This window comes from Pannonibacter anstelovis (assembly GCF_036881715.1).
GTDB lineage: Bacteria > Pseudomonadota > Alphaproteobacteria > Rhizobiales > Stappiaceae > Pannonibacter > Pannonibacter anstelovis.
Genome location: NZ_JBAKBF010000002.1, coordinates 1 through 455,683, shown reverse-complemented (window position 1 = coordinate 455,683; position 455,683 = coordinate 1). Strand labels below are relative to the sequence as shown.

404 protein-coding genes, 6 tRNA genes, 2 pseudogenes and 4 riboswitches (1 of these 416 cut by a window edge) are annotated in these 455,683 nt (G+C 62.5%); of the genes and pseudogenes, 190 read left to right on the top strand and 222 right to left on the bottom strand.

Annotation, left to right across the window (positions count from 1 at the left end):
* A protein-coding gene (locus V6L75_RS04895) for a hypothetical protein (protein ID WP_334250389.1) crosses the window boundary here: on the bottom strand, positions 1-54 show its 5' end (the start). Its footprint begins 123 nt before the window's first position; only the first 54 of its 177 coding nucleotides appear in the window; its start codon is at positions 52-54; the stop codon falls past the left edge of the window.
* Positions 55-348: 294 nt separating this feature from the next.
* Between V6L75_RS04895 and V6L75_RS04890 the strand changes: the two genes are divergently transcribed.
* Together V6L75_RS04890 and V6L75_RS04885 are read left to right on the top strand one after the other, a co-directional pair.
* Positions 349-750, top strand: coding sequence for a hypothetical protein (locus tag V6L75_RS04890; protein WP_334250388.1), 402 nt, complete (start codon positions 349-351; stop codon positions 748-750).
* A 187-nt stretch (positions 751-937) separates the two neighbouring features.
* The gene (locus V6L75_RS04885; RefSeq protein WP_334250387.1) at positions 938-2,770 is read left to right on the top strand and encodes an adenylate/guanylate cyclase domain-containing protein; all 1,833 of its coding nucleotides are present in this window, start codon (positions 938-940) and stop codon (positions 2,768-2,770) included.
* 64 nt (positions 2,771-2,834) lie between these two features.
* Here V6L75_RS04885 and V6L75_RS04880 read toward each other — a convergent pair whose 3' ends face one another.
* From V6L75_RS04880 to V6L75_RS04870, 3 genes are all read right to left on the bottom strand, one after another.
* Positions 2,835-3,392 (bottom strand): GNAT family N-acetyltransferase, encoded by a 558-nt coding sequence (locus tag V6L75_RS04880; RefSeq protein WP_334250386.1) that lies wholly within the window; start codon positions 3,390-3,392, stop codon positions 2,835-2,837.
* Between the two features lie 13 nt (positions 3,393-3,405).
* Positions 3,406-4,536, bottom strand: coding sequence for a type III PLP-dependent enzyme (locus V6L75_RS04875; protein ID WP_334250385.1), 1,131 nt, complete (start codon positions 4,534-4,536; stop codon positions 3,406-3,408).
* 698 nt (positions 4,537-5,234) lie between these two features.
* Entirely contained in the window at positions 5,235-6,221 is a 987-nt protein-coding gene (locus V6L75_RS04870; RefSeq protein ID WP_334250384.1) for an EF-hand domain-containing protein, read from the bottom strand.
* 300 nt (positions 6,222-6,521) lie between these two features.
* On the opposite strand from V6L75_RS04870, the gene V6L75_RS04865 reads away from it, so the two are divergent.
* Together V6L75_RS04865 and V6L75_RS04860 are read left to right on the top strand one after the other, a co-directional pair.
* Entirely contained in the window at positions 6,522-7,250 is a 729-nt protein-coding gene (locus tag V6L75_RS04865; protein WP_334250383.1) for a response regulator, read from the top strand.
* A complete protein-coding gene (locus V6L75_RS04860; RefSeq protein ID WP_334250382.1) occupies positions 7,247-8,728 on the top strand; it encodes an ATP-binding protein in 1,482 nt (493 codons plus the stop codon). Before V6L75_RS04865 ends, V6L75_RS04860 begins: the two co-directional genes overlap by 4 nt.
* A 4-nt stretch (positions 8,729-8,732) precedes the next feature.
* Here the strand turns inward: V6L75_RS04860 and V6L75_RS04855 are convergent, their stop codons facing one another.
* The 4 genes from V6L75_RS04855 to V6L75_RS04840 all read right to left on the bottom strand — a co-directional run bounded on the left by V6L75_RS04855 (position 8,733) and on the right by V6L75_RS04840 (position 14,046).
* A complete protein-coding gene (locus V6L75_RS04855) occupies positions 8,733-9,437 on the bottom strand; it encodes a pseudouridine synthase (RefSeq protein WP_334250381.1) in 705 nt (234 codons plus the stop codon).
* On the bottom strand, positions 9,434-10,477 hold the full coding sequence (locus V6L75_RS04850; RefSeq protein ID WP_334250380.1) for a class I SAM-dependent methyltransferase: 1,044 nt from the start codon (positions 10,475-10,477) through the stop codon (positions 9,434-9,436). The genes V6L75_RS04855 and V6L75_RS04850 overlap by 4 nt, the downstream gene beginning before the upstream one ends.
* Before the next feature lie 118 nt (positions 10,478-10,595).
* Positions 10,596-12,278, bottom strand: coding sequence for a methyl-accepting chemotaxis protein (locus tag V6L75_RS04845; protein WP_334250379.1), 1,683 nt, complete (start codon positions 12,276-12,278; stop codon positions 10,596-10,598).
* Between the two features lie 178 nt (positions 12,279-12,456).
* Positions 12,457-14,046 (bottom strand): peptide chain release factor 3, encoded by a 1,590-nt coding sequence (locus V6L75_RS04840; RefSeq protein ID WP_334250378.1) that lies wholly within the window; start codon positions 14,044-14,046, stop codon positions 12,457-12,459.
* Positions 14,047-14,303: 257 nt separating this feature from the next.
* Between V6L75_RS04840 and V6L75_RS04835 the strand changes: the two genes are divergently transcribed.
* Positions 14,304-14,861, top strand: coding sequence for a DUF2585 domain-containing protein (locus V6L75_RS04835; RefSeq protein ID WP_334250377.1), 558 nt, complete (start codon positions 14,304-14,306; stop codon positions 14,859-14,861).
* A gap of 8 nt (positions 14,862-14,869) precedes the next feature.
* Here V6L75_RS04835 and V6L75_RS04830 read toward each other — a convergent pair whose 3' ends face one another.
* Positions 14,870-15,772 carry a LysR family transcriptional regulator gene (locus V6L75_RS04830; protein WP_334250376.1) on the bottom strand — a complete coding sequence of 301 codons (903 nt, stop codon included), beginning with the start codon at positions 15,770-15,772 and terminating at the stop codon, positions 14,870-14,872.
* 93 nt (positions 15,773-15,865) lie between these two features.
* Here V6L75_RS04830 and V6L75_RS04825 point away from each other — a divergent pair, with 93 nt between their 5' ends.
* Positions 15,866-16,498 (top strand): class I SAM-dependent methyltransferase, encoded by a 633-nt coding sequence (locus V6L75_RS04825; RefSeq protein ID WP_334250375.1) that lies wholly within the window; start codon positions 15,866-15,868, stop codon positions 16,496-16,498.
* Between the two features lie 91 nt (positions 16,499-16,589).
* Here the strand turns inward: V6L75_RS04825 and V6L75_RS04820 are convergent, their stop codons facing one another.
* Positions 16,590-17,294 carry a ParA family protein gene (locus V6L75_RS04820; protein ID WP_334250374.1) on the bottom strand — a complete coding sequence of 235 codons (705 nt, stop codon included), beginning with the start codon at positions 17,292-17,294 and terminating at the stop codon, positions 16,590-16,592.
* Between the two features lie 410 nt (positions 17,295-17,704).
* Here V6L75_RS04820 and V6L75_RS04815 point away from each other — a divergent pair, with 410 nt between their 5' ends.
* Positions 17,705-18,610, top strand: coding sequence for an alpha/beta hydrolase family protein (locus V6L75_RS04815; protein ID WP_334250373.1), 906 nt, complete (start codon positions 17,705-17,707; stop codon positions 18,608-18,610).
* Positions 18,611-18,639: 29 nt separating this feature from the next.
* On the opposite strand, the gene V6L75_RS04810 is transcribed toward V6L75_RS04815, so the two are convergent.
* Positions 18,640-19,605, bottom strand: a complete 966-nt coding sequence (locus tag V6L75_RS04810; protein ID WP_334250372.1) for a GlxA family transcriptional regulator — start codon at positions 19,603-19,605, stop codon at positions 18,640-18,642.
* A 200-nt stretch (positions 19,606-19,805) separates the two neighbouring features.
* On the opposite strand from V6L75_RS04810, the gene V6L75_RS04805 reads away from it, so the two are divergent.
* Positions 19,806-20,636 (top strand): alpha/beta fold hydrolase, encoded by an 831-nt coding sequence (locus tag V6L75_RS04805; RefSeq protein WP_334250371.1) that lies wholly within the window; start codon positions 19,806-19,808, stop codon positions 20,634-20,636.
* Between the two features lie 58 nt (positions 20,637-20,694).
* On the opposite strand, the gene V6L75_RS04800 is transcribed toward V6L75_RS04805, so the two are convergent.
* The 8 genes from V6L75_RS04800 to V6L75_RS04765 all read right to left on the bottom strand — a co-directional run bounded on the left by V6L75_RS04800 (position 20,695) and on the right by V6L75_RS04765 (position 28,730).
* Complete coding sequence (locus V6L75_RS04800) at positions 20,695-21,756, bottom strand: ABC transporter ATP-binding protein (protein ID WP_334250370.1); 1,062 nt, start codon at positions 21,754-21,756, stop codon at positions 20,695-20,697.
* Positions 21,756-22,538, bottom strand: coding sequence for an ABC transporter permease (locus V6L75_RS04795; protein WP_334250369.1), 783 nt, complete (start codon positions 22,536-22,538; stop codon positions 21,756-21,758). The genes V6L75_RS04800 and V6L75_RS04795 overlap by 1 nt, the downstream gene beginning before the upstream one ends.
* The gene (locus tag V6L75_RS04790) at positions 22,535-23,407 is read right to left on the bottom strand and encodes an ABC transporter permease (RefSeq protein WP_334250368.1); all 873 of its coding nucleotides are present in this window, start codon (positions 23,405-23,407) and stop codon (positions 22,535-22,537) included. Before V6L75_RS04790 ends, V6L75_RS04795 begins: the two co-directional genes overlap by 4 nt.
* A 126-nt stretch (positions 23,408-23,533) precedes the next feature.
* A complete protein-coding gene (locus tag V6L75_RS04785) occupies positions 23,534-24,589 on the bottom strand; it encodes an ABC transporter substrate-binding protein (protein WP_334250484.1) in 1,056 nt (351 codons plus the stop codon).
* A gap of 498 nt (positions 24,590-25,087) precedes the next feature.
* On the bottom strand, positions 25,088-25,855 hold the full coding sequence (locus V6L75_RS04780) for an ABC transporter permease (RefSeq protein ID WP_334250367.1): 768 nt from the start codon (positions 25,853-25,855) through the stop codon (positions 25,088-25,090).
* Positions 25,852-26,625 (bottom strand): ABC transporter ATP-binding protein, encoded by a 774-nt coding sequence (locus V6L75_RS04775; protein ID WP_425498684.1) that lies wholly within the window; start codon positions 26,623-26,625, stop codon positions 25,852-25,854. Before V6L75_RS04775 ends, V6L75_RS04780 begins: the two co-directional genes overlap by 4 nt.
* A gap of 101 nt (positions 26,626-26,726) precedes the next feature.
* Complete coding sequence (locus tag V6L75_RS04770) at positions 26,727-27,737, bottom strand: ABC transporter substrate-binding protein (RefSeq protein WP_334250366.1); 1,011 nt, start codon at positions 27,735-27,737, stop codon at positions 26,727-26,729.
* A gap of 513 nt (positions 27,738-28,250) precedes the next feature.
* Complete coding sequence (locus V6L75_RS04765; RefSeq protein ID WP_334250365.1) at positions 28,251-28,730, bottom strand: MarR family winged helix-turn-helix transcriptional regulator; 480 nt, start codon at positions 28,728-28,730, stop codon at positions 28,251-28,253.
* Between the two features lie 157 nt (positions 28,731-28,887).
* Between V6L75_RS04765 and hmgA the strand changes: the two genes are divergently transcribed.
* The 5 genes from hmgA to V6L75_RS04740 all read left to right on the top strand — a co-directional run bounded on the left by hmgA (position 28,888) and on the right by V6L75_RS04740 (position 34,337).
* Entirely contained in the window at positions 28,888-30,249 is a 1,362-nt protein-coding gene (gene hmgA, locus V6L75_RS04760; RefSeq protein WP_425498674.1) for a homogentisate 1,2-dioxygenase, read from the top strand.
* 93 nt (positions 30,250-30,342) lie between these two features.
* Positions 30,343-31,353, top strand: coding sequence for a fumarylacetoacetate hydrolase family protein (locus V6L75_RS04755; protein ID WP_334250364.1), 1,011 nt, complete (start codon positions 30,343-30,345; stop codon positions 31,351-31,353).
* 30 nt (positions 31,354-31,383) lie between these two features.
* Positions 31,384-32,334, top strand: a complete 951-nt coding sequence (locus V6L75_RS04750) for an MBL fold metallo-hydrolase (RefSeq protein ID WP_334250363.1) — start codon at positions 31,384-31,386, stop codon at positions 32,332-32,334.
* Positions 32,335-32,386: 52 nt separating this feature from the next.
* Entirely contained in the window at positions 32,387-34,051 is a 1,665-nt protein-coding gene (locus tag V6L75_RS04745; RefSeq protein ID WP_334250361.1) for an FAD-dependent oxidoreductase, read from the top strand.
* A gap of 88 nt (positions 34,052-34,139) precedes the next feature.
* Positions 34,140-34,337 carry a DUF2783 domain-containing protein gene (locus tag V6L75_RS04740; RefSeq protein WP_334250360.1) on the top strand — a complete coding sequence of 66 codons (198 nt, stop codon included), beginning with the start codon at positions 34,140-34,142 and terminating at the stop codon, positions 34,335-34,337.
* 398 nt (positions 34,338-34,735) lie between these two features.
* Here V6L75_RS04740 and V6L75_RS04735 read toward each other — a convergent pair.
* The 13 genes from V6L75_RS04735 to V6L75_RS04675 form a co-directional block, all read right to left on the bottom strand.
* Positions 34,736-34,811 (bottom strand) — tRNA-Phe (locus tag V6L75_RS04735).
* A gap of 239 nt (positions 34,812-35,050) precedes the next feature.
* A complete protein-coding gene (locus V6L75_RS04730) occupies positions 35,051-38,020 on the bottom strand; it encodes a FecR family protein (protein ID WP_334250359.1) in 2,970 nt (989 codons plus the stop codon).
* Between the two features lie 11 nt (positions 38,021-38,031).
* Positions 38,032-39,441 carry a tetratricopeptide repeat protein gene (locus tag V6L75_RS04725; RefSeq protein WP_334250358.1) on the bottom strand — a complete coding sequence of 470 codons (1,410 nt, stop codon included), beginning with the start codon at positions 39,439-39,441 and terminating at the stop codon, positions 38,032-38,034.
* A 314-nt stretch (positions 39,442-39,755) separates the two neighbouring features.
* Positions 39,756-41,369, bottom strand: a complete 1,614-nt coding sequence (locus tag V6L75_RS04720) for a bifunctional metallophosphatase/5'-nucleotidase (RefSeq protein ID WP_334250357.1) — start codon at positions 41,367-41,369, stop codon at positions 39,756-39,758.
* A 246-nt stretch (positions 41,370-41,615) separates the two neighbouring features.
* Positions 41,616-41,822 carry a DNA gyrase inhibitor YacG gene (gene yacG / locus V6L75_RS04715; protein ID WP_334250356.1) on the bottom strand — a complete coding sequence of 69 codons (207 nt, stop codon included), beginning with the start codon at positions 41,820-41,822 and terminating at the stop codon, positions 41,616-41,618.
* A 10-nt stretch (positions 41,823-41,832) separates the two neighbouring features.
* Positions 41,833-42,474 carry a Maf family nucleotide pyrophosphatase gene (locus V6L75_RS04710; RefSeq protein ID WP_334250355.1) on the bottom strand — a complete coding sequence of 214 codons (642 nt, stop codon included), beginning with the start codon at positions 42,472-42,474 and terminating at the stop codon, positions 41,833-41,835.
* Positions 42,475-42,503: 29 nt separating this feature from the next.
* Positions 42,504-42,722 (bottom strand): translation initiation factor IF-1, encoded by a 219-nt coding sequence (infA, locus tag V6L75_RS04705; protein WP_019962913.1) that lies wholly within the window; start codon positions 42,720-42,722, stop codon positions 42,504-42,506.
* 188 nt (positions 42,723-42,910) lie between these two features.
* The gene (locus V6L75_RS04700) at positions 42,911-43,363 is read right to left on the bottom strand and encodes an arsenate-mycothiol transferase ArsC (RefSeq protein WP_334250354.1); all 453 of its coding nucleotides are present in this window, start codon (positions 43,361-43,363) and stop codon (positions 42,911-42,913) included.
* A 5-nt stretch (positions 43,364-43,368) separates the two neighbouring features.
* A complete protein-coding gene (locus V6L75_RS04695; protein WP_334250481.1) occupies positions 43,369-43,884 on the bottom strand; it encodes a UPF0262 family protein in 516 nt (171 codons plus the stop codon).
* A gap of 68 nt (positions 43,885-43,952) precedes the next feature.
* Positions 43,953-45,257 carry a histidinol dehydrogenase gene (hisD, locus tag V6L75_RS04690; protein WP_334250353.1) on the bottom strand — a complete coding sequence of 435 codons (1,305 nt, stop codon included), beginning with the start codon at positions 45,255-45,257 and terminating at the stop codon, positions 43,953-43,955.
* A gap of 98 nt (positions 45,258-45,355) precedes the next feature.
* Positions 45,356-45,796, bottom strand: a complete 441-nt coding sequence (locus V6L75_RS04685) for a DUF2948 family protein (protein WP_334250352.1) — start codon at positions 45,794-45,796, stop codon at positions 45,356-45,358.
* 131 nt (positions 45,797-45,927) lie between these two features.
* Entirely contained in the window at positions 45,928-47,217 is a 1,290-nt protein-coding gene (gene murA, locus V6L75_RS04680) for a UDP-N-acetylglucosamine 1-carboxyvinyltransferase (RefSeq protein WP_334250351.1), read from the bottom strand.
* A gap of 195 nt (positions 47,218-47,412) precedes the next feature.
* Positions 47,413-47,616, bottom strand: coding sequence for a hypothetical protein (locus tag V6L75_RS04675; protein ID WP_334250350.1), 204 nt, complete (start codon positions 47,614-47,616; stop codon positions 47,413-47,415).
* A 238-nt stretch (positions 47,617-47,854) separates the two neighbouring features.
* Between V6L75_RS04675 and V6L75_RS04670 the strand changes: the two genes are divergently transcribed.
* Together V6L75_RS04670 and V6L75_RS04665 are read left to right on the top strand one after the other, a co-directional pair.
* A tRNA-Thr gene (locus V6L75_RS04670) sits at positions 47,855-47,929 on the top strand.
* Between the two features lie 79 nt (positions 47,930-48,008).
* Positions 48,009-48,263, top strand: a complete 255-nt coding sequence (locus V6L75_RS04665) for a type II toxin-antitoxin system ParD family antitoxin (protein WP_334250349.1) — start codon at positions 48,009-48,011, stop codon at positions 48,261-48,263.
* A 3-nt stretch (positions 48,264-48,266) separates the two neighbouring features.
* On the opposite strand, the gene V6L75_RS04660 is transcribed toward V6L75_RS04665, so the two are convergent.
* The 6 genes from V6L75_RS04660 to V6L75_RS04635 form a co-directional block, all read right to left on the bottom strand.
* Entirely contained in the window at positions 48,267-50,180 is a 1,914-nt protein-coding gene (locus V6L75_RS04660) for a bifunctional sugar phosphate isomerase/epimerase/4-hydroxyphenylpyruvate dioxygenase family protein (RefSeq protein WP_334250348.1), read from the bottom strand.
* Positions 50,181-50,184: 4 nt separating this feature from the next.
* Entirely contained in the window at positions 50,185-51,051 is an 867-nt protein-coding gene (locus V6L75_RS04655) for a shikimate dehydrogenase family protein (protein ID WP_334250347.1), read from the bottom strand.
* Between the two features lie 6 nt (positions 51,052-51,057).
* Positions 51,058-52,551: a tripartite tricarboxylate transporter permease gene (locus tag V6L75_RS04650; RefSeq protein ID WP_334250346.1), complete on the bottom strand. Its 1,494-nt coding sequence runs from the start codon at positions 52,549-52,551 to the stop codon at positions 51,058-51,060.
* Positions 52,552-52,564: 13 nt separating this feature from the next.
* The gene (locus tag V6L75_RS04645; RefSeq protein ID WP_334250345.1) at positions 52,565-53,068 is read right to left on the bottom strand and encodes a tripartite tricarboxylate transporter TctB family protein; all 504 of its coding nucleotides are present in this window, start codon (positions 53,066-53,068) and stop codon (positions 52,565-52,567) included.
* A gap of 214 nt (positions 53,069-53,282) precedes the next feature.
* On the bottom strand, positions 53,283-54,275 hold the full coding sequence (locus V6L75_RS04640; protein ID WP_334250344.1) for a tripartite tricarboxylate transporter substrate binding protein: 993 nt from the start codon (positions 54,273-54,275) through the stop codon (positions 53,283-53,285).
* 131 nt (positions 54,276-54,406) lie between these two features.
* Positions 54,407-55,348 carry a LysR family transcriptional regulator gene (locus tag V6L75_RS04635; protein WP_334250343.1) on the bottom strand — a complete coding sequence of 314 codons (942 nt, stop codon included), beginning with the start codon at positions 55,346-55,348 and terminating at the stop codon, positions 54,407-54,409.
* 170 nt (positions 55,349-55,518) lie between these two features.
* Between V6L75_RS04635 and V6L75_RS04630 the strand changes: the two genes are divergently transcribed.
* Positions 55,519-56,277 (top strand): hypothetical protein, encoded by a 759-nt coding sequence (locus V6L75_RS04630; RefSeq protein ID WP_334250342.1) that lies wholly within the window; start codon positions 55,519-55,521, stop codon positions 56,275-56,277.
* A 17-nt stretch (positions 56,278-56,294) separates the two neighbouring features.
* Here the strand turns inward: V6L75_RS04630 and V6L75_RS04625 are convergent, their stop codons facing one another.
* The gene (locus tag V6L75_RS04625; RefSeq protein ID WP_334250341.1) at positions 56,295-57,152 is read right to left on the bottom strand and encodes a ChbG/HpnK family deacetylase; all 858 of its coding nucleotides are present in this window, start codon (positions 57,150-57,152) and stop codon (positions 56,295-56,297) included.
* A 139-nt stretch (positions 57,153-57,291) separates the two neighbouring features.
* Here V6L75_RS04625 and V6L75_RS04620 point away from each other — a divergent pair, with 139 nt between their 5' ends.
* Complete coding sequence (locus V6L75_RS04620; RefSeq protein ID WP_334250340.1) at positions 57,292-58,305, top strand: glycosyltransferase family 2 protein; 1,014 nt, start codon at positions 57,292-57,294, stop codon at positions 58,303-58,305.
* Here V6L75_RS04620 and V6L75_RS04615 read toward each other — a convergent pair.
* Both V6L75_RS04615 and uxuA read right to left on the bottom strand, forming a co-directional pair.
* Complete coding sequence (locus tag V6L75_RS04615) at positions 58,266-58,703, bottom strand: YqaA family protein (RefSeq protein WP_334250339.1); 438 nt, start codon at positions 58,701-58,703, stop codon at positions 58,266-58,268. The two genes, V6L75_RS04620 and V6L75_RS04615, sit on opposite strands and share 40 nt — an antisense overlap.
* A 110-nt stretch (positions 58,704-58,813) precedes the next feature.
* On the bottom strand, positions 58,814-60,037 hold the full coding sequence (gene uxuA, locus V6L75_RS04610) for a mannonate dehydratase (protein ID WP_334250338.1): 1,224 nt from the start codon (positions 60,035-60,037) through the stop codon (positions 58,814-58,816).
* Positions 60,038-60,241: 204 nt separating this feature from the next.
* On the opposite strand from uxuA, the gene V6L75_RS04605 reads away from it, so the two are divergent.
* The 6 genes from V6L75_RS04605 to V6L75_RS04580 all read left to right on the top strand — a co-directional run bounded on the left by V6L75_RS04605 (position 60,242) and on the right by V6L75_RS04580 (position 65,624).
* The gene (locus V6L75_RS04605) at positions 60,242-60,961 is read left to right on the top strand and encodes a GntR family transcriptional regulator (protein ID WP_334250337.1); all 720 of its coding nucleotides are present in this window, start codon (positions 60,242-60,244) and stop codon (positions 60,959-60,961) included.
* A 22-nt stretch (positions 60,962-60,983) separates the two neighbouring features.
* Positions 60,984-61,961, top strand: coding sequence for a TRAP transporter substrate-binding protein (locus V6L75_RS04600; RefSeq protein ID WP_334250336.1), 978 nt, complete (start codon positions 60,984-60,986; stop codon positions 61,959-61,961).
* Between the two features lie 65 nt (positions 61,962-62,026).
* Positions 62,027-62,536, top strand: coding sequence for a TRAP transporter small permease (locus V6L75_RS04595; protein ID WP_334250335.1), 510 nt, complete (start codon positions 62,027-62,029; stop codon positions 62,534-62,536).
* Complete coding sequence (locus V6L75_RS04590; protein ID WP_334250334.1) at positions 62,533-63,810, top strand: TRAP transporter large permease; 1,278 nt, start codon at positions 62,533-62,535, stop codon at positions 63,808-63,810. The genes V6L75_RS04595 and V6L75_RS04590 overlap by 4 nt, the downstream gene beginning before the upstream one ends.
* A gap of 6 nt (positions 63,811-63,816) precedes the next feature.
* Positions 63,817-64,863, top strand: a complete 1,047-nt coding sequence (locus tag V6L75_RS04585; RefSeq protein WP_334250333.1) for an L-idonate 5-dehydrogenase — start codon at positions 63,817-63,819, stop codon at positions 64,861-64,863.
* Positions 64,864-64,976: 113 nt separating this feature from the next.
* Complete coding sequence (locus V6L75_RS04580) at positions 64,977-65,624, top strand: DsbA family protein (protein WP_334250332.1); 648 nt, start codon at positions 64,977-64,979, stop codon at positions 65,622-65,624.
* Between the two features lie 11 nt (positions 65,625-65,635).
* Here V6L75_RS04580 and V6L75_RS04575 read toward each other — a convergent pair whose 3' ends face one another.
* From V6L75_RS04575 to V6L75_RS04555, 5 genes are all read right to left on the bottom strand, one after another.
* The gene (locus V6L75_RS04575; RefSeq protein ID WP_334250331.1) at positions 65,636-66,721 is read right to left on the bottom strand and encodes an ABC transporter ATP-binding protein; all 1,086 of its coding nucleotides are present in this window, start codon (positions 66,719-66,721) and stop codon (positions 65,636-65,638) included.
* A 21-nt stretch (positions 66,722-66,742) separates the two neighbouring features.
* Positions 66,743-68,365, bottom strand: a complete 1,623-nt coding sequence (locus tag V6L75_RS04570; protein WP_334250330.1) for an alpha-glucosidase — start codon at positions 68,363-68,365, stop codon at positions 66,743-66,745.
* A 47-nt stretch (positions 68,366-68,412) separates the two neighbouring features.
* A complete protein-coding gene (locus tag V6L75_RS04565) occupies positions 68,413-69,540 on the bottom strand; it encodes a carbohydrate ABC transporter permease (protein WP_334250329.1) in 1,128 nt (375 codons plus the stop codon).
* Entirely contained in the window at positions 69,540-70,535 is a 996-nt protein-coding gene (locus V6L75_RS04560) for a carbohydrate ABC transporter permease (protein WP_334250328.1), read from the bottom strand. The genes V6L75_RS04565 and V6L75_RS04560 overlap by 1 nt, the downstream gene beginning before the upstream one ends.
* A gap of 124 nt (positions 70,536-70,659) precedes the next feature.
* A complete protein-coding gene (locus V6L75_RS04555; protein WP_334250327.1) occupies positions 70,660-72,018 on the bottom strand; it encodes an ABC transporter substrate-binding protein in 1,359 nt (452 codons plus the stop codon).
* 273 nt (positions 72,019-72,291) lie between these two features.
* Here V6L75_RS04555 and V6L75_RS04550 point away from each other — a divergent pair, with 273 nt between their 5' ends.
* The 3 genes from V6L75_RS04550 to V6L75_RS04540 all read left to right on the top strand — a co-directional run bounded on the left by V6L75_RS04550 (position 72,292) and on the right by V6L75_RS04540 (position 75,337).
* A complete protein-coding gene (locus V6L75_RS04550) occupies positions 72,292-73,323 on the top strand; it encodes a LacI family DNA-binding transcriptional regulator (RefSeq protein WP_334250326.1) in 1,032 nt (343 codons plus the stop codon).
* A 5-nt stretch (positions 73,324-73,328) separates the two neighbouring features.
* A complete protein-coding gene (locus V6L75_RS04545; protein ID WP_334250325.1) occupies positions 73,329-74,654 on the top strand; it encodes a GH1 family beta-glucosidase in 1,326 nt (441 codons plus the stop codon).
* A gap of 74 nt (positions 74,655-74,728) precedes the next feature.
* On the top strand, positions 74,729-75,337 hold the full coding sequence (locus tag V6L75_RS04540) for an NUDIX hydrolase (RefSeq protein WP_425498672.1): 609 nt from the start codon (positions 74,729-74,731) through the stop codon (positions 75,335-75,337).
* Positions 75,338-75,618: 281 nt separating this feature from the next.
* Here the strand turns inward: V6L75_RS04540 and V6L75_RS04535 are convergent, their stop codons facing one another.
* Positions 75,619-77,529: a PhoX family protein gene (locus tag V6L75_RS04535; protein WP_334250324.1), complete on the bottom strand. Its 1,911-nt coding sequence runs from the start codon at positions 77,527-77,529 to the stop codon at positions 75,619-75,621.
* A 235-nt stretch (positions 77,530-77,764) separates the two neighbouring features.
* On the opposite strand from V6L75_RS04535, the gene V6L75_RS04530 reads away from it, so the two are divergent.
* The 4 genes from V6L75_RS04530 to V6L75_RS04515 all read left to right on the top strand — a co-directional run bounded on the left by V6L75_RS04530 (position 77,765) and on the right by V6L75_RS04515 (position 79,754).
* On the top strand, positions 77,765-78,505 hold the full coding sequence (locus tag V6L75_RS04530) for an SDR family oxidoreductase (protein ID WP_334250323.1): 741 nt from the start codon (positions 77,765-77,767) through the stop codon (positions 78,503-78,505).
* Positions 78,499-78,936 (top strand): thiol-disulfide oxidoreductase DCC family protein, encoded by a 438-nt coding sequence (locus V6L75_RS04525; protein ID WP_334250321.1) that lies wholly within the window; start codon positions 78,499-78,501, stop codon positions 78,934-78,936. Before V6L75_RS04530 ends, V6L75_RS04525 begins: the two co-directional genes overlap by 7 nt.
* On the top strand, positions 78,933-79,421 hold the full coding sequence (locus V6L75_RS04520; protein WP_334250319.1) for a DUF3429 domain-containing protein: 489 nt from the start codon (positions 78,933-78,935) through the stop codon (positions 79,419-79,421). The genes V6L75_RS04525 and V6L75_RS04520 overlap by 4 nt, the downstream gene beginning before the upstream one ends.
* A 120-nt stretch (positions 79,422-79,541) precedes the next feature.
* Entirely contained in the window at positions 79,542-79,754 is a 213-nt protein-coding gene (locus V6L75_RS04515) for a hypothetical protein (protein ID WP_334250318.1), read from the top strand.
* A 132-nt stretch (positions 79,755-79,886) separates the two neighbouring features.
* On the opposite strand, the gene V6L75_RS04510 is transcribed toward V6L75_RS04515, so the two are convergent.
* The gene (locus tag V6L75_RS04510) at positions 79,887-80,426 is read right to left on the bottom strand and encodes a response regulator (protein ID WP_425498683.1); all 540 of its coding nucleotides are present in this window, start codon (positions 80,424-80,426) and stop codon (positions 79,887-79,889) included.
* A 477-nt stretch (positions 80,427-80,903) separates the two neighbouring features.
* On the opposite strand from V6L75_RS04510, the gene V6L75_RS04505 reads away from it, so the two are divergent.
* Positions 80,904-81,077 carry a hypothetical protein gene (locus V6L75_RS04505; RefSeq protein WP_334250316.1) on the top strand — a complete coding sequence of 58 codons (174 nt, stop codon included), beginning with the start codon at positions 80,904-80,906 and terminating at the stop codon, positions 81,075-81,077.
* A gap of 33 nt (positions 81,078-81,110) precedes the next feature.
* Here V6L75_RS04505 and ccoS read toward each other — a convergent pair whose 3' ends face one another.
* From ccoS to V6L75_RS04460, 9 genes are all read right to left on the bottom strand, one after another.
* The gene (gene ccoS, locus V6L75_RS04500; RefSeq protein WP_334250315.1) at positions 81,111-81,278 is read right to left on the bottom strand and encodes a cbb3-type cytochrome oxidase assembly protein CcoS; all 168 of its coding nucleotides are present in this window, start codon (positions 81,276-81,278) and stop codon (positions 81,111-81,113) included.
* Positions 81,275-83,560 (bottom strand): heavy metal translocating P-type ATPase, encoded by a 2,286-nt coding sequence (locus V6L75_RS04495; RefSeq protein WP_334250314.1) that lies wholly within the window; start codon positions 83,558-83,560, stop codon positions 81,275-81,277. The genes ccoS and V6L75_RS04495 overlap by 4 nt, the downstream gene beginning before the upstream one ends.
* A 71-nt stretch (positions 83,561-83,631) precedes the next feature.
* Positions 83,632-84,171 (bottom strand): FixH family protein, encoded by a 540-nt coding sequence (locus tag V6L75_RS04490; protein WP_334250313.1) that lies wholly within the window; start codon positions 84,169-84,171, stop codon positions 83,632-83,634.
* 9 nt (positions 84,172-84,180) lie between these two features.
* Positions 84,181-85,638, bottom strand: a complete 1,458-nt coding sequence (ccoG, locus tag V6L75_RS04485) for a cytochrome c oxidase accessory protein CcoG (protein ID WP_334250312.1) — start codon at positions 85,636-85,638, stop codon at positions 84,181-84,183.
* A 254-nt stretch (positions 85,639-85,892) separates the two neighbouring features.
* Positions 85,893-86,771, bottom strand: a complete 879-nt coding sequence (gene ccoP / locus V6L75_RS04480; RefSeq protein WP_334250311.1) for a cytochrome-c oxidase, cbb3-type subunit III — start codon at positions 86,769-86,771, stop codon at positions 85,893-85,895.
* A 3-nt stretch (positions 86,772-86,774) separates the two neighbouring features.
* Positions 86,775-86,930 carry a cbb3-type cytochrome c oxidase subunit 3 gene (locus V6L75_RS04475; RefSeq protein ID WP_019962961.1) on the bottom strand — a complete coding sequence of 52 codons (156 nt, stop codon included), beginning with the start codon at positions 86,928-86,930 and terminating at the stop codon, positions 86,775-86,777.
* A gap of 10 nt (positions 86,931-86,940) precedes the next feature.
* Positions 86,941-87,675 carry a cytochrome-c oxidase, cbb3-type subunit II gene (ccoO, locus tag V6L75_RS04470; RefSeq protein WP_334250310.1) on the bottom strand — a complete coding sequence of 245 codons (735 nt, stop codon included), beginning with the start codon at positions 87,673-87,675 and terminating at the stop codon, positions 86,941-86,943.
* Between the two features lie 15 nt (positions 87,676-87,690).
* Positions 87,691-89,346, bottom strand: coding sequence for a cytochrome-c oxidase, cbb3-type subunit I (ccoN, locus tag V6L75_RS04465; RefSeq protein ID WP_334250309.1), 1,656 nt, complete (start codon positions 89,344-89,346; stop codon positions 87,691-87,693).
* A 245-nt stretch (positions 89,347-89,591) separates the two neighbouring features.
* Complete coding sequence (locus tag V6L75_RS04460) at positions 89,592-90,671, bottom strand: AbrB family transcriptional regulator (protein ID WP_334250308.1); 1,080 nt, start codon at positions 90,669-90,671, stop codon at positions 89,592-89,594.
* Between the two features lie 205 nt (positions 90,672-90,876).
* On the opposite strand from V6L75_RS04460, the gene hemN reads away from it, so the two are divergent.
* The gene (gene hemN, locus V6L75_RS04455) at positions 90,877-92,241 is read left to right on the top strand and encodes an oxygen-independent coproporphyrinogen III oxidase (protein WP_334250307.1); all 1,365 of its coding nucleotides are present in this window, start codon (positions 90,877-90,879) and stop codon (positions 92,239-92,241) included.
* Positions 92,242-92,466: 225 nt separating this feature from the next.
* On the opposite strand, the gene V6L75_RS04450 is transcribed toward hemN, so the two are convergent.
* The 6 genes from V6L75_RS04450 to mscL form a co-directional block, all read right to left on the bottom strand.
* Positions 92,467-93,183 carry a helix-turn-helix domain-containing protein gene (locus V6L75_RS04450; RefSeq protein WP_334250306.1) on the bottom strand — a complete coding sequence of 239 codons (717 nt, stop codon included), beginning with the start codon at positions 93,181-93,183 and terminating at the stop codon, positions 92,467-92,469.
* 357 nt (positions 93,184-93,540) lie between these two features.
* A complete protein-coding gene (locus V6L75_RS04445) occupies positions 93,541-93,879 on the bottom strand; it encodes a response regulator (RefSeq protein WP_334250305.1) in 339 nt (112 codons plus the stop codon).
* Positions 93,880-94,038: 159 nt separating this feature from the next.
* Positions 94,039-94,635, bottom strand: a complete 597-nt coding sequence (locus V6L75_RS04440; protein WP_334250304.1) for a response regulator transcription factor — start codon at positions 94,633-94,635, stop codon at positions 94,039-94,041.
* A gap of 48 nt (positions 94,636-94,683) precedes the next feature.
* Entirely contained in the window at positions 94,684-95,847 is a 1,164-nt protein-coding gene (locus V6L75_RS04435) for a two-component system sensor histidine kinase NtrB (protein WP_334250303.1), read from the bottom strand.
* A 93-nt stretch (positions 95,848-95,940) separates the two neighbouring features.
* A complete protein-coding gene (locus tag V6L75_RS04430) occupies positions 95,941-97,164 on the bottom strand; it encodes a pyridoxal phosphate-dependent aminotransferase (protein ID WP_334250301.1) in 1,224 nt (407 codons plus the stop codon).
* A gap of 117 nt (positions 97,165-97,281) precedes the next feature.
* Entirely contained in the window at positions 97,282-97,707 is a 426-nt protein-coding gene (mscL, locus tag V6L75_RS04425) for a large conductance mechanosensitive channel protein MscL (RefSeq protein ID WP_334250300.1), read from the bottom strand.
* A 246-nt stretch (positions 97,708-97,953) separates the two neighbouring features.
* Here mscL and V6L75_RS04420 point away from each other — a divergent pair, with 246 nt between their 5' ends.
* Positions 97,954-101,481 carry a NahK/ErcS family hybrid sensor histidine kinase/response regulator gene (locus tag V6L75_RS04420; RefSeq protein WP_334250299.1) on the top strand — a complete coding sequence of 1,176 codons (3,528 nt, stop codon included), beginning with the start codon at positions 97,954-97,956 and terminating at the stop codon, positions 101,479-101,481.
* Here the strand turns inward: V6L75_RS04420 and V6L75_RS04415 are convergent.
* Positions 101,471-103,945, bottom strand: a complete 2,475-nt coding sequence (locus V6L75_RS04415) for a putative bifunctional diguanylate cyclase/phosphodiesterase (RefSeq protein ID WP_334250298.1) — start codon at positions 103,943-103,945, stop codon at positions 101,471-101,473. The two genes, V6L75_RS04420 and V6L75_RS04415, sit on opposite strands and share 11 nt — an antisense overlap.
* 304 nt (positions 103,946-104,249) lie before the next feature.
* Complete coding sequence (locus tag V6L75_RS04410) at positions 104,250-104,915, bottom strand: response regulator transcription factor (protein WP_334250297.1); 666 nt, start codon at positions 104,913-104,915, stop codon at positions 104,250-104,252.
* A gap of 378 nt (positions 104,916-105,293) precedes the next feature.
* Here V6L75_RS04410 and V6L75_RS04405 point away from each other — a divergent pair, with 378 nt between their 5' ends.
* Positions 105,294-106,283, top strand: coding sequence for an alpha/beta hydrolase (locus V6L75_RS04405; protein WP_334250296.1), 990 nt, complete (start codon positions 105,294-105,296; stop codon positions 106,281-106,283).
* 51 nt (positions 106,284-106,334) lie between these two features.
* Positions 106,335-107,204 carry a thioesterase gene (locus V6L75_RS04400; RefSeq protein WP_334250295.1) on the top strand — a complete coding sequence of 290 codons (870 nt, stop codon included), beginning with the start codon at positions 106,335-106,337 and terminating at the stop codon, positions 107,202-107,204.
* Between the two features lie 65 nt (positions 107,205-107,269).
* Here the strand turns inward: V6L75_RS04400 and V6L75_RS04395 are convergent, their stop codons facing one another.
* From V6L75_RS04395 to V6L75_RS04375, 5 genes are all read right to left on the bottom strand, one after another.
* Positions 107,270-107,710: a hypothetical protein gene (locus tag V6L75_RS04395; protein ID WP_334250294.1), complete on the bottom strand. Its 441-nt coding sequence runs from the start codon at positions 107,708-107,710 to the stop codon at positions 107,270-107,272.
* A gap of 539 nt (positions 107,711-108,249) precedes the next feature.
* The gene (locus V6L75_RS04390) at positions 108,250-108,861 is read right to left on the bottom strand and encodes a 2-hydroxychromene-2-carboxylate isomerase (RefSeq protein ID WP_334250292.1); all 612 of its coding nucleotides are present in this window, start codon (positions 108,859-108,861) and stop codon (positions 108,250-108,252) included.
* A gap of 66 nt (positions 108,862-108,927) precedes the next feature.
* On the bottom strand, positions 108,928-110,574 hold the full coding sequence (locus V6L75_RS04385) for a cisplatin damage response ATP-dependent DNA ligase (protein ID WP_334250291.1): 1,647 nt from the start codon (positions 110,572-110,574) through the stop codon (positions 108,928-108,930).
* 128 nt (positions 110,575-110,702) lie between these two features.
* Positions 110,703-112,292, bottom strand: coding sequence for a methyl-accepting chemotaxis protein (locus V6L75_RS04380; RefSeq protein WP_334250290.1), 1,590 nt, complete (start codon positions 112,290-112,292; stop codon positions 110,703-110,705).
* 385 nt (positions 112,293-112,677) lie between these two features.
* Positions 112,678-114,768 carry a methyl-accepting chemotaxis protein gene (locus tag V6L75_RS04375; RefSeq protein WP_334250289.1) on the bottom strand — a complete coding sequence of 697 codons (2,091 nt, stop codon included), beginning with the start codon at positions 114,766-114,768 and terminating at the stop codon, positions 112,678-112,680.
* A gap of 286 nt (positions 114,769-115,054) precedes the next feature.
* On the opposite strand from V6L75_RS04375, the gene V6L75_RS04370 reads away from it, so the two are divergent.
* Positions 115,055-117,091, top strand: a complete 2,037-nt coding sequence (locus V6L75_RS04370; RefSeq protein WP_334250288.1) for a DEAD/DEAH box helicase — start codon at positions 115,055-115,057, stop codon at positions 117,089-117,091.
* Positions 117,092-117,179: 88 nt separating this feature from the next.
* Here V6L75_RS04370 and V6L75_RS04365 read toward each other — a convergent pair whose 3' ends face one another.
* The gene (locus V6L75_RS04365; RefSeq protein WP_050470907.1) at positions 117,180-117,602 is read right to left on the bottom strand and encodes a DUF4440 domain-containing protein; all 423 of its coding nucleotides are present in this window, start codon (positions 117,600-117,602) and stop codon (positions 117,180-117,182) included.
* Positions 117,603-117,649: 47 nt separating this feature from the next.
* Positions 117,650-118,690 carry a ligase-associated DNA damage response exonuclease gene (locus V6L75_RS04360; protein WP_334250287.1) on the bottom strand — a complete coding sequence of 347 codons (1,041 nt, stop codon included), beginning with the start codon at positions 118,688-118,690 and terminating at the stop codon, positions 117,650-117,652.
* A gap of 158 nt (positions 118,691-118,848) precedes the next feature.
* Here V6L75_RS04360 and V6L75_RS04355 point away from each other — a divergent pair, with 158 nt between their 5' ends.
* Both V6L75_RS04355 and pdeM read left to right on the top strand, forming a co-directional pair.
* Positions 118,849-121,380 carry a ligase-associated DNA damage response DEXH box helicase gene (locus V6L75_RS04355; protein ID WP_425498668.1) on the top strand — a complete coding sequence of 844 codons (2,532 nt, stop codon included), beginning with the start codon at positions 118,849-118,851 and terminating at the stop codon, positions 121,378-121,380.
* Positions 121,377-122,108: a ligase-associated DNA damage response endonuclease PdeM gene (pdeM, locus tag V6L75_RS04350; RefSeq protein WP_334250285.1), complete on the top strand. Its 732-nt coding sequence runs from the start codon at positions 121,377-121,379 to the stop codon at positions 122,106-122,108. The genes V6L75_RS04355 and pdeM overlap by 4 nt, the downstream gene beginning before the upstream one ends.
* A 17-nt stretch (positions 122,109-122,125) precedes the next feature.
* Here pdeM and V6L75_RS04345 read toward each other — a convergent pair whose 3' ends face one another.
* From V6L75_RS04345 to V6L75_RS04335, 3 genes are all read right to left on the bottom strand, one after another.
* Positions 122,126-122,911, bottom strand: coding sequence for a TIGR02186 family protein (locus V6L75_RS04345; RefSeq protein WP_334250284.1), 786 nt, complete (start codon positions 122,909-122,911; stop codon positions 122,126-122,128).
* On the bottom strand, positions 122,911-123,840 hold the full coding sequence (locus V6L75_RS04340; protein WP_334250283.1) for a sulfite exporter TauE/SafE family protein: 930 nt from the start codon (positions 123,838-123,840) through the stop codon (positions 122,911-122,913). Before V6L75_RS04340 ends, V6L75_RS04345 begins: the two co-directional genes overlap by 1 nt.
* 119 nt (positions 123,841-123,959) lie before the next feature.
* On the bottom strand, positions 123,960-128,297 hold the full coding sequence (locus V6L75_RS04335) for a peptidoglycan-binding protein (RefSeq protein WP_334250282.1): 4,338 nt from the start codon (positions 128,295-128,297) through the stop codon (positions 123,960-123,962).
* Positions 128,298-128,667: 370 nt separating this feature from the next.
* On the opposite strand from V6L75_RS04335, the gene V6L75_RS04330 reads away from it, so the two are divergent.
* From V6L75_RS04330 to V6L75_RS04310, 5 genes are all read left to right on the top strand, one after another.
* On the top strand, positions 128,668-129,132 hold the full coding sequence (locus V6L75_RS04330; protein WP_050470901.1) for a MerR family transcriptional regulator: 465 nt from the start codon (positions 128,668-128,670) through the stop codon (positions 129,130-129,132).
* A 240-nt stretch (positions 129,133-129,372) separates the two neighbouring features.
* Positions 129,373-131,163: an acyl-CoA dehydrogenase C-terminal domain-containing protein gene (locus V6L75_RS04325; RefSeq protein WP_334250281.1), complete on the top strand. Its 1,791-nt coding sequence runs from the start codon at positions 129,373-129,375 to the stop codon at positions 131,161-131,163.
* A gap of 83 nt (positions 131,164-131,246) precedes the next feature.
* Entirely contained in the window at positions 131,247-131,885 is a 639-nt protein-coding gene (locus V6L75_RS04320; protein ID WP_334250280.1) for a glutathione S-transferase family protein, read from the top strand.
* Between the two features lie 24 nt (positions 131,886-131,909).
* Entirely contained in the window at positions 131,910-133,118 is a 1,209-nt protein-coding gene (locus V6L75_RS04315; protein WP_334250279.1) for an acetyl-CoA C-acetyltransferase, read from the top strand.
* A 23-nt stretch (positions 133,119-133,141) separates the two neighbouring features.
* A complete protein-coding gene (locus tag V6L75_RS04310; RefSeq protein ID WP_334250278.1) occupies positions 133,142-135,361 on the top strand; it encodes a 3-hydroxyacyl-CoA dehydrogenase NAD-binding domain-containing protein in 2,220 nt (739 codons plus the stop codon).
* 261 nt (positions 135,362-135,622) lie between these two features.
* On the opposite strand, the gene V6L75_RS04305 is transcribed toward V6L75_RS04310, so the two are convergent.
* The gene (locus tag V6L75_RS04305) at positions 135,623-137,281 is read right to left on the bottom strand and encodes a lysine--tRNA ligase (protein WP_334250277.1); all 1,659 of its coding nucleotides are present in this window, start codon (positions 137,279-137,281) and stop codon (positions 135,623-135,625) included.
* Between the two features lie 225 nt (positions 137,282-137,506).
* Here V6L75_RS04305 and V6L75_RS04300 point away from each other — a divergent pair, with 225 nt between their 5' ends.
* Positions 137,507-137,920 (top strand): tellurite resistance TerB family protein, encoded by a 414-nt coding sequence (locus tag V6L75_RS04300; protein WP_334250276.1) that lies wholly within the window; start codon positions 137,507-137,509, stop codon positions 137,918-137,920.
* Between the two features lie 37 nt (positions 137,921-137,957).
* Here the strand turns inward: V6L75_RS04300 and apaG are convergent.
* Positions 137,958-138,351 (bottom strand): annotated as a pseudogene (apaG, locus tag V6L75_RS04295) (Co2+/Mg2+ efflux protein ApaG).
* Positions 138,352-138,521: 170 nt separating this feature from the next.
* Positions 138,522-139,724, bottom strand: coding sequence for an O-succinylhomoserine sulfhydrylase (locus V6L75_RS04290; RefSeq protein ID WP_334250275.1), 1,203 nt, complete (start codon positions 139,722-139,724; stop codon positions 138,522-138,524).
* 40 nt (positions 139,725-139,764) lie between these two features.
* A riboswitch (SAM riboswitch) is annotated at positions 139,765-139,844 on the bottom strand.
* Between the two features lie 154 nt (positions 139,845-139,998).
* Here V6L75_RS04290 and V6L75_RS04285 point away from each other — a divergent pair.
* Positions 139,999-141,093 (top strand): 2'-deoxycytidine 5'-triphosphate deaminase, encoded by a 1,095-nt coding sequence (locus V6L75_RS04285; RefSeq protein WP_334250274.1) that lies wholly within the window; start codon positions 139,999-140,001, stop codon positions 141,091-141,093.
* Positions 141,094-141,166: 73 nt separating this feature from the next.
* Here V6L75_RS04285 and V6L75_RS04280 read toward each other — a convergent pair whose 3' ends face one another.
* Both V6L75_RS04280 and V6L75_RS04275 read right to left on the bottom strand, forming a co-directional pair.
* On the bottom strand, positions 141,167-141,814 hold the full coding sequence (locus V6L75_RS04280) for an alpha/beta family hydrolase (RefSeq protein ID WP_334250273.1): 648 nt from the start codon (positions 141,812-141,814) through the stop codon (positions 141,167-141,169).
* Positions 141,815-141,918: 104 nt separating this feature from the next.
* Complete coding sequence (locus V6L75_RS04275; protein WP_334250479.1) at positions 141,919-142,638, bottom strand: transporter substrate-binding domain-containing protein; 720 nt, start codon at positions 142,636-142,638, stop codon at positions 141,919-141,921.
* A gap of 506 nt (positions 142,639-143,144) precedes the next feature.
* Here V6L75_RS04275 and V6L75_RS04270 point away from each other — a divergent pair.
* A complete protein-coding gene (locus V6L75_RS04270; protein ID WP_334250272.1) occupies positions 143,145-144,917 on the top strand; it encodes a glycosyltransferase family 2 protein in 1,773 nt (590 codons plus the stop codon).
* Between the two features lie 203 nt (positions 144,918-145,120).
* On the opposite strand, the pseudogene V6L75_RS04265 reads toward V6L75_RS04270, so the two are convergent.
* Positions 145,121-145,288 (bottom strand): annotated as a pseudogene (locus V6L75_RS04265) (type II toxin-antitoxin system VapB family antitoxin); the annotation flags it as partial.
* Between the two features lie 170 nt (positions 145,289-145,458).
* Positions 145,459-145,532, bottom strand: a tRNA-Gly gene (locus tag V6L75_RS04260).
* A gap of 292 nt (positions 145,533-145,824) precedes the next feature.
* Between V6L75_RS04260 and V6L75_RS04255 the strand changes: the two genes are divergently transcribed.
* Entirely contained in the window at positions 145,825-146,619 is a 795-nt protein-coding gene (locus V6L75_RS04255; RefSeq protein WP_334250271.1) for an ion transporter, read from the top strand.
* Positions 146,620-146,686: 67 nt separating this feature from the next.
* Here V6L75_RS04255 and V6L75_RS04250 read toward each other — a convergent pair whose 3' ends face one another.
* The gene (locus V6L75_RS04250) at positions 146,687-147,784 is read right to left on the bottom strand and encodes a quinone-dependent dihydroorotate dehydrogenase (RefSeq protein WP_334250270.1); all 1,098 of its coding nucleotides are present in this window, start codon (positions 147,782-147,784) and stop codon (positions 146,687-146,689) included.
* A gap of 10 nt (positions 147,785-147,794) precedes the next feature.
* Entirely contained in the window at positions 147,795-148,139 is a 345-nt protein-coding gene (locus tag V6L75_RS04245; protein ID WP_334250269.1) for a DUF952 domain-containing protein, read from the bottom strand.
* 206 nt (positions 148,140-148,345) lie between these two features.
* Between V6L75_RS04245 and V6L75_RS04240 the strand changes: the two genes are divergently transcribed.
* From V6L75_RS04240 to V6L75_RS04230, 3 genes are all read left to right on the top strand, one after another.
* Positions 148,346-148,996 carry a S24 family peptidase gene (locus V6L75_RS04240; RefSeq protein ID WP_334250268.1) on the top strand — a complete coding sequence of 217 codons (651 nt, stop codon included), beginning with the start codon at positions 148,346-148,348 and terminating at the stop codon, positions 148,994-148,996.
* Between the two features lie 1,078 nt (positions 148,997-150,074).
* The gene (locus V6L75_RS04235) at positions 150,075-151,136 is read left to right on the top strand and encodes an AraC family transcriptional regulator (RefSeq protein ID WP_334250267.1); all 1,062 of its coding nucleotides are present in this window, start codon (positions 150,075-150,077) and stop codon (positions 151,134-151,136) included.
* A 74-nt stretch (positions 151,137-151,210) separates the two neighbouring features.
* Positions 151,211-151,480 carry a DUF6460 domain-containing protein gene (locus V6L75_RS04230; RefSeq protein WP_334250266.1) on the top strand — a complete coding sequence of 90 codons (270 nt, stop codon included), beginning with the start codon at positions 151,211-151,213 and terminating at the stop codon, positions 151,478-151,480.
* Here V6L75_RS04230 and V6L75_RS04225 read toward each other — a convergent pair.
* Positions 151,472-152,434 carry a histone deacetylase family protein gene (locus V6L75_RS04225; RefSeq protein WP_334250265.1) on the bottom strand — a complete coding sequence of 321 codons (963 nt, stop codon included), beginning with the start codon at positions 152,432-152,434 and terminating at the stop codon, positions 151,472-151,474. The two genes, V6L75_RS04230 and V6L75_RS04225, sit on opposite strands and share 9 nt — an antisense overlap.
* Positions 152,435-152,478: 44 nt before the next feature.
* Positions 152,479-153,393: a GntR family transcriptional regulator gene (locus V6L75_RS04220; protein ID WP_334250264.1), complete on the bottom strand. Its 915-nt coding sequence runs from the start codon at positions 153,391-153,393 to the stop codon at positions 152,479-152,481.
* 127 nt (positions 153,394-153,520) lie between these two features.
* On the opposite strand from V6L75_RS04220, the gene V6L75_RS04215 reads away from it, so the two are divergent.
* The gene (locus V6L75_RS04215; RefSeq protein WP_334250263.1) at positions 153,521-154,633 is read left to right on the top strand and encodes an isocitrate/isopropylmalate dehydrogenase family protein; all 1,113 of its coding nucleotides are present in this window, start codon (positions 153,521-153,523) and stop codon (positions 154,631-154,633) included.
* Positions 154,630-155,364 carry a transporter substrate-binding domain-containing protein gene (locus V6L75_RS04210; protein WP_334250262.1) on the top strand — a complete coding sequence of 245 codons (735 nt, stop codon included), beginning with the start codon at positions 154,630-154,632 and terminating at the stop codon, positions 155,362-155,364. The genes V6L75_RS04215 and V6L75_RS04210 overlap by 4 nt, the downstream gene beginning before the upstream one ends.
* A gap of 42 nt (positions 155,365-155,406) precedes the next feature.
* On the opposite strand, the gene V6L75_RS04205 is transcribed toward V6L75_RS04210, so the two are convergent.
* Genes V6L75_RS04205 through V6L75_RS04195 form a run of 3 tightly spaced genes read right to left on the bottom strand, consistent with a single transcriptional unit; the run spans position 155,407 to position 158,530 of the window.
* A complete protein-coding gene (locus tag V6L75_RS04205; RefSeq protein WP_334250261.1) occupies positions 155,407-156,390 on the bottom strand; it encodes an Hsp33 family molecular chaperone in 984 nt (327 codons plus the stop codon).
* An 11-nt stretch (positions 156,391-156,401) separates the two neighbouring features.
* Complete coding sequence (gene argF, locus V6L75_RS04200) at positions 156,402-157,325, bottom strand: ornithine carbamoyltransferase (RefSeq protein ID WP_334250260.1); 924 nt, start codon at positions 157,323-157,325, stop codon at positions 156,402-156,404.
* Between the two features lie 2 nt (positions 157,326-157,327).
* Positions 157,328-158,530 carry an aspartate aminotransferase family protein gene (locus V6L75_RS04195; RefSeq protein WP_334250259.1) on the bottom strand — a complete coding sequence of 401 codons (1,203 nt, stop codon included), beginning with the start codon at positions 158,528-158,530 and terminating at the stop codon, positions 157,328-157,330.
* Between the two features lie 424 nt (positions 158,531-158,954).
* On the opposite strand from V6L75_RS04195, the gene V6L75_RS04190 reads away from it, so the two are divergent.
* Entirely contained in the window at positions 158,955-159,527 is a 573-nt protein-coding gene (locus V6L75_RS04190) for a GcrA family cell cycle regulator (protein WP_334250258.1), read from the top strand.
* 201 nt (positions 159,528-159,728) lie between these two features.
* On the opposite strand, the gene phoB is transcribed toward V6L75_RS04190, so the two are convergent.
* The 9 genes from phoB to V6L75_RS04145 form a co-directional block, all read right to left on the bottom strand.
* Positions 159,729-160,427 carry a phosphate regulon transcriptional regulator PhoB gene (gene phoB / locus V6L75_RS04185; RefSeq protein ID WP_019963020.1) on the bottom strand — a complete coding sequence of 233 codons (699 nt, stop codon included), beginning with the start codon at positions 160,425-160,427 and terminating at the stop codon, positions 159,729-159,731.
* Between the two features lie 37 nt (positions 160,428-160,464).
* The gene (phoU, locus tag V6L75_RS04180; RefSeq protein ID WP_334250257.1) at positions 160,465-161,175 is read right to left on the bottom strand and encodes a phosphate signaling complex protein PhoU; all 711 of its coding nucleotides are present in this window, start codon (positions 161,173-161,175) and stop codon (positions 160,465-160,467) included.
* A gap of 39 nt (positions 161,176-161,214) precedes the next feature.
* Positions 161,215-162,012: a phosphate ABC transporter ATP-binding protein PstB gene (gene pstB, locus V6L75_RS04175; protein ID WP_334250256.1), complete on the bottom strand. Its 798-nt coding sequence runs from the start codon at positions 162,010-162,012 to the stop codon at positions 161,215-161,217.
* 14 nt (positions 162,013-162,026) lie between these two features.
* Positions 162,027-163,361: a phosphate ABC transporter permease PstA gene (gene pstA, locus V6L75_RS04170; RefSeq protein WP_334250255.1), complete on the bottom strand. Its 1,335-nt coding sequence runs from the start codon at positions 163,359-163,361 to the stop codon at positions 162,027-162,029.
* Positions 163,358-164,818, bottom strand: coding sequence for a phosphate ABC transporter permease subunit PstC (pstC, locus tag V6L75_RS04165; RefSeq protein ID WP_334250254.1), 1,461 nt, complete (start codon positions 164,816-164,818; stop codon positions 163,358-163,360). The genes pstA and pstC overlap by 4 nt, the downstream gene beginning before the upstream one ends.
* Positions 164,819-164,888: 70 nt before the next feature.
* A complete protein-coding gene (locus V6L75_RS04160) occupies positions 164,889-165,911 on the bottom strand; it encodes a substrate-binding domain-containing protein (RefSeq protein WP_334250478.1) in 1,023 nt (340 codons plus the stop codon).
* A 367-nt stretch (positions 165,912-166,278) separates the two neighbouring features.
* Positions 166,279-167,292, bottom strand: coding sequence for a substrate-binding domain-containing protein (locus V6L75_RS04155; RefSeq protein ID WP_334250253.1), 1,014 nt, complete (start codon positions 167,290-167,292; stop codon positions 166,279-166,281).
* A 134-nt stretch (positions 167,293-167,426) separates the two neighbouring features.
* Positions 167,427-168,767, bottom strand: a complete 1,341-nt coding sequence (locus V6L75_RS04150; RefSeq protein ID WP_334250252.1) for an ATP-binding protein — start codon at positions 168,765-168,767, stop codon at positions 167,427-167,429.
* Between the two features lie 245 nt (positions 168,768-169,012).
* The gene (locus V6L75_RS04145; protein WP_334250251.1) at positions 169,013-169,534 is read right to left on the bottom strand and encodes an SRPBCC domain-containing protein; all 522 of its coding nucleotides are present in this window, start codon (positions 169,532-169,534) and stop codon (positions 169,013-169,015) included.
* A gap of 211 nt (positions 169,535-169,745) precedes the next feature.
* Here V6L75_RS04145 and V6L75_RS04140 point away from each other — a divergent pair, with 211 nt between their 5' ends.
* A complete protein-coding gene (locus tag V6L75_RS04140; protein WP_334250250.1) occupies positions 169,746-170,660 on the top strand; it encodes an MBL fold metallo-hydrolase in 915 nt (304 codons plus the stop codon).
* 9 nt (positions 170,661-170,669) lie between these two features.
* Here the strand turns inward: V6L75_RS04140 and V6L75_RS04135 are convergent, their stop codons facing one another.
* Positions 170,670-171,635, bottom strand: a complete 966-nt coding sequence (locus V6L75_RS04135) for a DUF1499 domain-containing protein (RefSeq protein WP_334250249.1) — start codon at positions 171,633-171,635, stop codon at positions 170,670-170,672.
* Positions 171,636-171,766: 131 nt separating this feature from the next.
* A complete protein-coding gene (locus tag V6L75_RS04130; RefSeq protein ID WP_334250248.1) occupies positions 171,767-172,498 on the bottom strand; it encodes an HAD family hydrolase in 732 nt (243 codons plus the stop codon).
* A gap of 458 nt (positions 172,499-172,956) precedes the next feature.
* Between V6L75_RS04130 and V6L75_RS04125 the strand changes: the two genes are divergently transcribed.
* Together V6L75_RS04125 and V6L75_RS04120 are read left to right on the top strand one after the other, a co-directional pair.
* Positions 172,957-173,106 (top strand): hypothetical protein, encoded by a 150-nt coding sequence (locus V6L75_RS04125; protein ID WP_334250247.1) that lies wholly within the window; start codon positions 172,957-172,959, stop codon positions 173,104-173,106.
* Between the two features lie 170 nt (positions 173,107-173,276).
* Complete coding sequence (locus V6L75_RS04120) at positions 173,277-174,251, top strand: magnesium transporter CorA family protein (RefSeq protein WP_334250246.1); 975 nt, start codon at positions 173,277-173,279, stop codon at positions 174,249-174,251.
* Between the two features lie 90 nt (positions 174,252-174,341).
* Here the strand turns inward: V6L75_RS04120 and pdxH are convergent, their stop codons facing one another.
* Entirely contained in the window at positions 174,342-174,980 is a 639-nt protein-coding gene (pdxH, locus tag V6L75_RS04115) for a pyridoxamine 5'-phosphate oxidase (protein ID WP_334250245.1), read from the bottom strand.
* Positions 174,981-175,058: 78 nt separating this feature from the next.
* Here pdxH and V6L75_RS04110 point away from each other — a divergent pair, with 78 nt between their 5' ends.
* Together V6L75_RS04110 and V6L75_RS04105 are read left to right on the top strand one after the other, a co-directional pair.
* Complete coding sequence (locus V6L75_RS04110) at positions 175,059-175,517, top strand: RT0821/Lpp0805 family surface protein (RefSeq protein ID WP_334250244.1); 459 nt, start codon at positions 175,059-175,061, stop codon at positions 175,515-175,517.
* A gap of 144 nt (positions 175,518-175,661) precedes the next feature.
* Positions 175,662-176,645: a J domain-containing protein gene (locus V6L75_RS04105; RefSeq protein WP_334250243.1), complete on the top strand. Its 984-nt coding sequence runs from the start codon at positions 175,662-175,664 to the stop codon at positions 176,643-176,645.
* A 243-nt stretch (positions 176,646-176,888) separates the two neighbouring features.
* Here V6L75_RS04105 and V6L75_RS04100 read toward each other — a convergent pair whose 3' ends face one another.
* Both V6L75_RS04100 and V6L75_RS04095 read right to left on the bottom strand, forming a co-directional pair.
* On the bottom strand, positions 176,889-177,635 hold the full coding sequence (locus V6L75_RS04100) for a crotonase/enoyl-CoA hydratase family protein (RefSeq protein WP_334250242.1): 747 nt from the start codon (positions 177,633-177,635) through the stop codon (positions 176,889-176,891).
* 40 nt (positions 177,636-177,675) lie between these two features.
* Entirely contained in the window at positions 177,676-179,466 is a 1,791-nt protein-coding gene (locus V6L75_RS04095) for an acyl-CoA dehydrogenase family protein (protein ID WP_334250241.1), read from the bottom strand.
* Between the two features lie 188 nt (positions 179,467-179,654).
* Between V6L75_RS04095 and V6L75_RS04090 the strand changes: the two genes are divergently transcribed.
* From V6L75_RS04090 to yghX, 13 genes are all read left to right on the top strand, one after another.
* On the top strand, positions 179,655-180,641 hold the full coding sequence (locus tag V6L75_RS04090; protein ID WP_334250240.1) for an L-threonylcarbamoyladenylate synthase: 987 nt from the start codon (positions 179,655-179,657) through the stop codon (positions 180,639-180,641).
* Between the two features lie 408 nt (positions 180,642-181,049).
* Complete coding sequence (locus V6L75_RS04085; RefSeq protein WP_334250239.1) at positions 181,050-181,979, top strand: histone deacetylase family protein; 930 nt, start codon at positions 181,050-181,052, stop codon at positions 181,977-181,979.
* A gap of 90 nt (positions 181,980-182,069) precedes the next feature.
* Entirely contained in the window at positions 182,070-182,339 is a 270-nt protein-coding gene (locus tag V6L75_RS04080; protein WP_019963041.1) for an exodeoxyribonuclease VII small subunit, read from the top strand.
* A 29-nt stretch (positions 182,340-182,368) separates the two neighbouring features.
* On the top strand, positions 182,369-183,559 hold the full coding sequence (locus V6L75_RS04075; protein ID WP_334250238.1) for a helix-turn-helix transcriptional regulator: 1,191 nt from the start codon (positions 182,369-182,371) through the stop codon (positions 183,557-183,559).
* Positions 183,560-183,930: 371 nt separating this feature from the next.
* Positions 183,931-185,850, top strand: coding sequence for a 1-deoxy-D-xylulose-5-phosphate synthase (dxs, locus tag V6L75_RS04070; protein ID WP_334250237.1), 1,920 nt, complete (start codon positions 183,931-183,933; stop codon positions 185,848-185,850).
* A 77-nt stretch (positions 185,851-185,927) separates the two neighbouring features.
* Complete coding sequence (locus tag V6L75_RS04065; RefSeq protein ID WP_334250236.1) at positions 185,928-187,289, top strand: MFS transporter; 1,362 nt, start codon at positions 185,928-185,930, stop codon at positions 187,287-187,289.
* A gap of 60 nt (positions 187,290-187,349) precedes the next feature.
* Positions 187,350-187,757 (top strand): hypothetical protein, encoded by a 408-nt coding sequence (locus V6L75_RS04060; RefSeq protein WP_334250235.1) that lies wholly within the window; start codon positions 187,350-187,352, stop codon positions 187,755-187,757.
* A gap of 71 nt (positions 187,758-187,828) precedes the next feature.
* Positions 187,829-188,329, top strand: a complete 501-nt coding sequence (locus tag V6L75_RS04055; RefSeq protein ID WP_334250234.1) for a copper chaperone PCu(A)C — start codon at positions 187,829-187,831, stop codon at positions 188,327-188,329.
* Positions 188,330-188,337: 8 nt separating this feature from the next.
* Positions 188,338-188,955, top strand: a complete 618-nt coding sequence (locus tag V6L75_RS04050; RefSeq protein ID WP_334250233.1) for an SCO family protein — start codon at positions 188,338-188,340, stop codon at positions 188,953-188,955.
* 42 nt (positions 188,956-188,997) lie between these two features.
* On the top strand, positions 188,998-189,135 hold the full coding sequence (locus V6L75_RS04045; protein WP_334250231.1) for a hypothetical protein: 138 nt from the start codon (positions 188,998-189,000) through the stop codon (positions 189,133-189,135).
* A 33-nt stretch (positions 189,136-189,168) separates the two neighbouring features.
* Positions 189,169-189,912 (top strand): TlyA family RNA methyltransferase, encoded by a 744-nt coding sequence (locus V6L75_RS04040; protein WP_334250229.1) that lies wholly within the window; start codon positions 189,169-189,171, stop codon positions 189,910-189,912.
* 60 nt (positions 189,913-189,972) lie between these two features.
* On the top strand, positions 189,973-191,271 hold the full coding sequence (locus V6L75_RS04035; protein WP_334250228.1) for a class I SAM-dependent RNA methyltransferase: 1,299 nt from the start codon (positions 189,973-189,975) through the stop codon (positions 191,269-191,271).
* Positions 191,272-191,458: 187 nt separating this feature from the next.
* Entirely contained in the window at positions 191,459-192,346 is an 888-nt protein-coding gene (gene yghX, locus V6L75_RS04030) for a YghX family hydrolase (protein WP_334250477.1), read from the top strand.
* 56 nt (positions 192,347-192,402) lie between these two features.
* Here yghX and V6L75_RS04025 read toward each other — a convergent pair whose 3' ends face one another.
* The 3 genes from V6L75_RS04025 to V6L75_RS04015 all read right to left on the bottom strand — a co-directional run bounded on the left by V6L75_RS04025 (position 192,403) and on the right by V6L75_RS04015 (position 195,329).
* Positions 192,403-193,248, bottom strand: coding sequence for a class I SAM-dependent methyltransferase (locus tag V6L75_RS04025; RefSeq protein ID WP_334250227.1), 846 nt, complete (start codon positions 193,246-193,248; stop codon positions 192,403-192,405).
* Positions 193,249-193,340: 92 nt separating this feature from the next.
* Positions 193,341-194,474: a GNAT family N-acetyltransferase gene (locus tag V6L75_RS04020; RefSeq protein ID WP_334250226.1), complete on the bottom strand. Its 1,134-nt coding sequence runs from the start codon at positions 194,472-194,474 to the stop codon at positions 193,341-193,343.
* A gap of 87 nt (positions 194,475-194,561) precedes the next feature.
* On the bottom strand, positions 194,562-195,329 hold the full coding sequence (locus V6L75_RS04015; RefSeq protein ID WP_334250225.1) for an SOS response-associated peptidase: 768 nt from the start codon (positions 195,327-195,329) through the stop codon (positions 194,562-194,564).
* Positions 195,330-195,415: 86 nt separating this feature from the next.
* On the opposite strand from V6L75_RS04015, the gene V6L75_RS04010 reads away from it, so the two are divergent.
* From V6L75_RS04010 to V6L75_RS03995, 4 genes are all read left to right on the top strand, one after another.
* Complete coding sequence (locus V6L75_RS04010) at positions 195,416-195,931, top strand: hypothetical protein (protein ID WP_334250224.1); 516 nt, start codon at positions 195,416-195,418, stop codon at positions 195,929-195,931.
* A gap of 3 nt (positions 195,932-195,934) precedes the next feature.
* Complete coding sequence (locus tag V6L75_RS04005) at positions 195,935-196,360, top strand: NUDIX hydrolase (protein ID WP_334250223.1); 426 nt, start codon at positions 195,935-195,937, stop codon at positions 196,358-196,360.
* Positions 196,361-196,429: 69 nt separating this feature from the next.
* Positions 196,430-196,852 carry a TIGR02301 family protein gene (locus V6L75_RS04000; protein ID WP_334250222.1) on the top strand — a complete coding sequence of 141 codons (423 nt, stop codon included), beginning with the start codon at positions 196,430-196,432 and terminating at the stop codon, positions 196,850-196,852.
* A gap of 169 nt (positions 196,853-197,021) precedes the next feature.
* Positions 197,022-197,294 carry a hypothetical protein gene (locus V6L75_RS03995; protein ID WP_050471916.1) on the top strand — a complete coding sequence of 91 codons (273 nt, stop codon included), beginning with the start codon at positions 197,022-197,024 and terminating at the stop codon, positions 197,292-197,294.
* 56 nt (positions 197,295-197,350) lie between these two features.
* Here the strand turns inward: V6L75_RS03995 and V6L75_RS03990 are convergent, their stop codons facing one another.
* Positions 197,351-197,977, bottom strand: a complete 627-nt coding sequence (locus tag V6L75_RS03990) for a LysE family translocator (protein WP_334250221.1) — start codon at positions 197,975-197,977, stop codon at positions 197,351-197,353.
* Between the two features lie 338 nt (positions 197,978-198,315).
* Here V6L75_RS03990 and V6L75_RS03985 point away from each other — a divergent pair, with 338 nt between their 5' ends.
* Positions 198,316-198,864: a hypothetical protein gene (locus V6L75_RS03985; RefSeq protein ID WP_334250220.1), complete on the top strand. Its 549-nt coding sequence runs from the start codon at positions 198,316-198,318 to the stop codon at positions 198,862-198,864.
* A gap of 56 nt (positions 198,865-198,920) precedes the next feature.
* Here V6L75_RS03985 and V6L75_RS03980 read toward each other — a convergent pair whose 3' ends face one another.
* The 4 genes from V6L75_RS03980 to V6L75_RS03965 form a co-directional block, all read right to left on the bottom strand.
* Positions 198,921-199,586 carry a class I SAM-dependent methyltransferase gene (locus V6L75_RS03980; RefSeq protein WP_334250476.1) on the bottom strand — a complete coding sequence of 222 codons (666 nt, stop codon included), beginning with the start codon at positions 199,584-199,586 and terminating at the stop codon, positions 198,921-198,923.
* Entirely contained in the window at positions 199,579-200,844 is a 1,266-nt protein-coding gene (locus V6L75_RS03975; protein ID WP_334250219.1) for a BtaA family protein, read from the bottom strand. The genes V6L75_RS03980 and V6L75_RS03975 overlap by 8 nt, the downstream gene beginning before the upstream one ends.
* Positions 200,845-200,970: 126 nt before the next feature.
* Positions 200,971-202,323, bottom strand: a complete 1,353-nt coding sequence (locus tag V6L75_RS03970; RefSeq protein WP_334250218.1) for a L,D-transpeptidase — start codon at positions 202,321-202,323, stop codon at positions 200,971-200,973.
* Between the two features lie 195 nt (positions 202,324-202,518).
* Entirely contained in the window at positions 202,519-203,859 is a 1,341-nt protein-coding gene (locus V6L75_RS03965; RefSeq protein ID WP_334250217.1) for a dihydroorotase, read from the bottom strand.
* 192 nt (positions 203,860-204,051) lie between these two features.
* On the opposite strand from V6L75_RS03965, the gene ygfZ reads away from it, so the two are divergent.
* From ygfZ to V6L75_RS03945, 4 genes are read left to right on the top strand one after another with little or no spacing between them, the layout of a single operon-like run.
* Positions 204,052-204,960, top strand: a complete 909-nt coding sequence (ygfZ, locus tag V6L75_RS03960; RefSeq protein WP_334250216.1) for a CAF17-like 4Fe-4S cluster assembly/insertion protein YgfZ — start codon at positions 204,052-204,054, stop codon at positions 204,958-204,960.
* A gap of 51 nt (positions 204,961-205,011) precedes the next feature.
* The gene (locus V6L75_RS03955; RefSeq protein WP_334250215.1) at positions 205,012-205,668 is read left to right on the top strand and encodes an HD family hydrolase; all 657 of its coding nucleotides are present in this window, start codon (positions 205,012-205,014) and stop codon (positions 205,666-205,668) included.
* Positions 205,669-205,723: 55 nt separating this feature from the next.
* Complete coding sequence (locus V6L75_RS03950) at positions 205,724-206,230, top strand: tyrosine phosphatase family protein (protein WP_334250214.1); 507 nt, start codon at positions 205,724-205,726, stop codon at positions 206,228-206,230.
* A 14-nt stretch (positions 206,231-206,244) separates the two neighbouring features.
* Positions 206,245-207,225 carry an NUDIX hydrolase gene (locus V6L75_RS03945; protein ID WP_334250213.1) on the top strand — a complete coding sequence of 327 codons (981 nt, stop codon included), beginning with the start codon at positions 206,245-206,247 and terminating at the stop codon, positions 207,223-207,225.
* Between the two features lie 107 nt (positions 207,226-207,332).
* On the opposite strand, the gene V6L75_RS03940 is transcribed toward V6L75_RS03945, so the two are convergent.
* On the bottom strand, positions 207,333-208,553 hold the full coding sequence (locus V6L75_RS03940) for an MFS transporter (RefSeq protein ID WP_334250212.1): 1,221 nt from the start codon (positions 208,551-208,553) through the stop codon (positions 207,333-207,335).
* 418 nt (positions 208,554-208,971) lie between these two features.
* On the opposite strand from V6L75_RS03940, the gene nadA reads away from it, so the two are divergent.
* The 3 genes from nadA to nadC all read left to right on the top strand — a co-directional run bounded on the left by nadA (position 208,972) and on the right by nadC (position 212,710).
* Positions 208,972-210,057 carry a quinolinate synthase NadA gene (nadA, locus tag V6L75_RS03935; protein WP_334250211.1) on the top strand — a complete coding sequence of 362 codons (1,086 nt, stop codon included), beginning with the start codon at positions 208,972-208,974 and terminating at the stop codon, positions 210,055-210,057.
* 143 nt (positions 210,058-210,200) lie between these two features.
* Complete coding sequence (locus tag V6L75_RS03930; protein WP_334250210.1) at positions 210,201-211,853, top strand: L-aspartate oxidase; 1,653 nt, start codon at positions 210,201-210,203, stop codon at positions 211,851-211,853.
* Complete coding sequence (gene nadC / locus V6L75_RS03925) at positions 211,850-212,710, top strand: carboxylating nicotinate-nucleotide diphosphorylase (RefSeq protein ID WP_334250209.1); 861 nt, start codon at positions 211,850-211,852, stop codon at positions 212,708-212,710. The genes V6L75_RS03930 and nadC overlap by 4 nt, the downstream gene beginning before the upstream one ends.
* Before the next feature lie 44 nt (positions 212,711-212,754).
* On the opposite strand, the gene V6L75_RS03920 is transcribed toward nadC, so the two are convergent.
* A complete protein-coding gene (locus tag V6L75_RS03920; RefSeq protein ID WP_019963075.1) occupies positions 212,755-213,987 on the bottom strand; it encodes a cell wall hydrolase in 1,233 nt (410 codons plus the stop codon).
* 515 nt (positions 213,988-214,502) lie between these two features.
* Positions 214,503-216,179, bottom strand: coding sequence for an electron transfer flavoprotein-ubiquinone oxidoreductase (locus V6L75_RS03915; protein WP_334250208.1), 1,677 nt, complete (start codon positions 216,177-216,179; stop codon positions 214,503-214,505).
* 269 nt (positions 216,180-216,448) lie between these two features.
* Between V6L75_RS03915 and V6L75_RS03910 the strand changes: the two genes are divergently transcribed.
* The 5 genes from V6L75_RS03910 to V6L75_RS03890 all read left to right on the top strand — a co-directional run bounded on the left by V6L75_RS03910 (position 216,449) and on the right by V6L75_RS03890 (position 220,640).
* On the top strand, positions 216,449-217,435 hold the full coding sequence (locus V6L75_RS03910; RefSeq protein WP_334250207.1) for a uracil-DNA glycosylase family protein: 987 nt from the start codon (positions 216,449-216,451) through the stop codon (positions 217,433-217,435).
* Between the two features lie 372 nt (positions 217,436-217,807).
* Positions 217,808-218,284 carry a PilZ domain-containing protein gene (locus V6L75_RS03905; RefSeq protein WP_334250206.1) on the top strand — a complete coding sequence of 159 codons (477 nt, stop codon included), beginning with the start codon at positions 217,808-217,810 and terminating at the stop codon, positions 218,282-218,284.
* A gap of 50 nt (positions 218,285-218,334) precedes the next feature.
* Complete coding sequence (locus V6L75_RS03900; protein ID WP_334250205.1) at positions 218,335-219,198, top strand: S49 family peptidase; 864 nt, start codon at positions 218,335-218,337, stop codon at positions 219,196-219,198.
* A gap of 96 nt (positions 219,199-219,294) precedes the next feature.
* On the top strand, positions 219,295-219,477 hold the full coding sequence (locus V6L75_RS03895; RefSeq protein WP_334250204.1) for a hypothetical protein: 183 nt from the start codon (positions 219,295-219,297) through the stop codon (positions 219,475-219,477).
* A gap of 206 nt (positions 219,478-219,683) precedes the next feature.
* Complete coding sequence (locus V6L75_RS03890; protein ID WP_334250203.1) at positions 219,684-220,640, top strand: glycine--tRNA ligase subunit alpha; 957 nt, start codon at positions 219,684-219,686, stop codon at positions 220,638-220,640.
* Between the two features lie 65 nt (positions 220,641-220,705).
* Here V6L75_RS03890 and V6L75_RS03885 read toward each other — a convergent pair whose 3' ends face one another.
* A complete protein-coding gene (locus V6L75_RS03885) occupies positions 220,706-222,121 on the bottom strand; it encodes a putative bifunctional diguanylate cyclase/phosphodiesterase (RefSeq protein ID WP_334250202.1) in 1,416 nt (471 codons plus the stop codon).
* Between the two features lie 437 nt (positions 222,122-222,558).
* Between V6L75_RS03885 and glyS the strand changes: the two genes are divergently transcribed.
* On the top strand, positions 222,559-224,637 hold the full coding sequence (gene glyS, locus V6L75_RS03880; RefSeq protein ID WP_334250201.1) for a glycine--tRNA ligase subunit beta: 2,079 nt from the start codon (positions 222,559-222,561) through the stop codon (positions 224,635-224,637).
* Between the two features lie 141 nt (positions 224,638-224,778).
* On the opposite strand, the gene V6L75_RS03875 is transcribed toward glyS, so the two are convergent.
* From V6L75_RS03875 to V6L75_RS03855, 5 genes are all read right to left on the bottom strand, one after another.
* A complete protein-coding gene (locus V6L75_RS03875) occupies positions 224,779-226,209 on the bottom strand; it encodes a DEAD/DEAH box helicase (protein WP_334250200.1) in 1,431 nt (476 codons plus the stop codon).
* A gap of 370 nt (positions 226,210-226,579) precedes the next feature.
* Positions 226,580-226,906: a chorismate mutase gene (locus tag V6L75_RS03870; protein WP_334250199.1), complete on the bottom strand. Its 327-nt coding sequence runs from the start codon at positions 226,904-226,906 to the stop codon at positions 226,580-226,582.
* A gap of 94 nt (positions 226,907-227,000) precedes the next feature.
* Positions 227,001-229,295, bottom strand: coding sequence for an NADP-dependent malic enzyme (locus V6L75_RS03865; protein ID WP_334250198.1), 2,295 nt, complete (start codon positions 229,293-229,295; stop codon positions 227,001-227,003).
* 78 nt (positions 229,296-229,373) lie between these two features.
* The gene (locus tag V6L75_RS03860) at positions 229,374-230,030 is read right to left on the bottom strand and encodes a hypothetical protein (protein ID WP_334250197.1); all 657 of its coding nucleotides are present in this window, start codon (positions 230,028-230,030) and stop codon (positions 229,374-229,376) included.
* Positions 230,031-230,154: 124 nt separating this feature from the next.
* The gene (locus V6L75_RS03855; protein WP_425498667.1) at positions 230,155-231,669 is read right to left on the bottom strand and encodes an AMP nucleosidase; all 1,515 of its coding nucleotides are present in this window, start codon (positions 231,667-231,669) and stop codon (positions 230,155-230,157) included.
* A 429-nt stretch (positions 231,670-232,098) separates the two neighbouring features.
* Between V6L75_RS03855 and V6L75_RS03850 the strand changes: the two genes are divergently transcribed.
* From V6L75_RS03850 to arsC, 5 genes are all read left to right on the top strand, one after another.
* Complete coding sequence (locus V6L75_RS03850; RefSeq protein ID WP_334250196.1) at positions 232,099-233,238, top strand: site-specific DNA-methyltransferase; 1,140 nt, start codon at positions 232,099-232,101, stop codon at positions 233,236-233,238.
* Positions 233,239-233,380: 142 nt separating this feature from the next.
* On the top strand, positions 233,381-233,764 hold the full coding sequence (locus V6L75_RS03845) for an ArsR/SmtB family transcription factor (protein ID WP_334250195.1): 384 nt from the start codon (positions 233,381-233,383) through the stop codon (positions 233,762-233,764).
* 10 nt (positions 233,765-233,774) lie between these two features.
* On the top strand, positions 233,775-234,302 hold the full coding sequence (locus V6L75_RS03840; RefSeq protein ID WP_334250194.1) for an arsenate reductase ArsC: 528 nt from the start codon (positions 233,775-233,777) through the stop codon (positions 234,300-234,302).
* Between the two features lie 3 nt (positions 234,303-234,305).
* Positions 234,306-235,364, top strand: coding sequence for an ACR3 family arsenite efflux transporter (arsB, locus tag V6L75_RS03835; RefSeq protein ID WP_334250193.1), 1,059 nt, complete (start codon positions 234,306-234,308; stop codon positions 235,362-235,364).
* A gap of 3 nt (positions 235,365-235,367) precedes the next feature.
* Positions 235,368-235,790 (top strand): arsenate reductase (glutaredoxin), encoded by a 423-nt coding sequence (gene arsC, locus V6L75_RS03830; RefSeq protein ID WP_334250192.1) that lies wholly within the window; start codon positions 235,368-235,370, stop codon positions 235,788-235,790.
* Between the two features lie 42 nt (positions 235,791-235,832).
* Here the strand turns inward: arsC and tyrS are convergent, their stop codons facing one another.
* The 3 genes from tyrS to V6L75_RS03815 form a co-directional block, all read right to left on the bottom strand.
* Positions 235,833-237,098, bottom strand: coding sequence for a tyrosine--tRNA ligase (tyrS, locus tag V6L75_RS03825; RefSeq protein WP_425498681.1), 1,266 nt, complete (start codon positions 237,096-237,098; stop codon positions 235,833-235,835).
* Positions 237,099-237,312: 214 nt separating this feature from the next.
* Positions 237,313-237,984, bottom strand: coding sequence for a cysteine hydrolase family protein (locus V6L75_RS03820; protein ID WP_334250190.1), 672 nt, complete (start codon positions 237,982-237,984; stop codon positions 237,313-237,315).
* Positions 237,985-238,026: 42 nt separating this feature from the next.
* Entirely contained in the window at positions 238,027-238,518 is a 492-nt protein-coding gene (locus V6L75_RS03815) for a MarR family winged helix-turn-helix transcriptional regulator (protein ID WP_334250189.1), read from the bottom strand.
* Between the two features lie 171 nt (positions 238,519-238,689).
* Between V6L75_RS03815 and V6L75_RS03810 the strand changes: the two genes are divergently transcribed.
* On the top strand, positions 238,690-239,199 hold the full coding sequence (locus tag V6L75_RS03810) for an anthrone oxygenase family protein (protein ID WP_334250188.1): 510 nt from the start codon (positions 238,690-238,692) through the stop codon (positions 239,197-239,199).
* A gap of 103 nt (positions 239,200-239,302) precedes the next feature.
* On the opposite strand, the gene gcvPB is transcribed toward V6L75_RS03810, so the two are convergent.
* The 6 genes from gcvPB to V6L75_RS03780 form a co-directional block, all read right to left on the bottom strand.
* Positions 239,303-240,895, bottom strand: a complete 1,593-nt coding sequence (gene gcvPB / locus V6L75_RS03805) for an aminomethyl-transferring glycine dehydrogenase subunit GcvPB (protein WP_334250187.1) — start codon at positions 240,893-240,895, stop codon at positions 239,303-239,305.
* Positions 240,892-242,238: an aminomethyl-transferring glycine dehydrogenase subunit GcvPA gene (gene gcvPA, locus V6L75_RS03800; protein ID WP_334250186.1), complete on the bottom strand. Its 1,347-nt coding sequence runs from the start codon at positions 242,236-242,238 to the stop codon at positions 240,892-240,894. Before gcvPA ends, gcvPB begins: the two co-directional genes overlap by 4 nt.
* Positions 242,239-242,243: 5 nt before the next feature.
* Positions 242,244-242,747 carry an OsmC family protein gene (locus tag V6L75_RS03795; protein WP_334250185.1) on the bottom strand — a complete coding sequence of 168 codons (504 nt, stop codon included), beginning with the start codon at positions 242,745-242,747 and terminating at the stop codon, positions 242,244-242,246.
* A gap of 3 nt (positions 242,748-242,750) precedes the next feature.
* Positions 242,751-243,122 (bottom strand): glycine cleavage system protein GcvH, encoded by a 372-nt coding sequence (gene gcvH, locus V6L75_RS03790; protein WP_334250184.1) that lies wholly within the window; start codon positions 243,120-243,122, stop codon positions 242,751-242,753.
* Positions 243,123-243,164: 42 nt separating this feature from the next.
* The gene (gcvT, locus tag V6L75_RS03785; protein ID WP_334250183.1) at positions 243,165-244,331 is read right to left on the bottom strand and encodes a glycine cleavage system aminomethyltransferase GcvT; all 1,167 of its coding nucleotides are present in this window, start codon (positions 244,329-244,331) and stop codon (positions 243,165-243,167) included.
* Positions 244,332-244,389: 58 nt separating this feature from the next.
* A riboswitch (glycine riboswitch) is annotated at positions 244,390-244,497 on the bottom strand.
* 3 nt (positions 244,498-244,500) lie between these two features.
* Positions 244,501-244,613: riboswitch (glycine riboswitch) on the bottom strand.
* 179 nt (positions 244,614-244,792) lie between these two features.
* Complete coding sequence (locus tag V6L75_RS03780; RefSeq protein ID WP_334250182.1) at positions 244,793-245,431, bottom strand: hypothetical protein; 639 nt, start codon at positions 245,429-245,431, stop codon at positions 244,793-244,795.
* Positions 245,432-245,627: 196 nt separating this feature from the next.
* Between V6L75_RS03780 and ispH the strand changes: the two genes are divergently transcribed.
* Genes ispH through V6L75_RS03760 form a run of 4 tightly spaced genes read left to right on the top strand, consistent with a single transcriptional unit; the run spans position 245,628 to position 249,090 of the window.
* Positions 245,628-246,623, top strand: coding sequence for a 4-hydroxy-3-methylbut-2-enyl diphosphate reductase (ispH, locus tag V6L75_RS03775; protein ID WP_334250181.1), 996 nt, complete (start codon positions 245,628-245,630; stop codon positions 246,621-246,623).
* Positions 246,624-246,629: 6 nt separating this feature from the next.
* Entirely contained in the window at positions 246,630-247,595 is a 966-nt protein-coding gene (locus V6L75_RS03770) for a homoserine kinase (RefSeq protein ID WP_334250180.1), read from the top strand.
* On the top strand, positions 247,592-248,068 hold the full coding sequence (rnhA, locus tag V6L75_RS03765; RefSeq protein ID WP_186393076.1) for a ribonuclease HI: 477 nt from the start codon (positions 247,592-247,594) through the stop codon (positions 248,066-248,068). Before V6L75_RS03770 ends, rnhA begins: the two co-directional genes overlap by 4 nt.
* Positions 248,065-249,090: a diacylglycerol/lipid kinase family protein gene (locus tag V6L75_RS03760; protein ID WP_334250179.1), complete on the top strand. Its 1,026-nt coding sequence runs from the start codon at positions 248,065-248,067 to the stop codon at positions 249,088-249,090. The genes rnhA and V6L75_RS03760 overlap by 4 nt, the downstream gene beginning before the upstream one ends.
* A gap of 72 nt (positions 249,091-249,162) precedes the next feature.
* Here V6L75_RS03760 and V6L75_RS03755 read toward each other — a convergent pair whose 3' ends face one another.
* The 5 genes from V6L75_RS03755 to V6L75_RS03735 all read right to left on the bottom strand — a co-directional run bounded on the left by V6L75_RS03755 (position 249,163) and on the right by V6L75_RS03735 (position 256,478).
* Positions 249,163-252,036 (bottom strand): EAL domain-containing protein, encoded by a 2,874-nt coding sequence (locus V6L75_RS03755; RefSeq protein ID WP_425498680.1) that lies wholly within the window; start codon positions 252,034-252,036, stop codon positions 249,163-249,165.
* Positions 252,037-252,094: 58 nt separating this feature from the next.
* Positions 252,095-252,733: a GNAT family N-acetyltransferase gene (locus V6L75_RS03750; RefSeq protein ID WP_334250178.1), complete on the bottom strand. Its 639-nt coding sequence runs from the start codon at positions 252,731-252,733 to the stop codon at positions 252,095-252,097.
* 27 nt (positions 252,734-252,760) lie between these two features.
* Positions 252,761-254,047, bottom strand: coding sequence for a M16 family metallopeptidase (locus tag V6L75_RS03745; protein WP_334250177.1), 1,287 nt, complete (start codon positions 254,045-254,047; stop codon positions 252,761-252,763).
* Positions 254,048-254,274: 227 nt separating this feature from the next.
* A complete protein-coding gene (gene thrC, locus V6L75_RS03740; protein WP_334250176.1) occupies positions 254,275-255,681 on the bottom strand; it encodes a threonine synthase in 1,407 nt (468 codons plus the stop codon).
* Positions 255,682-255,881: 200 nt separating this feature from the next.
* Positions 255,882-256,478 carry a YqgE/AlgH family protein gene (locus V6L75_RS03735; protein ID WP_334250175.1) on the bottom strand — a complete coding sequence of 199 codons (597 nt, stop codon included), beginning with the start codon at positions 256,476-256,478 and terminating at the stop codon, positions 255,882-255,884.
* 205 nt (positions 256,479-256,683) lie between these two features.
* Between V6L75_RS03735 and V6L75_RS03730 the strand changes: the two genes are divergently transcribed.
* Together V6L75_RS03730 and V6L75_RS03725 are read left to right on the top strand one after the other, a co-directional pair.
* On the top strand, positions 256,684-257,562 hold the full coding sequence (locus tag V6L75_RS03730) for a protein-disulfide reductase DsbD domain-containing protein (protein WP_334250174.1): 879 nt from the start codon (positions 256,684-256,686) through the stop codon (positions 257,560-257,562).
* 111 nt (positions 257,563-257,673) lie between these two features.
* Positions 257,674-258,159, top strand: a complete 486-nt coding sequence (locus V6L75_RS03725) for a peroxiredoxin (protein ID WP_055455123.1) — start codon at positions 257,674-257,676, stop codon at positions 258,157-258,159.
* Positions 258,160-258,442: 283 nt separating this feature from the next.
* On the opposite strand, the gene V6L75_RS03720 is transcribed toward V6L75_RS03725, so the two are convergent.
* A tRNA-Pro gene (locus tag V6L75_RS03720) sits at positions 258,443-258,519 on the bottom strand.
* 313 nt (positions 258,520-258,832) lie between these two features.
* Here V6L75_RS03720 and V6L75_RS03715 point away from each other — a divergent pair.
* The 3 genes from V6L75_RS03715 to V6L75_RS03705 all read left to right on the top strand — a co-directional run bounded on the left by V6L75_RS03715 (position 258,833) and on the right by V6L75_RS03705 (position 260,543).
* Positions 258,833-258,907 (top strand) — tRNA-Gln (locus tag V6L75_RS03715).
* Between the two features lie 287 nt (positions 258,908-259,194).
* On the top strand, positions 259,195-259,458 hold the full coding sequence (locus tag V6L75_RS03710; protein ID WP_334250173.1) for a spike base protein, RCAP_Rcc01079 family: 264 nt from the start codon (positions 259,195-259,197) through the stop codon (positions 259,456-259,458).
* A complete protein-coding gene (locus tag V6L75_RS03705; protein WP_334250172.1) occupies positions 259,455-260,543 on the top strand; it encodes a hypothetical protein in 1,089 nt (362 codons plus the stop codon). The genes V6L75_RS03710 and V6L75_RS03705 overlap by 4 nt, the downstream gene beginning before the upstream one ends.
* A gap of 145 nt (positions 260,544-260,688) precedes the next feature.
* Here V6L75_RS03705 and galE read toward each other — a convergent pair whose 3' ends face one another.
* On the bottom strand, positions 260,689-261,693 hold the full coding sequence (gene galE, locus V6L75_RS03700; protein WP_334250171.1) for a UDP-glucose 4-epimerase GalE: 1,005 nt from the start codon (positions 261,691-261,693) through the stop codon (positions 260,689-260,691).
* A 479-nt stretch (positions 261,694-262,172) separates the two neighbouring features.
* Here galE and V6L75_RS03695 point away from each other — a divergent pair, with 479 nt between their 5' ends.
* Positions 262,173-264,248, top strand: a complete 2,076-nt coding sequence (locus tag V6L75_RS03695; protein WP_334250170.1) for a tetratricopeptide repeat protein — start codon at positions 262,173-262,175, stop codon at positions 264,246-264,248.
* A 349-nt stretch (positions 264,249-264,597) separates the two neighbouring features.
* On the opposite strand, the gene V6L75_RS03690 is transcribed toward V6L75_RS03695, so the two are convergent.
* On the bottom strand, positions 264,598-267,111 hold the full coding sequence (locus tag V6L75_RS03690) for a lipopolysaccharide biosynthesis protein (protein WP_334250473.1): 2,514 nt from the start codon (positions 267,109-267,111) through the stop codon (positions 264,598-264,600).
* A 155-nt stretch (positions 267,112-267,266) separates the two neighbouring features.
* Here V6L75_RS03690 and V6L75_RS03685 point away from each other — a divergent pair, with 155 nt between their 5' ends.
* The gene (locus V6L75_RS03685) at positions 267,267-268,637 is read left to right on the top strand and encodes an O-antigen ligase family protein (RefSeq protein ID WP_334250169.1); all 1,371 of its coding nucleotides are present in this window, start codon (positions 267,267-267,269) and stop codon (positions 268,635-268,637) included.
* A gap of 89 nt (positions 268,638-268,726) precedes the next feature.
* Here V6L75_RS03685 and V6L75_RS03680 read toward each other — a convergent pair whose 3' ends face one another.
* Positions 268,727-269,494, bottom strand: a complete 768-nt coding sequence (locus V6L75_RS03680; RefSeq protein ID WP_334250168.1) for a WecB/TagA/CpsF family glycosyltransferase — start codon at positions 269,492-269,494, stop codon at positions 268,727-268,729.
* An 811-nt stretch (positions 269,495-270,305) separates the two neighbouring features.
* Here V6L75_RS03680 and V6L75_RS03675 point away from each other — a divergent pair.
* Positions 270,306-271,736, top strand: a complete 1,431-nt coding sequence (locus V6L75_RS03675; RefSeq protein WP_055455307.1) for a mannose-1-phosphate guanylyltransferase/mannose-6-phosphate isomerase — start codon at positions 270,306-270,308, stop codon at positions 271,734-271,736.
* 69 nt (positions 271,737-271,805) lie between these two features.
* On the opposite strand, the gene V6L75_RS03670 is transcribed toward V6L75_RS03675, so the two are convergent.
* Complete coding sequence (locus tag V6L75_RS03670) at positions 271,806-272,684, bottom strand: LysR substrate-binding domain-containing protein (RefSeq protein ID WP_334250167.1); 879 nt, start codon at positions 272,682-272,684, stop codon at positions 271,806-271,808.
* 96 nt (positions 272,685-272,780) lie between these two features.
* Between V6L75_RS03670 and V6L75_RS03665 the strand changes: the two genes are divergently transcribed.
* Positions 272,781-273,023, top strand: coding sequence for a DUF1127 domain-containing protein (locus V6L75_RS03665; RefSeq protein WP_334250166.1), 243 nt, complete (start codon positions 272,781-272,783; stop codon positions 273,021-273,023).
* Between the two features lie 228 nt (positions 273,024-273,251).
* Positions 273,252-273,506 carry a hypothetical protein gene (locus V6L75_RS03660; protein ID WP_334250165.1) on the top strand — a complete coding sequence of 85 codons (255 nt, stop codon included), beginning with the start codon at positions 273,252-273,254 and terminating at the stop codon, positions 273,504-273,506.
* Positions 273,507-274,333: 827 nt separating this feature from the next.
* On the opposite strand, the gene V6L75_RS03655 is transcribed toward V6L75_RS03660, so the two are convergent.
* From V6L75_RS03655 to coxB, 8 genes are all read right to left on the bottom strand, one after another.
* Positions 274,334-275,116 carry an SURF1 family protein gene (locus V6L75_RS03655; protein ID WP_334250164.1) on the bottom strand — a complete coding sequence of 261 codons (783 nt, stop codon included), beginning with the start codon at positions 275,114-275,116 and terminating at the stop codon, positions 274,334-274,336.
* Positions 275,117-275,266: 150 nt separating this feature from the next.
* Entirely contained in the window at positions 275,267-275,677 is a 411-nt protein-coding gene (locus V6L75_RS03650; protein WP_334250163.1) for a DUF983 domain-containing protein, read from the bottom strand.
* A gap of 99 nt (positions 275,678-275,776) precedes the next feature.
* A complete protein-coding gene (locus V6L75_RS03645; protein WP_334250162.1) occupies positions 275,777-276,649 on the bottom strand; it encodes a cytochrome c oxidase subunit 3 in 873 nt (290 codons plus the stop codon).
* Between the two features lie 63 nt (positions 276,650-276,712).
* On the bottom strand, positions 276,713-277,327 hold the full coding sequence (locus V6L75_RS03640) for a cytochrome c oxidase assembly protein (RefSeq protein WP_334250161.1): 615 nt from the start codon (positions 277,325-277,327) through the stop codon (positions 276,713-276,715).
* A gap of 20 nt (positions 277,328-277,347) precedes the next feature.
* Positions 277,348-277,524, bottom strand: coding sequence for a hypothetical protein (locus V6L75_RS03635; RefSeq protein WP_334250160.1), 177 nt, complete (start codon positions 277,522-277,524; stop codon positions 277,348-277,350).
* 8 nt (positions 277,525-277,532) lie between these two features.
* Positions 277,533-278,471 (bottom strand): heme o synthase, encoded by a 939-nt coding sequence (cyoE, locus tag V6L75_RS03630; protein WP_425498666.1) that lies wholly within the window; start codon positions 278,469-278,471, stop codon positions 277,533-277,535.
* A 240-nt stretch (positions 278,472-278,711) separates the two neighbouring features.
* Positions 278,712-280,307, bottom strand: coding sequence for a cytochrome c oxidase subunit I (ctaD, locus tag V6L75_RS03625; protein WP_334250159.1), 1,596 nt, complete (start codon positions 280,305-280,307; stop codon positions 278,712-278,714).
* Positions 280,308-280,460: 153 nt separating this feature from the next.
* Entirely contained in the window at positions 280,461-281,363 is a 903-nt protein-coding gene (gene coxB, locus V6L75_RS03620) for a cytochrome c oxidase subunit II (RefSeq protein ID WP_425498665.1), read from the bottom strand.
* Between the two features lie 720 nt (positions 281,364-282,083).
* Between coxB and V6L75_RS03615 the strand changes: the two genes are divergently transcribed.
* On the top strand, positions 282,084-282,635 hold the full coding sequence (locus V6L75_RS03615; protein WP_334250158.1) for an invasion associated locus B family protein: 552 nt from the start codon (positions 282,084-282,086) through the stop codon (positions 282,633-282,635).
* A 68-nt stretch (positions 282,636-282,703) separates the two neighbouring features.
* Here the strand turns inward: V6L75_RS03615 and V6L75_RS03610 are convergent, their stop codons facing one another.
* The 3 genes from V6L75_RS03610 to tldD all read right to left on the bottom strand — a co-directional run bounded on the left by V6L75_RS03610 (position 282,704) and on the right by tldD (position 286,647).
* The gene (locus V6L75_RS03610; protein ID WP_334250157.1) at positions 282,704-284,479 is read right to left on the bottom strand and encodes a monovalent cation:proton antiporter-2 (CPA2) family protein; all 1,776 of its coding nucleotides are present in this window, start codon (positions 284,477-284,479) and stop codon (positions 282,704-282,706) included.
* A gap of 80 nt (positions 284,480-284,559) precedes the next feature.
* Complete coding sequence (locus V6L75_RS03605; RefSeq protein ID WP_334250156.1) at positions 284,560-285,174, bottom strand: HAD family hydrolase; 615 nt, start codon at positions 285,172-285,174, stop codon at positions 284,560-284,562.
* Positions 285,175-285,207: 33 nt separating this feature from the next.
* Positions 285,208-286,647 (bottom strand): metalloprotease TldD, encoded by a 1,440-nt coding sequence (gene tldD, locus V6L75_RS03600; protein ID WP_334250155.1) that lies wholly within the window; start codon positions 286,645-286,647, stop codon positions 285,208-285,210.
* A gap of 233 nt (positions 286,648-286,880) precedes the next feature.
* On the opposite strand from tldD, the gene V6L75_RS03595 reads away from it, so the two are divergent.
* Positions 286,881-287,105: a DUF2093 domain-containing protein gene (locus tag V6L75_RS03595; RefSeq protein WP_040678048.1), complete on the top strand. Its 225-nt coding sequence runs from the start codon at positions 286,881-286,883 to the stop codon at positions 287,103-287,105.
* 508 nt (positions 287,106-287,613) lie between these two features.
* On the opposite strand, the gene lpxK is transcribed toward V6L75_RS03595, so the two are convergent.
* Genes lpxK through V6L75_RS03565 form a run of 6 tightly spaced genes read right to left on the bottom strand, consistent with a single transcriptional unit; the run spans position 287,614 to position 293,120 of the window.
* Positions 287,614-288,639 carry a tetraacyldisaccharide 4'-kinase gene (gene lpxK / locus V6L75_RS03590; RefSeq protein WP_334250154.1) on the bottom strand — a complete coding sequence of 342 codons (1,026 nt, stop codon included), beginning with the start codon at positions 288,637-288,639 and terminating at the stop codon, positions 287,614-287,616.
* A complete protein-coding gene (locus V6L75_RS03585) occupies positions 288,636-289,958 on the bottom strand; it encodes a 3-deoxy-D-manno-octulosonic acid transferase (protein ID WP_334250153.1) in 1,323 nt (440 codons plus the stop codon). The genes lpxK and V6L75_RS03585 overlap by 4 nt, the downstream gene beginning before the upstream one ends.
* Entirely contained in the window at positions 289,951-290,649 is a 699-nt protein-coding gene (locus V6L75_RS03580) for a lysophospholipid acyltransferase family protein (RefSeq protein ID WP_334250152.1), read from the bottom strand. The genes V6L75_RS03585 and V6L75_RS03580 overlap by 8 nt, the downstream gene beginning before the upstream one ends.
* Before the next feature lie 38 nt (positions 290,650-290,687).
* Complete coding sequence (locus V6L75_RS03575) at positions 290,688-290,933, bottom strand: DUF4170 domain-containing protein (protein ID WP_334250151.1); 246 nt, start codon at positions 290,931-290,933, stop codon at positions 290,688-290,690.
* Positions 290,934-290,992: 59 nt separating this feature from the next.
* Positions 290,993-291,790, bottom strand: a complete 798-nt coding sequence (locus tag V6L75_RS03570) for a 3'(2'),5'-bisphosphate nucleotidase CysQ (RefSeq protein ID WP_334250148.1) — start codon at positions 291,788-291,790, stop codon at positions 290,993-290,995.
* The gene (locus tag V6L75_RS03565) at positions 291,777-293,120 is read right to left on the bottom strand and encodes a TldD/PmbA family protein (RefSeq protein ID WP_334250147.1); all 1,344 of its coding nucleotides are present in this window, start codon (positions 293,118-293,120) and stop codon (positions 291,777-291,779) included. Before V6L75_RS03565 ends, V6L75_RS03570 begins: the two co-directional genes overlap by 14 nt.
* Before the next feature lie 247 nt (positions 293,121-293,367).
* On the opposite strand from V6L75_RS03565, the gene V6L75_RS03560 reads away from it, so the two are divergent.
* On the top strand, positions 293,368-293,967 hold the full coding sequence (locus V6L75_RS03560; protein WP_334250146.1) for a DUF6101 family protein: 600 nt from the start codon (positions 293,368-293,370) through the stop codon (positions 293,965-293,967).
* Positions 293,968-294,163: 196 nt separating this feature from the next.
* Positions 294,164-295,420 (top strand): GGDEF domain-containing protein, encoded by a 1,257-nt coding sequence (locus V6L75_RS03555; RefSeq protein ID WP_334250145.1) that lies wholly within the window; start codon positions 294,164-294,166, stop codon positions 295,418-295,420.
* Positions 295,421-295,424: 4 nt separating this feature from the next.
* Here the strand turns inward: V6L75_RS03555 and ubiA are convergent, their stop codons facing one another.
* The 3 genes from ubiA to V6L75_RS03540 form a co-directional block, all read right to left on the bottom strand.
* Entirely contained in the window at positions 295,425-296,378 is a 954-nt protein-coding gene (gene ubiA / locus V6L75_RS03550; protein WP_334250144.1) for a 4-hydroxybenzoate octaprenyltransferase, read from the bottom strand.
* Positions 296,379-296,514: 136 nt separating this feature from the next.
* Positions 296,515-297,081: an STM3941 family protein gene (locus V6L75_RS03545; RefSeq protein ID WP_334250143.1), complete on the bottom strand. Its 567-nt coding sequence runs from the start codon at positions 297,079-297,081 to the stop codon at positions 296,515-296,517.
* 117 nt (positions 297,082-297,198) lie between these two features.
* The gene (locus V6L75_RS03540) at positions 297,199-297,675 is read right to left on the bottom strand and encodes a GNAT family N-acetyltransferase (protein ID WP_334250142.1); all 477 of its coding nucleotides are present in this window, start codon (positions 297,673-297,675) and stop codon (positions 297,199-297,201) included.
* A 111-nt stretch (positions 297,676-297,786) separates the two neighbouring features.
* Between V6L75_RS03540 and purD the strand changes: the two genes are divergently transcribed.
* From purD to V6L75_RS03515, 5 genes are all read left to right on the top strand, one after another.
* Entirely contained in the window at positions 297,787-299,049 is a 1,263-nt protein-coding gene (gene purD, locus V6L75_RS03535; RefSeq protein WP_334250141.1) for a phosphoribosylamine--glycine ligase, read from the top strand.
* Between the two features lie 142 nt (positions 299,050-299,191).
* Positions 299,192-300,094 (top strand): alpha/beta fold hydrolase, encoded by a 903-nt coding sequence (locus tag V6L75_RS03530; protein WP_334250140.1) that lies wholly within the window; start codon positions 299,192-299,194, stop codon positions 300,092-300,094.
* A 105-nt stretch (positions 300,095-300,199) separates the two neighbouring features.
* Positions 300,200-301,033: a patatin-like phospholipase family protein gene (locus V6L75_RS03525; RefSeq protein WP_334250139.1), complete on the top strand. Its 834-nt coding sequence runs from the start codon at positions 300,200-300,202 to the stop codon at positions 301,031-301,033.
* A gap of 141 nt (positions 301,034-301,174) precedes the next feature.
* Positions 301,175-301,528, top strand: a complete 354-nt coding sequence (locus V6L75_RS03520; protein ID WP_334250138.1) for a hypothetical protein — start codon at positions 301,175-301,177, stop codon at positions 301,526-301,528.
* A 335-nt stretch (positions 301,529-301,863) separates the two neighbouring features.
* The gene (locus tag V6L75_RS03515) at positions 301,864-302,646 is read left to right on the top strand and encodes an MBL fold metallo-hydrolase (protein WP_334250137.1); all 783 of its coding nucleotides are present in this window, start codon (positions 301,864-301,866) and stop codon (positions 302,644-302,646) included.
* A gap of 6 nt (positions 302,647-302,652) precedes the next feature.
* Here V6L75_RS03515 and V6L75_RS03510 read toward each other — a convergent pair whose 3' ends face one another.
* Positions 302,653-303,087 carry a nucleoside deaminase gene (locus V6L75_RS03510; protein WP_334250470.1) on the bottom strand — a complete coding sequence of 145 codons (435 nt, stop codon included), beginning with the start codon at positions 303,085-303,087 and terminating at the stop codon, positions 302,653-302,655.
* A gap of 651 nt (positions 303,088-303,738) precedes the next feature.
* Here V6L75_RS03510 and V6L75_RS03505 point away from each other — a divergent pair.
* Both V6L75_RS03505 and rsmD read left to right on the top strand, forming a co-directional pair.
* On the top strand, positions 303,739-305,265 hold the full coding sequence (locus V6L75_RS03505) for a pseudouridine synthase (protein WP_425498679.1): 1,527 nt from the start codon (positions 303,739-303,741) through the stop codon (positions 305,263-305,265).
* A gap of 11 nt (positions 305,266-305,276) precedes the next feature.
* Entirely contained in the window at positions 305,277-305,837 is a 561-nt protein-coding gene (gene rsmD, locus V6L75_RS03500) for a 16S rRNA (guanine(966)-N(2))-methyltransferase RsmD (protein ID WP_334250135.1), read from the top strand.
* 431 nt (positions 305,838-306,268) lie between these two features.
* Here rsmD and mutL read toward each other — a convergent pair whose 3' ends face one another.
* On the bottom strand, positions 306,269-308,173 hold the full coding sequence (mutL, locus tag V6L75_RS03495) for a DNA mismatch repair endonuclease MutL (RefSeq protein WP_334250134.1): 1,905 nt from the start codon (positions 308,171-308,173) through the stop codon (positions 306,269-306,271).
* A gap of 169 nt (positions 308,174-308,342) precedes the next feature.
* On the opposite strand from mutL, the gene V6L75_RS03490 reads away from it, so the two are divergent.
* A complete protein-coding gene (locus V6L75_RS03490) occupies positions 308,343-309,215 on the top strand; it encodes a TIGR01459 family HAD-type hydrolase (RefSeq protein WP_334250133.1) in 873 nt (290 codons plus the stop codon).
* A gap of 68 nt (positions 309,216-309,283) precedes the next feature.
* Here V6L75_RS03490 and V6L75_RS03485 read toward each other — a convergent pair whose 3' ends face one another.
* Complete coding sequence (locus V6L75_RS03485; RefSeq protein ID WP_334250132.1) at positions 309,284-309,964, bottom strand: protein phosphatase CheZ; 681 nt, start codon at positions 309,962-309,964, stop codon at positions 309,284-309,286.
* Between the two features lie 191 nt (positions 309,965-310,155).
* Positions 310,156-310,539: a response regulator gene (locus V6L75_RS03480; protein ID WP_019963146.1), complete on the bottom strand. Its 384-nt coding sequence runs from the start codon at positions 310,537-310,539 to the stop codon at positions 310,156-310,158.
* Positions 310,540-310,790: 251 nt separating this feature from the next.
* Between V6L75_RS03480 and V6L75_RS03475 the strand changes: the two genes are divergently transcribed.
* From V6L75_RS03475 to V6L75_RS03440, 8 genes are all read left to right on the top strand, one after another.
* Positions 310,791-311,249, top strand: a complete 459-nt coding sequence (locus V6L75_RS03475) for a MaoC family dehydratase (protein WP_334250131.1) — start codon at positions 310,791-310,793, stop codon at positions 311,247-311,249.
* Positions 311,250-311,412: 163 nt separating this feature from the next.
* Entirely contained in the window at positions 311,413-312,411 is a 999-nt protein-coding gene (locus V6L75_RS03470; protein WP_334250130.1) for a bifunctional riboflavin kinase/FAD synthetase, read from the top strand.
* A complete protein-coding gene (locus V6L75_RS03465) occupies positions 312,408-313,343 on the top strand; it encodes a DMT family transporter (protein WP_334250129.1) in 936 nt (311 codons plus the stop codon). Before V6L75_RS03470 ends, V6L75_RS03465 begins: the two co-directional genes overlap by 4 nt.
* Before the next feature lie 265 nt (positions 313,344-313,608).
* A complete protein-coding gene (gene ileS / locus V6L75_RS03460) occupies positions 313,609-316,587 on the top strand; it encodes an isoleucine--tRNA ligase (protein WP_334250128.1) in 2,979 nt (992 codons plus the stop codon).
* Positions 316,588-316,685: 98 nt separating this feature from the next.
* Positions 316,686-317,180, top strand: a complete 495-nt coding sequence (gene lspA, locus V6L75_RS03455) for a signal peptidase II (protein WP_425498678.1) — start codon at positions 316,686-316,688, stop codon at positions 317,178-317,180.
* A 77-nt stretch (positions 317,181-317,257) separates the two neighbouring features.
* A complete protein-coding gene (locus V6L75_RS03450) occupies positions 317,258-317,992 on the top strand; it encodes a hypothetical protein (protein WP_334250126.1) in 735 nt (244 codons plus the stop codon).
* 179 nt (positions 317,993-318,171) lie between these two features.
* On the top strand, positions 318,172-319,584 hold the full coding sequence (locus V6L75_RS03445) for a M16 family metallopeptidase (RefSeq protein ID WP_334250125.1): 1,413 nt from the start codon (positions 318,172-318,174) through the stop codon (positions 319,582-319,584).
* A gap of 29 nt (positions 319,585-319,613) precedes the next feature.
* Complete coding sequence (locus V6L75_RS03440) at positions 319,614-320,951, top strand: M16 family metallopeptidase (RefSeq protein WP_334250124.1); 1,338 nt, start codon at positions 319,614-319,616, stop codon at positions 320,949-320,951.
* 77 nt (positions 320,952-321,028) lie between these two features.
* On the opposite strand, the gene V6L75_RS03435 is transcribed toward V6L75_RS03440, so the two are convergent.
* The gene (locus V6L75_RS03435; RefSeq protein WP_334250123.1) at positions 321,029-322,240 is read right to left on the bottom strand and encodes an aminotransferase-like domain-containing protein; all 1,212 of its coding nucleotides are present in this window, start codon (positions 322,238-322,240) and stop codon (positions 321,029-321,031) included.
* A 229-nt stretch (positions 322,241-322,469) separates the two neighbouring features.
* On the opposite strand from V6L75_RS03435, the gene moaB reads away from it, so the two are divergent.
* Positions 322,470-323,027, top strand: a complete 558-nt coding sequence (gene moaB / locus V6L75_RS03430; RefSeq protein ID WP_334250122.1) for a molybdenum cofactor biosynthesis protein B — start codon at positions 322,470-322,472, stop codon at positions 323,025-323,027.
* Positions 323,028-323,034: 7 nt separating this feature from the next.
* On the opposite strand, the gene V6L75_RS03425 is transcribed toward moaB, so the two are convergent.
* Both V6L75_RS03425 and V6L75_RS03420 read right to left on the bottom strand, forming a co-directional pair.
* Positions 323,035-324,510: a flavin-containing monooxygenase gene (locus V6L75_RS03425; protein ID WP_334250121.1), complete on the bottom strand. Its 1,476-nt coding sequence runs from the start codon at positions 324,508-324,510 to the stop codon at positions 323,035-323,037.
* Positions 324,511-324,594: 84 nt separating this feature from the next.
* A complete protein-coding gene (locus tag V6L75_RS03420; RefSeq protein WP_334250120.1) occupies positions 324,595-325,095 on the bottom strand; it encodes a cupin domain-containing protein in 501 nt (166 codons plus the stop codon).
* 283 nt (positions 325,096-325,378) lie between these two features.
* Between V6L75_RS03420 and V6L75_RS03415 the strand changes: the two genes are divergently transcribed.
* On the top strand, positions 325,379-326,401 hold the full coding sequence (locus V6L75_RS03415; protein WP_334250119.1) for an AraC family transcriptional regulator: 1,023 nt from the start codon (positions 325,379-325,381) through the stop codon (positions 326,399-326,401).
* Between the two features lie 21 nt (positions 326,402-326,422).
* On the opposite strand, the gene V6L75_RS03410 is transcribed toward V6L75_RS03415, so the two are convergent.
* The gene (locus tag V6L75_RS03410) at positions 326,423-327,109 is read right to left on the bottom strand and encodes a glycosyltransferase (RefSeq protein ID WP_334250118.1); all 687 of its coding nucleotides are present in this window, start codon (positions 327,107-327,109) and stop codon (positions 326,423-326,425) included.
* Positions 327,110-327,215: 106 nt separating this feature from the next.
* Here V6L75_RS03410 and V6L75_RS03405 point away from each other — a divergent pair, with 106 nt between their 5' ends.
* Positions 327,216-328,340 (top strand): PA0069 family radical SAM protein, encoded by a 1,125-nt coding sequence (locus V6L75_RS03405; protein WP_334250117.1) that lies wholly within the window; start codon positions 327,216-327,218, stop codon positions 328,338-328,340.
* A gap of 60 nt (positions 328,341-328,400) precedes the next feature.
* The gene (locus V6L75_RS03400) at positions 328,401-329,051 is read left to right on the top strand and encodes a ribonuclease HII (RefSeq protein ID WP_334250116.1); all 651 of its coding nucleotides are present in this window, start codon (positions 328,401-328,403) and stop codon (positions 329,049-329,051) included.
* A 70-nt stretch (positions 329,052-329,121) separates the two neighbouring features.
* On the opposite strand, the gene V6L75_RS03395 is transcribed toward V6L75_RS03400, so the two are convergent.
* The 8 genes from V6L75_RS03395 to V6L75_RS03360 all read right to left on the bottom strand — a co-directional run bounded on the left by V6L75_RS03395 (position 329,122) and on the right by V6L75_RS03360 (position 337,255).
* On the bottom strand, positions 329,122-329,601 hold the full coding sequence (locus V6L75_RS03395; RefSeq protein WP_019963169.1) for a F0F1 ATP synthase subunit B family protein: 480 nt from the start codon (positions 329,599-329,601) through the stop codon (positions 329,122-329,124).
* A gap of 11 nt (positions 329,602-329,612) precedes the next feature.
* Positions 329,613-330,170 (bottom strand): F0F1 ATP synthase subunit B, encoded by a 558-nt coding sequence (locus V6L75_RS03390; protein ID WP_058897857.1) that lies wholly within the window; start codon positions 330,168-330,170, stop codon positions 329,613-329,615.
* Positions 330,171-330,249: 79 nt separating this feature from the next.
* Positions 330,250-330,477, bottom strand: coding sequence for a F0F1 ATP synthase subunit C (locus V6L75_RS03385; RefSeq protein WP_019963171.1), 228 nt, complete (start codon positions 330,475-330,477; stop codon positions 330,250-330,252).
* A 69-nt stretch (positions 330,478-330,546) separates the two neighbouring features.
* Positions 330,547-331,296 (bottom strand): F0F1 ATP synthase subunit A, encoded by a 750-nt coding sequence (locus V6L75_RS03380; protein WP_050472015.1) that lies wholly within the window; start codon positions 331,294-331,296, stop codon positions 330,547-330,549.
* Between the two features lie 76 nt (positions 331,297-331,372).
* Positions 331,373-331,801 (bottom strand): AtpZ/AtpI family protein, encoded by a 429-nt coding sequence (locus tag V6L75_RS03375; protein WP_058897858.1) that lies wholly within the window; start codon positions 331,799-331,801, stop codon positions 331,373-331,375.
* Between the two features lie 206 nt (positions 331,802-332,007).
* A complete protein-coding gene (gene smc / locus V6L75_RS03370) occupies positions 332,008-335,472 on the bottom strand; it encodes a chromosome segregation protein SMC (protein ID WP_334250115.1) in 3,465 nt (1,154 codons plus the stop codon).
* Positions 335,473-335,912: 440 nt separating this feature from the next.
* Positions 335,913-336,554 (bottom strand): DsbA family protein, encoded by a 642-nt coding sequence (locus V6L75_RS03365; RefSeq protein WP_334250114.1) that lies wholly within the window; start codon positions 336,552-336,554, stop codon positions 335,913-335,915.
* Positions 336,555-336,730: 176 nt separating this feature from the next.
* Entirely contained in the window at positions 336,731-337,255 is a 525-nt protein-coding gene (locus V6L75_RS03360) for a DUF721 domain-containing protein (RefSeq protein ID WP_334250113.1), read from the bottom strand.
* A 192-nt stretch (positions 337,256-337,447) separates the two neighbouring features.
* Between V6L75_RS03360 and mutY the strand changes: the two genes are divergently transcribed.
* From mutY to bfr, 3 genes are all read left to right on the top strand, one after another.
* Positions 337,448-338,545, top strand: a complete 1,098-nt coding sequence (gene mutY / locus V6L75_RS03355) for an A/G-specific adenine glycosylase (RefSeq protein ID WP_334250112.1) — start codon at positions 337,448-337,450, stop codon at positions 338,543-338,545.
* Between the two features lie 119 nt (positions 338,546-338,664).
* Positions 338,665-339,210: a 2OG-Fe(II) oxygenase gene (locus V6L75_RS03350; RefSeq protein WP_334250111.1), complete on the top strand. Its 546-nt coding sequence runs from the start codon at positions 338,665-338,667 to the stop codon at positions 339,208-339,210.
* 122 nt (positions 339,211-339,332) lie between these two features.
* Positions 339,333-339,821, top strand: coding sequence for a bacterioferritin (bfr, locus tag V6L75_RS03345; RefSeq protein WP_019963179.1), 489 nt, complete (start codon positions 339,333-339,335; stop codon positions 339,819-339,821).
* 374 nt (positions 339,822-340,195) lie between these two features.
* Here the strand turns inward: bfr and V6L75_RS03340 are convergent, their stop codons facing one another.
* Positions 340,196-341,770, bottom strand: a complete 1,575-nt coding sequence (locus V6L75_RS03340) for an EAL domain-containing protein (protein ID WP_334250110.1) — start codon at positions 341,768-341,770, stop codon at positions 340,196-340,198.
* A gap of 370 nt (positions 341,771-342,140) precedes the next feature.
* Between V6L75_RS03340 and V6L75_RS03335 the strand changes: the two genes are divergently transcribed.
* The 6 genes from V6L75_RS03335 (at position 342,141) to V6L75_RS03310 (ending at position 348,010) form a co-directional block, all read left to right on the top strand.
* On the top strand, positions 342,141-342,710 hold the full coding sequence (locus V6L75_RS03335; protein WP_334250109.1) for a hypothetical protein: 570 nt from the start codon (positions 342,141-342,143) through the stop codon (positions 342,708-342,710).
* A 208-nt stretch (positions 342,711-342,918) separates the two neighbouring features.
* A complete protein-coding gene (locus V6L75_RS03330; protein WP_334250108.1) occupies positions 342,919-344,328 on the top strand; it encodes a sigma-54-dependent transcriptional regulator in 1,410 nt (469 codons plus the stop codon).
* 248 nt (positions 344,329-344,576) lie between these two features.
* Positions 344,577-344,864, top strand: coding sequence for a co-chaperone GroES (groES, locus tag V6L75_RS03325; protein ID WP_019963183.1), 288 nt, complete (start codon positions 344,577-344,579; stop codon positions 344,862-344,864).
* Between the two features lie 56 nt (positions 344,865-344,920).
* A complete protein-coding gene (groL, locus tag V6L75_RS03320; protein ID WP_334250107.1) occupies positions 344,921-346,561 on the top strand; it encodes a chaperonin GroEL in 1,641 nt (546 codons plus the stop codon).
* Positions 346,562-346,827: 266 nt separating this feature from the next.
* Positions 346,828-347,391 carry a hypothetical protein gene (locus V6L75_RS03315; RefSeq protein WP_334250106.1) on the top strand — a complete coding sequence of 188 codons (564 nt, stop codon included), beginning with the start codon at positions 346,828-346,830 and terminating at the stop codon, positions 347,389-347,391.
* 70 nt (positions 347,392-347,461) lie between these two features.
* Complete coding sequence (locus V6L75_RS03310) at positions 347,462-348,010, top strand: hypothetical protein (RefSeq protein WP_334250105.1); 549 nt, start codon at positions 347,462-347,464, stop codon at positions 348,008-348,010.
* Positions 348,011-348,073: 63 nt separating this feature from the next.
* On the opposite strand, the gene V6L75_RS03305 is transcribed toward V6L75_RS03310, so the two are convergent.
* Positions 348,074-348,778, bottom strand: a complete 705-nt coding sequence (locus tag V6L75_RS03305; RefSeq protein ID WP_334250104.1) for a glutathione binding-like protein — start codon at positions 348,776-348,778, stop codon at positions 348,074-348,076.
* A gap of 169 nt (positions 348,779-348,947) precedes the next feature.
* Between V6L75_RS03305 and V6L75_RS03300 the strand changes: the two genes are divergently transcribed.
* A complete protein-coding gene (locus V6L75_RS03300) occupies positions 348,948-349,154 on the top strand; it encodes a SlyX family protein (protein ID WP_050472026.1) in 207 nt (68 codons plus the stop codon).
* A 10-nt stretch (positions 349,155-349,164) separates the two neighbouring features.
* Here V6L75_RS03300 and V6L75_RS03295 read toward each other — a convergent pair whose 3' ends face one another.
* Positions 349,165-350,166 (bottom strand): hypothetical protein, encoded by a 1,002-nt coding sequence (locus tag V6L75_RS03295; RefSeq protein ID WP_334250103.1) that lies wholly within the window; start codon positions 350,164-350,166, stop codon positions 349,165-349,167.
* An 89-nt stretch (positions 350,167-350,255) separates the two neighbouring features.
* Complete coding sequence (locus V6L75_RS03290; protein WP_334250102.1) at positions 350,256-350,987, bottom strand: YoaK family protein; 732 nt, start codon at positions 350,985-350,987, stop codon at positions 350,256-350,258.
* Positions 350,988-351,182: 195 nt separating this feature from the next.
* A riboswitch (SAM-I-IV-variant riboswitch) is annotated at positions 351,183-351,294 on the top strand.
* A gap of 71 nt (positions 351,295-351,365) precedes the next feature.
* On the opposite strand from V6L75_RS03290, the gene V6L75_RS03285 reads away from it, so the two are divergent.
* Positions 351,366-351,653: a hypothetical protein gene (locus V6L75_RS03285; protein WP_334250101.1), complete on the top strand. Its 288-nt coding sequence runs from the start codon at positions 351,366-351,368 to the stop codon at positions 351,651-351,653.
* Between the two features lie 223 nt (positions 351,654-351,876).
* Here the strand turns inward: V6L75_RS03285 and V6L75_RS03280 are convergent, their stop codons facing one another.
* The 5 genes from V6L75_RS03280 to V6L75_RS03260 all read right to left on the bottom strand — a co-directional run bounded on the left by V6L75_RS03280 (position 351,877) and on the right by V6L75_RS03260 (position 356,818).
* A complete protein-coding gene (locus V6L75_RS03280) occupies positions 351,877-352,293 on the bottom strand; it encodes an acyl-CoA thioesterase (RefSeq protein WP_334250100.1) in 417 nt (138 codons plus the stop codon).
* A gap of 21 nt (positions 352,294-352,314) precedes the next feature.
* Entirely contained in the window at positions 352,315-353,004 is a 690-nt protein-coding gene (locus V6L75_RS03275) for a Crp/Fnr family transcriptional regulator (protein WP_019963193.1), read from the bottom strand.
* 232 nt (positions 353,005-353,236) lie between these two features.
* Positions 353,237-354,034: a ChbG/HpnK family deacetylase gene (locus V6L75_RS03270; protein WP_334250099.1), complete on the bottom strand. Its 798-nt coding sequence runs from the start codon at positions 354,032-354,034 to the stop codon at positions 353,237-353,239.
* A gap of 110 nt (positions 354,035-354,144) precedes the next feature.
* On the bottom strand, positions 354,145-355,677 hold the full coding sequence (locus tag V6L75_RS03265) for a glycosyltransferase family 39 protein (RefSeq protein ID WP_334250098.1): 1,533 nt from the start codon (positions 355,675-355,677) through the stop codon (positions 354,145-354,147).
* 13 nt (positions 355,678-355,690) lie between these two features.
* Positions 355,691-356,818 carry a glycosyltransferase family 2 protein gene (locus V6L75_RS03260; protein WP_334250097.1) on the bottom strand — a complete coding sequence of 376 codons (1,128 nt, stop codon included), beginning with the start codon at positions 356,816-356,818 and terminating at the stop codon, positions 355,691-355,693.
* Positions 356,819-357,019: 201 nt separating this feature from the next.
* On the opposite strand from V6L75_RS03260, the gene V6L75_RS03255 reads away from it, so the two are divergent.
* From V6L75_RS03255 to hisG, 4 genes are all read left to right on the top strand, one after another.
* A complete protein-coding gene (locus V6L75_RS03255) occupies positions 357,020-357,469 on the top strand; it encodes a group III truncated hemoglobin (RefSeq protein ID WP_334250096.1) in 450 nt (149 codons plus the stop codon).
* 528 nt (positions 357,470-357,997) lie between these two features.
* Positions 357,998-359,533 (top strand): histidine--tRNA ligase, encoded by a 1,536-nt coding sequence (gene hisS / locus V6L75_RS03250; RefSeq protein ID WP_334250095.1) that lies wholly within the window; start codon positions 357,998-358,000, stop codon positions 359,531-359,533.
* Between the two features lie 10 nt (positions 359,534-359,543).
* Positions 359,544-360,713 carry an ATP phosphoribosyltransferase regulatory subunit gene (locus tag V6L75_RS03245; protein WP_334250094.1) on the top strand — a complete coding sequence of 390 codons (1,170 nt, stop codon included), beginning with the start codon at positions 359,544-359,546 and terminating at the stop codon, positions 360,711-360,713.
* The gene (gene hisG, locus V6L75_RS03240) at positions 360,710-361,678 is read left to right on the top strand and encodes an ATP phosphoribosyltransferase (RefSeq protein ID WP_334250093.1); all 969 of its coding nucleotides are present in this window, start codon (positions 360,710-360,712) and stop codon (positions 361,676-361,678) included. Before V6L75_RS03245 ends, hisG begins: the two co-directional genes overlap by 4 nt.
* A 148-nt stretch (positions 361,679-361,826) precedes the next feature.
* Here the strand turns inward: hisG and V6L75_RS03235 are convergent, their stop codons facing one another.
* Entirely contained in the window at positions 361,827-362,465 is a 639-nt protein-coding gene (locus V6L75_RS03235; protein ID WP_334250092.1) for a DNA-3-methyladenine glycosylase I, read from the bottom strand.
* 117 nt (positions 362,466-362,582) lie between these two features.
* Entirely contained in the window at positions 362,583-363,317 is a 735-nt protein-coding gene (locus tag V6L75_RS03230) for a protein phosphatase CheZ (RefSeq protein ID WP_334250091.1), read from the bottom strand.
* Between the two features lie 234 nt (positions 363,318-363,551).
* Here V6L75_RS03230 and V6L75_RS03225 point away from each other — a divergent pair, with 234 nt between their 5' ends.
* The 3 genes from V6L75_RS03225 to clcA all read left to right on the top strand — a co-directional run bounded on the left by V6L75_RS03225 (position 363,552) and on the right by clcA (position 366,630).
* The gene (locus V6L75_RS03225) at positions 363,552-364,274 is read left to right on the top strand and encodes a DUF2927 domain-containing protein (RefSeq protein ID WP_334250090.1); all 723 of its coding nucleotides are present in this window, start codon (positions 363,552-363,554) and stop codon (positions 364,272-364,274) included.
* 189 nt (positions 364,275-364,463) lie between these two features.
* Entirely contained in the window at positions 364,464-365,204 is a 741-nt protein-coding gene (locus V6L75_RS03220; protein WP_334250089.1) for a L,D-transpeptidase, read from the top strand.
* A 37-nt stretch (positions 365,205-365,241) separates the two neighbouring features.
* Complete coding sequence (clcA, locus tag V6L75_RS03215; RefSeq protein WP_334250088.1) at positions 365,242-366,630, top strand: H(+)/Cl(-) exchange transporter ClcA; 1,389 nt, start codon at positions 365,242-365,244, stop codon at positions 366,628-366,630.
* 7 nt (positions 366,631-366,637) lie between these two features.
* On the opposite strand, the gene glcF is transcribed toward clcA, so the two are convergent.
* From glcF to V6L75_RS03200, 3 genes are read right to left on the bottom strand one after another with little or no spacing between them, the layout of a single operon-like run.
* On the bottom strand, positions 366,638-367,969 hold the full coding sequence (glcF, locus tag V6L75_RS03210) for a glycolate oxidase subunit GlcF (RefSeq protein ID WP_334250087.1): 1,332 nt from the start codon (positions 367,967-367,969) through the stop codon (positions 366,638-366,640).
* A 21-nt stretch (positions 367,970-367,990) separates the two neighbouring features.
* Positions 367,991-369,259, bottom strand: coding sequence for a glycolate oxidase subunit GlcE (gene glcE, locus V6L75_RS03205; RefSeq protein WP_334250086.1), 1,269 nt, complete (start codon positions 369,257-369,259; stop codon positions 367,991-367,993).
* A 13-nt stretch (positions 369,260-369,272) separates the two neighbouring features.
* Entirely contained in the window at positions 369,273-370,769 is a 1,497-nt protein-coding gene (locus V6L75_RS03200) for an FAD-linked oxidase C-terminal domain-containing protein (protein WP_334250085.1), read from the bottom strand.
* A gap of 182 nt (positions 370,770-370,951) precedes the next feature.
* Here V6L75_RS03200 and V6L75_RS03195 point away from each other — a divergent pair, with 182 nt between their 5' ends.
* On the top strand, positions 370,952-371,893 hold the full coding sequence (locus V6L75_RS03195) for a LysR family transcriptional regulator (protein ID WP_334250084.1): 942 nt from the start codon (positions 370,952-370,954) through the stop codon (positions 371,891-371,893).
* A gap of 109 nt (positions 371,894-372,002) precedes the next feature.
* Complete coding sequence (locus V6L75_RS03190) at positions 372,003-372,398, top strand: c-type cytochrome (RefSeq protein WP_334250083.1); 396 nt, start codon at positions 372,003-372,005, stop codon at positions 372,396-372,398.
* A gap of 258 nt (positions 372,399-372,656) precedes the next feature.
* Here the strand turns inward: V6L75_RS03190 and V6L75_RS03185 are convergent, their stop codons facing one another.
* The gene (locus V6L75_RS03185) at positions 372,657-373,979 is read right to left on the bottom strand and encodes a DUF3422 family protein (RefSeq protein ID WP_334250082.1); all 1,323 of its coding nucleotides are present in this window, start codon (positions 373,977-373,979) and stop codon (positions 372,657-372,659) included.
* Between the two features lie 166 nt (positions 373,980-374,145).
* Between V6L75_RS03185 and V6L75_RS03180 the strand changes: the two genes are divergently transcribed.
* Together V6L75_RS03180 and V6L75_RS03175 are read left to right on the top strand one after the other, a co-directional pair.
* Entirely contained in the window at positions 374,146-374,982 is an 837-nt protein-coding gene (locus V6L75_RS03180) for an FCD domain-containing protein (RefSeq protein ID WP_334250081.1), read from the top strand.
* A 43-nt stretch (positions 374,983-375,025) separates the two neighbouring features.
* The gene (locus V6L75_RS03175) at positions 375,026-376,189 is read left to right on the top strand and encodes an alpha-hydroxy acid oxidase (protein WP_334250080.1); all 1,164 of its coding nucleotides are present in this window, start codon (positions 375,026-375,028) and stop codon (positions 376,187-376,189) included.
* Positions 376,190-376,207: 18 nt separating this feature from the next.
* Here V6L75_RS03175 and V6L75_RS03170 read toward each other — a convergent pair whose 3' ends face one another.
* A complete protein-coding gene (locus V6L75_RS03170; protein ID WP_334250079.1) occupies positions 376,208-376,909 on the bottom strand; it encodes a type 1 glutamine amidotransferase in 702 nt (233 codons plus the stop codon).
* Between the two features lie 103 nt (positions 376,910-377,012).
* On the opposite strand from V6L75_RS03170, the gene V6L75_RS03165 reads away from it, so the two are divergent.
* Together V6L75_RS03165 and V6L75_RS03160 are read left to right on the top strand one after the other, a co-directional pair.
* Positions 377,013-377,618 (top strand): hypothetical protein, encoded by a 606-nt coding sequence (locus tag V6L75_RS03165; RefSeq protein WP_334250078.1) that lies wholly within the window; start codon positions 377,013-377,015, stop codon positions 377,616-377,618.
* Positions 377,619-377,735: 117 nt separating this feature from the next.
* A complete protein-coding gene (locus V6L75_RS03160) occupies positions 377,736-378,653 on the top strand; it encodes a DMT family transporter (RefSeq protein WP_334250077.1) in 918 nt (305 codons plus the stop codon).
* Positions 378,654-378,662: 9 nt separating this feature from the next.
* On the opposite strand, the gene V6L75_RS03155 is transcribed toward V6L75_RS03160, so the two are convergent.
* Positions 378,663-379,538: a LysR substrate-binding domain-containing protein gene (locus V6L75_RS03155; RefSeq protein WP_334250076.1), complete on the bottom strand. Its 876-nt coding sequence runs from the start codon at positions 379,536-379,538 to the stop codon at positions 378,663-378,665.
* 233 nt (positions 379,539-379,771) lie between these two features.
* On the opposite strand from V6L75_RS03155, the gene V6L75_RS03150 reads away from it, so the two are divergent.
* Positions 379,772-380,104, top strand: coding sequence for a DUF1127 domain-containing protein (locus V6L75_RS03150; RefSeq protein WP_334250075.1), 333 nt, complete (start codon positions 379,772-379,774; stop codon positions 380,102-380,104).
* A 134-nt stretch (positions 380,105-380,238) separates the two neighbouring features.
* On the opposite strand, the gene V6L75_RS03145 is transcribed toward V6L75_RS03150, so the two are convergent.
* From V6L75_RS03145 to V6L75_RS03125, 5 genes are all read right to left on the bottom strand, one after another.
* The gene (locus V6L75_RS03145; protein ID WP_334250074.1) at positions 380,239-381,069 is read right to left on the bottom strand and encodes a DUF937 domain-containing protein; all 831 of its coding nucleotides are present in this window, start codon (positions 381,067-381,069) and stop codon (positions 380,239-380,241) included.
* Positions 381,070-381,216: 147 nt separating this feature from the next.
* Entirely contained in the window at positions 381,217-382,590 is a 1,374-nt protein-coding gene (locus V6L75_RS03140) for a glutamate--cysteine ligase (RefSeq protein WP_334250073.1), read from the bottom strand.
* 83 nt (positions 382,591-382,673) lie between these two features.
* Positions 382,674-383,435: a 16S rRNA (uracil(1498)-N(3))-methyltransferase gene (locus V6L75_RS03135; protein ID WP_334250072.1), complete on the bottom strand. Its 762-nt coding sequence runs from the start codon at positions 383,433-383,435 to the stop codon at positions 382,674-382,676.
* Between the two features lie 104 nt (positions 383,436-383,539).
* The gene (locus tag V6L75_RS03130; protein WP_334250071.1) at positions 383,540-386,662 is read right to left on the bottom strand and encodes an efflux RND transporter permease subunit; all 3,123 of its coding nucleotides are present in this window, start codon (positions 386,660-386,662) and stop codon (positions 383,540-383,542) included.
* Positions 386,663-386,664: 2 nt separating this feature from the next.
* Positions 386,665-387,801: an efflux RND transporter periplasmic adaptor subunit gene (locus V6L75_RS03125; protein WP_334250070.1), complete on the bottom strand. Its 1,137-nt coding sequence runs from the start codon at positions 387,799-387,801 to the stop codon at positions 386,665-386,667.
* A 230-nt stretch (positions 387,802-388,031) separates the two neighbouring features.
* On the opposite strand from V6L75_RS03125, the gene V6L75_RS03120 reads away from it, so the two are divergent.
* The 3 genes from V6L75_RS03120 (at position 388,032) to V6L75_RS03110 (ending at position 391,590) form a co-directional block, all read left to right on the top strand.
* Entirely contained in the window at positions 388,032-388,643 is a 612-nt protein-coding gene (locus V6L75_RS03120) for a TetR/AcrR family transcriptional regulator (RefSeq protein WP_334250069.1), read from the top strand.
* 50 nt (positions 388,644-388,693) lie between these two features.
* Complete coding sequence (gene xseA / locus V6L75_RS03115; protein ID WP_334250068.1) at positions 388,694-390,307, top strand: exodeoxyribonuclease VII large subunit; 1,614 nt, start codon at positions 388,694-388,696, stop codon at positions 390,305-390,307.
* A 128-nt stretch (positions 390,308-390,435) separates the two neighbouring features.
* Positions 390,436-391,590 (top strand): acyl-CoA dehydrogenase family protein, encoded by a 1,155-nt coding sequence (locus tag V6L75_RS03110; protein WP_334250067.1) that lies wholly within the window; start codon positions 390,436-390,438, stop codon positions 391,588-391,590.
* Positions 391,591-391,753: 163 nt separating this feature from the next.
* Here V6L75_RS03110 and V6L75_RS03105 read toward each other — a convergent pair whose 3' ends face one another.
* The gene (locus tag V6L75_RS03105; protein WP_334250066.1) at positions 391,754-393,166 is read right to left on the bottom strand and encodes an FAD-binding oxidoreductase; all 1,413 of its coding nucleotides are present in this window, start codon (positions 393,164-393,166) and stop codon (positions 391,754-391,756) included.
* 192 nt (positions 393,167-393,358) lie between these two features.
* On the opposite strand from V6L75_RS03105, the gene fabI reads away from it, so the two are divergent.
* Both fabI and V6L75_RS03095 read left to right on the top strand, forming a co-directional pair.
* Entirely contained in the window at positions 393,359-394,177 is an 819-nt protein-coding gene (fabI, locus tag V6L75_RS03100; RefSeq protein ID WP_050472059.1) for an enoyl-ACP reductase FabI, read from the top strand.
* 201 nt (positions 394,178-394,378) lie between these two features.
* Complete coding sequence (locus V6L75_RS03095; RefSeq protein ID WP_334250065.1) at positions 394,379-395,017, top strand: histidine phosphatase family protein; 639 nt, start codon at positions 394,379-394,381, stop codon at positions 395,015-395,017.
* Positions 395,018-395,027: 10 nt separating this feature from the next.
* Here the strand turns inward: V6L75_RS03095 and V6L75_RS03090 are convergent, their stop codons facing one another.
* On the bottom strand, positions 395,028-395,285 hold the full coding sequence (locus V6L75_RS03090; protein WP_334250064.1) for a DUF1344 domain-containing protein: 258 nt from the start codon (positions 395,283-395,285) through the stop codon (positions 395,028-395,030).
* A gap of 198 nt (positions 395,286-395,483) precedes the next feature.
* Here V6L75_RS03090 and V6L75_RS03085 point away from each other — a divergent pair, with 198 nt between their 5' ends.
* The 3 genes from V6L75_RS03085 (at position 395,484) to ribB (ending at position 399,243) form a co-directional block, all read left to right on the top strand.
* Entirely contained in the window at positions 395,484-396,695 is a 1,212-nt protein-coding gene (locus V6L75_RS03085; RefSeq protein ID WP_334250063.1) for a DUF3095 domain-containing protein, read from the top strand.
* A gap of 74 nt (positions 396,696-396,769) precedes the next feature.
* Positions 396,770-397,852, top strand: a complete 1,083-nt coding sequence (aroC, locus tag V6L75_RS03080; protein WP_334250062.1) for a chorismate synthase — start codon at positions 396,770-396,772, stop codon at positions 397,850-397,852.
* Positions 397,853-397,923: 71 nt separating this feature from the next.
* A complete protein-coding gene (gene ribB / locus V6L75_RS03075) occupies positions 397,924-399,243 on the top strand; it encodes a 3,4-dihydroxy-2-butanone-4-phosphate synthase (RefSeq protein ID WP_334250061.1) in 1,320 nt (439 codons plus the stop codon).
* Positions 399,244-399,663: 420 nt separating this feature from the next.
* On the opposite strand, the gene V6L75_RS03070 is transcribed toward ribB, so the two are convergent.
* Both V6L75_RS03070 and V6L75_RS03065 read right to left on the bottom strand, forming a co-directional pair.
* Positions 399,664-399,740, bottom strand: a tRNA-His gene (locus V6L75_RS03070).
* A 223-nt stretch (positions 399,741-399,963) separates the two neighbouring features.
* The gene (locus V6L75_RS03065; RefSeq protein ID WP_334250060.1) at positions 399,964-404,049 is read right to left on the bottom strand and encodes a PAS domain-containing sensor histidine kinase; all 4,086 of its coding nucleotides are present in this window, start codon (positions 404,047-404,049) and stop codon (positions 399,964-399,966) included.
* A gap of 496 nt (positions 404,050-404,545) precedes the next feature.
* On the opposite strand from V6L75_RS03065, the gene V6L75_RS03060 reads away from it, so the two are divergent.
* From V6L75_RS03060 to V6L75_RS03045, 4 genes are all read left to right on the top strand, one after another.
* Positions 404,546-404,929: a phasin gene (locus V6L75_RS03060; protein ID WP_334250059.1), complete on the top strand. Its 384-nt coding sequence runs from the start codon at positions 404,546-404,548 to the stop codon at positions 404,927-404,929.
* A gap of 311 nt (positions 404,930-405,240) precedes the next feature.
* The gene (locus V6L75_RS03055) at positions 405,241-405,765 is read left to right on the top strand and encodes a phasin (RefSeq protein WP_050472066.1); all 525 of its coding nucleotides are present in this window, start codon (positions 405,241-405,243) and stop codon (positions 405,763-405,765) included.
* A 463-nt stretch (positions 405,766-406,228) separates the two neighbouring features.
* Positions 406,229-407,281 (top strand): Fe(3+) ABC transporter substrate-binding protein, encoded by a 1,053-nt coding sequence (locus V6L75_RS03050; protein WP_425498662.1) that lies wholly within the window; start codon positions 406,229-406,231, stop codon positions 407,279-407,281.
* Between the two features lie 136 nt (positions 407,282-407,417).
* Positions 407,418-409,094, top strand: coding sequence for an ABC transporter permease (locus tag V6L75_RS03045; RefSeq protein ID WP_334250058.1), 1,677 nt, complete (start codon positions 407,418-407,420; stop codon positions 409,092-409,094).
* A 28-nt stretch (positions 409,095-409,122) separates the two neighbouring features.
* Here the strand turns inward: V6L75_RS03045 and V6L75_RS03040 are convergent, their stop codons facing one another.
* Positions 409,123-411,303 (bottom strand): putative bifunctional diguanylate cyclase/phosphodiesterase, encoded by a 2,181-nt coding sequence (locus tag V6L75_RS03040; protein WP_334250057.1) that lies wholly within the window; start codon positions 411,301-411,303, stop codon positions 409,123-409,125.
* A gap of 361 nt (positions 411,304-411,664) precedes the next feature.
* Here V6L75_RS03040 and ggt point away from each other — a divergent pair, with 361 nt between their 5' ends.
* Positions 411,665-413,422: a gamma-glutamyltransferase gene (gene ggt / locus V6L75_RS03035; RefSeq protein ID WP_334250056.1), complete on the top strand. Its 1,758-nt coding sequence runs from the start codon at positions 411,665-411,667 to the stop codon at positions 413,420-413,422.
* 76 nt (positions 413,423-413,498) lie between these two features.
* Here ggt and V6L75_RS03030 read toward each other — a convergent pair whose 3' ends face one another.
* From V6L75_RS03030 to V6L75_RS02995, 8 genes are all read right to left on the bottom strand, one after another.
* Complete coding sequence (locus V6L75_RS03030; protein WP_334250055.1) at positions 413,499-414,131, bottom strand: CoA transferase subunit B; 633 nt, start codon at positions 414,129-414,131, stop codon at positions 413,499-413,501.
* Positions 414,132-414,145: 14 nt separating this feature from the next.
* Positions 414,146-414,841: a CoA transferase subunit A gene (locus V6L75_RS03025; protein WP_334250054.1), complete on the bottom strand. Its 696-nt coding sequence runs from the start codon at positions 414,839-414,841 to the stop codon at positions 414,146-414,148.
* 258 nt (positions 414,842-415,099) lie between these two features.
* Positions 415,100-416,248 (bottom strand): GNAT family N-acetyltransferase, encoded by a 1,149-nt coding sequence (locus V6L75_RS03020; protein WP_334250053.1) that lies wholly within the window; start codon positions 416,246-416,248, stop codon positions 415,100-415,102.
* Between the two features lie 196 nt (positions 416,249-416,444).
* Complete coding sequence (locus tag V6L75_RS03015; protein ID WP_334250052.1) at positions 416,445-417,269, bottom strand: ABC transporter permease; 825 nt, start codon at positions 417,267-417,269, stop codon at positions 416,445-416,447.
* Positions 417,266-418,192 carry an ABC transporter permease subunit gene (locus tag V6L75_RS03010; protein WP_334250051.1) on the bottom strand — a complete coding sequence of 309 codons (927 nt, stop codon included), beginning with the start codon at positions 418,190-418,192 and terminating at the stop codon, positions 417,266-417,268. Before V6L75_RS03010 ends, V6L75_RS03015 begins: the two co-directional genes overlap by 4 nt.
* 88 nt (positions 418,193-418,280) lie before the next feature.
* Positions 418,281-419,438, bottom strand: coding sequence for an ABC transporter ATP-binding protein (locus V6L75_RS03005; RefSeq protein WP_334250050.1), 1,158 nt, complete (start codon positions 419,436-419,438; stop codon positions 418,281-418,283).
* 101 nt (positions 419,439-419,539) lie between these two features.
* Positions 419,540-420,628: a polyamine ABC transporter substrate-binding protein gene (locus V6L75_RS03000; protein ID WP_334250049.1), complete on the bottom strand. Its 1,089-nt coding sequence runs from the start codon at positions 420,626-420,628 to the stop codon at positions 419,540-419,542.
* A gap of 205 nt (positions 420,629-420,833) precedes the next feature.
* Positions 420,834-422,219 carry a glutamine synthetase family protein gene (locus V6L75_RS02995; protein ID WP_334250048.1) on the bottom strand — a complete coding sequence of 462 codons (1,386 nt, stop codon included), beginning with the start codon at positions 422,217-422,219 and terminating at the stop codon, positions 420,834-420,836.
* Positions 422,220-422,378: 159 nt separating this feature from the next.
* On the opposite strand from V6L75_RS02995, the gene V6L75_RS02990 reads away from it, so the two are divergent.
* From V6L75_RS02990 to V6L75_RS02975, 4 genes are all read left to right on the top strand, one after another.
* Positions 422,379-423,092 carry a GntR family transcriptional regulator gene (locus V6L75_RS02990; protein ID WP_334250047.1) on the top strand — a complete coding sequence of 238 codons (714 nt, stop codon included), beginning with the start codon at positions 422,379-422,381 and terminating at the stop codon, positions 423,090-423,092.
* A gap of 211 nt (positions 423,093-423,303) precedes the next feature.
* Positions 423,304-424,713: a glutamine synthetase family protein gene (locus tag V6L75_RS02985; protein ID WP_425498661.1), complete on the top strand. Its 1,410-nt coding sequence runs from the start codon at positions 423,304-423,306 to the stop codon at positions 424,711-424,713.
* 64 nt (positions 424,714-424,777) lie between these two features.
* The gene (locus V6L75_RS02980; protein ID WP_334250046.1) at positions 424,778-426,175 is read left to right on the top strand and encodes an aspartate aminotransferase family protein; all 1,398 of its coding nucleotides are present in this window, start codon (positions 424,778-424,780) and stop codon (positions 426,173-426,175) included.
* A 246-nt stretch (positions 426,176-426,421) separates the two neighbouring features.
* On the top strand, positions 426,422-426,790 hold the full coding sequence (locus tag V6L75_RS02975; RefSeq protein ID WP_334250467.1) for a BA14K family protein: 369 nt from the start codon (positions 426,422-426,424) through the stop codon (positions 426,788-426,790).
* An 86-nt stretch (positions 426,791-426,876) separates the two neighbouring features.
* On the opposite strand, the gene V6L75_RS02970 is transcribed toward V6L75_RS02975, so the two are convergent.
* Positions 426,877-427,338 (bottom strand): YaiI/YqxD family protein, encoded by a 462-nt coding sequence (locus V6L75_RS02970; RefSeq protein WP_334250045.1) that lies wholly within the window; start codon positions 427,336-427,338, stop codon positions 426,877-426,879.
* Positions 427,335-428,555 (bottom strand): BaiN/RdsA family NAD(P)/FAD-dependent oxidoreductase, encoded by a 1,221-nt coding sequence (locus V6L75_RS02965; protein ID WP_334250044.1) that lies wholly within the window; start codon positions 428,553-428,555, stop codon positions 427,335-427,337. The genes V6L75_RS02970 and V6L75_RS02965 overlap by 4 nt, the downstream gene beginning before the upstream one ends.
* Before the next feature lie 222 nt (positions 428,556-428,777).
* On the opposite strand from V6L75_RS02965, the gene V6L75_RS02960 reads away from it, so the two are divergent.
* Positions 428,778-430,109 (top strand): HD domain-containing phosphohydrolase, encoded by a 1,332-nt coding sequence (locus V6L75_RS02960; RefSeq protein WP_334250043.1) that lies wholly within the window; start codon positions 428,778-428,780, stop codon positions 430,107-430,109.
* Between the two features lie 19 nt (positions 430,110-430,128).
* Here the strand turns inward: V6L75_RS02960 and V6L75_RS02955 are convergent, their stop codons facing one another.
* The 3 genes from V6L75_RS02955 to V6L75_RS02945 form a co-directional block, all read right to left on the bottom strand.
* Entirely contained in the window at positions 430,129-430,905 is a 777-nt protein-coding gene (locus V6L75_RS02955; RefSeq protein WP_334250042.1) for a glycosyltransferase family 2 protein, read from the bottom strand.
* Between the two features lie 233 nt (positions 430,906-431,138).
* Positions 431,139-431,873 carry a glycosyltransferase family 25 protein gene (locus V6L75_RS02950; protein ID WP_334250041.1) on the bottom strand — a complete coding sequence of 245 codons (735 nt, stop codon included), beginning with the start codon at positions 431,871-431,873 and terminating at the stop codon, positions 431,139-431,141.
* Between the two features lie 145 nt (positions 431,874-432,018).
* Positions 432,019-432,765 (bottom strand): glycosyltransferase family 2 protein, encoded by a 747-nt coding sequence (locus V6L75_RS02945; protein WP_334250040.1) that lies wholly within the window; start codon positions 432,763-432,765, stop codon positions 432,019-432,021.
* A gap of 375 nt (positions 432,766-433,140) precedes the next feature.
* Here V6L75_RS02945 and V6L75_RS02940 point away from each other — a divergent pair, with 375 nt between their 5' ends.
* Together V6L75_RS02940 and V6L75_RS02935 are read left to right on the top strand one after the other, a co-directional pair.
* Positions 433,141-434,823: a methyl-accepting chemotaxis protein gene (locus V6L75_RS02940; protein WP_334250039.1), complete on the top strand. Its 1,683-nt coding sequence runs from the start codon at positions 433,141-433,143 to the stop codon at positions 434,821-434,823.
* A gap of 336 nt (positions 434,824-435,159) precedes the next feature.
* Entirely contained in the window at positions 435,160-436,326 is a 1,167-nt protein-coding gene (locus tag V6L75_RS02935; RefSeq protein WP_334250038.1) for an acetyl-CoA acetyltransferase, read from the top strand.
* Between the two features lie 53 nt (positions 436,327-436,379).
* Here V6L75_RS02935 and V6L75_RS02930 read toward each other — a convergent pair whose 3' ends face one another.
* A complete protein-coding gene (locus tag V6L75_RS02930) occupies positions 436,380-436,694 on the bottom strand; it encodes a DMT family transporter (RefSeq protein ID WP_334250037.1) in 315 nt (104 codons plus the stop codon).
* Positions 436,695-437,000: 306 nt separating this feature from the next.
* Between V6L75_RS02930 and V6L75_RS02925 the strand changes: the two genes are divergently transcribed.
* The 4 genes from V6L75_RS02925 to V6L75_RS02910 all read left to right on the top strand — a co-directional run bounded on the left by V6L75_RS02925 (position 437,001) and on the right by V6L75_RS02910 (position 440,585).
* Positions 437,001-437,576 carry a YceI family protein gene (locus V6L75_RS02925; RefSeq protein ID WP_334250036.1) on the top strand — a complete coding sequence of 192 codons (576 nt, stop codon included), beginning with the start codon at positions 437,001-437,003 and terminating at the stop codon, positions 437,574-437,576.
* Between the two features lie 59 nt (positions 437,577-437,635).
* Positions 437,636-438,208, top strand: coding sequence for a cytochrome b (locus tag V6L75_RS02920; RefSeq protein WP_334250035.1), 573 nt, complete (start codon positions 437,636-437,638; stop codon positions 438,206-438,208).
* Positions 438,209-438,243: 35 nt separating this feature from the next.
* Positions 438,244-438,798, top strand: coding sequence for a YceI family protein (locus V6L75_RS02915; RefSeq protein ID WP_334250034.1), 555 nt, complete (start codon positions 438,244-438,246; stop codon positions 438,796-438,798).
* 149 nt (positions 438,799-438,947) lie between these two features.
* The gene (locus V6L75_RS02910; RefSeq protein ID WP_334250033.1) at positions 438,948-440,585 is read left to right on the top strand and encodes a fumarate hydratase; all 1,638 of its coding nucleotides are present in this window, start codon (positions 438,948-438,950) and stop codon (positions 440,583-440,585) included.
* An 82-nt stretch (positions 440,586-440,667) separates the two neighbouring features.
* Here the strand turns inward: V6L75_RS02910 and V6L75_RS02905 are convergent, their stop codons facing one another.
* The gene (locus tag V6L75_RS02905) at positions 440,668-441,477 is read right to left on the bottom strand and encodes an IclR family transcriptional regulator (protein WP_334250032.1); all 810 of its coding nucleotides are present in this window, start codon (positions 441,475-441,477) and stop codon (positions 440,668-440,670) included.
* Positions 441,478-441,684: 207 nt separating this feature from the next.
* On the opposite strand from V6L75_RS02905, the gene V6L75_RS02900 reads away from it, so the two are divergent.
* The 3 genes from V6L75_RS02900 (at position 441,685) to V6L75_RS02890 (ending at position 444,520) form a co-directional block, all read left to right on the top strand.
* Positions 441,685-442,839 carry an iron-containing alcohol dehydrogenase gene (locus tag V6L75_RS02900; RefSeq protein WP_425498677.1) on the top strand — a complete coding sequence of 385 codons (1,155 nt, stop codon included), beginning with the start codon at positions 441,685-441,687 and terminating at the stop codon, positions 442,837-442,839.
* A gap of 51 nt (positions 442,840-442,890) precedes the next feature.
* Positions 442,891-443,682 carry an AttM family quorum-quenching N-acyl homoserine lactonase gene (gene attM, locus V6L75_RS02895; protein WP_334250030.1) on the top strand — a complete coding sequence of 264 codons (792 nt, stop codon included), beginning with the start codon at positions 442,891-442,893 and terminating at the stop codon, positions 443,680-443,682.
* Between the two features lie 241 nt (positions 443,683-443,923).
* Complete coding sequence (locus V6L75_RS02890; protein ID WP_334250029.1) at positions 443,924-444,520, top strand: L,D-transpeptidase; 597 nt, start codon at positions 443,924-443,926, stop codon at positions 444,518-444,520.
* Positions 444,521-444,533: 13 nt separating this feature from the next.
* Here V6L75_RS02890 and V6L75_RS02885 read toward each other — a convergent pair whose 3' ends face one another.
* Positions 444,534-444,893, bottom strand: a complete 360-nt coding sequence (locus V6L75_RS02885; protein ID WP_334250028.1) for a gamma-butyrobetaine hydroxylase family protein — start codon at positions 444,891-444,893, stop codon at positions 444,534-444,536.
* A 276-nt stretch (positions 444,894-445,169) separates the two neighbouring features.
* A complete protein-coding gene (locus V6L75_RS02880; protein ID WP_334250027.1) occupies positions 445,170-446,633 on the bottom strand; it encodes a cryptochrome/photolyase family protein in 1,464 nt (487 codons plus the stop codon).
* Between the two features lie 164 nt (positions 446,634-446,797).
* Here V6L75_RS02880 and moaA point away from each other — a divergent pair, with 164 nt between their 5' ends.
* Entirely contained in the window at positions 446,798-447,814 is a 1,017-nt protein-coding gene (gene moaA / locus V6L75_RS02875) for a GTP 3',8-cyclase MoaA (RefSeq protein ID WP_334250026.1), read from the top strand.
* A 23-nt stretch (positions 447,815-447,837) separates the two neighbouring features.
* On the opposite strand, the gene V6L75_RS02870 is transcribed toward moaA, so the two are convergent.
* The 3 genes from V6L75_RS02870 to V6L75_RS02860 all read right to left on the bottom strand — a co-directional run bounded on the left by V6L75_RS02870 (position 447,838) and on the right by V6L75_RS02860 (position 451,281).
* A complete protein-coding gene (locus tag V6L75_RS02870; protein WP_334250025.1) occupies positions 447,838-449,079 on the bottom strand; it encodes a multidrug effflux MFS transporter in 1,242 nt (413 codons plus the stop codon).
* Positions 449,080-449,082: 3 nt separating this feature from the next.
* A complete protein-coding gene (locus V6L75_RS02865; RefSeq protein ID WP_334250024.1) occupies positions 449,083-449,961 on the bottom strand; it encodes a DMT family transporter in 879 nt (292 codons plus the stop codon).
* A gap of 147 nt (positions 449,962-450,108) precedes the next feature.
* A complete protein-coding gene (locus V6L75_RS02860) occupies positions 450,109-451,281 on the bottom strand; it encodes an Mrp/NBP35 family ATP-binding protein (RefSeq protein WP_334250023.1) in 1,173 nt (390 codons plus the stop codon).
* 214 nt (positions 451,282-451,495) lie between these two features.
* Here V6L75_RS02860 and V6L75_RS02855 point away from each other — a divergent pair, with 214 nt between their 5' ends.
* The 4 genes from V6L75_RS02855 (at position 451,496) to V6L75_RS02840 (ending at position 455,512) form a co-directional block, all read left to right on the top strand.
* On the top strand, positions 451,496-453,475 hold the full coding sequence (locus tag V6L75_RS02855) for a bifunctional 2',3'-cyclic-nucleotide 2'-phosphodiesterase/3'-nucleotidase (RefSeq protein WP_334250022.1): 1,980 nt from the start codon (positions 451,496-451,498) through the stop codon (positions 453,473-453,475).
* Positions 453,476-453,611: 136 nt separating this feature from the next.
* Positions 453,612-454,298, top strand: a complete 687-nt coding sequence (locus V6L75_RS02850; protein ID WP_334250021.1) for an SDR family oxidoreductase — start codon at positions 453,612-453,614, stop codon at positions 454,296-454,298.
* 103 nt (positions 454,299-454,401) lie between these two features.
* Positions 454,402-454,854: a BLUF domain-containing protein gene (locus V6L75_RS02845; RefSeq protein WP_334250020.1), complete on the top strand. Its 453-nt coding sequence runs from the start codon at positions 454,402-454,404 to the stop codon at positions 454,852-454,854.
* Positions 454,855-455,053: 199 nt separating this feature from the next.
* Entirely contained in the window at positions 455,054-455,512 is a 459-nt protein-coding gene (locus tag V6L75_RS02840) for a BLUF domain-containing protein (RefSeq protein WP_334250019.1), read from the top strand.
* Positions 455,513-455,683: the final 171 nt, after the last annotated feature.

Genomic DNA, 455,683 nt, shown 5'->3' with positions numbered 1-455,683 from the left:
CCGGCCGATCTGCATCAGGGCTTTCTTGTTCTCATCGAACTTCTTCAACAGCATCTTCGATCTCCTGATGCCTGCAATATAGTGCTTTCCGGACCAAGCAGCAAATGCTGAGGGCGCTGCTGTACGGCGCCCTAAATGTCCCGGAAGCCGGAAACAGCGATGGCGTGCGCTAAACCCTGCCACTGCCAGTCAGGCGGCCGTCTGCGGGGAGGAATTCCTGCCCCCCTGTGATTGCCATCACTTCGCCGCGATCCGGGCTCAGATAGCTTGAGCTTGGTCCGGTGCCGTTGTCTCGCCCTCTTGAGGATGGGTATGAGGCGGTGGACCGGTTCCTTCGGAGACGAAGTCATGATGACTGTATCGAACATGAATTTTGCCGCTCTTGCCCGCAGGGCTTGTGCTACGGCGCTGGCGCTGTCGATGGCTGGTGCACTGACGCTGGGCGCCGCCACGGGCTCTGCCGAAGCCCGCGACGGGCGCAACGGCGCGCTGGCCGCCGGTGCTGTCGCCGGCCTTGCCGCTGGCGCCCTTTTGGGAACGGCCATGGCCAATAGCGGCCCGGACTATATCGACACGCCTCCGGCCTATTACGCCCCGCCGCCCCCGCCGCCGCCGGTGGTCTATGGCGGTCCGGTCTATTACGCGCCGCCGCCTCCCCCGCCGGTTCGCTGCTATCTGAGCCCGGTGCAGCGCTGGGATACCTATATTGGTCAGTATGTGGTTGTCGGCCATCAGGAAGTCTGCAACTGATCTGATGCTGCCCTGTCTCGACAGTTTAAGGCCCTGCCGGTTCGCCCGGCGGGGCCTTTTTATTGCACGCCTTGCCACTTTCCGGGGCAAACGGACAACCGGCACCAATGCGGTTTAGGATGAGCCTTCAGCGAATCCGTGCGGGACTCCACCGCAGCGGAAGAACCGACAAGGCCAGCGATTGCCCATGCCCTTTACCCTGCGCCTCACGCCCACACTCGCCACCGTGATCGGCACCTTCGTCTTTCTCACCACTGCCTCCGTTCTCTATGTGGAGGGCACGGCTTCCCGGCGGATTGTCGCCGGTCTCGGCAGCAGGCTCGTCGATCTCGGCATGGATGCCTACGAGCAGAGATTTTCCAGCAAGATCAATATTCTGCGCAATCAGGCTGGTTTCATAGCCGCTGCTTTCGCGCGGGGGGCCTCACCCATCACGCTGGACGAGGATGTGGCGCGACTTGCCTTCGGCGGGCTTGCTGCAGCGCCTGAGGGCACCCGCATCACGGTCGCACGTGCCGCCCAGGGCGATGCACTGGAGATCAGCCAAATGACCGGCGGCGGCATGATGCTGCGCCGGTTCCCGCAAGACGCATCAACAGAGTTGGCAGCCCGCCTGACGCAGGCCGAGGCCGCAGCCGGTCCCTTCTGGCTGCCGCCGGATTATGATGTCCTGCGGCGGGAAACGCTGCTCTCCTATGTGGCTCCGGTCAGACGGGAGGGGGTTTACCTTGGCTACGCTGCTGTCTCCATACCCTCCTCGGGCCTGTCGCAGATCGCCAGAGATCTGTCAGACAGCCAGCTGGAAGTGTTTCTGCTGTATGGCGAGAAGGAGCTGCTTGCACATCCGGATCTCAACCCCAAGGATGCAACCCTGTCCGAAAAGAACGATCTTGTGGACATAGGCAAAGCGCCCGATCCGCTGCTGGCAAGGCTCGCCAGCCTCACACCGGTTGATCCGAGGCGCTTTGACCTGGGTGAGGCCCATGCCATGTTTGAAGGCGAAACGGAGGAGCATGGCCGTTATTACGTGGTCCTCGAACGCACGGCGGCGAAGTTCGGCGAGCTGCCGGTCATCACCGGGGCGATCATGCCCGCATCCGTTCTGGAGCAGCCGCTGGAAGAGCTTTACATTTCCATCCTCATCGCGCTGTCCATTCTGGTGGCGGCACTCGCAGGCAGCGCCGCGATGGCCTACCGCATCGCCCAGCCCATCCGCCGGGCCGCAGCAGGCGCAAGGGCTATCGCCCGGCTGGATATTGCCGGGCTCAAGCCCCTGCCCTCCAGCCGCATAGAGGAGCTGAAGGATCTGGCCAGCGGTTTCAACGCCATGACGACGGCGCTGGCCGCCTTTGTGCGTTACGTGCCGCGCAGCCTTGTTCTCAAGCTGCTGCGTGAAGGCAGCGGCAGTGCCGCCCCGCAGGAACGGCAGGTTGCCGTGCTCTTTACCGATGTGGTGGGGTTCACAAGCATTTGCGAAGGCATGGATGCACGGGCGACAGCTGATTTTGTCAATCACCACCTCACACTCATCGGCAGCGTCGTCGAGCGCCACGGCGGCACCATCGACAAATATATCGGCGACAGCGTCATGGCCTTCTGGGGCGCGCCCGATCATATGGACAATCCCGCTTCCTCTGCGGCAGCTGCAGCACTCGATATCGAACGGGCGCTCAAGGCCGACAATGCCCTGAGGCGGGAAAAGGGCCTGGAACCCGTGCGCATCCGTGCAGGCCTTCACGTGGGGCCGCTCATCGTCGGGGATATCGGCGCACCGGGCCGTGTGAACTACACGGTGATAGGCGATACGGTGAACATTGCAGCAAGACTGGAAAGCCTCGGCCACGCGGTTGACCCCGGCGCCGAAGCGGTGATCCTCGCCTCTGCCGACGTGGCAAGCGCCCTTGCAGCGCAGACAGGCGCCTCACGCCCCGTCATCACCCCTCTCGGAGAGCAGACGGTCAAGGGCAAGAGCCAGCCGGTCACAGTGGTGAGACTGTCCCTGCCGGATGATCAGGGGTGACAGCGCGTCCGCATCTCGCGCATGCGCCCTGCGTCATCGCTGGCGCAGGGGGCATGCATCTGGTTCAGGCTGCGCGGGAGGTGACGCTGCGCAGTCCGGTGAAAGGCATCATCTGCTCGTAGACCGGATCTTCCGCACCGCTTGCCTCGACGAGGCCATAGGCTCCGGCGAGTGCGCCTTCCTTCAGCTCGAGGCCGAGGAAGCGGTGGCGCTCCACCGGTCCCGGCAGGTCAAGGCCAAGGGTCAGGTCCGGCGAGAACCCGAACCTTGCATAATAGGCGTGATCGCCCACCAAGATGACACCGCCAAAGCCAGCGATGGCTGCCTGATTGAGCGCGGCACGCATCAGACGCGCGCCAAGCCCTTCGCTGCGGCAGGTGGCTTCCACCGCCAGCGGTCCGAGCAGCAGCAAGCCCTGGCCGCCTTCGGCCGTGACATGCCACAGGCGCAGGGTGCCCACGAGCGCACCAAGGTCATCCAGCGCGGTCAGGGCGATGGCAGGCACGCGGCCTTCGCGCAGCCGTTCGGAGGTCTTCTGATGCCGGTCCGGACCAAACGCCCGGTCGAGCAGCAGCTCGCGGGCGCCGGTGTGCTCCGGCGCCTCGTCCAGGATTTCGATCATCTCACCTGATCCTTCAGATCACGTAGGATGCGAGAGCGGCGAAGCCGTTGAAGCCGACCGTGGAATAGGTCGTCGTATAGGCACCGCAGGACTCGATCAGCACCTTGTCGCCGATGGACAGGGAGACCGGCAGCTCGTAGGGCGTTTTTTCGTACAGAACGTCCACGCTGTCGCAGGTCGGGCCAGCCAGCACGCAGGGCGCAGTGGCATCGCCATCCTTCGGCGTGCGGATGGGGTAGCGGATCGCCTCGTCCATGGTCTCGGCGAGGCCATGGAACTTGCCGATGTCCAGATAGACCCAGCGCACGGTGTCATCAGCCGACTTGCGGGAGATCAGCACGACTTCCGCTTCAATCAGACCGGCATCGCCCACCATGCCGCGGCCCGGCTCGATGATCGTCCGCGGCAGGTTGTTGCCGAAATGATCTGTCAGAGCCTGGAAGATGGCGTTGCCATAGGCCGGAACGCCCGGGACGTCCTTGAGGTAACGGGCCGGGAAGCCACCGCCCATGTTGACCATCTTCAGCGAGATTCCACGGGTGGCGCATTCACGGAACACACCGGCAGCCGTTGCCAGTGCGCCGTCCCAAGCACCGAGGTTCGCCTGCTGCGAACCGACGTGGAAGGACACGCCATAGGCCTCGAGACCGGCGCGGTGTGCAGCTTCCAGGACATCCGGAGCCATTTCCGGAGCGCAGCCAAACTTGCGCGACAGCGGCCATTCGGCGCCTGCGCCGTCACACAGGATGCGGCAGAACACGCGCACGCCAGGAGCTGCACGGACGATCTTCTCGACTTCGGCTTCGCAGTCGACGGCATAGAGGCGCACACCCAGCTCGAAGGCACGGGCGATGTCGCGCTCCTTCTTGATGGTGTTGCCATAGGAGATGCGGTCAGCGCTTGCACCGGCAGCCAGAGCCATCTCGATTTCGCCGACGGAGGCGCAATCGAAGGAGGAGCCGAGTTCAGCCAGCAGGCTGAGGATCTCGGGAGCCGGGTTTGCCTTAACAGCATAGAAGACGGAGGTGTCGGGCAGCGAACGGGCAAAAGCCTCATAGTTCGACCGCACGACGTCAAGGTCGACAACAACGCAAGGACCGTCTTCGGTGCGCTGGCGGAGGAATTCACGGATGCGATCGGTCATCGGGGTTCTCCCGTTCATCAAGTCTTGGCGCGAGGTCGTCCGTCCACTCGCCGCAGAGCCCTCCGGTATGGACAGGGAGGCTCGGCAAGAGGTGACGATCGGTCGAGCGCACAGCGGGGGCTGCACACTGTCCCTTTATGGGATGCCTTGGCTTGGAACGGTGATCGCTCCGCACGGCCGGCAATGAAGTAACAAGTGCCTCTTCAGTAACCCCGGGATGTGGAAACCCGGCAGAGACCAAAAAAGCCCTCTTACGTCGTTGCTTTAAGCCGTCCGGTTTTGTCAGACCCCAAGAGTCGTAGTGGGGCTTGTCTGACTGCCACTGGAATTCATGGACGACCACGGGCACGTGCGAATTTGGGCAAGGGTTATTTGCGCTCATTCGTTGTCATGTTCAAGGGATTTTTTGAATGAGGCGCAGATTTTTTTCGTGAAGCCGGACACCTGGAAAAGACAGGGTAAACGCCGGATTTTCGCCACTTTTTTAGACGTGCAAACATCGCGCGCGGAAGCCCGCCGCGCAGCAGCCGCAGAGTGGACAACGCCTGCCGCCCGGCCCTGGCTCTGGCGCCTTGTTCAAAAGCACGAAGGGCCGCACTGGGGCGGCCCTTCGGCTGAGATCTGCCCGCCGTTCGGGGGGCGAAGCTTGGCGGCTTTTGACGGACAGATCTGATTCTGTTCAGGTTTGCGCCTGCAGATCAGCCTTCGCGGCCCTGCGGCCCCTTGCCCTTGTGGTCACCATGGCGCTCACCGTGGTGCTCGCCATGCGGTCCCTTGCGGCCTTCCTTGCCGCCCTTGCGGAAGTCGGCCTTGGTCAGCACGTTATCTCCATTCCGGTCCATTCGGGCCACGAGATCAGAGGTTTGTGCTGCGTTTTCTTCGGCGGTGATGGCAAGATCACCATCCGTATCAAGCCGCTGGAACATGCGCACCAGATGGGGATCGGCCATGCTGGCGAACAAGGCATCAAAGCCCTGAAGGTCGAAGCTGCCGGTATTGCCCGTGCCGGCGAGGGCGAAGAGCTGGCCGCGCACTTCATCGAACTCGGCGCGTGTCACCGTGCCATCGCCGTTCGTATCGAAGCGCTCGAACATCTCCATCATCATCATGCCGTGACGGCCATGCGGACCCTTGGGGCCGCCGCCCATCTTCCAGTCCTCTCGGCCTTTCCCTTCAGGGCCTTTCCCTTCAGGGCCCTTGCCTTCTGGACCACGAGCCTCGGGGCCACGGCCCTCAGGACCGCGCGGCGGCACCGGCATTGCCTTCAGCTCCCCGTCGCCGTCCCGGTCCAGCCGGGCGAACATCCGGTCAGAGATGCGGTCGAATTCGGCGCGAGTGACCTTGCCGTCTCCATCACGGTCCAGCCGCTGGAAGGCACGCACCTTCATCGGCTGCATTTCGGTGAGGCGGTATGCCTTGAATTCGTCGAGAGTGACGCGGCCGTCCTTGTCCGCGTCAGCAGCTGCGAAGCGCTCCACAACAACGGCGCTCGCCTCATCCTGGGTGACAGCGCCGTCCTTGTTCTGATCGAACATTTCGATCATCCGTCCGCCGTGGCGGCCGCCTTCGCGGTCCATGCCACCCCAGCCCTTGGGGCCGAAGCTTTCAGCCAGCGCGATCCCGGCCACGGAAGTGGCAAGCGCGGCAGCAATCGTGCCAATGGCGATGGTCTTGAGTGCGGTCATCAGTCTTCTCCTTTTCCGGCCTATCCGGATGTCTGCGGCGGCAGGCGTATCTTGTGCTCTGTACCTGGCAGTCTTTTGCGAAACCGCCGTGCCGTCCTGCGATGACTGGAACATAGGCGAAGGACCCGCGCCGGATTAGGGCAGGCTGGAGGCCCAAGTGTCGTGACCTGTGACAGGTCTGGCCTCCTGCGACAGACTGTTACACTTTCCCCTGCCCCGCCGCGGAAAATGGCGCTACCTAGAAGGTGAAAGGCGGCTGCATCCGCCCGCAGCAGAGAACAGTGAGCCGGAATCAGCCTGATGAGTGAGCCAAGCCCCCATATTCTTGTGGTCGATGACCATCGCGATATCCGGGAGACGCTCGCCCGCTATCTGGTGAAGAACGGCTACCGGGCCACTGCCGCTGAAAGCGCTGCTGCGGCCCGCAAGGCACTAAAGGCTGCCGTCATCGATCTCGTGGTGCTCGACGTCATGATGCCCGGCGAGGACGGCCTCAGCCTCTGCCGCAGCCTGGTCGATTCAGATGGCCCGCCCATCATCCTGCTCACGGCCATGGCGGAGGAGACAGACCGGATCATCGGCCTTGAAATCGGCGCGGATGACTATGTCACCAAGCCCTTCAATCCGCGCGAACTGCTCGCCCGCATCAAGGCCGTCCTGCGCCGTACTGCCAGTGTGCCCAAGCCGCGCGATCCGATCACGCAGGAGCGCCTTGTCTTTGAAGGCTTTACCGTGGATACAGCGCGGCGCGAACTCTTTGACCCGCAGGGCGAGCCCATCGCCCTGTCCAGCGGCGAATTCCAGCTGCTGCTTGCCTTCCTCAAGCGCCCGCGCATGGTGCTGACCCGTGACCAGCTGATGGATCTGACGAGCGGGCGCACGCCCGGCGTCTTTGACCGCTCCATCGACAACCAGGTCAGCCGCCTGCGCCGCAAGATCGAGGAGGACCCGAAGGAGCCACGCATCATCAAGACCGTCTGGGGCGGCGGCTACATGTTCACCGCAGCTGTAGAGGGGCTTGAAGCATGACCGGGCCCGCTTCCTTCCAAAAGGCCCGGAGCATACTGTCGCGTTTGCGGCCGCGCAGTCTTGGCGGCCAGCTGATCGCGCTGCTTCTGATAGCCCTCGTCGGCAGCCAGGCTGTTTCCATCTGGCTCTTTGCGGGGGAACGCCGACTCGCCATCTATGAGGCCATCGGCGACGGGGTGATTGTCCGCACTGCCTCGCTGGTGCCACTGCTGGAGACCTCCAGTGAAACAACCCGTACCCGGCTGCTGCAGGCCACCAGCTCTGCCATCACCCGCTTCTGGCTGGACCAGAGGCCGTCTGTCACCAGAGCGCCTCAATCCGGTGCGGAGCGGCGCCTTGCCGGAGCTCTGGCTGAGGAGCTGGGGCAGGACCCGGGCATTCGTGCCTCGCTCAGCGCCGCTGGAAAAGGCCGTGAGAGGGGGGCCAGCGCCCCGCCGCACGAAGAGCGTAAGAAGCGCGAAGAAGCGGGGGAAACCAATCTTGAAAAGCTGGAAGAGCGCGAACGGCGCCGCGAGGAGCGGCTGCGCCACCGGCTGATTGCGATTGAATTCTCCGTGCCCCTCTCCGATGGGCAATGGCTCAACGTGCTCACCAGCCACCGCCCGCCGCCGCCCGGCGCCTTCTACACGCTGGTCCTGCAAATGGGCCTTATGGCTCTTGCCATCATCGCCATCGTCGCCTTCACAATAAGGCAGATCTCCCGCCCCCTGCGCCAGCTGGCTGACGCTGCAGACCGGCTGGGACGGGGCGAAGACGTGCCGCCGGTGCCGGAAGCGGGCCCGCGTGAGCTGCGCAGCACCATTTCCGCCTTCAACGCCATGCAGGACCGGCTGAGCCGTTTTGTGGCAGACCGCACGCGCATGCTGGCCGCCATCAGCCACGACCTGCGCACGCCAATCACCTCACTGCGCCTCAGGGCCGAGTTCATCGACGACGATGAAAACCGGGAGAAGATGATCTCTACGCTGGATGAGATGGCCGCGATGACGGAAGCGACCCTCGCTTTCGCCCGGGACGAAGCCGTCAGCGAGCCGCGTGAAGCAGTGGACCTCACCGCCGTTCTGGAAAGCCTTGCAGGCGACCAATCCGACATGGGCCACGACGTACGCCTCGTGGAAACCGGGACAGATGCAGCACCGGTAACGCTGCCCTGCCGCCCGATGGCGCTCAAGCGTGCCCTGCGCAACCTGATCGAAAACGCCGTCCGCTATGGCGGCGCGGCCCGCATTTCCGTGGAGACAGGCCAGCGTGAAGTCATCATCCGGGTGGACGATGACGGCCCCGGCATTCCGGAGGAACGTATGGGCGACGTGTTCGAGCCCTTCGTCCGGCTGGAAACTTCGCGCAGCGGCGAAACGGGCGGCATCGGCCTTGGCCTTGCCATTGCCCGTTCTCTCATTCACGCCCACGGCGGTACCATTACACTCGCCAACCGCCCCGAAGGCGGGCTTACCGCCACGGTGACGCTGCCGCTCTGACGGATCAAACCGTTCCGAACACCTTGTCTACGTCCGTGGCATCCAGCAGGCGCCACTGGCCTTCTTCGACGCCGTCCAGTCCCAGATTGCCGATGCGGATGCGGGAAAGGGCATTCACGTGATTGCCGGTGGCGGCGAACATGCGGCGGACCTGATGGTAGCGGCCCTCGTGCAGCGTCAGCCGCACCTTCTGCTGGGTCAGCACCTCAAGCTCGGCAGGCTTCAGCGGCTTGTCCTCGTTCTCCAGCATCATGGTGCCGGAGGCAAACAATTCTGCCTCGGAGCCCTGCAAGGGCCTGTCCAGCTCGGCCTCATAGACCTTGGGCACCTCGGCCTTGGGCGAGATGATCCGGTGCAGCAGCGTGCCGTCATCGGTAAAGAGCAGCGCGCCGGTTGTTTCCCGGTCAAGGCGCCCGACAGTGGACAGCACCGGCTTGCGGTAGCGGAACCGGTCCGGCAGCAGGTCATAGACGAGGCGTCCCTGATCCTTGGTCGAGCAGGTGTAGCCAACCGGCTTGTTCAGCAAGAGGATCATGCCTTGCGGCGGATCCAGAGGCTCATCATCAAACAGGATGTCCTCATGAGCGGTTTTGGAATCGGCCTTGAGCCGCTGCCCGGCACGGTCGGTCACCCAGCCGTTGCGGATGGCGATCTGCACTTCCTTGCGGGTGCCATAGCCGAGGTTGGCAAGAAGCTTGACCAGTCTCATCGGCCGCGCGCCTTACGTGCGTGGATCACTTTGTAGCCGCCCTCGTCCGCCACCATGATGGCCTCGGCAAAGACCTCGTTGATGACGCCCTCGTAGGGAAGATGCCGGTTGGCGACGAGCCACAGATGCCCACCCGGCTTCAGGGACCGCGCAGCTGCCCGCACGAAGCCCTGGCCGATATCCGTGCGCCCGGCCTTGCCGGTCTGGTGGAACGGCGGGTTCATGACGACAAAATCATAGGTCTTGTTCAGCCCCTTGGTCACGTCTACCCAGTGGAAGCCGAGACGGCGGCCGGTGGCCAGCGGCGCCACATTCTCCCGCGCCAGATCCAGCGCCCGCTGTTCGGCCTCGTAAAGGTCGAGCCCTGTCACCTTGGCACAGCGCTTGAGAACCTCGGTGGACAGATAGCCGAAGCCCGCTCCCAGATCCGCACCTTCACCGGACAGGCTCGACGGCAGATTGGACGCAAGCAGCGCGGAAGCAGCATCAATATGGTCCCAGGCGAAAACGCCCGGACGGCTGACGAACTGCCCGTCAAGGATCGGGCGCACCGCATCCAGCTCCACCCATTCGGCCACCAGCGCGCCGTTGACGCGGGCCTCGTCCTTGATGGCCCAGGCAACGCGGCACTTGGCCTTGGACAGCTTGCCGTCGAGACCGGCAAGGCTTTCGAGATCGCCCTCCAGCGCCTTACCGCCCTCCGCATTGGTGGCACAGACCACGATCAGCCCGCCCGGCGCTGTGCGGCGCACGGCATCGGCCAGCAGGGCACGGGCTTCCTGCTTCTGGCGCGGCGGCAGCACCAGCACCAGCGGATAGCCCTCGCCCTCGGCCTGATGCAGCACCGTGTAACCATGGGCAGCCAGCGCGTCCCGGTCAGGTGCAAAGCTCTGCACCGGCACCAGCGCGCCCTCGGGCAACTCCTTCAGGTCCGCGCCGGCGCGGGCGCGCAGAAACAGGATGCTGCCCCGCGCCTTGGGCAAGTCCAGCGTGCCGTTCAGAAAGGGAAGGAGGAGCGTTTCAAGGACAGGATCGGACATGGCGGCGCTTTCAATGCAGGCGGGCGGCAGTTCTGCACTGCCGCCCGGCCGGTTCATCCGCTCTCATACAAGCCGCAGCGGGCAAGGTCAAAGCCGCCTTGCGCCGCCTGCGGGCAGATCATGCCGCAGCAAGCCTGCGCACGAAGTCATCTACGGCACGGCGCAGGGCATCCGTCTGGCTTCCTACCGCGTGCGAGGAGGTCATGAGCCGGGCTGCCGTTTCATTCGTCTGCGCCACCGCGCTGCGCATCTGCTCCATGTTGCCGGTGACTTCAGAGGTCCGGGCAGAGGTGATCTGAGCATTGGAGGCAATTTCCGCCGTCGCCTGCCCCTGCTGCTCGACGGAGCGGCTGACGGATTCGGCATGCTCATCAATGGTGCGCATGATTTCGGTGATCTTCTCGATCGCCAGAACCGCATCATCCGTCGAGGCCTGAATGGCAGAAATCTGGCTGGAGATCTCGTCGGTCGCCTTGGCTGTCTGGGAGGCGAGCTGCTTCACCTCGGACGCCACGACCGCAAAGCCCTTGCCCATTTCCCCGGCCCGCGCTGCCTCGATGGTGGCATTGAGCGCCAGGAGGTTGGTCTGGGCGGCGATTTCCTGGATGAGCGTCACCACCTGACCGATCTTGTCGGCCGCGACCGCAAGACTGGTCACCTTCTGGTTCGTGGCTTCCGCCTGGCGGGAGGCATCATCCACCACCTTGGCTGTCGTCGTCACCTGCCGGGTGATTTCGCCGATGGAAGCCGACAGTTCTTCGGAGGCTGCGGCAACCGTTTCCACATTGGAGGAAGCCTGCAGCGCCGCGTCAGCAGCTGCGCTAACCATGCCACTGCTCTGGCGAGCGGTTGCGTCCATTGCAGAGACATCGCGGCCCAGCTCTGCCGCCGCATTCTGCAGCGCATCAAAATAGCTGCCGGTCGTGGCGCGGAAGTCTTCTGCAAGACGGCGCATGAGTTCGGCTTTCTCGGCCTGTGACGCATCCTCACGCCTGCGGACAGTCTCGGCGAGCTCAGCCTGCTCGATCAGCGACTGGCGGAACCCGGCAAGAGCATCACGCAGATCGCCCAACTCATCTGCGCTGGACCATTCCGGGAGCCCGTGGGACAGTTCTCCGCGCGACAGTGCACCAGCCGTTGCGGCCAGTTCATCAGCGCGCACCGCAATGCGCGAGCGCAGGAACAGCCAGCCGCCGATAGCCGCAAAAAGGGTCACTGCTATGGAGATTACCTGAACCAGCACCACGATGCGGGCAGAGGCCTGAAGTGCGGCAATCCCCTCAGCCATCTCCGCCTTGATCAGCTCTTCTGCCTTGTCTGCCTCTTCGATCAGCGTGTCGAACGCCGCGTCAAACGTTTCGTCAGCCGTGCTTCCGGCAATATCCTTGCCGACATTCATGTAACGTTCGCGGGCGACACTCTCAAAGGTATCAATCTCTTTCTGGACACCCTCCATCACGCGGCGGACTTCGGCCGATTCCGTGGGAAAGAACCGGCCTTCATCATTGGTTCCGCCATTCATGATGGCACCAGCGAAGAAGCGCGCTTCCTTCATGAGGTCCCAGACTTCATTGACGTCCTCGCCATCATCGCCGGTCATGATCTCCTCAAAGATCAGATGGGCGCGTGTGGCCGTCAGCTTGATCTCCATCGCAGCGTCGGCAAGAGGCGCTAGCCTTTCTCCGACGTGCAGCCCCTCATCGGCCAGCCTGCTGCTTTGTATGAAGGTCAGAATGCCCGTCACAACAACGACTGCAGCCATTGCGGAGAAAATACTCAGCAGCTTTCCGGAAACACGCATCCTGTAATTCCTCTTTGGCGTATGTAATGAACATACCAAACCAGACAGGATGATGCGGCAAAGATGTTACGACAACCTTAGTCTCCCGACCAAGTTTGATCAGCAATTATAACGATGGAATGTAATTTGAGGAGCCACCAGCAAAGAGACACAGTCTTGCCGGTGGCTTAATCAGCAATCAGGAACTGTATACAATCTCGCGGGTCTCACGGAAACGAATATCCGGATTCTTTTCCCCTACGTAATTGACTTCCCAGCCACTTTTGAAAAGGAAGACCGGCTTGTCGTCACGGTCGAGCGCAACGCTCATGCGGTTGGCCTCGATGAATTTCTGCAGCTTGGCCGGGTCATCGCATTCGATCCAGCGGGCCGTCGTGTAGGGCACGGTCTCAAAGCCGATCTCGGTGCCGTATTCGTTCTTCACGCGGTCCATCACCACATCCAGCTGCAGCATGCCAACCACGCCGACGATCCAGTTGGAGCCAAGGTCCGGCTTGAAGATCTGCACCAGCCCCTCCTCCGCCAGATCCAGCAAGCCCTGACGCATCTGCTTGACGCGCATGGTGTCGGACAGGCGCACGCGGCGCAGCACTTCCGGCGCGAAGGCCGGCAGGCCGGTGACGTGGATTTCCTCGCCCTCCGTCAGCGTATCGCCCACACGCAGCTGGCCATGGTTCGGCACGCCAATCACGTCGCCAGGGAAGGCCTCGTCGGCAATCTCGCGCTCTTCGGCGAAGAAGAAGATCGGGGCAGAAACAGCAATGCTCTTGCCCGCGCGCACATGCTTCAGCCGCATGCCGCGCTTGAAGGTGCCCGAGCACAGACGCACGAAGGCGATGCGGTCGCGGTGCTTGGGGTCCATGTTGGCCTGCACCTTGAAAACGAAACCAGTCACGTCCGGCTCATCCGGACTGATCGTCCGCCCGCCCGTTGCGGCCTGAGAATGAGGCGCAGGCGCATATTCGGCAATGAAGTCGAGCAGGTCATTGATGCCGTAGTCACGCAGGGCCGAGCCGAAGAACACTGGCGTCAGATGCCCTTCCAGGAAGCTTTCCCGGTCGAACGGGGTATAGCCTTCCGCGCCCAGTTCCACATTCTCCGTCAGCTCGCCCATGATGCGGTCGAACACCCAGTCCGTCAGCACCGGGTCTTCCAGACCGGAGACCTCCAGCGTGCGGGCATAGGGGCCTCCGCGCTCGCCAGAGGATGTCTGGAACGTCTTGCGCTGCCAATCATAGATGCCAAAGAAATCCGAGCCCATACCAACCGGCCAGGTCATTGGCGCCACATCCAGCGCCAGCGCTTCCTGCACCTCGTCGAGGATTTCCAGCGCATGGCGGCCTTCACGGTCGATCTTGTTGACGAAGGTGATGATCGGAATATCGCGCAGGCGGCAGACCTCGAACAGCTTGCGCGTCTGCGTTTCGATGCCCTTGGCCGCGTCGATCACCATGATCGCCGCATCCACAGCCGTCAGCGTGCGGTAGGTGTCTTCGGAAAAGTCCTCGTGACCGGGCGTGTCGAGCAGGTTGTAGATGATGCCGCCGCGCTCGAAGGTCATCACGGACGAGGACACCGAGATACCGCGCTCCTGCTCGATCTTCATCCAGTCGGAGCGGGCGCGGCGCCGCTCTCCGCGGGCACGCACCTGACCGGCCGCCCGGATGGCGCCGCCCGAGAGCAGCAGCTTTTCCGTCAGCGTCGTCTTGCCGGCGTCCGGATGCGAGATGATCGCAAAGGTACGGCGGGTCAGATAGGGCGCGGTCATGCTTGGCTCCTTGGCACGGGCGGGGCACTGGCGAAGCGCTGGCGGGCAAGGCAGCGCGGGCGCGCCAGGCCGCAGGCCTCAGCCGGCAGGGTCTGTCATTGGCGCAAGGTCATAGAGCCAGCAGCGCCAGAATGCCAGAACAGAATAAAGCTTTCCCGCCACTTCCCGGCTCTTCCCCGCGCCGTTTCGAAGCGCCTCTGGCCAGCGGCTGCGCCTGCGGCTAAGGATGAGATGGGCAGTTTCAACAGGAGACCCATTTGTCCGCACGTGCTTCTTTCATTACTGGCCTCATTCTTTTGGCCGCCACTGCCGCAATCCTGCTCGCCATGGGCCGCATACCCATCTGCGAATGCGGCTACGTCAAGTTCTGGACCCCTGCGAGCGACGTCTCCGGTTCTTCCCAGCATATTGCCGACTGGTACACCCCTTCACACATCATACATGGCTTCCTGTTCTTTGCTCTGGCCTGGCTTGTGATGCGCAGCCGCCCGCTGGGCGAAAAGGCGCTGCTCGCCATCGTCATCGAAGCGGCCTGGGAAATCGTCGAGAACAGCCCCTGGGTCATCGACCGTTACCGCGAGGCGACCATCGCGGTGGGCTATACCGGCGACAGCGTGCTGAATTCGGTGGCGGATATCCTCTGGATGCTCGCCGGCTTCTGGTTTGCCGCCCGCATGCCGGTTTGGGTCACGGTTGCCACCGCCATCGCCTTCGAGCTGATCGCCTTGTGGGTCATTCGCGACAACCTGACCCTCAACGTGATCATGCTGCTTTATCCACTGGAGGCCATCAGGGTCTGGCAGGGAGGGGCTTGAGAGTGCAGTCAGCGCAGCTCTGGCTGGGCTGACAAGGCCTTTGCCAGGACGTCGAACACGAGCCGGATACGTGGGCTGGTGTGGAGCTCCCGGTGCGTGACCAGCCAGACTGGAAAGCTGATGCTGATTTCACCGGGCAGCACCACCTCGACTTCCGGGGCAAAGGGGATGAAGTCAACGGCCATGAAGCCGTAGCCGAAACCATGACGCACCGCTTCCCAGGCGGCCGTGCCGCTGGCCGAACTGAAACGGAGGTCCCGTTCAGCCGCCTGGATGCCAAACATCTTCAGATATCTGATCATTTCAGCCTTGTTGCCGAACGCGACGAAGGGCTGACCGGTCAGGTCAGCAGCCGTTTCAGGGCGCCCGGCCTGATCAAGAAAGCTGCGCGCAGCATAAAGATGGGCGTTCGTGTGCCGCAAAAGGCGCCCGATCAGGTCTCCCCCCTCCGGCCGGACATGACGGACGGCGATGTCTGCCTCGCGCCGCTTCAGATCGCTGATTTCGTTGGAGCAGATCAGTTCGATCTCCAGGCCCGGCGCAATGGCATGCAGATGGCGCAGGACCGGCGGCAGCAGATAGTGGGCAAACATGTCAGAAGCCGAGATGCTGACCGGTCCGGCCACGGCCTGCGCCTGACCCGAGGCGACGAGGCTGAGCCGCAGGCCCGCCTCCGCCATTGACCGGGCAGCTTCTACGAGCTGCCTGCCCGTCTCCGTCAGGACGAGTGTGCGTCCCGTCCGCTCCACCAGAACAAGGCCAAGCTCCTGCTCCAATGCGGCAATCTGGCGGCCGACAGTCGGTTGGGTAAGCCCAAGCGCCTTGCCCGCAGCCGAAAGAGAGCCGAGATCCGCCACCGCGGCCAGCGCACGTGCATGGTTCCAGTCAAACGCAAGTTTCGGCCAATTCATGCATTTTTGCATATCATCATTACATGAATCCGCAATTTCAAATTTTTCCGTATGGATCTACCAAGGAGCCAGCCACGCACGCAGGGACAGCAGATGAACAGTGACGCAAGGTTCTGGGACAGGGCGGCGGAGAAATATGCGCGCTCCCCCATCAAGGACGTGGGATCCTACGAATACACTCTCGAAAGAACGCGCAGTTTCCTGCCGCCTCATGCCAATGTCCTGGAAGCTGGCTGCGGCACCGGCACGACCGCCTTGCGCCTAGCGGGATCGGTGGCTGACATTCTGGGCACGGATATTTCCGGCGCAATGATTGCCATCGCAAGACGAAAGCTTCTGGAGCCAGATGCGCCGGCCAATGTCACATTCGAGATTGCCTCACTCGATGATGAAAGCCTGCCGGAAGGGCCCTTCGACGCGGTCCTGGCCTTCAATATCCTGCATCTGCCGCGCAATCTTGATGCAGCTTTGTCAGCGCTTGGCAGACGGGTCCGTCCTGGAGGGCTGTTCATCTCCAAAACCGTCTGTCTGTCCGATTCACCCTATCGTTTGCTCCGGCCCGTGCTGGGCTTGATGAAGCTCGCGGGCAAGGCCCCGCATGTGCTTTTTCTGTCCCGGCAGTTCCTTGAGGACCGGGTCCGTGGGCATGGATTTGAAATCGTGGAGACTGGCGATTTTCCGGCCAGTCCGCCCTGCCACTTCATCGTGGCGCGGCGCATGGCGTGAGGCTCGGCCACCCCGGCCAAGAGCACCCGATCTGCAGAGCGGCCCAGACTGTTCCAACCGGGCCGCATTTCATCTTGCCATCGGCAAGTGGTCAGGACGCCTTGCGGAACCAGTCGTACCAGCGGCGCTGCTGGCGGGCCTGAACACGCTCCAGCACTTCAGCCGCAAACAGAGCCGCGTTGTCACGTGCCTTGTCGAGGTTGGTCACAAGCTTGGGATCGAGCGTTGCCAGGCTGCCGCCGAACTCGAACATATCCCGGTAGGCGGCGCGCTCGACAATCGCGGTCATCAGCACATCGATACCGCTGACGGCAAGGTGGTCCTGCACCGCCTTGAGCGCGCGCGTTGTCACGGCGGCATTGGTGCGGGTCAGCACCACACAATGACGGATTTCGTGGCGGACGATTTCTTCCAGCTTGGCGATGAGACGCAGGATCTTCGCCCCGCCCCTTGCGTCCATGGAAGATCCCTGGATCGGCACCACCACCAGATCGGACACGGAAAGGGCATTGGCGACGAGCAGATTCTCCGTCCCCTCCAGATCAACGATCACGTAGTCGCTGACGGCAGACGCCTCAATGATCTGCTCCGTGATGGTGGCCGGTGTCAGCTGGCTTTGGACCGAAATATTCGCGGGCCGGCCCGGCAGATCCGACCAGGTGGAGATCCAGCGCTGCGGGTCCGCGTCAAAAATGGTGACGGTCATCCCCCTTTCGGCAATTTCCGTTGCCAGCAGCAGCGCTGCTGTCGTCTTGCCGGCCCCGCCTTTGGCATTTGCGAAAGAAATAACGGGCATCTGGTCTCTCCTGGATCTGTGGCAGGTGGCGCATTGCTGCCTGCCTCTCCCAGAAGGGATTACAATACTCCATGGTTAACAAATTCATAACTGGCCCGCAAAATGCAATTTACTGTCATTAATACCTACTCAGCACGGCAGTATTTCAAGACATAAATTGCCAGAGCCATCGTCAATTCAAGCAAGAACAACAAGACCGCACGAGAATCAATCAGACACTCAGGAAGAAGCCAGGCAAAATTGCATGCTTTCCTAGCGATAGAATCCGAGTGTTCGAAAGCGCCATTAATTGTTTGTCAGACCCCTCCCCTGCCGTTATCTCTTGGCACGAAGAGCTGTAACTCCTGCCCCGTATGCCAGTTGAGCTGACAGGTGCAGGGAGGCCATGATGCTTTCAACCGGATGTCCTAATGACCGCAAGACCTTCCCGCTTCCTGGCCGGACTGAGTGCCCTTCTTGTGGCCGCGAGCCTTACGGTCTCCCCGGCCGCAGCCCGGTCTCTGGCGCCCTACAAGGACGACCTTTTCGCTTATCCCGGTCTGCTCAACAGCTATCATGATGGTGATTTTGAAGTGGTCGCCTATGACAAGGCCCGCGACATTCACCAGCGGGACAAGGAGCCTGAGCGCGAAGTCTGGGGTAACTATGTCTCCTATCATCCGCGCAGCAGCCAGGAAGACATGGAACTGAAGGCCAATGGCCGGACTGTGAAATACATGGCTGCTGGCAAGACCGATGGTGGCGCAGCCTACGTGGTGATCTATGTTCACGGCCAGGGCGGCAACCGCTTTCAGGGCATGAATGACGTCACCTTCGGCGGCAACTTCAACCGCATCAAGAACCTGATGTCGCGCAACGGCGGTGTCTATATCACCCCCGACTTCACTGATTTCGGTGCTGAAGGCACCAAGGACGTGGAGGCCATCATCAATGCCTATGCCGCCAACTCGCCGGGTGCAAAGATCTTCGTGGCCTGCGGCTCCATGGGCGGCATCCTGTGCTGGAACTTCGCCAAATCCCCGGCCACCGCACGCAAGCTCTCGGGTCTGCTGTTCTTCGGCTCTCCCAAGGACGAGGGCATTTTCGCCAGCCGCACCCTGAAGGACCCGGCTCTGCGCGTGCCCATCTACATGGGCCACGGCAGCTGGGACAAGGTCTACAACTGGGAAGAACAGGTGCAGTTCTTCGAGCAGTTCCGCGCCAGGGCCCCCGGCTACCCGGTCCGTTTCACCCTGTTCGAGACCGGCACCCACGGCACCCCGATCCGCATGACCGACTGGCGCCTCATCCTCAACTGGATGATTTCAAAGGGCTGAAACCTCGCTCTGACTCCTGTCCTGGGGCCCTATGAGGCAATGCCGAACTGCTGGCGATAGGCGGCAGGCGGCAGGCCTGTCAGCTTCTGGAACAGCTTGCGAAAGGCTGCCGGGTCAGAATAGCCGACGTCCCACGCAATCCGGTCGACCGGGGTCAATGTGCGCTCCAGCGCCTCCCGCGCCTTGGCGATGCGGACCTGCTGCAGATATTCGACGGGCGTGAGCCCTGTGGCGGCGCTGAAGCGGCGCAGAAAGGTCCTTGCGGTCATGCCGGCGGTGGCGGCAAGACCGGTAACGCCCTGCAGGCTGGCTGCCTCCGCATGGATCCGGTGCTGGCATTGCCGTATCGCATCGTCGCCATGATCCAGCCGCGGAATGAACTGCGCAAACGGGCGCTGGCTCTGACGCGGCGGCTCGATCAGCAGAAACCTGGCTGTGGCCAGCATCGTCGCCGGCCCCAGCAGCCGGCCCACAAGCGTCAGCCCCAGATCGGCCCATGCAAGGATGCCCCCAGCCGTCATGATATCCCCTTCGTCGACCACAATGCTCTCGTCGGCCAGATGCACCTTGGGAAACCGCTGCGCCAGTTGCTGAGCGAAGGCCCAATGCGTTGTGGCACGGCGCCCGTCAATCAGCCCGGTCTCAGCCAGCACGAATGCACCGGCACAGACTGAGCAGAGCGTGGTCCCTGACCGGTGCTGCTCCTTCATCCAGCGCGCGGCCGTTGGCATTTGCGCCATGCGGTCCGGCATGATCAGGCTTGGCGGGGCGATGACATGGCTCAGCCGGTGCGGTTCGCCGGGATGACTGTCCCACACTGGCTCTACCCCCTCACCACCTGCCTGCCAGTGCGAGACACGGATGCCGCGCGGTGGTTCACCGGTCCACTCGCCCGCAATACGGAACAGGTCCGTAAGGCCATAGACCGCCGCAAGCTGGCAGTCCGGATAGATCAGAAGGCCGATCTCGGCCACGGGTTCTGCCGCCTGCGTCATTGTCTTTTTTACCCCGTTTATTGTCTTTTCCGCCACGTCCTTTCCTACGGGCTACGGCGTAGCTTGTCCATGCCAAACAGAAAGGGATCGCAATGACCTTCGACCTCACACGGCGAACTCTTCTTTCCACCGGGGCAGCAGCCGCTGCCCTTCTGATACTGAACCGGGCGGCTGGCGCCCAGGCACAAGGAGCATTGACCATGGCTACGATCAAGACGCAGGACGGAACCAATATCTTCTACAAGGACTGGGGCTCGAAGGACGCCCAGCCGGTTGTCTTCCATCACGGCTGGCCGCTGTCCGGCGACGACTGGGACAATCAGATGCTGTATTTCCTGGAGCAGGGCTACCGCGTCATTGCCCACGACCGGCGTGGCCATGGCCGCTCAGACCAGACGGACACCGGCAACGACATGGACACCTACGCCAATGACGTTGTCGAACTCGCCCGTGCGCTGGACCTGAAGAATGCCATCCACATTGGCCACTCGACCGGTGGCGGTGAAGTGGCGCGCTACGCCGCCCGGGCCGAAAAGGGCCGCATCGCCAAGGCCGTTCTGATCGGGGCAGTTCCCCCGGTGATGGTGAAGTCTGAGGCCAATCCAGACGGCATTCCGCTCGAAGTCTTCGACGGCTTCCGCGCAGCCCTCATCGCCAACCGCGCACAGTTCTTCCTCGACATCCCGAGTGGACCGTTCTTCGGCTTCAACCGGGAGGGTGCCAAGGTCAGCCAGGGCCAGATCCAGAACTGGTGGAGACAGGGTATGATGGGCGGCGCCAAGGCCCACTACGATTGCATCAAGGCCTTTTCGGAGACCGATTTCACTGAGGATCTGAAGGCCCTCACCATCCCGGTCCTGTTGATGCATGGCGAGGATGACCAGATCGTCCCGATCTCGAACTCCGCGCACAAGGCCATCAAGCTTCTGAAGAACGGCACGCTGAAGACCTATCCGGGCCTCTCGCATGCCCCCTTCGCGACCCATCCCGAGGTGATCAACCCGGATCTGCTGGCCTTTGCCCGCGCATGATCACCAGTACGTCAAGAGCACCTGGGGCAGCCATCAGGCGGCCCCAGGACAATTTCCGTCAACCCTGCAGCACGATCAGGTCACGCGGGGCGAAGCCGATTTCTACGGTGGAGCCTGCAGACGGGGGCGGGGCATCGCTGCGGTTGAAGGTGTCGAGCGACACTTTCGTGCCCGCCACATTCAGCTTCAGGCGGATGATGGCTCCCATGAAATGCACATCCTCGACCTCTGCAGGCAAAAGAATGTCATCGTCGCTGCCACGGCCCAGATGCAGCGCCTCGGGCCGCAGTGCAACGGAAAGCGCCTCATCCTTGCGCGCAGCAAGGCCGCCTTCCGTCAGAGCGATCTGACGCCCGGCAAGGCTGATGACGCCCTTCTCACCGTCCACCGCCTTCGCTTCAAACGTATTGAGCGTGCCGACGAAATTGGCGACGAACTGCGTTCTGGGGCGGCTGTAGATCTCGAAGGGATTGCCCACCTGCTCGGCCACACCGCCGTACATGACGACGATTCGGTCCGACATGGACAGCGCCTCTTCCTGATCATGGGTCACGAAGATCGTCGTGATGCCCAGTTCCTTCTGGATCTCGCGGATCTCGTTGCGCAGGCTGACGCGGATCTTGGCATCGAGCGCCGAGAGCGGCTCGTCCAGCAGCAGCACGTTGGGCCGTGGGGCAAGTGCACGGGCCAAAGCCACACGCTGCTGCTGCCCGCCCGAGAGCTGGAACGGATAGCGCCCGCCCAGATCCGGCAGGCCGATCAGCTTCAGCATCTCGGCTACACGGGCGTCGGCCTCGGACCGCGGCACCCCCTTGATCTTCAGGCCGAAGGCAACGTTCTGTGCCACCGTCATGTTGGGAAACAGGGCATAGGCCTGGAACACCATGCCGATGTTGCGGGCGTTCGGCTTGGCGTAGGTGACGTTCTGTCCGCCGATTTCTATGACACCCGTGGTGGGCGTTTCGAAACCGGCGACCATGCGCAGCACCGTCGTCTTGCCACAGCCTGACGGCCCCAGCAGCGAGATGAATTCACCGGCGCCGACGGACAGGGAGAAGTCCTTCACGACGGTGTTGAGCCCGAAGGACTTCTGGAGGTTCTTGAGTTCGAGAAAAGCCATCAGCGTCGAGCCTGTAGATGTTTGGAGAAGCGGGCGGCCAGCTGGATCAGCGCCATGCAGCCCCATGTGATGGCAAAGGCGATCACCGCCAGCGCTGCCGGCTCATAGGCACGGTTGACGCCGAGGCTTGCCATGAAGGGTCCGAAGGCCGGACGGTTCAGAAGCGCTGCCATGGTGAACTCGCCGATGACGATGGCGAAGGTCAGGAAGGCTCCCGACAGCACCGAAATCAGCACGTTGGGCAGGATCACCCGGAACAGGATCGTCGTCCATCCGGCGCCAAGGCTCATGGCCGCTTCCGTCAGCGTCGCCACGTCGATGGTTCTGAGCCCCGTATCCACCGCACGGTACATGTAGGGCAGCGCCAGCATCACATAGCCGCACATGAGCAGGATGTTGGTGCCCCAGATGCTGCCTGTCAGCGGCAGCATGGACGAGGTGTTGTAGAGCCGGATATAGCCGAAGACCACGATGATGGCCGGGATAACCAGCGGCAGCAGGGTGATGAATTCCACCCACGGACGGGCGGCCGGCAGCTTCAGGCGAACCCAGAAGGCTGTCGGCACCACCAGCAGAACACCGGCAATGATCGTCGCCAGCGCCATGGAGACCGAATAGATGAAGGTCTCCTGAAAGCGCGGATCGGCAAGGACAGCCACATAGGCATCGAAGGAATAGGCATCGCGCCGCATCCGCAGGCTGAATTCCGTCATGCCGATCAGCGGCAGGGCGAAGAAGATGCAGCCGAGAAGGAGCGTGCCCCAGGCGAGAAGACGGTTCACTTGAGCCACCTTTCACTGCGCACCCGCAGCCAGATGTAGAGCCCGTTGGCAACGCCGGTTATGACGATCATGCCGAAGGCCAGCGCATAGCCCAGATGCGGATTGCCCAGAACGTCGCCGCGGATCTGCGCAAACAGCTTGATCGGCACGATGTTGAACTGCGGCCCGGCCAGCGCGAAAGCCGTTGCAATGGCGCCGAAGGAATTGGCGAAAAGCAGCGCGAACGTGCCGAGGAAGGACGGAAACAGGATCGGAATGGCCACCATGCGCCAGTACTGCGCCGTGGTCGCACCCAGGATCGAGGCCGCTTCCTTCCACTCCCGCTTCAGCCCATCCAGCGCCGGGGCGATCATCAGGATCATCAGCGGGATCTGGAAGAACAGATAGACGACCACCAGCCCCCAGAAGGACAGGAGATTGAAGCCGAGCCCGCGCAGGTTGATGCCGAATTCGGTCCTGAGCCACATGGTGACCAGACCAACAGGCCCCAGGGTCGCCAGAAAGGCAAAGGCCAGAGGCACGCCGGCAAAGTTGGACGCAACGCCGGAGAAGGTCATCAGCGCCGAACGCACCCGCGAAGGCAGCCCGCCGAGGATCACGGCCGAAGCCATTGCAAAGCCGATCAGGCACCCCAGAAGCGAGGTTACGAGGCTGAGCTGGATAGACACCCAGTAGGAGGACTTGATGGAGTCCGTATTCAGGCCACGGATGTTTTCAAGGGTGAAGCTGCCATCCGGCGTCTGGAACGCACCCAGCACAATCTGCAGGGCAGGCAGGATCAGGAACAGGAACGCAAAGAGCGTGAAGGGAGCAAGGCCGAGCCAATTGAGGTTCAATCGGAACGCACTTGTCCTTGTCGGTTTCGTCATAAGGCTGAGCCCCCGAGGTCGCCTTGTGAAACGCATGCCAGCCACTCGCAGGCAGCTGACCCGGAAAGCAGTGGTCCGGTCCCGGCAACTGAGCCGGGACCGGACGGTCTCATGCGTCAGACGTTCTTACTGAACGTTGGCGCCAACGACCTTGTCCCAGCCGCCAACAACAGCTTCCTTGTTGGCGTTCTGCTCTTCGATGGTCGGGAAATAGGCCTTTTCATAGGGGCCAGCCGGCGGCAGGGCGTCCAGCAGATCCTGCGGGATCTTCTTCTCGGCAACCATCTGGTTGAAGCGGGCGGTGTGGCAATAGCCCTTCACGTAGCCGTTCTGGCCTTCGTCGGAGAAGATGTGCTCCATCCACAGCTTGGCTGCGTTCGGATGGGGCGCGTAGGCACTGATGGCCTGAACGTAGACGCCAGCCAGCGTGCCCTTGGTCGGCACGACAACTTCCACCGGCGGGTTGCCCTTCAGGGTGTCACGGGCGGTCAGGGCGTTATAGTCCCACATCACCATGATCGGCGTGGTGCCCTGGGCCAGAGTGCCTGCCTTGCCAATGACCGGAACGAAGTTGCCGGCGTCATTCAGCTTCTTGAAGAACTCAAGGCCAGCCTCACCGGAAGCCGTGCCGGCAGCAGCGCCCTGCGCCATGCCTGCGGAGAGAACGCCGAGGATCGCCTGGTTGGACGCGCGCGGGTCACCGGCGAGAGCCACCTGACCGGCGTATTCCGGCTTCAGCAGGTCTTCCCATTCGGCCGGGGTGTTGGCGACGAGGTCCTTGTTCACGATGAAGGACATCACGCCATAATAAGCGCCGTAGTAGTAGCCTTCGGCGTCCTTCACATCAGCCGGGATCTGATCCCAGACGGAAACCTTGTAAGGCTGGATCAGGCCTTCAGCCTTGGCCTGCGGGCCGAAGGAGAGGCCAACGTCCAGAACGTCCGGAGCCTGCGGGCCAGTGTTGCCCTTGTTCGCACGCACGGCTTCCAGCTCGTCGGCAGAACCGGCATCCGGGTTCAGCTCGTTGACGGTCAGGAAGGGGTACTTGGCCTTGAAGGAAGCGATGATATCGCCATAGCCGCACCAGTCATGCGGGAGAGCGATCGTGGTCAGCATGCCTTCCTTCTTGGCGCCTTCGATGATCTCTTCCATCGACTGCGCATTTACGGCAGTGGCCTGCATGAGAGCCGCAAGGCTCACCGCTGCAGCAAGTGTCTTTTTCATGCTCATTCGCTTCTCCTCACTGTTCCGGCTGAGACATTGCCCCGCCGGTGTCAACCAGTCGCCCTCTTGGCCTTTGGCCAGGGAACCCGTTTGCCGCGTCAGCAGACCTCAGGCACAGCGCCCGGATCCCTCAAAGGCCATGGGGAGGCAGCCCTGCTGCGCACTCCGGCCCTGCCGCCGCCCTTCGCTCATTGCGGCGAAGGCTTCAGACATGCGCCTTAGAGCATCAGCATGTCAGTTCGGATTCTCTTTTGTGACAGTTTCATGAAACTCCGGCCACGCCTAATATGACAGCACCGAAACGTCACAGTAAAGCCTTGAGGCGTCAAGCGATAATGCGCAGCCAGGTCACGTTTGGCCGCACCCGCGCGCAACGCTAAACGGCCGGAATTAACCGGCCGAAAGCATGCCGCAACGTCATGTACGAAACGGCTTTTTAAGTTTGCAAGAGAGGTGTCAGGCTCGCGCCGAACCGGACCGGTGCGCCCATCCGGTCATGCGCATTTCCAGCCATGCCATGATCGCATACATGACGATGCCGAGCACGGCGAGCGCGACCAATCCTGCCCAGACCAGTGGCACGTTGAACTGCGACTGCGCCGCCAGCATCATGTGGCCAAGGCCAGAGTTGGCAGCCACCGTCTCGGAGATGACCGAGCCGACAAAGGCCAGCGTGATGGCCACCTTCAGGGAGCCGAAGAAGTAGGGCATCGAGCGCGGAATGCCGACCTTGAGCATGATGTCCATCTTGCGCGCGCCCAGCGCCCTGAGCACGTCTTCCATCTCCGGCTCGATGGTGGCAAGGCCGGTGGCCACATTCACCACAATGGGGAAGAAGGCGATGAGGAAGGCAGTCAGCACCGCCGGAACCGTGCCGATGCCGAACCAGATCACCAGAATGGGCACCACCGCCACTTTCGGCACTGAGTTGAAGCCGATCATCAGCGGGTAAAGCCCCGCATAGATTGCCCTGCTCCAGCCAATGGCAAGACCGAGCAGCAGGCCGCCCCCCACCGCCAGCGCGAAGCCGAGCACGGTGGTGAAAAGCGTCTGCAGCGAGTTCTTCCAGATGGCGGGCCAGAACTTCACCGTGGCGGCGTAAATATCCATTGGTGACGGCAGGATATAGACCGGCAGCTTCAGGATGCTGCAGGCCGCCTGCCAGATGAGAAAGAGCCCGATGGTCCACAGCCACGGGGCCGCCTTGATCCAGCGCTCACTCATGCTGCCGCCCTCGCCTCTGCAATATAGCCGCGCAACTCATGCACGATGTCGTTGAATCCGGCCTCATAGGTCAGATCGATGGGCCGCGGGCGCGGGAAGGTCACCTCGCGCTCCACAATCACCCGGCCCGGCCTTGCGCTCATGACGAAGATCCGGTCGGCCAGATAGACGGCTTCGCGCAGGTCATGGGTGACGAGAATGGTGGTGAAGCCCTTTTCCGCATGCAGGTCGCGCATCACCTGCCACAGCTCTTCACGGGTGAAGGCATCGAGCGCACCGAAGGGCTCATCCAGCATCAGCAGCGCAGGGTCATGCACCAGCGCGCGGCACAGGTTGGCCCGCTGCTGCATGCCGCCCGAAAGCTGCCAGGGAAACTTTGCGCCAAACCCCTTGAGACCAACGAGCGACAGCAGCGCCTCGGCCTTGGCCACATAGGCGGCCTTTTCCTTGCGCAGGCGGGCGCGGTGCGGCTGCACGATCTCCAGCGGCAGCATCACATTGTCGAGGGTAGTGCGCCAGGGCAGCATGGACGGATTCTGGAAGGCCATACCGGCGACATTCACCGGGCCGCTGACTTCCCTGCCCGCCACTTCCACGGTGCCCGCATTTGGGCGCATCAGGCCAGTGGCAAGCTTCATCAGCGTGGACTTGCCGCAGCCGGAAGGCCCGACAACCGCAGCAAACTCGCCCTTCTTCACGGACATGGTCAGCCCGTCCAGCGCCAGCGTGCCCGTATCTCCACCGCCATAGGTGAGGCGGATATCCCGCAATTCTACAAAACCGGCCACCCGCGCCCCCAAAAGATCATTCCGCACGATGCAAACACCCTCCCGGCGGGCGGCAGGCCAGCCGGGAGGGTGCAAAGTCTGGGTTACTTGACCATCCGCTCTTCGACAGGCGGCAGATAGGACGGATCGAACACCTTTTCAGCCGCAGGCGGATTGGCGCTGACACCCATGGATGTCTTGAGATAGTCCATGCTCTTGGTCAGCTTGGCCATATCCACACCGCCAAAGCCATTCGCCTTGACTGCCGGGGTGGCAATAGCTTGCTCGACAGCCATCTTGAGACGCTCGGTCTCCACGGCTGCATCCAGCACCTCATTGCGCTTCATCACGTAGGGGATGGCGGCTTCCGGATCTGCAATGGCGTCGAGATAGCCCTTGGTCAGCGCCTTGACGAAGCCCTTCACCGCGTCCGGGTTGGCAGCGGCGAAGTCCGTGTTCACCATCACCACGTTGCCGTAAAGGTCGAGGCCGTTCTCGGCCATCAGGATGGTGACGATCTCGTTGTCAGCAATGCCTTGCGCCTTCAGGTTCAGCACGGAAGAGAAGGAGAAGCCGAAGATGGCATCCACCTGCCCCTGCGCCAGCATGGGCTCGCGCACCGGAAAGCCGACATTCTCGATGGTGATCTTGGAGGTGTCGAGGCCAGCCACTTCCGCAAAAGCTGGCCACTGCCCGAAGGCGGCATCCGGCGGGGGCGCCCCCAGCTTCTTGCCTTCCAGCGACTTCGGGTCTTCGGTGATGCCAAGGCTCTTGCGGCCAATGATGGCAAAGGGCGGACGCTCATAGGCCATCAGCACGGCCTTGGCCTTCAGGTCTGGCTGCTCGTCCAGCAGCTTGATCAGGGCGTTGATATCGCCGAAGCCGAATTCATAGGCGCCCGTTGCCACACGCGGGATCGACTCGCGCGAGCCTGCGCCCGTGTCGATGGTGACATTGAGCCCTTCTTCAGCGAAGTAGCCCTTGTCCAGCGCAATGAAGAACGGAGCCGCCGGGCCCTCGAACTTCCAGTCGAGCGTAAATTTCACATCCGTTGCTGCGAGAGCCGAAGACGCCGACAGCGCCAGACCCATCGCAAAACCCATCAGACGACGCATGCTGTTCCCCTCTGGTTTTCCCAGTTTGTGACAGCAGAGTGACCCGGGGATGCACAGCAGGCAAGCAGGTTTTTACGCTGCTTGCCGTTTCAGCACGGAAGCGCAACAGAAGCAGGCAAGGTGGATTTTTCTTTTTCTATTCAGATACTTAATCTGATCACACCGGATCATGCGGACAAGCACATTACAGTCTGCTCCGCGCCCTTCACTTCCCCTCTCCATCGTCATCCCGGACGCACCGAAGCGAAGATCCGGGACCGGAGAGCCACGGCCTGTCGACCATAACCTTTTGAATTATCTAAGGCTCCAGCTCACCGGTCCCGGCTCGCGCTGCGCTTGGCCGGGATGACGATGGAGGGATTTTGCCAGGCATCAAGGCATCAATGCACTGCGCCCATCTGATCCCTGACGCTCCGCATGCCGCCCAAAATTTCACCATCCGTGGTCTGACCAGATGAAATCCGGGCGGTTAGCAGAGTCTTTTGCCCTGTCAAATCTGCGGATTAGCCGCTCTCAAGCACCCGAATCCGCATCCTCATCCGGCGGCATATCCCGCCCCTCCCGGATCAGCTGGCGGAGAAACTCTTCCAGTGCAGCAGAGACATCCGGCCCCAGCCCCGCCCTGAGCTCCCGGTCATAGGCCATCGCCCGCTCACCAAGCCGCAGGAAGACATCCCGGCCTTTGGGTGTAAGCGACAGAATCTCCGCCCGCCGGTCCTGCGGTGCCTTCTGCCGCCGCAGGTAGCCATCCGCTTCCAGCCCCGCGACGGCGCGGCTGACCTTGGTTTTCTCGATGTGGGAAATGGCGCAGATGTCCCGCGCCGTCATGGAGCCGAACTTGCCGAGATTGGCCATCACCCGCCACTGGGTGCGTGTCAGGCCGAAGTCGTCCCGGTAGACCGCCTGAAAGGACCGGCTGGTCGCCTCTGCTGCCTGATTGAGCAGATAAGGCAGAAACGCCTCAAGATCGAAACCATCCGCCGGACCTGTCATCTTCACCCCGTCTCCCGCCCCGTAATGCCGCTTGATGGGCCGCTTTGGGCGCGCAAACTGCCACGGGCGCCCTTCCCTGTCATCCTCTCTTGACTTGGTTGCACTTGCAACTATTATCACAGGCAACGGCCGGGGGAGCCGGCAAGAGGAGGACATCATGACAACGCACGCCCTGCCCACAGGCATGGTTCGCGCCGCCACGGTCAACGGCACGGTCGAGGGCTACATGCCCGGCTTCGGCAATGACTTCGAAACGGAGGCCCTGCCCGGCGCGCTGCCACAGGGACAGAATTCGCCGCAGAAGTGCAATTACGGCCTTTATGCCGAGCAGCTTTCCGGCACCGCCTTCACCGCGCCCCGTGGCCAGAACGAGCGCACCTGGTGCTACCGCATCCGCCCGTCGGTGAAGCACACCACCCGCTTCACGAAGATCGATGTGCCCTTCTGGAAGAGTGCGCCCAACATCGTTGATGACGTGATCAGCCTGGGCCAATACCGCTGGGACCCGGTGCCCCATGCGGATGAGCCGCTGACCTGGGTCACCGGCATGCGCACGGCGACGACAGCTGGCGACGTCAACACCCAGACCGGCATGGCCAGTCACATCTATCTGGTCACCCGTTCCATGGTGGACGAGTACTTCTTCTCCGCCGACAGCGAGCTTCTGGTGGTGCCCCAGGAAGGCCGCCTGCGCTTCTGCACGGAGCTGGGCATCATTGATCTGGAACCGAAGGAAATCGCCATCCTGCCACGCGGGCTTGTCTACCGGGTGGAAGTGCTGGAGGGCCCTTGCCGGGGCTTTGTCTGCGAGAATTACGGCCAGAAGTTCGACCTGCCGAACCGTGGCCCCATCGGCGCGAACTGCCTCGCCAACCCGCGCGACTTCAAGACGCCGGTCGCCGCCTTCGAGGACAGGGAGGTGCCGTCCACAGTCATCATCAAGTGGTGCGGCCAGTTCCACGAGACGAAAATCGGCCATTCGCCGCTGGATGTCGTCGCCTGGCACGGCAATTACGCTCCCTGCAAATATGACCTTCGCACCTACTCGCCGGTCGGAGCCATTCTCTTCGACCATCCGGACCCGTCGATCTTCACCGTGCTGACCGCCCCTTCGGGCGTCGAAGGCACCGCCAATATCGACTTCGTGCTGTTCCGCGAGCGCTGGATGGTGGCCGAGCACTCGTTCCGCCCGCCCTGGTACCACAAGAACATCATGTCCGAACTGATGGGCAACATTTACGGCATCTATGATGCCAAGCCGAAGGGCTTCGTGCCCGGCGGCATGAGCCTGCACAATTGCATGCTGCCGCATGGGCCGGACCGCAACGCCTTCGAGGGCGCGTCCAACGCGGAACTGAAACCGGAAAAACTGGACGAAACCATGAGCTTCATGTTCGAAACCCGCTTTCCCCAGCACCTGACCGAATGGGCAGCGACCTCTGCGCCCTTGCAGGATGATTACATCGACTGCTGGGACAGCCTCGAAAAGAAGTTCGACGGCACGCCCGGCGTGAAGTGAGCGGCAGCAGCCACTCAGTGCCAAACATCACACGGGGCAGCGGCGGGCCGGGGGAGCCTGCCGCCCTCTCACACCAGTTTTCGGGAAAACACCATGAAACTTGCCACGCTGAAGGACGGCAGTCGTGACGGACGGCTTGTGCTGGTCAACAAGAGCCTGACCCGCTGCACCGAAGCCACCCACATAGCCCCCACCCTGCAGGCAGCGCTGGACAACTGGGCAGCACTTGCGCCCAAGCTGGCCGTGCTGGCCGAAAGCCTGGAGCACGATGCCGTGCCCTCGATGCGCTTTCACGAGCATGACGCCCATTCGCCGCTGCCGCGCGCCTATCAGTGGGCCGATGGCTCGGCCTACGTCAATCACGTTGAACTGGTGCGCAAGGCGCGCGGCGCGGAGATGCCGGAAACCTTCTGGACCGATCCGCTGATGTATCAGGGCGGTTCCGACAGCTTCCTGCCGCCGCGCGATCCCATCCGCATGGCTGATGAAGCCTATGGCATCGACATGGAGGGCGAAGTGGCCGTCATCGTTGATGACGTGCCGATGGGGGCAAGCGTTGACGAAGCACGGGCGGCCATCTGCCTCATCATGCTGGTCAATGACGTGTCGCTGCGCGGGCTCATTCCGGCGGAACTGGCCAAGGGCTTCGGCTTCTTCCAGTCCAAGCCCTCCTCTGCCTTCTCGCCCGTTGCCGTGACGCCGGACGAACTGGGCGATGCCTGGGATGGCGGACGGCTGCATCTGCCGCTGAAGGTGGACCTCAACGGCAAGCCCTTCGGCCGCGCCAATGCCGGCATCGACATGACCTTCGATTTCCCGCAGCTGATTGCCCACGCCGCGAAGACCCGGCCGCTGGCCGCCGGTTCCATCATCGGCTCCGGCACAGTCTCCAACAAACTGGACGGCGGCCCCGGCAAGCCGGTGAGCGAGGGTGGCGCAGGCTATTCCTGCATTGCCGAGATCCGCATGATCGAAACCATCAACAGCGGCGCCGCCAAGACTCCCTTCCTGCGCTTTGGCGACACGGTGCGCATCGAGATGCTGGATGCCACGGGCCATTCCATCTTCGGCGCCATCGAGCAGACCGTTGAACCGAGCGCCTGAAACAGATTTACGGACGGACGGACAATATCCATGAGCAAGAAATTTGCCTCGCAGGGCGACCTCACCGAAAAGACCATCAGCTTTACCGAAGTCGGCGAAGGCCTTTACGCCTTCACGGCCGAGGGCGATCCCAACTCCGGCGTCATCATCGGCGATGACAGCGTGATGATCGTCGAGGCGCAGGCCACCCCGCGCCTTGCCCAGAAGGTGATCGACTGCGTGCGCAGTGTCACCGACAAGCCGATCACCCATGTGGTGCTCACCCACTATCACGCCGTGCGCGTGCTGGGCGCCTCCGCCTTCAAGGCGCAGCAGGTGATCATGGGCGAAACCGCCCGCGCCATGGTGGCCGAGCGCGGCCAGGAGGACTGGGACAGCGAATTCCAGCGCTTCCCCCGCCTGTTCCAGGGCCATGAAAGCATCCCCGGCCTCACATGGCCCACCACCACCTTCAGCGACCGGATGACCGTCTTCCTCGGCAAGCGCCGGGTAGACCTGATGCACCTTGGCCGCGCCCACACCGCAGGCGACATCGTGATCCACGTGCCGGACCAGAACGTGATGTTCACCGGCGATATCGTTGAGGCCCATGCCGCCTGCTATTGCGGCGACGGCCATTTCCGTGAATGGGGCCCGACGCTGGAGGCCATCCGCGCCTTTGACCTTGATGCCATTGCGCCGGGACGCGGCGATGCCGTTCTGGGCCGTGATGCCGTCAACGCAGCCCTGGACCGCACCCGCGACTTCGTGGATAGCACCTTCCGCCCGGTGGCACGTGTTGCCGCCCGCAACGGCACCCTGAAGGAAGCCTGGGACGCGGTGCGCGCCGAATGTGATCCGAAGTTCAAGGACTACGCCATCTACGAGCACTGCCTGCCCTTCAACGTTGCCCGCGCCTATGACGAGGCCCGCGGCATCAGCCACCCGCGTATCTGGACCGCCGCACGAGACCTCGAGATGTGGGCCGCATTGCAGGGCTGAACCAGCCCTGCGACGCCTCGCACCGAAAACGGGACAAGAGGGAGGAGACCTCGTGGACAGACCCGCCGCAATTGCACCTGCGCCCGCCAGCAAGGCTGGCGAACGCGCCCTTGCCTTCGCGCTTTACCCCTATGCACGCTCGGCCGATCAGGACCAGCCGGCCCCCGTCCGCCATACGGTGGTTGTCGTCGGTGGCGGGCCGGTGGGGCTCGCCACCGCGCTCGACCTTGGGCTCAAGGGCGTGCCGGTTCTGGTGCTGGATGATCAGGAAGGCGTTGGCGAAGGCAGCCGCGCCATCTGCTTTGCCAAGCGCACGCTGGAAATCTGCGCCCGGCTTGGCGCGGCGAGGCCCATGCTGGACAAGGGCGTGCAGTGGAACAAGGGTAAAGTCTTCCGCGATGACCGGCTGCTCTACGAGTTCAACCTGCTGCCGGAAGGCGGACACGAGTTTCCCGCCTTCATCAACCTGCAGCAGCCCTACTTCGAGAAATTCCTGCATGACCGCATCCTGGCGGCCATCGCGGAAGGTGCCCCCATCGAAATTCGCGGCCGCAACAAGGTGGAGGCGCTGGAGCAGAACGGCAGAGGTGCCCGCCTCGACATCGCCACTCCGGACGGCCCCTATCAACTTGAAGCAGATTGGGTGATCGCCTGCGACGGCGCCCGCTCGCCGCTGCGTTCCATGCTGGGGCTGGGCTTCGAGGGCCGTGTGTTCGAGGACAACTTCCTCATCGCCGATGTGCGCATGACGGCGGATTTCCCGACCGAGCGCTGGTTCTGGTTCGAGCCGCATTTCAAGTCCGGCGACAGCGCCCTGCTGCACAAGCAGCCGGACGGCGTGTGGCGCATCGACTTCCAGCTTGGCTGGAACATTGACCGCAAGCGCGAACTGGAGCCAGAACGCGTGCGCGCCCGTGTGGATGCCATGCTGGGCGAAGGCGCGGATTACGAACTGGTCTGGACTTCGATCTACACCTTCCAGTGCCGCCGCATGGAGACCTTCCGCAAGGGCCGCGTGCTCTTTGCCGGCGATTCCGCCCATCAGGTGTCCCCCTTCGGCGCACGCGGGGCCAATTCCGGCATTCAGGATGCGGATAATCTGGCCTGGAAGCTGGCGCTGGTGGTGAAGGGCATTGCGCCTGAAGCCCTGATCGACAGCTACTGCGCAGAGCGCATCCACGGGGCGGATGAGAACATTCTCAACTCAACGCGCTCGACCGACTTCATCACCCCGAAAAGCGGCGTGTCGCGCATGTTCCGCAACGCGGTGCTGGATCTGGCCGCCAAGGCCCCCTTTGCCCGCAGCATCGTCAATTCGGGGCGCCTTTCAGTGCCTTGCGTCTATGACGGGCTGACGCTCAACGGGCCAGATCATCCGCTGATGCCGCCCCGCACCCGCCCCGGTGCACCGCTGCTGGATGCGCCTCTTGGCGGGGAAGCGGGCGCGGAAGACTGGCTTCTGGCGCGGCTTGGCGGCGGCTTCCATCTGCTGGCCATCGGCACGGATGCGCCCGAAAGCTTCACTGCCCACGGCCTCATCCTGCCCTGCCTGCAGCTCTCGCCGGAAGGCAATGAGCCGCTGCGCGAGCGCTATCTCGGGCAGGCTGCCTCCGCCGTTTACCTGGTGAGGCCAGACCAGCACACCGCTGCCCGCTGGGAGCGCTTTGACGCAAGCGAAGTGTCCACAGCCCTCGCCCGCGCGCTCTGCCTTGCGTGATGTGCCTTGCACGAGAGGCCTTGCGTGACGTGAACAATCAACCCCTGACAGGCTGCACGCCCTTGGCAGCAGCCGGGATAGATGAACCATGCTGATCACCGCCCCGAACCTGCCCAACCCGGACGACGCCTACGCCAGCCTTCTCGCCGCCCACGAAGCCCTGACGGAAGACGAAAGCCACGCCTTCAACGCCCGCCTGATCCTGATCCTGATGAACCACATCGGCGACCCGGCAATACTGGCTGAAGCGCTGGCCTTGGCGAAGGAGACGGAGCAGAAGGGGTAGAGAGGCAGGCTCGTCCACACATGAGCGGCCAGATGCAGAGCGCCTTGGAATGCTGAGCCGCTGAAGAAAGTGAGAGTGTCATCAGGGCGCACTTTGGACGCAGACGCCACGCCTCTCTCCGCGCCGTCCCGGCCTTTGTGCCGGGACCTGTAAGGGATGCAAGGCCGCTGAAACAAGGCCATAGCACGCCCCAAGCCCTGCCGTCCAACGGCCTCCCAACTTCACCCGCATCACGTCCATAACGGGTCCCGGCACAAAGGCCGGGACGGCGCGTGTGGGGTGTCCGAGACAGATGCCTGCACCCGGAGCCTGCCGGAACGCGGCAAAGCTTATCGCTCGCAGCTCGAGACAATGCACGATGCAGCAGCTATTTCTGATTTTCGTAAGGGAGAGAGAAGTGGTGCCCAGAGCCGGAATCGAACCAGCGACACGCGGATTTTCAATCCGCTGCTCTACCAACTGAGCTATCTGGGCCTGACTTCATTTGGCGTGACCGCCGGAAGTGGGGGTCTTATAGGAGATCACTCAGGCCTTGTCCAGCGCCCCGGCAAAACTTTTCGCAGGCTTGCAGGATTATTTTTCAGGCATTTCCGAAAGTCAGCTTTCCTTTATGGTTTCAAACACTTCAGAACGAAACTCTGCCTGTGGACAAGCGCTGTGGGACGTATCAGCGGCTGTTCCGGCGCCTTGCGGGAACAGCCGCCCCAAATGCCTCAGGGCAGCCGCTCACCCACGGCAACACCGGTTGCACTCCATGAGCCATCAATGGCCGAGAAGCTGCCGATGGCGCCGTCAAAATTGCTGTTCGGACCCTGCACCAAAGAGGCATTGAAGTTACCGCTCATCGTGCCGCCATCGGAAACATTGCCGCTGAAGAGGTTCTGATCCGCAAAAGGGTTAGGCTCGGAGATGTTGGCTCCGAAGGTACGTCCATCAAAGTTGCTTATGGTCGCGGTGCCGGTGCGGGTGCCAAAGTCCACGTTCATGCTGAAGTTGCCGGCGGCCAGGTATTGGCTCCCACCGTTCACCACACTGCCGACTGCATGGCCAACATAGCTGGCGCTGCCACCGCTCGGCAGGTCATTCGGGCCAAGAATGCGCCCGGCGGCCCATGTGCCCAGATGGACCTGCATCTGTTCGTCCGGAGTGGGTGACGGATTGTCGATTGAAAGATGCGTGCCCCAGTATCCCCATTCCAGGAAGGCACAGGTGCACTTGGTCGTCACGCCGGCGAAGATGGCGCTGTCGGCCCCATCCACCAGCGTATTGGAAATGAAGTAGCTCTTGGCGTCGGCGTCCTTGCTGATGCCGCTGTCACCGCGCACACTGTTGCCCAGACTGTCATTGGTCTCAACCGCCGCATAGCGGTCATTGTCGATGAAGACCGAAGCACGTTCGCTTTCGGGGGCTGAAGCGCTGTTACCAAAGGACACGTTCATGCGGGGCACGCTACCGCCGCCCGTGTAGTTTGCATGCTTGAGCTCAAAGGATGCCGATACGGACCGGCTGTCCACGTCAAACTTGACCGAATTGCCGAAGCTGCCTGTCGAGGCATAAGGCGTCACCACAAGGGTTCCGGCATTGTTCGTCTGCACCATGCCCGCGGCGAAGCCCGACAGGTTGCGCGTGCTTCCCAACAGGGTGGAGCCCGGCACTGTAGACGATAGTTCGGCTATATGAGTCGTCGCGCTGTAATGGTCACTCAGCTGGCTGGACGGTGGCTGCACCACGTAGCTGTCGCCGTTCTGTGCAGGACTGACGTTGCTGCTAAGGACAAAGTTCTCCGCATTGCTGCCGAAGGCATAGGTCCCATCAGCCCCTGCCAGAGATCCGATCTTGCCGGAGAAACTGCCGGTTGCGTCATGACTGACGGATTTGTATCCACCACGCCGCACGCCCGACAGGGCAAGCTCACCCGAACCGTCATCCTTGATGGAACCAAGGAAAAGGGAAATGGCTGACTGCTGGGTCGAGGACTGTCCCTGGATGGAAAAGGAAGCGGCCAGCGCAAGCGGCGGCTCATCGTCCAGATCTGCTCCCCCCTCCAAAACCAGAAGGCCGGAGTTGGCAACGCCATCGAGGAATGTGGTACCCAGATCTGCCGCCACGCGCGGGTTCAGGAAAAGGGCCCCGCTATTGGCAGGAATGACGCTTCCATCCGCACTCTCCGTTCCCAACGACAAGAGCTGCTGCAGGTCCGCCGTCAGTGTGTACGTGCGCAGGCGGGACTGGTTCATCACGTCAAAGGAACCAGGCGTTCCGCCAAATGCAAGGATGGCATCGGAGAGGTCGCTCTCAAAGACCGGCGCATCCCCCGCGATCTGGGCATTCTGGTAAAGCAGCGCAATAAAACCGCCGCTGCCCCGGTAGAAAATACCGCGCCCGTTCGCTTCGATGTCGCCATCTTCCGCGGAATCGACCATCAGCCAGGAGGGGACACCGGTCTGGCTGAACTGCCCCATGTGAACGCCTTCATCCGTCAGCACAGACTGGAAATAGGACAGGCCGGAAGCTGACGGGACGCCAACGGTGATCGTTTGTCCGTCGATCTCACTGGTCAGAAAAGCATCGCCATCCGCGGAGGAATAGGCGCCCGAAGATCTGCCCGCCGCTGGAAGCGTAACCGTAAACTCTTCGTCGATGGAATCCGTGGTCCGGCCAAGAATACCCTGGCGGCCAGGATTGGAAAGAATGCCAGCCAGCCCCGGCAACTCAAGATCACTGCCCCCGCTCAGGGCACGCAGGGTTACTGTCTGAGGCTGAGGCTCAGGTTGAGGCTCAGGCTCGGGCTCAGGCTCGGGCTCCGGCTGGGGCTCCGGCTGAGGCTGAGGCTGAGGCTCGGGCTCTGGTTCCGGCTGGGGGTCCGGAGTTTTCTCGATCTCGCTCTCAACGTCAGCCAACGCCGTCGCCACGACCACCTCCGGCTTCGGTGGCGGCAAGGTGTTGACGACCGCAAGGTTCGAATTGACGGAGGTCAGACCGCTTTGGGTCACGGCCTCGTTGGTGGGGGGGCGCGGCGCGCCGCCATTCTGGCCAGGACGGCTGGTCAGGGACTGTTGCAGGGAACCAAGATCCGCCTGGCTGGTCGGGCGTATCTCAGGCTGGCTGCTTCCGCCTCCTCCCACGACCATGGTGTAGCCGGGTTCATAGATCCGCTGTGCCGTGCCATTAGGTCCGGTGAAAGTCAGTTCCTTGCCAAAGACGAGGGAGAAAGTACCGCCATCCTCACGCACCTCCAGATTGGCAATACCACCCCGGATGCCGATGGTGCCAACTGGCGTACGAACATTGACGCCTCCCTTGTTCTTGGAAAGCTTGCCGCCGACAAACCTGGCCACACCCTTGCCCATGCTGGCCACCAGCTTGCCCGTGCCAGCTTCCGGGTCAAAGACGAATTCGTCGATCACCAGATCCGAATTTGCACCGACCGTGAACGTGGACCCATCGACAAACAGCACCTGCACCAGCCCGGAACCACCGGTCTTGATGCGTTCCTTGTGATAGATGTTGTTGCCGAGCATGATGGTGCGCAAACCTGCACCTGGCGCTGTTCCCTGCGCTTGCGGATTGACGGCCGTGGCAACGCCTACCTCTGTCGCGGCCATCGCGGTGGTGGCGAGCAGAGCAGGCAGAAAACTGGCAGCAACAGCAAGAGAGCGTGCAGCGCGGAGGTGGCTCATCATGGCTTCAAACCTCAAAACCGGCGCATGACTGACAACATGCCCGATGCATTGGTGTAATCATTCAGGTCATAATTGGATTGCTGGCGGCGCAGCTCGCCCGTAAGCCCGAGAGCCATCTTGCCTTCACCCAACGGCATCAAAAGCGACGTGCGCAGCCAGCCCTCGTTGTCCCGCTGGGCCTTGTTGCGATTGATCAGGCTGTCCGGCTCATTGTAACCACGGTGCAGATAGCCTCCCTCCACATCCACGGACCAGGGCAAGGCTGACAGCTTGAAAGGCGAGGCAAAGCGGTACGTGCCGCCAACGGCAAAGCCTCCAGTTTTATTGGATTTGTAGGCCTTGTTCGCCGTCACCACATCGCCAAGCAGCGTTATCCTGGCCGTGAAGGTTTCCGTCAGCCGGTACTGATAGCTGGACGCCAACCGCACTGCATAGCCTGCCCTGTCGGAGAGGTTGGGTTGCTTCGCCGTATCGTTGAACCAGTTGTGGCGCACCTCAATGCGGGACTGAACGCCTGCACGCTCACTCAGGTTCACGGCAACCCGCGCGCCAGCCCCGAAACCGCCGCTGTAATTCGCCCCATCCAGGCGGATGCCATTGGCGATGCCGTAGATCCCGAGCCTTGCGTCATCCAGGCCGAAGCGCGCGAGGTTGAACGACGGTCCGAAGGTGATCTCTGCCATCTCCGTATCAAGACGGCTGATGTCACCGTAGCGTGCCCCATAGAAAATCAGGTCGGCCTCAAGCCGGTCACCCTGACTGGCAAGATCGTAGGAAAAGCGCACGTTTGCGGACAGGAACGCATTCACGTCCGCCTTGCCCGTTCCCGCATCATCAAGTGTGAAGGCGGTCCCGTTGAGGTTGACGATGCGGTTCTCAGGCGCTGCGTTTGCATTGCTCTGTCCGCGCACTCCGGCGGTGATCAGGCCACTGACCTTGGCCGGAGCTTCCTGCTCCTCAATCGCTGCAAGGAAGTAATTCACGCGCTGCGTCACTTCCGGCGGCACATTGGGGCCGGAGATCGCGCTTTCAAAGTAGTTGCGCGCCATGTCCTTGGCGCCGAGGCGCATGTAGAGCACGCCCAGCTCCAGCTGCACACGCGGAAGGCCCGGCGCATAGACGAGCATGCGCTCCAGCGTGCCGATAGCAGCCTCGTGGTCGCCGGTCTGTGCCGAGACCATCGCGTATTCAAAGGCAATATCCAGATTCTGCGGCTCTGCCAGCGTAGCCTGAAGAAGCTGCTGCTGGCGCGCTTTCAGGTTTGCCGCTGGAAACTGCTGCGCCTGAGCTGCGCCGTCGAAAAACGCCGCGCCAAACACCAGTCCAAGCGCAACAGTGGCGCAAAACCTGTGTACCCTGCTGCTGCGGGTAACCGCGCGGCCTGCCCGCACCCGCGGCGAATTTGCCCCGATACTTGTCACGTTTCCCGGCATCCTACGCTTTACCAGATTTTAAGATCACCCTGCGCCTGCAGAGATACATGAGAGTCCGGCCGGAGCAAACCTGCAATCCAGCCCGGTCCCCTTATCTCGCCGTGTGTTGATCGACGGCTACACCTGACGAACCTGTTCCCAAGCGACTGGCACAAAAAGAGAAATGGCGCGAGAAGCAAAATCTCGCGCCATTCTTGAGCCTGTGGCTTTTTCAGGGTGAATCACCGGAACCGGCCCCAGCCATCACGCGGGGCAGTGCCCCAACGTCAAGAACTGCGGGATATGCCCGGAGATTCCGGCCTTCACTGCACTTCCGTGATGCGGCCGTCCGTGAACGGGGTATAGGCACCACCGTTCTTCGCAATGTATTCCGCCAGCACTTCTTCAAGGCCCGGACCGAAGTCATAGGCATTCATGCCAGCCTTGGCGAAGACCGCATAGCCATCACCGCCGCCGCGCATGTAGTTGTTGGTGGCAACGCCATACACCTTCCCGGGCTCGATCGGAGCCCAGCTGTCGCCGCTCTTCACCTCAACCTTGAGGATACGCTCGCCAGCCGGCTTGGACTTGGACCACTCGTAACGGAGCCCTGCGACCTGCGGGAAACGGCCAGCGCCTTCTTCCACCTTGGACACTCCATTCTCAAGCGCAGCCACCACGTCGGAGCCCTTGAGCTGGAAGGTCGCCAGGGAGTTCTGGAACGGCAGAACCGTCAGAACCTCGCCCATGGTGATCTCGCCCGGATCGATGGAGGCACGCAGGCCGCCGCCGTTCTGGATGACGATCTCGACGCCCTGCTCCTTCACGCGGTCAAGCATGGCTTCGGCGACGAGATTACCCATCTGGCATTCGGACACACGGCAGGTGTCGCGCGAGCCATCAATCGCTGCGGTGCTGGAACCGATGACCTTTGCCTTCAGCTCTTCGAGCGGCTTCGCCAGTTCAGCAACGCGGGCAGCGACGGTCTCGTCCGGGGTGACAGACGCATCCAGCAGGATCGGGTCGCCCTTTGCAGAGATCAGATCACCATTATCGTTGAAGGTCAGCTCGATCTCACCCAGATACTTGCTGTAGGCATAGGCCGTGACAACCGGCACGTCCTTGCCATCCGGGTTGGCCACAACGGTCGGGTAAGGACCGGACGCCTTGTCGTTATTGTTGGCCAGCAGCGTATGAGAATGACCGCCGACAATGGCGTCAATGCCTGACACGGCGCCGGCGATCGCCTTGTCGCGCTCATAGCCTACGTGGGTCAGAGCGATGATCTTGTTGACGCCCTGTGCCTCCAGTTCACTGACAGCACCCTTGAGGTAATCCTCGGCCTTCACGAACGTGACACCAGGACCAGGGGAAGCCGTTTCCTTGGTGTCCTCGGCCAGCACGGAAACGATGCCGATCTTCTGTCCGCCCACTTCCAGGACCACGGATCCAGGAACCTTGTCCTTCAGCAGCGGCTCGTTGGAAACATCGGTGTTACCGGAAATGACCGGGAACTTGACTTCGGTAAGGAAGTCGGCGAGGCCCTGAGGGCCGTCATCGAACTCATGGTTGCCGACGGCCATCACATCATAGCCGATCATGTTCATGAACTCGGCGGCCGCCTTGCCCTTGTATGTGGTGTAGAAGAGGGAGCCTTGGAACTGGTCACCGGCATCCAGCACGATCACGTTCTTGCCGGCGCCGGTCAGCGCCTCGCGGCGCTCGCCGACCTTGGTCTTGATGCGAGCCACACCGCCAAAGCACGCGCCCTTGGCATCTTCGTCGGCGCTGCAGGTCGAATCAAACTTGTTGATTTGCTCGATACGGCTATGCAGGTCGTTGGTGTGAAGGATGGTCACCGAATAATCGGCCAGCGCCACGCCGCCCATTGCCGCAATGGCAAAAAGCGCGGTTGCGCCAAGAAGCATCTTTTTCATGTTCGCCTCGCCTGATGGAGGCCGGTTCAGGCCTCCGCTTTTCTACACAGCCGCACTAGCACAGCTCTGCGACAGTTTTTTCGCAGCAGCGTGCAACATGACAGGCCAGCCTCCCGCCCTACGCTGAAGTGTGACAGCGTTTGTGACAGGCAGGCCTGATTATGACAGCGGAAAATTTTTCAGGACAAGCTGATTTTTTCAGCAAGCTGAGCCAGGGTTTCACGAAGCAGACCGCGACGGCAGAAATCAGCGGGTCTCACCGTCTTCAGTCTCATCGTCATCGGTCTCAACGGCCGGGATGCTGTAGCCTTCCACCATCCAGCGATGCAGATCTATCTTGGCGCAGCGGTCGCTGCAGAAGGGATAGTCGGCCTGGGTGGAGAGTTTGGAGCAGATGGGGCATGGCCGCATGCGGCGGCCTTGTTCCCCTGCATCGCCGGATGCTGCGGTCATTGGAGCATCCTCATGCAGGCAGCTTCAGCGGGTCGCGCCACAGGGCGCGGACGTCAAGCCCTGCCGAGGCCAGCATGTTGACTGTTTCATAGAGCGGCAGCCCCACCACATTGGGATAGGAGCCGGTCAGCTTGACCACAAAGGTGCCCGCAAGGCCCTGAATGGCGTAGCCACCCGCCTTGCCGCGCCATTCGCCCGAGGCCAGGTAATCATCACCCTCCCGGCGCGACAGCTTCTTGAAGCGCACGCGGGTCTCCACGATCTTCGTCCGCACGGAACCAGATGGCGAAATCACCGCAAGGCCGGTCAGCACCCGGTGGCCACGGCCGGAGAGAAGACCTAGGCAGGCCTCTGCCTGTTCCACCGTCTCTGCCTTTGGCAGTATACGCCGCCCGGCGCAAACCACTGTGTCAGCCGCAAGTATGACGGCTTTAGACAGAACGGCATCTTCCACCAGCTGCTCGCGCACGTGGCGGGCCTTGGCCTTCGCCAGGCGCACGGCGAGCGCACGCGGTGTTTCGCCGCGCAGAGGCGTTTCGTCCAGATCTGCCGGAATGAGATGCTGCGGTTCGATTCCAGCCTGCTGCAGCAGAGCCAGACGGCGCGGCGAGGCGGAGGCCAGAACGAAGGGAACGTTTGCAGTATCGCTCATGGGTGTCACGCTCCCGGCCGGACTGCGGCTTACTTGAAGCGGTAGGTGATGCGGCCCTTGGTCAGGTCATACGGGGTCATCTCGACGAGAACCCGGTCGCCTGCCAGAACACGGATGCGGTTCTTGCGCATGCGCCCTGCAGTGTGAGCGATGATTTCATGGTCATTTTCAAGACGCACGCGGAACGTCGCGTTGGGCAGCAGTTCCGTGACGACGCCCGGAAACTCCAGAACTTCTTCCTTAGCCATATGGTATCCCGGTTAAACCGATCCTGAGGTGCGCGGAACCTATAGGATCAAAGCAAAAAAGTGAACAGGGCAATCTCCGCGCCGGTGATTTTCCATCGGGCGGGCCGTCATGCGGACTTGCCGGTTCAGGCGTGAGGGCGGAAAAGGGCCGCTTCGCAGCAGTTTCCCAACTCATTCGCTTCTCTGTATCACCCGCTGGGTGGCGGCGTCCAGCCCAGCCGTTTCTTGATTTTCATCATCAACTGATCACGCACCGCCCGGTAAGCATCCAGAATCTGGTCTCGGCTGCCGGAAACGATGGTTGGATCCATGGTCGGCCAGTATTCCACGTCCACCGCATCGGCACGGGTGAGATCAAGAACCTTGTGGTGGGCCTCAGGGGACAGGGTGATCACAAGATCGAAGCCGGACTCATCCAGATCCTCCAGCGTCTTGGGCTGATGGGTGCTGGCATCCATGCCGATTTCGGCCATCACCGCATCCACAAAAGGATCGCGCTCACCCTTGCGCGCGCCTGCCGAACGCACATAGACCTGCCCCGGAAACAGGCTGCGGGCAATCGTTGCAGCCATGGGAGAACGCACAGCGTTCATGCTGCAGGCAAACAGGACCGCAGTCGGACGGGAGCCCGGCCCGGTCATGATACTCAGCCTTTCCAGTGCAAGGCATAGACAAGGGTGAAGAGGCGGCGGGCGGTGGGCTGATCAATATCCACCTTACCCTCCAGACGCTCTTTCAGAACCATTGCCCCCTCATTGTGCACACCGCGCCGGCCCATGTCGATCGCCTCGATCTGGCTGGGTGTCGCATGGCGGATTGCCTGATAATAGCTCTCGCAAATGAGATCGTAGTCCTTCACCACCCGGCGCAGCGGCGTCAGCGACAGGACGTGAGTGGTGAGCTCCTCCCCTGCCTCGCTGCTGATCTGGAACACCAGCTTCTTTTCCACGACAGACAGGCGCAGCACAAAACGGCCGCCACTCACTCCACAAGGGCAGAAGCTGTTTTCCTCGATCAGATCATAGATGGCGACGGCCCGGTCGTGTTCGACATCCGGGCCTGCACGGGCAATGGACGCCTCATCGAGAATGACATCGATAAGGCGGCCGGAGACGTCTTCGCCCGAACCCTCTCCAGCGCCGGAGGACGCACTGCTTTCCATCAAGGTCATACGGCTCGCACCTTCCCCGTCAGAGCCCTCAATATGCTGCCCTCCTCCCAGCCGCCTGCCTATGCGGCTCCGAGGTTGAGCCGGATGGAAACGGACCTTGCATGCGCGCTGAGGCCTTCTGCCTCGCCCAGGGCGATTGCCGCAGGCCCGAGAGCCCGAAGGCTCTGCGCATCACACTTAAGGATCGACGTCCGCTTGACAAAGTCAAGCACAGACAGGCCGGACGAGAAACGCGCCGAACGGGCGGTCGGCAGAACATGGTTGGAACCGCCCACATAATCGCCAATGGCTTCCGGCGTGTGGCGGCCCAGGAATACGGCGCCCGCATTGCGCACGCGGCCCAGCAGCGCCTCAGGATCTTCCACCGCCAGCTCCAGATGCTCCGGCGCCAGCCGGTTGATCAGCGGAATGGCTTCGTCCAGATCCTTCACCATGACGACGGCACCGAAATCGCGCCAGCTGGCCGAGGCGACTTCCGCACGCGGCAGCGTCTTCAACTGGCGCTCCACTGCCGCTTCCACGGCAGCGGCCAGTGCTGCGTCATCAGTGATCAGGATCGACTGGGCCACCGGATCATGCTCGGCCTGCGCCAGCAGGTCTGCTGCCAGCCAGTCGGGATTGTTGTCCGCATCGGCCACCACCAGCACTTCGGAAGGGCCTGCGATCATGTCGATGCCCACCGTGCCGAAAACCCGGCGCTTGGCTGCGGCCACAAAGGCATTGCCGGGGCCGACGATCTTGCTCACCGGCGCGATGCTTTCCGTACCATAGGCAAGAGCGGCCACAGCCTGCGCACCGCCAATGCGGTAGATTTCCGTGATCCCGGCCACCTTGGCTGCCGCCAGCACCAGAGGATTCAGCACACCGTCCGGCGCGGGCACCACCATGGCGATGCGCTCCACCCCGGCGACAAGCGCGGGCACCGCATTCATGAGAACGGAGCTGGGATAGCTGGCAAGGCCGCCGGGCACATAGAGGCCGACTGCCTCCACCGCCGTCCAGCGCGAGCCAAGCTCGACGCCGAGCGCATCCGTATAGCGGTCATCCTTCGGCATCTGGCGGGCGTGGTGCGAGTGAATACGGTCACGTGCCAGCTTCAGCGCGTCAAGCGTTGCCGGCTCGACCGCCGCAGTTGCGGCCTCGATCTCTTCAGCCGTCACCCTGAGCTCTGCGATGGAAGAGACGCTCACCCGGTCGAAGCGGTTCGTATACTCCACCACGGCTGCATCGCCGCGTGTGCGCACATCGTCCAGAATGGTGCGGACGACCTGATCCACATCCTCGGACACCTCGCGCTTGCCGGACAGCAGGTCCTTGAAGCGGGTCTCGAAATCTGCATCTGCGGTGGAAAGCCGGATTGCCACGTCTGTCTCCTTGCAAGGCCTTTTCGCGGCGCCGGCTCACCTTGCAAGGTTCCGCGCCGCTTGTCGCTGGCAAATCTGTGACTGCCAGCCGGAAAGTCTCAGTCGAGTTGATGGTGCGGTTTATTGGGCGTGGCCCAGGCGGCGCCAAGATCGGTCAGCTGCGCCTCGATGCATTCCACATCCAGTGCCAGCGTGCCGCCGCCGGCAAATTCCAGCCGCACCGTGCCGGAAGGGGCTTCCGCCCCCTGTTCGAAGCGGATGGCCAGCAGCGACAGGATTGCGCCCTTCGCCTCCTGCCGGATATGGGCAGCGCGCATTGCCGTCACCCGGGCAAAAGCCAGCGCCGAACGGCGCCTTTCATGCGCGCGCGCGCGCCGGTCTTCCGCCTTGTCCCAGACGAAGCGGTTCATGGCGACAATCACCTTGCGCTCCTTCGGCAGGTAGCGGATGTCACCAACGCTCAGCACCGCGTCCTGCACATGAGCGGAAACCACGGCCAGATCTTCCTCATCGAGGGCGGCAAGTTTCAGCAGGTCCATGGGCGGCTCTGTCTCCGGAAGGCTTGTTGCAAAGGGCGGGAGAGTTCCCGCCATTCCAATTCGTTGCCTAGCGTGTCCGGGGCCGTTTGACAATGCGGCAGGCCGTGCACCACGCCTGCCGCACGCAGCAATTACGCCGAGATACGCTCGATCATGGCGCCGCAGCGGCCAAGCTTTTCTTCCAGCCGCTCGAAGCCACGGTCAAGGTGATAGACGCGGCTCACATTTGTCTCGCCTTCGGCCACGAGACCGGCAATCACCAGCGACACGGAAGCGCGCAGGTCCGTTGCCATCACCGGGGCGCCGCGCAGGCTGTCCACGCCGTCCACGATGGCCGTCTTGCCGTCAATGCGGATGCGGGCACCCAGGCGGGCCAGCTCCTGCACATGCATGAAGCGGTTTTCGAAGATGGTTTCAGTTATGCGGCTCTGGCCGCCCGCCCGGGTCATCAGCGCCATGAACTGGGCCTGAAGGTCCGTCGGGAAGCCAGGGAACGGCTCGGTGGTGACATCAACCGGTGCAATGCCGTTGCCATTGCGGTAGATGCGCAGGCCGTCTTCCATCTGCGTGATGTCAGCCCCGGTCTGGCGCAGCACGTTCAGCGCCTCGTCCAGAAGCTCAGCCCTCGCGCCCTGCAGCACCACATCGCCGCCGGTCATGGCAACGGCCATGGCATAGGTGCCGGTCTCGATGCGGTCAGCGATCACCGCATGGCGGTGACCCTTGAGGCGCGGCACGCCCTCGATGCGGATGGTGGACGTGCCCGCGCCTTCGATCTTGGCGCCCATGCCCTTCAGGCAGTTGGCAAGGTCTTCCACTTCCGGCTCGCGCGCGGCGTTCTCCAGAATGGTCTCGCCCTTGGCCAGCGTCGCCGCCATCATCAGCGTGTGGGTGGCACCCACAGAGACGCGCGGGAAGGTGATATGCGCGCCGGTCAGCCCCTTGCGCGCATTGACCACCACATAGCCCGCTTCAATCTCTATCTCGGCGCCCAGCTGCTTCAGGCCATCGATGAAGAAATCCACCGGCCGGGTGCCGATGGCGCAGCCGCCCGGCAGCGACACACGGGCAACGCCCATGCGCGCCACCAGCGGGCCAACGACCCAGAAGCTTGCGCGCATCTTCGACACAAGCTCGTAAGGCGCAGTCGTGTCCACAATGGCGCGGGCCGTCAGATGCAGCGTCTGGCCGCGCAGCTCGTCTACGCCGGTGCGCTTGCCATCGACCGAATAGTCCACGCCGTGGTTCGACAGGATATGCGTCAGCTGCGCCACATCGCGCAGGCGTGGCACATTTTCGAGCGTCAGCGTCTCGTCTGTCAGGAGCGAGGCAATCATCAGCGGCAGGGCCGCGTTCTTGGCGCCGGAAATCGGGATGACGCCATTGAGCTGCGCGCCGCCGATGATCTTGATGCTGTCCATTGAACCACCTGATTGGGCAGGTCTCAGGCCTGCCGGCAAATAGAAAACTGGCCCGGCTCTACACCGGGATAAAGGCTGAGGCAAGGCAGCGTCGCACACCGCCCTGCCTGCATTGTACCTGCATTGCAGCCGCTTTGCGGCAGCATGCGGGGCCTGCAGCTTCCCGCCACTCCCGCACACACTCAGCTCATGCCGTCACACCTGCGGCACCGCGTCCACATCCCCGCCCTGCCCGGCAGGCGCATCCGCACCATCCTCAGCCTCAAGCGGCACAGTTGCCGTCTCACGGCGCTGGCGGTCTGCCGCCTTGCGCCGCTTCAGATTCTGCCGCAGCGCCTCGGCAAGGCGCGCCTCGCGGGAGCCGGGCTTAGGCCCTTCCGGCTTGTTCTGCCTGGTCATCGCCATCCCTGCTGTTTCGAATTTTCCAAGGAATAGCTTATGCTTTCCGTCACCGGAAGGCATCCCCCTTCCCTTCCCGGCAAACTGTCCACAGGCATGCGGAAAAATCAGCACGATAAGCGCTTGCCATGTTCTGCCTTCTATGGCACAAGCCGACCCGTTCGCGGCGCCACAGTGCGCCGGTCACGAACGGCCTTCCGGATCACCGGACAAAAGGCCATCGGGTCCGCCCGGAGATGCTGCAGTAGCTCAGTGGTAGAGCACTCCCTTGGTAAGGGAGAGGTCGAGAGTTCAATCCTCTCTTGCAGCACCATTTTTCACCTTTAAATCGCAGAGCTTTGGCAAAACTTGCTGGTCGCGCTATAGTAGCCGCGAAACCGGAGAAAAGCCGCATGGCAACGATGAACGTGAGCTTGCCAGCTGATATGCTGCGCTTCGTGGAAGACGAAGTCGCACAAGGCGAATATGCCACCTCCAGCGAAGTCATCCGCGATGCCCTGCGCTTGCTCCAGCATGAAAAGGCCGCCGAACAGGAGCGCCTCGCCCTTCTCAGCCGGGAAATTTCCGTTGGCCTCGACGACATGCGTGCAGCCCGCATAACGTCGAAGACAGCGGCGGAGATTGCGCAGGAGATCCAGCACCCATAACTCTCACTCCGCCTGCGGCATCCCTGCGGGCCTCAAGGCGCGTTTCTGGGCGGAGATGCGGAAGGGGGCGTTGGGGGCGCCGTAGCCGGCGTAGTTGCCGCCGCGCTGGACGAATTCGAAGAACAGCCCTTCCGGACGGGTCTGCGAATAAAGCTGGAAGAAGCTGCCGCCTGCATCCTCGTCATAGAGCACGTTAGCCGCCTTCATGCGGGCGACCAGTGCCGGATCGAGACCGAAGCGGGCTTCGACGTCGGCGTAATAGTTGGCGCCGATCTGCAGGATGGGGAAGCCGCGGGCACTGAGCGATGCGGCAGTGGCGAAGATGTCATCTGTCGCAAAGGCGATATGCTGGACGGAGGAGCCGAAGCTTTCCTTCACAAAGCGCCCTGCCAGCGTGTGGCGGGCTTCCGAGCCGTTGAGCGTGATGCGCAGCGCGCCGGTTTCCACCGCCTGCGACTTCACCAGTCCGTCCGGATCGGCCACATCCACCATGGGGGAGCGGCGGGCGTCGAACAGGGCGTGGTAGAACAGCGACCAGCTGAGCATTTCGTCATGCGCCATGGTCTGGGCGATGTGGTCGATGCGCGTCAGCCCGGCGCCTGCGGCGGCATCCGCCTTGCCAGCACCAGCCTTGCCGGCGTCAGGCAGCGGGCGGAAGTCCACATCCCACAGGCGGCCCAGCATCTCCCCGCCATCGACAAAGCGCAGCAGGCTGCCGCCATGGCCGCGCACGGCGGGGATGGCCAGCTCCCCTTCAGAGATATGGCTCTGATGGGCCGGGATCAGCAGCGCCTGCGCCCGTTCTGCGGCAGCGGCGGCATCGGGCACCTTCAGCGCGACTTCGGACACTGTGGTGCCGTGAGTGACATAGGCCGTATGGGCAAAGCCGGTGACGGCCGTGTTGACGAGGATGTTCACCGCCCCCTGGCTCCAGCGCGTCACCGGCTTGGAGACGTGCCGCGCAACGGGAGCAAAACCTGCGGCGGCCAGGAAGGCGGCGATGGCCGGTTGTTCGGCTTCCGACGTTGCGATTTCGAGGAACTCCACACCCTGCACCGGCGCTGGGGCGGGGAAGTGCGGCAGGTCCACGGTCAGCGCCGGTTCGGCCCGGCGCACACGGTCCTGCAGGTCGATGAGGCTGCGGTGGCCATCCAGCGCGACAAGGCGCGGCAGGCCGGCGCGGAACTGGTCGTTGAAGATCTCAAGCGACAGCGGCCCTGAATAGCCGGTGGAGAGCACCGCCCGCATGAAGCCGGTCACATCCAGATCCCCCTCGCCCGGCATGTTGCGGAAGTGGCGCGACCAGTAGAGCAGGTCCATGGGAATGGCCGGGGCATCGGCCAGCTGCACGAAGAAGATGCGGTCGCCGGGAATGGCGCGGATGGAATCGGGCGAAATGCCACGCCCGAGCGTGTGGAAACTGTCGAGGATCAGGCCGATGCGCGGATGGTCCGCACGGCGCACCACTTCCCAGGCGTCGCGGTGGTCATTGATATGACGCCCCCAGGCCAGTGCCTCGAAACCCGCACGCACACCGAAACGGGCGGCAAGCTCGCCCAGCTCATAGAAATCCTGCGCCATCCGGTCGATGCCGCCCATGGCCGCCGGATGAACGGAGGAGCAGACCAGCATCAGGTCCGTGCCCAGCTGGTTCATAAGGTCGAACTTGCGCGCCGCACGGGCAAAGGCGCGGGCGCGGTATGGTTCCGGCAGGCCCTCGAAATCCCGGAAAGGCTGGAACAGGGTGATGGTCAGCCCGTGATCGCGCACCATGCGGCCCACATCGGCGGGGCTAAGGTCCGAGGCGATGAAATCCTGCTCAAAGATCTCGATCCCCTGAAAGCCTGCCTTGGCGATGGCCTCCAGCTTGACCGGCAGATTGCCCGAGATGGAAACGGTGGCGATCGAATTCAGCATCGGTTCACTCCGGCTTGAGGAGATCCTGGCGCAGGCGGCCATGATCGAGCGGCAGTCCTGTGAAGATGGCCCAGGCATCAACGCCCTGCCCGAAGAAAAGCTCGTAGCCCGAGATGATGGTCAGGCCTTCGGCTTCCGCATCCTTGAGGAAAGGCGTATCGACGGGCGTATAGACAGCATCAAACACCCAGGCAGCGCCTGCCATGTGCATCCGCTCCAGCGGCGTGCCGCCGTAGCCGACCATACCGACGGGCGTGCAGTTGATGAGGCCGCTGGCGCCAGCGGCAAGTTCTGCTGCCTCCGGTCCGGTACGGGTGACGAGTTCCGGCCGCACCGCCTTCAGCGCTTCGGCAAGCGCATCGGCCTTGGCCACATCCCGGTCAGCAATGCGGATTTCGGCAAGACCCAGGGCGATGAGGCCGAAGGCCACCGCCTTGCCGACGCCCCCTGCCCCGATCATCAGAACGGGACCCGGCGCAACATCGCCGCGCACCGCACGGTAGGCAGCGATGAAGCCGGAATAGTCGGTATTGAAGCCCCGTGCCTTGCCGTCCTCGAAGATCACCGTATTGACAGCCCCGATGGCCCGCACCAGCGGATCATCGACCTGAACCTTGGCCGCCGCCCGCTCCTTGTAGGGATAGGTGACGTTGACGCCCCGGTAGCCATCTTCCGCCACATGGGCAAACAGGGCGTCAAACTCCATGCCCATCTCCCGGGGCACCAGCCGGTCATAGGTCACCGTGCGCCCGTTCTGCAGCCCCGCCAGCACATGCAGGCGGGGAGAGGATGAGGCGGCTATGTTGTCGCCGATGAGGCCGAGGCGGATGGTGCCGGTCTGCGGCACGGCAGCGGGAGAGAATGCGGACATGGCGTGTCAGGCTCGCTTGCGGAAAATGCGGCGCCAGAGCGGCGTCTTGGACAGAAGGATCAACACCACACCGGCCAGAAGCGTGGCCGAAAGCGGGCTGGTGAGAATGCCCTTGAACAGCATGGGCAGGCTTTCCTGCTCCGAGATGATGGCCCGGCGCCAATTGTCATCCAGCAGGCGCGACAGGATGACGCCGAGAATGACGGGGCCGAGGGAATAGCCGTAAAGGCGCATGAAATAGCCCAGCACACCGAAGCCCAGCATCCAGTAGACATCCCCCAGCCGGTTGTTCACCGCATAGGCACCGACGATGGACAGGAGCAGGATCAGCGGGATCAGCAGCCCGCGCGGCAGTTCCACCACCTTGACGAAGAGGCGGATGCCGGTGAGGCCGAAGAGCAGCATGAAGCAGTTGGCAATCATCAACGCGCTGACGATGAACCAGAACATGTCCGGCTGCTGCACCATCAGCAGCGGACCCGGATTGAGGCCGTGGATGAACAGCGCACCGATCATGATCGCGGTCACCGCGTCACCGGGGATGCCAAGCGTCATCATCGGAATGAAGGCACCTCCGACAGCCGCGTTATTCGCGGTCTCGGGCGCGACAAGCCCCTCGATGGCGCCCTTGCCGAAGGGCACTTCCGGGTTCTTGGTCACGCGCTTGGCATGATCATAGGCCATCAGCGCGGCAATATCCCCGCCCGTGCCGGGCAGCGCACCGACGACAACACCTATGGCCGAGGTCTGCAGCGACAGCGGCAGATGCTTGCGAATGGTGCTGAAGCGCGGAACGATGCGGCTGATCTTCTGCTTCACCGCTTCGGAATTGAGCGTGTGCAGCTGCATCAGGGCTTCGGACACGCCGAACATGCCGATCATCACGGCAATGAAGGAGATGCCGCCCATCAGCGACGGGGAGCCGAAGGTGAAGCGCTGGTCCATGGTCAGCGGATCAAGCCCGACAGAGCCGATCATCAGGCCGAAGGCACCGGCAAACACACCCTTGACCAGGCTTTCACCCGACAGAGAGCCAACCAGCAGCAGACCGAGAATGGCCAGCAGCATGAAGTCACGCGGCTGGAAGCGGATGGCGAAATCGGACACGGCAGGTGCAGCAAGGGCCAGAACCAGAATGCCCATCAGGCCGCCGAAGAAGGACATGACGGTGGTGATGCCAATGGCCTCACCCGCTTCGCCCCGCTTGGCCATGGGGTAGCCGTCCAGCGCCGTAGCGATGGCCGACGGCGCACCGGGGATGTTCAGGAGAATGGCCGTGCGCGAGCCGCCATAAACCCCGCCCATGAAGATGCCGATCATCAGCGACAGGGCGGGCAGCACATCCCAGGAGAATGTGAAAGAGATGAGAATGGAGACGGCCATCGTCACCGACAGTCCGGGAATGGCGCCGATATAGATGCCAGCCATGGTGCCCACTGCGATCAGCGACAGCAGCTTGATGTCCAGCAGCGGCACGAGAAGAGCGTTGAGAATATCCATCAGGGTCTCTGCCTCACGCCAGAAGCTTGCGGAAGAAGGCGAGGATTTCCGCCTCCGGCACGATGCCGGCAGGCATCAGAACCGAGAAGATCAGCCGGAAGATCACCCAGATCAGAAGAATGCTGAAGGCCGAGACCATCACCGTCCAGCCCCAGTTGCGCCTGGTCAGGATGCGAATGCCGATAACAAGAAACAGGAAGGACGTGGGGATGAAACCCAGCGGCTTCAGCAGGAAGGCATAGGCCGTGATCAGCACGGTCATCAGCACCACCGGCAGCGGCAGGATCTCCCGCAGGGCCCACTGGTTGCCTTCCGCCGGCTTGCGCAGGGTCTGGACCAGCACCATGCCGGAGGTCACGGTCATCAGCCCGGTCGTCATCATCGGCACGCCGCCTGGTGCGGACAGGGCTTCAAAGCCGGAAATCCCGTATGCGGTGTAGAACAGGAACAGACTGGCACCGAACATGAAGAAGCTGAACACCAGTTCAAAGGAGCGGCGGGGTTGCGGGTTTTCCATGTGACCTCCAGCAGCCGTATCGGACAGGCAGGGTTTTACCATCTGCCCATGCAAAACGCCGCCCCTCTTCGGCAGCCTGCGTCACATGAAATAATGCATGACGCAGGCTGCTTCAGAGGCGTTTCCCGGGGCGCAGGGTGGGGTGATTACCCCTTCGCCATATGGCGGCCAGGCTCCGGAAGATCAGGCGGCGGTTTCTGGTTTATGGCGAGGATCAGGGCTTGGGAATGCCGAATTCCTCAGGCGAAGCCTTGGCAAGGCCAGCTTCCCAGACGAGCCAGCTGGTCGTGGCCTGCCACTTCTTGAGGAAGTCTTCCGCCTCGGCGCCGGACAGCGACATCATCTTGAAGCCGCGGCCATCCATCAGCTTGAGGAAGTCCTCATTCTTGGCGCCTTCCTGATAGGCGGCCACCAACTTGGCCACCACGTCATCCGGCGTTCCCTTCTTCACGAAGATGCCGAAGAACGGGCCCCAGGGCAGCATTTCGGCAAATTCCGGATTGGTGGACACGATGGTCGGCACGTCCGGCAGAGCCGGGGTCGGCTCGACGTCGAACAGGGCAATCGGCTTCATCGTGCCGGCCTTGATGTTCTCGACCGCAGCGCCCAGCACCGCCGGCATCACGTCGATGGCGCCGCCCTGCAGGGCGGTCAGGGCCGGGCCGTCACCGTCATAGGGAACGAAGGTCACGTCGATCGGAGTCTTCTGGTTGATCATCGCGGTCACGACAGACGGCAGACCGCCCGGACCGGTGGAGCCAAACTTCACCGCCTTCGGATTGGCGTTGATGTAGGCGATCATCTCCGGATAGGTGTTGAACGGCGCGTCCGGACGGGCCACCAGGATCGGAATGCCACGTGCCAGAACGTTGATCGGGGTGAAGTCGGAATAATCCTTCTCGCCCAGCTTCATCACCTTGTAGAGCAGCGGGTTTTCCGCGCCAAACAGAATGGTGTAGCCGTCGGCATCACCGGACTCGACCATGTTCAGCGCGAGCGCGCCAACGCCGCCGGTGACATTCTGCATGACGATCTTGCCGCCAAGTGCCTTTTCGGCATGCGGGGTGACAGCGCGCATCACCGTGTCAGTAGAACCGCCCGCGCCCCACTGGATGATGCCCTGAATTTCCTTGTCCGGATATTCGGCAAGAGCCGGAACAACAGCAAGCCCAAGCGCAAGAGCTGCGCCGATAAGCGTCTTCTTCATGAAGATCCTCCCATTTGAACGGTTCCGGCCCATTCTCCTTCTGAGCCGCCCGGAACATTGATTGCCAGAAGTCAGAGATAACAGCAAATACCGATTTTGCCGTCACAATAACATGATGTTAATTCGAGGCCTCATCCAGCCTCCGGTGTTTCGGGCGCCGGATCCCATGCCTCCCGGGCGCGTGCTCTTTGCAGTTCTTGCCGGAAACGCTCAACGGTGAATTCGGCAAAACTGGAGAGCTGTCTGCCCTGCTTTGTCAGCACCCAGGCATTGATGGACGCGGGCTCCTTCAGGGGCCGCCGCACGAGGCCGGGCATGTAGACTTCCGCTACCGAGAACTCATCGATCACCGAAACGCCCAGCCCATGCCGGACGAGGCTGACGATGGTCTGGGCAAAGCGCCCGCGCATGGAAAAACGCGGCTCCAGCCCGGCATCCCGGTAGGGGTGGGACAGGATGCGTCCGTACGGATCGCTCTCGTCGATGCCGATGATCGGCTCTTCCATCAGGTCATGCACGGAAATGACCGGCTTCTCCGCCAGCCGGTGCCCCTCCGGCACCACGGCGACCAGACGGCCTTCCACCAGCTTCTGACAATCCACCGCCGGGTTGTCCATGGCAGAGCTCATGATCACGAACTCGCCGCGCTCCAGCAGCAGGTAATCGAGGGTCTCCTCGATCTTGAGAATGTTGAGGTCGATGAAGAGATCGGGAAAACGCTGACGCACATTGCGGATGGCGCGCGCTGCAATGAACTGGGCAATCGAGGGGGCGCAGGCAATCGACAGGGTGAATTCCTCACCCTTGTGCAGCGAGGACACCGCCTGGTTCAGGTTCTCCATCTGGCGGTAGACCTGATGCACCATGTCGAAGACTTTCTGCGCCTCCGGCACCGGTACAAACAGCCCCGCCTTGCGTTCGAACAGGCGCACGCCGAGCGAATCCTCAGTGTACTTGATCAGGCGGCTGACGCCAGGCGCCGACACGTTCAGCAGTTTGGCAGCGCCCGCAATCGTCCCGGCCATCATGACGGCGCGGATGACCTCGACCTGCCGGAGTGTCAGTTCTTTCATCTTGAAGAATCTCCCGGGGGGGATGCTGTCACAGCTTCGGAGGGCGCGAAAGGCCTGCCTTCCGGAACTATGGCCAAGGTATCGGGCGATGCACCATGTCAGAATTGACCTTCTCAAGCCCGCATGAACCTGATTAACCTCACGGCCCCGAACTGGAGACACCTGGAACAATGACACTTGATGCCGCCCTTGAAGCCCGCCTGACCCAGGCCAGTGCCATGCTTGCCGAATGCCGCCGTCAGGGCGGCGCGCTGGAGCGCCTGCCGGAAGAAGCCCGCCCGCAATCCATGCTGGAAGGCTACGAGATCCAGCGCCGCGTCCATGCGCTGCTGGGCGACGCACCGGTCCGCCACTGGAAAACCTCCGAAACCGGCCCGAAGGGCGCAATGACGGCTCCGATCCACGGCAGCCGCATCTTCACGAGCCCCGCCAGCGTTGGCCGCGTCAACGCTCTCGAGACAGAGATCGCCCTGCAGCTTGGCCAGGATCTGCCCTTCCGCGACGGCGAACCCTATACACGTGAGGAAGTCCTTGCGGCTGTATCCCACTACGCCCTGGCCTTCGAACTGTGCGCCTCGCGGTGGCTGGCGAAGGATGTGGAAGTGGAAGAGAAGATCGCCGACTGCCTGTCCAATGACGGACTTGTCCTCGGCACGCCCGTTCCCTTCACCGGCGATATCATCTCCCCGGTAAAGCGCCTTGTACTGATGCGGGACGGCACCCCGGAGCCCTTCGCACCCAATGACATCGATCCGGCAGGCTCGCTGATGGCCTATGTCAATGCAGGCGGTGACCGCTTCGGTGGCATGAAGGCAGGTGACTGGATCATCACCGGTTCCATGAGCGGTGTGCAGAACGCCCCTGCTCCCGGTCTTTGGACAGCCCGCTGGGATGACCGGCTGGACATCAGCCTGACCATCACCGGCTGATCATCATACCCTCCGGTTCAGCGGAGGGAAAAGCCGCTGAACCGGACGAGCTGGATGTTCTTTTCTTCCAAAAGCGCGGCGAAGGCATCGCTGGCGAGATACTCCAGCTCCACCTCCCGCAGATCCGTCAGCGGATCGAGCCCGATGAGATGCCCGTCAACGAGCCCGGGATGGCACATGATCAGCGGCCGTTCCCCCTCGCCGCTCAGAAACCGGCCGAACAGATCGCCCGTCTTCTCCCGCACCGTGAAATCCCGCACGCCGCGGAAACTGTCATTGGCCTTGAACCCCGCCGCCTTCACCTTGCGGGCAAAGCCCTGACCCAGCGCGCTGATGACGGCTGCCCTTGGCACCGCCCTGCCCCGTTTCACGATGGCCGGCAGCGGCTCCTGACACAGGCGCAGATAGCCACCCTGAGGCGCAATGCGTGCCGCAAACGCCTCAAGCACAAGGTCGCGTATGACCGGCAGCTGGTGGCAGTGGTGGTGCCCGTCGATGAAATCCGGCACCCGGCCCATGACAGCCGCGAAAGCATCAATCTGGGCGGCGATTTCTCCGGCCAGTTCCCGCCGGACGGCCTCTTCCTTCAGCTGGCCGCGCAGGGACATGATGATCAGCCGCCCGTTCGACGGCAGATGCCCGCTCTCTGCCAGCTTCGGCATCTGCGTCAGAGGGATGTGATCGGTGAGCGTCAGATGCAGACCGGTATCTGCATCGATCTGCTCTGCCCCGGCCAGAAGCTGGCGCCCCTCTTCCGCCCAGAAGGGGCTCACCGTCATGGCTGCTGTCGCCGTCAAACGCCGCTGGCGCAACAGCTGGCGGATGCCCTCGCTAATGCCCGGCGTCAGCCCATAGTCATCAGCGCTCAGAATCACCTGTTTTTTATCAGACGCCACCCTTTGAAAAACCTTTCCTCTTGCTTTAGGTAACCAGCCAACAGAAACACTGTGAAAAGAATACGGCGCTATTCAGCTGCTGCGAGGGCTGCCGTCCCTGGACGGGGATGCGAGAGAGATGAACGGCAAGGCTCCAGAACTTTCAGTCGTGATACCATGCTTCAATGAAGCTGCAAATCTGACGCCCTTGATGGCCCGTCTTGTTCCGGTGCTGGAAGGGCTTGGCCGCAGCTTTGAGATCCTCCTGGTGGATGACGGCAGCCGCGACCGGACGCTGGAGGTGGCTGCAGGTCTTGCCGCTGCCGACCCGCGCATCGGCATCCTTGCCCTATCGCGCAATTTCGGCAAGGAAATCGCCATCACCGCCGGCATCGACCATGCGCGCGGAAATGCGGCGATCCTGATGGATGCCGATCTGCAGCATCCTCCGGAAAAGATCATCGAGCTTGCCGCGGCCTGGGACGAGGGCTTTCAGATCATCCACGCCACGCAGGCCGCCCGCCCATTCGAAGGTGTGATCAAGCGCCTTTGCGTCAAATCCTTCTACAAGCTGCTGGCCCAGCTTTCCGACATCAAGCTGCCGCGCGGCGCAGGCGATTTCTGCCTGCTGGACCGGGCGGCGCTGGATGCGCTGAAATCCATGCCCGAGCGGGCACGCTTCATGAAGGGTCTGTATTTCTGGGTCGGCTTCCGCCAGAAGCAGATTCCTTACGAACCGGCTGAACGTCTGGCTGGAGCGAGTGGCTGGAGCCTCAGCCGCCTTATCGGCCTTGCCCTCAATGGCTTGACGGCCTTCAGCACTGTACCCCTGCGGCTTGCGTCCATCGCAGGTGTCCTGGTCTCTTTCATTGCGATCATTTACGGCATGTTCCTTGTGACAGACGTGCTGCTGCATGGCATCGACGTGCCGGGCTATGCTTCGCTCATGGTCGGAATGTTGTTCCTCAGCGGTGTGCAGCTGATCTCGCTCGGCATTCTTGGCGAATATGTGGGCCGCATCTTCAACGAAACGAAACAACGCCCGCTGTATTTCGTCGGCAGCTACCGGCCGGGGCAGGCCCATGCGGATGCAGGTACTCTGCCCTCTGCCCCTCAGTTGAGCCCCAACGCTGCCAGCGCCACGAGGACATAACGCCCGGCCTTGCCGATGGTGACCAGCAGCAGGAACAGCCAGAGCGGCTCGCGCAATGTGCCGGCGATCACCGTCAGCGGATCCCCAATGACGGGCAGCCAGGCGAAGAGCAGGCTCCAGCGGCCATAGCGGTGATACCAGCCCTCCGCCCGCGCCAGCGCCTTGTCAGAGACCGGGAACCAGCGCTTGTGCCGGAAGCTGGCAATCCCGCGCCCCAGCAGCCAGTTGACCACCGAGCCCAGCACATTGCCCGCCGTGGCGGCGCCCACCAGCAGCCACAGCGGCCACCCTCCGGCGATCACCAGCGCCGCCAGCACGCCTTCGGACTGGGCAGGCAGCAGTGTTGCCGCCAGAAAGGCAGCCAGAAACAGTCCGGCAAGACTGCCAAGTCCACTCATCCGCTGCCGTCCCTTTTGCCCCCTGCCCTGCAGAGCTTCCCAAAACACGATGCGCTGCCGCAGGTAGCCCCGCGGCAGCGCATGTTCAAGGATAATGCGTCCCACCTGCTTCAGGCGCGGGCAAGAAGTCCGTGCTCTGCGTGTTCCAGTGCGGTGACGATACCGCGCAGCTCCGCCAGTCCCTTGAGACGCCCGATGGCCGGATAGCCGGGCTGTGCCTTGCGGTTCAGGTCATCGAGAATGTCCTGCCCGTGATCCGGGCGGAAGGGGATCGACACATCACTGCGCCTTTCCGCTTTGCGGCGTGCTTCTTCCTTCACCACCTCGGCCAGCAGCGCCACCATGTCAGTGTCCCCCTTCAGATGCTCAGCCTCATGGAAGGAGCCGAAGAGCGCATCCGTCTCGCGTTTCACGTTGCGCAGATGCAGGAAATGCACCTTGCTGCCATGCCGGCGCATCATGCCCGGCAGATCATTGTCGGAGCGCGCGCCCAGCGAGCCGGAGCACAGGGTGATGCCGTTGGAGGGATTGTCCACTGCGGAGAGAATCGCCTCGTAATCAGCTTCCGTCGACATGATGCGCGGCAGGCCGAGCAGCGGATAGGGCGGATCATCCGGATGGCAGCACATGCGGATGCCTTCCTGCTCCGCCACCGGGATCACCTCCTCCAGGAAGGCAATGAAATGGCGGCGCAGCTGATCGGCATTGACCGCGCCATATTCGGCCAGATGCGCGCGCACATCGTCCAGCGACATGTGCTCCGCAGCACCCGGCAGGCCAAAGGCCACATTGATGGCCAGCGCCTTCTTCTGCTCCTCGCTCATGCCCGCATGACGGCGGGCCGCTTCTTCGGCGATCTCAGCCGGGAAGTCCTCTGCCGCACCCTTGCGCTGCAGGATGTGGATGTCGAAGGCGGCGAAATCTGCATGGTCGAAGCGCATGCAGGTGCCGCCATGGTCCACCCTCCAGGCCAGATCCGTGCGTGTCCAGTCCAGCACCGGCATGAAATTGTAGCAAAGCACCTCGATGCCTGCTGCGCCGAGATTGCGCAGGCTGGCCTTGTAATTCTCGATGTGCTCGCGCCAGTTGCCCTTCTGCTTCTTGATGTCCTCGGAGACTGGCAGGCTTTCCACCACCTCCCAGGCGATCCCCGACGGGCTGCCATCGGCGCGCGTCGCGATTTCCCGCTGACGCCGGGCAATTTCCTCAGGCGACCACACCGCGCCGCTCGGCACGTGATGAAGCGCGGAGACCACGCCCTCCACCCCTGCCTGCAACATGTCATCAATGCTCACAAGGTCCTTGGGACCAAACCAGCGCCAGGTTTGCCGCACGCGTTCCACTCCTTTTTCCGGCCTGCCGTTTCCCGCCCGGCCGGTCATTCGGGCCTTCCGGCTACCCCGGTTTGCCGCCTCTTTCAGGGGGAAGGCATAGCACGCCCACGCCCCTGCCGACTAGTATGGTAGTTTGACATTGACTTGTATGGTAGTATGGAAAATGATGCGGGCAAGAGGAGAGTGTGGAAAATGGACGGAAACATGACGGGTCAGATTCTGCCGCTCAGGCCACTTGCCGCATCCGAACCGGGCGTTCCCGTCGGCCAGCAGGTGCATCGTGACCTGCGCCAGCGCATCATTCGCGGTGAACTGGCACCGGGCACTCTTCTGTCCGAGGCAGAGATGGCCCGCAGCTTTGGCTCCAGCCGCCAGCCGGTACGCGAAGCCTTCATCAAGCTGGCGGAAGAAGGGCTTGTTGAGGTCCGCCCGCAGCGTGGCACATTGGTGCGCAAGATCTCCATCAAGCGCGTGATGGACATCCGCTTCGTGCGGGAGGCCATCGAGGCGAATGTGGTTCATCTGCTCGCCAGCCAGCCAGAACCAGCCTTCATCGCGGATCTGCGCGCCCAGATCGCCCGGCAGCGCGAGGTCGCTCCCGATGCGCAGGATGTGTTCATGGCGCTGGATGAAACCTTTCACCACACCATGGCCCGCGCCATCGGCAAGACCTACGCCTGGGACGTGGTGGAAAGCGTAAAGGCCCAGATGGACCGGGTCCGCTACCTGAGCTTTGCCGACTTTCCGATCTCTCGCCTCATCGCCCAGCACGAGGCCATCGTCGATGCGATCGAAACCCGCAATCCGAAAGGCGCGGAAGAGGCTATGCGCGCCCATCTGCGGGAGATCCTGAAGGACCTGCCGAACATCGCGGCTGCCCGGCCGGAACTGTTCGACATGGAAGAGGTGCAAGTCACCCCATAATCACATGAAGTGGAGGAAAAACATGCGTCGTTTTACAAGGCAGGCTCTTGCTGCTGCCATCGGGCTTGCCAGCCTGACTGCCCTTGGCAACCCTTCCCTTGCCGCAGAGCGCGTACTCAAGCTTGGCCATCTCGCCAACGAGCAGAACACCTGGCACAAGGCCTCCGTGAAATTCGGTGAGGAACTGAAGGCGCTCACCAACGGCCGCATCGAGGTTGAGGTCTATCCGAACGAATCCCTCGGCAAGGAAGTCGATCTGATCAACGGCATGCAGCTTGGCACAGCCGACATGACGATCACCGGCGAAAGCCTGCAGAACTGGGCGCCCATGGCCGCCCTTCTGGCCGTGCCATATGCCTACAAGTCGCTGGAGCACATGGACGAGGTTGCGTCTGGCAAGATTGGCGAAGACATCAAGGCAGAGATCGTGGCACGCGCCCAGATCCGCCCGATTGCCTATTTCGCCCGCGGTCCCCGCAACCTGACTTCAAACCGCGAGATCAAGTCTCCCGATGACCTGAACGGCCTGCGCCTGCGTGTGCCCAACGTGCCGCTCTTCGTGGACACCTGGAAAACCCTTGGCGCGCAGCCGACCCCTATGGCCTTCTCCGAGGTTTTCACTTCGCTGCAATCCGGCGTGATTGACGCTCAGGAGAACCCGCTGGCACTGATCAAGTCAGCGAACTTTGCCGAAGTGCAGAAGTTTGTGAACAAGACCGAGCATGTTCGCTCCTGGATCTATCTCACGATCTCCGAAATGACCTGGTCGCAGCTCAGCGCCGAAGATCAGGCCGCAGTGATGGAAGCCGCCAAGCGTGCTCAGGCCTATGAGCGCGAGCTGTTCCTGGCCGACGAAGAGAACCTCGTGAAGGAACTGCAGGCTGCAGGCATGACCTTCGTGGAGGTGGACACCAAAGCCTTTGCCGAAAAGGCACGTCCGGCGGTTCTGGCCAATGTGAAGCCGGAAATCCGCCCGATCGTTGAAGACCTCATGAAGTGACAAGGCGGCAGCGGCCCCGGGCACCTTGGCCGAGGGCCGCTGCAGGCCTCCTTCGGGAGACAATCATGATTTTCAGACAGGCACTTGCACTAGTCGCGGCGGCCAGCCGCTTCGCAACGGGAGCGGCTTTTTTCATCCTGATGGGCGCCGTGCTCGTTCAGGTGCTGGGGCGCACGCTCTTTCACTCATCCCCCGTCTGGACGGAGGAGCTCACACGCTTCGCCCTGCTCTATGTTGCCGCCATTGGCCTCGGGCTTGCTTACCGTAGTGGCGATCTCGTCAACGTGGATCTGGTCTGCGAGAGCCTGCCCGCCCCTTGGCCGAAGCTGCTGCGGGCGCTGTCGGCCCTGCTAACGGCGATGCTGTGCCTGATCCTGATCGGCCCGGCCTGGCGCTTCACCTCCATCGGCGCCCTGCAGACATCTCCCGCCCTGACCTGGCGGATGGACTTCATTCACGCCAGTATGCTGGTTGCCCTCGTCTCGCTCTGCATTTTTTCCCTCGCGCGCTCCCTGTCCATCGCCACCGGCGAAAGTGACGGCCTGCCGCAGGCAGCCGGAGAAGAAACCCCGTGAGCCTTGCCATTCTCTTTGGCGTCTTCGCCCTCGGCCTGATCATCGGCGCCCCCGTTGCGGTAACGCTGGGCCTTGCCTCCATGACCTACCTCTGGTTCAAGGGCATTCCTCTTGTCGTCATGCCGCAAAAGATGTTTGCCGGCATCGACGTCTTCGTTCTCCTGTGCATTCCCGGGTTCATCCTGGCCGGCAACCTGATGAACCGGGGCGGCATCACCGGACGCATCGTGCGCTTTGCCAATGCGCTGGTGGGCTGGATGCGTGGCGGGTTGGGACAGGCCAATGTCGCCGGGTCCATGCTCTTCGGCGGCATTTCCGGAACCGCCGTGGCAGACGCTGCCTCCATCGGCGGCATGATGATCCCCGGCATGAAAAAGGCGGGTTACCCAGCCGATTTTTCCGCAGCCGTCACAGCCGCATCCTCCACCGTCGGGCCGATCATTCCGCCCAGCGTGCCGATGATCATCGTCGGCGCCCTCTCCGGCATTTCCGTTGGCAAGATGTTCATGGCCGGCGCCATTCCCGGGATCATGATGGGGCTGGCGATGATGGTCACCACCTACATCATCGCCGTGCGCAAGAACTTTCCGCGCCAGCCCTGGCAGGGCGTGCGGGAACTCTTCCTTGCCTTCCTGGGCGCCTTCTGGGCTCTGGCCATGACAGGCCTCATCGTCGGCGGTCTGCTGACGGGCCTAGCGACGCCCACCGAAACTGCCGTTGTCGCCAGTATCTACGCCTTCGTCGTCGGCGCGTTCTTCTACCGGGAGCTGCCCATCCGCGAAGTTCCAAAGATCGTCATCGACAGCGCCATTTCCTCGGCCGCCATCCTCGCGCTCGTCGGCTTTGCCAATGTCTTCGGCTGGATTCTCGTTTCCGAGCGCATTCCGCAGATGATTGCCGAGAGCGTGCTCTCTTTTACAGACAACAAGTTCGTCGTGATCCTGCTGATCAACATCGTGCTGCTGATTGTCGGCATGTTCATGGAAACGATCGCGGCGCTGATCATCCTCTTCGTGCCGCTCCTTGCCCTTGCTCAGGGTGTCGGCATTGACCCGCTGCATTTCGCCACCTTTGCGGTGCTGAACCTGATGATCGGTCTCACCACGCCTCCCGTGGGCGTATGCCTGTTCATCTGCGCCAACATCGCCAAGCTGCCGCTCTCGCCGGTCATCCGGGCCATCACGCCCTTCCTCATCACCAACATCATCGTGCTGCTGCTCGTGTCCTATATCCCCGGACTTTCGACCTGGCTGCCCACCTATCTTCTGGATTGAACCGTCATGGAAACCCGCGTGTGCCGCCTTTACGGCCAGCATGACCTGCGCATTGAAACGGCGGAAGTTCCGCAGCCCGGCCCCGGCGAAGTGCTCGTCGCCATCGGTGCGGGCGGGATCTGCGGTTCGGACCTGCACTACTTTCAGGATGGCGGCTTCGGCCCCATCCGCGTGCGCGAGCCGATCATCCTCGGCCACGAGATCGCCGGAACCATCTCTGCCCTTGGCGAGGGCGTCACTTCGCTCAACGTAGGCCAGAAGGTCGCCGTCAATCCCAGCCGCCCGTGCCGCACCTGCAAATATTGCTCGGAAGGGCTTTTCGCTCACTGCCTGGCCATGCGCTTCATGGGTTCGGCCTTGCGCTTTCCCCATGAACAGGGCGGCTTCCGTGATCTCGTGGTCACCGATGCCATCCAGTGCGAGCCGGTGGGCGCGCATGTGGACCATGCGGAGGCGGCCTGCGCCGAGCCGCTGGCTGTTTGCCTGCACGCAGCCAATCAGGCCGGGCCGCTCGAAGGCCGCCATGTGCTCATAACCGGCGCTGGCCCCATCGGGCTGCTCTGTCTGGCGGCAGCCAGACGGGCGGGAGCCGCCAGCATCACGGTCACTGATCTGCAGGATGCAACGCTGGCAGTGGCAACACAGATGGGAGCAACGCAGACCATCAATGTCATAACCCAGCCCGAAGCGCTGGAGCCCTTCAAGGCGGACAAGGGCCACTTCAACGTGGTGTTCGAGTGTTCCGCCGCGGCCCCGGCCCTGCGCACGGCCATCGAATGCATCCGCCCGCGCGGCCGTATCGTGCAGGTCGGTGTTACCGGCGATCTGCCCATCCCGGTCAATCTGATCGTCGGCAAGGAGATCGAGTTCGTGGGCACGCACCGCTTCCATGAGGAGTATGCGCTGGCCGCCCGCCTGATCGACAGCGGCGAGATCGACGTGAAGCCCATCATCAGCCACCGCTTTGCGCTGGAAGATGCGGAAGAAGCCTTCCGCATTGCCGGTGACCGCTCGCAGGCCATCAAGGTCAGCCTGACATTCGCAGCCGCCTGAGGCGTTCCCTGCACCGATTGTCTCGCCTGCGTGGACACGTCATCCACGCAGGCGTTCTTTTTCCGGGCAGAAGGGCATGCCATAAGGTGCAACTCATCAGCAGAGGCCATGCCATGAACCCCGAGATCATCTATCTTTTCGATCCGCTTTGCGGCTGGTGCTATGGCGCGGGGCCGGGGCTTGCACGGCTCGCGGCGGAGCCCGGTATCACGGTGACGCTGCAGCCGGTGGGCCTGTTTGCCGGTACCGGTGCACGGCCGATGGACCCGGGTTTCGCCTCCTACATCGTCAAGGCCGACGAGCGGATCACGGCCATGACCGGCCAGCCTTTCAGCGATGCCTACCGGCAGAACGTGCTGTTCGGCGGCACGCAGAGGATCGACAGCGGCCCTGCAAATCTCGCGCTCACCGCCGTCCACCTGACTGAACCGGATGAGTTGCACAAGGCCCTGAAGGCGCTGCAGGCAGCGCGATATGTCGATGGCAAGAACATCACCAGTCCGGCCGTCCTTGCAGAGATCCTGAGTGACGCGGGATTGCAGGCCGCGTCTGACCGGCTGGCAGCCGCAGACGAGGCGCTGGAAGCTGCCATGCAGGAGTGGATCAGCGAAGGCATGGGCCTGATGCAGGCGATGCGGGCGCAGGGCGTGCCCGCCCTGCAGCTGCGCACCCCGTCAGGCGGACGCTACACCATCGACACACAAGCCCTGTTCGGCCCGCAGGTCGAGGCCCTGATCGAGGCCATCGGCAAGGCTGCTTGAACCAGGCAGACTCAGCGGTACAGCAGCGACACGCCGTCGTGGAACAGATGCAGCGCCTCCGGTGCTGCGGTCAGCAGCACAGCGGAATGCCTGAGGCCCGAGCGGATACCCGGCAGCTTGGCAACCATCTGGCGCCCCGCCTCATCCTTCTCAAAATAGAGCAGCGTCACCTCGCCCAGTGCCTCGGTGATGTCCACCGTGCCGGTGAACAGCGGATCACCCTCCGTTTCGCGCAGATCCTCGGGCCGGACGCCGAGATTGACCTTGAGGCCCATATCGCCGTCACGGGTCGGGATGGCAGCCACAGCCTCCAGACCGCTGTCCAGCCGCACGCGGGTCATCCCGCCGGTGCCAATGATCTCGCCCGGCAGCAGGTTCATGGCCGGGCTGCCGATGAACTGGGCCACGAATTCGTTCTGCGGCTTTTGATAGAGTTCCATCGGTGTGCCGACCTGACTGATACCGCCGCCTGCCAGCACAACGATACGGCTGGCAAGTGTCATGGCTTCCACCTGATCATGGGTCACATAGATCATGGTGCTGTCAGGCATTTGCTCCTTGAGCTGAGCAATTTCGATGCGGGTGGCCACCCGCAGCGCCGCATCGAGGTTGGAAAGCGGCTCATCGAACAGATAGACCTTGGGATCGCGCACGATCGCCCGGCCGATGGCGACACGCTGGCGCTGGCCGCCGGACAGCGCCTTGGGCAGGCGGTCGAGATAGGGCGTCAGCTGAAGGATATCAGCTGCACGGGCGACAGCCGTGTCAATCTCTGCCTTGCTCTTTCCCGCGATCTTCAGGGCAAAGGCCATGTTGTCGCGCACGGTCATATGCGGGTAGAGCGCGTAGCTCTGGAATACCATGGCAATGCCGCGCTGGGCAGGCGGCACGTCGTTCATCAGCTCGCCGCCGATCTCCAGCGTGCCGCCGGAGATCTTCTCAAGCCCGGCGATCATGCGCAGCAGGGTTGACTTGCCGCAGCCGGAGGGGCCGACGAAGACGATCAGTTCACCCTTCCTGATGTCCAGATTGATATTGCTGAGAACCTTGACGCCGCCATAGGCCTTGGCCACGTCCGTAAGCTTCAGATCTGCCATCTGCCGGCCCTCCCCTTGCCTTCAGCGCCTGCGCATGAGGCTGACGCCCCACGGCCCAAGCGCGATGATGCCGTCATGCTCCGAAACACTGCCGATCTCATGCCCGATCGTTTCCCACTCATGCGAGGGGATGCGGATATCGGCTGGCGTATCCGAGAGATTGAAGGCGCAGAATATGGTCTCGCCATTCAGCTGCCGGGAGAAACTGAGTACATCCCCCGTCACCGTCATCGGCGACTGGCTGCCCTTCATCACCGCCGGATTGGCATGACGGAAGGCAATGGCGCGGCGGTAGTGGTGCAGGAGAGCTGCCGGATCGTTTTCCTGCGCGTCTACGGCCAGAGCATAGTGCTCGCTGGGCACAGGCAGCCAGGGCCGGGCCTCGGAGAAGCCACCGCTCTGCTGCTGGATGTTCCAGACCATCGGTGTGCGGCAGCCATCGCGTCCCTTGAACTTCGGCCAGAACTCGACGCCATAGGGGTCCTGCAAGTCTTCGAAGGCAAGTTCTGCTTCCGGCAGGCCCAGCTCCTCGCCCTGGTAGATGCAGACAGACCCGCGCAGGCACATGAGCAGCGTTGCATAGGTGCGGGCAGCGGCAGGCGTCAGATGCCAGCGCGTGATGTGGCGCACCACATCATGATTGGAGAAGGCCCAGCAAGCCCAGCCTTCCGACGCCACCCGGTCAAACTCCTCAAAGACACTTGCCACATAGGGCGCGGTCATCGGGCGGTTTGCCAGAAATTCGAAGGCATAGGACATCTGCATCAGATCATCGCCCCGGGTATATTCCCCCAGAAGCTCCAGCCCGCGCTGGCTGTCACCGATCTCTCCGACAGTGGCCGCGTTATACTCGTCCAGCACCACGCGGAAGCGGCGCAGGAACTCCAGATTTTCCGGCTGGTTCTTGTCGTAGACGTGGCGCTGGTGATTGTAGGGGTTCACCTTCGGCGCCGTCAGATCGTTGCGCTCTTCCACCGGCAGCGCCGGGTTGTCGCGCAGTTCCTTGTCGCAGAAGTAGAAGTTGATGGTGTCGAGACGGAAGCCATCAACTCCGCGCTTCAGCCAGAAACGCGCGACATCCAGCAGCGCATCCTGCACGTCGGGATTATGGAAGTTCAGATCCGGCTGAGAAACCAGGAAATTATGCAGGTAATACTGCTCGCGCCTCGCATCCCAGTGCCACGCCGGGCCGCCGAAGATGGACAGCCAGTTGTTGGGCGGCGTGCCATCCGGCCTGGGGTCAGCCCAGACATACCAGTCCGAACGCGGGTTATTGCGGCTCTGGCGGCTTTCCTCGAACCAGATGTGCTTGTCCGAGGTGTGGGACAGCACAAGATCAATCAGCACCTTGATGCCATGGGCATGGGCGGTTTCAATCACCCGGTCAAAATCGGCCAGCGAGCCGAACATCGGGTCCACATCGCAGTAGTCGGACACATCATAGCCGAAGTCCTTCATCGGCGAGGTGAAGAACGGGCTGACCCAGATGGCATCCGCGCCAAGGCTGGCGATATGCGGAATGCGGCTGACGATACCCGCCAGATCACCGATGCCGTCGCCATTGGAGTCCTGATAGCTGCGCGGGTAGATCTGATAGATCACCGCGCCGCGCCACCAGTCCTTGTCCTTGATGAGGGTGGTCATTCACGAAATCCTGTCGTTGATACGTCTGAGACTTGGAGGGAGGAAGGTTATTTGACGGAGCCGGCCAGCAGTCCGCGCACGAGGAACCTCTGCAGCGCGAAGAACACCAGCAGCGGAACGAAGATGGACACGAAGGCGGAGGCGGCGAGGATTTCCCACTCCCCGCCCTTCGAGCCCAGAAGCTCACGCAGCACGCCGGTCATGACGAGCTGCTGCTGGTTGTTGCCAAGGAAGACGGTGGCCACAAGCAGATCGTTCCAGGTCCACAGGAACTGGAAGATGGCGAAGGAGGCCAGTGCCGGGAAGCTGAGCGGCAGGATCAGCTTGAGGAAGATCTGGAAATCGCTCGCCCCGTCCACGCGCGCGCTCTCGATGATTTCACGCGGCAGGCCCACCATGTAATTGCGCAAAAGATAGATCGCCATGGGCAGGCCAAAGCCCGTATGCGCCAGCCAGATGCCCAGATACTCCTTGCCGATACCCAGCGAATTATGCAGCCGCAGCAAGGGGATCAGCGCCAGCTGCAGCGGCACCACCAGGAGGCCGACAATGGCGGCAATCAGCAGCGCACGGCCCGGAAACTCCATCCACGCCAGCGCATAGGCGGCAAAGGCGGCAATCAGGATCGGGATTACCGTGGCCGGAACGGTCACTGTCAGGGTGTTGAGGAACGCGCGGCCCAGACCTTCGGCAAAGAGCACAGTCTCGTAATTGGCCATGGTGAAGCTGGGCGGCGTTTCCGCCGTCACGAAGATGCGCGGGCTGCGGCCCTCGAACTTCGCCGGGCTTTCCAGCCGGTAGGCGCCATCGGCTTCCACCGTCAGCGTCTGGCCATCATCAAGATCTGCCGTCGTTCCCGGTTCATAGGCCATAGGGTCCCGCGAGGAGGTACCGAAGGCGGTTACGGTGCCGCTGCCCGTGTCAAAGACATTGCCGCTGATGATGAAGCGGCCGGCCTCCTCCCGCTGCGTTTCTGCATCCCCAGCCCGGACAATTGAATTCTGAACGGAGGGGAACAGCGCCTTCCACCAGCCGGTGGCAGCGATCTGATCCGCCTGCCGGAAGGAGGAGACGAGAAGCCCGATGGTGGGCACCGTCCACAGCAGCACCAGCGCGATGACGGAGAGATTGACGGCCCAGACGAGACCGGAGCGCTTGCCCGCAATATGATCCATCACTGCATCTCCTTGCGGGCATTGCGGATGTTCCAGATCATGATCGGTGTTACCAGCAGCATGATCACCAGCGCCACAGTGGAGGCGCGGCCTGCATCATTGCCACGGAACATCCAGTCGAACATGAGGTTTGCAAGCACCTGCGTGCCTGACTGGCCGTTGGTCATGGCCAGCACGATATCGAAGACCTTCAGCACCACGATGGTGATCGTCGTCCACACCACGGCGATGGTGCCCCAGATCTGCGGCACCTTGATGCGGAAGAACACCTGCAGCGGCGAGGCTCCGTCGAGGATGGCTGCCTCGATCGTCTCCTCCGGAATGCCGCGCAGGGCAGCGGAAAGAATGACCATGGCAAAGCCGGTCTGGATCCAGACCAGCACGATCATCAGGAAAAGGTTGTTCCAGAGGTCAATGGTCAGCCAGGTCTGCGGCTCTCCGCCGAAGAACACCACCACCGCATTGAGGAGGCCGATCTGCTCCTGCCCTTCGGGCCGGTAATCGTAGATGAACTTCCAGATCACCGAGGCGCCGATGAAGGAGATCGCCATCGGCATGAAAATCAGCGACTTGGCAAGATTGCCCCAGCGGATCCGGTCCGTCAGAGCCGCCGCCAGCAGGCCGAATGCGGTGGAGGCGGCAGGCACGAACAGCAGCCAGAGCATGTTGTTGCGGATGGACTCGCGGAATTTCGCGTCCTCGATCAGCCAGATGTAGTTGCCAAGGCCAACAAAACGCGTGCCTGAACTGTCGTGCAGAGACAGCCAGACCGAAACGAACACCGGGTAGAGCAGATAAACACCCAGCAGCAGCACGGCGGGCGCCAGAAACAGCCAGGGCCTGATCATGGCCGCCCGGTTGATGTTGCGCCCCGCATTGGCCCCGCGTGGCGGCAAGACCGCATCCAGGATCAGGTTGGAGCCATAGAAATAGGCGACGCAGCCGAACACGCCGGCAACAATCGTCGCACCCGCCATCATGATCTGCTGGAGCATTGCCCCTCCCGCCCGCCTCGGCCCGCCGGCAGCACATGCCCCGCAGGGTCCCGGCATCCGGTTCAACCGGCTTTTTGTCGTTGAGAAGAGCCGCCAGCCTTATCGCGGCTGGCGGCAAAAGCCATCACTTCTTGATCGCGTCCCAGGCTTTCTGGATGTCCGCACCGACTGCGGCTGCATCCTTGCCGCCGGCCACATAGTCCACCATGCCCGTCCAGAAGGCACCGGCACCAATGGCGCCCGGCATCAGATCGGAGCCATCAAAGCGGAAGGTGGTGGCGTTGAGCAGGATGGCCCCCATCTTCTTGAGCGTCGGATCGCCATAGACCTCGGCATTGACGCCCTTGTGCGGGGTCAGGAAGCCCTTCTGCGCCATCCACACTTCGTGGGCGATCGGCGTCTGCAGGAAGCCGATCAGCGCCTCGGCGGCCGGGCTGTCCTTGGTGATGGAGAACAGTGTGCCCGCGCCAAGCACCGGCTGGCCTAGATTCTTGTCCGCGTAGGCCGGGAAGTAGAAGAAGTCCACATCCTCACCGATCACCGTGCCTTCCGGGAAGAAGGAGGGGATGAAGGAAGCCTGGCGGTGCATGTAGCACTGCGGCGGAGAGGCGAAGAGGCCCTTCGGGCTGTCACGGAAGTCGATGGTGGCCACACCGGCGGCACCGCCCGCCACATACTTGTCATTGCGGGCAAAATAGCCGAACTCCTCGATGGCCCCAGCCACCTTCGGATCGTCGAACTTCAGATCATTGCGCGTCCAGGCATCGTAATCTTCCGGCGTCTGGGTGCGCAGCATCATGTCTTCCACCCAGTCGGTGGCCGGCCAGCCAGTGGCAGCGCCAGAGCCGAGGCCGATGCACCAGGGCGTCCCGCCATCCGCGACGATCTTGTCCGTCAGCGCCTTCAGCTCTTCCATTGTCGTGGGCACTTCATAGCCCGCGTCCTCGAAGTTCTCGGGCACGTACCAGACCAGCGACTTCACATCGACCTTATAAAAGAGGCCATAGAGCGCGTCCTTGCCGTCCTTGCCCTTGAAGGTGGCCAGATCCACCCAGGACTGACCGGCTGCGTAATTGTCACGCACCCATGCGGCCGTTTCGTCCCCAAGCGGTGTCAGGTATCCCTTGGAGGCCAAATCACGGGCAAGGCCCGGCTGCGGAAAGATTGCAATGTTCGGCGGTGATCCCGCTTCAGTGTCGATGACGATCTGCTGCTCGAAACTGTCGGACCCGGAATAATTGACCTTCACGCCCGTGGCAGCCTCGAAATAATCGAAGATGCTCTCCACCAGCTCCTTGTCCGGCCCAAGCCAGGGCCCAAGCACCGTGATCTCCTGCCCCTTCAGGGCATCGGTCTTCACAGCCTCGTAGCTTTCCCAGTTGAAACGGCTGTCCTTGCCCGGCTCGAACTTCAGCCCCTGCGCCTGAGCACCGGCGCACATCAGGGCAAGCCCGGCTGCGCCAGCAAGCAAAACTGTCTTCATCGCTACCTCCCAGTACCGCGCCAGATTCCTGCATTCCAGACACAGGACCAAGCGTCATTCAAACCGCTTTGAATGCGCCACAGTCGCTGATCGGCGCATGTGAGTCAACGGGGATGTTTTCACAACACCGCATACAACCTGAGTTTTCCTGCCGCGCCGCAGCAATTCAGCGAAGCAAAGATCTTTGACGCACGCACAGCACGCAGCTAAAGTCACGACAAAATCAAAGCGGTTTGGCTATTCAAACTCAAGACTTTCCTGCGATGTGCCCCTATGAATCTGAAGCAATTCGCCCAAAAGCTGGGGCTTTCGCCCACAACGGTCAGCCGCGCCCTCAACGGGTATCCGGAGGTCAATGAGGCCACGCGCGAGCGGGTTCTGGCAGCCGCAAAGCAGCATAACTATCAGCCCAATGCCCGTGCCCAGCGTCTTGCCACGGGCCGCGCCATGGCCATCGGCCACGTCATCCCCATCGCCACACGGCATGAGATGGTGAACCCCGTCTTTGCGGACTTCATTGCAGGCGCTGGCGAAAGCTATTCGCGCGCCGGCTACGAGATGGTTCTGTCCATCGTGCCGGATGACCAGGAAGCCAGCGTCTACCGGGAGCTGAAGGCGCGCGGCACCGTGGATGGCATCATCGTCCATGGCCCCAAGATGGCCGATCCGCGCATTCCCTTGCTGCAGGACATCGGCCTGCCCTTCGTGGTGCACGGCCGCTCCAGCGGCACGGCGGTTCCCTATGCCTGGCTCGATATCAACAACCGCCGCGCCTTCCGCCGCGCCACGGACTTCCTGCTGGATCTCGGCCACCGCCGCATCGGATTGATCAACGGCCTGGAGTTCATGGACTTCGCCGCCCGCCGCCGCTCGGGCTATCTGGAGGCGCTGGAAGCACGCGGGCTTAAGCCTGCGCCGGAACTGATGTTCAGCGCCGAGATGACCGAAGGCCAGGGCTATGCCGCCGCTTCCGCGATGCTCGCCTTGCCCGAGCCGCCGACCGCCTTCCTTGCGTCTTCCATGATCTCCGGCATCGGCGTGCGCCGTGCCGTGGAAGAACAAGGATTGCGGCTTGGCAAGGATGTGTCCGTCATCATCCATGATGACGAGCTTGGATACCTGAAGAACGGCGCCGAAGTTCCGCTCTTCACCGCCACCCGCTCCTCCGTGCGCGAAGCCGGGCGTCTGGCGGCGGACATGCTGCTGGCGCAGATTACCGAGCCTGCCAGCGAGCCGCAGACGCGCCTTCTTGAATGCGATCTCATCATCGGCCAGTCCACGGGACCGGCCCCAGTCAGGACCTGATTTCCATGAACTTCACCCGTGCCGATTTCCCCGGAGACTTCCTCTTCGGCGCCTCCACCTCGAGCTACCAGATCGAGGGCAGCGCCCTCGGTGGAGCGGGCCGCAGCCAGTGGGACGACTTTGCCGCAACGCCGGGCAATGTCATCCGCGCCGAGAACGGCGCCCGCGCCTGTGAGCACATCCTGCGCATGGACGAGGACCTGGACCTGCTGAAACAGGGTAATTTCGACGTCTACCGCTTCTCCACCTCCTGGGCCCGCGTGATGCCGGAAGGGCGTGGGGCGGTGAATGCGGAAGGGCTCGATTTCTATGACAGGCTGGTGGATGGCCTGCTGGAGCGCGGTATCAAGCCTGCCCTCACCCTCTATCACTGGGAACTGCCCTCGGCGCTTCTCGATCTGGGCGGCTGGCGCAACCGGGACATTGCGGACTGGTTCGCCGATTACACCAACATCATGATGAAGCGCCTGGGTGATCGCGTCTGGTCGGTGGCACCCGTCAACGAACCCTGGTGCGTCACCTGGCTGTCCCACTTCCTTGGCATCCATGCTCCGGGCTTGCGCGACATCCGCGCCACCGCCCGCGCCATGCATCATGTGCTGCTGGCCCATGGCCGCTCCATTCAGGCCATGCGCGCACTGGGCGTCAAGAACCTCGGCGCTGTGTGCAATTTCGAATATGCCCAGCCGGCCGATGACAGCGAGGAAGCCCGCAAGGCCGCAGAGCTTTACGACGGCTACTACAATCGCTGGTTCCTCGGCGGCATCTTCAAGAAGGAATATCCGGCCAATGTGCTGGAGGGCCTTGGCCCCCATATGCCGAAGGGCTGGGAGAATGACTTTGACGTCATCGGCACGCCGGTCGACTGGTGCGGGCTGAACTACTACACCCGCAAGCTCATCGCCCCGGACCCGGACAGCGCCTGGCCCTCGCACAAGGAGGTGGAAGGCCCGCTGCCGAAAACCCAGATGGGCTGGGAGATCTATCCCGAGGGCCTCGAATTCTTCCTCAAGCGCACCCATGCGGAATACACGAAAGGCCTGCCGCTTTACGTCACAGAAAACGGCCTTGCCAATGATGATCACCTGATCAACGGCGAGGTGCAGGATGACGGGCGCATCGATTTCCTTGACCAGCATCTGGCCGCCACCCGGCGTGCGGCAGAAGCAGGCGTGCCGGTGAAAGGCTATTTCCTCTGGTCTCTGATGGACAATTACGAATGGGCCGTGGGCTACGAAAAACGCTTCGGCATCGTGCACACCGACTTTGAAACACTGAAACGCACCCCCAAGGCGTCCTTCAAGGCGCTTGCTCAGGCCATCGCCCGCTGATTGGCTCTGCCTGATCTTGACAGCGGCACCGCACAAAGGCCTTCTTGCTGCATTGCAACAAGAAGGCCTTTGTCATGTCAGAGACCGATACGCCCATTCGCACACTGCAGGACAGGGTCCGAATCCGCGAAACAACCCTGCTTTCCGAGAACTGGGGCAAGCTGACCCGCTACCGTTTTGAACTGCGCCGGTCAGACGGCCGCTGGCAGGAACAGACGCGCGAGGTCTATGACCGGGGGCACGGTGCGGTGCTTCTGGCCTATGACCCGGCCCGCCGCCACGTGCTGCTGACACGCCAGTTCCGTCTGCCCGCCTATGTCTGTGGCCATCAGGAGGAGATGATCGAGGCGCCCGCCGGGCTGCTGGACAAGCTCGACCCCGAAACCCGCATCCGCGCCGAGGTGGAAGAAGAAACCGGCTACCGGCTGGGCAAGGTGGAGCGCCTGTTTGCCCCCTTCATGAGCCCCGGCTCCGTCACCGAGCACCTCACCTTCTTCATCGCTCCCTATTCACCCGATGACAGGGTGAGCGACGGCGGCGGCCTTGAAGAGGAAGGCGAGGACATTGAGGTGCTGGACCTCGCCTTTGACGAAGCCATGGCCATGGTCCGCGACGGACGCATCTGCGACGGCAAGACCATCCTGCTGCTCTACCATCTGGCGCTGACTGTATTCAGGGACTGAACAACAGTCATATTTTGCAATCACTTAACCCACATTCCATCATGCCGTGACTTGATCATGGCCTCCATGCCCCTGCCTGTCCCCGCGCCAAAGCGGAGAGCGCGCGCGAGCCTTCAGAGAGGCTGACCGTTCAGCACGGGCAAGGAGTGGAGCCATGGTCAAGCCATGGCAAGACGAAGACGGGGAGGCTTGGCGCGGGGAACGATGCCGGAAGCTTCCAAAAAAAACCAAAGGGCGCGCCGGGTGGGCGCGCCCTTCGTGTTTCAGAAGATCACGGCAGATCAGCCGATGATCTTGTTGTCTTCGCGCTTGATGGCAACGATGGTCGAACGCGGCAGCTTGCCTTCGCCATCCGGGAAGGGAGCGGCCGGGTGCTGGATGCCGACGAAGTGGGTGCGCTTGTCGGCAGACCAGGTCTGGCCAGTCACCTCTGCGCCCAGCGGGGCGGTGAGGAAGCGCTCGATGCGGCCCGTGACCGGATCGCCCGCAAGCATCTGGTTGTTGCCCTGACCGGCGAAGTCGCCTTCGTTGCTGTCCTCACCGTCGGTCTGGATCCAGAGCAGGCCGGTCGAGTCGAACATCATGCCGTCCGGCGAGTTGAACATGTTGCCTTCGTTGATGTTCGAGGAGCCGGCATAGGCATCCTTGTGGACTGCCGGGTTGCCGGCCATGCAGAACAGGTCCCACTTGAAAGCGGCGTCTGCATGGTCCTCGTTCGCCGGGTACCAGCGCACGATCTGGCCATACTCGTTCGCCTCACGCGGGTTCACAGCGTTCAGCTCCAGCGGATCACCGCCAGCGTTGGTACGCAGCTTGCCATCCTTCATCACGCCACGGCGGCTGTTGTTGGTCAGCGCGCAATAGGCTTCGATGGCGACCGGGTTGGTGGCAACCCACTCCGGACGGTCCATGGTGGTGGCACCAACCTTGGAAGCGGCCATGCGGGTGAAGACGCAGATCTCGTCCATCTTCATGCCGGTGGTTTCCGGCGTCAGGGCAAGCCACTCGCCGGTGCCGTCTTCTGCGAACTTGGCAACGTAGAGCGTGCCTTCGTCCAGCAGCTTCGAGGTGTCGCCACCCGGAACGTAGATGCCGTTGGAGACATACTTGTAGAGGAACTCGCCACGCTCATCGTCGCCCATGTAGACGACCACGCGGCCATCACGCGCGACCACGCAGGCAGCGTTTTCGTGCTTGATGCGGCCGAGGGCAGTACGCTTGACCGGGGTGGAGGAAGCGTCCGACGGATCGATCTCAACCACATAACCGGCGCGGCGCGGCTCGTTCGGGTTCTTCGAGACGTCAAAGCGCTCGTCGAACTTCTCGTAGGCATAGCGGGTTTCAGCCGAGATGCCATAACGCTTGTAGTCGTCCGGCATCTTGAATTCGGCGTCGGTCGAACCGAAGTAGCCGTTGAAGTTTTCCTCGCAGGTCAGATAGGTGCCCCACGGCGTGCGGCCTGCACCGCAGTTGTTGAAGGTGCCGAGGCTTTCCGTGCCCGACGGATCGGCGGCGGTCTTCACCAGGTCGGAACCGGCAGCCGGACCTGAGAGCTTCATCGGGGTGTTGTGATGAATGCGGCGGTTGAGGGGGCTGTCCAGCACGATCTGCCAGCCGTTTTCGCCTTCTGCCACTTCCATGACGGTGACACCCTGCATGTTCTGCAGAATCTTCACGTCGTCGGCGCTCTGCGGCTTTCCTTCCGGAGCGTGCGGCAGGTTGATCTTCGGGTTCACGTACTCGTGGTTCACGGCAATGACCTGACGGCCGCCGATGACGAACAGTTCCATGCCGTCGGTGTTTTCACCGAAAACCTTGTCCGAATGTTCGACGCTGACGCCCTTGCTATGATCCAGATCCGGCACGCCGGAGAACAGCGGCTCACCCCACTTGGCCAGCGGCTTCCAGGAATAGCCTTCCGGCACATGTACGGTGCTGTCAGTGGCGATCGGAACCGGCTTGAACTGGAAGCGCGAGGAAGCGTCCTGCGCCAGCGCGGCGGTGGAGGACATCAGGTTGCCAACGGTGCCCATGGCAGCGGCAGCAGAGCCGAAAGCCAGAACACCACCGAGGAAGCCGCGGCGGGACAGGGCGCTTTCGACCACGCGGTCGAAATCCGTCACGGCCGGGGGCGGGTTCTGCAGTTCATCCCATTCGTCCCAGGACAGATCGCTCTTGTTGATGTCGGACATGGCTAGCTCTCTCTCGAAACTGTTCATGAGGTCTAACGCCTCTGCTGACCGGTTAATGGCTCAGTGTCACAAGTTGATGACAAGATTGAAGACATCCAGACCTGCAGCTTATCCGGCTTGGTAAAAATGCTCGTCATATCCGTGAAGAAACAAAGCGCTGGCATTGCGGCACATATCTGAACCAGCAGCGCATTTGCGGCGTAACAGAGAGACCTAATTAACTGGAGCATCCAAGTTGACTGGACCAGCTGCGCAAGACCTGAGCTCATTCCCGCCTGGTGGCCTCGCCGTTGTCGCAGGCAGCACAGGAGCGGTAGGTGCCGAGATCGCGCGCCAGATCGAGGCGAGCGGCCGCTTCGCCAGAGTGATCGGGCTATCCCGGTCCGGCACCAGCGGCCTTCCCTTTGACCTCACAGATGAGTCAAGCATCGCCGCCGCGGCCTTGGCCATTGGCGAAGCGTCAAAAACCGCGCCCTTGCGGCTCGTTTTCGATGCGACCGGCATGCTCCATGAGGGCGCTCTGCAGCCCGAAAAAAGCTGGCGGCAGATTGATCCGGCCGCCATGGCTCGGGTGTTTGCCATCAACACCATCGGCCCGGCTCTGCTGATGAAACACTTCCTGCCCCTGCTGGCTGGTGAGGGAAAGGCAGTGTTTGCCACTCTTTCGGCCCGGGTCGGCAGCATCGGCGACAACAATCTGGGCGGCTGGTACAGCTACCGTGCTGCAAAGGCTGCGCTCAACCAGCTCGTCCGCTCCGCCAGCATCGAGCTGGCCCGCAAGCGACCTGAAAGCCTCTGCATCGCCCTGCATCCGGGCACCGTGGAGAGCCGTCTGTCAGAGCCCTTCGCCAGATCCGGCCTCACTGTCAGACCTCCGCAGGAGGCCGCCCGCCTGCTGCTGCAGACCATCGATGATCTCGGCGCTGCGCAGACCGGCAGTTTCCATGATGCGGAAGGCAAGGAGATCGTATGGTGAGCACGACCGCCACGCCCCCGGCAGCGCCACAGCCGGAAATGCCGCCCGTTACCGTTTATTATGACGGCGCCTGTCCGCTCTGCTCGCGCGAGATCGCCGTCTACAGACGGCAGGATGGCGCGAACGGGATTTGCTGGGTGGATGTGTCAACAGAGGCTCCTGAAGCCCTGCCGGACGGTCTAACGCGCAGCGCTGCGCTTGCCCGGTTCCACGTGCGCGGCGCCGATGGAAAGCTGCGCTCGGGAGCGGCAGCCTTTCTCAGCCTTTGGCACAGCCTGCCGCGCTTTGCCGGTGCGGCCCGCCTGCTCGACCGGCCGGTTCCACGCGCCGTCCTGGAGTTCGGCTACCGTCTGACGCTCATCATCCGCCCTTCCCTTCAATCCCTGGCAAGGCGCGTGTTCCGCCCTCATCCGCAGGAGCAAGACAGATGACACGGCACCTCACCTTCAATCCCCTCACTGTGCCACGCCCGACGCTTGCTCTCGGAGTTGCCGGGCTTATCCCATTTGCGGCCGCCAGCCTGATAACCTTTGCCGGGCCGCCTGAGCTGCGCCCGCAAGCCGCCTTCGCACTGGCAGCTTACGGCGCTGTCATCCTCTCCTTCCTGGGGGGCATTCACTGGGGTGTGGCCATGGCCGCATCCACCGGACAGGACGGTCCTTTTGAAGACAGGGAGCTTCTCACCCGCCTTGCCATCGCAGTAGCCCCTTCTCTGGCTGGCTGGGCAGGCTTGCTTCTGCCGCAGACTTCGGGGCTTCTGCTGCTGGCAGCCTGCTTTGCAGCCATGTTCGCGCTTGATCTGACCGCATCGAGGGAGGGCAAGTTTCCGCTCTGGTATCCCGCACTGCGCCTGCCGCTCAGTGCAGGAGCAGCGGCCTCGATGCTGCTGGGAGCAGCCGCACCTTCCGTCATGTAAGCGCGGCGGCGCACCCCAAAGCCTTGCAAAGATCTCTTTTCAGATGATCCAGACTCAGTCATTCATTGTGCATTAACCATAAATGCCGAAGCTGTGATCGTGGAAATCGGGGAGACCGGCATGGTTCGCTTGCGCAAACGCCTTGAGACATTGGACGACTTCTTTGCAGCGGTCGAAGGCTATACACATTTGCCCACCGAACTGCTCGTCCGCTTCCTGCTCGACAACTACCTCGTTGACCTGGATCAGCTTTCCGAATTTGCCAGCTCAATGAAACTGCGGCAGATCAATGATGCTGCCGCGAGTGCCGGCGCGGGTTCGATTGCAGCCTGATCCTACCAGGGACGCCAGGCGCGCCATTGGACTTGGGCATAGCGTGGCAGCTGAAGCACTTTCGATGAAGACTGAGCCGCCGGAAGTGCTCGTTTTCTCTGCCGTCACGCATTTTTAGACGCAGAACCGGCCTCAGCCGATGGCCTGAGATTCCTCAGATTGCTGCGCAGGAGCACTGGCATTCCCCGGCTGCGGCAGCCCGCCCTGCCAGATTTTCTGGCGGTTGCGGATTTCGCGCGGCGCAGGGCCGAAATAGCTTGGGGTCTTCACAAAATCACGCGGCTGCATGATGACGCTGGACACCCGCTGATAAAGCGCCTTAGCAGAGATCGGCTTGGACAGCAGCTCATGCACGCCAAGACGGCGCGCTTCGATGATGCGGCTGCGCTCCGTGTGCCCAGTCACCATGATGATGGGAATGTAGGCAAAGGGGTTGTTCTGGGTGCGGATCATACGCACCATATCGGCGCCGTCGAGGATCGGCATCACCCAGTCAAGGATGAGAATGTCAGGATTGGCGCGGTCCATGGCCTCAAGGCCAGACGCACCATCTTCGGCCTCGACAATCCGCCGTGCACCAAAGCCCTGCAGCATGGTGCGCAGGATCGTTCGCATGTAGGCGCTGTCTTCCACCAGAAGAAATGTCAGCGAGGCAAGGTCAAGGCTCACCAGCCACCTCCGTTCGTCCAGCTCAGATTACGGGCAAAGGATGAAAAGAGAGTTAGTCAACTCTGCCAGTGCCCGGCTGTCCTCTGTCAGACCGCAGCCGCGCCAGAGGCATCTGCGCGGAAGCAGGTCAGCGCGACTGTTAACAGACACAAAGGATTTGACTGATCACGCGGGCAGTTCCGTGGCCTTATGTGGCTGTTTTCAGCCTGTCCACCTATTTTTTCAATGAATTCAGCCCGTTGCAAGACCGTTCTGGCAACGGCGGATTTTCTTTTGGCCAAGGGCATTTAACCGGAGATGCCGCGGATTTGACATAAGATTCAAATCACCGGGTTTAAACCTTGGTAAAGTTGCGAAGCATTAACTCGATCCGGAGCGATGGCTTAACGCGCCTTTCAGGGAGCCGTGCTATAAAATCGTCACAGTCGGGCAAGGCGGGTTTTAGCCATAGCCTTTCATCCTGACACTCCGGAGCCAGCCATGCAGATCGAACGCATCGAGAAGAAAAGGGAAGTACGCCGGGAAGATCCCCGTGCACAGGCCCCGTCTTCCAGCGCCAGTTCTGGCCCTGCTCACGAGAACATTCTTCTCTTTTCCGGTCTGGCACTGCTGATCGTTTCAGCCAGCATGGTGATCTCCGCGCTCGTCGGCTGACGGAAGCATGCCTGATCGCATTCGCGCAGCCGGTCAGGCCTTCTTTCCATCATCATCTTCAAGATCATCGTCGTCCAGAATACGCCAGCTGGCGCCTTCCAGATCATCATACTGGCCGCTTTTCAGCGACCACAGGAAGCCAACGAGCCCCAATCCACCGAGGAACAGGGCAACCGGGATAAGAAACAGCAGGACGGTCATTCTGCCCCCCGAGGCTTGAGAGAAATGGCCGGCTTGCGGCCAGCGGCTGTGCTGGCTCCAGCCGGGCCGGGCACCGCGTCTTGTGCCATGCCCGCATTGACGAGGCGCAGGCGCAGAGCATTGGCTGTGACGATGAGCGACGAGCCCGACATGGCGGCTGCCGCAAGCAGCGGCGTGACAAAGCCTGCAACCGCAATTGGAACCGCGATCAGATTGTAGATGACCGAGATCCACAGATTCTCGATCATGGCTGCCTTGGCCTTGCGGGAGATGGCAAGTGCTTCGGCCACGGGGCGCAGCGGATCGCCCAGGAACACGGCATCGGCAGCAGCCTGGCTGATGTGTACTGCGGTTACCGGCGACAGCGACACATGCGCCGCAGCCAGAGCAGGCGCGTCATTCAGCCCGTCACCGACCATCAGAACGGTACGGCCTGCCTGTTTCAATTCCTCCAGCCGGGCAATCTTGCCCGCAGGCGTCATCCCTGCGCGCCATTCGCCGATGCCAAGGGCATGGGCGGCCTGCTCCACGGCGCCTGCCCGGTCACCGGACAGGATCTCCAGCTGGTAGCCCATGGCCCTGAGGCTGGCCGCTACGAGCGGTGCATCAGGCCGGAGTTTCTGCCGCAGGGCGAACAGCCGCACCTGCCCCTCGCCCGCACGATAGGCGAGCAGCGAAGCATCGGGATGGCGCTGCATAAGTGCCGCTACGTCTGCGTCAGACGCACCGCAGAAGACCGGGCTGCCAAGCCGGATTTCACGCCCCCCCAGATCGCAGGAAACACCTGCTCCGCTCGTTTCTGCTACACCGGCCAGTGGCTCGCTGGCGGCCGTCGCCTGGGCAAGGCCACGCGCCAGAGGATGGCGGCTGGACAGGGCCAGACGCCCGGCGAGCAGCAGATCCCTGTCCGACAGATCGGGCTCCTCCACGAGTTCCGGTTCGGACAGGGTCAGCGTGCCGGTCTTGTCGAAGACGATGGTGTCGGCTGCAGCCAGCCGCTCGATGGCATCGCCAGAGCGGATGAGCACGCCCGCCTTGAACAGCTGCCCGGAAGCCACGACCTGCACCGCCGGAATGGCAAGGCCGAGTGCACAGGGGCAGGTAATGATCAGCACCGAAATAGCGATGATCAGCGCCGGCTGCCAGCCAATACCGTACAGCGCCCAGCCGGTGAAGGTCAGGGCAGCAGCAGCATGCACCACCGGCGAATACATGGAAGCGGCTCGGTCGGCCAGCACGACATAGGAGGACTTGGCCTGTCCGGCAGCTTCCAGCAGCCGGTTCACCTCGTCCAGCACAGTCGAACCGGAAGCAGCCGAAACACGCACATGCAGAACGCCATCGGCATTGCTGGTGCCTGCATAGACCCGGTCACCGGGCCGCACAGGCTCCAGCGCCGTTTCACCGGTCACAAGGCTCTGATCCACCTCGGAAACGCCGTCCTCAATGACCCCGTCGACGGGGATGCGCTCACCGGCGGTGACCAGCACGAGATCACCCGGCTGAACCCGCGACAGAGGCACCTCGCGCACGCTGCCATCCGGATGGATCCGCGCTGCGACCTCGCCCTTCAAGGCCGCAATATTCTCCGCCAGCGACTGGGTGCGTCCGCGCATGTTGTGATCGAGATAGCGGCCGACCAGCAGGAAGAACAAAAGCATGGTGGCGGATTCGAAATAGGCGTGATGCTGGCTTTGCGCGGTCTGGACCAGCGACAGCCCGACCGCAAGGCACACGCCGATGGAGATCGGCACATCCATGTTGAGGCGGCGGCCACGGATGGCATTGAAGGCACTTCTGAAGAACGGGCGGCCCGCATAGGCAACCGCCGGAAGGGCGATCAGTGCCGAAATCCAGTGAAACAGGTCGCGGGTTTCGTCGGTAATATCCGTGACGTTGCCCGACCAGACCGAAACGGAGAGCAGCATGATGTTCATCGCGGCAAAGCCGGAGACGGCAATGGCCCGCATCAGCTCCCGCCCCGTCTGGTCCTGACGGTTGCGCGCCGATGCCGGATCGAACGGGTGGGCCTTGTAGCCCATGCGTGCCAGCGTGGCGACAATCTTGTCTGCCCCCGTGGCCGCTGCATCCCAGTCCACGGCCAGCCGGTGGGAGGTGAGGTTGACGCGCGCTCTGGCGACACCTGGCAGGCGCATCAGCCCCCGCTCAATGTCGCCCATGCAGGCAGCGCAAGTGATGCCCTCGACGGCCAGGTCCATATGGGCCCTGCCCTCTTCTCCAGATGTGACGAATGCGTCCCAGTCACGCATATGCACAGTCATGATCCGTCCTACTCGCCAGAGAGATGCAGTGCCCGGTCCGCCCCTTGAACCGGGCACTGCTCATGTCAGAGTCAGTCCTTGAGAAACAGCTTGTTCTCCGACCGGAACACACGGCCTTCGGCCCCGTGTGCCTCAATGATCAGGTGCCAGTTGCCTGCGGCCACCGGCTCCGGCGTCAAGGCAGCGTAGTGCCCGCTTTCACCTTCAATCAGGTCAACGGTCTGATCCAGGCCCGTTGCCACGGGGTGCATCAGCTTCGCCTCGAAGGACACACCGGAAACCGGTGAGCCGTCGGCCTTTTCGGCGGTGATGGCGATCTGGGCACGGCCTTCGATGCTGCGCTCGAGATGAACCCCGACCTGCCAGCCACGGGATGCCTGTTCACGGGCAGCTGCCACCTCGCCGTTGAACGCCTGTCCGGCCTTGTAGGAGCTGTCGACGACCGTCCCGGGAAAGCTGCCGATGGCCACCCACAGAAAGACCCCGTTGGCTGCGAAAACCGCACCAAAGAAGCAGCAAAGCCAGATCAGAACCGTCCATCCGGTCATGGGGCGGCGTGCCGCCCCTGCCGTTCCATCACCCTTGCCCGTCCTCGCAAGTGTCTGTGTCATCTGGTCCTCCTATGGGGCCTTGAAATAATCGCTGGTGTAGACAACCTCGCCCATCACCGTGTCCGTCAGGCGGAAGACGACGGGTGTCGAGGACGCAAGCTTTGCGCCGGCCGGGGAATAGACCAGCACACGGATCTCGCGGCTCTGGTCCGGCCCGACAACGATGAAGGGACGGCCATCCACATAGTGGTCGATGCCGATCGCCTCGATCCTTGTGCCGCCGGGCATGCCCTCGACGTTGAGCATGAAGGTGCGTTCGTGGGTCTGCTTGTTCAGCAGTCGTACGGTGAAGCCGTTACGCACCGAGCCGTCATTCTGCTGGACGAAGATCGGATTGCGGTCATGCAGCACGCTGATCCCCGCAAAGTCGCGGGCGAGCAGCGCGTAGAGCATGATGGCGCCGGTGATGGCGATGACCGCGGCATAGATGATGGTGCGCGGACGCACGATATCGTAAATCGGGTCCTTGCCCTCGAGCCGCCGCTGGATGTTCTCGTCCGTGTCATAGCCGATAAGGCCCGTGGGCTTGCCGACGCGGGTCATCACCGCATCGCAGGCATCAATGCACAGCCCGCACTGAATGCAATCCAGTTGCAAACCGTTGCGGATGTCGACGCCCGTCGGGCACACGTGGAAGCACTGGGCGCAGTCAACGCAGTCGCCCGCAGGCAGACCTTGCGCGGCCAGTTCCTTGTTCCGTTTCAGCGGTCCGCGCGGCTCACCCCGGTCCCAGCGGTAGGTGACGTTCAGCGCCTTCTCATCCGTCAGCGCCGCCTGAATACGTGGCCAGGGGCACATGTAGATGCAGACCTGCTCACGCATGAAACCAGCCAGCAGATAGGTGGTCGTGGTCAGGATGCCGATCCAGACATAGGCGCTCAAAGGTGCCTGGAAGGTGGCCAGCTCATAAACCAGCGTCGGCGCATCGGAGAAATAGAGCACCCAGGCACCGCCGGTCCACCAGGCGATCATCAGCCAGGAGACGTGTTTGGCGGCCCGCTTGCCGAACTTCGACAGGTTCATCGGCGCCTTGTCGAGGGCAATGCGCTCGCGCCGGTCCCCCTCGATCTTGCGCTCGACCCAGAGGAACAGATCGGTCCACACCGTCTGCGGACAGAGATAGCCGCACCAGACGCGCCCTGCGACAGCATTCATCAGAAATAGCGCCAGCGCCGCGATAATCAGCAGGCCGGTGATGTAGTAGACCTCTTGCGGCCAGATTTCGATGAAGAAGAAATAACCACGCCGCCCCTCCAAATCGATGAGGACGGCCTGATTGGGTGCATTTGGCCCCCGGTCCCAGCGGATGAAGGGAAGGAAATAGTAGATGCCCAGCGTGATAAACAGCAGCGTCCACTTGATCTTGCGGAAGGTTCCCTTGACCGCCATCGGGTAGATTTTCCTGGCGGACGCAAACCACTCTTCTGGCTCTCCGCCAGCACCGCCGGCATTTGGCTCGACACGCATCTTTCCGTCCTTTCACCCCGGTTTCCGGCCCCGACGGCACCCGGGAGAGTCCGGGCACAGCGCGAGGGCGCAGACCCGGGTTCATGCTGACCTTCAAGGCACACTAGACGGCGCAGACGCTTCGGGCCTTGAGCCTGATCAAATGCGGCAATATGTCAAAGGCCGGACGCTTGCGCGCCCGGCCTTTGGTTTTCCTGCAGTTTTCATTCCTCTCCGCACTGGCCCATCAGACCAGTTCCGGCCGGGTGGTGAGATTACTCACCACCGCCGAAGGAGTGCACGTAGACGGCCAGCGACTTGATGGTCGCCGGGTCGAGGCGGCCTTCCCAGGCAGGCATCACGCCATGACGCGGGGCATTGACCTGCGCCTTGATTGCCTTGACCGACTTTCCGAACACATAGTTCGCGGCCATCAGGCTTGGAGCGCCCATTTCCCGCATGCCGGCAAGATCCTCGCCATGGCAGGAAGCACAGTTCTCCTGGTAGACGGTCTCGCCAGCGGCCAGATCCACACCGGCTTCGGGCTCCAGTCCGGCGCGCGATGCGACGAAGTTGGCAACCTGATCAATCTGGGTCTTGTCGAGCAGCTCGTCCCGGCCAAAGGCAGGCATTTCTGCGAATCTGGCCTCGTCATGGCCAGACCTGATCCCATACTTCAGCGTCGTGTGGATGTCTTCCAGCGTGCCGCCCCAGATCCAGCCGTCGTCCTGAAGGTTCGGGTAACCGATGGCCCCCGTACCGCCAGAGCCGTGGCAGGCTGCGCAATTGTCGCCGAAAGCCGCCCGGCCATTCGCCATGGCGAAGTCGAGCAGTTCCGGCTTGCTGGCGATCTCTTCCAGGCTCGCGTCATTGAGGCCCGCGCCCAGCTGCGCACGGGCAGCCTGGCCAGCTTCGACAGCCGCCAGCGCATCTGCACGCTGGCTGTTGCCGAGGACACCAGCCGTATAACCGCTGATCAGCGGCCAGGAGGGATAGACCACCCAGTAGCCAATCGCCCAGACGATGGAGGCGTAGAAGACATAGAGCCACCATTTCGGCAGTGGATTGTTGAGCTCCTTGAGCCCGTCCCACTCGTGGCCTGTCGTTTCAACGCCGGAGACAGCATCGATCTCCTTCTTGTGAATGTCGCTCATCTGTCAGTCCTCCCGGAACGGGATCTTGGAGGCCTCGTCAAAGCGTTCTGCATTGCGGGGCCAGAGGGCATAGGCGAGCACACCTGCAAACATCAGCACGAAGTAGATCGTGCCACCCGTCTGGGCGAAGCTGGCCAGGGTCATGTAGGTCTCGTTCATATGAGCCTCCTCAGCGCAGGTTCGCCTTGTCGTCGTAGATCGAGAAATCCACGAGCGTGCCAAGCATCTGCAGATAAGCGACGAGAGCATCCATTTCCGTCAGATCCTTCGGGTTGCCGTCGAAGTCGCGGACGACAGCCTTGGGATACCGGCTCATGAATTCATCCACACCGTCCGCATCCGGATTGGCCTGGATGGCAAGATCAGCGGCCGCCTTTTCGATCATCTCGTCCGTGTAAGGCACGCCGACGATCGAGTTCGCCTTGAGGTGATCGGCAATGCCGCGTGCATCGAGCTTGGCCGTCATGAGGAACGGATAGCCCGGCATGATCGATTCCGGCACGACAGAGCGCGGATTGATCAGATGATCGCGGTGCCAGTCGTCGGAGTATTTTCCGCCAACGCGCGCCAGATCCGGGCCAGTGCGCTTGGAGCCCCACTGGAACGGGTGATCATACATGGACTCCGCCGCCAGCGAGTACTTGCCGTAACGCTCCAGCTCATCACGCATCGGGCGGACCATCTGCGAGTGGCAGAGATAGCACCCTTCACGGATGTAGATGTTGCGGCCGGCCAGTTCGAGCGGGGAGTAGGGACGCATCCCCTCCACCTTTTCGATCGTGCTCTTCAGATAGAAGAGCGGAACGATCTCGACGAGACCGCCGATGGAGACCATTAGGAGGATACCTACAAGAAGAAGAATGGAGTTCTTCTCGAAGATTTGGTGTTTTGCCCAGGCAGACATTGATTGCTCTCCCCCTTATTCGGCCGGAGCCAGGTTGCCAGCCGTGCCGGTTTCGGCCACTTCGGCCTCACCGTGACGGACGGTCATCCAGAGGTTGAAGGCCATGATCAGGGCGCCGAGCACGAAGAGTGCGCCGCCAAGAGCACGGATGACGTAGTAGGGGAACATGGCGTCGACGGTTTCGATGAATGAGTATTCAAGGAAGCCCATCTTGTCGTAGGCGCGCCACATCAGGCCCTGCATGATGCCCGACACCCACATGGCGCAGATGTACAGGACGATGCCCATGGTGGAGAGCCAGAAGTGCCAGTCCACCAGCTTCAGCGAATAGAGGCCCTTCTTCTTCCACAGCCAGGGAACCAGGCAGTAGAGCGCACCGAAGGAGATGTAGCCCACCCAGCCGAGCGCACCGGAATGCACGTGGCCAATGGTCCAGTCGGTGTAATGCGACAGCGAGTTCACGGCACGGATGCTCATGAGCGGGCCTTCGAAGGTCGACATGCCGTAGAAGGCAACCGACACGACCATCATGCGCAGCACCGGATCGGTCCGCAGCTTGTCCCAGGCACCCGACAGGGTCATCAGGCCGTTGATCATGCCGCCCCAGGAGGGCATCCACAGGATCACGGAGAAGGTGGCACCCAGCGTCGAAGCCCACTGCGGCAGAGCCGTGTAGTGCAGGTGGTGGGGGCCAGCCCAGATGTAGATGAAAATCAGCGCCCAGAAGTGCACGATCGACAGGCGGTAGGAATAGACCGGCCGCTCGGCGCGCTTGGGCACGAAGTAGTACATGATGGCGAGGAAGCCGGCGGTCAGGAAGAAGCCCACCGCGTTATGGCCGTACCACCACTGCACCATGGCATCCTGCACGCCAGACCAGACGATGTAGGACTTGGTCCCGAACACCGACACCGGAATGGTGGCGTTGTTGACGAGATGCAGCATCGCGATGGTGACGATGAAGGCGAGGTAGAACCAGTTCGCCACATAGATATGCGGCTCCTTGCGCTTCCACAAAGTGCCCAGGAACAGGAAAAGGTAAGCCACCCAGACGATGGTCAGCCACAAGTCGGCATACCATTCCGGCTCGGCATATTCCTTGCCCTGCGTCGCGCCCAGCAGGTAGCCCGTGCCGGCAATGACGATGAAGGCGTTATAGCCCAGAATAACGAACCAGGGCAGGATCTTGCCGGGCATGCGGGCACGGGACGTGCGCTGGACCACATACATGGACGTTGCCAGCAGCACGTTGCCGCCAAAGGCAAAGATCACCGCCGAAGTGTGCAGCGGACGCAGGCGCCCGAAGTTGGTCCAGGGCAGATCGAAGTTCAGCGCCGGAAAGGCGAGCTGAAGTGCGATGATCAGGCCGACGGTGAAACCGGCAATGCCCCAGAACATGGCAGCCACGGTGCCGAACTTGACCGGCCCCATGTTGTAGTTCGGCTTGCCGCCGATTTCCTGCGGGATCTCGATTCCGCCGTCATCGAAATAGTTCTTGAAGATGATGAAGGCGCCCACGGCGGCGAACAAAGCGCCGATTGCCGTATGGAACGCCATCACCTGGTCGTAAGTCTTCCCTGCCACGATCAGGCAGGCGAAGGCGAGCAGCACGAGGAACAGGGCAAAGCCCCCTTCTTCGAGCGATATGAGTTTGGCCTTTGATTGTGCCATTCTTCCGCCCCAGTCTTGAATGCCGCTGGCGAGGGAAGGGCCAGCAGTCCAAGGCTGACCTTGCGCATGGGATGGGTCCAGACGCGTTGATTCAGATCAACGTGGCAGAAAGGCTTCGGTTTGTTGGCAAAAAGGCATCAGGCACGAAGGCCGTGAGAGCGCCGCAGAGCATCCACTCCGGGCTCAGGCGGCCATCCTGCCCGGCCGGACGCTGCAAATACTGGTTTGACGGGATAAGCCCTGCGTCAGCCGCCCCGCGGGTTGCGGCCAAGGACAGCCAGCGTCACAGGCGGGAGAATCAGGATCAGCGCGATGTAGCGGGCAAGCTGATGGGCTGCGACAAAGGCAGGGTCCATGTCCAGCAGATAGGCCAGCAGCATCATCACCTCCAGCCCGCCCGGCGCGTAGGCCAGCAGCACCTGGCCGGCCGGGATGCCCAGCGTCCATGCAACGGCGAGCGCCCCCACCACAGACACCGTGAGGCCGGCTGCAAAGGCTCCGACGGAAGCCGCCAGAAGGCGCAGCAGCATCGCCGGGGAGATTTCACAGAAACGGATGCCAATGGAGGCGCCCAGAATGACAAAGCAGGGAATCAGCGCCCAGTCCGGCACGTGTGTATCGAGAAAGCCCGTGCCACTCGCAAGCGCGCTGGCAAAGAACGCCCCAGTCAGCCAGCCGCCCGGAATGCGCAGCCGCACTGCAGCAAAACTGGCAGCAATACAGATGACAAGACCTAACGCCGTATCCTGAAACGGCACGGGAAGGGCCGCAGGGCCGCTCCCCATATCTGCCCCGCCAGCCTGCCCGATGAAAAGCGGCAAGGCCGCAACGAGGAAGAACAGCCGGATGATCTGGGCCGTCGAAAAGCGGGTCACATCGGTCCTGCGCTCGGAGGCGACCGCCATTACGAAAGTCAGGGCACCCGGGATGGCAGCAAAATAGGCTTCTTCCTTTGTCCAGCCGCATAGCTGGCGGAGGAAGGCATAGGTCACAAACATCACCAGCGCCACGACCACGGCAAGGCCTGCGAGCGAGACCGGCCAGTCGCCGATGCGGTGCACCACGTCCGGCGTCACGCCGCTGCCCATGGTCATGCCCAGCAGCGTATAGAGCGGAGGCTGAATGCCGGTTGGGAACTTTGCCCTCAGCCCGGCAAAGGTAGCGGCGGCGACAACGATCATTGCTCCCGACAGCCAGGCCGCAGGCAGGCCAAGCCAGTTGAACCCGGCTGCACCAGCCCCGCCGATGGCAATCGTCAGGCTGAATTGCCCGAAGGCTTTCCAGCGGGAAACGGTCGGTTCGGCATCAATCTGGCTGGATGTCATCTGGCAGGCCGCGGGTCCGGAAATCAGGAAGGAGGCAAGAATGCCGCATCACTATAACGGCCCCCGGCAGGCCAACCAGTGCATTTGCAGCCGGTCTGAGCCTTTGCACCTGCGCGCATGACGCATGGCTTGAAGCCGCAACACACCTCCGGGAACGTTGAGGAAGATCAAGGTTCCCACTCCAGACATCTGCCAGATTGTGCCCATGAGCGACCATCTTGCCCGATATGCGGCCCGTAACGTGCCGCGCTACACAAGCTACCCGACCGCACCGCACTTCAGTGCGGAGGTGACGTCCAGCCTTTACGGCAGCTGGCTGGCAGCCCTGCCCGAAGAGACGGATCTGTCCCTCTATCTGCATGTGCCCTATTGCCGGGAGCTGTGCCACTACTGCGGCTGCCACACCAAGGCGACCCGCAAGGATGCGCCTCTGGAGCAATATGCCAGATCGCTGGAAGCCGAGATCGAGCTGGTCGCCGGGCATCTGGGTGCACAACGGCGCGTGCGCCATATCCATTGGGGCGGCGGCACGCCGAGCCTTTTGCCAGAAGCAAGCCTGCTGGAACTCTCCGGCCTGATCCGGGTGCTGTTTGAGCTGACACCTGATCTCGAACATGCGATCGAACTGGACCCGCGCTATGTCACCCGCCGCCTTGCGCTGACGCTGGCCGTCATGGGCATCAACCGCGCGAGCCTCGGTGTGCAGGACCTCAATCCGGATGTGCAGAAGGCGATTGGCCGGGTGCAGTCCTATGAGGTTCTGCAAGCCGCAGTCGATCATTTGCGGGATGCCGGACTGGATGCGCTGAACTTCGACCTGATGTATGGCCTGCCGCTGCAGACGCGTGACACGATTCTCGACACCGTGGCCCGCTCTGTTGCGCTGCAGCCTTCACGCATCGCCCTCTTCGGCTACGCCCATGTACCCTGGATGAAAAAGCATCAGCGGCTCATTGACGAGAGCACCCTGCCCGCGCCGGCGGAGCGCCTTGCCATGGCCGATGCGGCGCGTGAGGCGCTGATGGATGCGGGCTACGTGGCCATCGGCCTTGATCATTTCGCCCGTCCGGACGACAGCATGGCGATTGCACTCGCGGAAGGCCGTCTGAAGCGCAATTTCCAAGGCTATACCACCGATCAGGGCGAAGCGCTCATCGGCCTCGGCGTCTCTTCGATTGGCCGCCTGCCCGCCGGTTTTGTGCAGAATGTCAGCGATACGGGCACCTGGCAGAGGATGATCGAGAACGGCCAGCTGCCGGTCAACAAGGGCTTCACCCTGTCCGATGATGACCGTGCGCGGGCTGACATCATCGAACAGCTGATGACGTCCTACACCGTGGACGTCGCCCGGATCGCAGAACGGCATGGCCTGCCTCTCAGCCACTTCAGCGACAGCCTCGCAAAGCTGGAGGAACTCGTTGCGGATGGCCTGCTGACCTGCAAGGATGCCTGGGTGAAAATCACACCGGAAGGCCGCCCGTATGTGCGCATCGCGGCAGCTGCCTTCGACGCCTATTTCGGCAAGGCCGCCCCCAGCACCATAGTACCGCGCCACTCGATGGCTGTGTGATGGCGGGAGAGGACAAGACTTGAAATGGAAGCCCGGCCCGGTTTGGGACTGGGTCTGCAAGAGTTGATCAAACCTTTGCCGCACTTGGCAATTTCAAGGCGTGAAACGTCAGCATTCCGGGACCTTGGTATAAGTTGCCTTGGGCCTGTTGGAAACGCCAACAGCCAGTCCTCGCGGACTGGCTGCAGGGCATACAGTGATCGATGGGGTCTTGTGCTTGTCTGATCAGTGCTTGCCGGTGAGCTGGCAGACAGCGCAAACCCGGTTGAGGCGGATCTCGTCATTGCGCTCCAGCGTGATGAGGCCGCGGCGCTTCATGTCCGAGATCACACGGCTGACCGTCTCGATGGTCAAGCCGAGGTAATCGGCGATTTCCTGACGGGTCATGTGCAGCTTGACCTGGCGGCTATCCGGCAGGCCATCTTCCACAGGTCCCATGCAGTTGTTGCCGCCGCGATCCGGAACCAGATGCATCAGGAAGCTGGCAACACGTTCGGTTGCCGACTTGCGGCCGAGCAGAACAGCGTGCTCATGCAGATGCTGCATCTGCGCGATCAGGCATTTGGTCAGCTGGCGCTGAATGTCGGAAGAAACTTCGATCTGGTGCAGGTCCAGCGTGTGGACGCAGGCATCGGTCAGGGTTTCAGCAGTGCAATCCTGCTCTTCACCTGAGGGCATCCCGAAGATATCTCCGGCACGCAGCACCTCGACAACCTGACGGCGGCCATCGGGCAGCAGCTTGAACAGCATCACCGTGCCGCGGCCAACCTCGAAAATGCGGTCGGCAGGATCACCCTGATAATAGATCACATCATGCGGCTTGTAGCTCACGCTCTTTGCGCCGAAGCTGGCGAAGTGAGAGGTGACTTCAGGCGCAGGAACGCGGGATGCGAGAGTGCCGGCCATAGGTGATCTTGTGAGATTGCGTTCCAGATAAGCCATGTTTCCCTCCTGTGGCTTTCAACCCGCAAAGAAACACGGCACGGGTTTCCCCATGCGGCACGTTTCCGGCAACCTGCCCCGTCCGGCGGGCTGCCTGTATTGCTGCTGATGGTGACAAGCTATCGTGAAGATTTGCAGGACGTAATCCGGGCGAGTGCGTAAGGCCTTATACTCAGGACGGAATGCCGCATGCGTAAAATTGACCAGCGCCATACTGCGAGACTGTGGCCAGGCGGAAAACTACGTACAGAGCAAGTAGGATGACAACCTCTCAGACGAGAGACATGCCTATTTTGACTTTTTAACTGAGGTAAAATTCAACCCCTCTCGAGGCTTCAGGGTAAAGATGCGAGAGCCCTAGAGATAAGGTGCAAGTTCTTCTTCCGAAAGCGGCTTGCGCAGGAAGGCAAAAGGATTAAGGCCGCTCAGCATCTCCCGCAGGCGGTTCCCCGGCTGCCCGGAAATCACGATGACCTTGGGAGGATCGCGGAATTCACTGAGCCAGCGCACCACTTGCGCGCCACTGACCCCGGGCAGGCCAAGGTCGACGATCACCAGGTCGCCGGATACTGGCGGTTTTCCTTCAAAGAAGGATTCGGCGTCGGGGTATACGACCGCATCGTGGCCCATTCCTTCAACAAGAATGGACAGCGCGTCCGATACCCCGAAATCATCTTCGACAATGTGAACTGTCACGTAAATGGTCCGCGATAGAGCGTGTGCATCAGGCACTCCTCTCTTTATACGGCCCTTTTGCCCAAGATGATCTACGCACTAGTACGGGGGATCTGAATCAAATTTTTGCCATCGGCTGCATCAGCCCGAAAACCATGAGCGGGCTGATGCACTTTGAAGTCAATGTGCAAGCACGATGCGGACGAGATCTGCCGCGTTTTTCGCGCCCAGTTTTTCCATGATGCGGGCGCGGTGCACCTCGACCGTGCGGGGACTGATGCCCAGCTCCCGGCCGGCTTCCTTGTTGGAAGCCCCGGCGGTAATCCGCCCCAGCACCTCGCGCTCGCGCCGGGTCAACAGCTCTGCGCCGGGGAAGCTGCCGGTCTCGCCATTGGCTGCGGCTCCCTTGTTCCGCTGTGCCTCAATGCCTTCGCGCACGCGGGCAACAACCGTGTCGGCATCAAACGGCTTTTCAATGAAATCAAAGGCGCCGTTGCGGATGGCCTCAACAGCCATCGGGATATCGCCCTGGCCGGAAATGATGAAAATCGGCGCTTCATAGCTGTCTGCGCTCAAGGCCTTCAGCACGTCAATGCCGGAGCGTCCCGGCATGTGCACGTCAAGAATGACACAGGCCGGAACACGCTCTTTGGCAGCAGTGACGAAACTGTCCCCGTCCTCGAAGGTTTCGACTGAAAAGCCCTCCATCTCGAATACGACAGACAATGCATCGCGCACGGCGGGATCATCATCAACGATGTAGATGGCTTCGGTCATCCCTAAAGTCCTCTTTCTTGCGTAGAGCCCACGGGCTTATCACGACTTTCAGTCAGCGCGACGATTTGGATCAATATTACAATTAATCGGGAGGCGGAGAACGAAAGTTGCCCCCTCTCCATCGGCAGCTTTTTCAAGGCTCAGATCACCGGCGTGATTCTGGGCTATGGTTCGGGAAATGGCGAGGCCAAGCCCCAGCCCTTTCCGTTTGTGGCCCGAGAAGGCGCGGAAGAGTTCCGGCACGACCTCGGACGGAACCCCAGGCCCGCTGTCGCGGACACGGAACTCGATATATTCGCCGCTCCGCTCGACTTCCAGGCGCACGGTCTTTTCCGGCGAGCCCTGGACGGCCTCGCGGGCATTGCGCAGCAGGTTCACCAGCACCTGCCGGATCTGTACTGGATCGATAGGAAGTTCCGGCAGACGCGGCTGGATTCGCATCTCGAACTTCACGCCGCTGTCGCCGGATCCAAGCTCCACCAGCTCCACGCAGGACCGGCTGAAACTGACCAGATCCGTGGGCACCCGCTCCGGATCACGCTTCTCGACCAGCTGGCGCATGCGCTGGATGATTTCGCCCGCACGCTCGGCCTCGCGCATGGCCTTCTCGATCACGCCGAGGGACTGGGCATCGACCGTATCGGCATTACGCGCCTTGCGGACAACGGCCTGAAGATACAAGAGGATTGCTGTCAGCGGCTGGTTCAGCTCGTGAGCGATCGCCGCGCCCATTTCATCGATGGCACTGATACGCGTCATGTGAACCAGCTGCGCCTGCGCCCTCGCAAGGCTCTGCTCCACCGACTTGCGGTGCCGCAGGTCGCGCAGGATGCCAATGAACTGGCGGCCATCTGGCGTCTTTGCCTCGCCGACCGACAGCTCTACCGGAAACTCCGTGCCATCCTTGTGGCGCGCAGCGACTTCACGGCCAATGCCAATGATCTTCCGTTCGCCGGTTTCCAGATAGCGCTCGACATATTGATCATGCTCGCGGGCATAGGAGCCCGGCATGATCAACGTAACGTTCTGCCCCAGTGCTTCAGCCGCCGTGTACCCGAAAAGACGTTCGCAGGCCTTGTTGAAGGCAAGGATACGCATGCGGTCATTGATGACGATGATGCCGTCGACAGCCGTATCCAGAACACTGGCCAGACGTGCGTCGGATACGGTCCAAGCCGCACCCTGACCACAATGTCCCTGTCCCTCGTCCATGCCCTGCCGCCCAAACGTCCCAAGCGCAGCAATGCACAACGCTGGGTCACAAGTCCTTACGTGGAAATCCGTAACGCATTCTGAGAAGCTGCGTCAACGCTTTAGCCAAGCGGCAAGGCGCCTCATCCCCTCTTCCACATGGTCTGCCCGGCGGGCAAAGCACAGCCGCAGGAAGCCCTGCCCGGTGACACCAAAGGCCGAAGCAGGCGCCAGCCCCACCCGCGCCTGGAGCGCCAGATCCATGGCCAGCTGCCGCGCATCCGTGTGTCCCTCGATGCCGAAGAACATGTAGAACGAGCCGTCCGGCACAGTGAAGTGCACGCCATCCATGGCCGCCAGCGCCTCGCAAACGATCTTGCGGCCCGCAAGCGCCCGCGCTTTCTGCTCTTCAAGGAAAGCATCCCCTTTTGGAGACAGCGCCGCAATCGCCCCGCGCTGCATGAAGGCAGCCACGCCGGAAGTCGAATATTGCACCATATTCTCGATGACCTGGCCCAGTGCCTTGGGGGCCGATATCCAGCCGATGCGCCAGCCAGTCATGGCCCAGTTCTTGGAGAAGGTGTTCACCTGGATCACCCGGTCCTCCTCCTCCGCAATTTCGTGGAAAGAAGGCGCATGATTGCCGGCCCCGTAGTAGAAACGGCCATAAACTTCGTCGGCAATAATCCAGATACCGTAACGGCGCGAAATATCGAGAATCTGTTTCAGATCCTCACGGCTCGCCACCCAGCCGGTCGGGTTTGCCGGTGTGTTGATGAAGATGGCCCGGGTGCGCGGCGTAATGGCAGCTTCCAGACGCGCCACATCCAGCGACCAGCCACCTTGCGTGAAATCGAGGGGCACGGAGACCGGCACCCCGCCCATCAGCCCGACCGAGGCGGCGATGTTCGGCCATGCAGGCACCGGAACCAGCACCTCGTCTCCCTGCCCGGCGATCATCTGCACAGCGATCTGGATCGCCTGCATACCTGAGCCGGTCACGAAGAAGCGCTGCGGATCAAAGGGGCGCCCGAAGACGCGGCCATGATAATCCGCCAGCGCCTTGCGCAGCTCCGGCAGGCCGCGCTGATAGGTATAGAAGGTCTCGCCCGCCTTCATCGCCGCATCCGCCGCCTCGCAGATGAAGGCAGGTGTCGGCAGATCGCCCTCTCCCACCCAGAGCGGGATCACATCCGGCAGCTCGCGCGCCGCATTGACGACTTCGACGATGCCGCTTTCCGGCGCATTGCGGGCAGGCACCCGGAGGGCATCAAGAATGGGATCGTTGGATGTGTGCAAGGTCACGTCAGGCTCCGCCGGAAGGATGTGTCTGGTCATCGACCTTACAAATCCTCTCCGGCAAAAGCTCATGAATCTGCGTGAAGCTGACTTCACCCAAAGCGATGATTGCCGCCAGGTGTCAGAACCGGCGGGACAGGCGCATCAAGGCGGATCTCACTTCTTGAGAAGATCGCGGATCTCTTCCAGCAGCAGTTCCTGACGCGGCGGCTTGGCCGGTTCGGCAGGCTTGGCCTTTTCCTCGCGCCGCAGCCGGTTGATGCCCTTCACCACGATGAAGAGTGCAAAGGCCACAATGACGAACTTCACAACAGCATTGATGAAGAGACCGAGATTCCACGTCACGGCTCCAGCTGCCTTGGCCGCGTCCACCGTCGCATAGGGGCCCTCGGGCGCCCCCTGCTTCAGCACGAGAAACAGCTCGGAAAAGTCGACATTGCCGAGGATAAGGCCGATCGGCGGCATGATGATATCGTCCACCATGGAGGAGACGATGGCGCTGAAGGCTGCACCGATGACAATACCGACGGCCATGTCCAGCATGTTGCCCTTGACGGCAAATTCCTTGAATTCCTTGAGCATTTCCGCCCCCTTGATCTGGTGCCCATGGTGCGGGCCGTCCGCCCGGCCTGCCCGACAGTGTTAACACATTCCATCCGCAAGGGAAGATTCCGGACAACGCTCCCCCGCCGCAAGACGAATGGACAAGGCGGCGCACCTATGGTCCGATCCACTCGGGAGGACGGAGACGCACAGGAAAAAACCGGCGCATCCGGCCACATGCAACAAGCGCTCCGGTGCAACCGGGCAAGGGCGGACAGGATTGCGATGCTGGACGGCTGGATCGTCACCTTAAGTGCACTGGGCTATATCCTGCTGCTCTTTGCCATCGCCAGTTTCGGTGACCGGCGCTCGCGTCTGCCACTGGCGGCGAAGAGCAGGCCCTTCATCTATGCACTGTCCCTCTCGGTTTACTGCACGTCGTGGACCTTCTATGGCTCGGTTGGCGGAGCGACCCGTGACGGGCTGGAGTTCCTGGCCATTTACACAGGCCCGATCCTGCTCTTTGCCTTCGGCTTTCCGCTGCTGCGGCGGATCATAAGGGTCTCCAAGACGGAGCGGATCACCTCGATCGCCGACTTCATGGCCGCCCGCTACGGAAAGAGCCAGACGGTTGGAGCAACGGCAACGGTTATCGCCGTCATCGGCATCATTCCCTATATCGCCCTGCAACTGAAGGCGCTGTCCCTGTCGGTCACCACCATGATCGGCCCCTTTGGCCCGCCGGACGGGGTATCGCTGCTCACGTCCTTCGGCGACATCACCCTGCTGATTGCCATCGGCATGGCCGTCTTCGCATGGCTGTTCGGCACCCGGCACATTGATGCGACCGAGCATCAGGAAGGGCTGATGCTGGCGATTGCGCTGGAAGCAGTGGTCAAGCTCTTCGCGTTCCTGGCGGTTGGCTTCTGGGTAACCTATGCCTTGTATGACGGACCGCTGGATCTTGTTGCGGCAATTGCCACAAATCCCAAGGTGGCCACTGTCTTTTCCCAGCCGTTCCAGCCGGCGGAATGGATCGCCATCACATTCCTGTCGCTGATCGCTTCCCTGCTGCTGCCGCGGCAATTTCATGTCGTCGTCACCGAGAACAACTCCGAGGCGGAGCTGCGCCTCGCCACCTGGATGTTCCCGCTCTATCTCATCGCCATCAACATCTTCGTGGTGCCAATCGCCGCAGCTGGAATGCTGACGCTTGACCCAGGCATCAATCCGGATTCCTACGTCCTCGCGCTTCCCATCGCCTCTGGTCAGGGAGTGCTGGCCCTCTTCGCCTTCATAGGCGGACTTTCGGCGGCGACGGCCATGATCATTGTCGCTACGGTGGCGCTGGCGATCATGATTTCCAATGACATCGTGGTACCGCTGATCCTGCGCCAGCGCGGCAGCGACGACATTGCCTCGGCACGAGGCAAGGACCTCAGCCGCATGCTGCTGCGTGTGCGCCGCGCTTCAATCTTCGTCATCCTGCTGCTGGCCTATGCCTATTACAAGGCAGCCGGTGACACGGCCGCCCTCTCCTCGATCGGCCTTCTGTCCTTCGCCGCGATTGCCCAGTTCGCGCCAGCCTTCCTTGGCGGGCTTTTCTGGCGCAAGGCGACGGCACGCGGTGCCATTGCCGGAATGGCCGCCGGCTTTGGCCTCTGGCTCTACACACTTCTGCTGCCGACCTTTGTCCAGTCGGGGCTATTTTCCGAAGCGATCCTCTTCGACGGGCCGTTCGGCATCGAATGGCTGCGGCCTCAATCCCTGTTCTACAGCCCCGCCGACCCATTCCTGCACGGGGTTGCCTTCAGCCTACTGGCCAATCTCACCTGTTTCATTCTCTTCTCACTGACCCGGGCGCCAGAACCGTCCGAGCGGCTTCAGGCCAATCTTTTCGTGCCTCAGGAGCTGGCCTCGACGCCCTCCTTCCGTCTCTGGCGGACCCACGTAACGGTTGGCGATCTGAAGGCGACGGTCGCCCGCTATCTGGGGGTGGAACGCTCCGAGCGCTCCTTCGCGCGCTACGGGCGCGAGCGGGGGCTGACACTGGATCTCAACGCGCCGGCCGACGCGCAGGTTCTGCGCTATTCGGAACAGCTCCTGGCCTCTGCCATTGGCGCAGCCTCTGCAAGGCTGGTCCTTTCGCTGTTGCTCAAACGGCGCGATGCGACCATCAAGGGCGCCATGAAGCTGCTGGATGATGCTTCCGAAGCCATCCAGTACAACCGCGACCTGCTGCAGACAGCACTCGACCAGGTGCGTCAGGGCATCGCCGTGTTCGACCGGGATCTGCGGCTGATCTGCTGGAACCGGCAGTTCCGCGACCTGCTTGGCCTTCCCCCTGAATATGGTCAGGTGGGCACACCGCTCGACACCATCGTCCGCTTCAATGCGGAGCGGGGCGAGCTGAGAGGCAGTTCGGCCGATGCCATCGTCGCCGACAGGATCGACAAGCTTGTCATTCGTCAGGAGACCTTTCAGGAGCGCCTGTCGATCACTGGCACCATCCTGGAGGTCCGCATCAGCCCCATGCCGGATGGCGGCATCGTGACCACCTTCACCGACATCACCGAGCGCGTACTGGCAGAGGAAGCCTTGTCCAGATCCCACGAAACGCTGGAGCGCCGGGTGCGCGAGCGCACCGAGGAACTGACCCGTGTCAACCAGCAGCTGGTGCAGGCGACCCGCGCCGCCGAAGAAGCCAACATCGGCAAGACCCGGTTTCTGGCCGCCGCCGGTCATGACATCCTGCAGCCGCTGAACGCCGCCCGCCTCTACGCCTCCGTGCTGGTCGACAGGTTCCGCGAGGGGGAAGCCGGGGATCTGGTGCGCAACGTCGAAGCCTCGCTCGAATCCGTCGAAGACATCATTGGCGCCATTCTGGATATTTCCCGTCTCGACACAGGGGCACTCAAGCCAGAGTACAGCACCTTCCGGCTTGACGAGATCTTCCGCGCATTGCTGCTGGAGTTCGAGCCGGTTGCGCGTGAACGGAACCTCAGGCTGAACTTCGTACCTACATCCCTCACCGTGCGCTCAGACCGCCGCCTGCTGCGCCGTCTGCTGCAGAACCTCGTGTCAAATGCCCTCAAATATACCCTGACAGGCCGCGTCCTTGTCGGCTGCCGCCGCCATGGCTCGCGTGTGGTCATTGAGGTTCACGATACAGGTATCGGCATTCCGGCGTCCAAGCAGAAGGCCATCTTCATGGAGTTCCACAGGCTCGACGACGGCATCCGCACCGCCAAGGGGCTTGGGCTTGGGCTCTGCATCGTGGAACGGATCAGCCGGGTGCTGGATCACCCGGTCACCTTGCGCTCGAAAATGGGCAAAGGTTCATGCTTTGCCGTGGAGGTTCCCTCAGCAGCCCCAGTTCCCGTGCTGCCCAGCGCTGGCGAGCCGGTTGCCGTGACCACCAGCCAGCTGGACGGCATGCTGGTGCTGACCATCGACAACGAGCCGAACATTCTGGACGGCATGCGGCGCCTCCTGGAAAGCTGGGGCTGCGAGGTGCTGACCGCCAGCAACGACATGGAGGCAGCCCAGCATGTGACGCAGCTTGGCCGTACACCCGACATCATGCTGGTCGACTATCATCTGGATCAGGGCAACGGCATCGAATGTGCCGTGCGGCTGCGCTGGAAGTTTGGCCGCAGCATTCCCGCACTTCTAATCACGGCGGACCGCAGCCGCGCCGTGCGGGCGGAAGCGGCGGAGCGGGACATCGGGATGCTGAACAAACCCGTCCGCCCGGCGGCGCTCCGGGCACAGCTGGCACGGGTCCGGGCAGAAATGCTGGTTACTGAGTGACAACTCGTCTTGAACCGGAGCGGTTCGTGCCATAGTCAGTGCGCGGCACCAAGGCTTCCGGGTAATGGTCCATCGGCCGGCCGAAATAATAGCCCTGCAGGCTGCTGCAGCCCATGAGGCGCAGCTGATTGGCCTGGTCTTCCGTTTCGACGCCTTCTGCCGTGACTTCCATCTTCAGACTGCGGGCCAGAATTATGACCGCCGAAATGATGGCCATGCTTTCCCCGCCATCGCCCAGTTCGCTGACGAAAGACTTGTCGATCTTGATCTTGTCGAAATGATAATGACGCAGATAGCTCAGCGACGAGTATCCTGTTCCGAAGTCGTCCAGGGCGATGCGAACACCCAGCGCCTTCAGCTGACTGAGGATCTCAGCCGTTGAGCCGGCGTCCTGGATCAGCACGGATTCGGTGATTTCGAGGATCAGCCGCTGTGCAGGAAGCCCCGATTCCTCCAGTGCCCATTTCACAGCGTCAACAAGGCCCGCTGCCGCGAACTGCAGCGGGGAAAGATTGACTGCAACGGATATCTCATGCTGGCTCGCGGCGGCCCGTTTGCAGGCCTCCCGCAGCACCCATTCCCCGATCGGAACAATAAGCCCTGCCTCTTCGGCGATGGGGACGAAAACTGCGGGTGAAACAGGACCGATGAACGGATCATTCCAGCGCAGCAGCGCCTCGCAGGACTGGATGTGTCCGGTCTGCGCCGAGACGATCGGCTGGAACGCCAGCGTGAGGCCGCCCTTTTCGACAGCCCTGCGGAGCGCCGCCTCCATCTCGCGCCGCTCACGCTGTTCCCGGTCCATCTCTGCCTCGAAGTACAGAGCCTGCCCCCGCCCGCTGCGCTTGGCCTTGTAGAGCGCGATATCCGCGCAACGCATCAGGTCGTCGATGGTGTCTGCCTGACGCGGCGCACAGGCAATGCCAATCGTTGCACCCACGGTGTAGCTGCCGCTATCGGTCAGCAGCGGTGCCTTCAAGCTGTTGATCAGTTCGTTCGCCAGCGCCTCTGTATTCTGCCGGCTTTGCCCCGCATGCAGAATGGCGAACTCGTCGCCGCCTATGCGGGCAAGATCCGCTCTTCCGGCACAGATTTCGCTGAAACGCTGCGCGACCATGTTGAGGATCTCGTCGCCCACGGGATGGCCGCGCATGTCATTGATGGCCTTGAAGTTATCGAGATCCACCATCAGCAGGCTGACATTGCTGCCGTCGGCCAGCGCGTTCTCCAGGCTCTCGCCAGCCCGGCCCAGCAGCCAGTTGCGGTTGCCAACCCCGGTAAGCGCATCATGCTCGGCGAGATACTTGACCAGATCATGAGCGCGGCGGGCATCCGTGATGTCAGACCCTACGCCACGATAGCCGGTGAACTTGCAGGCACGGTCGAAATAGGGCCTGCCGGTGAGAGACCACCAGCGGCGCTCCCCATTGACAATGGTCAGCACGGGCATGTCTCGGAAGGACTGACGGGCGTTCATCACCTCACGCACTGCGTCCCAGCCATCACCCGGCTCGGCGCTTGACTGCAGGGCGTCGATCAGGCCGTATCCCTGCAGCTCTTCCGGCGCGCGTCCGCAGACCTCACAGAACCGGGCAGAGCTGCGTTTCAGGTTGCCCGCGCTGTCAGTTTCCCAAAGCCAGTCGCTGGCGCTTTCCTCGAACTCATTGAGCAGCAGGCCGATCACCTGTCCCCGGTGTTCAAGTTCCTGCTCCGTTATCACACGTGCCACGAACACGCGGGACACCGCCAGAATACAGATCACGACCATCAAGGAATAGGCCGAGAGCAAGCTGGAGAGCTCGACCATCGGCCCCTTGCCGATCTGCATGATCTGGAATATCGCTCCGCACCAGATTGTCACGACCCAGGCAAGTCCTGCCAAAGGCACGGTCGCCAGCACAAAGCCGCCAGCACAGATCAGTCCTGCGATAAGACAGGCGGCGAGGATGAGCGTGTCCTGAGAGCCGTAGTAGAAGGTCATGAACAACGCCAGGCACCACAGGATGCCAAGTATGCCCGCCTGAATGGTTGCGGAAATAATGCCCCTGGCGGACGCTGTCGTAAATGTCTGCTTCCGGCTCTTCTGCCAGACGGCGATGCCGCGGCCGATGACAAACATCATGGCAGCCGACCAGGCGAACAGCAGATAGAGAGGCGCCACACCGAAGTTCAGATTGACGATGATGAGAGCACTGAAGACGTTCCACGCCGTGATATACGGCATGAAGCGGACAATCGACGTGATCTGCTGCGCGCGTATCCGGCCGCTCAATTCGTCCTTGTCCAGCAGTCCCCGGAAGATGAACCGCACGGCGTCGATCAGGTGATGAAGTGGACTTCTCAGGAACTCAGCAATGCTGAGTTCCCCGTTCACGCACACTTCTTCCCCGGCAGCAGCCCGTCCGGCGTCACCAGACTCTGCTGCTTCGAATGCGACCTGCTTCTCGGCCTTCGCCTGGCTCATCCACTATCCGGTCAATATTTGCGCAAAATGCACATCTGTCGCTGGGAGCATAATGTCTCACGGCTCCGTAAAGAGGGGGTAAAAATCACGATCTGAATTAAAGGGAGCACGCATTTCCAATCAAGTTCGGCAGGAAACGGTTCGATCAATTTAATCAGCCTGATAAAATACATCGCTGCTTTCTTCATCTGCCTTGCATTTCTCAAAAAGCATGGCGAGCTGAAGAACGCGTCCGACGTGGATCTGCGGCAAGCTGTTCTCAGAAGTGACTTAGCTGAAACGCCGTGCGGCCGGCCCTCAGGCTCTAGCCTGCCTCAGGTATCTGCCAGCTTCCTGCCTCGATCTTGGAAGCAGCAATCACTGCTTGCGTCCGGCTTTCAACGCCCAGTTTCTGCAAGATGGCAGACACATGCGCCTTGACCGTTGCCTCGGATACGGACAGCTCATAGGCAATCTGCTTGTTCAGGAGACCTTCCGACAGCATCATCAGGACGCGCACCTGCTGCGGCGTCAAACTGGCCAGCCGCCGTGCCGCATCAGAATCCTTGTCGGCTATGGTGAGATCGATTTCCGGCGGGGTCCAGAGCGAACCGGCCATCACCTGCTCGATCGCATTGCGGATGACTTCGATACCATGGGACTTGGGAATGAACCCCGATGCCCCAAAGCCAATCGCCCGGCGAATAGCCTGAGGCTCTTCATTTGCAGAGACAATCACCACCGGCACCGAAGGGTGCTGGGCGCGCAGGAACATAAGGCCCGAGAAGCCACGCATGCCGGGCATGGACAGATCCAGAAGCACCAGATCCACGCCACCGGAATCCTCCAGGCGGGCTGCAACATCCTCAAGCGTTCCCGCTTCGTCAATCACCGATCCAGGATAGAGCAGATCCAGCGCCTGGCGCAGTGCGCCACGAAACAAAGGATGATCATCCGCAATGATGAAATGGTAGCCGTTGCTGTCCGCCAATGCTTTCCCCCGATGTTCCAACCGGCTTTGCCTGACCGCAGCAGAGCCGCTCCAAGCCTCTCCGGCCACGTTTCGTTACCGGCCGTGCGCGCTCCAGTGCTTGCACATGTGGTCCGCAAAACGCTCAAGCGTCAGCCAGACCATCTCAGACCGCAGCTGCATGACGCTCCAGACCGGTAGCCTCCCCCTTCACAGTGCACATCACCTTGCACCAGATCAAGCCTTGCCCGAAATCTCCTGCAAGTAATGCGGGAGAGACAGCAATGCGCAGCAGCTTCTGCGGGCAGCTTCTCCCGGGCAATCCCCGCCTGAAGCAGATTGGCAGGCACGATCTGACGCTTTAGCTTTCTTCCGGTTACAGGAACCGGAGCGCCCTTTATGCTTAGCCTTCACCATTCCCTTTTTTTGCCCGAAGCGGTGAGCGAAGAAACCCGTGCCTTCAATGAGGATCTGGCCAACCGGCTGGCAGCCGAACCAGATCAGTGGAGCTTCCCCCCGCATGTGGTCCGCGCGCGGCGGGAGCAAGGCATAGGCCCCTTTCCGGCGCCCGTACGCATCGAGCGCGCGCGCGATATCTGGATCGGAGGGGCAGCTCGCGGCGGGACTGAGGGCAACCTTCGTCTCCGGCTTTTCCTGCCCCAGACCGGCCAGCCAGAGGGTGCCTTCCTGCATATTCATGGTGGCGGCTGGACGTTCGGCGGCGCGGACATGCAGGATCTGCGTCTGGCCGAAATGGCGGACCGGACGGGCCTTCTGGTTGCCTCAGTTGACTACCGGCTCGCCCCCGAGCACCCCTATCCTGCAGCGCCGGATGACTGCGAAGCCGCAGCGCTCTGGCTCATCGGGCAGGCAGCGCAGGAATTCGGGCTGAGACGGTTCTCCATTGGCGGAGACAGCGCAGGCGCCAATCTGGCTGCCGTCACCCTGCTGCGCTTGCGGGACTGGCACGGCCTGACACCCTTCAGCGCCGCCGTCTTCATTGCCGGCTGTTTCGATCTGAGCTTGACGCCCAGCGCCAGGTCCTGGGGCGCGGAAAAGCTGGTTCTGAACACGCGCGATATCGAAATGTTTGTCCGTATGTATCTGCAAAACGGAGAAGACCCCCGGTCCCCGGATATTTCACCGCTCACGGCGGACCTGACTGGCATGCCGCCTGCATATTTCGTTGCCGGAACGCGGGATCCACTTCTGGATGATACGTTGTTTCAGGCAACCCGATGGATATCGTCCGGGAACTCCGCCACGCTGGACGTCTTCCCCGGCGGATGCCATGTTTTCCAGAGCTTTCCCCTCGAAATATCGGACCAGAGCAAATCTCTTATTGATAATTTCCTTAGCGTAATTATGAATAGATCTACTATTACCTGAAAGTAAGTTACATATTTTCCCGGCGGCAGAGATCATCAGGTCAACCAAACGATGCTGACAAAAGAAACCCTGTTCTCCTATGTGAATCACAGCGACTGCACGGAACGGGGTGTTTTGAGCGAACATGGTTGCGTCCAGCGGCTTGATGAGGCGGACAGGCAGTTCCGTCTCATCTGCGCGCTCAGTGAATCTCTGGTCGGCGCACGCCGCGTGCGGCATGTCCGGTTCCATGCGCCGGCCCCCTGCGGCACTCTGCTTGTGGTGTCTTCTCTCGTCTGTTTTGACGGCCCGCATATTCTGACCATTGTCCACCAGATGAAGAACGCCGTGACAGGAGATGTTCTGGCCACGGCTATCGACGGGTACACCCCGCCAGCCGGTACCGCCCGTACTTTCCGCAGCAAATTCAAGGATGTGGTTCAGGCCATGCCGGAAGAGGCAGCGCCCCGCGCCTTGCCCGCCTCTCCTCTGGCCAACAAGGCAACGCTCGAAAGCATTGTTGAAGGTGCGGGATCGGTGGTTTACCGGGGAACCGTGCTCCCAAGGCATCTTGGGGCAGACAACAAAGCGGACGATGGCTTTATTGCGCAATGCATCGGGGAAGCGCTGCCTCATGTCTGGCAACAGACTCCGCTGAACCTCGACTGGCAACAGGAGACAGGCCGCGGGCGTCAGCTTTTTGAGATGAAGCTGACCTGGATCAGCCCGCTCAAGGCCGGCGAAAGCTTTGTGATCGCCGTCAGTCTGACTGGCACACAGGCAAACATGCTGGGCGCGCGTTTTTTCGTGTTTGAAAGCCGCGCCAGCCGCCTTTGCGCCATCACCGATACCGCTTTTGGCCCCGTTTGCCAGGAAAGCGGCCAGCCAGCTGGCCTGCCATCGGGAACCCAGGAAGCCCTGTCACGCTTGCGGGCAGACTGACCAGCGGAGAGGATCTTCACCGCCAGATCCGTTTGTGCCGCTGCGGCATGCACATCAAAAGCCGCCTACTGCCCGGTTTCTCTTTGCAGATCCCGCATCAAACCGAAGAACCGGCGCATGGCCTGCTCGGTAAACGAGAGCATTTCGTCGAGCTGCTCTTCGTCCTTTTGTGACAGCTCCGGTCCAGGGCGGGTATTGCTGCGGGGGGCTTCTGCCGATGGGTGGCCCGGTCGAACGCTGTCTGAATCGCCGTTGTCTGCACCGGCCCTGAGAGCCGAGACCTCTTCCCGCAAAGCTGCATTTTCCTGCCGCAGCCGGTCTATTTCATTCAGATAGGCCTCTTCCGCATCCGGAGAGGGCATGCAGCGCCACACCCCGTTGGCCGGTTTGCAGAAGGCGATCGTACCAGCCACCCTGTCCAGCCGCAGATAACTGCCGTCCACCTTCACGAGCGCATAACGCTTCGGATCAGCGGCCGGAGTCTCGGAGGGAGCGGTATCCTGCACCGGTTTTGCCTGCTGATCCGCCACCTGGACAGGCGTCGTTGCGGGCCGGCTGACCGGCACTTTCGCAGGTGAATCCGCATAGGACCTGCCTGCGGCCTTGTTCGCTTTCTTGCCCGCAGGAACAGGTGTGCCTTTGCTAGCGGCGCCAGTGCTGGCATGCGTCTTGACTTTGGACCGGGGCTGGCCCTGCTTCTGAGACTGGCCTTGGGCTTTCACCTTCGCAGCAGGTCTGCCCGATGGCGCAATTTTGGACGGAGCCCCCTGACCTGCCACCTGCCCCGCTGCGAGGCTGCCCTGCGGGGTTGCGCTTTTGATCTCTGCCCTGGCGTCTTGCCCATGCAGGAAGCCAGACAGGACCAGGAGACCCGCAGCAAGCGTTACTGCGCGCAGCCCTGCAGATGATGCCAGTTCCCGATCAGCCATCGCTCATGCCTCCATTCGCTGCGCGCAAGGGACTCGCCCACATCACTGCATGTTAGCGGGCGAGTGTGTCAAAAGCACGCCGCAGCAACAGTTCTGCCCAGGAAGCTTGTCCTGCCTCAAACCGGCTGGAAGGCCTCACGCCCGCTGGCAAGCGCATCTTCGAGAAGCTCCAGCCTGTCCTGCCCCCAGAACGGCTCACCTTTCAGCACGTAGCAGGGCGACCCGATGACGCCCAGATCGATGGCAAGACGCTGGTTCTCCTGATAGGCTTCCTGAATGGCCGCGCTGCCTGCTGCCTCCAGCACAGCATCCGCATCAAGGTCCATTTCCCGCATCAGCCCGGCCAGAACCGCCTCGTCGGCAATGTTCAGGTCGTCCACCCAGATCGCCCGGAAGAACCGCGCCGAACAGGCGGCTGCCGGACCGCCCGCTTCCGCAACCGCTATGGCGCAGCAATCGGCCAGAACGGGATTGGCGGGAAAGAAGGCTGGCTTCAGCGTCAGCGGCACGCCGCGTTTTTCCCGCCAGCGCTGCAACTCCACGAAGCGGTAAGCCTGGCGCACAGGATGGCGCTTTGCCAGCGGCAGGCCGCCCGACATTTCGAACACTCCTGCCAGATTGACCGGCCGGAACCTGACCTCCTGCCCATGCGCAGCCGCAAGGTCCACAAAGGCCTGATGGCCGAGATAGGCCCAGGGCGAAACGTGGGTGTAAAAATAATCGATCACTGGCAGGTCTCCCGTCGAACCGGCTTTTCCGGTCAGGTCGAACCTTGCCGGTTTCGGGCCGGAGACTCAAGTCACGCTGACAGGCGCTGGCAACAGGGCCTCCAGAGTCTCGATCCGGTCGGCCTCATGCGGCAGCTTGTCCCAGCGCAGGCGGGCGATGCGGGGAAAGCGCATGGCAAGGCCGGATTTGTGCCGTCCGGAGCGGTTCAGCCCCTCGAACGCCACTTCCAGCACCAGCCCAAGGTCCCGCGTATGAGCCACCTCGCGCACCGGACCGAAGCGGTTCATCGTGTTGTTGCGGACGAAGCGGTCGATTTCCAGCAGCTCCTCGTCGGTAAAGCCGGAATAGGCCTTGCCCACCGGCACAAGCTCCTCACCCCGCCAGACGCCGAAGGTGTAATCCGAGTAGTAGGACGAGCGCTTGCCGTGGCCGCGCTGTGCATACATCAGCACCGCATCCACCGTGAAGGGATCGCGTTTCCACTTGAACCATTCCCCGCGCGGGCGCCCAGCCAGATAGGGTGACTGCCGCCGCTTCAGCATCAGCCCTTCCACGGCGCCAGCCTCCGCTTCCGGCAGATGCGCGGAAGGCTCTTCCCGCCAGCGGGCCAGCTCCTCCCAACCCGCAAAGGGCACCAGCGGCGACAGGTCAATGCGCGGCGGTGCCTCCCGGGCGAGAAATGCCTCCAGCCGGGCACGGCGCTCTGCGAAGGGCAAGGTCCTCAGATCTTCACCGTTTTCCGTCAGAAGATCATAGGCCCTTATGGCAGCGGGCAGCTGCTGCATCAGCTTTGGAGCCGCCGTCTTGCGGTTCAGCCGCTTCTGCAATTCGGAAAAGGGCTGCACAGCGCCATCACGCAGGATCAGCAATTCGCCATCGATACAGCCCTCGAAGGTCAGGTTTTCCAGAACATCGGGAAAGGCAGCGGAAATGTCGTCGCCCGAACGGGAGTACAGCCGTGCAACATGCTTGCCCGCCGCATCGCGCCCGGCTGCGGCCTGAACGCGGATGCCGTCCCATTTCCATTCGGCCAGAAACTCCGCCGGGTCCAGCGCCTCCATGTCCCGCGCCTCGTCCAGCGGGTGTGCCAGCATTGGCGGCCGGAAAGGTGCCGGGTCCGAGGCTTCCGGCTTGCCGCCCTGCCCCTCCACCCAGGCCAGCAGCGCCGTATAAGGCGGCTTCTGCGCGTTCCAGACCTCCTCGATCTCGTCCACGCTGACTGTTCCAAGCCGCGCCAGTGCAGTCTTGGCGAGCCGGGCGGACACACCCACCCGCAAGCCGCCGGTGACAAGCTTCAAAAGCGCCCAGCGGCTCGTTTCATCCAGAAGGTCCAGCCATCCGGCAATCAGCTGCGGCACCTCGCCTCGGCCAGCGCCCGAGAGCCGCTGCACCACGGCGGAAAGTCCCGGTCCGTCACCATCAGCCTCCCCGGCCTGGGCGGGAGCGGGCCACATCAGCGCCACCGCTTCGGATAGATCGCCGACGAAATCATAGGACAGCGCGAAAAGCACCGGGTCCGTCCGCTCCCCCGCCAGCGCCCGCAGCACCGCAGGCTTGGCATGGCGGAACTCCAGCGTCCCCGTCAGCGCCGCTAGGGCATAGCCGCGATCGGGATCCGGCGTGCGGCGGAAATAATCCACCAGCAGCGCCTCCTTGGCATTGCGGGAGCTTTCAAAGGCAAGACGGTCCAGAAGGCGGGAAAAGGCGCGCATGCCGGGATGATAACGCGCCAGGGCCCCAAGTCCATGGATGGGCAGTCAAAACACAAAAACCGCCCCCTCCCCTGGCCAATGGCTGGGAGGGAACGGTCTTGAGGTTTTCAAGCCCGGCCGGCTGACGCTCAGGCGGCAGCAGAGTTCCGGTTGATCCCTGCGAGGAAGCCCGAGACTTCATCACGCAGGCTCTGCGCTTCCTGTTCCAGCTGGCTGGCAGCATCACTCACCGACCCGGCCATGTGGCTGGTCTGGGTGGCAGCAACAGAGACCTCGGAGATGGTCGACGAAACCTGCTGGGTGCCGCTGGCAGCCTGCTGGATGTTGGAGGCGATGTCGTTGGTCGCCGCCCCCTGCTGCTCCACCGAAGCGGCGATGCTCGAACTGATCTCGTTGATGCGGCCAACAGTGGTGGTAATGGCTGCAATGGCGCCAACGGCCTGCGTTGTCTCGCCCTGGATGCTGGCGATCTGAGCCGAGATCTCCTCGGTCGCGCGCGAGGTCTGGGTGGCAAGGTCCTTGACCTCCGCCGCAACCACGGCAAAGCCCCGGCCAGCCTCTCCGGCACGGGCTGCCTCGATGGTTGCATTGAGCGCCAGGAGGTTTGTCTGCTCGGCGATGGCCTGGATCAGCGAGACCACTTCGCCGATCTTGCCTGCTGCCGCAGAGAGGCCCTGAATGCGCTCATTGGTCTGCTCCGCCTGATCGGCAGCATGCGCGGCAATCTCATTGGCAGAGGCCACCTGACGGGCAATTTCTGCAACGGAGGCAGCCAGCTCCTCGGAAGCCGCAGCAACAGTCTCCGTGTTTGCCGATGCCTGACGCGAGGCAACAGCGACGGTTTCACTTTGTTCAGAGGTCTTGAGCGCAGAGCCACTGAGTGCTCCAGATGTCTGCTTCAGGCTTTCGACGGAGCGGCCAATTACGTCAAGCAGAGCGCCGATCTTGCTGCTGAAGCCGTTGCACAGCTGCTGAATATTGCCCGCCCGCTCGGCATCCTGCTTCTGGCGTCTCACAACATCAAGCTCAAGTTCGCGGCGCTCACGCTCGTTGCGGACGAAAGTTTCCATGGCGGCCGCCATGTCTCCCAGCTCGTCTCCACGGCCAGCGCCCTCGATGGTCACCTGTGTGTTGCCCGCTGCAAGCTGCTTCATGCCCTCTGTCAGAGCGCGCAAGGGCCGCACGACGTTGCGGATGGAGATCACGGCGATGCCTGTCACGGCCAGACCGCCAGCAATCAGAACGCCGATCAGCTCGAACGTGCTGGACCAGAACTCGGCCTGCACGTCATCCAGATAGACAGCAGACGCAATCACCCAGCCCCAGGGCGCGAAGGCTTCAGACCATCCGGCCTTCGGCACGAACTTCGTGGTGACGCCGTTCAATGTGCGGTCGCCGGAATAATACTGGACACCGCCACCTTTCTGCGCGTTGGCAATAAACGTGCGGGTAATCTCGGAGGTCGAAGGCTCTCCGCCCTCCTTGTCCTTCGAATTGCTCACAACACGAACGCCAGTGTTGTCGAACGCGAAGACGCGTGCGCCACCTTCGAAGATCATCGAGCGGATCGCATCACGCGTCAATGTCTGTGCCTCGTCCCTCGTCAGCTCACCAGCCTTTTCACGGGCATGGTTCTCCTCTGCGATAGACCGGCCAACCTCAACCAATGCCCGCACTTTCGCAATGCGCTCTCGCTCGAGCGTATCTGCAAGCTTCATCTGGTTGTAGATACCCAGGAACACAACAAAGATAGCGAAACAACCAATAGGCAGCCAGATTTTCAGACCAATTTTCAAGCGATTCAGCATGAAATCCTCAACGATGCAAATTTTCCTCCTGCTATCCTTCCCATTGTTAAATACAGGTAAAATAAATAAGCCAAATGAAACAACATGAGAAAAATTGCGATATTTGCCTTCTGCAAGCCCCCGCGCTTCAAGGAACTCGTGTCATAAATAACAGCTCCATGAAGCACCGCCAATGATCATGCCGCGCCTTCTGTTTCAAGCCTGGCCGGGAACGCCAGAGCCTGAGGCACATAAAGGAAAGACGCCGGCGGGGCAGCCACCGGCGTCCTTCATCAGCATGTCTGTTCTGCACGTATCAGCTAGCCATCTGGCGGCGCAGGGCTGCACGGCGGGCTTCCACATCCTGAACCATATCCGCAAGGAAGGCATCGACCGCCTTGGACAGGTTCTGGGAGACGGACTTCACGTCGCGGGACAAGCTATCGACCATCTCCGCCTCGGTGCGGGTGTCCTGTGCGGTCCGCGTCACGTTGGCGACGCTGGCCGCCACCTGATCGGAGCCATCGGCAGCGATGGTGATGCTCTGGGTGATCTCCCGCGTTGCCGCGCTCTGTTCGCCGACCGCATTCTTGATGGCTGTCGTCATTTCCATCACGGATTCGATTGAGCCGGTGATGCGCTGGATCGAGGTCACAGCCTTGCTGGTCATGCCCTGAACCGAGGTGATCTGGGCGGCGATTTCCTCCGTCGCCCGGGCCGTCTGGTTGGACAGCTCCTTTACCTCGGCGGCCACAACAGCAAAGCCCCTGCCAGCTTCTCCGGCGCGCGCTGCTTCAATGGTGGCATTGAGGGCCAGAAGATTGGTCTGCTCGGCGATGGCGCGGATCATTTCGACAACAACGCCGATCTTGTCCGTCGCCTCAGCCAGGCTCGACACATGTACATCCGTTTCGTGCGCCACTTCGGTTGCGGCAGTGATGGCAGCAGAGGACCGGTCGGACTGGTTGAGGATCTCGGCAATTGCGCTGGACAGCTCTTCGGCGGCAGCGGCCACCGTCTGGACGCTGCGCGAGGACGTGGCAGAGGCCGTTCTTGCCTGATCGGCGGCAGCAAAGGCCTCACCGGACACTTCAGTCACCCGCTGAGCGCTTCCAGCCATGGCTTCCGTCTTCTCGGCAACGGCCCGCATGCTGGCATCGATCATGTTGCGGAAACGGTCGATGATGGCCTCGACCTGCGACTGGCGTCCGCCTTCGAGCAAACGTTCCTGCTCCATTTCCTTTTCCAGCGCCTGACGGCGGCGCGCATTGTCCTGGAACACGGTGCCAGCTCGGGCCAGATCTCCGATCTCGTCGCCCCGCTCAAGCAGCGGCATGACGAAATCCGTCTCGTCTTTGGCCACCCGGCCAAGCGCTGCACGGATCTGGCGCAGGTTGGCGACAATCACACGCAGATTGAGAAGGCTGATGATCACCGTTACGGCAATGGCTGCAGCGGACATGAGCCCGGCGACCAATGCACGGGAGTAGGCTTCGCCTTCCATGGCAGCCACGGTTTCACCGGCTGCCTGGAGCAGGTCGAGCGTCTTGGCACGAATAATGTCAAGCCGGGCCGTCGCCGCATCAAACCACTGCTGTCCCGTCACACCCTGGCCATTGTCTGTCTGCGGTAGTGTAAGAAGCACCTTCCGCCAGTCCTTGACCTGCTGGATGGCACTTCCGGCCATCATCCTGTCAAATGCAGCAGCCTGCTCAGGTGTTGCCAGCATGTGGAAGCTCTGCAGATAGGCTTCGCCTGCAGCAAGCCGGTCCCCAAAGGACAGGAACACCGCATAGTCGGTCACCTCGCCCTTGCCGGCAGCCGCGAACAGGCGCGCACCGATGGCACGTTCAAGCCCGCCAGCCTCTTTGGCCTGAATAAGTGACGTAAACGGCAGCAGTTCCGCCGCCAGACGCGGTTCGCCAGTATCAAGGGCAATCGCGGTGACCGTACCCATCAGGCCGGAGATCAGCCCCGTGTAAGCCTTGAGATTGTCCGCGCCATTGACCGAGCGGGCATCGACTGCGGAACGGTGGCTGGCAACGCTGCGCGGCAGATCTGCCAAGGAGCCGAGCCCGGCAGAAGCATCCCCCCTCGAACCGGCAAAGTTCGTCAGGAAGACCTGCAGCGCCTGCAGATCCGCATCCGTCGCGCTTCTCTGCTTGCCGACAGCCGCCGCTGCTGCCTGGTCATAACCGGATGCGATCAGCACCGCCGTCTGCCCGCGTTCCTTCTGCAGCTCGTCCACCACGGCTTCGATGAGACCGGACACCTCGACGAGAGGCTTCATCTGCTGCATCTTTCGCAGATAAATAAATTCACCCCAGAGATAGTTCCCTGCATAGAGAACAACGGCCAGCAACGGAACGACCGCCATCATGGCGATCTGCATGCGTATATTTCGCATCGAAATTCCCCGTCCATAATTTCGAACCAGAAAACATGAAAAAGAGGGGTAGGCAGTGCAAGTTAACGGGCTACTAATCGTATGCTTCTTGGTGTTCTTTTAGGAATAACTAGGTATTTGGGCTTATTTTACACGCAGGACTGCAGACCCAGCCGCACAACCCTTGTGCCAGAGGTTTGCCGCAGCCAGTGGACGGCAGGCCACTTTTGCCGTATAGGGGGTTCCAACATGACGGGCATGCTGGACATATGAAGGCTGCTCCGCCCCCTTTTCACGAAAGACACACATGATCGAGACGCACGCCGTTGCACCGGCGCTGGCCGCCGCTTTGGCAAAACGGGGCTATTCCAGCCTTACTCCGGTTCAGGAAACCATCCTGGCCGACGCCCCCGCAGACGCCGACCTTCTGGTTTCCGCCCAGACCGGCTCCGGCAAGACTGTTGCCTTCGGCCTCGCCCTTGCTCCGACGCTGCTTGGAGATGATGAACACCTCGGCCAAGCCGGTGCGCCGGTAGCGCTTGCCATCGCACCGACCCGCGAGCTGGCACTGCAGGTCAAGGCTGAGCTGACCTGGCTTTATGAGCAGGCCGGCGCCCAGACCGCGTCCTGCGTTGGCGGCATGGACCCGCGCGCCGAGCGCCGGGCTCTCGAACGCGGCGCCCATATCGTCGTCGGCACGCCGGGCCGCCTGCGCGACCACATCGAGCGCGGCGCCCTCGACCTTTCCGGCATCCGTGCCGTCGTGCTCGACGAAGCGGACGAGATGCTCGACCTCGGCTTCCGCGAGGATCTGGAGTTCATTCTGGACGCCGCGCCGGAAGACCGCCGCACGCTGATGTTCTCGGCCACCGTGCCGAAACCGATTGCCGATCTTGCCCAGCGCTTCCAGCGCAATGCCGTGCGCCTGACCACGATCAGTGGCCGCGAGCAGCATGTCGACATCGACTACATCGCCATGCCGGTCGTGCCGAACGAGCGCGAGAACGCCATCATCAACATCCTGCGCTTCCATGAGGCCCAGAAGGCGATCGTGTTCTGCGCCACCCGCGAGGCGGTGAACCGTCTGACCTCGCGCCTTGCCAACCGGGGCTTCTCGGTCGTGGCCCTGTCGGGCGAACTGAGTCAGGCCGAGCGCAGCCATGCGCTGCAGGCCATGCGCGATGGCCGTGCCCGCGTCTGCGTGGCTACGGATGTGGCCGCACGCGGTATCGACCTGCCGAACCTTGATCTCGTCATTCACGCAGACCTGCCGACCGGCAAGGCCGCCCTTCTGCACCGCTCTGGCCGTACCGGCCGCGCCGGCCGCAAGGGGTCGAGCGTGCTCGTGGTGCCCTTCCCGCGCCGCCGTGCCGCAGAACGCCTGCTGCAACTGGCCGGTGTGAAGGCCGAATGGCGTGAAGCGCCCTCCGCCAATGCCATCCGCGCCCAGGACAAGGCCCGTCTTCTTGCCGATCCGGTTCTGAACGAACCGGCTGAAGAGGAAGATCTGGAGACGGCCCGCGAGCTTCTGGCCGTGCATGATGCCGAGCGCATCGCAGCGGCCTTCGTGCGCCTGTACCAGCTGCGCCTGCCGCCCCCGGAAGAGCTGACGGAAGACAGCTTTGAAGCCCGCGGCCCGCGTGAGCGTGGAGACAGGGGCGACCGTGGCCCGCGTGATGACTTCGGCGGCGGCAAGAGCTTCGAAGTCCGCAACAAGTTTGAAGATGGCGTCTGGTTCCGCCTGTCCCTCGGCCACAAGCACCGCGCCGACCCGCGCTGGCTGCTGCCGATGATCTGCCGCGCCGGCCATGTGACGAAGAAGGAAGTGGGTGCCATCAAGATCGGCAACACCGAAACCCTCTTCGAGATCATGGGTGGCCATGCGGAGAAATATGCCGATGTGATCCGCCGCGATGGCTCCGGCGAGCGCGGTGTGGTGATCGAGCCTGCCGACGTGCGCGGCGGCTTTGCCCCGTCCTTCCGTGGCAATGACGAGGACGGCCCGAGCCGTTATGAGCGTGCCCGAGAGCGCAACACCGGCCGCGGCTTCGGTGGCGGTGCCCCCGCTGGCCGTGGCGGCCCGGCTCCGCGCCGCAGGCGTTTCGAGGACGACGAGCCGCGCCCGACACATCCGGCCTTTGCCCCGATGGACGAAGCCCCGCTCGACCGTGGCCCGAAGCGCGGCAAGCGCGGCCCTGACGGCGGCGGTTTCGGTGGCGCGCCGGCTGGCGAAGGCTTCGCCCCGCGCAAGGGCAAGCCGGCCTTCAAGGACGGCGGTCCGAAGAAGGCCGCCCACCGCAAGGGCGACGGCGTGAAGAAGAAGTCGAAGAAGCACGACGGCTGAATTCAGCCTTCCGGAACCTAAAAGGCCCGCGTCTGTTCAGGATGCGGGCCTTTTGTGTCCGGTCCAGGCGTAAAAAACCGGCTGCCGGTTACTGCTCGTTGACGATCATGGCAATGCGCCAGACCTCGCCATCGGAGACGAGGTGATAGTGGCAGGTGAATTCGAACACACTTTCGCCATCGGCGCTTTCCTGACGCCAGTCGAGGGTCACGAGTGCCGTTGGGCCAGAGATGTGGGCAGAAACCACGTCGAACTCGGAATAGGAGATATTCTCCTTGTCGAGCGCATCCAGCAGGGCGTCGATGTTCTCCGCAAGCTCTTCCTCGTCGTCAAAGACATAGCCCTTTTCCATCTGCCAGATGGTTGCGGGCAGAGAGAAGCAGTCGATGAGCGCCTCTGCATCGGCATCGTTGAAGCCCGCGAGATAATCCTCGAAAAGCTCCGCAATGGCTGCTTCCAGTTCCTGCTCGGCAGGTTCTGCGGTGTCTTCGATCTCGTTCTTGTCCGCCATGGCCGTCTTCCTGGAAGGGCGCGGCAGGTCTGCAGCGCGCCTCAAGCTTAAGTGTCAGTGTCAGCCGGGGCAGAATCGGTTTCGGTTTCATCTTCCCCGTAGCCGATCATATGGAGAGGCCGGGCCTTGCGTCCAACGGTTTCACACCAGTGCACCAGCGCCTCCTCGGCGCCATGCGTGACCCAGGTTTCCGCGGCCCCGGTTTCCAGCACCGTGCGGGTGAGATCGGGCCAGTCCACGTGGTCGGAAATGACCAGCGGCAGTTCGGCCCCGCGCTGGCGGGCTCTGGCGCGCACGCGCATCCAGCCGGAGGCAACCGCCGTCACAGGATCGCCGAAGCGCCGCGCCCAGCGCCCGGCAAGTTCTCCCGGCGGGCACAGCACAATCTCTCCGGCCAGTTCCTTGCCGCGCCTGCCCACCGGCTCGACAAGCCCAAGCGCTATGCCCCGGCTTTGATAGTAGGCCGTGATCTTTTCCAGCGCACCGTGCAGGTAGATGGTCCGGTCATATCCGGCGCGGCGCAGTTCCGCGATGACGCGCTGCGCCTTGCCCAGTGCATAGGCTCCAACGAGATGCGCCCGCTCAGGAAACAAAGCCTGCGAAGCCAGCAGCTTGGCCATTTCCGCGCCCGCATCCGGATGGCGGAAGACTGGCAGACCGAAGGTTGCCTCGGTCACGAAGACATCACAGGGGACAAGCTCAAAAGGCGCACATGTGGGATCTGCCTGCCGCTTGTAATCGCCGGATATGACTGCCCTTGCTCCCCCCGCCTCCAGCACCACCTGCGCCGATCCAAGAACGTGCCCGGCGGGCCGGAGCATCAGCGTTACACCGCCAAGGTCCAACCGCTGTCCATAGGAAAGCATCTGACGCTGACCGCAGAAGCCCTCGCCATAACGCAGGGCCATGATGTCGAGCGTTTCCTGTGTCGCCAGCACTGCCCCGTGCCCAGCCCTTGCATGGTCCGCATGGGCATGGGTGATGATGGCCCGCGCCACCGGGCGCACCGGATCGACATGGGCGTTCGCCTCAGGGCAGAAGAGCCCTTCCGGCGTCAGATGCAGAATACTGGATGCGGCAATGGACATGGGGCAGAAGCATAGGGCCTTCGCGGCCATTTGCCAGAGGCGGTGAGCATGCGGATTATTCCTGTCCCGAAAGAGCTTGGAGCGGCAACCGGCTGACCTATAATCAGAAGCCATGGCCTCAGGCCTTTTCTCTCACAGCCTCAGGCCACGGCCAGCCCTTGCACATGACCGCCTCCCCTCAGGATCAGCTTCTGCCCGAACGGTTCCGCGCCTGGTTTGCTGCGCGCGGCTGGAGCCCGCGCGAGCATCAGCTGGCCCTGCTGGACGTGCTGGGGCGCGGGCAGTCCGCGCTGCTCATTGCCCCGACCGGTGCAGGCAAGACGCTGGCCGGGTTCCTGCCGAGCCTTGTCGAGCTGACGGAACGGGGACGGCCGAAGCCGGGCACAGTTCAGGCGATGCGGCAGGGCGTGCATACGCTCTACATTTCCCCGCTGAAGGCACTCGCCGTCGATATCGCCCGCAATCTGGAAACGCCGGTGGCGGAAATGGACCTGCCCGTGCGGATAGAGACGCGCACCGGCGACACCCCCACCCACAAGCGCCAGCGGCAGAAGCAGGCGCCGCCCGATATCCTGCTGACAACGCCGGAACAGATCGCCCTGCTGCTTTCCGATCCTGCAGCTTCCGGCATGTTCAAGGGTCTGAAGACCATCATTCTTGACGAATTGCATGCGCTGGTCACCTCCAAGCGCGGCGATCTTCTGGCGCTTGGGCTTGCCCGCCTGCGCCGCATTGCCCCGGATGTGCGCCTCGTTGGCCTGTCGGCCACGGTGGCGGAGCCCGATGACCTGCGTGCCTATCTGGTGGCGCAAACGGATCCGGAGCGCCGCTGCCTGAGCGAGCTGGTCACCGTCACTGGCGGCGCAGCGCCGGATATCACCATTCTCGATACTGCGGAGCGTGTGCCCTGGGCCGGGCACTCGGCGCGCTACGCGCTGGATGACATCTACCGGCTTCTCAAGGCGCACCGGGTGACGCTGCTGTTCGTCAACACCCGCTCGCAGGCTGAAAGCCTGTTTCAGGACCTTTGGAAGATCAACGAAGACACCCTGCCCATCGCCTTGCACCATGGGTCATTGGATGTAGGCCAGCGGCGCAAGGTGGAAGCGGCGATGGCCTCGGGTCAGCTCCGCGCCGTGGTTGCCACATCCTCCCTCGACATGGGCATCGACTGGGGCGACATCGATCTCGTCATCAATGTGGGTGCGCCGAAGGGGGCAAGCCGCCTTGCCCAGCGCATTGGCCGTGCCAATCACCGCATGGACGAGCCCTCGCGTGCGGTGCTTGTGCCCGCCAACCGCTTCGAGGTGCTGGAATGCCGGGCTGCGCTGGAAGCTTCCACCAGCGGGGGGCAGGACACCCCTCCCCTGCGGCGCGGCGCATTGGATGTGCTGGCCCAGCATATTCTCGGCATGGGCTGCGCCGGGCCCTTTGATGCCGATGCGCTTTACGCCGAAATCCGCGAGACACAGACCTACCGCCATCTCGACCGGGAAACCTTCGCCCGCGTTCTCGATTTCGTGGCCACCGGCGGCTATGCGCTGAAAAGCTATGACCGCTATGCCAAGCTGAAACAGGGGCCGGACGGACTGTGGCGCATTACCCATCCGCGCATTGCCCAGCAATACCGGCTGAATGTCGGCACCATCGTTGAAGCCCCCATGCTGAAGGTGCGGCTGGTGCGCGGCAAGGAGCAGGGCCGCCGCACACCGCTTGGCCGGGGCGGGCGCGTGCTGGGCGAAATCGAGGAATGGTTCGTGGAGCAGCTCGCTCCCGGCGACACCTTCCTGTTCGCTGGTGAAATCCTGCGCTTTGAGAGCATCATCGAAAGCGAGGCCTATGTCTCGCGCGCCAAGGCCGAAAAGCCGATGGTGCCCTCCTATCAGGGCGGCAAGTTTCCGCTCTCCACCTACCTGGCCGATGGCGTGCGGCGGCTTTTGTCCGAGCCGGACCACTGGCCGGCCTTGCCGGATCAGGTGCGCGAATGGCTGGAGCTGCAGCGGGCCAAGTCCCTGCTGCCCAGCCGCAGCGGCCTGCTGGTGGAGACTTTCCCGCGCGCGGGCAAACATTACCTCGTCTGCTATCCCTTCGAGGGCCGCCTCGCCCATCAGACGCTCGGCATGCTGCTGACACGCCGGCTGGAGCGGCTGGGAGCCAAGCCACTGGGCTTTGTCGCCAATGACTATGCGCTGGCGATCTGGAGCCTGGGGGATCTGGAGCTTCTCATCCGCACGGGCCGCCTGTCCCTTGATGCCCTGTTCGAAGAGGATCTTCTGGGCGATGATCTGGATGCCTGGCTGGCGGACTCCAGCCTTCTGAAGCGCACCTTCCGCTACTGCGCCGTCATTTCCGGTCTGATCGAGCGGCGCCATCCGGGACTGGAGAAATCCGGCCGTCAGGTGACGGTTTCGTCGGATCTCATTTACGACGTGCTGCGCCAGCACGAGCCGGATCACATCCTTCTGCGTGCAACATGGAATGATGCAGCAGAAGGACTTTTGGATATCTCCCGGCTTGGTGAACTTCTTTTAAGGATCAAAGGTCGAATCACGCATACTCAACTCGCAAGAGTTTCGCCCCTCGCCGTTCCAGTTCTGCTGGAAATCGGCAGGGAACCCATCTATGGCGAGGCTCAGGAAAGCATCCTTGCAGAAGCTGCGGATGATTTGATCGGGGAGGCCATGGCATGACGGCGCTCAGACAGCCGGGACAGATGCGGCGCGTAACGCCCGTGTGTCATGATATTGCCGTTGCCGGAACCCAGCTTGGCCTGCACGATAGCGGAATTGCCTGGTGGGCTGAGGAAGCGACACTCATTGTCGCAGATCTGCATCTGGAAAAGGCCTCGTCCCTTGCCCGCCGCGGCGTTCTTTTGCCCCCCTATGATACCGCAGCCACACTGGAACGTCTGGCGCTGGTGATCGAGGCCTTTGATCCGGCGCGGATCATTGCGCTGGGAGACAGTTTCCATGATGCGGAGGGGTCTGACCGGCTCCCGCCATCGTACCGTGCCTTTCTCGCGACGCTGCAGCTCAACCGTGAATGGATCTGGGTCACCGGCAATCATGATCCTGTGGCGCCCGTCCGGCTCTGCGGGGAGTGTGTCGATGAGCTGACGCTGGGCGGCCTCACCTTCCGCCACGAGCCCTCGGAAGATGCAGGCACTGCAAAAGGTGAAGTTTGCGGCCATCTGCATCCGGCGGCCAAAGTGCGCCGATATGGCCGCTCAATCCGCCGCCCCTGCTTTGCCACAGACGGCACACGGCTGGTGCTTCCGGCCTTTGGTGCGCTGACGGGCGGACTGAACGTGATGGACCCGGCCTTTGCGGCCGTTTTCCCGCCTCGCCGTTTTTCGGCTTTCCTGCTTGGCGCAGACCGGCTCTACCCCTTCACCGCCGCCAAGCTGATCGCAGACTGATTTCAGCTGCCGCCCGCTCAATCCCTGCGGAAGACGACACCGGCCAGCCAGCCGGTGAAGACTGCCAGCGCAATCGCCACCAGCCCGTAGAGCGCAGGCTGCTGATGCGCCATGTCGAATGTCATCTGTTCAAAACCAGTCTTCGCCACGGTCAGGCCCTTCTGGTCCTGCGCCAGCAGTTCCCCGTCCTTCAGCAGAAACGTGTCCACCGTATAAACGCCGACGGGTGTCGTTGCAGGAAGCCAGATTGTCGTGCGGAACATGGTGGGCGTCAGGAACTCCACCTTGCCCGGTTGATCCACATATGTCCCATGCTCCTTGCGCAGCCGCAGGAATGCCTGGCGGAAATGCGCCCTCTCCGCCAGCGGCATCTCGGAATCCGCCCGCAAGGGCAGATTGACGTAGCTGGCCCCTATGCTGTTTTCCTCCAGCATCGGCCGCGGCCCCAGATCGCTTGCTGGCTCAGTCGAGGACATCACGTAGAATGATGGCACACCATAAAACGTCTCTGAGTCACGGTTCACCCACAGCACACCAAGGAACCGGCCCTTGCGGCGGGTCGTGACGTTTTCAGGCGGGCCCTTCAGCACAACCGCAAGGTCATAGCCTGCATCAGGCGCGGAGACGCCGGATGGCAATTCCACCTGGCCAAAGACAACGATCTTTGCGCCGGTGAAATTCGAGGCAATGCTGATCGTATCCGCCGACAGAGCCGTCACCAGCCCCTCGGCGCGCGCGCCAGAAGGCAGCAAGGCAGCCGCAAGCAGAAATACAGCCGCAAGATGACGGGGAAGCGAGTGCATCACAGGCCCTCCCCCTTGCGCACGGCGACCGAGTAGTACTCGGCAGGTGTAATGACAAGATCCACAGCAAAACGGACGCCAACCGCCAGCACCAGCAGCGCCAGCAGAAGGCGCAACTGGTCACCCCGCAGTTTCTGCCCCATGCGTGCACCAAACTGCGCCCCGATGACGCCACCGATCATCAGCGTCAACGCCAGCACGATGTCGATCGTCTGGGTGCTCATGGCATGGAACAGGGTGGCCGATGCCATCGTGAAAAGGATCTGCATCAGCGAGGTGCCGATGACGATGCTGGTCGGCATGCGCAGCAGATAGATCATTGCCGGCACCATCATGAAGCCGCCGCCGATGCCGAGCACAGTGCCGAGGAAACCGATGCCCGCTCCCAGCGCGATCACCGGAATGACGCTGAGATAGAGCTTGGACTTGCGGAAACGCACCTTGAGCGGCAATCCGTGGATCCAGTTGTGCTGCCCCGGCCTGCGGGCCGTGCGCACAGTGCCCGCCCTGCGCTGCCGGATGGCACGAAGGGATTCGACCAGCATCAGCCCGCCAACAGTGCCCAGAAAGGTGACGTATGAGAGGGCGATCACCACATCCAGCTGCCCGAGCGACTGAAGGATATCGAAAAGCCAGGCGCCCAGCGCTGAGCCCACAATGCCGGCGCTCAGCAGGATCATCGCCATCTTTATGTCGATTGCCCCGCGCCGCCAGTAGGTCAGCACACCGGATGCCGAGGACGCTACCGTCTGCGTGGTGACCGTTGCCACCGCGACGGCGGGGGGGATGCCGGAGAAAATGAGAAGCGGCGTCAGCAGAAAGCCGCCGCCAATGCCGAAGAGCCCGGACAAAAAGCCCACGGCTCCACCCATGCCGAAGATCATGAACATGTTCACCGAAATCTCGGCGATGGGCAGATACAGTTGCACGGGCTCAATACCGGCTTGCGGCAGCCGCACGAAGCGCGGCGCCTGAACGGAAAGACACGTGTTAAAAGGGCTGCTTTTGCAGCCCTGTCAACCTTGGAATTTCAGCAGCCTGCTCAAGTTCAGACCGAACGTCCGAGCAAGGCCCTGATCAGACCAGCATCCACTGTTCCGGTTACCGGAAGGTTGGCGCTGCGCTGAAAAGCTTCGATCGCCAGACGCGTCTTGGGGCCCATCGAACCATCAGCCGCGCCGGGATCAAAACCGAGCTTCTGCAGCAGGGCCTGCACCTGAAGAATCTCGTTCACTTCCCCGCCCGCGGATGCGTTGACGGGCATGGCTACGGCTGCCTCATCCCATGCCGGGTCCAGAAGAACGGTGTTTGCTGCCGGATTGAGGTCCTTCAGCTTGAATGTCTCAACCGCCAGACGGGCAGCAGCAAGGCCGCTGGCGTCGAGCATGTTGGCCACATCGTCACGCTTGCGGGCAGCTTCCGCATCTCCGCCGCGTGCGGCAATGGCGAACCACTTGTAGCTCTCCACCAGATCCTTCTGCACGCCAATACCCCGGGCATAGAGGATGCCCAGATTGTAGAGGCTGTCTGCAACACCGTGCTCGGCAGCGGACTTGAACCACTTGGCAGCTGCGCTCATGTCCGGCTGGCCTTCCGCGCCCTCAGCATAAATGACAGCGAGGTTGTGCATGGCCTTGGCGTTTCCAGCCTCGGCCGCCTTGAGATAGAGCTCACGGGCCTTGCCAAGATCGCGCGGCACGCCACGGCCTTTTTCATAAAGGCTGGCCAGTCGGTACTGCGCCGGAGCGAGCCCCTTGGCCGCCGCTCTTTCATACCAGCGGGCAGCTTCCGCCAGATCCGGCGTTACACCCTTGCCTTCGGTGTAATGGACACCGATCTGGAATTCCGCTGCTGCATTGCCCGCGGCAGCAGCGCTGCGCAGGGCCATCGGACCAGCCGTATCCGGAGGCAGGGCACCGGCATCAGCACCGGACTGCGGATCAGCCGCAGCAAGGCTGGCGGGTGGCTGCTGCTGCGGCCCGGTGACAAAAGGTGTATCGCCGAACTTGCCGCTGATTGCAGGCGGCGCAAAGGCAAGATCAGGCGCCATTTCCGGTGTCTGACCAGAAGGCTGTGCGGAGACCGCTGGCGGAACCTGGGCGGCAGGCTTCTGGTCCAGAGGCATGGCCTCACCGGCTGGCGGTGTCACATTGCGCGCGGGCGCTTCTGCCACCTGCGTCTGCCCGGCCGTTGAACCGGGCTCTGCCGTGGCCGCATCGAGAGCATCGGCAATGTCCTCCTCGGTCAGCTCCAGAACGGGCTGCGTGCCGGTTCCGCCCGAAGCTTCAGCCAGCTGCTTGCCTTCGTCCTGAGCATCGGGCGCCGATGCCGTATCGCCGTCCCCGGTCGACAGACGGAAGACCTGCAACGTGCCGATTGCCAGAACGACCGCTGCCGCTGCCAGCAGGATCGCACGCTTGCGGCCGGTGCCAAACAGGCTGCTGCTGCCGCTGCCTGCGGTTTTTTCGTCGCGGATACCGGCGGCAAGGCCAGCCAGATCGAGGTCACCGGCAACCTTGCCCTCACGCGCCGAAGCCGTCTGCGGCTTGCCCACGATAGGCTCGATCTTGGCGCGGCCGGAGCTCTCCACAGACGCTTTTTCCGGCTTGCGGACTTCATCCTGCGCGGCATTCTTGGCTGCCGCCTTGACCGTATCCCTGCGCAGGGCACGGCGGAACCAGCTGGCGCGGCTATCGCTGGCAGCGTCGCCATCTTCATCCTGCTCAAGCTTGGCCTGCTGCTGAACTTCGGCGGATGCTGCATGGGCCGCACGGCGGGCAGCGGCAATGAAATCGGCCTTGCGGTCACGGGTGCGGTCGCGCGGACGCTCGCTTTCACCGGCAGCGGAGGCACTCAACGGCAGCCCGGGCAGCGGAGAACTGCGGGTACTGCTGCCTTCCCCACCCTGGCGGGAGGCCGGGCCACGGCCCAGCGTGTTCCGCTCCAGCGAGTCAAGCCGGTCGGTGATGCCGGTCAAAATGGACTGAACGCCATCAAAGGTGTTGCGTGTCCGCGTCTCTGACCCCTGCGCGGCGTCCATAAGACGGCGCAGATCATCACGCAGCGCCCCGATGGCGCCATCATATTCGTCGGTGGCCGGAGCCTTTTCCATCACGGCGCGGCGGGCGGCCTTTTCAGCCACCTCGATCACTTCCTCGCGGGTGGCCCGCAGGTTGTTCTCGATGCGCGACAGCACCTTCTCGATACCAGCAACGCTGGACAGGCGCCCTTCCGTTGCCTGCAGCTGATCCGCCAGCGCACTGATCTTGCCAGTGATCTGGTCAAGGCGGCGGTCATCGAAGCTGTCACCGCCGCGGGAGACTGCGTCCGCCAGTTCGCTGATGCGCGCTTCAAGCGCCGCCACGGAGGGCGCAGGCTGCTCGACCGAACGGCGGATACCGGCGATCTCGCTGCGCAGCGCGGCCATGTCCTCAGCCGTCACGCTGTCACGCGGTGCGGACAGTCGGCCAGACAAATCCGAAATCTGCCGCTCAAGCTGGGCCAGCATCTGCGCTTCAAAGGCACTGCCCTCGCCGAAGGACGGCAGGTTCACGGGCTGGCTGGCACGTTCCTCAATGCGGGCAATCTGGCTGTGAATGCCGTCGAGCCGGTTCTCCAGCTCGGCAAAGGCGCGGTCATAGGCAGGCTGCGCCGTGCCGCCTTGTTCGATGCCGGAAAGCCTGTCCATGATTTCGTCGAGACGGTTGTCCACCTGGCCGAAGCGGGCATCATCGCGCCCCGCGCGGCCGTCCTCGCGCGACAGCATGCCGAAGATCTCCTCCAGCCGCCCGTTGAGGCGGTCAAGAGCTTCGGCATCCGGCATGCGGTCTTCCATCGCAGACAGGCGGTCATCAAGGCCGCGCTGCTCGCGCGCCAGAATTTCCAGCTCGTCCAGGCGGCTGGCGACAAAGCGGATGCGGTCATCCACCGAACCGATGAGCCCGGTGAAATCGACCTGCTCGACCAGACGGCGCATGTCGCGTAGTTCCTGCCGCAGCGGCTCGATATCCGGGCGGGCATGGGAGCGCAGCAGGCTTTCCACCCGGTCGGAGATATCGCCCACCCGGCCTTCCAGTACCATCAGATGCTCGGCGCGCGGCAGCGAGGCAAGGCCGTCCTCGATTTCCACCAGACGGGCGCTGAGATTGCGCACGACACGCGGATCAACGGCAGAACGGGTGAGCTCGTCCAGCCGCTGCACCACATGGGCGTAACCCATTTCCAGCGACTTCAGCGTGCCATCCACATTGGTCTGACCGATCAGCGTCTTCAGGCTGGAAATCTCGCCGCGCAGTTCCTTCGCCAGACGGTCGTTGCCACCTCCGGCGCGCAGGCCCTCGACCATTTCCGCCAGACGGCGCATCTCAAGCCGGTCGCTGTCATCGCGGCGGGCGGCAGGCATGTTGCCAATGGCTTCGCGCAGGGAACCGATTTCCTGCCGCACCACATCCAGCGCCTCTTCCTGCGGGTGGCGCAGGGCGTCAATGCGGCGGGCCAGATCCTGATAGAGGTGACGGGACTGCTCCTCTCCCTCACGGGCGGCCTGCCCGGCCGCAGTACGGCGCGGGGCGGGGCGGGAACGGGTGTCCTGTGCCTCGAAGTCTTCCTCGATCAGCCGCTCCAGCGGGCTGCCACGGCGGCGCGGCTGTGCCGGGGCACGGCGCGGGGCGCGGGCTGCAAGATCGTCTTCGTCATCCAGTTCCGCACCGGCTGCCAGTTCATCGAAGTCATAACCGGGCACGCCACGGCCCTTCTTCGGCATCGCGGCACGCTGGGGCTGGGGACTGCGGGGCTGAGGCCGTACAGAAGCACGGGCGCGCGCCTCATCTTCGTAGTCCTCATCCTCGAATTGAGATCCGTAAACGCTGCTGCCGAAGTCTGCCTCATCGTCCGCCGCTTCATGGGGCCGGACGGGCGCGGACAGGGTTTCCACACGGCGGTCCAGACGCTCCAGCGCCTCGAGAACGGCGTCGATCCGGCCGGACGCAGCCGGGCGGGCGGGGGCAGCCTCACGGCGCGCGCGCGCGGACCGTTCGCCCTGCTCTGCGGCGTCATGGGCCGGGCGGCGGCGGCTTTCTTCGGGCTTGCGGCGGGCTCGCTGACGGCTGTTCATCAGACGGTCCAGCTCGCTTGCCACCTCTTCCAGTTCCTGCGCAGTGTCGGAGGCATGGCTTGTCCGGCCAATGCTGCCGGCAGCAGTGGAGGTGCGCGTCAGCCGCTCGACACGCTCCTGCGGACGCTCTGCCCGCAGGCCATAGCCCGCATCAAAGCCGTCATCCTCTTCGTCATATCCCGGACCATCCCAGCCGTCATGGCTACGCCGGGCATATCCCGCGTCATGACGTACGCTGCCGCTTTCAGGCTTGCGGGTTTTCCAAGAGGACATTGACTGGACCTGGCCTTGCGGTCGTGCTGACCATTGAACACAAGAGATGCTGCAGAAGCCCGGAACGCGATACTGACTTGGCAACGAAGCAATTGATGAATCTTTGTCGTGTTAGGGTAAACACCGCGTTAACTGGCACTGCATGTTGCAACAGCAGGCCACTGGAAACGCGCTCCGGCGGGGCTGTGTCTCAAAAAATTGCGTAAGGTCACTGGACCGTTCCGTAAACGTAAGGTAAGGCAGTGACAAGCAAGCGGCCTCACGCCCATCCCCCTCAAGGGCTGTGATGCCAAGGGCAGCCGCCCGCATGCACGTCAGAATTTCCTCAGTACAGCAGGTTCGGCCACGAGCGGACGGACAGGACAAGGCAATGAGCGAAGCACTTTCCATTCAGGACGGCAACGAGATTGCCGATGTCGTAGCCGCAGCCGACGACAGCACCAAGAAGACCCAGTTCACAATCGGCGACCTTGCCAAGGAATTCGGCGTAACACTGCGCACCTTGCGTTTCTATGAGGACCGGGGCCTGCTGAACCCCAAGCGTGATGGCCTCAACCGCGTTTACACCCGCCGTGACCGCGCCCGCCTGAAGCTCGTCGTCATGGGCAAGCGGGTTGGCTTCTCCCTGTCCGAGATCCGCGACATGCTGGATCTCTATGACCTGCGCGACGGCCAGGTGACCCAGCTGCGCGTCGCACTCTCCCGCTTCAACGAGCAGATCGCCGTGCTGGAAACCCAGCGCAAGGACATTGATCAGGCGATTGAAGAACTGTCGCGCACCGTCGCAATCGTCTCCGGAATGTTGAAGCACAAGGAAAACGAAGGCGGGGAGTGATCCCGGTCCGGCCGCCATTTTCTCCTGGCGGCAGCAAAACAGCGTGCAAGACCATCAAAACCGGGGCCCTCGCTCCGGTTTTTCGCTTTTCGTGACACGGTTTTCATTCATTTCACGCAAAAACAGGCGTACCTTCCCCAAGGACATGGCTTGCCCGCCCGAAAATTGAGACGTATATATCGGGAGAGGTGACGTTTACGGAAACGTCAACTGCCAACGGTTACGTTCTGGGAGGAATTGATGCCGGCTTACCGTGCTCCCGTCGAGGACACCCTCTTCCTGCTCAACGATGTGTTCGGCTACGAACGCTACAGCAATCTGCCAGGCTTCGCTGATGCGACGCCGGATCTGGTGGAAGCCATCCTGCGCGAAGGCGCCAAGTTCTGCGAGGAAATCGTCCAGCCCCTGAACCAGACCGGTGACCGGGAAGGCTGCACCCGCCATGAAGATGGCCGGGTGAGCGCACCCAAGGGCTTCAAGGCTGCTTATGACGCCTATTGTGAAGGCGGCTGGGGCGGGCTGTCGGTCAGCCCGGACTTCGGCGGTCAGGGCCTGCCGCACACGCTGGCCATGATCATGGCCGAATACATGTCTTCCGCCAACATGGCCTTTGCCATGTATCCGGGCCTGACGGCTGGCGCCATCGCCGCCCTCACCCTGCATGGCACGGATGCGCAGAAGGAAATCTATCTGCCGAAGATGGTGGCGGGCACCTGGACCGGCACGATGAACCTGACCGAGCCCCATTGCGGCACGGATCTGGGCCTCATCCGCACCAAGGCAGTGCCGCAGGGCGACGGCAGCTATGCCATCTCCGGCACCAAGATCTTCATTTCCGCCGGTGAGCACGACATGGCGGAGAACATCATCCACCTGGTCCTAGCCCGCATCGAGGGCGCGCCGGAGGGCGTGAAGGGCATCTCGCTCTTCGTCGTGCCGAAATTCGTTCCCGCCGCCGACGGCACGCCGGGCGAGCGCAACGGCGTGTCCTGTGGCTCCATCGAGCACAAGATGGGCATCCACGGCAATGCCACCTGCGTCATGAACTATGACGGCGCCCGCGGCTGGCTGGTCGGCGAGGAGCACAAGGGCCTGCGCGCCATGTTCACCATGATGAACGAGGCCCGCCTCGGCGTCGCGGTACAGGGTCTGGCCCAGTCCGAAGTCGCCTATCAGAACGCCGTCATCTATGCCAAGGACCGCATTCAGGGCCGCGCCCTGACCGGGCCGAAGGCTGCAGACAAGGCGGCTGATCCGATCATCGTGCATCCGGACGTGCGCCGCGTGCTCATGTCGATCCGCTCCTTCAACGAGGCGGCCCGTGCTCTGGTGCTGTGGACTGCCCTGAAGGGCGACGTGTCGCACCGCTCCGAAGACGAGGCCGAGCGCATCAAGGCCGACGACATGATGGGGCTCATGACTCCGGTTCTGAAGGGCGTGCTCACAGATACCGGCTTTGCCAATGCGGTCAACGCCCAGCAGATGTTTGGCGGCCACGGCTATATCGCCGAATGGGGCATGGAGCAGTTCGTCCGCGATGCCCGTATCGCCATGATCTACGAGGGCGCCAACGGCATTCAGGCGCTGGACCTCGTCGGCCGCAAGCTTCCGGCCAATGGCGGGCGTGCCGTCATGGCCTTCTTCGAGGAGGTTGGCGCCTTCCTGAAGGCCCACAAGGAAGACGAGGCGCTGGCGCCCTACACCAAGCCGCTGAAGCAGGGGCTCGATCATCTGCAGGCCGCGACGATGTGGTTCATGCAGAACGCCATGAGCAACCCGGACAACGCGGGCGCAGGCTCCACTGACTACATGCACCTCTTCGGGCTGGTCGCCCTTGGCTACATGTGGGCGCAGATGGCCAAGGCAGCGCAGGCAAAGATCGCCAGCGGCGAGGAGACCGAGCGTTTCGAGGCCAAGCTGACCTTCGGGCGCTACTTCATGGAACGGACCATGCCGGAAACGGGTGCGCATCTCGCCCGCATCACCAGCGGCTCCGGCACCATGATGGCCCTTGCGGCGGACGCATTCTAAGTCTCTGATACGCCATAGCCCCGGACATCATGCCCGGGGCAGCCCCGCAAGAGAAAAGCCCGCCGCTGCGGGCTGGAGGTTTCATGGCCGAGTATGTCCTGCATTGTTTCGCCCAGTCCGGCAACGCCTACAAGGTTGCCCTCATGCTCCAGCTTGCCGGAGCGGAGTGGGAGGCCCGTTTCTGCGACTTCTTCAACGGCGCCACCCGCACGCCGGAGTTCCGCGCTGAAGTGAACGAAATGGGCGAGATTCCAGTGCTGGAACACAAGGGCCTGAAGCTCAGCCAGTCTGGCGTCATTCTTGATTATCTCGCCGAAGAACTGGGCGAGTTCGGCGCCCACACGGAAGACGAGGCCCGTGAAATCCTGCGCTGGGTGCTGTTCGACAACCACAAGCTCACCAGCTACACCGCAACGCTCCGTTTCCTGCGCCAGTTCGCCAAGACCGGCGAGACGCCGGTGACGGCCTTCTTCGAGGCGCGGGCCAAGTCCGCCTATGCCATTCTCGACAAGCATCTGGAAGGGCGCCGTTTCGTGGCGGCGGACCGTCCGACGACGGCGGATCTGTCCCTGTGCGGCTACCTCTTCTGGCCCGAAGAGATCGGCATCGACTTTGCCCCCTACCCCAACATCGCCCGCTGGCTGGATGCAATCCGCGCCCTGCCCGGCTGGGTGCACCCTTATGAACTCATGCCGGGGCACCCGCTGCCCGCCAAGGCCTGACAAGAAACACATCAGGAGGAAACCATGCCCGAGGCCTATGTATTCGACCATGTGCGCACCCCGCGCGGGCGCGGCAAGAAGGACGGCAGTCTGCACGAGGTAACCGCTGTCCGCCTTGCCGCCACCGCGCTGGAGGCACTGCGCGACCGCAACAAGCTGGACACCCGTCAGGTGGACGATCTGGTGCTGGGCTGCGTCGATCCCATTGGCGAGGCTGGCGGCGACATCGCCCGTGCGGCGGTGTTTGCGGCTGGTTATAACAACTCGGTCCCGGGCATGCAGATCAACCGCTTCTGCGCTTCTGGCCTTGATGCGGTGAACATGGCCGCCGCGCAGGTCATGTCCGGCCAGCACCAGCTGGTCGTGGCAGGCGGCGTGGAAAGCATGAGCCGCATCGGCATCGGCGCCTCAGGCGGTGCCTGGCCAGTCGATCCGCAGGTGGCCCTGCCCTCCTATTTCATGCCGCAGGGCGTCTCGGCGGATCTCATCGCCACCAAATACGGCTTCACCCGCGACGACTGCGACGCCTATGCGGTGGAAAGCCAGAAGCGGGCGGCAAACGCCTGGGACAAGGGCTATTTCAACAAGTCGGTTGTGCCGGTGAAGGATGTCAACGGCATCACCATCCTTGGCCGTGACGAGCACATGCGCCCCGGCACGGACATGCAGTCGCTGGCCTCGCTCAACGCCTCCTTCGAGATGATGGGCGCAATGGGCGGCTTTGATGCGGTGGCCATTGCCGCCCATCCGGAGCTGGAAAAGGTGCGCCATGTGCACCATGCGGGCAATTCCTCCGGCATCGTTGACGGCGCCGCCGCCGTGCTGATCGGCTCGCGCAAGGCTGGCAAGTCGGCTGGCCTCAAGCCCCGCGCCCGCATCCGCGCCTTCGCCAACATCGGCTCGGAGCCCGCGCTGATGCTGACCGGCCCGGTGGATGTGACGGAAAAGCTGCTCGCCAATTCCGGCATGAAGCTGAAGGACATCGACCTGTTCGAGATCAACGAGGCCTTCGCCTCCGTGGTGCTGCGCTACCGGCAGGCCTTCGACCTTGATCCTTCGGTCGTCAACGTCAATGGCGGAGCCATCGCGCTCGGCCACCCGCTGGGCGCCACCGGCGCCATGATCCTCGGCACGGTTCTCGATGAACTGGAACGCCGCGACCTGAACACTGCCCTTGTCACCCTCTGCATCGGCGCCGGCATGGGCACGGCGACGATCATCGAGCGCGTGTGACAAGAGACCGGAGGAGACAAGCCATGACCTACAAGAACTTCACTCTTGAAACCGGCGCTGACGGCATCGCCCTGATCACCTGGGACATGAAAGACAAGTCGATGAACGTCATCGACATGTCCGTGATGGACGATCTGGAGGCCATCGTTGCCCATGTAGCGGCCACGGAAACCATCAAGGGGGCCATCATCACATCCGGCAAGGCCGCCTTCTCGGGTGGTGCGGACCTGACCATGCTGGAAGGCCTGCTCAAGGGCTTCCATTCGGAGCGCGCGAAGGACCAGGAAGCTGCCGCAAAGGCGCTGTTCGAGGGCTCGCGCCGCCTGTCGCTGATCTACCGGAAGCTGGAGACCTGCGGCAAACCCTTCGTTGCTGCCATCAACGGCACCTGCATGGGCGGCGGCACCGAGCTGGCCCTTGCCTGCCACGCCCGCGTGGCCGCCGAAGACGACAGCTTCAAGATGGGCCTGCCGGAAGTGAAGGTCGGCCTCTTCCCCGGCGCTGGCGGCACCCAGCGCGTCATGCGCATGACCGACGCGCAGGCCGGTCTTCAGTTCCTGCTGCAGGGCCAGACCCTGCGCGCCGCCAAGGCCAAGCAGATGAAGCTGGTGGACGAGACGGCAGCGCCGAAGAAGCTTGTGGAGACCGCCCGCAAGATGCTGCAGGCAGGCGTCAAGCCGGTGAAGCCGTGGGACGAGAAAGGCTTCAAGCTGCCGAACGGCCCGGTCTATTCCCCCGCCGGTTTCCAGTTCTGGCCCGCCGCCAACGCCATCTACCGGCGTGAGACCCACGACAACTATCCCGGCGCCCGCGCCCTGCTGAAGTCTGTCTTCGAGGGGCTGCAGCTGCCGATGGATCTCGCCCTGCAGGTGGAAAGCCGCTATTTCGCCAATGTGCTGCAGAGCCCGGAAGCAGCGAACATGATCCGCTCGCTCTTCGTCTCCATGCAGGAGCTGAACAAGGGCGCCCGCCGTCCGCAGGACGTGAAGCCCAACAAGATCAAGAAGATCGGCGTGCTTGGCGCAGGCTTCATGGGCGCGGGCATCGCCTATGTCACGGCCAAGGCCGGGATCGACGTGGTGCTGATCGACCGGGATCAGGCCGCCGCAGACAAGGGCAAGGCCCATTCGGACGAGCTGATGAGCAAGGCCGTCTCACGCGGCCATGCCACGGCCGACGAAAAGGAGAAGCTGCTCGCCCGCATCACCCCGACGGACAACTATGACCTTCTCGCCGACTGCGATCTGGTGATCGAGGCCGTGTTCGAGGATCGGGAAGTCAAGCGCGTGGTGACGGAAAAGGCAGAAGCGGCGATGAAGACCCGCGCCATCTATGCCTCCAACACCTCCACGCTGCCGATCACCTCGCTGGCGGAAGCCTCGTCCCGCCCGAAGAACTTCATCGGAATCCATTTCTTCTCGCCCGTCGACAAGATGATGCTGGTGGAAGTGATCCTCGGCAAGAAGACCTCGGACAAGGCACTGGCCATGGCGCTGGACTACATCAAGGCCATCAAGAAGACGCCGATCGTCGTCAACGACAGCCGCGGCTTCTACACATCGCGTGTGGTTATGACCTACATCCGCGAAGGCCTGATGATGCTGGCCGATGGCGTTCCGGCGGCCATGATCGAGAATGCGGGCAAGATGGCAGGCATGCCGGTCGGCCCGCTGTCGCTGGGCGATGAAGTGGCACTGGATCTGGCCTGGAAGATCGTCTCGGCCACCCGCAAGGACCTTGGCGTCAACTATGTGGAAGGCCCGCTCGACAACATCCTTGAAGAGATGGTGGTCAAGCGCGAGCGTTTCGGCCGCAAGAACGGCAAGGGCTTCTACGACTACGCAGGCAAGGAAAAGAGCCTGTGGCCGGGCATTCCGGAAGTCGTGGGCAAGCCCAAGGCAGCCGATCACTTCAACATCGAGGAGCTGAAGCAGCGGCTTCTGGTGATGCAGGCGCTGGAAACCGCCCGCATCTTCGAGGAAAAGTGCCTGACGGACGTGCGCGAGGCCGACGTCGGCTCGATCCTCGGCTTCGGCTTTGCCCCTTACACCGGCGGCACGCTGAGCTACATCGACATGATGGGTACGCACGCCTTCGTGGAGCTTTGCAAGAAGTTCACCAAGAAGTGGGGCCCGCGCTTCAAGCCTAACCGCCTGCTGCGCGAAATGGCCAAGACCAACGAAACCTTCTACAGCAAGTTCCCGCCCAAGGCCGAAGCTGCCATCACGGCGGATGCAGCCTGACAGGTTCTGTTAGTTAACCTCGACGCCCGGCCACGTGCCGGGCGTTTTGCTTTTTTAGCCGCTCATCGATGCGAAGCGGTGATGGAACGGGCATGTCGCGAGGCTGCCCCTCTGGAGAGATCACGGCATGGATGCCATGGTCGAGCCATGGCATCCATGCCGTTACCCGTCATCACGAGAAGCGGTGCGCCCTGCCCCAAAAACAAAACCGCCGCAGCCCTTGCAGGCTGCGGCGGCTCAAAACGTCAAAACTTCAAAGGCTCAGGCAGCCAGTTCACCGCTGAGGGCCTTGGCGATAAGCGCGCGGGTTTCGGCGATGCCGTAGAGCGCCACGAAGGAGCCGAAGCGCGGGCCCTGCTCGAGGCCCAGCAGCACCTTGTAGAGCACCTGGAACCAGGCCACCGACACACCGGGGCCACCGTCCGGGCTCTTCTTCGTGTGATCCTGATACCGCTCGATCTTGCGCGCCACATCCAGCACAGCGTCCTGAATGGTGTTGCCATCGGCACCGGCCGGCAGGGCAGCCAGCGCGGCATCGAGGGCTTCGAGAGCTGTCCGCTCCACATCGTCCGGAGCGCGGAACTGCTTGGACGGCTTAACGAAGTCATCGAAGTAGCGGATTGCATAGGTGACGAGTTCGTCCAGCTTCGGATGGGTGTCCTTTGTCACGCCCGGCGCATAGCGGGTGATGAAGGCCCACAGCACGTCCTTGTTCTCGGCGTTGGAAGCCGAGACGAGGTTCAGCAGCATGGCGAAAGGCACCGGCGAGCTGATTTCCGGCACGTTGCCGGAATGGATGTGCCAGGCCGGGTTCATCAGCTTCTGTTCCGGCGTCATCTCCGCGAACTTGCCCGCAAAGGCGAGATACTCATCCACGGCACGCGGGATCACGTCGAAATAAAGCTTCTTCGCGGTCTTCGGCTTCTGGAACATGTAGAGCGCAAGGCTCTCCGGCGAGGCGTAGGTCAGCCATTCGTCGATGGTCAGACCGTTGCCCTTGGACTTGGAGATCTTCGAACCGTCATCAGCCAGGAACAGCTCGTAGACGAAATGCTCCGGCGGAGTGCCGCCCAGCACCTGACAGATGCGGTCATAGACCGGCATGTTGGGGCCGTGGTCCTTGCCGAACATCTCGAAGTCAACGTTGAGCGCAGCCCAGCGGGCGCCGAAGTCCGGCTTCCACTGCAGCTTCACCTTGCCGCCGGTGACCGGCAGTGTCACGTCGGTGCCGTCCTCATCCTCGAACGTGATGGTGCCTTCGCGGGCATTCACGTCTTTCATCGGCACGTAGAGCACGCGGCCGGAAATGGGCGAGATCGGCAGGAACGGGCTGTAGGTGGCACGGCGCTCTTCGCCGAGCGTCGGCAGCATCACATCCATCAGTTCCTGATACTTCTCAACGGCCTTCAAGAGAATGCCATCCAGCTTGCCGGACTTGTAATACTCGGTCGCGCTGGCGAATTCGTATTCAAAGCCAAAGGTGTCGAGGAAGCGGCGCAGCATGGCGTTGTTGTGGTCGCCAAAGCTCTTGTAGTCCCCGCCGAAGGGGTTCGGCACCACCGTCAGCGGCATCTGCAGATAGGGCTTCAGCGCTTCCTGATCCGGCACGTTTTCCGGGATCTTGCGCATGCCGTCCATATCGTCGGAGAAGCACAGCAGACGGGTCGGGATCTTGTCTTCGGTGAGGATGCGGAAGGCCGTGCGCACCATGGTCGTGCGCGCCACCTCGCCGAAGGTGCCGATGTGGGGCAGGCCCGAGGGGCCGTAACCCGTTTCGAACAGGACCGGGATCGAGGGATCACGTTTCTCGATGCGCTTCACCAGTTTGCGGGCTTCCTCGAACGGCCAGGCCTTGGAGGTCCGGGCCGCCTCGACAAAAGCGGGCGACAGGTCAAGCGCAGGGAGGGAACGTTCACTCATAATCTCAGATGGTCCGTGATGTTTTCGGGAATCCGGTTCCGTTGCCCGCGTGATCCTGCGGGCGGCCGGAGCGCGGACACTAGAAAAGGCGCGGGCTTGCGTCAATCAAACTCTGCCTGCGGGACGGCCACGGAGGCACAATTATTTACGGCCCTTCTTGAAGGCGGCCTGCCGAAGCATTACCCATTGAGCCTTGAAACTGTTCAACAGGACCGTGCAGCCACAATGAGCAAGCCGTTCAGCATCCAGGAAGCCCTGATCTATGTCATGGTCATCACATCGGCCTCCGATGGGCTGATGACCGATAATGAGCTTGCCACCATCGGCGATGTGACCCGCATGCTGCCGGTCTTTGATGGCTTCGACCCGGCCAACGTGCTGCCTGCGGCCCAGCGCTGCACCCAGCTGCTGCAGGCCGAGGACGGCATGAATGACGTGCTGACCATCATCGCCGAAACCCTCCCGCACCTGCTCTATGACACAGCCTATGCGCTGGCGGTGGAGGTCGCGGCTTCCGACATTGCGGTCTCGAAGGAGGAAATGCGCATCCTGCAGATCCTGCGTGACCGGTTCCGCCTCGACAAACTGACCTGCGCCGCCATCGAGCGCGGCGCGATCGCCCGCTACCGCCTCGCCTGAGAGGCCTCCGGCGGAGCGGGCTTGTGCGGAGTGGGTTTCAGTTCAGAAACCCGCGCCGGTTTGGAGTGTCCAGCGAGAAGGGCGGGATGGAGACATTCATCATGCGCCCGTCCGGCAGCTCCATCAGATAGGCGCCTTCCATGATGCCGGAGGGCGTCGTCAGCGGGCAGCCGGAGGAATATTCAAAGGCTTCGCCGGGCTTGATCACCGGCTCTTCCCCGACCACGCCAGGCCCTTCCACTTCCTGCATCTGACCGTTGCCGTCCGTAATCAGCCAGTGGCGGCGGCGCAGCTGTACCGGCACATCCCCGAGATTGACGATCTCGACGGTATAGCCCCAGACATAGCTCCCCTCCTTCCGGCGAGGACTGGTCCGCCAGATAGAACGGTCCGACTGTGACCTGTATCCCGTTGGTAACGGCCCGGTACATGGCCTTCCGGCTCCTCAACAATTCGTGAAGCGGAACAGGCTGTTGCCGGCTCCGCGTATCATTTTCAAGATATAGAGCGCCGCAACGCACCCGAAAAGTGCAGCCGTGAAAATGACTGACGGGGTGGAGCGCTTTCAAGCACTCCACCCCGTGCTGATATCGTTCCGTGCTCAGCGGGCTGCCGCCAGCGCCCGCTCGATGTCCTCGAGAAGGTCCAGCGGATCTTCGAGGCCCACGGACAGGCGCAGCATGCCTTCGGTGATGCCCAGTTCCAGCCGCGCCTCTTCGGCAACACTCTTGTGCGTTGTCGTGGAGGGATGAGTGATCAGACTCTTGGCGTCGCCCAGATTGTTGGACAGCTTGATCACTTCCAGCGCGTTGGTGAAGGCGAAGGCTGCTGCCTTGCCGCCCTTCAGCTCGAAGGCCAGCATGGTGGAGCCGCCGCGCATCTGCTTGCGGGCAACAGCGGCCTGCGGATGGTCGTCACGGCCCGGATAGATCAGGCGGGCAATGGCAGGGTCGCCCGCCAGACGGTCCGCAATGCGGGCCGCGCTGGAAGACTGCTGGGCGACGCGCAGCGGCAGCGTCTCCAGCCCCTTCAACAGCACCCAGGCATTGAACGGGCTCATGGCTGGGCCGGTGTGCTTGACCAGCGGCAGTACTTCTTCCTCGATCCACTTGGCATCGGAGAGGACGACACCGCCAAGGCAGCGGCCCTGACCGTCGATGTGCTTGGTGGCCGAATAGACCACAACATCGGCACCCAGCTTCAGCGGCGACTGGAAGATTGGCGTGGCAAAGACGTTGTCGATGATGACGCGGGCGCCAACGGCATGAGCGATTTCCGCCACGGCGGCGATATCGATCACATCCAGCGTCGGGTTGGTCGGGCTTTCCAGGAACACGGCCTTGGTGCCCGGCTTCACGGCAGCGCGCCACTGGTCAAGGTCGGTGCCATCTACAAGCGTGCTGGTGACGCCAAAGCGCGGCAGCAGGGTCTCGACAATGTAACGGCAGGAACCGAAAAGCGCCTTGGCAGCCACAACATGGTCACCCGCCTTGACCGAGGCCATCAGCGCCAGATTGACGGCGGCCATGCCGCTGGCGGTGCCGATGGCCGCTTCGGCTTCTTCCAGCTCGCACATGCGCTGCTCGAACATGGCAACGGTGGGGTTGGAATAGCGCGAATAGACATAGCCCGGATCCTCGCCGTTGAAGCGCGCTTCCGCTGCTTCCGCATTGGCGTAGACAAAGCCTTGCGTCAGGAAGATGGCTTCGGACGTTTCGCCGTGCTGAGAGCGGATGGTTCCGCCATGGACCAGACGGGTGGCCGGACGCAAGGGGCGGGAGGACGGGGTATCGGATGCGCTCATCGGTCTTCGCTCCAGAAACAAAAAACCGGCCATAAAGGCCGGGTGTTTCTCCCCGGCCTCTTTAGCAACTTGTTTAACGTGGCTGCAAGCCGGCCGGCTCAAATCACCACGGATCCTGTTCCGCCAAATACGCCATTCAGGGCCTGCGGTCAATCTTTGCCAGCGGTGAACCAGCCATGAAAGGGTTGGCCAAGGCCCTGCCATCGGCTAATGACAGCGCAGAGGAAGATAACGTCCCTCCCCGGCTCCCCCCGGGCTCCACGAAAGGCTTGTCATGCGCCCAGACGGCATTCTGCCCGCCCACATGATCGAGGACATGTTCCGCGCCGGAACGATCCGCAGCGAGCTGGCGCCAGTTGACGGCCAGATCCAGCCGGCAAGCCTTGACCTGCGTCTTGGCGGGCTCGCCTACCGGGTGCGCGCCAGCTTCCTGCCGGGCAATAACGTCAGCGTTGCGGACAAGCTGGATGCCTTTGCGCTGCACAGCATCGACCTGACACGTGGCGCTGTGCTGGAAACGGGCTGCGTCTACATCGTGCCGCTGCAGGAAAGCCTCGCCCTGCCCGATGCTATCTCAGCCACGGCCAACCCGAAAAGCTCCACCGGCCGGCTTGATGTCTTCACCCGCGTCATAGCCGATGGCGGGCGCGCCTTTGACACGGTGCCTGCCGGTTACAACGGGCCGCTCTATGCGGAAATATCGCCGCTCACCTTCCCCATTCTGGTGCGCAGCGGTTCGCGCCTGTCGCAGATCCGCTTCCGCGCCGGTGAACCGCTGATCCCGGACAGCGAGCTGGAAGACGTGCATGCGCGCCTGCGCCTTGTCTCCGGCGGCATGGAACGCATCGGCGGCGGCGTGCAGCTGTCCATCGATCTGGAAGGCTCCGGCGATGGCAGCCTTGTCGGCTACCGCGCCAAGCATCACACAGGCGTCATCGACGTGGACCTGAAGGACGCGCATCACCCGCTGGATTTCTGGGACCCGATCTACCGGCGCGGCGCGGCCGAACTGGTGCTTGACCCGAACGAGTTCTACATCCTCGTCAGCCAGGAAGCGGTGCATGTGCCGCCGGATTTTGCTGCCGAGATGGTGCCCTTCGATCCGCTGGTAGGTGAATTCCGCGTGCATTACGCCGGCTTCTTCGACCCCGGCTTTGGCCACAGCACCGCTGGCGGCACAGGCTCACGCGCCGTGCTGGAGGTGCGCTCGCACGACGTTCCCTTCATTCTGGAGCATGGCCAGACGGTTGGGCGGCTTGTCTATGAGCACATGGCCGAACGTCCGCACCGGCTCTACGGCGAAGGCATCGGCTCCAACTATCAGGGCCAGGAGCTGAAGCTCTCCAAGCACTTCCGCGCGCTCAGCTGATATGAACTCCCGATGAGCCTGGCTCATCGGGAATTGCTCAAGCCCGCGCGGCAGCCGCACCGGGCCTGCAATCTCAGGCGGCCAGAACCTTGCGGGCGAACTCCGCAACGGCCTTGGCGGTGGCCATGATGTTGCTGTCCCAAGTCGCGGGCGATTGGCCGCGGGGCCCCAGGTCGTGGTTGCCGTCTTCGAGGAACAGGATCTCGCAGGTGCCCGGCAGGGTCACGTCTTCCAGCTCGGCCTGACTGCCGAAGGGGTCACGCTCGCCCTGCGCAATGAAGATGGGGCGGCGGGCCTGTTCCAGCGGCTCAAGGCGCCAGACATCGGACTTGCCCTGCGGGTGGAACGGATAGCCGATACAGACAACGCCCTTCACGCGGCCCGGCAGCGAAGCGCCAGCCGTGAGCATGGCAGCGACACGCCCGCCCATGGACTTGCCGCCAATGAGGAACGGGCCTTCCACTTCGCTCATCAACGCCTGCATGGCCTTCTGATACGCGCCCACCAGCAGCTCTGCCTTCGGCGGCGGAGCCTTCTTGGCCGTCGTACGGCGGGCGGCCATGTAGGGAAACTCGAACCGCACCACGGCAATGCCTTCAGCCGCAAGGGCTGCGGCCAGCCGGTTCATGATGGCGGAGTCCATCGGCGCACCGGCGCCATGGGCCAGAAGCAAGGTCGCTTCCGGCGTGCCTTCCGGGCGGGTCCAGAGAAATTCGGTCATCAGACTGTCCTGTTGTGGCGGCGGATGGGCTCCGCGCGCAAAGAGTGACCCGGCTTATCCAGAACCGGGCGGTCTGGCAATGGCTTTGCTGGCGGACCGGGGGCTCAGTAGAACCCTACGGGGAAGTAGCGCAGGTAAAGCTCACCATAGATGCCCTTATCCTGCACCTGCCGCAGGGCATAATTCAGCGCATCCAGCAGCGCCTGGTCGTCACGGCGCAAGGCAATGGAAAGCCCGTCGCCAAAATAACGCGGTTCCAGCCAGGGGCCGGGCGCAAACCGGCAGCAGCCGTCCGCCTCCTTACCAGCAAGCCAGAAGGACAGCGCCATGCCGTCGCCGAAATGCACATCGGCCTTGCCCACCTTCAGCGCGGCCCTTGCCTCACCGGCTGTGGGGAACGGCTCGATGGCAAGGTCCGGGAAGGCTGCCTTCAGGAACGCTTCGTGGCGGCTGCCAGCTTCCACACTGATGCGCTTTGCGGATGGCATGCTGGGATCAAAGCTGTCCGTGCCCTGCCCCAACACAAACCGGGCGGGCAAGCGCATGTAGGTGTCGGAAAAGGCCATCTCCCGCCGCAGGGACTCCGTCTTGGCAAGGCCGGAGAGAATTGCGTCACCCTCTCCCGCCATCAGCGCATCCGGCAGCGCCTCGAAGGCCTTCACCCTCAGGCTGCAGGACGCCCCAAGCTCCTCGCAGACCGCACGCGCCAGATCCACGTTGAAGCCGGTCAGGCGGCCTTGAGGATCACGGAAGGAAAAGGGAGGAAAATCATCCGAGGCCAGGAATTCAATCTTCTCCGGCGGCTGAGCGGGGCGTTCGGCCAGCGCACGCGGATCGCGGAAGTTGGGAATGACGATGGTCTCGCCTGCTCCGCTGATTGCCTGGAGAGCTTCGGTTTCCTGCGCGAGTGCCGAGGCCGGTATAAAACCAACCGCAATTGAGAATAAAAAGTATAAAACTGTTGATTGTGGGAATATCTTCTGACGTACTCCTTGCAGCGGCCGGATGAGTGTGTGTCCGGCGGCCTCGGAAGGGGCGGGCGATGTCTGTGGTGGCAGAGGAGACTGCGTCAGACACTGTGAAGCTGCCAGGGTTGGCAGCGGAGCCCGGCGACGCTTTCCTGCAGTGTGAAACTCCGCTTTCCGGGTGGCAGACCGCGGCTTGTCCGGCCCCTTCAGAAGACGGGCCAGTCCCGAAAACGGAACGAAGCGCGCCGCAGCAATTGCTGCAAGAGGAGATGCATGTCCTTGTGTCACGGGGTCTTTCTGCCTCTGCGCTGCGGTCTGCCTGTCAGCTGGCATCCTATCACGGTGTTCATCCCGCGCACTACATGATGCGCAATTCCATCCTCACGGAAGAGGCCTATTACAGCGCTGTGGCAGAAGTCTGCGGCGTCCCCTATCTGCCAGTTGGCAGCTTCCGCCCGCAGCTGGTCAATGGCCATGTCCTGCAATGCGGGCCAGGTGAGGCGGGGCCGATGATGATCGGTCTAGGCCGGGACGGGCCAGTCTATGTGGTTGCGCCGGAGCCTGAGCACGTTTCCGAACTGCGCGCCTTCTTTCTGCGCCATCCGGACTGGAGTGCGGCCGTGCGCATCGCCACGCCTTCGGCCCTGCGCCACGCCCTGACGGTGCTGAATGCACCGGCCGGCGAACTGGAAGCCCGTTTTCCCCACATGTCGGCCCGCACCCGCGTGACGCCGCGCCAGCAAATCGGCGCGGGCGCCATGGCCGCCAGCTTTTTCGCCGGTATGCTTCTGCCCTTTGATGTGCAGATGCTGCTGCTGAGCCTTGTTGTAGGCCTTACCTGTATTCTCACCGCAATCGCCCGGCTTTCGAGCGCAAGGCAGGCACAGGATCGGGCCCGCATTGCCGCCGAAGAAGCCTTTTTTCAGTCCCAGCAGACGGCACCAGAGCGCCATGCCCGGCCACCTTCGGAAGAGTGGCCGCTCTATACGGTGCTCGTTCCGCTCTACAAGGAGGCTGCCGTCGTGCCGTCGCTGGTGGAAGGCCTTGCCAGGCTCGATTATCCGGCAGACCGGCTCGACATCCGTTTTCTGGTGGAGCAGGATGACCGGGAAACCCGCCTGGCGTTCAAGGGGCTGCTGCGCGCGGGCATGGAAGTGGTGGTGGTGCCGCCGGGCCATCCGCGCACCAAGCCAAGGGCTCTGGCCTATGGGCTGGAATCTTCCATGGGCGAATTCGTCACCATTTATGATGCGGAAGACCGGCCTGAGCCCGGCCAGCTGAAAAAGGCGGCACGCAAGTTCCGGGAAAGTCCGGAGAGCCTCGCCTGCCTGCAGGCGAGCCTTGTCATCGACAATGCGGAGGAGAGCTTTTTCACCCGCCAGTTTGCGATGGAATACGCGAGCCTGTTCGATCAGGTCATTCCGTGGTTTTCCGGCGAGGAGTGGCCCTTTCCGCTGGGCGGCACCTCAAACCATTTCCGCCGCGCGGCCCTCGTCACCGCCGGCGGCTGGGATCCGTACAATGTCACGGAGGACGCCGACCTTGGCCTGCGTCTTGCCCGCTTCGGCTTTTCCAGTGGCGCCCTCGACAGTGCCACCTATGAAGAGGCGCCGGTGACGTGGAAGGTGTGGTACGCGCAGCGGGCGCGCTGGTACAAGGGCTGGCTGCAGACAGTGCTCGTCCACATGCGCGATCCATCCATGCTGTGGCGTGACATGAGCCCGCGCCGGGCGGTGCCGATCGCCTTCCTCATCGGTGGCAGCCTGCTGACGCTCGCCCTTCATCCCATATTCTGCATGATCCTGATGGGCTACCTGATCGGCCTGTGGAACATGCCCGTGCCCGATGGGCTCATGTCCGACATCACCGTCTGCCTCAGCGCGCTGGCCGCCATTTCCGGCTATGGCGCCGCCGTCATTGCAGGGCGCAGCGCCGCGCGCGCCCGCGGCTTCGACCCGCGTTTCAGCGATCTCGCCCTCATTCCCGCCTACTGGCTCTGCGCCAGCTTCGCCTTCTACCGCGCCGTCTGGGACTTCTTCATCCGCCCCCACCACTGGCACAAGACCACCCACGGCACCGCCCGCAAGCGCAAGACACCGGACTTCGGCAAGAAGGGGGAGGACAGGAGCGGGTAGAGGGCTGCCGAACCTCAAACGCTGAAGCTGGGCCGCAATTTCTCATGATAGACTTCCGACGCGGCCTGCCATTGAACTCACTTCTTAAGAGCAAGAACCGCTTCGATCTGAAGGTCGGCATCGCTCCCTGAAACGGAGGGACGGCGATCGGCCAATGCCATTTCAATCCGTTCCTCGGTCCGGCGCTCATAGGTATCGGAAACAGCCTCAGCATCCGGCATTGTGCCACCCAGCGCTATCAGGCGCCTACCCGTCTCGACCCGCACCAGCGTCTCCAGCGCCTGATGCACGATGGCAGTGGTCTCCATTGTGCCAGTCAGGTCTCGGGCCGCCTCAAGAAGCTCGTCATCAACATTGATTGTCAGTTTCATGATCTGGCCTCCGTTCTCAGGCGCAAGAATAGCACCAGTGACGCCGGACTGCTGAGAAACCAGTCACTCCTCCATCGTCATCCTCGGCCCTGTGCCGAGGATCTATACAAATCAATGATTTGCAGATGGTCGGGACAAGCCCGACCATGACGAAAGATAAAGAAAGGATCTGGAGCGGGTAGCGGGAATCGAACCCGCGCGTTCAGCTTGGGAAGCTGACAGGCTACCATTACATCATACCCGCTGGAGCATGACGGCATCGAAAAGGGGCAAGGCGTGCCCGGATGCCGTGGCCTTGGCGCATTAGATCGCCTGCGGCGGCAGTTCTGTCAAGCGGGGCCGAAAGGCTTTTCAACCGCGCCGGATGCGCAGCAGTCCCGGATGACTTCGCCACTCCCGGAATTTCACGGGCAGCAGCAGGCAAAAGCCGGAAGATTTTCGTTTGCGGCCTCATGCGGCCTATTGCGTATCAAGGGCGGAGCCGCCAGTTTGCGCGGGCGGCATCAAGCCGTGTTTCCAAATGGATATTTCTCAGCATGCGCCAGACTTTGAAGGCACTCATCACCTCAAGCCGCTGGGAAGCGGCCATCATTGCGATCATCGTCGTCAACGCCATCACGCTCGGCCTTGAGACCAGCCCCACGGTCATGGCGTCGATTGGCCCGCTGCTCCACACACTCGACAAGATCATCCTGGGCTTGTTCGTTGTGGAACTGCTTCTGCGCCTTTATGTGCACCGGCTGTACTTCTTCCGCGATCCCTGGAGCATCTTCGACTTCGCGATCGTGGCCATCGCCCTTGTGCCCGCAAGCGGCCCCTTCTCGGTGCTGCGTGCGCTGCGCATCCTGCGCGTGCTGCGCCTCATCTCAGTGGTTCCCTCGCTGCGGCGTGTCATCGGCGGGCTGGTCACCGCGCTGCCCGGTATGGGTTCCATCATGGTGCTGATGAGCCTCGTCTTCTATGTCTTCGCCGTCATGGCCACGAAGCTTTATGGCGAGACTTTCCCGGAATGGTTCGGAGATCTTGGCCGCTCGCTCTACACCCTGTTCCAGGTCATGACGCTGGAAAGCTGGTCCATGGGCATCGTGCGGCCGGTGATGGAAGTGCACCCCTATGCCTGGGCCTTCTTCCTGCCCTTCCTTGTCTGCACGGCCTTCACCGTGCTCAACCTGTTCATCGGTATCATCGTTTCGGCCATGCAGTCCGAAACGGAGACCATTGCCGAAGCCGACCGGCAGGCAATCCACGATGAAACAGGCGTCATCCTCGAAGAAATCCGCGCCCTGCGGCGGGAGGTCGAGACACTTCGCCAGCAGACAGCTGGCCGCTGACGGTTTTCCTTCCAGAAGCACGAACCGAGAGGCCGGAGTTTCGCAGCTCCGGCCTTTCCTATGTCAATCAGTCGAGATTCTCGCTCGCCCAGGCATCCGCATTGACTGAGCGCAGCTTCTCGAGGCTTGCCAGCCCATGCCGCTTCAACTCCGCATCCAGATGCTTGAGGATGGCGGGAACCAGCCCCGGCCCCTTGTAGACCAGCGACGAATAGACCTGCAACAGCGTTGCCCCGGCGGTGATCTTGACCAGAGCCGTCTCCGGACTGTCGATGCCGCCAACGCCGATGATCGGCAGATCTGGCCCCACCAGCTTGCGTGTGCGGGCCAGAATGATCGTTGCCCGCCGGAACAGGGGACGGCCGGAAAGCCCGCCCGCTTCCTGCGCTGTCTGCATGTCCTGAAGTCCTGCGCGCGACAGCGTGGTGTTGGAGACGATCAGCCCGTCGACCTTGTGGGTCAGCACCGCTTCGGCAATGTCCTCCAGCCCTTCGGCTGAGACATCCGGCGCAATCTTCAAAAACACCGGCACCTTGCGTCCCACCTGCAGGCTCTGCGCATCACGCTCGGCCATGACGGCAGACAGCAGCTCATCCAGCGCCGCCTTGGCCTGCAGATCGCGCAGGCCCGGCGTGTTGGGTGAGGAAATGTTGACGGTGAAGTAGGCGGCAAGATGCGCGAAGGTGCGGATACCGGTCACATAGTCGGCCACCCGGTCCGCCGCATCCTTGTTGGCGCCCACGTTGACACCGACGATGCCGCCTCTGCCCTTGCGCGCTTCCAGCCGGGCCAGCAGCGCAGCATGCCCCTCGTTGTTGAAGCCGAAGCGGTTGATCACCCCCTGATCGGCCGGCAGGCGGAACAGGCGCGGGCGCAGATTGCCCCCCTGCGGGCGCGGTGTCACGGTTCCGGCCTCGGCAAAGCCGAACCCCATCCCGAGGATCGCATCCGGAACTTCTCCGTTCTTGTCAAAGCCAGCAGCCATGCCGAGCGGGTTCGGGAAGCTCAAACCCAGCACCTCCTGCCGCAGGGAGGGCAGGCTCGCGTTGGAAAAGCGCGGATAAACCCCGCTGGCGAGCGCGCGGATTGTCACGCCGTGGGCCGTTTCGGCGTCGACACAATGGAGAGCCCGGAGAGTCAGGCGATTGGCAAGGGACTGGAACATGGGCGTGGGTTCACTTCGTCAGGTCAGGAAATACATGCTGCCCGTCCGGGCCAAGTGGAAGTGCCTTGACCCACAGGGCACAGGCCGGATCGAAGCTGGCGTAAAGATGCGGGAACAGCGCGCCGCCGCGCGAGGGCTCCCACTTGACCGGCTGCCCGAAAGCCTCGCTGTCAAAGGCTGCCAGCAAGAGGCCGTCCTGCCCGGCGAAGTGTTTGGCAGCCGTCTCACGCACCTGCTCCGCCGTCGAAAAGTGGATATAGCCATCGGCAAGGTCGACCGGCGCGCCATCGAACCTGCCACGGCTCACGGCGTCATCCCAAAGGTTGCGTGTCAGTATCTTGAAAATCACCGTCATGCCGGCCCGCCCATGTGCTTTGAAGGAGGCCCGGAACTGGCCCCTGTGCGTTGGTTGAGGCGGACCCTAGTCCGGGATTTTGCATTGGACAACCAGCACGCACCACAGGATCAACCGCCTATTCATTTGCATCAGGAATATTTGCCAATATCAATGGCATTCAAAGGGATTTATTCCTGATGAGGCAGCACGTGGAGGAAAGAACCATGCTCTCGCACGAGCGCGTCTGGGCAGCGATAGACGCCCTGGCCACACGCAAGCGTCTTTCGCCCTCAGCCCTCGCGCGCCGTGCCGGGCTGGATCCAACCACCTTCAACCCGTCGAAGCGGATCGCCGGTGACGGCCGCCCACGCTGGCCCTCAACCGAGTCTCTCGCCAAGATACTTGAGGCAACGGGTGCAGAGCTTTCCGACTTTGCACAACTTGTGGAAGGCAATACAATCCTCTCACCCGCAAAAACCGCAAATGGCATAACGATGCCATTTGCCCGCCTTTGCGAAGCAGGAAATGACGCTGGCCTCTTTGATGCAGCAGGTCATCCGGCAGGCGCAGGCTGGGACGAGATTTCCTTTCCAGATGATCTGGGCAGCCAGGTTTATGCGCTGGGTGTGGGAGGTGATGATTTCCTGCCGCTGTACAGGGACGGGGACATCATTGTCATCGCGCCGGGCATCCCCATACGCCGGGGTGACCGGGTCGTGCTCCGGCTACTGAGCGGCGAAATGATGGTCGGCAGCTTCGTGATCCGCACGGCGCGGCGTCTGGAGTTGCATACGCTGGGCGGCTCGGGCACGATCACGGCAATGGACCTCGACAGTATCGCCTGGATGGCGCGGATCGTCTGGGCCAGCCAGTAAATCAGCATGGCGAGAGAGCGAACTGCATGACCGGAAGCGAAATCAGACAACCGCTCCCGTGGCTCCGAGTGCAGTGTATTACCTTGTTTTGCATGCTGACACTGCCGGCATTGCCCGTCTTCGCCCAGACAGCCGTGCGTAACGTTTCTCCTCCTGGTGTCGCCATCCCTGAGGTGACAGCCCCGCTGCAACGGATCGAGCGTGCCCGGCCGCAAGCCAGCGGTCAGACCGAGGCTTCGGCTCTGCCTGCACGCAATTTTCACCTCGTCCGGCCTCTCGTGCTGGAGAAGGCAATGCTCACATCCGGCAAGCTAACGGTCGAACTCGCCTATGTCACCGGGCTGTCTGCCGCAGAGACGTGCCAGACTGCCAGCGGCCAGACATGGCCCTGCGGCGCACGGGCCTTGACGGCCTTGCGTGCGCTTTTGCGCAGCCACCGGGTTGACTGTCAGTCGGTGGCACCACTTGGTCCCCGGCGGATTTCCGCAGCCTGCAGCAGGGGGGCAGTGGACCTCGGGCTCTGGATGCTGCAACAGGGCTGGGCTCAGACCAGTGCGGATGCTCCCGAAAGCCATACCGCAGCTGAAGCAGCCGCCCGCAGTGCCGGGCTTGGCCAATGGCGCCGGGCGGATTTCGAGCCCCTGCCCCAGACTGTGCAGATCCCTGCCTCTGCAATGACTGACCTTCTGGATGACGTGGCAATGCCGCGGCAGCCGGCTCGCACCGAGGCAACCGGAACAGAAGAGCCAGCCGGAGCAGCTCAGTTCGCCGACTGGGAGAATCCTTTTGATTTGCAGGAGGAGAGCTCAGAGATAGGGCAGCAGATACCGCCTAACCCCACTGCCGTCCCCTTGAGCCCCGGGGGGTAGAAACCACTAGGCAATCCTCCCTTCTATCCAAGCGCAGCAGCTGAGGCATGATGGGTGATCAGGGTGGGACCGGCGGATGAACGCCGAAGCGCGGGTGACGTGGAATATTCCGGGATTATTGATTGAAACTGACGGAAAATTGACATGTTGCGCCAGCACGGGAGTTGTATCATCCTATGCAATCATAGGCTGAAGCCGGGGGAGCTCCAATGGAAAGATCGATGCCTCGCCGCATGATCGAGGACTGGTGCCGTGCAGACACGCTGCAGTCACTGGAGCTCATATGCGAGGAAAAAGGCCTCGACTGGCCCCGTATCGCCCGGCGTTTTGGGATTGCTCCGGAGACAATCCATCAGACAGGAGCGACGGTTCCCTATCGTATCGCTCTGTCTGTCTGCGAGTTTGTAGCAGCTGAGACCCGTGACGACGCAATCATTCTGGATGTAGCCTCCAGCATGCCCACGGGCGTGTTCTCAACCTTCGACTATGTGGGCCTGTGTGCTCCGAACTTGCGCGCAGGCATACGCAACTGGGTCCGTTTCCTGCCGCTGCGTTCCAACAGCTACGGCCTGAGTTTCCGCGAGGACGAGGATTGGGGCATCCTCGAGTGGATTGTGCCCGACCGGAACATGCCCCGTACGCAGCACACCTTTGAACGGATAGCCTGGGCGGCCAGCCGGATCGAATATGCGACACAGGACCCGCAGGTGCAGCTACGCATCGACATCAGCCAGCCAGCGCCCAGATGCAGCTCGGCCTTTCAGAAGCGCTACGGCGGCAGGCTGCGCTTCGGCCAGCCTGCTGACAAGATCTTCATCCCCGCAAAATATCTCGACCGCCCAACGCCGAACAGCGAACAGAACCTCTACAGCATTGTGGAACAGGCCGCGATCCGGGAGATGGAAGAGTTCAAGGTGCAGAGTGATCCGCTCGTGCGCGTTGCGGACACCATCAACGAAAGCCTCAAGGCCGGTGCCGTCAGCCTCGAGCATGTGGCCAGCGAACTGGGCATGTCACAGCGTTCGTTGCAGCGGCTGCTGGAAGCGGAGGGGACTTCGTTCCGCAAACTGACGGAGACGATCCGGCGCAACATGGCCGCCCGCTATCTGCGCGACACGTCGCTGCCGCTGAAGGAAATCGCCTTTCTTCTGGGCTTTTCGGAGCTCTCGGCCTTTTCCCGCGCGGTGAAGACCTGGTACGGCGTGCCGCCCAAGGCTGTGCGGCTGCATGGGGAAACTCCGGCTTCGCTCGGCTGGCGAGCTGCGGACTGATTTCACATGGGGGATGCGGAATGGCTGGCGAATCCCTATGTTGAGGCGCAGACGCTGCTTCAAGGGAGTTCGGCATGTCCGGTGGCCTCAACAAGTTTCTGGGTGACAGTCCGGCGCGGGTGCTGCTGCGCCTGGTGTTCCTGTCGCTTGTGGTCGGCGTCATCCTGTCGGCGCTGAACCTTGACCCGCTGGGTCTCTTCGACCTGCTGATCTCCTTCGTCCAGCACCTCTGGAACATGGGCTTTTCCGCCGTCGAACAGGTCTGGCGCTATCTGGTGCTTGGCGCCGTCGTGGTCGTGCCCGTGTGGCTGGTCATGCGGTTGATGGCGAGCCGCTCAAGCTGACAGAACCGGCGCTTCGCGGGCAACCGTGGCTGCCGCCCGCAACAGGGTGAGATGCCGGCCCGCCAGTTCATCAATGTCCGTGGAATAGCCGCCCCCAAGCACCCCGGCGAGCGGCAGACCGAGACCGCGCACGGTGCGGATGACATGCTCGTCCCTCAGCCGCAGCCCTTCATGGCTCAGCGCCAGCCGTCCCAGCTTGTCGCCTGCGAAGGGATCAACCCCGGCATTGTAGAACACGATGTCGGGCTTGGCCCGGTCTATCACCTGCGGCAGATGCTCCACCAATAGGTCCAGATAAGGGGCGTCCGTCAGCCCGTCCTCCAGCCCCAGATCCAAATCCGACGGCACCTTGCGCACCGGATAGTTCTTCTGCGCATGCATGGAGAAGGTGAAGACAGACGGATCGCCTGCAAAGATATCCGCCGTGCCATCGCCCTGATGCACATCCAGATCCACCACCAGCGCGCGGCGGATGACGCCATCGGCCTGCATCACGCGGATGGCAACAGCCACATCGTTGAAGACGCAGAAGCCCGCGCCATGCGCCTTGCGGGCATGATGACTGCCGCCTGCCGTGTTGCAGGCAAGGCCATGCTCCAGCGCCAGATAACCGGTCAGCACCGAGCCGCCGGTGGCGCAGCGCCCGCGCAGGGCAATGCTCTGCGTCATCGGGAAGCCGATCTCCCGGGCAATGGCAGGCGGCACCGCCGTGCTGAACACCTGCTCCACGTAGGCCGGATCATGGGCCAAAGCCACCCACTCGGCGGGAGCAGCCCGTGGCTTCATGAATTTGCCGCCCGGCACCAGCCCTTCGGCCAGCGCCATCTCCGCCACGCGGCGGAACTTGTTCATGGGAAAGCGGTGCTCTTCCGGCAGCTCGGCGCAATAGGCCGGATGATGGACAACAGGGGGAAGCGGCGGGGCAGCAGGCAAAATCAGATTCATGCCAGCCATTATAGATCCGCTTCAGTCTGTTTCCAGAGCAGGCCCACCGTCTTTCAGGAACGCTCCGGGCCGTCCGGCGGCAGAATGAAGCCAAGCGCCGACAGGCTGTCACGCACCTGGCGGAGGTGGTTCTCCATCTCCCGTGCCGCGCCTTCGCAATCACCCGTCTCGAGCAGGTCCAGAATGCGCAAGTGCTGCCGCGCCTGCCGGTAATAGCGCTCCCGGTCCTCCATCGCCTGATAGGTCAGCAGCCGGCGCAGCCGGTTCACGCGCACGAGGGTCTGCAGCATGAAGGGGTTTCCCGCGCCCGTCATCAGTGTCTCGTGGAACTGCGCCCCGCGCAGGTAGAGCGTATCGGGCGGAGCACGGTCGATGCCACCATCCAGCAGATCATGCTCCACGCGGCGCAACCGGGCAATGTCCTCCGGGGGCAGACGGTAGCCCGGCAGCCGCAGGGCACCCGGCTCAAGGATCAGCCGCAACTGTGTCGTATGGGCCAGAGCATCCGGCGCAGTCAGTTCGGTATTGATATCCCAGCCATAGCCTGCCCGCTTTTCGGCAATGCCTTCGCGGATCATGCGGCCCATCAGATCCGCCGCCTGACGTTTCGTCAGCGCAAACCGGTCGCGCAGTTCCTGCTCCGTCACACGCGGCCCTATGGCCCGGCTGGCCAGCAGGGAGGCCAGTTTCAGATAGGCTGCATGGATCGGGTCCTGCGCCACAGGCTGCGCGGCTGAGCTTGCATCATGAACGAAGAAGCCGCGATTGGGCTCGTGCCTCACGCGCCCTGCCTCAGCCAGCTGCTTCAGCGCCTGCTCGACTGGCCAGCGGGACACCGCGAAACGGCGCGCCAGCTCGCCTGTGCGCAGATGCGCTCCCGCAGGCAGCGCCTCGGCCTCAATGAAGGCCGCGATATCGGCCGCCAGATGGGAACTTATGCTGCTGCGCGAAGTGGACGAAGCGGTCAATGGCAGTGCTTTGGCTATGCATGTGAAGACAGGCTTGCACCCTATCACGGCGGCACTCTGTTTTGATATTGCATTTTTAAATGTAAAAATGGATATATGCGACATCGACGCAACACTGGAGCTGCACATGACCGCCCAGCCATCCGCACCTGTTTCCCTGCTCGTCCTCGATGGCGATGGCATCAGCCCCGAGATCACGGAGGCTACGCTGAATGTGCTGGATGCGGTGCAGCGGCGGCTTGGCCTGCGGTTTCAGGTGAGCCGTGCCGAGGTGGGGCTGCGCCCGCTCGCGGCACAAGGCACCACCTTTCCCGCTGGCCTGCTGGAGCAAGCCCGGGCAGCCGATGGTGTGATCCTCGGGCCGGTGTCCCACAACGACTATCCGCCGGCATCGGAAGGCGGCATCAATCCGTCAGGGCATCTGCGCAAGCATCTGGACTTGTTCGCCAACATCCGCCCCGCGAAGTCACATCCCGATTTCCCTGCCCGCTGCGGCGTTCCAGTGGACCTGGTCATCGTTCGGGAAAACACCGAAGGCTTTTATGCCGACCGCACCATGTTTGCCGGGACCGGAGAGTTCATGCCCACCGAGGATGTAGCCATCGCCATGCGCAAGGTTACGCGTCAAGGCTCGCTGCGCATTGCCGAGGCCGGCTTCCGGACGGCCCGCCAGCGTGGCGGCAAACTGACCGTGGTGCACAAGGCAAATGTCCTGCGCATCAGCGACGGGCTGTTCCTGTCCTGCACACGCGAGACCGCCAAGGCCTATCCCGATGTTCAGGTGGAGGAAGTGCTCGTCGACGCGATGGCGGCATTGCTGGTGCGGGACGCCTCCGCCTTTGACACGATCGTGACGACGAACATGTTCGGCGACATTCTTTCGGATCAGGCCACCGAAATCGCAGGAAGCATCGGTCTGGCAGCCTCGCTGAACGCAGGGACGGATCATGCAATGGCACAGGCCCAGCACGGTTCCGCCCCCTCGATTGCCGGACAGGACCGGGCCAATCCCGCGTCCCTGATCAATTCTGCGGCCATGCTTCTGCGATGGCTGGCGGAACGGTGGCAGGACGCGCGGCTGGATGAGGCGGCTGGGATGATCGAAGCTGCAGTCACCCGCGTCATCGCCGTGCCGGAATGGAGAACCGGCGACATGGGAGGCCCGCTCGGAACTGCAGCCTTCACAGCGCGTATTGTTGAGGCTATCGAGAGCAGCTGCATCCTGGGGGACGCCCAATGACACATGACGGACTGAACGCTCTTTTCGCTCCAACAGGGGTGCTGCGGGTGGCGATCAACAACGGGAACGCCATCCTGACACGGCCGGGCGACGGACAGGACCCCGCCGGCGTTTCAGTGGATCTTGCGCGGGCATTTGCCGCCGAACGCGGGCTGGAGCTGGAACTTCTGCCGGTCACGAATGCTGCAGCCTCCGTGGCTCTGATCGCAGAAGAGCGTGCTGACATCGGTTTCTTCGCCGTCGATCCAATGCGGGCAGAGGTGGTTGCCTTCACCAATCCGTGGCTCCTGATCGAGGGCTGGTATCTGGTGCGGGAGAACTCACCCATCACGGCGCTGGAGCAGGTGGACCGTCCGGGCATCCGGATCGCCGTGGGCCGAGGCAGCGCCTATGACCTTTATCTCAGCCGCGCCATCACCTCAGCCACCCTGGAAAAAGTCACGACATCACAAGAGGTGGTGGACTTTTTCATGCGTGAGAACCTGGAAGTGGCAGCCGGCGTCCGCCAGCAGCTGGAAGCAGACCAGCGGCGCGTGCCCGGATTGCGTCTGCTACCCGAGCGTTTCATGGTGATCAAGCAGGCCCTCGGTGTGCCCGCAGGCCGGGATCCCTGCCTGACCGGGGCGCTCAATGCATTTCTGGAAAGGGCACGCAGTTCCGGCCTGATCGCGAAGCTCCTGGAGAGCAACAGGACGGACGGCGCCGTGATTGCCGGGCCGGAGGCAGCATGATCAATCGCCCGCCCTCAACAGGGCGGGCAGCTTTCATCTCTTTCAGACGGCTTCGGCCTTGAACTCGTAGACGGCACTGCAGAACTCGCAGGTCACCACCACCTTGCCGTCGACAACCATCTCCGCCTTCTCCTCTTCGGAGAAGCTCTGGAAGATGCCTTCGATCTTCTCGCGCGAGCAGCGGCAGCGGTCAGCGATAGGCTGGGCGTCATAGAGGCGCACGCCGCGCTCATGGAACAGGCGGAACAGCAGCTCCTCGACCGGGATGTCCGGATCGGTCAGCTCGTCATCGCGCACGGTGCCGGTGAGGCTGCGGGCCTCGGTCCAGGCATCGTCCTCATCAATGCTGTGCTCTTCAGCCCCTTCCGGCATGTCTCCGGGATGGAGATCGGCCTGACGCATGCGCTCCGGCGCTTCGGGCAGAAACTGCACCAGAATGCCACCGGCAGTCCATTGCTGGCTGGGAGCCTCACCCTCGCGGCGGGTGAAGAGACGGCCAACGGCAAGGCGCACTTCGGTCGGGATCTGTTCGGAACGGGCGAAGTAGCGGCGGGCCACCTCTTCCAGCGAAATGCCGTCCAGCTCCACCAGTCCCTGATAGCGCTGCATATGCTTGCCCTGGTCGATGGTCATCGCCAAATGGCCACGGCCCAGAAGCGCGGCCGCATCGCCATGTTCCCCTGCCCCGCCCGGCGCGAAGGCTTGCGGCTCGAAACGGGCATAGGCGCGGATGGCATCGGGTGAGGAGAAATCCACCACCAGCATGTTCACCGGACCGTCGGTCTGGGTCTGCAGCGTGAAGCGGCCTTCGAACTTCAGCGAAGTGCCGAGCAGCGCCGTCAGCGCGATGGCTTCGCCCAGCAGGCGGGCCACCGGGGCTGGATAAGCGTGCCGGTCAAGGATTTGGTTCAGGATTGGGCCAAGCGCGACGGCGCGCCCGCGCACATCAAGCCCTTCAACGGAGAAGGGCCGGACGGCATCGGTGCCCGCAGGCGTCACGCCATAGGATGCAAGATCAAGTGCCACGTTTTACGTCCTCAAAGGCCGTTGAAGCACCAGGCCAGAATGCCCTTCTGGGCATGCAGCCGGTTTTCGGCCTCGTCAAAGACCACAGAATTGGGTCCGTCCATCACGTCCGACGTCACTTCCTCGCCGCGATGGGCCGGCAGGCAGTGCATGAACAGGGCATCCGCATGGGCTTCCGCCATCAGCCGCTTGTTGACCTGATAAGGGCTCAGCAGGTTGTGACGGGTCGCCTCGTCATCATCCCCCATGGAAACCCAGCAGTCGGTGATGACGCAATCGGTGCCCTTCACGGCGGCGAAGGGATCATCGGTGACGATGATCGAGGCGCCTTCCGCGCGTGCAGCTTCAATGAGCGCGGGCGGCGGGGCCAGTTCCGGCGGCGTCGCGATGCGCAGCTCGAAGTCCATGCGCGGAGCAGCATGCACCCAGGAGGCCAGCACATTGTTGCTGTCGCCGGTCCAGGCCACCGACTTGCCCTTGATGGAGCCGCGATGCTCTTCAAAGGTCATCAGATCGGCCATGATCTGGCACGGATGCGAACGTTTGGTCAGGCCATTGATGACCGGAACGGTGGCATTTTCCGCCAGCTCGGTCAGGTCATCGTGATTGAGGATGCGGATCATGATGGCATCAACGAAGCGGGACAGCACCCGGGCGGTGTCGGCGATGGTCTCGCCCCGGCCCAGCTGCATTTCCGCACCGGTCAGCATCAGCGTTTCACCGCCAAGTTCACGCATGCCCACATCAAAGGAAATACGGGTGCGGGTGGAGGGCTGCTCGAAGATCATCGCCAGCACCTTGCCGGCCAGCGGGCCTTCACCACGGCGGACACCGTTGCGCTCTGCCTTCAGCTTGCGCCCGAGGGCCAGAATTCCGCGCAGTTCCTCACCGTCAAACTGCGTCAGATCGAGGAAATGACGCCCATTCGCAGACATGTTCACACCCCATCCCCTTCCTTGGCCAGACCGGCCTCCACGGCCGCTGCGGCCGCCTCGATGCGGGCCACAGCCTCGCCGATTTCCTCATCCGTGATCGTCAGCGGCGGCAGGATGCGCAGCACGTTGTCGCCGGCAGGAACCGCCAGCAGCCCATTGGCACGCACCTTCGCCAGCACATCCGTATTCGGACAGGCACATTTGATACCAAGCATCAGGCCGCGCCCGCGGACATCCTCAAACACCTTGGGATGAGCGTCGATGACGGCGGCCAGCCGCTGTTTCAGCAGCAAGCCCTTGCGCTGCACTTCTTCCAGGAAGCCGGGCTCCAGAACGACATCCAGCACTGCATTGCCCACAGCCATGGCCAGCGGGTTGCCGCCGAAAGTGGTGCCATGTGTGCCGGGAACCATGCCGGCGGCAGCGGCTTCCGTAGCAAGGCAGGCACCCATGGGGAAACCACCGCCGATACCCTTGGCAACAGCCATCAGGTCCGGCGTGACCCCCGCCCATTCATGGGCAAAGAGCTTGCCCGTACGGCCAACGCCGGTCTGGATCTCGTCGAAGATCAGCAGCAGGCCTTCGGCATCGCAGATCTCGCGCAGCTTGCGCAAGAACTCTGCATCCACCTCGCGCACGCCGCCCTCACCCTGAATAGGCTCGATGCAAAGCGCTGCGGTGGTGGGGCCGATGGCCGCCTTCAGCGCGTCCAGATCGCCGGTCTTGACCTGGTCAAAACCCGGCGCCTTGGGGCCGAAGCCTTCCATATATTTAGCCTGACCGCCCGCCGCGATGGTGGCAATCGTCCGGCCATGGAAAGCGCCTTCAAAGGTGATGATGCCTATCCGCTCCGGGCGGCCATTGACGTAATGATAGCGCCGCGCCGTCTTGATGCAGGCTTCCATTGCCTCAGCGCCGGAGTTGGAAAAGAACACCCGGTCCGCAAAGGTCGCATCCACCAGCCGCTGGCCAAGCTCTTCCTGCCCTGCAACCTTGTAGAGGTTGGAAATGTGCCACAGCTTCTCGGCCTGCGCCTTCAGCGCATTGACGAGATGGGGATGGGAATGACCAAGTGCATTCACCGCGATTCCCGACCCGCAGTCGAGAAAGCGTCGCCCGTCAGCGGTCTCCAGCCAGACGCCTTCTCCGCGGACGAAATCCAGGTCCGCCCGTGCGTATGTGCCGAAAAGTGCCGACGCAGTCATTTCCCTTGCTCCTTCAGGTAGTTAAGCGCGCCTTCCGCATAGGGTTCATGCCAGGGCGTCTACCATCAACGGGTTCTCAAAACGAACTGTGCCGCCCTCACAGGCGGCACACCGAACAAGGACCGTTTATACAACGGTCTTGCCTATGGGTGTCAATGCAAATGGCGCATTTCCGCCATTACCGCAGATGGTAAAAGTCAACCCCGGTTATCTGGGGAAAAGTCGTTTCGTCCCCGGTTCATGTTTGCCCCCAACTTGCCTCGCCTTCGCCGCCCATTGTAGTGTCCAACCAGTCGGATACGACATGTCGTGCTGTAGTTCACCAAATCATACTGGATATGGCCACTAAGGCGCGGATCACGCGTGCCTTAATTCATGGTTAATGCGTAAAATTCTACAGCCGCAAACGTACGGGGTGCGACAGATGAGCTGGACTGACGAACGCGTAGATCTCTTGAAGAAGCTTTGGACGGACGGTCTGAGCGCGAGCCAGATTGCTGCCGAGCTTGGCGGTATCACGCGCAACGCTGTCATCGGCAAGGTGCACCGCCTGGGCCTGTCAGGCCGGGCGAAGACTACTGCACCAGTCGCCAAGCAGCGCCGCCCGCGCAGCGCAACCGCGCCGGTGACGGCCACTGCCGTGCCGCAGCAGACCACGGTGCAGGCAACTTCTACCATCCGCACGCCTTCGGCTGCCACGCCGCAGCTGCGCGGCGCCACTGCGCTGAAAATGGCCCCGCAGGAAGATGTGGCCATCGAAGTTGAAGCCGCACCGCTGGCCGAGCTGGTACCTTTCACGGAGCGCGCGACGATCCTCACCCTCACCGAGCGCACCTGCAAGTGGCCGATCGGTGATCCGTCCTCGCCGGACTTCTATTTCTGCGGACGCCATTCCGAGCCGGGCGTGCCCTACTGCACGCACCATTGCCGTGTTGCCTACCAGCCGGTCAACGACCGCCGCCGCGCCGCGCCGGACAAGAAGGCCCTTCGCGGCTGATTTTCGAGGGGGCCAACCAGCACCCCACCGGCTCCCTCACCCAATCAAGCCTGCCCGTTGCGGCAGGCTTTTTTGCTGCCTGGAAGTCCGGGGTATTTGTTGAGCGGCTTAGAACGCCGGCGCAAAAGTGGCGTGCTTTTCCAAAAGCCAAAAGGCCCGCATGGATGGCGGGCCTTTCCAGACTAATTGCAGCAGAGCGGATCAGCTCGCCACGGCGAACTGGTCGTTGAAGGCATAGCCGGCACCGCGAACGGTGCGGATCGGATCCTTCACCTTGCCCTTGTTGATGGCCTTGCGCAGGCGGCCGACATGAACGTCGACGGTGCGCTCATCCACATAGACATCATGCCCCCACACGCCATCCAGCAGCTGCTCGCGGGAGAAGACCCGGCCGGGAGAGGTCATGAGGAACTCCAGCAGGCGGAACTCGGTCGGCCCCAGGTGGATTTCCTTGCCATTGCGGCGGACGCGGTGGGTTTCCTTGTCGAGCTCCAGGTCACCGGACCTCAGCATGGTGGACACCACTTCCGGCCGGGCCCGGCGCAGGATGGCGCGCACGCGGGCCATCAGCTCAGGGATCGAGAAGGGTTTCACCACGTAGTCATCGGCGCCGGTGGCAAGGCCGCGGATACGCTCCGCCTCCTCACCGCGTGCCGTCAGCATGATGATCGGCAGGCGTTCGGTTTCTGACCGGGCGCGGACACGGCGGCACAGCTCGATGCCGGAAAGTCCCGGCAGCATCCAGTCCAGCAGCAGAAGGTCCGGCTGCGTTTCCCGCAGCCGGATCTCGGCGTCATCTCCCCGGTCACAGGAGTCCACGTCGTAGCCTTCCGCTTCCAGATTGTAGCGCAGCAGAAGGCTAAGTGGCTCTTCGTCTTCAACGATAAGAACCTTGGGCATGGCAATATGCTCCGGACGTCACTTGCAGGCAGGCAGATCAGGCGCCTTCGTTTTCGGCAATACCCATCTCGTCAATCTTCCGGCGGGCTTCCAGCAGCTGGTCCCCTGTCACCATGAAGTAGACATTTTCGGCGATGTTGGTGGCATGGTCACCAATGCGCTCGATGTTCTTGGCACAGAACAGCAGGTGCGCGCACTGGGTGATCTTGCGCGGATCTTCCATCATGTAGGTCAGCAGTTCGCGGAACAGCGAGGTGTAGATCGCATCCACTTCATCGTCGCGCTCGCGCACGGCTTTGGCAGCTTCTGCATCACGGCCCGTGTAGGCGTCCAGCACCGACTTCAGCTGGCCCAGCGCCAGTTCGGACATGTGTTCAACACCGAAGGCCGCCTTCTTGGAATTGAAGACACCGTCGATGGCAATGACACGCTTGGCGATGTTCTTGGCAAGGTCTCCAACGCGCTCCAGATCGTTGGCGATACGGCCAGCGGCCATGATCTCGCGCAGATCCTGCCCCATCGGCTGGCGCAGAGCGACGATGCGGATGAATTTCGCTTCGATCTCCTGCTGCATCTCGTCCAGCTTGGCATCGGCCTGAACCGTGGCCTGTGCCTTGGCCAGATCATGGGTGAGCAGCGCGGTGACTGCATCATTCACCAGCTTCTCCGCCAGACCGCCCATTTCGGCGACCCGGCCGGCCAGGGCGCGCAGTTCCTCGTCATACGAGCTAACGGTATGCTCGGACATGTCGTGTTCCTCTCAAATTCTCGAGCGCAAGATCCAGTATCAGCCAAAACGGCCGGTGATGTAATCCTGCGTGCGCTTGTCCTGCGGGTTGGTGAAGATGTCCTGCGTCGCGCCTTCCTCGACCAGATTGCCGAGATGGAAGAAAGCCGTGCGCTGGGATACACGGGCAGCCTGCTGCATGGAGTGCGTCACGATCACGATGGTGAAGTTGGCACGCAGCTCGTCGATCAGCTCTTCGACCTTGGCAGTTGCGATCGGATCAAGGGCCGAGCAGGGCTCGTCCATGAGGATCACTTCCGGGCTGACGGCGATGGCGCGGGCAATGCAGAGGCGCTGCTGCTGGCCACCGGAAAGACCCGTACCCGGACCATCAAGACGGTCCTTCACTTCGTTCCACAGACCTGCCTTCTGCAGCGAGGCAGAAACCACTTCATCGAGCTCCGCCTTGTTGCGCGTCAGCCCGTGAATGCGCGGGCCGTAGGCCACATTCTCGTAGATCGACTTGGGGAACGGGTTCGGCTTCTGGAACACCATGCCGACCTTGGCGCGCAGCTGCACCGGGTCGACCTTGGGGTCGTAGATGTTCTCACCGTCGATCAGAATGTCACCCTCGACGCGGCAGATGTCGATGGTGTCGTTCATGCGGTTAAGTGTGCGCAGGAAGGTGGACTTTCCGCAGCCCGACGGACCGATGAAGGCGGTCACGGAACGGGGCTGAATCTTGATGTCCACGTCTTTGATGGCGTGCTTGTCGCCATAATAGACCTGAACCTTCTGGGCGACGATCTTGGGTTCTGCGTGGGTCACGCCGTTCTCCACATTTGCGCTGACATTCATCGGTAATCCCTTTCTTACCAGCGGCGCTCGAAGCGGCGGCGCAGGACAATGGCAACCAGGTTCATTACGATCAGGAACACCAGCAGTACGATGATGGCTCCAGAGGCCCGCTCGACGAAAGCCGGATCACCGCGCTGGGTCCAGTTGTAAACCTGCACGGGCAGAGCGGCTGCCGGGTCGAAGAAACCTTCCGGCGGAGCTGCCGGGAAGCTCCGGACGAATGACACCATGCCGATCAGCAGCAGCGGCGCGGTTTCGCCAAGAGCCTGAGCCAGACCGATAATGGTGCCCGTGAGAATGCCCGGAGCTGCAAGAGGCAGGACGTGGTGGAAGATGGACTGCATCTTGGAGGCACCAACGCCCAGCGCGGCATCGCGAATGCTCGGAGGAACAGCACGCAGCGCCGCACGGGTAGCGATGATGATCGTGGGGATCGTCATCAGCGTCAGAACCAGACCGCCAACCAGTGAGGCAGACTGCGGCAACCCGACGAAATTGATGAACACAGCCAGGCCAAGGATACCAAACACGATGGACGGTACCGCAGCGAGGTTGGAGATGTTCACCTCGATCAGATCGGTAAACCAGTTTTTCGGTGCAAACTCCTCGAGATAGATCGAGGCGGCAACACCAATCGGCACGGCCAGCACGAGCACGATCAGCATCATGTAGGTTGAGCCGATGAGTGCAATTCCAAGGCCAGCGGCTTCCGGCCGCAGATCTGATGCATCGGGGCCAAAGAAGAAGTCCCAGTTAAATCCTACGCTCATCAAACCAGAAGCACGCATTTTGTCTGCAAGCTGCAACTGCTCAGGAGAAATGTTGCTGTCCAGCTTTGCGCTTTCCATCGTCACACGGCCCTTGAAATAGCCGTCGACGCGGCCATTGGCAAAAGCCTTGAACGAAATGGTCTGTCCGACGAGCTGCGGGTCTGCAAGCACCATGTTACGCAGCGTGGCGGGCGCCTCCTTCGAGACGAGGTCAAAGATGTCCTTGGCGGACATGCCACCCGTATCGATGCCATCACGCTTGAGTGTCTCCAGCAGAGACTTCTGGATCAGATTGCCGTAGCCAACCGTGCTGACCTTCTTCAGGTCTTCAAGATCCCTGTTGCCGGCCTTGTCGAGAACAGAAGCATCCAGCGTCACGTCAATCGTCACGAATGTCTGCCTGAACGCAGCAAGACCGCTGGCCAGAACTGAAGAAAGCAGGATGACGAGGGACAACAGGCCAATTATGACGGCCGCCATCCCATACATCCGGAACCGGCGCTCAGCGGCGTTTCTGCGTCTCGTTCGCGCGTCCGGATTGTAAATCGACTTGAATGAAGCAGTATCGACGCTGGTCATTCGTATTGCTCCCGGTATTTGCGCACGATGTAAAGAGCGACGACATTCAGTCCAAGTGTGAAAACAAAGAGTGTCATGCCCAGAGCAAAAGCGACAAGAGTTTCCGGTGACGCGAATTCTGTATCGCCAGTCAACTGGCTAACAATTTTCACTGTCACCGTTGTCATCGCTTCGAAGGGATTGAGGCCAAGTCTGGCAGCTGCGCCTGCTCCCATGACCACAATCATCGTCTCGCCAATTGCGCGGCTCGCGGCCAGCAGGATGGCGCCAACAATGCCGGGCAATGCCGCAGGCATCACAACCTGGCGGATCGTCTCGGATCTTGTAGCCCCGAGGCCATAAGCACCGTCACGCAGTGACTGCGGTACGGCATTGATGATGTCGTCTGACAAGGAAGACACGAACGGGATCAGCATGATGCCCATAACGAGACCGGCTGTCAGCACGGAGGAAGACGAATTGCCGAGGCCCATGGGCTGGGCGAAATAGTCACGCAGGAAAGGCCCGACAGTGATCAGGGCAAAGAGGCCGTAAACAATGGTCGGAATTCCCGCAAGCAATTCGAGCAGTGGCTTTGCAACACCGCGTACAGGCCTGGATGCATATTCCGACATGTAAATTGCAGCGTAAAGGCCAACTGGCACCGCGAAAAGAAGTGCTACCAACGAGACATAGAACGTACCCCAGAGCAGCGGAATAATGCCAAGCTCTGACCCGCCACGGAACTGCGGGTTCCAGACTGTACCGAAGAAGAAATCAAGCGCCGGGTACATCTGGAAGAAATTATAGGTCTCGAACACGAGAGAAGAAACAATACCGAAGGTCGTGAGAACAGCGACCAGAGATGCTGCAAGCAGCATGGAGCGAGTGAACTGTTCGGAGACGTTCCGGGCGCGGAACTCAGGCTTGATCCTGAGGACCGAGAAGACGAGCCCTGCGACAGCCATTGCGATCACTGCAATGGTCATCAACATGCGCGACGTGTTGGTCATGGACCGGTAGGTTTTGGCAATCTCGAAGACATCAGCGCGCACATCAGAGCCAAGAGCGACGCCAGCGTCGGCCATGCGGCTACGGATACTGCTGAGATCCCCGCGCATCTGGGCAATGTCTGCCTCTGAAAGCGTCCCGCGCTCGCTCAGAACCTGCAGGCCTCCGGCAATCTTGCGCACGTCAGTCATGACGAGGGTCAAGTCTGACGAGTTCTCAGAGGAAGCTTCCGGAAGGCTGCCTGATGCGGCGTTCTCGATCAATACGGGGGAGATGAACAGCCAGGCCGCCATCAGCACCAATGCGGGCACCGCCGTAAAGAGAAACACGACTGTACCATAATGGCCGGGCAGCGAATGCAGCTTCCGCTTGTCACCACCGGTAAGAGCAATCGCGCGGCTTCTGCCCGCGAATGCACCAGCGAGAGCAAGCGCGACGATTATGAGAAGGAGGACACCGAGGCTCATGAGCTATCCAATCCACAGAGCAAAGGGTGGCGCTGGTGCGCCACCCTGATCTTCCATCGGCTCGAAGCGCTTACTTGAGCGGACCCATCACGACTTCGTCAGCAACGGCCTTCTGAGTCGCAGCCAGTTCCGGGTCGGAAACGAGGCCGTACTGAGCGAGCGGGCCATTCGGGCCTGCGATATCGTCGGAGACGAAGAACTCAACGTACTCCTTGAGGCCCGGGATCACGCCGATGTGCGCCTTCTTGACGTAGAAGTACAGCGGACGGGAAACCGGGTACTCACCCTTGGCAATCGTCTCGACGGACGGCAGCACGCCACCCATGGTCGCAACCTGGAGCTTGTCGGTGTTGTTCTGGTAGAACGACAGGCCGAACACGCCAATGCCCTGCGGGTTTGCGGCAACGCGTGCGAGCGTCTCGGTGTAGTCACCATCGATATCGACGGAAACGCCATCAGTACGCAGAGCCATGCAAGACTTGGCAGCAGCCTTCTTGTCGCCGCCGTTGGCAGCAAGCAGGGCTTCCTCGATGCCGTTGGCCTTGCAGCCAGCATGCAGAACCTTTTCGTCGAACACTTCACGGGTGCCGTGCTTGGTGCCCGGAATGAAAGCGAGAATTTCCTGATCCGGCAGGTCGGCGCGGATATCGCTCCACTTCTTGTTCGTGTTGGCGACAAGCTTGCCGTCCTTCACGATTTCAGCAGCCAGAGCAGAATGCCAGTCAGCCGGGGTGAATTCGAACTTGTTGCCCTTGATGTCAGAGGCGAACACGATGCCATCATAGCCGATGCGGACTTCCATGATGTCCTTCACGCCGTTGGCGGCGCAGGTATCAATGTCAGACTGGCTGATGCGGCTGGAAGAGTTGGCGATGTCGATGGTGTTTTCACCAACGCCTTCGCAGAGCTTCTTACGGCCAGCGCCCGAACCACCGGACTCGACAACCGGGGTCGGGAAGTCGGTGTTTTCGCCGAAAGCTTCAGCAACGATGGAAGCATAGGGCAGAACCGTCGACGAACCGGCGATCTGGATCTGGTCACGAGCCTGAGCGGCGCCGGCGACGGTGGTGGCGGCAGCCGCGAGGGCAACCATGCTTACGAGGGTTTTGAACTTCACTTGACCACTCCCTTTGAATGTCAAGGTTTTTGGGCGCGCCACCCAGCCTCCCCTGAGGCCCTGGCGACGAGCGGAACCTAACGGCCCCAGATGAGACTTCTATGTCAGTTGGATATCACTTTTGTGACAATTTAAGATATTGGAAAATCTGAATAATTTACGTGCAATTGCCGGAAGAACGCGGTTTTGTGACATATCCGGGCACAATGACGCTCCCGGGCGGGAAGCGCCCGTCAGTTCAGGGGTATCTTATTAGCCGGCTGCGCCGCAGGAGAGCCGGTTGGGGCCGCACGCGGCGGCGGCATGCGGCATTACGCGCCGGAGCAATGCCGTAAAGGCAGCATCATTGAGCGGCCGCAAGTTCCCCGGCGAGCTTCTCGTTTTCAAGACGCTGGTGCTTCGGAAGCGGAATGAGACCTATCGCCGCCAGATATCCGTCGGGCCCCAGAGCTTTTTCAGATGCAAACTCAAGGAGATATTCCTCAAGCCCCGGAACCTTTCCCAGATGCTCCTTCTTGACGTAGAAATAGAGCGGCCGGGACAGAGGATAGGTTCCAGCCGCAATATTTCCTGCAGACGGCTCTACTCCTGAGATGCTGACAGGTTTCAGGTCGCCACGGTTCCGTTCGAGGAACGAGTAGCCGAAGATGCCGAGCGCCTTGGGGTTCTGCTCGAGCATTGTCACGACGAGGTCATCGTTCTCGCCCGTCTCCAGAAACGATCCGTCCTGCCGCAACTCATGACAGGCGGCCCCCTTCAGGCCAAGGCTGCCTGCGTCCGCAAGTGCGGCGCAGCCTTGCTCCATGGCGATTTCGACAAATGTATCACGGGTGCCGGAAGTCGGCGGCGGGCCGAGGATCTCAATACGCTTGTCCGGCAGCGTGCTGCCGATCTGACGCCAGGATTGAAAGGGGTTATCCTGCAGTTTGCCTTCAACCGGAACCTTGCGGGCCAGACCCAGAAAGACCTGATCCAGGGAAAGATTCATGTCAGCGCCGCTGGCTGCACCCGCTAGCACGATGCCATCGAAGCCGAAGCGGATTTCAACCGGTGTCACGCCATTTGCGCGGCATTCCTCCAGTTCGGCCGGCTTCATCGGTCTGGACGCATTTGTCACATCAGGTGTGGCATCCCCGGATCCGGCACAGAACAGCTTGATACCGCCTCCGGTGCCAGTGGACTCAATGACCGGGAACTTTCCGCCGTTTTTCAGGGAAACCTGTTCAGCAACCGCGGCAGCGAAGGGATAGACAGTAGAAGACCCGACAATCTGTACCTTGTCACGCGCCAAGGCCAGCTCGCCTGCGCCCAGGAAGACCGTCAGAAGCAGTGCAACTCCAAGACCAACTCTTGTCATGCTGAAGATCTCCGGCGTGCGGCTCTGTCTGGCGTGACCTTGTTCGTGTGATGGCCACTCGGCAGGACTGCCTATAGCACATGTCCTAATGAGACGATGTGAGAGTTATGTGACGTCCTGCAGATATAGAGGCGTCAACGTGCAGTTGCCACTCCCGTTTGCCCGTCAGCGGGGAAGGTGATCGAGAATGCGGCCCCCTGCCCCGGCTGGCTTTCGATATCCAGCCGGGCCCTGTGCCGGGTCAGGATGTGCTTGACAATGGCGAGCCCGAGCCCCGTGCCCTTCATGGCGCGGCTGGAGGCAACATCGACGCGGTAGAAGCGTTCCGTCAGCCGCGGCAGGTGTTCAGACGAAATGCCCTCGCCATAGTCCCGCACGGTCAGCACCCAGCCCTGCCCGCTTGCCTGCGGGCGGACCGAGACATCCACACGCTTGCCAGTGCTCCCGTATTTCAACGCATTTTCCACGAGGTTCTCGGTCACCTGGATCAGCTCATCGCGGTCACCGCGGACGACCGCCTCCTGCTCGGGCACTTCCACGTGCACTTCCATGCCAAGTTCACGGGCCAGCGGAGACAGGGCGTCATTCGTATGGCGCACAGCTTCGCGCAGATCCACCAGCTTGTCCGGCCTCACATGGGCCTTCAGCTCAATCCGGGACAGGGACAGGATGTCATCGATCAGGCGGCGCATCCGGTTCGCCTGTTCCAGCATGATGCCGAGGAACCGCTCCCGTGCCCGCGCATCGTCCTTGGCCGGCCCCTGCAGTGTTTCGATGAAGCCCGTGAGCGATGCCAGAGGCGTGCGCAGCTCATGGCTTGCGTTGGCGACGAAGTCGGTGCGCATGCGCTCCAGCCGGCGCTGCTCGGTCAGATCCCGCAGGGCCACCAGCAGAAAATCGGGCATGGCGGGCTCAGGCTGCCCCGGCTTCAGCGAGGGCAGGTAGATCGGCGCGATACTGGCTTCGAACCAGGATTCGGTCGGCACTTTTTCCGTCCATTCGATCCGCTCTACCGTGCCTTGCGAGCGGGCGCGGTCAAAGGCTTCCAGCAGGGATGGCGTGCGCAGGCCGAAGGAGATCGGGTCTCCCGGACGGACCGCCGGGTATTGGTCCCGTGCCAGGGTATTCACGTAGCGGGTGATGCCGCGCCCGTCCGCAATGAAACAGGGCATGGGCAGCGCGTCGGCCGTCACCTTGATGCCGGTGCCGGGCCACATCCGGCGCAGATCGCGCTTGTTCTCAAGCTGCAGAGCGCGAACGGCATCGCTGCGGCGAGGGCCAAGCGCTGCGGCCAGGAACACGGCGAAGAAACCGCAAAGCACGGCAAGAAGCGGGACCCGGAAGACGGCCCAGAGCAAAATCAGCACAACACCGGCCGTAAACAGCACCCAGCGCGCATCCTTCAGGCGCTGCGAGGGCCTTGCCTGCAGCTCACGCGGAGGCAGCTTCTCGTCTTCAATCTGTGTCTCGGTCATCGCGAACCTGTGCCTGCTCCCGCCCCCGCTGCCCACACGGGATATGATGAGCCGGTGAAATAACCCGGCTCTATGTCACTCACACGACAAAAACCAGATTAGCGTATCAAACCAACGCCCAGATGAATGTCACGTGTCATTTTGACGGCATTTCACATGTTCTGCCGCCGTGCAAAACGGAAGCCGTCCCATGAGCTCTCAAGGCTGATGCAACGGTCAGACTGGTGCAGCCGGCCGGGCAGAAATCACCCGGAGGTGGCGTAGCGTGAAGACGCGGCCTTCGTCAGGGCTGCCAGCAAACGCGGCCATCCAGCCTCGGATGCCATGAAGGCGCGGTAATCGCCTCCGGCAGCCCCATGGCGGATGAAGTCCCCATGGCTGATTTCGAGGCGCGTCGTCTCTCCTGCATCGCGGAAAGACCAGACAACCCGGCTTGCGGTGGAAGGATCCGCGACCGGTTTTCCGTCTGGACCGATCTGCCAGGCAAGCCGCAGATAGAGAGGCGCTTCAATGGACAGCACAGTGCCCCAGATGACCCGCCGGCCATCTTCGCCCACCCGGGAACAGGCTCCACCCAGATGCGGGTCAATGATGACATCCTGCGCGGACTGACCGAAGAAGGGATCATGCCTTGGCCACCAGGAGGCAATCCTGTCGACAGTCAGGGCAAAGGCCGCATCGCGCCTGAGGGGAAGAACGGCTTCCAGGGAAAGAGCATGTTCGGGCATGAGGCCTTGTCTGTCCTTGTCTGGCAGGTCGCTGGACATGTGCTGCATCAGTTTCCGTCTGCGGGAAACCGGGCCACATGTGCCGTTTTAACGGCTTCACATTACCGATTCATGCCAGTGGAGCCAATGCACTGCGTCAATCCAAACGGGCAACGGTTGCGGGGCGGTGCCGGCAAGCACTTGACTTGACCCGTTCTGCGCTGAACAGATGCGCGGGAACAGGCAGCCTCTCCCTCGAAAGAAACCGGTCATGACGAAACTGCAGCACGATCTTTCCTTCGATCCGCGCCACGGTGAAGCGGTGGAGGTGGCTCCCGGTGTCCGGCGGCTGACAGTGAACAATCCCGGCCCTTTCACCTTCCATGGCACCAACACCTATCTGATCGGCGAGACCGAGGTGGCTGTACTGGATCCAGGGCCGGAGGATGAAGCGCATCTGCAGGCCATCCTGCGGGCAACACATGGACAGACGGTTACAGCCATTCTCGTCAGCCACACCCACAAGGATCACTCCCCTGCGGCCGCGCGGCTGGCCGCGCTCACAGGTGCCCAGGTTCTTGGCTGCGCTCCCCACCGGCCGGCCCGGGCTCTGCGTGGCAATGAGGTCAATCCGCTGGATGCCAGCGCCGACATGGACTACCGGCCGGACCGGCAGCTGGCTGACGGAGAGCGCTTCACGGCTGGCGGGCGGCTGTTCGAGGCCGTGGAAACACCTGGCCATACAGCCAATCATCTCACCTTCGCCCTGCCGGATGACGGGCTGATGTTCTCCGCCGATCACGTGATGGCCTGGTCTACCTCTATCGTCGCTCCTCCGGATGGATCAATGCAGGCCTATCTCACCTCACTCGACAGGATGATGGAGCGCAGCGAAAGCCTCTATCTGCCCGGCCACGGCGGCCTGCTTCACTCCGCGCAGGACTATATGGCCGCGTTGAAGGCGCACAGGATGCAGCGGGAGGCGGCTATTCTCGGTGTGCTGCAGCGTCATGGCCAGTCGACGGTCCCTGAGATCGTCGATGCGGTTTACGCAGGTCTTGACCCGAGCCTGAAGGGCGCAGCTGCTCTCTCTGTCTTTGCGCAACTGGAACGGCTGGTGGAGACAGGCGCCGTGCAATGCGGCGCAGAGCCACGGCTCGAAGGGGTCTACAAGGCAGCGTCCTGAGAGCTTCCCCTAACCCTGCGTCTCCTCGCCCTGGTAAATCTCATCGAACTCCGGCTCTGCAACGGCAGGCTCCGGCGCCTGATAGGGCTTGAAGCCCGGCAAAGGCACGGGCCGCCCCGCATCATCTGCCGGCCGGTCCGTCAGGAGCGGCAGTTCCTCGGCCTGAGCACGGGCCTCCTCGGCCTCTTCTTCAGTGACGTTGAGACGGCCTATGTTACCGTAGGCCTCTGTCAATGCTGCATCGAGATCCCGGTAGAAACTGCGGATCTGCTGGGCATTGAAACCCAGATCATGCGCGGCGAAACGCGAGCTGGCCCGCACATCCAGGATTGATCCGGTCACGTCAGGCTCCACGCGCACGGACATACCGGCCGGAAGGCCGATAAGCGGAACCCGGGCGATCGCCTGCACCAGACTGGGAGAATCGCGCATGTCTGGCGGCATCTCAGTCACGATTTCCCAGCCGTTCTTTTCCATTACCTTGCGCACGGCGGCATGCAGATCGACCGGCTCCAGCCTGAAGCGGCGCGAAACGATCTCCGGATAGGCCTGCGTCTGCAAGGCGGCATCGAACCGCGGCGGCGCGAGCGCATCACGCACGGCCAGGGCTTCAACAGCAGGAGGCGGATCGGAAGGGTCCGTGCTGATGTCATTGAGCGGGGGAAACATGTTCCAGCCCGCAGCCAGCAGGGTCAGCGGCACGAGCAGGACAAGGCCGTAGAACAGGGCGCGCACGGCATCGCCCACTCCAGTTCCGCCACGCTGCCACCAGAGAATGATGGCCGCGATGGCGAGGCCAAGGCCGGAAAGTCCAAGAGCGGCCCCAAGCAGCAGGCTGAGCTCAAGCTGGTTGGCTGCAATGATCCCGCTTCTATAGGCGATGGCAGCGGCAAACAGCGTCGGCACACCCAGCGCCGCCATGAAGCGCGCCGCACGTCCAAGTTCGGAACGCGGAACGGGATACCGCTTTCTCACCACCTGCTCCCCTGCCCGGCCCGGCTGGGCCCGTTGCCGGAATGGCCGCAGTACGCGGCATCCCTATCTGGGTGCCGTCTGCCGCCGTCAAAAGCAAGAGCAGAAACGCGATTCCCGGAAAGAGAGGGCGTTCAGTGCACCGGCATCATCGCATCAAGCCAGTCCAGGAGATCATCCAGACCGGTGAGAACGTGATCTGCATGCGGAGCCAGAATGTCAGCGCCTATGGTTCCTGTCGCGACAGCAACGGCAACGGCACCGGCCTGACGGCCTGCATGCATGTCGTGCAGACTGTCCCCCACCATGGCAACCTCCTGCGGGTGCAGGCCGTTCTGCTCCTGGAAGGCCATGACCATGCCTGGTGCCGGCTTGGCGCCAAAGCCGCTGTCATAGCCGTAGATCTGGGCAAAGCACTGCTCGATACCCAGTGCGCGCATCTGGGCGCGGGCAGAGCTTTCCGTATCATTCGTGGCAATGCCCAGGATATAGCCGGCCTCATGCAGGGTCCGGATCGTCGCTTCCAGCGCCGGGAACGGAGCAAGGCTCTCGAGGCCAAAGGCCTTCAGATGGGCCTCGATCTCGCGCAGAAGCGCCGTGGTATCGGTAATACCCATCACCTGAGCCCACTCGCCGATGACGGCATCATTCGCCCCCGCCACGAAGGGTGAATGCGGCTCGAACAGGCCGGTTTCCAGATTGAAGGCTGTGATCCGCGCCAGCTCGCTCTTCACCACGCCATTTCCCGCTGCCATCGTGTCAAGCAGCCGGGCAAAGGCGGGCGACCATGTCTGCTGGAAGTCGATCAGCGTGCCGTCCTTGTCGAACAGGATTGCCTTGACCGGGGTTTGCGGCCGTATGCTCATGCCTTGCGTCTCCGATGCCCGGAGCCGGACACAAAAGGCCGGAGACGGGACCAATCTTCTGTTGCGGGCTGATTCTGCCCTTTTGCGCAGACAGACATGACTTGCCTGCCCATGCAAGACCCGACTGAACGAAGCAGGCAGTTTCCTTGGATTTTGTCCAGGCGCAACCGTCCAGTTGCCTTTGCCGCCTTCAGAACGGCAAGCCGGGCTTGAACAATTTCAAAGCGTGAGCAGATTGTAACAAGACGACATTTTATTTGACCCGCACGCGCCTTCAACCCGCCCCATCCAATGATTAGGTTTTTACGAGACGTAAACGGTCGAAGTTTACGTTTCATTCAGTGTCTTTCCTCTGTGTTTTTCCGGGAAAGACAAGAAAAAGCCCGCGCGAAAGCCACATAGATGCCGCAATCGGGCATCACTGAGCGCGCCATTCAATGCCCAACGGATCAGAAACAATGTCGACCCTCGCAAAGCAGACCCCGAAAGCAGCCAAAGCCCCGAACCTTGCGGATCTCTACAAGCCGCTGGGCATTCAGGCCGTGACCGCTGCAGCCATGTGCTTCAAGCAGAGCAAGGCCGCCAAGGCCGGCTCCAACGCCAAGTAAGGCGCATGAGCGCTGATTTCTGAGCCGGGCATCTGAGGAGGGTGCCCGGCTCTTGCATTTTCAGCGTCCCTTCCCGCATCACATGATCCAGCGCCTGTCGTCTTTCTGTCATGGTGGAATCGTATGCGGCGTGGCATCGTCATCGCGGCGCATAGGGCGGGAGTTCCTTTATGATCATTGCATACACGCCAACAGCCGCCGCAATGGCCCGCCTCGAAGTGACGGCAGGGACGCAGATCCCTCCTTCTGCCGTGTGGATTGACCTGTTCAATCCTACCTTCGAGGAACAGCGGCTGGCGGAAAAGCTGATGGGGGCCGAGATCCCGACCCGGGAAGAAATCTCTTCAATCGAAACGTCGGAACGGCTTTACGAGGAGCCGGGTGCTATCGTCATGACGGCAATCCTGCCCCTTGCGGCCCGTATGCCGGACCCGCGCACCGCATCCGTGACGTTCGTGCTCAGCGCCCGCCGCCTTGTAACCGTACGCTATGGCGAGCCGCAGTCGATCCAGACATGTGCCCGGCGCGTGCAGCAGGATGGGACCATTCCGCGCAACGGGCCGGGCGTGCTGTTCGTGCTGCTGGACATCATCTGCGACCGCTGCGCCGATGTGATGGAGGAGGCCTCCGATGCCTTCGACCGCATGTCGATGCATGTGTTCGAGGAGGGATTGAGCTCGCGTAAAGCAGAGACCTACCGCTCGGCCATCCGCACGCAGGGACGCATCGGCCTGCAGGTCGCGCGCATGCATGATGTCTGCGCCAGCCTAACCCGGCTGTTCCTGTTCCTCTCTGCCCGGTCCTCACGGGTAAACCTGACGGATGAACAGGTGGCCGCCTGCAAGATGCTGGGCCGGGACATCAATTCGATCAAGGAGCATGCCGACGCACTTGATGCCAAGCTGAGCTTCCTGCTGGACGCCACCGTCGGCCTCGTGAACCTGGAGCAGAACCAGATCATCAAGATCTTCTCGGTTCTTGCTGTCGTGTTCCTGCCGCCGACGCTCATCGCTTCGATCTACGGCATGAACTTCACCAGAATGCCCGAGCTGGAATGGGAATGGGGCTATCCCTATTCGATCGGACTGATGGTGCTCTCCATCATGCTGACCTTCCTCTATTTCCGCTGGAAGAAGCTGCTCTGACGACAAGGCCTGCGATGCTGACGCATCGCAGGCCTTGAAATTGCTCATGCGCCGCATGGGCTCATGCCGGTCAGGGCCGCTTTCATCGCTTTACGGATAGAGACGGGCCTTCGTCCATGCTTCGGCTTCCGATGTCCGGGTGAATTTCACCCGGTCGTGCAGGCGGAACGGGCGGTCGTGCCAGAACTCGATTTCCACCGGCACGATGCGCAGGCCAGACCAATGGTCCGGGCGGGGAATGTCGCCGATGCCGAACTTGGCCGTGTAGCGGGCGACTTCCTTTTCCAGCGCAAAACGGCTTTCCAGCGGGCGGGACTGTTTCGAAGCCCAGGCGCCGATGCGGCTGCCGCGCGGGCGGGACTTGTAATACTCGTCCGCCTCTTCCGCGCTGACCTGCGTGACGAGCCCGCGCACCCGCACCTGACGGCGCAGTGACTTCCAGTGGAAGCACATGGCCGCCTTGCCAGCGGAGAGAAGCTCGCGCCCCTTGGCGCTTTCCAGATTCGTGTAGAACACGAAGCCGCGCTCATCGAAATCCTTGAGCAGCACCATGCGCACATTCGGCAAGCCATCCTCATCGACCGTGGCGACCGCTACGGCGTTGGGATCATTGATCTCTTTCTCTGTGGCATCCGCAAGCCATTCAGCAAAAAGCTGAAATGGCTCCGCTACTTCCGTGAAGTCACCTTTTGTTAACGCTTCCGGGGGAGTGTTTACTGTATGGGTCATAGGCTTTCACGACTGCTTCTGATGGGCGCTTTGCCTCCGGACGGGAAGGTCCGACCCGGGGAAAGAAGGGCTTTTGTGATGCGTAACCTTTCATATCCCCGGCCGCTTTCCAAGCGGCTGGTTCGGCTTGGCGTAATTTTGTCGCTGGGCTGGATGACGGCTGGCTGCTCGCAGATGTCATCCACGCTTGCCACCAACGACGCGATCGCGCCGCTGGATCTGACCAACTCCATTGATGGCATGCCGACGGATGCAAGTGCGGGCGTCGACCCGACGGACCGCCAAGTCATCGCTCTGGCACTTGCCGAAACGGCGCCTTCGGATGGAGGCGAGGTGGAGATTCCCTGGCTCAATCCAGAAAGCGGCAATTCCGGCACCATCACCAAGGTGTCCGGCGAAAGTGCGCAGGTGCCCGGCTGCATGAGCTTCCGTACAACAGCCAACACCTTTCAGGGGGTGAAGGCCTATGAGGGAAGCGCCTGCCGGGATGCGCGCCAGAACCTAGCCGTCATCAGTCTTGCTGCACTCGGAGTTTGAAAGAAGATATTCCCGTTCCGGCGCTGCATGAGCTACGTGCAAGCTTGTACTGGCATCATTTCCTGTCGCTTCCCATATGAGACGTGACTAGACTTAGCAGGCGTCCGGATGCTCCGGGCGCTTTCACCACATAGCGGACTGACAATGAAAGACCCCTACTCCGTTCTTGGCGTAACCAAAACGGCAAGCGAAGCGGACATCAAACGGGCCTTCCGCAAGCTTGCAAAGCAGTACCATCCGGATCAGAACGCCAATGATCCGAATGCACAGGCACGCTTCTCCGAGATCAACCAGGCCTATGAGATCGTGGGCGACAAGGAGAAGCGCCAGAAGTTCGACCGTGGCGAGATTGGCGCCGACGGCAAGCCGCGCTTTCAGGCCCATGGCTTCGAAGGCTTCGACGGCTTCCGCGAAGGTGCATCGCGCGGCGGTGCCGGCAGCAGCTTCACGGGCGGTGCCTTTGATGACATTCTGAACGACATTCTCGGCGGCTTCGGCGCACGCCGTGGCGGCGCAGGCGCGGGCCCCGGTGCAGGGGCTGGCACCCGTGGCTTTGCCGGGGATCCGGGCGCAGCACGCGGCGGCGCCCCCCGCTCCGGCCAGACGGTCGAAATGATTGCGCTCGTAACAGTCGAGGAGCTCGGCCGGGACGGAAAGACCCGAGTCACCCTGCCCAATGGCAAGACCATCGACATGAAGATCCCGGCAGGCACCATGGAAGGCGACAAGATCCGTCTGCGCGGTCAGGGCCAGCCCGGCATCAATGGCGGGCCAGCAGGCGATGCGGTGATCGAGATCCGGCTGAAGCCGCACAAACTGTTCGCGGTCAAGGGCAACGACCTGCATCTCGATCTGCCGCTGGCTCTTTATGAGGCGGTTCTGGGTGCCAAGGTGCGCACGCCGCTGCTCGACGGCGCGGCCTATCTCACCATCCCGCCCGGTTCCAGCAGCGGCAAGACCATGCGGCTCAAGGGCAAGGGCTTGCCGACGAAAAACGGCGGCCATGGCGACCTTCTGGTCCGCCTCGAGATCGTGCTGCCGCCGCATGCCGACGAAGAGCTGGAAACGCTGATGAAGGCCTGGCGGGAAGTCACGCCCTACCCGGCCCGCGGCCCCGAATTCGACTGACCATTGCCCATTTGAACAACAGAAATGAAGCAGCCCGCCGGAGCAGTCCGGCGGGCTGGTTTGTTTGAACCTGCCAGCTGCGGGTGATCAGATGCCCGCAGCCTCTCAACACTCACCGCCGTCCCGGCCTCCGTGCCGGGACCTGTAAGGGAGTTGCAGGCTCAAAGGGCCGGGGCGACACCTGAGCAAGCAGCAAGGCAGCATGTCTCTGACTGGTCGGAGCAATCACCCAGCCGTCCCGGTTCAGCCCTTCGCCTTGCCCATGAAGGCCGCAAATGCGGTGGCGGCTTCCGGGGAGGAGAGGCGCTGGCCGAAGATGAGGGCTTCCTCGTCCATCCGCGCCAGAACCTCCGTCCGGTCCCCGCGCAGCAGGCGGCGGGAGAGGGCCATGGCCTCCCGTGGCCGCGCGGCAATACGGCTGGCGCAGTCAAAGGCAGCCGTTTCAAGATCGGCCTCGTTGACCACATGATTGACGATGCCCGCCTCACGGGCGGCTTCCGCCGTGAAGGCATCGCCTAGGCACAGAAGCGCAAAGGCGCGCTGGTGGCCCATGATGCGCGGCGCCAGCAAGCTGGAGCCCGCTTCCGGCACCAGCCCCAGATCGACAAACGGTGTGCGCAGCACCGTGCGGGGCGTGGCATAGACCATGTCGCAGTGGAACAGCAACGTGGTGCCGACGCCGATGGCAAGACCATCCACCGCTGCCACCAGAGGCTTTTCCAGCCGTGCCAGAACCGACAGGAACTTCAGCACCGGTGTGTCCGACAGATCACCTTGAGACGCAAAACGCATGAAGTCGGCAATATCGTTGCCAGCGGTGAAGGCACCGGGCGAACCACAGATGAGGTGGCAGCCAATGGCCGAATCCGCCTCGCCAGCCATCAACCCATCCACGAGCGCCAGATACATCTCGCCGGTGATGGCGTTCTTCTTGTCCGGCCTGTCGAACCTGACAAGGTTCACGCCATCCCTGCTTTCATGACGGATCATGCCGCCCTCCCCGCTTCACGTCTCGTCAGAACCTCAACCATCAGCCGATGCGGGCCGAAAGGGCCGCCGGATCGAAGGCAAGGATTGCGCCTGCCGCGCCTGTCACATCGCGGGCAAGCCCCGCTGTCTCGCCCAGCAGCGTTTCGGCAAAGTGGCGCGCCAGCAGGCGGCGGTGGGCCTCTGCTGCCGGGTCCTGCCCCTCGCCAGCCATCGCGCCCTTGAGAAGAAGCGCGCCGCCAAGCACCAGCCCAGCCAGCCGCAGATAGGGCGTAGCACCCGCCAGCGCTTCCGCCACCCGGCCATCAGCCTGAGCCTGCTTCAGCCAGGCTGTCGCGGAGGACAGTCCGTCGAGAGCGGGCAGAAGATGGGCGGCAGTTGCCTTGATATCCTCATCCGAATGAGCTGCGGCGGCCTCTGCAATCGCCTTCAGTTCGGCAATAAACCCGTCCACATGCGCCCCGCCCTCCAGCGGCAGCTTGCGCTGCACGAGGTCGATCGCCTGAATGCCGTTGGTGCCCTCATAGATCGGCGCAATGCGGGCATCGCGCAGGTGCTGGGCAGCCCCGGTTTCCTCGATGAAGCCCATGCCGCCGTGCACCTGAATGCCAAGCGAAGCCGATTCCACGCCAAAGTCGGTGGAGAGCGCCTTGGCAATGGGCGTCAGCAGCCCGGCGCGGCTTGCCCAATGCGCCCGCTCTTCCGGCGTTGCGGCCAGATGCGCCATGTCGATGGCATGGGCGCAGGAATAGCAGATGGCACGGGCCACCTGCGTGCGGGCCTGCATGGCCAGCAGGGTGCGCTTGATGTCGGGATGCAGGGCAATCGGGCTCATGCCCTCGCCCTTGTCGCCCGGGGCGCGGCCCTGACGGCGGTCCAGCGCATAGGCGAGCGCATGCTGGAAGGCCCGCTCGGAAACGCCCAGCCCTTGCACGCCCACCGCAAGGCGGGCGTTGTTCATCATGGTGAACATGCAGGCAAGGCCCCGGTTCTCCTCGCCGATCAGCCAGCCTGTGGCGCCGCCCTCGTCACCATAAATCATAGTGCAAGTGGGCGAGCCATGGATGCCGAGCTTGTGCTCGATGCCGGCGCAGCGCACATCATTGCGCGCGCCCAGCGAACCATCGTCATTGACGAAGAACTTCGGCACCAGAAACAGCGAAATACCGCGCGTGCCTGCAGGCGCATCCGGCAGGCGGGCCAGCACCAGATGGATGATGTTGTCCGTCAGATCATGCTCGCCATAGGTGATGTAGATTTTCTGCCCGAAGATACGGTAGCTGCCATCGGCGTTGCGCTCGGCCCTTGCCTTCAGCGCATTGAGATCGGAGCCCGCCTGCGGCTCCGTCAGGTTCATGGTGCCCATCCACTCGCCGGAAACGAGCTTGGCGAGGTACTTCTCCTGAAGCTCCGGCGCCGCATGCTTCTCCAGCGCCTCGACGGCGCCCATAGTCAGTGTCGGCCCAAGGGCGAAAGCCATGGAGGCGGAATTCCACATTTCCAGCGCGGCGATGTTCAGCATCACAGGCAGGCCCTGCCCGCCAAAGTCCGTACCGGCAGCAAGCGCGTTCCAGCCGCCCTCGATCCAGTGATGATAGCAATCGCGCCAGCCTTCCGGCGTCGTCACCGTGCCATTGGCGAAGGGCGTGCCCTGCCTGTCGGCGATCTTGTTGAGCGGGGCGATTTCCTCGGCGGCGAAACGCCCGGCCTCTGTCAGAATAGCCTCGACCAGATCCTCGCCAAGCTCTTCCGCGCCATAGGCGTCCCGGACTTGCGGCAGTCCGGCCACATGCTTGAGCGTGAAGGCAATTTCGGCGAGCGGCGCGCGATACATCCTGTTTCTCCCTGATCCGGACGCGCTTGGTGCTTGACGTGGACCGCTGAAGTCCGCAAAAGCCGCGCATCTCATGTGTCTCCTGCGAACGTACCGCAGTTTACGTAAACGTCAATACGTTACCCAGAGGCAGGCCGCGCCGTTTTCTGTTTGCACAGCGCAGCCGCCCCGGCTTCCGGAGCCCCAGAATGCAGCGCTGGCCCATCGATTTGAAGTCCACCGACTGGATGATGTCCGGCCTGCTTCAGCCGGTGGTGGAGGCGCTGGCCGGGGGCAAGCTGGTGGCCGTACCGACCGAGACGGTCTATGGCCTGGCTGCCGACGCCACGAACGGCGAAGCCTGTGCCCGAATCTACGAGGCAAAGGGGCGGCCGAGTTTCAATCCGCTGATCTCGCATGTGGAGAGCCTGGAAGCGGCAGAGCGTCACGGCCTGTTCGATGAGCGGGCGAAAGCGCTGGCTGCAGCCTTCTGGCCAGGGCCACTGACCATGGTGGTGCCGCGCAATCCAGCATCCCCCATCGCCAGCCTGACGACCGCTGGCCTCGACAGCGTCGCACTGCGCGTGCCTGCGGCGCCCGTCATGCGCTGGCTGGCCAGCCAGCTTGGCCGCCCGCTGGCCGCGCCCAGCGCCAATCTCTCGGGACGCATTTCAACAACAGATGCGGATGCGGTGATTGCGGATCTGGGGGACAAGGTTGCCCACGTGCTCGACGCAGGCCCCTGCCCCATCGGCATCGAATCCACAATCGTCAGCCTGACCGGCGAAACGCCCGCCCTGCTGCGGCCCGGCGGCATTCCGGCAACGGCCATCGAAGCGGTGCTGGGCTGCAGCCTGATCCGCGCCGCCGCCGATGACCATGCACCGCAAGCGCCTGGCATGCTGACGTCCCATTATGCCCCCGCGGCAGCGGTACGGCTTGAGGCACAGGGCATTGAGGAAGGTGAGGCTGCACTGCTGTTTGGCCCGGACGGCCTGCCCGGCGCGGGTCAGGCAAGGGCCAGCCTCAACCTCTCACCAACCGGCGATTTGGTGGAAGCGGCGGCCAATCTCTTCTCCGCCCTGCGCCAGCTGGATGCAAGCGGAGCCACCGTCATTGCCGTGCAGGCGGTTCCCGGCGAAGGACTGGGTGAAGCGATCAACGACAGGCTGCGCCGCGCAGCTGCCCCAAGGTGAGCGCATTTCTGGCCGGTTGGACCATCATCCTTCTGGAACTTCCCGGGCTGATCCGCGTAAGCATTTTTCCTGCCTGAATATTTCACCAATATCGGACCGGCCGAGCATCGTTGATGAGCTAGCTTATGCACAGCCTGTCTGGCATTTTTTACTGTAATCACCTGCGTAAGGCGGCACAGAATCAGCTACCAATAGTCTTGAGGACAGGAGATGCAGCGGACCTCCCCCGAGCACAGCGATGCTCGCACCTTCAGAAGGACTTGACCTTGTGGCCAAGTCCTTTCTTTTGTCTGCCCCCTCAAGCTCCCTTCTCCTCAGCAATCAGCGCAAGCGTGACCTCACGGATTGACAGGCCGGGATGAAATGCCGCTCACTGGCACCCCTGTTCTTGCGGAGGAGCGCAGATCCTTGTCCACCCTGCTGATTTCCCATCCCTGCTTTCTTGATCACCTGACACCCATTGGCCATCCCGAGCGTCCGGACCGCCTGCGGGCCATTGACCGGGTGCTGGAGCATGAGCGGTTCCAGGCGCTGGAGCGGGAGACGGCTGCCATGGGCACTGTGGAGGCCATCGCCCGCGCCCATCCCATGGCCTATGTGGACCAGCTCTACAAGTCCGCGCCTGAAGAAGGGCTGGTACGGCTTGATGCCGATACGACGCTTTCCCCCGGCAGCTGGGAAGCGGCCCTGCGCGGTGCAGGCGCGGCCTGTCAGGCCGTCGATGAAGTGGTTACCCGCAAGGTCAGCAATGCCTTCGTGGCATCGCGCCCGCCCGGCCACCACGCGGAACATGAGCGGGCCATGGGCTTCTGCCTGTTCAACAATGCAGCCATCGCAGCCCGCCATGCACAGGCATTCCATGGCATTGGCCGTGTCGCCATCGTCGATTTCGACGTGCACCACGGCAATGGCACGCAGGACATCTTCTGGGCGGATCCGTCCGTCATGTATTGCTCCACCCACCAGATGCCGCTTTACCCCGGCTCGGGTGCCGCCAGCGAACGCGGTGAAGCAGACACGATCGTCAACGTGCCTTTGTCCGCAGGCGATGACGGCGCCATCTTCAGGGAAGCTGTGGAAACCGGCATCCTGCCTCGGCTTGAGGCCTTCAAGCCGGAACTGATCATCATTTCCGCCGGCTTCGATGCCCACGCACGTGATCCGCTCGGCGGGCTCAACCTGGTGGAGGCCGATTTCGGCTGGATCACACGCGTTCTCATGGATGTGGCCGACCAGCATGCCGGTGGACGTGTGGTTTCCCTGCTGGAAGGCGGGTATGATCTTGAAGGCTTGGCCCGCTCCACGGCCGCCCATGTCATGACGCTGATGACTGGATAGGAAACTTCGGCAAAACAGTCATGTCAGACTTGACGCCCGGCAACGTTCCGGCAAGGGTCGCCAACTTGACCAACTGGCGAGGATGACACCATGGCGAACGGAACGCTTTCACACGACGAAGCTGCGGCTCTTGCCGCCCTGTCCTTTGAAGAGGCACTGAGCCAGCTGGAAAGCATCGTCAGGGCGCTGGAGCAGGGCAATGTGCCACTGGAAAAGAGCATCGAGATGTATGAGCGCGGCGACCGCCTGCGTGCCCGGTGCGATCAGTTGCTGAAGGCTGCCGAGGAAAAGGTCGAGAAGATCCAGCTTGGAGCTGACGGCCGCGCCGCAAAGACAGTACCGCTTGATCCTGAGGCCTGAAAGGCCTGCCATATGAGGTTCGGGTGATCATGGATGCAAACGGAGGCAAGAGGATTTTCGGCGGCGCCTGCCCTGAAGATGCGGCGGCTGCCTTCAATCATACACTCGATACCGTGTTTGATGCGGTGCTGGAACCTGCCAGGTGGGCTGAGGTATGTGCCGCCCTGGAGCAGCATCTCGAAGCGCAACTGCTGCTCATGACATTCGGTCCGGATGGCCGTCATGATGCCCGCTTCTGTGACCGTTCCACCGCAGAGCCGATGCTCATCCATCTGGCGCGCAGCCAGGTAGAGAGCGGAAAGTCCATCATCGCCTATATGCTGCATGATGCCGGTCTTCTGACCTATCACTGCAAGCGCAAGATCATCTGCCCGGCGTTGAAGCCGGAGCTGGAGCCCTCGCCTGCCAGGGACGACTTGCGATACACCAAGGCCCTGATGACCCGTGTCTATGAAAAGGACGGGCATAAGGCATTGCTTGTTGCCTGCCGCTCAGCCTCGCAGCCCTCCTTCGACGTGCAAGAATTCCACTTTGTAGACCTGCTGTCAAAGCGGCTCAACATTGCCCTCGAATGTGCCTCTCGCATCAGGGAAGCCCGTCTTGAGGCGGAGCAGGCGGCATTGCTGTCAAACTCGGGCAGCCACTTGTCGATGCTGATGGACCCCATGCGCCGCATAATCGCATCCCGGGGACCTGCTCTGGAAGAACTCGGTCTCAACCAGATTCTTGAGGTGCGCAACGGGCGGCTCAACATTCTGTCCCGGGAACTGGAAGACCTTTTCGAGCCAATGGTCGAAAAGATGGCTCCGGGCCTTCTCCTTGGCTCTATCCGGCCTGACAGGCGGCAAACAGAGATGAACGGTTCGCAAGAACTCGTTATCATCACCGAAAGCGGAACGCCTTGCCGCATTGAGCTGGAACTCAGCCGTCAGGATGGACAGGAAGGGCCGGCCCAGCTTGTGATCCGCATACATCTGCCGCGCGGCATTCCTGCCGGGATCAATACGGCTCTGCAGTCGGTTTACGGGCTGTCCCGGAGCGAGGCCCGTCTGGTTCAGTTGCTGGTCGCCAGCGGATCGCTGACCGAGACACTGGACACGCTTTCGGTCACCCGCAATACGGCCAAGACCCATTTGCGCCGCATCTACGAAAAAACGGGGACCCGCTCCCAGCTGGAACTGGCGCAGACAGTGTACCGGCTGGCAAGCATATACTGCTGACCCCTCAGTAGAACTGCCGAAGCTGCTGAACCGGTTTACACTGGCTTATCGTTCCAAAGCTGACGCAAGGTCAACCATATACACAAAAAAAGGACCGTGTCGAAACACGGTCCAAGTCATCACTGTGCACGTGGCCCCATCGACCACGCGTCATCCTTAGGGCATTTCAAACCTTGCTGCATCACCCTTTCGGGTGACAACGGGCGACTTCTGATATGTTTTCTTCCCGCGCAGGTCGCTGATTGCTTCACTATTCCCGCTCCTTGGACCCCGGACACCTTGCCGAACGGTTTGCGCCGCCCAGATGGTTGGTGTAAGGCTCGAACCTTGTTTGCGCCGCATCATTGCCGTGTCATGGAGTGACCCAAAGCGTGTCTTCTAAGCCGCATACCCCTTTGCTTGACGGGATCACCGGCATGGACGCCCTGCGCGCCCTGCCCGAGAGCGACCTGCGCCAGCTGGCCGAAGAACTGCGCACGGAAACAATTGATGCAGTGTCACAGACTGGCGGGCACCTTGGCGCAGGCCTTGGCGTCGTCGAGCTGACCGTAGCGCTGCACTATGTCTTCAACACGCCGGATGACAGGCTGATCTGGGACGTGGGACATCAGTGCTACCCGCACAAGATCCTGACAGGGCGGCGCGAGCGCATCCGTACCCTGCGCCAGCCGGGCGGCCTTTCGGGCTTCACCAAGCGCAGCGAAAGCGTGTTTGATCCGTTTGGCGCAGCCCATTCCTCGACATCCATCTCCGCCGGCCTCGGCATGTCCGTGGCGCGGGATCTGGATAGGCGCAACAACAATGTGATTGCTGTCATCGGCGACGGGTCGATCTCTGCCGGCATGGCCTATGAGGCCATGAACAACGCTGGGGCACTCAACTCGCGGCTCATCGTCATCCTCAATGACAACGACATGTCCATCGCCCCGCCTGTAGGCGCCATGTCAGCCTATCTGGCGCGCCTCGTTTCAGGCCCGACCTACAAGTCGCTGCGCGATGCCGCCAAAAAGATCGCCCACACCCTGCCGCGCCCGCTTCAGGAAAAGGCGGCACGGGCCGAGGAATATGCCCGCGGCTTCTGGACCGGCGGCACCCTGTTCGAGGAACTGGGCTTCTACTATGTCGGCCCGGTCGACGGCCACAACATGGACCATCTGCTGCCCGTCCTGAAGAATGTGCGCGACACCCACCAGGGGCCGGTGCTCATTCACGTGGTCACCCAGAAGGGCAAGGGCTATGCCCCGGCAGAAGGCGCCAAGGACAAGTATCACGGCGTTGCGCGCTTCGATGTCATCACAGGCAAACAGGACAAGCCTAAGGCCAACGCGCCGAGCTATACCAGCGTCTTTGCCCGTGCGCTTGTGGAAGAGGCCGAGCGTGACGAAAAGATCGTCGGCGTTACAGCAGCCATGCCTGACGGCACCGGCCTTGACCTGATGCAGCAGGTGTTCCCCACCCGCGTCTTCGACGTCGGCATTGCCGAACAGCATGCCGTCACGTTTGGTGCGGGCCTTGCCAGCGAAGGCTACAAGCCTTTCGTTGCCATCTACTCCACCTTCCTGCAGCGCGGTTATGATCAGGTGGTGCATGACGTGGCAATCCAGGGCCTGCCTGTTCGCTTCCCCATCGACCGTGCGGGTCTGGTGGGCGCCGATGGCCCCACGCATGCAGGTGCCTTCGACACCGCCTTCCTCGCCTGTCTGCCCGGCTTCGTGGTGATGGCAGCCGCCGATGAGGCCGAACTGAAGCATATGGTGGCAACGGCTGCCGCCTATGATGAAGGCCCCATCTCCTTCCGCTATCCGCGCGGTGAGGGCCTTGGCATCGAACTGCCGGAACGCGGGCAGGTGCTGCCGGTCGGCAAGGGTGTCATCCGCAAGGAAGGCACGAAGGTGGCTCTTCTGTCCTTCGGCACCCGTCTGGCGGAGTGCATGACGGCGGCGCATGAGCTGGATGCCGCCGGGCTTTCGACCACGGTGGCCGATGCCCGCTTCGCCAAGCCGCTTGATCTGGATCTGCTGAAGCGGCTGGCCCGCGAGCACGAGGTTCTGATCACCGTTGAGGAAGGCTCCGTTGGCGGCTTCGGCAGCCATGTCCTGAGTGCGCTGGCCGAACTTGGCGCGCTGGACAAGGGCCTCAAGGTGCGCACCATGACCTTGCCGGACCGCTATCAGGACCACGACAAGCCGGACGTGATGTACCGGGATGCCGGTCTCAACGCCGAAGGCATCATGCGCAAGGTGTTCGAGGTGCTGGGCAAGGACGCCGCAGGTCTCGCCCTGCGCGCCTGACGGCTGCCGCATCACCACACGAAAATTTTCACAACCACCGGGTAGACTTCTGCCTTGCGTGCGTTGAGGATGACATCATGATCAAGGCTCTGGCCTCCATTTCCGCCCTGCTTGCATCGGTGGGCCTGCTGCTTGTTGGCCACGGCCTGCAGGGCACGCTTCTGCCTCTTGCCGCGCAGCAGGCATCCTTCTCCGATCTCGAAATCGGCTTCGTGTCATCGTTCTATTTCGTCGGCATGGTGCTTGGTTGTTTTGGCTCGCCTTACATGATCATGCGTGCAGGCCATATCCGGGCCTTCGCAGCGCTGGTTTCGCTGATGTCCGCAGCTGTGATCCTGCATCCCGTGTTGATGGACCCCGTGTCCTGGAGCGTCATCCGCGCCATTTCCGGCTTCTGCCTCGCAGGCTTCTACATGGTGGTAGAAAGCTGGCTGAACGAGGCAGCTGACAACCGCAACCGCGGCACGATCATGTCGGTCTACATCGTGGTTCTGTACGCCTCGATGATCGTCGGTCAGGTGTCCGTTTCAGCCACCGGCATCGACAGTTTCCTACCCTTTGCGGTGGCGTCTGTCATGGTCAGTCTTGCGGTCATTCCTGTATCCCTGACAAACGCCAACCAGCCCGCACCCATCACACTGGTGCGGTTCCGGCCCGTAAAGCTGTATCTCACGTCCCCTGCAGCGCTCGTCGGCTGTTTCCTTGTGGGTGTTGCAGGCAGCGCCATGTGGACGCTGACGCCGCTCTATGGCTCTCAGATCGGCCTCAGCAACGATCAGGCCGCATTCTATGCCGCGGCCTACATCGGCGGCGGCGTGCTTGCACAGTGGCCTTTTGGCCGCCTCTCGGACAGAATGGACCGCCGTATCGTACTGGTCGGGCTTGCCATCGCGACCCTGGTGATGGCCTGCATCATCGTTGTCTTCAAGCCATCGAACCCGCTCATCGCCACCTTGATGACCATGAGCGTTGGCGCCTTCCTGCAACCCGCCTATTCGGTCTCCGTCGCCCACGCCTATGACCATGCAGACCCGGCGGAATATGTGGAGACGTCCTCCGGCCTTTTGCTTGCCTATGGCATCGGCTCCATCCTTGGCCCCATGTCCGCATCGCTGCTGATGAATGTCATGGGCTCGGAAGGGCTTTATGCGCAGGTGGCACTGGTGCAAGTGGCCACAATCTTGTTCGTTACTGGCCGCTTGATGACGCGCAAGACGCCCTCGCGCGACGAAAAGACGGACTTCGAATACGCCGCCACCGCGCAGGTGGGCTCGGTCATCGCACCTGATCCGCTGGACACCGATGATCCGCTCATCATTCCGCCCGAAGAGTTCCCGGCTTATGACACGCAGGCTTTCGATCCGGCTGAGCCCGGCGTCACGGAGGAAAATGTGCCCGGCGCCGGACAGGACACGGACAGCCCGGACGCACACCGCTGACTTGCAAGGTGCGGCAAATTTGCGCTCGCGCGGTGTACAGGAAATGGTCATAGTACGCCCATGAAGACGCCCTCGAGCCTGTTTGCAATCCTGCGCACGGAACGCACGCCATTCGCGCTGATGGCGGTGATTGCCATTGTCTTCAGGCTCGTCCTGCTCGCCTCTCCCGCCCATGCCGCAGCGCTGGCCGGAGATGTGGATTTCGGCAGCATTTGTCTAGGCGCAAGTCAGGGCGTGGAAGCCTCAAAGCCCGGAGAGGCACCTCGGGCACCGCATGATCCGGCAGCCTGTCTCTGCGCCACGGGTTGCCACATTGCCATTACCGGACCGCTGTTTGCCGCGCCCTTGAACGATTCAAGCCTGCGCATTCCGGAAGTGGCGCTCCTGCCGCTGTTACGCAATCAATCCCTTCCCGTCACCGAGGCCTTGCTGACCGGCAAGGCCATCAGGGCACCGCCTGCGATCTGACATCCCGCAAGCATTTACCCCTGATGATCTGCGGCATGCCTGATGCTGCCGCCCACATGACTGGAAGACACATGACCATTCTGAAGACCCTTGCCGGCGCTGCCGCTGCGCTCGCCCTGCTCGCTTCCTCCGCCATGGCGCACGAGTTCAAGCTCGGTGATCTCGTCATCAACCACCCCTGGACCCGCGCCACTCCGCCGAACGCTCCGGCAGCTGGCGGCTTCCTGAAGGTGCATAACGGCGGTGCAGCCGACGACAAGCTGATTTCCGCAAGCTCCCCGGCTGCCGGGCGCGTCGAGCTGCATGAAATGGCGGTTGTCGACAGCATCATGAAGATGCGGGAAGTCGAAGGCGGCATCGCCCTGCCCGCCGGACAGGATACCGTGCTGAAGCCGGGCGGCCTGCACATCATGATGATGGAGCTGAAGCAGCCTTTCACCGAAGGCGAGAGCATTCCCATGACCCTGACCTTCGAAAAGGCAGGCAAGGTAGATGTGACGCTCAAGGTCGAAAAGATGGGCGCCAAGGGCAATGACCACGGCAGCCACAACGGGGCAGCCCACAGCCACTGAGAGGGAACATGTCTTCTCTGAAATTCATCCGCTACGGCGCTTGGGCGGCAGTTGCCGCCCTCGCCATCGGCGCAGGATATGTCACCGTCTCGCAGATGCAGAACGGCGGCGGCACGTCGCAGACCGCTTCCGTTGCCAGCATTGGCGGCCCCTTCACGCTCGTGCGCGCAGATGGCACCACGGTGACCGACAAGGACTTTGCCGGCAAGCCACTGGCGATCTTCTTCGGCTTCACCTTCTGTCCGGATGTCTGTCCCACCACTCTGTCGGATCTTCAGGGCTGGATCGAGCAGCTCGGGCCGGATGCGGACAGGATGAACTATGCCTTCGTGTCGGTCGACCCGGAGCGTGATACGCCAGAGGTGATCGGCGACTATGTGGCGGCCTTCGACCCTCGCATCACCCCCCTGACCGGCTCACGCGAGCAGATCGACGCGGTGATCAAGGCCTACCGCGTCTATGCCAAGAAAGTTCCGCTGGACGGCGGCGGCTATACGATGGATCATTCGGCGATGATCTACCTCATGGATGGCAGCAACCGTTTCGTTGGCACCATCGCCTATGAGGAAGATCCGGCGACTGCGCTGCAGAAGCTGAAGAACCTGATCGCACGCAACGGGGCCTGAAAGCGGGCCCCTGCGGACGCAGGACAAGCGGGAGATTTCGGCGTGGTACCGGTACGCTGGATTGCAGCAGGCGGGCTAACGGGCGGGGCGCTGATTGCGCTGGCTGCTTTCGGCTGGCTGCGCTATGGCGAACAGCTCTATTTCGATGTTCTGGTAGCCGGGCTTGCCGGCTGCCTGTGAACACGGCCACCACCACTGTGGAACCCCGCCCGTATGTCCAGCCGCCTGCGCCTTGACCAGTGCCTCGCCGACCTCGGCCTTGCCCCCAGCCGTGCCCGTGCCCGGGATGCCATTCTACGCGGCACGGTCAGTGTCGATGGTGTGGTCATCACCAAGCCGGGGCAGCTTGTCGCTTCGACCCAGAAGATCACGCTGGCCGATCCGGCACAAAATTACGTTTCCCGTGCCGCGCTGAAACTTCTCGCGGCGCTGGAGGCTTTCCCGGTTGATCCGGCGGGCAAGATCTGTCTGGATGTCGGCGCTTCCACCGGCGGCTTCACACAGGTGCTGCTTGAGCGCAATGCTGCCCGTGTCCATGCAATTGATGTGGGCCACGGCCAGCTGCACGAGCGGATTGGTTCCAATCCGAAGGTCAACCGCCGCGATGGGCTCAATGCCCGCGACCTGACGCTGGCAGACCTTGAGGGCGTGGCGCCGCAGCTGATCGTTTCGGACGTCAGCTTCATTTCCCTGAAACTCGCACTGCCTCCAGCCCTTGAGCTTGCTGTGCCCGGTGCTGAAGCCATTCTTCTGGTCAAGCCACAGTTCGAGGTGGGCCGTCAGGGCATCGGCAAGGGTGGTCTGGTGCAGCCGGATCTGGTGGAGCCTTGCGCCGAAGACCTGCGCCTCTGGCTGGATTCCCTGCCTGGCTGGAAGTCTCTCGGCCTCATCCCTTCCCCCGTCACCGGTGGCGACGGCAACCGCGAGTTCCTGCTCTATGGCCGCAAGGACGGCTGAGCAAATTCCAGGCGTGATGCGTCAGCATCTGAAAGCCTTGGCATAAGGAAGGCGAGTGTCTTGCATAAACCCCGCAATTCCGCGCTTGCGGTTGGCGGCGGGGCGGGGTATCGCACGGCGATGACGGACGCGACAATCGACATCACCATCACCGCCCTCGGCCACCTGGGCGACGGGCTGGCTTCTGGCCCGAAAGGCCCTCTTTTCGTACCCGGCGGACTGCCGGGCGACGTGCTGCGCGTGAAAGCGCAAGGGGACCGGGCCACCATCCTCGAAATCCTCACCCGCAGCCCTGCCCGTGTGGAGCCCACATGCCGCCATTTCGAGGCCTGCGGCGGGTGCTCCCTGCAGCACATGGCCGAGCCTGACTATCTCGCTTTCAAGCGGGATCAGGTGGTACGCGCGCTGGAAGACCGGGGCATCGAAGTACCGGTGGATGAGGTCATCCCAAGTGCACCCGGCTCCCGCCGCCGCGCCGTGCTGACGGCCGTGCGCGCCGGTCACAAGCTGCTGCTCGGCTATCACGAGCGGGCCAGCAACCGGCTGGTGGACATTACCGAATGCCCCGTGCTGGACCCGAAGATCGTTGCCGCCGTGCCGGGCCTCAAGCGCCTTGCCGAAGTGCTGATGCCGCGCAAAGGGGAGCTGCGCCTGACCGTGCTGGCAACGCCGGCCGGCCTTGATGTGGCGCTGGCCAATGCGGCGCCCGGCATGGAAAAGAAGCTGGTGCAGCTCTCGGGCCTGACGGCGGATCTCGGTCTTGCCCGCCTCTCCGTTGATGGTGAGATCATCCTGGAAGCACGCGCCCCGGCGCTGCCAATGGGCAAGGTGGCAGCCGTTCCCGCACCGGGCGGGTTCACGCAGGCCACAGCCGAGGCCGAAGCCCATCTGGCAACTCTGGTTCTGGCTGCCCTTGGCAAATCGAAGAAGGCGGCTGACCTTTTCGCGGGCATCGGCACCTTCACCTTCCGCATGGCCGAAACCATGTCCGTGCACGCGGTGGAAGGCGAGGCCGCAGCCGTGGCTGCTCTCGACCGGGCGTCGCGCCAGCCGGCAGGCCTCAGGCAGATCACCTTCGAGCGGCGTGACCTGTTCCGCCGCCCGCTGATGGCAGCGGAGCTTGCAGGCTTTGATGCCGTCACCTTTGACCCGCCGCGCACGGGCGCGCAGGCGCAGGCGGAGCAGCTGGCCCTTTCCAAGGTGAAGCGAATTGCTGCCGTCTCCTGCAATCCGGCCACCCTCGCCCGCGATTTGCGTATACTGATCGACGGCGGCTTCAAGGTCACCCGCGTAACACCGGTGGACCAGTTCCTCTACTCCCCGCATGTGGAAGTGGTGGCGGCGCTGGAACGGGCATAGGCTCAGGACTGCGCCGCAGAGGATGATGCTCTGCGGCGTTTGATCACCGGCGTTCACTTTTACGTGCAAGGTTGATTGGACGCTCGTACTTGCATCAGCGCGCATTAGTGTAGCGGCTTGCGAATGACGATGCCCGGAGGCGGGTGCATCATGCGGCAAGGAGCACACGATGGATGACATGACGCCCATGCAGCGCAAGACGGCGCGGGATTTCCCCCAGGAACTCCTCGACCTTTACGACTTCTACGCCCACGGCAAGATCACCAAGCGTGACTTCCTCGAAAAGGCCGCCAAGTTTACGGTCGCGGGCATTACCGCGGCCATGCTGCTGGATCAGCTGGCTCCCAACTATGCTCTGGCCCAGCAGGTGGCGCCCGATGATGCCGGGATCGTGGCTGAACGCATCACCTATGCCTCCCCCAATGGCAACGGCGAGGTGAACGGCTATCTGGTGAAGCCAGCAGGAGCTGCCGCAAAGCTGCCTGCCGTCCTCGTGATCCACGAGAACCGGGGCCTCAATCCCTATATCGAGGATGTGGCACGGCGCATGGCAAAGGCCGGGTTCATGGCGCTGGCGCCGGACGGGCTCACATCCGTTGGCGGCTATCCGGGCAATGACGACAAGGGCCGTGAATTGCAGCAGACGGTTGATCGGGAAAAGCTGATGAATGATTTCTTCGCCGGTTTCGAGCATCTGCTGGCCCGTGAGGACAGTACCGGCAAGGTAGGGGCAGTCGGTTTCTGCTACGGCGGCGGCGTGGTCAATGCCATTGCCGTTGCCTATCCGGAGCTTGCTGCAGGCGTGCCCTTTTATGGCCGCCAGGCGCCTCTGGACGGCGTTCCGGCCATCAAGGCACCGCTTCTGCTGCAATATGCCGAGCTGGACGAGCGCATCAACGCGGGCTGGCCAGCTTACGAGGAAGCGTTGAAGGCCAACGGCAAGACCTACACGGCCTACATCTATCCCGGCGTGAACCACGGCTTCCACAACGACACCACGCCTCGCTACGACGAGGCCGCCGCAAAGCTTGCAGAAGAGCGCACCATCGCCTTCTTCAAGCAGCATCTTGGCTGAGAGGTGAAGATTTGCGGATTGTTGCGCCAGCCTTGAAGGCTGGCGCAAGCCCGGTTTTATCCCCGGCGGGCGAGCACCAGATGGCCCGGCACCGGCTCGCCCTCCTCAAGGCGCACGGTGATCGGGTCCATGGCCAGAATGGAGAAGCCGGAGGCTTCCAGCACGCGCCGCAGATAGCTTTCCGAATGGGCATAGCGCCGCTTCGGGCCGACGAGATAATCCTTCCCGCCCAGAGCTTCGTCCGGCAGGGTCTCGGTCGAAAAGCCGAAAACACCGCCCGGAGTCAGCCGGTCTGCTGCGGCTGCCACGATCCGCTCCACCTTACCGAGATAGGGGAAGACGTCTGTCGCTGCGATCAGGTCATAGACCGGACGCTGGCCATCATCGTCCTCGAACTCTTCCAGAAAGGCGACCGCCTCGCCGACGTAAAGGTCGGTGTAGACCTCCCGGTCGAAGGCGATCTCGACAATCTTTTCGGACAGATCGACGCCCGTCATCCCCTCGCAGATATCGCCCAGCGCTTCACCGGTCAGGCCGGTGCCGCAGCCAAGATCCAGCGCAGCCTTATAGGGTCCCGGCGCATGGCTGCGCAGCTGCTCACGCAGCAGAAGCGGCACACAGTAGCCCAGCTGATCGACGAGAATGGCCTCGAAGACATCGGCATGCTGGTCGAAGAGCGTCGACACATAGGCTTCCGGCATGGCATCGGGTGCAGCATCGCGGCCCATGGCCGCAAGGCGCACGCTGGCGCCGCAGTGGTCTTCCGGATCGATGGTCAGGGCTTCCCGGTAGGCCGCTTCCGCGCCATCCAGATCTCCGGCCTTCTCCAGATCAAGACCCCTGTTATAGACCTCGGCCAGTGCTTCCTCGTCGAAGGATGCAGTCTCTTCTTCTTCGGCCATGGTCAGCCCTTTCCTGCGTGCGGTAGTCCTGTTCGCCTCTTACCGCTCTCCGCCCGAAAAGGACAGGCGCAATCACTGTGCTGGAGAACGGATCAAAGATCCGTCAACAGGCGGCTCCAGCTTTCCGAGGCGAAGCCGCCCGCATAAAGATCCCCGCGGCGTGCAGCGTCGTTCACACTCGAAAAACGGCTGCCAATACAGAACAGGCCGCGCGGAGAGAAGCTGATCCAGCGCTGGGAAAGAAGCGCACGCATCAGGCTGGGTTTTGCCATGCCCTCGGCCATTATCAGACCCTCAGCCTCGAAGGCGGCCAGCATGGCGGCGGCGGCGTCAAGCTCCCGGCCCTCTTCTGTCAGCAGATGCAGAACCGTTGCCTTGCGCCCATCGCTGTACCAGGCAAGAGCCGCAAAGCTGCCCTTGCCATCTTTAGCCAGAGCAAAACGCAAGGTGCCGAGCGCATGGTTACGCGCAGCAAGGCCGGTCAGCCAGGCGAATTCTTCATCCGGCCAAAGGGGATGAACCGGGAAACGGGCCAGCAGCGGTCTGGCGGCCCGCAGGAAGCCGGCAGCATCCGTTTCTTCCAGTCCGAGTTCAGTCCGCACTTCCGGAACAAGCGCAGGCTTGAGCCGCCGGGAAAGAGCGTCAACCGCGCCGCAAGGCAGCAAAGCCAGCAAAGGGCGCAGGCGGGGAAGGCTCTGGCCCGCGACCAGCCGTGCTGCCGAGGCAGGCCGCATCACCCGGCGCCACGCCAGGCTTTGCGTCGTCAGCACCTGACCCCCGCCGGAAAGCCAATGGCTGGCGCTGAGCGGCGAGGCACTGTCCGACAGAAGGAGATCCTGTGTGCAGGCCCGCAAGGACCGGGCAATCCGGGCAGCTCCTGAGCGCCCCTCCCGTCCTTCGGACATAAAGGAACACAACAGCCGGGCAATGACAGGCCGCCCTTCCACACTGAAGGTCATGGGAACTGCAAGTACCGCCGCCTTGATGCCGGAACAGGGATGGTCATGAACGAGACTGCCGTGCGCTTCGCTGTAGGAAGGGCTGCCAAAGAGCAATTCGGCAAGATAGGCTTCCAGCGCGGCCGCGTCCCTGACCCCGGAGGGCCGGAACACGCGGCTGAAGAGACCAGCGACCACCGGAAGATCATCCCGGCGCATCGGGCGCACCAGGCGGGCAGCCTTCGGCTCCGGCACTTCAGCCAGACGATCATTCAACGCGGCCCGCATACTGCCCCTTCCGTTTTCGTCATCCAACGACCTAACGCAAAGGCATTTACATTTTCGTATAGCACGCCAAAGAATGCAGCAATTTTCCTAGAAAAGATCAAGCTGACCGGAGCTGCCACCGCCGCCTTGCGCCTTTCTGCGGGCGGGACGGGACTTCGGTTCTTTTTCCGGGTCTGCCCCGGGTGCCGCCTCGGCAGCACGCTCGGTCAGCCCCGGATCATCCTGAGAGGCACTATTGACACGGGACGAAACCGGGATGAACTCCAGATAGTCATCTGCCACCGGCCGCAGCAGGCGGCGGGCTTCTTCCGCCCTTACCTGTCCGGTATCCAGCCAGGCATCGAAATCCTGCTCGAAAAGGATAGCCGGCATACGGTCGTGCACGGCCTGCATGGCCCGGTTGGCTGGTACGGTCAGCAAGGCACCGGTATCGATCTCGCCGCCCGACGGATCGGACCATGTGTCCCACAGCCCGGCCACCGCCATCAAGCCGCCGCCGGCAGGCCGGATGAAGAAGGGCTGCTTCTGCCCGCCAGTCCGCAGCCATTCGTAAAAGCCATCCACCGGCACGAGGCAGCGGTGATGACGCATGGCCGCACGGAACGAAGGCTTTTCCGCTGCCGTCTCTGCCCTTGCATTGACCAGGAGGGTGAAGCTGGCCGGATCTTTTACCCAGCCCGGAATCAATCCCCAGCGCACCAGTGCGAACCGCCGCTGGCCATGCTCATGCCGGACAGTAGCAACAGGCTGGGTGGGGGCTATGTTGTAGCGCGGCGGAAAGTCTGGCCGGTCCCGGTAACCGAAGAGTTGCGCGACCGCTTCCGGGGGTGATGTCAGGGTGAAGCGTCCGCACATGAAAATCCTTGCAGTGATCTGATTAGTTCTTTGGCAACAAAGGCAGGTTAGGTTCGGGAGAAGTAGAGTTCAACCGGGGGGATGGCATGACGCAGGAGGATCCAGTGCTGGGCACCGGCGATCTGTCCGCCGAGCGGCTTGTCAAAGCCAATATCAACCCGGCGACTGGCCTTGCAACCGACTATCTGAACCATTTCAATGAAGTGGTGATGCTGCTCGAAATGCTCCCGGCCATGCCGGAATGCGCCGAGGACGTGCTGAGCTGGAGCCCGGCAGATTACGAAACGCATTTCGAGAACTCGAGCTTCTCCGAACGCCAGCTCGCGATTCTGGCCTATCATGCCGCACCGGTTCGCCTGCGCTCGCATCTGGAGTCACTGGTGGCGGGAATCAATGCCGCCGTCCTCAGCTCGCAGGACATGATTCGCAATGCTGTCTCTCCGTCGGAAGTGGCTTTTGAGCTCGCGGAAAAGGCAACCAACGAGATCAAGCCGCTGATCGCTATGGCCAGCGGTGTCATCCATGGTCACATCAGCACCCGGGATGTTCCTGCGCACGAAGGCTCCGAAGCACAGGCGGAAATCGACGCCCTGTTTGCCTGAGCCATGTCCAGGCCCCCTGCTCTTCCTCCTCTTGTTCCAGGTGTCAGCATTCTCTGCCACAGGAATGGAGACGTTCTGCTCATCCGCAGGGGCAAGGCGCCCTATGCCGGTTTCTGGAGCCTTCCCGGCGGCAAAGCCGAGGCAGGCGAAAGCCTTCTGCAGGCCGCACAGCGGGAACTTCTGGAGGAAACCGGGGTCACCGCGCTGCTTGGTGAGCCTGTCGACGCCCTCATCATCGAGAGCCGGAAAGAGGACGGCGCGATTCGTGCCCGGTTTCATCTGACGGTCTTCATGGGAGCCTATGTTTCAGGCGAACCCATCGCAGGCGATGACGCGGCAGAGGCCTGCTTCATGCCTCTTTCCGGGCTCGACAACCTTGAAATGACTCCTGGCACTGCTGAACGTATCCGGAAGCTGATGGCCTGTTGACGGGGAAACCCGCGGCCTTGCACCGCCGGTCCTTGCAGCCCATTATCCGGCCGGACAGGCAGGGAACCGATGGACTCCAGCACACATACCAGCGCCCGGCGCCAAATGACCACGGCAGTGCTTGCAGGCCTTGCATCGGCTGTCCTGATGCTCTCGCCTTTGCCGGTTCTTTCACAGGACCCGCTGTCCGAAGCACCCTATGAACGTCAGTTGCTCCGCCTGTCGGAAATCCTCGGGGCTCTGCATTTCCTGCGGCCCCTGTGCGGGCGCGAGGATGCGCCGAGCTGGCGTGAGCGGATGGAAAACCTGCTGGACGCTGAAATGCAGGACGAAGTGCGCAAGCGCCGCCACATCGAGCGCTTCAACCTCGGCTATCGCGGATTTTCTTCGGTGTATCAAAGCTGTACACCGGCCGCACGGGCTGCCATGAACGCCTATATCCAGGAAGGCGAGAAGCTGAGCCGGGACGTTACGGCACGTTACGCCCGCTAACCGTGCTCCGTTACCAAAGGCTTAACCCTCCACGTATAATTTGTGGGTGGACGTTAAGAAGGCCTTCACACTCGCTTCCCGCGTAGTCTTCCCATGGTAAGGTCTTCGCAGATTCGGGGAACGGCACCGACTCATCCGAAGCGAAAGCGGCAAAGACCTAAGGGACAGCATGACCAACGACGAATTCAGCGAGATGTCTGCGGACGTCCAATACCTTGAAGACGACGATATTCGCCGTGCTGCGCTTGGTTTCATTCAGGATGCATGGTCCGAGGCGATTGCCTGCGGTGTCGATACGGATGCTGTTGCTCACGCAGCCATGTTTACTGCACTTGCTGATCTTGTTTCCACGTATGGCGAAGATGCCGTTGCCAAGCTGGCAGAGGGCCTGCCGGAACGCATTCTGCGCGGTGACTATTCGGTCAATCGCGTGCTTCAGTAAATTCCTCAAGACGGAGCGCGCGGCTCGTTTCCTGCGCTCCGGCTGCACCTTGATTGTTAGAACAGACTTGCGGCGATCGCGCTTGCAAAGACAATGAGCGCAATACCGGCAATCCGGTTGACCATCTCAAGCCAACGGTCCGTGAACCTGTCACGCAGGGCTGTCACTCCCCCCGCAACCAGGCACCACCACAGGAAGGCTCCGCCGGACACACCAGCCAGCATGGCTGCAGCGCCGAGATGATCGCCAGGCTCAGGTGCCCAGTCACCCAGGCTGCCAAAGATCGCCAGAAACCCCAGAACCGCTCCAGGGTTGGTGATCGTCATGGCAAAGGCAGCCGCAGAATCACGCAGCAGGGTGTGATCAAATCCCTCCCGGTCCCGGTTCACGTGCGGATGGCTGCGCAGGACGGCAATGGCAAAGACCAGCAGAAGTGCCGCGCCGGTGATCTTGATCCAGAATTCGTGAAGCTCGACGAACTCCGCAACGGCGGAAATCCCGAACAACGCAGCTGCCGCGAACAGCGTATCAGCCACGACCGCCCCCAGCCCGACCAGCACCCCCGCACTGAACCCGAAATGGATGGCACGGCGCAGGGCCATGATGTTGACCGGCCCCACAGGGGCGCTGGTCATGAGGCCGATGCCCAATCCAAGCAAGGCATAGGAGAAGGCAGGCGTCATACGGCAAAACTCTGGCAAAAATGGCACATCTGCCTGCGGTTTAACGAAAGGCAGGGCCGATGCCAAGCACGCTGGCTCTTTTGAATGGCCTTTCCGCCGTGGCTGCGTATAGTCGTTGAAAATTCTCCCGGCTGAGTCTGACCATGCTGCGCAACTGTATTGCCACCCTTTGTTTTGCACTCCTGCTGCTTCCTGCTGCAGACGCAGCGACTGTTAGAACCGAGACGATCCTGGTGACGCCGCCGGAGCAGAGTACCTCCGGAAGCCCGGCTATTCCGCCGGAGGACCTCCTGCCTGCGGCCCCTGATGAGGGCGCCGCAGATGACGCATCCGGAACCATGGATGAGGCTGATCCAGCCGAAGGCGCCGATGCCCCGGAGCAAGGCCAGTCTTCCGAAGCGTCTCCCCAGAACCAGCTCCCGGTCCCCGAAGTGCATTACGGTTCCGAGGGGCTGCCTGCTCCCGTGGCCCGAATGCGCGACCAGTTGCTGGACGCGGCCCGAAGCGGCGACGTCGAGCGGATGCGCATGGTGCTGGAAGGCAACGAAATGATGCCGACCCTGTCTCTGGCGGAAATCGGCGATCCCATCGAGTTCCTGAAGAACAGCTCCGGGGACGGCCAAGGCCAGGAGATCCTTGCGATCCTTCTGGATGTGATGGAAGCGGGCTGGGTGCATGTTGATGCCGGAACTCCGCAGGAAATGTACATCTGGCCCTACTTTGCCCGTTACCCCTTCGACAAGCTGACACCAGCCCAGAAGGTGGAGATGTACCGCGTCGTCACAGCCGCCGATTTCGCCGAAATGGACGCCTATGGCGCCTGGCTGTTCTACCGCGTTGGCATTGGTCCGGACGGCACGCTGCATTATTTCGTCGCGGGTGAGTGAAACCCCTTCCCGATGCGCTTGCCGCATCGGGATCTGATCCATCTCACCGGTGCTCTTCAGACGCGGGTGACCTCTGCCCAGACTGAATAACCGCGATAAAGCGGACCGGCCTCGCAACGCGCCTTGTGCTGCGCAGCAAGCGCATGAGCAGCAGCGAGCATGTCGGCCCGCGGCGTGACGTGGAACTTCGCCAGCCAGGCATGCAGCAGGCGGCGGAAGAGGCCCGGCAGGCGCTCCTGCTGGCCGAAATCCACCACCGACAGCTGCCCGCCCGGTGCCAGCACTTCAAGACCAGCTGCCATAGCCTCCCGCCAGGGCGGGATCATCGACAGGGTGTAGGACATGAACACCCGGTCGAAACTGCCGCGGCCAAACAGGGCTTCGGCGTCAAAGGCAGAGGCATCGGCGCAGGCCAGCCGGATACGGTCTTCCAGTCCGGCGCGGCGAATGTTCGCTTCCGCCGTTGCCAGCATCTCGCGCGAAATGTCGAGGCCGTAGAAACGGGCCTCGGGATAGAGACGCGCTGCCTCGATGAGGTTGCGGCCCGTGCCGCAGCCCAGTTCAAGCACGGCACCGCCCGGTGGTGGAAGCAAACGGGCGATCAGCCGGTCGCGGCCCAGCAGATAATATTTGCGCGTCAGGTCATAGATGTGCCGCTGGTTGCGGTACACGCTGTCCATCAGCGCGGCGGAAGAGCCGCTCTGGCTGCGGGTTTCATCCATTGAAGACATAGAGATGGAACCCGCCATAGATGGAGGACCGGTCACGGCGGCCAAGTTCGAGGCTCTTCTCCGCCTCATAGGTCCATCGGTCGAGGATGGCATCATGGACGCGGCCCGGCAGCAATGTCGGCTCGGCGGCCGTACGGAAGATGACGCGGGCGCCAGGACGGGCGGTGCGGGTGATCTCGCTCCACAGGCCGTTCAGCTGCTCGTCGGTCATCCAGTCCTGCGCATCAAGCAGGACATAGGCATCAAGGCTGCCTGGCACTTCGTCTTCCAGATGCTCGGTGAAGCTGCGGTTGACCACCTGAACGCGGGAAGCCCGTTCCCGGATCGCATCGAAGTGCTCGCGCTTCAGGTAAGGCGGCAGCGGACCGGAAGCGCCTGTGCTTTCCTCACCACCCTGCGGCGCATAGCCCCGGTTGAAGGCCTGCCAGGCGAAGTAGTTGTCCGAGAGCGAGAAATCACAGGCGAGCTTCTGAAGCCGCTGCTTCAGCACGTCGGACATGTCACCCGTGGGGCTGGCGGAGACCAGCGCCTCGTACTGGGCGGGCGGAATGCCGAGGCCATAGAGCGACATCTTCTTGGAGGTTGCCCAGCGCACCAGCCGCTTGTCGAACAGAGGCGCCAGCGCCGTATCGAAGTAGCTGCGCTGTTCATCCAGCGTCCGCGCACGAACGAAATGCTTGGGGTCGATGCCATAGAGGCGGGCGACGAAATGGCCCACGCCGATGAAATAGCCGAGCAGGCCATGATGATAGAGATCACGCGAGAACAGAGTGATGCGGCGGCGGCCAAGCCCGCTGATGCCACGCCCTTCCCAATAGCTGCGGGTGTCGTCATCCAGCTTGTCACGCAGGAAACGCTCGTAGGCCGCGATGTTGGCCTTCTCGTCTGCCTCGCCGAAGAAGCGGTAGAAACTGTCGTGGTTCGGCAGATGCTGCGCGGCGGCCAGCTTCAGGCGGCCCAGCGCCACATGCGCGCGGTTCAGGTCCACCGCCGTGATCTCTGCCGGATCAGCCGTCAGATAGGACATGACGTTGCAGCCGCCCGAGGCGATGGTGACCATACGCGAATGGGGCTGAAGCTGCAGTGCCTCCAGATCCACATCAGGATCTTCCCAGATCTGCGGATAGACCAGCCCTTTGAACGCAAAGGTGAACATGCGCTCCAGAAAGCCCTCGCGGGATGTGGCGCTGGACCGGTGGACGGCCTTCTTCAGTCTGGCTTTCGATGCTTCAAGCGTGCTCACCGGCATTGTTCGCTCCCTCAGGGACTGCCCACCGGCGATTCTTCCGCCGGATAAGAACCTGAGGGGGAGCGATACTGCAGACACGCGACAGAGACATGACGGTGAGAACGGCCACTTTGCCGTCCCGTCATTTCAGTTCGTTGTCGTCACCACGAAGTCGGTGCCGAGGCCGGTGTTGCGCAGGAAAGACCGGTCTGTGACGATTAGCGAGGAGCCCGGAACCAGCATGGCGCCAACTTCCTTGCGCACGCTGGCGGGCATGTCGATCCGGTCGAGGATGCGCGCCGGCGTCATGCCTTCAGCCTCCTCTGCAACGACAGCCATCCAGCCGGTTTCACTGTCTCCGGGCTTGAAGCCCAGGGCCGTGAAAATGACAGTTCCGACCGGCGCCTTCGGGTCCTTGAGAGTGACGCCCGCCTGATAGATGTCCTTGAACTTCGTGCGGATCCGCAGTTCCGCATTCAGCGGCAGATCCTCACCAGCCTCGCGGTAGACCCGCTTCAAAAGACTGAGGCTGTAGTTGCCGGTGACAGGCAGCTCGTAGCCTTCCTGGAAGAGGCGGATCGCCTCCCGTGTCTTGCGTCCCATGACGCCATCCACGGGGCCTGCGTCAAAGCCGAGACGATTCAGCACCGCCTGCAGATCGTGGATCTCCCGGCCCTGCGGCCGGGGCGTGATGATCATGCGCAGCGGCGGACCGAACTCAGTTGCAGCTTGCGTTTGCGGTGCGATGGAAGCTGTATCCGAGGCGATGGAGCCGCGCAGGCCTTCGCTGACAGGCACGATGCTCTCATCAAGGCTTGCAACTGCCGTGCCTGGAACATAGGGCTGCGGCAGAGCGGCATGGGTGATGGCGACAGGCGCGGTTTCACCATCGGTGATCACCACATGCATGCCGCGCTCGGTCATGCCGAAGAGGTTCTGGGCAAAGTCCATGGGCAGGCGCACGCAGCCATGCGAAGCCGGATAGCCAGGCAGCTTCCCCTGATGCAGGGCAATGCCCGACCAGGTGAGCCGCTGCATGAAAGGCATGGGCGCATCGTCATAGAGATTGGAGAAGTGCTTGCGCCGCTTTTCCAGAATGGAGAACACGCCCGTCGGTGTGCTATGGCCCGCCTTGCCGGACGAAACCGGTGTGGAACTCGCAAGCTCCAGCCCGCGATAGACTTTGAGGTTCTGCTCGCGCAAGGACACGACGATCTGCATCGGATGCTCGGGATCGCCGATCCCGGCCGTACCCTGCAGCGCTTCTGCTGTACCGGCGGTCATGCTGGCCTCGCCAGGCTTGACTAGCCCTGCGATCTGCTTCAGCCCCGCCTGATTTTCAGCTCTCGCCTGCGGAACTGCGAAATGCATCATGGCAAGAGCACAGCCCGTCATCAGCGCCATGCGCCAGATGCTCTCACGAACCGCTCCGCCGTCAAATCCTGCAGCCGTCTCCATCACCATGCGAGCCTCATCTACGCCATACCCGTCAGCCCGCATTCACCTTACGCCTGCTCCGTGTACTTAGGGTTAGGGAACAGGGTTACCGAACTATGCGAATTTGACTGGTTCCGGTCATAGAAGCTTAACCCTGAAACCGCTGTAGCGCCCGTCACACTTTAGCCGGATTTGAGGGAGGGCGGCGCGTATCTGACGCTTCACCCTCTCCTGCCCGTTTCAAGCTAGATGTTCCGCTCACCCCTGCGGCTGGAGGGCATCCTGGAACTGAACGGTCTCGCCCTGCGACGGCGTGGTCAGTTCGCCCTGCCACATCACCTTGTGGCCGCGCACGAAGGTGCCGACGGGCCAGCCGGTGACTTCCACGCCGTCGTAAGGCGTCCAGCCAACGCGGGAGGCGATCCACTCGTTGCGGATGGTTTCCTTGCGCTTCATGTCGACGATGGTGAAATCGGCGTCATAGCCCACCGCAATGCGGCCCTTGCATGCCATGTTGAACAGGCGTGCGGGGCCGGCGCTGGTCATGTCCACGAAACGCTCCAGCGTCAGGCGCCCGGCATTGACGTGATCGAGCATGGTCGGCACCAGCGTCTGCACGCCGGTCATGCCGGAATGGGACCCCGGATAAGCGTGGTCCTTCTCCTCGCGGGTGTGCGGGGCATGGTCGGAGCCGAGAATATCGGCAACACCCTGATTGACACCCCACCACAGGCGCTTCTGGTGCGACAGATCACGCACCGGCGGGTTCATCTGGGTGTAGGTGCCAAGCCGCTCGTAGCAGTCCGGGGCAAACAGGGTCAGGTGATGCGGCGTTACTTCCGTGCTGGCCACATCGCGGTGGTCCGCCAGATATTCCATCTCGTCGCCGGTGGAAATATGCAGCACATGCACCCGCTTGCCGAGGCGGCGGGCAAGCGTTACGAGGCGTTGGGTAGCCAGCAGCGCTGCCGTTTCATCGCGCCAGACCGGGTGCGAGCGGGGATCTCCCGGCACGCGCAGGTTCATCCGGTCGCGCAGGCGCATCTCGTCCTCGCAATGGAACGAGGCGCGGCGGGTGATCTTCTTCAGGATCTTCGCCAGGTTCTCGTCATCCTCCACCAGCAGGTTGCCGGTGGACGAGCCGATGAAGACCTTGATGCCGGCTGCCCCCGGCAGCTTTTCCAGCATCGGGATCTCTTCGATGTTTTCCGCCGTGCCGCCGACGAAGAAGGCAAAGTCGCAGTGCATGCGGTGATGGCCCGCCGCGACCTTTGCCGCCAGCGTTTCGGCCGTGGTGGTGTTGGGGTTGGTGTTCGGCATCTCAAACACCGCCGTTACGCCGCCCATGACGGCGGCGCGGGAGCCGGTTTCAAGGTCTTCCTTGTGGGTGAGGCCCGGCTCGCGGAAATGCACCTGCGTGTCGATGACGCCCGGCAGAATGGTCAGGCCCTTGCAGTCAATGACCTCAGCCGCCTTGGCGCCTCGCAGATCGCCAATGGCAGAAATTCGCCCGCCGCGCACCGCCACATCGCGGATTGCCGTGCCGTCCTGATTGACGACCGTCGCGCCGGTGAGAATGAGATCATGGGCAGCAGACATTGATGACTCCTCTTCCATCTTCGGCGCGGGCCTTGCGCTCGGCTTTTTCTGGCGCGCTTATACGATTGGCAGGGCGCACGGGTCCACAGGCTTTTCGGGAAAGAGCCTGCCCGGCAACGCCGCGCCTTGCCGCCGGGCGGGCGCGGGGCTATCTCAACGGGAGAGATATACGCAGTTTCACTGGAGGCCTTCATGTCCGCTGCCCGTTTTGCCCTTCTGCCTGACCGTGGCCTGGTGCGGGTGAGCGGGCCGGAAGCCACGCATTTCCTGCAGAACCTGCTGACCCGGGATGTGGAGGGCCTGACCACAGGCGAAGCTGCCTTTGCCGCTCTGCTGACGCCGCAAGGCAAGATCCTGTTTGATTTTCTGGTGCTGAAAGACTTGGACGGCTTCCTGCTGGACACGCCGGCCTCGCAGGTGGCTGCCCTTGTAAAGCGGCTCGGCTTCTACCGGCTTCGCGCCAAGGTGACGCTGGAGGATTGCAGCAGCACCCATGAGGTGGCCGTTATCTTCGGTGATGCCCTGCCCGCAGCGCCGCTGGCGCCGGATGTGCTGGCCGTAACCGACCCCCGCCTTGCTGAACTGGGCCTGCGTGTGGCCGGGCCGAAGGGGCTGGCGAACGTTCTGGAAGGCCTTGCCTTGCAGGCGGCAGAGCGCGCAGACTGGCACACCCACCGCATCGGCCTTGGCGTGCCGGAGGCGGAAAGCGACTTCGCTTACGGCGAGATTTTCCCCCATGACGCGGACATGGACCAGCTGAACGGCGTCTCCTTCCGCAAGGGCTGCTACGTGGGGCAGGAAATCGTCTCGCGCATGGAGCACCGCTCCACCGCCCGCAAGCGCTTCGTCATGGTGGCGGCGGCGGAGGCCCTGCCCGCCATGGGCAGCCCGGTACTGGCCGGGGAGCAGGAGGTGGGCACGCTTGGCTCATCCTCTCATGGCCGGGGACTGGCGCTGCTGCGGCTTGACAAGGTGAAAGCAGCCATCGACAAGGGCGTCCAGCTGACCGCTGCCGGAACGGCGCTCGATGTAACGCTGCCCGAGTGGGCGCATTTCACCTGGCCAAGCAGTGACGGCGGCGCAGGCACGGACAGCGCCTGACCAGCTTGCAAACAACATCCGCCGTACCGGCCCAAGACTGACGGAGCATCCATGGCTGCCGACCGCCCTGAGTTTCCGCCCCGCGCCTGGCAGCGCATGCTTTCCGGCCGCAGGCTCGACCTGCTGGACCCCTCTCCGCTGGATGTGGAGCTCTCCGACATCGCCCACGGCCTTGCCCGCGTCGCCCGCTGGAACGGCCAGACCCATGGGGACCACGCCTTTTCCGTCGCCCAGCACAGCCTTATGGTGGAAGACATCGCCCTGCAGCTGAAGCCGGACCTGACACCGCAATGGCGGCTCGCGGTGCTTTTGCACGATGCGCCGGAATATGTGATCGGCGACATGATCTCTCCCTTCAAGGCGGTGATGGGCGGCGACTACAAGCTGGTGGAAGGCCGCCTCCAGGAAGCCATCCACAGGCGTTTCGGCCTGCCGGGCAAGCTGCCGGAGGCTGTCAAGAAACTGGCGAAGAAGGCCGATATCATCTGCGCCTATTTCGAGGCGGTTGAGCTGGCAGGATTCGGTGATGAGGAAGCAGGCAAGATCTTTGGGCGGCCGAAGGGCTTCGGGACCGGCCCGGCCAGTGCACCGCGCCTCGGGCTGGAGCCAATGCCCGCCGCCACTGCCCAGATTGCCTTCACCGAGCGCTTCGAGGCCATAGCCGCCCTTGCCGCAAACACGCCGCAGAAGGCCGCGCGCGGCCGGTGACGCAGGGGTGTAAAAAGGTTACTCTCCAAAGACACAGTTTCAGGATGACCGATTGATGCTTTACGTGTCTTCTCTTTCCCGCCTCAAGGAAACGGTGGAGCGGACGGGCGCCACCCGCATGGTCAGCCTGATCAATGCCGGCACACCGGTGGAACGTCCCGCCTCCATTGCCCCCGATGACCACCTGTTCCTTGGCTTCAACGACATCGTGGACCCGGTGGAAGGCCTTGTGCCGCCCGGCGAGGCGCATGTGAGCTCGCTTCTGGACTTCGTGCAGGGCTGGGACAAATCCGCCCCGCTGGTCATCCATTGCTGGGCGGGAATCAGCCGGTCCACGGCGGGCGCCTTCATCACCGCCTGCGCACTGACGCCGGATGCGGATGAGGCGGAGCTTGCCTCGGTTCTGCGCGCCCGCGCGCCCTCTGCCACCCCCAATGCAAGGCTGGTGGCGATTGCCGACCGCATGCTCGCCCGCGACGGGCGCATGATCGAGGCAATCCGTGCCATTGGCCGCGGGGCTGATGCCTTTGAGGGCACGCCCTTCGAAATGCCTCTGGCCTGAAGGAGCAGGCGCGGATGAACCAGACCACGGCAACCATCGAGATCGGCCTGAATGCCGTGATCGTGGCCGTGCGCGAGGGCGTGCCGCAGGTCGTCACCTTTGCCGGTGGCGGAGAAGACGAGGCCGAGGGCCTGCCCTTCGGCCCCTTCGACCCGCTGCATCACCGCACCTTTGAGAGCGGGCTGCGCACCTGGGTGGAGGAACAGACCGCCCTCACCATCGGCTATGTGGAGCAGCTTTACACCTTCGGTGACCGGGGCCGCCACATGACCACGGGCGACAGCGGCCCGCATGTGGTGTCCGTCGGCTATCTCGCCCTCACCCGCAAGAGCGCGGACAGCGAGGATGTGCTGTCCAAGCATCATTCGTCCTGGCGGTCCTGGTATGACTACTTTCCCTGGGAAGACTGGCGCGACGGGCGCCCTGCAATGCTCGACCGGGATCTTTTGCCCGCGCTGCACGCAGCTGCCGGGCGCATGCCGCCGGAGCCGCCGCACAGCGGCCTTGGCCGTGCCGAGCGCATCCGCCTTGCCTTTGGCGAGGATGAAGGCAGCTGGGACGAGGAGCGGGCACTCGACCGCTACGAGCTGATCTACGGTGCCGGTCTTGTGCAGGAGGCCCTGCGCGACGGGCGGCCTGAGGCGCTGGCCTGCCCGGATCTGCCGAAATTCGGCCGCCCCATGCGTTTCGATCACCGCCGGGTGCTGGCCACCGCCCTCTCGCGCCTGCGCGGCAAGCTGAAGTACCGGCCGGTGATCTTCGAGCTGATGCCCGACACCTTCACCCTCACCGAATTGCAGCAGACGGTGGAAGCGATCTTCGGGCGGCACCTGCACAAGCAGAACTTCCGCCGCCTCGTGGAAAACGCCGAACTGGTGGAACCGACCGGCGCCACCTCCACCGCCACCGGCGGCCGCCCCGCCGCTCTCTTCCGCTTCCGCCGCGAAATCCTGAAAGAACGCCCTGCGCCAGGGCTCAGGGTTGGCGGGCGGTGAGACGGGGTCTATCTACTTGTAGAACCATCCAACTTGCGCCCGGCTCTCCGATCCCGGAACGCGCAAGCGCGTCCGGATGACGATAGAGAGGTTGAGGTTCGGACCATTCACTCCGCCGCAGCGAGGCGGGCGACGGGTTGCTCGCGGATCGGCCAGTGGACGATTGCAGCGAGAAGGCCGAGGGCGATGCCAAGCCACCAGACCGCATCATAGGAGCCCAGTTCGTCATAAAGTTTGCCGCCGAGCCAGACGCCGAGGAAGGACCCGATCTGGTGCGACAGGAAGACGAAGCCGAAGAGCGTCGCCATGTAGCGCGGGCCGAACATGACAGCCACGAGCCCGGACGTCGGTGGCACGGTGGACAGCCACAGAAAGCCCATGGCCGCCGAGAAAATCAGCACCGAGGCTGGTGAAGCGGGCGCCATAAGAAACAGGGTAATCGCGACGGCGCGGGCAAAGTAGATCAACGACAGGAAATGCGGCTTTGAATGGCGCGTGCCGATATAGCCCGATGCCAGCGAGCCCACAATGTTGCACAGGCCGATGAGGGCGATGGCATAGCCGCCCCAGCGCGCATCAAGGCCAAGGTCCGAAATATAGGGCGGCAGATGCACGGTGATGAAAGCCACGTGAAAACCGCAGACGAAGAAACCGAGCGTCAGCAGCAGGTAGCCGCGCGTCTTGAAGGCCTCGGCGATGGCTTGCTTGAGGTTCTGGTCAGCGCTGGTGCCGGCATATGCTGCAGCATCCGGCTTTCCACGCAGGGCGATGGCGAGCAGCGGGAGAAGCGCCATCAGGCCAGAGAAGGCCAGCAGCGTGTTGTGCCAGCCGATCTCCGAAATCAATCCTGCCCCGAGCGGAGCAAACAGGAACTGCCCGAGCGAGCCGGAGGCCGTGCCGACACCAAAGGCGAGTGAGCGCTTTTCTGGTGTCACCGTACGGGCGAAGGCCGCCAGCACCATGGAGAAGCTGGAAAAGGCGATGCCAAGGCCGATCAGCACACCGCCCGTCATATGCAGCGCCACAGGCGAGGTGGCGTCAGCCATCAGCCACAGGCCCGAGCCATAGAACACCGCGCCCAGCGCAATCGTCTTCCAAGTGCCGAACCGGTCAGCAAACATGCCCGCCACCGGCTGGCCAATGCCCCACATGAGGTTCTGGATGGCAATGGCCAGCGAGAAGATCTCCCGCGACCAGTCGCGTGCTTCCGTCATAGGCTGGAAGAACATGCCCATGGTCGAACGCGGCCCAAAGGACAGAAGCGCAATGGCACAGCCGCAGATGATGATCAGCGGAATATTGGCCCTTGCAGGCGCAGATGCGGACATGTCCCGGTTTCTCCGTTTCACACACTCCGGGCCGTGTGATGAGCCCCTCGCCCGCTACTATGCCTTTGCAGCTGGTTTGCTCAAGTGAATGTTTGTGATGCAGGGATGAGAGCTTCTTATGAGCGGCCTGACGGGGAGCTCGCACATGCACAGAGTTTTCTGCGTCTCCATCCGGATCGACAGCGAACGCAACCAGCCCGTTGCCAGCACACAAACAACCATTTGTAAAATATCAGCTTTTCAAAAATATGACGTTTCCGCATCAGAAAGTGTAGATTTGGCCTGCGTGCAGGACTATATAAGCTCAGGAAGAGCAAAAGACGGTGGCAGGTAAGGGGCGGTAAGTCCCGTTTTCTTTTACCGGCCATATGCTCAAAATGAGCATAATGGATCTGAGCTCCAAAGGGAGTACGGCCCTATGGCTACCACGCTGATTTCCTCACGTTCCGCCTGCGAGGCCAGGCCTGCAGCGGAACTGGCGATTGACCGTCATGGTGCGGTGAACCGTCCGGATCTTGCCTACACGGAAGAGGTCGCGCGCGAGACGGCGCCCATCTACGAGAAGGTCAAGCATATCATTCCCGCCATCGAGTGGCCCGCTCTTGCGCCGACGATCCATGCGATCAACAAGCTCAAGAAGGAGCGCAACGCCGTCATTCTGGCGCATAACTACATGACGCCGGACATCTATCATGGCGTGGCGGATGTGGTGGGCGACAGCCTGCAGCTGGCCATCGAGGCAACGCGCACCAGCGCGGACGTGATCGTCCAGTGCGGCGTGCATTTCATGGCCGAGACTTCCAAGATCCTCAATCCGTCGAAGACGGTGCTGATCCCCGACAGCCGCGCCGGCTGCTCGCTGGCCGAGTCCATCACTGCAGAGGATGTGCGCGGCCTGCGCGAGCGCAATCCCGGTGTGCCGATCATCACCTATGTGAACACCTCTGCCGCCGTGAAGGCCGAGTGTGACATCTGCTGCACCTCGTCAAACGCGGTGGAAGTGGTAGAGAGCCTTGGCGTGGACCGGGTGTTCCTGATCCCGGACAAATATCTGGCTGCCAACGTCGCCCGCAAGACCAACGTGGAAGTGCTGATCTGGGACGGCGCCTGCGAGGTGCATGAGCGCTTCACCGCGCAGGAGCTGCGCGACTACCGCAAGATCGATCCGGATGTGAAGATCATCGCCCATCCGGAGTGCCCGCCGGAAGTGGTGGAAGAAGCCGACTTTGCCGGCTCCACCAAGCACATGATCGACTGGGTGAAGGAAAAGAAGCCCGCCAAGGTGATGATGATCACCGAGTGCTCCATGGCGGACAATGTGGCGAGCGAAACGCCGGGCGTGGACTATATCCGCCCCTGCAACCTGTGCCCGCACATGAAGCGCATCACTCTGTCCAAGATCCTCGATGCCCTGATCGAGATGAAGGAAGAAGTCACGGTTGATCCCGCAGTTGCCGGCCTTGCGCGCCGGGCGGTGGAACGTATGATCAACCTGAAGAGCTGACCGGCAAGCTGGCGCGTCACCCTGACGCGTCGGCCTGTCCTGTTTTCTGACCGGCCCGGACCTTTCCTCCCCCCATCTGTCCGGGTTCGGCCTTGCGGCCGGAGGCGGAGCTGCCTTCCGGCGCCGTTTGGAAAGCCCCTGCGATGGCAATACGTAGCGAATTCCTGGCCCCCTCCCTGTCTGCGCGCGGCGTGGACGATGTGGTGATCCTCGGAGGCGGTCTGGCGGGCCTGTTCTGCGCGCTGAAACTCAGCCCGCGTCCCGTCACCATCATCAGCAATGCACCGATTGGTGAAGGGGCTTCCTCGGCCTGGGCGCAGGGCGGCATTGCCGCTGCCGTTTCCGACGGGGACACATCCGAAAGCCATCTCGCAGATACCCTGGCCGTGGGCGGCGGCATCTGCCAGGACAAGATCGTTGCCATGATGACGGCGGAAGCGCCGCGACGGGTGCATGACCTGCTGAGCTATGGCGTGCCGTTCGACAAGGATCTGGAAGGACGCCTGCAGGTCTCCCGCGAGGCCGCGCATTCCCAGAGCCGCGTAGTGCGCGTGCGCGGCGACATGGCCGGACGCGCCATCATGGATGCGCTGGTCGCAGCCGTGCGCAACACACCGTCCATCCGCGTCATCGAAGGCTATCTGGGCGAGAGCCTGATCACCGAAGGCCGCTATGTCACGGGCGTAATGGCCCGCCGCCGCGGCGGGCTGGAGCGTCTCGCTTTCCAGGCACCGGCCGTTGTTCTGGCTTCCGGCGGCATCGGCCATCTCTACTCGGTCACCACCAATCCGGGTGAGGCCAATGGCCACGGCCTCGGCATGGCTGCCCGCGCCGGGGCCGTGCTGGCGGATGCGGAATTCGTGCAGTTCCATCCGACAGCACTGGACCTTGGCCGGGATCCGGCACCGCTCGCCACCGAAGCCCTGCGCGGCGAAGGCGCAATCCTCGTGAATGCCGCCGGTGAGCGTTTCATGCAGAACGTGCACCCGCTGGCCGAACTGGCCCCGCGTGACATCGTCGCCCGTGCTGTCTTCCGCGAGCGGGCCGCCGGGCGTGGCGTGTTCCTTGATTGCCGGGAGGCAATCGGCGCAGGCTTTGCCGAACATTTCCCGACCGTTTACGCCACCTGCATGGCTGCCGGCATCGACCCGGTGACGCAGCCGATCCCGATTGCCCCGGCAGAGCATTATCACATGGGCGGCGTGCTGACGGATGCGAACGGCCGCACCTCGCTGGACGGCCTGTGGGCCGCTGGCGAAGTCGCCTCCACCGGTGCCCATGGCGCCAACCGGCTGGCCTCCAACTCGCTGCTGGAAGCGGTCGTCTTTGCCGCACGCATCGCCGAAGACATTCAGGGCCTGATGCCGACCCCGCGCACCGCCTATTGGGAGGAGCTGGACGACGAGCCGGGCCTGCCCAGCCAGCGCAACCATGATGAGCGCACGGCCATCTCCATCCTGCGCCAGACCATGAATGATCTGGTCGGCGTGGAGCGGGACGCAGACGGGCTGCAAACCGCCCTTGCCCGCATTGCCGCGGCTGAGGCGCGGGTGCAGCGCACCTCCATCCGCAACATGATGCTTGCGGGCAAGATCGTGGCCGCAGCCGCTTTCCTGCGCAAGGAAAGCCGGGGCGCGCATTACCGGTCCGATTTCCCGCAGGCCGATGCGGCACAGGCCAAGCGCAGCTATCTGACGCTGGATCAGGTCAACGCGGCCGCAGCAGGCGCCAGTGAAGCGGTGAAAGAGCCGCTGGCAGGTTTCGACCTTGCCAACATGGCTGGAGAAAGCGCATGACCGCCTTTCTGCCCGAACTGCCGCATCTGATGGTGGAAGATGCAGTGCGCGCTGCCCTGCTGGAAGACTGGGGCCGCGCCGGGGATATCACCTCGCAGGCCACCATCGGCCCGGATGTACCGGCAAGCGCCGTCATCGCTGCGCGCAAGAACGGCGTGCTGGCAGGCATTGACCTTGCCATAACCGCCTTCGCCCTCACGTCGCCAAAACTGAAGGTAGACGTGCTGACCCGTGACGGCGCAAGGCTGACGCCGGGCGCAATCGTCGCCCGCATCGACGGCCCTGCACGGGCGCTGCTGGCGGCGGAGCGCGTGGCACTGAATTATCTGGGCCGCATCTCCGGCATCGCCACGGCGACTGCCCGTTTTGCCGATGCCATTGCGCATACGAAGGCGAAGATCGTCTGCACCCGCAAGACGACCCCCGGCCTGCGCGCCTTTGAAAAATACGCCGTGCGCTGTGGCGGCGGCTCCAACCACCGCTTCGGCCTCGATGATGCGATCCTGATCAAGGATAATCACATCGCCGTTGCAGGCGGTGTGGCAAAGGCGATCCACTCGGCCAAGGCCTTTGCCGGACATCTGGTGAAGATCGAGGTGGAAGTGGACACGCTGGACCAGCTGCGCGAAGCACTGGACGCCAAACCTGATGTGATCATGCTGGACAACATGGGCCCGGACCGGCTGCGCGAGGCCGTTTCCATTGCCGGCGGTAAGGTGCTGCTGGAAGCTTCCGGCGGCATCGACGAGACCACCGTGCGAGCCGTAGCCGAGGCTGGCGTTGACCTCATCTCCTCCGGCTGGATCACCCACTCCGCCCCTGTTCTCGATCTGGGGCTCGATATCGGCATCGAATGAGCTGAGGGGCGGCATAGCCGCCTCTCAGTCTTTCCTGATCAACCTCAGTTCCAGCCGCCGGCCTTGGTCTTGTAGAAGATGTGCAGGCCGATCTGGCCGCGCTTGTTCATTTGACCGGCCCAGCGCGGCTTCACGTAGGTGGCGTGATAATGCGTCGAGGCATCCACCATCTTCAGATACTGCTGGCCTGAAATCACCTGCTTGGCGAGGCGCTGTGCCGTAGCCCAGGCATCCGGCGAGGTGATCCGGTCAGGGATACCGTCGCAGGCGAAGGAGAACTGGCACTGGTTGCGCTTTGTCCGGTTCTGGTAGACCACTTCGCAGATGGAGTTGGGATAGGCCGGGTTCTTCACACGGTTCAGAACCACCTGACCAACGGCGATCTGCCCGTCCTCAGATTCGCCGCGTGCTTCAAAGTACAGCGCCTCTGCCATGCAACGCTGTTCCTTCGGCTCTGCCACGGACAGCGGCAGCGGCTTCTGCGCCCACCAATGCGGATTCTGCGGATCTTCCGGTGGCGGCAGGTCCACTTCATACTGCGGGCCGAACAGAGCCGTAAATGGATCGCGGGACGTGTCGGCCGCCTCAGGCGCATAGGCAGACACAAGGGAGAAGCCTGCAGCTGCCGCGTTACGCGCCATCATCATGCGCTGCAGATCCATCGGATCGCCCGCCTCTTCCGTGCCCTTGCGGCGGCCGCCCTTCGGCTGCTTCGCGGCGCTGGCGAACTGATTGCGCTGATCCGCCGTCAGCGGCTCAGGCTTGACGAAGGCAACGCGCGGCATGTCGGCCTGGCCGCCGTTTCCGATGAGGCTGGCCATGGAATAGACCGAGCCAGAGGCCTGCTCCAGCATTTCCCGGTCCGGTGCCATGGACATGAAACGGTCGCCCTTGCCGGTACGGTTGATCCGGATCTCGTCCGGCACTTCCGTGGGCAGCGTCTCGCGCACCAGAGGCTCCAGTCCCTTGATCGCGGTATTCTGCATGCCCTGCGGTGCCGAAACAGTGGCACCTTCCTGCGCCGGCTCTGAGGACGGCAAGGGTGTTGCCTGTGCCAAGGTCAGCGTGGGGGGAAGCTGAGAGCTGAAATCGACGGTTTCCAGCGCCTGCATCCAGGAAGGCTTGCCTCCGGCAGACATCAGCGCACTGATATCCTGCTGGCCGGTGGACGCCGTGAGGCCGATGAAAGCGAGGGGGGCGACAGCCAGCGCGTGACGGAGCTTGAAGCGCCGGCGCGGTCGGATAGGCTTGCCGCAGAGATAAACCGGGCCAAACATACGCAACGCAACTCCAACCTTCCGCGCCTTTACAGGGCCGCGAACGCAACAGGGGATATCCCATCAAGATTTGACCTTGAGTTTGTCCTGTTAACCTTGAGAAGGAGTTAATGCCGCGAAATTTCCAGTCTGCCCCTGCGTTAATTTTTCTTCGGCACGCTGGCTATGGTTAAGACGTTGAATGATTTGCACAGCAACGCCCCACCTGCCGCCATACGCCCATGTACCGGCGCTATGACCGGCACAGAGTCACCCCGGCCAAGCGTAGCGCGAGCCGGGGACTATTCGTTTGCAGAGAAGGGCGATTGCCCACGGCCTGGCGGCAGGCTCTCGCCCGATGCAAGCCGTTCCGGCGTCAACACATCTCATTGCTCTGGAAGCGAGTGGTTCCCGGATCTCCGCTTCGTCCGGGACGACGCAGAATCTGCGGGACGGCGCGGGAGTGTTCCTGTGTGCTCCTCCCCCACCAAAAAACAGCCCCCGGAAAGCTGGGCTCGCCGGGGGCTGAAGAGGTTTTACATGTTCGGGTAGTTCGGGCCGCCGGAGCCTTCCGGCACCGTCCAGGTGATGTTGCCGTTCGGGTCCTTGATGTCACAGGTCTTGCAGTGGACGCAGTTCTGCGCGTTGATCTGGAAGCGGGGCGCACCCTCGCCTTCCTCGACCCATTCATAGACACCGGCCGGGCAATAGCGGTTCGACGGGCCGCCGTAGACGTCGTGCTCCGACGACTTCTGCAGCGCCATGTCCTTCACCTTCAGATGGATCGGCTGATCCTCCTCATGATTGGTGTTGGATAGGAACACCGAGGACAGCTTGTCGAAGGAGACGACTCCATCGGGCTTCGGATAGGCGATCGGCTTGCACTCGGCGGCCGGCTTCAGGCTCTGTGCATCGGTCTTGCCGTGCTTCATGGTGCCGAAGAAGGAGAAGCCGAACAGCTCGTTCGTCCACATGTCGAGGCCACCGAGCATGACGCCCATCACCGCGCCAAAGCGCGACCACAGCGGCTTGACGTTGCGCACCTTCTTCAGGTCCTTGCCGATGTCGCTTTCGCGCCAGGCGGTATCGAAGGCCGTCAGCTCCGCATTGGTCTCGCCGCGGCCCAGTGCGTCCATCACATGCTCGGCTGCAATCATGCCCGAGAGCATGGCGTTGTGAGAGCCCTTGATGCGCGGCACGTTGACGAAACCGGCGGAGCAGCCAATCAGCAGGCCGCCAGGGAACGAAAGCTTCGGCACCGACTGGTAGCCGCCTTCGGTGATGGCGCGCGCACCATAGGCAAGCCGCTTGCCGCCCTCGAAGGTTTCACGGATCGCCGGATGGGTCTTGAAGCGCTGGAACTCGTCGAAGGGCGACAGGTGCGGGTTCTGGTAGTTCAGATGAACCACGAAGCCGACGGCGACCTGATTGTCTTCGAGATGATAGAGGAAAGAGCCGCCACCCGTGCGGTTGTCCAGAGGCCAGCCGAAGGAGTGCTGCACCAGCCCCAGCTTGTGCTTCGCCGGGTCGATCTGCCACAGTTCCTTGATGCCAATGCCGAATTTCGGCACATCTGCATCCTTGTCCAGCTCAAAGCGGGAGATCAGCTGCTTGGCGAGCGAGCCGCGCACGCCTTCGGCAATCAGCACATACTTTCCGCGCAGCTCCATGCCGCGGGTGTAGTTGTGATTGGGCTTGCCGTCACGGCCAATGCCCATGTCGCCGGTGGCGACGCCAACAACCTTGCCCTCTTCGTCATAGAGCACTTCAGCGGCGGCAAAGCCGGGATAAATCTCCACGCCCAGCTCTTCGGCCTTGGTGGCCAGCCAGCGGCAGACGTTGCCCAGCGAAACGATGTAGTTGCCGTGGTTGTTCATCAGCTTGGGCATCAGAACATTCGGCAGGCGCATGGAGCCGGCAGGTCCCAGCACGAGGAAATGGTCAGCCGTCACCGCCGTCTTGATGGGCGTATCCTCGCTGCGCCAATCCGGCAGCAGGCGGTCAAGAGCGATCGGATCGATGACCGCGCCGGACAGAATATGCGCGCCGACTTCCGAGCCCTTCTCCAGGACCACGACGGACAGCTCTTCGCCCTTCTCGTTAGCGATCTGCTTGAGGCGAATGGCAGCGGAAAGGCCAGCAGGGCCAGCGCCGACAATCACCACGTCAAAATCCATGCTTTCGCGCTCGGGCAGCTCAAGCTCTTCCGTCATCGCACTCTCCCTCTCAAGCACGCCAGACTGCGAACAGACTGGCGCAATTGCAGCAGGCGGCCCCACCCTGCCCGCTTGACTGTCTAAGCGTCGCGTCCTCTTTAGAGCAGCTCAAGCGGACCTGCAATTCCTCCGTTTCGGCTGGTTAGGACTTTACGTTAACGTAAGCGTTAGTCAACCCGCCAGCTTGCCGCAGGAATGAAAGCGATATCACGGGAGAGCGGGGTAAGGTCTGTTGTGTTTGCGCCATCTCCCGTTACATTGGCGGCATGATCACGTCTTTCTCAGCATCCGGCCTCACGGCCCGGCACATCGAGGCACTTCTGGAGTTTTTCCAGGGTGCGGGTGTGGATGGCTGGGTGGAAGATGAAGTCATAGACCGTTTTGCCCAGTCGGCGCTGGAGGCAGAGCAAGCCGCCATGGTGCGCCAGTCGCGCGGAGCACCGGGGCAGCCGGGAGCACAGGCGCCACAGACCCGCAACTTCGATAGCAGCTACAGCCAGCCGGCGCAGCCGCAGGGCCAGGTCCAGTCGCGCATTGCCGGTCAGGCAGCCCCGCCGCCCCTGAATCTCCCGTCACTCAACCGCAGTGCAGCGCCCGAACCGCAGGCGCAGGCTCCTGTTTCTACTTCAACGGATCCGGCGGTCATCCCCGGCGAGCAAGCGGTCAAGTCTGCCCGGGAAGCCGCGAAGTCTGCGGCAACACTGGAAGATCTCAAGGCCTGCCTCGCTGCCTTCAACGGCTGCAATCTGCGCCTCACCGCAAAGTCGCTGGTGTTTGCCGATGGCAATCCCTCGGCCAGGGTCATGCTGGTGGGCGAAGCGCCGGGCCGGGACGAAGATCTCTCCGGCGTGCCCTTCGTTGGCCGCTCAGGACAGTTGCTGGACCGGATGCTGTCGGCCATCGGCCTCGACAGATCCTCCGTCTACATCGCCAATGTTGTGCCGTGGCGCCCGCCAGGCAACCGGACGCCGACACCGCAGGAAACGGAAATCTGCCGTCCTTTCATCGCCCGGCAGATCGAACTGGCCAACCCGGATTTTCTGGTTTTCCTGGGTGCTGCATCCGCCAAGGCGCTGACGGGCAACACGGATGGCATCCGCCGCATGCGCGGGCGCTGGATGGAGTATGATGCGGGCGGCCGGAAGATCCGCGCCATTGCGACCTATCACCCGGCCTATCTCCTGCGCAGCCCGTTGGAAAAACGGCTCGCCTGGCGGGATTTCCTTGCGTTAAAACAGGCACTTTCTGCTTGAGCCGGTGCAGTTCGCCAGCACGTAGCACTCGTGAATATACTCATTGTTAAAGTTGTTCCGTCTAGCTTTATTATAATGGGCAGGACATCGGTTTCGATGACGGATACAGCATTCACCACAAGACGGACAAAACCCGCTCAGGCGCCTGCACCGGCGCCTGTTGAGGCACGCGGCCCCGAACCCGCGAAACGGCCTGTGCAAGCACATGCACCCCGGACACCGCAAACGGTGCAAGAGAAGGTGCCCGAACCGGCTGACGCCGGCTCCGGATACGCATCCCCGCGCCGCGCACGGCCGCCCGTAGCACCGGAAGCTGCTCCCCCGGCCGTTCTTGCCATTGATATCGAGCGCTTGACCTGCATCCCGGTCAAAGTGAGCAATCTGACTCAGTGGGGATGCCTCATCTCTTCTCCTGACATCAAGCTGCTGCAGAAGAACATTGGTCTGCGCTTTGGTGACGAGAAAAGCCTCCGCTCTGCGACAGTCACCTCCATCGCTGGCGAAGACGCCACCATCGTCTTTAACGGCGTCCAGAGCGATGCTGCAAGCAAGCGGGCGGAAGCGCGCCGCGCCGTTTCCATTCAGGTGGTACTGACGGACCCTGAACGCACGCGGCGCGTCACGGGCCGTATCGTTGACGCTGCCCGTTCGGGTTGCCGTGTCCAGGCAGCAGGTGTCAAACATCTGGGCAAGACCATCCATCTGCGTGTGCTGGGCATGCCCCGGGCCATCGTGGCAGAGGTAATGTGGTGTGATGACGAGGCCGCAGGCCTGCGGCTCAACTGGGAGGCCGTCAACCAGCTGGCTGCCAAGACAAAGGCTGATTTTCTCGCGCGCGGCACTATCTAATGCTCACTGGCAGGCATCACCGCCTGCCGGGCAAGCCGGAACGGGATTTCATGCTGACAACACTCAAGACCAGACTGAAGAAGCTCCTCGGGCGCGGCGGCACGCCCATTCCCGTCGTCCGCCTGCAGGGCGTGATTGGTGGTGGCGGCCCCTTGCGAAGCGGTCTCTCCCTGGCGTCGGTAGCCAAACCGCTGGAACGGGCTTTCTCCATGAAGAAGGCTCCGGCCGTTGCACTGATCATCAACTCGCCCGGCGGCTCCCCCGTGCAGTCGCGCCTTATCTACACCCGGATCCGTGCGCTTGCCGAAGAGCACGGCAAGCAGGTTCTGGTTTTCGTGGAGGATGTGGCGGCATCCGGCGGCTACATGATCGCCGTTGCGGGCGATGAAATCATCGTCGATCCATCATCCGTGGTTGGCTCCATTGGTGTCGTTTCCGCAGGTTTCGGCTTTACCGAACTCATCCAGAAGATCGGCGTGGAGCGGCGCGTCTATACGGCAGGCACGCGCAAGGTGTCGCTCGATGCCTTCAGCCCGGAAAACCCGGAAGACGTGGCGCATCTGAAGTCATTGCAGGCCGAAATCCATGATCTGTTCATCACCATGGTCAAAGCGCGGCGCGGAGAACTGCTCTCTCAGGATCCGGATCTGTTCAGCGGCCTGTTTTGGACCGGGCGCATCGCCTGCAGCCTTGGACTTGCCGACCGTGAAGGGGATCTCCTGTCCGTGCTGAAGCAGCGCTTCGGCGAAAAGGCAGAGCCCGTGCTCATCGGCCAGCCGCGCGGGCTGTTCGGCCGCAGGCCCTCAGGCGGCGTTGGCGGCGGCCTCCGGGCCTCTCTGAGCGCAGGAGCCCTGACGGAGGACGTGCTGGGAGCCCTTGAAGACCGCAGCCTTTGGGCACGTTACGGTCTGTGACATTTTTTGACCGGAACACGGCAACTTGATGCACATTGTGCCTTGTCTCCGCCACGATCGAACGGGAGGATTGCACATCATCTGGAGATAGTCCGCATGCATCCTCTCGCCATCATCGCCCTTGCCGGAACTGCCGGTCTCCTTCTTGCTCGCGCCATGCGCCGTGAAATGGCCCGCGTGGACCAGCGCCTTTCGAAGGTTCGTCCCGCTCCGGGCACGCCCATTCCGGTGACACTGAAGCTCGACCCCAGCACCGGCCGTTACCGGCCGCAAGACTGATTGGGCCGTTACCGGCCGCAGGACTGATTGGGCTGTTACCGGCCGCAGGACTGAACCGGCTTCATCCCCCTCCCGGAGGGCATTTCGCGCCCCTGCCTGCGGGTGCGGCTTGACCTCGCCCCGCCTCCGTGGCACCTCTCCGGCCAATCAGGGCGGCGGCCAGCTTCGCCGTGCCCTCTCCGTCTCGAACGACCGGGAAATGCCAGATGCCGAATGAAACCCTTCCGGACCACATGCGCCCTGAAAACTCCTTTCAGGCGCTGATCCTGACCCTGCAGCGCTACTGGGCGGATCAGGGCTGCGTCGTGCTGCAGCCCTATGACATGGAAGTGGGTGCTGGCACGTTCCACCCGGCCACGACTCTGCGTTCGCTTGGGCCGCGCCCCTGGAAGGCCGCCTATGTGCAGCCTTCCCGCCGCCCCTCTGACGGCCGTTATGGCGAGAACCCCAACCGCCTGCAGCACTATTACCAGTTCCAGGTGATCCTGAAGCCGTCGCCTGAGAACCTGCAGGAGCTGTATCTCAACAGTCTCTATGCCATCGGGCTCGATCCTTCCGTGCATGACGTGCGCTTCGTCGAAGACGACTGGGAAAGCCCCACCCTTGGCGCCTGGGGCCTTGGCTGGGAGTGCTGGTGCGACGGCATGGAAGTGTCGCAGTTCACTTATTTCCAGCAGGTGGCCGGTTTCGAGTGCTCACCCGTTTCCGGTGAGCTGACCTACGGGCTGGAGCGCCTGGCCATGTATATTCAGGGCGTCGATAACGTCTATGACCTGAACTACAACGGCCGTACAGGCGCGGACAAGATCACCTATGGCGATGTGTTCCTTCAGGCCGAGCAGGAATATTCCCGGCACAATTTCGAGCATGCCGATACGGAAATGCTGTTCCGCCACTTCCGTGATGCTGAAGAGGAATGCCGCCGACTGCTCGCCGCTGGCGAAGCAGCAAAGGAAGCGGCCGGCGCCGACGTGCACCAGATGGTGCTGCCGGCCTATGATCAGTGCATCAAGGCCAGCCATGCCTTCAACCTGCTGGATGCGCGTGGCGTGATCTCGGTAACCGAACGCCAGAGCTATATCCTGCGCGTGCGCGAGCTGGCCAAGGCCTGTGGCGGCGCCTTCCTGCAGACGGCAGCCGGCGGCGTTGGCTACACCGGCTGAGGCTGCATCTCACTGCGAGCTTACGGGGTCATGGGCATCCGCAGTGCGGGTGCCCTTTTCGCGCATTACGCGGGCAGCGGCGCGTCCAGGCTCTGCTGACGGGCGATGTTGGCGCAAATCAGAGCGTGAGCATCATCCGCACTGACAGCCTGCGAGAACAGGAAGCCTTGCCCGTAGTTGCAGCCTTCATAATGAAGTTGCGCACGCTGCTCCTGCAGCTCGATCCCTTCCGCAATGGCCTCTATGCCAAGGCCTGCCGCAAGCCCCAGGATGGCGCGGACAATAGCGGCGTTCTCGCCTCCTTCTCCCATTCCTGCGATAAAGGACCGGTCGATCTTGATACGGTCGACACGGAAATCCCTGAGATAGCGCAGACTGGAATGCCCCGTGCCGAAATCATCCAGCGCGATGCGGATGCCGGAATCCGAAAGCTGGCCAAGGATCTCCCGCGCCGTCTTGGGGTCCTTGATAAGGGCATTTTCCGTGATCTCGATCTCCAGCCGCTCTGGTGGAAAACCGGTGTTGCCCAGAATGGTCAGAAGCCGCAGGGGCAGCATCCGGTCGTGCAGTTGCACCGGGGATAGATTGAAGGAGAGATAAACATCCTGTGGCCACTGCAGCGCCGCCTCGCAGGACTTGGTCAGAAGATGGTCGGTCAGCTCCGGCATCAGCCCGCAATCTTCCGCAATGGGAATGAAATGCGACGGCGGCACCTTGCCGAAGTCACGGTCCGTCCAGCGGGCCAGCGCCTCGAAGCCTGCAATCCTCTCGCTGCGCAGGTCCCAGATCGGCTGAAAATGGGGGCTGATCTGATTGCTGGCAATGGCCCCGCGCAAGCGCTGTTCCAGCAGCGTGCGATGCAGGATCGCCGCGTCCATCTCGGTCTCGAAAAAGCGGAACGTGGAGCGGCCGGATGTCTTGGCGCGGTAGAGCGCCACATCGGCCCGGCGCAACAGCTCGACAATCGAATAGCCATTGTCCGGGAAAACGGCAATGCCAACGCCCGAGCCAACCGTGACCTGCCGGGCGCCGATCAGAAATGGCTCCTGCACCCGGTTCAGCACACGCCGGGCAATACCGGCAGCCGCATCCTTGTGCGCCAGAATACTTGTGACGATGGCAAACTCATCGCCGCCCAGCCGGGCAACAAGGCCCTCTTCTCCAACCACCTCGTTGAGGCGTCCGGCGAACTCCTTGAGCAGCAGGTCGCCGAAGCTGTGGCCATAGACGTCGTTCACCGGCTTGAAGCCGTCGATATCCATCATGATGACGGCGCGGAACTGGTCCGGTTCCATCATGTGCACCATCGAGGGAAAGACCATTTCGATATGGCGCCGGTTCGGCAGGCCGGTCAAAGGATCGTGCTGGGCCTGAGCCTGAGCCTCCGTCAGAGCGGCTTCCGCTTCCTCCAGCTGACTGGAAAGCAGCTTGCGCTGGCGTGCAGACCCGAACCAGGCCGCAGCCGCCGCACTGAACAACATGGACAGCACAATGAATGAACCATCGGGCCAACCCTCGACGGCAGGAGCAAATGTTGCAGAAAACCACAGACACGCTACAAGCAGAACAGCAAATACAATCACAGGTAAGCCATATTTGCTTCCGGCAAGCAAAAGCAAAAAATCTGACAGACGCTTCCTTACTGATACTTTTTCCAAATCAGATCGGGCTCCAATCCGCATTTAATGAATTATCTCTTGAATCCTCTTGAGAAACCATGAAACAGATCGCTCAAACATGCCGCGGCTTCGGCAGCAAGACATGCGGGCCATTCATCACCAGCCGTAAAGCGCCATTTCCCGGCCAATCCTGCAAGGTTGGGGGTGACATTTTTTTCCGGGCTTGGTAGGCACACGCGCTGCAGTGTGCGATTGCTTGCCCGCCCTGCCCTGATGTTTTCTATCGAAGGTTCAGACCCATGCCCGATCTCCTGCTTGAACTGTTCAGCGAGGAAATCCCTGCCCGCATGCAGCGCCGCGCTGCGGATGACCTGAAGTCGCTGGTCACCAATGCGCTGGTGGAAGCCGGTCTGACCTATGAAGGCGCAAAGGCCTTTGCCACCCCCCGCCGCATTGCCCTGCACATTGCCGGTCTGCCCGTTGCCTCGCAGGCCACCCGCGAAGAGCGCAAGGGCCCGCGCGTCGGCTCCCCGGCCCAGGCGCTGGAAGGCTTCCTGCGCGGTGCAGGCCTTTCCTCCATCGAGGAAGCCACGATCCAGAGCGATCCGAAGAAGGGCGAGTTCTACATCGCCATCATCGAGAAGCCGGGCCGCCCGGCAGAAGAAATCATTGCGGACGTGATGCCCGGCATCATCCGCAATTTCCCCTGGCCCAAGTCGATGCGCTGGGGTTCCGGCACGCTGCGCTGGGTGCGCCCGCTGAAGTCCATCGTCGCCACCTTCGGCCCGGAAACGGAAGAGCCGGAAGTGATCGCCTTCGAAATCGACGGGCTCACCGCTGGCAACACCACTCGCGGCCACCGCTTCCACGGCAACGAGACCTTCACCGTCCGCCGCTTCGACGACTACATGACCAAGCTGGAAAAACAGAAGGTCATCCTCGATGCCGACCGGCGCAAGGACGTGATCGTGCATGATGCGCGCGATCAGGCCATGGCGCTGGGGCTGGAGCTGGTGGAAGACGAAGGCCTGCTGGAGGAAGTTGCCGGACTGGTGGAATGGCCGGTGGTGCTCACAGGCTCCTTCGACGAGGCGTTCCTGTCGATCCCGGACGAGTGCATCCGCCTGACCATCCGCGCCAACCAGAAGTGCTTCGTGCTGCGCAACCCGGCAACGGGGCGCCTTGCCAACCGCTTCGTGCTGACATCGAACCTGATTGCGGCCGATGGCGGCAAGACGATCATCGCAGGCAACGAGAAGGTGATCCGCGCCCGCCTGTCCGATGCCCGCTTCTTCTGGGAAACGGACCTCAAGACCCGGCTGGAAGACAACCTGCCGAAGCTGGACAGCATCGTCTTCCACGAGAAGCTGGGCTCGCAGGGCGAGCGCGTGAAGCGCCTTGAGACGCTGGCCGCAGAACTGGCCCCCTCATGCGGTGCTGACGCTGACGAGGCCCGCCGCGCTGCGCGTCTGGCCAAGGCCGATCTCGTCTCCGGAATGGTTGGCGAGTTCCCTGAGCTGCAGGGCCTGATGGGCCGCTACTACGCCACCCACCAGGGCGAAAGTGCCTCCGTTGCCACGGCCATCGAGGACCATTACCGCCCGCAAGGCCCGTCCGACCGCGTGCCAGCCGATGCGGTGGCCATCGCCGTTGCGCTCGCCGACAAGCTGGATCTTCTCACCGGTTTCTGGGCCATTGACGAAAAGCCGACCGGCTCCAAGGACCCCTTCGCCCTGCGCCGTGCCGCGCTTGGCGTGATCCGCATCATTCTGGAAAACAAGCTGCGTCTGCGGCTTGGCGGCATTGCTGCGCCGCAGATCGGTGCACGCGGTGCTGATGCCTCCGCCACCACGGCAGACCTCCTCTCCTTCTTCGCCGACCGTCTCAAGGTCCATCTGAAGGAAGAAGGCGCGCGGCATGATCTGATCGATGCCGTCTTTGCCCTTGGCGGGCAGGATGACCTGCTGATGGTTGTGCGCCGCGTCGAGGCTCTGGGGGCGTTCCTTGCCACCGAGGACGGCGCCAACCTGCTGGCAGGCTACAAGCGTGCGATCAACATCCTCAAGGCCGAGGAGAAGAAGGACGGCGCTGCCGTCTCGGGCCGCCCGGTCGCCAGCCACTTCCGTGATGACGCCGAGATTGCGCTGGCCAGCGCCATCGATACGGCCCGCGCTGCGGTCAGCGAGGCGCTTTCGGGCGAAGACTTCGCCGCCGCGATGGAGGCCCTTGCCGCCCTGCGCGCCCCAGTCGACCGGTTCTTTGCCGATATCCTCGTCAACGCCGATGAAGCGGAGCTGCGCGCCAACCGCCTGAAGCTCCTCGCCGAAATCCGCGACATTGCCGGCCTCGTCGCCGACTTCTCCAAGGTCGCCGGCTGAGTTCAGCCACCTGAAACAGAAAGCCCGCATCGGAACACCACCGCTGCGGGCTTTCTTTTGTTTGGAGAAGGCTTTCAATCAACAGGGCCCGGCAGTTTCCCGCCGGGCCCTGAAACTTTCACACCGAAAGCAGCCTCACCCTTAAGGGCGCGCGTCGCGGCGGTCACCGCGGGACTGGACCTGTGCAGCAATCTGGGCCGGGCCACCATTCTGCGGGCGGCGCTGGCCGCCACCGGGCTTGCGTGCCTGGCCGCCATGTGGCTTGTTGCCATGACCATTGCCGAAGCCGCCCTTGCCGCCTTCACCACGGCCACGGCCGCCTTCGGAACGGGCACCGTAGCCACGGCCCTGTTCACCGCGGCCCTGTTCACGTCCCTGGCCCTGGCCACGGCCCTGCTGGCCGCCTCCACGTGCCGGGCGCTTGGCGGCACCGCGGCCCTCGGCCGGTGCCTCACCGCTGGCGACGGGAATGCGGATGCCGGTCAGACGCTCGATGTCACGCAGCAGGCCGATTTCGTCCGGTGCGCAGAAAGCGATGGCATCGCCATCGGCGCCTGCACGGGCGGTGCGGCCGATGCGGTGAACGTAGCTCTCCGGCACATCCGGCAGGTCGAGGTTGTAGACGTGGCTGACGCCCGGAATGTCGATGCCGCGTGCGGCCACATCGGTGGCCACCAGGATGCGGGTCTCGCCGGACTTCAGTTCCTTGATGGCGCGGTCACGCTGGTTCTGGCTCTTGTTGCCATGGATTGCATTGGCCTTGAACCCGGCAGCTTCCAGACGGCGCACCACCTTGTCCGCGCCATGCTTGGTGCGGGCGAAGACCAGAGACAGATCGTCGGGGCGTTCGGAGAGGCAGTTGATCAGCAGGCTGATCTTGTCGCCGTTGGAGACGAAGTGAACGCACTGGGTCACCTTGTCTGCCGTGCGGCCAGCCGGAGCCACTTCCACGCGGACCGGATCGGTCAGGTAGGAGCGGGACAGTTCCTCGATCTGCTTCGGCATGGTGGCCGAGAACAGCAGGGTCTGGCGCTTCTTCGGTACCAGATTGGCAATCTTGCGCAGGGCGTGGATGAAGCCGAGGTCCAGCATCTGGTCGGCTTCGTCCAGCACCAGATATTCCACCTGGTCAAGACGCAGGGCGTTGCGGTCGATCAGATCGAGCAGACGGCCTGGCGTGGCAACCAGAATGTCGCAGCCACGGGACATGCGCTTGATCTGCGGGCCGATGGAAACACCGCCCATGATGGTGGCAACCTGCAGCGGCGTCGACTTGATGAAACCGATGAGGTTCTGCGCGATCTGGTTCACCAGTTCACGGGTCGGCGCCAGGATCAGGGCGCGGGTGGCGCGGGCCGGAGCCGGCTTGGGATTGGCGAGCATGCGCTCGACCAGCGGCAGGCCGAAAGCGGCGGTCTTGCCGGTGCCGGTCTGGGCAAGGCCCATCAGGTCATTGCCGGCGAGAATGAGAGGGATGGCTTCGCGCTGGATCGGGGTCGGCTGGTCGTAGCCGATAGCGGCGATGGCCTTGAGGATCGACTGGGAAAGCCCGAGAGCTTCAAACTGAGTCAAATGAAAACCTTCAACTGTCGCGCCTGCCGCATCAAAGGGCACGCGCACAAGGTGGACCGGCCCATGATGGACCAGCCTTTCGTGGCGGTTACGGCACGGGCCAAATGGCAATCCGGACCGTCAGAACCCCGCGTGAAATGGGAACCTGGGAAAAGGCATCGCAGCCTCTGGCGCGACGCGGAACGGCTCATGCATCCTGTCTGCCTCCGTCGCGGATCACCTTTTGGGAAGGGCCGGATCTGCCAGACCGCAGGATCTGCGGGCGCCCCGCAACAACATGTGAGGGGCAGGCGCGTGGAGAGGACGCAGGCCGCTCACGCGGCGGCCAAACCGTATCTTGGCGCCTGTATCGGCGCCTTAGGCCTGAAAGTCAAGATAAAACGGTGCCCTGAGGTGCGAGCCCCAGCCGGGCGGCAATGGTGCGGCGCTCGTAATCGACATTCCAGTCGATCAGCACACGCCAGACAGCCTCGGCCTGACCGGCTTCCAGCCCAAGGCCTTCAGCACGCCCGCGCAGGCGTTCGATCATGGTCTCGATTCGCTCCGCATCAAAGGCTTCGTCCGGATGCTGCTTGATCTGCGCCATCTGGCGTACATAGGTCTGCCGCTCGGCGAAAAGCTTCAGAAGAAGCTGGTCGATCCGGTCGATCTCGGTCCGGATATCACCCTTGGTGACGCAGTCCTTCGCAGGTTTCATTCCAAAAGGCCCTTTGCCTGTCCAAGCCGGAGAGGATGAACACCGTCACGCCTGCCGGTGCGGTTGGCTCCGGCAGGCGCAAGGGATGGATGGCTCAGGCTTCCGCCTTCTTCTGCGCCTCGACGCAGGCCAGAGCCGACATGTTGACCACGCCGCGCGAGGTCACCGAGCCGGTGAGGATATGCGCAGGCTTGGCCGTGCCGAGCAGAATCGGGCCGACATGCAGGGCCTCCGTCGCCACCTTCAGCAGGTTCAGCGCGATGTTGGCCGCATCCAGATTCGGGAAGAGCAGCAGGTTCGCTTCGCCCTTCAGGCGGCTGTCCGGCATGACGCGCTGGCGCAGCAGCTCGGACAGGGCCGAGTCGCCATGCATGTCGCCGTCCACTTCCAGCTCCGGACATTCCTTCCAGAGGATGTCCAGCGCCTTGCGCATCTTGTCGGCAGAGGCCAGCTCGCGCGAGCCGAAGTTGGAGGCCGACAGCAGCGCCACCTTGGGCTCGATGCCGAAGCGGCGGATTTCCGCAGCTGCAAGCCGTGCCATCTCGGCCAGCTCTTCCGCATCCGGGTCTTCGGTCACGAAGGTGTCGGTCAGGAAGATCGCGCCGCGATCATTGATCAGCAGCGACAGGGCCGACAGATCCCGCACACCGGCCTTGAGGCCGATGATCTGGCGGATATCGCGCAGGTGGCGGATGAAGCGGCCTTCCAGTCCGCAGATCACCGCATCAGCCTCCCCGCGCCGCACGGCCAGCGCCGAGATGACGGTGGAGTTGGTGCGCACGATGGTACGCGCTGCATCATGCGGCACGCCCTTGCGGCCCACGCAGGAGAAATACTCTTCCACATAGTCGCGGTAACGCGGATCATCCTGCGGGTTGACGAATTCAAAGTCCACACCCGGGCGGATCTTCAGGCCAAAACGCTCGCAGCGGGCCTTCAGCACGTCCGGGCGGCCCACGAGGATCGGTACGGCCACCTTGTCCTCGATCAGCACCTGGGCTGCGCGCAGCACACGCTCATCCTCGCCTTCCGCATAGATGATCCGCTTCGGCTCACGGGTCGCGGCCTGAATGATCGGCTTCATCACGAGGCCGGAGCGGAAGACGAAGCGGTTCAGCGTGTCGAGATAGGCGTCGAAATCCTCGATCGGGCGCGTGGCAACGCCGGTTTCCATGGCTGCACGGGCTACAGCCGGCGCAATGCGCAGGATCAGGCGCTGATCGAACGGCGACGGAATCAGGTACTTCGGACCAAAGGTCTCGGTCGCCCCGCCATAGGCGCGGGCCGCAACGTCGGACGGCTCTTCCTTGGCCAGATCGGCGATGGCCTTCACCGCCGCATGCTTCATCTCTTCGTTGATCGCGGTCGCGCCAACGTCCAGCGCGCCGCGGAAGATGTAAGGGAAGCACAGGACGTTGTTCACCTGGTTCGGGAAATCCGAACGGCCGGTGCACATCATCACGTCATCGCGCACTGCAAGCGCGGCTTCCGGCATGATCTCCGGATTGGGATTGGCAAGCGCCAGGATCAGCGGGTTCGGCGCCATCTTGGCGACCATTTCCGGCTTCAGTACGCCGGCGGCGGACAGGCCAAGGAATACGTCGGCACCTTCGATGATCTCACCCAGCGTACGCTTTTCCGTCTTCTGGGCGAAGATGCCCTTCCACTGGTCCATCAGGGCTTCGCGGCCTTCATAGACCACACCCTCAATGTCCGAGACCCAGATGTTCTCGCGCTTTGCGCCAAGGGAGACGATGAGATTGAGGCAGGCGAGCGCGGCGGCACCGGCACCAGAGGCGACGATCTTCACCTGATCAATCGGCTTGCCGGCCAGTTCCAGCGCATTCTTGACCGCTGCACCGACGATGATCGCCGTGCCGTGCTGGTCGTCGTGGAACACCGGAATGTTCATCCGCTCGCGCAGCTTGGCCTCGATCTGGAAGCACTCCGGCGCCTTGATGTCCTCAAGGTTGATGCCGCCGAAGGTCGGCTCCAGAACCGCAACCGCATCGACGAAGCGGTCGACGTCGAGTTCGTCCACCTCGATGTCGAAGACGTCGATGCCGGCGAATTTCTTGAACAGGACGGCCTTGCCTTCCATCACGGGCTTGGAGGCGAGCGGGCCGATGTTGCCAAGACCCAGCACGGCGGTTCCGTTGGAAATCACGGCCACCAGATTGGCGCGGGAGGTGTAGAGCGCAGCCGTCGACGGGTCACGGGCGATTTCAAGACAGGGAGCGGCGACACCGGGAGAATAGGCCAGAGCCAGATCGCGCTGGTTACCGAGCGGCTTGGTCGCCTTGATCTCGAGTTTGCCCGGGCGCGGATGCATGTGGAAGAACAGTGCGGGTTCGGTCAGGTCGCTTCCAGCCGGTTTCTTGTCGCTCATGTCGCCTCTCGTCTCAACAGCGGTCTCAGCCGCCTTTCCCTCAAGGAGGCATGGCCCATCCGCGCGTGCTGTTCAACCTTATTTCACACCTGCTCCACCGGTTGCGGGCAAAAGCAGCCGCAAAAGCAGGAATAGAACCAGTCCGTTGAGGATATGCCACATGAAATGGGTGCCCAGAGCGAGGCTGCCGCAAACTGGCATGTCGAGCGTGCGGAAGGTCAGCGAGGCGGCAAAAACCACTCCGGCGGCAGCAAGGCCCTTGGCGAGCCGGGTGCTGGAGCGCCATGCCAGGGCTGCCACGGCGAAAATGGCGGCAAGCGCCGGAATATATCCGGCAGAAGACCCCACCAGCGGCGCAAACAGCCGCCCGGCAAAGGGCGACGCTGCGAAGAAGACGAGCGTGAAGCCCACCGCCCAGTACCAGCGCAGCCCCAGAAACCGGTTCAGCGCCGCGAAGAGATAGACATGGATGAAAAGGGCGATCGGGATCACATCCGCCAGCAGTGACCAGCGGTTGGCGAAGGTGTGGAACAGGAAGGAGCCAATGCCGGTGGCAAGTGTGATGACGATGAGCACCAGTGCCAGCCAGTCATCCGGCGCACGCTTGCGCCACATCAGGAAAGCGGCCAGTGCCGCCAGAATGAAGGAGGCGTTGGTGATGGCATTGACCGGCTCGGACCAGAAACCGGCATCGAGCCGCTCGCAGTAATTGTTCAGCGGTTCCGTCCAGTTCATGCCATCGCCTCCCTGCCTGTGCCTCAGGTCAAATGTGACGCAGGACGGACAGTGGCAAGAGTAAATGCCCTTTTTTACAAGGCAAAGACGGCAGGCGGGCGGTGCCTGCCGTCAGATCCGGACCTTACTGGAAGGCCGTCTCCGCAAAGCTGCGCAGCTTGCGCGAATGCAGGCGTTCCGGCGGCATCGACCGCAGCAGTTCCATGGCCCGCATGCCGATTTCCAGATGCTGTGCCACCTGCCGCTTGTAGAAATCCGTCGCCATGCCCGGCAGCTTCAGTTCGCCGTGCAGCGGCTTGTCGGATACGCAAAGCAGCGTGCCGTAAGGCACACGGAAGCGGAAGCCGTTGGCGGCGATGGTGGCCGATTCCATATCCAGCGCAATGGCGCGGGACTGGGAGAAGCGCTGCACCAGGCCGCGCTGGTCCCACAGTTCCCAGTTCCGGTTATCGATGGAGGCCACCGTGCCGGTGCGCATCACCTTCTTCAACTCGTAGCCGGAGAAACCGGTGATCTCGGCAACAGCGCTTTCCAGCGCCACCTGCACCTCGGCAAGAGGCGGGATCGGCACCCACAGCGGCAGGTCCTGATCCAGCACATGATCATCGCGCACATAGCCGTGGGCAAGCACATAATCCCCCAGCGTCTGGCTGTTGCGCAGGCCCGCACAGTGGCCCAGCATCAGCCAGGCATGCGGACGCAGCACGGCGATGTGGTCGGTGATGGTCTTGGCATTGGAGGGCCCCACGCCGATGTTGACCATGGTGATGCCGGAATTGTCTGCCCGCTTCAGGTGATAGGCCGGCATCTGCGGCAGCTTGGCCAGCGACGTGCCTGACGAAGGGGTTTTCTGGCCCGCCAGCGTCAGCAGGTTTCCAGGCTCGACGAAAGCGGTGTAGCCGCTCTCCGGATCGGCAATCGCTGCTTCCGCCATGCGGCAGAATTCGTCGATGTAGAACTGGTAGTTCGTGAAAAGCACGTAGTTCTGGAAATGCTCCGCGGCCGTAGCCGTGTAGTGCTGCAGGCGGTGCAGCGAATAGTCGATGCGCGGACCGGTAAACGGCGCCAGCGGCATGATGCCGTCCACCGGCTCATAGGTGCCGTTGGCGATGGCGTCATCCATCAGCGTCAGGTCCGGCAGATCGAACATGTCCGCCAATGGCCGGTCACCGGGCATGGCTCCAGCACCTTCGACGTGAGTGCCGTCATAGAAAGCGAAATGCAGGGGGATCGGCGTCGTGCTGTCCCCCACATGCACCGGCACGCCATGATTGCGGATCAATAGCGAGACCTGCTCCGTCAGATACTGCTGAAACAGGTCCGGCCGGGTGATTGTGGTGGCATGGATGCCGGGGCCGGAGACAAAGCCGAACGGCATGCGGCTGTCGAGGCGCGAGTGGCTCTCGGTCATCAGGCGGATCTGCGGATAATAGGCCCTGACCCGGCCCTCGGGTGCTGTTCCAGCGACGAGATCGCGAAAGGCGTCCCGGATGAAAGCCGTGTTGCGCTCGAACAGTTCCATCAGCCGGGCGACGGCAGCGGCCGCATCGGTGAAGGGCTCGAGCGGGGCAGCGGGCGCCAGCACGAGGGGGCGGGGATCCGTGAGGGGATTTCGGTAGGGCCGGTCTTTCAAATGCATTCTCCTTATTGTTCTTAACCGGACAGGCTCTAACAGAGACCCGTTCTCGTCAAGCCTCGGAAGTCAAATTTTGAAATATTTTTCACCCAACGAATGATTTTGCATTTTTGACCAAACTCAATGGCACTGCGATGACAGAACCAGCATGGTGAATCGCAACCGGCACATCCGGGCACGGCTACCGCATTCTGACCGCCTTCACTGCCCGGGATCATGGTTAATGCAAATAGGCCCTTCCCCGCAGACCCGGCCGGGAAAGCCCAGTATTTCCGCCAGTTTTCCCGCGGCCAAAAGTTAACCTGCCGCACAGGTTTCGCAAACCTAAAGAAAGCATTGAAATCAAAAAGAAAAATTCGACAGAGCCTTAACTCGCGATTTACCAGATCCGGTAACCATGAGCCTCGAAATTGCGTGAGGTGCTGCGTCGCAATGAAAGTTCTGCGTACTGGGGTGTCCTCTGTGACACCCCTTGAAACCCAAGACAATGCCGCCACTCCGGCCTGGCTGAACACGATCCTGAAGGGCGACTGCGTTGCCGCCCTCAGCAAGCTGCCCTCGAAGTCGGTGGATCTGGTATTTGCCGATCCGCCCTACAATCTTCAGCTCGGCGGCGATCTTCACCGTCCCGATCAGTCGAAGGTGGATGCCTGCGATGATCACTGGGACCAGTTCGAGAGCTTCGAGGCCTATGATGCCTTCACCCGCGCATGGCTCCTCGCCGTGCACCGCGTGATGAAGGATGATGCCTCGCTCTATGTCATCGGCTCCTACCACAATATCTTCCGCGTCGGCGCGATCCTGCAGGACCTGGGCTTCTGGATCCAGAACGACATCGTCTGGATCAAGTCCAACCCGATGCCGAATTTCCGTGGCAAGCGCTTCACCAACGCCCATGAGACGATCATCTGGGCGTCGAAGTCCAAGAACTCGAAGCCGGTGTTCAATTACGATGCGCTGAAGACCTTCAACGAGGACCTTCAGATGCGCTCCGACTGGCACCTGCCGCTGTGCACGGGTGCGGAACGGCTGAAGGATGAGGACGGGCAGAAGGTTCATCCGACCCAGAAGCCGGAGTCCCTGCTCTACCGGGTGCTGACGGCCTCGTCCCGTCCGGGCGATGTGGTGCTTGATCCCTTCTTCGGCACCGGCACCACCGGCGCCGTCGCCAAGCGCCTTGGCCGCAACTACATCGGCATCGAGCGCGAGCAGAGCTACATTGATGCAGCCACTGCCCGCATCAATGCCATCGTGCCGGCCGAGGGCGTTTCCCTTGACATGCAGAAGGGCAAGCGCGCAGAGCCGCGCATCCCCTTCGGCTCGCTGCTGGAGGCCGGCCTGCTGGAACCGGGCACGGAGCTCATCTGCCCCAAAGGCAAGCATCTGGCCATTGTACGCGCTGACGGTTCGCTGGTCAGCGGCCAGCATTCCGGCTCCATCCACAAGGTGGGTGCGCTCGTTCAGGGCGCGGAAAGCTGCAACGGCTGGACATTCTGGCACCTGAAGGACCGGGGCAGCTTCAACCCGGTGGATGACCTGCGCAAGGAACTCAGATCCCGCCTCTTCGCCTGATCCATAGGCGAAGGGCTGGACATTCGCGTCCCCGCGAATTCCCGGAACACCCCCGGCTCCCCGAGGCCGGGGGTGTTTTTTTGTGCGCCAGTCCGGCGCAGGGGGATTGACTTGATCCTTATGTATCCATAATTCTGGATATATGGATGAACTAGAGACCATCGCTGCCCTTGCAGCCCTTGCTCAGGCGACCCGCCTTCAGGCCTTCCGCGCACTCGTGCAGGCAGAACCTGATGGCATTGCCGCCGGTGACCTCGCCCAGCGCCTCGGCGTGCCGCAGAACACGCTTTCCGCGCACCTGACCGTTCTTTCGCAAGCAGGACTTGTCACAGGACTGCGGCAGGGACGCTCTATCGTCTATCACGCGAATCCCGAGCAGCTGAGGCAGATGATGCTCTACCTCCTGAAAGATTGCTGCGGCGGCAAGGCCAGCCTGTGCGAGCCGCTGATTGCCGAGCTGACCGGAAGCTACACGGATACCTGTTCTCCGGCCTGTGCCCCACCAGCCAGCAACCGGATGCCATAAGGAGCTTGCCATGACCGAGAAGACCTACAATGTGCTGTTCCTCTGCACCGGCAATTCTGCCCGGTCCATCCTTGCCGAAGGCATCTTGAACGCGCTTGGCGGCGGCCGGTTCCGCGCCTTTTCAGCGGGCAGTCAGCCGAAGGGGGCGGTTCATCCGCTCGCGCTCAAGACGCTGGATGCGCTTGGCTATCCGGTCGAAGGTTACCGTTCCAAGAGCTGGGACGAATTCGCCGTGCCCGGCGCACCGCAGTTCGATTTCGTCTTCACGGTTTGTGACAACGCCGCCGGCGAAGCTTGCCCCGTCTGGCCAGGCCAGCCGATGACAGCCCATTGGGGCATTGAGGACCCTGCAGCCTTTGAAGGTGCAGAGTTTGAGAAAGAGCAGGCTTTCAGCCAGGCAGCCCGCTATCTCAAGAACCGCATCAGCGCATTCCTGAATCTTCCGCTGGCCTCCATCGACGCGATGGCCTTGAAGAAGAAGCTTACTGACATCGGCGCTCTTGAAGGTGCCACCACCCTTGCTGAGAAGGTGAAGTGATCCATGTCCCTGTTTGAACGCTACCTGACGCTGTGGGTGGGGCTGGCGATCATCGCCGGCATCGCCCTAGGCCATCTGCTGCCGCAGATGTTCGAGGTGATCGGCACGCTGGAGATCGCCAAGGTCAACCTGCCCGTTGCCGTGCTGATCTGGCTGATGATCATACCCATGCTGATGAAGATCGACTTTGCCGCTATCCGGCAGGTCGGCCAGCACTGGCGCGGCATGGGCATCACGCTGTTTTCCAACTGGGCGGTGAAGCCCTTTTCCATGGCTGTGCTCGGATGGATCTTCATCGGCTGGCTGTTTGCACCGCTTTTGCCCCAGGACCAGATCGACAGCTATATCGCCGGACTGATCCTGCTGGGGGCCGCCCCCTGCACGGCCATGGTCTTCGTCTGGTCGAACCTGACCCGGGGCGATGCGCCTTTCACCCTGACGCAGGTTGCCCTCAATGATGCGGTGATGGTGCTGGCCTTCGCCCCCATCGTGGCGCTACTGCTGGGCGTGTCCTCCATCATTGTGCCCTGGGACACGCTGCTGATCTCCGTTGCCCTGTTCATCGTCGTGCCGGTCATTGCCGCGCAGATGCTGCGCAAGGCGCTTGGGTCTGGCGATGGCCGGGCACTGGCGCGCTTTCAGGAGCAGATCCAGCCGCTGTCCATCGGCGCCCTGCTGCTGACCGTCGTGCTGCTCTTCGCCTTTCAGGGCAGCCAGATCCTCGCCCAGCCGCTGGTGATCGCCCTGCTGGCCGTGCCGATCCTGCTGCAGACCGTGTTCATCTTCGGCTTTGCCTACATCCTCAACCGGATAACGGGCGAGGCGCACTGCATCGCAGGCCCATCGGCCCTGATCGGCGCCTCGAATTTCTTCGAGCTGGCCGTCGCCACCGCCATCAGCCTCTTCGGCTTCAACTCCGGCGCAGCACTCGCCACCGTTGTCGGCGTGCTCATCGAGGTGCCGGTGATGCTTGCGCTTGTTGCCGTCGTCAACCGCAGCAAGGGCTGGTACGAAGCCTCCCGCGCCGTGTCAGCCCGCACTGCCACTGAAGGACAGACCTGAACCATGGATGCCACGATCTATCACAACCCCGCCTGCGGCACCTCGCGCAACACGCTGGAGATGATCCGCAATGCCGGGATCGAGCCGACAGTCATCGAATATCTGAAGACCCCGCCCGCCCGCGAGGAACTGGCCGCGATGATCGCCGCCGCTGGCCTCACCGTGCGCGGTGCCCTGCGCGAGAAAGGAACCCCTTTCGAGGAGATGGGCCTTGGCAACCCGGACCTTGATGACGAGGCGCTGCTCGACGCAATGATGCGCGAGCCCATCCTCATCAACCGGCCCTTCGTCATCACCCCGCTCGGCACCCGCCTCTGCCGCCCCTCGGAAGTGGTGCTGGAGATCCTTCCGGACACCCACAAGGGCGCCTTCACCAAGGAAGACGGCGAAATGGTGCTGGACGCGGACGGCAAGCGGATCATTTGAACCGAAGCGGCGGCGGGCCACACCCCGCCGCCGTTTCTGTGTTTACCCGAACGCCACCAGCGCCTTGCGGCGTTTGCCGGCGGCGAGGGTCAGGCGGTCGTTGGCGCCCAGATCGCCGCTGGAAATGCGGCGGCGCGGATCGTCGGCGACATTGCCGTTGAGGCGGACGCCGCCGCCTTCGACCAGACGCCGGGCGTCGCTGTTGGAGGCGGCAAAGCCCGTGGCAACAAGCAACTCAAGCAAGCCCAGATCCTGCGCCAGCATGGTAAGCGGCAGGGTATGCGTCGGCTCGGCGTTCATGTCGTCGCCGGAGAACAGCGCATCGCCCTGCTCTAGCGCGTGGCGGGCGGCATCGGCACCGTGGACGATGCCGGTGACATGGGTCGCCAGCAGCTTCTTCACCTCATTGAGTTCGGCGCCTTGCAGATCGGACAGGCGCTCCACCTCGCTCAGGGGCAGCTCGGTGAAAAGCCGCAGGAAGCGCGGCACGTCCGCATCTGCCGTGTTGCGCCAGAACTGCCAGAAGCCGAAGGGCGACAGATGCTCCGGATGCAGCCACACGGCGCCCGCTGCCGTCTTGCCCATCTTGGCGCCGCTCGCCGTGGTCACCAGCGGCACGGTCAGCCCGTGCAGCTTGCGCCCGTCGCGGCGGCCAAGTTCAACACCGTTGATGATATTGCCCCACTGGTCCGAGCCGCCGACCTGAAGGCTGCAGCCATGGCGGCGGGAGAGTTCCAGAAAATCCACCGCCTGCAGCATCATGTAGCAGAATTCCAGCACAGTCAGCGGCATCTGCGCCTCAAGCCGGGACTTGACGCTGTCGAAGGTCATCATGCGGTTGACGGTGAAATGGCTGCCGTAATCGCGCAGGAATTCGAGGAACTTCACTTCCGTCAGCCAGTCGGCATTGTCCACCAGTAGAGCCCCTTCCGCGCCGGAGAAGTCGATCAGCGTCTCCACAGAGCGGCGGATGCCGGCGATGTTGGCGGCAATCTGCTGCTTTTCCAGAAGCGGCCGGGCCTCATTGCGGAAGCTGGGATCACCCACCTGGCTGGTGCCGCCGCCCAGCACGATGATGGGCCGGTGGCCGAGCTTCTGCAGCCAGCGCATGGTCATCAGCGGCATCAGGTGGCCAACATGCAGGCTCGCAGCCGTGGCATCAAAACCGGCATAGACCGTAACGGGCCCTTCCGCGAGGCGCGTATCCAGCGCCTCCAGTTCCGTGGTCTGGTTGACGAGCCCGCGCTCGAACAGCACCTGCAGAGCTTCGGACTTGAGCGGGCTGGCCGGTTTTCCGGCCTCGATCATATGCTGGGTCACTTGCGGCTTCCTTCGGGAGTTTGCCCCTGTCAGGAGAGCCTTTGAAAACCAAAAAGCCGCCTGACGCGGCGGCTTTTTCGGGTTTGATCAAATGAGCAAGATCCTACGCAGCCGCCGGTATGGAGGTGACGTAATAAAAATACACGAAGGTGGCGGCGGTCTTGATCATGGCGAATTAGATGCCCCGGAACCATGCTGCCTGTCAAGCCACCGGTGCAGGGGTAATCCGGATGCCCTCCGCGATGAGCTTTGGCTTCAACACCTGCCAGTCAGCCGGCACAGAAGCGAGAACGGCATCGTCGACGATCTCGACCTTGTAGCCCCGCGCGGCTGCGCCCCGCGCTGTCAGCTGCACGCAGTGGCACGCATCAAGGCCGGCAAGCCGCAGCGATCCGACCTTCAGGCGCTCGAGATGCGCGGACAGGTCCGGAACGGAAAAGCTGTCGCCGACGTGCTTGACGATGTCGATCGCCTCGCCTGGATGCAGATCGGGATCAAGCGCCAGCCCCTTGCGGCCGGGATTGCCTGCGCCGCCGAGCGCGAGGCGGGCAGCAAGTCGCGCGGGCCAGCCATGCCAGACATGACGCACCACAATCACCGGCTCTCCCAGGCGCCGGGCTTCAGCCGCAAGCGTATTTGCCCGGGCCACGGCTGCGGCGCGCACAGTCTCCCCATAGGCGCCCTTACCCGTGCGGCGGGAAAAATCGCCTTGCAAGTCAATCAGCAGCAGCGCCCGGTTTGGCCGCTCCTCACTGTCGATTGCTGGACCTGCCGTCGGGCGGCTGATGGCCGCGAGTTCCCGAAAGGCGTAGACCGAAAGAGCGAGAACGAGGACAGCCCCTCCAGCCATCAGGCCATAGATTGCAGTTTCCAAGATACCAGCTCCCTGTCTTCCTCGATCTGTTCCCGGTCCCGTTCAGGCAAGCCCGGCGGGTGCATCCGGGTCATCTTCATAAGCACCAAAGCCATCGACCAACGCCTGCATGACAGTCCGCGCTGCGGCCACGTCTGCCGAAGCAAGGCCACCGGCAATGCCGCCAAGCACCTCAAGCTCCCGCGCATGAATGGCGGTGAAGACGTCCTGTCCTCGCTGCGTCAAGCCGAACAAGGGCGAGCGCCGGTGTGCCGGATTGGACCGGCGAACGACAAGGCCATCCCGCTCGAGCCCATCCATCGCGAGCTGGATCTGCTGGCGGGCAAGAAACAGCCGCCGTGCAACGTCGGGCACACTCAGGCCGGCCGGATCATTGCCGTGCAACAGCTCCAGCACAGCGCGTGCACCGAGCCCGATACCTGTGCCATCAAGATGGGCTGCAACAGAGCGCGCCAGACGGCGGTGGGCCGGGCGGATCAGCCGGACGAGGTCATAAAGCCGCGTGGCTGCGTCATCGGGATCAGCATTAGTCATGCGGCATATTGACATGAAAAATGTCAGTATGACAATAAAATTGTCATCTTATTCTGCGACAACCTGTTACCCGCTGCGACAAGTTTCGACAAAATGATGCGCATGCTGCTGCTAGAATGACATCGGGCAGACGGATTTGGCTGGGGCAGCCATGCGAGGGAGTTGAACCGCATGAAACGCATCTGTCTGGCCGCCGCCGGCCTGTCACTCATCCTTTCCGGAGCGATATTCGGTTTCTTCTATGCCTGGGTCTGTTCGACCATGTGGGGGCTGGATGCGGCAGATCCGCGTGTCGCGATCGCCGCGATGCAAGCTATGAACGGCTCCGTCCGCAATTCCGTCTTCGCGCCGGCGTTCTTTGCCACGCCGGTCGTGCTGGCCCTGACCGGGCTGCTGGCCCTGCGGCTGAAGGCGCGCAGCGCAGGTGTTGCATTCCTGGCAGGGGGGCTTCTGTACTTTCTGGGAGGCCTGGTTCTAACGATGCGCTTCAACGTGCCGATGAACGAGGCCCTGGCCCTCGTCAGCGTGCCGGACAGCATCGAGGAGGCCCGCGCGATCTGGCAGGCTTACTCCCCCCGCTGGCAGACCTTCAACCAGATACGAACGGTAGTCAGCGGCCTGACCCTCATCGCCACCGGCTACGGCATCTGGCGCCTCGGGCGTGACCTGCCTGGAAAGTGAGATACGGACAGAGCCCTTGCTTCGATCCTTATCGGCCCGCCTAGACGAAAAAGCCCCGCAGCGCTGACGCTGCGGGGCTTTGTGTTTTGGGCCTTGCCGGGGCTTATTCGGCAGCCGCCGGGGTAACCATGGCAGGGGCCGGATCCTGATAGGTCAGAACCGGGCTACGGGCGGCACGGGTCTCGTCGAGGCGGCGGCGCGGGGCGAGGTAAGGCGCCCCGGTGAAGCGCTCCGTCTCGCCGCGCTTAGCCGACATGACGAGGTCACGCAGCGTGGCAACGAACAGGTCGAGGGCAGCACGGCTTTCGGACTCGGTCGGCTCGATCAGCATCGCGCCATGCACCACCAGCGGGAAGTACATGGTCATCGGGTGATAGCCCTCGTCGATCATCGCCTTGGCGAAGTCGAGCGTGGTGACGCCGGTGTCCTTCAGGAAGCTGTCGTCGAAGAGCACCTCGTGCATGCAGGGGCGCTCGCCGAAGGGCAGGCTCATCAGGTCCTGCAGGCCAACGCGGACATAGTTCGCGTTCAGCACCGCATCCTCGGAGGCCTGACGCAAACCGTCCGAGCCGTGGCTCAGCATGTAGGTCAGCGCGCGCACGAACATGCCCATCTGGCCGTGGAAGGCCGTCATGCGGCCAAACGGCTTCTCGCCATCCTTGAGGCCGGCTTCCGTTTCCACCAGTTCCAGCCCGCTGTCCGACTTGCGGACAAAAGGCAGCGGCGCGAAGGGAGCGAGGCGCTGAGACAGCACCACCGGACCGGAGCCCGGGCCGCCGCCGCCATGCGGGGTGGAGAAGGTCTTGTGCAGGTTGATGTGCATCGCATCGATGCCCAGATCCCCCGGACGCGCCTTGCCGACGATGGCGTTGAAGTTGGCGCCGTCGCAGTAGAAATAGGCATTGGCGGCGTGGATGGCGGCGGCAATCTCCATGATGTCGCGCTCGAACAGCCCGCAGGTGTTCGGGTTGGTCAGCATGATGGCCGCGATGTTGCCGTCATTCTCGGCAATCGCCTTCTTCACCGAGGCCAGATCCACCGTGCCGTCTTCCTTGGCGTCAATGGTGACGACCTTGAATCCGAGGAGCGCAGCGGTGGCCGGGTTGGTGCCATGGGCGCTTTCCGGCACCAGCACGATCTTCGGATCACGGCCGGCAGCGATATGCGCGGCCTTGATCGCCATCATGCCGCACTGCTCGCCGTGGGCACCAGCCTTCGGGCTCATGGCCACGGCGGTGGTGCCGGTCAATTCCATCAGCCAGTCACCAAGCTCGGAGATGAGCTCCACCGCACCCTTGACGGTGGACAGCGGCTGCAGCGGATGAATGTCGCCAAAGCCCGGTACACGCGCCATCTTTTCGTTGAGGCGCGGGTTGTGCTTCATGGTGCAGGAACCGAGCGGATAGAGCCCGGCATCAATCGCGTAATTGTTGCGCGACAAGCGCACGTAATGGCGCATCGTCTCCGGTTCGGAGAGGCCCGGCAGGCCGATCTTCGCCGTGCGGGCGTGGATGCCCAGCTCCGCCTCGAAAGCCTCCGGCTCGTCCAGATCAACGCCCGTCACATCCAGGCGGCCGATCTCAAACAGCAGCGGCTCTTCCATGTCGAGCGCACGGTTTCCGGTGAAGGTCTTGGGCCGGAATGCCGCGCCCGCATCGCCCGCAGCGGTCGGGCGTCCCTGAGTGTTCATGCTCATGCCAGCACCTCCTTGAGCGCGGCTGCGAAGGCAGCGCGGTCTTCATCGGTGTTGATTTCGGTCGAAGCGACAACGAGAAGGTTCGCAAGGTCCTTGTTGCGCGGCTCCAGCCGCGACACCGGCACACCGGCAAGGATGCCCCGTTCGGCAAGCGCCTCGACAACCTGATCCGCCACCTTCGGCAGGGCGATGGTGAACTCGTTGAAATAGGCCTTGTTCAGCACTTCAACGCCCGGCACGGCGGCCAGCAGCTTCTTCAGCTTCACCGCATTGGCGTGGTTGATCCGGGCAAGGCGCGTCAGCCCTGCTTCGCCCAGCAGCGTCATGTGGATGGTGAAGGCCAGCGCGCAGAGGCCGGAGTTGGTGCAGATGTTGGACGTCGCCTTCTCGCGGCGGATGTGCTGCTCGCGGGTGGAGAGCGTCAGCACGAAGCCGCGCTTGCCTTCCGCATCCACGGTCTCGCCGCAAAGCCGTCCCGGCATCTGGCGCATGTACTTCTGCTTGGTGGCGAAGAGGCCAACGTAAGGGCCGCCGAAATTGAGGCCATTGCCGATGGACTGGCCTTCGCCGACGACGATATCCGCGCCCTGCGTACCGGCCGGCTCGATAAGCCCGAGCGACACCACTTCGGTGAAGACGGCGATCAGCAGTGCACCATGGGCATGGGCCTTCTCGGCAATCGGCCGCAGGTCGATGATCTGGCCATAGAAGGACGGCGACTGCACGACCACGCAGGACGTCTCGCCGTCGATGGCCGCCAGAATGTCCTCGGTGCCCATCGGATCGGCGGGAAGCGCTTCCACCTTGTCGCCGGAGAGGTTCGACAGGCCCTCAACCACGGCGCGGTACTGCGGATGCAGCCCGCCGGAGAGCACCGCCTTGTTGCGGCGGGTGACGCGGTGGGCCATCAGCACAGCTTCGCCGGTGCCGGTGGAGCCGTCATACATGGAGGCGTTGGCCACTTCCATGCCGGTGAGGCGCGCCACCTGCGTCTGGAACTCGAACAGATACTGCAGGGTGCCTTGCGTGATTTCCGGCTGATAGGGCGTGTAGGAGGTGAGGAATTCGGAGCGCTGGATCAGGTGATCCACCGTCGCCGGAACGTGATGGCGGTAGGCGCCTGCCCCCACGAAGAAGGGCACGGAACCGGCAGCGACATTCTTGCCGGCCATGCGGTTCAGGTGGCGCTCCACCTCGATCTCGGACTTGCGCCTGGGCAGGTCTACGAGGCCCTTGAGGCGGGCGGCTTCCGGAATATCGGCAAACAGGTCATCAATCGAAGACACGCCGACGCGCGCCAGCATGTCGGCGCGGTCAGTGTCGGAAAGCGGCAGATAACGCATCGGGTTTACGTCCCTTCATGCGGTTGCGGAGCAACGAGGCGCACCGGGCCGGGCGCCACGACGATTTCACATTTCACCGAGTTGGCGATGAAGCACATCTCATGCGCCTTCTCGTGCAGTTCGGCGAGCCGGGCCGGATCTGGCTGGCTGTCCGCGATGATCGCCATCACGGGGCGCAGGGTGACACGGATGATGCCCATGCGCCCCGGCGCAATGCGGCTCATTTCCGCCTCTGCCCTGTCCCCGTAAGCCTCGATCAGCAGCCCGTCGCGGCGGGCCAGATCAAGGAAGGTCATCATGTGACAGGAGGAGATGGCCGCAGCAAAGGCCTCTTCCGGGTCCACAGCTTCGGGCACCGAATGGGGCAGCGGCACGACGGTGGGCGAGGCAGAGGCTGGCACCTCCACACCGCCGTCAAAGCGCCAGGTGTGGCCGCGGGAGTAGCGTCCGTTGCGGAACTCGCCCTCGCGGCGCCAGATCACTTCGGCGGTGTAGAGGTGGCCGGGCATGGCTTAAAGCGATCCCACGTAGGCCTTGTAGGCCGCTTCATCCATCAGTTCCGAAAGCTCGCCCTCGTTGGAGATGCGCAGCTTCATGAACCAGGCCGAACCTTCAGGGTCTTCATTCACATTGGCCGGATTGTCGGAAAGCTTGGTGTTGACCTCGACAACCTCACCGCTGACCGGGGCATAAACCTCGCTGGCGGCCTTCACCGATTCCACCACGGCGGCATCATCGCCCTGTGAGACGGTGCGGCCAACTTCCGGCAGTTCCACATAGACCACATCGCCAAGCTGGCTCTGTGCATAGGTGGTGATGCCGACGGTGGCCACGCCGCCGTCAACGGCAACCCACTCATGATCCTTGGAGTAATAGGTCGTCATTCTCTGGTCTCCAGACTGGATGGTATTCTGTTTCTGATCGGCTCACGCCTTGGCGGCGCGCACGTAGCGGTGCTCCACGAAAGGCATCGTGGTGACGGTGGCCTCCAGCTCCTTGCCGCGCACAATGAGCGCAAGCTTCGTGCCGGGGGCGGAATGGGCCGTAGCGACATAGCCCATCGCAATAGGCTGGCCGAGCGTCGGAGCAAAGCCGCCAGATGTGACGGTGCCGATGGCCTCGCTGCCGCCAGGAACGCGGATTTCGGCCCCCTCGCGTGCGGGCGCACGGCCCTCAAGCTTCAGGCCCACACGCTTGCAGGAAGGGCCATCCGCCAGTTCGCCCTGGATACGGGCCGCACCGGGGAAACCGCCTTCCTCGCGGCGGCGCTTCTGCAGGATGAAAGTGATATCGCCTTCGACCGGGGACGTGGTCTCGTCAAGGTCATGGCCATAGAGGCAGAGCCCGGCCTCAAGGCGAAGGCTGTCCCGCGCGCCAAGCCCAATCGGCTTCACCCGCTCGTCGGCCAGCAGCGACTTGACGATGGCTTCGGCAGCATCTGCCGGGACAGACATTTCCACCCCGTCCTCGCCGGTGTAACCGGAGCGCGAGACGTGGCAGCGGATGCCGCCGAAGTCCATCCATGCCGCGCTCATGAAGGCAAGGTCCCCGGCTTCCGGCGCGTGCTGGGCGACAGCGGCAACAGCCTGCGGCCCCTGCACCGCGATCAGAGCACGGTCCTCGACGATTTCAAGTCGGACACCTTCGGGCAGGGCTGCGGCGATCAACGGATAGTCCACATCCTTGCGCGAGGCATTGACCACCAGGAACAGGCGGCCATCATCTTCCTCAGCCACCGGGCGGGTGACCATCAGGTCATCGACGATGCCGCCTTCGGCGTTGAGCAGAACCGTGTAGCGCTGCTTGCCGCGGCCCAGTTCCACCATGTTGGAGGGCACAAGAGCTTCCAGCGCGCGGGCCGTGGTAGCGTGATCCGGGCCGATGAGCCAGGCCTGTCCCATGTGCGAGACGTCGAAAAGACCGGCGGCAGCGCGGGTGTGCAGGTGCTCGGTGAGAATGCCGGAGGGATATTGCACGGGCATCTCGTAGCCCGCAAAAGGCACCATGCGGGCGCCAAGCGCCACATGCAGGTCATGAAGGGGGGTACGCTTCAGGTCCGCCTCAGGGGCGGCCGCAGAATCAGTCGTGGCCATCAAAGGTCCTCGTCGTCAGTGGCGCAAGGACAGACCTGTCACGGCCCATCCGCACCCCCTCTGTCCGAGTACCTGAGAGATTTCCCGCCCGGCGCACGCATGCCGCCGGAAGGTTACTCCTTCGGTGAGGCCTCACGCATCAGCATGCGAGGCCTGCTTTCCAGAGCGTCAAAGCGAAGCGGTCCTTTTGCCTGAGAGTTTCCGGGGTGGTTGCTCCTTCGGCGCTGTGTCAGCTCCCGCATTGCTGCAAGGCACTTCTCCAGCCTCTCCCGCTGTCGCCTTTTTGAACCGCCAGTGTCTGCCTTCACGAATGCAGGCACTGCCGCTCCGCCCACCCGTCACGACCCGGATGAGCATCATGATTGTCTATTTCCGTCCTGCCCTTGTCAATATGCGCCACTCCAAGACGGATAAGTATTCCCGTCCCGGATCACGGCAAAGGTCAGAGCAGGGCCGCCACTTCAGCGCTTCTTCTTTTTCTGAGGCGCTCCCTCGTCAAAACCGAAGACGATTTTGAGCGAAGCGTCACGCGGCACCAGGAATGAGTCTTCGACCAGTGACCATGTTTCCGCCGGAGCTGCTGCGCCAACCGTCACCGGCACGGACAAAAGCTGCGAAACCACAGGGGCCGCGCCCTCCACTCCCTGCGGAATGATGGCCACGCGCACCGGAAGGAGGATCTCGCCACCCGGCCAGGCAGGCCCCGGCGTCACGCGGCCTGCAAGACCAACCTTGACCCGGGTCTGATCGCCCTCACGGCGGCATTCACGCGCCCAGTCCTCCAGATTGGCCTGATAGAGCAGCGCCCGGGCATCATTCTCCTTGCCGCGCTCGTATTTGGTGATGAGGAACGTGTCTGACTGCAGCTCGATCGGCGGGCAGTAGGGCTGCTTTTCGAAGGCCTGCGGGTCAACCTCGATAGGCCCCTTGCCGCCGGTCACGATCTTCTGCGTCAGGCTGGGGCCTGCCGGCGCGCCGCCCGCATCAGCGGAATCACCACCGCCGAACGACATGCAGCCGGAGAGAAGCCCCGCCAGCGCGGCAAAGGTGGCCACGCGGCCTGCGGCAGAACGGGCGGAAATGCGTTCGACTTGCAGCATTCAGAAGTTCCACTTCACTCGAAACCTGTTCGCCGGTCTATAACAGGCCACATCCGTTTTGGCGAGACGCAGCCTGCCTGGAAGGATGCACGGCGCAGAATACAGGGCTTGCCCCGCAGCAATGCGCATGCTTCCCCTTGACAGGCCATGGGGTGATCACTCTATTGCCCCCATGAGCCACGCTCAAGGACCTGACATGACCGGCAATCATGGCGCTCTTCCGGCGCTGGACGTGAAATTGTGTGCACCGCGCGGCTTTTGCGCAGGGGTGGACCGTGCCATCCAGATCGTCGAACTCGCCCTGGAGAAGTTCGGCCGTCCGGTCTATGTGCGCCACGAGATCGTGCATAACCGGTTTGTGGTTGACGGGCTGAAGGCCAAGGGCGCCGTTTTCGTCGAGGAGCTTGACGAAATCCCGGCAGACCAGCGCGACCGCCCGGTGATTTTCTCCGCCCACGGCGTGCCGAAATCCGTGCCGGAAGATGCGCGCGGACGGAACATGTTCTTCCTCGACGCGACCTGCCCTCTCGTTTCCAAGGTGCACAAGGAAGCCGAGATCCATGACCGGCGCGACCGCGAAATCCTGCTGATCGGCCACGCCGGGCACCCGGAGGTGATCGGCACCATGGGACAGCTGCCGGAAGGCACGGTGTTCCTGATCGAGACGGAAGAGGATGCGCGCAACTATCAGCCGCGCACTGGCCGTCAGCTTGCCTTCATCACCCAGACGACGCTTTCGGTGGACGACACCAAGGGCATTGTCGAAGTGCTGAAGGAGCGCTTCCCCGATATCGTCGCCCCGCACAAGGAAGACATCTGCTATGCCACGACCAACCGTCAGGATGCGGTGAAGGTGGTGGCGCCGCAGGTGGATGCGATGATCGTGGTCGGAGCGCCCAACTCTTCCAATTCCCAGCGCCTGCGTGAAGTGGCCGAACGGGCCGGATGCCGCAAGGCCGTTCTGGTTCAGCGGGCTTCGGACATCGACTGGGCCGATTTCGAGGGCATTTCCAGCCTTGGCCTGACGGCAGGCGCCTCTGCGCCGGAAACTCTGGTCGAGGAAATCATTGCCGCCTTTGCCGAGCGCTTCACCGTGACGGTGAACGAGGTGCGCACGGCGGAAGAAACCATCGCCTTCAACCTGCCGCGCGAGCTTCGCACCATGGCAGACGTTCCCAGCGCAGCCGAGTAGCCCCCAATGGCCGTTTATACCGAAGTTGCCGACGAAGACCTTGCCGCCTTTGTCGCCCGATACGGCGTTGGCCGTCTCCTGTCCTACAAGGGCATCGCCGAGGGCGTGGAGAACTCCAACTTTCTGGTTCGCACCGATCAGGCCAATTTCATCCTCACCCTTTATGAAAAGCGGGTGAACCCGGACGATCTGCCCTTTTTTCTCAACCTGATGCAGCATCTGGCGAAGAAGGGCATCAATTGCCCGCAGCCGCTGGTGGCCGGAGACGGCACCATGCTGGGCACTCTTTCGGGCCGCCCCGCTGCCATGGTGACCTTCCTGGAAGGCATGTGGGTGCGCCGCCCGCGGCTCGAGCATTGCGCCGCCCTTGGCGAGGCGCTTGCCCGGCTGCATCTGGCCGGCGCCGATTTTCCGATGAAGCGGCACAATGCGCTGGATGTCAGCGGCTGGCGCCCCCTCTTCAACCGCTCGGCGGAGCGGGCCGATACGGTGGTGCCCGGCCTTGCCGAAGAACTTTCCGGTGAACTCGACTATCTGGAAGCCAACTGGCCTAAGGATCTGCCGGGCGGTGTGATCCATGCGGATCTCTTCCCTGACAACGTGTTCTTCCTTGGCAGCGAACTGTCCGGCCTGATCGACTTCTATTTCGCCTGCACCGACAGCTTCGCCTATGACGCGGTCATCTGCATCAACGCCTGGTGCTTCGAGGCCGATGGCGCCTTCAATGTCACCAAAGCCCGCGCCTTCCTGAATGGCTACCGCAAGATCCGCCCCTTCACGCCAGAAGAATTCGCCGCCCTGCCCCTGCTGGCGCGTGGCGCATCCATCCGCTTCCTGCTGACGCGGCTTTACGACTGGCTCAACGTGCCCCCAGGTGCGCTCGTGACGCCAAAGGACCCGACGGAATACCTGCGCAAGCTGCGCTTCCACAGGGGCGCCGTCTCCGCCCACGATTACGGGCTGGACGCATGAGCGAGGACGCAAAGGTCGTCATCTACACGGACGGTGCCTGCTCGGGAAACCCGGGGCCGGGCGGGTGGGGGGCGATCCTGCGTTTCGGCCCGCACGAGAAGGAACTCAACGGCGGCGAGGCGGACACCACGAACAACCGCATGGAACTGACGGCCGCTATCGAGGCCTTGAGCGCCCTCAAGCGCCCCTGTGCCGTCGATCTTTACACAGACAGCGTCTATGTGCGCGACGGCATCACCAAGTGGATGTTCAACTGGAAGCGCAACGACTGGCGCACGGCAGACAAGAAGCCGGTGAAGAATGCCGACCTGTGGCAGGCTCTCGACGCCGCACAGCGCCAGCATCAGATTTCCTGGCACTGGGTGAAAGGCCACGCCGGGCACCCGGAAAATGAACGGGCCGACGAACTGGCCCGCCTTGGCATGAAGCCCTATCAGAAAGGCCGCAAGGCAGCTGGAGACAGCAACGGATGAAGCCCCTGCGCAAGGCAGATTTTATGGCGGGAGATATCAGCTCCGGGCCGGAAGAGGCTCGGGCCGCCGCACATTCTCAGGAAGGCGGCTCCGGTTCGCAGGACAACGCTGCTGCCCTTGCGCGCAGCGTTCTGATCCTCGCCAATCCCGCCTCCGGCGGCTACCGCCCTCGCCTTTTGCAGGACATTGCCGCAAGGCTGGAAGCCAAAGGCTGCACGGTGACCATCCGCCTGACACGCCGGGCTGGCGAAATCGGCGAGATCTGCGCAGATCCAGCCTTGCAGACCGGCATTCTGGCAGTGGCTGGCGGCGATGGATCCGTCAATGAGGCTATCCGCGGCTTTCAGCAGAACCCTGCACCGGCAGCCCCTGAACTGGCGGTTATTCCCTGCGGCACGGCCAATGTTCTGGCAGCCGAGTTGAAGCTTCCGCGCAGCGCCGAATGCATCGCCCGCATGATGCTGCAACGGCGCAGTGTGCCGCTGCATTACGGCCTCGCCAATGGGCGGCCCTTCGTCCTGATGGCCTCTGCCGGGTTTGATGCAGAAGTGGTGCACGCGGTGCCGCTGGCGCTGAAGCGCCGTCTCGGCAAGCTGGCCTATGTGCTGACCGCTCTCGACATCGCCTTCTCGCGCCACGGGGAAGACCTCTGCGTGCGGATCGGCGATGAGCCTGAGAATGGCGATCATGCCGGCCGGACGTTAACCTGCCGCCTGGCCGTCGTCACCAAGGCCCGTCACTATGGCGGCCCCTTTGTCATCTGCCCGGATGGCGGCGTGACACGGCCCGGCCTGCATCTGCTGGCGCTGGAAAAGGACACGCCGCTGGCCGCTCTGCGCTTCGGCCTCGCTCTGTTGACGGGCCGCCTGCACAAGACGAAGGGCGTCACACTGGTGCCAGTGAGCAGCCTGACCCTGACCAGCCGCCGCGCCGTGCCCGCCCAGATCGATGGCGACCCTTTCGGCGTCACTCCGCTGGCACTGACCGACGGAAAACGTCCCTTAGCCCTGCTGGTGGGGTGAGCGGTTACTCTAAGCGCGTCCCAGCACCAACCGGCCGGCTCAACATAGACTGCAGGCCAACAGCGGCCCCGCTCAAGCCTCGTGATGCTCACGCAGGTAAGCGGTGGCTTCTTCTGCGGTCATGGCTTCGCCAAAGAAATAGCCCTGCGCATATTCACAGCCGAGCTGGAACAGCTCGAGAGCATCAGACTCGCTTTCCGCCCCTTCCGCCACGATGGACATGCCCAGATCATGGCCGAGGGCGATGATGGAGCGCAGGATGACCGGGCGGGCCGACTGGCCGTTGTGCCGCACAAAGGACTGGTCGATCTTGATCGTGTCGAAGGGAAAGCGCTGCAGATAGGCCAGCGAGGAATAGCCGGTGCCAAAATCATCCAGCGACAGCCCAGCCCCCAGACCGCGCAGGCGCTCCAGCACCTTGGCGGCATATTCCGGGTTGGACATGACCATGGATTCGGTCAGCTCCAGCTTCAGCGTTCCCGGAACAATGCGCGAGCGCGACAGGATGGCCTTCACTTCGTTGATCAGATCATGGCGCAGCAGCTGGCGGGAGGAGATGTTGACCGAGAGGAACAACGGCACTGGCGTGCGGATCTTGTCCTGCCACTCGGCAAGCTGCCGCGCCCCCTTGTCGAGCACATAGACGCCCAGCTCGTTGATCAGGCCGGACTGCTCGGCAATCGGGATGAATTCGCTCGGAGCAATCGGCCCGCGCTTGGCGTGTTTCCAGCGGGACAGAACCTCGAACCCGGCGACGGACTGATCCGAAAGGCGCACGATGGGCTGGAAATGGACGGCAAGTTCGCCTTCCTTGATCGCCTTGCGCAGGTCGCCTTCCAGATCAATCACATTGCGGCCCAGCGGGCGCAGGATCGGGCGGAAGACTTCCTGACGGTCACCGCCGAGGCGCTTGGCGTGGTTCAGCGCGATTTCCGCATCCGTCACCAGCTCTTCCGCCGTCTGGCGCCCGCCTTCGAACAAGGCAAAACCGATCGAACAGGTGAGGAAGACCTCCCGGTCTCCATAAGTTACGGGCGCACGGACGGCCTTGCGGAAGGCGTCGGCCACCTGGGCGATGCGTCCGGCCTCCTGCTCTGACAGCAGGATCATGCCATACTGGTCGCCGTTGAGCCGGGCGAGGGAGTCCTGCGGCTGCAGCATGCGGTCAAGACGCCGGGCGATGGTCAGCAGGATCGAGTCCCCCGCCGACAGGCCGATGCCGTCATTCACCTGCTTGAACCGGTCCAGATTGAGCAGAAGCACCGTCGGCTTGGCGATGCCGCTGTCAGCCTTGCAGCGCGCCAGAGCTGCCTCCAGCCGGTCCATGAACAGCTCCCGGTTGGCAAGGCCTGTCAGGTTGTCATGCACCGCATCATGAAGCAGGCGCTCTTCGGCAGTCTTCTGCTCGGTGATGTCGAGCAGCGTGCCAACGCAGCGGATGACTTCCGCATCCGAGCCGAGAATGGGGCGGGCACGAAGGCGGAACCAGCGGAAATGGCCATCCTCTGAACGCAGGCGGAAATCCTGCTGCACCTTGCCGCGGCGCTGATCGACCACAGCATCCAGCGTAGCGCGGAAACGGTCCCGGTCCTGCGGGTGCAGCACGTCCAGCCAGTCGCGCGCCGGGCCATCCAGCGTGCCATGGCGCAGATTGAGAAGGTCCTCGACTTCGTGGCCGGTGTAGATGCGGTCACGGTCGATATCCCAATCCCAGATGATGTCCCCTGCCCCGGTCAGGGCCAGAGCGCGCCGCTCCACATCCGAAATCAGGCCCTGAACGATGGCACCGCCCGCAAAGGCGTGCTGCATCACCGTGAAACCGATCAGCAGAACGATCAGGACCAGTCCGCCGCCCAGCGCCGGCTGGGCGATGTCGTTGTTGAGCACGCCCAGAACGGTCATCGCCGAGCCAATGAGCCAGACGATCAGCAGGAACCAGGTCGGGATCAGCATGATCGCCCGGTCATAGCCCTGAAGCGCCAGCACCAGAACCGTGGCAAAGCCGGCAAAGCCGATGAAGCCGAGCGACAGGCGCGCGATGCCGGCCGCGATCGAAGGATCCCACACTGCGACACCCAGAAGCCCGAGCAGCAGGGTGAGCGTGCCCAGTGCGAGGTGACTGTAGCGGATGTGCCAGCGGTTCAGGTTGAGATAGGCGTAGAGAAAGATGATCAGGCTGGCCGCCAGCATCACTTCAGCGCTTGCCCGGTAGAGCTGGTCCTCGCCCTGCGTGAGGTTGAACACCCGGCTCCAGAAGCCGAAATCAATGCACAGATAGGCCAGAACCGCCCAGGCCAGCGAGGCCGTTGCCGGGAACATCACCGTTCCCTTGACCACAAACAGAATGGTCAGGAACAGCGCCAGCAGACCGGAAATGCCGAGAATGATGCCGCGGTAAAGCGTGTAGGCGTTGACCGTTTCCTTGTAGGCATCGGGCTCCCACAGGCGGATCTGCGGCAGCTCGGGCGTGCGCAGTTCGGCCACATAGGTGACGATAGCGCCCGGATCGAGCGTGATCAGGAAGACGTCTGCCTCGAGGCTTTTCTGCCGTTCCGGGGCAATGCCCTGGCTGGGCGTGATCGAAGCCACGCGGGACGTGCCCAGATCCGGCCAGATCATGCGTGACCCGGCCAGCTGATAGAAGGGCGCGACGATGAGCCGGTCGACCTGCTCATCGGAGGTATTAGTCAGCGAGAAAACCGCCCAGTTGGTGTTCTGCCCGTCGCGGGAGGCCACCTCGATACGCCGGACAATGCCATCAGCGCCGGGGGCGGTGGAGACCTGCAGGCGCGGTCCGGCATCGCGGTACAGATCGATTGCGCCGGTGAGTTCCAGCGCCTCAACATCCAGCGGCACCGGGATCGGCTCAAGCGCAAGGGCGCGGCCTGCGAACAGGGTCGCAGTCAGCAGCAGCAATACGGCGGCCAGAAACCGGAGAAATGTCACCGGCAGTTGAAGTGGAGTGGCGAGCATGGCTCGAACAGTTAAAGGGTTGTCGGCCATGTCACAAGATTTCTTTCGAAGCGCCACTGGTCCATTGTGGAGAGGCAGCCGTAACGGCCGGCACCGGATCATCTGCAAGGCGCGCGAACAGGAGGTGGTCTTGCCACTGACCGTTGATGTTGAGGTAGCGGCGCGCATAACCTTCGCGTGTAAACCCGTTCTTGCGTAAAAGCTGGATCGACGGCCCGTTGCTGGGAAGGCAGGCCGCCTCGATCCGGTGCAGGCGCAACACATCGAAACAGAATGGCGCGATCAAGGCGACCGCGCGGGACATGTGACCTTTTCCAGCGTGCCGTGCACCCATCCAGTAGCCGAGCGAGCAGCATTGGGCGACGCCGCGCCGGATGTTGGACAAGGTTGCCCCGCCGAGCAGCGTTCCATCCTGTGAAAAGAGGAAGAAGGGATAGCTGCGCCCTTCCTTACGGTCATTGGCATACCGGCGAAGACGGCGGCGGAAGGCAGGCTTGGTCAGATCATCCACCGGCCAGAGCGGCTCCCAGGGGCTGAGAAAGCTGCGGCTTTCCTCCCGCAGCACCGACCACTGCGGGAAATCCGCCATCAGCGGCGGGCGCAAATAGAAGCCTTGCCCCCGTAATGTGGGCTCTGTCTCCGACGTTCCGAAGGACAGAAGCAAGGCCACCTGACGCCCTCCTTATCCCAGGGCCGTTCAGGCGAAGGCACGCCGCGGCACAGGGCCGCTGAGGCGCTGCTGCACCTCGTCCAGTGTCATCATCTTGCCGATGGGGCCAAGGCCCGTCAGCGTCGGCAGGCTGGAGGTGAAGATGTCCGACGCCACACGGCGCACGCTCTCGGCCGTCACCGCATTGATGCGCTCTGACACTTCCTCAAGGCCCAATGTGCGGCCATGGATCAGCATCTGCCGGGCGATCTGACCGGCGCGGGCGGCCGGGCTTTCCAGTGCCATCATCAGGCCGGCGCGGATCTGCGCACGGGCGCGGGCCACCTCCTCCTCGGAAATGTCGCTGCCTGCGCGCTCCAGCTCGCCCAGAATCACCGGCATCAGCTCTTCGAGGTTTTCTTCGCCTGTTGCGGCATGCAGGCCGAAAAGGCCCGTGTCGTTGAAGGCCCAGTGGAACGAATAAATCGCATAGCAGAGGCCGCGCGTTTCCCGCACTTCCTGGAAGAGGCGCGAGGACATGCCGCCGCCCAGCACCGAGGCCAGGATCTGCGAGGCATAGTAATCCGGGGAGGCGTAGGACTTGCCCTTGAAGCCAAGGAGGATCTGCGCCTCCATCAGATCCTTGTCCAGACGGCCCTCACCACCGGCATAGCTGGCATCGCCAACAGGCGCCGCCTGCTCGCTGCTGAAGCTGGAGAACTGGTCCTCTGCAATGCGGACAAGTTCGTCATGATCGACGGCACCGGCCGCCGAGAGAACCATGTCCGGCCCGCGGTAGCGGTTCGCCAGATACTGGGTCAGCGAATCCCGGTCGAAGCTCATCAAGGTTTCGGGCGTGCCGAGGATCGGGCGGCCCAGCGGCTGGTCTGGCCAAGCCGTGGACTGGAACAGATCGAAGGCCTGATCGTCCGGGCTATCGAGTGAGGCACCGATCTCCTGCAGGATCACGTGCTGCTCGCGGGCCAGTTCTTCCGCATCAAAGACGGAGTTCTTGAGGATATCGGCCAGAAGATTTGCGGCCAGCGGCACGTCTTCGGCCAGCACCCGGGCATAGTAATTGGTGTGTTCGACGCTGGTAGAGGCATTCAGCTCACCGCCAACGGCCTCGATTTCCTCGGCAATCTGGCGGGCGCTGCGGGTGGCGGTGCCCTTGAAGGCCATGTGCTCCAGCAGATGGGTTATCCCATTCTGCTCTGGCGCCTCCGCCCGTGACCCGGTCCTCACCCACACCCCGAGCGCCGCAGTCTTCAGGCTCGGCATCCGGTCCGTGATGACGGTCAGCCCATTCGCCAACCGGGTCGTCCTTACTTCCATGCGGTCCTCCCGGGCTCACAGAGGAGCGGGCGGCGCGGCGCACCTGCCCTCGTTTCAGCCCTCCTGCCCTCAGGCATTCCGGCGCTCCGGCTGCGGCAATACTGTTTCACGGCTTGCGGGCCTTTGCCAGCCCTTGTCATTCTTGTGACACATACCCTAGGGCACGGCCAGATGGCAGCTCAAGCAGAAAGGGGCGCAAGCATTCTGCGCCCCTTTCCGCATCAGTTTCAGGCCGTGCCTTTCACGGCGCGCGCGTTTTCCTCGACATGGCGCTCGATGGCGCCCAGATCCGCCGGCAGCACGCTCTGGCGCTCCGTCGCGGTCATCATCGGCTCCAGCTGTTCGGGCAGCGCCGGGTAGACACCGCTGGCGGCCTTGACGGCAGCGGGGAACTTGGCCGGATGGGCCGTCCCCAGCACAATCATCGGCGCTTCACTGTCTCCCAGCTCCTCCGCCACATGCACGCCGATGGCGGTATGCGGATCAAGAAGGTAGCCGGTTTCCGCATGCGTACGGGCGATCGTGGCAGCGGTCTGATCCTCGCCGCAGCGGCCTGCTGCAAAGAGCTTGCGCATCTCTGCGAGCGGGACATCACCAATGGTGAAGCTGCCGGACTGGGAGAGGCTGCCCATCATGGCCTTCACGCTGGCCCCGTCGCGGCCATGCATTTCCGCCAGAAGGCGCTCGAAGTTGGACGAGATCTGGATGTCCATGGACGGGGAAATGGTCGCCGAGACGCCGCGCATCTCATAACGGCCCGTTTCCAGCGTGCGCACCAGAATGTCGTTGCGGTTGGTGGCAATCACCAGCTTGTCCACCGGCATGCCCATGCGCATGGCAGCGTAGCCTGCAAAAATATCGCCGAAATTGCCGGTCGGCACGGTGAAGGACACCGGGCGGTGCGGCGCGCCAACGGCAACGCCAGCCACGAAGTAATAGACGATCTGCGCCAGAATGCGCGCCCAGTTGATCGAGTTCACGCCCGACAGGCCCACCCGATCACGGAAATCGAAGTGGTTGAACATGCCCTTCACGATGGCCTGGCAATCATCGAAATTGCCTTCCACCGCCAGTGCATGAACATTGGCTTCCGTGGGCGTCGTCATCTGGCGGCGCTGCACGTCGGACACGCGCCCTTCCGGGAAGAGGATGAACACGTCCGTGCGCTCGCGGCCGCGGAAGGCCTCGATGGCCGCCCCGCCCGTGTCGCCGGACGTGGCGCCAACGATGGTGGCGCGCTGGTTGCGCTCCGCCAGCACATGGTCCATCAGCCGGCCCAGCAGCTGCATGGCCACGTCCTTGAAGGCCAGCGTCGGGCCGTGGAACAGCTCCAGCACGAAACGGTTCGGTGCGATCTGTACCAGCGGCGTCACAGCCGGATGGCGGAACGTGGCATAGGCCTCATCGATCATGCGCTTGAGATCAGCGTCCTTGATGGTGCCGCCGGTGAAGGGGCGGATCACCTCGAAGGCGACATCCTGATAGGACTTGCCGGCAAAGCCTGCGATGGTTTTGGCGTCAAACTGCGGCCAGGTCTCGGGCAGGTAAAGCCCGCCGTCACGGGCAAGGCCCTGAAGAAGAACATCTGCGAAATCGAGAACAGGTGCGTCACCACGCGTACTGACATATCTCACCGCGCCGGATCCCTTTATGTCTGGCTACAGTCCTGCGCCCCGGCCAATTTGCGGCGGGCGCAGTCAACAGGCGTTTGATCTTCGGCGGGACGGGCGTCCCGGGACCATGACCCATAAGACAGTTTGCCAAGGCGCGCAAACTGCATTTGAGAACACCTGCCCGCCCTGCTCAGCATGGCTGGCAGGCGCACGGCAGGGCGTCAGGCATGACCGGCATCGCCGGAGAGCATGGAAGGATCAACGCCGATCTGCCACATTGCCCGCTGCCATTTGGTGGCGATTTCGGCATCAAATAGAATCGACGGATCGGCGGGGCCGGTCAGCCAGCCGTTGGACTGGATCTCCTGCTCCAGCTGCCCGGGCGCCCAGCCGGCGTAGCCCAGCGCCAGCATCGCCTGCGCCGGTCCACGCCCTTCGGCCAGCGCCTTCAGAATGTCCATCGTTGCCGTCAGGCAGATTCCGTCCTGTATGGGCAAGGTGGAGCTTTCCAGCTGAAAATCATCGGAATGCAACACAAAACCGCGCTCGGTCTCTACCGGACCGCCGCGATAGACGCTCATACCGCGCAAGGCATTGGGCAGGCGGATCGACTGGCCTTCCGGCACGATGTTGAGCTGCACCAGGAGATCGGCAACGGAGAGGCTCGTGGATGGCTGATTGATGATCAGCCCCATCGCCCCTTCAGAAGAGTGAGCACAGAGATAGATGACAGTGTGGGCAAACCGGCTGTCAGGCATGTTCGGCATGGCAATCAGAAACTGCCCGTCGAGCCAGCCTGTGTCCGAACCTTGTGTCATGCAGCCTCCCTTTTGCATTGCACCCCTGTCGAGATTACCTGCTGCGAAGTGATTTGTTAACTTGCTTGACGCTCTCGGCACCGGCAATTTTTGCTGCGTTCACAGAGTTATGAGCGCCCTGCAACCACTGAAGGGGAGGACGCGGGGCAGGCTTTGCGCTATCACCTGGACTATGTCTTCACGTCAGCCCCAAAATCAGACCGCAATGTTCCTTCGCTTTGCAGCACAGCGCCTTGCAGTGCCCTGCTCTGTCCTGCTGCTGGCAGGAACGGCCCCCGCGAGTGCCCTCATTACCGAGTGGCAGATGGTGGAGGGAGGTGCCGTCCGGCTGGTGGTGGCTGGCAAGGCCCCGGATGGCAGCTATGAGGCAGGCCTTGAAATCGCCCTGGACCCTGAGTGGCACACCTATTGGCGTTATCCGGGCGAGACGGGCATTCCGCTGGAACTGAGCTATGAGGGAAGCGCGAACCTGGCGCATGGTACCCTCTCCTTCCCTGCCCCTGAACGCTATGACGACGGTTTCAGCCAGTCGATTGTCTACACGAGCGGCGTGCTCATGCCCCTGCGGCTGATGCCTGAAGCGGCGGAAAAGCCACTCAAGCTGCAGGCCAAGGCCTTCTTTGGAGTCTGCAATAAAATCTGTGTGCCCGCGGAAGCGCTGTTCTCGCTGGATCTGGCTTCCGACCCGCAGCCGGACCGCATTGCCGCCCGGCTCATCAACACGGCGCGGGCTGCACTGCCCGTTCCGATGCAAGAGACTGAAGGCCCGCGCTTGACCGGCTTCAGTTTCCGGGAAGGCAAGACCGCGCTGAAACTCGATATCACCGCCGATGTAGGAGACGCTGTTACGGCAGATCTCTTCGCCGAAGGCGGGGCAGATTCCGCCAATGGCTTGCCCAAACCGGGCGAGCGCAACGGCAGCACCGCCCGCTGGAGCCTCTCCCTGAAGGGATTGAGCGGGCCGGAAGAGGCCCTGCCCCTGCGCCTCGTGCTCGTGACGGACGCGGGAGCTGCCGAGGCAACCTATGAGATTGACAGCAGAAGCCGCAGCATCCGGCGGACAAACGATCCTGCCGAACGCTGAAAAAGGCTCGACGGCGCCAGCATATGATCCTATGTCGAAGGGCGGCCCGCTTTTGCACTTCCGAGCTGCGGCGTGCCTCAAGCGACTTTATTTGGACGTGGAGAGATCCGGATGAGCATCAAGATTGGCGACCGTCTGCCGGACGGCGTATTCAAGGTCATCGGCGGCGACGGCCCGGTGGAGATGAAGGCCAGCGACATCTTCAACGGCAAGACCGTTGTCCTGTTCGGTGTGCCGGGCGCCTTCACCCCGACCTGCCACATGAATCACCTGCCGGGTTTCGTCGAGCATTTCGATGCCTTCAAGGCCAAGGGCGTGGACACCATTGCCGTGGTTTCTGTCAATGACATGTTCGTCATGGACGCCTGGAAGAAGGCCACCAGCGCCGGTGACAAGATCCTCTTCCTCGCCGATGGCAGCGCCTCCTATGTGAAGGAACTGGGCCTTGAGCTGGACGCCTCCGGTTTCGGCATGGGTATCCGTTCCAAGCGTTTCGCCCTCATCGCCAAGGACGGCGTTGTTACCGCACTCAACGTGGAAGACGCCCCCGGCCAGGCAACCGTTTCCGGCGCCGCCGCCATGCTGGAAGCGCTCTGATCCTTTCAGGCCCGCCTGAGACAAAATATGCAAGGCCGGGGGCGCATGTCTCCGGCCTTTTGCTTTGCAGGTGCTTGGTATCCGGGATCCGGAAGTGAGGCAGGCTGAACGTGCAGGCGAACTCCGCGCCGTCCCGGCCTTGCGCCCGGACCCGTGAGGCGTGCGGTGCCATCCGGCTCAAAGCGCAGTTATCCTGAATGGCGGCGCAAACCTGCGCCCGTAAACGAGTATACGACTCCGCCCTTGGGCGGTTATCTGTCTGATTTTCGGAAGAAAAACTGGATGGTCGGAGTGGAGTGATTCGAACACTCGACCCCCTCGTCCCGAACGAGGTGCGCTACCAGGCTGCGCTACACTCCGATCCAGTCGAGCACCGGGAAACCCGGGCCGGGAACCGCCGGGGCGCTGCCCCGTCGATGTGGCGGGTATTAGCACCGCTTTTTTTGCCCCGCAAGCCCCCTCTCGCACATCGGCAAAGAAAGTTTGCCAGTGCTCCACAAAGCACCCCGGCGCAGTGGATAAGTCCTTGTCCGGTCTGCACCGTGTCACAGAATCCGGTCTGACGCATCATGTGGATGTGTGGCAGGTGTTTTACCGGAAGACTTGCGCCCGCGCCGGGCTTGAGGCATACAGCGCGCCTGAGGCACGGCGAGACACCGCCTGTTCCTCATTCTGGGGCGTCGCCAAGTGGTAAGGCATCGGTTTTTGGTACCGACATTCGGAGGTTCGAATCCTCCCGCCCCAGCCATCCGTTTTCGCTAGTTTTGCCGAAGCCCGCCGGAAAACGGCGCCTGCAAACACCTGAAAATCATCGCAAATTCTTGTGGCGCCGTTCCGGCCAGTATCACCCCCTGTCCTGGGCGGCCCAGATGGCCAGCCTGTCTGCGCTCTGCGGCGTGCCAGCGTCACGCTGCCAGCTGTTTATCCCCGCCTCGTGCGGCGCACCTATTCTGGTCTCCCAGCAGGCGCAGCCTGCAGCAAGGTCGAGGCGTGATGCGCCAGCATCGGCAGCCTTGGCAGAAGGAGACAGATGCGATGACGGACCGCTTTGACAGCCACGGCGCCGGCCTGACCGCCCCCGCAAGCCACGGTTTTTCCATCACCCCAAGTGACAGCGCCGCATTGAGTGAAGTGGTGCGCGCACTCTATGTCGGCACCGGCGGCTCGCTCGCCCTGACCTTGCGCAGCGGCGCGGCGATCACCTTCACCAATGTGCCCGATGGCAGCCTGTTGCCGCTGCGCGCCACGGCCGTGAAGGCCACCGGCACCACCGCCTCCGGCCTGGTCGGCCTGCTGTGAGCCCCGCCGCCCCCTCTCTCGCGGCACCCAGCCTTTGCCTGGCGCCGATGCTGGGCCTTGGCCTTGCCGCCCCGCAGCAGGGCAGCGGCTGGTGGCCGCGCGGGGCGCTTTATGCCGCCGATTTTCGAAAGCACCGCTATATGGCTGGCGGGCGCAGCATCACCCCGGCCGCCGCCTTCAGCCTGACGCGCGGCGGCGAAGCCCTGGCCCCTGACAGTGCCGGCAGCTATCAGGGTTTTGCCGCCCATGTGCCTGCCCGCACGGACCTTGGCCTGTTTCTCTCTCCGGTGGTCAGCAATGCCATTGCGGACACCACCGGGACCGGGGCAAGCCTTTCCACCACCGATACATTGAACGGACTGCCCGGCAGCTGGGGGCAATCCCGGGTGGATGGCTCCGCCATCCGGGCCCGGATCACCGCCAAAGGCAGCTTTGGCAGCCTTCCTTACGTGGATGTCCGCTTCTGGGGCAATTCCACCGCCACGGACCTGCAGCTTTTCTTTTCCAATGCCGAAGACCAGCACCTAGGCATCACAGCGGGCAGCAGCGCGGCAGTTCTCAGCAACGTGAACCTGGTGCTTGCGGCCGGCAGCCTCGGCAACGTCACCTGCCGCTTGCGCCTGACAGAACTGGCCGCGGGCAATGTCTATCTCACAAAGCAGATCGAAACCGTCGTCCCGCCCGCCGCCATGGCGCTGGAGCTTGCGCACTTCAGCAAGAACTGGACGGTCCAGAACAGCGGGACGTCGCGCCTCAGATTCGGGCTGGAACTGACCCTTTCCGGCGCTTTTGACCTGACCTTGCGGATCGCCGGCGCGCATCTGGAGCTTTCGCCCGCTGCGAACCTGGCCGCGCGGGGGCTAGCCGCCCCGGTGCCGACGCGCGGCAGCCCTGTTTCGCGGCCGGCGGACGCGCTCACCCTGCATCTGCCGCAAGGCACCCGCAGTGTGACGCTGACTGCCGGAACCGGTGCAACGCTGACGCTGGACACAAGCGCCGCCACAGCCGCAGGCCCGGCCGGGCTGTCCGTGCCGGAAAGCCCGTTTGGCGCAGCGCCTCTGATCACGGCTGTGGGCAGGCGGTGATCTGGTATGCTGCGGCGGCGGCCCATTTACACAAGCGCCCGGTGAGCCTGCCTTACCGGGCGCAGGTCAAGCCGCAAAGTGCGTGAGCAATTTCAAGGAATGATGCAGCAGCACCGGAAGGCCTGATGCGTTCCGGAGCCTCCGGTCACCCCTCCTGTAGCGAATTGACACGGCGGGCCTTCAGCTTCTCCTCCCAGGCGAAAGCATGGCGGACGATCAGCTCAAGATCATTGTATTTCGGCTGCCAGCCCAGTTCCTGCCGGGCGCGGGCGCTGTCTGCCACCACCTTCGGCGAATCGCCCGCCCGGCGCGGGGCTTCCTCCACCTTGAAATCAATGCCCGAAACGGCCTTCACCGTTTCAATGACCTGACGCACGGAATAGCCCTCGCCATAGCCGCAGTTCATCACCGCGCTGGCCCCGCCATCGCGCAGGCGCAAAAGCGCCAGCCGGTGCGCCTCAACCAAGTCGCTCACATGGATATAGTCACGCACCGCCGTGCCATCCACCGTGTCATAATCACTGCCGAACAGGCTCATCTGCGGCCTCTGGCCAAGCGCCGTCTCGCAGGCCACCTTGATGAGATGCGTCGCCTGCGGCGTGCTCTGCCCCGTCGCGCCCTGCGGATCAGCCCCTGCCACATTGAAATAGCGCAGCGCCGTGTAGCGGAAGTCATGCGCGGCGCTGACATCCTTCAGCATCAGTTCCGTCATCAGCTTGGACATACCGTAGGGCGACAGCGGCACCAGCGGCGCGTCCTCCGGGACTGGCACGCTGAGCGGATCGCCATAGACGGCGGCCGTGGAGGAAAAGATGAACTTGTCCACCCCCGCCGTGACACAGGCCTCGATCAGGCTGCGCGAGGCGGAGGTGTTGTTGCGGTAATATTTAAGCGGATCAGAGACCGATTCCGGCACGATGACCGATCCGGCGAAATGGATCACCGCCTCTATCGCCTGATCCGCCAGCAGGCGGCCCACCAGTCCGGCATCGGCCACATCCCCCACAACCAGCTGCGCTTCGGCCGGCAGCGCCCAACCAAAGCCGGTGGTGAGATTGTCGAGCACCACAACCTTCTCCCCCGCCCGCACCAGGCAATGAGCCATGTGGCTGCCGATATAGCCGGCGCCGCCGGTGATGAGTGTCGTCATGGCAAATGTCTTTCCTTCGAACCGAAGACCGCACCGGCGGAAAAGCCCCGCCACCGCAAACACGGCAGCTTGGCAGGCTCTTATGCCTGCAGCGTCCGGTCAAGACGGGCAAGAAACCGTTTGGTATCAAGAAGCCCGGAAGCTGACGCACGACACCTTAAAAAATGCTCAACCGCCGCGCGAATCTTGAAATGAGAAGTTAATTTTCAAAAACAAGAAGACAATAAGCTTTGCTCCACTTCTCTTCCGACACGGACATAAGATGAATTTGAGCATAAAGAAGAATATATCTTCAAAAGAATTCAAATAATTCCATAATTTACGCAAGGAACGCCTAAGAGGTTGACATGACCGCCTAAAATTTTAATGATTGTGATCATTTTCCATCTTGATTTTGACCTGTACTCCGGAGGCAAATTGTCATGCCAGCACACTTCTTAAACCTTGGAAAGAAAAGCTTTTTTGGGAACCGCACCGCCGTGCCCCGTTTCGGCAAGGCGGTTGCCGCATGCCTCTTGCTGCCCGCAGCCATATCCCTGACGGGAACCTTTGACAGTTACGCGCAAACAGCCACGGAGACACCCAGCATAAAGGAACTGCGCGAGATCGTGCAGAAGGGCAAGGACGAAGCCGCTTTGCAGACCGCATTGCAGCACCTGGAAGAGGCAGCCGCGGCGGGCGATAGGGGCGCCCTCCTGACCCTTGGCGACCTTTACGCGCGCGGCGGCCCGGTGCCGGTGGATGGAGCCAGAGCCGTAGACTATCTGACCCGTGCAGCAGAAGCCGGAAGTGCCTATAGCTATACGCGCCTCGGGGAAATCTACCGGGATGGCATTGGCGTTGATAAGGATCAGGCCAGGGCGGCCGGTTTCTTCAAGGCTGCCGCAGACAACGGCCATGCCGGCGGCAAGCGCGCCTATGCACTCGCCCTCGTCAAAGGTGAGGGCGTGGAAGCGAACCCGGAAGAGGGCCTTACCCTGCTGGCCGAAGTGGCCGAGACCGGCGATCGGGGGGCACTTCACAATCTGGGTGACCTCTATTCACGCGGCGGCCTGGTTCCGATGGACGGCTCAAAAGCGGTTGACTATCTGACCCGCGCCGCAGAAGCGGGAAATACCTCCAGCTATATCCGGCTTGGTGAGATTCACCGGGACGGCATTGGCGTGGACAAGGATCAGGCCAAGGCTGCCAGCTTCTTCAAGGCTGCCGCAGACAACGGCAATGCGACCGGCAAGCGCGCCTATGCCCTCGCCCTCATCAAAGGTGAGGGCGTTGAAGCCAACCCTGAAGAGGGCCTTGCCCTGCTGGCCGAACTCGCCGAAACCGGTGACCGCTGGGCGCTTCACAGCCTGGGCGATCTCTACACCCGGGGTGGCACAGTGCCCGTTGATGGCACAAAAGCCGTTGACTATCTGACCCAGGCTGCAGAGACCGGAAACGCCTCCAGCTATGTCCGCCTTGGCGAGATTTACCGTGACGGCATTGGCGTGCCGGCCGATGCCGCGAAGGCGGTGGCTGCTTTTGAGGCAGCACAGGCGGCGGGCGCATCCACCGCAGCATTAAGGCTGGCAGAGGCCGCGCTTTGGGGCCAAGGCGAGCCACAGGACACGGAGAAGGGCGTCAACCTGCTGCGTGAACTGGCCGGAGCTGGGAACACGTCCGCGATGCTTACTCTGGCCGATGTTCTGCTGCGCGGCGAACTCGTCCCGGCCGATAAGGCCGGAGGGCTCCGGCTTCTTGAAGAGGCCGCAGCACAGGGCAATGCCACAGCCATGCGGCGCCTTGGCAATGCCTACCGGACCGGGCCGCTGGCCGGGCAGAACCCGGCCAAGGCAATCACCTATCTGGAGCGTGCAGCGGCGGAAGGCAGCAACGGTGCGCTTCTTGACCTTGCCCGGGGGCATATGGAGGGCCAGTTCGGCACTCAGTCGAGCCAGGCGAAGGCTGCGGCCTATCTGAAGGAAGCGGAGGCGCGGAACATCCCGTCCGCTCAGGTGCTGGACGCCGAATGGATGCTGCGCGGCAAGGGGACAAAAGCCGATCCCGCTGGTGCACTGGCCAAGCTGGAGGCTGCAGCGGCATCAGGCAACGCAGAGGCAGCAAGACGTCTCGTCAGCCTTTACCGCAGCGGAGCTGGCAAACAGCTGAAGGCAGATCCGGCCAAAGCGCGGGCTGCGCTGGCCACTCATCAAGCCCTGCTCAGGCCGGACTTCGTGGCACGTGAGGAGTTGATGATCCGCGGTGTTTCCGCCAGTTCCCGCGCCGATTTTTCCGCTCTGGCCGAGGCTTTCAGAGAGGCCCCTCGGCAGACGCGCCTCAACCTGCTCACCACCTTGCGCTGGTCCAACGCCAATGCCTATGTCTACCTTGTGCAGGACGAGATGCAGGCGCGCGGGCTGTACAAGGGACCACTCAATGGCCTGCTCACCCGGGACACCATCCGCGCCATAAGCGCGCTGTGTGACGCTGGCCCTTCCGGCGAGCGCTGCCGCCGTGGGCCGCTGACCGGTGACGCCGCCCGGCTCATCGCCGTCCGCCTCGCGGCTGGCGCCTGACTGACACAAGGCCCCGGTGAGCATGTCTCATCGGGGCCTGGGTCCGCTCTGTTCCCAAGCAGCGTGATGCATAGCCCTGAAGCAAACACAACTGCGGCAAAGCGCACGTGAGAAAAACGTCCGAAGACCGCAGCTAAGGCGTCCCCTCATCCTTAGCTTCCGTAAAATACTACAGACAAGAACCGCGACAGGCGGGCGGCGCTGCCTTTCGTACCAGGGCGCCGGGATGCTAACGCCTCACGCCTTGAAATTGCTCAGACGCAGCAGGTGCTTGACCAACTCTCAATGAGTCAAGCTCATCGAGAGTTGGCATAAGCCCGCGCGCCGTCACATTAGAGAAGATTACCAATCACAGCCAATAGGCCCGCTTGATGATGTCGATACGCGGCACATCAATGCCCCGCACACGGGTTTCACCTGTCAGCCAGGCGCATTCATGAATGGAGGCAAGAGCGCCGGGAATCTTGTGCAGGCTGTAGGTACTGGCCACCGGCTCGCAGAAGAAGGCCACCGTGTCATCAATGAACTCCGCTGCGCGGGCCTTCACCCCGGCCGGAGCCTCATCGACGACGGTCCGCTCCAGCTGGATCACATCGAAGTCGAGGCAATAGGGTACATCTTCCATGAATGGTTTGTTGCGTGCCAGCTCCCGCTCGGCAGCCAGCCGCAGCGCATCCGCACCGGCATAGGGGCGGCCGAGAGCATGATAAACCCACAGGATATGGACGACACCGCCGAGATCGCCGAGGTCAGGATCATGCCGCAGCCTGTAAAGGGCCCGGAAGATGTTCTGAATCAATTGCACCCGGTAAGGCCTTAGAAGACCCGTACGGGCATCAATGATGTGCTTCTCTGACGCAGACAGGACCTCCTGAACGAGATCCTCCGTCGCCCAGCTGACATGCCCCGAATGCGCCAGATGCAGCAGAATGGACGGAATGCCCCCGATCCAGTGGCTGACGCGCCAGATATGATGCGTCCATGGCCAGGGCCACAGCGGCACCTTGCGCTTGTCGATCAACTGATCCAGTTGCCAGCCGGTGTAAAGCGCCGGAGGCGGAACCAGCTTGCCATGCTGCTCGAGAAGCCGGACGGCGGCCAGAAGATAGGCCGTCAGATGCGCATTCACCGGCTTGCCGCTGGCGGGCAGCTTGCCTTCCGCACGCGCAAACAAACGCAGGTCCGCAAGATGGGCGGCATATTTTTCTGCCGCATCCGCAGGAATCTGGTCTGCCATGTCCAGCATGGCAAAGGTGTAGACGATATCCGCATGATCCTGCAGCGGAATGGCGCCGGCCTCTCCCTTGCCCTCAAGCCAGAAGGCAACACCCGCAGGCGACCGCCGTGCCGCCAGGTCAACCAGCGCCCGCCGGAAGGACGCCGGATCCTGCCCCATATCCGGATGCACGGCTTTCAGATCGTCGTATTCGATGGCCTTGCCAGCGTCTTTACTCTTCAGCATTCGAAGGCCATCCCGGAGCGGTTCAGCCATAGACAGCTTGTATTTGAACGCAGCCACAAGCACCAGCAGAGCGGTAAGCAGAAACACGGCAGTGCCAAGAAGCGCTGCCGTTGCAGGCTGATCACGTAACGGCAGCGTCACAGCAGCCGTCGGAGCGGCAACAATCAGCGCAGTCAGCAGCGTAGCCTTGCTGCGATACCTCAAGAACAGCCGTGTTTTCCGCTGAAGGATGACAACACTGGCAACCACTGCCCCCGTATGCGTCACCAGCATGGCAACGGCAGCCCCCTGGACGCCCATCCAAGCAGACATTAAGGCGCCAGCGGCAACGGTGAGAACCCCAAATACGAGGGTGATCTGGGCAGCTGTGCCCGCCGCACCTGCTGCAATCGAAATCTCACCTGACAGGATCTGTGCATAGGCTTTGGCTGCAATGAGAGGGGCTAGAATTGCAAGAATGACCGCCGCGAGAGGCTGGTCCGGGAACAACCAGAGAAAAACAAAAGGACCAACCAGAAGGAAGTAAACCGTCGCCAGACCATTCACCCAGACGGAAAAGGCAGCTCCATAGGAGACAACATCCTCAGCTCTTTTATGCCCATCCCCACCACTTGCGACCAGCCGGGCGACGGCAGGAGAGAGAACGGTAGAGCATACGATGGTTACGGCCATCGGAAGATTTGTCGCCTGAACGGCCATCTCAAAGCCGCCTATGTTGATGGTGCTGTCATATAGGCCAGCAATCATCACCATGGCACGGGCATAAAAATAGACCGACAAGGCATTTATGATGACCGGAAGTGAATAACGGATAAGCTGCCAAGCTTCCGCAGAAACAAACGGCAGATGAGGAATGGCAGGAGCTTTCAGCATGCGAATGATCTTGCGTGCGAGCAAGGCAACTCCGGCCGCCTCGGCGAAGGCCATGAAGCCCAGCATCACGTCAATGTCCGGGACAAAAGGCAGCACGCAAAGAAACAACCCAATCCCGATCATCCGGCTTAGCAGGATGCTCACCGCCAAAGCCTTGAACTCACCGCTCGCTCTCAGAATGCCATCAAAGAATTCCGTGATGCCGTAAAAATAGATAAAGATGACCCCCATCAACAGCGTGCGGGAGGAGGCGTCGAGCTCATAGACACGGTTCATGCCCGCAACAGCGGCCACCGCTCCAGCCACTCCAAGCAGAGATAGGATAAGTCCTAGCTTGGCCGCGAGGTTGAGGATCTGTTCCATCCGGGCACGCCCGCCCTCGGCAAATCCCTCACCGCTGTAACGGATGGCTGTGCGCCCGAGAGAAAGGCCAATCAAAGGCCGGAAGAGTGTCGCGACAGACATGAGCAGCGCTATGGTGCCAACATCATGAGGTGTCAGAACCACTGCGGAAAAAAACAGGACCATTGCGGGCCAAATGTGCATGAACCCGAACTGGATGGCACGAAAAAGAAAATTCATGATATGATACAATCAAACGTTATGAATGATTTCCAATCTTTATTAAGAATGATGCTGCAGCGCAATGCGAACTTGCGCACCCAGCCAAGGCCTTTGAACAAATGGTTGAAATGACACTTACGGCAGCCGAACCTGCCAACATAGGACCAGCACGGAATAATTCCACCTTGGCTTCAAAGCGCCTATTGGCATTGTGGCTGGCGATCCTCGTCTGTTGGCCACTAGGTGCCGAACAGCTTTTCCCACCACTTATCCTTTTGATCTATATCATCATCTGCAGGTCATCTATCTCCAAGACCTTCCCTGCAGAAATTCCCTTTAACGGGAAGCTCATTCTGGCTTTTCTTTTTCTTGCGGTATTTTCAGCCTTCAGAATTCAAGAAAACATTCGAGTAATTACTTTTACACGCGACTTTATGATCTGGGCGACAGCCTTGTTCTTTCTATGCCACTTTTACGCATGCAGCGAAACCGGAAACTTGCGTGATTATGCGAAATACTTTTCGCTTGCCTTCTGGTTTTTCGTTCTTACGTCAATTTTATATGTTGCGTTTCCATCTTTTGAGTTCCCTTCCATTGCATACCTTGTATCACCATCGTCTATTACTGATACGATGATGGGGAAGCGCTTCCTAATGAAGAGCCTAGGGGAGCAGCTGTATTTTCTTGGTTTCACCGATCGGGTAAGCTCGATCTTTGGATCTCCCATTCATTTGGCTTGCCTTGTTGTGCTCTTACTCCCCTTTGCAATGGCGTTTCGTCGATCTGCCTGGTCAAAAGGGCTGACTTTTTTGGCCGCACTTTTTATCGTTTTCTTTGCACAAGCGCGCCTTGCAATGATCATGCTCCTCATCATGCCCATTGTTCAAAGCATCTATATGGCCACATTCAAGACAAAGCGTGCGCCTTTCGACATTCTTCTGCTTGCCGCTGCATCACTTACTTTTCTGGTCTTTGCCGCTGCGTACTTCGATGAAATCACATCATCGCTCTCTGATCTGTTTTTCGAAAGGCGGCGGGGCAGCGCAGAGGCACGAGGGCAAATCTATTCCCTCACTTGGAACTGGTTCCTTGAGCGCCCGTTCATAGGCTACGGAACTCAAATCGATGTTCCTGAACTTGATTACCCACTCGGCTCACACAGTACACCGCTCGGACTCATGTTCAAGCACGGCATAATCGCCGCCACTTTAATGATAACGGTTCTAATATCTACCCTCATGTCGCACATAAGCCTTCTAAGAGGCTCAATAACACGTCAAGAGTCGAGATTTCATGCGCTACTTTGCGCAGCATATACATGCTATCTAATGCTTTTGATGCTGAATGAATTTATCGTAGACGTGTATCACACCGTGATACTTTTCGTTTACATAGCGCTAGTCACGAAGGCCGCGACTCTTAAAAAGCGCAAGCATATAGTTCTTGAGCGAAACAGGCGCATGCAAGACACTGTGGTTCCTGCTAGGTAGCAAAGGAAAGACACTGCAAATATTCAGCTGTCGGAAATAGCAGATAATGCCATTACCGGCAGTTTTTTTCAAAGTGTGATGCAGTCGCCTCACCCCGTCTTCGTCATCAGACGCCAGGCGCTCTGGGCGTTGGTGATGAAGTAGCGGGCGAAGAGGCGGCGGGGCTCCTGGGCGAAGCGGTAGAACCATTCAAGGCCGAGGTTCTGCATCCAGCCGGGGGCACGGGGGGCATCCCCCGTGAGGAAAGCATAGAGCCCGCCGCAGGTCTTGATGCAACCGACGCCGGTCAGCCTGCTGCGGTTGCGCAGGCTCCAGATCTCCTGCTTCGGCTTGCCGAGCGCGACCCACAGCACATCCGTTCCGGCAGCGACGATCTCCCGGCAGATCTCCTCGTCCTCTTCATCGGAAAAGTAGCCGTGGCGGCGGCCGGCGATCTGCAGACCGGGATAAAGCCTTTGCATCGCGGCGACTGCATCCGCGTTCTGCTTCTCCGTGGACCCCAGCACATAAAACCTCAGGCCATCCCGCAGCGCCACCTTAGCCACATCATGGAACAGATCCGTCGTGGCTGAGCGCTCACGGATGGGCGTGCGCGTCAGCAGCCGCGAGGCAAAGACCACCGGCATGCCGTCGGCATGGATCACATCCGCTGCAGCCATGGCCTCGTCAAAGGCCGCGTTTTTTCCCGAAAGGGCAATTCCCTGCCCATTGGACGAAAAGAGCAGCGCAGGCGGTCCTGCCCGGCGCCCCTCCCGGGCTTCCGCACACACTGCCGCCATCCATTCGGCCAGCTCGGTGCGGTCTGCGGTCACGGTATCGAAGCCGCCAATGCGGACAGTCTCAAGGCTCCAGCTCATGCAATCTCATCCATCAACACTTAAAACAACGCACTTCGGGCCGGATGCGGACGCCTCGTCTGCAGAGGTGTCCGGAAAGGCCCCGTTCATAAATTCCTTTGGCCAGACCTTGCCGCCTGTCCCGGCCGCCGCAGTCCCGCCTCAAATAGGGCAGCACCTGCTGCCAGATCCAAAATTCCTGTACCAATCGCGATCCGGGCACACCGCCGTCACTGCCGGTTCCCGCCAGTTCCGGTTCAAGCAATGCCCTTCCTTCAGACCGGCTCTGCCCGGAAGGGCCTGCACCGCAGCGAAGTCCGGCGTGGGAGCACCCGGAACCGGGGAGGCAAGGGGCCGTGCAATAATTCCCCGTCACACCCCATGTCCGCAGGCAGAAATCTGCCGTATACCCCTTCCCTGCCGCCGCTGCATGGCAGGCACAACAGTTTAGATGCCAGTGCATTCGACACTGACGCATCTGCCTTGACATTGCTCAGGCGCCGCCTCGGCTTGACCAGCTCCCGGTGAGCCTAGCTCATTGAAGCCTTGTATAAACCGCCTGTCGGGCCACTACCAAACTTATCCGCGCTAAACATATCAGGAATTCAATTTACTTTCCAAATATGATGGCAGCACGAATTCATTTTCTGCACGCCATGGTAACTGACAGCCCGCCGCCCTGGCATGCTGCTTCGAGCGGGAAGGACGTTGCCCCGCCTGCGAGTTTTAAAGCCCATGGTCGTTCCCCATGGCGGCGTCCCGCGAAGCAGCTGATTTACGGGACACATCTTCTCCTTTAGAGACTGTACGCGGTTTGCAGTGTGAGGCTTTCATGATCACTCCCCTTCTCCTCGTCGGCGGTTCGGGCACCCGGCTCTGGCCCTTGTCGCGCAAGAGCTATCCGAAGCAGTTTGCGCCGCTGATCGGCGGGGAAAGCCTGTTCCAGGGCTCGGCGAGGCGGCTTTCGGCGGAGGGCTTCGCCGCGCCTGTCGTCATTACGGGGTCGGATTACCGCTTTATCGTCACCGAACAGCTCGCCTCTGCGGGCATTGATCCGGGCGCGATCCTGATCGAGCCGGAGGCACGCAACACGGCCCCGGCCGTGCTCGCCGCCGCGCTCTATGTTGCCCGGTCCGATCCGGACGGCTTGATGCTGGTCGCCCCTTCCGACCATGTGGTGCCCAACCCGGCTGCCTTCCGCGCCGCCGTGGCCGCCGGTGTGCCTGCCGCAGAGGCCGGGCAGATCGTCACCTTCGGCATCCGGCCCACCCATGCGGAGACCGGCTATGGCTGGCTGGAGCTTTCCGCCGCCGCCGCCGAGGGCGAGCCGGTGGCACTGAAGCGTTTTGTCGAAAAGCCGGACCGCGAGAAGGCCGAAGCGATGCTCGCCGCCGGGTCCTATCTGTGGAACGCCGGCATCTTCCTGTTCAAGGTCTCCACCATTCTCGAAGCCTTCAATGCACTGGCGCCCGATCTGATGGAGCCCGTCACCCGCGCGGTTGACGATGCAAAGTCCGATCTCGGCTTCCTGCGCCTGGACCCGGCGGCCTTTGCCCGCGCGCCGTCGATTTCCATCGACTATGCGGTGATGGAACGCGCCTCCAATCTCACGGCCGTGCCCTTTGGCGCCGGCTGGTCGGATCTCGGCGGCTGGGACATGGTGGCCAAGGAAATGGGCCCGGACAGCCGCGGCAACAGCCTCGGCGGCGAGGCCATCGCCATCGACTGCGACGGCACGCTGCTGCGCTCCGACAGCGACGGGCTGCAAATCGTCGGAATCGGCCTCAAGGATGTGATCGCCGTGGCCATGAATGACGCGGTGCTGGTGGCCGCCAAGTCCCGCGCCCAGGACGTGAAGCTCGCCGTCGAGGCGCTGAAGACAAAAGGCGCGCGCCAGGCCGAGACCTTCCCGCGCGATCACCGGCCGTGGGGCTGGTTCGAAACGCTGGCGCTTGCCGACCGGTTCCAGGTCAAGCGCATCGTCGTGCACCCGGGTGCAGCCCTGTCGCTGCAGAGCCACGTGCACCGCTCCGAACACTGGATCGTGGTGTCGGGCACCGCACGGGTGACGGTGAATGAGGAGGTGCAGCTGCTTACCGAGAACCAGTCCGTCTATATCCCGCTCGGCGCCATCCACCGGCTGGAAAACCCCGGCAAGGTGCCGATGGTGCTGATCGAGGTGCAGACCGGAGCCTATCTGGGCGAAGACGACATCACGCGCTACGACGACATCTACTCTCGCGGGCAAGGCGCCAAGGGCTAGGTCACTCCCCTGGACGCGTGATGGCGCTGTCCAGGTGCGCGCGCCGGGGCTCCCATTGCACCGGCGCCGTCACGGGAGATCCCGTTCCAGCTCCTCCGCAAGCCAGCCGAGCAAACTCCGCACGGCTTTGCGGGCAGCGGTCCTGGCCGTTATCCTGGCGTGGAACCCGCCGGGAACCGCCACAAAGCCCAGTGGCGCCACAAGCCTGCCCGTCGCAAGATCACGCTCGACCAGCCGGCGCTCCGAAAGGGCCACCCCCAGCCCGGCGGCCGCGGCCTCAATTGCCAGCATATGATGGGGATGCTCCAGGTCTTGCGCTGCCTTGAACGTGACGCCGGCGCGGCGCGCCCATTCCTGCCAGCTTCCGGCCGCCTGCCCGTGTGTCAGGCTTACCGGCGCCGTCCATCTGCCGTCCTGCCCCATGAAAGGATAGTCCGGTGAACAGACCGGCCCGTAGGAGGTGTCCCCGATCGGGGTGACACCGGGCTCAACTTCGGGACTGCGAAGGCGGTCATAGCTCAGCATCAGATCAAATTCGTGATCCGGAACCCGGCCGGGCCCCGCCATCAGCAGGCGGATCTCGATTTCCGGATGGGTCCGGTAGAGGCGTGGCAATCGCGGCGTCAGCCAGCGTGTGGCCAGGGTGGCGCTGAGCAGCAGGGTGATATGGTTCCCGTCAACCTCGCCCCTGAGACCCCGCGACACCCCGTCCAGCTGGTCCAGAATGGCCGTAACCGCGACCCGCAGCCGTTCACCACGCGGCGTCAGCCTCAGTCCCGTGCCGGCCTTCTCAAACAGGCTGCCGCCGAGATCTTCCGACAAATGGGCGATCTGCTTGCTTATGGCACTGTGGGTGCGTCCGAGCTCTCCGGCGGCAGCCGTGACGGAGCCGAGGCGCGCAGCCGCCTCAAAGGCCGGCAGGGCTGTCAGCGGAGGAAGACGGCGCATCTTTGTTCCTTCTGGTTACATTAGCCCGAGAATTATTCAATTTTTTGGCGCATGTCACCTCGCTATCATCAAGGAAAAGGAACGGAGAGCAGGACCATGCCCAGCGTCATTCATCTTTTCCCAAACCAGTCCATCGGTATGCAGGACCGCGCCCGCGCCTGTGAACACAGCCTGCGCCGCATTGCCGGTCTGTGGCTTGGCATCTGGCAGGACCGGATCACCTACCGGCGCATGCTGCGGGAGGAGCTGCTGCCGCAGCCCGACAGCGTTCTTGCTGATGCTGGCCTGAAGCGGTCCGCCGTTCTTCTGGAAGTGTCCAAGCCCTTCTGGCGGGCCTGAATCCGGCGCCGCTCTGACCGGCACTTCCGCAGCCTCAGGCTGCCTTTACTGCTCCGGCACGGCATGGAAGCTGACTGGAGGCCCGCATTCCGGCTGCCTTGTCTCACTTGTGCAGAAGTTCCCCCGGAAACCGGCGCTTCCTTCAAATTGCCACTTCAATGTTTAACAGTTGTTAACGATTGACGGGCCTACTCGGGTGGCATACGGCTAGTCAGGAGTTCAAAGTTGATGCGACCGGCAGCAGGTGAAACCCGCAAGACATCCGGCAGACCGGAGCACAGGCTACCCGGTGAATCGGCGCCTGCAGAAGCGGCTTGGGCTGAAGATCTGCAGGATGAAGCCTGGGAAAGCGCCGGGCGCCCGGCCCGTGCAGAGGGAGATGGCGTGACCACCTCTTTCCTTCTGATCAAAAACCTGCTGTTCTGGGGCTCAATGGCCCTGGTGCTGACTGCCTCTGGCGTTGCGGTCTCTATTCTTTTCTGATTTTTTCACGCTGTTTTTAAGTGGTGGTCTGGACTTTTGCCGCATTGCGATTGCATGCTGCTTACGGGTGGCAAGCAGCATGAGGAGCGGGATATGTCCGCGCTTGGCTTTGTTGGCGGCCTAGCCGGTGCCGTTGCTATTGGCATCTATGGCCTGATTGCTTTTGTCTTTCTGACTGCCGCCATGCTGGAACTGGCGGACCGCGGGCGCACAAGCCGTCCCGCGCTTTTCCTTGCTCTGGCAGGCGCCTTGGTGTGGCCCGTTTCCCTTGTGGTTGCTTCCGCTGCAGCCCTTCATGCGGGCAGACGCGCCCGGCAGAGCCGGCAGGAAAATGACGCATGTCTGCCCTCAAGGGGGCACGCAGGATCTGAGCTGCCTCTCTCAGGCAAGCCCGCGATTGCAGGCGCCGAGTACGGCACAAGAAGTGGCGGGATGCACGGCGGTCTGCTGCCGGATCAGCTGCAGCTCGTGTGGGCGGATCAATCAGCGGCAGAGCCAGTCACGCCCCGTGCGGCCATCACGCCTGACGTTTCCGGCGCGTCCCTCCCGGTATCTGTAGGCGGCCCTGTGGTGCGCACGCTCGCACCGCTGCAGATGCAGCCGCAGCCGCCCCTTGGCATGCCGGGGCCAGACAGCCGCAGCCGCATCATCCTGTCCCCCCGCCAATTTCTGGGAACCGCGCCCCACGGGGAGCACAAGCCCTCTTCAAGCCGTCACCGGCTGCGGCAGACCAGCTTCAGAAAGCCGCCGGCAGGAAAATCAAGCTGACGGCAGGATCAACCGGCTGCCTCACTCCAGACGCGCAGGCGCATTGCAGCTTGAACGGTTCAGGGGCGCCGGCGGAAGGTCTGCACCGCATAGGCGATGAAGACCCCGGCAAGCGTGGCGGCAAGGCCAAACCAGGTCAACGCGTAACCAAGGTGGTCGTTCTTGAACTTCACCACCGTTTCACCTGCCTTTGGCAGTCCGTCCGCGCCGGTAAAGGCGGCGTCAAGATCGATGCTGTAGGGCGCGAGGCTGCCGGTAGCGCCCAGAACCTCTGCCATATGGTCCGTGTCACGGGCAAACCAGATGCGCTTTCCGGTGTCTACGGCAGGGGTTGTCCAGTTCGGCTCCTCCCGGCGGCGCAGAAGACCCGTCAGCTGCTGCGGCCCCGGCGGCGGGGTTTCCAGTGCCGCCATCATATCCGCAGCCAGCCCTTGCGGCACGAAGCCCCGGTTGATCATCACCTGCCAGCCTTCGTCCGTGACGAGCGGGCTGTAGATCATGTAGCCGGGGCCGGACGGGGCGCCCGGGCTCACCGGCAGGGATGTGTAGTAATAGGCAGCGCCCGGCAGGTAGCGGCCGCTGATGGCGACATGGCGGTAGTCGGTCAGGGGATCAGCGGTGACTTGCGGCCAGTCTTGCGGCCCGGGCGCAGGTACAGCCGGCCGCGCCACATCTGCGGTCACCCGTTCGATCAGAGCCTCCTTCCAGGCCAGCCGCTGCATCTGCCAAAGGCCGAGATTGAGGAGAATGGCAAGGCCGATGGCTGCCGCCACTCCTGGAACAAGCAGGCGGCGGACAGCGGACTGGCCGGGAGAGCGGGAGGAGCGGTTTGAAGCGGACACGTGTTTCGATCCTATGCGGCTTGCGGATTTACTGACACCAATGCTCGATGAGCTTGTGCCACCGAGCATTGGTTAAGCCCGTGTGGCGCTTGAGCATTTTTAAGGCATGATGCGTCAGCACCACAGCGCCTTGGTATGAGCCGGCCGGTTTCAGGCTTCGTCCTGGCCATCCGCATCAATTTTTCCCTCGGCCGCATCATTGCGGTACTGCATGGCGATCATCAGCCCCTTCAGCGGGCGCAGGACGCCAAGGCCGAGGATGACTGTCAGCGGCAGCCAAAGCAACAGATGCAGCCATATGGGCGGCGCATAGGCCAGTTCCACCGCCAGCACCAGCCCCACCACGATGAAGCCGACAATCATGATGACGAAGACGGCAGGGCCGTCGCCGCTTTCCGCGGCAAAGGCAAGGTCGAGGCCGCAGGCCGTGCAGGCCGGGCGCGGCGTCAGGAAACCGCGGAACAGCCGCCCTTCCCCGCAGCGCGGGCAGCGGCATCTCAGACCGGCGGACACCGGATTCTGCGGCGGATAGAGCGCCGTGTCGTGCAAGCTGTTCTGCATTGAAACCTCTCAGGCCCGCCGGAAAGCGAAGGGCCCGGCCAGTTGGCATGCACGCCACCCGGCCGGGCCCACTCTGTTTACACCGGTTTCATCCGCACGTCAGTGCGTGGCAACGCCCCATGCGCCCCAGATGTAGATGGTGGCGAAGAGGAAGAGCCACACCACGTCCACGAAGTGCCAGTACCAGGCCGCAGCCTCGAAGCCGAAATGCTTCTGCGGGGTGAACTGGCCGGCAGACGCACGGATAAGGCAAACGGCGAGGAAGATGGTGCCGACGATCACGTGGAAGCCGTGGAAGCCGGTGGCCATGTAGAAGGTTGCGCCATAAATGTTGCCCGAGAAGGCAAAGCTTGCATGGGCATATTCATAGGCCTGGCAGATCGAGAAGATCACGCCCAGGACCACAGTGAGGGTCAGGCCCCACTTCAGCCCCTGACGGTCGTTCTCGAGCAGCGCATGATGTGCCCAGGTCACGGTGGTGCCGGAGGTGAGCAGGATCAGCGTGTTGAGCAGCGGCAGGTGCCAGGGATCAAACGGGGTGATGCCCTCCGGTGGCCAGACGCCGCCAGTCGCCTCGACGCGGGCATACTGGATGGCTTCGCCGGTGAAGAGCGAGGCATCGAAGAAGGCCCAGAACCAGGCAACGAAGAACATCACTTCCGAAGCGATGAACAGGATCATGCCGTAGCGCAGGTGCAGGCTGACCACACGGGTGTGATGGCCTTCCAGCGATTCCCGAACGGTATCGCGCCACCAGGCGTACATGACGTACAGCACGATTACGAGGCCAACGGCGAATAGCCCCCAGCCGGTGAGGTCAGCACCGAAGACGGTGAAGTCAGCACCCTTGTGCGAGCGCATCAAGCCGATGCCGCCAAGGGCGAGAACGAAGGCGCCCATCGAAGCCAGGAACGGCCAGGGGCTCGGGTCCACAAGGTGGTAGTCGTGGTTCTTGGTATGTGCCTCAGCCATGGGCATGCTCCCCAAAGTTCCAAATGCGTTCCGGACGGACCGGCCGTTCAATGGCCTGAACCATCACAAATTGCTCCCCACTGCCGGATCCGCAGGTCTGGCAGCGACTGGTTTGACCGGATGTTGCACCGGGTAGAAGGTGTAGGATAGGGTGATCTCCTTGACGTGCTTCAGGTCAGGATCTTCATCCATCGCCGGGTCGACAAAGAACACCACTGGCATTTCGACCGTTTCACCGGAGGCCAGTGCCTGCTCGGTGAAGCAGAAACACTGCATCTTGTTGAAATAGGCCCCTGCCTCGAAAGGCGTGACATTGAACACGGATGTGCCCATGGTCATGTCCGGGCCGGTGTTGCTGGCTTCATAGGCCACCTGCATGGTCTCTCCCATGCGCAGGGTCACACTGCGCTGCAGCGGCTTGAAGCTCCAGGGCAGCTCGCCATTGATGTTGCCATCAAAGCGGACGGTAATCTGGCGGTCGATCACGGTCGCGCTGTCGCTTTCGGCACGCTGGGTCGTGCCGCCAAAACCCGTTACCTGACAGAACAGCTGATAGAGCGGAACGGCTGCGAAGGACGCGCCGACCATGGCCGTGAAGATGCCGCCGCAAACGAGCGCGACGCGGCGGTTGCTGGCCGCCTGCTTCCTGGCTTCGGTTTCGTTGGTACCGCTGTTCATGCCTCTACCTCACGCGCCGCTCAAAGGGGCCGCTGCAGGACGCCGGGGCCCAGCTTGACGATAGTGACCACGTAGAACAGCAGCACCATTCCGGCGAGCGCCAGAGCAATGGCGATCGAGCGGCTTCTGCGGCGCTTCTTCTGTTCTTCCGTCAGTTTGATACCGTCTTCTGTCATGGCTTCCGTGATCACTTGCATCTTGGTCTTCAGAGCATCCGCCCGGCGAGGCTCTCGCCCAGCATCAGGGCATAGAGAAGGAAAAGATAGAGAATTGAAAAGCTGAACAGCCGCACAGCCGCCTTGCGGGCGGCCTCCCCTTCCCGCGTCCAGTAGACGGACACCGCAAGGCCAAGGAACACCGCACCGAGAAGGCTGGCGGCGATGCCGTAGACAATCCCCGCAAAACCGAGCGCGTAAGGTGCAACAGCCAGCGGCGCAAGGATGATGGAGTAGATCAGGATCTGCCTGCGCGTCGCCGCCTCACCAGCCACGACCGGAAGCATCGGCACTCCGGCGGCCCGGTAGTCCCCGCTCTTGAACAAGGCCAGAGCCCAGAAATGCGGCGGTGTCCACATGAAGATGATGAGGAAGAGAACAACGCTTTCGAGGCTGATGCCGCCAGTAACGGACGCCCAGCCGATCATCGGCGGAAAGGCTCCAGCCGCGCCACCGATGACGATGTTCTGCGGGGTCGAGCGCTTCAGCCACATGGTGTAAACCACGGCGTAGAAGAAGATGGTGAAGGCGAGGAAGGCACCGGCGAACCAGTTGACCAGAAGGCCGAGCACGACGACCGAACCGATGGAAAGGGTCATGCCAAAGGCCAGCGCTTCATCCGGCGTCACCTTGCCGGCCGGAATCGGGCGCTTGGCCGTGCGGGTCATCACGGCATCAATGTCCGCGTCGTACCACATGTTCAGCGCACCGGAGGCGCCGGCGCCAATGGCGATGCACAGGAGCGCAACACCGGCGACCACGGGATGGATCGAGCCGGGCGCCAGCATCATGCCGACAAAGGCCGTGAAGATCACGAGCGACATGACCCGCGGTTTCAGCAGGGCGATGTAGTCGCCAACCGAGCCCATGCCACCGTTCCAGACGGCGGGGCCAGCAGTCATCCTGTCATTGCTCTCGGCGAGAGACATCGGCTCTTCCTCGTACCTGTGCGTCTCAGGCCTCACGTTTACCGTGAGGATGAGGGCTATCCGCCTGCAGTCCCGGGACCTGGCGCTGCCCTTTCTCTTCGGATTGCCTGCCGGAGCAGGGTTCGGACAGCTGACCTGTCCGCCGGATCCGCCAATCATACGGCTTTTCGCGTATGACGGATCCGGGCGAAGTGCCGCGCCCATGCAGCGCGGCACTTCTGTTTCCTGCAAGAGGGCTGCTTACTTGATGCGCGGCAGCGTCTCGAACTGGTGGAACGGCGGGGGCGAGGACAGGGTCCACTCCAGCGTCGTCGCGCCTTCACCCCAGGGGTTGTTGCCGGCGACACGCTTCTTCATGAAGGCTTCCAGGATACCGAACAGGAAGACGAACACCGCGAAGGCCGAGATGTAGGAGCCGATCGAGGACACGAAGTTCCAGCCCGCGAGCGCATCCGGATAGTCCGCATAGCGGCGCGGCATGCCGTTGAGGCCCAGGAAGTGCTGCGGGAAAAACACCAGGTTCACACCGATGAAGGTGATCCAGAAGTGCGCCTTGCCGATGACTTCATTGTACATGTAGCCGGAGATCTTCGGGAACCAGTAGTACCAGGCCGCGAAGATGCCGAACACGGCGCCGAGCGACAGTACGTAGTGGAAGTGCGCCACCACGTAGTAGGTGTCATGCAGCGCACGGTCGAGACCGGCATTGGCCAGCTGCACGCCCGTCACACCGCCAACGGTGAACAGGAAGATGAAGCCGATTGCCCAGACCATCGGAGTGCGGAACTCGATGGAGCCACCCCACATGGTCGCAATCCAGGAGAAAATCTTCACGCCTGTCGGAACCGCGATCACCATGGTGGCGGCCACGAAGTAAGCCTGCGTCTCAACGGACATGCCGACCGTATACATGTGGTGGGCCCACACGATGAAGCCGACAACGCCGATGGCCACCATGGCATAGGCCATGCCCAGGTAACCGAAGATCGGCTTGCGGGAGAAGGTGGACACGATGTGGCTGACGATGCCGAAAGCCGGCAGGATCAGGATGTACACTTCCGGGTGACCGAAGAACCAGAACAGATGCTGGAACAGGATCGGGTCACCGCCACCAGCCGGATTGAAGAAGGCGGTGTCGAAGTTGCGGTCCGTCAGAAGCATGGTGATGGCGCCGGCCAGAACAGGCAGCGACAGCAGCAGCAGGAACGCGGTGATCAGCACCGACCATGCAAACAGCGGCATCTTGTGCAGGGTCATGCCCGGCGCACGCATGTTGAAGATAGTGGTGATGAAGTTGATCGCGCCCAGGATCGACGAAGCGCCGGAAATGTGCAGCGCCAGGATGGCGAGGTCAACGGCCGGGCCAGGCTGTCCGGAGGACGAATAGGGCGGATACATCGTCCAGCCGCCACCCACACCGGTGGAGCCCGGAGCGCCTTCCACGAACAGCGACAGCAGCAGCAGCGCGAAGGACGGCGGCAGCAGCCAGAAGGAGATGTTGTTCATGCGCGGGAAAGCCATGTCCGGCGCGCCGATCATGATCGGCACGAAATAGTTGGCGTAGCCGCCGATCAGCGCAGGCATCACCATGAAGAAGATCATGATCAGGCCGTGCGACGTCGTGAAGACGTTGAACAGATCCGGGTTGGAGAAGATCTGCATCCCCGGCTCCTGCAGCTCCATGCGGATGCCGACCGAGAGCGCGCCGCCGATGATGCCGGCGATGATCGCGAAGATGAGATAGAGAATGCCGATGTCCTTGTGGTTGGTCGAAAAGACCCACCGGCGGAAACCAGTCGGATGGTCATGAGCGCCATGCGCAGCAGCCGCAGCCATGATCTTGCTCCCTCTTGAAATTCACGGCAGGGCGGGCGGCTCCTCTTGCCTCCACGCCCCTCTGGATTTGACCGGATGCTGCGGGAGTTCCGCAACATCCGTTTCAGCTTCAGCAGGTGTGGTGGCCTGGCCACCGCACCGTATTCATCTGCCTCAGCGGGCGGCGACGGCCATCTTGCGCTCGGCAGCGATGGAGGCCATCAGCTGCTTGTTCGCGCTGTCGACATCCGTCTTTGCGGCCTCGGCCCAGGCGTCGAACTGCTCCTGAGTAACCACCCGGATGGCGATCGGCATGAAGGCATGGTCCTTGCCGCACAGCTCGGAGCACTGGCCGTAGTAGATGCCGGTTTCGCGGGCATTGAACCAGGTCTCGTTCAGCCGGCCCGGGATCGCGTCGATCTTGATGCCAAAAGCAGGCATGGCAAAGGAGTGGATCACGTCCGCAGCCGTCACCTGGACGCGCACGGTCTTGTTGACCGGGATGATGACTTCATAGTCGGTTGCCAGCAGACGCGGCACGTCCTGAAGCGGCACGCCGCGCTCATCTGCAACCTTCTGGCGCTCGTCATCCTTGAGCATCAGGGCATCGAAAGAGATGCCTGCCAGAGCCTCGTCCGTGTACTCGTAACCCCAGTACCACTGGTATCCGGTTGCCTTGACCGTCATGTCATAGGCCGGAAGCTCGACCTGCTTGTACAGCAGGCGGAAAGACGGCACGGCGATGACAACGAGGATCAGGATCGGAACGACTGTCCACGCAACTTCGATCATCGTGTTGTGCGAGGTGCGCGAAGGCGTCGGGTTCGCCTTGCGGCTGAACCGCGCCATCACATAAAGCAGCAGGGCCAGCACAAACAGCGTGATGACCGTGATGATGACCAGGGTGAAGTTCTTGAACCAGTGAATGTCGTCCATCACGGTCGTGACGGAATTCTGCAGACCAAGCTGCCAGCTGGACATACCGCCCGAAACTTCGGCCATTGCCGCACCGGCGGTTCCCGCCAGCAAGACTGCCGCTGCACCTGCCGCAATGAGACGCTTGAAGCTTGCCTTCACGTCCGCGCTCCCTTCCCTTGCCCGCCCCCCGGGCGGATCATGCTCAATTCGCCCGCCTTGCGGCGGTTTTCCTTGTGTCCGCCTCCGGGCGGCCTGCCCTTGAAGCAGAGATTCTCCATCCCCACCTTGCGGGATAGGGACATCCTCCGGTTCCGCCTGCAGCTCGCCCCGCCCGGAGCCAATCCGAAGTCCGGCGGGTGCTCTGCTGCCTCGTCGTCAAGGCAGAACCTTCAAATCTCTCCGGACAGCCAAACCTCCCGCCCGAGGCCGGCGCCCTGCTGGCGCCCTGCATCAGACCGGAGTGTCTCGCGTCCGTTTCGCGTATGATAATACGCATATAACCGCATGCTGCACGATGCGGCGAAGGGAGGAGCGACGTTCTGCCGCAGCCTTGTCACTTCTCCCTCTCCGGGCACAAAAACCACAAGAGAACGGCCTTAGCAATGGCTTTGTCGTGATTTCGCCAGAGGTTGTCCATTTCCCCGCCTTGATCCTTGTCAATATTTTACAGCTTGGCTGGAACCTCCGGCACCCGGGCCATGTCCATGGCACAGATTGATCAGAATCAACGCAGCCAGCGGCAGGCACGGATTTTTCCCGCCTCTTGCAGCGCTTCCGCCTTGCTTCTGCCATGGAGCCTATTGAAATGTGGATCACTCTGCCCGCTTGCGGCATTGTGTATTGAGTTTTAAGAACCTGATTCGCCCCTTGCGGCGTTGAATGACCCCAGTCGGAGAAAAGTCCTTGCTGACCCGTATCCCGCGCCTTGCCGCTTTTGCCGCCCCGGTTTTTGGCCTCCTTTTGGGCCTGGGATCACAGGCCATCACCAGTCCTGCCCTTGCCCAGGGCGAGGTGAAGGCTGTTCACGGTGACTGGCAGATGCGCTGCGACACCCCTCCGGGTGCCGAAAGCGAGCAGTGTGCCCTTATCCAGAACGTGACGGCGGAAGACCGGGACAATGTGGGCCTTTCAGTCATTGTGCTGAAAACTGCCGACAAGCAGGCGCGAATCCTGCGCGTGCTGGCGCCACTCGGCGTGCTGCTGCCCTCCGGCCTTGGCCTGCGTGTTGATGACGCCGACATTGGCCGCGCCGCCTTCGTCCGCTGCCTGCCCAATGGCTGCATCGCCGAAGTGATCCTGCAGGATGATGTGGTGGGCAAGCTGCGCAGCGGCAAGCAGGCCACCTTCATCATCTTCCAGACACCGGAAGAAGGAATCGGCATCCCGATCTCGCTCTCCGGCTTCTCGGCCGGTTTCGACGCTCTGCCGTGATCGCTGTCTGAGAAATCTGTGCTTTCAGGACCCGCCTGCTGCTTCGGCCGGCGGGTCTTTTCATTGCCTCACCTGTCCCGCTTTGACGCCTCATCGCGCGGTGTGAGTGCATGCAGCCGGTCCGTGCCGGCAAATTCGCCCTCGTTCAGCTGAAGTTCCGTCCGCTCCCGGTCGCGGCGGCGCACATCTTCCACAATTTCGTTGATCCGCTCATCCGGGATGCCCAGTGCTTCCAGGGCAGCGCGGCCAAAAGCGATGCTGGATTCGAAGGTTTCCCGGATGTGGAAGTCAACACCAAGCCGCGTCAATGCCAGCGCATGGGTCTGGCTGGTGGCACGGCAGAACAGCCGCGCCTGCGGGCAGGCATCGCGGATGGCGTGAATGGCGCGGTCCATCACACTGTCATTTTCAACGCACAGGGCGATCAGCGCCGCCTTGCCCGCCCCTGCCGCCATCAGCACATCGGCGCGGGTGGCATCGCCATAATAGACCTTGTATCCGAGCTTGCGTGCATAGGCGATGCGCTCCGGGCGCAGATCGATGGCCGTGATCTCCAGCCCCTCCGATGTCAGAAGCTGCGCCACCATCATGCCGAACCGGCCGAAGCCGATGACAAGAACCACTGGGGCCGCATCCTCGAAGGTCTCGGCGAACGGCGCCTCGACGCCCCGCGCCTTCAGCCGGGCCCCGAGATAGTCCAGGCCGGCGCAGGCAACGGGCGTCAGCAGCATGGAGACAATGACCACCGCCGTCAGGATGCTGGCCTCACTGGCGCCGAAAATCCCCTGCGACACTGCTGCAGTGAACAGAACGAAGGCAAACTCGCCTCCTTGCGGCAAGGTGACGGCTATGCGCAAGGCATCGGCATTGCTGGAGCCTGACACCCGCGCCAGCGCCCAGAGCAGCCCACCTTTGACCAGCATCAGCGCAATCACACCGGCGGCCACCTGCATCCAGCTGACAGCCAGAACGGTGAAATCCAGCGACATGCCCACGGCCACGAAGAAGAGCCCCATCAGCAGCGAGCGGAACGGCTCGATGTCGGCCTCCAGCGTGTGCCGGAAGCTGGATTCGGCCAGCAGCACACCCGCCAGAAATGCCCCCAGCGCCATGGAAAGGCCCACCGCATGCATGATGCCCGCACTGCCAAGGGCCACCAGAAGGGCTGCCGCGAGCATCACCTCCCGCGCCTTGCTGCGGGCCAGCAGCAGGAACAGCGGCGTCATCAGATAGCGCCCGGCCACCACCACCCCCAGCACCGCGCCAAGTGTCAGCCCGATCTCCTGCAGCGCCCCCTGAGACGCCCCCTCCGCCCCGGAGGGGGCAAGAATGGCCACCATCGCCAGCAGCGGCACGATGGCGATGTCTTGCAGAAGCAGCACGCCGAAGGCCCTCTGCCCATAGGCTGAGGACAGCTGGCCGCGCTCCTGCAGGATCTGCAGGGCAAAGGCAGTGGAGGAGAGCGCGAGGCCAAACCCGGCCACCAGCGCCGGCTCCAGATCCTTGCCCATCAGCCGCAGAAGAGCATAGATGGCCGCGCCCGTCAGCAGCACCTGCGCCGTGCCAAGGCCCAGAATATCGCGGCGCATGCGCCACAGGCGGCTCCCATCCAGCTCCAGCCCGATGACGAAGAGCAGCAGCACCACGCCGAGTTCCGCCACCCCCAGCACCATCGGCGCGGCACCAAAGGCATTGAAGCCGAAGGGGCCAATCGCCATGCCGGCAATCAGATAGCCGACGACGGAACCGATGCCGAGCCGCTTGGCCAGCGGCACGGCAACGACAGTTGCAGCCAGAAAGATGATCGCTTCCGTAAAAAGCGGAGGGGCGGATGCAGCGGCCATGGACGTTTCCTGATGTTCAGGCCTTCATATCCCACCGCCGCTCCGGTGCTGGCAAGGCGGAAAGTTCCCCTATGCCGCCATCAAACCTCGAAACCGAAGCTGCGCAGGGCGGCGCGCAGGCCCTCCGGCGTCTGATAGAGATGCCCCTTGAGACCGGCGGCCTCAGCACCTTCGATATTCTCCGGCAGGTCGTCCACCATCAGCGTTGCCGCCGGATCATGGCCGTAGCGCTCGCACAGGCGCAGATAGACTGCCGGGTCTGGCTTGCGGGCGCCAAATTCTGCCGAGACATGCGCCTGCTCGCCGAAGATGTCGATCGCCTCCGGCGCGCAGTGGCCCAGCACCTTGCCGAGCAGCATGCCATTGTTGGTCAGAAGCGCCGTATCGGCCTGCTCACTCACCGCATTGGCCAGCGCCAGCACGGGCGGGCGCGGGCGCATGACGGACTTGCGGATGCGCGCCCAGTCGGCTTCGGAAATGGGATGGCCCAGCCCTTGCGAGAAGCCGGCAAGGTAGCCCTCCGCCGTTGCCGGATTGCCCGCTTCTGCCCGGGCCTCCCAGCCCGAGCCCCAGATGGCGGGCTCAAACAGGCTGCGCGGGCGGCCAGTCAGCCGCTCCAGCGCCTGCCGCCGGGCCTCCCGGTCAAAGTCATAAAGCACATCGTCCATGTCGAAGATGACGAAGCTGATGGTCATGGAAAGTCCCGCAACAGGAGCAAAGGCAAAGACTCAGACCGCCGTGCCGCCGACGGTCAGCCCGTCGAGCCGCAGGGATGGCTGGCCGACGCCCACCGGCACCCCCTGACCCTGCTTGCCGCAGGTGCCCATGCCCGGATCCAGCGCCATGTCATTGCCGATCATGCTGACGCGGGTCAGCGCATCCGGGCCGTTGCCGATCAGCATCGCCCCCTTCAGCGGCGCGCCGACCTTGCCGTTCTCGATGCGGTAGGCTTCCGTGCAGGAGAAGACGAACTTGCCGCTGGTGATATCCACCTGCCCGCCGCCGAAGGACACGGCATAGATGCCGTTCTTCACCGAGGAGAGGATTTCCTGCGGGTCCTTGTCGCCGCCCATCATGATGGTGTTGGTCATGCGCGGCATGGGAATATGCGCGAAGGACTGGCGGCGGCCATTGCCGGTGGGCTTCATCCCCATCAGGCGGGCATTCTGCCGGTCCTGCATGTAGCCCACCAGAATGCCGTCCTCGATCAGCGGCGTTGAGGCCGAAGGCGTGCCCTCGTCATCCACGGTGATGGAGCCGCGCCGGCCGGCAATCGTACCGTCATCGACGATGGTGACACCGGGGGCTGCCACGCGCTGGCCCATCAGCCCGGCGAAGGCAGACGTCTTCTTGCGGTTGAAATCCCCTTCCAGGCCGTGGCCCACCGCCTCATGCAGCAGGATGCCCGGCCAGCCGGGACCCATCACCACGTCAAACGTACCGGCAGGCGCGGGCACTGCCTCCAGATTGACCAGCGCCCGGCGCAGCGCCTCATCCACACCTGCCTGCCAGGCCTCCGGCGTGATGAAGCGGGCAAAGCCCTCGCGCCCGCCGCAGCCGAAGGAGCCGGTTTCCATGCGCTCGCCCGAGGCCGCGACCACGGAGATGGACAGGCTGACCATGGGCCGCACATCACGCACCCGGTGCCCATCGGCCCGCAGAATGTCCACCACCTGCCAGGAGCCGCCGATGGAGGCCGTGACCTGCCGCACGCGCGGATCACGCGCCCGCGCAAAGGCATCAATCTCCTGCAGCAGCTTCACCTTCTCCTCAAAGCTCGGCCCCGCCAGCGGGTTGAGGTCCGGGTAAAGCTGCACATTGGTGCGGGCGGGCGCGGCGGCATAGCTGCCCGCATGGCCGGAGCGCACCGCAGACACGGCATCCGCCGCCCGCTTTAGCGCCGCCTCCGAAATCTCGCCCGAATGGGCATAACCAGCCGCCTCACCGCAGACAGCCCGCAGGCCAAAGCCCTGCGACGTATCGTAATTGGCGCCCTTCAGACGGCCATTGTCGAACACCAGCCCTTCCGACTGCCGGTATTCCACAAACAGCTCCCCATCATCCGCCCCCGCCAGCGCCTCCCCCACAATCCGCCGCGCCGCCTCCATCCCGAGCCCCGAGGCTTCAATCAGATCCGGAATTGCGGCGGCAGAAGGGGACTGGCTCATCGGTGTCTTTCAGCTGACTTGCGGAATGGGGAACCGGTGCAGAGGGAGCACCGGTTTTGAGGTAACATAGCGGGTCAGGTGGGGGAATTCATCCCCTGTGGGCGGAGCTTGCACGATTTGACTTCCAGCAGACAAAACTCCCCCAGCATTGACCATCCCCCGGCTTCCGGCCATAACCGGCGCAAGAGTTGGGGCTTGCCTCAGGGGTGGGCCGGATGCAGGAGAGAGATGAGATGAACCGTATGGAAACCCCGCGCATGCCGGGTGAAGCGCGTTTGCGCTATCTGGATGGTGATTTCCAGATCGAGTCTCCCGGCACCTTCGTGCGCTGCGCCGTGACCGGGCAGGCCATTCCACTGGATGAGCTGAAATACTGGAACGTGGAGCGTCAGGAGGCCTATGTGGACCCCGCCGCCGCCCACACCCGCTTCGTGCAGTTCGAGGGCAAGGACCTCTGAGGTTTTTTCTGTCCGGGGCTGGTTAGCCCGCTGTGCATGCGGGACAGCGGGGGATCGGGCATGACATGCCCTGCGTCCCTTGCGGGTCCCGGCTCAAGGCCGGGACGGCACGGAGAAATGATTGCCTTCTGGGGCAATTGAGGTCGTTGACAAAGCAAGAGCTCTCCTCTTTCGTCCTGGCCGGGCTTGTCCCGGCCATCTGAAAGCCATTGATTTGGTTAGATCCTCGGCGCAAGGCCGAGGATGACGATGGAGAGGCCGAAGGTTTGTCAGCAGTCTGGATTGCCTTCTGGGGCAATTCCACCTTCTCCAAGTTCAAAGAACGCTGCCTGACCATCCCCACTGTGCCGTCCCGGCCTTGAGCCGGGACCTGTGAGGGTTTCTCTGCCTGCTGGTTTGGCCAACTGCGCCGCAGTCATGGCAAGAGGGCAGGATCTGCGCTCAGAATACGCGCTTGCGTGACATGACTGCCGGCTCTTCGCCGCTTCTCTGCGGGAAGACAGCCCCCTCACCGGCTGCGGAAGGGGCGGCGGCGGAGGGTTTCGGAGATGAGGTCCATGAGGCGGGATTGCGGCTCGATGCGCATATCCACTTCCAGCACGGCGGAGCGCTTGGCAAGCCAGCGGTAGATCTCGCCCTCGGCGCTTTCGATGCGGGCCATGTCCTTGGCGGTGGTCACCAGTTGCAGGTTGTCCGTTTCGGCGCGGGTGAGAAGGCTTTGCGCTTCAGCTTCCGAATAAGGGTGATGATCGCCAAAGGCGCGGGCCTCCACCACTTCAGCCCCCGTGGCGGCAAGGCTTGCGAAAAATTTCTGCGGCCTTCCGATGCCCGCATAGGCCAGCACCTTCTGCCCGTCGAATTCTGCCCCGTTTGTGGGCATGATCTTCGCCTCGATGATCGGCAGGCCGCGCCGGGCGGCGAGATGCACGGCCCTGGCGGCGCGGGTGCCCTCGCCCACCACCACCAGAGCATCGGCCTTGCGGATCTGGGTGGCAAGCGGCGCGCGCAAGGGTCCGGCAGGCAGGCATAACCCGTTGCCGGTGCCCACTTGCGCATCCACCAGAGCCAGCGTCAGATCCTTGGCCAGTGCCGGGTTCTGGAAGCCATCGTCCATCAGAATGAGGCTTGCCTCCAGCGTGGCGGCAAAGGCGGCGCCCTCCGGCCTGTTGGCGGCAACGATCGTGGGGGCGGCGGCGGCCAGCAGAAAGGCCTCGTCGCCCACATCCGCGCCGCTGTGCTTTTCCGGGTCCACCAGCACCGGGCCCTTCAGCCGCCCGCCATAGCCGCGCAGCAGGAAAACCGGCTTATGCCCCTCGGCCTTGAGCAGAGCGCAGAGTTTCAAAGCAAAGGGCGTCTTGCCCGCCCCGCCCACGACGAAATTGCCGATGCAGATGACCGGCAGGCTGGCATGGGCCGATGGCGCCTGATGCATGCGGCGGCCGGAGACCGCGCCATAAATGAAGGAGAGAGGCGAAAGCAGCGCGGCCTTCAGGCTGATCCTGTCATGCCACCAGAAGGCTGGAGCCGTTCTCATTCCCCGGAAATCCCGTCCCTTGCACCGCTGTCAGCGTAGAGCAAAGACCGCAGATGTTCCAGCGTGCGATCCAGAGCGCCTGCACCCGCCTCCGCCACCGCGAAGGCACGCGCTGCCATGGCCTTGCGGCCCGGCTCATCGGCCAGAAGCCGGGCGATGGCGGGGCCAAGTTCTGCCGGATCATCGACGCGCACGGCCGCCTGCGCATCCCACAGGTCGCGGTAGACGGCCCGCGCATTGGCAACGAGCGGCCCGGTGACGAGAGGCACGTTCAACTGCGCCGGTTCCACCGGATTGTGGCCACCCACGGGCGCAAAAGATCCGCCGAGGAAGACAGCCGGTGCCAGCCGCAGGAACAGCCCCATCTCGCCCAGCGTGTCGGCGATATAGACATCGAGATCCGCCACCGGAAACGCCCCGCAGGAGCGCTGTGCGGCCTTGAGGCCAGCACCTGAAGCCAGCGCCGCAATGTCACCGCCGCGCACCGGATGGCGCGGCATCAGCAGCGTCAGCAGGCCGGGGAAGCGCTCCGCCAGATGCTTGTGGGCGGCGAGCACGGTTTCATCCTCGCCCGGGTGGGTGGACGCGGCGAGCCAAAGCGGACGGCCTGCCATCTGCGCCGACAGGGCTGCAACGGCGGCAGGATCAGCCTGCGGTGCGGCGGCGTCGAATTTCAGGTTGCCGGGGGAGCGCACATCAGCAACGCCGAGCTTGCGGTAGCGTGCGGCATCCGCCTCGCTCTGGGCGAGGCACAGGCTGACGCAGCCGAAGACGGCACGGCCGAAAGCGCCGCTCTTCTCCCACTTGGCGCCGGAACGGGCCGACATGCGCCCGTTGATGATGGCAAGCGGAATGCCCGTCCGCGCCAGCCGGGCGAAGGTGCCGGGCCAGATTTCCGATTCCACCACCAGCGCCAGATCCGGCTGCCAGTGTGTCAGGAACCGGCGGACAAGCTGCGGTGCATCAAAGGGGGCATATTGATGGAACGCGCCCTGCGGCAGGCGCTGCGCGGCTATTTCCGCCGATGTGCGCGTTACCGTGGTCAGGAGCACGCTTGCGCCCTCCCCCGTCAGCCGTTCGATCAGCGGCAAAACCGAGTTGGTTTCGCCAACGCTGGCCGCATGCAGCCAGACCAGCCGGCCTTGCGGGCGTGGCAGGGACGCCACACCGAAACGCTCGCCGCGCCGTGCCGGATCTTCCTTGCCCGCCCGCACGCGGGAGGCATGCAGCAGCTTCAGGACCGGCAAGGCAAGACCTGCTACAGCTCCATAGGCGCGCAAGGGGAAAGATGCGGCGGCAGCGGCGCGCGCGTCAGCCATGGCGCTTACCGGTCAGGGCATAGGCGCGGGCCGTCACTTCGTTGAGGCCTGCCTCGACGGCAAGGCGGGCCACTTCCAGCGCCTCGTCATCGGCATCATTGGCCACATAGATGGGCTCGCCAATAGCGATGGCGGCGCGGCCGAACGGCAGGTTCAGGCTCGCCTTGTCCCAACTGTTGAAGGAGATAAAGCGGCTGGTAGCAATGGCGAAGGGCACGATGGGGCGGCCGGAGTAGCGGGCCATCTGCACGATGCCCTGCCCGGCAACACGGGCAGGTCCTTTCGGCACATCTGCCGTCAGGGCCATGATGCCGCCCTCCTTCAGCACACGAAGGCCCTCGATGAAGCCGCGCATGCCGCCGCGCTTCGTGATCTGATAGGACTTCTGGCTGCCCGAAGCACGGATCAGCTTCAGGCCCAGCTTCTCCGCTGCCGTCGCGTTGATCTCGCCATCTGCAGAGCGGGAGATCATCACATGCACGTCCCAGTCATCCGGCCGGGTAAAGGGCATCATGAAATGCTGGCCGTGCCACATGGCGCAGATGAAGGGCCGGTGCGGCTGCAGCCGCTCATAGGCATCCGGCGGATCAATGACCATGCTGTTCGTCTTGCGCACGAGACGCAGGTAAGCCGCCAGCAGCAAGCCAGCGGCCTTCAACAGCGCGGGATTCCGGCCGAGTTTCTTAAGCATTCTGTTCCTGACGTCACGCCTGAGGGATCAAGAGGCTCTCAGGCGGCGGTTTCCGGGTCCAGCAGGCGGTGCATGTGGACGATGAAATAGCGCATGTGCGCGTTGTCGACGGTGGCTTGTGCCTTGCTCTTCCAGGCGGTGTAGGCCGTCGCGTAATTCGGGTAGATGCCGACGATGTCGAGCTTGTCGAGATCACGGAAGGTCAGGCCCTCCGGGCTTTCCAGCTCGCCCCCGAAGACCAGATGCAGCAGCTGCTTGGGCTCGTTTCCGGTGCTGTTCGTCACGATGTGCTCCTTGCGTCTTGTCTTGCGGCAATCGGGTGGCATTCCTGTGGCGCAGGGCCTCAGCGCAGCTTCAGGCCGCGCAGAAAGGCTGAAGCCTTTGGCGACAGCGCCTCACCGGCGGCCACCAGTTCCGGGTGCTGCAGCGCCTCGCGGTTGTAAAGACATGCAGCGCCAGACCAGTCCGTCAGCCGTCCACCCGCTTCCTGCACCAAAAGATCGGCAGCCGCAAGATCCCAATCATGAGCATTGGCCCGCGCGGCAGCGAGGTCCACATCTCCGGCGGCCACCTTGGCGATACGGTAGGCCAGTGAGCCGATGGTGCCGGAAGGCACGATGCCGCCCTCTTCGGCAGCCCGGTTGAGCAGGCCCTGCGGCCCCAGCAGCGTTGCCCCCGTCAGGTCCTCACGCACGCGCGCCGTCACCAGCCGCCCGTTGAGGCGGGTGCCGCAGCCCGCGACGGCGGTGAAAAGCTCACCCCTCACGGGATTAAGCAGCACCGCCACCACTGGGCGGCCGTTTTCAACAACCGCCAGCGAAATGGTCCACTCATCCTTGCCGGCCAGAAAGGCCCGGGTGCCGTCGATCGGGTCCACCACGAAAACACGCGTCTTGCCAAGCCGGTCGGGCGTATCCGCCGTTTCCTCCGACAGCCAGCCATAGTCCGGACGGGCAGCGAGCAGCGTCTCGCGCAGATATGCATCGGCGGCCATATCCGCTTCGGAAACAGGCGAGCTGCCGGCCTTCATCCAGGTCTGCGGATCGCGCCCGAAGAATCCGAGAGTAATTTCTCCGGCCTTGCGGGCAGCAGCTTCCAGAAGCGCAAGATCCGCCAGCAGGCCAGGGTCAGTTTCCGGCAATGGTCAGGTCCTCAATGACGACAGAGGGGCAGGCGGTGGAGTAGCGCGCATCCAGATCATTGGCCGGACGCATCCGGGCAAACATGTCCTTCAGGTTGCCTGCAATGGTGATCTCGCTGACCGCCTCAACGATCTCGCCATTCTCGAACCAGAAACCGGAAGCACCGCGTGAATAGTCACCGGTCACGCCATTGGCACCGTGGCCGATCAGATCCGTCACCAGAAGTCCGGAGCCGAGGGCACGCATCATCTCCTCCGGGCTTTCCGTGCCCGGATGCAGCGTCAGGTTCGTGGCGCCGGGCGATGTGCCGGAGCCGCCCCGGTGGGCGCGGCCATTGGCGGCAAGGCCAAGCTCCCGCGCGGTTGCCCCATCCAGGAACCAGTGCCGCAGGAACCCATCCTCGATCATATCAAGCGGCAAAGCACCGGTACCCTCTCCGTCGAAGGGGCGGGTGGCTGCGCCGCGCGGCTTGTGCGGATTGTCGCTGATGCGGATTCCGGGCGCGAAGACGCGCTCATTCATCCTGTCTTTCAGAAAACTCGTGCCGCGGGCAATGGCCGCGCCGTTTATAGCTCCGGCCAGATGCCCCAGCAGACTGCGCGCAGCACGCGCCTCATAAATCACATGACCCTTGCGGGTGGACAGCTTCTTCGGATTGAGCCGCCGCACGGCCCGCTCGCCCGCCCGCTGGCCGATCAGCGCCGGGGCGTCCATATCGGCGAAGAAGGTGCGGGAATCGAAGTCGAAATCCCGCTCCATGGCCGTGCCCTCCCCGGCCACCGCCGTCATGGACAGGCCAAAGCGGGAGCTGGTGTAGGAGCCGGTGAAGCCGTGGCTCGTCGCCAGCACCATGCCGCCCAGCCGCCAGGAGGCACTCGCCCCGCCGGACCGGCTGACACCGGCAACAGACAGGCCGGCCTCTTCTGCGGCCAGCGCCATCTCTTTCAGTTCACCGGCAGACGGCTGATGCGTATCCAGCAGTTCCAGTTCCGGCAGTGTTTTCAGCAGGCGCTCTTCCTCCGCAAGACCGGCATAGGGATCTTCCGGCGCCACACGGGCCATGGCCACGGCACGGGCAGCAAGGCCATCAAGATCCTGCAGAGTGTTGGCCGAGACGGAGGCGGTGCGCTTGCCCACAAAGACGCGCAAGGTGACATCATCGCCCTCGGCGCGTTCGGTTTCCTCGACCTTGCCTTCCCGCACCTCGACGCCCAGGGAAACACCCGTGATGGCCACCGCATCGCAGGCATCGGCGCCCGCACGGCGCGCAGCCTCCACAAGGCGCGCTGCCCGCTCTTCCAGTACCCGCTTGTCGACGAGATCGCTCATGGCTGGTCTTTTCTCCTTGTCATGCCCCTGTTTAAGGCGCCAGCGGACAAGCGGCAAGACCGGGCTTTCCGCGCGGGCTGCATAAGCAAAGTAAGTTTTTCCTTAAGTAACTGGTTAGTCTTTGATAACCCTGAATCAGATCATCTTTTCTTAACCACGCCTGTTAAGGCAATGCCCACCTGCTGTTGCGTAGGTTGTTGTCATTCACGAGGCCCACCTCAAAAACAAGGGCCCGATGGAGAGGCAATTGGGACGTCAGACAGCTATCGACGGAGCATTGGAGGCCGGGGCGGGCCGCGCAGAGCGGCTCGACCCGGCAACCCTTCCGGTCAGATTCGACACCACCATGAGCGCGCCGCCTGCTGCTGGCAGCGCCCGCGTCGACGCCAGGGTTTATCTGGACCGGGACACGGCCATCATCAAGCGCCCGCTCGCCGGGCTGCCGCTGACGCTGGTGGTTCCGCTCAATGTCTTTCAAGGCATTGCGGTGGAGATCCGCCCCGGCAGCATCCCCGGCATCCTGGTCGCACGGCTCTTCCTGCGCCATCCGGATCCTGCCCTCTGCCTCACCCTGCGTGAGGCCGATAACGCAGAGGATCTGGCCGAAGACTGGGCAGGCTGGGCCGAGGCGCTGAACCTGCCGCTCCAGATCATGGAACCTGACGGCAGTGTCACGACCATTCAGGACGCCGCACAACCGCATTTCGCCGTCAGGCCCTGCCTGCGGCGCAAGGTCTACGCGCTAACAGGCCACCGTCCCCGCTTCCTGAACCGCCGCAAAACGGGCCGCAGCCTGGCCTTGCAGCCGGTCCACCGTGGCGAGCGCGAGATAATCGCCCGGCACTGAATGCCTCAGGAGGCATTCCACGCACGGACTGACAGGCGGCCTTGAGCCGCCTCTTCTCTTTTTAGTATCCATTTGAAGAATATAGTATTTACTCTGGGATTGGCGCGATTTTTTTATCTTCTACGGGTTTTACCTAACGGATATTTTATCATTTTCTGCGCTAAATCTGTCACCTTCCCGGCAGGAACGACGTTACATGCAACTTGATGTAGTTACGCTTTCGACTGCAGTCTCGCTCATGCTTCTTATGGGTGCCGGCATGCTGATGCTCGTGTTCCGGTTCTCCATCAGAAGGCCAAGCGCTCACGCAAATAGCGTTCGTTTCTGGTCTGTTGCACTCGGACTCATGGGAGTTGGAATTTTCCTCATCAGCTTGCGCGGACATATTCCTGACTTTCCAAGTATTGCAATCGGCAATGGCATCGTCTTGCTGGCAATGAGTTTACGCCTCAGGGCAATCAAGATGTTCTGGAACCAGCATGAAAGCTGGATGGTAACGGCGGCACCCGCAACACTGTGGATGTCGCTGTGTCTTGTGCCGGTCTTCTATGACAACTTCCTGCCGCGCGTTATTCTGGTCAACGCCTTAATCATTTTGCTACTGGCCGTTTCGATTCAAGTCACCCGCAGGTGCAATCATGACCGTCTGAAGTCAGCGAAATGGCTCCGCGACAGCATGATCTTCGAGGTGATGTCAAAGATAGCAATGGTGATCAGTTTCTCGCTGACAGGGCTGGCGAGCTTTGAAGCGGCAACAAAGTCAAATCTGACTGCCATCTACCTGCTCACCCTCATTATCTCCACGCTCGCAACGATCATCTCTGCCTTTGCGATGATCATTGAACGGGAGGAAAGACTGCTGCGGGAACAGGCCCTGCGTGATCCGCTGACCGAACTTTCCAACCGCCGCGCCTTTTTCGATGATGCGGGCCGCTGGCTGGAAAAGCATGCATTCGCCGACAAGCCATTTGCCGTTGCCCTGTTCGATCTGGACCATTTCAAGCAGGTGAATGACATGCACGGGCATGCTGCCGGTGACGAGATGCTGACCATTTTTGCCGATGTTCTGCGCGAAAACACCCGCAAGGGCGACTTTGTGGCCCGGCTTGGCGGCGAGGAGTTTGCGGCCTTCCTGCCAGACACGGATATACGCACACTTGAGGCGGTCGCGGACCGGCTGCGCACTGACTTTGCCGAGAGGGCCCTGCGGAAGTCTGGCGGTCTCATGACTGTCACCGTCAGTGCAGGTATCGCTGCTGGCCGAAGTGGTGCCAATGGTCTGGAGCAGACGCTCGCCACCGCCGACCGTGGTCTTTACTCAGCCAAACGGGCGGGCAGAAACCGTGTCCGCGACGGACATGACAAAGCCGTAACGAGCCAGCATGACGAGATGGACACGGCCGGTTGCGTTATTCAGGTTCTGCACATGCCCGCAGCATCTGCCGTCCAATGAGCCGTTACAGACGGTTGACCAGCGCTTCCAGGCAGAACCCGGCGAAGACAATCCAGCCATAGCGGTCGTTGGAGCGGAAGAGCTTCAGGCACTGATCGCCATCATCGATATCGAGCACCACGATCTGCCAGAACAGATGCAGTGCGCCCAGCGCAATCCCGGCAAAGGCAAATGGCCCTGCATCCGCGAAGGCCGCGGCAAGGGCGAACAGCACCGTTGCGCCGGAATAAAGGACCACCAGCGCCGCTTTCGTCCAGGATCCGAACAGTCTCGCGGTAGAGCGGACGCCAACCAGCGCATCGTCTTCCTTGTCCTGATGGGCGTAGATCGTGTCATAGCCGATCGTCCAGAGAATGCCGCCGGCATAGAGCAGAAATGGCGCCGCATCGAGCTTGCCGAACAGCGCTGCCCAGCCCATCAGCGCGCCCCAGGAGAAGGCAAAGCCAAGGAACAGCTGCGGCCAGTTGGTGAAGCGCTTCATGAAGGGGTAGATGGCCACGACAAGCAGAGAGGCGAGGCCGAGCAGGATCGTGAACAGGTTGAACTGGATCAGCACCAGCCCGCCTGCCAGTGCCTGCAGCACCATGAAAAGCTTGGCCTGGGAGCGGGTCACCTGCCCGGCGGGGATCGGCCGCGAGCGGGTGCGTTCCACCTGCGCGTCGATTTTCTCGTCCACCAGGTCGTTGTAAGTGCAGCCCGCACCGCGCATAGCCACCGCACCGATAAGAAACAGAAGCAGATGCCAGGGATTGGGATAGGCATTTCCGGCCGCGAAAGCTGCCAGCGCGGATGACCACAGGCATGGCCACAGCAGCAGCTGCCAGCCAATGGGCCGCTCCCAGCGCGCAAGGCGCGCATAAGGCCGGGCCCAGGCGGGCAGTTTGGTGTCGACCCAGTGACGCTTTACAGCATCGGAAACCGGGCCCGTGTCGCGGGTGCCGAAAATCTTGAGACTCATGTCCCTTCGTTACCACGAGCCTGCCGCCTCTGGCGAGCCCCGCAGAAGCGCGTCACATCAGCACCCGGTGAACCCCTGACGCATGGAGTGCTGGCCGCCCTCCTTGGGGGCAAGAGCGATTTCAAGTTATGATGCGTCAGAGCCCCGGTGCGTCTACATGGCGCACCGGATGCCCCGCACCGCCCCATGGCCCCTGCGCTGCAGCCACATGCGCACAGATGAGGGCGAACAGGTCATCAAAGCCGATCCTGATGCCGGTGGGCGCAATCGCCAGACCATCGGCACCAAGCTTTGCATTGGCGGAGCGCGTCATGCGGGGAATCCATCCAAGGCCAAGGGTTTTCTCGAACTCCGGATCGACATTGAGAATGATGAACTTCTGGCCACTGGAGGACCACACGAACACCTCTCGTACCTCGCTCCAGGGGATCATCTCGCGGGCGATGCGCAGGTCCAGGATTCCTGCGGGCGAAATGGTGACCATGACACCGCTGCTGATGATCAGCCGGTAGACGGCGATGCAGGTGCATGCCCCAAAGAACAGCATGCCGGGGATGCCGAAGATCAGGCCGGGGCCAAAGACGGCGGGCAGGAAGGTTATGGCAGCGCTCAGGCCCGTCATGACAATGCCCGCGAGCAGCAGGCCTATGAGCTTCAGCGGGGAACCCTTGATCTCGAGTGTCTGGCTGGTGTCAATCTGCATGGCGGTCCTGCGGAAATCCGTGAGTGGCAATAATGACAGGGATAGGCTCCGGCTTGGGCGAACTCAAGGCGGAACGGACGCTTCGCAGAAAAGGATCCGGGCAGAAGGACCCGCCAGTCACGGCCCCAGATCGTCTTCCTCGCCAATCTCCCGCTCGTAGATGGTGAGCGCGCTGCGGCCGAAGCCTTCGGACAGGATCAACCCGGCTGCCGCGGAGTTCTGCGGGGCAGCAGCCTGGAAGTGCCGGACGCCGAAATCCGCAAGATCGGCACAGGCTGCACGCAGCAGGCGGCGGCCCAGCCCGCGCCCGCGGGCTTCCGGGGCGATGTAGAACTCTCCGAAAAGCGCCAGACGGCCGCCCATCTCCACCGAATGGCGAAAGAACGCCACAGCATAGCCAGCAGGCTGATCCCGGAAATTGGCGAGCCACGCCCGGCCCAGATTTGCATCCACCATGAGCATGCGCAGCGCGCTTTCTTGCGCCCGTGTCATCGGCAGCCCCGTCTCACCGCGCATACGGCCCGCGAGTTCGACAATACGCGGCGCCGTGACAGCCGTTCCAAGCATCAGCGAAAAACCGCCGGGCCGCATCATCGGGCGCTCTCCGGCGTCTCAGCGGATTGCCGCCCCCGGCCTGCCGTGCTAATGCGCGCCGCAACTCTGGAAGGCCCAGCGGCGATGCCGCGCAGACGTGAGAGCTTGCCCATGAATATTCTCCTCATCGGTTCCGGTGGCCGTGAACACGCCCTCGCCTATGCCATTGCCAAGTCGCCTCTCACCTCCCGGCTCTACGCTGCACCGGGTAACGCCGGTGTTGCGCAAGAGGCCGAACTCGTTGCTCTGGACGTTGCAGACCACGCTGCCGTGATTGCCTTCTGCAAGGAAAAGGCGATCGATTTCGTCGTCGTCGGCCCGGAAGGCCCGCTGGTGGAAGGCATCGTCGATGATCTGGCGGCGGCCGGCATCAAGGCCTTCGGCCCGTCGAAAGCCGCTGCCCAGCTGGAAGGCTCCAAGGGCTTCACCAAGGACCTGTGCGCCGAAGCCAGTATTCCGACGGCAGCCTATGGCCGCTTTGCGGACAAGGAAAAGGCGCTGGCCTATCTGCGCCAGCAGGGCGCTCCGATTGTCGTGAAGGCTGATGGCCTTGCCGCCGGAAAGGGCGTGGTCGTGGCCATGACGCTGGCCGAGGCCGAAGCAGCAGTGAACGCCTGTTTCGACGGCAGCTTCGGCGCAGCCGGGGCGGAAGTCGTGATCGAGGAATTTCTCACTGGCGAAGAGGCCAGCTTCTTCGTTCTGTCCGATGGCAAGACAGCTCTGCCTCTCGTGGCTGCACAGGATCACAAGCGCGCCTTTGACGGCGACGAAGGTCCCAACACCGGCGGCATGGGCGCCTACACGCCCGCTCCAGTCGCCAGCGATGCCGTCATCGCCCGTACCATGGAGGAGATCATCCTCCCGACCATCGAAACGCTGGCAAAGCGCGGCACCCCGTTCAAGGGTGTGCTTTTCGCTGGCCTGATGATTGGCGAGAGCGGCCCGAAGCTGATCGAATACAACACGCGCTTTGGCGACCCGGAGTGCCAGGTCATCACCCTGCGCCTCAAGGAAGACCTTCTGCCGCTGCTGATTGCCACCGCTGAGGGAACGCTGGACCAGCACACCGCAACCTGGAGCGATGACGTGGCGCTCACCGTCGTCATGGCTGCGAAGGGCTATCCGGGGGCTTACGAGAAGAACACCGAAATCAAGGGTCTCGAAGCTGCTGGAAAGGTTGAGGGCGTCAAGATCTTCCACGCCGGCACCAAGGCTGATGGCGGGCGCATTCTGGCCACCGGCGGGCGCGTGCTCAATGTCACCGCCACCGGCAAGACCGTCGCCGAAGCCCGCGAGCGGGCCTACAAGGCCGTGGACCTGATCGACTGGCCAGAAGGCTTCTGCCGCCGCGACATCGCCTGGCGCGCCCTCTGAGAGCACATAGCACAGCAACAGACTGAAGAAGCCCGGCATGGCATCCGCTGCGCCGGGCTTCCGCTTTCGAGATACCAGCTCCACCCTTGCGTCTGGAAATCCCTCCGGCCATGCTGACAGCAACAGATGGAGGAGCAGGGTGATGTCAGCAGCAGAAGCGGATCTCTTTCCAGGATTTGATGCCAGAATGATTGAGGCTGGCGATGTCCGCCTGTTCTGCCGCCTCGGCGGTTCAGGGCCAGCCTTGCTGCTGCTTCACGGGTTTCCGCAAAGCCATGTGATGTGGCACCGGATCGCGCCGGAGCTTGCACGGCACTTCACGCTTGTGATCCCCGACCTGCGCGGCTACGGCGCCAGCGATGCGCCCGAAGCCGATGCCAGCCTCTATTCCAAGCGGCAGATGGCGCAAGACGTGCTGCACGTGATGCGCAGCCTTGGCCACGAGCGCTTCATGGTTTGTGGCCACGACCGGGGTGCCCGCGTTACCTACCGGCTGGCGCTGGACCATCCGGAAGCCGTCAACCGCGCGGCCGTGCTGGATATTCTGCCCACGCATGACTACTGGGCCGGCATGGACCGGCAATTCGCGCTCAAGGTCTACCACTGGGCCTTTCTTGCCCAGCCAGCTCCCCTGCCCGAAACGCTGATCGGCGGCAGCCCGGATTATTACATTGACCACACCATTGCCAGCTGGACTGCCAGCAAAACCCTTGCGGCCTTTGATCCGGTGGCACTGGACTGCTACCGCCTTGCCTTCCGCCAGCCCGCCCGCATCCACGCCATGTGCCAGGACTACCGGGCAGGCGCCACAACAGATTTCGAGCATGATGGTGCTGATATAGCCGCAGGACGCCAGATCACCTGCCCGCTGCTGGTCCTGTGGGGCACGTCAGGCATTGCACCGGGTGCTGGCACGCCGCTTGATGTGTGGCGCCGCTGGGCACCGCAGGCGGAAGGCGAAGGCGTGACGGCCGGGCATTTTCTCGCCGAAGAGAACCCGGATGGAACGCTGGCGGCTGTTCTGCCGTTTCTGCATAAGGAATGAACGGCGGACCGCCCTGTCATCTTCCTGCCGGATAAATCACGCAAGACAGGCGCAACCCTGATACAGGACTATCTTTCCGCGCAGATTCTAGAAGCGAGTTTCAAGATGACTTACCCCCGGATCGGCCTTGCCCTAGGCGGCGGCGGAGCGCGCGGCATGTCCCATATTCCGGTGTTTCAGGCCTTTGACGATCTGGGCGTGAAGCCCTGCCACATCACCGGCTCGTCCATTGGTGCGCTGCTGGGGGCTGGCTATGCAGCAGGCCTGTCTGGCCAGGAGCTGCATGACTATGCGCTCGAAACCTTCCGCCACCGCAATGCACTGATTGCCCGTCTGTGGCAGTTGCGGCCCAAACGCTTCACCGACATGTTCGCTGGCGGCATTGCCCAGTTCGACCCGCTGAAGGTGGTCAATCTATTTGCCGCAGATCTGATCCCGGATCATTTCGAGGATCTCAAGATCCCGCTGACGGTGCTGGCCACTGATTTCTACGGCTGCAGCGAGATTGACATCACCACAGGTCCGCTGCGCCCTGCCATCGCCGCCTCCATTGCCATTCCAGCGGTGTTCCGGGCGGTCGAGATGGGTGGCAAGGTGCTGATTGACGGCGGGATCGCCAATCCCCTGCCCTTTGACATTTTGCCCGCCGATTGTGCAATCACGGTTGCTGTCGATGTGGTGGGCGTGCCCGTACCCCGCAAAACCCACCGGAATGCTCCGGCCACGCTCGATGCGCTGTTCGGCTCGTCCCAAATCCTGATGCGTACAATTACTGCAGAAAAGCTCAAGCAAAAGCGGCCGGATATACTTGTGCGGCCAGCCGTCGACGACATCCGCGTTCTCGACTTTATGAAGACCCGGATGGTGCTCGAATCCGCAGCGCCGCTACGTGAGTTTGTAAAAGCCCAGCTTTCAAAGCTGCTCGAAAAAGCGGCGTAAACCTCAAAAATTCGCGGTTTCCGTGTATTCATCCGGCTTTATGATATCTTTTCATGCCATTATTTGACGCTCAATGCCAAATTAACCATTGTTTAATATGCGCGATTGAGAATTTCTCCTATATCCAGAAGGAGAAACCGCATGACCCGCGTTGCATCCCGGTCCTTGGATGAGGACACCTGCCCGGTCTCGGAAGAGACCTTCCAGCACCTTATGCACCTGAACGCAGCCTCGGCCGCAAGTGCCGCCGGGGATCTTCCGGAAGAGCAGAAAGCCCGGCTTGCCGTGTTCTGCTACCGCAAGGCGCATCTGCGGCCTATCGGGCTGATGATCGCAGCAGGCTGCAGCCTGCGCGCGCTGCTCGACGAAGCCGGTCATGCCGGTGAAATTCTTTACCGCCAGTCCCGCGAGATGCAGGCCAGCCTGCCCTGCGACAAGTTCCAGCCTCAGCGCGGCGCAAGGCCGCCGGTAACTCTCTACGCAATCAAGGGGTAAGGTCTTTCCTCCCGCCTGCCCCCGCCTCGCGCCGCTCCGTCTTCCCCCAGCCAAGACACCCGGAGCGGCGCTTTTTCTTTGCCCGCCTTCCCGTCTCTGACGCAAAAGTGAGCTTGCCTGAATGAGGAACTGGCCTACGCTCTTTCTAGCGCTGCATCAGGACGGGGTGTGCCATGGTCAGGGAAAGTTCCGCAAACCACCGCAGATCTGCAGATCTCAGGCAAGCAGCCAGGCAGCTTCATGCCGCATGGCGGCAGCTCCGCTCCTGCCTGTGGTGCGCCGCCCCGCTTCTGGCAGGCCTCAGCCTTGCTACCCCAGCCGCAGCAACCTGCCAGTTGATTGCCTCTGGCCCGCAGGCGCCTCAGACCAGCGGCTGGGTGCTGCCTTCCGGTATCAGGGTCGCCAGCGCGTCGCCGGACCTTTCACTGCAGCTCGCGCAGGCGGCCTCCCTGGCTCAGGATGAAGTGGGCCTGCGCTACATCGGCCATTCGACTTTTGAAATCACCAGCCCCAAGGGCGTGCGCGTCGCAACGGACTATAACGACCGGGAAAAACCGGCGCTGCCGCCGCGCGTTGCGACCATGAACAACGCCCATTCCACCCACTTCACCCTCAACCCGGACCCGTCCATCGAGCATGTGCTGACAGGCTGGAACCCGGAGGGTGGCCCCATCCATCACGATCTCCGCGTCGAAGACGTGCGCATCCGCAACCTGCCGACCAATGCCCGTGGCTGGGATGGCGAAACGCGCGCCTTCGGCAATTCAATCTTCATCTTCGAGCTGGCGGACCTGTGCATCGCCCATCTCGGCCATTTGCATCACCAGCTGACGCCGGATGATCTGGCCACGCTCGGCCGGATCGATGTGGTGCTGGCACCGGTGGACAATGCCGCCACCCTTCGCCTCGACAGTCTGATGGCGGTTCTGGAAGGCATCAAGCCCACCGTGGTTGTGCCCATGCACTTTCACTTCACCGGCGCGCTGGAGCGCTTCCTTGCGCGCGCCGCAGGCGACGGCTGGGCGGTGACTCCCTACCCTACATCTGCCGCCATCCTCTCCCGCAAAATGCTGCCGGAGCAGCGCACTGTGGTGGTGATGATGCCGGGCGGCGGGTAGTCCCCCTTAATCCTCCCGGCGGCTGCGGAAGAAGCCCTTCAGCAGTTGCGCGGCCTCGGCTTCGGCAAAGCCCGAATAAACCTCAGGCGCGTGATGGCAGGTGGGGCTGGCGTAGAAGCGCACACCATGATCCACGGCGCCGCCCTTCTCATCCCCCGCCCCGTAGTAGAGCCTGCGGATACGGGCAAAGGAAATGGCGCCTGCACACATCGGGCACGGCTCCAGCGTGACATAGAGGTCGCATTCCGGCAGCCGCTGGGAGGCGAGCGCCTCGCAGGCCATGCGGATCACCAGCACCTCGGCATGGGCCGTGGGATCATTGAGTTCCAGTGTGCGGTTGCCCGCCCTTGCCAGAACCTCGCCCTGACGCACCAGCACGGCCCCCACCGGCACTTCACCGCGCGAGGCGGCCATACGCGCCTCTTCCAGCGCCATATCCATGAAGGACCGGGCGGGGGCGTTGCGCTCTGTTGCGTCAGGTGGCTTCATGTCCGGTTACGCTGCTATCTGCCTGTCTTTCTGGTGCTTTTAGAGCAAAGCAAGCCGCACGTCAGCCGCTCCCTGACATGCGGCGTTTGCCAAGAGCTGCGAATTTTGTGAGCCAGCCGCATTTGCTTGATTCCTAAACCGTGCAAGCTCTGCTATGAGGCGGCCATGACCGGCAATAAAACTCCTTCCCGGCCCCGCGGCAATCGCCCCGGCGGCCCGTCGCGCCGTAACGATGGCGCAGGCTCTTCCTCTTCCGGACGCGGCGATAACCGCGCGCCCGGCAAAGGCTTTTCTGGCCCCCGCTCTTCCGGCCCCCGCTTTGGCGGCAAGTCCGGCCCGCAGGGCGACCGTCAAGGTAACCGTCAGGACCGCGAAGGCGGCTTCGGCGAGCGCGGCTATGGCCCGCGCGGCGGCCAGCGCAATGAACGCAATGAAGGCGCGCCCCGTGGTGGCGACCGCCCGCAGCGCGATGGCTGGGCTCCCCGTGGCGGCGACCGTCCGCAGCAGCGCGATGGCTGGGCACCCCGTGGCGGTGACCGCCCGCAGCAGCGTGACGGATGGGCACCCCGTGGCGGCGACCGTCCCTACCGTGATGACCGCCCGATGCGCAACGACCGGCCCAGGCGCGCAGACAGCAAGCCTGCGCCCAAGCGCCAGGCGGCTCCCAAGCCGCAGGCCGTGCGCGTTGCGCCTGAAGTGTCGTCCCATGACGGCGAGCGTATCGCCAAGGTGATGGCCCGCGCCGGGCTGTGCTCGCGCCGCGATGCGGAAGTGTGGATCACGAACGGCCGCGTGAGCGTCAACGGCACCGTGCTGACCACTCCGGCGATCACCGTGACGGAAGACGATGTCATTCTGGTGGATGGCGAGCCGCTGCCGCAGAAGGAGCGCACCCGCCTGTGGCTCTATCACAAGCCGCGCGGCCTGGTGACGACCAACTTCGACCCGGAAGGCCGTCCGACTGTCTTTGAGAAACTGCCCGAGGACCTGCCGCGCGTGGTGTCCGTTGGCCGCCTCGACATCAACACCGAAGGCCTGCTGCTGCTGACCAATGACGGCGGCCTTGCCCGGGTGCTGGAACTGCCCGCCACCGGCTGGCTGCGCCGCTACCGCGTGCGTGCCTTCGGCGAGATCACCCAGGATCAGCTGAACGCGCTGGCCGATGGCGTTGCCATTGACGGGGTGCTTTACGGCGGCATCGAAGCGGTTCTGGACAAGACGCAGGGCGACAACGTCTGGCTGACGCTGGGCCTGCGCGAAGGCAAGAACCGCGAAGTCAAGCGCGTGCTGGAGCATCTGGGCCTGTCCGTGAACCGGCTCATCCGCCTGTCCTTTGGCCCGTTCCAGCTTCTCGACCTGCCCGAGGGCGAGGCCCGCGAGATCAAGGGCCGCGTGCTGCGCGACCAGTTGGGCGACAAGCTGGCGGAAGCCGCAGGGGCTGATTTCGAGGCTCCGGTTCTGACCCAGGCCGCACCCAAGGACGAGCCGAAGAAGAAGAAGCCGCAGCAGCAGGGTCCGAAGACCCGCGGCGAGTGGATGACGGCCCGTGATGGCGCAGCCGCAGTGAACCGCCCCAAGGGCCCGCGCAAGCCGCGCGCCGAGGGCGGCGAGCGCAGCTTTGGCGCCAGAGACGGAAGCCGTGAGGGTGGCCGCGAAGGTGGAAAGCGTGAAGGCGGCGACAGCCAGCGTCCGCAGAAGGTCTCCCCGCGCAGCCGCTTCCGCCTGACGCGTGAGCCTTCTGTCCGCAAGGCAGAAGACGAGCGGCCGCAGCGCACCGCCCGCCCCCGCCGCATCTGGGGAGCAGAGGGCCTCGTTGAGGACAAGCAGCAGGAACAGCGCACCGGCCGTGACCGCAAGCCCGCCTTCCGTGACCCGGATGACCGGCCGATCCGTCCGCGCGAGCGTTCCGAGCGGCCTGACCGCCCGGAGCGGAGCGAGCGCCCCGAAGGTGGCAATCGTTTCGAGCGCCCCGCAGGCGGCATCCGTTTCGAACGCAATGACCGGCCTGACCGTGGCCCGCGTGACGATCGTGGCCCCCGTCAGGATCGCGGCAACCGGCCCGTACGCAGCGGCCCCGGCGGGCCGAAGCGCGGCGGCGGCGGCGGCTTCAAGCCCCGTTCGCGCGGCTAAGAGGACCGGTGATGCGCATCGTTGCTGGACGGTTCAAGGGCGCAAGCCTTGCCACGCCGAAGTCGGACGCCACGCGCCCGACTTCCGACCGGCTGCGCGAGACCATCTTCAACATCCTGCTGCATGGCGTTGGCGCGGATCTTGAGGGTGCACGGGTGCTGGATCTGTTTGCCGGCACCGGCGCCCTCGGCTTCGAAGCCATCAGCCGTGGCGCAAAACACGCCACCTTCGTTGAGGAAGGCGCGGATGCGCGCGGCGTGATACGCCGCAACATGGAAGCCTTCGGGCTCAACGGCGCTGCCAAGATCCTGCGCCGGGATGCAACGAAACTGGGTGCTGCCGGCACAATCGAGCCGTTTGATCTGCTCTTTGCAGATCCGCCCTATGACAAGGGCCTTGGTGAACTGGCGCTGGCCTCTGCCCGCGAAGGCGGCTGGCTGGCAGATGGTGCGATCTGCATTCTGGAAGAGCGGGCCAGCAACACGGTCACGCTTCCGGCTGGCTTCGAGCTTCTCGACCAGCGCACAAGCGGCGACAGTCAGGTTCTCTTCGCGCGCTGCCACCTTGGCTGACCCAACGCAAGACCCAGAATCTCAGACCGGCGTGCCGTTATCTTTCGTTCTTGGCCGGGTGCGCCGGAGGATACGGCCCAACCGCTGAGGCGCCCTGTTCTCAAGCTTGAGAAAAAGGCTATTCAGCCTCTCGAACCGGCGGCGCAAGCGCCGCAGCAAGCGCACTGCCCAAGGGCTTGCTGCCAGGATCATGACCAGACCAACAGCCAGAAGCGGCACGCCGGTTGGCAATGGCAGAGGCAGCGTTACGAGGCCTGCAAGCAGGACAGGAAGCGCAGCCAGCCAGACGATGCTTTTCATTTGAACCTGAGATCTCCGCACCAGGCAGATGGCATGCGCGTAAGATCGAGCGCAGCTTTCCGGCCCGCCTGCATGCCATGCAAGCAAGACAGATGCATGACGCACCTCCAGCAGCCGCAAGCTCGGCTGGCCTATTTTCTGCCGAACAGCTTCTCGATGTCGGAGAGCTTCAGTTCGATCCACGTAGGACGGCCATGGTTGCACTGGCCTGAAAGCGGCGTTGCCTCCATTTCGCGCAAGAGCGCGTCCATCTCCTCCGGGCGCATACGGCGGCCAGCGCGGATGGAGCCATGGCAGGCCATCGTCGCCGCCACATGATCAAGCTTTTCCTTCAGGCCTGAAGCCGTTTCCCATTCGGTCAGTTCATCCGCCAGATCCTGCACCAGGGCGCGGATGTTGAGCGCCTTCAGCATGGCCGGCGTTTCCCGCACCGCGATGGCGCCGGGGCCGAAGGGCTCCAGCACCAGACCGGCAGCCTCCAGCTCTTCGGCATGTTCGGCCAGCCGGTGCACGTCTTCCTCCGGCAGTTCGACGATTTCCGGGATCAGCAGCATCTGGCGCGGCACGTCACGGGCCGCGAGCATCTCCTTCAACCGTTCATAGACCAGCCGTTCATGTGCGGCATGCTGATCAACGATGACAACGCCGTCCATGGTCTGGGAGATGATGTAGGTCTCGTGCACCTGTGCCCGCGCTGCACCCAGCGGGCGTTGCATGTTCTCCTGGCCCGCCGGTTCGCTATGCGCCCGAGCATCCGCAGAAGGCAGAACGATATCCGCCAGCGCGGCCTGTGCAGCCTCGGCAAAGCCCTGCGCTCCGGCCGGAGCCGCATCATCCTCCGAGGGCCGGTAGGCGGAACTGCGCCAGTCCCAGCCGCCTTGCGGCTGGGCAGGCCTTGCTGCGGGACGCCAGCCGCCGCCATAGCTGCCCTGATAGGCGGCCGGGCGCTGCGGGTCACCACCAGCCGGCTCACCCATTCCCGGTGCCATGCCGGTCCGCAGCGCTTCCATGGCAGCTGCTGCGTTGGAGGTGGAAGAGCGGTGCCCCGCCATGACCAGCGATTGCTTGATGGCCCCGACAAGCAGCCCGCGCACGAGCTGGCCATCACGGAAGCGCACGTCGGCTTTGGCCGGATGCACATTCACATCCACCAGAGCCGGGTCCAGATCGATATAAAGCACCACGACCGGATGCCGGTCCCGGGCCAGCACATCCGCATAGGCGCCGCGCAGGCCCGACAGCAGCAGCTTGTCGCGCACCGGGCGGCCGTTGACATAGAAGAACTGCTGCTGTGCCGTGCCCTTGTTGTAGGTGGGAAGACCGGCAAAACCGGTCAGGCGCACGCCCTCCCGCTCTGCAGTGATCTCCATGGCATTGTCGAGAAACTCCTTGCCCAGAACCTGTGCCAGCCGCGCCATGCGCGGATCCTCGCCGCGCGCGGCGGGCCAGCTTTGCGCGGTCCGGTCCGAGCCGGACAGCTGGAAGCCAACCTCCGGATAGGCCAGCGCGATACGGCGGACCACATCGGTCACGGCGGCGGCCTCCGCCTTGTCGGTCTTGAGAAATTTCAGGCGGGCAGGCGTGGCGAAAAAGAGATCGCGCACTTCCACCTGAGTGCCCTTGTGCCGGGCTGCCGGATGCACATCGCTCTCCGTTCCGCCTTCAACCTCAATCCGCCAGGCATGCGGCTCGCTGGCATGACGGGTGGTGATGCCCAGCCTTGCGATGGAGCCGATGGAGGGCAGCGCCTCGCCCCGGAACCCCAGCGTGCGGATGTCGAACAGGTCTTCCTCATGCAGTTTCGACGTACAATGGCGGCGCACGGCCAGCGCCAGATCGGCAGCCGTCATGCCAAGGCCATCGTCAGACACGCGCATCAGCGTCTTGCCGCCTGCGGCCGTCACGATGTCGATGCTGGAGGCGCCTGCATCAACTGCGTTCTCCACAAGCTCCTTGATCACACTGGCGGGCCGTTCGATCACCTCGCCTGCCGCGATGCGGTTGATCACCGCCTCGCCCAGTTGTCTGACTGCCATCTGCCTGTCCTGCCGCACCTTTCGAAAGGCGCGTGTTTCATGGGCGGCACAGCGCCCCGCATCATGCCCGGTTTCTCACGCGCGCGGCTTCGTATATTGTCCGCCAGCCTGCGCGGGACAACCTCCCGATTCCCGCCAACGTTACCAGATCAGCCCGGAAGAGGCCTCCATGAACGCAACAGCCCCCCTGCTCATCCCCGGCCTTGGCGCGATTGCGCCTGATTACAGGGGCATTCTCAGCGATGTCTGGGGCGTACTGCACAATGGTGTAGCCGCGTTTCCTGCCGCTCATGAGGCGCTGACCCGCTTCCGCCAGGAACAGCGTGGCACGGTGGTGCTCATCACCAATGCGCCCCGCCCCTCAGAGCCGATCCATGAGCAGCTGGCGCAGCTTGGCGTGCCGCGCCATGCCTATGATGACATCGTCACCTCGGGTGATGTGACGCGCCACATTCTGGCCAGCAGCAGCGAGCGCAAGTGCTTCCACATCGGGCCGGAGCGCGATCTCAGCCTCTATGACGGCACGGGCCTTGAAATCGTGAGCGAGGCAGATGCCAATCTGATCAGCTGCACCGGTCTTTTCGATGACGAGACCGAGACCCCGGACGATTACCGGGACCAGCTGCAGGCCCTCGCAGCGCGAGGCCTGCTGATGGTCTGCGCCAATCCGGATATCGTGGTGGAGCGCGGCGACAAGCTGATCTGGTGCGCCGGTGCCCTTGCCCGCCTCTATGAGGATCTGGGCGGCCGCGTCACGCAGCCCGGAAAACCGCACAAGCCGATCTATGATGCGGCGCTGGCCCGCCTGCAGCAGATCCAGGGCGCAGACTTCGACCGGTCAAAGGTGCTGGCCATCGGTGACGGCCTGCCGACGGATATTCGCGGCGCGGACGCGCAGAATCTGGATGTGCTCTTCATCACCGGCGGCATCCATGCGTCGGACTTCGGTCCGGTGGAAACGCCGGACGAAGCGCTGATCCGCAGACGCCTCGCGGAAGAGGGGTTCTCGGCCCGCGCCGCCCTGCCGCGCCTCAGCTGGTAAGCCTTTGAAACACAAAGGGCCGCAGCGTCACCGCTACGGCCCTTTTTGATTCGCAAAGCAATCAGGCTTCAGCCGAACAGCTTGTCGATGTCATCCTGAGAACCGCCACCATTCATCATGGCATCGACGTCATCCTGCGACACGCCTTCGCCAGCCATCTGGGGGCCGTGGAGAATCAGTTCGCGCTTGCGGCGCTCGGCTTCGGTTTCTTCTGCTGCCGGTTCCATCGTTTCCACGATGCGGAGCTTTTCAACGAAGGCGGAGACGCGCTGGTCGATGTAATTGAGGGTACCCACGACCTTGGAAATGCGCTGTCCGGTGATGTCCTGGAAGGCGCAGGCCTCAAAGATCTCGATCATCTTGTTGTTGACGAGTTCCTGATAGGCCAAGCCATCCGACGTGTCGGCGCCCATGATTTCCTCGGCAGCCGTCATGATCGTGTGCGTCGCCGATTCGGTCGCCTCGACGATTGCGTCGAGTTCGCGCCCGGCGTCGGGAATCTTCTGATGTTTCATGTCGTTGGCACGCAACGCGGTGATTTCTTCCTTCATCCGCGTGATTTCGCCAGCGATTGCCTTCAGTTCGCCCGTCACTGCCGGCTGAACCGCCAGCAGGAAGTCGTGCATGGAGCCGCTCATGACTTCGGCAAGCTGCATGACGTCATTCAGGCCAACTTCCCCGTCACGGCTTTTGTTTTTTTCCAAAAACTCGATGACGCGGACCACATTCTCTTTTGTCATTGTGGCCATTGTTCAGCCCTCCGTTTTGCATAGCCAGCAACGATCACCCGTTCTGCTGCCAAGAACGGGCCCAGCGTCCTGCGCCACATACCGGAGTGCCATCCGGGCAATGGCAGACGTGAGAAGATCGGCGGACCGGTCACTCAGGCGGACGCAGCTGCGAGAGGAGCAGCACAGTCCGCCGGGGTGAGCGAATTCTGTCAGTCTGCGAAGACTGCTTCGATCTTGCCCTTCAGCGTCTGCGCGTTGAACGGCTTCACAATGTAGTTGTTCACGCCGGCCTTCTTGGCGGCGATCACGTTTTCGGTCTTGGACTCAGCAGTCACCATGATGAACGGCGTCTTGGAGAGACTTGCGTCAGCACGAACCTGCTTGAGCAGCTCGTAACCGGTCATCGGTTCCATGTTCCAGTCGGAGATGACCAGGCCATACTTGCGCTGCTTCATCTTCTCCAGGGCTTCCGTACCATCGGCTGCATCGTCGATATCTTCAAAACCAAGCTGCTTCAGCAGGTTCCGGATAATCCGGATCATGGTCTTGTAATCATCGACCACCAGGACCGGCATCGAAAGGTCAAGGGCCATTGTCTACTCCATACTGTCAATTACAGGGCCCACCCTCTGGGCCGGAAATGACGAGATCTGACGTTCAGGAGGAAGACACGACTGTCGTGTTCCCACCTCCCCATACTTGGGCAATCTAAGCGGTTCCCCTGAAAAGACCGTTAATAGCGCAAGCCATTTTCTTCCCCCAAAGGCGTATTGTGCCCGAGCACTCTGCACCATAGCGTGCAAACCGGTATTAAAGGATACGTCTCTGGTATTGGGAGGCCAAAATGCTTGAGCTGCGTCAGCTTTGCTACGAGGACCTGAGCGAGGGCATGAGCGAGACTCTGACGAAGCACGTGAGCGCATCTGATATTGTCGGTTTTGCCGAGGTGTCCGGTGATCGCAATCCAATCCACTTGTCTGAGCATTTTGCTGCGCGCACGCCCTTCCGGACTCGCATCGCCCATGGGCTTTATACAGCGAGCCTTATCTCAGCCTTGCTTGGCACACGCCTTCCCGGCCCCGGCGCGATTTATCTTTCGCAGACCCTGAACTTCAAGGCACCTGTGCGGATCGGTGACAATGTGACGGTGGAGGTGAAGGTCGCCGAGCTTCTGCCCAAGGGCAACCGGGCCCGGCTGTCCTGCATCTGCCGGGTCGGAGAGACGGTGGTTCTGGAAGGCGAAGCCATGGTCAAGGTCCCGGCCCGGGGGACGGAACAGGACTTTCCTGGCCACCAGAGCTAGGGGGCAGACGGCGCGGACTGCGGCCAATGTGCGCTTGACGAAAGGCCATGAAAACGGCAGGGTCCGGCAAATCCCGGCGCGGGGCCGAAGCCTCGCATCGGGCAGCATGTTTCATGTCTGCTGCAGATCAGCTTGCAGTCCAGCCCGCAGGTTCTCACCTCTGATGACCGTCACCACCACGCCTTTCTCAGTTGTCGAGGATCTGGCCTCGTTACCGGCGCACCTCAAGGGTAGCGCCGTTGCCATTGGCAACTTTGATGGTGTGCACCGGGGCCACAGGGCAGTGCTGCAGGCTGCGATTGATGAGGCACACGGTCATGGACGGCCCGTCATTGCCATGACGTTCGAGCCGCATCCCCGTTCGGTCTTTGCCCCCCATGTGCCGCTCTTCCGCCTGACGCCTGCCCATGTGAAGGCAGAGGTCATGGAAGCGCTTGGCCTTGACGGACTGATCGTCCTGCCCTTCACCCGCGATTTTGCCAGCCTTGAGGCGGAGCAGTTCGTTGAGGAAATCCTGATCGGCGCCCTCGGCATCCGGCACGCGGTCACCGGCTATGATTTCCACTTCGGCAAGGGCCGGGCCGGCACGCCGGACTTCCTGCGTGCCTCCGGCGAAAAGCACGGCTTTGGCGTCACCATTGTTACCGCGGAGAATGACGAGAGCGGCGAGGTCATTTCCTCGTCTCGCATCCGTGCCGCACTGGCAGAAGGGGATCTGGCACTGGCCAATGGCCTGCTTGGCTACCGCTGGTTTGTTGAGGCCGGGGTGCGCCATGGCGAAAAGCGCGGCCGGGACCTTGGCTATCCCACCGCCAACCTGCGCCTTGCTGATGACTGCACGCTGAAGCACGGCATCTATGCGGTGCGGGTGGAAGTGGACGGCCAGCGCCATGATGGTGTTGCCAGCTTCGGCCGCCGCCCGACATTCGACAACGGCGCGCCGCTGCTGGAAGTCTTCCTGTTCGATTTCTCCGGCGACCTCTATGGCAAGACGCTGCGGGTGCGATTCGTTTCGTACCTGCGGCCGGAAGAGCGCTTTGACAGCATCGAGGCGCTGATTGCGCAGATGGACCAGGACAGCGCAGAGGCCCGCGCGGCCCTTGCCAGCATGCAGCCCCTGTCGGCCCTCGATCTGGCGCTTGGCGCCGTACCCCTGTCATGACAGGCGGGCACTCGCCTGCCAGCCGGATTTCAAGCAAGGCGGATATTCTGCAGGGTATCCTGCTGATGACCATTGCCATGATCGTCATCCCCGGCATGGACACGCTGGCAAAATATCTGTCGGCCACGGTCGCGCCACTGCTCATCGGCTTCGGGCGCTTCTTCTTCCAGGCGGTTTTTACCCTGCTCGGCGCATTGATCATGACCGGCGGCCTGCGCACGCTGAGACCTAAGCGCTGGGGCGTCAACATGCTGCGCGGCGTCTTCCTGGCCGGCGCCACCTTCGCTTTCTTCACCGCACTGAAGGTGATGCCGGTTGCCGATGCCATTGCCATCTTCTTCATTCAGCCGATGGTGCTGACCGCTCTTTCCGCGATCTTTTTGAAGGAGCAAGTCGGCCCGCGCCGCTGGGCCGCCGTGGTGGTGGGGCTGATCGGGGCGATCATGATCATCCGCCCGGGCTTTGATGCCTTTGGCGCGGCCGCGCTGCTGCCGATGGTCACCGCCTGCCTGTTTGCGCTTTACCTGCTGACAACCCGCATACTGGCGGGTGAGGACAGCATGCTGTCCATGCAGTTCACGACCTCGCTGGGAGGCGGCGTGACGCTGGCCATCGTCATTGCGGTTGGAGCTGTTCTTGGCGTGGAGACAACGGGCATTGTGGTGGCCATGCCCAACAGCATCGAAATGTCGCTGCTCTTTGCCATCGGCGCCATTTCCTTCGTCTCGCACGGGTTGATCGTGAAGGCTTTGGCGCTGGCGCCGGCATCGGTCATAGCCCCGTTCAACTATCTGGAAATCGTCAGCGCCACCTTGTTCGGCTTCCTGGTCTTCGGCGATTTCCCCGATCTGATGACCTGGGCCGGCATCGCGCTGATCGTCGCCAGCGGCATCTACATCGCCCACCGGGAGCGCATCCGCAAGGAAGGCTGACCCGGCGCGGCAAGGGCATGACGCCTGCATTTGCTGCTTTATTCAGAGGCTTTTGACTGGTACTAGAGCGGCCATGACAGTCATTCTTCCTGCCGGATGCCTTTCCGGCCCCGCGATGTCACGAATTAGCTGCCCGGCCTTCGGCTGACGCATTTGCGCGCCGAGGGACCGGGATCCCTTCGTGACGGGAAGCGGCATGGCCCGCTTCCCCTGACAGTTCGCAAGGCGCCCGCCTTGCTTCTCCTGATTTTGCGGATTGCATGCAATGACCGAAACGACTGCCCGTGACTATTCCACGACGCTGAACCTGCCCGAGACCGATTTCCCGATGCGCGCCGGCCTGCCGCAGAAGGAGCCGGAAATCATCGCCCGCTGGAAGGCGATGAACCTCTACAAGCGCCTGCGCACCGCCTCTGCCGGCCGCCGCAAGTTCCTGCTGCATGATGGCCCTCCCTATGCCAACGGCAACATCCATATCGGCCACGCGCTGAACAAGACGCTGAAGGACATCGTCACCCGCTCGATGCAGATGATGGGTTTCGACAGCAACTATGTTCCGGGCTGGGACTGCCACGGCCTGCCGATCGAGTGGAAGATCGAGGAAGAGAACTACCGCTCCAAGGGCAAGCAGAAGCCGGACCTGAAGAACTCCGCCGCGATGATCGCCTTCCGCCAGGAATGCCGCAGCTATGCGGAGCACTGGGTTGGCATCCAGCGCGAGGAATTCCGCCGCCTCGGCATCGAGGGCGACTGGGAAAACCCGTATCTGACCATGAATTTCGAGGCCGAAGCGGTGATCGCCGCCGAGCTGATGAAGTTCGCCACCTCCGGCCAGCTTTACCGCGGCTCCAAGCCGGTGATGTGGTCCGTTGTCGAGAACACCGCGCTGGCCGAAGCCGAGATCGAGTATCACGACTATCAGTCGGACATGATCTGGGTGAAGTTCCCGGTGATCGAGGCTGGCAGCCTTGACGAGGCTGCCGCCGAGGACCTGCTGGATGCCGCCGTCGTCATCTGGACGACCACCCCCTGGACCATCCCAGGCAACCGCGCCATCTCCTATTCCTCGGCCATCTCCTACGGTCTTTATGAGGTGACGCAGGAAGGCCTTGCGGATGACAACTGGGTGCAGAAGGGCGACAAGCTGATCCTTGCGGACAAGCTGGCTGCTGACGTTTTCAAGAACGCCCGCATCACCGATTTCACGCTTGTCCGGCCGGTCACCGCCGATGAGCTTGCGGCCATGACCTGCGCTCATCCCTACCGGGATCTGGAGCTTGGCGGCTATCAGTTCGATGTGCCGCTGCTCGATGGTGACCATGTGACCGATGATGCCGGTACGGGCTTTGTCCACACCGCGCCCAGCCACGGCGCCGACGACTTCGAGATCTGGATCGCCAAGCGCGCCGAACTGGAAGAGCGCGGCATCGAGACGGCCATCCCCTTCACCGTCGCTGATGACGGCTTCTACACCAAGGATGCGCCGGGCTTTGAGGGCCAGCAGGTCATCACCCACAAGGGTGAAAAGGGCACGGCCAACAAGGCCAACATCGAAAAGCTGAAGGAAGCGGGTGCGCTGATCGGCCTTGGCCGCCTCAAGCACCAGTATCCGCATTCCTGGCGCTCCAAGAAGCCGGTGATCTTCCGCAACACACCGCAGTGGTTCGTCTATATGGACCGCGCGCTGGATGGCCCGGGCGACACCCTGCGCAGCCGCGCGCTGAAGGCCATCGACGACACCCGCTTTGTGCCCGCAACCGGCCAGAACCGCCTGCGCTCCATGATCGCGGGCCGCCCGGACTGGGTGCTCTCGCGCCAGCGCGCCTGGGGCGTGCCGATCACCGTGTTCATCCACAAGGACACGGCGGAAGTGCTGAAGGACGAAGCCGTCAACGCCCGCATCTTCGAAGCCTTCAAGGCGGAAGGTGCGGATGTGTGGTTCGCAGAAGGCGCCAAGGAGCGGTTCCTGGGTGCTGACTACAAGGCCGATGAGTGGGTCAAGGTCGACGACATCCTTGATGTCTGGTTCGACAGCGGCTCCACCCATGCCTTCTGCCTGGAAAAGCGGCCTGATCTCAGCCCGAAGCGCAAGGTTGATGGCGGCGAGGACTACGTTCTCTATCTCGAGGGCTCGGACCAGCATCGCGGCTGGTTCCATTCCTCCCTGCTGGAAAGCTGCGGCACCCGTGGCCACGCACCTTATGACGCGGTGCTGACCCACGGCTTCACCATGGCCGAGGACGGGCGCAAGATGTCCAAGTCCCTGGGCAATCAGGTGTTCCCGCAGGACGTGATCAAGCAGTATGGCGCCGATATCCTGCGCCTGTGGGTGGCCTCCGGCGACTATGCCGAAGACCAGCGCATCGGGCCGGAGATCCTCAAGACCTCGGTGGACAGCTACCGCAAGCTGCGCAACACCCTGCGCTGGATGCTGGGCACCCTGGCCCATGCCACCGGCGAGGAAATCGCGCTCAAGGACATGCCGGAGCTGGAGCGGCTGATGCTGCACCGCCTCGCCGAGCTGGATGCTCTCGTGCGCAAGGGCTACGAGGACTTCGACTACAAGAAGGTGTTCCACCACCTCTTCACCTTCATGACGGTGGAACTGTCGGCCTTCTATTTCGACGTTCGCAAGGACACGCTCTACTGCGACCCGGCCTCCTCTGTGCGCCGCAAGGCTTCCCTGCAGGTGGTGGAGCAGCTGTTCACCTGCCTCGTCACCTGGATGGCGCCAATGCTGCCCTTCACCATGGAGGAAAGCTGGCTGGCCCGTCATCCGGGCGAAGACAACTCGGTGCATCTGCAGCAGTTCCCCGCCGTTCCGGCAGAGTGGCGCAATGAGGCGCTGGCGGCCAAGTGGGAGAAGATCCGCGAAGTCCGCCGCGTGGTCACCGGCGCGCTCGAAATCGAGCGCCGCGAGAAGCGCATCGGCTCGTCGCTGGAAGCCCATCCGGTGGTGCATGTCACCGATGCGGAACTCATGGCAGCCCTTGCCGGCACGGACATGGCGGATGTGTGCATCACCAGCCAGCTGACGCTCACCGGCGAAGCAGCGCCGGAAGGTGCCTTCACGCTGGAAGATGTGAAGGGCGTGGCCGTGGTGCCGGGCCTTGCACAGGGCACGAAATGCGCCCGCTCGTGGAAGATCCTTCCTGAAGTGGGCTCTGATCCGGACTATCCGGATGTGACCCTGCGCGATGCAGCAGCCCTGCGTGAATGGGATGCAGCCCACAAGGCGGCCTGACGGCTGTTCCTGTTTGAAACGGTGAAGGACAAAGCATGAGCAAGGTGGCTCCCCCGTCAGGTTTTACCCGCAAATGGCTGTGGGGGCCGCTCAGCCTGATGGTGGCGGTGATTGCCGCCATCATCTTTACCGCCGATCAGGCCAGCAAGCTTTGGCTGCTGTTCGTCTATGACCTGCCCCGGCAGGGCAACATGGATCTGCTGCCGTTTCTGGAACTGGTCACCGTCTGGAACCGGGGCATCTCATATGGACTGTTTCAGCAGGAAACGGATCTGGGCCGCTGGGCTCTGGCCATTTTTACCGTTCTAGCGGCCATCGGGCTGTGGGTCTGGGCGGTGCGCAGCACCAGCAGGTTTGCCGGCATCAGCCTGGCGCTGATTATCGGCGGCGCTCTTGGCAATGGGGTTGACCGTTTCGCCTATGGCGCGGTCTACGACTTTCTCCACATCCACTTCGGCAGCTTCTCGTGGTATGTCTTCAACATTGCGGATGCTGCAATCGTTGCCGGAGTGGCTGCTCTCCTGTATGACGGTTGGCGAGGAAGCCCCAATAAAGCCTCAAAGGGCGGCTCTAAAGGCCGCAAAGCGGGATAATTGGGACAGCGAGTGCGAGCAGGCAGGCCGGAAGCCGCCCTTGCAGCCTTGCGCTCACAGGAAACGGGATAGGTTACGTGCGGTTCAAGTTTTCTCTGGCAAGTTCCCGGACCGTTAGCCTCGGCGGGCTGCGTGGTGTCGTATCTGCTGTCATGCTGGGCGCCTTGGCGGCTGGCTGCGTGACGAATTCCTACGGCGAGCAGGAAGCCGTCGATAAGGTCGCCGTGCGCAAGATCATGGAAGGCATTGGCGCGGTTGACCCGCAGGCCAAGCCGATTGAGTACAAGCCCCGCGCTCCGCTTGCCATGCCGGCAAAGCTTGATCAGCTGCCCCAGCCAGAAGCACCTGTAACCGAGACTGCGGCCAACTGGCCAACAGCTGAGGACAAGTCGCTTCAGGATGTGCGCGCTGTTTATGCGCAGCCTGGCCGCGGCAGCGATGGCGAGCTGCTTACGCCCGAGCAGATGCGAGGTGTCCAGATTTCTGGCGCCCAGCGTCAGGCGACAACTGCTGCGGATGTGCGTGACGGCGAGATCATGGACGGCGCCCGTATGACGCCTGCTGAAATGAAGAAGCAGAGCCAGGGACCGCTGACGCGTGTCGATACGTCAGAACTGTTTGGCGCGGACGGCAAGCCGGTCCGCCGTTACCTGGTTGAGCCGCCGGTCGCCTATTCGACGCCTGCCGGCAATGCGCCGCTGGCCATGCCGAACGACCGCCAGCAGATCCAGGACCGCAAGCAGCTGGAAATGGATGGCGGCCGCATCAAGGCGAACTGCACCCCGACTGCGACGGAAACCTGCGTCTACTGACGCAGTCCTCATGAATTGTCTTCAACGGCGGCCACAGGCCGCCGTTTCTGTTTCGCTTCTTCCTACATGACGAAAATTTAAGGCGCCGGAGCCACGCCAGCGCCTATATTGCAGGCGACGCATGCATTCGCAGGCGCGGCATGGTTCGCGCTTCAATTCAATTCCGGGAGATCCCCAAGATGACACTTCCCGCTGCGAGACGGCGCGGCCTTCTCTTCGCCACGGCGCTGTCCTGCCTTGTTTTGGGCTCCGGCCTGTCCATGGCCCAGACGGCCGCTGAAAAGCCGCCGGTCATTGCGCCGAACCTGTCCAGCTTCACGCTGGACAACGGCCTTGAAGTGGTGGTGATCCCCGATCACCGGGCCCCCGTGGTCACCCATATGATCTGGTACAAGACCGGTGCCGCCGATGAACCGGCCGGCCAGTCTGGCGTTGCCCACTTCCTTGAGCATCTGATGTTCAAGGGCACCAAAGAGAATCCGGATGGTGTTTTCTCGAAGATCGTCTCCGATATCGGCGGTCAGGAAAATGCCTTCACCAGCAACGACTACACCGCCTATTTCCAGCGCGTGGCCAAGGAACACCTGCCGCGCATGATGGAACTGGAAGCGGACCGCATGCAGAATCTTGTCCTGACCGACGAGGTGATCAAGCCGGAGCAGCAGGTCGTTCTGGAAGAACGGCGCATGCGCGTCGATGCCGATCCCTCCTCCCGCCTTCAGGAAACGCTTTCCGCAATCACCTATGTGAACCATCCTTATGGCTCGCCCGTGATCGGCTGGCAGAGCGAGATCGAGGCGCTGAACCACGACGCCATCATCTCTTTCTATGACCGCTTCTACACGCCCAACAATGCCGTTCTGGTGGTGGCAGGCGATGTCGAGGCCGCAGACGTGCGCAAGCTGGCTGAAGCCACCTATGGCAAGCTGCCGCGCCGCGCGGAGCCCGGCCCCCGCATCCGCCCTGCGGAACCTCCGCTGAACGGCAAGCGCAGCGTGCATCTGGAAGACGAGCGCGTCCGCCAGCCATCCGTATCCGAAAGCTGGCTGGTGCCGAGCCAGGCGACCGGCACGGACCGCGAACCGGAAGCCTTTGAACTGCTGGCTCAGATTCTCACCGGCGGCCCGTCCAGCCGCCTCTACAAGGAAGCGGTTCTGGAGAAACAGGTGGCCATTGGCGTCGGCGCCTATTACCTCGATACCTCGCTCGATACGACCCGCTTTATCGTCTATGGCTCGCCGCGCGGCGATGGCACGCTCACAGGGCTGCAGGACATCTTCGAGCGCACGATCAAGGATGTTGCAGAGAACGGCGTGACGGAAGAGGAGCTGGCCCGGGCCAAGCACTCGCTCATGTCTTCAGCCATTTATGCGCAAGACAGCCAGGTCACCCTCGCCCGCCTCTTCGGCGCCGCGCTGACCAGCGGCCAGACCATCGAGGATGTGCAGACCTGGCCAGCCCAGATCGAAGCGGTCACTCCGGCTGATATCCAGAAGGTGGCGCAGGATTATCTGCTGAAGGATCCGGTCACCGGCTATCTCACCGCCCCCGGCCAGTCGCCGGATGGCGCTGTCAGCGACCAGAAGTCCTGATGTGGCCCGTTAAACGAGGAAACACGCGCATGACGCAGTTTTTTGCTCCTGCCCGTTTTGCACGGGCCCATTTCACCCGGGCTGTTGCCGGCATTGGCCTGCTGATGCTTGGCGCCCTGCCAGCCGGAGCCACGACCATCGAGAAGGTGGTCAGCCCCGGCGGCATCGAGGCCTGGCTTGTGCAGGATGAGACCCTGCCAATGATCTCCATGAACTTCGCCTTTGACGGTGGCTCCGCGCAGGACCCCGATGGCAAGGAAGGCCTGACCAATCTTCTGGCCAGCACCATGGACGAGGGCGCCGGCGATCTGGACAGCGAAGCCTTCCAGGGCAAGCTGGAAGAGCTGGCCGTTTCCATCCGCTTCAATGCCGGCAAGGACCAGCTGTTCGGCACCCTGCGCACTCTGACGGGCACACGGGACGAAGCCTTCGACTTGCTGCGGCTTGCCATCAACGAGCCCCGCTTTGACGAAAAGCCCGTGGAGCGCGTGAAGTCGCAGATCCTTGCCGGCCTGCGCCAGCAGCAGGAAGATCCTGACGCGATTGCCTCGGAAGCATTCCGCGAGGCCGCCTTTGGCGGCCATCCCTATGGCAAGCCGGGGGATGGCACCGTGGAAACAGTGGAGAAGCTCGCCCCGGCCGATCTGAAGACCATGCACGGGGACCTTCTCTCCCGCCACAAGCTCGCCATCGGCGTTGTCGGTGCCATTGATGCAAAGACGCTGGCGCCGCTCTTGGACGAGGTTTTCGGCAAGCTTCCGGAAAAGCACAAGCTGCCTGAAGTTGTGGACGTGGAGCCCAAGACGGGCGAGCGCATCTCACGCACTCTCGACGTGCCGCAAACGACGATCCTCATCGGGCTGCCAGGCCTGAAGCGGGACGACCCGGATTATCAGGCAGCCTTCGTGATGAACCATATTCTGGGCGGCGGCACCTTCACGTCCTGGCTGTTCGAGGAAGTGCGCGAAAAGCGCGGCCTGTCCTATGGCGTCGGCTCGGATCTGGCTCCGGACGATCATTCCGCTCTGCTTGTCGCCTCGGCTGCGACCCGTGCCGACCGGGCTGACGAGACCATCAGCATCATTGAGGAGCAGTTCAAGCGCATGGCGGAACAGGGGCCCACGCAGGAAGAGCTGGACAAGGCCAAGAGCTTCCTGACCGGCTCCTACGCCCTGCGCTTCGACACTTCGGGCAAGATCGCAGCCCAGCTTGTCGCCCTGAAGCTGGCGGATCTCGGCATCGACTATTTCGACCGCCGCAATGCCGAGATCGAAGCGGTTACCCTTGAGGATGTTCAGCGCATCGCCAAGCGCCTGCTGGACGGCAAGACGCCGCTGGTTGTCACGGTTGGCCCGCAGGCCAGCTGATTTTGAGCGATGTGCGAGTGAATGAGCAAGGGGCGGCCATCTGGCCGCCCTTTCTTCCATTTCACCAATCGAAACCCTCAAGCTTCCGAGATCAGCTTGCCGAGGCGGGAGATGCCTTCCTCGATCATGGCTTCGTTGGCGCAGGAGAAGCTGAGGCGCAGGGTGTTGGCGCCGGAGCCATCGGCAAAGAAGGCCTTGCCGGGCACGAAGGCGACCTTGACCGTCTCCAGAGAACGGGCGAGCAGCGCCGCGCCGTCCAGCCCCTCCGGCAGGGTAACCCAGACGAACATGCCGCCATCCGGGCGCGACCAGCTGCAGCCCTCCGGCATGTGGCGGCTGAGCGCATCCAGCATGCAGTCGCGGCGGGCCTGGTAGGCCTTGCGGATCGTGGCCACCTGCGTGTCGAAGTAACGCTCCGCAACGTCCGCCAGAACCATCTGGTTGATGGTGGAGGTGTTGAGGTCCGCTGCCTGCTTCATCAGCACCAGACGGCTGATGACGGGAGCTGCCGCGCAGATCCAGCCCACGCGCAGGCCGGGAGACAGCGTCTTGGAGAAGCTGCCGCAATAGATGGTACGCGATGCGTCAATGCCGCCACAGCGGGCAATGTCCAGCGCCAGCATCGGCGGCACCGGCTCGCCGTCATAGCGCAGCGATTGGTAGGCGGCGTCCTCGATCACCGGAATATCCAGCTCGCCCGCCAGATCCAGAATGCGCTCGCGCGTCTGCCGGTCCAGCGTCTCGCCCGTGGGGTTGGCGAAATCAGCGGACGCATAAGCAAATTTCACCGCCCCGCCCCGGTCCTGCGCTGCCTTGACGAAGTCCTCCGCCGGGCGGTTGCCGAGCGGGATCAGGCGGTCGTAATGCGGTTCATAGGCGTTGAAGGCCTGCAGTGCGCCGAGATAGGTTGGCCAGTTGACCAGCGCCGTATCACCGGGCGAAAGCAGCAGCTTGCCGAGGTAATCCAGCCCTTGCTGGGAACCGGAGGTGATGATGATATTCTCCACTTGGCATGCGACGCCCAGGCTGGCCATGTAGCCCACCAGCCACTTGCGCAGGGCCAGATTGCCCTCGCTGACCGAATATTGCAGCGCCGTGTTTGCGCCTTCGCTGGTCAGCACGCGGGCATAACTTTCCGCGAATACGTCCTTTGGGAAGAGAGCCGGGTCAGGAATGCCGCCTGCGAAGGAAATGATGTCGGGGCGGTCAAGCAGTTTCAAAAGTTCACGGATTTCCGAAGCGCGCATCCGTTTCGAGCGCGTCGCGAACACATGTTCCCAGTCCAGCATGGGGGTCTCTTCCCGGCGTTCTGCGGGCCTTGGAATCCGGCCCGTCTGATCTGGTGACAGAACCACAGGCGTTCAAAAACGTCAATATTACTTACCTATAAGCAGCAAAAATTCTTCTCACGCCCTGTTGACGCAATTTTGTTGATGTCACGGCGGCGGGAAACAGCGCTGGCATCATGGCTGCGGAAGCCCTATTTCTCCCCAAGCGCCAACCCGCAAGGACCCAGCCATGAGCCGCATCGACGACAGCCGCCCCTTCATCCCCCTGAGCATCGCGGTGCTGACCGTCTCTGACACGCGTGTGCTGGAGGATGACCGCTCGGGCACTGTGCTGGTGGAGCGGATCGCAGGGGCGGGCCACACGCTGGCAGACCGGCGCATCGTGCCGGATGATGTGGACGCCATCCGGGAAGCCGTGCGCGGCTGGATTGCGGACAGCACCGTTGATGTGGTGATCACCACCGGCGGCACAGGCTTCACCGGCCGTGACGTGACGCCGGAAGCCCTCGAGCCGCTGTTCGAAAAGCGGATGGAGGGCTTTTCCTATGTCTTCCACCGCATTTCCTATGAGAAGATCGGCACCTCGACCGTGCAGTCACGGGCGACGGCGGGCGTTGCGGGAGCAACCTATATTTTCGCGCTGCCGGGCTCACCGGGCGCCTGCAAGGATGCTTGGGACGGCATTCTGAAATGGCAGCTCGACTACCGCCACATGCCCTGCAACTTCGTCGAGATCATGCCGCGCCTCGATGAGCATCTGAAGCGCGGCAAGCTGCAGCAGGCCTGACACCGCTTCAGATTTCCAGACCGTAGGCCGGAACGGTGGCGAGATAACTGCGGTAGGCATCCGCATCCGGCGGTAGAAAGACTTCCGCCAGCGGGTTGGATCGCCTGCGCTGCACCGCCCCCATGTCTGCCAGCAGATCATCGAGATGGCGGAAGTGATAAGGCGCAGAGCAGAGCCCGCCATAGCCCTTGGCCGCAGGGCGCACCGTTCTGCGCCATTCCAGATGCCGGTCAATCCAGCCGTTCATCTCACTGCCTGATGGCTGATGAGCCAGCTTGCCATCGGCATAGCGCACCAGCCAGCGGGCCACCATGTCGCTGGTCAGCACCGTGGCGAAGGAGGAGTTGAAGCCGGTAAAGCCCAGATCCGGCACATCCGGGTTCACCGCCAGCCGGTAGAGCCTGTACTGCCCGTCCGGCTCCACCAGCTTCTGCCGTACCTCGTCCGGCAGGAAGGGCACACCCATCTTCCAGCCGATGGCCAGAAGGGCAATATCCGCGGGCAACCGGTCTCCGGTAGAGAGGATCACCGTTCCCGGCTCATATCCTGCAATCGTGCCCTGAATGGCCTTGATCCGCCCATCCTTCAGCATCGGATAGAAGCCTTCCGTCGCCAGAGACAGGCCACAGGCAATGCCGTTCTCGATCGGCTGCTTTGGCCGCATGCCGAGCTTCTTCAGCCCGAATTGCATGGTCAGCAGGCTTTCCAGCGCCCGCCAGTTGGCCCAGACCAGCGGTTTGGTCAGCGCATGGCGCAGCTTTTCGCCCCATGACATCTCCCAGCCGGGGAACATGCCCTCCGAAGCGCGGCAATAGAGGATGCGCTTGAAGTTGATCAGCCCGGCAAAGTGATAGGGCACCCGCCAGACCGGCTCCAGATAAACGATGGTGACGGAGGCTGCCCCCTGCTGCACCGCATTGACCGCCACATCGGTGGCCGACTTGGAGAAGCCAAGGATCACCACCTTGCGGCCTTTCACCAGTGCCGGGTCGGTGTATTCGCTGGAATGCAGGATATGCCCGCCGCCTGCCCTGAATTCGTCCATGCCCGGATGGATCAGTTCATTACGGTCGCTGAAGACGCCGCTGGCGATGGTGACGAAGTCATAGCCGGTGCGGCCCTCCGCCGTCTCCACCCACCAGCCGCCGCCATCCCGCCGGGACAGGGCCGTAACTGTAGTGTTGAAACGGATCAGCGGCAGCAGCGCCTTCGCTCGGGCGTAGCTTTCCAGATAGGCATGCACCTGCGCCCCGGACGGCCACTCCGGATACTCCTCCGGCATGGCGGCATCCGTGTAGCGGTACAAATCCTTCGGGCTCTGGGTGCGGATGCCGGGATAGGAGCGGTGCGGCGCCCAGACGCCGCCAAGCTCGTGGCTGCGCTCCAGCACGGTCACCACATGCCCCTGCTCCTTGAAGGCATGCGCGGCGGCAAGCCCGCTCACGCCCGCGCCGATGACGCAGACCTGTTTGCGTTTGGTCATGATCGAAATCTCCTGTCCCGCACGGCGGGCCGGACTGCTCCGGCCGCACCGGACGCCTGATTTTTCCCGTTGACTGGAGAGGCGTCAGATCTTCAGGGTCAGCGGATCAAAGGCCATCTCATCGGGGCGCAGGAAGTGAACCTCTCTCAGGGTTGAGCGGCGGACCACTTCGGCCGGATCGCCCACATTGTGCAGATTGTCGAATAGCTCGCGCAGGCGCCGGGCAGGCGAAACCCAGAAGATGGCTCGGGTGGGCTTGTCAGTCAGATTGTAATAGCCGTGCGGAATGCCCATCGGCATGCGCACCACATCGCCCGCATTGGCAACATGGTGCTCGCCGCCCAGATAAAGATCGAAACGGCCTTCCAGCACATAGATGAATTCATCCTGCGTCGGATGGACATGCGGCGGCACGAAGGTGCCGGGCGGGTCCAGCGTTTCAAAGGAAAAACATGCCTCGCCCTCGGATTTCATCCAGTAGGTATGGCCGAGAATGCTCCACTCCACCTCATCAAGGCCGGTTCCGGCGCGGGTAATGCCGGGTTCCGTGTTCACCTGAACCATGTTCGCAATGGCGGTCTTCATGCTGGTTCTCTCCGTCCTGGCCCGTTGCGGGCGCGCTGTTCTCCTCAGAGCCGGGCGGCACTTGTAACGGGGTCCTGCCCCGTGCCTGTCTCCGGTCTGCCCTTACGAGACGCGCTTCTGCCCCCTCCCGTCTATCCGCTGAGCGAAAGGCTCCATACACTGCGCGAAAAACCGCCGTTTACCGCTTTCCTTCGCCGGCTTTCCGGTGTTAGCATTTGTACTGACTGGTCCAGCAATGAGCGGAAAAGCCGAGGGGGACGGGCCAGAAACGCTGGTGCAAGCCATGCAGATGCAAGCGATCCAGATGCCACTTTCCGGCCATGCCCGGGTAGCGACGCAGGACGTGGATCAGGCGGCGGAGGAGGTCGGGCGGATTTTCTGCTCCCATCGCCTGCGTCCGCGCGATCATGGCCGCGACTTCTTCGCCTGCCACAACAGCCGCGCCTTTTCCGGCGGCTCCATCAACTATGTTGCCTATGGCGGCGAGGTGGAGATTGATCCGGGCTGTCTGGAGCGGTTCTTTCTGGTGCAGATCCCGCTTACCAGCGGCGCGGAGGTTCGCATCGGCAGCCAGATGATCACAACAGGAGCCGCACGCGCGGCCTCCGTTCTCTCTCCCACCAGGCCAAGCCTGATGCGCTGGAAGGGAAGCTGCGGGCAGGTGATCCTCAAGCTGGAGCGGCAGGCGGTGGAGGACATGTTCGCCGCGCTGACCGGGAGCGTGGCCCAGGAAATCGTCTTTGATCCGCAGTTGCGGCTCGACAGTGAGCCGGGGCGGACGCTGGGGGCGCAAGTCCTTGCGCTGGCCCGGCTGGCTGACCAGATCCCGCGCGGCGATCCGGCCGGAGCAGAGGCGCTGAACCGGCTCGGCTGGTCCACCACCCATGCGCTGCTGTGGACCCATGCAGGCACGGCACGGGACAGGCTTTGCGCTGCGCCTCAGGACCTGGCTGGCGCCGGGCGCAAAGTGTCACGGGCGCTCGACTACATCGATGCCCATCTGGCGGAGCAGATCGACTTTGCCCGGCTTGCAAGCGCCTGCGGCTACAGCCTGCGGGCATTGCAAATGGCCTTTCAGGCCGAGAGGGGGCAGACGATATCGCAGGCGCTTCAGGAGCGGCGGCTCAGCATGCTGCGTCAGCACCTGATGGCCGCGCGCGGCCGCAAGGATAGCCCGGCAAACGTCACCGCTCTCATGCAGTCCTGTGGTCTTGCTCACGCTGGCCGGGCGGCAGGTGCCTACCGGGAACTCTTTGGAGAAACACCAGCCGAAACACTGCGTGGAGTGCGTCAGGGCCGCAGCTGAAGAAGAGCCGCAGAAGCCGCTTTATCCGTGCAGCCGGGCACCGAGAGCCGGGGGTACACGCAGGGCCGCAACAGCCATGCGCGCCGCAGCCTGGCGCAGGCCGGGCCTTGCTTCCCCGCCAGCCTCACCGGCAATGGCGCTGCTGCGCAGCAGCCGGAGACGGCTACGGCCTATGCGGCGGACGAGGTCCAGATCGGCCATGCCCGGCAGATCACGGTGACCGCCAAGTTCCTCGTAGAACCTGCGGGAAATCAACAGCCCCTGATCGCCATTCGGCATGGCCAGAATGCGGCTGCGGATCAGCGCGCCAAACTCTGACAGCCTTGCCCCGAAGCCGAAGGCATCCAGTTTCAGCCGGAAAGCAGCAGCGCAGCGGTTGGCCTGACCGGAACGCTCCACCCGTTCAATAAAATTCTGCACATCCTGATGCCAGCCGTGTTCCAGCACGGTGGAGGCATTGAGAAACAGCAGCCAGGGAGACTTGCGCGCCAGCGCCGCTCCGTGCGCAAAACGTGCCCCCTCCCCCTTCGCCAGAACCTCGAACTCGCAACCGGCCGCATCCGCGACCTTGTGCGTGGCATCGGACGAGCCGCTATCCACAACCAGAACCTCGCGCACGAGGCCATCCGCCGCGCCCGGCACAAGGGCCGTCAGCGCATGCGCCAGCTGGGCTTCATTGTCATGTGTGGCAAGGACAACACTGATCATGAAACGGGTTGTAGCGCCTTTTCGGAGGTCTGGCGAGAGAGGCCTTGCCCCGCTTGCATTTTCAGCTAATGTTCCGCTTATGTTCTCATTGGAGAGTCGCTGAAGCATGGCGCGGATTGATCAGACGGAACAGGACACCCGGGAAGCTGCCATGGCCGCATTGCGCCTCGATGAGGAGCTGCGGCGCGGCCGCGGGGCCGCGCTCAACATGCCGGGACGCTTCGAGCGCCAGCAGCGCGAAGGCTTTGACGATGGCTGGGAAACGCCGGACGATCTGCCGCCTTTGAAAACAACGGTGCAGGAAGAGAAGGCCCGCACCATCATCACGCGTAACTCTTCGCCCGACATTTCCTTCGACCGCTCGATCAACCCCTACCGGGGCTGCGAGCATGGCTGCATCTATTGCTTTGCCCGTCCCAGTCACGCCTTCATGGGGCTGTCGCCCGGCCTCGATTTCGAGACGCGGCTCTTTGCCAAGCCCAATGCGGCGGAGCTGCTGGAGCGGGAACTGGCCCGTCCCGGCTATCAGGTGCGCACCATCGCCATTGGCACCAACACGGACCCCTACCAGCCCATCGAGCGGCGCTACAAGCTGATGCGGGAGATCCTCACTGTGCTGGAAACCTACAATCACCCGGTCGCCATCGTCACCAAGTCGGCGCTGGTGCTGCGCGATGCGGACATCCTGTCGCGCATGGCGGAGAAGGGGCTGGCCAAGGTGGCGCTGTCAATCACCTCGCTCGACAAGGATCTTGTGCGCACACTGGAGCCCCGTGCCAGCGCACCGCACCGGCGCCTTGCGGCCCTTAAGGGTCTGTCAGAGGCCGGTATTCCCGCTTCCGTGATGATGGCGCCGGTGATCCCTGCCCTCACGGACAGCGAGATCGAGGGGCTGTTGGAAGCCGCAGCAGAGCATGGCGCCACCGAGGCCGGCTACATCCTCTTGCGCCTGCCGCTGGAGGTGTCCGAACTCTTCCGCGACTGGCTGCTGCGCAACCGGCCGGACCGCTACCGCCATGTGATGAACATTCTTAGGTCCATGCGCGGCGGCAAGGACTATGACGCCGAATGGGGCCAGCGGATGCGCGGGCTCGGCCCCTATGCCCAGCAGATTGGGCAACGCTTCAGCCTCGCCTGCAAGCGGCTGGGGCTGAACCAGCGGCGCAAGAAGCTGAATGTGGAGCTTTTCACTCCGCCGCAGGTGGGCGGCGTGCAGCTCTCCCTGTTCTGATCTGTTACGGAACAGGTCCTTGCTCTTGCATTGCCGCCGGGAATCATCACGATCCGCTCCATGAGCAAGGTCCCCTCCCTTTTTGATCTGCGATTCGGCGACACGCTGGATGCCGCGCTTGAAGCTGGACATGCCGCGCGCTTCGGCGGCGCGCTGTGCGGCGTAGATGAGGCCGGGCGCGGCCCGTGGGCCGGGCCTGTCGTGACGGCCGCCGTGATCCTCGACTACTCAAACCTGCCGGTGGGGCTGAACGATTCCAAGAAACTCACCGAGAGCCGCCGCAATGCCCTCTATGACGAGATCTGCGCCACGGCTTTCGTCAGCGTTGCCAGCAGTTCTGCCGCCACAATCGACCGGATGAACATCCGTGCCGCAACGCTGGACGCCATGCGCCGGGCCGTGGCGGGTCTGTCCCGGAGAGCAAGCTATGTCCTCGTGGATGGCCGCGATGTGCCGCCGGGGCTTGGTGTGGACGGGCAGTCGCTGATCAAGGGGGACGGGCGGTGCCTTGCCATTGCTGCTGCATCCATCGTTGCCAAGGTCACCCGCGACCGTATGATGGAACGGGCGGACGGGCTTTTTCCCGGCTACGGCTTTGCCGTGCACAAGGGCTATGGCGTGCCCGCCCATGCCGCTGCCCTGACCACACTTGGCCCCTGCCCCCTGCACCGCATGTCATTCCGGCCCGTGGCCGCAGCCGTGCGCGACTGAGCTTCACTTTACCCAACAAAAAAGCGGCCCGCAGGGGCCGCTTTCATGAGATCAGTAATCCGGTCTGGCTTCAATTGAGGCCAGCCTTGACCTGCTCGATGCTCTTGGCCGTCAGGCCCTCGGCAACGGAACCCGTCACCTTTGCAACCAGCATGCTTTCAGCAGCGGCGACCGCCAGATCAGCAGCCTTTGCCTTCACTTCCGCAATGGCATGGGCCTCTGCCTGGGCAATCTTGTCTTCGGCAGACTTGGTGCGCCGGGCAATCAGCTCTTCCAGAGACCGGGTGGTCTCGAGCGTCAGCTGCTCTGCCTCTGCACGGGCCTCAGCCACGATTGCTTCAGCTTCCGCTTCCGCCTCATGGCGGCGGCGCTGATAGTCGGCCAGAAGCGCCTGAGCTTCTTCACGAAGCTTGCGGGCCTCTTCCAGATCCGTGCGGATCTTGGTTGCGCGGCTGTCAAGCGCTGCCGTGATCTTGGCCGGAATTCCGAGCCAAGCGATCAGGACAAAGAACAGGATCAGGCCGACCAGTGCCCAGAATGATGCATCCATGACCGGACCCCTTACTTTGCCGCAGCCTGAACGGCAGCGTCTGCTTCAGCCTTGGCCGGAGCCACACCGATCAGAGCTTCCACCAGGGCGGAAGATGTCTCGCTGGCGATCTCACCAACCTGGGCCAGAGCCTTGTCCTTGATGGCGGAAATATGCGCATCGGCCTCTGCCAGCTTGGCCGCAAGGCCCTGCTCGGCGGTGGCGCGGCGTGCATCCGTTTCAGCCTTGAGCTTCTCACGGGTGTCCTGTGCAATTCCGCGTGCACGGGCACGGGCTTCGGACAGGGCCTGCTCGTAAGCGGCAATGGCTTCGTCGGTCTCCCGCTTCAGGCGCTCGGCTTCCGACAGGTCGCCCGCGATGCGGTCGTGACGGTCCTCGAGAATGCCCGCGATGCGCGGCAGAGCCACGTTCTTCATGATCCAGTAGAAGACCAGGAAGGTGACGAACAGCCAGAACAGCTGCGAGACAAAATGAGTCGGGTCGAACGGCGGGAAACCTGCCCCGTGTTCTGCCGCCGGAACGTCCAGGATAACCTGCCCGTCCACAGTAGTATGGGTTTCGCCTGCCATTATCGCCTCCAGATACCGGGAAGGCGGCGCAGGTGCGCCGCCCCCGGTCTCATTCGTTCCAATACGCCGTTAGGGACGATTAGACGGCGAACAGGAGCAGAAGGGCGATCAGCAGCGAGAAGATGCCCAGAGCTTCGGTCACGGCGAAGCCGAACACCAGACGGCCGAACTGGCCATCAGCAGCGGACGGGTTGCGCAGGGCGCCCGACAGGAAGTTGGAGAAGATGTTACCCAGAGCCAGGGCGACGAGGCCCATGCCGAGAGCGGCGATACCAGCGCCAATGAACTTTGCTGCTTCTGCTTCCATGACACGTGCTCCTAATTGACGTTTGTCAGCGTTGTCAGGCGGCCTTTGCGGCCACATGAGTTGGTGAGTTTAGTGAGACGGGTGAAGGGCGTCGTTGAGGTACATGCAGGTCAGCAGCGTGAACACATACGCCTGCAGGAACGCAACGAGGAACTCCAGTGCCGTCAGCGCCACCGTCATCCCAAGCGGGAGGACGGCCCCGAACATGCCAGCTGCACCCATGGCGCTCATGCTGACAACGAACCCGGCGAACACCTTGAGGGTGATATGGCCCGCCAGCATGTTCGCGAAAAGACGAACCGAGAGGCTGATCGGGCGGGAAAGGAACGAGATCACTTCGATCGGCGCGACAAGCGGCACCAGAGCGCCCGGCACACCCGCCGGAACGAAGAGGTGCAGGAAGTGCAGGCCGTGACGGGCGAAGCCATAGATCGTGACCGTCAGGATCACGAGCATCGCCAGTGCGAAGGTCACGATGATCTGGCTGGTGATCGTGTAGAAATACGGGAACATGCCGAGCAGGTTCGCGACTAGCACGAACATGAACAGCGAGAACACCAGCGGGAAGAAGCGCATGCCTTCCGTTCCGGCGCCGTTGCGCAGCATCCCGGCCACGAACTCGTAGCTGAGTTCAGCCATGGACTGCCAGCGGGACGGGATCAGGCCGCGGCTGGAAGACGAGAAAATCAGGAACGCCGCAGCGGTAATGACCGTCACCACCATGAACAGGGCGGAGTTGGTGAAGGACAGATCGATACCGCCGACCTCGATCGGGACGAGCGTCTTGATATGAAACTGATGGATCGGATCGTTCGCCACCGGTCAACCTTCGTTCTATCGTTCACAAAGCGCTGTTTGCGCGGGCTCTTAGTCGTCGCACCGCCGTCACGTCAAGTCACTTTCGGGGAGAATCCTGCGAAGACTCCTCAGAATCTTCATCTTTCCCACCCGGTGTGACCGGCTTGCGCCAGGCTTCCCCCTGCTCAGGCACCACTCCGGCCGACCTGAGCACGTTGAGAATTCCCGCACCAAACCCCAGCAGGATGAAAACGACAAGCCCGATGGGCATCGTTCCCAGCCACTGATCCAGGAGCCAGCCAATCATGCCGCCCGCCACGATACCGGCAATAAACTCCGATGAGAGCTTCATTGCCTGTGCCATGCCGGCCGTCGAACTGCGGCTCGCCTTTGCCTCTGCGCGTATTTCGCTTTGGCGGCGCTCTTCCAGCAGCTGATTGAGCTTCTCCCGTCGAGACGACAGGTCAGCTTCGGAAATTTCAGAGGATCCCTCTTTGGCATCCCCTTGTTGCGGCGAACGGTCCATAGGCCCCTCACTTTCAACAAAGGAAACGCCGGTCCTCCGTCGCCCCCTTAAGCCGGGCGCACAATAGTCGGCACCACCTGCCCTGTCAAGAACATGGGTTAGGAATTCAACTTATTGAAACGATTGATTTTTCCGCTTCCGTGAACAAGTTCCAGCGCGACTTTTCCGCGCCATTTGCCCTTGCCTTGCCACAGTTCGGTGCTGCGTCATACTGCGTCGCGGAATCGCTCTGCCGTTTCCAGGTCCACAGACACCAGCTGCGACACGCCGCGCTCGGCCATGGTGACGCCGAACAGCCGGTTCATCCGCGCCATGGTGATCGGGTTGTGAGTGATCACGACAAAGCGCGTTTCCGTGCGCCTCGCCATTTCTTCCAGGAGATCGCAGTAGCGCTCCACGTTGGCATCGTCCAGCGGCGCATCCACTTCGTCGAGAACGCAGATTGGCGCCGGATTGGTGAGAAACACGGCAAAAATCAGCGCCATGGCCGTCAGCGCCTGCTCCCCGCCCGACAGCAGCGTCATGGTCTGGGGCTTCTTGCCCGGCGGGCGGGCAACGATTTCAAGGCCCGCATCCAGAGGGTCATCGCTGTCCACCAGCTGCAGCTCCGCCGTGCCGCCGCCAAAAAGATGGGTAAAAAGCCGCTGGAAATGACCGTTGACGATCTCGAAGGAGGCGAGCAGACGCTCGCGCGCCTCACGGTTGAGGTTGGAGATGCCGGTCCGCAGGCGCTTGATGGCCTCGATCAGATCGTCCCGCTCGCGGGCAAGTGTCTCGCGCTGGGTGTCGATCTCCGCCAGCTCGTCATCGGCGCGCAGGTTCACCCCGCCCAACCGCTCGCGCTCGGCCTTCAGCCGCTCCAGCTTGCGCTCCATGCTTTCCGGGTCCGGCAGCGGTGCCCCTTCGGTGAAGCCGGCAAGCTCCGGCAATTGGATCAGCGGCACATCCAGCGCCTCGGAAATGCGGCCGATAACCGCCTCCACACGCTCCCGGGCAGCAGCCACGCGCTCTTCGGCGCGCACATGCCCTTCGCGGGCGCGGAACAGAACTTCCTGCGCCTCCCGCGCCATGCGGTCCACATCCGACAGGGACGCTTCGGCCTTCACCAGCGCGTCATCCGCTTCCTGCTTGGCGGCTTCCGCCTTGGCGATAGCGCTGAAAAGGTCGCGGCGGCGGATCTCGATGTCCTCAGGTGCCTCGATCAACTCCTGCCGCTCGTCCTCCGCTTCGCCCATGCGGGCGCGCAGCGTTTCGATCTGGGAGGTGGCATTGGCGGCGCGGCTGCGCCAGCTCTCATGCTCGCGGGCAATCGCCTCTAGCCGCCTGTCGCGCATCTGCTTTTCGCGGGCGATACTGTCGGCCATCACCCGCGCCTCGGACAGGGCGCTGCGGGCTGCGGCCAGCCGGGTGTGAAGCTGATGGATTTCCTCCGTCAGCCCGCCCGAATCTGGCAGTTCCTCCAGCCGTTCAGCCGCTTCCTCGACACGCTCAGCCGCTTCTTCGGCTTCGGCAGACAGGCGCCGTGCCAGATCCTCCGCGCCTTGCAGGCGCAGGGCCAGCTGGGAGAGCACCCGCTCTGCCGCCATCAAGGCCTCGCGAGCCTCGCTCAGGGCCTTCTGATGATCGCGCAGCTGCTGGCGCGCCGCCTGTTCCCGGTCTGCGGCCTGTTGCACCCGGGCAGAAGCGGCCTCCAGCGCCTCGCGCGCGGCCTCGACTTTCTCTCCGGCAATGTCGATTTCACCGGCCAGCGCCGCCAGACGGTTGCGCTGCGCCAGCCTCTGGGCAGCGGGCGTAGGGGCATCGGCAGCAACGGTAAAGCCGTCCCAGCGCCACAGGTGCCCCTCGCGGGAGACAAGGCGCTGGCCGGGCTTCAGCAGCGCCTGAAGCCGCGGGCCATCTTCAGCCGGAACCACACCGATCTGCGCCAGACGGCGGCGCAACCCGGCGGGAGCCTCCACGTCTGCTGCAAGCGGGCTTGCGCCGTACGGCAGGGGAGAATCACCGGCTGCTGCGCTTTCCGCCGTGCCGGCCCAGCGCACGGGCGCGCCCTCGTCCAGTGAGGCTTCCAGATCATCACCCAGCGCTGCGCCCAAAGCTGTTTCCAGACCTGGCTTCACGGTCATGCTGTCCACCACGGGCGCATGCGCCCCGGCGGCCACCATGTTGAGCACGCTTTCCAGCGTGCGCGCTTCGGTCTCCAGCCGCTGCAACACGCGCTCGGCCTCTGCCAGCGGCGCACGGGCGCCCTGCTCTGCCTCGCGAGCGCTGCGAGTGTTCTGCTCCGCCGCCTCCAGCCGCTCCTCAGCCTCCAGAACGGCGGCTTCACGCAGCTCCACCTCTTCGGCGCGCTCGGCCACACCGTCGGCGGCGTCCATTTCGGCCCGCAGCGCCTCATACATGCGTGAAGCATCCGCTGACTGAGAGCGCAGGCGCTCCGCCTTGCCCCGCGCTTCATCCAGCGCGCGCTGCATCTGCTGGCGCTGCGCGGTGACGCGCGCTTCGGCAGCGGTCTTCTCGTTGAGGACTTCCTCGAGATCCCGCACCGCGCGGCCCGCATCTTCCACCCGCTCGGCCGCCAGTTCAGCGCGTTCGGCGGCGGTTTCGCCCTCTTCCAGCAGTTCGGCCCGCTCTTCGGCCAGCCGCTCCAGAACCTCGCTGTTTTCCTCGATCATCCGCTCTTCGCGAGCAAGGTCCTCAGCCAGCTGAACCAGACGCCGGTTCAGGTCCACAAGCTTTTCGCGCACGCGCCGGTCTTCGGCGTCCAGCTCATTGCGGGCAATGACGAGCCGCTGCAGGGCGGCTCCGGCGCGGGCGGCTGCATCGCGGATCTCCGGCAGCCGGTGAGAGGCGATCTCCTGCGTCTTGGCCGCTTCCGTCTGGGCCTCCGCAGCCGCCACCACCTCGGCACGCGAGGCGGTGAACATGCGGTCTGCTTCTTCCAGCCCTTCACGCGCTTCATTCAGGCGCAAGTAAAGGATCGCCGCTTCCGCAGAGCGGATCTCCGCAGACAGGTTGCGGTAGCGGGCAGCCTGCCGGGACTGGCGGCGCAGGCTGTCGAGCTGGCCGTCGATCTGCACCAGCACGTCTTCCAGCCGCTCAAGGTTCTGCTCTGCAGCGCGCAGGCGGATTTCCGCTTCGTTGCGCCGGCTGTGCAGGCCCGAAATGCCGGCCGCCTCTTCCAGGATCTGCCGGCGGGAGGTGGGCTTGGCGGAGATCAGCTCGCCGATCTGCCCCTGGCGCACCATGGCCGGTGAACGCGCGCCGGTAGAAGCATCGGCGAAGAGCAGCTGCACGTCACGGGCGCGCACATCGCGCGAGTTGATGCGGTAGACGGACCCTGCCTCGCGTTCAATGCGCCGGCTGACTTCCAGCATGTCGCTGTCGTTGAATCCAGCAGGGGCCTTGCGATCGGAATTGTCGAGGAACAGCGTCACTTCCGCCGTGTTGCGGGCCGGGCGGTTGAGGCTGCCGGAAAAGATCACGTCATCCATGCCGGAGGCGCGCATGTTCTTGTAGGAGTTTTCCCCCATCACCCAGCGCAGTGCCTCGACAAGATTGGACTTGCCGCAGCCATTGGGGCCGACAACGCCGGTCAGCCCGTCGCCGATGACGAATTCCATCGGCTCGACGAAGGACTTGAACCCGGCCACGCGCAGCTTGTTGAACTTCACGCCGCGCCTCCAACGGTGAGGAGGAGGAAGCTATTGTTCTGATGGCAAGCCAGCGCCTCCCCACTCACCCAACGTGGGGAGGGGGGCAAAGACACATCCGCAAAGCCTTGGCGACGCAACATCACCGCCATGGCAAAACTCCCCTCCTCCGGCCAAACGGCCGGGCAGGCAGAAGCCATTACCCTGTCGAGCATTTCTGTCACGCGCATGCGCCCCCGGAAAGATGCCGCCGGCTCAAGGCCGGACAGCAGAGGGACATGGCTCCCCAGCCATGCCCTTTGGCGCAGACTCCGGCTGACGAGGGGCCACCTTGTCAAGGAAAAGCCGCCTCTGCACGCCCGAATCAGACCGCCAATTGCGGGAATAGCGGGGAAAACGGCAATAAAACACCCCGCCGCAGGCTGGCTGCGGCGGGGTGGAAGCTGAATTTTGCCCTGAGCTCAGAGATACTTCTCGATGACCTTGGAGAACTCGTCGAAAGAGGATGCTCCGACAATACGCTCGCCATTGACGAAGAAGGTCGGGGTCGAGTTGACGCCAAACTCCTTGGAGGCCCGCTCCTGCACGGCGGTGATGCCATCCAGAAGCTGCTGGTTGCCGAGGCAGGCTTCGAAGCTTTCCTGCGTGAAGCCGAGCTGCTTGGAGAAGTTAAGCATCGAATTATACGGGTCCTGCGTGAAGGCCCAGCTGCGCTGGTCGGCGAACATGGCTGACAGGACGTCGAAATATTTGTCCTTCGGCGCACAGCGGGCCAGCATGAAGCCGCCGGAGGCAACGGGATCCAGCGGGAATTCGCGCATGATCATCTTGGCCTTGCCCGTGTCGATATACTGCTTCTTCAGCTCGGGCAGAGTGTTCTTGTGGAAGTTGGCGCAATGGCCGCAGGTCAGGGACGCGTATTCGATGATGGTCACCGGCGCATCTTCGTTGCCGATCACCATGTCACCGAGGGGGCCCGGCTCCATCAGCTTCGCAACATCTGCCGATTGGGCAAAGGCCGGGACGGAGGTTGCCAGGGCGGCGGCAAAGGTGGTTGCGGCGGCGCTGGCCAGAAGCTGTCTGCGGGTAAGGTTCACGATCATATCCTGCCTGATACTGTTTGGCGGTCGCAGTCATGTGCCCGCTTGCAAGGGACACGTCAACCGGACAGTGCAATTGTGGCAGCAGTGGGAAACACACGTGTCCGTGATGTCGAAAGACTGCCGCAGCGGCAGAAAACCGCATGGGAAGCAGAGACGCGTCCTGCTGGCGGCCCTGTTCAGCTGCTGGAGGAGCGGGCGATGACCTGCTTGCCAAGGGTCTCCAGCGCCTGGCGCAAGCCCTTGTGCTCCAGCCCGTCCAGCTTTGCATCCAGCTTTCTCTGCTCGTCGTCCGTCAACGCACGCAGAACAGGCCGCTGCTTTTTCACAGGCACAGTCACGGGCTTTTGAACAATGCGGATGCGGCCGACCGCTGCCCAGCCGAAATATGCGTTGATGCGCTCCAGCACGATGGGCATGTCATGGGTCAGCATCAGCGCCGTTGCACCATCGGTGTTGACCACGAGCGTTGCGGGCTCCGGCACGCCCGAACCATCCCGGTCCGGCGTACGCGGCCAGATCAGACGCTCGGGCCGCACTCTTTCGCCGTAACGCTCGCCTACAATATCCGGCCAGCTGGCAACCAGATCGGCCGAGGCGAAGCCGCGCTTGCGGAAGACAGGCTCCATCGCCTTGCCAATCAGATCGGCAAGCGGGCGCGACTGCACCCGTCCCTGTCTGCCCGATCCGCCCAAGCTGCTCATCACTCTGCCCAGTTCACCTTGCTGCGGGCGCACTGTGCCCGCATCTGCCTCGCAAACTCCTCCCTGCAGTTTGCGCCGAAATCAAGACCAGCAGCTTAACGTCAGAATACCGCGGCATTTTCACCCGCTTTTCCCCAGCTCCCGCACTTGGGCAGCCTTGATTTACCGCCAGTCCCGGCCAAGCTTTGCGCCATGGACGCATCAGCCCCTCCCCTTCCGCAGGCAAACGCTGCCGCTGCACGTGCGCAAGAGCTTCTTGCCTGGTATGACCGCAACGCCCGGGCCCTGCCCTGGCGTGTGCCACCGCATGAGCGCGCCGCCGGTGTCGTGCCGGATCCCTACAGGGTGTGGCTGTCGGAGATCATGCTGCAACAGACCACCGTCGCAGCCGTAAAGGATTACTTTCTCGCCTTCACCGCCAAGTGGCCAAAGGTCACGGATCTGGCAAACGCTGAAACCGATGACGTGATGAAGGCCTGGGCCGGGCTCGGCTATTACTCCCGCGCCCGCAACCTGAAGGCCTGCGCCGAAAAGGTTGCCTTTGAACTGGATGGCCGCTTTCCTGAAACGGAAGAAGGCCTCAAGGCGCTGCCGGGCATAGGCCCCTATACGGCTGCTGCCATTGCCGCCATCGCCTTTGACCAGCGCGCTGCCGTGGTGGACGGCAATGTGGAGCGCGTTCTGTCGCGGCTGCACCTGATCGAAGAGCCTCTGCCGGGCGCAAAGCCCGCCATCCGTGCGGCGATGGATGCCCTGACACCGCCTGACAGACCCGGCGACTTTGCTCAGGCCGTGATGGACCTTGGCGCCACCATTTGCACCCCGCGCCGCCCCGCATGTGCCCTGTGCCCCTGGAGCGCGCCTTGCAAGGGCCGCCGCCAGGGCATCGCCGAAACCCTGCCGCGCAAAGCTGCCAAAGCGGAAAAGCCGACGCGGCGGGGCGCGGCTTTTGTCATGCTGCGGGAGGGCGATAGCGCTCTGGCGCTGCGCAAGCGCCCGCCCAAGGGGCTTTTGGGTGGCATGGCCGAAGTGCCCGGCACGGTCTGGAGCACGGATTTTGCCGAAGAAATGGCGCTTTCGTCCGCCCCCCTCAAGGCCCTCTGGCACCAGCATCTGGGCGTTGCCACCCACACCTTCACCCACTTCCATCTGGAGGTAACGGTTTACAGCGCCACATTGCCCGCAGGCACGCCTCTTCCCGAGGGCTGCTGGTGGTCGGTACCCGGCGATTTGGAAGGTGAAGCCCTGCCGACCGTAATGCGCAAGATCATCTCGCACGCGAGGCGTTAGAGGCCGAGGACCAGGGCTATTTTCCCTGATTGATCAATACTTTAAGATTCTACTTGCTTTTTCCATGCCGTCAGGATTGATCGCGCACCATTTCGCGTCGATCAGAAAGCTATCGGCACATGTTCAAGCATACGATGAAGGACGTTTTCACCCCTGCCGAATGTGCAGAAATCATAGCCCTCGCCGAGAATGTGGAGATGAAGGACGGGGGCTTGGTCGGCGGCATACAGCACAACATCCGCCGTGCAAGAATCTCCTGGCTCGATGATCAAGGCAGCGCTGCCTTCGTCATGAACCGCATTCTGGAGACGGTGGCCACCGCCAACCGCGAGGCCTTCCAGTTCGACATCACCGATTTTCAGGAGCGGCTGCAGGTCGCCGCCTACGACGAAACGGATGAAGGCCACTATGACTGGCACTCCGACATTGGCGATGGCGCCATCGCCCGCCAGCGCAAACTTACAATTGTCGTCCAGTTGAGCCAGCCAGACCTCTACACCGGCGGCAGCCTCGACCTTGATCTGGGCAGCGCCAAATGGTCGGCACCGAGAGAACAAGGCTCTGCGACGCTTTTTGCCAGCTTCATGCTTCACCGGGTTACCCCGGTCTCCAGCGGACGCCGCTATTCATTGACATGCTGGTGTCACGGTCCATCATTCCGTTGATGCGTCTCCATACCGCGGCACAGGAAAAACTGCATTTTCACAACCGCAGGGACTGGACACAAAACATAGAACCATTCTAATGTAGATCCAGTTCAACCCCGCTGAATGAAGTGAGTCTCATCATGAAGGGCAATCCCAAGGTCATCGACTGCCTCAACGAGGCCCTGTTCCTCGAACTGGGCGCCATCAACCAGTATTGGCTGCATTACCGCTTGCTGGATGACTGGGGCTATACGCGCCTCGCCAAGAAGGAGCGCGCCGAGTCGATCGAAGAGATGCAGCATGCGGACAAGATCACGTCGCGCATCATCTTCCTCGAAGGCCACCCCAACATGCAGAAGCTGGCTCCCCTGCGGATTGGCCAGACCATCAAGGAAGTGCTCGAGTGTGACCTCGCCGGCGAATACGACGCCCGCACCTCCTACGCCAAGTCCCGCGAGATCTGCCGCGAGGAAGGCGATATCGTTTCCATGCAGCTGTTCGAAGAGCTGCTGAAGGACGAGGAAGGCCACATCGACTTCCTCGAAACCCAGCTTGAGCTGCTCGGCCGCATCGGCGAAGAGCGCTACGGCATGCTGCAGGCAGAACCGGCCAACGAAGTCGGCGAATAAGTATCAGGCCCCAGAGACCCAAAAGAAGCGCGCTGGCCCAGGCCGGCGCGCTTTTTTGTTGGTGCAATTCTGTTTCCGGCAAGCCAGCCGCCCACACCCCGCCATCCCGGACGCAGCGAAGCGAAGATCCGGGGCCCGTCATACCAAGGCTTTCGATGCTGACGCATCACGCCTTGAAAAGGCTCAAGCGCCGCACGGGCTTAACCAGCTCTCGATGAGTCGTGCTCATCGAGAGCTGGTATCAGGCGGTCACGGCCCAGGCCACCCGACAGATCCCGGCACAAGGCCGGGACGGCGCAGGTGGATACTCAGAGGAAACAACTCGAGCCGCTTACGCGGCGCCATCTCAGCTTGCGCGCTTACGCGGCGCCATCTCAGCTTGCTCGCTTACGCGGCGCGGGTGCAGGCATGCCCTGGAGAACTTCGGCGCGGACGGGGCGCGGCGGGGAGAAGAGATGCCCCTGCGCCATGGATACATCAAAGTCCAGAAGCTCCAGAACCTGCGACTCCGTCTCCACATGCGAGGCAATCAGCGTCATGCCGTAGCGGTGCAGCAGATTGCCGAAATCGCCCGGATGGATATGCCCGTGCTCGGAGCTGCGGCGGCCAATGAGATAATCCGCATGCAGCTTGGCATAACGGAAACCTCGCTCGGCCAGTGACTTGAAGTCCATCTTCAGGTCATGGATCTGGTCGATAGAGAAATGGAAGCCGATTTCGGCCAGCGCGCCGATGCTTTCCATCTCGACAACGCCCATCTGCGCCACATCATCCTGCGTGAACTCGAGGATCAGCAGATCGCTGAAGCTCTTGTTGTTGCGCACGAACTCCAGGAAACCGGGGAAGAACGTCTCGTCTGCCAGCGAAATGGAGGAGACGTTGCAGAACAGCGCCGCATCGCGGTTTCGTGTTGTCAGGCGGCGGATCACCTGCACGGAGCGGAAAAGCAGCAGATTGTCGATGCGCGGGATCAGGCCGGAGCGGATCGCCTCCGGCAGGAAGACGGCAGGCTCCAGAACCTGATCGTTGCCATCCCTCAGGCGCGTGAAGGCTTCGTAATATTTTACCCTGCGCTGCGGCAGGGTGACGATTGGCTGCAGGAAAAGATCCACACGGTTGGCATTCAGCGCCGAGCGGATCATTTCACGCATGGCCGGATCGGCCTTTTGCGAGACAGGGGCCTGCGGCTGGAATGCCGGACGCTGCGGCTCCGGCTCGTTGCGGAAGCCAGACTGCTCGAAACCGCCGAACACAGGTTCGATCCGCCCGCCGGGCATCTGCTCCGGCTGGTGCTGATGCAGCGCATGCTGCGGCTCGTGCTGGCGCTGCGGTTCGGGAGCGTGATGCCCCTGATGCTGCGGCTGATAGGCTGGCTGCTGCGGGGCAGCATAGCCCTGCGGCTGCTGCGGCGCTTCCTGGTAGTAGGGCTGCTGATACTGTTGAGGCTGCTGGGGAGCAGCCAGCTGCGGCTGCATGTGCTGCGGCACCGGCTCATAAGGCTGGCCGTGATACGCAAGCCCCTGTGCGGGAGCCGGGCCGCCAATGGCGCGCTGGTCCTCGATGCGGGTTTCCATGTCAGACATGGCTTCGGCCATTTGCTTGACCAGCGTGCCCAGCACCTCGATCTCCGCAAACAGCGGATCGATTTCCTCGCGCGTGCGGCGCGGAATGGTGTGTTCAACTCCGGTCAGGCGGCCCTCAAGGTTGTTCACATCCTCGTCCAGCTCAAGCAGCCGGTCTTCCAGACGCTCGACAACGTCGCTGACTTCGCCACGGTCACGGCCGCGGCCCAGCACAACCTGCACCACGATCATCGTGCACATCAGCGCAAGCGACAGCGACAGCGCTTCCCCCGGCGGACGGCCAAACTGATAAACGAGCACAGCAGCGGCCGACAGGGCAATTACGCCCATGCAGATCAGAATGATGATGGTCGCTAAACGCCCCATGCCTTTGGCCGCACTACCCCGAATCAATACTCTGTTAACGATTTTGCCCGAAAGCCACGGCAGTTCCGACTCTCAAAGCCAGCCTTTACGGGGAAAACTTTGCCTAGTTCTGTTTAAAGCGCATTAATAATGGTTAACGGACTACCCGGAAGCCCCGCTTGCCAGGCCCGGCGAAAAACCCTTGCAATTCCGCTCAGGCTCCATAGCCTTCTCATGGAGGGGCTGAGATGGGAGGCCCGCAATCTCTTGAACCAGGAGGAGATTGGCGGAGGTGGAAGGCCAGCTAACGAAAGACAGAGAGCCGCAGTCCGGTGCCGCGCCACCCGGGCCGAGCAGTGATCCGCCCGGCACCCCAGCGGAGACGGAAGACGTGATCTGCCGGGATATCATCCGCCTCACCTTGCACAAGATCACGCAAAGCCCGGAATTTGCGGCCTCCATTCAGCTGCGGCAATTTCTGACATTCGTGGTTGAAGCCTCGATCGCAGATCCTCCCGTGCCTCTGAAGGGCTATACCATCGCCACGCAGGCGCTGGGACGGGACGACAGCTTCAACCCGGCGACCGACCCGATTGTGCGGGTCGAAGCGGCGAGGCTTCGCAAGCGCCTTGAGGATTATTATGAGGGCACCGGTCACAACGACCCTGTCCGCATCATCATCCCCAAGGGCAGCTATCAGCCCGGTTTTCATCCTCTCACACAGGAGGCGCGAAAAGCGGAAATGCCTGGCGGCAAGGAACCTGTCCCTGCCATTCCGGAGGCCCAGCCAGCCGGCGAGGCAGCACCTGCGCGCCCTCTCGACGGACAGCACTCCCTCACCGCAACGCTGCCATCCAGCACAGACAAGCCGGGCTTCCCGGCGTTTTTGCTGCATCCAGCAGTCTTCTTTCCGCTGATGGCTCTTGCCTTCGCTGCGGGCTTTGCAGCGGCCCGGCTGTAGGTGCAGCGAAGCAGAAATCGCAGAGGCATCAACAGCCTGCAGCAGCCGCAAATTTTCACGAGCTATCAAAGCCGTCACTATTTGCGCCTCTGACAACGCTTTGTTTACCACGTTTGCACAACACTCCCCTGACAGTTCAGACAAGACCTGCCTGAAGAAATCTGACAAGAGCGGGAGTAACCCGGGGATGGGGAGCCTTCCGGACCTCATGAGGTCCATTCATGTGCGCGTTCTTGACGCAAACCCGGCGGATGCAACACGTGCAGCCACCGTTTGTGCGCGGTTGAGCAGCCCCGTCGCCGAGCCGCTGGTCTATTCCGACCCGCGCCAGTGCCTCGATGCGCTAAGCGACGCTTCGGCCGATGTGCTGATCATCGACATCGAGACTGCCGGTGGAGACGAGGCATTGGCCCGTTTCGCAGTGCGCAGCCCCGGCGCGATCATCATCGCCACCAGTTCCCACGGCTCTGTTACACAGGCCATGAATGCCATGCGCGCAGGAGCGCATGATTTCATCGCCAAGCCCTTCACGCTGGATGCACTGCTCAGCAAGGTGCAGGCTCAGCTTGATGGCCGCCGTCCGCAAGTGCAGCCCCAGGCCGCACGCCGTGACACCCCGGCCATGCGGCAGCTGGACCCGGCGTCCCGCGTGCCCATCGGCCGCTTCACCGGCACCTCGCAACTGATGACGGGCGTCTACAATCAGATCGGCCGCCTTGCGCCGTCCGATGCTCCGGTCTTCATCACCGGCGAGTCCGGCACAGGCAAAAGCCTGTGCGCCGAAGCGATCCATGTTCTGTCCGGCCGCGCCGGCAACCGGTTTGTCGCCATCAACTGCGCCGGGCTTTCGGTGGAGCGGATCGATACGGAGCTGTTCGGGGATGGCAGCGAGGCCTATCCGGGCGCTGCGGCGCAGGCCGCCGGCGGCACACTGTTCCTCGACGAAGTGAACGAACTGGACCTGTCGCTGCAGGCCAAGCTTCTGCTGCTGCTGCAGGACAAGGGGCTGGCGAAGTCAGAAAATGGCACTCCGTCCAGCCTGCGCATCATGTGCTCGTCCAGCCGTGATCCGCTGGCGGAAGTCGCCACGGGCCGACTGCGCGAAGACCTTTATTACCGGCTGAACGTTCTGCCCGTGCATCTGCCGCCCCTGCGCGAGCGGCGCGAGGACATCCTGCCACTGGCACTGGAGTTCCTGATCCGCTTTGCCGGAGAGGACCGCAGATCCTTCCGGGGCTTTGATGCCGATGCGGAAGCACGGCTGGAGGCCTATGCCTGGCCCGGCAACGTGCGCCAGCTGGAAAACACCATCCGGCAGATCGTCGTGATGAACAACGGCACGGCGGTTACCTATGACATGCTGCCGCATTTCATCCGCGAAAGCTCTGCCCGCGCCCGCCTCGGGAGCGATGAAGCCCGCGAGCGCCGCCGCCCCGCACGCGGCGCCCGGCCGCTGGCTGCCATAGAGCCCCTGTGGGCGCAGGAGCGGCGGATCATCGAAGATGCGCTTGACGCCTTTGACGGCAATATCGCGCTTGCTGCCGCGGCGCTGGAGATCAGCCCCTCGACCATCTACCGCAAAAAGCAGTCCTGGTCGGAACGCACTGCTGCCATGTAAGCGCAGGCGGCGCGGCGCAAGCCCCGAAAGTCCGAAAACCCGAGTCCTCCGGCCATTCAGCCGGAGGATTTTTTCATTTGGTCCGGCATTGACAAGGCCCGCAGGCACTCCTAAATCGGGGTCTGTTAGCACTCGCTGTTGAGGAGTGCTAACAAGACGCGGGGTAACCCGCGATCTCTCGAGCCATCAACATTATGGATTGCGTGCTGCTTCATATGGGGGCACGCCGCATGAGAGGAAAGAGCCAAATGACGTTTCGTCCGCTGCACGACCGTGTCGTTGTTCGTCGCGTAACCTCCGAAGAGAAGACCGCCGGCGGCATCATCATTCCGGACACCGCCAAGGAAAAGCCGCAGGAAGGCGAAGTCGTCTCCGTCGGCGCTGGCGCCCGTAAGGACAACGGCGAACTGATCCCGGTTGACGTTAAGGCTGGTGACCGCGTGCTCTTCGGCAAGTGGTCCGGCACCGAAGTCAAGATCAACGGTGAAGACCTGCTGATCATGAAGGAATCCGACATCATGGGTGTGATCGCCTGATCAGGCGGACCTCCGGATTTCAATGACATCAACCCAAATTAGAGTGAGACGATAAAATGGCTGCCAAGGACGTAAAGTTCGGTGCTGATGCCCGCGAAAAGATGCTGCGCGGCGTCGATATCCTCGCAAACGCCGTCAAGGTGACCCTCGGCCCGAAGGGCCGTAACGTGGTCCTCGACAAGGCCTTCGGCGCTCCGCGCATCACCAAGGACGGTGTGTCGGTTGCCAAGGAAATCGAGCTGGAAGACAAGTTCGAGAACATGGGCGCCCAGATGGTGCGCGAAGTGGCCTCGAAGACCAACGACATCGCCGGTGACGGCACCACCACCGCCACCGTGCTGGCCCAGTCCATCGTCAAGGAAGGTGCCAAGGCTGTTGCCGCCGGCATGAACCCGATGGATCTGAAGCGCGGCATCGACATGGCTGCTGCCGAAGCCGTGAAGTACCTGGTGTCGGTTTCCAAGAAGATCACCACGTCTGAAGAAGTTGCTCAGGTCGGCACCATTTCCGCCAACGGCGACGTGCAGGTTGGCAAGGACATTGCCGAAGCCATGCAGCGCGTCGGCAACGAAGGCGTGATCACTGTCGAGGAAGCCAAGTCTCTCGAGACTGAGCTGGAAGTCGTCGAGGGCATGCAGTTCGACCGCGGCTACCTGTCCCCGTACTTCGTCACCAACGCCGAGAAGATGCTCGCCGAGCTGGAGAAGCCCTACATTCTCCTGCACGAGAAGAAGCTCTCCAACCTGCAGGCCATGCTGCCGGTTCTTGAAGCTGTGGTGCAGTCGGGCAAGCCGCTCCTCATCATCGCTGAAGACGTCGAAGGCGAAGCTCTGGCGACCCTCGTCGTCAACAAGCTGCGCGGCGGCCTCAAGATCGCTGCCGTCAAGGCTCCGGGCTTCGGCGACCGCCGCAAGGCCATGCTGGAAGACATCGCCATCCTGACCGGCGGCACGGTGATCTCCGAAGACCTCGGCATCAAGCTGGAGAGCGTCACGCTCGACATGCTCGGCCGCGCCGAGAAGGTCTCCATCTCCAAGGAAAACACCACCATCGTTGATGGCGCTGGCTCCAAGGACGACATCGCTGGCCGCGTTGCACAGATCAAGGCGCAGATCGAGGAAACCACCTCGGACTACGACCGCGAGAAGCTGCAGGAGCGTCTGGCCAAGCTGGCTGGCGGCGTCGCCGTCATCCGCGTTGGCGGTGCAACCGAGATCGAAGTGAAGGAAAAGAAGGACCGCGTCGACGACGCACTGAACGCGACCCGTGCGGCCGTCGAAGAAGGCATTGTCCCGGGCGGCGGCACCGCGCTCCTGCGCGCCAAGGCTGCAGTCGAGAAGCTGACCTCCGACAACGCTGACATTCAGGCAGGCATCAAGATCGTCCTGCGCGCTCTTGAGGCCCCGATCCGTCAGATCGTCGAGAACGCCGGCGTGGAAGGCTCGATCGTCGTTGGCAAGATCCAGGAAAACAGCAATGTTTCCTTCGGCTTCGACGCTCAGACCGAGACCTATGTCAACATGATCGAAGCTGGCATCATCGACCCGACGAAGGTCGTGCGCACTGCCCTGCAGGACGCCGCTTCCGTCGCTGGCCTGCTGATCACCACCGGTGCCATGGTTGCCGAGCTGCCGAAGAAGGACGCTCCGGCAATGCCGGGCGGCGGCATGGGCGGCATGGGCGGCATGGACTTCTAAGAAGTCCAAACGCTTCAGAATAAGGAAAGGGCGGTCTTCGGGCCGCCCTTTTTGCATGGCGCCCATCAGATTAAGTCCTGTGCCCGCCACGCGGGCACGGGGGGCGGCATGGACTTCTAAGAAGTCCATCAGCCTCGGAATACGGAAAGGGCCGCCCTAGGGCTGCCCTTTTTGCATGGCCGCCCCACAAATCACTCAGCGGATTATATTCACATTCCTCCCCCGCAAGCGTCCTTCAAGGCAGGACAGCAGGTGCCGGGATGGTCATGAATATTCAGGAAATTCTTGCCGATAGGTCGGTCTGGACCTCGGACTTCATGGAAGCCACGGCCCATCTCGGGGCGCATGTGGCGGAGCCGTTTCTGACGACGGTCAATCTGGTGACGATCCACCAGATGACGCGGGCAGCGAAGATCGGGCTGGTCACCGCCTGGCAGGAGGACCCGGGCCTTGCGGAGGATCTGGGGGCGAGCTGGGCGTGGAGCCTGGAAGACCGGCACTATCTGGTGCGCGCCCTGCGGCTGGAGCGCGAGCGGCATCTGGGGCTGAATTATTTCCCCTTCGAGGTGGATGGCATCCGCAGCCTCATCGCGGCAGCAGAAGCCGCCTCCCACGGCCACCGGCATGTCCATCCCGTCTTCGTGCTTTACACCAGCTTTACCGGACCGGAGCACCGCATGAGCGAAGGCTGCCTCTTCATCGATGCCCGGCGCATGCAGGACTTTCTGTTCAACCGCAACCGGCTGACGCTGCACCCTGCCATAGTGACACTTGAGGAGGCACGGCATGCCGGCGCCCGGCCCTGGTATGAAATGTTTCCGCTGAAGTGAGGCCAGCGGCTCACGCGCCCTGCCCTGTCTGCGTCAAGGCAAGAGACAGACAACCGCAGGGAGCCACCCAATGTCTCTTACCGACGTTCTCAAAGACCAGTCCACCTGGACCTACAACATCATGAAGGCCTCTTCCAATCTGGGCGAGGTGATCCGGGAAGACGCGATCACAAGCGTCAATCTGGCCGTGATCAACGACCAGTCCATCGCCCAGAACCTTGGTCTCGGCACGACAAGCCTTCAGGGTGCCAAGCTGGAGATCGAATTCGGCGGCGACTGGATCTGGAACTACAAGGGCTCCGTTCTGCTGGTGCAGGCGAAGAAACTCGATGTCGTGAACAAGTTCCCATTCTACACGATCGACATCAACCAGATGAACACGCTCATTGCCACAACAAAGAACGGCTACTTCGGCGACACGCCTGCAATACCTTTCTATGTTTTCTACAATAGCTTCGCGGACGAGAACCCTGCCAACTTCGGATGTACCATGATACATGCAATAACATTGCAATCAATGCTGGCCCAGACCGGCCAGATCAATCAAAAGACCGCGCAAATTTCTCCGGCACAGATGAAAACTGCCGGCTGGGCGCCATGGTGGCAGATCTTTGCGTGATCCGGTCCATGCCATAAAGACCGGCCCGGCCTTTTCCGCCGGGCCGGAATGATCCTTGATTTCTCAGCCCCGCGCCGGAATATTGACTGCCTTCTGGCTGGCCGGACGGGCCATGCAGGTCTCGAACCAGCGCAGCACGTTCTTGCGGGCTGCAAGGTCAACGTGATCTGCCGCTTCATAGAAGCCGGAGATGGTGCGAAGCCAGGGCCATGAGGCCATGTCGGCAACGGTATAGTCCGGGCCCATGATGAACTCACGGCCCTCAAGACGCTGATCAAGCACGCCCAGCAGGCGCTTCACCTCGTCACGGTAACGCTCGAACGGGCGGCGGTCCTCATATTCGCGGCCAGCGAATTTGTGGAAGAAGCCGAGCTGTCCGGACATGGGGCCAAGGCCGCCCATCTGCCACATCAGCCACTGGATCGTCTCATACTTCCCGGCCGGATCCTTCGGCAGAAACTTTCCAGTCTTTTCCGCAAGATAGATGAGGATGGCGCCGGATTCCCAGATGCCAAAAGGCTTCCCATCCGGGCCATTGGGATCAATGATCGCCGGGATCTTGTTGTTCGGATTCAGCGACAGGAACTCAGGCGTCATCTGGTCATTGGAGCCGAAGTCCACCAGATGCGGCTCATAGGCAAGCCCCGCCTCTTCCAGGAAGGCGCTGACCTTGATGCCGTTCGGCGTCGGAAGAGAGTAAAGCTGGATACGGTCAGGATGCTGGGCCGGCCACTTCCGGGTGATCGGAAAATCCGCAAGGCTTGTCATGTTCGGGCTTTCACTCTTGTGCGATAAGGCGGGAGGGGAGATAAGACGCGAGGCAAGGCGCCCCACGGATCTAACTTAAGCATCCTGTGCGTGCTGCCAAGCCCATGCCCCGTCAGTTTTCCCGAACCTGCGGCCGATAAGTGTCCGCATATCACGAGAGGCCCTTGCCATGATGGATGAAGACCGCGTCGTGAATCTGGAAATCGGCCTTGCCCATGCCATTCGCACCATCGACGATCTCAACGCCGTGGTCATCGAGCAGGGCAAGCAGATCGAACGGCTGACGCGCAAGCTGCGGGAAATGACGGACCAGATCGACGAGCTGATCGAGACGGGTATTTCCGCCCATCCCGTCACCCGCCCGCCGCATTATTGAGCGCAAAAACTCAATTGTTCACGAAGCCATCGATCATCGAGACGATGGACTGGCTTTGCGCAGTGGCTGCGTCCGCATTCGGGTTCGTTACCGGGAACAGATTGAAGAAATCGCGGGCGTAGTATTCATTGCCGCTGGCGATCTGCGGACCCGTAATGGCGTAATTGTTCGTCGCAAAGGAGGCCGTCTGCTGGTATTGGCCAAGCCAGTCATACTTGTTCCAGATCGTTGCTCCCGGAACAGGCGCACCCAGCGACGCAAAACTCTGGGCGGCGTACCAGTTTGCCAATGCGCCCGGCGCGATCAGCGTGTGTCCCGTATGCACCCGGCCCCGCGTATCGGGAGCCAGCGCAAGGCTTGCAGGATAGGCGGGCCCCGTTCCCTGGGCAACGGCAACCTGGCTGGGCTGAATCCGGAAGTCCATCAGGCAAAGCGGCCGCAGCCGGTTGTTGACCGCAGAAGGCAGAATGGAAGTCTCCCAACCTGTGTCCTTATGCGCCCAGAACGTACCGGCAAGAGCGCCTGAGTTCACATAATAGACTCCGGTTCCACCACTCGCCTGCGCCGTGACATTCATATCCTGAAGATCATCCGTCGAAATGGTCTGTGCGACAGTCTGCATGGCCTGCAGTGACGTCTGAAAATCTGTGAGCGTCACGCCAAGCCGGACAAAGACATAGAACCGGCTGGTGTAAACCGGACCACACACATGCTGCATGTTTGTGGTCAGGGCGGCACGCGGATTGGTGATCTGACCGATCATGCCCCCCACCGCAAAATACAGACGGGTCCGGGCCGTTGTTGCCAGAAGGCCGCTTCGGTGGAGAGGCCTGAATCTCGTCGTATTGTCCGATCCTGCAAGCCCGTAATAGACACTGGGCAGCTGACCGGCCTGGATCGCCAGATGATCCTGATAGTTGCCTGTCTCCGCCCTCGGATCGAGACGAACCGTCCCAAAGCCAGCATTGTTTGCATTGATCATCTGCAGGGTGGCATCGTTTTGTACCGGCATGGGCTGGTCCTCATGACTGCGGGAGGCTGCGCCTCCCGATATGGACAGGGTCATGAGTGAAGACGCGCCCGCCAGAAAGCTGTGACGGATCAGCCTTGCCCGGAGGATAGAGGCCGCTGTGCCGCCGCCATGGTCAGCAGAATGCCGACGGGCAGCAGCAGTGCATAGAAACCGGACTGCATCATCCCGAAGCCCCCCATCAACCCGCCGCCGACGAAGGCCAGTATCACCTGCGCGTGCCGGATGGCGCCCGCCCGGGCGTCAGCCACCTGACCGGGCGCCGCCGGTGCCGTGGAAAGCCAGCCGGAAACCAGGCCGGCAATCAGGCGCATTGTGTTGCCGGTCATGAAGGTTGTCGGCGCGTGATAGCTCAGCAGCTCGCTCATGATCACGTTCTGCAACGACATGGCGAGGGTCGAGATCATCACGGCGGCGATTGTCGCAAGCGCCAGGGGATGCTCCAGTGGCCCGGCCAGCACTGCCACCAGCATGAACACTATCAGCAGCACCGCTTCCAGCACCAGCAATGGCGCCAGCCGCAGGTGCCCGGCCGCTTTCAGGCGGACGATCAGTTCGTACCAGCCAAGTGTTGCGGCAAAGAAGGTCGCGAGCACCACCAGCTTCAGCTTGGCGTCATCTGGCAGGGTAAAGATCTCCGTGCAAAGCACGACAAGCGTGCCCGTGACGAAGGCGGTGAAGGTGTGGAACAGGCCAAGGACGCAGATGACGTCGACATAGCAGGCACAGAATGCCAGCATCATTGCGGTCAACGGCCGGGCCGGATCAAACGGCCCCTGGCGGCTCATCCTCTCGCCGGTCATATGTCGCGTTCCCGTTGTCCCTCAGCCGTGCTCACATCCCTGCCTGCACGGCTCACCTGCGTTGCCTACACCCTGCCCTGCATCCCATTAAGGAGTTGTTGACCACCACACACGAGGTTCAGACGGGCACTTGGAAACAGGTTCAAACCGGTCTTCTCAGGTGATTGACCCCATGCGCCGTCCATGGCATAAAGCGGCCATCATCAAGAGAAGGGCTGGCGCCCTCGCCAACCTGCCCGGCCGGGCAAGGTGGTCCCCGCAAAGGGATGTGGCCATGGAGAAATCCAGGGCAACCAAGCGGTCAGAACGTCAATGCGCCAGTCCTCCTCGGGCAACCGATGGAGGATTTTTTTAATGTCGAGAAGAGAGAGAAACGCCGTGAACGCATCCGTCCAGATTGTCCTGGCCGGGGCACAGCTGAAGGACCTGGCCGCGCCTGCCGCCCGTTCTTCCCTGACCGCCTCGGAATTTTATGTCCTGCAGCGCCTGCGTCAGTTGAAACTGACCGCCGCGCTCCGCCGTACACATGCGCCGCTGACCTCAGAGATGCGCAAGACACGGGTGGAAGGGCTGATCGCATTGTGGAACACGGGTTGTTCCAAAGCGGTCGACGAGAGCCTTTACGCCGATCTCGAGCGTCGCGCCCGGCAGACCCTTCCCGGCTGATACGCTGCGGAAACCGCTCCCGAACCACGCTATTCTCACGTGCCATGGCTGATTGCCGTGCGCTCCGTGCTGTTCCGCCTGCTGCCAAGCAGGCCGCAAGCCGGTCAGGCCCGCCTGACCGGCTTCTTCCTTTTATTCATCATGCCATTATTCGCCGTGCCATGAGAACAGTGGCGAGGTTCCCGGCAGCGGGCCCGCCTTTGCGTGTATCACCCGCCGCAGGTCAGCACTCCGCCGGAACCGGACGCGGACGGCCATCCTCATCCACGGCCACGAACGTGAACATAGCCTCGGTTACTTTTTCCCGCTGGCCATACCGGTGGCGCAGAGCCCAGGCTTCCATGTTGATCTCCATGGAAGAGCGGCCAATCCGGCCAACACGGGTGTAGATACACAGCACATCGCCAACATGCACAGGGCGGATGAATTTCATCCGGTCGATGGCAATGGTCACCACGCGCCCCCCGGCCCGCTGGCCCGCGGCGATGCCGCCCGCAAGATCCATCTGCGACAGCACCCAGCCGCCAAAAATGTCGCCAGATGCGTTGGTGTCGGCCGGCATGGCCATGGTGCGAAGGGTCAGGTCACCGGTTGGCTGTTCGGTTTCTGCGTCCGAAGTGGCTGTCACATGGCTCTCCATGAAAGACGGTGGGGAGGAAAATCAGAGGGTTGCAGCCTGCTTGAGCACTTCCGGGCGCTCAAGGCAGTAGTATCCGGAAATACGGCTGATGGTGCCGAGCCGCTTCCAGTCGTTCAGCACGCGACTGACATTCTCGCGCGCGGCGCCTGCCATATTGGCAATCTCGGACTGGCTGAGCTTGTAGTGAATGAGAATGCGGCCGTTATCCAGCGGCTTGCCGAAAGTCTCCGCCAGCTGCATCAGCGTCTGGGCCACACGGCCCGGCAGCGGCAGGAAGGAACGGGCGGCCAGAACATCGTTGGACTGGCGCAGCCGCTTGCCGACGATGGCCAGCATGTGCCGGTAAAGCTGCGGATTCTCATCGGCAAAGCGCTCGAAGGCCGACTTGTCGATAAAGGCGAGCCGTGCCGCCTTCAGCGCCGTCACGGTGGCCGAGCGCGGGCGCCCGTCGAGCAGCGCCAGTTCACCCACCAGATCTCCCGGCCCGAGCACGGCCAGAAGCTGCTCATCCCCTTCGACCGAGAGAATGGAAACCTTGAGGGAGCCTTCCAGAATGGCATAACAGCCATTGCCCGGATCGCCTGTTTCGAAAAGGATCGCCCCCTGGTTTACCTTCATCGGGCGCGCCAGACGGGTGAGCCCATCCGCCAGTTCTGACGGCAACCCCTCGAGAGTGAAGCTGTTGTCGAGAAAGCCCTTTAGATCCGACACGAGACACGCCCCTTGCTCATGACAGAGCTGCAGCTTTGCGCCGCCCGCCTGCCCTGTAAAATTTCCCTGCCCTGCCTCTGGCAATCTCGCAAAAACAACCCACATCCACAATAGCAGACAGCGAGAGCTGTTTGTCTCCTCCCGAAGAACGGCTCCAGCCCCCACTGGAGCCGTTTCCGTTTGCGAAAGGCCAGATCGAGGACGGGCAGGAAAGAGACCGGCTGGTACGCCTTCAGTAAAGGAAGATGTCCTTCTCTGCCAGCGTGTTGAAGAATTTGAGGCTCTTGAGCACGGCAAAATGCCGCTCACGCCTTGCGAGCTCCGCTTTCGGAAGTTGCCGGCGCAAGCGGTCATCGATGATCGAAGGCCACGCCACAACGAAGGCCATTTCGGGCAGTCCGTCGAAATGATGCCGCAGCGCCTCCTGCAGCTCTGCCTCTGTTGGAAGATCCGGCAGCACGGGACCGCTGGCAAGCACCGGAAAGCCGAGCTTCAGTGCAAAGCGGCTGAAATGGCGCAGCGGCCGCCCCTCACCTTGCGGAAAAACGAGAAGCGGACGGGTTGCAAGTCCCCCGGCTTCTACAGCCCTTGCCAGCAGCTGCACCAGCACCCTGTGGCGCATCAGGCCATCTGAAAGGGTGATGAACTGCGGCTCAGCACCGAAATGCTCCATGAAACTGCGGATCTGGGCAGACATCTCCTCAAGGATGATTTCTTCGGGAAGCAGCCTGAAGCCTGCGCGGCGCGCGAACCAGCTGGTACTGCGGAACGCCACTCCCAGCTCCTGCCGCCAGCGCGGGCTCATCGGCTCACCAAACGCACCTGTAAGTGTCAGCGTCAGGCCAACGAGTGCATGGCTGGCCGCACCATCCACCACCTCGCGCAAGGGCGCATATTCACGCCGCCAGAGCTCGGAGAAAGCAAGGCACCCCACGGCACTGAGGCGGCCCTGTGCCAAAAGCTCGCGGATGGCCCGGTCTGTGCCGAACGCAAAGCCATAATCGACTGCCGCCAGGGTGATCCGTTTCATTCCGCCCCCTACCCGCAATTTATCGCGGGGCACCATGGCTCTTTGCTAACCGCAAAAAGGCTTGGAATACAATCGGAAACAGAATTCAGGCATGCCTTAGCGGCATCAGACTATTGCGCACCCATCCAGAGAGCCGGATCAATTGGCTCCAGCGGCGAGCCTTCCGGCTGCTCTACGGCATAGACCAAGAGATCTTCAAGCGGCACGCCATCAACCTTGCGGGTCAGGGTTGCCACAAGCTCCACCCTGCCAAAGGTTTCCGACAGCCGCTCGGCCGCATCGCGCCGCGCTTCGGTAACATAGAGGCCTGGCACGGAGAACAGTTCCGGCCCCGGCTGCGGCATCATCACATAGCGGATGCGGTCATTGAGCTGGATGACAGGAATCTCGCCCCGGAAGGCAAAGGCCATCTGGCCATTGAGGCCGTAGCCCATGGTGGCGATGTAACCGGCCCCTTGCGCATCGGCGATCTGGCGCAGCTCATCATGGATTTCCGGCCAGCCGCGCATCTGGAACGTGGGGTCCTTGCGGGCAAACTTGCCGGTAAACGGGGATACCGCATGCACCTGCACCGCGGCGCCGAATCCGAGGCCCAACACAACCGCCACCGCCGCAAGCCCGCGCCAGAAGCGCGCTGCAGAACCGGCCACAAACACCGCCGCCATGATGCAGAAGGCCGGGAATACGGGAGCTGGCCAGTTGCCCTGAACACGAGAATGCAGCGCATGAACGAGCAGATAGGCGAGGAACGGCAGCGTGGTCAGAACGGCCAGCCCGGCGCCCGCCTCGCCCCGAACCATCCGCCGCACAAGCTGCCAGAGCCCGGCCAGCGCCGGAATGGCCACCAGCGGATTGAGCAGACCGAGGAAGGCCCCGATGAACTCGATGATGAATTTTTCCGTCCACTCGCCGCGCCCGGCGCGGCCGAACTGCTTGTAGAACGAGGCCCAGTCATGGTCCGCATTCCACATCAGCACTGGCGACAGCACGGCAAGAGCGATGAGCCCGCCCGCCCAGAGCTGCCAGGAGAGGAACCAGCGGCGGTTGGCTGGCATCAGCAGCCACAGCACGATGCCGGCCCCAAGGAACAGCACGGAATATTTGGAAACAAGCCCGCAGCCTGCGAACAGCCCGACCGCCAGCCACCAGTTCGCCTTTCCCGAAGCAGTCAGTTCCGCCAGCGCCCAGAGCGTCAGTCCCCAGAAGAACACGGACGGCGCATCAGGTGTCGCCAGCACAGCGCCGATGCCAACAAGCAGCGTCGCGTTGAGGAACAGCACGGACAGCCCGGCCACACGCGGGCCGAACAACAGAAAGGCCGTGCGCCAGAGCACCAGCGACCCGATGGCCGCCGAAAGGATGCTGACGAGCCTCAACCCGAGAGCATTGTCGCCGGCGAACTGCTGACCCAGCCAGATCCACCAGGCCACCATCGGCGGGTGATCATAGTAGCCGAAGGCCGGATAGAGGCCCCAGAGCCTGTAATAGGCTTCGTCCTCGACGATATAGGCGCTGGCGCCGGTCCACAGGCGCAGAACCGTCAGGGCCAGCACCAGCAGGATGAGCAGCCTCGGCTGCAGCCAGACCGGCAGGTCTGCCACTGTTTCGCGGCCAGTTTCCAATGCGCCCGTCTGTCCAGCCATGATCAGTTCACCCTCAGGACTTGCGCCAGGTCAGCACGGAGGAGGCAGCGTAGTTCCACACCGCGCCCATCACGGCACCGGCAGCACCCGCAATCCACCACACTGGCTCGTTTTCATAGATCAGGTTGGCGACGCCCACATTGGCCAGCACGCCGACACTGCACACCGCATAGAAGGTGACGAGGCCGCGCAGCAGAGCAAAGCCGGTCAGGCGCCGGTCCCGGTAGGTCAGCTGATTGTTGAGGAAGAAGTTGGTGGTCATGGCGACGAAGGTCGCGGCAATCTGCGCCTGGTTGAAATCCAGCTCCAGCGCCAGCAGCGACGCGCGCAGCGCCACCAGATGCACCAGCACGCCGCTGGCGCCCACAAGGCTGAACATGAGGAAGCGGACGGACACCATGTCGCCCAGGTATTTCGAGACCAGAAGGCCCAGATAATCCAGCGTCACCAGGGTATCGAGCTTGCTTTCCCCTTCCTGCCGTTCGCGGAAGACAAACGGAAGCTCACGGATACGCAGGCGCCCCTCGCCGCTGGCCACGATATCCAGCAGGATCTTGAAACCCTGAGCAGAGAGGCGCGGAGCCAGTTCATCCACCACGTCCCGCCGCAGCATGAAGAAGCCGCTCATCGGGTCGGAAAGCGTCACCTTCAGCAGCTTGCGTGCCAGCGCATTGGCGAAATTGGACCCTGCCTTGCGGATCGCGGAAAGCCCATCGCCGATATCCCCGCCTTCCACCTTGCGGCTGGCAACAGCCAGATCCACCTCGCCGTAACGAAGCGTTGCCAGCATGCGCGGCAGCAGCGTCTCGTCATGCTGCATGTCCGCATCCATCACCGCCACGAAGGGAGCAGACGAGGCCAGCATGCCTTCGACGCAGGCGCCGGACAAACCCCGGCGGCCGACACGGCGGATCACACGGATGCGCGGGTCTTCGGCGGCAATGGCACGGGCCGCAGCGGCGGTGCCATCCGGCGAATTGTCATCGACGAAGATGACTTCCCAGGCTACACCCTCGAGCGCCTTGCGCAGCGCCGCGATAACCAGCGGCACATTGCCCCGCTCATTATAGGTTGGCAGCACCACGGTGAGTTCCGGCGCGGCGCCCAATTGCGCCTCTGTCCGGTTCAGGCTCACATCCATGCGGAAAATCCGTTCTTCAGTCATCTTGCGGCGGCCATTTGCCTGCCGGTCTGTTTGGCCGGGAACATAGCCAAAAGGCCGCCATTTGCAAGCGAGGCACAGCTTGTCCCCGCCTGCGGCCCGTTGCCGCCCGTTCCGGTTTTGCCGTGCCTTTGCGCAGGCTAGCCGGTAAACTGCGGTCACACTTCAGGAAAGCAGGCCATGACCTCCCTCGATATCCGCCCCGCCGTCAGCCGCGTGCCCATGCATAAGAGCATCACGCGGGATGAAATCAACACGCTGGTGGACAGCTTCTATGATGCCGTGCGCGCCGACGAACGCCTCGGCCCCATTTTCGAGGCCCGCATGGCCGGACACTGGGACGCGCATCTGGAACGGATGAAGAGCTTCTGGGGCTCCGTGCTGCTGAAGACCGGCGAATACAAGGGCCGCCCGGTGCCTGCCCACCTGCCCATGCGCCAGGAAGTGGAAAGCGATGATTTCCGCCGCTGGCTCACCCTCTTCCGCCAGACCGCCCGCAGTGTCTTTGCCGATCCGGAAGCTGCCGCCATCGTCATCCGCCAGGCAGAACGCATCGCCACCAGCCTCTGGCTTGCCATGCTCGGCACCCCCTTCGACCGCCCGCCGGGTTTTCTGTTCGGGGAGGAATAGGGCGAGGCGCCCGCCATCATACCTCTGGTCTGTGGCTGGGCCTCTCCGCCCCCCTCCCCCTCGTGGGGAGGGGTAAGGGGTGGGGGGCTCAGAGCCTGCAACCATATGAAAAACAGATTTTTTCTGAAAAGGCATCACGAGTAGCAGCTGTCTGAAATCAATGGACACTCAGCCAGCCAGAAAGGCTTTTCCCCCCACCCCTAACCCCTCCCCACGAGGGGGAGGGGGGCGGAAACGCTGTGCCTTAGTGACCAGACGGCAGACTTTGCCCAAGCATTCACCGGCTTCAGACACGATATCTGCATGCCGTAGCTCAGGGGGCCGTAGCTCAGGGGAGTGGGGCGCTGCGGCAAAAGGGGCGCGCGTTCCTCCGCCTTGCGTCCGTTGTAAACGCCGCCCCTTCCCCGCCCAATGCCTTGCCCGTCGGGCTGGTTTCGTCTAGGAAACAGCCAGCCGTTTCAGGGGCATGAAAGCCGCTGGACATGACCGCAAGCCCGTTGCACAGCATCCCGGAAAGCAGCCTGTTCCATGTCAAATCCGAAGACCCAGAAACTGAAGGCGCGGCTGCCGCGCGGCTTTATTGACCGTTCGGCAGCGGATATCCGCGCCACGGAAGAAATGGTCGCGAAGATCAAGGCGGTTTACGAGCTTTACGGGTTTGATCCGGTCGAGACGCCGATGTTCGAATACACCGACTGCCTCGGCAAGTTCCTGCCCGATACGGACCGGCCGAATGCGGGCGTTTTCTCCGTGCAGGATGATGACGAACAGTGGCTGAGCCTGCGTTATGACCTGACGGCCCCGCTCGCCCGCCATGTGGCCGAGCACATCAACGAGATCCAGCTGCCGTTCCGCAGCTACCGGGCAGGCTGGGTGTTCCGCAACGAAAAGCCCGGCCCTGGCCGTTTCCGCCAGTTCATGCAGTTCGACGCCGACAGTGTCGGCGCACCGGGCGTCGGAGCGGACGCCGAAATGTGCATGATGTTTGCCGACACGCTGGAGGCCCTGGGGCTGAAGGGCCAGTATGTTGTGCGCGTCAACAACCGCAAGGTTCTGGACGGTGTGCTGGAGGCGATCGGCCTTGGCGGCGAGGCGGACGGCGAACAGCGCCTGACCGTGCTGCGCGCCATGGACAAGTTCGACAAGTTCGGCAGCGAAGGCGTGCGCCTGCTGCTGGGCGCCGGCCGCAAGGACGAGAGCGGCGACTTCACCAAGGGCGCCGGGCTTGCAGAGGCTGCCATTGCCGCCATCCTCGAAATCCTGGAAGGCGGCTCGCTGGAAGCCCTGCTGGCAGATGGCGAGGACCTTGCCTTCAAGACCCCGGCTCTGGCGGCCCTGCCGTTCAATGCAGCACTTCATGACGGCTTCTCGGAGCTGCGCGCCATCTCCGGCCTCGTCCGCGCTGCGGGCTACGGCCCTGAACGCATCAGGATCGACACCTCCGTCGTGCGCGGCCTCGAATATTACACCGGCCCTGTCTATGAGGCTGAGCTGCTGTTCCCCGTCACCAATGAAAAGGGTGAGGTGGTGCAGTTCGGCTCCGTTGGCGGCGGCGGGCGGTATGACGGTCTGGTGAAGCGCTTCACGGGCCGCGATGTTCCGGCCACCGGCTTTTCCATCGGCGTGTCGCGCCTGATGAGCGCGCTGAAGAACCTTGGCAAGCTGCAGGGCAGCGAAACGCTGCCGCCTGTGCTCGTCACCGTCATGGACGGCGATGCAGACGCCATGGCCAGCTATCAGGCCATGACCCAGCAGCTGCGGCAGGCCGGCATCCGCGCCGAGATGTATCAGGGCAACTGGAAGAAATTCGGCAATCAGCTGAAATATGCCGACAAGCGCGGCTGTCCGCTGGCCATCATTCAAGGTTCCGATGAGCGCGCCAACGGCGAAATTCAGATCAAGGACCTGATCGAGGGCAAGCGTCTTTCAGGTGAAATAACCGACAATGTAACATGGCGCGAAAGCCGCCCGGCACAGGTGACTGTGGCCGCAGGCGAGCTGGTGGACACCGTGAAGCGCATGCTGGCCGGGCAGGCCGAAGACCGCGCCCGCGCGGCAAGCTGAGGACAGGACGATGACGGGAAGCACCGCAGCAAACGGATCAGGGGCTGATGCCGGCACCGCAAGGCTGGCCGCAACCGCGCTGGCGCGGCTGCAGGCCGCCGGGCATACGCGCATCGACCCGCCGATCCTGCAGCCTGCGGACACGTTTCTGGATCTGGTGGGCGAGGACATCCGCCGCCGCCTGTTCCTGACCAACGGTGCCGATGGGCCGGAGCTGTGCCTGCGCCCGGACTTCACCATTCCCGTCTGCCGCCAGCATCTGGAAAGCGAACCGGCCAACCGGCGCGATGACTATTGCTACGCGGGCCCCGTGTTCCGCCAGCGCCCCGGCGGCATTGGCGAAATCCCGCAAGTTGGTGCCGAAAGCCTTGGCCGCACCGACCGGGAACAGGCGGATGCCGCGATGCTGGCGCTAGCCACCGGCGTGCTGGCCGACCTTGGCATCAGCGATCCCGTGATCCGCATTGGCGATGAAACCATCTTCACCGCCGTGCTTGCCGGGCTGAACCTGCCCGTGGTGTGGCAGCGCCGCCTGCGCGGGTTGTTCGGCGAGACGGCACGGCTGGAAGCCGCCATCGCCCGCATGGGCGGTGAAGGCATGCAGGATGACAGCGCCACCCGCCTCGGCTTCCTCGCCGCGCTCGACGGTGCCAATCATGAAGCCGCGCAGCAGGTGGTCACCGATCTTCTGTCCATCGCCGGCATCACCGCCGTGGCCGGGCGCAGCGCCAGCGAAATTGCCGAACGTTTTCTGGAGCAGGCAGCCCTTGCAAACGGCTCGGGCGCCAATGCGGGCGCGGCGGCAACCTTGCGCGAATATCTCTCCATCAAGGGCCAGCCGGATGTGGCGCTTGGCGAGCTGAAGGCTTTCGCCAGCCGTCATGGACTGGACCTTTCCGGCCCGCTGGCCGCCTTCGAGGCCCGTCTTGCAGCCATCAATGCGCACGGCCTTGCCGCCTCGCGCATGCAGTTTGCCGCCGACTTCGGCCGCCGCCTCGACTATTACACCGGCTTCGTTTTCGAGATGACCGCCGCAGGCCATGACCTGCCGGGGCAGATCGTCGGCGGCGGGCGCTATGACAAGCTTCTGCGGCTGCTGGGCGCCCCGCACGAGGTGCCCGCAGTCGGCTTTTCGCTCTGGCTCGACCGGCTGCAGACCGTTCTGGAGGCACGCGCATGACCCGTCTGATCATCGGCATTCCCTCCAAGGGCCGCCTGCAGGAAAAAACCTCGGAATTCTTCGCCGCCAGCGGGCTGCGGATCATCCAGCCGGGCGGCGACCGCAATTACCGGGGCGCCATCAAGGGGCTGGAGGATGCGGAAATCGCGTTCCTCTCCGCCTCCGAGATTGCGCGCGAACTGGCGGAAGGCACCATCCACTTCGGCATCACCGGGCTGGATCTTGTGCATGAGAGCATCGCGGCGCCGGAACGCCTCGTGCATGTCGTCACCCCGCTCGGCTTCGGCCCGGCGGATGTTGTCGTCGCCGTGCCCAAGGCCTGGATCGACGTGGAAACCATGGCCGACCTCGGCGACGTTGCGTCCGACTTCCGCGCCCGCCATGGCCGCAGCCTGCGGGTGGCGACCAAATATGTGAACCTGACGCGTGCCTTCTTCGCCCGTCAGGGCATCGCCGATTACCGGATCGTCGAGAGCGCCGGCGCCACGGAAGGCGCACCCGCGGCAGGCTCGGCGGAACTCATCGTCGATATCACCACCACCGGATCGACGCTGGAAGCCAACGCGCTGAAGATTCTCAAGGATGGCGTCATCCTGAAGAGCCAGGCGCATCTTGCCGCCTCGCTGAAGGCTGACTGGAGCGATAAGGCACTGGGCGCTGCGCGCACCATTCTGGACCGGGTGGCGGCAGAAGAAACCGCAAGGGGCTTGCGCATTGTCCGTGCACTCGTCACTGATCCTCGCGGCGCGGTGAAGGCCGTGCTGCCGCTTGGGGCCGAACTTGCCTTTGGCCATCCGGCCGACGAAACGGTTCTCGCCCTGCTCTGCCCCAAGGATCAGGTGGCCGACTGTGCCCAGAAGCTGATCGAGCATGGCGCCCAGACGGTCAGCGTCGAAACGCCGGACTACATCTTCCGCAGCACCAACCGCCTGTTCGATCCGCTGGCGGAAAAGGTACGGCGCTGAAAAAATGGCCGCCTTGCGGGCTAGAAAGCGCAAGGCGGCCAGTTTCATCGGGGGAAGACCGGTGCGCGACGCGGGGGTTGCGGCACCGGGAACCGCTTCTGCCAATGCTTCACGGTCACGGAATATACGCGGACAACAGTCCTGCAGATCAGCCTGGAATAACCACAGGACGCGCGAATGAAGCGCGGTATTCTTCAAGGGGCGCCCGGCGGCAGCAGCCTTCCAGGTGATCATTCACGAGCCCCATCGCCTGCATGAAGGCATAGACGGTGGTTGGCCCCACAAAACTCCAGCCGCGTTTCTTGAGATCCTTGGACAGGGCCACACTTTCCGCTGACTGGGTGATCTGCGAAAGGGTTGCGCGGTCGCAGCGCAAGGGACGCGCCTCCGGTTTCGGCTCGAAGCGCCAGAAATAGGCGGCCAGAGATCCGAATTCGGCCTTCAGTTCGATGGCGCGCCGGGCGTTGTTGATGGTGGAGACGATCTTGCCCCGGTGGCGGACGATCCCGGCATCGGCAAGGCAGCGGGCAATATCCTCATCGCCGAAGAGAGCTACCTTGTTGAAATCGAAACCGGCGAAGGCAGCACGGAAGCCTTCACGCTTGCGCAGGATGGTCAGCCAGGACAGGCCGGACTGGAAACCTTCAAGGCAGATCTTCTCGAACAGGCGCTGATCATCCGTGACGGGCCAGCCCCACTCCTCGTCATGATAAATACGGTAATCCTCCAGCCCGCCGTACCACTTGCAGCGGTGCAGCCCATCGGCGCCCTCGATCAATCCGTCCATTCCTGCCTCCGGCACGGGTAATTTGTTCTTTTTTTGTTCTATATTCTTTTGATCTATGCCGCAAACGGAAAGAAGCCGGCACGAAGGCCGGCTTTCCCACGATCAAGGAACACGTCCTCAGGCAAACAGCGCGTCGATGTCGTCCTGCGAGGCAACGTTGGAGTCGGTCTTGAGCGACGGGCCGTTGAGCAGGGCTGCATCGCCCTCGGCCTGTGCACGCATCTTGACCTCAAGGTCGTTGAAGCTCTCGATGCCGCCCCAGATGTTCATCATGTCGATGATGCGCTCTTCAATGAAGCGCAGGGTATTGATCACCTTGGTGATGCGCTGTCCGGTCAAGTCCTGGAAGTTACAGGCTTCGAAGATCTGGATGACCTTCTCCTGAATGTCCTGGGCCATTTCCCGGTCATGCCCGCTGACGCGCGCCGAGAGGGTATTGGCCGTCTCGTCGATGAATTCAGCGGCAGACAGAATGCTTTCGGTCGCGCCTTCCGTGCCCTCGACCACGGCGTCCAGCTCGTTGGAGACACGGGTCATCTCCTCGCCTTCCGAACCGGTCGTGTGGTGCAGGGCCGCGATTTCCTTCTTCGTGGCGTTGATCGCCTCGTAGATGGCATCAAGCTCGGCCTTCAGCTTCGCCGCTTCGTTGAGCTCCTTGCGGAACTCCTTCAGCACCTGATCGCTGATGCTCTTGCTGTCCGGCGCGGCACTGCCTTGCATCAACGCCTTTACGGCCCGGATCTCCGCCATCAGCTCCTGATGGCGGTACTCCTCGACCCTGTCTGGCTGCGTTGCAGCCGTCGCATCACGGAAAAGACTTTCGACCCGGAATGCACGCTTTGCCGCCGCCATAACTGCTCCTGCCATCACGCAAATACTGTAGGAGATTGTCCATCCTTCGAATTCTTATAGCGGCCGATGTTTAAGGAAATGTTCCCTGCTTACGTTGAAACGCGCAGATGATACGGATTCAGGCCTTTGATGCGATTTTGGTTTTCAAGCTGCGGCGCAAGCGATTAAAGTCCGCTGGCGTGGATGGTTAACACCGCGTCAGGAAAGTTCCGCAGCCCGGTGAAGCAGTTTCAGATGCCGCGCATTACAGTTTCATGCCTCGCTCTGCTTCTTGCCGCAGGACTTGCCGGCAGGGCTGCGGCACAGCCGGACACGTTCACGACAGAGGAACTTGTGACGGGCTTCAATGCGACTGTCTTCGGCCTCGAATACCGCACCTGGAGCTGGCAGCCCTATCTGGTGAAGAAATTCGCCAAGCCCGTCCGGTTCCGCATCTTCAGCCTTTCGCACACGGACCGCCGGGCCGAAGTCGAGGCCTTCATTGCCGAAATGGACCGCAAGATCGCAGGTGTCTCGATTCAGGTGGCCAGTGCCACGGAAGAGCCGAATTTTGACGTCTACATTGTTGACCGGCACCAGTATGAGGACGTGGTGCGCCAGTCGGTCTACAAGGACATGACCGCCGATGCGCCGGGCCGCTGCCTTGTGCGGGTGGAGTCCGGGCGGCGGGGCATCAAGAACTCCCGTGCCGTCATTGTCTCCGATGAAGGCGACTTTCTGTTCCGCCGCTGCCTTGTCGAGGAACTGCTGCAGGGGCTTGGCCCTATGAATGATGACGACCGGCTGGTGCACTCGGTCTTCAATGACGGCTCGCGCCACAATCGCTTCACCGTTTTTGACCAGCTCCTTCTCAACATGCTCTACGACCCGCGCATCAAGCCCGGCATGTCGCCTTCCGAGGCAGACAAGATACTGCCTGTGGTCGTGCGTGATGTGCGGCGGCGGATCCAGCCCTGACCCGCATGCCCACACAACCGGCGGCGGCGTAACAAGCCGTTCACCATGTCCGGCAACCCGGCCTTAACCCTGATTCCAGATTGCCGGACTGGTTAGCGCGCCGTTCATCCTTTCCACGCGTTCAGATACCTAAAATTTGAACGAATGCCGGTTTCCGGCTTGTAGGCTATCTGTTTGCGAGTAACGCCAATGAAGCGGATACTGACCCTGACGGCTGCCGGGCTCCTCAGCGCCCTTGCACTGATGCCCGCGACCACATCAAGCGCCATGGCCCAGAGCACCCTGAGCGCAACGCCGCCGCCGGTAATCCTGAGCCCCGATCTGGCGGAACCCTGGCTGCTGCAGCTGCGCCCCCATGGCATCCAGCCGCCAAGGCCGCAACGGCCGCAGCAGAGCTGGTTCTCCTTCGGAAGCAGGCAGCAAGCCCCCGTGCAGCTGGCCCATGCCGAGCCTGCCCGCAAGGCGCCGCAAGCCACGCGCCAGATGGACCCCAAGTTCCTTCCAGCTGTGGTCGACTATAACGGCCCGCACAAGCCGGGCACCATCGTGGTGGATACCAACACCCGTTATCTCTATCTGGTGCAGGCTGGCGGCACGGCCCGCCGCTATGGCATCGGCGTCGGCAAGCCGGGCTTCGAGTGGGCCGGCACTCACAAGGTCACACGCAAGGCGGAATGGCCGGACTGGCGCCCGCCGGCCTCCATGCGCAAGCGCCGCCCGGAACTGCCCACCTTCATGGCGGGCGGGCCGAACAACCCGCTGGGCGCCCGGGCGCTCTATCTGGGCTCTTCGCTCTACCGCATTCACGGCTCGAACGAGCCCTGGAGCATCGGCCATGCCGTATCTTCCGGTTGCATCCGCATGCGCAACGAGGACGTGACCGACCTTTACGAGCGCGTCGGCGTCGGTGCGACGGTGATCGTCATCTGATCTGGCGGCGCAGCCCCGAGAACGGGGCTGCTGCCGTTTGACGCGAAAGATCCCGGCCATGTTCCCCTTCTCCAGATCCCGGCGCTCTGCCGCTCCCTATGCGGGAGCGGTCTATCTTCTGGCAGCCGTTGCTGCAGGCGTCTCCGGCGGACTGGCCGGCACCGCCTTTCATCTCGGCGTGGATACCCTCTCCGGCCAGTACCGCGAACTGCGCCTTACGGTGACAGACCCGGTTCTTTCGGGCGTCATGGCAGCCGTCATCTCCGCCCTTGCCGCGCTCCTGGCCGCGCTGATCGTGCGCCGTATCGCACCGGAAGCGGCTGGCAGCGGTATCCAGGAAGTGGAAGGCGCCATGGAGGGGCTGCGTCCCATGCGCTGGCTCCGCGTGATGGTGGCGAAGTTCACCGGCGGGCTGCTGGCACTCTCCTCCGGCCTTGTTCTTGGACGCGAAGGCCCGACGATCCACATGTCGGCCGCTGCCGCCGCAGGCCTCTCGCAAGGCATGGGCTTTACGGCAGATGACCGGCGCGGCTTGCTCGCAGCAGGCGCGGCGGCCGGTCTTGCTGCGGCCTTTTCTGCCCCACTCGCAGCCATTCTCTTCATCGTGGAAGAAACCCGACGCCAGTTCCCCTATGGCTACCGCACCTATATGGGAGTGATCCTCGCCAGCATCGCCAGCGGCCTCACGGTGGAGGGACTTCTGGGCACCCGCCCGGCGCTGGAGATCGAGACCGGCGCCCTCCCTGTCTTGAGCTTTCCGCTGTTCATCCTGCTCGGCGCGCTGCTGGGTGCGCTTGGCACAGGCTTCAACAGCGCTGTCCTTGCCAGTCTCGACGCGGTCCAGAAGCTGCCGAAACGGCTCTGGTGGCTGCCGCCTGTTGCTGCGGGCGGCCTCGCCGGTGCCCTGCTGATTGCTTTTCCCCTTGCAACGGGGGGCGGTGACCAGCTGGTCAGCTTCGTCACGGCCGATCATCTGGGTCTTGGCCTGCTTCTGCTGCTGACAGCGCTGCGTTTTGCCGGGGCGCTGGTGTCCTACAGCATCGGTGTGCCGGGCGGCATCTTCGCGCCGATGCTCTCCATCGCCACCTGCGCGGGTCTTGCCTTCGGCGTTGTGGCAAGCCTCCTGATTCCCGGCGCGGACCTTCCGGCACAGGCCTTTGCCATTGCCGCGATGGGCGGTTTCTTTGCCGCATCGGTACGGGCGCCGCTGGTGGCTGTTGTCCTTGTTCTGGAGCTGACGGGCGCATATCCGCTGCTGCTGCCGGTGCTCGTCACCTGCGCTTCCGCAACACTCGCCGCCCATGCCCTGAATGGGCGGCCGATCTATGAAATGCTGCTGGAGCGAACGCTTCGCCTTGCAGGCGAGACGCCGCCGCCAGCAGAGAAGGACCGCACGCCCATCCAGCTCGGTCTTCCCGGAAGCTGAGACCTTATCACCGCACAGCAGCCTGAGCCTTTTCCTCCAACGCTTCCGGGCAAGGCCCGCCATAGGCCCAGTCCAGCAGTTCCGCCGTATGCACAACCGGAATGTCGATCCCGGTTCCGATCTGCGTCATGCAGCCGATATTGCCTGTGGCGACCAGATCCGGTTTGGTCTTGCGGATGTTGGCAACCTTGCGGTCCCTGAGGCGGGTGGCGATTTCCGGCTGGAGAATGTTGTAGGTGCCGGCCGAACCGCAGCACAGATGCCCCTCCGGCACATCCTTCACGGTGAAGCCCGCCGCCTTGAGAAGATCCTTTGGCTGACGGGTGATCTTCTGCCCATGCTGCATGGAGCAGGCGGAGTGATAGGCAATCGTCAGCCCGCCAGGCCGCACCGGCGTCCCGAGATCAAGGCCAGTCAGAAACTCGGTAATATCCTTGGCCAGACCGGATACCTTCGCCGCCCGCTCCGCATAGGCCGGGTCATTGCGCAGCATGAAGCCATAATCCTTGATGGTCGTGCCGCAGCCCGAAGCGGTGATGAGGATGGCATCGAGCCCCTCGCCATCCGCCTCGCGCATCCACACATCCACATTGCGCCGGGCGTTGGCGAGGGCATCGTCTTCCCGGCCCATGTGATGCACCAGCGCGCCGCAGCAGCCTTCGCCCTTGGGCAGCACCACCTCATATCCGGCGCGCGTCAGCAGGCGGATGGTGGCGTCGTTGATGGACGGGGCAAGCACCGGCTGGGCACAGCCGTTGAGCAGGGCAACCCGGCCCTTCCGCGCACCCGCCTGCGGCTGGAAATTGCCTGGCGCCTCATAGCGGCCACGGCCCGGCGCCTTGGCCGGGGCAAGCGAAAGCATCGCGCCCAGCTTGGCAAAGGGACCGCCCAGCGCCTTGAAGGCGCCTGCCAGCGGACGGCCCATATAGGCCCCCAGCAGCGCCAGCCGGAACCGGCCGGGATAGGGCAGGACAGCTGCCAGCATCGCGCGGATCATCCGATCGGCCAGCGGACGCCGCCAGGTCTGCTCGATATGGGCGCGGGCATGGTCCACCAGATGCATGTAATTCACGCCAGACGGACATGTAGTCATACAGGACAGGCACGACAGGCAGCGGTCCACGTGGCGCACGATCTGCTCATCCGCAGGACGGCCGTTTTCCAGCATGTCCTTGATCATGTAGATGCGCCCGCGCGGGCTATCCAGCTCATCCCCCAACAGGGTGAACGTGGGACACGTGGCCGTGCAGAAGCCGCAATGTACGCATTTGCGCAGAATCTTTTCAGACTCGGCCACATGCGGATCTGCGAGCTGTTCAGCGGTGAAATTCGTCTGCATACGTCACCTGAGGGTCAAGGGTCACAGATCCGGCGCGATGCGGCCGGGATTGAGAATGCCTTTGGGATCGAACTGGCCCTTGAGCCGGCGCGACAGCGCCGCAAGGGCTGGGTCCTGCGGCTCGAACACGGGCACGCTGGAGCGCAAGCCCGCATCGGCCCGCACCAGCATGGCATGGCCGCCGCCATGATCCGCCAGAGCGTCACGGATGGGCACGTCATGCGCATTGCCATCCAGGCAATGCAGCCAGACGAGCCCGCCGCTCCAGTCGTAGAAGGCTTCTACCGGGATGCTCTGCTTCAGGCTGGCGACGTAGCCTGCCCCGGAAGCTGGCGGCAGCGAGACGCGCCAGACCGGCAGGCTGCCGCCCGCAAAGGGCTGGCAATCGCGGATCGCGGCCCAGGCGGCACGGGAGGCCGTATCCTCCAGCCGCTCCACGGCAATCCCATCCGGCAAGTCCTCAGCAAGCAGCCGGGACAGCGCGGCAAAACGGTAATCGACGGAAGGGCCAAAACCTTCCAGCCGGATCAGCGTCACTGCCTTGTCCCGGTCCTGCCCGGCTAGGCCAAGCCTTGCAAACAGGCCTTCAGGCAGATGCGCCGCCGCCGACACTTCAGCAGGCGTGCCCATCGCCCGGCAGAGGGCGGCAACCGCCGTGGCATCGTCCAGCCCCTCGATCAACAGACTGGCGCTGGTTTCCGCCCGTGGATTGACCTTGAGCGTCAGTTCGGTCGAAAGCGCCAGCGTGCCCCAGGAGCCGCAAAGCGCACGGGGCAGATCGTAACCCGTGACGTTCTTCACCACCTTGCCGCCCGCGCGGAAGATCTCACCGCGCCCCGACACGGCCTCCAGACCCAGCACATGATCACGGGCAGCGCCCGCCTTGATGCGCCGGGGGCCGGAGAGATTGGCCGCCAGCGTGCCGCCCAGCGTGCCCCTTGCCGGAGTGCCACCCAGCAGCGGGCCATAATCCATCGGTTCGAAGGACAGCTCCTGCCCCGCAGCGGCCACCGCCGCCTCGATCTCCGCCAGCGGGGTGCCAGCGAGTGCTGTCAGCACCAGTTCGGCGGGCTCATAAACGAGGATGCCGGAGAGAGCCGAGAGATCCACCACAAGTCCAGCCTGCACCGGGCGGCCCAGCGCCCGCTTGGAGCCCTGACCGATGATTTCAAGCGGCAGATCCTCGGCAGCCGCGTGGGCCACAAGGTCGCGCAGCTCACTGGCATTACGCGGCCGCACAGCCTTCAGCGCTGCGGCACCGGGAGCCAAGGTGGTCTGGTCTGGGGTCATCTGTTCCACCTGCTCAGAAACGCGGAATGTCCGGGAAAGGCATCTGCCCCTTGTGCACATGCATGCGGCCAAGCTCGGCGCAGCGGTGCAGCACGGGGAAGACCTTGCCGGGATTGAGGAGCTGACGCTCATCGAAGGCGCATTTGACCCGCTGTTGCTGTTTCAGGTCGTCCTCGGTGAACATCTCCGGCATCAGGTCGCGCTTCTCGATGCCGACGCCATGCTCGCCTGTCAGCACCCCGCCCACCTCGACGCACAGGCGCAAGATGTCGGCACCGAAGGCCTCGGCAGCCTCCAGCTCACCCGGCAGGTTGGCATCATAGAGGATCAGCGGATGCAGGTTGCCGTCTCCGGCGTGGAAGACGTTGGCGACCCTGAGCCCATGCTTCTCCGACAGCGCCCGCATGCCGGCCAGCACACGCGGCAGCTCCCGCCGGGGGATCGTGCCGTCCATGCACAGATAGTCCGGCGAAATGCGCCCCACGGCCGGGAAGGCTGCCTTGCGCCCGGCCCAGAACACCAGCCGCTCCTCTTCGCTGGTGGAAACACGCAGATAGCCGGAGTTGTTGGCGCGGGCGATTTCCTCGACGCGGGCCAGCAGATAGTCCACCTCCGCCTCCGGCCCGTCCAGCTCCACGATCAGCAGCGCTTCGGCCTCACGCGGATAACCGGCATGGACGAAATCCTCTGCCGCTTCCAGCGCCAGCTTGTCCATCATCTCAAGTCCGCCGGGGATGATACCGGCGGCGATGATGTCCGCCACGCAGCGTCCGGCATCTTCCGTGGCAGCAAAACCGACCAGCGCGGCACGGGCCGTTTCCGGCTTCTGCAGGATGCGCACGGTGACTTCGGTCACGACGCCAAGCAGCCCTTCGGAGCCGGTCATCATGGCGAGGAGGTCATAGCCTTCCGCATCCAGATGCTTGCCGCCAAGACGGATGACCTCGCCCGTCATCAGCACCATTTCAAGGCCCAGCACGTTGTTGGTGGTGAGGCCATATTTCAGGCTGTGCACGCCGCCGGAGTTTTCCGCGATGTTGCCACCGATGGAACAGGCAATCTGCGAGGACGGGTCGGGGGCGTAATAGAAGCCCTCATGCTCCACGGCGCGGGTGATGCCAAGGTTGGTCACGCCCGGCTGCACGGTGACGGCACGGTTGGGAAAGTCGATATCGAGGATGCGGTTGAACTTCATCATCGACATGAGCACGCCATCGGCCACCGGCAGCGCGCCGCCGGAGAGCGAGGTGCCTGCGCCCCGCGGCACCACCTTGACGCCGTTGTCATAGCAGTAGCGCAAGACAGCCGCGACCTGCTCCACCGTTTCCGGCAGGACGACGATCAGCGGCATCTGGCGGTAGGCAGTCAGCGCATCGGTCTCATAGGGGCGCATGCCGGTGTCATCGGCAATCACACCCTCCCCCGGCACGATGGCCTGAAGCGCGGAAACGATCTCCGCCCGGCGCGCCAGAATGGCGCCATCCGGCTGCGGCATGGCAAGTCCGGCCATTTTCTCTCCTCTCCGGCAAGAATGTGATCCATTCTTGCCCTCCTGCCCGTAAGACAGCAAACGGGCCAGTTGAACCGCCCCGGAAATGCCCTCTGTCAGCCTTACGGAAAGGCAGTCTGGCAAAAAACCGGCTCAAGCGGAATATGCGGTCCCTTACTAGCTCTCTTTCCGGCGGGAATAAAATGAGCAATCTGACCGATATGGAAATCTTCGCCCGGGTCGTTACTGCCGGCAGCATGTCGGCTGCAGGACGGGAGATGGGGCTTTCCCCCGCCGTCGTGTCGAAACGAATCCGCCGGCTGGAGGACAAACTCGGCACCCGCCTTCTGCAACGCACCACCCGGCAGATTGCCCTGACGGAGGCTGGCCATGGCTTCTACGACCGGGTTCTCGCCATTCTGGCTTCGGTGGAGGAAGCCGAAACCTTTGTGACACGGGGATCGGCGCAGGCCCGCGGCACACTCAAGGTCAGTGCTCCCACATCCTTCGGCCGCATGCATGTTGCGCCCTATCTCGCCCGTTTTCTCGAAGCCAATCCGGACCTTTATGTCAGCCTCGACCTGTCGGACGAATTCGTCGACATCGTGGGGGACGGCTACGATCTGGCGATCCGCATTGCCGAACTGTCCGACTCCAGCCTCGTTGCCCGGCGCCTTGCGCCCGTGCACCGGGTGCTCTGTGCTGCTCCGTCCTATCTCGAGCGCCATGGCGAGCCCAAGAGCATTGACGACCTTGTCGAGAACCACGTGCGCGTCGCCGCCGCTGCGCAGGATCCCTGGCGGCTGATGGGCCCGCGCGGGCTTGAGATCGTCAAGACGGATGCCCCGTTGCGCACCAATTCCAGCGAGGTGGTGCGTGAAGCGGTGCTGGCCGGCGTCGGCATCGCCCTTCGCTCCACCTGGGACGTGGGGCCGGAACTGCGCGAGGGCAAGCTGCAGATCGTTCTGCCCCAATACCGCGCTTCCAAGGACGTTGGCTTGCATGCGGTCTATCCGACCCGGCGCTTCCTGCCAGCCAAGGTGAGGGTTTTCATCGATTTTCTCGCCCAGCTCTACGGTCCGCAGCCCTATTGGGATGAAGGCCTGTCCGGCTGGCTCGGCAGCATGGAGCGCGCGGCAGGCTGAGGGCGTAACTCTGCGTATGAGCCACAGTGACGCACCCGGTTGTCACATAGCATGATTAGAATATCCTCCCTGTTACCGGCTTGGCGGCCGTGACTGAGGGAGAATGATTATGAAATATGCAGTGCTTGCTGCTGCCATGCTGGCAGCGGTGACGACGGGGGCACGCGCAGACGGCGATGCCGCTGCAGGCGAGAAGGTCTTCAAGAAGTGCATGGCCTGCCATGCTGTAGGTGCGGACGCTAAGAACAAGGTGGGCCCGGAACTGAACGGCATCGTCGGGCGCCCGGTCGCCTCAATTGCCGAGTTCAAGTATTCCCCGGCGATGACCGAGTTCGCTGCCGGTGGCAAGGTGTGGGACGCAGAAACCCTTCACACCTACCTGGCGAACCCGAAAGGCCTCGTCCCGAAAACCAAGATGGCTTTCGCTGGTCTGAAGAAGGATCAGGAAGTCCTCGACGTGATCGCCTATATGAACCAGTTCAATGCGGACGGTTCAACGAAGTAATCCGGATTTCCGGATAAGCAAGGCCGGGCCAAACGCCCGGTCTTTTGCGTTTCATGAATATATTTATCAGTCAAAATCAAATATTTTCGTCATGTCATGGCTCGACCATGGCATCCACATCGATACGTAACAACAAAATCAGCACACGATAGAACATTTTTACTTTCAAGAAACGGAACAATAAGCAACGGGATGGATGCCATGATCAAGTCATGGCATGACGGTGTTGTTATTTTGAGCGCTCAGCTTCCCCCCCCTTCAATGCGGCTCCCCCGTATCCGTGTGATGCGCCCGGATGCGGCGGACGGTCCACCAGACGGCAAGCAGCACCAGCGGCACCGACATTCCCGAGACCAGGCCCGGATCGGGCATGGGCACACCCGCTTCCTTCAGACCCTTGGCGAGATAGCCCACCAGCCCAACCACATAGTAGCTGACGGCGGCCACCGAGAGGCCCTCCACCGTCTGCTGCAGGCGCAACTGCAGGCGGGCGCGGCGGTTCATGGAATCGAGCAGATCCCGGTTCTGGCGTTCCATGTCCACATCCACCCGCGTGCGCAGCAGCGTCGTGGCGCGGGCAAGTTTGCGGGACAGGTTGATCTGCCGGTTCTCTACCGATTCGATGGTGCGCATGGCCGGGGCAATACGGCGTGCGAGAAAGGACTCCAGCCCGAGATATCCCGGCACCACGGCTTCCTCGATTGTCCCCAGCCGCGCCTTGAGGATGCTGTGATAGGCACGGCTCGCCCCGAAGCGGTAGGCGCTGGCCGCCGCTCCCGCCTCCAGATCAGCCGCCAGATCGGAAAGGCGCTCCAGCAGGTGCCGGTTGCTGTCCATGTCCGAGGCCCCGCGCATCTCCCCGGTCAGCTGCACAAGCTCCTCCTCGATCCGCCGGACGTCCGGCGAGAGCTCTGTGGCCATGGGCAGCCCAAGCAGTGCGAGCGTGCGGTAGGTTTCCACCTCGATGAGACGCTGCGCCAGCGCACCAGTCTGGCTGGGCGCCATGCCCCGGTCGATCAGCAGAATTCGGGTCAGTCCCTCGCCATCCTGCCGGAAATCCGTCATGGCAATGGCACGCCCCTCCTCAGACTGAAGGGCTGTGAGGCTCGCCCGGTCGAACCACCGGGTCAGCGCGGCCTCGTCGTGACCATTTTCCGGCACAACGTCCAGCCTTGCCGCAACCAGCATCGGCCCCGGAGCCCGGAAGCCCGATCCGAAGGGATGACCGGCGGGAATTCGCCCGAAGGGGTGGCTGCCATCCGGCGCAACGTCAAAAGTGTAGGTGATAAACTCCGAATGCTGCTCCCAGCGCAGGGAACCGCCAGCCATCGGCAACACATGCGAGCGGTCACTCTCCCCCGGCCCCTTGACGCCCTGGCTGCGGCACAGATCGGCAAACCAGAGCCGGTCATCCCGTATGGCCTGGGGATCACATGTGAAGGCGTAATGCAGCAGAATGCGAGGGCTTTCCAGCGCGCGGAACGGGCGGGCATGGAGCTCGCCCAGTACGGCTGCCCTCAGGTGATGCTTGCCGAATGGCAGCAAGCCGCCTGTCTGCTGCGTGTTTGCGTCCGCGTTCATTCTCGCCCCCGTCTTCCTGCCCCAAAGTGACGCAGTATCCTCGCATCTGTCATGCGCAAAATTGCGACGGAAGCAAGCTGCGACACAATGTAAGGGGTCACGCAAAGCGGGTCTTGCAATTGGACAAGAAATTTGACCAATTAAAGCAGGGAGAACGGAGACTCGCATGTTCGCGAAGGTCAATCATGCCCGTACCGCCGATGCTGTGGTGGATCAGATCGAGCTTCTGATCCTCAATGGCGTGCTGCGCCCGGCCGACCGGCTGCCGCCCGAGCGGGAGCTGGTGGACCTGGTGGATGTGTCTCGGCCGATCTTGCGTGAGGCTCTTAAGACGCTGGAAGAGCGCGGGCTTCTGGTGAGCCGCCAGGGCGGTGGCACTTATGTGGCAGACCTGACCGGCCCGGTGTTTTCCGAACCTCTGCTGGACCTCATCGCCCGCCATCCAGCCGCCATCGAAGACTATCTCGACTTCCGCAGCGATATTGAAGGCCTTGCAGCCGCCAAGGCGGCGGCAAGGGCCACCGCTGCCGATCATGCGCTGCTGACTCGCATTGTGGAGGCAATGGCCGCAGCCTTCGAGGCGGAAGACCATGAAGCAGAGGCCCGGCTTGACGTGGAGTTTCATCAGGCCATCGGAGAAGCAGCCCATAACATGATCCTGCTGCACACCTTGCGGGCCTGCTACCGGCTGCTGGAAGCCGGTGTCTATTTCAGCCAGCAGAAGCTCTTCCGCCATCCCGGTGCCCGCGAGGCGCTGCTGGACCAGCACCGGGCCATCCTCGCCAGCGTGACCGCCGGCGACAGCGAAGGCGCGCGGCAGGCCGCAGAGGCACACATTGCCTTTGTGCGCCAGGCGCTGACGGAGGCCGGGCGCGAAGGTGCCCGCAGCGCCCTGTCAAACCTCAGGCTTGATCAGCGCATTGCCAGCCTGCCCAAACCCCGGCGCACCCGGGCAAAGTCATCAGCAAAACCGGCGGAACCGGCAACCGCCCGCCAGACGTGAAACCCGGACTTACGTCCCATGACATGGGGAAGGATCTGAACGCATGCCTGTGATCACCGAGATCGAAGACCTCAAGCGGCTGTACAAGCGCCGTGTGCCACGGATGTTCTACGACTATGCGGAGACCGGAAGCTGGACCGGGCAGACATTCCGCGAGAACTCCTCGGACTTTGATGAGATCCGCCTGCGCCAGCGGGTGGCCGTCGACATGGCCGGCCGCAGCACGGCATCGCAGATGGTCGGGCAGAACTGCACAATGCCGGTTGCCCTGGCCCCTGTCGGGCTGTGCGGCATGCAGTCAGCCGACGGCGAGATCAAGGCCGCCCGCGCTGCGGAGAAGTTCGGCGTGCCCTTTACGCTTTCCACCATGTCGATCTGCTCCATCGAGGACGTGGCGGAGCACACCAGCAAACCGTTCTGGTTTCAGGTTTACACACTCAAGGACAATGACTTCATGCGCCGCCTCTTTGACCGCGCCAAGGCGGCCAAATGCTCGGCACTCGTGATTACCGTTGACCTGCAGGTGCTTGGCCAGCGCCACAAGGACCTGAAGAACGGCCTCAGCGCCCCTCCGAAGCTGACGCCTTCCTCGATCCTGAACCTTGCCACCAAGGTGCCGTGGGGGCTGGAAATGCTGCAGACCAAGCGGCGCTTCTTCGGCAACATTGTCGGCCATGCCAAGGGCGTTACCGATCCTTCCTCGCTCGGCACATGGACTGCGGAGTCCTTCGATCCTTCACTGGACTGGGAGCGCATCCGCGAGTTTCGCAAGTGGTGGGACGGGCCGGTCATCCTCAAGGGCATTCTCGATGCAGAAGACGCGAAGAAGGCGCTGGATGTTGGGGCCGATGCCATCGTCGTGTCGAACCACGGAGGCCGGCAGCTCGACGGCGCGCTCAGCTCGATCCGCACCCTGCCGAAGATCATGGACGCGGTGGGTGACAAGATCGAGGTCCATCTCGACAGCGGCATCCGCTCCGGTCAGGACGTGCTGAAGGCGCTGGCGCTGGGTGCCAAGGGCACCATGATCGGCCGCGCCTTCGTCTATGGCCTGGGCGCCATGGGCGAGGCTGGTGTGACGCGGGCGCTTGAGGTGATCCACAAGGAGCTGGACATCACCATGGCGCTTTGCGGCGAGCGCAACGTCAAGGATCTGGGCAGGCACAACCTGCTGCTGCCGGCAGACTTCGCCGACCGCTGGCGCTGACGAACGGCCGGGTCCGCCTCACCCAAGCAGGCGGACCCAGTTGGCGGCAAGGCGGGCACCGGTATCATCGGCACGGGGCGCGTGCCGCGCAATCTCGGCTTCCAGCCGCTGCGCCCAGTCTGGAGTGTTCTCGGCGATCATGCCGGCAAAGTCACGGGACCAGTCGCGCACCTCAGGTTCGGCAGCCTCGAAATGGAACTGGATACCATAGGTCGCTGCGCCCATGCGGAAGGCCTGGTGAGGTGTCCGGGCGCTTGATGCCAGGTGCACCGCGCCCTCGGGCAGATCAAACGTGTCATTGTGCCAGTGGAACAGCGGCGCGCCCTCCCCCAGCGCCGACAGCACCGGATCCGCCTTCCCCGCATCGGTTGGCATCACGTCATGCCAGCCGAATTCGATGGGCCTGCCGATGATGTTGCGCCCGCCGAAGGCACGGGCGATGAGCTGCGAACCAAGGCAGATACCCAGCACCGGCTTCTGCTCAGCGTGAAAGCCGCGGATCAGATCACAGATCTGCGGCAGGAAGGGTGAGCCCTCGTCATCCAGCGCATTCTGCCCGCCGCCAAAGACGGCAAGGCCTGCATAGCCCGCAGCATTCAGCGGCACTGCCTCTCCCTCAAAAGCCTTAACCACCGTCACTTCGGCACCCGCATTCGCAAGGGCGCGGCCAACCTGTCCATGCGGGGTGAGCGGATAGTTTTCGATGACAAGAACGCGCATGAGATCTCCGGCAGATATCGGCAACGCTTGCGAATGTGGCAGTATCCCTAACCTAGTCAAGGGACGGCGGCACGCTGCCCTCCCTTTGAATGGAGATTTCGGCATGCCGTTGCAAAACCGGGTCTGGCCCGATGGAAAGCTAGTCTCTCACCCTTGCCGGGGCCTGCTGATGGGCAACCGGGGTGGACGGCTGCACGATCCGGCAACGAAGACCATAAGGCGGCTGCAAGCCTCCCGCCGCTGGATCTGCTGCGTCCTGTCCTTCAAGAACCGCCACCGCCAGGTGATGGGTGAAGGCTACACGGAACTCTTCTTTCTGGATGAGGTGACGGCTCTTGCCGCCGGGCACAGGCCCTGCTTTGAATGCAGACGGGTAGAGGCGCAAGCCTATGCAACGGCGGCCGCCCGGCATCTTGGCCTCGAGACGCTGCCCGGCGCAGGCTGGATGGACCGGCAGCTGGCACTCGAGCGCGGCCCCCGCTGGCAGGGCAAGCCTGCCGGTGACGCGGCTCTCAGGACCCTGCCGGATGGCACCATGCTGACGGACGGAGCGGGATTTCTCGCTCTCAAGTCAGGCCGCCTTCTGCGCTGGAGCCCGGACGGATATGCGGCCACAAGCCCCGTTTCCACCCTTCGGGTTATCACCCCGGCCTTGTCACTGGCAGCCCTGTCTGGCGGATATCAGCCACTTTGGCATCACAATCCCTGAAGCTTCCGCAAGGTTCCATTTACAAAACAGATTGGTCGCTTCAACGACTATCATTTGAATTTTGCGCGCCTGCGGCGCATTCTCCCGCCCGGATACACGGCAGAAGAGAGACATGAGATGACGATGGCTGAAAGCCGGATTGCCGCCCCCGCCTCCACGCTGACCTCGAAGGACCTTGGTCTTTACGGCCTGACGGTGTTTTCCTGGGGGTTCAGCTGGATTGCCATGAAGGGGCAGGTGGCAAATGTGGCGCCCGAAGTTTCCGTGTTCTGGCGCTTCGTGCTGGCAGCCGCCGTGATGCTGGGCTGGAGCCTGATCCGCCGGGAAAGGCTTGCCTTTCCGCTGCGCACCCATCTGCGTTTTGCGGCACTCGGGCTCTTCATCTTCTCCACCAACTTCACCCTGTTCTATTATGGTGCCAAGCATCTGCCTTCCGGCCTGCTTGCCGTGGTGTTCTCGCTGGCTTCGGTCTTCAACCTGATCCTTGGCGTGGTGCTGTTCCGGCAGCGGCCGAAGCTGATCATTCTGGCCGCCGGCCTCATTGGTTTTGCAGGCATTGCGCTGATGTTCTGGCCGCAAATCGCAGGGGCTGAACTGAACCTTGATGCGCTGAAGGGACTTGCCCTGTGCACGGCAGGCACCCTGTCCTTCTGCCTTGGCAACATGGTGTCCTCGTCCACCCAGAAGGCAGGCATCAGCATCACTTCAGCCACCACCTGGGGCATGATCTATGGCGCGGCGCTGCTCGGCACCTTCAGCCTGCTGCGCGGCGACAGCTTTGCGGTGGAACCGACGCTCATCTATCTTGGCAGCCTCGCCTATCTGTCGATCATCGCCTCTGTGCTGGCCTTTGCCTCCTACCTGACGCTTCTCGGCCGCATCGGACCTGCGCGGGCAGGTTATTCCACGGTCATTTTCCCCGTGGTGGCACTGACGGTCTCGACCATTTTCGAAGGCTATGTCTGGACCTTCGCTGCCCTGCTCGGCCTTGCCCTCGTCATCGCGGGCAATGTGATCATGCTGCGCAGCCGGTAGGCTGCGGATCTATTCTGCCGCCTGCGGCACGGACAGGTTATCGAGCGAGGAAATGATGTGTTCCACCAGCGCTTCCGTCACCCGGGAGTGCTGGTGCCAGGAGCGCATGACGGCAATCTCACATTCCGGCAGCTTGGGGAAACCATCGGATTCCGCCAGCACCCTCATGCCGGGCCGCAGAGCCGATTCCGGCAGCACCGAAACAGCCAGACCCGCCAGAACGGCAGCTCCCACGGCGGTGGAGTTCCAGCTCGAATAAAGCAGCCGGTGCTCCCGCCCGACCGAGCGCAGCGCCAGAAGCGCCGCACGCCGCCAGCCGCAGGTGGCACGGCCAAGCGCCAGCGGCAGCACGTCCTCATTCTCCACCGCATGGCGGGCTGACGTGACCCAGAGCAGCGGCTCGCGCCGGATCACCTCGTCGCGCTGGCCGCCGGGCTTTTCCACGTGGGTGATGATCGCCACATCCAGCTCGTTGGCTACAACGAGATCGATGAGATTGGCCGTCGGCGCACAGACCACGCTGACCTCGGCCTTTGGATTGGACCGGGAGAACCGTGCCAGAATTTCCGGCAGGAACCGGTCGGCATAATCATCCGGCGTGCCCAGCCGCACCATGCCCTGCACTTCCGTCTCGTCGAAAGCGGCCAATGTTTCGTCATTCAGCTGCACCAGACGGCGGGCATAGTGCAGCAGCTTCTCACCTTCTTCGGTGAGCCGGGACAGGCGCCCGTCGCGCATGAAGATGGGGCGGCCGATTCTCTCCTCCAGCCGCCGCATCTGCATGGACACGGCGGACTGGGTCTTGTGCACCATCTCCGCCGCGCGGGTGAAGCTGCCATATTCAGCTATGGCCACAAACGTGCGCAATTGATCGAGATCGAGCATCAAACCCTCGCCACACAGATGCCGAAGGCGCGGAAATACAGGACTTTTCCTGCATTCACATCCCTTCCATCACCAACATTGATCAAATCCATTAAAAACATTCGTTAGATAAATTCAAGCGGCTCTGACATGGTCCCCCTATCGGAAGAGCGTAAAACTACTGAGCTCGGCCGGATGAATATGACAGACACTGACGGGAGCGCAGCCTCCCGGAGATGAAGGAGTTTGACGCCATGTACGCCCCGCTCAAGACGCAGCTGATCCACCGCATCGCCGGTATCGCAGCGCGAGCATGGCGCGTGGTGCGTAACCGCCATCAGGCGCGCAAACTCAATGACCTCACAGATGCTCAGCTCGCGGATATCGGGCTGACAAGGGGGGACGTTCGCACGGCTCTTGCGGCGCCCTTCTTCCGTGATCCGTCGTTTGCCCTGACCAAGGCATCCCGGCGCAACGCACATGCCTCGCAGGCCGGAGTTCCGGCAAGCATTGTGCTGATCCCGCAGCCTCAGAGGACCGCTCCGGTCTTCGCAGCGTCCAATGCAGGCCCGCAAATGGCCGCCTGAGACTGATGGACGGGATCTCGCCTGCGTCTGTCCCCCCGCGCAGGCTCTGAGGTCTGGTCCATCGCCTTACCCCGTCGGCGATTGCCTTGCCGACAATACCTGGCCCGCCTCCCCCGGCGGGCCTTTTTTTTACCTCACGCCCGGCCAGGAAGAGCAACGGGGCCGAAACGCTCAAACAGGCCTTCGATCGCCTTCATGTGGTTTTCCTGAAAGGCGCGTCCGGCGGACAGCCAGTCTTCAACGATGGATGCCCCCGGCGCTGGAGCCTGTGCTGCCACCTCCGGCTCGGGTGCGCTTTCGGGGGCAGGAGACGGCTCAGGCTTTCGGGCAGCCGCAGCCGGGCGGCCTGAGGCCTCTGGCGCTGCCGGAGCAGACGCAGGCTGTGCAGTGCTGCCCTGCCCTGCGGCGGGCAGCCCCCAGAAGCTGGCCGCCTTGCCCGCAGCATCGGCGGCAGAGCCGAAGAAGCCCGACCAGAACGACTGCACGGCTTCGCCATAGCCCGCCATCATGGCCGCGCCCGGCATGGGCTTCGGGCGGCCACGGGCATAGCCTGCCATGAAGGCGTCCAGCAGATCGCGCGCCTGCCCTTGCAGGAAAGGCCGGGCGACGTTCCCAAGCGCCAGCGTTGCGGCAACGGGCATGAGCGCAGCCACAGCCTCCTGCTGGACGCCTGTGAAGGCTGAAATCTGCGAGGCCACCGCCTTCTGCAGCGGATCAGAGCCATAGAACCAGGGCACGGGCGCAGCCGAGAAGGGCTCGGCCATCACGGACGGCGCTTGCCCCTGCAAGAAACTCATGAAGGACTGGAACGCATTGGGCGCGGCTGTCGTGTGCTTGAGGCCGGTGAAGGCGGTGGGGATCAGCGCACCCATGGCCCGGGCCACATCCGCCTCATTGAGGCCGAACTGCTGGCGCACGGCATCAACAACCTGTGCGGGATCGAAGGAGAAAGGATGACCTGCCATGCCGTTCATAATGCCTCGCACCGGATCGTGAGCTTTCCCCATGATCAGCGCAACGGCGGCAGACGTCAAATGGCGCGTGGCGCCTGAACCTGAACCAGCCGGTCCATCAACAGGGAGTTGAGGGGCCGGCTGGCAAATCATGCGATTTCAGTAGGCGTAGTCCGTATAAGCACGGGTCACATCGCCCTGCCATTCGCCGTGGAACTTCGCCAGCATCTGGTCTGCCGGAGAAATGCCGAGGGCAAGCGTCTCTTCCACGGTTGCCAGATGCACCCGCTCGTCCTGGCCGCCATCATTCAGCCGGGCGCGGCGCTTCAGGCCTTCCAGCGACAGGGCCGTCATCTGGCGGGCGAGATCCAGCACCTTGCCCTTGCGGAACGGCGTCTGAAGACCATGGATGGGCACGCCATTGCGCAGGGCAAGGCGCTCTTCCGCGGTCCAGTCTTTCACCATCTGCCAGGCATCATCAAGGATGCCCTTGTCATAGAGCAGGCCCACCCAGAGCGCGGGCAGTGCACAGATCTTGCGCCAGGGGCCGCCGTCGGCGCCGCGCATCTCCAGATATTTCTTCAGGCGCACGTCCGGGAACAGGGTGGACAGGTGATTGTTCCAGTCACCGATGGTCGGCAGCCCATCCGGCAGCCGGTCCTTCAGCGCCCCGTTCATGAACTGGCGGAAGGTGGTATCCGTCGCATCGTGGTAAGTGTCACCGCGCTTGACGAAATACATCGGCACATCGATGGCCCAGTTCACATAGGCTTCGAAGCCGAATCCGTCCTCGAAGGCAAAGGGCATCGGCCCGGTGCGGTCGGCATCCGTGTCCTTCCAGATTTCGGCACGGAACGACTGGAAGCCATTCTCCTTGCCTTCCGTGAAGGGCGAGTTGGCGAAGATGGCAGTGGCAACCGGCTGCAGCGCCAGGCTGACGCGCAGCTTCTTCACCATGTCGGCTTCGCTGGAGAAGTCGAGGTTCACCTGAATGGTGCAGGTGCGGTACATCATGTCGAGGCCAAGCGAGCCAACCTTCGGCATGTAATTCGACATGATCGCATAACGCGACTTGGGCATGACCGGGATCTGGTCCCGCCGCCAGTCTGGCGTGAAGCCGAGCCCCAGGAAGCCGATGCCGAGCGGTTCGGCAATCTCGCGCAGCTGTGCCAGATGCGCATGGGTCTCACGGCAGGTCTGGTGCAGGTTGTCGAGCGGTGCGCCCGACAGCTCGAACTGCCCGCCCGGCTCGATGGAAATCGCGCCGCCGGCGACCGGATCGGCAAGACCAATGATCTTGTCCTTGTCGGAAATCCGTTCCCAGCCCAGCATTCCTTCCATGCCGTTCAACAGCGCCTCAATGCCACGCGGCCCTTCATAGGGAACCGGAGAGAAATCCGCCTTGTAGAACGGAAATTTCTCGTGCTCGGTGCCAAGGCGGAAGCCGTCTTCCGGCTTGCAGCCTGACTCCAGATGTTCAGCGAGTTCACGGGCGCCCGAAATCGGGGTGGAATCAACAGTATCGCGGGCCATGCGTCGTCTTTCAAACTTGAGATCGGCGCGCACATTACCGGGGGGCAGCGCGCCGCACAATCAAACTTGTTTGATAGATTGAATTACCAATCGCCAAGTACCGATTGAACGACCGCCAGTGCGGCAACTGCGGCAGTGTCGGCGCGCAGGATCCGGGGGCCGAGCGGAATGGCGGTGACGAAGGGAAGGCTCTTCAGCTGCGCGCGTTCGGCTGCAGAAAAGCCGCCTTCCGGGCCGATCAGGACAGCTGGCGGCACAACAGCCCCCCCTTCGTCCTTGAGGGCGGCGAGCAATTGCAGCGGGTTGGCACCATCATCGCTTTCGTCGCAGAAGATGATGCGCCGCTCCCCTTCCTGCGCTGTCCAGTCCGCCAGCACGGCAGCAAGAGCACGGGGCTCCTCGACTGCGGCAAGGCCAAGGATGCCGCACTGCTCGGCCGCCTCGATCACATTGGCGGTCATGCGTTCGGTGTTGACGCGGGCCGCCTGGGTGTGAGCCGTGATGACGGGCACGAGCCGCGCCGCTCCCATTTCCACCGCCTTCTGCACCATGTAGTCGAGGCGGGCATGTTTCAACGGCGCAAAGAGATAGACAAGGCCTTCAGAGGCGGGCTGCATCCGCGTCTGCTCATGCGGGCATAGAATGACACTCTTGCGGCTGGGCAGCTTCAGCCGGGCGCGCCATTCCCCGTCCCGGCCGTTGAACAGCAGCACCTCATCGCCTTCCGAGAGCCGCAGAACATTGAGAAGGTAGTTGGCCTGCGTCTTGTCCGCGGCAATTTCTGCATCCGGCGCCAGCGCAGCCTCCACAAACAGGCGCTGCATGCGGAATTCGTATTTGGCCATGGCGTCATCCTGATTGGGCAGAGGTAAGATCGCTTGCAGGACAAGCGGGAACGCCGCCCCTTTGTGGGGGGCGGCGCTCGATCATTCAAGCCTCAAGGCTCATTTCAGGCCGTTGCCGGACCCTCGCCGGCGCCGTGGGCACTGCCATGGCCTGCCGGCTTGTGGTGACCGGCTGCCGGCACCTCATCGTCCTCATCACTCTTCTTGTGGTCGCCGTGGCCGATGTACATGTAGAACATCGGCACGACGAACAAGGTGAAGAGAGTACCGACCGCGAGGCCCGTGCTGATCACCAGACCAATCGAATAGCGGGCTGCAGCACCGGCACCTTCCGACATGACGAGCGGAAGGACGCCCAGCACCATGGCGCCAGTGGTCATGAGGATGGGACGCAGGCGCTCGCGCGCTGCTTCGATGATAGCCTCATGCTTGCTCAGTCCGTGCAACTCACGCTGGGCATTGGCAAACTCGACCATGAGAATGCCATGCTTGGTGATCAGGCCCACAAGCGTGATCATGCCCACCTGCGTGTAGATGTTGAGCGTTCCTGCCCCCATGAACAGCGGCACGACGGCACCGAAAATCGACAGCGGCACCGACATCATGATGATGAAGGGATCGCGGAAGCTTTCGAACTGGGCTGCGAGCACGAGATAGATCATGATCACCGCGAGGCCGAAGGCCATGATGATGGTGTTACCTTCGTTCACTTCCAGGCGCGACTGGCCAGCATAGTCCTCGAAGAAGCCTTCCGGCATTTCCTCGCGGGCGATCTGCTGCAAGGTCGCAAGGCCGTCACCCGTGGTTACGCCCGGCATCGGCAGGGCCGACAGGGTTGCCGAGTAGAGCTGGTTGAACTGCTCTTCAGCCACGGCGGTTGCGTTAGTCTCGATCTTCACCACGGAAGACAGCGGCACCATCGCCCCGCTCGCCGAGCGGACATAGAGTTCCGCCAGACGCTCGGGGTTCATGCGGAACTGCTTGTCAACCTGCGGGATGATTTCGTAAGCGCGGCCATCACGGTCGAACTTCGCAACCTGCGCATCACCCACCAGGATGTTGAGGGTCTGACCGATGGTCGAAACCGGCACGCCCAGAGCCGCCGCACGGTCACGGTCGATAGTGACCGTGGTCCGCGGCTTCTCGAAGGACATGGAGTTCTGCACCACGATGAACTTGCCCGAGGCGATGGCGCGCTGCTTGACCTGTTCCGCCACTTCATAGACCTGCTCGGCGGTGCCGGTGGTCTGAAGGACGTACTGGATCGGCAGGCCGCCGCCGCCGCCCGGAAGCGATTCCGGTGCAAAGACAAAGGCTTCCACACCTGCAGACTTCTGCAGGCCGGCCTGCACGATCTGCTGGATCTCCTGCTGCGACTGCTCCCGCTCACTCCAGGGCTTCAGCACCCAGATCGCGAATGCGCTGTTGGTGCCGCCGAAACCTACGATCTGGAAGCGCGTGTCCACGCCCGGCGCATTGTCCGTCAGTTCATAGAACTGGTTCGTGTAGAGCTGGGTGTAGTCGGATGTCGCATATTGCGGAGCCGTCACAAGCGAGAAAAGCGCACCCTGATCCTCTTCCGGGGCCAGTTCCGAGGAAATCCGCGTGAACATGAAACCCGTAAGGCTCATCAGACCGATGACAACGATCAGGGTTACCGGCTTGTAGTTGAACGAGGCCTTGAGGCGGCGTCCATACCAGGTGGTAAGCCGCGAGAAGAGCCGGTCCACGAACTTCTGGAAGCGGCTCTGCTCTGCGGTCAGAAGCCGCGAGGACATCATCGGCGACAGCGTTACCGCGACGAAGCCGGAGATGAACACGGCACCGGCCAGCGTGAAGGCGAACTCTCGGAACAGCGCGCCGGTCAGGCCCTGTGCAAAGCCGATCGGCGCATACACGGCGCCCAGCGTGATCGTCATGGCCACGACCGGCCCGAAGATTTCCTTCATGCCGATGATCGCCGCCGGGATGGGCTTGAGGCCTTCCTCCAGATGCCGGTGAATGTTCTCCACCACCACGATGGCGTCATCCACCACGAGGCCGATGGCAAGCACCATGGCCAGCAGCGTCAGGGTGTTGAGCGAATAGCCCAGCGCCCAAAGGAAGAAACACACACCGACAAGTGACAGCGGGATGGTGACAATCGGGATGATCACCGAGCGGAATGACCCAAGGAACAGCAGGATCACCAGAATCACGATGATCACGGCCTCGCCGATGGTCTTGAACACCTCCTCGATCGAGGCGCTGATGAACTGCGTCGAGTCATAGGTGATGACGACCGACATGCCCTCCGGCAGGTTTTCCTGCAGCTTGGGCAGCGCATCGCGGATACCCTGTGCCGTGTCCAGCGGGTTCGCGGACGGCGTCGGCATGATACCGAGGAAGATACCGCCCTGCCCGTTGAAGGACACGCGCACGTCCGTGCTCTTCGAGCCGAGCTCCGTACGGGCCACGTCACGCAGGCGCACCACTTCAGTGCCATCAGAGCGGATCGGCAGTGCGCCGAATGCTTCCGGCGTCTGCAGTGTGGTCTTGGTCTCGATCTGATAGGCGACGTACTCGTTTTCCGTCTTGCCGGGCGCCGAGAGGAAGTTCGCGCTCTGGATAGCCGACAGCACCTCTGCTGCCGTCACGTTGCGGGCGGCGAGCTTGATTGGATCGATCCAGATGCGCATCGAGAATGTCTGCTCACCCAGGATCTGCGCATCCGCCACGCCTTCGACGATCGAAAGCTGCGGCTGGATCACGCGGGAGGTGAACTCGGTGATTTCCTGCGGGGACATCACATCCGACAGCACGGTCAGATACATGATGGCGAAGGACTGGCCGGTGCCCTTCTGGATCACCGGATCTTCCGCCTCCGTGGGCAGCTGCCCACGCACCTGCTGCACTTTGGAGATGACCTCCGTCAGCGCCTTGTCCGGGTCAGAATTCAGCTTCATGTTGACCGTGACGGTCGACACGCCAAGCGTACTCTTGGACGACACGTAGTCCACGTTCTCCGCTGAGGCGACAGCCTTGGCGATGGGCGTGGTGATGAAGCCCTGAATGAGGTCCGCACTGGCACCGACGAAGGCCGTCGTCACGGTGATCACCGTTTCGTCGATCTTCGGATACTGGCGGATGGTCATGTTCAGGATGCCCTGTGCGCCCATCAAAAGGATCAACACGTTGACCACAATTGCCAGCACTGGCCGCCTGATGAAGATTTCGGAGAAATTCATTCTTACTCTCCGGTCGTCATGCCCGTGGCATTAGGCATGATCGTATTGTCGATGGTCACGCTGTTACCGGCGGCAAGCTTGTTCTGCCCGGCATTGACGATGACATCGCCGGCGGAAACGCCCTTGCTGACTTCGATCTGGGTGCCGAAGCGGCGGCCTGCGGTGACAAATACCTGCTCGACGATCTGCTTCTTCGGCGCGTCAGCGGCGGCCCCTTCCTCGGGCTTGGCATCGACAACGCGGAAGACGTAAGTGCCATAGAGGCTCTGCACCACTGCGGTTTGCGGCAGGGCAATAACGTTCTCCTCGGCAGGCAGAACAACTTCGACAAAGGCAAACTGGCCAGGGCGCAGCAGGCCTTCAGAATTGTCCACTTCCGCCTGCAGCGAGACGAGGCGCGACTGCGGGTCGATCTTCGGATCGATACCGGTGATCTTGCCGCGATGGCTGAGCTCGCCTTCCGTCAGGCCCGCCTTGATTTCCTGGCCAATGCTGACGAGCGGCAGCTGCTGCTCGGGAATCGTGAAGTCCACCTTCATGACCTTCAGATCCTGAAGCGTGGCAATCGCAGTTCCAGCCTGAAGGAACTGGCCTTCATCCACTTTGGCAATGCCTATGGTGCCAGAGAAAGGCGCGACAATCTTCTTCAGATTGATAGCCGCCTGAACGCGCTCAACCTGCGAGCGGGAGGCATCCAGAGCCGCAGTGGCATTGTCCAGCTCCGAAGTGGAGCTGAAGCCGCGGGTGTTCAGCGCAGAAGCGCGGCTCAGCGCCTGCGCGTCACGGGCCTCGTTCGCCTTGGCCGCGATCATGTCGGCCTGTTCGGTCTCATCGTCGAGCTGCACCAGCAGCTGCCCCTTTTCGACGTCCTGGTTGGACGTGAAAAGGATTTCCTTGATGATGCCGGAGGTTCTGGCAGGAACATCCACGCCCTGACGTGCACGGATGGTACCGATGGACTGGATCACGGGCTCGACCCGCTCCGGCTCAACGGTCAGCGCTGAAATGGTGATCGGCGGACGCGGCTGCGCAAAGAACGCCTGGATCATGCTGGCGCGGAAGTTGTCGAACCACCAGGCGCCATATCCAAGGCCACCTACGATCGCAATGGCAATAAGCCCGATAATGAAACGTTTCATCTGTTTCCCGGTCATGCGGCGAACCGGCCGCTTTCTAATGCGACTTCCCCCGCAGTGTCCTGCCGGGCCTTGCCGCGGATAGTATCGCTGGAGCGCTGGATTTTCGACCACTCATTGTAGGGGTAATCACCCATCTACGCTCATTGGCTTGCAAACTTTACCGTCCGGACGGTAAAGTCAAGATGACGCATTGCGGAATATGGCATAGAGCGGCGGCGGGTGTGACAGAAATGCAGCAGGACTCAAGGCAGGCAAAGCGGGAAGCGACACGGGAGCGGCTCATTGATGCGGCCGTGGAACTCGTCTACGCAGAAAGTGCCCGCAAGCTGTCGCTCGAGGCTGTCGCTGAAAGAGCCGGCGTTTCAAAGGGCGGGCTGCTTTATCACTTCAAGTCAAAGTCCGAGCTCCTGCGTGCCATGGTCGAGCGGCACATGGCGATCATCAGCAAGTCTGTCGGAGAGGCTTTCGAAGAAACATCGCGCGACACCAAACCCAATGCCCTGATGCGCGCCTATCTGATTGCCGTGGCGCGGGACGTTTGCCCCTTGCGTGAACCACCGGCAGGAATGCTTGCTGCCATTGCCGAGGAGCCGGAGCTGCTGGCCCCGGTGAAGGCACATCATGTCAGCCTCATCCGCGAGATCCGCGCGACCTGCGAGACCCCGGAACTTGCAGAGATTGTCTTTCTCGCGATTGAAGGCGTCTGGCAGCTGATGATGTTTTCTGTCTCCCCCTTCACCGAAGAGGAAATACTCCAGCGGCTTGCCCGCCTTTCCGAGCTTCTTGCCCATCCCCCGGCCGCATTCACAGGCAATCCGGAGCCATGTGCCCCGCACTCTTGACCCCGGCGGCCCATCCGTCCACCTTGGCGCCAACAGGCAGGACAAGTGGCGTGACTGAAGCATCCCCGAATTCCAACATCGCCGAATTCACGGTTTCTGATATCTCCTTCTCCATCAAGCGCACGCTTGAGGATGCTTTCGGCTATGTGCGGGTGCGCGGCGAACTGGGGCGCATCTCGCGGCCTGGCTCCGGCCACATCTATCTTGATCTCAAGGATGACCGCTCGGTGCTCTCCGCCGTCATCTGGAAAGGCGCCGTCTCCAAGCTGAAGATCCAGCCGGAACAGGGGCTGGAGGTCATCGCCACCGGCAAGGTTACCACCTTCCCCGGCCAGTCCAAGTATCAGATGGTGATCGATGCGCTGGAACCGGCCGGTGCCGGGGCGCTCATGGCCCTTCTGGAAGAGCGCAAGCGCAAGCTCGCTGCCGAGGGCCTGTTCGCGCCCGAGCGCAAGAGGCCGCTGCCCACCCTGCCGCGTGTCATCGGCGTTGTCACCTCGCCCACCGGTGCGGTGATCCGCGACATTCTGCACCGCATTTCCGACCGCTTCCCGCTGCATGTGCTGGTCTGGCCCGTGCGCGTGCAGGGCGAGACCTGCGGCGCGGAAGTCGCCAACGGCATCCGTGGCTTCAACGCGCTGCCCGAGGGCGGGGCCATTCCCAGGCCGGATCTCATCATCGTTGCCCGCGGCGGCGGCAGCCTTGAGGATCTTTGGGGCTTCAACGACGAAGCTGTGGTGCGGGCAGCTGCCGAAAGCGCCATCCCGCTGATCTCCGCTGTCGGCCACGAGACCGACTGGACGCTGATCGATCTGGCCGCAGATCTGCGTGCCCCGACGCCCACAGGCGCGGCCGAAATCGCCGTGCCGGTGAAGGCCGAACTGATGGCCTCGCTCAACGATCTGAACCGCCGCCTTTCCGCCGGGCTCTTGCGGCTTGTGGCCAGCCGCCGGACGGAGCTGCGCGCCGCCGCTGCCGCCCTGCCCGCACCGCGTGACCTTCTGGCCCTGCCGCGCCAGCGCTTTGACTTTGCCGCCGGCAATCTGGAGCGGGGGCTTTCCGTCAACACCCGTGCCCACCGCACCCGTTTGATGCGCGCAGAGGCGCTGCTTACACCGCTGACCCTCGCCCGCCGCACAACGCAGGCCCGTGACCGGCTGACCGGGCTTGAGGAACGGCTGGCCCGTGCCCTCACCGTTGCCATCGCCAGTCAAGCACAGCGGCTCAACGCCGTCTCCGGCCGCCTCACGCCTGCCCCGCTAATCCGCCAGATCCGGCTGGGGCAGGAGCGGCTCGGCACGCTCTCCACACGGCTCGGCCGCACCGGCCAGCAGCTGACGCAGGAACGGCGCGCCCGGCTCGACAGTCTGTCCAAGCTGCTGAAGTCCCTATCCTACAAGGATGTGCTGTCACGCGGTTATGCGCTGGTACGCGCCGCCGATGGCCAGCCGCTGCGCAACCCCGCGGATGCCCCCGCAGGCACCTTGCTCTCCATCGAACTGGCAGGCGGCCAGATCTCCGCCGAAGTGGTGGAGGGGGACGCCCCCGCATCTTCTTCTACCGCCAGCGGCAGCACCGTGCCGCCAGCGAAGAAGCCCCGCCCCGCAAAAGCCGCTGCACCAAAGACGGATGCGCCGGCTTCCAGTCAGGGCAGCCTGTTCTGAGGGCAAAGATCCCGGGTGAATTTCGCAGGCTTGTCCGCCCTTTGGAGGGCTCCCGGCCAATGGACATGCCCTGCCCCCTTCGCTAGCTTTCGCGCAGGATCCGGCCTCATTGCGGGAGCAGCGCAGCCATGCATTTCGACCTGACCGAGGAACAGAGCCTCATTGCCGACACCGCCCGCAAGCTGGCGGCGGACCGGCTGGCACCGCTGGCCGAAACGCTGGACCATGGCGGCGGACGCGAGGCTTTTCTGGAGAACCTGAAGGTTCTGGCCGGGAACGGCTTCATGGGCCTCAATGTCCGGGCGGACTACGGCGGCACGGAAGCGGGCACGCTGGCCTTTGCGCTTTCCGTCGAAGCTCTGGGCCAGGCATGCGCCTCCACCGGCGTCACCGTGTCGGTGACAAACATGGTGGGAGAGGTGATCCAGGCAGTCGGCAACGAAGCTCAGCGCGCCGCCTATCTGCCGAAGCTGACCGATGGCACCTACGCCGCCGGCGGCTTCTGCCTGACGGAAGCAGGCGCAGGCTCCGACCCCGCCGGCATGAAGACCCGCGCCGTGAAGGATGGGGACAGCTATATCCTCAATGGCGCCAAGCTCTACATCACCTCCGCCGAATATGCGGGCGTCTTCGTCGTCTGGGCCGTCACCGATCCTGCCGCGCCGAAGGGCAAGGGCATTTCCTGCTTCCTCGTCGAGGCAGGCACGCCTGGGCTCATCATCGGCAAGGCGGAAAAGAAGATGGGCCAGACGGGTTCTGCGACCAATGAGGTGCTGTTTCAGGATTGCCGTGTGCCCGCTTCTGCTCTGATGGGGCAGGAAAACCAGGGCTTCCGCGTTGCAGTGGGAGAACTGGCGGGCGGGCGCATCGGCATCGCCGCGCTATCTCTGGGGATTGCGCGTGCTGCCATGAGCGCGGCCAAGGCCTATGTGAAGGAGCGCCAGCAGTTCGGCGCGCCGCTGTCTGACATGCAGGGCATCCAGTGGATGATCGCCGACCGGGAAACCGAACTGGAAGCCGCCCGACTGCTCATCCTGCAGGCAGCATGGCTCAAGGATCAGGGCCGCCCCTTCGCCCGTGAAGCCTCCATGGCCAAGCTCTTCGCCTCGGAAGCGGCGCAGAAAGCCACCTACACGGCCCTGCAGCTCCACGGCGGCGCCGGTTACATCAAGGACTACCCGCTGGAGCGTTACGCCCGCGACGCTCGAATCACGACGATCTACGAAGGCACCAGCGAAATCCAGCGCCTCATCATCGCCCGGGAAACTCTGAAGGGGATCTGAGGGGCGGAGGTTGGCGGAAAGGCACGCGCCTATCGTCCTCTCTCCGTCTTGCCATGGTCAAGCCATGGCAGGACGAAAATGGGGAGGCTTGCAGCCTACCACAGGCCCACCGGAATGCGGCCGGCCGGTGTCCCGAAACACAGGCCAGCCCCACTCATTCACCTTACAGCACGCGTCCCGGATTGAGGGTGTTCTTCGGGTCAAAGGCGGTTTTGATGCGCTGCATCAGGTCGAGTTCCAGCTCGCTCTTCACCTGCTTCATCAGATCGCGCTTCAGGCGGCCGATGCCGTGTTCGGCGGAGATGGAGCCGTTGAACTCGTGCACGATGCCGTGGACCAGTTCGTTCATCTCGTCCCAGCGCGCGATATAGGCTTCCTTGTCGGCGCCAATGGGCTGGCTGACGTTGAAGTGGATGTTGCCATCACCCAGATGACCGAAGGGCACCGGGCGGCAGCCGGGCACCATGGCTTCAACGGCGGCAATCGCCTTGTTGAGGAAAGCCGGGATCGAGGCCACCGGCACGGACACGTCATGCTTGATCGAGCCGCCCTCTGCACGCTGCACCTCCGACATGCCGTGGCGGATGTGCCAGAAATCGTTCACCTGCTGCAGGCTCTCGGCAAAGGCCGCATCCTCGACAACGCCCTTCTCGAAGGCCTCACCCAGAATGGACTCCAGCAGATCGCGTACCGGGAAGGCTTCCGTGCCGGAGGAAAGTTCCATCAGCACATACCAGGGATGGCTGCCGGACAGCGGGTCGCGGGCGCCATTGAGATGGCGCAGGCAGAACTCGAGGCCGACACGCGGCATGATCTCAAAGCCAGTGAGAATCGGTCCGGCCTGCCCCTTGGCGAGCGAAAAGAGCTGCAACGCATCTTCCGGGCTCGCCAGACCAACGAAGGCGGCTTCCAGCTTCTTCGGCTTGGGGAAAAGCTTCAAGGTGGCAGCCGTGATGACCCCCAGAGTGCCTTCGGCGCCGATAAATAATTGTTTCAGATCATAACCGGTGTTGTCCTTGCGCAGCGCGCGCAGGCCGTTCCAGATGTCCCCGTTTGCCATCACCACTTCGAGGCCGAGAACCAGATCGCGGCTGTTGCCATAGGCAAGCACTGCAGTGCCGCCGGCGTTCGTCGAAAGGTTACCGCCGACCTGGCAGGAGCCCTGCGCACCAAGCGAAAGCGGAAACAGCCGGTCCACCTTGTCGGCTTCACGCTGCAGCGCTTCCAGCACCACGCCAGACTCCACCGTGATGGTGAACCCCTCCGGATCGACGTTGCGCACCCTGTTGAGGCGGCCGAGCGAAAGGACGATCTCATCCCCGGATTCCTGCGGGATCTGGCCACCGACGAGACCGGTATTGCCGCCTTGCGGCACGATCTTGAGGCCCTGCTCGTCAGCATATCGCAGCACCGCGCTGACCTCTTCCGTGGAGCCGGGGCGCAGCACCATCGGGGTGACGCCCTGATAGAGGTCGCGCCATTCCACGAGATAGGGCGCCTTGTCTGAGGCTGCGGTCAGAACATTGGCAGCGCCGATGATTTCGGCAAAACGGGCTGCGTGGGCAGTATCGGCCATGACGGGCTCCCTGAAGGTCCGGCCCCGGCTGGGGGCAAAACTGACGACAGCGCGCCGCTATCATATCGCGGCCCGCCGGTCCAGCCGGAGCTTTGCCACAGGCACGGCAGCAGACTTGAAGCGGACAACCGCGTGTGCCATAGGAAGCCAGCCCGCCGGGCAGACGGTTAAGGAAGTCATCTGGAGAAAAACATGGCGGAAACGCACGGACTGATGAAAGGCAAGCGCGGCCTCGTGATGGGCGTTGCCAACAACCGGTCGATTGCCTGGGGTATCGCCAAGGCCCTCTCGGATGCAGGCGCAGAAATCGCCCTCACCTACCAGGGCGAGGCCCTGAAGAAGCGCGTCGAGCCGCTTGCCGAACAGCTGGGCGCCATCGTCGCCGGCCATTGCGATGTCACCGACGCAGCCAGCATTGACGACGTGTTCGCCCATCTGGAAAAGACCTGGGGCAAGCTCGACTTCCTCGTCCACGCCATTGCCTTCTCCGACAAGGAAGAGCTGACCGGCCGCTATGTGGACACCACGCCGGGCAACTTCGCCCGCACCATGGACATTTCGGTCTATTCGCTCACCGCTGTCACCCAGCGCGCCGAGAAGCTGATGACCGATGGCGGCTCCGTGCTGACGCTGACCTATTACGGCGCTGAAAAGGTGATGCCGCACTACAACGTCATGGGCGTTGCCAAGGCGGCTCTGGAAGCCAGCGTCAAGTATCTGGCGGCTGACCTCGGCCCGCAGAACATCCGCGTCAACGCAATTTCCGCCGGTCCGATCAAGACGCTCGCGGCCTCGGGCATCGGCGACTTCCGCTACATTCTGAAGTGGAACGAGTACAACGCTCCGCTGCGCCGCACGGTCACCATCGAGGAAGTGGGCGATGCGGCCATGTTCCTCCTGTCCGACCTTGGCCGTGGCATCACCGGCGAAGTGCAGCATGTCGACTGCGGCTACCACGTCGTCGGCATGAAGGCCGTGGACGCACCGGATATTTCGGTGGTCAAGGAGTAATCTTCAGGCCCGGGACCTGAAGCAGGATTGAAAGGGCACCCCCACCGGGTGCCCTTTTTCTTTTGTGCGCGGAAGGTACAGTATCGCAAAATTTACCGGGCCTGCTTCCTGTGGTCACATGGCTTGTTTACAAAGCCATGGCATTCTCGCACAGCAGCATCCAGTGCCCCGCCCGCTGCGTATCTTCCCGAAAGAGACCTCATGGCCGACCTCACCGAGACCGGAACGCTCCGCATGAAGCTGCAAGTTTCCAAACTGCTCATCTTCATCCGTCACGGCCAGACCGACTGGAACGCGGAAGGCCGGATGCAGGGGCAAAAAGACATTCCGCTCAATGATACAGGCCGTGGTCAGGCACGCCGCAACGGCCAGGCGCTGGCCTCGTTCCTGTCGCATGAGGGCATTGATCCGGCGGGGCTGCGCTTCATTGCCTCGCCCCTCGGCCGCACCCGCGAGACCATGGATCTGATGCGCGAGGCCATGGGCCTGCCCGCCGGAGGCTACGAGCTGGAGCCCCGCGTCAAGGAAATCACCTTCGGAGACTGGGAAGGTCGCACCCTTGAAGAACTCGCGGCGAGCGACCCCGCGCTTGTTGCGCAGCGCCGGTCAGACAAGTGGGGCTTCGTGCCGCCAAAGGGCGAAAGCTATGCCATGCTGTCACAGCGAATCAGCGGATGGCTGGCGGAACAGACGGAGCCGTCAGTCTCTGTCATTCATGGCGGCGTGATCCGCGTGCTGCGCGGCCTGCTGGAGGACATTGCCCCTGCAGAGATCCCGAGGCTCGATGTGCCTCAGGATGTTGTCTATCTGTGGAAAGATGGAAAGCTCAGCCTGATCTGAGGGACTGCCCTCAGCCTTCGATCTGCAGGTCGTAGAGCTTCCGCTGTCCGCCTTCAACGTCATAGAAGACGCGCACCTTCTGGCCCGGCTTGATGTCATCGACGAAGAAATCCACCGGGAAGGTGTAGGTCGTCCCGTCGGTCATGGTGATGGTGGCGGTATCCACATTCACCTGCGCAATCTCGCCGGTCGCCTCGTCAGCCATAGCTGCCGTGCTCACAAGACCCATCATGCCAAGGGCGATCAAACCTGCACGTACACGCTTCATTCTCAACTCCGGTCTATCGGCGGGTGCCCGTTGTCTCTGGCATCCAAAGGTTTGGCCGTCCAGTCCTTGCCCGCATTCCATAGCCTGCCTATGTCAGCATGCGAAGCACGGGCACGACTTTAAACAAACCTGTAAGGGAAACTGAAGGCGTTTTCTTGGCAGGATCCGGATATCACCGGAGGAAGGCATGGAACCATCATGAGAAACGGCGCAGAGACCGGCAATGCCGCAAGTTTTTATGCCCTCCTGCCTGCCTTCACCGAATTTGCCGGCGTTGCCGACGCGGGTGGCTATGCCCCTGTTCCCGATGACTGGATCGTCTGCATCGCTGACATCCTGCAGTCCACCGCTGCGATTGCAGCCGGGCGCTACAAGGATGTGAACATGGTGGGTGTGGCGGTGATTTCCGCCCTCACCAACAAGCTCGGCGTCGATCAGGTGCCCTTTGTCTTCGGCGGCGATGGTGCCACCGTATTGGTACCGCCGGAAGCGCACGGTGTTGCAGCCGAGGCGCTGGCCGGTGTCGCCCGGCTGGCCGGAGAGGTCCTTGCGCTGGAGCTGCGTACGGCACTCATCCCCGTCAGCGCGCTGCGCGCCCGTGGCACCGATGTGCTGGTGCGCAAGTTCGAGCTGAGCCCCGGAAACTATCTGGCCATGTTCTCCGGCGACGGGTTGCAGCTTGCAGAAACCATCCTGAAGGATCCGGACGCCGTGCGTCCTTTCCTCTCCGGCGTCGAAGCCCCTGCCGATCCCGATCTGACCGGCTTTTCCTGCCGGTGGGAGCCCTTGCCCTCCCGCCACGGGCAGATGATCAGCCTGATGGTGCGCCCTGCGGCGACGAGCGATCCGGCAGCTCTCAAGTCCCTGATGAGCGGCCTGCGCCAGGCAACGGGCAGCGACCCGCAGGCAGCGCAGATGCCGGAGGCACCCGTCACGCCGGAGACCCTGTCCCTGCGAACAGCTCCGGATACCCTGACCCGGGAGGCCAAGCTGCTCGGCGGCGGAAAGGTCAGACTGAAGCAGGTGCTGAAGATCATTCTCGGCGTGGCTGCCGTGCGCTTTTCCCGCTGGACCGGCTGGACCCTGGGGCCTCTTAAACCTGCGGAATACATGCAGGACATGCTGACCAACACCGATTACCGCAAGTTCGATGATACGCTGCGGCTGGTGCTGGACTTGAACGAACAGCAGATCAGCGGCCTCAAGACGTTTCTGGAAGCAGAGTTTTCTGCCGGGCGCATCATCTATGGCCTGCATCAGTCAGACACCGCGCTGATGACCTGTCTTGTCTCCGATATGGCCGGGCGGCAGCACGTGCATTTCGTGGATGGCGCCGATGGCGGGCTCTCCATGGCCGCAAGGGCCTTCAAGGAGCGGCAGCAGCAGCTTTACAGCACGCAGTCCATTTGACCGCAGGGCATTTCCCACCTAAGACACTGGCCCCAGAACCGTTACGAACCGTCACGATCAGCCACAGGCTTTCCATGTCGCACAATTCCTTCGGCCACCTCTTCCGTTTCACCACCTGGGGCGAAAGCCATGGGCCGGCGATCGGCTGCGTCGTGGATGGCTGCCCGCCGCTGATCCCGCTGACGGAAGCCGACATTCAGGGCTTCATGGACAAGCGCAAGCCCGGCCAGAACCGCTTCACCACCCAGCGGCGCGAGCCGGACGAGGTAAAAATCCTTTCGGGCGTGATGGTGGATGAGGACGGCGTTCAGAAGACCACCGGCACACCGATTTCCCTCTACGTGGAGAACACGGACCAGCGCTCCAAGGATTATTCCGATATCAAGGACCGCTACCGCCCCGGCCACGCCGACTACACCTACGATGCCAAGTACGGCATCCGCGACTATCGTGGCGGCGGACGGTCCTCGGCCCGCGAAACCGCCATGCGCGTTGCGGCTGGCGCCGTTGCCCGCAAGATCATCCCGCATGTCACCATCCGCGCTGCCCTGGTGCAGATGGGCCCGCACAAGGTCGACCGCAACAACTGGGACTGGGCGGAGGTGGACAACAATCCCTTCTTCTGCCCCGATGCAAAGATGGCCGCGTTCTATGCGGATTATCTCGACGGCATCCGCAAGGCAGGCTCTTCCGTTGGCGCGGTGATCGAGGTGGTGGCAGAAGGCGTGCCTGCAGGCCTTGGCGCCCCGCTCTACGGCAAGCTGGACCAGGATATCGCCAGCGCGCTCATGTCCATCAACGCGGTGAAGGCTGTGGAGATCGGCAACGGATTTGATGCGGCAAACCTGACGGGCGAGGAAAACGCCGACGAGATGCGCGCCGGCAATGACCGCCCGCTGTTCCTGTCCAACCACGCAGGCGGCATTCTGGGCGGCATTTCCTCAGGTGAGCCGATCGTGGCACGCTTTGCAGTGAAGCCCACCTCCTCCATCCTCACCACGCGCCAGTCTGTCACCCGGCAAGGCGACGAGGTGGATGTGATGACCAAGGGCCGCCACGACCCTTGCGTCGGCATCCGCGCCGTGCCCGTGGGCGAGGCGATGATGGCCTGCGTGCTGGCGGACCATTTCCTGCGGCATCGCGGGCAGGTCGGCTAATCTTTCAGCCTCACTGAAAATTTGATCTTCTTTTCCTTGCGGCTGAAAGCGCATTGCGCTAGCGTCAGAGCATGAGACTAGATCATTGGCTTGCAGCAAACGGAGAAAGCCGCAGCGCATTTGCGCGGCGCGCTGGCCTGTCACCGGCTTCGGTGACGGCTCTGTGCAACGATCCCGGCGCCTGGGTATCGCGTGACATGGCACGCAAGATTGCCGAGGCCACCGGCGGCGGCGTCACACCCAATGACTTTCTCGGCCTTTCCATCACCAAGGAGCATCCCGTGTCCCAGGCCCGTGTAGCCGAAGCGATCCGTGCCTTTGAGCGCGGCGAAATTGTTGTCGTCACTGATGATGACGACCGCGAAAACGAAGGCGATCTGATCGTCGCCGCCACCAAGGTGACGCCGGAGCAGATGGCCTTCATCGTGCGCCACACCTCCGGCATCGTCTGCGCACCGATGACGCTGGCCGCCGCCAAGCGGCTGCGCCTTGACCCGATGGTCTCGAACAATGACGCGCCGCTGTCGACCGCCTTCACCATTTCCGTCGACTACCGCCACGGCCTGACCACCGGCATTTCGGCGGATGAGCGCTGCGCCACGGTGCGCGGACTGGCGAACCCGAATGCCGGACCGTCCGATTTCGTCCGCCCGGGTCACATCTTCCCGCTGATTGCCAAGGAAGGCGGCGTGCTGATCCGCTCCGGCCATACGGAAGCCGCCGTGGACCTGTGCCGCCTTGCCGGATTGGAGCAGGTGGGCGTCATTTCCGAGCTGGTCAACGACGACGGCACGGTCAAGCGCGGCGCGCAGGTGGCCGAGTTTGCCGCCGAGCACGACCTCAAGATGGTGTCCGTTTCCGACCTCATCGCGTGGCGGCAGCGCACGGAAAAGCTGATCGAGCGCGTCAACGAGCAGCCGATCCAGACGGTAGCAGGCCCTGCCTATGCCGTCACCTATTCCACGCCTTACGACCCGATGCACCATGTCGCCATCGTCTATGGCGACATCCTCGACGGGCGCAGCGTACCCGTACGCTTGCAACTGGAATCCGTGCTGGATGATGTGTTCGGCGCCGCACAGCCGCTCGACGCGGTGATGAAGAGCTTTGCGGACCGGGGACGCGGTGTGATCGTATTCCTGCGTGAGGGCTCGGTCGGCGTTGCCCGCCAGTCCCGCCGTCAGCGCACGGATCTGGAAGCCGCAGAAACGGAAGAGCACGGTTCGGCCCAGGCCCGGCAGGAACAGTGGCGTGAGGTTGGTATCGGCGCGCAGATCCTCAAGGATCTCGGGGTCACCTCCATCCGCCTCCTCTCCTCCCGCGAGCGCCACTACGTCGGTCTCGAAGGCTTCGACATCAAGATCGAATCCACGGAAATCCTGGAAGCCTGAGGCCTCGCAGATGCCAGATCAAACGCCGCAGCTCACCCCTGCGGCGTTCTTCTTTTGTGAGGAGAGGCCCTGCCCCGCAACACGCTCACGCTGTCGTCCCGGACGCAGCGAAGCGGAGATCCGGGAACCACTCGCTCGCAGAGCGGTCAGGTTGTTGCGAAGCGCAAAGGCTCTCAGCGGAGCAGAAGCAGCAATGCCGCCATTGCACCAAGGCTCTGAGATGCTGACGCATCACGCCTTGAAAATGCTCAAGCGCCGCACGGGCTTAACCATCCGGGGAACACGGCAATTCTCTGGAAATGAGTAGACCCCGGATCGCGCTGCGCTTGTCCGGGGCGACGCAGCAGCGGGAGGCTGCGCACTGAAAACGCGGAACGTCACAGAAACGGCGCTTCAAACACATCATCCATGGAAGAGAAATGGTACAGACGGGTGGATTCGAACCACCGACCTTCGGAGCCACAATCCGACGCTCTAACCAACTGAGCTACGTCTGCACGGGCTGAGAGGGCAAGCCTCCCGCATCAGCGCTTCCGCAAGTTCGAGGCCCTTGGCCAGCAAAACAACGGCGCGGACCGTCAGCGCTGCGATCCGTCTTTGCAAGCGGTCTTCTAATCGAGCTTTCCTGCGGCGGCAAGCAAAAAAGCTGCGTCATCAACATGGAGCCGCCTGCCCTGTGGGCAAGCCGGACAAGCCGCAGACTTGCGGCCTGCTCTCAGGTCATTCCGCCAGCACGCGCTGGGGCGGGAAGATGATTTCCACCAATGTGCCTTGATCCGGCACGCTGTCGATGCGGAAAGCGGCGCGGTTGGCCTCCACCAGCGCCTTGGTCAGTGGCAGGCCAAGACCCGTGCCGCTGCCGGGGCGGGCGGTGTGCAGCTGGCGGAAGGGCTCCAGCGCGGCGGCCAGATCCTTGGCATTCATGCCCGTGCCCGTATCGCGCACCCGCAGCGCCACCTCGCCCGTGGGCTCCAGCGCCGAAGATACGATCACCTGCCCGCCGGAGCGGTTGAACTTGATGGCGTTGGACAGGAGGTTCAGCACGATCTGGCGCAGCGAACGCAGGTCCGCCACCACATTGGGCACCGTCGCCGGAAGGCTGGCGCGGATGATCACCCGCTCCCGGTTTGCCTGCGGCTGCATCAGAGCCACGCATTCGCGCACGATCTCGTTGACGGAGACGGCAGCGAAGGTCAGGTCCATCTTGCCCGCCTCGATCTTCGACAGGTCGAGAAGATCGTTGATCAGGCTCATGATATGAGAGCCGGAGGTGCGGATATCCTTCAGGTATTCCTTGTAGCGCTCGTTGCCGATGGCGCCGAAACGCTCTTCCATCATCACTTCCGAGAAGCCGATGATGGCATTGAGCGGCGTGCGGATCTCATGGCTGATCTTGGCCAGGAAGTCCGACTTCTGCGAGCTGGCGGTTTCTGCCTGGCGCTTGGCCTTGGTCAGCTCTTCCTCAGCCGCCTTCCACTGGGTGATGTCGCGCAGCACCGCGCAGAACTTCAGCGTATCATTGCCCTGCCCCAAGCGGCCGATGGTCATGAACAGCGGAATAAGCCCGCCGGATGACACCCGGCCTATGACTTCACGCCCATCGTTGAGCACGCTGGCGACGCCGTTGCGCGACAGCCCGTCGAGATAGTCCAGCGCCGAACGGTGGCTTTCCGGCGCCAGGAACTCGGTCAGCGGCGCGCCGGTAATGTCGACGCGCGACGCCCCGAACAACGCCTCAGCCGAGCCATTGGCCTTGAGGATGGTGCCGAACCGGTCCAGCAGCAGAACGCCGTCCGTCGCCGTCTCAAGAATCGTGTCCATTTCGGCAATCTGCTCACGGGCACGGGCAAGCTCCCGCTCCACATGTGCCGGAATGGCAGAGGGCTGGGCAGCGGCGGCAGCAGCAGGCGCCGGAGACGCCTCGCCGGCCGGCGGCTGGCGGCATTCGATGATGGAGACCATCAGACCGCGCCCGCCATTCCACGGCACGGTGTGCATGCGCGCGAAAACCGGCTTCAGGCGGCCGTCGGCCAGCCGCAGCTTCATGGTCTCGTCCAGCGTGCCCTCCAGCCGGTCACCCGGCAGATGATCGGGGCCGGCAAACAGGGCTTCGAAGCCGCCTGCCTCGTCCAGAGCTTCCAGATTGGGATAGCCGAGCAGCGCCAGCAGCGTTTCGTTGGTGTAGAGCACCTCGCGGTCGCGGACGATGGCAATGCCGATGGGCAGCCGGTCGAGAAGGCGCGGATCAACCGGGGCGGCAGGCGGGGCGACCGGGCGCAGCCGGGCAGCTGCCTCCGCAATTTCCTCTTCCGTATCATCATCAAGGCCGAAGTCGCCTTCAAGCCTTGCGCCCAGCGCTTCGGCGATCTTGCGGAAGGCAGCCCGCTCCGGCTTGGTCAGGCGCGAGGCATCTACCGGCACCACGCGGGTGGGCTTGCCGGTGAAGGGCACGACACGGCTGTCCGGACGCGGCTGGACCGGTTCAGGTGCAGCTTCGGAAGCAGCCGCCGTCTCCGGTTCAGCTCCCGCTTCAGGCTCCACCACCTCTTCGGGCACGGTTTCTCCGGCAGCCTTCTGCATGGCCTGTTCCAGCGCGGCAAAGTCATCTGCTTCAGCACCGGCCCCTGCAGCGGGCCCGGCTGGCAGAACAGCCTCTTCCTGTGCGGCTTCGGCCTCGGCTTCAGCTTCGGCCTCGGCTTCGAAAGTCTCTTCCTCTGCGGCGCTGGCTGGCTCCCCCTGTGCCTCAACGGCCTCAGAAGTGGCGGCAAGCTCTGATCCGGCGGCAGCTTCCGGCGGAGTGGCTTCATCAGCCTTTGCCGCCTCTTCCGCTTCACTCACTGCATCCACAGGGGCGTCAGCAACAGCCTCCGGTACGGCTGGAACCTCTTCTGCCGGATCCTCCACTGGCAGCAGTGCAGCGTCTTCCGCCGTGACTGCTGGCTCTGCATCAACAGTCTCCTCCGCCTTCTGGCGGTAGGCACGCGGCTCTGCGCTGGCAGCCGCATTGGCGGCCTCACGGGCCGCAGCACGGCGCTCGACAGCGGCATCAAACTCACGGGCGAGCGTACGCACTGCCTTCTCGATTTCCTTCGGCTTAAGCGGCTGGTCACCGGTGATGCCGACCTTTGGCGCGTCGCCGAAAAGATCTGCCTCACGCGGTGTCTCAGTCCTGCGTGCCACCGTCGTCGCCTTGATATCCTCTATCCAATTACGTGCTGGGGATGCTGACGCCACGGGCTGCGGATTCACGCCCTCTTCAGGTTCGCCGGCCTCCTTGTCCTGATCACTCTCCGGTACCGTATCTTCAGCAGCGAAAACGGCGCCGGCTTCAGCTTCAGGCTCTGCAACCTCATCCCCGGCGGAAGCTGCGTCTCCGGTGCTGGTCCCGGCCTCGTCAAACATCGCCTCAACGGCGGCGGCATCAGCCAGTTCCGGCTCCTGCACCGGAATGATATCCGGCAGAACTTCGCCAGCTTCGGCCTCGCGCTCCGGTTCTGCAGCTGGTGCAATCTCAGCAGCTGGCTCTACGCCGGCAGGCTCCGGACTTTCAGCGGCTTCTGCGGCCAACGGCACGGCCTGCTCCGGCGCTCCTGTCCGGGGCTCCGCGTCGCCAAGGCGCACCACGCCGAAGCCGCGGTACCCTTCAAAGACACGGCGGCGGTCAAAGGCAGGCAGCGCCGCCATGTCCACAGGCACCAGCAGACGCCCGCCATCGACGGGCCAGTCCAGCGTCTTGCCGCTCCAGGTGTCACGTCGCAACAGGGCGCGGGCAATGCTGCCGCGCGGATCAAGGCCAAAGCGTTCGGCAACCTCGTTCCAGGTCATCCCGGTGATGGCGCCTGCATCCGGCCCAAGCGCATCCGTGAACTCCGGCGAGACGAAGGTGAAGCGCTGGTCCACGTCCATCTTCCAGGCAAAACGGACGGAGCGTTCCCGGTGCTCGAAGCGCGCGGGCGTTTCAGATGCCGGGGCATCTTCCAGAGGCGCGTCAGCGGTTTCGGTCACGGGTGCATCAGAAAAAGAGACCGGCTCTTCAACAGGTTGCGGGGCGGCGGCCACCGTCTCCTCTTCCGCTTCGGCCTCCGTGCTCGGGGCCTCTTCTTCAACGGTCAGCGCAACCGCATCAGACCCGGTGGATTCACTGGCGGCAGCTGCCGTCTCCACCTCATCCGGGGCATCAAGTTCCAGCGGCTGGTCATCCACCAGCATCAGGCTGCGGCCATCGGCAAGCGACAGGCGCAGGGCATCGTGAAAGGCGCCCCCGATCATCAGCGTACCGGTGTCCGGCTCGAAACCGGCAGCCTCTCCAGCCGTCAGCCGCGTGCCAAGCACCCCGGCGGCAGCCAGAACAGTGCCGTTTGCATCAAGCATGAAGGCACTGTGCTCCGGCCCCTGCAACAGGCTGGCATAGGCCGCCAGCGCATCACCTGGTGCCTCGGCTCCATCGACTGCCGCAATCAGAGCACCGTGACTGCCGTCCGGCAGCTCCAGGCGCTGGCATTGGCAGGTCAGCAGAATAGCGCGCAGGCCCTTGTAAAAGCGCAACCGCTCCAGAACCGGCTTGCCAACCGGACCTTCAGCCGCAATCCGCGCCAGATGCGGGCGGGCCTGTGCCCGCTCCAGCCCCGGCACCAGTGCCAGTTCCTCGGCCGATGCAGCATCAAAGAAGGCCGCGCCTGCGGCATTGGCCCACAGAATGCTGTCTGCAGTTCCGTTCCAGATCCAGGCCGGACGGCCGGAACCGGTCAGCCGCGCCACCGGGGCCAGGCTGCCGAGCTCCAGAAAGGTCGTCAGGTGCTCGTCCATGGGTCAACTCCACTACGCCGGAAAGGAACCTGCGAACCCGGACGGTCTCAGGCCAGCAAAAGAATGCATGGCCAGCCGGGGCCTTTCGGTAAATATCTAGTTAAATACCGTCAAAGCCAGCCAGCGTCCACGCCAGTGCCCCCCATCGCAGGAACGGCCTTGCCTTGTGGTTAATCCCAAGGCGTCAACCGGAAGCGTCCACGGCCTTGTTATCTCAGGGTAAACAAGAGCATAACAGCAGTATTCAAGTTTGAAGCTTCTACCGGGAGGTCTCGCCACGCAGAACAGCACGCGCCACACGCTCTGCGGGAAATTCCGTATTTTTCAAACCCATGGGACGCGAGACTTGCCTAACGCCGTCTCTGCGTGTTTTGATCCTTCCCCGGGGACAATGTGCAGTGCAGATGGAAAACGGGCCGCATCTCTCACAAAGTTGCGGCACTGCGGCATCAGGCACTTGCGCCCCGCCGAGTGAAACACAGGGGAGTGATACCACATGGCTGCGGACAAGAACACGTTCGAGATTCCCGATCAGATGCGCGACTTCGCCGAGAAGAGCGTCGATCAGGCCCGCAAGGCCTTTGACGACTTCATCTCCCTGACCCACAAGACGGTTTCGAATGTCGAAGGCTCTGCCACAGTGGTGCAGTCCGGCGCATCGGACCTCAACCGCAAGACCCTCAGCTACGCCGAAGAGCATGTGGATGCGGCCTTCCGCTTCGCCCAGCAGATGGTGCGGGCCAAGGACGTGGAAGAAATGATGAAGCTGCAACAGGATTATGTGCGCCGCCAGATGGAACAGCTCGGAGAGCAGGCACGCGACCTCAGCGACACCGCGACCCGCGCCGCTCAGGACGCAGCCAAGGCCGTGAAGGAGTAACGGCGCACCGCCCGCGCCTTTCATTACGAGGCCATCCGGTTTCAGGGCTGAAGGCCCGGGCGCTCCCGCTGCGGAACTCTTTGGCTCTTGCCGGGTGCCCGATAAACAAAGATCCCATGCCAGCTCTTGCCGCGATGCAGGAGACGCCTTGGCTTACAGATTTTTGTGCAGTGCAAAATAATATTGCAATGCAGCAAAACTTCACCTATATTAAGCATGCGGATGACGAGGACGGGGCCATACGGGTCTGCCGCCCTCATGCCGGGTGCGATTGTCACGTGATCGACTCCGGCCCAAGCAGGAGATGACACATGAGCGAGATGATGACGCCGGAGACCCCGGCCAAGGCTGCGCCGAAGGCGCGTGCCACCAAGACCACCAAGCCGGCCACCGCCGCTTCCCCCTTTGCTGAATTCGAGGCTTTTGCCATGCCCAAGATCGAAGTTCCCGCCATGGTCCGTGAAATGACCGAAAAAGGTATCGAACAGGCTCGCGACGCCTACACCAAGGTGAAGTCCGCCGCCGAAGAGGCGACCGACCTGCTCGAAGACACCTTCGAAACCTCCCGTCAGGGCGTTGTCGAGTTCAACATGAAGGCTCTCGACGCTGCCAAGACCAACACCGACGCGACCTTCTCCTTCATCAAGGACCTGATGTCGGTGAAGACCGTTGCTGAAGCCATCGAGCTGCAGTCCACCTTCGCCCGCCAGCAGTTCGACACGCTGAGCGCACAGGCCAAGGACATGCAGGAGTTCGCGACCAAGCTGACCACCGACGTCACCGCTCCGGTCAAGGAAGCTGTCGAGAAGTCCTTCAAGGACCTCAAGGCAGCCTGAGGCAGCCTTGCAATTGGGCGAGCGCCTTTCTGGCCCCGCTGAACGCGAGCCCCGGATGCACCGCATCCGGGGCTTTCCTTTTATCACGGCTTCGTGATCCGTTCTGTGCACCTGATTCAGCGGGTCTGAGACGGATGCCCATGCGGGGCAAAAGCCCTCATTGCAACGCATGGTCCGCGGCAGCGCATATCGCTGAGGCATCAGCATTTTCTGCGGTTTACAGAGCCGTCAAGGCGGCTGCACCAGTACCGGCCCAGCAATCGCAAGACAGGCATGCCGCCAAGGCTGCCAGCATGCCGCGCAGAAAAGGGGAGTTGCAGCACCCACTTTTAGAATCATTCCAACCTGTTGATTTAACAGACTTGTTGACATACCGGAATTTGAAACTCATATTTCGCGCGCCTCGGGTGGCCGCCTGAGGCAAGTTATGCGGAATATAATTTCTGCAGACCGGAGGATTACAATGAGACTGACGAAGATGAACTCCCTTGCCCGCACCAGCCTGTTGGCAGCACTTCTTGCTGCAACCGCTTCCACGGCTGCCGTCGCGGACGGCGAGGTGAACATCTATTCCTATCGCCAGCCCACGCTTATTCAGCCGCTGCTCGATGCCTTTACGGCAGAAACCGGCATCAAGACCAACGTCATTTTCGCCAGCGAAGGCCTGGAAGAGCGCATTGCGGCTGAGGGAGCAAACTCCCCTGCCGATGTGCTGCTGACCGTGGACATTGGCCGCCTTGATGGCGCCAAGCAGGCGGGCATCACCCAGCCGGTCGTTTCGGAAGTGGTTGCCAATGACATCCCGGCTGCGTTCCGTGACCCGGAAGGCCACTGGATCGGTCTGACGTCGCGTGCCCGTATCGTTTATGCCTCGAAGGACCGGGTCGCACAGGACACGATCACCTATGAGGAACTGGCCGATCCCAAGTGGAAGGGCAAGATCTGCACCCGTTCGGGCCAGCACGTCTACACCATCGGCCTTGTCGCCTCGATGATTGCCAACAAGGGCTCCGAGGAGGCCGAGAAGTGGCTCGTTGGCCTGCGCGACAACCTCGCCCGCAAGCCGTCCGGCAACGACCGCTCGCAGGTTCAGGGCATCATGAATGGCGAGTGTGATCTGGCGCTCGGCAACACCTATTACATGGGTGCCATGATGACCAACGAGAAGGAACCGGAACAGAAGGAATGGGCAGCGTCTGCCAAGATCCTGTTCCCGAACGCTGGCGACCGCGGCTCACACGTCAACATCTCTGGTGTCGTGATGGCCAAGCATGCGCCGAACAAGGACAATGCGCTCAAGCTGGTCGAGTTCCTGACAACCGGCAAGGCACAGAAGATCTACGCCGAGGCGAACTTCGAGTATCCGGTGACCCCGGGCGTCGAGCCGTCCAGCCTGGTCAAGTCCTGGGGCGAATTGAAGGCTGACAGCCTGCCGCTCTCGGACGTGGCAAAGTTCCGCAAGGAAGCCAGCGAACTGGTCGACAAGGTTGCCTTCGACGAAGGCCCACAGTCCTGACCGCCTGATCCGGGTTGATCAAGAGGGGTGCCGGAAGATCATTTCCGGCACCCTGCTTGCGTTTTCCGTCCTGTCATGTGCTATGACGCGGCGTGAACGATGCCGGTCCCTCCAGAAGAGCCTGACAAGAGCGCGCATGAACGCAGCCCCCAGAAAAGACCGGATCTGGCTGATTTCAGCCGTTCTTTCCGCTGTCCTGATCCTCATGCCTGTTGCTGCGCTGTTCCTGATGGCGCTGGAGTCCTCCAGTGGCAACTGGGGTCATCTGATCTCCACTGTCCTGCCGCGCGCCCTGCAGACAACCGCCCTGCTGCTGTTGGGTGTTGGCATCCTTACCGGCGTGACAGGCGTCGTCACCGCATGGCTTGTCACCATGTGCCGCTTTCCCGGGCGGCGCCTGTTTGACTGGGCGCTGCTGATCCCGCTAGCAGTGCCGACCTATATCATCGCCTTCGCCTACGTGGACGTGATGGCCTATTCCGGCCCGGTACAGAGCACGGTCAGGGCCATCTTCGGCTTCCGCACGGCACGGGACTACTGGTTCCCCGAGGTCCGCTCGCTGGGCGGCGCCATCTTCGTGATGAGCGCCGTGCTCTACCCTTATGTCTATCTCTCTGCCCGTGCGAGCTTCCTGCTTCAGTCCGCCAGTGCGCTGGACGTAGGGCGCACGCTGGGGGCTGGCCCCTTGCGGCTTTTCCTGCGCGTAGCCCTGCCGTTGTCACGCCCGGCCATTGCCGCCGGCATCGCCCTTGCCCTGATGGAGTGCCTCAACGACATCGGCGCCGTAACCTTCTTCGGTGTCCGGACGCTCACCTTCTCGATCTATGACACCTGGCTGAACCGGTCGAACCTTGCCGGGGCCGCGCAGCTTGCGTGCGCCATGCTGATCATCGTCGTGGCCCTGCTGGCGCTTGAGCGCCGCGCCCGGCGGCATCTGCGCTTTGACAGCAGCCGCGGCAAGCACCACGCCCCGGCGCGGTACCAGCTCACGGGCCTGCGGGCGCTGCTGGCCATCTCCGTCTGCGCCCTTCCCGTGGTACTCGGCTTCATCGTTCCGGCGAGCATGCTGGCCGGACAGGCGTTCCGCCGTCTTGAGCAGGTACAGGATCCAGCCTTCCTGCTGGCGGTGCGCAACAGCGTGGTGATGGCACTCATCGCCTCCAGTCTCATCACCGGCCTTGCCATCACGCTTGTCTATGCAGCCAGACTGCACAAGTCGAAGCTGCTGTACATGAGCGGCCGCATCGCTTCGATCGGTTATGCGGTGCCGGGCACCGTGCTTGCCGTCGGCATTCTCATTCCGCTCGCCAGCCTCGACAATACCATCGACGCGATGATGAAACAGATGTTCGGCTTCGGCACCGGCCTCCTGCTGATCGGGTCCGGAACCGCGCTTGTCTATGCCTATCTCTGCCGTTTCCTTGCAGTGGCGCATGGACAGGTGGAAGGCGGTTTCGGCAAGATTTCGCCAAACCTCGACATGGCTGCACGCACGCTGGGCCGCGGTTCAACGCGCATTCTGGGTGAGGTACACATGCCTCTCCTGCGCCCCGTGCTGCTGTCGGCGCTGCTCATTACGTTTGTTGACTGCATGAAGGAACTGCCCGCAACGATCCTGCTGCGTCCGTTTAACTTCAACACCCTGGCGACGAGCGTCTACGAAGCGGCATCGCGCGAGGCCTTTGAGGAAGCAGCCCTCCCGGCTCTGGCGATCGTCGTGACAGGACTTGTTCCGGTGATCCTGCTGGCCAGCACCAGTGCGCGCAGCTTCCGGCAGAGTATCAGCAAGCGGGGGCTTGCGGCCACGTCTTGATGAGCCGGCGCAAGAAGAGACATATCTGTCAGGCAGCGTGAGTTGCTACACCGCCCGCGTTCTCTACCGGCACATTGGAGCACGAAGTCATGGAGCTCTCCCCTTCGTGCCCAGCCCGCCATTTGATGAAGGTGTCCGCTGCCATAGGCTTGCCGAGCAGATAGCCCTGCACGGTCTTGCAGCCGGACAGGCGCAGGAAATCGAGCTGGAATTCGGTCTCTACCCCCTCTGCCACAACGTCATAGTCCAGGCTTTGTGCCATGGCCAAAATAGTCTGGACAATGGCGCGGTTGCTCTTGTCCTCGCCAAGCCCGGCCACAAAGGAGCGGTCGATCTTGAAGGTGTCAAAGTGCATCCGCTGAAGATGGGCAAGGCTGGAATAACCGGTGCCAAAGTCGTCAATGGCAAAGCGGATCCCGGCAAGGCGCAAGCGCTCTGTCGCGCTGCGCACCCGGTCCGGATCGGCCATGGCGACACTCTCCGTGACCTCCAGTTCCAGAAGAGAGGCCGGGAAGCCTGTCCGGTCCAGAATCTCCAGCACACGTGAGGGGAACTCAGGCCATTCCAGCTGGCGCATGGAGACATTGACCGCCAGGGACAACCCTTTTCCCTGATCAATCCACTCCCGCCCCTGACGGCAAGCCAGCTCAAGTACCCTGTCGCCAAGGCGCAGGATCAATCCGGTTTCCTCGGCAATGGCGATGAAGGCTGCCGGTGTCAGCAGCCCGCGCTCCGGGTGGTTCCAGCGCGCAAGAGCTTCCGCACCCGTCACCTCGCCGGTCGCCGCAGAGACCTTCGGCTGGAAGAACACGGTAATCTGGCCAGCTGCCAGCGCCATTGGCAATTCGGCTTCCAGAGCGAGCCGTTCCTGCGCTTTCACATCTGCAGCGATCTGGCCAAAGGTGAAACAGCTGCTCCCCCCTGCGTTCTTGGCAGCGTACATGGCAATGTCAGCATTCTTGAGAATTGCGCTGAAATCACGCCCGTTGGACGGGAAGTTGGCTATCCCGATGCTCGCTCCGATGGACAGTTGCAGCCCGTTGACATCGCAAGGTTCTTCTACGGCCTTCAGGATTTCACCTGCCAGCGCCAGAATCTCGTCACGCCTGTCCTCCCCTGCGGGATAGATCAGCGCAAATTCATCGCCGCCCAGCCGCGCCAGATAGCGGATCTGCATGCCGTAACCGGCGGTAAACCCGGTCTCGGAACGTCCAAAGGTCTGCAGAACCGCTTCAAAGCGGGAGGCCACTTCACGCAGGAGAATATCGCCGCATTCATGACCGTAGCTGTCATTGATGCGTTTGAACCGGTCAAGATCGATGAACATCACAGTCAGCGGCCGCGGGCTGCCATCGGCCTGCCGCATGTAACGGGCGAAATGCTGCCGGAAAGCTTCCCGGTTCGGCAGTCCCGTCACAGAATCGGTAAAGGCCAGCTTGTTGATTTGCTCCATGTTGGAGCTGATCTCACCCACCATGTCCCTGTAAGCGCGTGCGAGCACACCGATTTCATCGGTCCGCTCGACCGGAAACTTCACATCAAATTCGCCAGCACTCACCTGATGGGCAATTGCAGTAAGGCGCTTGATTGGCTTCAGGAAACCATTGCCGAAATGCAGCAGCACTGGAACGGCAATCGCAAGAAGGCAGGCAGAGACAATGGCATTGCGCAGCCAGATGCTGTGTAATTGACTGGTGATCGCCGTCCGTTCCGCCGAGACCAGAACGGCCCCCGCGACTGTGGTGCCTTCGGCGGACCAGACCGGCATGGCAACCGAAATGTGCCCTGCCTCGACATTCGTCTGGTCTTCCTGGCTGGAGTAGGCAGCCAGCAGCAGCGGATCGATCTCTTGCTGCTCGAAAATTCCGGTCTTCGGATCAGAATCGACGAGGATCGTCCGGCGCGGATCCCAGACATAGGCCCGCTGCACGAGACCGCTGGCCGCGATGCTTTCAAGCTCCTGGGAGAGGATGAGATAATGGTGATTGGCCAGCTGTGGCACTGCGAGCCGGCTGACAGTGGCCCCAATCGAATGCACGTGGGCGACAGACTTGGACTGCTCATCCTGATAGTCAAGGACGCTGGCTGTCACCAACGTGATGGCGGTCAGGCACGAAAACAGCAAAACCACGAATAGCGTAAACCGCATTCGCAGCCCAAACCGCTGGCCCGTTCGCCGCTTCCACGCCTTGCCCAGTGCGAGTGCCATCGTTCCCCGGCCAATCCCGTCGCATCACCCAACGCCACAAATTGCATGATCTCATGAAAAGTTATCATTGCGATTGACGGCCTGGAGAAAAATGCGGATTGGCGGGAAACCATGATACTTCCTTATTCACCTAAGCAAATACCGCCAAAAGCAAAGCCTGCCTGCTCCCGCAGCGCTAAAACTGCGGCCACGCGCCATCGACCTGCGTTAACGCGTTGCGGCGGAACTGACAAAAATACTTATCACACGCCCCAAAATGACACAGATAAGCGAACACACGGATAGCGGGCGTCCTTGCTCTTGTCCCCTCCACTTCAGCCCTCTAGGTTGAAGTTTCACCACAGAGGGAAAGATCAGGCCCATGCGATCAAAACTCCTTGCCAGTCTGACGCTGGCACTTCTGCTTGGCACAGCATCAGGTCACGCACAGCAGGCATCCGATACGGTTGCGCCGGAACGGGCGACGGGAACGGCAGCTGCAGCCCGCGCCGAAGCAAAGCAATTCATGGTGGCCGCCGCCAACCCTCTGGCCGTGCAGGCAGGCCGGGACGTGCTGGCCGCTGGTGGAAGCGCCATCGACGCCATGGTCGCCGTTCAGACAGTGCTGGGTCTTGTTGAGCCGCAAAGCTCTGGCCTGGGTGGTGGCGCTTTCCTGGTCTATTTCGATGCGGCAACGGGAACCCTCACGACCTTTGACGGACGTGAGACGGCACCGGCTGACGCCACGCCAAAGCTGTTCCTTGATGCAGAGGGACAGCCTCTGAAATTCATGGCAGCCGTGATCGGCGGCCGCTCTGTCGGCACACCGGGCACAGTGCGGCTGATGGAGGACGTACACCGCAAATATGGACGCATGGAGTGGGCGAGCCTGTTCAAGCCGGCCGAAAAGCTGGCCGCAGAGGGCTTTGCCGTGTCGCCGCGCCTTGCCGCGCTGATTGCAGCCGATGGCGACCGGCTGAAGACCAATGAAGCAGCCCGCACCTATTTCTTCGATGCGTCCGGCGCTCCGCTGCAGGTGGGCGCCATCCTGAAGAACCCCGCCTATGCCGAAACGCTGAAGGCCATCGCCAGCGGCGGTGCGGATGCCTTCTACAATGGCCCCATCGCCGAGGGGATCGTGCAGACCGTGCGCGGGGCTGAAGGCAATCCCGGCGTCCTCTCGCTGACTGATCTTGCCAATTACCGCATCAAGGAACGTGCTCCGGTCTGCTTCAGCTACCGGGCGCTGGATGTCTGCGGCATGGGGCCTCCCTCCTCAGGTGCCGTGGCTGTCAGCCAGATTCTCGGTATCGCGGAGAATTTCGACCTTCGGGCGCTAGGGCCGCAGAACCCGGAGAGCTGGCGCGTGATCGGCGATGCGCAGCGCCTCGCCTTTGCGGACCGGGAGCGTTATCTCGCCGATCCCGATTTCGTGCCCGCGCCCATCAAGGGGCTGATCTCCAAGGACTATCTCGCCAAGCGCGCAGCCCTGCTGGATGACGGAAAGGCGCTACCGGCCGATGCCGTCAAACCCGGCGAGCCGGAGTGGGACCACGCCTTCAACTATGGCATTGGCGAAGCTCTGGACATGCCTTCGACCAGCCATTTCGTCATCACCGACAAGGATGGCAACACAGTTTCGATGACAACGACCATCGAGAGCGGCTTTGGCTCGCGGTTGATGACGGGCGGCTTCTTGCTCAACAACGAGCTGACCGACTTCTCCTTCAAGACCCATGACGGCAGCCTGCCTGTGGCCAACCGGGTGGAACCGGGCAAGCGTCCCCGTTCCTCCATGTCACCCACCATCGTGATGAAGGATGGCAAGCCGCTGCTGGCCATTGGCTCGCCCGGCGGCAGCCAGATCATCGGCTATGTGGCGCAGGCGCTGATTGCCTATATCGACTGGCAGATGCCGGTGGAGCAGATCGTCGCCCAGCCGCATCTGATCAACCGCTTCGGCACCTATGACCTGGAAGCGGGAACATCCGCAGAGCAGTTCGCTGAGCCACTGAAGGCAATGGGCTATGAGGTGAAGCTCAGCGACATGAACTCGGGCCTGCACGTAATCGAGTTCACACCCGATGGACTTGCCGGCAGCGCTGACCCGCGCCGCGAGGGCACCGCCATGGGCGAGTGACGGTTTCAGGTCATTTGAAAAACAAAGGGGGCAGCCACCGCTGCCCCCTCATCTGTTTCTGCTGACGATGCCCGGGTTAGGCAGCAATCAGCTTGGCTTCCGTAGCAGCCTTGACCTCATCAAGGGTCACGCCGGAGGCCAGTTCCACCAGATGCAAGCCATCCTCCTTCACGTCGAAGACGCCAAGGTTGGTGATGATCCGGTCAACGCAGCCAACGCCGGTCAACGGCAGGCTGCAGGCCTTGAGCAGCTTGCTTTCGCCAGCCTTGGAGGTGTGGTCCATCAACACGATAACGCGCTTGACACCCGCCACCAGATCCATGGCACCGCCCATGCCCTTGACCATCTTGCCGGGGATCATCCAGTTGGCGAGATCGCCCTTCTCCGAGACTTCCATGGCACCCAGGATCGACAGGTCGATATGGCCGCCGCGGATCATGCCGAAGCTGTCGGCGGAGGAGAAGTAGCTGGTGTGCGGCAGCTCGGTGATCGTCTGCTTGCCGGCGTTGATCAGGTCGGCATCGACCTCGTCATCCGTGGGGAACGGTCCCATGCCCAGCATGCCGTTTTCCGACTGCAGCGTGACGTTGACACCTTCGGGAATGTAGTTCGAAACCAGCGTCGGGATGCCGATGCCGAGGTTGACGTAAAAGCCGTCTTCCAGTTCCTGCGCGGCCCTCTGGGCCATTTCTTCGCGAGTCCAGGCCATCTATCCAACTCCCCTCAGGCTGCACGCGTGGTGCGCTTCTCGATGCGCTTTTCAAAAGTGCCGGCGATGATGCGGTCAACGAAGATGCCGGGGGTGTGGATCTGATCCGGATCCAGCTCGCCCACCTCGACGATTTCCTCGACTTCCACCAGCGTCTTCTTCCCGGCCGTGGCCATCATCGGATTGAAGTTGCGCGCGGTCTTGCGGTAGATGAGGTTGCCTTCCTTGTCGGCCTTCCAGGCCTTGACGAGGGAAACATCGGCGACGAGCCCGGTCTCCAGAATGTAGGTCTCGCCGTTGAACTCCTTGTGCTCCTTGCCCTCGGCAATCAGCGTGCCGACGCCGGTCTTGGTGTAGAAGCCCGGAATGCCTGCACCACCCGCACGGATGCGCTCGGCCAGGGTGCCCTGAGGATTGAACTCCAGCTCCAGTTCGCCATTGAGATACTGGCGCTCGAAGGTAGCATTCTCGCCCACGTAGGAGGAGATCATCTTACGGATCTGGCGGGTCTGCAGCAGCAGGCCGAGGCCGAAGTCATCCACGCCCGCATTGTTGGAAATGGCCGTAATATCCTTCGTGCCGCTGTCGCGCAGGGCAGTGATGAGATTTTCCGGGATACCGCAGAGGCCGAAACCGCCGGCCATGATGGTCATTCCGTCAAACACAAGCCCCTCGAGGGCGGCCTTTGCGTTCGGGTACACCTTGTTCATCGTTGTCTCCTCAAGTCTGGCCATGGCCCTCAAGCCCTGCCTGGCACAGCATCCGCGCGCTCACGGCAGTCCTCCCGCAGCCCCGGCCGCACCGGACAGCCCGGTCCGGCCCTCTGGCCAGGTTGCAACGCAACAAGACTAAGATTTTCGGCAGGCGTCAACTGGCAGAAAGGCTGGCGCGGCTTTTCTCATGCCATCAATCGGGTGAAAGCAATGAAGATTCCGGGAAGCAGTGGATCCGGATAGAAGGCGTAGAGCCTATTCATCCGCCCCGGAGAATGGCCTCGTCTCAGAGCGCAGACGGCGGGCAATGCGCTTCAACCGCCGCAGGGCAAGATAGGCGCTGCCAGCAGTCGTGAGTGCCCGCTCAAAAGACAGTGTCTCGACTGGATCTCCACCGAAGCGCTGCTTGTAGAACTGGACGCCCGCACCAAAGCACAGCTCGTTGTAGCCTGAGGCTTCCGCCCATTCGATCAGCTTGGCAAAGAGGACCAGCCCTGGCGAGAACCGGTGCCATTTTGCATCCCCCATGGAGATGAGCGTCGCACTGACCATGCTGTTGTGGCACAGAACGCAGATCGCCCCGGCGATTTCACCATCCAGCGCCTGCAGGGCAAATACCTCGAGGGGCCCTTCCAGCAGGTCATCATAATAGCGCCCTTGCGAGGCATCCTGCTCCAGCAGATTGGCCCAGCCCTTTTCCTCAAAGCGCAGGGCCCTCTGGCGGCGCAATTCCCGCAAGAAGCCAGCCTTCTGCTCCACGCCACCGGCCTGTACGAAGCTTACACCCTCGGCCTGCAGCTTGCGGTACTTGCCCCGCGCCTCCTTGTAGACTGACTTCTTGCGCCAGCCACCGGAGCCATAGCCGCCTTCGAGGTCCAGAACATATGTTGGTTCGGCTTCCGGCCGGCGCAGCACATGAAACAGCGGGTTGGGAAAGCCACTGATGCGCGGCGGCATCTTGGCGAAGCGGATCAGGTCCACATCCTGCAGTGCCTCGTCGATCAACGGCCAGATGGCTCCCCCCTCAAAGGGTTGGAACGGTGCTTCGCTGGCAAGCACGGGCGCGCAGAGGTCGGCCAGATCAAAGTCCGGCATGCCACCGATCCGCAACGGGCCCCGGCGCGTGACCATAAGCGGAACAAGCATACGCGGAAGGCCGGTCACCCCATCCAAAACTTCCAGAAGGCGCATCTGCGCGCCCGAGGATGCCGCAACATGACGGTTGAGAGCGTCGAGCACGTCGGCGCGTTGAAATGCCGTGGCAATGGCATTGCCCGGCAGGGAGGCAAACAGGCGCCCAAGCAGAGGCCGGGTGACATCTCCATGGAGAATGCCACGGACACCGCTTGCTGCCTCGACAGCAGCCGAGCCCAATACCCGCGGCTCCGCAGAAACGCTCTCCACCCGGAACTCCTGATACGCAAACACAAGAAACAGGCCGGATCCCATACAGCGGACCGGATGCGCAGCAGATTAGGGAAGAAATCTAAAGCAACCCTTCATGCACCGGACATTTCAGCACAATTTCAGGCCGCAACTGGAGCGCAGCTCACACCAGCGGTTCAGCCGGTCGGGCGGAGTTCCTTTTCCGGGCGGATTTTCAACCGCCGGCCGCGATCGCCCGGCGCTGGTCACGCTCGCGCTGCATTTCGCTGCGCCTTGTCATAATGGAGGTGGCAATGACGACCACCGTGACAATAGCCACCAGAATGGTGCAGACCGCGTTGATCTCAGGCGTCACCCCGAGGCGGACCTGCGAATAGATCTTCATCGGCAGGGTCGTGGCGCCGGGTCCGGTCGTGAAGCTGGCGATCACCAGATCGTCCAGCGACAGGGTGAAGGCCAGCATCCATCCGGCAATCACACCCGGCAGGATCAGCGGCAGGGTGATGACGAAGAACGTCCGCGCCGGCGGACAGCCGAGGTCCTGTGCCGCCTCTTCCAGCGAGCGGTCGAAGCCAACAAGACGGGACTGAACCACCACCGCCACATAACAGGCGGCAAACGTGGTGTGGGCAAGCATGATGGTCCAGAAGCCACGCGCCTGATCGATGGCGACGAAGAGCAGCAGCAGCGACAGGCCAAGGATGACTTCCGGCATCACGAGCGGAGCGAAGATCATGCCCGAAAACAGCGTACGGCCGGGAAAGCGGCCGAAGCGCACCAGAACAAGGGCTGCCAGCGTGCCGACAATGGTGGCCAAGGTGGCGGAGAGGAGCGCCACCCGCAAGGTCACACCCGCAGCATCGAGAAGCTGCTGATTGTTCATCAGCTCCGCGTACCACTTGGTCGAAAACCCGCCCCACACAGTCACAAGGCGTGACTCGTTGAAGGAGAAGATCACCAGAATGACGATTGGCAGGTAGAGGAAGGAGAACCCCAGAACCAGCGACGTGACGTTGAACCAGGAGGGACCGTTTCTCATGCCGCCGTCTCCGATGCCTTCTGCTGCTGACGCTGGAACAGCACGATGGGGATGACCAGGATGAGCAGCAGCACGACTGCAACAGCAGATGCCACAGGCCAGTCCCGGTTGTTGAAGAACTCCAGCCACAGGGTCTTGCCGATCATCAGCGTTTCCGAGCCGCCCAGCAGATCGGGGATGACGAACTCACCCACCGCCGGAATGAAGACGAGGAAACAGCCTGCGATCACGCCCGGCAAAGACAGCGGGAAAGTAATCCGCCAGAAGGCTTTCCATGGCGGGCAGCCCAGATCCTGCGCAGCCTCCAGCAAGCTTTCATCCAGCTTTTCAAGGCTCGCATAAAGTGGCAGCACCAGGAACGGCAGATAGGAATAGACGATACCGATATAAACGGCCGTATTGGTGTTCAGAATATTGAGCGGCTGATCAATGATGCTCACCGACAGCAGCAACTGGTTAAGCAGGCCCTCGTTCTTCAGAATGCCGATCCAGGCGTAGACGCGGATCAGGAACGAGGTCCAGAACGGCAGGATCACCAGCATCAACAGCGTTGGCCGCCAGGACTTCGGGCTCCGGGCCATGCCATAGGCGATGGGATAGCCAACAAGCAGCGTGATGAAGGTCGAGACTGCTGCGATTGATACGCTGGACAGATAGGACCGCCAGTAAAGATCGTCCTCTGTCAGCCAGACATAATTGTCGAAGCTGAACCCGGACAGCGTGTCCTTGAAACCCTCCCAACCCGCAGACCAGTCAAAGACCGGCGCATAGGGCGGAATGGAAACCGCGACTTCCGAAAGGGAAATCTTGAAGACGATGAAGAAAGGCGTGAGGAAGAACAGCATGAGCCAGGCATAGGGCACGCTGATGACCAGCCATTTCCCCAGCTTGCCCTTGATTTTTTCAAGACCGGTTTCTTCCATCGTCCCCGTCCCTTCCCGGAAGCTGTGCTGCAAAGTCACGAGGCTGCAGCGGCCCTGACGGCCCAAGACAAAAGTCTTTGCCCTGGCCTCAATGCGTGAGGATTACCCCTGCATCCCGTTCCCAGGACAAGACAACCTTGTCATCCCAGCCGATCGGCCGCTCGACAAGACGGGTACGGTTAGTCACGGTGGAGCGCATGGTCATGTTCTCCCCCGCCCGCGAGTGATAGACAGACATGTCGCCGAGATAGGCGATATCCCACACCTCTGCCGCAACCTTGTTGACGGCGCCCGGCTCCTGCGTGCCGTGCTCGATGGTGATCTTTTCGGGACGCACCGCATACCAGACGGTTTCCCCGACCGCTGCACCGGTCTCCTGCAGCGTATCGATGGTGAAGCCGCCATGATCGCCGCTGACGGACAGTTTCGTCCCGCTCTCGCTGCGCTCTGCCACCGTGGCTTCGATCAGGTTGATGTCACCGATGAAATCCGCAACGAAGCGGCTGTTCGGCGTCTCGTAGATTTCTGCCGGGGTCGCCACCTGGATGATCTTGCCCGCGTCCATGACGGCGATACGGTCGGCCATCGTCATGGCCTCTTCCTGATCATGCGTGACGACGAGGAAGGTCATCTTCAGCTCTTCCTGAAGGGTCATCAGCTCGAACTGGGTCTCCTCGCGCAGCTTGCGGTCCAGCGCGCCCAGCGGCTCGTCCAGCAGCAGCACCTTCGGCCGCTTGGCAAGCGAACGGGCGAGCGCGACACGCTGGCGCTGGCCGCCGGAAAGCTGATGCGGCTTGCGCTTGCCGAATCTCTCCAGTTTGGTCAGGCGCAGCATTTCCTGCACACGCGCCTCCATATCTGCCTTGCCCATGCCGTCCTGCTTGAGGCCGAAGGCAATATTGGCCTCCACGCTCATGTGCGGGAACAGCGCATAGGACTGGAACATCATGTTGACCGGGCGCCGGTGCGGAGGCACGCCCGCAAGGCTCTGCCCGTCCAGCAGGATTTCGCCTTCGGTTGGTGTCTCGAAACCGGCCAGCATGCGCATCATCGTCGTCTTGCCGCAGCCAGACCCCCCGAGCAGGGCGAAAAACTCGCGCTCGTAGATCTTCAGGCTGAGGTTATCGACGGCTGTAAAATCACCGAAGCGTTTGGTGACATTGCGGAACTCGATGAACGGGACCGACTGGGGATTTTCCCAGGGTGCAAAGGACCGCCGTACCGGCCCGATCGGTTTCTTGGCCAAATTCCACCCCCAACGCTACCGGAATTGTCCAGCGTCCCACCCCTTGGGATGCCTGATGGTACCCGGCGCAGTTTCGCGCTGCGCCGGGTACGGAGTTCGGATCAGCTGCCGCTCTTGACCTTGGTCCAGACGCGGTTCTGAATGCGGTTCACCTTCGCATCCTTGGTGGACACGGTGTAGAGCTTCTGGATCGTCTCTGCATCCGGGTAGATGGCGGTGTCTTCCAGGACTTCCTTGTTCAGCAGCGGCTGGCTGTCCTTGTTGCCGTTTGCATAGAACACATAGTTCGAGGCCTTGGCGATCACTTCCGGACGCATGATGTAGTTGAGGAATTCATGCGCTTCGGCAACGTTCTTGGCATCCGCCGGGATCGCCATGTTGTCGAACCACATCAGCGCACCTTCCTTCGGGATGACATACTGCACGGTCACGCCATTGTTGGCCTCGGCAGCGCGGTCACGGGCCTGCAGGATGTCACCCGACCAGCCCACGGCGATGCAAGCGTCACCATTGGCAAGCGCGTTGATGTACTCCGAGGAATGGAACTTGGTGATGTAGGGCTTGATCGACATCAGCAGCTCGCCGGCCTTCTCGATATCGTCCGGGTTGTTGCTGTCCGGCTCAAGGCCGAGATAGTTCAGAGCGGCCGGAATGATTTCTTCCGGCGTGTCGAGCACGAAGATGCCGCAGTCGGCGAACTTGGAGATCACCTCCGGCTTGAACACCATGTCCCAGCTGCCGACCGGAGCGTCAGGCATGCGCTCCTTGATCTTCTCGACGTTGTAGCCGATACCGGTGGTGCCCCACATGTAGTTGATGGCATGCTCGTTGCCCGGGTCATACTTGGTCAGGCGCTCGGAAATCTCCGGCCACATGTGCACGAGATTCGGCAGCTTGGACTTGTCCAGCTTCTGGAACACGCCGGCCTGGATCTGGCGGCCGAGGAAGGTGCCCGTCGGCACAACGATGTCGTAGCCGGTGCCGCCTGCCAGCAGCTTGGTCTCGACCGTCTCGTTGCTGTCGAAGACGTCGTAGACGACCTTGATGCCGGTCTCCTTGGTGAAGTCGGTAAGGATCGATTCGTCGATATAATCCGACCAGTTGTAGACATTCACCACGCGCTCCTGCGCGGTAGCAGTACCCGCCAGGATGGCGGTGAGCGCGACACCCGAAAGAATGGCCTTCAACATCTGTTCCGTCTCCACTGATTGCAGCGGGCCTGCGCCCGGTTTTTCTCGCATAGCCGCCGTACCGGAGGCGAGGCCGCGACCGGGCCAGCGTCTATGCCATTGCCCTTGAGACTAGAAGCGAAATCTCAAAGGCTCAACAGCTTGATAGCCCTCTGGCGATCATTTTTGCGGCAACCCCCGCCTTCCCTTTCAGCACGGTTGCACGTCACAAATATGTCTGCCGCTCCAGGCTGGAAATCTCGCGGCCAAAAGCGTTGAGTTCCTCTCGCTTGATGTCGGTCAGAACCTTGTGCATGTGGTCGCCTACAGCCTCCTTCATCCGGGCGGAGGCTTCAAAGGCATCGATTGCCTCGTCCATCCAGGGCGTCAGGCGCTTGTAGCCTTTTTCATAGGCGTTGCCCTCGACCGGAGGTGGGGGCATCACCCCGGCGCTGATGCCGTCCAGCATGCCCGCAATGACGCCGGTCAGCACCAGATAGGGGTTGGCATCGGCCCCCGCGATCCGGTGTTCGATGCGCGAAGCCGCCGGCTTGCTGGCCGGGACCCGCAGCGCAACCGAACGGTTGTCGTAGCCCCAGCAGATCGATGTCGGCGCATAGGAGCCTGGCTGCATGCGGCGGAAACCGTTGAAGGTCGAAATATAAAGCAGCAGCGACTGGGGCATGGTGTCGAGCAGCCCCGCAATGGCATGCTGAAGCCGGTTCTCTCCCTCCACCGGATCGGCGAAGATATTGCCCAGTTCGTTTTCCAGCGACACATGCACATGCATGCCGTTGCCGGGCCAGTCCACAAAGGGCTTGGCCATGAATGAAGCCTTGAGATTATGCTTGCGGGCAACGCCAGCCACCAGCCGGCGCAGCAGCACCGCATCATCTGCCGCCATCAGCGCATCGCGCCGGTGATGCAGGTTGAGTTCGAACTGGCCGGGCGCCGCTTCAGACACCGCCGCATCGGCCGGGATGTCCTGCATTTCCGCTCCACGCCGGATTTCATCCACCAGCGTCATCAGCGATTCAAGATCCGACAAGGCGTACATGTTCTGCCGGGCCGGACCGAGATGAGTCGCGAAGACCGGCTTGGGCGGGCCGCTCCAGTCGCCTTCGCTTTCCTCAAAGAGATAGAACTCAAGCTCGAAGGCCGCCGTTGCGGACAAGCCATGGCTGGCCAGCTTGCCGTTCATGCGGTCCAGCACATGGCGCGGATCGATGAGGAAGGGTTTCCCCTCGCGGTCATACATGTGCATCAGCACCTGTGCCGTCTTGCGGGCGGCCCAGGGTACCAGCGTCAGCGTGCGGGCAATGGGCCAGCACACGCCGTCCATATCGCCCGTCTCGATGTGAAGGCCGGTTTCCTCCACCTCGCGCCCCCAGACATCCACGCCGAACAGCGCGAAAGGCAGCGCCACGCCTTCTTCAAAGACCTTTCGGATGGCCGTACCGGGCAGCCACTTGCCGCGCAGCACGCCATTGGTATCAGGCAGGATCACCTCGAAGGTGTCGATGTCCGGATGCTCAGCCAGAAAGCGCTCCAGCACCTCCTCCCAACCCTCATCCTCCGGGCGCACCCAGGTCTGGCGGGGAATCGTATGCATGATGGCTCTCCTTCCGGCGTCAGCGGTGTCCGCCCGGCCTCATGGCCCGCAGTTGCACCACGACGCAAATTGTGATCACGTTGTAGAAAGACTGTCAAGGCACCTGCCCAAACGGCAAGCATGCCTGCCAGAAATGCAAGACCGAAAGGGCCAGCCGCAATGGCGAAGACCGGAGCCTCGAACGACCCCCCACCAGCAGGTGCGCCAGAACAACGCTTCCAGGAGCAGAACCAGGAAAAAAGCGCCGAGCGTGGCGTGGCGCGCGGCCATGTGGACCGCAGCATCCGCCATGCGCTGCTGACCGGGCGCTTCATCCCCGGAAAGGCCGTCACCCTGCGCGGCCTCGCTGCCGAGCTGGGCGTCAGCCCCATGCCCGTGCGCGAGGTCATCCAGCGGCTGGCCGCCGAGAATGCTCTGTCGATCCGTGCCAGCGGCCGGGTGCAGGTGCCGGACATGACGCCCGCACGCTTTGACGAGATCCTGCGCGCCCGGCTGCTGCTGGAGCCGGAACTGGCCAGCCGCGCCCTTCCAGCCCTTGGAAAGGCTGACGCAAAGGACCTTGAAGACATTGACACCCAGATGGATGCCAGCATCGCCAGCGGTGACGCAGAGGGCTACATGCGGCTCAACCATGCCTTCCACTTCCGCATCTATTCCGCCGCCCGCTCCACGGTGCTGCTGCCGCTGGTGGAAAGCCTGTGGCTGCAGTTCGCTCCTTTCATGCGCACCGTCTATGGCCGCCTTGGAACGGCAGTACTTGTGGACCATCACAAGGAGGCCATAGCCGCCATCCGCCAGCGCAATGGCGAAGCCCTCACCGCGGCCATTGCCGCCGACATCCAGGATGGAATGGACTTCATAGAACAGGCCTAAGGATGCGCCAGACACCCGGGGCTCACAGAAAACAGTTGACCGGACGCGTTTGTGATCACAAAATCAGGAAAACTGGGCGAACGAGGATGCAGCTCATCAACCGGCAAGAGGAACCGGGAAACTGCATCTGCTTGACGGAACGCCATCCGGGCGCAAGATGCCTGCGCCCGGTGCCGCAATGCGGCATGAGCCAATCCGGGCTGACCCCGATATGCAGGAGCCCAGCGTGAGCAAGAAGAAGAAAGCCCAGCCCGTGATGAGCCCGCGTGGCGTGACTGATATGTCGGCGGCCCAGACCTGGCTTGCCGAACGTGGCATCGAAGACATCGAATGCATTGCCCCGGATCTTGCAGGCGTTGCCCGCGGCAAGATGATGCCGACCGAGAAGTTCCTCACCGGCCCGGTGATGACGATGCCCTCATCGATCTTCGCTCAAACCATTTCCGGTGACTACCCGGAAGACGATGACCGTTTCCAGCACAATCCCATCGACGGCGACCTCTATTTCCGCCCCGACTATTCGACGCTGACCACCGTGCCGTGGGAAACTGATCCGACGGCGCAGCTCATCCACGATGCCTACACCCGTGACGGCATTCCGGTGGAGACGGCACCGCGCAACGTGCTCAAGCGTGTTCTGAGCCTCTATGAGGAAAAGGGCTGGCAGCCGGTGATCGCACCGGAGATCGAATTTTATCTGGTGCGCCCCAACACCGACCCCGACTATCCGCTGGAGCCGCCGACCGGCCGCTCGGGCCGCCCGGAGGCCGGGCGCCAGTCCTATTCCATCTCGGCGCTGAATGAGTTCGATGATCTCATCGACGATATCTATGACCTGTCGGAAAAGCAGGGGCTGGAGATTGATACGCTGATCCACGAAGAAGGCGCTGCGCAGATGGAGATCAACCTGCGCCATGGCCATCCTCTGGAACTGGCGGACCAGGTGTTCCTGTTCAAGCGCACCATCCGTGAAGCAGCGCTGCGGCATGACATGTATGCCACCTTTATGGCCAAGCCCATGTCGAACCAGCCGGGTTCCGCCATGCACATTCACCAGTCTGTGACGGATATGGAGACAGGCCGCAACATCTTCTCCAACGAGGACGGTGAAGCCACCAACGAGTTCCTGTCCTTCATCGCCGGCCACCAGGAGTATCTGCCGCATGTAACGTGCCTCATGGCCCCTTACGTGAACTCCTACCGCCGCTTCTCCCGCAACACGGCGGCGCCGGTCAATGTTTACTGGGGCTACGACAACCGCACGGTCGGCCTGCGCGTGCCCTACTCCAAGCCGGATGCGCGCCGGCTTGAAAACCGGGTGCCGGGTTCGGATGTGAACCCCTATCTCGCCATCGCGGCATCGCTCGCCTGCGGTTATCTCGGCATCGAGGGCAAGCTGCAGCCGGATGAGCCGCGCATGTCCGATGCCAGCAACATCCAGCAGTCCCTGCCGCGCGGACTGATCGAGGCGGTGACGCTTTTCGAGGAATGCGAGGAACTCACCGAGGTCTTCGGGGAAAAGTTCGTCGCCACCTACCGGGCAATCAAGCAGGAAGAGTTTGAAACCTTCATGTCCGTGATCAGCCCCTGGGAGCGGGAATACCTCCTGCTCAATGTCTGAAATCCCGCCGGGCAAGGGCGCAACTCCAGCCCCTGCCCGGCCATAACGCCTGACGGAGCCTGAAATGACCGGTGTATCAAACCGCTACCCGACCGCAGAGCTGCGTGCCCTTGATGCGGCACATCATTTCCATCCCTTTACGGATACGCTCCAGCTCAACGCGGAAGGCAGCCGGGTGATCACCAATGCCAAGGGCGTGTGGCTGACCGATTCCGATGGCAATCGCATTCTGGACGGCATGGCCGGCCTTTGGTGCGCCCAGATCGGCCATGGCCGCGAGGAAGTGGCGGAAGCCGTCTACAAGCAGATGCTGGAGCTGCCCTACTACAACACCTTCTTCAAGACGACCCATCCGCCGGTTATCGCTCTTTCAGAAAAACTGGCCGAGATCTCTCCGCCGCAGTTCAACCGCACCTTTTTCTGCTCCTCGGGCTCCGAGGCCAACGACACCGTATTCCGCATGGTCCGCTTCTACTGGGACCAGATGGGCAAGCCGGAGAAGAAGGTCATCATCGGCCGCTGGAACGGCTATCACGGCTCGACGCTGGCAGGCACGAGCCTGGGCGGCATGAAGGCCATGCACGAGCAGGGCGACCTGCCGGTGCCGGGTGTGCGCCACATCGACCAGCCCTACTGGTTCGGTGAGGGCGGCGACATGTCTCCGGAGGACTTCGGCATCGCCGTAGCCCGCCAGCTTGAGCGTGCCATCGACGAGATTGGCGAGGACAAGGTGGCCGCTTTCATCGCCGAGCCCATTCAGGGCGCAGGCGGCGTCATCATTCCGCCCTCGACCTACTGGCCGGAAATCGCCCGCATCCTGAAGGAGCGCGATATCCTCTTTGTCGCGGACGAGGTGATCTGCGGCTTTGGCCGCCTCGGCAAGTGGTTCGGCTCCGAGTATTTCGGCATCGAGCCGGACCTGATGCCCATCGCAAAGGGCCTGACTTCCGGCTACCTGCCCATGGGCGGTGTGCTGGTGTCGGACAAGGTGGCAGAAGGCGTCATCGGCAAGGGCGGCGAGTTCTATCACGGCTACACCTACTCCGGTCACCCTGCCTGTGCGGCCGCGGCTCTGGTCAATCTTGAGATCATCCAGCGCGAGAAGCTTGTGGAGCGGGTGGCCAATGACATCGGCCCCTACCTGCAGGCCCGCTGGCGTGCGCTTGGCGATCATCCGCTGGTGGGCGAAGCCCGCATGACAGGTCTTGTCGGCGCGCTCGAGCTGGTGCCGGAAAAGGGCAACCGCAAGAAGGCCTTTGCCGATACGGGCACCGTTGGCACTCTCTGCCGCGACATTTCCTTCGGCAACGGGCTGATCATGCGCGCGGTGCGCGACAGCATGATCATCTCGCCGCCGCTGGTTATCAGCCACGACGAGGCCGATCAGCTTGTTGCCATAGCCCGCAAGACGCTGGACGATACCTGGGCTGAACTCAAGCGCCAGGGAAAGGTCGCCGCCTGAAGTGAGGCTGCATTTCAGAACCAGACAGGCCCCCGCAGGCGAGCGCTTGCGGGGGCCTTCTTATCTTCCCGGCTCCTTGCCTAGCTCATGCCATAAAACCGGGCGAACATAATCTGCCGCTGCGTGACCGCCATCACAGTGGAACAACACGGCTGCGGCTACGTTGTCACCATGAGCTGCAGGCAAAGCTGCCGGTCCGGGCCATCCGGAAAGGCAGAACACGCCGGAGAAGGAGGGCTTGCCATGTTGAACAGAACAGTCAGGATCGCATCCGCGTCACTTCTGTCGGCCGCTGTTGTGCTTGCCGCCGTGTCCACGGCAGAGGCAGGCAGGCGCCACCGCCACCATGGCTGGGAAACCGGCGCGGCTGTTGTTGGCGGACTTGCCGCAGGTGCCCTCATCGGCTCGGCTCTCGCCGCTCCGCGCTACCCCGCGCCTGTTTATGTGGCCCCGCCCCCGCCGCCTGTTTACTACCGTCAGCCGGCACCGGTCTATTACCGCCCGGCTCCCTGGAGTCCTGCCTGGTATCAGTACTGCTCGGCGCGCTACCGCTCGTTTGACCCAAGAACCGGCTATTTCCTCAGCTATTCGGGCCGCTACGTGTTCTGCCAGTAAGCGTCCGGCATTTCCGGCACGCAAGCGCTGCCTGGATTAGCCCTCGTCCTCCGGGATGGGGGCTTGTTTTTGACGACGGCCAGCTCTCATGACTGACCGCCCGGTGAAGCTCTATAGGCCCCGCGCACGGCGCTTTCCAGCGCCTGCAGAAAGCGGGAGCGGTCCTGGCGGGAAAACGACGGGCCGCTTTCGCGGATCTCGCCAATCTCGCGCAAATGCGTCTTCAGGTCCCGGATGGCCAGCGCCAGCCCCACATCGCGGAAAGGCTTGCCGGAGGGCCCAAGAACGCTGGCTCCCGCCTTGACGCAACGCGCTGCCAGCGGCACATCCGCCGTCACCACCACATCGCCGGGGCCCGCACGCTCCGCAATCCAGTCATCGGCAACATCCAGCCCCTCGGACACCACCACACGCTCTACCAGTTCGCTCACCGGCAAGCGCATGAAAGCGTTGGAGACAAAGATCATGCGCAGATTGTGCCGCTCCCCGACGCGCACCACCTCGTCCTTCACTGGGCAGGCGTCGGCGTCGATGTAGATGACCGTCATGCAGGTGCCTTTCCTGAGCCCAGGTAGGCCAGAATGCCTTCAGCTGCCGCCATTCCCGTTGCAAAGCAGGCCTGCAGAAGGTAGCCGCCCGTGGGCGCCTCCCAGTCCAGCATCTCACCGGCCGCAAAAACGCCCGGCCTCTGACGCAGCATCAGGCCGTCATCCAGTGCATCAAGGCGTATGCCACCGGCCGTCGAAATCGCCCGCTCCATGCCGCTGGTGTCCGTCAGCTTCAGCTTTACCTGCTTGATAGCGGCGGCAAGGGCCTCTGGAGAACTATCTTGAGGCGTCATGGATTCGCGCAGGAGAGCCACTTCCACGGGCAACAGTCCTGCAGCCTTGCGCAGGAAGGTGGAAAGCGATTGCTTGGCCCGCGGTCTTGAGAGACGGCTGGTGAGCGTTGCCACGTCCATGTCCGGGCGCAGGTCAATGGAGAGCACGGCCTGTCCTTCGCTGACGATTGTCTCACGAAGATGAGCAGACAGGGCATAGACCGCGCCGCCTTCAATGCCGGTGCGGCTGATCATCGCCTCACCGCGCTGGCGGACATCTTGGTGAGCCAGTTCGATGCGCTTCAGCGGCTGACCAGCAAACCGCTCAGCAAAGAACGGCGACCAGCCGCAAAGGAAACCGCAATTGGATGGGCGCAGCGGCGCCACATCCACACCCCAGCCCTCCACCACGGAGAGCCAGTCGCCGCGCGAGCCAAGGCGGGGCCAGCTGCCGCCGCCCAGCGCCAGAAGCGTGGCGCGCGCGGGCAGAACCTCCAGCGAGCCGTCCTGAGCACGGAAAAGGTTGCGGCCCTCGTCGTCCTGCCCCTCCCAGGTCTGACGCAGCCGGAACGTAACACCTTGTGTCTCCAGCCGGGCCAACCAGGCTCGCAGCAAGGGCGAGGCCTTCATCGCCTTCGGAAACACACGGCCGCTGGAGCCAACAAAGGTTTCCTGCCCCAGATTTTCTGCAAAGCGGCGCAGGGTCTGAGGATCAAAGCGGTGGATCAAGGGCTCAAGAAAGGGACGGCGGCTGCCGTAGCGTTCTAGAAAGATCCCGATGTCTTCGGAATGTGTCAGATTAAGCCCGCCGCGGCCTGCCAGCAGAAACTTTCGCGCAGGCGAAGCCATACGATCAAGGACCGTAACTTTACTCCCGGCCGCCGAAAGTTTATCCGCAGCCACCAAACCCGCAGGACCAGACCCTACGATCACCACATCCGTCATTTTAACAATTTATCCTGATGTTCCAGGTCTAACTCTTGCCGCACCGCAAAATTTTACGGAAAAGATTCATTTTCCCTTTTGCTTACCCCTAAAAATTTGCAGCAAACAGGATTTTATTAGCAAATAGGGCTGCTTGCTGATGTCAGGAGCCCGAACGGCGGGAATCGGTTTTCGAGTTCATCAGCCCGCCAGAGCCCCGGCCAGATGCATGGAGATTGGATCATGGCAGAGACACAGAAGCTTATTCTTGTTGTCGATGCAGACGTCAAGGTGCTGACGGCGTTTCAGCAGCTGCTTGGCAGCAAGTTTCAGATAGCAACAGCTCGCAGCGGCGTCGAGGCGACTGCCTGGATCGAGCGCAATCCGTCTGTCGCTGTCGTCATTTCCAGTCTCAATCTGCCGGACGTCAACGGCATAGAGTTTCTGAGATCCGTGACGGAACTCGCGCCAGTAGCGGCCCGTATCATGCTGACGGCTGACCGCTCGCTGGAAGTCGCCAGGCGGGCTGTCAATGAGGCAAATGTCCTCATGCATCTGCTGAAACCATGTCCGGCCGACGAGATCGAGAACGCCATCCGCTCCGGACTTGCCTACCACAACCGGGTTCTGAAAGAGAAGAACCTGCTGGAGAAGACACTCTCCGGTTCGGTGAAGCTGCTGATCGATATGCTGGCCCTGTTCCATACGGACGCCTTCCGCAAGACGACCGTCATGCGTCAGCAAGCGCTGAAGGTGGCCAAAGCGCTGGGGCTCAAGAAAATCTGGGAACTGGAGATGGCGGTCATGTTCTCGCCGCTCGGCGAGGCGCTGCTGCCGCGGGAAATCCTTTCCCGCTACCGCTCGGCCAAGACGCTGACCGATCCGCAGCGTGAACTGCTCGCGCGCGCTCCGGAACAAAGCCGGGACCTGCTGCGCAACATTCCGCAGTTCGAGCGGATCGCAGAGGTGCTCTACTATTCAGGCAGAGGCTTTGACGGCTCGGGTTTCCCGACAGATGGACCAACAGGCAAGGACATCCCGCTGCATTCGCGCATTCTGAAGATCCTGATCGATCTATGGTATGCCAGCCCGGACACAGGCGTGGATCTCGCCGCCTTTGAAGCGTTGAATATCAACCGGCGGCAATACGATCCTGCTCTGTTGAAGGTCGTCAGGGCATGCCTGCTGGAAACGGAACAAAGCCTCACCGAGCGCTTCCAGAGCGTCGCTTGCTATATCCGCGCACTGCGCCCCGGCGATGTTCTCATTGATGACATCATCACGGATGGAAGCCATGAACTGGTCCTGTCTCGCGGGCATCAGCTTACGGAAACGACCATTAAGCGCCTGTCGCAATTTGACCGCCTGACCGGTTTGCGGCAGCCAATCCGTGTACAGAGGCAGGAAGTGCTGTTTGCAGATCCTGTCTCCGGTACAACCTCTGCCCCAACGGCCACGGCATCCGACCGCAGTAAAATGCCATCGCAGGGACAGGGGCAGCAGGTTCACGCCCAGATGGATGGCTCTCAGCAGCAGCAGGGACTGGCAGCTGAAACAGAGAACCTTATCGGCTAGGCAGACGGACCCAGTGCCCTCAACTGGAAGCCCGCTGCTTGTCGAGCATCTTGAGGATGCGCACGAACCGGCCAAAGGACTGGATCGTCGCAAAGGCGTAGCCCTTCCAGCCTGCGAAGATGAAGCGCCGCATGATCAGATACTTGACCATCTCGACCGGAAACTCGGTGACAAGACGCAGGCGCAGCAGCAACCCGCTCTTTTTCTTCTGTGTGGCAGCCGCCAGATCTGACGTGTAGTTCAGCTTGGCAATCGCGTGGCCCCAGGTTCGGAACGAGAAGTGATGCTGACGGCCCTTCAGGATGCCGGTGGTGAAGCCTTCATCCACGTCCATGCGGTCGTAGGACGGCTCCAGCCGGATTCGGGCGTGTTTAAGATTGTACAGCCGGGGCACCTTGCGGAAGTCGGCAAAGGGGCGCGGCCGGTCATCGCCTGGCAGCACCATGGTGTTGCGCACCAGATAGCAGGCGTGCTGCGGGTCTCCGTTCCGGAACAGGTCAACGATTTCCTGCCGCAGCTCCGGCGTCACCACTTCATCGGCATCGATGTAGAAGACCCAGTAATTGCGGCACTGCTTTTCACCAAAGCTCCGCTGCGGCCCGAAGCCGGCCCATGGATTGCTGATCACCCGTGCCCCGAAAGACTGGCATATGGCCACCGTGTCATCGGTCGAGCCGGAGTCGATGACGACGATCTCCCGCCCCAGCCCCTGCACGCTCTGTAAAGTGCGGCCGATGCGGTCTCCTTCGTTGAAGCAGCGGATCAGGACGGAGATCGGGGCAGAAACGTCAGACATGCGGCCACCAGACGGGAGAAGCGGGCTTGAAAGCAGGCAGACAGGCGGAAACCGGAAGCTCTGTGTCACGGGCTGCCCGGCTGCGAGGTATTGCGGAAAAGTTTGCCCGGATCAAGCGGGATGGATAAACAGGCTTTTGGCAAGGCAACGCGCATCCAAACCGTTCTTGTAACTGCGAGCAGTAAACGCATGTGGTCTGACAGAACATATCCCGGATCTGCAAAGATGCACCGTTATATTCGCCCCTTGCTGAATTGAGACCTTAACGCACCAATGAACCATCCGATCTCATAAGGTATACGGGCGAACGAAGGTTTGTGAAAACGCCTTTTGACAGGCAGCGGACCAAAAGTTTCAATTGCTGACGGCTGGTGATTTTGTTCTATCGGGGGCGGTGTCAGACCATAGACAGTCAAAGGTGAGTGCCACGGACGACGAAATTCCTGATCAAACGGTATAGACCTTTGCAATTTAAAGCTCAGGAATTTCTGTGCCGCAAGAGGCGTTATCAAATACGCTCCCGCGCCCAACGGCACCTTTCGATACTTAACTAAATGGCGGCCAGAGCCGAGATCTCTCACAACAAAGCTTTTCCTCACCTCAGTCAGCGTAAGCTTCAACATTTCCATGTCATTTGGGGCCGACGCCAAAGCCATTGAAATATAATCTAAGAAGCCACAATATAACTTTATGTCGTCTTCGAGAACTACTGCAGGGCGTTGCCCTTCTGCAATCAACTTCATTACGGCGAGATGGCTGGCATAACAACCAACCTCACCGGCTGTTAGCTCAGCAGCAATTCGCCCGCTCCCATCGAGAAATAATGGCTTGAGCCAATCCGGAATGTCCGTACCGAGAAACGCAGAAAACCTAGTGTAGGCGATACCAAATTCCTTAAGCTGCCCATCAACAAATGCAAGGCGCTTAGCATCTCTATCAAGATTGATAAGATAAATTGGGATATCCATCACCTCTAAAAGCCTCCCCCAAACGCAAACGCAACCGCAACCGCAGACACACTCATAGCAAAAAAGCCTAGACTACAAATTTTTACAAAACCATAGAGAAACTTAGGTAACATTATCCACCTTATCTCTACGTGCAGAGCACGTTTCAGAACGGGTCCTTGCGCAGGCCCGCGTAATAGAGCTTCTTGCGGATGGAGCGCATCAGCTTGCCGAGCTTGCTCTTGGGCCGGGGTGGCATTGTTGGATCCGTGACGTTGCGTTTCTGGCCGATGTGCCGTGCAACACCCGGCAGCAGATAGGCAACGCGCTTGCCATCCTGCTTGATGACGGCCGACATCTTGTCGTGGAAATGCTGGGCGAAGGGCGCATAGGACTCGTACAGCGCCTTGGTGATCAGCCCCGGATTGCTGGACCAGCCGAAAAACTCGGGATGAGCATCGGCACGCATCAGGCGGAGATCAACACCATCCACCGTTAGCGGATCAGACTTCTCCCGGAACTTTTCCTTGATCTCGTCATAAGCGCGCAGCGACACATTGGCGATTTCCGGATGGGTCTCCAGTGCCCGGATCGCGGCTTCCCAGTTGACAGGGCCATCGAACTGCCAGTCATCTTCCAGATGGAAAATATAGGGCGTGGCGGCCGTCGAATAGAGCCTGTCGATGGAGGCCATCAGGCCCATGCGCTCGGGACTGGAGATAACTTCCGCCCAGGGGTAGGTCCGGCGCACTTCATCGATGACGGCGTCATCCCTGGAATCCTCATGGATCAGAAATTTACCGCCTGCGTTGAAGCGGCGGAAGGAGGCAAGCGTCTCGGCCAGCAGATCCAGCCGCCCGCAGCTGGTGACGCAGATCGTGACAGTCCCGGGAATTTCGACCGCAGCAGTCATCGGATTCGCATGCCTCTTTTGCGCATTTGAGGACCTTGCCACCAGAGTTTGCGCAACTGCGTCACCGGGGCAGGAATAAGCCGCAGATAACATTTGGCCAGGTGACTGGCAACAAGCCTGCTCATCCGGCCACTCTGGCTCCTGGAGTATCGCCAGCCGCAAAAATCTTCCGCTGCGGCATTAGCAATTCAGTCAAGCGCCATATTGTCTTACGTTGCGTCAGTAAATATTCGAAAACCCCCATTAATACATCAAATCCATTTACCTAAGCGTAACAGTTTGACAAGTATTCATGCAGATAAGGCGGATTCGAGACTAGAATTCCCGTCATGTATCCAGCGGTGCATCAAAGCACCGCATCACACAGGTGCACGTATGTTTTCATTCTCGATACGCAACAGGCTTTTTCTGCAAACCGGCGCTTTCGTTCTTGGCCTTCTGGCTGTTGCGGCTGTGTGCCTGGTCGATATTCACGACAGCATGCTTTCGGAACGCAAGGAAGCGGTGCGCAGGGTCGTGGAAACTGCTGTCACACAGATCAATGGTTTCCACGCAGCTGCCCAAAAAGGCGAAATCACCGCTGAAGAGGCAAAGGCCCGCGCTGCGGACCTGATCCACACCGCCCGGTTTGACGGCAACAACTACCTCTTTGTCTATGACTTCGACGGCAACACGGTGCTGCATGGGATACGTGCAGATCTAGAGGGCAAGTATCGCCTGAATGAAACCGATGCAACCGGCAACCAGTTCATTCGCCAGCAAATCGCCAATGCAAAGGCCGGTGGCGGTTACACGTCTTACTATTTTGCCAAGCCAGGTGACGAGTCCAAGACCCCTTATGAGAAGATCTCCTACGACGCCCCTTTCACGCCCTGGAACTGGGTGGTTTCGACAGGTGTTTATGTTGATGACATCGACGAGGCCTTCCAGAACCGGCTTTGGTATCTGGGCACGCTGATCGCTCTTATCATTGCCGCGCTTTGCGCTGTCGCCTTGTTCTTCTCGCGCTCAATCACCGCACCGTTGTCCGGCCTGTCGCAGGATGTGCGTGCCATGGCGGACGGAAATCTGGAGGTGCAGGTCTCAACCGCAGGCCGGACAGACGAAATCGGCATCATTGCCACCAGCGTGCTCTACATGCGTGACCGCATGCGTGACGCCCGCCGCCTGGCGGGCGAACAGGCTGCGCGTGAAGAGACAGAGCGTGCAACCCTTGCCCGCCGCGAGCATCTGGCGCAGGATTTCGTGACACGCATGCAGGCCCTTTCGGCGAGCTTTGCCCAATCCTCCGGCGAAGTGGCTGACTCTGCCAGAAACCTGTCTCTGACCGCGGAACAGACCTCGAAACAGGCCCAGACCGTGGCTGCTGCAGCAGAACAGGCGGCCGCCAACGTGCAGACAGTGGCTGCTTCTTCCGAAGAAATGGCTGCATCCGTGCATGAGATCAACGGACAGGTCTCCCATTCCGCGCAGGTCGCCGACAAGGCCTACGAAGAGGCCCAGGCCTCCAGCAGCCGCATCAGCACGCTGGCTTCGGCTGCGGCAGCTATTGGTGATGTGATCAACCTCATCAAGGGCATCGCCGATCAGACCAACCTGTTGGCACTGAACGCCACCATCGAGGCCGCCCGCGCAGGCGAAGCCGGTAAGGGCTTCGCCGTTGTGGCGGCCGAGGTGAAACAGCTGGCCGACCAAACCGCCAAGGCGACCGACGAAATCGGCTCCAAGGTGAGCGAAATCCAGCAGGCGACGGAAGGCACCATCCAGTCCATGGACGAAATCGTGCGCGTCATCACAAGTATCAAGGAGATAGCCTCGTCCATCGCCGGCGCGGTGGAGCAGCAGGGTGCCGCAACGTCGGAAATCGCCCGGAACTGCCAGCAGGCCGCCTCCGGCACCACTGAAGTGACCGAGAACATCTCCCGCGTCGGCGAAGCTGCCGAACTGACCGGGTCTTCCTCCCATGCGCTGCTGAACCTTTCCAGCGGCCTGTCTTCGCAGGCCGGAGAATTGCGGCAGGTGGTGGAAACATTCGTGCGTGAATTCGCTGCAGCCTGACCATCAGCTCACACACAGAGAATAAAAGGCCGGACCCGTCAGGGTCCGGCCTCAGAACTTTCGGCAACACTTTAAGTAATTTTTACGTTACGGAATGACGCTCTTATCGGGTCATTTGATGACAGGCGTATGACCTGCGGAGCACTCAGGTACATTTTTTGCGAGCAATCAGATGCTGGCTGTGTCCGGCACTCCCCCAAACAGACGAGGCAAAAGCCGCTGGCCATGCGGCGCGGGACCGGCATATGTTACGTTAAAGTCAATTGAGGCTTTGCCCCGTGACAGAGAGGGACATCCGCGGCCTTGAGCTGCCGGATGCCAGTGGAGGATCCCGGAATGACAGCGGCAATCGTTGGATGGGCGCACCTGCCTTTTGGGCGGCACGCGGAGGAAACCGTAGAGAGCATGATCGTCAAGGTGGCCGTTGATGCCATCAGCGACGCTGGACTTGAGCCGAAGGATATCGGCGAGATCTATCTCGGTCATTTCAACGGGGGCTTTTCGCCCCAGGACTTCACCGCCTCGCTGGTGCTGCAAGCGGACCCGGCCTTGCGCTTCACCCCGGCGACGCGCGTGGAGAACGCCTGCGCAACCGGCAGCACGGCGGTTCACATGGGCGTACGCGCCATCAGTGCGGGCGCAGCGCGTTTCGTACTGGTCGTGGGTGTCGAGCAGATGACCACGACGCCGGGACCGGAGATTGGCCGCAACCTGCTCAAAGCCTCCTATCTTGCTGAAGAAGGTGACGTTCAAGGCGGCTTTGCTGGTGTCTTCGGCAAGATTGCAGAAGCCTATTTCCAGCGCCACGGTGATCAGTCGGACGCACTCGCCCGCATTGCCGCCAAGAACCACAAGAACGGTGTCAACAACCCTTACGCCCAGATGCGCAAGGACCTCGGCTACGAATTCTGCCGCAACGAAGGCGAGAAGAACCCCTTCGTGGCAGGCCCGCTGAAGCGCACGGACTGCTCGCTCGTCTCGGACGGCGCTGCCGCGCTGGTGCTGACGGATACGGCCACTGCTCTTGGCATGAAGAAGGCCGTCGCCTTCCGTTCGCTCGCACATGTGCAGGACTTTCTGCCCATGTCCAAGCGCGACATCCTGAAGTTTGATGGTTGCCGCCACGCCTGGGGGCAGGCTCTGACGCAGGCGCGGATGGGACTGGAGGATCTCTCCTTTGTGGAAACCCACGACTGCTTCACGATCGCCGAACTGATCGAATACGAGGCCATGGGTCTTGCGCCGGAAGGCCAAGGCGCGCGTGCCATCCTTGAGGGCTGGACCGAAATGGACGGCAAGCTGCCGGTCAACCCGTCCGGCGGCCTGAAGGCCAAGGGCCATCCGATTGGCGCCACGGGCGTGTCCATGCACGTGCTCACAGCCATGCAGCTGACAGGGGAAGCTGGCGGCATTCAGGTGAAGAATGCGGAAGTCGGCGGCATCTTCAACATGGGCGGCGCGGCTGTCGCCAACTATGTGTCGATCCTGCAGGCGCTGAAGTGATTTGAAGCTGTCTTCGGGCCGGAGCAGAGGCTCTGGCCCGAAGACGTGTCAGCTCAAGAAGAGAGCTTCATCAGCACCATGCCGCTGATGATGAGAAGCGCTGCCGCCACACGCGCAGGCGAGATCACCTCGCCAAGCATGATGATGCCGAGTAAAAAGGCGCCCACAGCACCAATGCCAGTCCAGATGGTGTAAGCCGTGCCAAGCGGCAGATCGCGCATGGCAAGCGTTAGCAGCGCGAAGGAGCCGATCATGCCAGCGATCATGACAAGGGTTGGAACAGGCCTTGTGAAACCGTCTGACAGCTTCATCGCATAGGCCCAGACGACTTCGAAAATTCCGGCAGCAAGCAGATAAATCCAGGACATATTGACCTCGTGGCGGGCCGTCCCGGAATGCTGACGCCCATGACCGGGCGACAGAGGCCGTCCTCTGCTCGGTTCATATGGTGCCGGGAAACAGACGGGTCAAGCTGCCATATTTCCGCTTGAAAAGACGGGTTTTCTGCAAGATCAATTGATCAATAATATTTTACTTGTTCGCGTCCGATTTTGATCACTGTCCACTATTTAGAAACGGTGCGTCAAGTTGTGCAGTGCGGAGAAATCATTACATAGTCGCTTGGGCTGCGACAAAGCGCCCTGTTCAGACACTTTTCTGTCCGGAGATTTCTGATGATCCGTCTTGCCGCCTCTGCCCTTGCTCTCGGCCTGCTGACTGCGCCGGTTCTGGCCGCTCCTGTGGCCTATGAATTCGACAAGAGCCATTCCAACCTCTCGTTCTCCTACAACCACCTTGGCTATTCCACCACCGACGGCCGTTTCGGCACCTGGGATGCCAAGCTGATGATCGATGCCGATCAGCCGGAGAACTCCTCGCTCGAAATGACGATCGACACCAATAGCCTGGACACCTTCTGGGCCGAACGTGACACCCACTTCAAGAGCGCCGACTTCTTCGATGTCGCCAAATTCCCGGAAGCCACCTTCAAGAGCACCAAGGTGACCAAGACCGGTGAGCAGACCCTGAAGATCGATGGCGACCTGACCATCAAGGGCGTCACCAAGCCTGCCACGCTGGACGTGACCGTGACCGCCATGGGCGAGCACCCGATGGAAAAGAAGCCATGGGTTGGCTTTGCCGGCACCACCACCATCAAGCGCTCTGACTTCGGCATGGACATGTACACCCCGTATGTGGGTGACGACGTGACCATCGTGCTGCATGCCGAGGCATCCAAGGCTCAGTAAGCATTGAAGCGCGGGGCGGTGACGCGCTGCCCCGCGCGCATGCTGCAGGGAGAGATTCCATGATGCGCAACAGCACCAAAGGATACGGCTGGCTGGCCATTGCATTCCACTGGACCATGGCCGTGCTCATCATCGGCATGATCGGCCTCGGGCTCTACATGGACGGCCTGCCCATGTCCGATCCCTCGACCTTCGCCATTTTCCAGCTGCACAAGTCCATCGGCTTCGTGGTGCTGGCCCTTGCCGTGCTGCGGCTCGTCTGGCGGTTCATGAACCCCACCCCGGCCCTGCCGGACAGCATGGCCCCTTGGGAAAAGGCCGCCGCGCATCTCGGCCACATCGGACTTTACGCGCTGATCCTCGCCATTCCCCTCAGCGGCTGGCTGATGGTGTCTGCTTCGCCCTGGAACATCCCGACCATCCTCTTCAACACCTTGCATGTGCCGCACCTGCCGGTGCCAGCCGCTCTTGGCAGCAAGGAAGAAGCAGAGGGCCTGTTCAAGGGGCTGCACAGCCTGTTCGCCTGGGCGCTCGTTGCCCTGCTCGCCGCCCATATCGGCGCGGCCCTCAAGCACCATTTCATCGCCCGGGACGGCGTGCTCAAGCGCATCGTCCACCCGGTCAAGGGTTGAGCACCCGTCCCGCTCTCTGTTTCATGGAGTTTCCCATGCGCAAGACTTTCGCTGCCGCTGCCGCTGCCGCCAGCCTGATCCTCGCCACCAGCGCCGCCTCTGCCGCAGAATGGACCGTGGACCCGGCCAAGAGCAGCATCGGCTTCACCGTCGAGCAGGGCGGTGCGCCGGTCTCCGGCAGCTTCGGCACCTGGACCGCACAGATCGACTTCGATCCGGAGAATGTCTCCGCCGCAAAGATCGAGGCCACCATTGCCACCGGCAGCGCCCAGATGGCCAATGCCCAGTTTGCCGGCATGCTGCCGGGCGCAGACTGGCTGGCCACGGAAGCCTTCCCGGAAGCCCGCTTCACCTCCACCTCCGTCACGGCCAAGGGCGGCAACGCCTATGAGGCGCAAGGCACATTGTCGCTGCGCGGCGAAGAAAAGCCGGTGACGCTGGCCTTCACCCTCGACATCGCCGGCGATACCGCCGTTGCCAAGGGCACGGCCAGCCTGTCGCGCAGCGCCTATGGCATTGGCGCCAGCGTCGGGCAGGACAATCTGAAGGACGCTGTCGCGGTCGCGATCGATCTCACCGCCACGCGCTGAGCCTCATCCAAAATTGCGATGCCAGAAGGGGCCGGGGCGCTTGTTGCCACCGGCCCTTTTGCCGTAAAGAAGAGCCAGCCAAAGACAGAACTGCCCGGGGCACTGCCCAAGGGTGGACGTTTTCCAAGACCCTGATGCGAGAGACCGCCATGAATGCTCCCGTCACGCCTCCGGACTACCAGCACAGCGCCATGTTCCCGCTCGGCGAGGACAAGACGCCTTACCGCAAGCTGACGTCCGATTACGTCTCCACCACCACCTTCAACGGCCAGGAGATGCTGATGGTGGAGCCCGAGGGCTTGCGCCTTCTGGCAGAGCAGGCCTTCATCGACATCAACCACTATCTGCGCCCGGGCCATCTCGCCCAGCTGCGCGCCATTCTCGATGATCCGGAAGCGACCGAGAACGACAAGTTCGTTGCCTTCGACCTCTTGAAGAACGCCAGCATTGCTGCAGGCGGCGTGCTGCCCATGTGCCAGGACACCGGCACCGCCATCGTCATGGGCAAGAAGGGCCGCCGCGTGTGGACCGACGGCTCCGATGAGAAGGCCCTCGGCGAAGGTGCGCGTGACGCCTATTTCAAGCGTAACCTGCGCTACTCGCAGCTGGCGCCGATCTCCATGTTCCAGGAGAAGAACACCTCCAACAACATGCCCGCGCAGATCGAGCTCTATGCGGAAGGCGATGACGCCTACAAGTTCCTGTTCATGGCCAAGGGCGGCGGCTCGGCCAACAAGACCTTCCTGTTCCAGGGCACACCCTCGCTGCTGACCCATGACCGGATGATCGATTTCCTCAAGGAAAAGATCCTGACGCTTGGCACCGCGGCCTGCCCGCCCTATCACCTTGCCATCGTCATCGGCGGCACCTCGGCGGAAATGTGCCTGAAGGCCGTGAAGCTCGCCTCTGCCCGCTATCTCGACAACCTGCCCACGCAGGGCTCCGAGCTTGGCCACGCCTTCCGTGACCTTGAGATGGAAGCCGAGATCCACAAGCTGACCCAGGCAACCGGCGTTGGCGCCCAGTTCGGCGGCAAATATTTCTGCCATGACGTGCGCGTCATCCGCCTGCCGCGCCACGGCGCGTCGCTGCCCATCGGCCTTGGCGTCTCCTGCTCGGCCGACCGTCAGGCCACTGGCAAGATCACGAAGGATGGCATCTACCTTGAGCAGCTGGAGATGCATCCGGAAACCTACATGCCGGAAGTCACGGATGAGAACCTCTCGGACAACGTGGTCAAGATCGACCTGACCCGTCCGATGCCGGAGATTCTGGCCGAACTGTCGCGCCACCCGATCAAGACCCGCCTGTCGCTGACTGGCCCGCTGATCGTGGCCCGCGACCTTGCCCACGCCAAGCTGCGCGAGCGGCTGGAAGCGGGCGAGCCGCTGCCGGACTATTTCAAGAACCACCCGATCTACTACGCCGGCCCCGCCAAGACCCCGGAAGGCATGCCCTCCGGCTCCTTCGGCCCCACCACCGCCGGGCGCATGGATGCCTATGTGGACCAGTTCCAGGCAGCCGGCGGCTCCATGGTGATGCTGGCCAAGGGCAACCGCTCCCCGGCGGTGCGCCGCGCCTGCCAGGCGCATGGCGGCTTCTACCTCGGCTCCATCGGCGGCCCGGCTGCACGCCTCGCACAGGACTGCATCAAGAAGGTGGAAGTGGTCGCCTATCCGGAACTCGGCATGGAAGCCATCTGGAAGATCGAAGTCGAAGACTTCCCCGCCTTCATCGTCGTGGACGACAAGGGCAACGACTTCTTCCAGGAACTGAACCTGGGGTAAATCCCACCCGCCGGATCACTGGCACAGGCTTACAAATAACGCGGGCGGCTCAAACGGGCCGCCCGTTCGTCTTCTGCCCCCCTCACCTGCCATGATGGCCGAGGTGGCGGGAGACGTCTGCGGCGGTGGTGCGGATGCGGGTGCCGAGGCCGGCGATGGCTTCCGCCGTTGCTTCGCTGCGCAGCAGGCTGATGGCGATGCCCGCGATGGCCTCGCCCGAGTGATCGCGCAAGGCGGCGCCAAGGCACACCATGCCATCGCGGATCTGGCCGTCGTCAATCGAGTAACCGCGTGCTGCGGTTTCAGCCAGCTCCTCCCGCAGGGAGGCAAGGTCCTTCACGCTGTGCTGCGTCATAGGCTCGGGGAAACCAGATCCGAACAGGCGCTGCAACTCCTCAGGAGAAAGCTCGGACAGCAGCATCTTGCCCGTGGCCGTGAAGGGCGCGGGCAGGCGCATGCCGATCCGGAACGTGTGGCCCAGCGGCTGGTCGGAGTTGCGGCAGCCGATATAGACGACCTCCCGCCCGTCCAGCACCGTCAGGGTCAGCGTGTAGCTGGCAAAGGCCGTATCTTTCTCAAAATAGGACCGGAAGACGGACAAAACATCCAGCTCTGACAGGAAACTGTTGGCCCAGCGCAAGGGATGCGGGCCCAGCCGGAATGTACCGTCCGGCTTTTTCACCAAAAGGTTCAGCTCCTGCATCACGGCGAAAAGCCCGTGGGCCGTGCTCTTCGGCAGCTTCAGGGCGCGGGTGATATCGGCTGCGGTCAAGGGTTCTGCGGAGCTCGAAACGAGATCCATCACCATCACCGTCCGGCGCAGCGCAGGCACCGTGTCGGCGGAGGGCTGGCCAGAGACCGCCTCAGCAGCTGCATCTAATGGCCTTGACAATTTTCAGCACATCCCGTCATCATAAGTTCAACACATTGATACAGGTTCAATATATTGAACTTACTGCAGAGAGGAAGAATTGGTCAATCTGAATCTTTACTCCCTGCCCTGCGGCTACGGCAGCCACAGGAAAGACGATTCTGAAAGCAAAAATATGTCCCGGCCTGCCTGTCAGCCGTCAGGGGCAACGGAGGAAACGAGATGACCATGAACCCCTTTGAATTCCGGACGGTTCCGGCCATGGAAGTGGCCTGGGGCGGTGCGCAGCGGCTGGGAGAAATCCTCAAGGCCCGCTTTTCCGCGCAGAACGTGCTGCTGGTCACCGATGCCGGACTGGTGAAGGCCGGACTGATCGCGCCGATTGCTGAGAACATCAAGGCCGCCGGGCTCGGCGTCACCATCTTCGACAAGGTGGTCGCCGATCCGCCGGAGCATGTGGTGCACGGCTGCGTGAACGAAGCCCGCAAGGTGGGCACTGACATCGTCGTGGGTCTTGGCGGCGGCTCGTCGCTCGACATCGCCAAGCTGGTTGCCGTGCTGCTGCAATCCGATCAGCCGCTGGCGGAGATGTATGGCATCGGCAACGTCAAGGGCGGCCGCCTGCCGCTGGTCCTGGTGCCGACGACGGCTGGCACCGGCTCGGAAGTGACCAACATTTCCATCATCACCACGGGTGAAACCACCAAGATGGGCGTCGTCTCGCCGCAGCTCTACGCTGACTATGTGCTGCTGGATGCGGAAACGACCGTAGGCCTGCCGAAGGTGCATACGGCAGCGACCGGCATTGATGCCATGGTGCATGCCATCGAGGCCTACACCAGCCGCCACAAGAAGAACCCGCTGTCCGATGCGCTTGCCCGCGAGGCGCTGCGTCTGCTCGGCGCCAATCTCATTGCCGCCTGCGAAGACGGCAGCAACCGCGCCGCGCGCGAAGGCATGCTGCTGGGTGCGACGCTGGCCGGTCAGGCCTTTGCCAACTCGCCGGTGGCCGCCGTCCACGCCCTCGCCTATCCGCTGGGCGGGCACTATCACATCCCGCACGGGCTCTCCAATGCGCTGATGCTCGGGCCGGTCCTGCGCTTCAACGCCAAGGCCGCAGCGCCGCTCTATGCGGAACTTGCCGATGTGCTGGGTGTTGCAGGTCAGGGTGACGCAGAAAAGCGCTCCGCTGATTTCGTTGCGCATATGGAGAAGCTGATGGACGCCAGCGGCGCCCCGCGCCGCCTGCGCGATGTGGGCGTCACAGACAACAGCCTTGCCATGCTCGCCGCCGACGCCATGAAGCAGACACGGCTGCTGGTCAACAACCCCGTCGAAGTCCGCGAGGAAGACGCGCTCGCCCTCTACCGCGAAGCCTACTGATCCCCGTTGACCGTTTCCTGTCAATCAGTCACAACCCATGGGAGGATCCACGTGACCGATATCAGACTGTACATGCTCCAGTCCGGCACCCTGAAATGCAAGGTGCACAACATCAAGATGAACCAGGGCAATGGCGCGGATTACGAAATCCCCGTGCCGTTCTTCCTGATCACCCATCCTGAGGGCCACACCATCATCGACGGCGGCAACGCCATTGAGGTGGCAACCGACCCTTATGGCTACTGGGGCTCGATCTGCGACGTCTACATGCCGGTTCTGGACAAGGACAAGGGCTGCGTCGATCAGGTGAAGGCGCTCGGCTTTGATCCGGCAGACGTCAAGTATGTGGTGCAGTCGCACCTGCACCTTGACCACACCGGCGCCATTGGCCGCTTCCCCAATGCCACGCACATCGTGCAGCGCTGCGAATATGAATATGCCTTCACGCCGGACTGGTTCGCCGGCGGCGGCTATATCCGCAAGGACTTCGACCGTCCGGGCCTGAAGTGGCAGTTCCTCAATGGCACGCAGGATGACTATTACGACATCTATGGCGACGGCACGCTGACCACCGTGTTCACGCCGGGCCATGCGCCGGGCCACCAGTCTTTCCTTGTGCGCCTGCCGAACAGCAAGCCGATCCTCCTGACCATTGATGCCGCCTATACGGTGGATCACTGGGAAGAGAAGGCCCTGCCGGGCTTCCTCGCCTCCACCGTTGATACGGTGCGTTCGGTGCAGAAGTTGCGGACCCTGGCAGAACGGACCGGCGCCATGGTCGTCACCGGCCATGATCCGGACGCCTGGGCCAACTTCAAAAAGGCTCCGGACTTCTATTCCTGAGCCAGAAGCACTGTCACACGGACACCGGAAAAGGGGCCGCTGCGGCCCCTTTTTCACTTTCAGAAGCTTCTCGTCCTTTAAACCTCACGCATGTGACGGGCGGCACATCCCCTGCCCAAGTCTTCGCTATGGTTTTCTCATGTCTTCGCTGCGGCGTTAAGCGCGCGGAAATGTGATGTGACATAGCGTCATCACCGGAGTGGAGTGGTGAACCGTCCAGACGGGCACGAAGGGGACAGCAATGAAAAGACTTACGGGCGCGCTGGCAGCGCTGATGATTGTCGCAGCAACCGGTTCTGCAGTAGCGCAGGGCGGGCGTTTTTTTGATCCGGCGACCAAGAGCTGGGTGGAATACGGTCCGGGCCTGTACAACAGCGGCAAGTCCCCCATCGAGCGCCAGATGGTGCGCTATGACGGCCCCCACAAGCCGGGCACGATCATCGTGGACACCACCGAGCGCCGCCTCTACCACATCCGCGAAGGTGGCAAGGCGATGAAATACGGCGTCGGCGTGGGGCTGGAAGGCATGCAGTGGTCAGGCACTCACCGCATCACCCGCAAGGCCGAATGGCCGGGCTGGACGCCGCCGCCGCAGATGCGTGCCCGGGAGCGCGCCAAGGGCCGCATCCTGCCGGTGCACATGGAAGGCGGGCCCAACAACCCGCTGGGCGCAAGGGCGCTCTACATCGGCTCGACGCTCTACCGCATCCACGGCACCAACCAGCCCTGGACCATCGGCACCGCCGTCTCATCCGGCTGCATCCGCCTTGCCAATGACGACGTGACCCATCTGTATGAAAACGTGGACGTGGGCGCGACGGTGATCGTGAAGCGCTGAGGGGGAACTGGCCTCACCGGTCGCGGCTGAGGCCTTTTTCTTCCAGTTCGCGCAGATATGTGCCCCAGTGGCGGTCTTCCTCGTGAGCAAGTTCGAGGAAATAGGACCACGTGAATATGCCCGTGTCGTGCATGTCATCAAAATGCAGGCGGACAGCGTAGTTGCCGACCGGCTCCACCTGATAGATCAGCACATTGCGCTTGCCCGGCACGGTCTTCTTCTGCCCCGGCCCGTGGCCCTGCACCTCCGCCGAGGGCGAGCAAACGCGCAGATATTCTGCCGGAAAGGCATGCGTCTCGCCATTATCGAAGCTGACGGTGAGGGTGCGCTTGTCACTGGAGAGGCGCAGTTCGGTGGGCCAGACGGCGGTCATTCGGGCTTGTCCTGATGGATGACGGTTCGCGCCGGACGATAGCCCCCCGCCCGCAAAGGTCAAGGCTGGTGGCGAGGCACTTGCTGCGGCAAGACTGCATGTTGCCCCTCCTTCGTCATACCGGACGAGAGCGAAGCCGAGATCCGGTACCGGTGAGCCACGGCGTCCCGGCTCACTTACCTCTTTCACCCAATATGCACCCCGGCTCACCGGTCCCGGCTCGCGCTGCGCTTGGCCGGGATGACTGTGGAGAGGGAGACAACCAGCTGAACCGCCTCACACCGCCGCCTCGAGCCCTGCCTGCTTCACCGCATCATATCCCGCCAATGCCGCGGCACGTGCTGCGGCGTGGTCGACGATGGGGCGTGGATAGGTGCGGCCCAGAATAACACCTGCCGCCTTCAGGATGCGCTCGGGCGCCTCATGCGGGCAGTGGAGGAATTCGTCCGGCAGCTTTGCCAGTTCCGGGCACCAGCGGCGCACATAGGCGCCATCGGGATCGAACTTCTGCCCCTGCCCCACCGGATTGAAGATGCGGAAATAGGGCGCGGCATCGGCGCCGCTGCCTGTCACCCACTGCCAGCTGGCGGAGTTGTTGGCCAGATCCGCGTCCAGCAGCGTGTCGCGGAACCATTCCTCCCCATGATGCCAGTGCAAACGCAGATGCTTGACGAGGAAGGACGCCACCAGCATCCGCACCCGGTTGTGCATGTAGCCAGTGGCCCACAGCTCACGCATGCCCGCATCGACCATGGGATAGCCGGTCAGACCCTTCTGCCAGGCCTTCAGCGCCGCATCATCCTCGGCCCAGGGATAGGCATCGAAGGCGGGCTTCCAGTTGCGCTCCGGCAGATGCGGGAAATGGTAGAGAAGGTGATACGAGAACTCCCGCCAGCCGATTTCCGACAGGAACTTGTCGCCATCCTTCTGCAGGTGGCCATACTGCTCCGTGTGGAAGCGGGTGGCCGTCCAGATCTGCCGGGGGGATATTTCGCCGAAATGCAGGTGTGGAGAGAGACGCGAAACATTGGGCAGGTCAGGCCGGTTGCGCAGCTCGCCATAGCCATCGAGCCCTTCCTCCAGAAAGGCTGAAAGCCGTTCCGCCGCGCCCTTTTCGCCCGGCCGCCAGAGATCCAGCCAGCCAGCCGCCCAGTCCGGCTTGACCGGAAGAAGTGCAAAGTCGTCAAGCGCAAGGGACAAACTGACCTGCGGAATGTCCAGTGCCTCCGGCGCAGGCAAAGGCGCCGCAACGGCTTTGGCGAGCGCCGCCCGCCAGAAGGGCGAATAGACCTTGAAGGGGCCTCCGGTCTTCGTTTCCAGCTCCCAGGGCTCATGCAGCAGCGAGCCGTTGAAGCTGCGCACCTCGAGGCCGGCGGCCATGAGATCCGCTTTCAGCTTCTTGTCGCGGGCAATCGCATGCGGCTCATAACAGCGGTTCCAGTGAACGGCTGAGGCGCCCGTCTCCTTAACCAGCGCTTCCAGCGCCTTGCCCGCGGGCCCGCGCATCAGCACCAGCCTGCCGCCCAGACTCTTGTCCAGTGCCGCCAGCGCATGATGCAGCCACCAGCGGCTTGCCCCGCCCATCGGGTGGGTTTCGCCGCAGTCCTTCGGCTCTTCCAGAATGAACACCGGCACCACGGCGCCCGCCTTTGCCGCTTCGAACAGTGCCGGATTGTCGGCAAGGCGCAGATCCTGGCGGAACCAGGCAATCGTGGTGCGGTCACGTGGCTGAGAGGGCATGGCAAGGCTGTCCGGGATAAATATCAAGTGTTTGTTTGTACGTCATTCTGCGTCTGTGAGATCACTTTGCGCGGTGCCATCTTGCTCTCGGGAAAAAACTGTCTACGTTATTCCCTGACGGATAGAACGCGGCCGGATGTATGCCGTGGATGAGGGAGAGACGCATGAGTGACGCAGCGGCCATGCCACGCATGACCGATCCTTTCGGGCGCGACATCTCCTATTTGCGCGTCTCGGTGACGGATCGCTGCGATTTCCGCTGTGTCTATTGCATGGCGGAGGACATGACCTTTCTGCCCAAGCGCGAAGTGCTGTCACTGGAAGAACTGGACCGTCTGTGCAGCGCCTTCATCGGCAAGGGCGTGCGGCGCCTGCGGCTGACCGGCGGCGAGCCGCTGGTGCGCAAGGGCATCATGGGGCTGATCCGCTCCCTTTCCCGCCACCTGCAGTCGGGTGCGCTCGACGAGCTGACGCTGACGACCAACGGCTCGCAGCTCGCCCGCTATGCCGCCGAGCTGGCAGATGCCGGCGTGCGGCGTCTCAATGTTTCCGTCGATACGCTGGATGCAGACCGCTTCCGCGCCATCACCCGCTGGGGTGATCTGTCCAAGGTGATGGAAGGCATCAAGGCCGCCAAGGCCGCCGGGCTGTCCATCAAGATCAACATGGTTGCGCTGAAGGGCGTCAACGAGGACGAAATTGTCCCTATGATGGAATGGGCCCATGGCGAAGGCCATGATCTGACACTGATCGAGACCATGCCCATGGGTGAGATCGACGCTGACCGCACCGATCAGTATCTGCCCTTGAGCGAAGTGCGCGCCCGGCTGTCAGAGCGCTTCACGCTTACCGGCATTCCCTACAAGACCGGCGGCCCGGCTCGTTACATGCAGATCGAGGAAACCGGCGGGCGCATCGGCTTCATCACGCCGATGACGCATAATTTCTGCGAAAGCTGCAACCGGGTGCGCATCACCTGCACGGGCATGCTCTATATGTGCCTCGGCCAGGACGACAGCGCCGACCTGCGCGCGCCCTTGCGTGCCTCGGAAGGGAATGAGCTCCTGTCGCGCGCCATTGATGAAGCCATCGGCCGCAAACCGAAGGGGCACGACTTTGTCATCGACAGGCGCACCAACCGCCCTTCCGTCTCCCGCCACATGAGCGTGACCGGCGGCTGAACGCAGGCTCTTCCTGCCCTGTCCTAGACCCGTTCGCTGCGGTAGCACGCAATGACGGATACGAGTGTCAGCGTCACGCAGCCACCCATGACCACAAGCAGCGGCCAGACCGTGCCAGGATACATGCTCTGAGACAGCATCCAGGCCACCAGCGCGGACACACCTGCGCCAAGGCCGATCTGCATGCTGCCGGCAAGACCTGACGCCGCACCAGCCAGATCCGGACGCACACTGACGGCCCCGGACAAGGCACTGGGCAGGCAAATGCCGTTGCCGAGACCCAGAATGCACATGGGCAGGAACAGAGAGAAGGGATGGTAGATACCGGCACTGAAGAGAACGGCAGCAAGCACCACCGTGACAACCGGCATGAGCGAGCCAATGACAATCATGCGCAGCACGCCAACGCGCGCCGCAAAGCGGCCTGACAGGCCGTTACCCACGATGTAGCCACCGGCCACCATCATGAAATAGAGCCCCATCGTCAGCGGCGTCATCCCCAGCACTTCCGAAGCGATAAAGGGAGCTCCGCCAAGGAAGGCGAAATAGACGGCCGAGGTGAACATGGACACGCTGGCAAAGGCCCAGAACAGCCGCTCCCGGCTCAACGCCCTGTAGCTGGCCAGAAGGCTCGTGACGCTGGCGGACTGGCTGCGGTCGTGATGGGTCTCATGCAGGCAGGCCCAGGCCGCAAGCGTGACTGCAATGCCGATGGCAAGCATCAGGTAGAAGCCGCCCTTCCACCCGGCAACGCCATCCAGCGCCCCGCCCATGGCAGGGGCAAGCATGGGGCCAACCGCAAGGCCCATGGTGACATAACCGATCATGCTGGCTGCCTGTTCGCGCTCATAAAGATCGCGCACGATGGCACGGCCCAGCACCAGCCCCGCACAGCCGCCCGCAGCCTGTACGATGCGCCCGAAAATGACTGTCTCGACCGACGTGGCAGCCAGGCAGATGAGCGTGCCAAGCACAAAGACGGCCATGCCGGTCACCACCACCGGGCGGCGGCCATAGCGGTCGGATATGGGCCCCAGCACAAGCTGCGACAGCCCCACCGCCGCCAGATAGAGCGACATGGTGAGCTGCACCTCGGCGGCTGTGCTCTCCAGAGCCTTGATCATGCCCGGCAGGGAGGGCAGATAGATGTTCATTGCCAGCGGGCTGATCGTGGAGATGGCAATCAGGATTGCCAAGGGAGGGCGCCGCCCGCCGGAGGGCGTCTGCCCGGCACCTTGCATCTGCGCGTTCGTGGCCGCATCCATGGTTCAGCCCTGCCCCTGCTGCGCCAGCTTGCGCTCGCGGATGAATGTGTAGACACCCGTTGCCACCACGATTGACGTGCCAAACAACGTTAGCGTATCCGGCACCTCGCTCCAGACAACGTAGCCAATCAGAATGGCCCAGAGAATGCTGGAATAGCGGAAGGGCGAGACGACAGCGATATCTCCTAACCGCATGGCGATGATGATGAAGATATAGCCGGCCAGCAGGAACAGGGATCCGGCAGCAATGATGGCAAGCTGACGGGCCGTCATGGGCTGCCAGCCTTCAAAAATCACGATCACCCCGCCCAGCGCCATGACACCGAAGCAGGTGACAAGAGTGACGCCGAATGTGGGGATCGCCTGCGGCATGCGCCGGGTGGAGAGATCGCGCAGCACCATGCAGAACACCCCGCACAGTGCCACAAGCGACCATTCGTTGAAACCTGACACACCGGGCCGGATGATGATGAGCACACCGGCGAAGCCGATGCCGATCGCCGTCCAGCGCCGCCAGCCGACCGCCGCGCCGAGGAAGATGGCAGCGGCCGCTGTCACCAGCAGCGGCAGGGACTGCAGCACCGCGGTAATATTGGCGATTGGCAAATGAATGAGCGCCACCAGATAGAAAAAGGTTGCCCCCAGCTCGCCCAATGTCCGCCAGCCTACGGTCGGATGCGCCAGATGCCGGAACTCCCTGTGCACACCCGTCACGACAGATGCCGCATATATCAATGCACAGGCGAAGACGCTGCGCATGACGATGATCTGCCCGAGCGGCAGCTCGTCATGAATGAATTTGACGATGGCATCATTGGTGAGGAATGCAGCCATAGCCAGCAACATTGCCGTGATGGCCTTGCTGTTTTCTCGAAGATCCACGTGACAATCCTGATCCGGGAGCGCCGGGCACGGAACAGGTGCCACAAGCGGGAGACGTGGGAAATCTTTCCCGCCTTTATGTGCAAAGGTCAACCATCCACCTATGCCGCACTGCAAGAGGCAGCACGGCACAGGCGGAAAACAGCGTCAGTCGATCACGATGCGCGGCGGCGCGCGGCGGACCTCGCCCGTTTCACCAGTCACGCTGGCCCAGACCTTCGCGGCAATATCCCGGTAGACGGCGGCATGCGCACCTTGCGGGTCAGCCATAACAATCGGCGTGCCTGCGTCGGAGTTGATGCGGATGTCCATGTCGAGCGGCACTTCGCCGAGGAACGGCAGGTTCAGCCGCTCCGCCTCAGCCTTGGCGCCGCCATGGCCGAAGATGTCGTAGCGCTTGCCCGTATCCGGCGCGATGAAATAGCTCATGTTCTCGATGATGCCGAGCACCGGCACATCCACACGGCGGAACATGTTCAGACCCTTGCGCGCATCGATCAGCGCCAGATCCTGCGGCGTGGAGACGATGACCGCACCCGACAGCGGCACCTGCTGGGCCATCGTCAGCTGGGCGTCGCCCGTGCCGGGGGGCATGTCGACCACCAGAACATCCAGCTCGCCCCAGGCCACTTCCCGCAACATCTGCGTCAGCGCCGACATGACCATCGGCCCGCGCCAGATCATCGGCGTGTCTTCCTCGACCATGAAGCCGATGGACATGACCTTGAGCCCATGGCCCTCCAGCGGCTTGATGATGCGCCCGCTTACCGGCTCAGGCCGGCCGGAGACGCCAAAGAGACGGGGCACGGAGGGGCCATAGATATCGGCATCCAGGACACCGACCTTCAGGCCGTTGGCCTTCATCGCCAGTGCAAGGTTGGCCGTGGTAGTGGACTTGCCGACGCCACCCTTGCCGGAAGCAACGGCAATGATGTGCGACACGCCCGGCACGCCTGCCTTGGCCGGCCCTGCGCCTTGCGGCTGCGGCGCGCGCGGCTGAGCATGGGAATGGGAATGACCATGGGCATGACCGTGAGCTTGCGGCGCCGGGGCAGAGGATGAACCGGAGGTGCGCTCTGCCGTCAGCGCCACCATCGCCTTCTCAACGCCCGGAACGGCCTTCACAGCAGTCTCTGCCGCCAGCCGGAGGGGCTCCATCTGGCGGGCCTTTTCTGCCGGCACCGTGATGGAAAAGGCCACGCGGCCGTCAGAGACAAACACATCGGACACAAGGCCAAGCGATACAATGTCGCCGTTTCCGTCCGGGCCGGGAATGCGCGACAGCGCCTGATGCACTGCCGCCTTGATCTGTTCGCTCATGCTGATGGCGTCCTGTCTGCTCTTGGGGCTTGCACGAAGCATCCCGCTCACCTCGTGCCGTAACTTATCCGCTCACCCGCCCCCGTCAATCGCACCAGGTGCCGCAACCGTCATTGAAGCGACAAGATTGCGGGCCTACAACTTGCCCCTGCAGGCTCGTCACGGCCTGTCCTTCCCCGTTCCACAGGCCACGGCCTTGCGAAGAGATTTCGGCATGAACGAGTTGCTTTCCCCCCGTCTCACCCGGCGCGGCCTGCTGCTGGGTGCAGCCGCCACCGGCTTTGCTGCCGCCCTTCATCCCTACTCCCTGCATGCGCAGGAAGGCACGGCGCACCTGCGCCTGATGGAGACGACCGATCTCCACGTCCATGTCTTCCCTTATGACTATTACGCCGACAAGCCGGTGGATACCGCAGGCCTTGCACGCACAGCCTCGCTGATCCGCGCCATCCGCAATGAAGCCGCCAACTCTGTTCTGGTCGACAATGGCGACTTCCTGCAGGGCAATCCGATGGGCGACTACATTGCCTATGAGCGCGGCATGAAGGCCGGTGACCTGCATCCGGTGATCCAGGGCATGAATGTGCTGGACTATGACGCGGCAACCCTCGGCAACCACGAGTTCAACTACGGCCTCGAGTTCCTCGACAAGGTGCTGGCTGGCGCCAATTTCCCGGTCGTCTGCGCCAACCTTGCCAAGGGCCAGCTTTCCGCGGGTCCGCGCAGCGACACCACGCTGCTGAAGCCCTATGTCATCGTCGACAAGACCATCCGCGACGGCTCGGGCAAGGACTATCCGATCCGCATCGGCTTCATCGGCTTCGTGCCGCCCCAGGTCATGAACTGGGACCGCAAGCATCTGGAAGGCAGCGTCAACGCCCGCGACATCGTGGAGACGGCCAAGGCCTTCGTCCCGGAAATGCGCGAGCAGGGCTGCGACCTCGTGATCGCCCTCTCCCATTCCGGCATCTCGGCCGAAACCTATGCCGGCGGCATGGAGAACGCCTCGCTGCACCTGGCCGCTGTCGAAGGCATCGATGCCATCTTCACCGGCCACCAGCATCTCGTCTTCCCCGGCACAGCATTTGACGGCCTTGAGGGCGTGGACACGGCCAAGGGCACGCTCTTCGGCAAGCCCGCTGCCATGGGCGGCTTCTGGGGCTCGCATCTGGGCGTCATCGACCTGATGCTGGCGCGGGACGGCAACAGCTGGCGCATCACCGGCTTCAGCACCGAAGCACGGCCGATCTACACGAAGGAAGGCCGCACGGTCACCCCAACCGTGGACAGCCAGCAGGACGTGCTGGACGCCGTGAAGGCCGAGCATGAGGCGACGCTCGCCTATGTGCGCCGCCCGGTCGGCAAGACCGACGCACCGCTGCATTCCTATTTCGCGCTGGTCGCCGATGACCCCAGCGTGCAGATCGTCTCGCAGGCGCAGATCTGGTACATCACCGAAATGCTCAAGGGCACCGAGTGGGAGAACCTGCCCGTCCTCTCCGCAGCCGCCCCCTTCAAGGCAGGCGGACGCGGCGGCCCCGAGTATTACACCGACGTGCCGGTGGGCGATGTGGCTATCAAGAACGTTGCCGATCTCTACCTCTATCCCAACACGGTGCAGGCGGTGGCCATCACCGGCAAGGACGTGAAGGAGTGGCTGGAACGGTCTGTGGGCATTTTCCGCCAGATCACGCCGGGCGCGAAGGACGAGATGCTGATCGAGCCCACCTTCCCGAGCTACAACTTCGACATCATCGATGGCGTCACCTATCAGGTCGACCTGTCGCAGCCGTCGAAGTATGGCGAAAAGGGGGAGGTGCTCAATGCGGAAGCAAACCGCATCGTCAATCTCGCTTATAATGGCGCGCCGGTTGATCCGGAGCAGAAGTTCGTTGTCGTGACCAACAACTACCGTGCCAGCGGAGGCGGCAGCTTCCCCGGCATCAACGACAGTGTCGTCATCTTCGCCGGTCCCGACACCAACCGCGATGCGCTGGTGCGCTATATCGTCGAAAAGGGCACGATCAGCCCAAGCGCCGATGCCAACTGGACCTTCAAGCCCATGCCCGGCACCACAGTCCTGTTCGACACCGGCCCTGGCGGCAAGGCCCATGCGGCTTCCGTCAAGGGTGTGAAGATCGAACCGGCAGGCGACGGCGCCGACGGCTTCGCGCGCTACCGCATCACGCTCTGAGCGGCAGACGGCAACCGCGCCGGATCTTCACCGCGTGGTTGCCGCCTGACCCGGGCCGCCCTAGGTTGACTTGGAACGGATCGCCGCCGGTCATTTCCGGCGGCTTTTTCTTTCACGTGCAGGAGACGTTTTGCCCATGCCCGTCATGCTCATCACAGGTGCAAACAGAGGGATCGGTCTGGCTGTTGCAAAGGTCGCTCTCGCGCGCGGCTGGACGGTTCTCGGCAGCATGCGGCGGGAAGAGGATGCAGACCGGCTTGCCGCAGAACTCGGGCCCCTGTTCCGCCCTCAACTGTTTGATGTGGCAGACCGGGACGCCCTTGCGGCATCGGCTGCCTCCAGTCCGCAGGCAATTGATGTTCTGCTCAACAACGCCGGCATCATCGGACCGGACGGGCAGGACCAAAGTGCCCTCCACATGGATTTTGACGGCTTCCTGCGCACGCTGGAGATCAACACCCTCGCACCCCTCGCCGTGGCGCAGGCTTTTCTGCCGCGCCTGCGCAAGGCGGCACAGCCGCGGATCCTGACGATCTCCAGCCAGATGTCATGGATGGGCTATGCCAAGTCCGACCGGGTTGCCTACCGGGCTTCAAAGGCCGCAGTGAACAAGGTGATGCAATGCCTTGCCACCGATCTGGAGCCGGAGAACATCGCCGTCGGGCTGATCGATCCGGGCTGGGTGCGTACCGACATGGGCGGCGGCGAGGCCGATCTCACGGCGGAAGAAGTGGCCAGCGGTATCGTCGGCCTTATCGAGAATTTTGACATTACACGGACAGGACGCTTCTTCCGCTGGACCGGTGAGGAACGTGAGTTCTGAAATACTCGGCAAACAAAATTCCTTAAATTTTATCTGAAAGCTTAATCGAAGCAGAGCAACCTTCACGTAAGCTTCTGATATAGACGGGAACACGGAGGTCTCCATGCCGGGTCTCTACCATATCTGCTACTTGAGCGTCGCAAAGCTGCCTGCCCTTCAGCCCACACCTGAGAAGGGTTTCGAAGCCATCACGGCAGCAGCGATCAAAAGAAATGCCGCGTCGGGCCTGACGGGCTGCATTGTCTTCACCGGACAGCATTTCCTGCAGGTGCTTGAGGGCTCGCAGGAAGACGTCGAGGATACATTTGGCCGGATTTCACGCGATAACCGGCATACGGACGTGCGTGTTCTCAGCGAGGGGCCCATTGAAGCCCGCGAGTTTCCCGAGATGGCCGCAAGCTGTGATGGCGACAAGAGCCTGACGGCAGAGGCGCTTGCCGAAGTCAGCGCGGTGCTGGATTTCCCCCAGCATCAGCTTCACATCCGCGAGATCCGGACGCTATTGTCCGTCATCACCCAGCCAAGCCGCAATCAGGACGCACTTCTGGCCGGATAGACGGGAAACCATCCAGTTGCTCAGCAAGCGGCTCACCTCTTGCTGAGCCCTGCGCATGGCGGCACTTTGGAGCCCGGCCCAGTCAGGTTGCATGCAAGAGAAAAACATCTATCGCAAAAATTTAATTTTTATCCTCACAGTTAACTCAGGTTGAATTTCCGCTGCGTAAATTCCCTCACAATTATGCGGAGGGGATAGCATGCCGCAGCTTTATCACATCTCTTACATGAGCGACGCGAAGACCCACGCGTTCGAGCCCGACCTGCGTGTCAGCATCCACACACTCGGACAGCAATGCCTCAGAAACAACGCAAGGCTTGGACTGACAGGATGCCTGTTCTTCGCGGACGGGAAATTCTTCCAGAGCCTCGAGGGCGAGGCAGACGATGTTGAAGACACCTTCGGACGCATTTCCAGGGATAGCCGGCATAAAAATCTGCGCGTTCTGAGCGAGGGCTATATTCCGGAAAGAACCTTTGCCGGAACCACAGTCACCGCGCCGGACTGCTGTCTTCAGCTTGCTTCGGAAGTGCTTCAGGAACTCAGTCACGCAGTTGACACGCTGGCCTTGCTCCATCTTCACACCCGGGAGCTGGAAACTCTGCTGGCGGTCGTCACCCAGTCATCCCGCCGGCACGACTTCCTTTTGAACAGTTGAAGATCCGCAAAGCCCCGGCCGCCAATCGAAGGGCCGGACATTGCTGCCCGGCCTTCGCTGTTTGACGTGATCTGCTGAAGCTTACGCAGCCCGCACCTGTGCGATGAAGCGGGCCACTTCCGTCTTCAGCGTCTCTGCGTCGCGGGCAAGGCCGCTGGCCGAGCCCAGAAC

Excerpts from the sequence above, each read along its gene's own strand:
- V6L75_RS03710 (WP_334250173.1), top strand. The coding sequence starts at position 259,195 with ATGACGGACCGCTTTGACAGCCACGGCGCCGGCCTGACCGCCCCCGCA.
- V6L75_RS02880 (WP_334250027.1), bottom strand. The coding sequence starts at position 446,633 with ATGCCCTCTCAGCCACGTGACCGCACCACGATTGCCTGGTTCCGCCAG.
- moaB (WP_334250122.1), top strand. The coding sequence starts at position 322,470 with ATGAGCCGCATCGACGACAGCCGCCCCTTCATCCCCCTGAGCATCGCG.
- hisG (WP_334250093.1), top strand. The coding sequence starts at position 360,710 with ATGACCCGTCTGATCATCGGCATTCCCTCCAAGGGCCGCCTGCAGGAA.
- V6L75_RS03065 (WP_334250060.1), bottom strand. The coding sequence starts at position 404,049 with ATGGACGAGCACCTGACGACCTTTCTGGAGCTCGGCAGCCTGGCCCCG.
- moaA (WP_334250026.1), top strand. The coding sequence starts at position 446,798 with ATGAGTGACGCAGCGGCCATGCCACGCATGACCGATCCTTTCGGGCGC.
- V6L75_RS03190 (WP_334250083.1), top strand. The coding sequence starts at position 372,003 with ATGAAATATGCAGTGCTTGCTGCTGCCATGCTGGCAGCGGTGACGACG.
- V6L75_RS03470 (WP_334250130.1), top strand. The coding sequence starts at position 311,413 with ATGACCGTCACCACCACGCCTTTCTCAGTTGTCGAGGATCTGGCCTCG.
- V6L75_RS04310 (WP_334250278.1), top strand. The coding sequence starts at position 133,142 with ATGACCTACAAGAACTTCACTCTTGAAACCGGCGCTGACGGCATCGCC.
- cyoE (WP_425498666.1), bottom strand. The coding sequence starts at position 278,471 with ATGTCTCTCGCCGAGAGCAATGACAGGATGACTGCTGGCCCCGCCGTC.
- V6L75_RS04570 (WP_334250330.1), bottom strand. The coding sequence starts at position 68,365 with ATGACCACCCTCATCAAGGACAAGGACTGGTGGCGCGGCGCGGTGATC.
- V6L75_RS03220 (WP_334250089.1), top strand. The coding sequence starts at position 364,464 with ATGAAGCGGATACTGACCCTGACGGCTGCCGGGCTCCTCAGCGCCCTT.
- V6L75_RS03540 (WP_334250142.1), bottom strand. The coding sequence starts at position 297,675 with ATGATGCGGCCCGGCGGTTTTTCGCTGATGCTTGGAACGGCTGTCACG.
- V6L75_RS04060 (WP_334250235.1), top strand. The coding sequence starts at position 187,350 with ATGAAGACGCCCTCGAGCCTGTTTGCAATCCTGCGCACGGAACGCACG.
- V6L75_RS04840 (WP_334250378.1), bottom strand. The coding sequence starts at position 14,046 with ATGACCGCGCCCTATCTGACCCGCCGTACCTTTGCGATCATCTCGCAT.
- V6L75_RS04605 (WP_334250337.1), top strand. The coding sequence starts at position 60,242 with ATGACGGGTCAGATTCTGCCGCTCAGGCCACTTGCCGCATCCGAACCG.
- V6L75_RS03390 (WP_058897857.1), bottom strand. The coding sequence starts at position 330,170 with ATGGCAGGCGAAACCCATACTACTGTGGACGGGCAGGTTATCCTGGAC.
- V6L75_RS04855 (WP_334250381.1), bottom strand. The coding sequence starts at position 9,437 with ATGAGACTGGTCAAGCTTCTTGCCAACCTCGGCTATGGCACCCGCAAG.
- V6L75_RS02860 (WP_334250023.1), bottom strand. The coding sequence starts at position 451,281 with ATGAGCGAACAGATCAAGGCGGCAGTGCATCAGGCGCTGTCGCGCATT.
- V6L75_RS04635 (WP_334250343.1), bottom strand. The coding sequence starts at position 55,348 with ATGAAAGAACTGACACTCCGGCAGGTCGAGGTCATCCGCGCCGTCATG.
- V6L75_RS04550 (WP_334250326.1), top strand. The coding sequence starts at position 72,292 with ATGAATCTGAAGCAATTCGCCCAAAAGCTGGGGCTTTCGCCCACAACG.
- V6L75_RS03195 (WP_334250084.1), top strand. The coding sequence starts at position 370,952 with ATGAGCAATCTGACCGATATGGAAATCTTCGCCCGGGTCGTTACTGCC.
- V6L75_RS03660 (WP_334250165.1), top strand. The coding sequence starts at position 273,252 with ATGCGACCGGCAGCAGGTGAAACCCGCAAGACATCCGGCAGACCGGAG.
- yghX (WP_334250477.1), top strand. The coding sequence starts at position 191,459 with ATGCAGCGCAAGACGGCGCGGGATTTCCCCCAGGAACTCCTCGACCTT.
- lpxK (WP_334250154.1), bottom strand. The coding sequence starts at position 288,639 with ATGAGAACGGCTCCAGCCTTCTGGTGGCATGACAGGATCAGCCTGAAG.
- V6L75_RS04240 (WP_334250268.1), top strand. The coding sequence starts at position 148,346 with ATGCTCTCGCACGAGCGCGTCTGGGCAGCGATAGACGCCCTGGCCACA.
- V6L75_RS03810 (WP_334250188.1), top strand. The coding sequence starts at position 238,690 with ATGAAACGCATCTGTCTGGCCGCCGCCGGCCTGTCACTCATCCTTTCC.
- V6L75_RS03110 (WP_334250067.1), top strand. The coding sequence starts at position 390,436 with ATGCATTTCGACCTGACCGAGGAACAGAGCCTCATTGCCGACACCGCC.
- V6L75_RS04015 (WP_334250225.1), bottom strand. The coding sequence starts at position 195,329 with ATGTGCGGACGCTTCACCCTGACATCACCCCCGGAAGCGGTCGCGCAA.
- V6L75_RS03895 (WP_334250204.1), top strand. The coding sequence starts at position 219,295 with ATGCATCCTCTCGCCATCATCGCCCTTGCCGGAACTGCCGGTCTCCTT.
- V6L75_RS04435 (WP_334250303.1), bottom strand. The coding sequence starts at position 95,847 with ATGGACGAGGGACAGGGACATTGTGGTCAGGGTGCGGCTTGGACCGTA.
- hmgA (WP_425498674.1), top strand. The coding sequence starts at position 28,888 with ATGACAACGCACGCCCTGCCCACAGGCATGGTTCGCGCCGCCACGGTC.
- V6L75_RS04250 (WP_334250270.1), bottom strand. The coding sequence starts at position 147,784 with ATGTTCCAGTCCCTTGCCAATCGCCTGACTCTCCGGGCTCTCCATTGT.
- V6L75_RS04405 (WP_334250296.1), top strand. The coding sequence starts at position 105,294 with ATGCTTAGCCTTCACCATTCCCTTTTTTTGCCCGAAGCGGTGAGCGAA.
- V6L75_RS03585 (WP_334250153.1), bottom strand. The coding sequence starts at position 289,958 with ATGGCTGACGCGCGCGCCGCTGCCGCCGCATCTTTCCCCTTGCGCGCC.
- V6L75_RS03965 (WP_334250217.1), bottom strand. The coding sequence starts at position 203,859 with ATGTCTGCTGCCCATGATCTCATTCTCACCGGCGCGACGGTCGTCAAT.
- V6L75_RS04800 (WP_334250370.1), bottom strand. The coding sequence starts at position 21,756 with ATGGCTTTTCTCGAACTCAAGAACCTCCAGAAGTCCTTCGGGCTCAAC.
- V6L75_RS04770 (WP_334250366.1), bottom strand. The coding sequence starts at position 27,737 with ATGCGTCGTCTGATGGGTTTTGCGATGGGTCTGGCGCTGTCGGCGTCT.
- V6L75_RS02990 (WP_334250047.1), top strand. The coding sequence starts at position 422,379 with ATGGCGAAGACCGGAGCCTCGAACGACCCCCCACCAGCAGGTGCGCCA.
- V6L75_RS04005 (WP_334250223.1), top strand. The coding sequence starts at position 195,935 with ATGTCCAGGCCCCCTGCTCTTCCTCCTCTTGTTCCAGGTGTCAGCATT.
- V6L75_RS04535 (WP_334250324.1), bottom strand. The coding sequence starts at position 77,529 with ATGTCCGACATCAACAAGAGCGATCTGTCCTGGGACGAATGGGATGAA.
- V6L75_RS03680 (WP_334250168.1), bottom strand. The coding sequence starts at position 269,494 with ATGAGCTGGAGCCTTGAGACTGTCCGCATTGGCGGCTTCGATACCGTG.
- V6L75_RS04650 (WP_334250346.1), bottom strand. The coding sequence starts at position 52,551 with ATGGATATTCTCAACGCTCTTCTCGTGCCGCTGCTGGACATCAAGCTG.
- V6L75_RS03645 (WP_334250162.1), bottom strand. The coding sequence starts at position 276,649 with ATGGCTGAGGCACATACCAAGAACCACGACTACCACCTTGTGGACCCG.
- V6L75_RS04520 (WP_334250319.1), top strand. The coding sequence starts at position 78,933 with ATGACACGGCACCTCACCTTCAATCCCCTCACTGTGCCACGCCCGACG.
- hisS (WP_334250095.1), top strand. The coding sequence starts at position 357,998 with ATGTCAAATCCGAAGACCCAGAAACTGAAGGCGCGGCTGCCGCGCGGC.
- V6L75_RS04050 (WP_334250233.1), top strand. The coding sequence starts at position 188,338 with ATGTCTTCTCTGAAATTCATCCGCTACGGCGCTTGGGCGGCAGTTGCC.
- V6L75_RS04490 (WP_334250313.1), bottom strand. The coding sequence starts at position 84,171 with ATGACACAGACACTTGCGAGGACGGGCAAGGGTGATGGAACGGCAGGG.
- gcvH (WP_334250184.1), bottom strand. The coding sequence starts at position 243,122 with ATGACGACCTATTACTCCAAGGATCATGAGTGGGTTGCCGTTGACGGC.
- V6L75_RS04450 (WP_334250306.1), bottom strand. The coding sequence starts at position 93,183 with ATGGCTTATCTGGAACGCAATCTCACAAGATCACCTATGGCCGGCACT.
- murA (WP_334250351.1), bottom strand. The coding sequence starts at position 47,217 with ATGGACAGCATCAAGATCATCGGCGGCGCGCAGCTCAATGGCGTCATC.
- V6L75_RS04845 (WP_334250379.1), bottom strand. The coding sequence starts at position 12,278 with ATGCGTGTTTCCGGAAAGCTGCTGAGTATTTTCTCCGCAATGGCTGCA.
- groL (WP_334250107.1), top strand. The coding sequence starts at position 344,921 with ATGGCTGCCAAGGACGTAAAGTTCGGTGCTGATGCCCGCGAAAAGATG.
- V6L75_RS04130 (WP_334250248.1), bottom strand. The coding sequence starts at position 172,498 with ATGAGCATACGGCCGCAAACCCCGGTCAAGGCAATCCTGTTCGACAAG.
- V6L75_RS03385 (WP_019963171.1), bottom strand. The coding sequence starts at position 330,477 with ATGGAAGCAGAAGCAGCAAAGTTCATTGGCGCTGGTATCGCCGCTCTC.
- V6L75_RS03425 (WP_334250121.1), bottom strand. The coding sequence starts at position 324,510 with ATGACCAAACGCAAACAGGTCTGCGTCATCGGCGCGGGCGTGAGCGGG.
- V6L75_RS03685 (WP_334250169.1), top strand. The coding sequence starts at position 267,267 with ATGGTTGAAATGACACTTACGGCAGCCGAACCTGCCAACATAGGACCA.
- V6L75_RS03245 (WP_334250094.1), top strand. The coding sequence starts at position 359,544 with ATGACGGGAAGCACCGCAGCAAACGGATCAGGGGCTGATGCCGGCACC.
- V6L75_RS03530 (WP_334250140.1), top strand. The coding sequence starts at position 299,192 with ATGTCAGCAGCAGAAGCGGATCTCTTTCCAGGATTTGATGCCAGAATG.
- V6L75_RS03955 (WP_334250215.1), top strand. The coding sequence starts at position 205,012 with ATGGCTGCCGACCGCCCTGAGTTTCCGCCCCGCGCCTGGCAGCGCATG.
- V6L75_RS02915 (WP_334250034.1), top strand. The coding sequence starts at position 438,244 with ATGCGCAAGACTTTCGCTGCCGCTGCCGCTGCCGCCAGCCTGATCCTC.
- V6L75_RS04630 (WP_334250342.1), top strand. The coding sequence starts at position 55,519 with ATGACACTTGATGCCGCCCTTGAAGCCCGCCTGACCCAGGCCAGTGCC.
- V6L75_RS04710 (WP_334250355.1), bottom strand. The coding sequence starts at position 42,474 with ATGAGCGATACTGCAAACGTTCCCTTCGTTCTGGCCTCCGCCTCGCCG.
- V6L75_RS03360 (WP_334250113.1), bottom strand. The coding sequence starts at position 337,255 with ATGAGCAGCTTGGGCGGATCGGGCAGACAGGGACGGGTGCAGTCGCGC.
- V6L75_RS03665 (WP_334250166.1), top strand. The coding sequence starts at position 272,781 with ATGCCCAGCGTCATTCATCTTTTCCCAAACCAGTCCATCGGTATGCAG.
- V6L75_RS03060 (WP_334250059.1), top strand. The coding sequence starts at position 404,546 with ATGGCTGCGGACAAGAACACGTTCGAGATTCCCGATCAGATGCGCGAC.
- groES (WP_019963183.1), top strand. The coding sequence starts at position 344,577 with ATGACGTTTCGTCCGCTGCACGACCGTGTCGTTGTTCGTCGCGTAACC.
- V6L75_RS03650 (WP_334250163.1), bottom strand. The coding sequence starts at position 275,677 with ATGCAGAACAGCTTGCACGACACGGCGCTCTATCCGCCGCAGAATCCG.
- purD (WP_334250141.1), top strand. The coding sequence starts at position 297,787 with ATGAATATTCTCCTCATCGGTTCCGGTGGCCGTGAACACGCCCTCGCC.
- V6L75_RS03365 (WP_334250114.1), bottom strand. The coding sequence starts at position 336,554 with ATGATCGTGAACCTTACCCGCAGACAGCTTCTGGCCAGCGCCGCCGCA.
- V6L75_RS03670 (WP_334250167.1), bottom strand. The coding sequence starts at position 272,684 with ATGCGCCGTCTTCCTCCGCTGACAGCCCTGCCGGCCTTTGAGGCGGCT.
- V6L75_RS03885 (WP_334250202.1), bottom strand. The coding sequence starts at position 222,121 with ATGTTGTTCAGTGCGGCGGCTGCGGCCTGGTTCGGGTCTGCACGCCAG.
- V6L75_RS03545 (WP_334250143.1), bottom strand. The coding sequence starts at position 297,081 with ATGCAGATTGACACCAGCCAGACACTCGAGATCAAGGGTTCCCCGCTG.
- V6L75_RS03140 (WP_334250073.1), bottom strand. The coding sequence starts at position 382,590 with ATGGCCCGCGATACTGTTGATTCCACCCCGATTTCGGGCGCCCGTGAA.
- V6L75_RS03595 (WP_040678048.1), top strand. The coding sequence starts at position 286,881 with ATGAACCGTATGGAAACCCCGCGCATGCCGGGTGAAGCGCGTTTGCGC.
- V6L75_RS03920 (WP_019963075.1), bottom strand. The coding sequence starts at position 213,987 with ATGTTTGGCCCGGTTTATCTCTGCGGCAAGCCTATCCGACCGCGCCGG.
- V6L75_RS03760 (WP_334250179.1), top strand. The coding sequence starts at position 248,065 with ATGAAGCCCCTGCGCAAGGCAGATTTTATGGCGGGAGATATCAGCTCC.
- V6L75_RS03615 (WP_334250158.1), top strand. The coding sequence starts at position 282,084 with ATGACCCCAGTCGGAGAAAAGTCCTTGCTGACCCGTATCCCGCGCCTT.
- V6L75_RS02935 (WP_334250038.1), top strand. The coding sequence starts at position 435,160 with ATGACAGCGGCAATCGTTGGATGGGCGCACCTGCCTTTTGGGCGGCAC.
- V6L75_RS04150 (WP_334250252.1), bottom strand. The coding sequence starts at position 168,767 with ATGACCGAGACACAGATTGAAGACGAGAAGCTGCCTCCGCGTGAGCTG.
- V6L75_RS04505 (WP_334250316.1), top strand. The coding sequence starts at position 80,904 with ATGCAGATCGAACGCATCGAGAAGAAAAGGGAAGTACGCCGGGAAGAT.
- V6L75_RS04230 (WP_334250266.1), top strand. The coding sequence starts at position 151,211 with ATGTCCGGTGGCCTCAACAAGTTTCTGGGTGACAGTCCGGCGCGGGTG.
- V6L75_RS03235 (WP_334250092.1), bottom strand. The coding sequence starts at position 362,465 with ATGGACGGATTGATCGAGGGCGCCGATGGGCTGCACCGCTGCAAGTGG.
- V6L75_RS04615 (WP_334250339.1), bottom strand. The coding sequence starts at position 58,703 with ATGAGTGGACTTGGCAGTCTTGCCGGACTGTTTCTGGCTGCCTTTCTG.
- V6L75_RS02845 (WP_334250020.1), top strand. The coding sequence starts at position 454,402 with ATGCCGGGTCTCTACCATATCTGCTACTTGAGCGTCGCAAAGCTGCCT.
- V6L75_RS04755 (WP_334250364.1), top strand. The coding sequence starts at position 30,343 with ATGAAACTTGCCACGCTGAAGGACGGCAGTCGTGACGGACGGCTTGTG.
- V6L75_RS03135 (WP_334250072.1), bottom strand. The coding sequence starts at position 383,435 with ATGGCCAAATACGAATTCCGCATGCAGCGCCTGTTTGTGGAGGCTGCG.
- phoU (WP_334250257.1), bottom strand. The coding sequence starts at position 161,175 with ATGTCCGAGCATACCGTTAGCTCGTATGACGAGGAACTGCGCGCCCTG.
- V6L75_RS03480 (WP_019963146.1), bottom strand. The coding sequence starts at position 310,539 with ATGGCCCTTGACCTTTCGATGCCGGTCCTGGTGGTCGATGATTACAAG.
- V6L75_RS04885 (WP_334250387.1), top strand. The coding sequence starts at position 938 with ATGCCCTTTACCCTGCGCCTCACGCCCACACTCGCCACCGTGATCGGC.
- V6L75_RS03990 (WP_334250221.1), bottom strand. The coding sequence starts at position 197,977 with ATGACGCCTGCCTTCTCCTATGCCTTGCTTGGATTGGGCATCGGCCTC.
- V6L75_RS03865 (WP_334250198.1), bottom strand. The coding sequence starts at position 229,295 with ATGAGCGACAAGAAACCGGCTGGAAGCGACCTGACCGAACCCGCACTG.
- bfr (WP_019963179.1), top strand. The coding sequence starts at position 339,333 with ATGAAGGGCAATCCCAAGGTCATCGACTGCCTCAACGAGGCCCTGTTC.
- aroC (WP_334250062.1), top strand. The coding sequence starts at position 396,770 with ATGTCGCACAATTCCTTCGGCCACCTCTTCCGTTTCACCACCTGGGGC.
- ccoS (WP_334250315.1), bottom strand. The coding sequence starts at position 81,278 with ATGACCGTCCTGCTGTTTCTTATCCCGGTTGCCCTGTTCCTCGGTGGA.
- V6L75_RS04525 (WP_334250321.1), top strand. The coding sequence starts at position 78,499 with ATGGTGAGCACGACCGCCACGCCCCCGGCAGCGCCACAGCCGGAAATG.
- V6L75_RS04430 (WP_334250301.1), bottom strand. The coding sequence starts at position 97,164 with ATGACCAGACACATCCTTCCGGCGGAGCCTGACGTGACCTTGCACACA.
- V6L75_RS03280 (WP_334250100.1), bottom strand. The coding sequence starts at position 352,293 with ATGGAGAGCCATGTGACAGCCACTTCGGACGCAGAAACCGAACAGCCA.
- V6L75_RS04365 (WP_050470907.1), bottom strand. The coding sequence starts at position 117,602 with ATGGCGGACAAGAACGAGATCGAAGACACCGCAGAACCTGCCGAGCAG.
- V6L75_RS03015 (WP_334250052.1), bottom strand. The coding sequence starts at position 417,269 with ATGAGAAACGGTCCCTCCTGGTTCAACGTCACGTCGCTGGTTCTGGGG.
- V6L75_RS03950 (WP_334250214.1), top strand. The coding sequence starts at position 205,724 with ATGCTTTACGTGTCTTCTCTTTCCCGCCTCAAGGAAACGGTGGAGCGG.
- V6L75_RS03375 (WP_058897858.1), bottom strand. The coding sequence starts at position 331,801 with ATGGACCGTTCGCCGCAACAAGGGGATGCCAAAGAGGGATCCTCTGAA.
- V6L75_RS03930 (WP_334250210.1), top strand. The coding sequence starts at position 210,201 with ATGGCAATACGTAGCGAATTCCTGGCCCCCTCCCTGTCTGCGCGCGGC.
- V6L75_RS04195 (WP_334250259.1), bottom strand. The coding sequence starts at position 158,530 with ATGACTGCGTCGGCACTTTTCGGCACATACGCACGGGCGGACCTGGAT.
- gcvT (WP_334250183.1), bottom strand. The coding sequence starts at position 244,331 with ATGGCCACGACTGATTCTGCGGCCGCCCCTGAGGCGGACCTGAAGCGT.
- V6L75_RS04440 (WP_334250304.1), bottom strand. The coding sequence starts at position 94,635 with ATGACCGAAGCCATCTACATCGTTGATGATGATCCCGCCGTGCGCGAT.
- V6L75_RS04280 (WP_334250273.1), bottom strand. The coding sequence starts at position 141,814 with ATGACCGAATTTCTCTGGACCCGCCCGGAAGGCACGCCGGAAGCGACC.
- V6L75_RS02955 (WP_334250042.1), bottom strand. The coding sequence starts at position 430,905 with ATGTCTGACGTTTCTGCCCCGATCTCCGTCCTGATCCGCTGCTTCAAC.
- V6L75_RS02890 (WP_334250029.1), top strand. The coding sequence starts at position 443,924 with ATGAAAAGACTTACGGGCGCGCTGGCAGCGCTGATGATTGTCGCAGCA.
- V6L75_RS04515 (WP_334250318.1), top strand. The coding sequence starts at position 79,542 with ATGGTTCGCTTGCGCAAACGCCTTGAGACATTGGACGACTTCTTTGCA.
- V6L75_RS04155 (WP_334250253.1), bottom strand. The coding sequence starts at position 167,292 with ATGACAAGAGTTGGTCTTGGAGTTGCACTGCTTCTGACGGTCTTCCTG.
- V6L75_RS04810 (WP_334250372.1), bottom strand. The coding sequence starts at position 19,605 with ATGACGCAGGCGGCAGAACCCGTGGCCGAGATCGGCCTTCTGATCTAT.
- V6L75_RS03610 (WP_334250157.1), bottom strand. The coding sequence starts at position 284,479 with ATGGCCGCTGCATCCGCCCCTCCGCTTTTTACGGAAGCGATCATCTTT.
- V6L75_RS02920 (WP_334250035.1), top strand. The coding sequence starts at position 437,636 with ATGATGCGCAACAGCACCAAAGGATACGGCTGGCTGGCCATTGCATTC.
- V6L75_RS03915 (WP_334250208.1), bottom strand. The coding sequence starts at position 216,179 with ATGACGGAAGAGCTTGAGCTGCCCGAGCGCGAAAGCATGGATTTTGAC.
- V6L75_RS03290 (WP_334250102.1), bottom strand. The coding sequence starts at position 350,987 with ATGACCGGCGAGAGGATGAGCCGCCAGGGGCCGTTTGATCCGGCCCGG.
- V6L75_RS03330 (WP_334250108.1), top strand. The coding sequence starts at position 342,919 with ATGAGGTCCATTCATGTGCGCGTTCTTGACGCAAACCCGGCGGATGCA.
- V6L75_RS03770 (WP_334250180.1), top strand. The coding sequence starts at position 246,630 with ATGGCCGTTTATACCGAAGTTGCCGACGAAGACCTTGCCGCCTTTGTC.
- V6L75_RS03690 (WP_334250473.1), bottom strand. The coding sequence starts at position 267,111 with ATGGTCCTGTTTTTTTCCGCAGTGGTTCTGACACCTCATGATGTTGGC.
- V6L75_RS04290 (WP_334250275.1), bottom strand. The coding sequence starts at position 139,724 with ATGAGCGCATCCGATACCCCGTCCTCCCGCCCCTTGCGTCCGGCCACC.
- V6L75_RS04120 (WP_334250246.1), top strand. The coding sequence starts at position 173,277 with ATGATCATTGCATACACGCCAACAGCCGCCGCAATGGCCCGCCTCGAA.
- V6L75_RS04325 (WP_334250281.1), top strand. The coding sequence starts at position 129,373 with ATGCCGGCTTACCGTGCTCCCGTCGAGGACACCCTCTTCCTGCTCAAC.
- V6L75_RS03395 (WP_019963169.1), bottom strand. The coding sequence starts at position 329,601 with ATGGATGCATCATTCTGGGCACTGGTCGGCCTGATCCTGTTCTTTGTC.
- V6L75_RS04580 (WP_334250332.1), top strand. The coding sequence starts at position 64,977 with ATGAACCCCGAGATCATCTATCTTTTCGATCCGCTTTGCGGCTGGTGC.
- V6L75_RS04890 (WP_334250388.1), top strand. The coding sequence starts at position 349 with ATGATGACTGTATCGAACATGAATTTTGCCGCTCTTGCCCGCAGGGCT.
- V6L75_RS02930 (WP_334250037.1), bottom strand. The coding sequence starts at position 436,694 with ATGTCCTGGATTTATCTGCTTGCTGCCGGAATTTTCGAAGTCGTCTGG.
- V6L75_RS04160 (WP_334250478.1), bottom strand. The coding sequence starts at position 165,911 with ATGGTTGCCCTCGCGGCTGCCGCCACCACCGTCGCCGGCGCCGCTCAG.
- V6L75_RS03850 (WP_334250196.1), top strand. The coding sequence starts at position 232,099 with ATGAAAGTTCTGCGTACTGGGGTGTCCTCTGTGACACCCCTTGAAACC.
- V6L75_RS03445 (WP_334250125.1), top strand. The coding sequence starts at position 318,172 with ATGACACTTCCCGCTGCGAGACGGCGCGGCCTTCTCTTCGCCACGGCG.
- ribB (WP_334250061.1), top strand. The coding sequence starts at position 397,924 with ATGAGACTAGATCATTGGCTTGCAGCAAACGGAGAAAGCCGCAGCGCA.
- V6L75_RS04300 (WP_334250276.1), top strand. The coding sequence starts at position 137,507 with ATGAGCAAGCCGTTCAGCATCCAGGAAGCCCTGATCTATGTCATGGTC.
- V6L75_RS04255 (WP_334250271.1), top strand. The coding sequence starts at position 145,825 with ATGCGCCAGACTTTGAAGGCACTCATCACCTCAAGCCGCTGGGAAGCG.
- V6L75_RS04475 (WP_019962961.1), bottom strand. The coding sequence starts at position 86,930 with ATGAACGAGACCTACATGACCCTGGCCAGCTTCGCCCAGACGGGTGGC.
- V6L75_RS04345 (WP_334250284.1), bottom strand. The coding sequence starts at position 122,911 with ATGCACTCGCTTCCCCGTCATCTTGCGGCTGTATTTCTGCTTGCGGCT.
- V6L75_RS04560 (WP_334250328.1), bottom strand. The coding sequence starts at position 70,535 with ATGCTCCAGCAGATCATGATGGCGGGTGCGACGATTGTTGCCGGCGTG.
- V6L75_RS03635 (WP_334250160.1), bottom strand. The coding sequence starts at position 277,524 with ATGCAAGTGATCACGGAAGCCATGACAGAAGACGGTATCAAACTGACG.
- V6L75_RS04075 (WP_334250238.1), top strand. The coding sequence starts at position 182,369 with ATGGATGCAAACGGAGGCAAGAGGATTTTCGGCGGCGCCTGCCCTGAA.
- nadA (WP_334250211.1), top strand. The coding sequence starts at position 208,972 with ATGGCTACCACGCTGATTTCCTCACGTTCCGCCTGCGAGGCCAGGCCT.
- V6L75_RS04655 (WP_334250347.1), bottom strand. The coding sequence starts at position 51,051 with ATGTCCGCATTCTCTCCCGCTGCCGTGCCGCAGACCGGCACCATCCGC.
- V6L75_RS03420 (WP_334250120.1), bottom strand. The coding sequence starts at position 325,095 with ATGAAGACCGCCATTGCGAACATGGTTCAGGTGAACACGGAACCCGGC.
- V6L75_RS03415 (WP_334250119.1), top strand. The coding sequence starts at position 325,379 with ATGCAGATGCAAGCGATCCAGATGCCACTTTCCGGCCATGCCCGGGTA.
- ccoP (WP_334250311.1), bottom strand. The coding sequence starts at position 86,771 with ATGAGCGACATTCACAAGAAGGAGATCGATGCTGTCTCCGGCGTTGAA.
- V6L75_RS03725 (WP_055455123.1), top strand. The coding sequence starts at position 257,674 with ATGAGCATCAAGATTGGCGACCGTCTGCCGGACGGCGTATTCAAGGTC.
- V6L75_RS03045 (WP_334250058.1), top strand. The coding sequence starts at position 407,418 with ATGAACGCAGCCCCCAGAAAAGACCGGATCTGGCTGATTTCAGCCGTT.
- V6L75_RS04815 (WP_334250373.1), top strand. The coding sequence starts at position 17,705 with ATGACCGCAAGACCTTCCCGCTTCCTGGCCGGACTGAGTGCCCTTCTT.
- V6L75_RS03120 (WP_334250069.1), top strand. The coding sequence starts at position 388,032 with ATGCAGCAGGACTCAAGGCAGGCAAAGCGGGAAGCGACACGGGAGCGG.
- V6L75_RS02910 (WP_334250033.1), top strand. The coding sequence starts at position 438,948 with ATGAATGCTCCCGTCACGCCTCCGGACTACCAGCACAGCGCCATGTTC.
- V6L75_RS04190 (WP_334250258.1), top strand. The coding sequence starts at position 158,955 with ATGAGCTGGACTGACGAACGCGTAGATCTCTTGAAGAAGCTTTGGACG.
- V6L75_RS04010 (WP_334250224.1), top strand. The coding sequence starts at position 195,416 with ATGACGCAGGAGGATCCAGTGCTGGGCACCGGCGATCTGTCCGCCGAG.
- V6L75_RS03010 (WP_334250051.1), bottom strand. The coding sequence starts at position 418,192 with ATGGAAGAAACCGGTCTTGAAAAAATCAAGGGCAAGCTGGGGAAATGG.
- V6L75_RS03295 (WP_334250103.1), bottom strand. The coding sequence starts at position 350,166 with ATGCCGGTACAAAACGATGCCACCCTGCAGATGATCAATGCAAACAAT.
- V6L75_RS03945 (WP_334250213.1), top strand. The coding sequence starts at position 206,245 with ATGAACCAGACCACGGCAACCATCGAGATCGGCCTGAATGCCGTGATC.
- rnhA (WP_186393076.1), top strand. The coding sequence starts at position 247,592 with ATGAGCGAGGACGCAAAGGTCGTCATCTACACGGACGGTGCCTGCTCG.
- V6L75_RS04660 (WP_334250348.1), bottom strand. The coding sequence starts at position 50,180 with ATGCTGAATTCGATCGCCACCGTTTCCATCTCGGGCAATCTGCCGGTC.
- glyS (WP_334250201.1), top strand. The coding sequence starts at position 222,559 with ATGCCCGATCTCCTGCTTGAACTGTTCAGCGAGGAAATCCCTGCCCGC.
- V6L75_RS03340 (WP_334250110.1), bottom strand. The coding sequence starts at position 341,770 with ATGGGGCGTTTAGCGACCATCATCATTCTGATCTGCATGGGCGTAATT.
- V6L75_RS03510 (WP_334250470.1), bottom strand. The coding sequence starts at position 303,087 with ATGGATATGGCGCTGGAAGAGGCGCGTATGGCCGCCTCGCGCGGTGAA.
- V6L75_RS03840 (WP_334250194.1), top strand. The coding sequence starts at position 233,775 with ATGACCGAGAAGACCTACAATGTGCTGTTCCTCTGCACCGGCAATTCT.
- V6L75_RS04830 (WP_334250376.1), bottom strand. The coding sequence starts at position 15,772 with ATGAATTGGCCGAAACTTGCGTTTGACTGGAACCATGCACGTGCGCTG.
- V6L75_RS04870 (WP_334250384.1), bottom strand. The coding sequence starts at position 6,221 with ATGACCGCACTCAAGACCATCGCCATTGGCACGATTGCTGCCGCGCTT.
- pstC (WP_334250254.1), bottom strand. The coding sequence starts at position 164,818 with ATGAGCCTCGGTGTCCTCCTTCTCATAATCGTCGCGCTTGCTCTCGCT.
- V6L75_RS04380 (WP_334250290.1), bottom strand. The coding sequence starts at position 112,292 with ATGAAGCTTGCAGATACGCTCGAGCGAGAGCGCATTGCGAAAGTGCGG.
- ccoO (WP_334250310.1), bottom strand. The coding sequence starts at position 87,675 with ATGTCTGCCTGGGCAAAACACCAAATCTTCGAGAAGAACTCCATTCTT.
- V6L75_RS04805 (WP_334250371.1), top strand. The coding sequence starts at position 19,806 with ATGGCTACGATCAAGACGCAGGACGGAACCAATATCTTCTACAAGGAC.
- V6L75_RS04545 (WP_334250325.1), top strand. The coding sequence starts at position 73,329 with ATGAACTTCACCCGTGCCGATTTCCCCGGAGACTTCCTCTTCGGCGCC.
- V6L75_RS02995 (WP_334250048.1), bottom strand. The coding sequence starts at position 422,219 with ATGCATACGATTCCCCGCCAGACCTGGGTGCGCCCGGAGGATGAGGGT.
- V6L75_RS04685 (WP_334250352.1), bottom strand. The coding sequence starts at position 45,796 with ATGGACCTGCTGAAACTTGCCGCCCTCGATGAGGAAGATCTGGCCGTG.
- V6L75_RS03145 (WP_334250074.1), bottom strand. The coding sequence starts at position 381,069 with ATGGCAGGTCATCCTTTCTCCTTCGATCCCGCACAGGTTGTTGATGCC.
- V6L75_RS03440 (WP_334250124.1), top strand. The coding sequence starts at position 319,614 with ATGACGCAGTTTTTTGCTCCTGCCCGTTTTGCACGGGCCCATTTCACC.
- V6L75_RS02965 (WP_334250044.1), bottom strand. The coding sequence starts at position 428,555 with ATGACGGATGTGGTGATCGTAGGGTCTGGTCCTGCGGGTTTGGTGGCT.
- pstB (WP_334250256.1), bottom strand. The coding sequence starts at position 162,012 with ATGAATGTCAGCGCAAATGTGGAGAACGGCGTGACCCACGCAGAACCC.
- V6L75_RS02900 (WP_425498677.1), top strand. The coding sequence starts at position 441,685 with ATGAACCCCTTTGAATTCCGGACGGTTCCGGCCATGGAAGTGGCCTGG.
- V6L75_RS04375 (WP_334250289.1), bottom strand. The coding sequence starts at position 114,768 with ATGCGAAATATACGCATGCAGATCGCCATGATGGCGGTCGTTCCGTTG.
- V6L75_RS03995 (WP_050471916.1), top strand. The coding sequence starts at position 197,022 with ATGACCAACGACGAATTCAGCGAGATGTCTGCGGACGTCCAATACCTT.
- V6L75_RS04305 (WP_334250277.1), bottom strand. The coding sequence starts at position 137,281 with ATGAGTGAACGTTCCCTCCCTGCGCTTGACCTGTCGCCCGCTTTTGTC.
- V6L75_RS04245 (WP_334250269.1), bottom strand. The coding sequence starts at position 148,139 with ATGACGGTGATTTTCAAGATACTGACACGCAACCTTTGGGATGACGCC.
- V6L75_RS04850 (WP_334250380.1), bottom strand. The coding sequence starts at position 10,477 with ATGTCCGATCCTGTCCTTGAAACGCTCCTCCTTCCCTTTCTGAACGGC.
- V6L75_RS04285 (WP_334250274.1), top strand. The coding sequence starts at position 139,999 with ATGCGCCCAGACGGCATTCTGCCCGCCCACATGATCGAGGACATGTTC.
- V6L75_RS04270 (WP_334250272.1), top strand. The coding sequence starts at position 143,145 with ATGATGCGCAATTCCATCCTCACGGAAGAGGCCTATTACAGCGCTGTG.
- V6L75_RS04080 (WP_019963041.1), top strand. The coding sequence starts at position 182,070 with ATGGCGAACGGAACGCTTTCACACGACGAAGCTGCGGCTCTTGCCGCC.
- V6L75_RS02980 (WP_334250046.1), top strand. The coding sequence starts at position 424,778 with ATGACCGGTGTATCAAACCGCTACCCGACCGCAGAGCTGCGTGCCCTT.
- mscL (WP_334250300.1), bottom strand. The coding sequence starts at position 97,707 with ATGCTCAAGGAATTCAAGGAATTTGCCGTCAAGGGCAACATGCTGGAC.
- V6L75_RS04090 (WP_334250240.1), top strand. The coding sequence starts at position 179,655 with ATGCAGCGCTGGCCCATCGATTTGAAGTCCACCGACTGGATGATGTCC.
- V6L75_RS04880 (WP_334250386.1), bottom strand. The coding sequence starts at position 3,392 with ATGATCGAAATCCTGGACGAGGCGCCGGAGCACACCGGCGCCCGCGAG.
- V6L75_RS04780 (WP_334250367.1), bottom strand. The coding sequence starts at position 25,855 with ATGAGTGAGCGCTGGATCAAGGCGGCCCCGTGGCTGTGGACCATCGGG.
- V6L75_RS04125 (WP_334250247.1), top strand. The coding sequence starts at position 172,957 with ATGTCGACCCTCGCAAAGCAGACCCCGAAAGCAGCCAAAGCCCCGAAC.
- V6L75_RS04785 (WP_334250484.1), bottom strand. The coding sequence starts at position 24,589 with ATGCAGGCCACTGCCGTAAATGCGCAGTCGATGGAAGAGATCATCGAA.
- V6L75_RS03260 (WP_334250097.1), bottom strand. The coding sequence starts at position 356,818 with ATGGATGTGAGCCTGAACCGGACAGAGGCGCAATTGGGCGCCGCGCCG.
- V6L75_RS04065 (WP_334250236.1), top strand. The coding sequence starts at position 185,928 with ATGATCAAGGCTCTGGCCTCCATTTCCGCCCTGCTTGCATCGGTGGGC.
- V6L75_RS03050 (WP_425498662.1), top strand. The coding sequence starts at position 406,229 with ATGAGACTGACGAAGATGAACTCCCTTGCCCGCACCAGCCTGTTGGCA.
- ubiA (WP_334250144.1), bottom strand. The coding sequence starts at position 296,378 with ATGAGTCTCAAGATTTTCGGCACCCGCGACACGGGCCCGGTTTCCGAT.
- V6L75_RS02985 (WP_425498661.1), top strand. The coding sequence starts at position 423,304 with ATGCAGGAGCCCAGCGTGAGCAAGAAGAAGAAAGCCCAGCCCGTGATG.
- V6L75_RS04145 (WP_334250251.1), bottom strand. The coding sequence starts at position 169,534 with ATGTCCAGCGACCTGCCAGACAAGGACAGACAAGGCCTCATGCCCGAA.
- V6L75_RS04730 (WP_334250359.1), bottom strand. The coding sequence starts at position 38,020 with ATGATGAGCCACCTCCGCGCTGCACGCTCTCTTGCTGTTGCTGCCAGT.
- V6L75_RS04740 (WP_334250360.1), top strand. The coding sequence starts at position 34,140 with ATGCTGATCACCGCCCCGAACCTGCCCAACCCGGACGACGCCTACGCC.
- V6L75_RS04335 (WP_334250282.1), bottom strand. The coding sequence starts at position 128,297 with ATGTCCTCTTGGAAAACCCGCAAGCCTGAAAGCGGCAGCGTACGTCAT.
- V6L75_RS04415 (WP_334250298.1), bottom strand. The coding sequence starts at position 103,945 with ATGAGCCAGGCGAAGGCCGAGAAGCAGGTCGCATTCGAAGCAGCAGAG.
- V6L75_RS04095 (WP_334250241.1), bottom strand. The coding sequence starts at position 179,466 with ATGTATCGCGCGCCGCTCGCCGAAATTGCCTTCACGCTCAAGCATGTG.
- V6L75_RS03485 (WP_334250132.1), bottom strand. The coding sequence starts at position 309,964 with ATGGCCACAATGACAAAAGAGAATGTGGTCCGCGTCATCGAGTTTTTG.
- V6L75_RS03940 (WP_334250212.1), bottom strand. The coding sequence starts at position 208,553 with ATGTCCGCATCTGCGCCTGCAAGGGCCAATATTCCGCTGATCATCATC.
- V6L75_RS03125 (WP_334250070.1), bottom strand. The coding sequence starts at position 387,801 with ATGAAACGTTTCATTATCGGGCTTATTGCCATTGCGATCGTAGGTGGC.
- V6L75_RS04820 (WP_334250374.1), bottom strand. The coding sequence starts at position 17,294 with ATGCCCGTTATTTCTTTCGCAAATGCCAAAGGCGGGGCCGGCAAGACG.
- arsB (WP_334250193.1), top strand. The coding sequence starts at position 234,306 with ATGTCCCTGTTTGAACGCTACCTGACGCTGTGGGTGGGGCTGGCGATC.
- V6L75_RS03730 (WP_334250174.1), top strand. The coding sequence starts at position 256,684 with ATGTTCCTTCGCTTTGCAGCACAGCGCCTTGCAGTGCCCTGCTCTGTC.
- V6L75_RS03900 (WP_334250205.1), top strand. The coding sequence starts at position 218,335 with ATGCTGACAACACTCAAGACCAGACTGAAGAAGCTCCTCGGGCGCGGC.
- V6L75_RS04575 (WP_334250331.1), bottom strand. The coding sequence starts at position 66,721 with ATGGCAGATCTGAAGCTTACGGACGTGGCCAAGGCCTATGGCGGCGTC.
- V6L75_RS03475 (WP_334250131.1), top strand. The coding sequence starts at position 310,791 with ATGCTTGAGCTGCGTCAGCTTTGCTACGAGGACCTGAGCGAGGGCATG.
- V6L75_RS04105 (WP_334250243.1), top strand. The coding sequence starts at position 175,662 with ATGAAAGACCCCTACTCCGTTCTTGGCGTAACCAAAACGGCAAGCGAA.
- tldD (WP_334250155.1), bottom strand. The coding sequence starts at position 286,647 with ATGAGCCAGTCCCCTTCTGCCGCCGCAATTCCGGATCTGATTGAAGCC.
- V6L75_RS04720 (WP_334250357.1), bottom strand. The coding sequence starts at position 41,369 with ATGAAAAAGATGCTTCTTGGCGCAACCGCGCTTTTTGCCATTGCGGCA.
- arsC (WP_334250192.1), top strand. The coding sequence starts at position 235,368 with ATGGATGCCACGATCTATCACAACCCCGCCTGCGGCACCTCGCGCAAC.
- V6L75_RS03970 (WP_334250218.1), bottom strand. The coding sequence starts at position 202,323 with ATGCGGGCTGACGGGTATGGCGTAGATGAGGCTCGCATGGTGATGGAG.
- V6L75_RS03890 (WP_334250203.1), top strand. The coding sequence starts at position 219,684 with ATGCCGAATGAAACCCTTCCGGACCACATGCGCCCTGAAAACTCCTTT.
- V6L75_RS04225 (WP_334250265.1), bottom strand. The coding sequence starts at position 152,434 with ATGGCTGGCATGAATCTGATTTTGCCTGCTGCCCCGCCGCTTCCCCCT.
- V6L75_RS03400 (WP_334250116.1), top strand. The coding sequence starts at position 328,401 with ATGAGCAAGGTCCCCTCCCTTTTTGATCTGCGATTCGGCGACACGCTG.
- V6L75_RS03185 (WP_334250082.1), bottom strand. The coding sequence starts at position 373,979 with ATGAACGCGGACGCAAACACGCAGCAGACAGGCGGCTTGCTGCCATTC.
- V6L75_RS04100 (WP_334250242.1), bottom strand. The coding sequence starts at position 177,635 with ATGATCCGTCATGAAAGCAGGGATGGCGTGAACCTTGTCAGGTTCGAC.
- V6L75_RS04055 (WP_334250234.1), top strand. The coding sequence starts at position 187,829 with ATGACCATTCTGAAGACCCTTGCCGGCGCTGCCGCTGCGCTCGCCCTG.
- V6L75_RS03225 (WP_334250090.1), top strand. The coding sequence starts at position 363,552 with ATGCCGCGCATTACAGTTTCATGCCTCGCTCTGCTTCTTGCCGCAGGA.
- galE (WP_334250171.1), bottom strand. The coding sequence starts at position 261,693 with ATGACGACACTCATCACCGGCGGCGCCGGCTATATCGGCAGCCACATG.
- gcvPA (WP_334250186.1), bottom strand. The coding sequence starts at position 242,238 with ATGCGTTATCTGCCGCTTTCCGACACTGACCGCGCCGACATGCTGGCG.
- V6L75_RS03520 (WP_334250138.1), top strand. The coding sequence starts at position 301,175 with ATGACCCGCGTTGCATCCCGGTCCTTGGATGAGGACACCTGCCCGGTC.
- V6L75_RS03910 (WP_334250207.1), top strand. The coding sequence starts at position 216,449 with ATGATCACGTCTTTCTCAGCATCCGGCCTCACGGCCCGGCACATCGAG.
- V6L75_RS03555 (WP_334250145.1), top strand. The coding sequence starts at position 294,164 with ATGCAACTTGATGTAGTTACGCTTTCGACTGCAGTCTCGCTCATGCTT.
- V6L75_RS02960 (WP_334250043.1), top strand. The coding sequence starts at position 428,778 with ATGGCAGAGACACAGAAGCTTATTCTTGTTGTCGATGCAGACGTCAAG.
- V6L75_RS03490 (WP_334250133.1), top strand. The coding sequence starts at position 308,343 with ATGAACGCAACAGCCCCCCTGCTCATCCCCGGCCTTGGCGCGATTGCG.
- V6L75_RS02940 (WP_334250039.1), top strand. The coding sequence starts at position 433,141 with ATGTTTTCATTCTCGATACGCAACAGGCTTTTTCTGCAAACCGGCGCT.
- V6L75_RS02870 (WP_334250025.1), bottom strand. The coding sequence starts at position 449,079 with ATGGATGCGGCCACGAACGCGCAGATGCAAGGTGCCGGGCAGACGCCC.
- V6L75_RS03090 (WP_334250064.1), bottom strand. The coding sequence starts at position 395,285 with ATGAAGCGTGTACGTGCAGGTTTGATCGCCCTTGGCATGATGGGTCTT.
- V6L75_RS03735 (WP_334250175.1), bottom strand. The coding sequence starts at position 256,478 with ATGACACAAGGTTCGGACACAGGCTGGCTCGACGGGCAGTTTCTGATT.
- V6L75_RS04540 (WP_425498672.1), top strand. The coding sequence starts at position 74,729 with ATGTCAGAGACCGATACGCCCATTCGCACACTGCAGGACAGGGTCCGA.
- yacG (WP_334250356.1), bottom strand. The coding sequence starts at position 41,822 with ATGACCGCAGCATCCGGCGATGCAGGGGAACAAGGCCGCCGCATGCGG.
- V6L75_RS04025 (WP_334250227.1), bottom strand. The coding sequence starts at position 193,248 with ATGGCCGAAGAAGAAGAGACTGCATCCTTCGACGAGGAAGCACTGGCC.
- V6L75_RS04215 (WP_334250263.1), top strand. The coding sequence starts at position 153,521 with ATGACCGCCCAGCCATCCGCACCTGTTTCCCTGCTCGTCCTCGATGGC.
- V6L75_RS02840 (WP_334250019.1), top strand. The coding sequence starts at position 455,054 with ATGCCGCAGCTTTATCACATCTCTTACATGAGCGACGCGAAGACCCAC.
- V6L75_RS03870 (WP_334250199.1), bottom strand. The coding sequence starts at position 226,906 with ATGAAACCTGCGAAGGACTGCGTCACCAAGGGTGATATCCGGACCGAG.
- V6L75_RS03265 (WP_334250098.1), bottom strand. The coding sequence starts at position 355,677 with ATGGCTGGACAGACGGGCGCATTGGAAACTGGCCGCGAAACAGTGGCA.
- tyrS (WP_425498681.1), bottom strand. The coding sequence starts at position 237,098 with ATGATCGAGGCCGGAAAACCGGCCAGCCCGCTCAAGTCCGAAGCTCTG.
- V6L75_RS03310 (WP_334250105.1), top strand. The coding sequence starts at position 347,462 with ATGTCTCTTACCGACGTTCTCAAAGACCAGTCCACCTGGACCTACAAC.
- V6L75_RS04595 (WP_334250335.1), top strand. The coding sequence starts at position 62,027 with ATGATTTTCAGACAGGCACTTGCACTAGTCGCGGCGGCCAGCCGCTTC.
- phoB (WP_019963020.1), bottom strand. The coding sequence starts at position 160,427 with ATGCCCAAGGTTCTTATCGTTGAAGACGAAGAGCCACTTAGCCTTCTG.
- V6L75_RS03855 (WP_425498667.1), bottom strand. The coding sequence starts at position 231,669 with ATGCATTTGAAAGACCGGCCCTACCGAAATCCCCTCACGGATCCCCGC.
- V6L75_RS03860 (WP_334250197.1), bottom strand. The coding sequence starts at position 230,030 with ATGAACTGGACGGAACCGCTGAACAATTACTGCGAGCGGCTCGATGCC.
- V6L75_RS03565 (WP_334250147.1), bottom strand. The coding sequence starts at position 293,120 with ATGAGCGATCTCGTCGACAAGCGGGTACTGGAAGAGCGGGCAGCGCGC.
- V6L75_RS04235 (WP_334250267.1), top strand. The coding sequence starts at position 150,075 with ATGGAAAGATCGATGCCTCGCCGCATGATCGAGGACTGGTGCCGTGCA.
- V6L75_RS03130 (WP_334250071.1), bottom strand. The coding sequence starts at position 386,662 with ATGAATTTCTCCGAAATCTTCATCAGGCGGCCAGTGCTGGCAATTGTG.
- V6L75_RS03505 (WP_425498679.1), top strand. The coding sequence starts at position 303,739 with ATGCGCAACGACCGGCCCAGGCGCGCAGACAGCAAGCCTGCGCCCAAG.
- V6L75_RS02850 (WP_334250021.1), top strand. The coding sequence starts at position 453,612 with ATGCCCGTCATGCTCATCACAGGTGCAAACAGAGGGATCGGTCTGGCT.
- V6L75_RS03305 (WP_334250104.1), bottom strand. The coding sequence starts at position 348,778 with ATGACAAGCCTTGCGGATTTTCCGATCACCCGGAAGTGGCCGGCCCAG.
- V6L75_RS03105 (WP_334250066.1), bottom strand. The coding sequence starts at position 393,166 with ATGGCCGATACTGCCCACGCAGCCCGTTTTGCCGAAATCATCGGCGCT.
- V6L75_RS03435 (WP_334250123.1), bottom strand. The coding sequence starts at position 322,240 with ATGCTGGACTGGGAACATGTGTTCGCGACGCGCTCGAAACGGATGCGC.
- pdeM (WP_334250285.1), top strand. The coding sequence starts at position 121,377 with ATGACGGCGCTCAGACAGCCGGGACAGATGCGGCGCGTAACGCCCGTG.
- V6L75_RS04370 (WP_334250288.1), top strand. The coding sequence starts at position 115,055 with ATGATCGAGACGCACGCCGTTGCACCGGCGCTGGCCGCCGCTTTGGCA.
- V6L75_RS03200 (WP_334250085.1), bottom strand. The coding sequence starts at position 370,769 with ATGGCCGGACTTGCCATGCCGCAGCCGGATGGCGCCATTCTGGCGCGC.
- V6L75_RS03465 (WP_334250129.1), top strand. The coding sequence starts at position 312,408 with ATGACAGGCGGGCACTCGCCTGCCAGCCGGATTTCAAGCAAGGCGGAT.
- V6L75_RS03255 (WP_334250096.1), top strand. The coding sequence starts at position 357,020 with ATGACCTCCCTCGATATCCGCCCCGCCGTCAGCCGCGTGCCCATGCAT.
- V6L75_RS04620 (WP_334250340.1), top strand. The coding sequence starts at position 57,292 with ATGAACGGCAAGGCTCCAGAACTTTCAGTCGTGATACCATGCTTCAAT.
- V6L75_RS03030 (WP_334250055.1), bottom strand. The coding sequence starts at position 414,131 with ATGGCCTGGACTCGCGAAGAAATGGCCCAGAGGGCCGCGCAGGAACTG.
- nadC (WP_334250209.1), top strand. The coding sequence starts at position 211,850 with ATGACCGCCTTTCTGCCCGAACTGCCGCATCTGATGGTGGAAGATGCA.
- V6L75_RS03780 (WP_334250182.1), bottom strand. The coding sequence starts at position 245,431 with ATGCTGCAAGTCGAACGCATTTCCGCCCGTTCTGCCGCAGGCCGCGTG.
- V6L75_RS02885 (WP_334250028.1), bottom strand. The coding sequence starts at position 444,893 with ATGACCGCCGTCTGGCCCACCGAACTGCGCCTCTCCAGTGACAAGCGC.
- V6L75_RS03040 (WP_334250057.1), bottom strand. The coding sequence starts at position 411,303 with ATGGCACTCGCACTGGGCAAGGCGTGGAAGCGGCGAACGGGCCAGCGG.
- V6L75_RS03150 (WP_334250075.1), top strand. The coding sequence starts at position 379,772 with ATGTACGCCCCGCTCAAGACGCAGCTGATCCACCGCATCGCCGGTATC.
- V6L75_RS03985 (WP_334250220.1), top strand. The coding sequence starts at position 198,316 with ATGGATGAGGCTGATCCAGCCGAAGGCGCCGATGCCCCGGAGCAAGGC.
- V6L75_RS04110 (WP_334250244.1), top strand. The coding sequence starts at position 175,059 with ATGCGTAACCTTTCATATCCCCGGCCGCTTTCCAAGCGGCTGGTTCGG.
- ccoN (WP_334250309.1), bottom strand. The coding sequence starts at position 89,346 with ATGGCACAATCAAAGGCCAAACTCATATCGCTCGAAGAAGGGGGCTTT.
- V6L75_RS03640 (WP_334250161.1), bottom strand. The coding sequence starts at position 277,327 with ATGAACAGCGGTACCAACGAAACCGAAGCCAGGAAGCAGGCGGCCAGC.
- ygfZ (WP_334250216.1), top strand. The coding sequence starts at position 204,052 with ATGTCCGCTGCCCGTTTTGCCCTTCTGCCTGACCGTGGCCTGGTGCGG.
- pdxH (WP_334250245.1), bottom strand. The coding sequence starts at position 174,980 with ATGACCCATACAGTAAACACTCCCCCGGAAGCGTTAACAAAAGGTGAC.
- mutY (WP_334250112.1), top strand. The coding sequence starts at position 337,448 with ATGGACGCATCAGCCCCTCCCCTTCCGCAGGCAAACGCTGCCGCTGCA.
- gcvPB (WP_334250187.1), bottom strand. The coding sequence starts at position 240,895 with ATGAGCATGAACACTCAGGGACGCCCGACCGCTGCGGGCGATGCGGGC.
- V6L75_RS04330 (WP_050470901.1), top strand. The coding sequence starts at position 128,668 with ATGAGCGAAGCACTTTCCATTCAGGACGGCAACGAGATTGCCGATGTC.
- V6L75_RS02925 (WP_334250036.1), top strand. The coding sequence starts at position 437,001 with ATGATCCGTCTTGCCGCCTCTGCCCTTGCTCTCGGCCTGCTGACTGCG.
- V6L75_RS04875 (WP_334250385.1), bottom strand. The coding sequence starts at position 4,536 with ATGACCGATCGCATCCGTGAATTCCTCCGCCAGCGCACCGAAGACGGT.
- V6L75_RS03525 (WP_334250139.1), top strand. The coding sequence starts at position 300,200 with ATGACTTACCCCCGGATCGGCCTTGCCCTAGGCGGCGGCGGAGCGCGC.
- V6L75_RS03085 (WP_334250063.1), top strand. The coding sequence starts at position 395,484 with ATGAGAAACGGCGCAGAGACCGGCAATGCCGCAAGTTTTTATGCCCTC.
- V6L75_RS03350 (WP_334250111.1), top strand. The coding sequence starts at position 338,665 with ATGTTCAAGCATACGATGAAGGACGTTTTCACCCCTGCCGAATGTGCA.
- ispH (WP_334250181.1), top strand. The coding sequence starts at position 245,628 with ATGACCGGCAATCATGGCGCTCTTCCGGCGCTGGACGTGAAATTGTGT.
- V6L75_RS04210 (WP_334250262.1), top strand. The coding sequence starts at position 154,630 with ATGACACATGACGGACTGAACGCTCTTTTCGCTCCAACAGGGGTGCTG.
- V6L75_RS04320 (WP_334250280.1), top strand. The coding sequence starts at position 131,247 with ATGGCCGAGTATGTCCTGCATTGTTTCGCCCAGTCCGGCAACGCCTAC.
- V6L75_RS03975 (WP_334250219.1), bottom strand. The coding sequence starts at position 200,844 with ATGCCGGTGAGCACGCTTGAAGCATCGAAAGCCAGACTGAAGAAGGCC.
- V6L75_RS03180 (WP_334250081.1), top strand. The coding sequence starts at position 374,146 with ATGTTCGCGAAGGTCAATCATGCCCGTACCGCCGATGCTGTGGTGGAT.
- V6L75_RS04460 (WP_334250308.1), bottom strand. The coding sequence starts at position 90,671 with ATGACATCCAGCCAGATTGATGCCGAACCGACCGTTTCCCGCTGGAAA.
- V6L75_RS03000 (WP_334250049.1), bottom strand. The coding sequence starts at position 420,628 with ATGTTGAAGGCCATTCTTTCGGGTGTCGCGCTCACCGCCATCCTGGCG.
- V6L75_RS04555 (WP_334250327.1), bottom strand. The coding sequence starts at position 72,018 with ATGAAGACAGTTTTGCTTGCTGGCGCAGCCGGGCTTGCCCTGATGTGC.
- V6L75_RS03745 (WP_334250177.1), bottom strand. The coding sequence starts at position 254,047 with ATGGAAGTAAGGACGACCCGGTTGGCGAATGGGCTGACCGTCATCACG.
- V6L75_RS04860 (WP_334250382.1), top strand. The coding sequence starts at position 7,247 with ATGACCGGGCCCGCTTCCTTCCAAAAGGCCCGGAGCATACTGTCGCGT.
- V6L75_RS04565 (WP_334250329.1), bottom strand. The coding sequence starts at position 69,540 with ATGGATCATATTGCGGGCAAGCGCTCCGGTCTCGTCTGGGCCGTCAAT.
- V6L75_RS03315 (WP_334250106.1), top strand. The coding sequence starts at position 346,828 with ATGAATATTCAGGAAATTCTTGCCGATAGGTCGGTCTGGACCTCGGAC.
- V6L75_RS03055 (WP_050472066.1), top strand. The coding sequence starts at position 405,241 with ATGAGCGAGATGATGACGCCGGAGACCCCGGCCAAGGCTGCGCCGAAG.
- V6L75_RS03165 (WP_334250078.1), top strand. The coding sequence starts at position 377,013 with ATGCCGTTGCAAAACCGGGTCTGGCCCGATGGAAAGCTAGTCTCTCAC.
- V6L75_RS04825 (WP_334250375.1), top strand. The coding sequence starts at position 15,866 with ATGAACAGTGACGCAAGGTTCTGGGACAGGGCGGCGGAGAAATATGCG.
- V6L75_RS03675 (WP_055455307.1), top strand. The coding sequence starts at position 270,306 with ATGATCACTCCCCTTCTCCTCGTCGGCGGTTCGGGCACCCGGCTCTGG.
- V6L75_RS03170 (WP_334250079.1), bottom strand. The coding sequence starts at position 376,909 with ATGCGCGTTCTTGTCATCGAAAACTATCCGCTCACCCCGCATGGACAG.
- V6L75_RS03410 (WP_334250118.1), bottom strand. The coding sequence starts at position 327,109 with ATGATCAGTGTTGTCCTTGCCACACATGACAATGAAGCCCAGCTGGCG.
- V6L75_RS04385 (WP_334250291.1), bottom strand. The coding sequence starts at position 110,574 with ATGCGCGCCTTTTCCCGCCTTCTGGACCGTCTTGCCTTTGAAAGCTCC.
- V6L75_RS04020 (WP_334250226.1), bottom strand. The coding sequence starts at position 194,474 with ATGCGGGCCGCGTTGAATGATCGTCTGGCTGAAGTGCCGGAGCCGAAG.
- V6L75_RS03270 (WP_334250099.1), bottom strand. The coding sequence starts at position 354,034 with ATGAAACGGATCACCCTGGCGGCAGTCGATTATGGCTTTGCGTTCGGC.
- V6L75_RS04865 (WP_334250383.1), top strand. The coding sequence starts at position 6,522 with ATGAGTGAGCCAAGCCCCCATATTCTTGTGGTCGATGACCATCGCGAT.
- V6L75_RS02945 (WP_334250040.1), bottom strand. The coding sequence starts at position 432,765 with ATGACTGCTGCGGTCGAAATTCCCGGGACTGTCACGATCTGCGTCACC.
- mutL (WP_334250134.1), bottom strand. The coding sequence starts at position 308,173 with ATGGCAGTCAGACAACTGGGCGAGGCGGTGATCAACCGCATCGCGGCA.
- V6L75_RS04645 (WP_334250345.1), bottom strand. The coding sequence starts at position 53,068 with ATGGAAAACCCGCAACCCCGCCGCTCCTTTGAACTGGTGTTCAGCTTC.
- ggt (WP_334250056.1), top strand. The coding sequence starts at position 411,665 with ATGCGATCAAAACTCCTTGCCAGTCTGACGCTGGCACTTCTGCTTGGC.
- argF (WP_334250260.1), bottom strand. The coding sequence starts at position 157,325 with ATGTCTGCGAATGGGCGTCATTTCCTCGATCTGACGCAGTTTGACGGT.
- V6L75_RS04600 (WP_334250336.1), top strand. The coding sequence starts at position 60,984 with ATGCGTCGTTTTACAAGGCAGGCTCTTGCTGCTGCCATCGGGCTTGCC.
- V6L75_RS04765 (WP_334250365.1), bottom strand. The coding sequence starts at position 28,730 with ATGACAGGTCCGGCGGATGGTTTCGATCTTGAGGCGTTTCTGCCTTAT.
- lspA (WP_425498678.1), top strand. The coding sequence starts at position 316,686 with ATGGTGGCGGTGATTGCCGCCATCATCTTTACCGCCGATCAGGCCAGC.
- ccoG (WP_334250312.1), bottom strand. The coding sequence starts at position 85,638 with ATGCGTGTCGAGCCAAATGCCGGCGGTGCTGGCGGAGAGCCAGAAGAG.
- V6L75_RS04420 (WP_334250299.1), top strand. The coding sequence starts at position 97,954 with ATGCTGGACGGCTGGATCGTCACCTTAAGTGCACTGGGCTATATCCTG.
- V6L75_RS03175 (WP_334250080.1), top strand. The coding sequence starts at position 375,026 with ATGCCTGTGATCACCGAGATCGAAGACCTCAAGCGGCTGTACAAGCGC.
- V6L75_RS04585 (WP_334250333.1), top strand. The coding sequence starts at position 63,817 with ATGGAAACCCGCGTGTGCCGCCTTTACGGCCAGCATGACCTGCGCATT.
- V6L75_RS04695 (WP_334250481.1), bottom strand. The coding sequence starts at position 43,884 with ATGGAAAGCAGTGCGTCCTCCGGCGCTGGAGAGGGTTCGGGCGAAGAC.
- V6L75_RS03155 (WP_334250076.1), bottom strand. The coding sequence starts at position 379,538 with ATGCTCGATCTCGATCAATTGCGCACGTTTGTGGCCATAGCTGAATAT.
- V6L75_RS04665 (WP_334250349.1), top strand. The coding sequence starts at position 48,009 with ATGGCAACGATGAACGTGAGCTTGCCAGCTGATATGCTGCGCTTCGTG.
- V6L75_RS03300 (WP_050472026.1), top strand. The coding sequence starts at position 348,948 with ATGATGGATGAAGACCGCGTCGTGAATCTGGAAATCGGCCTTGCCCAT.
- V6L75_RS03405 (WP_334250117.1), top strand. The coding sequence starts at position 327,216 with ATGGCGCGGATTGATCAGACGGAACAGGACACCCGGGAAGCTGCCATG.
- V6L75_RS03230 (WP_334250091.1), bottom strand. The coding sequence starts at position 363,317 with ATGGCGGCGGCAAAGCGTGCATTCCGGGTCGAAAGTCTTTTCCGTGAT.
- V6L75_RS03795 (WP_334250185.1), bottom strand. The coding sequence starts at position 242,747 with ATGCCCGGCCACCTCTACACCGCCGAAGTGATCTGGCGCCGCGAGGGC.
- V6L75_RS03025 (WP_334250054.1), bottom strand. The coding sequence starts at position 414,841 with ATGAACAAGGTGTACCCGAACGCAAAGGCCGCCCTCGAGGGGCTTGTG.
- V6L75_RS04400 (WP_334250295.1), top strand. The coding sequence starts at position 106,335 with ATGCTGACAAAAGAAACCCTGTTCTCCTATGTGAATCACAGCGACTGC.
- V6L75_RS04750 (WP_334250363.1), top strand. The coding sequence starts at position 31,384 with ATGAGCAAGAAATTTGCCTCGCAGGGCGACCTCACCGAAAAGACCATC.
- infA (WP_019962913.1), bottom strand. The coding sequence starts at position 42,722 with ATGGCTAAGGAAGAAGTTCTGGAGTTTCCGGGCGTCGTCACGGAACTG.
- V6L75_RS04700 (WP_334250354.1), bottom strand. The coding sequence starts at position 43,363 with ATGACCGGGCCGGGCTCCCGTCCGACTGCGGTCCTGTTTGCCTGCAGC.
- V6L75_RS04360 (WP_334250287.1), bottom strand. The coding sequence starts at position 118,690 with ATGTCCATTGCCGCATCCAGTATTCTGCATCTGACGCCGGAAGGGCTC.
- rsmD (WP_334250135.1), top strand. The coding sequence starts at position 305,277 with ATGCGCATCGTTGCTGGACGGTTCAAGGGCGCAAGCCTTGCCACGCCG.
- V6L75_RS04495 (WP_334250314.1), bottom strand. The coding sequence starts at position 83,560 with ATGACTGTGCATATGCGTGACTGGGACGCATTCGTCACATCTGGAGAA.
- fabI (WP_050472059.1), top strand. The coding sequence starts at position 393,359 with ATGGCGGAAACGCACGGACTGATGAAAGGCAAGCGCGGCCTCGTGATG.
- glcF (WP_334250087.1), bottom strand. The coding sequence starts at position 367,969 with ATGCAGACGAATTTCACCGCTGAACAGCTCGCAGATCCGCATGTGGCC.
- V6L75_RS03095 (WP_334250065.1), top strand. The coding sequence starts at position 394,379 with ATGGCCGACCTCACCGAGACCGGAACGCTCCGCATGAAGCTGCAAGTT.
- V6L75_RS04675 (WP_334250350.1), bottom strand. The coding sequence starts at position 47,616 with ATGACCAGGCAGAACAAGCCGGAAGGGCCTAAGCCCGGCTCCCGCGAG.
- V6L75_RS03845 (WP_334250195.1), top strand. The coding sequence starts at position 233,381 with ATGGATGAACTAGAGACCATCGCTGCCCTTGCAGCCCTTGCTCAGGCG.
- V6L75_RS03160 (WP_334250077.1), top strand. The coding sequence starts at position 377,736 with ATGACGATGGCTGAAAGCCGGATTGCCGCCCCCGCCTCCACGCTGACC.
- V6L75_RS04040 (WP_334250229.1), top strand. The coding sequence starts at position 189,169 with ATGTCCAGCCGCCTGCGCCTTGACCAGTGCCTCGCCGACCTCGGCCTT.
- V6L75_RS02950 (WP_334250041.1), bottom strand. The coding sequence starts at position 431,873 with ATGGATATCCCAATTTATCTTATCAATCTTGATAGAGATGCTAAGCGC.
- ileS (WP_334250128.1), top strand. The coding sequence starts at position 313,609 with ATGACCGAAACGACTGCCCGTGACTATTCCACGACGCTGAACCTGCCC.
- V6L75_RS03815 (WP_334250189.1), bottom strand. The coding sequence starts at position 238,518 with ATGACTAATGCTGATCCCGATGACGCAGCCACGCGGCTTTATGACCTC.
- V6L75_RS03980 (WP_334250476.1), bottom strand. The coding sequence starts at position 199,586 with ATGGATGAAACCCGCAGCCAGAGCGGCTCTTCCGCCGCGCTGATGGAC.
- V6L75_RS03605 (WP_334250156.1), bottom strand. The coding sequence starts at position 285,174 with ATGACCATCAGCTTCGTCATCTTCGACATGGACGATGTGCTTTATGAC.
- V6L75_RS04790 (WP_334250368.1), bottom strand. The coding sequence starts at position 23,407 with ATGACGAAACCGACAAGGACAAGTGCGTTCCGATTGAACCTCAATTGG.
- V6L75_RS02855 (WP_334250022.1), top strand. The coding sequence starts at position 451,496 with ATGAACGAGTTGCTTTCCCCCCGTCTCACCCGGCGCGGCCTGCTGCTG.
- V6L75_RS04315 (WP_334250279.1), top strand. The coding sequence starts at position 131,910 with ATGCCCGAGGCCTATGTATTCGACCATGTGCGCACCCCGCGCGGGCGC.
- V6L75_RS02970 (WP_334250045.1), bottom strand. The coding sequence starts at position 427,338 with ATGACGGTCATCTACATCGACGCCGACGCCTGCCCAGTGAAGGACGAG.
- hemN (WP_334250307.1), top strand. The coding sequence starts at position 90,877 with ATGAGCGACCATCTTGCCCGATATGCGGCCCGTAACGTGCCGCGCTAC.
- pstA (WP_334250255.1), bottom strand. The coding sequence starts at position 163,361 with ATGACCAGCGTCGATACTGCTTCATTCAAGTCGATTTACAATCCGGAC.
- V6L75_RS04000 (WP_334250222.1), top strand. The coding sequence starts at position 196,430 with ATGGACTCCAGCACACATACCAGCGCCCGGCGCCAAATGACCACGGCA.
- V6L75_RS04140 (WP_334250250.1), top strand. The coding sequence starts at position 169,746 with ATGACGAAACTGCAGCACGATCTTTCCTTCGATCCGCGCCACGGTGAA.
- V6L75_RS03580 (WP_334250152.1), bottom strand. The coding sequence starts at position 290,649 with ATGCTTAAGAAACTCGGCCGGAATCCCGCGCTGTTGAAGGCCGCTGGC.
- V6L75_RS04640 (WP_334250344.1), bottom strand. The coding sequence starts at position 54,275 with ATGAAGAAGACGCTTATCGGCGCAGCTCTTGCGCTTGGGCTTGCTGTT.
- ctaD (WP_334250159.1), bottom strand. The coding sequence starts at position 280,307 with ATGGCTGCGGCTGCTGCGCATGGCGCTCATGACCATCCGACTGGTTTC.
- glcE (WP_334250086.1), bottom strand. The coding sequence starts at position 369,259 with ATGACCCCAGACCAGACCACCTTGGCTCCCGGTGCCGCAGCGCTGAAG.